The following is a 453,385-nucleotide window of genomic DNA, read 5'->3' on the forward strand; positions in this document are numbered from 1 at the left end:
CATGCCGCTGGTGGCGATCCTGCGCGGCCTCACCCCCGAGGAGGCGCCCGCGATCGGGGCTGCGCTCATCGAGGCGGGCCTGCGCTGCATCGAGGTGCCGCTCAATTCGCCCCGCCCGCTGGAGAGCATCGCCGCCCTCGCCCGCCTGCCCGGCGGCGCGCTGATCGGGGCCGGTACCGTGCTGAGCGTGGACGCGGTGGATCAGGTCGCGCAGGCGGGCGGGCGCGTCATCGTCTCGCCCAACATGAACCCGCAGGTGATCCGCCGCACCAAGGCGCTCGGCCTGCTTTCCATGCCCGGCATCGCCACGCCCAGCGAGGCCTTCGCCGCCATCGATGCCGGGGCCGATGCGCTCAAGCTCTTCCCCGCGGAGATGCACAGCCCGGCGGTGCTCAAGGCGATGAAGGCGGTGCTGCCCGCCGACATTCCTGTGCTGGTGGTGGGCGGCATCGGGCCGGACAATATGGCCGCATGGCGCTGCGCCGGCGCTGCCGGGTTCGGCATTGGATCATCGATTTATCAGCCGGGGCTGGATGCAGCACAGGTCCGCCAGCGGGCAGATGCCATGGTAGCGGCGTGGCGCGCGCTTGAGCACTGAGCGCTTGTGGAGGCGTGTTCGGCAAAACCCTGCCCCACCCCCGCCGTCACCCCGGGCTTGACCCGGGGTCCAGCTTCCTTCCGGACCGACTTCTCGCCAGGATCTTGCCAGACGAAATGCGCCGAAACAGGTTAGCTGGACCCCGGGTCAAGCCCGGGGTGACGCTTGGAGGGGTGGTTAGTCTCACCCCTGCTTACCGCTCCGCGTTCGCCAACTCATGCGCAGCGTTCGCCAGTTCGATAAAGCCCGCACCGGCGGAGATCACATATTCATTCTGCCCCCAGAAGAACGGCCAATCCTCATGGTTCTCCGGAAAATCCGGTTTGATGATCAGCGCACCCGGCACCACGCCGCCGGCGATGAAGCTGAAGTCCGCGCGATTGGTGCCATAGGCCACTTCCTTGGATCGCGCGCCAACCGCCGAGACGAAGGAGATGTCCGAGCCGGGATGGTTGCCGAGCAGATAGTCGATACTGCGAAACACCGCATCGCTCTTCACAATCTCCGGGAAAGCCTTGTGCAGTGCATAAGCGGCGAGACCATAGTCGATCACGCCTTCATTCCCCGCCCAGCCGCCTTCCGAGATCGGCACGCCATAGGGATTGGCGGCGGCGATCTTGTCGCTCTGCGCGGCCCATTGCCGCACGAGCCGCTCCATCGCCGCGCGATAGGAAGGTGGCATGAACGGCAGGGCTTCGGTCGCCAGCGCAGCCTGAAAGCCGAAGAATTTTGAGACGGATGGCCACAGCGCCTCGATCTGTGCCGCGTAGCGCTTGTCGCGCGTAGTCTTGAGCAATTGCACGGCGGCCGCGAACTGCTCGGCTTCGAGCGGCCCGCCGGTCGTATTGCCATGCTGGAAGACATAAGGCGGATGGCTCTGCTCCTCGGCCCACACCCGTGTCGCAATGGCCAATGCCTTGGCGGAGAGCGCCGGGTCCAGCGTCTTGAGGGCGCGACTGGCCGCAGCCAGCGCCGCAATCGAACCGTAATTGAGCGCCGAGGACCGGCTGGTGAACGCCCAGCGATCATCGGGCGTGCCACTGTAATCCCCCTTGACCTGATAAGGCTTGAGCGCCGGATCGTAGATCTTGCCGTCGGTCTTGGTCACGGCGTCGCCAAGATGCGTGTACTGCCCCACATCGGGCTCCACGATGCCGTGGATCGCATGGCCGACCGCATCGAATTGCGCGGCGAGCTGGAGCGTGCCGTGGCGGATTTGCTGGAGCAGGTCGGGCTGACCATCCGGCACATGGATTTCCACGCGCCGTGTGGCACCATCCACGCTGGTCGTGTCGCGATCCAGCCCGAAGCCCTCCCAGCTCCGCACCATGGAGCGTATCACGGCATATTGCGTCTGCGTGCGGATGTCATAGTCGCCGGCATCGTACCATCCGCCGATGTTGAGGCCGGGAATATGCTCGCCGGGCTTGAACCGCGTATCGGTGGTCGGACCCTGCGCATACAGGTCGATATGCTCATGATTGAGCGGCGCCTGCCGGGCATCGTCCTGGTGGGACTCGCCGTGCCAGATCCGATAGGCCTCGTTGACGGTCACATGGTCCATCGCCACCGGGAAGTAGACGTCCAGTGTCGGATGCCAGGCATCTGCAAACAGATCCTGCGCGATGCGAAACGGCGCGGTCCTACTGTCGCCATAGGCCAGCCGATAGAGCCCCGGCGCGCGCACGGTGCTGAAGTCGAAGCGCAGGTATCGATAGCGCAGATAATCCCCCGCTTCGGCCGGCGCGCCGCTGAGAACGGGCACTTCCTGCCCCGAAGGCTCGACGCGCAGAAGCTGCGCTTGCGCGCGCCGGGTGTCGGCGCGGTCGATCTCGATCGTCGCGACCTTTGCTTGCCCCGGCGTGTAGCCAAGCTGCGAATGGCCGATGGACGGCGGCCGCAGCCAGCCGGGCGCGCTGGTCGGCGAGAGGGTCCACTCCACCACCACGCCCGTCTTGCCCGCCGGCAGCAGCGACCGCAGGACGAACCAGCCATTCTGCGCCTGATTGCGCCCGTCATAGAGCGCAATCGGCGTTTGCGAGCGCAAGCGGACCCGGCGCGCGGCATCGGACGGAGCGAGCACGATGTCGCTGCCTTGCGCCAGAGGGAGCGGCTCGGCACCGGGGCCGTCGCTGCGTCCGCTGGCGGGATTACGCTCCGGCGTCCGCACCATCGCGCTGGCCGGATAACGCGGGAAGGCACCGGGCTTGCCGTCCACCATGAAGGCATTGCGGTAATAAGCCGAAGGCAGGAACTCCAGGTTCAGCCCCGCCTTGCCCACCAGCGCCGCCGGCAAGGCGCGCGGCAATTCGACGGTCAGGACAAGGTCGGCGCCGCGCGGAACGGCGCGGATGATGTAGCGGAAGTCATGCTCTGGATATTCCAGCACTGCCTCGATGGTGCCGGTGCGCGCATCGACCTTGCGCTCGACCATCCGCCCGATGGCATCCCACTGGCCCGGTGTGGCGGAGAGGCGGACATCGCCATTGGTGGCGATCCGCCGATCCTGCTGGATGATCTCCACGCCGCTGATCTTCGAGTCGGCGAACAGCCCGTCATACCAGTTGCTGAACACCAGCACGTTGGCGGCCGGCGCCTCGAAATAGCCGGAGTCTCCTAGCAGCAGGGCGGGCTCGTCGCCATAGGCAGCAGGCACGGCCGAGGCCATAAAAACTACGACAAAAGATCCAAAAATAGCCGCGCGCCGCATCCGCCCCTCCTCATTTTGTTAACGCTAACATAGCCGTGTGATTTTTAGATTGGCAACAAAATTGTGTAATAACGTTGGCTTACATGCGGCCCCGCAACGCTCAACGATTGAAACTGCTCGCTATTTTTGTCGGACAAGTTGACGTTTGAAGAAATCAACGATTATTCTGCAGCCATCGCATCGGGGGACTCGCAGGTTCGCCGCAATGTCGTATCGAGGAGTAGGCAGGCAGTCGGCCTATCGACCGCACTGAACCGGGGAGGAAAGTCTTGAACATCTCGATTCGTCATGCGTCCGTTCACGCCGTGCTGTCTGCTTTGGCTCTGGCCGCCCTGTCACCTGCCGCCGCGCAGGATGCGACCGTTACCGCCATTCCCGCGCCGGCCGAGCCGGGCGCCATTCCGCTCGGCACCGGCCCGGTCAAGGGCGCCACGGCGCCCGAAAGCTGGTTCCGGCAATATGGCGTGCCGATGGCCCGCAATGTCTCCACCGCGACGCTTACACCGGTGCTGCCGGCACCGGGCAAGGCCAATGGCACCGCGGTCATCGTCGCGCCGGGGGGCGCCTTCCTGCTACTCTCCATGGAGAATGAAGGCTGGCGGGTCGCCCGGGCGCTGGCAGACCGGGGCATCACGGCTTTCGTGCTCAAATATCGCCTGCGGCCCACGCCGCCCGCGCTCGCCGATTTCGACCGCCAGTTGCGCGCTGCCTTCGCCAATGTCGGCCGGGCGGAGACGCGGTCCAGCCCCGACGAAGCCGTGGCCGGCCTGCCGGAGCAGATCGCCGATGCCGTCGCCGCGATCACGCTGGTGCGCGCGAGGTCCGCAGAGTGGGGCATCGATCCCAAGCGCGTCGGCATGATGGGCTTTTCCGCCGGGGCCATGACGACGATGGTCACGACCCTCGCCCGTCCCGATCTCGACCTGGCGTTCATCGCGCCAATCTACGGCTCGATGGAGCGGGTGACCGTACCCGCCAACGCGCCGCCGCTGTTCGGCGTCATCGCCTCGGATGATCCCCTGTTTGCCAAAAAGGGCTTCGGCCTGCTCGATGCCTGGCAGGAGGCCGGCAAACCGGTCGAATTCCATCTTTACGAGCGCGGCGGCCATGGCTTTGGCCTTGGCAAGGAGGGCACGACCAGCACCGGTTGGCTGGATGCCTTCATGGCATGGCTGGACATGCACGGGCTGCTGAAACCGTCCTGACCTGCCCCGCAGGTCTCTTGCGGGCTGCGCACGCCGCAGCCCGCCCTTGAAGGAATGACCATGATCGCGTCCAAGGCCATATCCCATGTGCGTTGCTGCCTCGCCCCGCTGGTCCTGCTGGGCACCCTGCAGGGTGTCGCAAGTGCGGCGGAGAGCGCCGGCACGCTCGCGCCCTATTTCACGCCTGCCGGACGCGCCCCGGCCAGGCCGGATGCGGACGGGTTCATCCGCCGCTGGCTCATCCTGGAGCCGATGACCAAGCCCAACCGCACCAACACGGTGTTTACCGGCAGCTATGTGCGCAAGACGCTGACCGCCTATCCCTTCCCCACTCAGACCAGCGGCCTGCCACGCGCGGGTGAAACAGTGACCGTGGAAGGGCAGACGCTCGCCTGGCATGCACTCGATTCAAGCGCGTTCGACGTGAAGCTGTTCAATTTCGCCCAGTCGCTGGGCAAAACCAAATATGGCGTGATCTTCCATGTCGCGACGGTCGTGGACAGCCCGCGCGACATGGAGGTGCGCATGGCCGTGGGCTCAAACTCGGCCTCCATGTGGTGGGTGAATGGGGTGGAGACGGCCGTCCTGTTCAACGATCGCCGCATGGTGATGGACGATGTGGTCTCGCGCCGCATCACCCTGAAAAAGGGGCGCAACATCATTCGCGGCGCGGTCATCAACGGGCCGGGCCTGAGCGACTATTGCGTCCGCTTCATCGATGAAGCCGGACGCGGCATCACCGATCTCGCGGTGACCACGCTTTGAACGAGCCAAGCGCTCCAGCCCAGCAGCCCCTTCCTCCTTCCCTTCGCCTGACCGAGGTGATCGCATGAACCGCACCATCGCAGCCACTGGCCTCGCCCTTGCTCTCCTGCTCCAGAGTCCCGCCAGCGCGCAGCTTGCAGGCGAGCCCTATATCCACGATCCGTCCACCATCACTTATTCGGACGGCAAATATTACACCTTCGGCACCGGTCAGGGCGGCCTCGTGTCCGAAGATGGCTGGACGTGGCGCAGCGGGGGCAATCGGCCGGGCGGCGGCGTGGCGCCGGATGTCATCAAGATCGGCGATCGCTATTATGTGTCCTATGCCGTGGGCGGCGGCGGCATGTCCGGCGGCCATGCCAGCGACGTGAAGATGATGTGGACCAAATCCCTCGATCCCGCCTCGCCGGACTTTGGCTATCATGAGGTGGGCATAGTCGCCTCCAGCGACGGCAAGGAGAATCTCGACGCCATCGATCCAGCCTTCCTCTATGTCGATGGCCGCCTATGGCTGAGCTACGGCACCTATTTCGGCGCGATCCAGATGATCGAGCTGGACCCCGCCACCGGCGCGCGCAAGGCCGGCAACAAGGCTGTCGATATCGCCATCGACATGGAAGCGACCGCCCTGCTCCACCGCGATGGCTGGTATTATCTTCTTGGCACGCACGGGACCTGCTGTGACGGCCCCAATTCCACCTACCACATCCGCGTCGGCCGCTCGCGCGATCCGCTCGGGCCTTATGTGGATCATATGGGCATTCCGCTGCTCAAGGGGGGCGGCAAGATGGTCGTCAACGCGCGCGGACGGGACATCGGCCCCGGTCACTTCGGGCTGATCGACCTGGGCGAAGGGGTCGAGAAGTTCTCGATGCACTATGAGATCGATATGAACCGGGGCCGCAGCGTGCTCGGCATCCGCCCCCTGCTGTGGAAGGATGGCTGGCCCGTCGCGGGCGACAATATCGCCGAGGGCACCTATGAGATCGAGGCCGAGCGTAGCGGCTATGCCCTCCAGCTTGCCGCCGACTTCGTGCGGATCGATTTTGACGCCCGCCGCAGCTTCTTCGCCCCGCCCGGCACACCGCCTGTCAACGTACCCGACCAGACCTTGGGGCAGGTCGAACCCGGCTGGCCGGCCGGAGCCGTGCCCGTCGATCTGGGCGACTATATGGTCCGCCCCCAGCAGCTTTGGACGGTCGCCCCCGTGCCGGGCGCCGGCGGCGTAATGGGTGCGCCTTATTACAAGATCGTCATTTCCGGCACGCAACGGGCGCTTGCGGCGACGGCCACAGGTGAGGTGGAAGCGGTGCCGACCTTCACCGGCGCGCCCGAGCAGCTCTGGCAGATCGACCAGCTCACCGACGGCACTTACCGGATCATGCCGAAGGCCACGCCAGGCACGGGCGAAGCGCGCGCGCTCGTTGCCATCGGCGGTACTACGCCGGCGCTGGTCAAGTTCGATCCCGAGAGTCCGGCCGGCCGCTGGACGTTCAAGAAGCCCTGAAGATCGGCGTCAGGCGACCCGACGCAACCTTAAGCCATCATGATCCGTTGGAGGAGACCGGACGCTCTCGTCCGGCTTCTTCAGGAGGCCCTTAATGGCTGACATGACGCTCGATGACCTGTCCGAGAAGATGGGCAAGATCGATTTCGGGATGCTCTCCACGCGCACGGAGGGCGGCGCGCTGGCCAGCCGGCCGATGAGCAACAATGGCGAAGTCGCCTGGCGCGGCGACAGCTTCTTCTTCACCTATGAGGCGGCGCGCACCATCGCCGATATCGAGCGCGATCCCGAGGTCGGCCTCACCTTCACCGGCGCGGTCGGGCTGCTGGGCGGCCCCCCGCTGTTCATCGCCGTCGAGGGTCGCGCGGAGCTGATCCGCGACAAGGCGCGCTTTGCCGAACATTGGAACAAGGATCTCGAACGCTGGTTCGAGCAGGGCATCGACACGCCGGATCTCGTCATGATCCAAGTCCGCGCCCGTCGCATCCATTATTGGAACGGCAGCGACGAGGGGGAAGTCCCCCTCTGATCTGAGTGGGCGCCGCGGTCTGCCCGCGACGCCCGTTCCTACGCCGTCAGCTGAAAGCGAGCGCCACCTTGCGCCGCCGCATGGTGCTGCCGATCAGCGCGAAGCCGCCCAGCATCATCGCCCAGGTCGCCGGCTCCGGCACCGATCCGGCATAGCTGAGCTTCACCAGATAGGACTGGTTGGGCCCGTCACCATCGTCGCTCACAAGGTAGATGTTGCCGGCGTCATCGAGGGTCAGGCCCTCGAACTTGCCGCCTTGGTTGGCCGGGTCGACCAGCGACTTGAAGCCGGAGAGATCATAGCTGCTCACGACCTGGCCGGCCTGCGTCACCTCGAGCAGGTTGAATGAGCGGCCGCTGAGGATGAGCAGATTATCGCCGAACGGCGTCGCGGAGAAGATGCCGTTGGAGAGCACCGCGATGTCGGAAAGCCGATCGAGGCCCGGCAGCGCCGCAATATCGAACAGCTCGGTGACCGTCGCCGTCTCCGTACCGAAATTGGCGCCGGAGATCTTCCAGATCGTCTCGGGGCTGCGTTCCTTCACGCCGAAAAAGTCGCCGGTCACCTTGTTGTAGGCAATGCCCTCCAGGCCGCTATTGCCGGCATCGGGGCCGACGCTGATCGTCGGCGCATCCGGATAGGCGGTGTAGGTGCGGGTTGTGCCGTCCACGCCAGTCTGGCTGAGCAGCGCGATATCCTGATAGCGCTCTTCGGCGACGACATATTGGCCGTTGCCCACATAAGCGAGGCCCTCGGCATCGCATTGCGAACTGCCGAGCGAGAGGCAGCCGGAGAGGATGATGGTGGCGGTCTTGTTGCCATTCAGATCATATTCGCCCCAGATGTTCGTACCGTCATCCTCTTCCTCGTCATTGGTGACCATCAGCGTGCGCGTGTCCCAATTATAAGCGACGGCGCTGGCTTCCTTGGTGTCGATCGCTTTGCTGAAGCCGACGACATAGTTGTCGAGCAGGCCAGCCGCGTGGGAAGACGCAGCAGAAAAGGCGAACATCGCAATGCCCGCGCGCAGGAAAATCATCTTCATGGCAACCTCCGAATCATGCCCTCCCCCATGGAGGTCGCCCGCCTATCGGAGGTGCGAATGACAGGATGATTACATTTGGTTAACCATGACGCCGTCTGCGGAAAGGACCGCACCAGATCGGGACATGCGCCTGCGCCACATCAAAGAGCGAATGCAGCAGGCGGCCTAGATGCGACCTCGCAACGTTCCCAATACAGGATCTGACCTTATGCCCGACCGCCTCACCCAAGCATCATCGGTGCCGGAGATCGTGACCGCCATGCAAAGCATGGCCTCCGGGCCAGTGCTTGCCGGCATGGAGCGGGTCGGCATTCGTACCGATAATGCGTTGGGGCTGAGCAACCCGGTTTTGCGGGGCATCGCCAAACAGATCGGCCCTAACCATGAACGCGCGATGGCCTTGTGGCAGACTGGCATTCGCGATGTGCGGGTGCTGGCGATCTATACCGCCGAGCCGGCGCGGCTGACGGCGGGGCAAGCCCGCGCATGGGCGGACGATTTCGAGTCCTGGGAGATCGTGGACATTGCCGCCGACCTGTTCGTGGAGGCCGGGCTTGACGCGCTCATTCCCGTGTTCGCCGCCGACGAGCGCGAGTTCGTCCGCCGCGCTGCCTTTGCCATGATCGCCGGCATGGCGGTCCATCGCAAGGCCGAGCCGAATGCAACCTTCATGGACGCGCTGCCCCTGATCGCGCACCACGCACAGGATGCGCGAAACTATGTGCGCAAGGCGGTGAACTGGGCGCTGCGCAACATCGGCAAACGCAACCTCGCCTGTCACCACCCGGCCCTGGCGCTCGCGGAGCAGCTCGCCGCATCGGACGACAAGACCGCACGCTGGATCGGCAGCGACGCGCGACGCGAACTCTCAAGTGAGAAGGTGATCGAAAGGCTGCACCACAAGCAGCGATCAAAATTGTGAGATTTTGGTGCACCCGACTGGATTCGAACCAGTGGCCTTTGCCTTCGGAGGGCAACGCTCTATCCAGCTGAGCTACGGGTGCGTGGAAAGGTCCGCTATCAGTTTTGATGCAGCCGGCCAAGAGCAAAGGTAGGCCGCCCTCCGATTATTGGCGGGCGATGATTGGGCCGCGATTATTGGTCGCCCTGCCCTGCGTTCCTCTCCATCAGCCACCGGGCGGCGACGGCCGGGGCAACCGGACGATCCGGGCGGTCGACCATCAGATTGGCCGCGCGCATCTGCTCGACCGGAATGGCGCCGATCAGCGGTTTGAGCGCCGCCATCAGCCGCGCATCCGTCTCGCGGCCGGGCGCCACCATCACGATCGCGTCATAGGGCGGGATGCGCTCCAGCGGGTCAGCGAGCACCCGCAGATTGTCCGCCGCGATGCGCCCGTCGCTTGAAAAGGCGGAGATCACATCGACATCCCCATCCTTCACTGCGCGATACATGAAGGTGGATTGATACTCACGCGTCCGTGCGAAGCGCAGGCCATAGCCTTCGGTCAGCGCCGTCCAGTCCGGCCGCGTGAAGAACTCGAAATCGCCGCCCATGACAAAGCGCGGGGCGTAGGGCGCGAGGTCCGCAATCGAGCGGATGCCGAGCTGCTGCGCCTTGTCGGCGCGCATCGCCAGCGCATAGGCATTCTCGAAGCCGAGTGGACCGACCAGCGTCACGCCATGTTCGCGCTTTAACCACTCCGCCATCTGCGCCAGCATCGCGGCGCGCCCCGGCTGATCGGTACGCCCCATCACATTGGCCCAGACCGTGCCGGAATAATCGACATAGACGTCCACATCGCCCTGCGCGAGTGCCCGGAAGACCACCGCCGATCCCAGCCCGCTGCGCACGGTGGCCGTACCGCCCTCATCCGCCAGCCGCTGGCCGATAAGATCGGCCAGGATATATTGCTCGGTGAAATTCTTGGCGCCGATGACGTAACCGCCCTTCGTTGCCGGGGCGAACACGCTGGCCGCCGCCGTGGCGATGCCGAGGCACAGGATCAGCGCGCCCGCCCAGATGCGCCGGCGCGCGCGGCGGGCGATCCCCGTCTCGATAAGGCCCAGCAGTTGATCCACGGCCAGCGCCAGTGCCGCAGAGACGCCGCAGCCGAACAGCACCCACACCCAATTCTCGGTCTGGAGGCCGGAGAAGATATAATTGCCGAGGCTCGTCTGCCCGACCGGCGTCGCCAGCGTGGCGGTGCCGATCACCCAGACGGCTGCGGTCCGCACCCCCGCCATGGCGACCGGGGCGACCAGCGGCATCTCCACCTGCCAGAGGCGCTGCCGGTCGGTCATGCCGACGCCATGCGCCGCCTCGATCAGCGCCGGATCGAGCGTGGTGATGCCGGTGACGATGTTCCGCACGATCGGCAGCATGGAGTAAAGGGTCAGCGCCAGCAGCGCCGGCAGGAAGCCGAGCGCCGAGAAGCCCTGCCCGGTCAGCCGCAAAGAGAGCAGCGAGAGCGCCAGCAATAGGGGGTAGAACAGCGCCATCAGCGCCAGCCCCGGAATGGTCTGCACGAGGCTGACGAAGGAGAGCACCGGCCAGCGCAGTCGCACGCTGCGGCTTGCGGCGATGGCCAGCGGCAGGCCGAGCAGGATGCCCAGCCCCAGCGCGGCCGCGCTCAGCAGCACATGAAAGCCCAGATATTCCGGGAGCACGCGCAGCGCGCTGGAGAGGGAGCTGTCCATCGCTCAGCCGGTCCCGTCCGGCCCGGCGGCGATCAGGCGCCGGACCTGTTCGGCCTGCCGCATCGGCATCGCCATCAGCGCGCGCACGGCCCCATTGGGCGGATCGGTCAGCAGCCGGTGCGGGGTATCGTCGGCAATGATCCGGCCGCCCTCCAGCATGACGATCCGGTCGGCGAGCAGCACGGCCTCGAAGACGTCATGGGTCACCAGCACGGTGGTGAGGCCCAGCGTCTCGTGCAGGCGACGGCAGGCGCGGCCGAGCGTGTCGCGGGTGATGGGGTCGAGCGCCCCGAACGGCTCGTCCATCAGCAAGATGCCGGGCCTTGCCGCCAGCGCTCGCGCGATCCCGACCCGCTGCCGCTGACCGCCCGAGAGCGCATCAGGCATGCGCACGCCATAATCCTCGGGCAGCTCGACCAGCGCCAGCAGTTCCCCTACGCGGCGGGCGATATCCTGCGCCGGCCAGCCGAGCAGGCGCGGCGTCAGGCCGATATTCTCGGCGACGCTCAGATGCGGAAACAGGCCGATGCCCTGAAACACATAGCCGATCTCCCGCCGCAGTTCATAAGCGGGCCGGTCATTCACCGGCTCGCCGTGGATGCGGACGATACCGCGGTCCGGCTCGATCAGCCGGTTGATGCATTTGAGCAGCGTCGTCTTGCCAGAGCCGGAGGCGCCCACGAGCGCCACGAAGCTGCCCGCTCCAATGTGCAGATCGACATCGTGCGTGGCGAAGGTCCGACCGCCATCGAAACTCTTGGCAACGCTCTCCAGCGCGATTGCATCGGCTTGGCTCATCGGGGCATGATGGCGGCGCCTGGCGAGAATAGAAAGCGAACTTTCCCCGGCCCGCCGCAAATGCAGCGCCATGCCATCATCCCACAAACGAAAACGGAGGCCCTGGGGCCTCCGCTCACACCATCCCGCGGGATGATCGCTCGCCATCGCCTGATGGCTTTGGGCGCGTCACCGCGCCCATAAGGCTTATGCCTCTTCGCGGGTGTCGCGACGCTCGGCGATACGCGCACGCTTGCCGGTGCGGCCACGCAGATAATAGAGCTTGGCGCGACGCACGACGCCCTTGCGGACGACCGTGACGCTGTCCACGTTCGGCGAGTAAAGCGGGAACACGCGCTCAACGCCCTCACCGAAGCTGATCTTGCGCACGGTGAAGTTGGAGCCCATGCCCTTGTTCGAGCGCGCGATGCACACGCCCTCGAAGTTCTGAACGCGGGTGCGGTCGCCTTCGACGACCTTCACGCCCACGCGCAGCGTGTCGCCCGGACGGAAATCCGGAATATCCTTGGAGATGGCGGCAATGTTTTCCGCCTCGATGGTCTGCAGCAGGTTCATCTGTCCTGTCTTCCTTCGTCTGCGTCGCGCGCCAGAGGCAGGTCAGTCCCGAGCGTTCCTGTAACGCTCCCAGAGGTCCGGCCTGCGTAACCGTGTGTCATCCTCCGCCCGTTGTTTCCGCCAGGCGGCGATCTTCGCATGATCCCCCGATCGCAACACTTCAGGGATCATACGCCCTTCCCACTCTTGGGGTCGGGTATATTGCGGATATTCAAGGAGGCCGTTCTCGAACGACTCCTCGACACCGCTAGAAGCCGCGCCCATTACGCCGGGAAGCAGCCGAATGCAAGCATCCAGCAGCATGAAAGCGCCGATTTCTCCGCCCGAGAGGATGATGTCGCCCATCGACACCTGTTCGATCGGCCGCCCTTCGAACAGGCGTTCGTCAAAGCCCTCGAAGCGCCCGCACAGAATCGTGGCGCCCGGCCCCTCGGCCAGCGTACGAACCCGCGCCTGCGTGATCGGCTTGCCGCGCGGCGTCATCGCAAGCACCGGCAGGTCCGGGCGCGCATCCAGCGCATGATCGACAGCGCGTGCCAGCACATCGGCGCGCAGCACCATGCCTGCCCCGCCGCCTGCCGGCGTATCGTCCACGCTCTTGTGCTTGTCCGTCGCGAAGTCGCGGATCTGAATGGGTGCGCAGGACCACGCCCCCTCCCCCAGCGCCCGACCGGCAAGCGAAATGCCGAGCGGCCCGGGAAACATCTCCGGATACAAAGTGAGGATCTGTGCGGTGAAGGTCATGATTTAAAGGCGATCAGCGGGATTTGGGACGTGCGGGACGATCGGCGATGCACACCAGAAATTCGGCCTCCCCGCCGCCCAGAAGCGCCGAGAGGAGCGACTTGACTCGCAGGAGACGCTTCGCAATCGGCCAGCGCCTTGTGCGCAGCCCCCGCGTCCGCATGATCTCTTCCGACGCGCCCACCATGAAATTGAACTGCCGCGAGCTGGGCTTGGCAAAAACCTTGGCGGACCGCAGGCCATTGCTGACCGCCAGCTTTTTCAGAGCGCGCCTGGTGAACAGATGCAGATGCCGGGGCGTTTCCAGCCCCCGCCAATGTTCGCCAAAATGGCGGTGCCCGAGCGCGTCGACATTCGGCGTGATCATCACCAGCCGCCCGCCGGGTGCGAGCAATTCACTGCACCGCGCGATCGTGCGACCCGGCTCGGGCACATGCTCGATGACATTGTCGAGCAGGATGCCGTCGAACCTTTTCCCATCGAATCGCGGATCGAAAATATCGGTCGCGAAGACCTGTGCGCCGCGCACCTGCGACGCCACGGCGACCGCCTGCTCATCGAAGTCGATGCCGACGGCGCTCCAGCCCGCCTCGACAATGGACCGCAGGAAACCACCGGACCCGCAGCCGACATCCAGCATGACGCCGGGCGTGCGGTGCCCGAAGTAATTAAGGCCCGACTGATAATGATGCTTCCACCAGGGCAGCAGGCCCAGAAGCCGATAGCGCAAAGCCGGCGCATGCGAGGCGGCCCCCTCCGGCGCCACGATCACCGGTGCCTGGTCATGGGTATGGTAGGATTGATAGAGCGTCGCCAGGCTCTGCGGCGTGGGCATGGGGTCGATCCACCCCGAGCCGCAGTGCGAGTTGCGACAGATCCTCAGCCCCCAGCGTCCCGGCGCGCCGAACATCGGATCGCGCAGATCGCGATAGTGCTGAGTGCCCGATTCGCCGCACAACGGACAATCCGGCGCGGGCAAGCAGCCAATACCCTCATTGTCCAAAACAATCGCGTTCATGCGGCCCTGCGCTCTTGGAGGTGATCGATGGAGACCGATCCATGTGGGCAAGCAAGAGGCCCGTCCTCATTCGCCGAAGCGGAATGTCCTGTCAGTCTGCAAGGAAAAGGCTGCTCAGGACAAGTCTTTCCTCGTTCCAGTCGAGCACCGCTTCCGGCTGCATGGGCACCATGAACCGTTTTCCGCCGGGCTTCTCGATTTCGATGACGTCACCGGCCCCGAAATTCTCGACAGCCACGACCGTGCCCACCGCTTCAGCCGATTCGGCAACGCATGGCAGGCCGATCAAATCGACATGATAATATTCGCCGGGTTCGAGTGGGGGCAGCGCCGAGCGCGGAACGGTGAGTTCCGCGCCGCGCAAGGCTTCGGCGGCATTGCGATCGGTAATTTCCGCAAAGCGCGCGACGGCGCCATTTGAGCCATCGCGCACCGTCTTGAGCGTGAGGGTGCGACCGCCCGCCTCGAAGCTCTTGTAGCGCTTCAAGCTCTCCGGCCCATCGCCGAAGAGCTTGAGACGCACTTCCCCCGTCACGCCATGCGCGCCGATGACAGCCGCGAGCGTGACGGGACGATCCACGGGCAAAATCAGCCCTCGGCCTGCTCTTCAGCGGCAGCCTCGGCAGCGGGTGCTTCCTCGGCGGGTGCTTCAGCAGCCGGCTCTTCAGCCGGAGCATTGGCGGCTTCTTCCGCAGCCTTGCGGGCTTCCTCGGCCTCGGCCAGCTTGGTGGCCTTGTCCTCGGCGCGGTCCTTAGCCTTCTGGCCCGGCTCTGCCTTGTTGGGGTTGTTGCGCGCGGCGCGCTCCTTGACGCCTGCGGCATCGAGGAAGCGGGCGACACGGTCGGTCGGCTGGGCGCCGACGCTCACCCAGTGCTTGGCGCGCTCGGTGTCGAGCACGACGCGCTTCTCGTCATCCTTGGCGAGCAGCGGGTTGTAGCTGCCGATGCGCTCGATGAAGCGTCCATCGCGCGGCGAGCGGCTGTCCGTCACCACGATCTTGTAATAGGGGCGCTTCTTGGAGCCACCGCGCGACAGGCGAATGCTGGTTGCCATCTGTAACTTACCTTACCTTTCTACTGAACTCTGAACCTGAAATTCGTTACGTTACTTCTTGAGAAAATTCTGAAAACCCGGCGGAAGCTTAGGCATGTCCGGCATCCCCGGAAGGCCCTTGAGGGCGCTGAGATCGCCTTGCCCGGCTCCCGACGTACCGCCACCACCGCCGAGCAAACCGCCCAGCCCGCCGCCGCCACCGCCGCCCGCGAACATCTTGGCCAGTCCCTTGAGACCGCCCATTTTCTTGATCTTCTTCATGGCGGTTTCCATCTCCTTGTGCATCTTGAGGAGACGGTTGACGTCCTGCACCTGAAGCCCAGCGCCCTTGGCCACGCGAATCTTGCGCTTGGCGTTGAGCAGTTCCGGGCGCTCGCGCTCCTTGAGCGTCATCGAGCCGATGAGTGCATCGAGGTGAACCAGCGTCTTGTCGTTGACGCCGGCATTGGTCATTTGTGCCTGCGCCTTTTTGAGGCCGGGGATCATGCCGGCCAGCATGCCGAGACCGCCCATGCGCTGCATCTGGCTGAGCTGGGCGCGCAGATCGTTGAGATCGAACTTGCCGGCGGCCATGCGCTTGGCCAGCTTGTCGGCATCTTCCTGCTGGATCGATTCCGCCGCGCGCTCGACCAGGCTGACGACGTCGCCCATACCAAGGATGCGCTGCGCCACCCGCGCGGGGTGGAACGGCTCGATGGCATCCAGCTTCTCGCCAGTGCCCGCGAACTTGATCGGCTGGCCCGTGACGGCACGCATCGAGAGCGCCGCACCACCGCGCGCATCGCCATCCATGCGGGTCAGCACCACGCCGGTGAGCGGCACCTGCTCGGTAAAGCTCTTGGCGACGTTGACGGCATCCTGACCGGTCAGGCTGTCGACGACCAGCAGGATTTCTGCCGGCGTGGCCACGTCCGCGACCGCCTTCATCTCGTCCATCAACGCCTGATCGACATGCAGTCGGCCGGCCGTGTCCAGCATCAGCACGTCGAAGCCCTGCAGCTTCGCGGACTGGAGCGCGCGGCGGGCAATATCCACCGGCTGCTGACCGGGCACGATCGGCAGCGTCGCGACATCGGTCTGCGTGCCGAGGACGGCGAGCTGCTCCTGCGCCGCCGGGCGATTGACGTCGAGCGACGCCATCAGCACCTTCTTGCGCTCTTTTTCCTTGAGGCGCTTGGCGAGCTTGGCCGTGCTCGTCGTCTTGCCCGAGCCCTGCAGGCCGACCATCATGATGACGGCCGGCGGCGTCACGTCGATCAGCAGCTCGCTGGTCTCGGCGCCCAATGTCTCGGTCAGCGTGTCGGAGACGATCTTGACGACCATCTGCCCCGGCGTAACCGAACGCAGAACGTCCGACCCCACCGCGCGCTCGGTTGCTTTGTCGACGAACGCGCGCACGACCGGCAAGGCGACGTCGGCTTCCAGCAGGGCGATTCGGACCTCGCGCATGGCAGCGCGCACGTCCGCCTCGGTCAGCGCACCGCGTCCCCGAAGCTTCTCGAACACCCCACCGAGCCGATCGCTCAGACTGTCGAACATCACCACCTCATTGCGGCCAAAGCCGCTGAAAAACCAACCAAAACGCCGCAACGCGCAAAGCGCCGGTGGGCGAAACCTCGCCGACCAGCGTCTATCCTTGGACAGTGAAAATCCAGGACTGTCAGGGCGCCCGGGCAGTTGGACAACCGCGCCGGAACAGCGGCTCCTTAACGAAATCCGCCGGTTAAGACAAGAAGGCAGGCATCCGGACCTGCGATGGACGCTTGGAGAGGCCGGTGCAGAAAGGCTTTGGCAGGAATTTGCCGCTATGGCGCTTGCAGTTTGGAAATCCGCTCTTAGCTGCTATTCTGCGCGACAGAGCCAAGGAATGAGAGTGCAGTGGCAGCGGACGACGTAAATTCAGTTGCGGTAGAGAGCGAGCCTACCCCGGGCACACTTAGCCGTCGCCATCTCCTCATGGGCGGCGCCATGCTGGCCGTCAGCGGCCTTGCCGTCGCGCGCGAGCCGCAACAGCGCTATCGTGATCTGTCCGACAAGCAGTTCGAGGCCCTGTTCCCCAAGGCGTTCGGCGATTGGAAGACGCTCCCGGTCAGCGAGCTCGTGTTGCCGCCCGAGAGCGACCTTGCCAACAAGCTCTATCAACACATTCTCACGCGTACCTACGTCAATTCCAAGGGCGTGGGCGTGATGTTCCTGGCGGCTTACAACAGCAAGCAGTTGAACAACGTCCAGCTCCACCGCCCCGAAATCTGCTATTATGCTGGGGGCTTCGCGATCGAGCATAGCGAACCCATCAGTCTTCCGGTCGATGTCGCCGGCCATCAGACAGTCATTCCGGCTCGGTCGGTGACAGCAGTGCTCGGCTCGCGCAACGAGAACATCCTGTACTGGACGCGCATCGGTTCCGACTTCCCGCAAAGCTGGCTGATGCAGCGCATCGCGATGACCAAGGCCAATATCGCCGGCTATCTTGCCGACGGGTTGCTTGTCCGCATGTCGGTGATCGACAAGAATTACGATGAGTCCCTGCACAACATGCAGAGCTTCATCGCAGACATGCTCAAGCATTCGGGCGAACCGACCCGGGACATGGTCGTCGGCGACGCCTGATCCCGACGTCGTTAGAGCCGGCCTTCCAGCTCGGCGATTCCGGCGACCAGCCCGGCCGCGAAAAGCCCGTTGCGAAACTGTGGCAGCATGGCCGTGTCGATGATCGCCTGGCAGTCATCGTCCGGAATGGCGGCGGCAAGGCCCTGCCCGACCGCGATGCGGACCAGCTGTTCCCTCGGCGCGAGCAGGATCACGATCCCCTCCGCCCCCGGCGCACCCACGGCCCAGCGATCGCCAAGCTCGCTTGCATAGCCGGCAATGTCCTGCCCATCGAGGGACGGCACCGTGACGACGATGGCCTCCCGCCCGGTCGCGGCCTGCAGCCCTACCAGCCGGCGCTCGATCTGGTGCCGCTGATCGGGCGTGAACAGCGCCGCGGCGTCAGTCACCCAGCCATCGCGCGCAATCGGCAGGCTTGATGGGAGAACGACCTGAGCGGTCTCGGTCGGTTCACCGGCCGCAGCGGGCGCACCCATTAGCCCCGCCGCCACACACAGGGCCGCGATGCCAAGGGCGGAAAGCCCGCGTGTCAGGATCACCCAAGCACTTTCGCGAAGGCGGCAACACCGGCGCGCGGCCCATCAGGGTGGTTCCACACCGCGCCACTCACCGCGAGAAAATCGGCGCCAGCCTCGACCAACGGCTCTGCATTGTCGGCAGTGATGCCGCCGATAGCGACACAGGGAATTTCAAAGATCGACGACCACCAGCGCAGCAGGTCCGGTTCCGCATGGTGGCTGACTTCCTTGGTGGTGGTCGGATAAAAGGCCCCGAACGCGACATAATCAGCCCCGGCCTCGCCGGCTTCCATCGCCATGTGGCGGCTGTCATGACAGGTCACGCCGATCTGAGCGGACGGGCCGAGCACGCGCCGGGCCTCGCGAGGATCCCCGTCCCCCTGGCCCAGATGAACGCCATCGGCGCCAAGGCGCTGGGCCAGCGCGACGCTGTCATTGACGATGAAGGCGACATCCCGCTCTGCGCAGAGGCGCTGGAGCGGCTCGGCCAGCCGCGCGACTTCTTCCTCGCTCACGCCCTTGAGGCGAAGCTGAAACGCGGCGACATTGCCGCAGTCCAGCGCCTCGGCAAGGCGAGCGGCGAAATCCTCGCCGATCACCGGCGGGGAGATCAGGTAGAGCTGGCAGGGCGGAAGGCTGAGCGCCTGTGTGGTCTCGGTCATTCCGCCCCCATAAGCCCGGTGGCCGCGCGGTCAACCGGCGGCAGCGGAACCCGACAAGGCCGCCTCGATCGCAGCGACGAGGTCGCCATCGTCCGGCTTGGTATCCGGCGAGAAGCGCGCGAGCACCGTGCCATCGCGCCCGACGAGGAATTTCTCGAAATTCCAGAGCAGTTCCGGCGGATCATTCGGCGTGCGGTTGCCGTTCTTGAGACGCTCGCGAAACGCGCCATCGTTGCGCGCCTCCGGCTGCGCCTGCGTCAGGGCCGCGAACAGCGGGTGCTTGTCCGGCCCGGTGGCGACCACCTTCTCGAACATGGGGAAGTCCACGCCGAAATTAGTCGTGCAGAAGCTCTCGATCTCCTCGTTAGAGCCCGGCTCCTGCCCCGCAAAGTCATTGGCGGGAAAGCCCAGCACGACCAGGCCATCGTCCTTATATTTGCGATAGAGCGCTTCCAGCCCCTCATATTGCGGGGTGAGGCCGCATTTGGACGCCACGTTGACGATCAGCAGCACCTTGCCGGCGTAATCGCCCAGCGACGCATCATCGCCCTTGATGGTCTTGAGCGGAATTTCGTCCAATGCAGTCGTCGTCGCGGTCATGGTCATCCTCCAGATGAAAAAGGGCAGCTCGCCCAAGATAGGGAGCCGCCCTTCCTCTGTCATCGGGTGGAGACCGCAGGCGGCGCAATTGGGCGCCGCCCCGTCGTGCGCGTCAGGCCGCGACCTTGTCCGTCGAGGCTTCGTAGATCTCGTCGATCGCGCTGGCGAGCGAGGCGTTGAACTCCTCATCGCTCATCTGGTGACGCAGATCTTCCAGCAGAGCCCGGCTGAAGCTGGCGATCATGCCGCGATTCTTCGCGAGTTCGGCGCACGCCTCGGGACGCTTGTAGCCGCCCGAGAGCGCCACGACGCGCAGCACCTTGGGATGATCGACCAGCGGACCGAACAGGCCGGCCTTCTCGGGAATCGAGAGCTTGAGCATCACCTGCTGACCCTCGGGCAGTGCATCCAGCGCCTTGAGGATTTCCTCCAGCAGGATCTGGTCGGCCTGCGCCCGCTCGGCGCTCTTGATGTTCACTTCCGGCTCGATGATTGGCATCAGGCCCGCTGCGAGCACCTGCTGGCCAATCTCGAACTGCTGCTCGACGATGGCGGCAATCCCCTCGCGGTTGGCGAGATTGACGACCGAGCGCTCCTTGGTGCCGAACACGCCGAGGCTCTTGGCACGCTTGAGCAGCGCGTCCAGTTCCGGCATCGGCTTCATCATCTGCACGCCATTGGCCTCGTCTTCCAGGCCCTTGTCGATCTTGATGAACGGCACGACGCCGCGTTCGATGAGCGCGGCCGGCGTCGGCTTGCCGTCCACGGTGCCGTCCATGGTCTTCTCGAACAGGATGGCGCCCAGCACCTTCTCGCCGGTGAAGGCGGGCGAGGTGATGATGCGGCTACGCATCTGGTGGATCAGGCCGAACATCTCTTCATCGCCCGAATAGGCGTTTTCTTCGATGCCGTAGCCCTTCAGCGCCTTGGGCGTGGAACCGCCGCTCTGGTCGAGCGCGGCAATGAAGCCCTGCCCCTTGGCAATCTTCTCGGTCATGTCGGAGTCCTGCATCATCCTGTCCTGTTCTTGAAGTTAGTGCCAAAATCGGCGGTTCGTCCCCGTCCCCCGGCTCTTCCGGGCATCCGGGAGAAATTGCAAGCCGGTCAACCATGTCTTTGGCATGGTTGACCGGGCAAATGCGATCAGTGGCGATAAAGCGCCGCGACGCCCGGCAGTTCTTTGCCTTCCATCCACTCCAGGAAGGCGCCGCCTGCGGTCGAAACGAACGAGAAATCCGCAGCCACGCCAGCGTGATTGAGGGCAGCGACCGTATCGCCGCCACCGGCAACCGACACCAGCGAGCCTTCCGCCGTCAGCGCCGCGGCGGTGCGGGCCAGCGCAACGGTGGCCGTGTCGAAGGGCGTCAGCTCGAACGCGCCGAGCGGGCCGTTCCACACCAGGGTCTTGCAGGTCTTGAGAACGTCCGCCAGCGCCTCGACGGCCGCCGGTCCCACGTCGAGGATCATTTCGCCATCGGCCAGCTCGTTCACGTTGCACACGCGGTAGCTGGCCGGATTGGCCGCAAATTCGGTCGCGACGGCGACGTCATAGGGCAGGTGTAGGGTGCAGCCCGCTGCTTCGGCCTTCTCGAAAATCTCATTGGCCGTATCGACTAGATCATGCTCGCAGAGCGACTTCTTCACGTCGACGCCGCGCGCCGCGAGGAAGGTGTTGGCCATGCCACCGCCGATGATCAGATGATCGACCTTGGCGACAAGGTTCTCCAGCACGGCGAGCTTGGTCGAAACCTTGGCGCCGCCCACGACCGCCGCAACCGGCTTTTCCGGCTGGCCCAGCGCAGCCTCAAGCGCGTCCAGCTCCTTCTCCATCGAGCGGCCGGCAAAGGACGGCAGGCGATGCGCAAGGCCCTCGGTCGAGCAGTGCGCGCGATGAGCAGCTGAAAAGGCGTCGTTGACGTACATGTCACCCAGCGCGGCCATAGCATCGGCGAGCGCCGGATCATTCTTCTCCTCGCCCGCATGGAAGCGGGTGTTTTCCAATATGGCGATGTCGCCACCGCGCATCACCGCGATGCCGGCAGCCGCCGCTTCGCCCTGGCAGTCAGGAATGAACTGCACGTCGCGGCCCAGCACCTGGCTCAGCCCGCGCGTGACGAGGCTGAGCGAGAGATCGGGCGACTTCTGGCCCTTGGGGCGACCGAAATGCGCGAGGATCAGCACTTTCGCGCCCCGGTCCGCCAGTTCCAGCAGCGTCGGCACCGCAGCCCGCAGGCGTGTGTCGTCGCTCACCGACCCTTCCAACATCGGCACGTTCAGATCCTCGCGGACCAGCACGGCCTTGCCGGCGATATCGCCCATGTCGTCCAGCGTCTTGAAGGGTTTGGCCACGTCGTCACTCTCCCATGCGTGAATCGGGCCGAGCGTGTGTGAACATGCCCGGCCCGAAGAAATGTCAGCGGTGTTCCGCAATCCTCAGATCAGGCCAGCAACAACCTTGCTGGTGTCGATCATGCGGTTCGAGAAGCCCCACTCATTGTCGTACCAGCTCAGCACGCGCACGAGCTTGCCGTCGATGACCGCCGTCTCGAGGCTGTCGACCGTCGAGCTGCGCGGATCGCCATTATAGTCGATGGAGACCAGCGGCTCATCCGAATAGCCCAGCACGCCCTTGAGCGGGCCGTTGTCGGCAGCAGCCTTGAGCAGGCTGTTGACCTCTTCCTTGGTCGTGTCGCGCTTGGCGATGAACTTGAGGTCGACGACCGACACGTTCGGCGTCGGCACGCGCACCGAAGAGCCGTCCAGCTTGCCCTTCAGCTCAGGCAGGACCTCGCCCACGGCGCGGGCGGCGCCCGTCGTGGTCGGGATCATGGAGAGCGCAGCGGCACGGGCGCGGCGCATGTCCTTGTGGATCTGGTCCAGCGTGTTCTGATCGTTGGTGTAGCTGTGGATCGTCGTCATGAAGCCGCTCTCGATGCCGACCGCGTCGTTCAGCACCTTGGCGAGCGGCGCGAGGCAGTTGGTGGTGCAGCTCGCGTTGGAGATGACGATGTCGTCGGCGGTCAGCGCATCGTGGTTCACGCCGAACACGATGGTCTTGTCGACGCCCGTGGCCGGTGCGGAAATGACGACGCGCTTGGCGCCGGCGGTCAGGTGCGCGCTGGCCTTGGCCTTTTCCGCGAAGATGCCGGTGCATTCGAGCGCGATCACCACGCCGAGCTCGGCGTGCGGCAGATTGGCGGGGTCACGCTCCGCCGTCACCTTGATGCGCTTGCCGTCCACGACGAGGCTGTCGCCATCGACCGAGACCTCGCCCTTCCAGTTGCCATGCACGCTGTCCCGCTTGAACAGCAGCGCGTTCGACTTGGCATCGCCCAGGTCGTTGATCGCGACCAGCTCGAAATCATGATCGGTGCGCTCCAGCAGCGCGCGCGCGACGAGGCGCCCGATCCGTCCGAACCCGTTGATTGCTACCTTGATCGCCATGTCCTGCACTCCTTAGCTCAAAGTCAAACCAGCGCGGCGGAAACCCGTGCCGCGACACTCTGGGCGTTCAGCCCGAAATGATCGTAAATTTCCTGCGCCGGCGCCGAGAGGCCGAAGCTGTCGATACCGATATTGATGCCATCGGTTCCCGTAATCGTCGCCCAGCCGAAGGTGGTGCCGGCCTCGATCGAGACACGCAGCGCGCCCTGCGGCAGCACCGAAGCCCGGTAGCCCTCTTCCTGCGCCAGGAAGCGCGACATGCTGGGCATGGAGACGACATTGGTGGCGACCCCCTGCGCTTCCAGCAGCTTGGCGGCGTTCACGGCGATCTCCACTTCCGATCCCGTGGCGATCAGCACCACCTTGGGCGCGGTCCCGCTGGTCACGAGGGTGTAGGCCCCCTTGGCACAGAGATTTTCCGAAGCGTCGGTGCGCAATTGCGGCAGATTCTGGCGGCTGAGCGCCAGCAAGGACGGCGTGGAATCCTGCTGCAACGCAAGCGCCCAGCACTCGGCTGTCTCGATGGTGTCGGCGGGACGGAAGACCTCCAGATTGGGGATCATCCGCAGCGACATCACATGCTCAATAGGCTGGTGGGTGGGGCCATCTTCGCCCAGGCCAATGCTGTCATGCGTCATCACATAGACGACGCGCAACTGCTGCAGCGCGGACATGCGGATGGCATTGCGCGCATAATCGGAGAAGACGAGGAAGGTGCCGCCATAGGGAATCATGCCGCCATGCAGCGCGATGCCGTTCATCGCGGCCGACATGCCGAACTCGCGGATGCCGTAATAGACATAGCGACCGCTGTAATCGTCGCGGCTGAACGCGACCTTCTGATCCTTGGACTGGGTCAGGTTGGATCCGGTCAGGTCCGCCGAGCCGCCGAACATCTCGGGCAGCTGCACGTTGATCGCGTCGAGCGCCATCTCGCTCGCCTTGCGCGTCGCGACCTTCTTGGGCTCAGCGATCAGGCCGTCCAGATAGGACTGGATGGAGAAGCCGGCCGGCAGCTTGCCCGCCATGCGCCGCTCGAATTCATCCTTGTCAGAATGGCTTGCAAGGCGCCCCTGCCAATCGGCATGAGCCTTCTTGCCGCGCGTGCCGGTTTCTGCCCATGCAGCCTTCACATCATCGGGCAGCTCGAACGGCGGCAGATCCCAGCCCAGCGCCTCGCGGGTCGCGGTGATTTCGTCCTCGCCCAGCGGCGATCCGTGCACCTTGTGCGAGCCGGCCTTGTTGGGCGCGCCCTGGCCGATGCGGGTGCGGCAGGCGATGAGCGAGGGGCGCGGATCCGCCATCGCTTCATCCATCGCGCGGCGAATGTCGCCGAAGTCATGGCCATCGCAGGCCGTGACATGCCAGCCTGTCGCGGCGTAACGGGCCAGGACATCCTCGCTGGAGGAGAGGCTGACAGCGCCGTCGATAGTGATCTTGTTATCGTCCCACAGCACATTCAGGCGCCCGAGGCCCAGATGACCGGCAAGACCAATTGCTTCGTGATTGATGCCTTCCATCAGGCAGCCGTCGCCCGCGATCACCCAGGTGCGGTGATCGACCAGCGGATCGCCGAAGGTCGCATTGAGATGCCGCTCGGCCATTGCCATGCCGACGGCCATGGCCAGGCCCTGACCCAGCGGACCGGTGGTGGCTTCAACGCCCGCCAGCTCGAAATTCTCGGGGTGGCCGGCGCAAGGGCTGCCCATCTGACGGAAGTTGCGAATGTCCGCCATCGTCGGCCTGGCATAGCCGGACAGGTGCAGCAGCGCATAGATCAGCATGGAGCCATGGCCAGCCGAGAGCACGAAGCGGTCGCGGTCGTGCCAGCCCGGCGCTGCCGGATCGAACTTCAGATAATCCTTGAAGAGCACCGTCGCGACATCGGCCATGCCCATCGGCATGCCTGGGTGGCCGCTATTGGCGGCCTGCACGCCGTCCATGGAAAGGACGCGAATGGCGTCGGCGAGCCGCTTTTCGGTGACTGACATGGGCGAGCGCCCCTTCTTCTTTATCTGGCCCGCAGGCGTGTTGCTCCAGAGCGATCAAGGACCGAAGATGGTCGATGAACGGCCGCGCCGGCGCCGAGAGAACGGGCCATGAGTCGCCGCGCGGTCTCCATGTCGTCTAGCGGCCCGAGCGTCAACCTGCGGGGCGCCCCACAGCCTCAAAGGCAGGGTGATTCTGGCGCCGTCACGCTCAATCCGCAGCTGCGCAACGAGTTTTTGCATTCGCTCGGGAGCGTGATAAGGGTTCGCTCATGGCAAGCAAGGCGATGATGCAGGCGATCGAGCGGCTGGAACGCGCCGTGACGCGCGCCGAGGGACTGGCGCGGGAATTGACCGAGGCGCGTGCGCAGGAAATCGAGGCGCAGCTCGCGGCCGGCAGCATCGAGGACGATGGCCCGCCGGTGGACATCGACCCCTTCTCGCGCGACAAGGCGATTGCAGCGCTGAAATCGCTCGATGCGCTCATTGGCGATCTTCAAAAGGCCAGGAGCGAAGCCTGATCTATGGCAGAAGTACGAATCATGGTCGGCGGTCGGCAGTATGCGGTGCATTGCCGGGATGGCGAGGAAGCGCGTCTGCACGAGCTGGCCGCATTGATGTCCGAGCGGGTCCAGCAGGTCAGCAGCGGCAGTCCCGGGCTGACCGAGGTGCGACAACTGCTGTTCGCAGGACTGCTGCTGGCCGATTCCCTCACCGACAAGGCGCCTGCCCCGGCAGCCGCGCCACCACCGCCCGCCGAACCGGAGGACGAATCCGCAACGCTGGACGCGCTCGATGCGTTGGCCCAGCGGATCGAAGCCTTGGGCGACAGCCTTGCAGCCCAGCTGTCCAACGCCTAAGTAAGGCGGGACGGGTACTGCCCGGTGCGCGCATTAGCGAACATCCCTGAGGCGATAATCACATCCAAGGGGGCTGTCCCTGGCCGGACCCAGGTCCGAACTACATGGTCCCCACCTGACGTTGAGGCGTCAGAGGATTTTCCGGCAAACGGCCATGGCGGTCCCGTCACCCCGCCGGCATCTCGGACAGGACCCAAAGAATGACCGATACTGATCGCGCCAAGCTGCGCTCCTCTTTGCTCGCCCGGCGCTCCGCCTTTGTCGCTGGCCTGCCGCCTTCGGTGCGCACGCTGGCCTTCCGGGTTCTCCCTTCCCCCGTGCTTGCCCGCATGCCGCCGGGCTCGCGGGTCGCCATCTATCGGGCCATGGGCTCGGAAGCGCCCACCGAAGCGCTGATAGACTTCCTCCACGAGCGCGGCTTCAAGCTGTGCCTGCCCCGGCTCGGCAAGACCACCGCCGAGGACATGGAATTTGCCGACTGGTCGCCGGACGACATATTGGTGCCGGGCCAGCTCCGCATCCCCCAGCCGGCCCCGCAAGCCGCCACGGTCACGCCGGACGTGGTGCTGACGCCGCTCGTCGGGTTCGATCCCGCGCTCAATCGCATCGGCCATGGTGCGGGCTATTATGACCGCGCTTTCGCCAAGCTGCCCAACGCGCTGCGAATCGGCATGGCGTGGAGCTGCCAGATGGTCGATGCGCTGCCCATCCAGCCGTGGGACGTGCCCCTGCACATGCTGTTCACCGAGCAGAGCGTCATCAAGGGAGAGGCCGCGTGAACGAGGCGCCGCAACCGAGCTGGCGCAAGCCGGCGGGCATGTTTGCCATCCTCGGCATCATCGCCGTCTGGGCCGCCATCATCGGCTCCTTCTCGGAGCAGATCGCGCGCTGGCCCGGCGCCCTTCAACTCGTCTTCTATGTGATCGTGGGGATCATCTGGATCTTCCCGACCCGGCCCATCCTGGTGTGGATGGAGACAGGCCGCTGGCGCGCCTGAGCGCCAGTTCCAAATCCATTTTATAGAGGCTTGTCCCGCTCCGTTCAGGAGGGGGAAGCCAGCGCGATGCCATTCTCTTCATTGAAGAAAATGGCGCGAGTGACGGGGCTCGAACCCGCGACCTCCGGCGTGACAGGCCGGCACTCTAACCAACTGAGCTACACCCGCGCTTGGCTGAGGAGGGCGCAGGTATAAGAGGGCGCCGGCCCTGTCAACACGCTTCGCGCGATCAATTGCGATATTCTTCCTGCGGGTCCGATGGCACGCTGGTGAGCGTTCCGGACTCGAACAGGAAACCGGCGATATCCGGCTTACCGGCTGCCGCCAGCACCGTCTGGATGATGATCAACAGCGGCACCGCCAGCAGCGCGCCTGCCGTGCCCCACACCCACGTCCAGAAGCTCAGCGAGACGAGAATCATCAGCGGACTGAGCTTCAGGCGCTCGCCGAGCACCAGCGGCGTCACGACATTCGCCTCGATAAGATGCAGCCCGGTCATGATGATCGCTGGCATCAGCGCCCAGCCGACCGTGGAAAAGGTCATCAGCCCGCCCATCGCCAGCAGGATCGCCGCCACGAAGGGGCCGAAATAGGGAATGAAGTTGAGCAGCGCGACGAATCCGCCCCACATGAACGGCGTGGGCATCCCGAACAGGCTGAGCGCGATGGCGACGGTGAATCCGAGCAGCACGTTGATGAGCGCGATGGTGAGCACGTAGCGCGAGGTGGCATCGACGACGTTCTGGATCACCCGTGCGATGGTCAGCGCGCCCGAGAAGCTGCCCCGCCCCTGAATCGTCCGCCGGCGCATGCGCGTCCAGCCCGAGAGGAAGAAGAAGATCACCAGCAGCCCGAACACGACATTGATGACAACGCTCGGCGCGGCGGTGGTCAGCATGTCCAGTAGCGAGCCGGGGCGCGGCACCTCGCCGGGCACCGTCGGCGCCCTGCGGGTTTCCGTGACCAGCTTGAGCAGGCCGTCAATGAAACCCTGCGCCTCGGTATAGAGGCGGATGACCGGCTCCAGCGTCGTCTTGATCTGGCCGATCCGCTCGGGAAGCTGCGCGATCCAGTCGACCGCCGGCACCACGATGAGCACCAGCGCGGCATTCACAGCGAACAGGAAGGACACGAGCGCGATCAGCGCGGCCAGCGGCGACGGGATGCGCCGCCGCTCGAGCCACTCGAGGAAGGGCACGAGGCAGATCGCGATCACCAGCGCGACCGTGAGGGGAAGAAAGAAAGCACCGCCGGCGCGAAGCACGAACGGCAAAGCCAGCAATACGCCCAGCCCCGCGAACAACGCGATCGAGGCAACGAGCCGGTTGCGCTCCCAGGTACTGCGGTCAAAGCGCTCCGCGGACGGCTGATCGCCGGCACTATGCTCTGCAGGCAGATTTTGCTCGTCCAACGGCACCGACAAGCCCCTTAAACCGCGACCGGGGCAGCGATGCCACGTTGCGGCGCATAGTCCTCAACCACGAAGTCCTCGATGCGATGCGCGAAGATGGTGTCCGGTCTGCGCAGGATTTTCAGCTTGGGCGAGCCGGACGGCGTCCGGGAAAGCTGCTCTTCGACCAGATCGGCGTGATTGAGATAGAGATGGACGTCCCCGCCCTGCCAGACGATCTCGCCGGCCTCCAGATCGCACTGCAGCGCCAACATCCGCGTCAGCAGCGCCAGCCCGAAGATGTTGAAGGAAAAGCCGAGCCCCAGGTCGCAACTGCGCTGGAACAAAAGGCCGTTGAGCCGCCCGTTCGAGACATGGAACTGATAGGTCATATGGCAGGGGGGCAGGGCCATCCCCTCCAGCTCGTCGACATTCCAGCCAGTGAAGAGCAGCCTGCGCGAGCCGGGATTGTTGCGAATGGCATCGACAAGCGTCGCGATCTGGTTATGCCCGGTCGCCGCGCGGCGATAAAGCCCCTCCCCGGCCTCCGGCGCCAGCTCATAATGCGGCCAGTTGACCCACTGCCGGCCGTAGACGGGGCCAAGATCGCCCCACGCCTGCGCGAAGGCATCATCGGCCAGAATGCGCGCCTCGAACTCCTCCATGGAGATCATGTCGCCGGTTTCGCGACGGTAGCGATCCAGCGGCCAATCGGTCCAGATATGGACGCCCTGTGCCACCAGAGGGCGGATGCTGGTGTCCCCCGAGAGAAACCACAGCATCTCCCGCGCGGCGACCTTCCAGTAGACGCGCTTGGTCGTCAGCAGAGGCACGGCGTCACCGGCGAGCGAGAATCGCATGGTCGCCCCGAAAATCGACCGCGTGCCCACGCCGGTGCGGTCCACCCGTTCATCGCCCGCATTCCAAATATGCCGCATCAGATCGAGATATTGCTGCTCATAATGCGGCGAAGCGCTCGTTGGCGGCGCAGACTCGGCGAGGGAGGCAGATGAAAGCATGGATCGAGCTTAACCGCGCCGCCGCGCGAGCGCCAGCACATGCCATGTGCCGCCCTGATAAGCGCGACCAAACGATCCCGCAGCCAAGGGTTACCGCACTGTTTGACGATTTCTCGATGCAGCGCTTGCCAGCACGCAAACCCCTGACTATAGGGCAGCGCCTGTCTTGCCGGCGCTTCAAGCGTCGGCCCGGTCGGGGAGTAGCTCAGCCTGGTAGAGCACTGTCTTCGGGAGGCAGGGGCCGGAGGTTCGAATCCTCTCTCCCCGACCATTTAATTTCGCCGTCGGCCTGAGATTAATCGGGCGGCGGACACAATCACATCGCGAAAATCAGCACAAAAACGGCGTGACCCGCAAGCCACGCCGTTTTGACAGACAAGTCCAAACCGCTTAAGCGGCGGCCTGACGCTTCTTGCGCTCGATCTCGATAAGACGGTCCGCCATCTGCTGCCAGGCGGCCTCTGCGCGCAGGCAGCGCTCGCGGACATTGGCCAGATCGGCCTTGCTGGCGGCATCGGCACTTTCCGCCGCGCGGGCGAGATAAAAATCACTGGTCGCTGACATTGCACGCTCCTTGCCGGCTATGCGCGGGGGCCGCGGCGGCCCCAGCGTGAACTCTGATGGGAAGATTGGCGTTTTACCGTCTCCCCTGCCCCGCCCAGAAATCCTTGCGAGAAATCCTTGCGAGGCACACCCCCGACCGGACGAGCCAGCCAGGGGCGAACGTGCTGCTCAGGCTTCTTCGAGCTGCGTTGCCGAGGCCCGACCGCGCTGGTCGGTCGTGATCTCGAACTTCACGCGCTGATTCTTGTCCAGCGTGTGCATGCCGGCCTGCTCGACCGCGCTGATATGGACGAAGCTGTCTTCACCGCCATCGTCGGGTGCGATAAAGCCATAGCCTTTGTCGGCGTTGAAGAATTTGACTGTGCCAATGGGCATGAGATCATTCCTTTTACATAAGAAACCCACCGAAACGCGTGCTCCGGTGGCGCTGGCCGAAGTATCAAAGGAAGAATCCGCTGCAATGGCATCAAAATCCGTCGAGGTGCGACGTTAGCGGATATTAGATGGTGCCGATTGCCCGAAAAGTCAATATTTTGGCATTTTTGCTTGGTAACTTTGGCTATTTTATCGTCATATTTCCGCTCAAACCGCGCGGAGCGTCAACTCGACTTGGCCAATCGAGCGCGGCCACCTCATGCCAGCCATGTTCACGCCAGCGAAGCGATGATAGGTCGGGCGACCACTCATCATCGCGAGCGAACGGCACCAGCGCATGACGGATCTTTCCCGCACCGACCTGAAGCTTCTCCACGAACTGCAGCAGGACGGCCGCATCACCAATCTGGCCCTCGCGGAGCGCGTCGGCATGTCGCCCAGCCCGTGCCTGCGCCATGTCCGGCGGTTGGAGGAAGAGGGCGTCATCACCGGCTATACAGCGATCGTCGATCGCAAGCGGGTGGGCCTTGGCATCCTTGCCTACGTAGAGGTGAAGGTGCCCCAGACGCCCAGCGGCGCTGCCAAGGGCTCCTCTGGCTCCTCCATCATCGAACAGTTCAAGGAGGCCGTGCTGAACGAGCCGGCAATCGTGAGTTGCGTTATCACGGCCGGGCAGTTCGATTTCCTGTTGAAAGTACTGGCGCCGGATATGGATGCCTATGCCGAACTGGCCCAGCGCGTGCTCCTCAAACTGCCGGGCGTCCGCGACATGCGCACCACCTTTGCACTGGACGTCGTGAAGGACAGCCCGGGGCTGCCACTCAACGCGGCGTAATCGACCGCGCTTGACTGCACTACCGACCATATTCACCCCATAATCTGAAAATTTCGGTGCATTAAGATCATTCATGCCCGCATGAAGGTGATAATCGTTCCTTATGAGCGCTACCGCGATTGAATATGGAGAGACCTGATGTGCGATGACCATCCCTGGCCCCAGGAAGGCCGCACCCGCATGATCGTGCCCGCCCCGGTGGGCAGGATCGGCACCGGCATGCCTGACCCGGAGCCGGACCTCATCCGGCAGATGGACGAGAATCACGTCTTCATGATGGGCGACAACCCCGCGCTGCCGCGCATGCCGAAACAGCCCAAGCTGATGGATTTCTTCAAATATCGCTTCAACGATATTGCCATCCGCCATCTGCTGACCAGCGCCAAGCGCGCGCTGGACGATGGGCAGGAAGAGAAGATCGTCCTTGCCTGCCTGCTGCATGACATCTCCAATGGCTGCTTCGTGCGCGCCGACCATGGCTATTGGGGCGCGCAGATGATTGCGCCTTATGTCTCCGAGGAGATCGCCTGGGCCGTGCAATATCACCAGCCGCTCCGCTATTTCGCGGATGAGTCGGTGGGATATGAATATCCGGAAAGCTATGATCGCTTCTTCGGGCCGGACTATGTTCCGCCCGAATATATCCAGCGCGATGCCGAATATGCCCGCAACCACAAATGGTACATGAGCTCGCGGCTAGTCACGATCTACGATTATTACTTCTTCGACCAGTCTCCGCCGGTCGATCCCGAAGAGTTTACCGACATCATCGGGCGGCACTTCCGGGAGCCAGAAGAAGGCCTGGGCTTCGATCGCTCACCCACCGCGCACATGTGGCGCACGATGATCTGGCCGAACAACTTCCTATGATCGGTGCGCAGAGCGGCTAGGTGGCATGGGAGGGGAAAGCCGACATTGTTAAACCCTCTCCCCTTGAGGGAGAGGGATGCGCAGACTTGGCAGCGTGCTGCCTTAGTCGAAGCTGGGAGAGGGGTCAGCGATCCGCTGGATCGCGCGGATCAACGATCCGCCACCCCTCATCCAACTGCGCCTAGCCGCCTATCGGCGGCAAGGCTCCGTATCCTTCTCCCTCAAGGGGAGAAAGTGAAGGTCCGGAATGACGCCCGCCTAATCCCACCTAGCCACAGCGCACACCGCCAAACAGGAGCGGCGCCCTTCCCCGAGAAGAAGAGCGCCGCTGTGTCAGCCTGCCCTTATAAGGCAGTGCCAGTGGTGATCAGAAGTTGAAGCCGACCGAGAAGATCGCCTGCCGGGGCGCGATGTACGTCTCGAATCCTTGCGAGCTGCCATAAGGGTCGGAGAAGCGCGAGTTCACGCCGGTCGTATCGAACACATTGGTAACCGAAGCGCTGAAGTACACCGGCGCATCGTCCAGCGCATATTTCACGAACAGGTTGACCGTGTCGTAGGACGGCGTCTTGTCGTAGAAATCGTCGTTGAACACACGATAGAAGAACTGGCCGCGATAGAGATATTGCGCCCGCGCCGTGAGTTCGCCGGCCCCGAGCTGATCGGTGTAGGTGACCGCAATCGAGCCCTGGAACTTGGGCAGCTTGGGAACCCGGTTGCCGTTGATATTCTCGCGAGCCGCTTCACGCGCCAGCACGGCGGGGTAGAAGTTGCTCCAGAACAGCCAGTCGGGATAGCCCGCCGCCGTCTGCGCTTCGTCGGCCTTCACCGGGTCGAGCGCGAGATAATCCTCGTCGAACTTGCCGCGCAGGAACGAGGCGGAGCCATCGATCTTCAGCTTGCTGGTGACCGCCCAGGCCCCTTCCAGCTCCAGGCCGTAGATATGCGCGCCGGGGGCGTTGGCCGTGCCTTCGCCATACAGGATCGCATCCTCGTCGAGGAACTGCATGTTGCTGTAGTCATAATAGAAAGCCGAGGCGTTGAAGGTCAGCGCATTGTTGAAGAAGCGGTTCTTGGAACCGATCTCGAACGAATTCACCGTCTCGGGCTTGTAGGTCGGTTGAATACCGGTCGCAAAGCCCAGCGACGAGGAGCTGTTGCCGCCTGCAGCCGAACTGTTGATGCCGCCCGGTTTGAAGCCACGGGTGAAGCTGGCATAGAGCAGATTTTCCGGCGTGATCTTGAAGTCCAGCGCCACCTTGCCTGTCCATTCCGTCGTGCTCAGGCCGTCCGTGGGGGTCGGCTGGAGAAAGGCGCCGGACGTGTAGCTTGCGGTGTCGCTGTTGCTGGCTCCCTGACCGCTATATTTGTCGCTGTTGTAACGGATGCCTGCCGTGAGGCTGAACTGCGATGAGAAGTCGTATGTGCCCTGCACATAGGCCGCCCAGGCTTCACGCTTGATCGACGACAGTTCCGCATAAGTGAGATTGTCGACCAGCGGGTCGTTATAGGGCGTGGTGACCGGCAGGACCGGCGGGACGAGGTTGTCGTCACTGCCGCGATATTCAAGAATATACTGGTCGTTGGTCGACTGCAGATACACCGCACCGGCGATCCACTGGAACGGCCCCTCGTGCGTGGAGGAGATATTGAACTCCTGCGTCCAGCTCTTGGTGTTGCTCTCCCACATGGCCACGTGGTCGTAGCGGGTGCCGCCGAAGGTGAGCGGGCTGTAGGTCAGTGCCTCGAAGAGGTCGGCCGTGAGGCCGTCCGCATCCCAGCTCTGCTCGCTGTGGACCTTCTGGTAGCTGGTGATCGACTTCACCGTCGCGAAGCCGGCATCAAAGGCGACCACGCCGTAATAAAGCTCTGTGTTCACCACCGACCGACCGGGATAATCCTGCGTGAGGCGCCGTGGATCGGGCTCAGGATCGAACACGTTCTTCTGCGCCGTGCCATGGGTATTGCTGCGGTACTGAATGGTGTTCAGGCTGACGGAGATGCTGTCAGTCGGCTCCCACAGCAGGGCCGCCTTCCAGCCAGTCTCGTTGGCGTCATCCAGTTCATATTGGCCGAAGCCGACGACATCGGTCGCCACGGCGTAGCCATCGTGCTTCTGGTGCTGCCCGGCGACGCGCAGGGCGAGCGTATCGCCCAGCGGCACGTTCACGCCGGCATTCATCTTCAGCATGTTGTAGTTGCCGATGCCGATCTCGCCGTTCGCGCTGGATTCGCCCAACACAGGCTGGCGGGACACGACGTTGATCGTGCCGCCCGTCGAGCCCTGACCGAAGGTCGTGCCCTGCGGGCCGCGCAGCACCTCGACCTGGGCCACGTCGATAAACGCCGCATTGGCGGCGATGGAGTTGAAGATGTAGACGCCATCGACATGGTAAGAGACGCCAGGCTGCGTGTTGGTGTTCTCCGGCGTTTCCGATCCGATGCCGCGGATGGTGATGATGCGCTCGGCGCCGCCGCTCTTGGCGACCACGAGGCCGGGCACCGAGCCGTTGAGGCCGGTCACATCCGTGACGTTGGCCATGCTCAGCGTCTCTGCGGTCACGGCGGACACCGAGAGGTTGGCGCGCTGCAGGCTCACATCCACCTTGGAGGCGGTGATGACGATCTCGTCGCCATCATGTGCGCTCGCGCTATCCGCAGGCGCTTCCTGCGCGAAACCTGCGCTGGTCATCAGCGCGGCCATCGCCGCACCCGCCATGAAATATCCGTATGTCTTTCCTAGTCTGTCGCTCATTGTCGCGGTCCCCTTCTCGGCCTGACCTCGCGGCTCCTCTCCGGCGATTGCTCCGGCCCCGGTTTTCCCTGAGTGCCGCTGAGCCTGCATTGAGCCAGTTTTGGGGAACTTAATCTTGAGGCGGGGCGCAGAACTTGTTGATGCAAATGCGCCATGCTGCATTGCAACACAGTCCGGGCGGGTGCTTGGGCTGCGCGCTCTATATAAGAAGCATCGCCACCGGCTGGTCGGCGCGAATGACCGCGATGCGCCCAGGCGCACGTTTGATTCGCGCACCGGACACTAATTTTGCATGTGCTGCCAAGACGGGAAGAAAGGGACGCTTTAGTCAGGCAGGATCAGACCCAGACGACGATAATGGCCTTGCAAGAGGAGCCGCGCTGACCATGTCCACAACGACGACCATAGCCCTGGAACCGGTACGGACCGACGCTGCCTGGCGCGGCGATACGCTGTCCCAGTCTCAGGATTGGATCTACCGGCTCTCGGAGGATCAGGTTGCCGAACTGGAAACGCTGGGCACCCGGTTCGTAGAGGCCAATCCTGACCTGCGCTTCGTCTCCAAGCAGGATTATCCGCTGGTTGCCTGCGCCGACGCTGCCGCCGAATGGGGCCGCGATGTCGATTACGGCCGAGGCTTCGTGCTGGTGCGCGGCCTGCGCACCCATCTCTACTCGGACGCGCTCTCGGCGGCGATCTACTATATTCTGGGCCTGCACATGGGCGATCCCATCCGCCAGAACGAAATGGGCGACCTGATCGACCATGTCTACGCGACCTCCGACAAGACCATGGACGATCCCACCGCCCTCTCCTCCAAGGTGCGGGACAAGCTCGTCTACCACTCGGACAGCTCGGATATCGTGGCGCTGATGTGCCTGCGTCCGGCCAAGGAAGGCGGCGCATCCTGCCTCGTCTCGGGCGCGCAGATCTACAATGAGATCCTCGCCCGCCGGCCCGACCTGGCGCCCCTGCTGCTCGAGCCGTTCCATTGGGACTGGCGGCGGCAGGACCATAATGCCCCGGCGAACACCTACACCTCGCCCATTATCAGCATGGAAGAGGGCGTGTTCAGCATGTACGCCGGGTCGCTCTATATCCTCACCGCGCAGGACTATCCCGAAGCGCCGCGCCTGACGCCCGAGCAGATCGAAGTGCTCAAGCTGTTCGACGACATCACCTATGAGCCGGGCATGGCCATCGAGATGGATTTCCGCCCCGGCGACATCCAGTGGCTTTCCAACTATGCCGCGCTGCACGCGCGCACATCGTTCAACGATTTCCCTGAACCGCAGCGCCGCCGCCACCTGCTTCGCCTGTGGCTGCACCGGGATTCCGGACGGCCCGTGGTCGAGAATTTCGGCAAGAACGGCGTCGTGCAGCACCGCGAGAAGCCGCGCGACGGCGGTGAGGAGCATCCGGACGCACGATTCACCGTCGGCGCGATTTCCGTCCCCCGGCTGCTGTCCTGACCTGCCTGCTTCTCCCGCAAACATGAAGAAACCCCGGAAAGCACTGCTTTCCGGGGTCTTTTATTGCCGAAAGACGGGACGATCAGACCGCGGGAAAGCCCCCTGCAAAGGCGAAGTCGGCCACGGGCTTGCGGTCAGAGGGCTGCTCGCGCTCGCGCAGACCTTCGGGCAAGGTCGATGCATCGCCAATGCGCCCTACCGCAACGGCCGCCTCGATGCGAAAGTCTTCCGGCACGCTCAGCTCACTGCGGACCTTGTCGAAGTCGACTCCGGTCATGCCGTGCGTGTAAAGCCCGCTGAGCGTAGCCTGCACAGCGAGCATGCCCCATGCCGCGCCAGCATCGAAGGAATGGCTGTGCGATGCGGATTTCGGCGTGCCGTCCGGATTTCGCATCTGCGTGTCGGAAAGGATGATGATCAGCGCGCCGGCGCTTTCCGCCCAGCTCCGGTTGAACGGAATCAGCAGATCGAGGAACCGCGTCCAGTCCGCCCCGTCGCGCACGGCGTACAGGAACCGCCAGGGTTGCGCGTTGAACGCCGACGGCGCCCAGCGCGCGGCTTCGAACAACCGCAGCAACTCGCTTTCCGCCACCGCGCTGCCATCAAAGGCGCGCGGAGACCAGCGGCGGGTAAAGATGTCATCGATCTCGTGGTGGGTCGTCCTCGAGCCAGGGTCAGTCATATGTAAGCGTCTTCCTTGCTTTACAGCATGTTGATGATGGACGTGCTCTCGCGCACGTCCGCGAAATTGAGGCGCAGGTTGAGGAGCGCCGCCTCATGCTCCTCATCCGTCACGGCGGCCATCGCGTCCAGCGCGGCAATGACCTTGTAGCCGCGCATATAGGCATCGCGCGCGGTACTTTCACAGCAGACATTGGTCAGCGTTCCGGCGATGACCAGCATCTCGATCCCCCGCTCGCGCAATTGCGCCTCGAGCCGGCCGGCGGGACAGGCGAAAGCGCTATAGCGATATTTGTCGAGCACCATATCGCCCGTCTCCACCGCCATGTCCGGATGCAAGCCATGCGCCGGATGCCCGGGCGTCAGGGCCTCCATGGCGGCCGGCACATGGGGATCGGCCCGGTCATATTGCCAAGGTGCCATGGCGAGCGGCGGCTCCTCCGAGACGCTCTGCCGGGTCCAGATGATCGGGCAGCCGGCGGCTCGCATCGCCGTGACGAGTCGGTTGACTGCCGGGATGATGTCCATCCCGTGCGGATTGCCGAACACCGCGCCGGGAGCCAGAAAGGCCGTCTGCATGTCGATCACAACCAGCGCAGTCCGCTCCGGAACGATCGCCGAAAAGCTGTTCAGATAGCGCCCGCGCTCGATGGCCCATGCCGGCAGGCGGCTGTCATGCATCGGCGCTTGCCATCTCCTCGGCCGGGTAGGCGATGGAGAGGGAATAGTCCTTCCAACGCTCCATCTCTGCGCGCAGCAGATCGGTCTGCCCTTCGGCATAATGCAGCGCATCCTCACCCAGCAACAGGTGCATGGGCGGCTGCGGCGCGTCCAGCGCGGCGAGGATGGCGGCAGCAGCGCGGACCGGATCGCCCTTCTCCTTGCCGACGCCTTCCTTGAGCGACTGGCGGGCGAAATGGGCCGAGCCTTCATAGTCGGCGATCATCCGGTCAGCGAGACGCAGCGATCCGCCCGCGAAATTGGTGCGCAGGCCGCCCGGCGCGACATTGGTCACCTTGATGCCGAGCGGCGCGACCTCCTGCGCCAGCGTCTGCCCGATGCACTCCAGCGCATATTTGCTCGCCCCGTAGATGGACGTACCCGCCCAGGGCGCCAGGCCACTGACGGAGGTGATGTTGACGATATGCCCCGCCTTCCGTGCGCGCATCGCCGGCAGCACCGACTGGATCATCGCAATCGCACCGAAGAGGTTGATGTCGAACAGCGCGCGCGCGTCATCCAGCGTGATTTCCTCGACGGCACCGATCAGCCCGTATCCGGCATTGTTCACCAGCCGGTCGACACTGCCCATGGTCTCCTCTGCGAGCGCCACGAGCGCGGCCGGCGCGGCCGGGTCGCCGAAATCGAGGCCGTGCGCAAAGGAGCGGCCCGGTGCCATCGCCGCGAACCGGGCACACGCCTCGACACTGCGGGAGGTGCCGAAAACCTGGTCGCCCCGGTCGAGCGCGGCCTGAGCCAGCGCTTCGCCGAGACCGCCGCCAATACCTGTGATCAGCCAGTTCACCATGCGTCATCTACCTTGTTGAGAGTTGCTGCGCCCTGTGTACGCCCGTGGCAGCGCAGCGCTTTGCAAGGCAGACCGCAATTGTTGTCAGGGAGCGCACGCCGGCGCGCGGCGCATTGTGACGGGGCGCCGATCATGGTTGGGAGCGAGGCAGTTCAGAAGGAGGCCGGCATGGCGGTGGTGGTAGCAGGATCGATCAATGTGGACCTGATCCAGTCCGTGGATGCCCTCCCTCGGCCCGGCGAAACGGTGCTTGCCTTGCAGTCCGAGCGCCTGCCCGGCGGCAAGGGCGCGAATCAGGCCGTCGCCGCGGCGCGCGCGGGTGCGCAGACGCGGATGATCGGGGCGGTGGGCGCAGACGAATCCGGCGTCTGGATGACTGAGCAGCTCGCCGCCGCCGGTGTCGACACACGCGCGGTTACCGGAATCGAAGGAGCGGCGACCGGCACCGCCTACATCACCGTCGACAGCTCCGGCGAGAACCAGATCATCGTGGCGTCCGGCGCCAACGCCGCCTTGGCGCCCGCCATGGTCGATACCGTGGCAGACGCCGATATCCGCGTGGCTCAGCTGGAAGTACCAGTCGAAACCGTCGCGGCGTTCTTCGCAGCCTCACCGGGAAAGCAGGCGGTGCGAGTCCTCAATGCGGCCCCTGCGGTTCTGGAAGCCAAACGCCTGTTCGCCTCGACGGACGTGCTGATCGTCAACCAGCATGAGCTGGCCGTCTATCTCGGCCGACATGAGGAGCGAGCGACGCCGCAGGCCGCGCTGGCGGCCCGAGCGTTGATCAGCCGGGACGATCAGCTCGTCATCGTCACGCTCGGCGCATCCGGTTCGGTAGCGGTGCGGGCGGGCAGCGCTGTGCATGTTCCGGCCTTTCCGGTCGTGCCGCGCGACGCCGTGGGCGCGGGTGACTGCTTTGTCGGCGCGCTGTGCGCCATGCTCCATCGCGCCGGCGACGCTCGGCCAACGGACGAGGCCCTGCTGATCTTCGCCAATGCCGCGGCCGCCCTATGCACGCAAAAGCCCGGCGCCGTGCCCGCCATGCCACTGCGTAGCGACGTGGAAGCCTTCATCGCCGCCCATCCGAACGAGGGCCGACCAATATAATATGCGCGAATGATCAAGAACGGATCGGTCGGCGCGATAAGGTGGGCGTGCCAATAAGGTCACGGGATTGAGATTATGAGCGAGATTACGCCGACGCCCTTCGGGTTGCCCTCCGACACAGGAGGAAAGGATTTGGGCGTGTTCCTTCCCATCGCCAACGGCGGATGGATCCTCTCGAAAAACAAGCCGCACATCGATGCGTCCTACAGCTACTGCCGCGATGCGGCGGTGCTGACGGAAAAGCACGGGCTGGATTTCGCGATGGCGATGGCCAAGTATCGCGGCTTCGGCGGCGAGACCGAGCATTGGGACTATCAGCTCGATTCCTACCTCACCATTGCCGGCGTGGCGGAAGCGACCAGCCGGGTGAAGGTGTGGGGCACGGTTCACACGCTCCTGCAGAATCCAGGCGTTGTCGCCAAGATGGTCGCCACGCTGGACCAGATCAGCGGGGGCCGCGCCGGCCTCAACATCGTCACCGGCTCCTATAAGGATGAATTCGCGCAGATGGGCGCGTGGCGCGACGATGTGAACCATGATGAGCGCTACGACCTCGCTTATGAGTGGATCCAGGCGATCAAGGCGCTGTGGACCGGCGAAACGGTCACGAAGGAGGGCAAATATTTCTCGCTGGAGGATTGCCGCTCGCTGCCGACGCCCTCCACCCGCCCCTTCCTCGTCTGCGCCGGCACCTCCGGCAAGGGCATGCGCTTTTCGGCTGACGAGGTGGATGCGATCTTCCTCTCCGGCGGCACACCGGAAGAACTCAAGACCGCCAGCGAAAAGGCCAAGGCCGTGGCTGCCGACATCGGCAAGCCGATCCGCACCTATTCGATGATGACGCCCGTGTTTGGCGAGACCGATGCGGAAGCGGAAGCCTTTGCGCAGTCCATCCGCGACGGCTTCGACGAAGGCGCGCTGCACGGCATGATGCGCGCTTATGGCTTCCTCGACAGCGAGATCGGCAAGGAAAACGACTTCACCCGCAAGAGCCGGGCCGGCTTCATGACCCCCCATGTCATCGGCACGCCCGAGACGGTCGTCGAGAAGCTCACCGAACTGTTCGAAGTTTCCGGCACGGACGGGCTGATGCTGATCTTCCCGGATTACATGAAGGACATCCCGATCTTCGGCGAGCGTGTCCTCCCGGTGCTGCGCGAGCGCTTCCCCGGCAAGGTTCCGGTCCATGCCTGACGCGGCGCTCGTGGACATTCCCCACGTCGCCGCCAGCGATCTGGCGGGGATGATCGCGCCCGAGCGCACCGCGCTCGTGCTGGTGGATATCCAGAACGACTGGGCCGCCCCCCAGGGCCTGCTCGGGCAGCATGGGGTGGATCTCTCCGCACCCCATGCTGCCATCGACAAGGCCGAGGAGCTGGTCGCCGCGGCGCGTGCCGCTGGCGTCACGCTCGCCTTCGTGCGGGTGGTGACGACGCCCGAAACCGATTCCGAGGCGCTCAAGACCTTCTACACGCGTCGCGGCGAACCCGGCGGACAGGTCATCTGTCGCAAGGGCTATGGTGCTGACTATTATCGGCTCTTGCCCGAGCCGGGCGATATCGAGGTCGAGAAGGTTCTCTACGATTGCTTCCACGGCACCGACTTTGAGGCCCAGCTCACCGAGCGCGGTATCGACACGTTGCTGATTACGGGCCTGAGCACTGACTGCTGCGTTGACGCCGCAGCCCGCTCGGCCTTCCACCGCAATTTCAATGTGTTTGTCGTATCGGACGCCACTGCCGCCTATGAGCCCGGACTGCATGAAGCGACGCTCAAGGTGCTCAGCAAGAACTGCGCCCTGATGGTCACCACGCAAGCCGCCAAAACGGCCTGGACGCTATGACCCCGCCGCCGGCGATCGCCCTCGACGCCGCGAACGGCCCTCTCAGCGAAGCTCCCGCACTGAACAAAAGCAGGACCGGCGTGCTGATCGCCGCCACGGCGGGCAATGCGCTTGGCAAGACCGCCACGGTTCATGCAGTTTTCGGCACCTTCCTCGTGCCCCTCTCTCAGGAATTCGGCTGGGCGCGATCGAGCATCTCTATGGTGCTGGCGATCCTCGCCGTCGTGAGCGCCTGCATCTATCCGCTTGCCGGCCGCTATGCCGATCGGCACGGCACCCGCAACATGGTGCTGCTGGGCAATGTGCTGTTCGCCCTCGCCGTCGCCTGCCTCGCGCTCACCAACGGCAATCTGATGCTGTTCTACCTCAACTTTCTGGCCATCAGCCTGTTCGGCTCGCTGCCCGCGACCTCGGTCTTCTCGCGCCTGGTCGCGGAATGGTTCGACACCAACCGCGGCACTGCGCTTGGCGTCAGCGCGGGGCTCGGCAACGGCATCGGCTCGGTCTGCGTGCCGATCATGACCGCGCTGATCGTCTCCACAGCCGGCTGGCGCGCGGGCTATCTGGGGATCGGCGCGCTGATCCTGTGCGTCGGCTTTCCGATCTTTTTCTTCCTGCTGCGCGATGCACCGCGCCCGGCAGCGCCGAGCAACCCATCAGAACCAGCGGCCCCCATCGTGGACGGCATGACCTTGCGTCAGGCGATCGGCACCGCGCCGTTCTGGCTGATGCTCATCGCCATCGCAGCCGGTGGCGGGACCATGATCGCCGTGCTGAGCCATGTCGTGCCCATTCTGGCGGATCGTGGCTATGGCCTGGGCACTGGCACCGCCATCGTCAGCATCTTCGCGCTGACCGGCTCGCTCTGGCAGATTTTCACCGGGCGCGTGCTCGACAAGAGCCGTGGCCCGCGCGTGGTCGTGCCGATGTATGCGCTCGCCATCGTTGGCCTGCTGCTTCTCGAATTCTCACCCTTCGGCGCCCTTCTGCCCGTTGCCGGCCTGTGTCTTGGCATTGCGCTCGGCGCCCAGTTCGGCGCGCTGCCTTACTTCATCGCCCAATATTTCGGGTTGCGCAGCTTTGGCGTCATCATTGGCGTCATGTATTCCGCCGTCATCGGCGCGCAGGGCATCACCCCGGTGCTGATGGACCTGAGCTACGACATGATCGGCCATTATCGCGCGGCAGTGGTCGTCGCGGTCGGCGTCATGGCCGTCGGCAGCCTGCTGCTTTTTCTGCTTCCGCCCTACGCCGCCAGCACCAGGTCGTCTGCTCCCGCCGAATGAGACGGACGGCGGCTCGCCAAGCGAGAGGACGCCCCACGTCAAGACACCGGCACACCCAAACCGGCATCTTCCAGGCACTTACTCCAGATAGGCGAGTCGCTGCATGACCTATGAAGGACGGAAAAAATACCTGGCGCTGACGGCGTTCTGCCTGCTGTTTTTCATGCTGAACGCCTTCACCTTCAACGGGCTTGGCGTCGTGCTTCCCTATATGGTCGAGGAGATGGGCTGGCCCTGGGCCGTCGCTGGCCTTGGCTTCACCTTCCTGGGCGTGGCGTGCGGCTTGTCCAGCCTGGCACCCGCTATCTCAATCCGGCGTCTGGGCGTTTCCCGCACGATGATGATCGGCGGCGCGCTTCTCCTCATCGGCTTCACCTGCCTGGCCGTCACCAAAACGGCGATGGTCTATTTCATCGGCACGGCGTTCGCTGGCGTCGGCTTCTCCATGTGCGGGACCACGGGCGGCGTGAACGTCATTTCCCACTCCTTCGAGAAGCGCTCGACCGCCATGGGCGTGTACTTCACCGCTGGCGGCATGGGCGCGGTTGTGGGGCCGCTGATCGCGTTTTCAACGCAGGCGATCACCGGCGAGTGGCGCCATTACTGGTGGACGGCCGCCATTGCTGCCGTGCTGCTTTCGATGTTCGCTGCCCTCGTCACCAGCGACCGGCCCGGTGATGCCGACGTCGCGCCCAAGCCCCGGAAAGCCATGGCGACTGACGGCTGGACGGCACGGGCCGCGATGCGCACCGCGCAATATTACATCGTGGTCGGCGTCTACACGTCATTCCTGCTGATCAACACCACCGTCCACGGCTTTGCGGTGAAGCATCTGACCGAGACCGGCCTGACCATGGGTGCGGCCGCCACCGTGATGAGCGGCATTGCCCTCGTCAGCGCCGCCGGATCGATGATCGCCGGCATGGCGGGCGAAAAGATCGGCGCGCGCGAACTCACCTTGCTCTCCATCACCTCCACCTCGCTTGGTGTGCTGGCGCTGATGATCGGCGGCAATCTGTTCGTCGTCTCGCTGGCGGTGATCGGGCTGGGTGTCGGCTTCGGCTTCAGCTACGTCAGCACGGCCATGTTAATGCTCAACCTGTTCGGCAAGCGCGCCAATCTCGAGCTCTATTCGACGATGAGCCTGATCTCGACCGCTGCCGCCATCGGCCCGGCGCTGGGCGGCGTCATTCGCGACGAGACGGGCGGGTTCTCGCTTGTCTTCCTCGGATGCGCCCTGCTCGGCTTCATCTTCGTCGGAGCCTTGCTCTTGCTCCGCACGCCGGAGCTCCCCCAACAAGACACAGCGGAGGATGCCGAGCCCGCCTTGGCAGCATGACATGACCCAAGCCCAGCCCAAACCCGCTCCGATGTTCGCCAATCCCGCCACGGCTCCCTATCAGGTGACCGAAGCCGAGAAGGACGCGCTCGCCGCCGCCATCGATTCCGATGAGTTGGTCACCCTCGCCCTTGAACTCGGCAACATTCCGAGCCGCTCACGTGAGGAAGCCGCCGCCGCGCAATATGTCTATGACTGGATGGATCGCGAAGGCTTCCAGCCCCGCCGCGCCGGCGCCACGCCCGAGCGACCCAACATCATCGGCGAGTATGGCGGCTTGGGCACGGGCGCCAACCTGCTCTTCACCGCCCATCTCGATACGGAAAGCCCGAGCGGCGACCTCTCGCAGGACAAGTTCCGCTATCGCGAGAGCACCATGCGCGATCCGGAATGGACGCAGTGCTGGCTCGATGAGGATGGGCGCTTGCGCGGCTTCCCCATCTCCAACGATCGCGGGCCGATGGCCTGTTTCCTGATGGCGGCCAAGGCGCTCAAGAAGGCGGGCATCGGCCTTGCCGGCAAGACCTGGCTCACCGCCTGCCCCGGCGAGATCGGCCCCGAGCCAATCGAGGAATTCTCCGGCATCGACTATCTCGGCAAGGATATCGGTGCGCATTATCTGTTCCACCATGGCGGCGTCGCGCCCGACTACGCCATTGCCGCCGAGGGCACGGATTTCGGCCTGACCTGGCAGGGCTGCGGCTATGCCCTCTTCCGCGTACGCATCTTCGGCACGGGCATGTTCACGCCGATCCTGGAAACGCCGGAGACCGTCGCCCAGCACCTCAACCCCATCTACAAGCTCGGCCCAGTGATCGACGCGCTCCACCAATGGGGCCGGCAGTGGGAAGCGCAGGGCGTGTTCGAGACAGCCGGCGGCCTCTCCCTCCCCAAGACGCAGATCGCTTCCGTGCGCGCCGGTGCGCCGACCGATTATGGCGCGGGCACCGAAGTGTGCGCCGTCTATGTGGAAGTGTGCCTCGCACCCGGGCAAAAGTCGGCGCAGGCCTATCACCAGATCGTCGCGGCCATGCGCACGCTCGATCTGGACAGCTTCGATGTCGAGCCGATGGTGGTACGCCATGGATTTGTCGCCGATGCGGACGAAGTCGCCCCGCTCGCCGGCGCGGTGGATGCCGCTACGCGCCTCGCTCGGCAGGCGCCAGTGGAGCGCGCGCATCCGGTCTATTCCAGCATGTGGCGCGACCATAATGTGTTCAACATGCAGGGCATTCCCGCCATCACGACCGGCATGCCACGCTGGCGCCCGGCACCCGAGGATCTGCACTCCAGCGCTCTCATCTATGCACTGACCATGCTGGCCGTATGCGGACGCTCCGAGCAAGCACCAAATTCTGCTGCGATTTCATCTGTTTATGGGGGCAGGGATGACCCATTCTGAAACAGCCGCCGCGTGATGGATTGACCGGGCTCTCTCAGGCGCGCATCTTGGCGGGCATAAAGACCCGGGAGAGGCGCACCAAAACATAGAGAACCGCCGTTGCGCTCGACTACAAATGCCTACCCCAAGGAGCAGCGACTCAGCGCATGGAGCTTTGCGCTCAAGCGCCTTTCGATCACGCTGGAGGCCGCCGACGAAGCCACGCTCTATGGCGAGCTGATCCAGTTCACCAGCAGCAATGGCATCGTGTTCGTCCGCCTGCTGGCGACCGCTCAGGAATATACCGTTGATTTTCGCGACGAGCCGGGCTGCTTCTGGCTGGCCGTGACGCTGGATGCGCCAAGCGTGGCGCGCAATGCCACCACCAGCTTCACCCTCGATGATGGCCACATGGTCTGCGCGCGCAGCGAAATGCCGATGTCGCTGCAGTTCACCGGCGATCACCGCGTGCTGCTGCTGAAGATTCCACCGCGCGCGCTCGATCAGCGCCTCAAGGCCCTGCTACCCGAAAAGCCCCGGCACCTTTCCGCCGACAGCGGCCCTGCCCGCCTGCTCTCCACCGTGCTGCGCTCGCTGGCGGACATGGGCAATGATGTGACGGACGAGGAACTACGTCCCGTCGAACTGGCCCTGCCCGAGTTTCTGCTGGCCAGCCTGCTCAACGATGCGCCGGCCCGCGCGCTCGGGGGCGCCGCGGGGATGCGCGCCGCGCTGCTGGAGCGGATCTTCCAAACCATCGAGATGCGCCTCTCGGACCCCAATCTGAATTACCAGCAGGTTGCCGCCGAACATGGTATCTCGCCGCGCTATCTGCAGAAGCTGTTCGAATCCATAGACGACAGCTTTGGCCATTATGTGAAGGTGCGGCGGCTGGAGCGCTGCCGGCTCGACCTGCGCAGCCCGCTCCACGTCCAGAAATCGATCTCGGACATTCTGTTCCAATGGGGCTTCAACGATTCCGCCTCGTTCAGCCGCGCCTTCCGCGAGCAATATGGCATTTCCCCGCGCGACTATCGCAAGATGCCGGCCGTGGACGAGGCCGATCATGGCCCCGACACGCTGCGGCGCGGCCGTTCGACCGCCAAGCGGGCGGTCAGCGACGAAGCCGCCGTCGCGCCGGTCGAGGAGTTGGAGATCGGCGAGGCGGACGCAGACGGCGTCGAGGCCAATGTCATCCCGGCGATTGGCGATGAAGGCACGGTGCGGCATCATCATCTGCCGGTCAGCCCGCGCACGGTCCATTGGGGCTATTTCAGCTCGGCGATCAAACCGGCGCTGATGGTGCGCTCAGGCGACTTCGTGACGGTGGAGACACTGACCCACCACGCCAATGACGATCCCGAGCGCATGGTCGAGGGCGATCATGGCGCGGAGAGCGTCTATCGCTGGGACGAGACAGGCCGGGCTATCGAGCGGCGCGGCGCTGGCCCGATGAGTGCCAGCGAGTTCGGACGCGGCCCCGGCGAGGGCTTTGGCGTGCATATCTGCACCGGGCCGATCGCCATTCAGGGCGCGGAGCCGGGCGACATCATCGAAGTACGCATCCTCAGCCTGGAACCCCGCCGCAGCGGCAATCCCCGCTTTCAGGGCAAGTCCTTCGGCAGCAATGCCGCAACCTTCTGGGGCTTCCACTATAACGACCTGCTCACCGAGCCGAAGAACCGCGAGGTGATTACCATCTATGAGGTTGAATCCGGCGGCGAACGGCGGCCGACGGCCCACGCGGTCTATTCCTATCACTGGACACCGCAGACCGACCCCTCAGGCACCGTCCACGAGCGCTATGATTATCCGGGCGTCCCCGTCGATCCCGAAACGATCGAGCGCAATTACGACATCCTGCAGAATGTCGAAATCCCGATCCGCCCGCATTTCGGCGTGATCGCGCTGGCGCCGGCCCAGGCCGAGCCGGTCGACACCATTCCGCCCAGCGCCTTTGGCGGCAATATGGACAATTGGCGGACCGGCCCGGGATCGAGCGTGTTTCTGCCCGTGCAGGTCTCCGGCGGACTGCTCTCGCTCGGCGACCCGCATGCCTCGCAGGGCGATTCCGAACTATGCGGCACCGCCATCGAATGCTCGATGACCGCGCTCATTCAGGTGATCCGCCACCCCGCCGGCGAGCTGACCGGCAAGCTGCGCGACCTCGATTACCCCATGATCGAAACCGAGACCGAATGGGTCATCATGGGCTTCAGCCATCCCGATTATCTGAAGGAACTGGGCGAGGATGCGCAGAGCGAAGTCTACAAGCGCGCATCCATCGATGCCGCCATGCGCGACGCATTCCGCAAGGCGCGGCGGTTCCTGATGACCACCAAGGATCTCTCGGAAGACGAAACCATCTCGCTTCTCTCGGTCGGGGTGGATTTCGGCATCTCGCAGGTCGCCAACGGCAATTGGGGCGTCCACGCGATCATTCGCAAGGAACTGTTTACCGCCTGATCGCTGGCTCCCGCTCGGCAAGCACGGCCTGCGCTGCCTGATCAACGAGGCGCCGCAATCTGATCGTCCTATCCACGAAGGCCGGGCCGACCAGCACATTGGTCATGACGATGGCGACCAGATTTCGGCCGGGATGGACGAAGAAATAGCTGTTGGCGGACCCCGACCAGCCGCCGGCGCCGGCCGGCATCCCGCCGCGCTGCTCGCTGACCGCATCGCCAATGCCGAGGCCATAGCCGAACAGGACATTCTCGTGCGGCTGCCCGCCAGTCTCCAGCCGGGGCTGGAACATCTGGTCCACTTTCTCCGGCCGGAGGAGGCGCTTGCCGTGCCACGTCCCCCGATTGGCCAGCATCTGCGCGAAGTTCAGATAATCATGCAGCGTGCCGGCCAGCGCCCCGCCGCCGTCGAACGGCCGGGCGGGGTCGCGATATTCGGACGTCGCCGCCGGCTCGATAGCCTGCAGGCCGCCGTCCACCGCCGCATAATTGGTGACGAGCCGTGTGGCGCGCGCATCGTCCACCACGAAGCGCGTGTCCGTCATCTCGAGCGGATCGAAAATGCGGGCTTGCAAGAACGCATCGAGGCCCTGCCCCGTGACCCGCTCGATCAGCGCGCCCAGAATGCCGGTGGAATTGCCATAAGAGAAGCGCGCGCCGGGCTGATGCAGCAGCGGGGCCTTGGCGAGGCGCGCGATCAGCTCGTCCATCGTTCTCGCTGGCGGCGCATCATCAGCATTCTGCCCGACCCCGCCAGCGCGCATCACCCCATGGCGGCGATAATATTGCTGCACCGGGCCATTGCCGGTGAAATTGTAAGTTACCCCGCTGCTATGGGTGAGCAGATCGCCAATGGTCACCGGGCGGTTCAGCGGCTCGGTCACCATCGCATCGAGGCTGCCGCTCTTGTAGACCCGCAGATCGGCGAATTCCGGCATGTAGCGGCTGAGCGGCGCATCGATGGCGATCTTGCCTTCTTCCACCAACATCATCACCGCGAGGCTCGTGATCGGCTTGGTCATCGAATAGAGCCGGAAGATCGCATCGGCGGGCAGTGCACGGTCGGCTTCGAGGTCCAGCTTACCGATCGAAACGCGAAGCCGCTCCCGCCCGTCCTTGACGATCACGGCTTGCGCATTGGGCAGCTCTCGCGCCTCGACCATGGCCTGCAGCCCCGCACGCAGGGCGGCCAGTGCATCGGTCGGCGCGACGGCCTCTGCCGCAGCACCGGCCTTGGCCGCGAGCGGCGTGGCCGTCAGCCAGAGACAGGCCAGCGCACCAGCCGCCAGTCGGGCGGCGGCCCGCATCAGTACGGCCGGTCGCCTGCGATCGTCACCCGATAGCCCGAGCGCGTCTCCGGGAAATAGTCCCAGGTCGCGAAATGCTGCGTGCAGCGATTGTCCCAGAAGGCGACCGAATGCGGCTGCCAGCGGAAGCGGACCTGGAAATTCGGGTTCTTCACATGCTCGGTGAGGAAGCGCAGCACCGCGTCCCCTTCCTCCGCGGAGAGACCGTTGATCTTGATCGTCTTCGACTTGCTGATGAACAGGCATTTGCGCTTGGTCACCGGATGGGTGCGGACGACAGGGTGCGTGTTGCGTGGGTAGACCTTGTCCACATCCGGGAACAATTCGCGATAGATGTGGTTGGAATCGTGGACCGCCGTCAGCGGTTCCAGAAAAGCCTGCATGGCCGGCGACAGCGCATCATAGGCGGCATACATGCTCGACCACAGCGTATCGCCGCCCGTGGGGGGCACGGTGTGCATATAGAGGATGCTGCCCATGGGCGGTTCGGCATCTTCACTCAGGTCCGAATGCCAGTCCTCGCCGGCGATGAACTTGCTGTTGGCGTCCGCGTGGATCGACACGATCTCGGGATGCTCTGCAAGGCCGGACACACCGCTGTGCAGCGCCAGCTCGCCGAAATAGCGGCCCAGGCGCTTGTGATTGTCATGCTCCAGATTCTGGTCGCGGAAGAACAGCACCTGATGTTCCATCAGCGCATCATGCAGCTCGCTGACGACCTTGTTGCCGAGCGGGGCGTTCAGATCGACCCCGAACACTTCGGCACCGATCCGCCGGGTGACGGGGCGGATATCAAGAACATCATAGGACATGGCGAACAACCTCGACTGGAACGTAACCCTTGGCATGTGGGCTGCGCGATCATGCGCCAGCGGCGCACACACGTCTTGTCAGCCCGCGAAAGCTCGATTGTCCGGCAGCGCCTGCCGCGCATTGGCGCGGGTCTGGCGCGGCGCCTCCTCGAAGCGCTCGCGATAGGCCCGGCTGAAATGCGCCGACTGGTTGAAACCCCAGCGAAACGCGATCTCGGAAATGCTCAATTGCGCATGAAGCGGATTGACGAGATCGGCCCGCGCGCGCTCAAGGCGGCGCCCCTTCACATAGCCGGTCACCGTCTGCCCTGAGCGCGCAAAGAGCTGCTGGATATAGCGCACCGACACGCCCTCGCTGCGCGCAACGGACTGCACCGAGAGGTCCGCGTCGGTCAGATTGGTTTCGATCGTGCGGCAGATCCGCTCGAACTGCCGAGCGCGGTGCGCGGCGGCACCACCCTTGGCCTCCACGCCGCCGGCATGCGCGATCACCGGGACGAGCAATTCGATCAGCGCCGTCTCAAGCGGCGCGAATTCGCGCGCCCGGCCTTGCGAGAGCGAGTCAGCGGCGCTGCGCAACAGCGCCAGCAGCGCGTGAGCCACCATGCTGTCCGGCTGAATAACGCCGATGCGGCGGGCGAGCGGCGCCAGCATCCGGGCGTCGATCGCGACGCTGGGGATGCGCACGAAGAACTGGCGGAACTGCGTCTTGAACCGAAGCGCGGCGTCGACGCCCGTCGCGCCGTAGATGAGGCAGTCGCCGGTGAGCGGCATCACGCCTTCATGCGTCTCCAGCGACGCCTCGCCATCGATGAGCAGACCCAGCCACAGGCCGGGCGCGGCCCCCGGCGTGCGGCCCGCGATGGTGAGGGCGCCGCCCGTCACCACCGCGAATTCAAAGCCCATCGGCGAGGTAATGGCGAGCACCGACCCGCCTGCCTCCGCCGTATTGGGAAACGGCATTTGCAGGCGCTGCATGGCGGCGGCCCATGCCGGTGCGCGCTCCGCCGCCGGCAGCGACGCGACGTCGAAGGACCAGGCGTCCGGACTGGAGACTGCCTCCCCCGGCCGGGCCGGATCAGCGGGGATCGCGGACACTGCCCTTGTTCGGGAACATGCCACGGTCGATCCGCACATGGATGCCCTGCGTGCCATCGACAACCTGCGTCACGCCGAAGTCGGCGCCGACGCTCATCAGCGAATAGGCGTCCGTCCGCGACAGGCCCTGATGTTCGGAGAGCAGCTCGATCATGTCCATGGCGGCATTCTTCATCGCTGCATCGAGATCGTCGCCAAAGCCATGGACGATCCAGTGATTGGGCGTCTCCAGCAGCGGCGATGGGAACTTGAAGTCCTTGCGCAGGATGATCTGGAACAGCACGTCGAGCGAGGCCTCAATGGCCGTGCCGCTGATCTCGCCATCGCCCTGGCTGACATGCGGATCGCCGATAGAGAACAGCCCGCCCTTGACCTGCACCGGATAATACATGCGGGCATTGGCGCCGATCCGCCAGTTATCGATATTGCCGCCATGCAGGCCCGGCGGAATGGTGCTGACCGGCGCATCGACCGCAGGCGCAACGCCAGCGGTGCCGAGATGCGGGCGGGCGGGGATGGTCACGCCGGGCAGCGCCGGTTGCCGGTCGCAATGCGGGCAGTTGGTGATGCGGCCAGGCGTCGTGTAAACGCCCTCGACATCATAGGCGTAAAGCGCGGTGGCGGTGTTGGCGTTCGGATCCAGCTCGTAGATCGTCACGCGCTCGGTCTCGCCGAACTCCTTGTAGAGATGCCCCCAGTTCGCCTGCAGGTTGGAGCCGTAATTGAAGCGCGGCGTCATCTGGAAATAGCGTACTTCCAGCATGTCGCCGGGCTCTGCGCCCTCGACGTAGATCGGTCCGGTCATGATGTGACAGCCCGGTGCGCGCGTGCTGGGATCGACCTCGGTAAAGATGCGCTGGATGTGCTCGTCGAACATCAGCTCGGGATCATCGCCGGCGTGGTGCGTCACCGCCTGCGCCTGGATGAGATCGCCGCTCTTGACGGTCAGCGCTGGTTTCAGTTCCGGTGAGAAGAAGCCCCAGTGCACGGTCTCAGGCGTCGCCCGCAAATAGTGCAGCGCTCCGGGCTGCGTTTCGCTCCGTCGCATTCCATGATTGCAGATCAGCGCCATAATTCCCCTGCTCGTCAGTCAGTGTTGGGTTTGTGGAGGCTCAGGAAGCCCCGATGAGGATGCTCGTCATGCCGAGCGACTTGTGATGGATGAAATTGGGGTGCAGCTGCGCTTCCTCACCCGGATGACGCGCACCCAGCACATAGAGCAGCGGCCAGAAATGGTCGGGCGTCGGCACCGACAGGCGGGCATCGTCGCCCAGCGCCGCGAAATCGATGACCGTCTGCGGGCGATCCGCGACCACGGCGTCCAGCATCGTGCGGTTGAACCGGTCGGCCCACGGATAGGGCTCGGCATCCGGGTTGTTCCAGTCCATCGCCGGCAGATTGTGGACGATGTTGCCGGTGCCCATGATGAGCACGCCCTCGTCGCGCAGCGGGCGGAGCATCTGGCCGATCTTCCAGTGCTGCTCGGGCGTGGCATTCACGTCCATGCCCAGCTGCACGACAGGAATATCGGCCTCGGGATAAGCGTGGACGAGCACCGTCCAGGTGCCATGATCCAGGCCCCAATTGGCATCCATATGGACCGGCACGGGATCGAGCAGTTCGGCCACACGCCGCGCCAGGGCGGGATCGCCGGGCGCGGGATATTGCGTGTCGAACAAGGCCTGAGGGAAGGCACCGAAATCGTGGATCGTGCGGGGCTGCGCCATCGCCGTCACGGCCGTGCCGCGTGTCAGCCAGTGCGCCGAGATGCACAGGATCGCCTTGGGCTTGCCGATGCTCTGTGCGATGCCCTGCCAGGCCTGCGTGGTGCTGCTCTGCTCGAGCGCCACCATGGGGCTGCCATGGCCGAAGAAGATCAGCGGCAGGCGGCTCATTGTCCGGCTCCCGCTGCGCAGGCGCACCTTGCGGACAGACAGGGTTGAACTTGTAGGCTCATGGTCGCTTTTGCCTCATGCTTGCCGCTCGGGCCGTTGCATTGGATGACTGGAGGCTATGGGAAGGGTCGCGGCCCGGTCTTGCAGATTGGCGCACAACATGTTGTTCCGCCAACCCGCCAAGCGGGCCGCACGCACCCCTCATTCCTTGGTGAACGTCTCGGGAATCTGCGGATTCTCGCCCGCCTTGCCCCACAGCAGGATCTCATTGCCCCACGGGTCGACGAAGCAGTGGTTATAGCCGTTGAACTCGGCCCAATAATGGTCGCGCCACAGCAGGGTCGCGCCCAGCTCCTGCGCCGTCGCCAGGATTCGATCCGCCGAATCATCGTCGCTGATCAACACCCAGATGCGCGGCTTGCGGCCATCGCTGGCGATATGGCGCGGCGCGACGCCTGCCGGGTCGGGATGCGGGCGCATATTGTCGACCTTGGCGATGCCCATATGGAGATTGCCGATCTCGCTGTCCGTCCCGTCCTTCTTCTTGAAGAAGCCGCCCGGCACCATGCGGTGATAGACGCCCATCGGGCGGGGATCATTCTCCCAGCCGAAGACCTGCGCGTAGAATTCGCCGGCAGCATTGGGATCGTCGGCGGGAATATCGAAGAAAATAAGCGAATTGGTCATCATCACCTCTGACTGGACACAAGCCTTTCGGCCGCCGCGCCAGTTAGGCAGCGCGGCGGACGCGAAGCTGTGTCTCCTGCGAACAATGTTTTGATTTCGGGCCTCAGCCCGTCGCGGCGAGGCCCTGCCCCGCCGCCGGCGAGATCAGGAGGTTGCGTGCAACCGCGTGACCGGCGCCGAGGGGCCGCGACGACGGTCCCACTCCTGCTGGTAGCGGTCCACCAGCCACACATTGAGCTGGCGCTGCGCATCTTCCTGCCAGCTATAGCGCCCGCGCGGGGCGAAGCGGGACGAGAGCCCCTGCTGCACCAGCAGATCGACGTGCAGATCCTGCGCGACGATATCCGCCGTGTGCTCGTCATTGATCCGGCGCTTTTCCTCGAACTCCGGGTCCTCGAAGGCGCTGGGATGATAGAGGCTGCCGAAGGTCAGGCCGTGCGTGGTCGGCGAACGCGCATCCATGATGAGGTAGATCACCACATCGTTGAGCACGACCAGCGACAGCGTCGGCGGCAGGTTCACGAACAGCAGCCGGCTCTGCTCCTCCTCCGTCAGCTTGGGGAAGACCGGCAGCAGCGCCTTCTCGGTGGGGTTGAAGCTCGCATTGGGGTGCGTGGACCCGTTGAGGCGATAATAGCCCGCCGTCTCGCGCGGCACTTCGGGGAAGCTCGCCAGCGAACTCGGGACGAAATCGTGCAGCCCCTGGTGAAGCCGGCTGGCATGATAACCATCATTGTTATTCTCGAACTGGACCTTCCAGTTCCACGGATATTCGTGGGACAGCGGCTCGGGGCCGCGCAGGCTGGCAAACTCGTAATTCGCCACCACCGGCTCGATCGGCCCCATGCGCGATGCCAGCGATTCCGCTTCGGAATCGAAATTGACGAAGATGAAGCCGTGCCACAGCTCCACCTTGAGCTTGGGCAGATTATACTGCGCCTTGTCGAAATTGCAGGTGCGGCCCATCGCCGGCGCGCCGACCAGCTTGCCGTCCAGATCATAGGACCAGTGGTGATAGGGGCAGGTGAAACCGCGCGTATTGCCCTTGCCTTCCGCCACCAGCATGGCGCGGTGCTGGCACACGGCGGACATCGCCTTGATCTCCCCGTCCCGCCCGCGCGAGATGATGATCGGCTCATTGGCGTGGCTGGTCGTGAAGAAATCCCCGACCTCCGCGATCCACTCGTCCCGCCCGACGCAGAGCCACTCGCGATAGAACAGCGCGTCCTTCTCGAAGTCGTAGAACTCCTGACTCGTGTAGATCTCCGGCGGCAGCGTCTCCGCCTCGTCCGTGGGCTTCACCGAGGAGGCAAAGCTGTCGAAGAACTTGTCGGTCAGAAGAGTCATGTCACATCCTCGCAATTGGCGACCACGCCGCGCCGCGCGTTCAGTCCCGACCCTCGGCCAGAACCGCCATGCAGCGCGAAGCACCCCAGGCTGAGAAGATGTGTACCAACCGCCGCCCCGACTGGCTTTGCGCCGGGCGACCAACTTTTTGTCGAGAGAGGCAGGGTGGACCGGGTGGCGCGAAGCTGCGCGGGTTGGCCGGCGCCGTCAATAAGAGAGGTTGGGGTGCATTCCGGACGCGGCGCTGGCCCGACGCCGCGCATTCACGACGGGGCACGCTCTATAGCGCTTAACCTGTCTGCGATAAGGGGAAATGGTGGAGCCGAGGGGGATCGAACCCCTGACCTCTACACTGCCAGTGTAGCGCTCTCCCAGCTGAGCTACGGCCCCGATCATTGCAGCGGCGACGGGTGGGTCCGTCGCGGCGAGGCGCTGCCTTTAGGTCAGGCTCTGCCTCGCTGCAAGTCCATTTTTTATGGCGCGCAATCTTTCCTGCGCGCTCAGTTTTCTTCGTCGTTATCGTCGCCGGCATCGACGCCGAGATCGTCATCGCCGCCGAGATCGACGTCGTTGTCGGGCGAGCCTTCGGCCTCATCGACGTCGATGTCGATGTCCAGATCATCGTCCGCCGTGCTTTCCGTATCCGCACCGGCCGCGACCTTCTGCGGCGCTTCCTCGAAGGGCAGCGGCTGCTTGGACTTGAGCACGGGCTCGGGCGTCCAGACATTGCCGCATTCGATGCATGTCACGGGCTCGTCCTTGCCCAGATCATAGAAGCGCGTTGCGCATTTGGGGCAGGTCCGCTTCGATCCCCATTCAGGCTTCACCATGTGCCGCCTCATCCTTCCAGAGAGTAATAGCCAAGTGCGCGGACAGGCAGGCCTGCCGCGAAGTGTGGGGCGCCTTGCCATAGCGGGCGGGCACTGTCAAAAGCAGTTCGCCATTTTTATTGCCCGCCCTCCTGCTCCGCGCAGCGACGGCCATTTTTCGGACCTGATTTTCATGACTGACATTGCGCGCAACATGCTCTTCGAGCCTGGCGCTCCGCTGCGCGGCACGGTGACCGTGCCCGGCGACAAGAGCATTTCCCACCGATCCCTGATGCTGGCCGCGCTGGCGGTGGGCGAAAGCCGCGTCTCCGGCCTGCTGGAGGGCGAGGACGTGCTGGCGACGGCGGCGGCGATGCGCGCGCTCGGCGCGCAGATCACGCGCGGCGAGGATGGCGTGTGGCGCATTCATGGCGTCGGCGTGGGCAGCCTGACGCAGCCAGCAACCGCGCTCGACATGGGCAATAGCGGCACCTCGACGCGCCTGCTGATGGGCCTGCTGGCAAGCCATGACCTCACCGCGACGTTCATTGGCGATGCCTCGCTCAGCAAGCGCCCAATGGGCCGCGTGACCACACCGCTCGGGCTGATGGGCGCCGAGTTCATGACCTCACCGGGCGGCCGCCTGCCGCTGACCATGCGCGGCATCGCCCCGGCGGTGCCGATCGAGTACCGGCTGCCGGTCGCCTCGGCGCAGGTCAAATCGGCGGTGCTGCTGGCCGGACTCAATACGCCGGGCATCACCCGCGTCATCGAGCCGGTGCCGACGCGCGACCACAGTGAGCGGATGCTGCGCGGCTTCGGGGTGGACCTGACCGTGGAGACCGAGGCGGACGGCACGCGGATCATCTCGCTGACCGGTGAGGCCGAGCTCAAGCCACAGACGCTGGTGGTGCCTGGCGACCCCTCCTCTGCCGCCTTCCCCGTGGTCGCGGCGCTGATCACGCCGGGGTCGGACATCACCGTCACCAATGTCGGGATGAACCCGACCCGCACCGGGCTGTTTGCCATGCTGCAGGCGATGGGCGCCGACCTGACACTGACCAACCAGCGCGAAGTCGGTGGCGAGCCGGTCGCGGATATCGTCGCGCGTCACAGCACGCTCACAGGCATCGACGTGCCGCCCGAGGTCGCGCCGAGCATGATCGATGAATTCCCGATCTTCTTCGTCGCGGCGGCCTGCGCACAGGGCACCACCCGCACCACCGGGCTGGACGAGTTACGCGTAAAGGAATCGGACCGGCTCGCCCTGATGGCGCAGGGCCTCGCCCGCCTCGGCGTGTCGGTAGAGGAGACACCCGACGGCCTCATCATCCACGGGCGCGGTGGTGAGCCGCTGGACGGGGGCAACGAATCGCCGACGATCGGTGCCGATCTCGATCACCGCATCGCGATGAGCTTCGCGGTCGCCGGTCATCACACACGCGGCGGCCTCATCATCGACGATATGAGCCCGGTCGCGACGAGCTTTCCCGGCTTCACCGACATGCTGGCCACGCTCAAGGGCGCGGCATGATCATTGCCGTCGATGGGCCCGCCGCCTCCGGCAAGGGCACAATCGCGCGGGCACTGGCGCGGCATTACGGCCTGCCCCATCTCGACACGGGCCTGCTGTATCGCGCCGTCGGCGTGACAGTCGCGCGGCAGGGCGGCGATGCCGACAATCCGGCCGACGCCGCAGCGGCCTGCGCTTTTCCGGATAGCCTGCTCGCCGATCCGGCGCTGCGGTCGGAGGAAGCCGGCCCTCTTGCCAGCCGCGTCTCGCGCCACCCGCAGGTGCGCGCGGCGCTGCTGGAGCGGCAGCGTGCCTTCGCCGCACAGCCGGGCGGCGCGGTGCTCGACGGGCGGGATATCGGCACGGTGATCGCGCCGGATGCCGACGCCAAATTGTTCGTCACCGCCAGCCTTGCGGTGCGCGCGCAGCGCCGCCATGCGGAGCTCTCCGCCCATGGCCATCCCGTCGCGCTGGAGGCCCTCTCCGCCGATCTCGCCGAGCGCGACGCGCGCGACATGCAGCGCGCCGATGCGCCCCTGAAGCAGGCCCAAGATGCGGACTTGCTGGATACCAGCAATTTGAGTATAGACGCCGCCGTTCAGCATGCGATCGCGCTGGTGGACGCTCGCCTGAAGAGTCGCCATTAGACGGCTTGGATGAGGCGCTTCGCGTTGCGAGGCGCCCTTTTGCTTTTCCCAAAGCACGAGTGATCGCCTTCGCGCCGCCTGGTGAATGCCCGGCCGGCATGAGGTCGTTCGGGCAGTTTGGCCAAAGACCACCGGAGACAACCGGTTGGCCAGCAACGACTTGAAGGAACTCTTACATGGCCTCTCAGGCAAACCCGACGCGCGATGATTTTGCCGCGCTTCTCAATGAATCTCTTGGTGGTGCAGACGGCGGCTTTGAAGGCCGCGTGGTCAAGGGCACCGTCACCGGCATCGAAAACGACCTCGCCGTCATCGACGTGGGCCTCAAGAGCGAAGGCCGCGTGCCGCTGCGCGAGTTCGCCATGCCCGGCCAGAAGGCCGATCTGAAGGTTGGCGACGAAGTCGAAGTCTATGTCGACCGTGTCGAGAACAGCAATGGCGAGGCCATGCTCTCGCGCGACCGCGCCCGCCGCGAAGCCGCGTGGGACAAGCTGGAATCCGAATTCGCCGAGAGCGCCCGCGTTGAGGGTGTCATCTTCGGCCGCGTCAAGGGCGGCTTCACCGTCGATCTCGACGGCGCCGTGGCCTTCCTTCCCGGCAGCCAGGTCGACATCCGCCCCGTGCGCGACGTCACCCCGCTCATGGACATTCCGCAGCCCTTCCAGATCCTCAAGATGGATCGTCGTCGTGGCAACATCGTCGTGTCGCGTCGCGCGATCCTGGAAGAGACCCGCGCCGAGCAGCGCAGCGGCCTCATCCAGACGCTGAGCGAAGGCCAGATCATCGAGGGCGTGGTCAAGAACATCACCGATTACGGTGCGTTCGTTGATCTGGGCGGCATTGACGGCCTGCTGCACGTCACGGATCTCAGCTACAAGCGGATCAACCACCCGAGCGAGATGATCAACATCGGCGACACGGTGAAGGTGCAGATCATCCGCATCAACCGCGACACACAGCGCATCAGCCTGGGCATGAAGCAGCTCGAGAGCGATCCCTGGGAAGGCGCATCGGCCAAGTACCCGATCGGCGCCAAGCTCTCCGGCCGCGTCACGAACATCACCGAATATGGTGCGTTCGTCGAGCTGGAGCCCGGCATCGAGGGTCTGGTCCACGTTTCGGAAATGTCCTGGACCAAGAAGAACGTCCACCCCGGCAAGATCGTTTCGACGAGCCAGGAAGTGGAAGTTCTGGTGCTCGAGGTCGATGCCGAGAAGCGTCGCATCAGCCTTGGCCTCAAGCAGGCCCAGTCCAACCCCTGGGAGAGCTTTGCCGAGCGTCACCCGGTCGGCAGCCAGGTCGAGGGCGAAGTCAAGAACGCCACCGAGTTCGGCCTGTTCATCGGCCTGGACGGCGACGTCGACGGCATGGTCCACATGTCCGACATCGCGTGGGGCATCTCGGGCGAGGACGCGCTCAACCTGCACCGCAAGGGCGAGACCGTTCAGGCCATCGTGCTTGACGTGGACGTCGAGAAGGAGCGCATCAGCCTCGGCATGAAGCAGCTCGAAAAGGGCGCGCCGGCAGCTGGCGCGGTGCGTGGCACCGGCCTCAACAAGAACGAGACCGTGACCGTGACCGTTCTTGAAGTCCGCGACGGCGGCCTGGAAGTTCAGGCTGGCGACGACGGCGTGACCGGCTTCATCAAGCGCAGCGACCTTGGCCGCGACCGCGACGAGCAGCGCCCCGAGCGCTTCCAGGTCGGCCAGAAGTTCGACGCGCTGGTGATCGGTTTCGATCGCTCCAAGAAGCCGAACTTCTCGGTCAAGGCGCTCCAGATCGCCGAAGAGAAGCAGGCTGTCGCGCAGTACGGTTCGTCCGACAGCGGCGCGTCGCTGGGCGACATTCTGGGCGAGGCGCTCAAGGCGAAGAACTGATCGCCGGGGCTTTTCCCACCCTCTAATAATTGCGGCAGTGGGCCGGTCGAGCAATCGGCCGGCCCACTCCGTTTGCGGGGTTCTGCGGGGATTTTTCTTGATTGCTCGCCGATGTTGGCGCATCGCGCGAGTCACGGAAAACGCAACGAAGGGGGACTCGGGGCACTTCCGGATTATGGGGGACGGCTTCGGCCTTTTCGGAAAGTAGCAGAGATGATTCGTTCTCAGCTCGTTCAAAAGCTTGCGCTTCTTCACCCTGACCTCAGCGGGCAGGAAGTCGATCGCATCGTGGATATCGTTTTCGACTCGATCACTGCGCGCCTGGCCGAAGGGGGCCGGGTAGAACTGCGCGGATTCGGTGCTTTCACCACACGCGCCCGAGACGGCCGCACGGGGCGCAATCCCCGCACAGGCGATTCGGTGGTGGTGCCGCCCAAGCGCGTGCCGCACTTCAAGCCCGGCAAGGAAATGCGCATTCGCCTGAATGCCGGCGACTGAGCACCGTCACCTGAGCCTTTGACGATCCGGCAGCCCGGCCATGCGGCAGCGCATCTGCCGGGTTGCGGTCATTGCGCGCACAGCATGTCCTTCACCCGGCTTGATAAGGGCTGGAACCGTCCTGCCGTGCATGGCATGGGCGTTCGCGCATCCCATGTGCTTGCGGACGTGGCGAAATCGGTAGACGCAGCAGACTTAAAATCTGCTTCTCATCTGAGAGTGCGGGTTCAAGTCCCGCCGTCCGCACCATAGCGAATGCGATGTCGCCCCTTTCAAGCGCAGCCATGGTTGGACGAATCGCGTCGGCAGGCTACGGCTTCCCTGTAACGTCGATGGATTCTTGTCCGAACAGGGAGTGAAAGGCGATGGGCACCCGCCCCGCGCGAACCTGGGTCCGCCCCCTGCTGGCATTGGCCGTACTCGCCACGGCGGGATGCAACAGCCCGCGCGATAACCGCACCGTTCGGGTGGACGTGATCGGCCAGAGCGAGGCGCTCGCCCAGCCGCTGCGCCACGGCAATGCACCGGCTGCCCGGCTGATCCTCGCCTCGACCGCGCAAGGGCTGCTGAGCTTCGACGCGCGCGGCGACATCGTGGGCGCGCTGGCGGAAAGCTGGATCGTCGAGGATGGCGGCCAGAGCTACATCTTCCGCCTGAAGCGGCTGCACTGGGCCGACGGCAAGCCGGTCCATGCCGATGAGGTCGCCCGGCTTCTGCGCGAGCGGATGCGCGCCAATCCGCTGCTGCTGGCGGGCCTTGCCCCCGATGTCCGCGCCATGACCGACCGGGTCATCGAAATAAGGCTCGACATGAGCCTCCCCGCCTTCCTGCAATTGCTCGCTCAACCGGACCTTGCGGTAATGACTCGCTCGGGCGACGGCACCGGCCCCTATCGCCGCGAGCCGGTTGCCAAGGGCGGACCGGTCGTGCTGGCACCCGCGTCAGCCGCCATTGAGGAGCCGCCCGAGGGCGAACCGGAGAGCGAAGCCGCGCCCCCAGTCGAGCGACGGGAAGTGCGCGCCGAGCGCGCGTCGCTGGCCTTGGTGCGCTTCCGCGCCCGCCATACCGATCTCGTGCTGGGCGGGCGCTTCCAGCACCTCCCCTTGATCGCCGCGGCCGGCCTCAACATGGCCGACGCGCAGGTCGACCCAGTCGAGGGCCTGTTCGGCCTCGCCTTTACGAGCACGTCGTCCTTCCTCGCGGACGTACCGGTGCGCGACGCGCTCGCCCGCCTTGTGGACCGGGACAAGCTCGCCGAGGTTCTGGGCTTGCCGGGCTGGCGCACCGCCACCTACCCGCTGCCTGCCTCCTATGAGCTGAACCGCCTGCCGAGCGCACCGGCCTGGTCCGGCCGCTCACGCGAGGAGCGCATCGAATCGGCCCGGCGGATCATAGACCGCTGGCGGGCGGACAAGGGTGACCCGCCAGTTCTGCGGGTCGCCCTGCCGGACGGGTCGGGAGCTTCCCTGCTGTTCCTGCGCCTGGTTCAGGATTTCGGACAGGCCGGATTGCAACTCGATCGGGTGGCTATCGACCAACCCGCCGATCTGCGGCTGATTGACGAGGTCGCGCCCTTTGATAGTGCGTTCTGGTATCTCGCCCGCCTCGATTGTTCGGCCGGGCTCCTGTGCGATCCGCGCGTGGCCAGCCGCCTCGCCGAGGCCCGCAAGAGCCAGAATGATGAGGAACGCGCTCAATTGCTGGCGGAAGCGGAGGAAGCGACGGTGGCGTTCAGCGGGTTCATTCCGCTCGGTCGCCCCATCCGCTGGTCGCTCGTCGGGCAGCGGCTCACCAACTTCAAACCGTCCTTGCGCGGAGTTCATCCATTGAATGCGCTGATCACCGTCCCCAACTAATCCATCGCGCTGCCAGCAAGGCAGCCTGTAAGGGAACGTGAATGGCCCGGGCGAGACCGCATAACGCCGCTGAAGAGATGGCGAGACAGTTTGAGAGCCTCGCCAGTTCGCGGCTCGGGCGCGATCCCCATGCGGTGCGCCGCCGCATCGAGATGATGGAGCAAGTGCTCGAAAATGCGATGGTGATCCCCGGAACGCGCATCCGCGTTGGGCTGGACGCCATGCTGGGCATCGTTCCCATCGTCGGCGATCTGCTCGCAGCGGCCATGGGCGCATGGATCGTTTGGGAGGCTCGCAATCTCGGGATGCCGCGCTGGCAGTTGCTGCGGATGAGCGGCAATGTCGCCTTCGACACCGCAATCGGCGCGGTTCCGCTGGTCGGCGATGCCTTCGACGTCATGTTCCGCTCGAACACGCGCAACCTGCGGATCATCCGCAAGCATCTCGACAAGCACCATCCCCAGACAGCGATTATCGAAGGCTAAGCAAGCGGGCTCCGTTCCTCGGCGCCTTGAGCCTAAATCTTGCTGAAATCGAGACCGATATCCGCCGCTGGCGCCGACTGCGTCAATCGCCCGACACTAACATAATCGACGCCGGTGCTGGCGATGGCGCGGATGGTCTCCAGCGTAACCCCGCCAGAGGCCTCCGTGGGCACGCGCTTTCCAACCAGCGTGACGGCGCCGCGCAGAACGCCCGGCGACATGTTGTCGAGCAGCAGATGCGTCGCCCCGGCCGCGATGGCCGGCTCGATCTGGTCGATCCGGTCGACCTCCACAATGACCTCGGCAATCCCGGCAGCCACTGCCCGGCGCACCGCCTCGTCCACCGATCCGGCGACAGCGACGTGATTGTCCTTGATCATCGCCGCGTCCCACAGGCCCATGCGATGATTTTTCGCGCCACCCATGCGCGTGGCATATTTCTCCAGCACGCGGAGGCCGGGGATCGTCTTGCGGGTATCGAGCAGCGTCGCTCCGGTGCCGGCGATGCGGTCCACATAAGCCCGCGTCATCGTGGCGATGCCGGTCAAGTGCTGCACCGTGTTGAGCGCCGACCGCTCCGCCGTGAGCATCGCGCGTGCGCGGCCCTTCAGGCGCATGAGGTCGGTGCCGGCCGGCACCTGATCACCATCCGCGACGAGCAGCGTGATCTCGACATCGGGATCGAGCGCACGGAAGAAGGCTTCGGCCAAAGGCAGGCCCGCAACCGTCACAGCGTCGCGGCTGTCCATCACACCGCTGAACACCGCGTCTGCGGGGATGACGCTCTGCGACGTCACATCCCGCCCGCCCCCATTGACCGGACCATCAAGGTCCTCGGCGAGGGTGGCTGCGACGAAGGCGTCGAGGTCGAAGCGGTCAAGTGTGAAGGGCATGATGCGCTCGCTTTTTCATCGCCGCCTCGAAAGCGCAAGAGCGTTCCTCAAGCTCGGCGAGGGAGGGACCGGCCAGCGCGATCCGCGCCTGCGCCATCAACCGCTCACCTTCCAGCCGCAGCGCCTCCCGCCGGGGCTGCGAGGCGAGGCCCGCGGAAATGCCCAGCAGACAATCGAGAAACTGCGCCGCAGCAATAGGGCTGGTCGCTGCGGCCGAGCGCAGGGAGCCGAAACCGCGCCGCAGGAAATGGTCGAAATCGTCATTGAGCGGAATGACACGCTGCCAGTCTTCTTCTTCCTCTCCCGGTCTGCTGCGCAGATCGCGCCGGGCAAGTTCGCTCATCGAAGCGCCGAGCCAGTGCATCGCCGTCACCGCCGTGAAGGGATCGTTGATGCCAGGCGACAAGGCCCGCAAGCCGATCTCGACCAGCTCGTCGATCAGAAATTCGATGTCCTGCGCCGGAGACCGAAATCCAGCGAGGGAAAAACAGTCCCGCAGTTGCTCGGCCATCTCATCATCCACATGACAGCCGTGGACGGACATCAAGCCAATCTCGGGATGCACAAAATCGCCGGGACGCAGGCGCATGACCACGCGGCATTTGTGCTCGCGGGCAACGTCAGCCAGGCCCGAGAAATCGACGATCTGGATATAGCCGCTGCCCGTCGCCGGCACGATCTGCCCGTCGGACAACGCCATCATCTCCACATCGTCGCCCTCTTTCGGAAAGCGCTGGCGCACTTCCTTGGTGAGGCGCCTTCCGATCTCCTCAAGTACGGAATTGATGCGGATGCTGGCGGGCACATGATTGAGGAAGAAGACCAGCACGCCGATGGAAATCAGCATCAGGCCGGTGGCGATGACCAGCGAGAGTTGCGGCACGAACCCCACATCGACACTGGATTCCGCCGCCTCCCGGACGACCCGCAGCACCATGACGGCATAGACGAACGTGCCGATGAACGTCGCCAGCGAGAGCTGGTTGCCGCGATCTTCCATGAAATTGATGAGCAGGCGCGGGCCGTAATTACCCGAGGCATAGACCACGGCGGCAATGGTGATCGAGAAAACGGTCGACGCCACGCCGATCATCGATCCGGCAATCACGTTGAGGACATTGCGCGCCCCCTCCGGCCGCGCGGCATCCACGAACTTGACGAGATGGGCGGCCTGCCCCGAGCGATCGATGGCGATAGTGACGATCGCCAGCACGAGGGCGAGCATCGTGAACAGCGCCGGATAGAACCAGTAGCTCGCGTTAACGTTCAGCCAGAGCGAGCGCAGGCGGACGATCACCGGGGCGGCTCCCCGCTCACCGTGCTCCCACGTCGCCCTGCCCGACCGTATCGCTGGCAAGATCCAGCATGCGATCGAGGCTCTTCTTCGCGGCCACCCGCAGGCTCTCGTCCATCTCGATGCGCGGCTGGAGATCGCGGAGCGCGATGTAGAGCTTTTCCAGCGTGTTGAGCGCCATATAGGGGCAGACGTTGCAGTTGCAGTTGCCGTCCGCACCCGGCGCGCCGACGAAGCGCTTTTGGGGGATCGCCTTTTCCATCTGGTGGATGATGTGCGGCTCGGTCGCCACGATCAGCGTGTCGCCCGGCATGTCCTTGGCATATTGCAGGATGCCGCTGGTCGAGCCGACATAATCGGCATGATCGATGATAGCCGGCGGGCATTCGGGGTGGGCCGCAACCGGCGCGCCGGGGTGCATAGCCTTGAGCTTGAGCAGCTCGGTCTCGCTGAAGCTCTCATGTACGATGCACACGCCCGGCCAGAGCAGCATCTCACGCCCCAGCTTGCGCGCGAGATAGCCGCCCAGATGCTTATCCGGCCCGAAGATGATCTTCTGGTCCTTGGGCAGCTTGCTCAGGATTTTCTCGGCAGACGAGCTGGTGACGATGATATCGCTCAGCGCCTTTACCTCCGCCGAGCAATTGATGTAGCTGAGCGCGATATGATCGGGATGGGCCTCGCGGAAGGCCTTGAACTGCGCGGGCGGGCAGCTGTCTTCCAGGCTGCAGCCGGCGTCCATGTCCGGCAGGATCACGATCTTCTCGGGGCTGAGGATCTTCGCCGTCTCGGCCATGAAGCGCACACCGCAAAATGCGATCACGTCCGCATCCGTCTCCGCCGCCTTGCGGGACAGCTCCAGGCTGTCGCCCACAAAGTCGGCCAGGTCTTGGATCTGCGGCTTCTGGTAATAGTGCGCGAGGATGACCGCGTTGCGCTCCTTGCGCAGGCGATTGATCTCCTCCAGCAGGTCCAGCCCCGCAAGACTTCCGCCGATCCCGCCGCGTGCATCCATCACCGAATCTCCTTTGTCATGCGGGGGAGATGGCCACGAAGCGCCCGTCGATCAACCTCTAACCGCGCTCAGGGGAAGAAGGCCCGCATATCGCGCATCGCGCCGGGTGTCCCGGCGACCATATCGCGCGTGATGGCAAGGCCCATCGGGCTGTAGGCGATGGCATCGGCCATGAGCTGGCTGCCGATCAGGATACCCGCTCCCCACAGCCATGCAGCGTGGACCCGCCCTTTGCGCCGCCAGTCCCAGACCATGCCGACCAGGATAAACACCATGGGCGCCACGACAGCCGCGACCCACCAGCCCCAGGGGATGAGGAACGGCATCGGCAGCAGTCGCCCGAAGCCGGGGCCGGTCAGCCCGGCCATGGCGCCGCACATCAGCCGCCGGTGCCAGTCGGGACGGGCGCGCAGGACGAGCGCCGCCCCGACGGTGAGCGCGAAAGCCAGCAGGCCGATGCTGTTGCCGAAGAGAAATTCGTTGGTATCGAAGAATGGAGGACCACCGATTGCGCGCACCGAATGACGCGTCACCGCCAGACCCAGCACGACCATGACCGGCACCCAGAGCAGCGCGAGCACACCAAGTCGCCTATGCAGGCGCACCGAGCCGCCCGCCGCCAGAAAGGATTGGGTGATGAAAAGAACCAGCCAGCCGAAGAAAACCAGCGCATGGACATGAAGCAGGAGCGGCGCGGCGAAGGTCGAGCGGCCGGCGGCGACATTGAATGAGAAGCCCGCCACAATGACAAAGGCCATCGCCAGCGCCAATTTGAGGAAGAAGCTGCGCTCGCGCTCGATCTCGGATCTGATGCCTGAAGCAAGTGTTGCCATGACGGTCCCCCCACCGTTGCCTGGACGGCGGGGAAGCTGATCCTGTTCGCGCCTTCCGTCAAGCGCCTAAATCAGCACCCTCGCCCAGACCCCGTTCGCTCTATCCTTGACCAGCCCCCGCCGTTGCAGATCGATGAGATGGGCCAGCACGGATCGGCCTGCGGCGCCATGCAGGCGCGGATTGAGGCCGACATACATGCTTGCGACGAAATCCGGGATGGTGACAGCGCCCTGCCGCTCCAGAATGCGCAGGATCTGCCCTTCCCGCATCCGTCGATGCCCCAGCATCCCGCGGGCGAAGCGCTGGGGCTGCGTCACCGGTTCGCCATGGGCGGGATAATAGATGCTGTCCGAGCGGGCAACCAAACGCTCCAGCGAGGCGAGATAATCGCTCATGTCGCCATCGGGCGGCGAGACGACGCTCGTGGACCAGTTCATCACATGGTCGCCGGTGAACAGCGCCGCTTCTTCCTCGAGCGCGTAGCACAGATGATTGGAGGTGTGGCCGGGCGTCGCCAGCGCCGTAAGAGTCCAGCCCGTGCCCACGATTTGCTCGCCCTCCGCGAGCACCCGGTCGGGACTGTAATCGGGGTCGAATGCCGCATCGGCGCGCGGCCCGTCATCCTCCAGCGTCAGCGGCGCGCAGCCGATGATCGGCGCGCCAATGCGCTGTGCCAGCGGCCGCGCCGCCGGGCTGTGATCGCGATGGGTGTGGGTGCAGGCGATAGCAATGACGGGGCGACCGGCAATCGCCGCTTCCAGTGCATCCAAATGGGCGGGATCATCCGGGCCAGGATCGATTACGGCAAGGTCGCTGTTGCCCACCAGATAGGTCTGCGTCCCCTCAAAAGTGAAGGGCGAAGGATTGGGTGCCAGCACGCGCTGCACCAGCAGCGACAGGCGCATGACCCGGCCGGTGTCGGCGGCGAGACTGGGGGCAGCAGGCATCATCTCTTCCATGTGTCACGGCCGCCGCCGATTGCAAGGCGCAAGCGGAAATGCGGGCGAAACTGTCGGAGCGCTTTACAGGTCGCAACCTCTTGCCCCGCCCTTAACCAGCGTCGCCGCCCGCTTCCCCCACCCGGAGGAACTGGCACGGCGCTTGCTCTTCTTGTCGACACACCCGCTTTGGGGGACGGGCACCCGGTCTTCTTGCCTGTCCCCCAATCCTTTTGTCTCCCAATCCCTCCGAACTCCGGCGCCCGAACGCAAAACGGGCCCCGGGCTTTTTGCCCCGCGCCCGCTTGAAGAACCAAATGGAAGCTCGGTCAGGCGGCGATGACGCCCTGCTCTGTGAGAAGCTGCTTGAGCTCGCCCGCCTCGTACATTTCCATCATGATGTCCGACCCGCCAAGGAACTCGCCCTTTACGTAAAGCTGGGGGATGGTCGGCCAGTCGGAAAAGCTCTTGATGCCCTGGCGGATCTCCTGATCCTGCAGCACATCCACGCTCTCGAAGGGTGCGCCGAGCCGTTCCAGAATGGCGATGGCGCGGCTCGAGAACCCGCACTGCGGGAACAAGGGCGTGCCTTTCATGAAGAGCACGACATCGTTCTTGCCGACGATATCGGCGATGCGGGCGTGGACGGGGTCGGTCATGTCTAGTCTCCGGGCAGCAGTGCGGCGCGATGCCGGCGCTGCGCTATCAGTTGGGAACGGCTGTGGTCAGTTGCAAGGCGTGAAGCTCTCCGCCCATGCGCCCGCCCAGCGCGGCATAGACCGCACGCTGCTGGGCAATGCGATTCATCCCCCGAAAGCTCTCGGAGGTGACCCGCGCCGCATAATGGTCGCCATCGCCGGCCAGATCGGTGATCTCCACCGTCGCATCCGGGAAAGCCGCGAGGATCATCGCCTCGATATCGCCAGCCGCCATGGGCATGTCAAAAGCCCCTCAATTCTCTTCCTGCATGAACTGGCGACGCGCCTCGGCGGCCTTGTCGCTCAGCGCCGTGCGCACGCGCTGCTCGTCCATGTCGACGCCGGCCGATACGAGATCGCCCATCACCTTGCGGATCACGTCCTCATCGCCGGCTTCCTCGAAGTCCGCCTGCACGACCGCCTTGGCATAGGCATCGGTCTCTTCCTTGGTTAGCCCCATCAGGCCGGCCGCCCACTCGCCCAGCAGGCGGTTGCGCCGGGCAGCGACCCGGAACGCGAGTTCCTGATCCATGGCGAACTTGGTCTCGAACGCCTTCTCGCGATCGTCGAATGAACTCATGAAAGACGCACCTTCATCTGGAGGTAACTGAATAGAGGTTCTACTTAGGAAGCAGGCGCTCCCTTGGCAACGCGCGGGATACCCCGCCGCGTCGAATTCAGGCGGCGGCCGGCACCAGCCAGGGCCGGGTCTGCGCATCGCGCGCTTCGAACGTACCGATGGTATCGCCCTGCGCCATCGTCAGGCCGATCTCGTCGAGCCCGCCCAGCAGGCAGCTCTTGCGGAACGGGTCGATTTCGAAGGTGAAGCGGTCCTGAAAAGGCGTCGTCACCGACTGGTTCTCAAGGTCGATGCTGATCGGATCGGTCTTGGCGACCTCCAGCAACCGGTCGACCGCGTCCTGCGGCAACACGACGGTCAGGATGCCGTTCTTGAAGGCATTGCCCGAGAAAATATCCGAGAAGCTCGGCGCGATGACGGCCCGCACGCCCATGTCGATCAGCGCCCAGGCGGCATGTTCGCGGCTCGACCCACAGCCGAAATTGTCGCCCGCCACGATGATCGGCGCGCCGGCATAGCGCGGGTCGTCGAACACATTGCCGGGCTCCTTGCGCAGCGCCTCGAACGCGCCTTTGCCGAGGCCCGTGCGGCTGATGGTCTTGAGCCATTCGGCCGGAATGATGATGTCGGTATCGACATTCTTCAGGCCGAAGGGATAGGCGCGACCTTCAACGGTGGTGACGGGTTCCATGCTGGTCCTGCTGATGACGGGCTGTTTGACCGGTCAAGTGGCGGATGTGCGCGCTTGCGTCAAGATGCCGACCCGATATGCAGGCGGCCGACAGCGATGTGCGGAGGAGGTGAGGCAATGGCAACAAGCGGCACATGGCGGCCGATGCGCTTTAGCGACGTGGGAACGGTCAAGGCAATCTCCGATGCGGTCCATGGTCGCTATACAGAGGATGAAGCGATCTACGCCGAGCGCCTAAGCCTGCATCCGGCGGGCTGTTTCCTCTTCGAGGATGCCGGGCGCGTGCTCGGCTATCTCGTCGCCCACCCTTGGGAGCGGACAGCGTGCCCGCCTTCAATGCCCCATTGGGCGCCATTCCCGAGAACCCCGGCAGCTATTATCTGCATGATCTTGCCCTGCTGCCCGACGCGCGCGGCAGTGGCGCCGGGCGGACGGCGCTGGCGCTGATCGTCGCACAGGCAGGCCGTGAGGGTCTTGGTGAAATCTGGCTGACGGCCGTCAATGGCGCAGACAGCTATTGGGCCGCGCAAGGCTTCGAGGTGATCGAAGCGCCCGACCCTGCTGGTTATGACGAGAGTTGTCGCCGCATGAAGCTGCGTGTCCCAACGGCGTGACCGCGCGGATGCAGAAGCCCGCGCCCGTCTGACGTCACACGCGCATTCAGCGTGCGGCTGGCTTTTCCGCCTTTGCGGGCACAGCGGCGGACTGGCCGAGGCCCATGGCCATGGCGGCGCTGCCGAGAGCACCGGCGACCAAAATCCAGAAAATGACTTTCATTGCGTCCCCTTACGCTTGCTCGGGCACCATTAGTTCGCGAACGTCCGCAAGTCGACCCCTGATCGCGGCGGCGGCCGCCATCACCGGCGAGACGAGATGGGTGCGCGCACCCGGCCCCTGCCGGCCCATGAAGTTGCGATTGCTGGTGGAGGCGCAACGCTCACCACTGGGAACACGATCCGGATTCATGCCCAGGCACATGGAGCAGCCCGGCTCGCGCCACTCGAACCCGGCCTCGATGAAGATGCGATCCAGCCCTTCAACCTCGGCCTGATGCTTGACCAGACCGGAGCCCGGCACGACCAGCGCCTGCTTGATGCCATCGGCAACCTTGCGGCCCTTGAGCACCGACGCGGCCGCGCGCAGATCCTCGATGCGGCTGTTGGTGCAGCTGCCGATGAAGATATGCTCGACCGGCACGTCTTCCATGCGCTGGCCGGCGGTGAGGCCCATATAGGCGAGCGACTTGGCCGCAGCTTCCCGCTTAGAGGGGTCCTCAAAGCTCTCCGGATCGGGCACGACGCCGGTGATCGGCACTACGTCCTCGGGACTGGTGCCCCAGGTGACGGTCGGCGCGATCTCGCTCGCCTCCAGCCGCACATGCTTGTCGAACACGGCGCCTTCGTCGGTCACCAGCGTGCGCCAATAGGCGACCGCGCGCTCCCAATCGGCACCCTGCGGCGCCATCGGGCGGCCCTTGATATAGTCGAACGTTTTCTCGTCCGGCGCAAAGAGCCCGGACCGCGCGCCACCCTCGATCGCCATGTTGGCGACAGTCAGCCGGCTCTCGATGCTCATGGCGCGGAAAGTCGAGCCGCGGAATTCCATGACATGGCCGGTGCCGCCGGCGGTGCCGATGCGGCCGATGACGGCGAGGATCACATCCTTGGCGGTGACGCCATAGCCCAGCTCGCCCTCGACCTCGATGGCGAGCGTCTTGCTCGGCTTGAGCAGCAACGTCTGCGTGGCGAGCACATGCTCGACCTCGCTGGTGCCGATGCCGAACGCCAGCGCGCCCAGCGCGCCGTGCGCGGCCGTGTGGCTATCCCCGCAGACCAGGGTCATGCCGGGCAGCGTGAAGCCCTGCTCGGGGCCGACGACATGGACGATGCCCTGATTGATATCGGTCGCGCCGAAATAGCGGATGCCGAACTCGGGCGCGTTGCGCTCCAGAGCGGCGAGTTGCTGCGCGCTCTCCTTGTTGACGATGGGAATGCGATTGCCCTGTGCATCGACCCGCGCCGTGGTCGGCACATTGTGATCCGGCACGGCCAGCGTGAGATCGGGCCGGCGCACCTTGCGCCCGGCAAGGCGGAGCCCCTCGAACGCCTGCGGGCTGGTCACTTCATGGACGAGGTGGCGGTCGATATAGATCAGGCACGTGCCATCGTCGCGCTTCTCGACGACGTGCGCGTCCCAGATCTTCTCATAAAGGGTGCGGGCCTGGGTCATAATGGGGCTGCCCTACATCTGTCGCGGTCGGGGGGGAAGCCCCTATATCGGGCGCTCGAAGTCCGTTTCAATGGCGCGCGCGGCGCTCTTCCCCTCGTCGCCCCGGCCTTGAACCGGGGTCCCGCTGCCTTGGTGCGCGATCGCTGAATAAGAAGCGTCATCCCGGATCAAGTCTGGGATAACGGAGTATTGGCGGGGCAGCGGAGCGCTGCGGAACTGCCCCTCCTCCGAAGAGAAGGGGTAACTACCGCGCGCTAACCCTCTGCCTTACGAGACGTAATGCGCCGTCGTCTTGGCCGCGACTTCCTCGGCGGTAACACCCGGCGCCAGTTCCACGAGGCGGAAGGGCTGATCGTGCGAAACGCGCTGGAAGACGCACAGATCGGTGACGATCATATCCACCACATCCCGGCCGGTGAGCGGCAGGGTGCATTCCGGGATGAACTTGGGGCTGCCGTCCTTGGCAGTGTGCTCCATCACCACGATGATCTTCTTGACGCCGGCGACGAGGTCCATCGCGCCGCCCATGCCCTTGATCATCTTGCCGGGGATCATCCAGTTGGCGATGTCGCCCTTTTCGGAGACTTCCATCGCACCCAGCACGGTGAGATCGATGTGGCCGCCGCGGATCATCGCGAAGCTGTCGGCGCTGGAGAAATAGACGCTGCTCGGCAGTTCGCTGATCGTCTGCTTGCCGGCATTGATGAGATCGGGATCGACCTCGTCATCATAAGGGAACGGGCCGATGCCGAGCATGCCGTTCTCGCTCTGCAGCGTGACTTCCACGCCCGGCGGGATGTGATTGGCGACCAAGGTCGGGATGCCGATGCCGAGATTCACATAGAAGCCGTCCTGAAGCTCCTTCGCGGCGCGCGCGGCCATTTCATCGCGTGACCAGCCCATTATGCGGCCTCCCTTTCGCGGACAGTGCGGAATTCGATCTTCTTGTCATAGGGCGCACCGACGATCATGCGCTTCACATAGATGCCGGGCAGATGGATGCTGTCCGGATCGAGGCTACCGACGGGCACCACTTCCTCGACTTCCGCGACGCAGATCTTGCCGGCGGTGGCCATCGGCTGGTTAAAATTCCGCGCGGTCTTGCGGAAAATCAGATTGCCCGCTTCATCGGCCTTCCAGCCCTTGATGATGCACAGATCGGCATAGATGCCGCGCTCGAGCACATATTCCTGTCCGTCGAATATCTTGGTTTCCTTGCCCTCGGCGACCTGCGTGCCCACGCCGGTCTTGGTGTAGAAGCCCGGAATGCCCGCACCGCCGGCCCGGCAGCGCTCGGCCAGCGTGCCCTGCGGACAGAACTCCACCTCCAGCTCGCCTGCGAGATATTGCCGCTCGAACTCCTTGTTCTCGCCGACATAGGACGAAATCATCTTCTTCACCTGTCGGGTGCGCAGCAGCTTGCCCAGCCCTTCGCCGTCGATGCCGGCATTGTTGGAGGCGAAGGTGAGATCCTTCACGCCAGAATCGCGGATCGCGTCGATCAGGCGCTCGGGAATACCGCACAGGCCGAACCCGCCGGCGCAAATGAGCATTCCGTCGTGGAGCAGGCCATCGAGAGCGGCTGCGGCATCGGGATAGAGTTTCTTCACGCGTGTCTCCTTGGCACGGATGGAGCGAAAGCTGATCCGCCCATAAGAGCGCGGGACCGGACGGTCAAATGCCCGGATTGCATGAGGCGGCAGGGAAACCGAACCGCACCGGGCGAGCGGTGCCTGTTCGGACATAAACAATGAAGGCCGCACTCGCTTGTGCGAGCACGACCTTTCATCAAAACGCTTGAGCGTTGCGGCTCGGGGTCAGACCCGGTCGCCGAGGGCTCCCTTCACGGAGCCCTTAAGGCCTTGGCCCTTGCCCTTGAGCTCCTGGCCGAGACCTTCCGCCTGCTGATCGGGATCGTTGCGCTGCTTGCCGATCTCCTGCTTGGCCTTGCCGACTGCTTCGTTGACGGCACCCTTGGCCTTGTCGATCAATTCACCCATGATAGGTCTCCAATCGCTGAATTCTGCTACGGCCGGACGATCCGACCGTCTGAAAATTAAACGAGTTGGGACGCGGCTGGTTCCGACAAATACGACCAGCGGTTGGCCGCGCTTGGCTCAGATCAAGCCAGCGAGCGGACTTGAGGGGTCGGCATACATGCGTCGCCCCATGCGCCCGGCGAGATAGGCCATCCGCCCGGCTTCGACCGATGCCCTCATCGCCGCCGCCATCAGCACCGGCTTCTTGGCTTCTGCAATGGCGGTGTTCATCAGCACGCCGGTGCAGCCCAGTTCCATCGCCACTGCCGCATCGGAAGCCGTGCCGACGCCGGCATCGACCAGCACAGGAAGCTTCGTTCCTTCCACAATCAGGCGGATGGTCACCCGGTTCTGGAGGCCCAGGCCCGAGCCGATGGGCGCGCCAAGCGGCATGATCGCCACCGCGCCCGCACTCTCCAGCTGCTGCGCGGCGATGGGGTCGTCGGTGCAATAGACCATCGGCTTGAAGCCCTCCTTGGCGAGGATTTCGGTCGCGCGGAGAGTCTCGATCATGTTCGGGTAAAGCGTGCGGGCCTCGCCCAGCACTTCCAGCTTCACCAGATCCCAGCCGCCCGCCTCGCGCGCCAGCCGCAGCGTGCGGATCGCGTCTTCAGCGGTAAAGCAGCCAGCGGTGTTCGGCAGATAAGTGATCTTCTTAGGGTCGATGAAGTCGGTAAGCATCGGCGCCTTGGGGTCGGACACATTCACCCGCCGCACCGCCACCGTGACAATCTCCGCGCCCGATGCCTCAACGGCAGCGGCATTCTCGGCAAAATCGCGATATTTGCCTGTCCCAACGATCAGCCGGGAACGGAAGGTGCGCCCGGCCACGCTCCAGCTGTCATCGGCCAGCACCGGCGATCCATCGCCACCGCCGACGAAATGCACGATCTCCAGCTCATCGCCATCCTCGACGATCACATCGGCCAGCTGTGCGCGGGGCACGACCTCCAGATTGCGCTCGACGGCCACCTTCTCGGGCGCCAGCCCCAGCTCATTGGCCAGATGCGCGATGCTGTGCCCGGCACGCACGCGGCGATGCTCGCCATTGACCCGGATGCCGATCGTTCCGTCCGCGCTCATGCCGTGTGTTCACCTTTCGCTTTGAGAGCCGTTCGCCACGCCATATAGGGTGGAGCCCAAGGCTCGCAACCAACAAGGACCGGATGGCCCCATGACTGCCGCGCGAAAAATCTATGTCCTCAATGGCCCCAATCTCAACCTGCTCGGCACACGCGAGCCGGAAATCTATGGCTATGATACGCTCGACGACATTGCCGACCGCATGGAAGACGAGGCCCGGCGCGCCAGCGTGGAGCTGGATTTCCGCCAGTCCAATCATGAGGGCCATCTGATCGATTGGCTGCATCAGGCCCATGCGGAAGCAGCAATGGCCGTCATCCTGAACGCCGGCGGCCTCACGCACACCTCTGTGGCGCTGCACGATGCGATCAAATCCATCACCGTGCCGGTGATCGAGGTTCACCTCTCCAACCCCGCCGCGCGGGAGAGCTTCCGCCATCATAGCTATGTCGGCATGGCCGCGCGCGGATCGATCGCGGGCTTCGGCGCGCTCTCCTATATGCTGGCGCTGGAAGCGGCGCTTGAGATGGATTGAACCAGACAGGGCGTGCAAACGGTTGCCTTATCGGGCGAAGGGCAATAGGCCCCAGCCCCACTCCAGAACAGAATAAAGCTTTCTCAAAGGGAAGACCAATGGCCGACAAGACCAACGAAGGCTCGATGCAGGTGGACGTTAAGCTGGTGCGCGAACTGGCGAAAATGCTGGACGCGACGAACCTCACCGAGATCGAGGTGGAAGACGGCGACCGCAAGATCCGCGTCGCCCGCACCCCCGCCGCCCAGAGCGCGACCTATGCGCCGATGGCCGCTGCGCCCGCACCGGCAGCCCCGGTGGCTGCTGCTGCGCCGGTGGAAAGCGCCGCCCCGGCCCCCGCGGCCGGCCCCGCCGCCGGCACAATCAAATCGCCGATGGTCGGCACTTGCTACCTGACGCCCGAGCCCGACGCCCCCGCCTTCGTCAAGGTGGGCGACGCGGTGAAGGCGGGCCAGACCCTGCTGATCGTCGAGGCCATGAAGGTCATGAACCCGATCACCGCACCCTCTGCCGGCACGGTCCAGGCTGTGCTGGTCGAAAACGGCCAGCCGGTCGAATATGACCAGCCGCTGATCGTGGTCGCGTGAGGACACGCCAGCCATGAGCATCGAGAAGCTGCTGATCGCCAATCGCGGCGAGATCGCCCTGCGCATCCACCGAGCCTGCCACGAGATGGGCATCAAGACGGTGGCCGTGCATTCGACCGCCGACGCGGACGCCATGCATGTGCGCCTGGCGGACGAAGCCATCTGCATCGGCCCGCCGGCTGCGAAGGACAGCTATCTCAACATTCCCGCGATCATTTCCGCCGCGGAAATCTCCGGCGCGGACGCGATCCATCCGGGCTATGGCTTCCTCTCCGAAAATGAGCGCTTCGCGGAAATCGTGGAAGCGCATGACATCATCTTCGTCGGCCCCAAGCCCGAACATATCCGCGTGATGGGCGACAAGGTGGAAGCCAAGCGCACCGCCGGCGCGCTCGGCCTGCCGTTGGTGCCGGGCACCGACGGCGCGATCGAGGGCATCGCAGACGCCAAGCAACGCGCGAGAGAGATCGGCTATCCAGTGCTCGTGAAGGCCGCCTCCGGCGGCGGCGGGCGCGGCATGAAGGTTGTCCCCACCGAGGACGAGTTCGAGAGCCTGATGTCCCAGGCCAAGAGCGAGGCCAAGGCCGCGTTCGGCGACGACACCGTCTACATGGAAAAATATCTCGGCAATCCGCGCCATATCGAGTTCCAGATTTTCGGTGACGGCAAGGGCAATGCCATCCATCTGGGCGAGCGCGACTGTTCGCTGCAGCGCCGGCACCAGAAGGTGCTGGAAGAAGCGCCCTCCCCGGTCATTTCATCGGCCGAGCGCAATCGCATGGGCACGCTCGTGGCCAAGGCGATGGCCGACATGGGCTATCGCGGCGCGGGGACCATCGAATTCCTGTACGAGAACGGCGAATTCTACTTCATTGAGATGAACACCCGCATTCAGGTCGAACATCCGGTGACGGAGATGATCACCGGCTTCGATCTGGTGCGCGAGCAAATCCGCATTGCCGAGGGCAAGCCGCTGTCGGTGACGCAGGACGAGCTGGAATTCCACGGCCACGCCATCGAGTGCCGCATCAATGCGGAAGACCCGGTGACGTTCATGCCCTCCCCCGGCAAGGTGCAGATGCTCCACGTCCCCGGCGGCATGCATGTGCGCGTCGAAAGCGCGCTCTATCAGGGCTATAGTGTGCCGCCTTATTATGACAGCATGATCGGCAAGCTGATCGTCTACGGCCGCACGCGAGAGGGCTGCCTGATGCGCCTCAAGCGCGCGCTTGAGGAATATGTCATCGAGGGCATGAAGACGACCATCCCCCTGCACCAGAAGCTCATCGCCGACCCGGACGTGCAGAATGGCGATTACAGCATCAAGTGGCTGGAAGAATGGCTGGAGCGGCAGAAGGTCGATTGAGCGGGCAACCGCCACTGCGCATCCGTCCGGTCGCCCTGGCGGATGCGGAGGCCATCGCGGCGATCTACGCCCATCATGTGCAGCATGGCACAGCGACCTTCGATACGCAGGCGCCCACGGCCGAGCAATGGCGCGAGAAGATCGCGTATCTTTCTGAGAGGGGCTGGCCCTTCATCGTCGCGGAAGATGAGGACGGCGCGGTGATCGGCTATGCCTATGCCGCGCAATTCCGCGATCGCCCTGCCTACGCTCACGCCTGCGAGGACAGCGTCTATCTCCATCCAGAAAAGACCGGGCGCGGCATCGGTATGGCACTGCTTGCGGCGCTGATTCCGGCGGCTGGCGCGGCGGGCTTCACCCAGATGCTTGGCGTGATCGCGGGCGGCGAGGACGCCTCGGTCGCGCTCCATGCAGGCCAGGGCTTCCGCCACGCCGGGCGCATGGAGAAGGTCGGCTATAAATTCGGGCGCTGGCTGGACACCATCTACATGCAGCGGGCCTTGCCCAGCGGCGACCAGACGGCCTAACTGCCTGACGGACGGGCGAACGAAAAGGATCAGGCGATGAAGGCGACCATCTACCACAACCCTCGCTGCTCGAAATCCCGCGAGGCACTGGCGATCCTGCAGGAAACGCCGGGCGTCGAGGTGGAGATCGTCGAATATCTCAAGACCCCGCCGAGCCGCGACACGCTCGCTGCCCTCTATCAACGCGCGGGTCTCACCCCGCGCGAAGGCCTGCGCAAGGCCGAGGACAGCGCCAAGGCACTCAAGGACGCGGACGACGCCGCCATCCTCCACGCCATGGCTGCCGACCCCATCCTGATCGAACGCCCGCTGGTGGCGACCGAAAAAGGCGTGCGACTGGGCCGTCCGCCGGAGGCGGTGCGGGATATCCTGTAAGGCGACCGCTCAGCCGACCTCTACGCCTTTCCAGAAGGCGATGCGGTCGCGGATTGCTTCCGCCTCGGGCTTGGGATCGGGATAGTACCAGGCGGCATCCGGATTGTCGGCGCCGGCCACGTGCAAGCTATAATAATGCGCTGTACCCTTCCACGAGCAGACTGTCGTGGTGTCACTCGGGCGGAGGACGGCGGGATCGACGGCATCGGCGGGGAAATAGTGATTGCCTTCCACGACGACAGTGTCGTCGCTGCGGGCAATGACGGCGCCGTTCCAGCGGGCTTCGACCATGCGCATTCTCCTTAAGGTCCGGCGGGTGATAAGCGACCCGCCCCGTCCTCCCAACGCACGTCACCCCGGACTTGATCCGGGGTCCCGCTGCTTTGTGCGCCTCTGCTCTGACCGGCCGGTCGCGAGAAAGCTGGACCCCGGATCAAGTCCGGGGTGACGGTGGGGGAAGAAACCTCCTCCCCCCGTCCTCTCCTCAGACCGCCAGATCCGCCGGCACCACGGGAAGCGAGCGGATGCGCTTGCCGGTGGCGGCGAAGATGGCGTTGATGATCGCCGGGATCACCGGCGGCAGAGCCGGTTCACCGAGGCCGGTCGTATCATTGTCCGAGATCACCCATTCGACCACCACGTCCGCCGGTGCATCCACGATGCGCGGCAATGGGTAATCGTGGAAGTTGGTGCGGTTGGCCGCGCCATCCTTGATCTCGATCTTCTGGCCGGACAGCGCCTGGCCCAGCCCGTCGATCACCGCGCCCTGCGCCTGATGCAGCGCGTTGATGGGGTTGATGATCTGCCGGCCGACATCGCCGGCGACCCAGACCTTGTCGACGCTGACCTTGCCCGTCTTGGCGACGGTCACATCCACCACTTCGGCGAAATAGCCGCGATGGCTGTAATAGAAGCCGAAGCCCCGGCCCTTGCGCACGCCGTCCCCAGCATCCCCGCCGGTGCGACCCTTCCAGCCCGCCATCTGGCAGACCTTGTCGATCACCGCGCGGGCACGGCCCGTGTTGAACTCGGGCACGCTGCCATCCATGCCGGGGCGGTTGCCATGCTTCATCAGCCGCGCCTCGCCCAGCGTGCGGCGCATCAGCTCGGGCAGGTCGATCCCGCCGGCCAGCGCCACCTCATCGAGGAAGCTCTGGAACGCAAAGGCCAGCGCATTGGAACTCGGCGCGCGCAGATAGCCCGTCGGCACGTTGCTCTCGACATAGGAGACCGAGAGATCGACATCTGCCAGCAGAGGCGCCGGAAATTCCGTCGCGGTCATGGCGGCGCCGGTGTCCGGCTTGCCCTCCTTGCCATAGGTGATGAAATGGTCAGTAAAGGCCACGAGCTTGCCCGAGCCATCGATGCCCGCCTTGAAATCATGCCAGCCGCCGGGCCGGAAGAAATCGTGACGCAGATCGTCGGTGCGGGTCCAGATCATCTTGATCGGCCGACCGGGCAGCGCCTTGGCGATCTGCGCGACCTGCGCCATGTAATCGTTCATCAGCCGCCGGCCGAAGCCGCCACCAATGCGCGTCATGTGAATGGTGATCGCCTCCGGCCCGATGCCGAGCGCCTCGGACACCACCTTGCGCCCATCCGCCGGGAGCTGGGTGGGTGCCCAGAACTCGATCTTGCCGTCCTTGAACAGCGCGGTGCAGTTCTGCGGCTCAAGCGTGGCGTGGGCGATGTAGGGATATTCATAGCGCGCCGTGACGGTCTTTGCCGCGCTGGCCATGGCCTTGGCGGCATCGCCGGCCTTGTGGATCGAATCCTCCGGCGCAGCCGCCATCTTGGCCTCGGCCGAAGCCTTGAAGGCCGCGCTGGAGAAGCGCTTCTGCGCCTCCATATTCCACACCGGCTTCAGCGACGAGCGCGCCTGATTGGCGACCCACCAGCTTTCGGCCACGATCGCCACCGCATCATGCGGCCCCTTGGGATTGTAGCCGCTGTTGAGCGGCACCACGGCGATAATGCCGGGAAGCGCCTTCACCGCCGCCTCATCGAAGCTGGTGAGCGTGCCGCCATAAGCCGGGCACGCCTCGATCGCGGCATGAAGCAGGCCGGGCTTCTTCACATCGATGCCGAACAAAGGCTTGCCCGCCACGATGGCCGGCGTATCGACGCCGATCTTGGACTTGCCGATGATTTTGAAGCTCGCCGGGTCCTTGAGCGGCACGGTCTTGAGGTCCGGCGCCGCGATCTTCGCTGCTTCCGCCGCCAGCTCGGCATAGGTCACGCTGTGCTTGGCTGTGGGCGAGCCGGACGTCTGCGAGACGCGGCCGCCGCCGGTGGTGAGCGTGTCTTCCGGCACGCCCCAGCGCGCTGCCGCTGCCTTGATGAACATCTGCCGCGCCGCCGCGCCGATCTGGCGCATGGGCATGTAGTTCATCGGCGTGGTGAAGCTGCCGCCCGCCACCTGCATGCCGTAGGTCTTCTCGTCGGCGATGGTCGTCTCGGCCGTAACCTGCGCCCAGTCGACATCCAGTTCCTCGGCGATGAGCATCGGCAGCATCGTCTTGACGCCCTGGCCGATCTCAGGGTTCTTGGAGCCGATGACGAAGCGGTTATCCGGCAGAACGCGGATATAGGCGTTGATGATGACAGCCTTCTCGCCCGGCGCCTGCGCGAAGGCGAAGCGCGCATCGAAGGCCAGCACCGCGCCGCCGACCAGCGTCGCCTTGAGCAGCCTGCGGCGGTTCATGTTGAGGGGCGCGTTCATGCCGCGGCTCCCTCTTCGAGGCCGGCCGCCTGCTTGATGGCCTTGCGGATGCGCAAATAGGTCGCGCAGCGGCAGATATTGCCGCTCATCGCCGCATCGATCTGCTGATCGGTGGGCTTGGGCGTCTTGGCGAGCAAGGCCGTCGCGGAGACGATCTGCCCGGCCTGGCAGTAACCGCATTGCGGCACGTCGAGCTGGGTCCACGCCTCGCTCACGGCCTTGCCGACCGGCGTGGTCGCGACATGCTCGATAGTGGTGATCTGCTTGCCCGCCGCCGTACCGACCGGCGTGGTGCAGGAGCGCACGGCCTGCCCGTCGATCATCACCGTGCAGGCGCCGCACAGCGCCATGCCGCAGCCGAACTTGGTGCCGACCATATCCAGATCTTCACGAAGCACCCAGAGCAGCGGCTTCTTGGGGTCGGATTCGACCTGCCTTTTTTGCCCGTTGACCATCAGTTCGGTGGCCATGCCGCTTCTCCCTCCGCAATGTCTCGATGAACAGCGACATTGCCGTTGCTCTCGCCCGGTTGTCAATGTCCGTAGGCTTGCAATAATGAGGCTGGCGAGAGATGGCAGCGGCTCCCCTGCCCCCACCCCGATACAGGACCAGCGCTTGAACGATATCGATGCCATCATCGCCGCCGCGCGGGACTGGGCCGGCCAGCCCATGGCGCTCGCCACCGTCGTGGAAGCCTCCGGCTCCGCGCCAAGGCCGCGCGGCGGGCATATGCTCATTGCGGCAGATGGACGCTTTGCCGGATCGATCTCGGGCGGCTGCGTGGAATATGACGTGTTCGCCATGGCCGAGCGGGCGCTCACGAAGGGCGAGACCGGCCTGCGCTATTTCGGCAGCACAGACCCCAGCATATGGGAGCCAGGCCTGCCCTGCGGCGGGCAGATCGGTGTGCTCGTCCAGCCGGTGAGCGAGGCGGGCTTTGCGCCAGCCCTGTTCGAGGCGATCGCGCAGGCGCGCGCGGCGGGCAAGGCGGTCGCGATCTCCACTGACCTTGCGACTGGCAAGGCCCGGCTGGGGACGCAGGCGGGGCAGTTCGTCAATCTCTATGAGCCGGCGCGCAAGCTGCTGATCATCGGCGCGGTGCAGATCGGCCAGGCGCTCGCGGCCATCGCGCAGACGCTCGGCATGGCAGTGACGGTCAACGACCCGCGCGAGCGCTTCCTGAGCGCCGAGCGCTTCCCCAGCGTGACCTTGACCGATGCCTGGCCGGACGAGGCCGTCGCCAGCTTCGCGCCGAATGCCGCCTGCGCGGTAGTGACGCTGAGCCACGACATCAAGATCGATGACCCTGCGCTGATCGCGGCGCTGGCGCAGTCGACGGGCTATATCGGTGCGCTCGGATCGCGTGCCAATCATGCGCGGCGGCTGGAGCGGCTCGCGGCGGCGGGGGTGAGCGCGGACGAGCTGCGCCGGGTGGACGGGCCGGCCGGCCTGCCGATCGGCGGCCTTGGTCCGCAGGAGATTGCCCTCTCCATCGCCGCCGGCATGGTCGCGGCCTTTCGCGGCACGCGCTGATGACGCTGCCCGGCCTTGCTGTGGCGCTGCTCGCGGCAGGGCGCTCGACGCGCTTCGGCACAGCGGACAAGCTGGCGGCGGACCTTGGCGGACGCGGGCTGATCGGCTGGGGGGCTGAGGCCGGGCGAATGGTGGAGGCGGCCCATCATCTGCTGGTGGCGCCGGCGGGCGTGGACTGGGGAAGCCATGCACCGGGATATCGGCTGGTCGTCAATTCTCGGCCAGAAGCGGGGATGGCGCACTCTTTGGGTCTGGCGGCGACGGCGGCGCAGGAAGCCGGAGCCTCGACGTTGATGGTGCTGCTCGCGGATATGCCGTTTGTCACGGCCGAGCATCTGGACGCGGTGCTTGGGCAGTTTGCGACGGATCGAGCGTCCGCTGTCTTCTCCTGTTCGCCCGAAGGCGTTGCTCAACCGCCCGCGCTGTTTCCGGCGCGGGCTTTCGCTGATCTCCAAGCGCTCGAAGGAGATCGGGGTGCGCGGGGCCTCGCCACAGGGTCTGCGCTGGTGAGCGCCGACGCACGGCTGCTGCTGGATATCGACACGCCGGAAGATCTCGCGCGGGCGCGGGTGATGGTTGCGAACACGGAGAGCAAAGCTCCGGACTGAGCGCACTCTCAAAATCCCGGCAGCATCACCCTCCCCGTGCTCCTGCGGAGGCAGGAGCCCAGGGCGTTCGAGAACCACGGCGCCGTATAGAGAAAGTTCGCGCACATGCCGAGCGTATCGGGTTCAAGTCGGCTGATTGATTGAAGCGCTTTACCGCCCTGAGCTCCTGCCTTCGCAGGAGCACGAGAGAAATCTCGAGTTGCGGAGCGATGCCCTCTCGATGCGCCCCTAAATCTCCAGCTGGCTACCCAGTTCGATCACGCGATTGGTCGGCAGGCGGAAGAACTCCATCGGGCTTTCCGCGTTGCGCAGCATCCAGGCGAAGAGCTTTTCGCGCCAGATCGGCATTCCGGGCCGGGCGGCCGGCAGCAAGGTCTGGCGCGTGAGGAAGAAGCTCGTCTCGATCATGCGGAAAGGCTGGCCGCAACCTTCCACCATCGCCAGCGCGGCAGGCACATCGGCCTCTTCCATGAAGCCGTAATGAATCAGCACGCGATAGAAGCCGCGCCCGAGATCCTCGACCTGATAGCGATAGGAGGCATCGACGGTCGGCACGTCGAGCACCTTGACCGTCAGCAGCACCACCCGCTCGTGCAGCACCTTGTTGTGCTTGAGATTATGCAGCAGCGCATGCGGCACACCGTCCGAGGTGGAGGTCATGAACACCGCCGTGCCCTGCACCCGCACGGCGCTGTTGGCGGCCGAGGCGACGAAGACCGGGATCGGCATGGCCGCTTCGCTCAGGCGATCGACCATCAACCCGCGGCCCTTGGCCCAGGTGGTGAGCATGGTGAAGATCACCAGGCCGACCAGCAGCGGGAACCAGCCGCCATCCGGCACTTTGGTCAGATTGGCGCCGAAATAGGCGATGTCCACGATGAAGAAGATCGCCAGCGCGCCATAGGCCAGCAGGCGGTTCCACTTCCACAGCGAGAGCAGCAGCACCGCGAGCAGGCAGGTGTCGATGAACATCGCGCCCGTCACCGCGATGCCATAGGCCGCGGCGAGATTGCTGGAGGAGCGGAACGAGAGCACCAGCAGGATGACCATCACCATCAGGCCCCAGTTGATGACCGGGATGTAGATCTGCCCCTGCGCGCTGGCGCTGGTGTGCTTGATCTTGAGGCGCGGAATGAAGCCGAGCTGGATCGCCTGCTGGGTGAGCGAAAAGGCGCCGGTAATGACGGCCTGGCTGGCAATGATCGTCGCGACAATAGCGAGGATGACGAGCGGCAGGCGGAAGTTTTCCGGCGCGAGCAGGAAGAAGGGATTGCGGATCGCGTGATCCACCTGATCCGCCGGCAGAGAGAGGATGAACGCCCCCTGCCCCAGATAATTGAGCATGAGGCCGGGCAACACGAAGAACAGCCAGGAAACCCGGATCGGGTTGCGCCCGAAATGCCCCATATCCGCGTACAGCGCTTCCGCGCCGGTGACGGCGAGCACGACGGAGCCGAGCGCAAGGAAGGCCAGCAACTTGTCGGTCAGGAAGAACTGGAAGGCATACCAGGGATTGAGCGCCAGCAGGATCGCCGGATCGGTCGCGATATGCATGATGCCGAGGCCCGCAAGCGTCGCAAAATAGACCAGCATGATCGGCCCGAAAAGCTGGCCGACCCGCGCCGTTCCGCGCGACTGGATAGCGAACAGGCCGATAAGGATCGCCACGGAGATCGGCAAAACCAGTGGCGCGAAATGCGCGTTGACGGTGATGAGACCTTCCGACGCGGACAGCACGGACATGGCCGGGGTGATCATCGAATCGCCGTAGAAGAGCGCGGTGGCGAAGACCCCGAGGATGACGATCGGCCCGGTCCAGCGCTTGCGCCCGCTGCGGCGGTTCACCAGCGCGAGCAGCGCCAGGCTGCCGCCTTGCCCCTTGTTGTCGGCCCGCATGATGATCGAGACATATTTGATCGTCACGACGATCATCATCGACCAGAAGATCAGGCTGAGCACGCCGTAGATATGCAGCGCATCAGGCGCGAGCGGGTGATGCCCCGCGAACGTCTCGCGGAAGGCGTAGATCGGGCTGGTGCCGATATCGCCGAAGACAATACCCATCGCCGCCAGCGCCATCTTGCGCAGGCTGTCCGGGCCATGCCCATGACCAGCGGCCGCAGGATTCCCCGCCGCAAAGTCTCGTGGCTGATCGGTAGGGCTCACTTGCCCGCCTGACTCGCAATCATCAATCGCGCTTCCCTTGCCCAGGCCCTGCCCTGAACGGGCGGCGCCCTAGCACTTCGTCGAGAGGCACGCAACGCACCATCAGGGCCCGGCATTTCCGCTTTGAGGCGCTCCAGCCTGCGGGGCATCGCCCTGAGACGGGCCGCCCTGCGCGATGGCATCGCGCCGCTCGATGAGCGCATTGAGCAACGCCACGTTGCGGATCAGCTCCTCACGCAGCTCGAAATCCTCCGGCAGGCGCGCTGCCAGCTTCAGCCAGACATCACGCGCGCGGTCGAACTGACCCGATTCCGCCAGGGCAAGCCCATAGAAATAATTGGGAGAAACGCCGTCCGGCTGGAAATGCAGGGCCTGCGCAAAGGCGTAATCCGCCGCCGGGGTCAGCGTGCCATTGCCATGCGCGACCAGCGCATTGCCCAGCCCCACCCAGATGTTCGCGTCATCGGGATATTCCTTCAGGCCTGAGAGCAGCACATTGGCGGCGCCGGCAGTGTTGCCCTTGCGGGCGAGCGCGTCGGACACGACGAGCCACTTCGTCGCTCCCGTCAGCCGCTCGCCGATTTCCGAGCGCTTCTTGGCCAGCGCCTCATCGAACTTCACGCGCGAGTCGTTCGCCGCGACCGGCTTGTCGGCCAGACCCGGACTGCCCTGCCAGGCATAGCCGGCGAGGCCGAGCAGCAGCGCAGTGGCAACCGGCGCGGCATGGCGGAGCGGGAGGCGTGCACCAAGCATGATGCCGATGCCGACGATGAGCGCGAGGCCCGCTGCGATCAACAGGCCGGTCATGCCTTTGCTCCCTTGCGACGGCGCATCCGCCCATAAGCCAGCGCTCCGCCAGCGCCGAGCAGCATGAGCGGCGCGGCCCAGAGCGGCCAGAGAATGGGATCGGCGGTCGGTTTGTAGCTGATCCAGTCACCGTAGCGCTCGATGAGCCATGCGCGAATGGCCTCGGGGTCTTCGCCCGCGGCGATGCGCTCGCGGATGATCGAGCGCAGGTCCGCCGCCATGCTCGCGTCGCTGTCCGCAATGGACTGGCTCTGGCATGTCAGGCAGCGAATCGTGTGCATCAGCTCGGTTGCCTTCGCCTCCAGCGCCGGATCGTCGAGCTGGCGATTGGCATAGGGTGCGGGCGGCAGTGCGGTCTGCGCGAACACAGGCGCCGGCAGGATGGCGAGCAACGCCGGCAGGATCAGCGCGCCTCTCATGACCGCGCCTCGCGCAGCTTGGCGAGGATCATGTCCACATCCTGCGGGCCGATCACGCCGATATGCTGGTAGCGGATGATGCCCTTGCCATCGACCACGAACGTCTCCGGCACCCCGGAAGAGCCCATATAGAACTGCAGGGCACTGCGCTCATCCAGCCCGATGCGCTGATAAGGGTTACCGTGACGCGTGAGGAAGTCGTCCACATCGGCGCGAGCATCGCGGATCGCGACGCCATCGATGGGGACGCCGCGCTGGGCGAGTTGCAGCAGCACCGGCGCCTCGGCGATGCAGGGCACGCACCAGCTGGCGAAGATGTTGAGCAGGCGCGGCTGCCCGTCCGCCATCGCCTTGGTCGAGAGCGTCGGGCGGCTGGAGGCGCCCGCCGGCAGGTCCATCGGCGGGACCGGCTTGCCGATCATCCGCGATTGCACCACCGTCTGCTGCTCACGGTTAAGGCCGAGCGAGGCCACGCCGAGGAAGATCACATAGGCAATCAGCGGAATCCACAGGATGAGCGAGCGCTTGCCGAATTTCATGCCAACGCCTCCTGCGGATGCTCCGCAGCGGCGCCAGATGCGCGCGCGAGCCGCGCCTGCTTGCGCTCGCGCCGGACGCGGCCGACCAGCGCCAGCGCGCCGCCCAGCGCGATCAGTCCCGCGCCGCCCCAGATCAGCGTGACGAACGGCTTCCACCAGATGCGCAACTGCCAGCGGCCGTTTTCAAGCGCTTCACCGAGCACCAGATAGAGCTGGCCGTTCCAGCGGGTGAGTTGGATGGACTCGTTGGTCGGCGTCGGCGGATCGGTGAAATAGCGGGCCTGAGGCCGCGCGGTGCCGATCACCTTGGCGCCACGCCGCACGACAAGCTGCGCTTCCATGGCGGTCCAGTTCGGCCCGGCATAGGGCCGCACCCCTTCCATGGTCACGGTGTAGCCGGCGATCTCGAAAGAGTCCCCCGGCGCAGCCGCCGCCAGCCGCTCGGATGAGAAGGCCGATTCGCTCGCCATGCCGGCCAGGCTGACTGCGCAGCCCAGATGCGCGATCACCATGCCATAAGTGAACATCGGCGTGCGCCGCAGATTGCGCTTCCAGAGCGGCGCAACGCTGGCCACGGCAACGGCGGCTGCCATGACCAGGCCCAGCAGCGGCAACCAGCCGATCGGGCGATCCGCAAACAGCAGCACGGCGATCAGCGTGACCACGGCAGCGCCGATGGCGGGAGCCGAACGCCGCAGTGCCGCGCCCGACTCGTCCCGCCGCCAGCGCAGCAGCGGCCCGACGACCAGCGCGGTCATCAGCACCAGCGTGATCGGCCCGATCACCGCGTTGAAATAAGGCGGACCCACAGAGACGCTCTGGCCCAGCATTTCGGTCAGCAGCGGATAGAGCGTGCCAATGAGCACCAGCCCCAGGATCACGCACAGCAGCAGATTGTTGACGACGAGCAGCGCCTCGCGGCTGAGCGGATCAAACCGGGCGCCCTCGTTGACCGTGTGAACCCGCATGGCGAACAACGCGAGCGCGCCGCCGATATAGAGGCCGAGCAGAATGAGGATGAAGCTGCCGCGCGTGGGATCGACCGCGAAGGCGTGGACGCTGGTCAGGATACCCGAGCGCACGAGGAAGGTGCCTATCATCGACATGGCGAAAGCGACCACTGCCAGCATCACCGTCCAGGCGCGCAACGCATCGCGGGCAGCCAGGACCGAAGCGCTATGGAGCAGCGCCGTCGCCGCCAGCCACGGCATGAGCGAGGCATTCTCGACCGGGTCCCAGAACCACCAGCCACCCCAGCCCAACTCGTAATAAGCCCAGTAGGAGCCGGCCGCGATGCCGATGGTCAGCAGCACCCAGGCGCCCAGCACCCACGGCCGGATCGCACGGGCGAAGCGGGCATCCACCTGCCGGGTGAGCAGCGCGCCCACTGCGAAGGAGAAGGCCACGGACAGGCCAACATAGCCGAAATAAAGCGTCGGCGGGTGGAAGGCGAGACCGGGGTCCTGGAGCAGTGGATTGAGCCCCTGCCCCTCTACCGCCGGAGGATTGAGGCGCTGGAAGGGATTGGAGGCAAACAGCAGGAAGGCGTAAAAACCAAGGCTGATCGCCGCCTGCGCGCCGAGCGTCGCGAAATGGGTCGCGCGGTCGAGACTGCGCTCGAACAGCGCCACCGCGCCGCCGGCAAGGCTCATCACCGCCACCCAGAGCAGCATCGAGCCCTCGTGATTGCCCCAGGCGCCAGCGAATTTGTAGATGAACGGCTTGAGCGAATGGCTGTTCGCCGCGACCAGATAGACCGACATGTCGGAGATCAGGAACAGCACGATGAGCAGCGCCATAGCGAGACCCGCCAGCACGCCCTGCGCGACCGCCAGGGGCCGGATGAAGCGGGCCGCATCGGCATTGCCGCGCGCGACGGCCGACCAGGCGAGCAGCAATTGCAGGCCGGCGAGCGTGGCCGCGAGCCACAGGGCGGCAAGGCCGGCTTCAGCGATCATTGGCCGCTTGCATCCACCTGATGGGTCTGCGGATCATATTTGATGCCCTCCATCTCGCGCGGCATGTAGCGTTCGTCATGCTTGGCGAGGATGTTGGTCGCGCGGAACACGCCGTCTTCCCCAAAGGCGCCTTCCGCCACCGCGCCGCTGTTCTCGGCAAAGAGGTCGGGCGTGATGCCGGTGAAGGAAGCCGGCACGGTGGCCTTGCCGTCAGTCAGGCGGAAATCCACCGTCGTCCCGTTGGCGTGGCGCTTGATGCTTCCTGCTTCGACCATGCCACCCAGACGAATCGCGCGGCCCGGCTCGACCTTGGCGGCCAGCGCTTCGGCGGGGGTGTAGAAATAGGCAGCCTGCGAGCGCAGCGCGGACATGGCCAGCAGCACGCCACCGATCATCGCCGCCAGCGCCAGCACGACGAGAATGAGGCGCTGATGCTTGCGCTTGGGGCCAGCTCTGTTCGACGTCACCGCAACCATTTCAATCCCGCTCCAGCAAATCCCGCGCCCGGCGCTCCGCCTGCCGCGCGCGCGCCCAAGCCCACAGGCTGGTCGCAACCGTCGCAACGAAGGTGAGGCCATAAGCCGCAATCACGAAAGGCCAGGGATTCATCGGTTATCCTCAGCCCCGCGACATCCGGCGCAACCGCGCCTCGATCCGATTTTCCGCCAGCATCGCCCGCATCCGCAGCAGCACGATCGCCGTGAACCAGAGGGTAAAGCCGAGCACGGTCAAGCCCAAAGGCCAGAGCATGGAGGGCGCGATGCTGCTGCTCATGCCGACCACGCTGATGCTCTTGGCCTGGTGGAGACTGTTCCACCACACGACCGAATAATGGATGATCGGCAGATTGAGCGCGCCGATGAGCGCATAGATCGCCGTCACGCGGCTGACGCCGCCGGCATCGCCCCGCTCCACGCTGGCGCGCGCCAGCGCGATATAGCCGATGTAGAGAAACAGCAGCAGCAGCATGGAGGTCAGCCGCCCGTCCCATTCCCACCATGTCCCCCAGGTGGGTCGGCCCCAGATCGATCCGGTCGCGAGGCACAGGGCGGTGAAGACCGCGCCGGGCACCGCAATGGCCCGGCCCGCCACACTCGCCAGTGGGTGGCGCCAGACAAGCTGCATGATTGCCGCAATGGTGAGGCCACTCCACCCGCCCATGCCCAGCCAGGCAGCCGGCACGTGGATGTAGAGGATACGGAAGCTGTGCCCCTGCAGATAATCGGCGGGCGCCATAAACAGCCCTGCCCAGCAACCGGCGAGAATCAGAAAGATGCCGCCCCAGAAGCACCAGGGCGTCGCAGGCACGGCAATCGCCAGGAAACGTCGCGGGTTCGCAAGGACGTGCATCCCGCCCCTTTAGAGACAGCGGGGCAGGCGCGCCAGTGGCTTTGGCCAGAGAATGTGACCCCGAATATGACCCCGGCCGCGATCAGCGCAGATAGGGGTTGGCGCGCTTGCGGGTCTTGCGGTCGATGCCCATCAACAGCCCCAGTGAGATCATGATCGAGAGCATCGCGGAGCCGCCGTAGGAGACGAGCGGCAGAGGCAGGCCGACCACCGGCGCGAAGCCGACGACCATCATCATGTTGATGGAGATGTAGAGGAACAGGCTGCAGGTCAACCCCGCCGCCAGCAGTTGGTCGAAGCGGCTGGCCGCATCCCGCGCGACGTTCATGCCCCAGCGCAGCAGCAGCCAGAACAAGGCGATGATGACCGTCGCGCCGAGCAGCCCCCACTCCTCGGTAATAGCCGGAAAAATGAAATCGGTATGCGACTCAGGAAGATAATGAAGATGGCTCTGACTGCCTTGCAGGTAGCCCTTGCCGAAGAAGCCGCCCGAGCCAATGGCGATGACCGACTGGGTGATGTGATAGCCCGCGCCCAGCGGATCGGCCTCCGGGTTCATGAAAATCGTCACGCGCCGCTGCTGGTGCGGCAGCAGGAAGCTGTAGATCACCGGGATCAGCACGATCGCGGCCGCGCCCGCCGCCGCATAGAGCCGCAGCGGCAATCCCGCGAGAAAGGTCACGACCGCCACAGACAGCACCAGCATCATGCCGGTGCCGAGATCCGGCTGGAGCAGGATGAGCGCGAAGGGCACCACCGTGAGCGCGACCGGTGGCCATAGCGCCGTGAAGGAGCGCGTCGCGGCGGGCGGCAACATCTCGTAGAATCGCGCGACCATGCCGATCACGGCCAGCCGCACGAACTCGGAGGGCTGCAACTGCATGAAGCCGAGATTGAGCCAGCTCCGCGCCCCGCCCCCCACGATGCCCATCATCAGCACAATGATGAGCAGCGCGAGACTCGCCAGATAGGCCGGGAAGAGCAGCGGCTTGAACTGCTCGGAGGGGATGTAGGAAATCACCAGTGCCAGGATCAGAAACAGCGCAAAGCGCAGCAGATGCGCACCGGCCCACGGCACCATCGAACCACCAGCCATGGAATAGAGTGCGAGCGCGCCGACCACCGCCAGCGCCGTCACGATGCCGATGGCACGCCAGGACTGGTTGGCGATCGCAGGCGGGACATGCACGAGCATCATTGGACGGATCTTGAACCGGAGTTTGGGAAGGCGACGTTGCCCTACCCGCCTAATGCCTTTCCGCCTCCAGTGAAAGCACGCGCTTAACCCCTTCGCCTCAGGCAAGCGCTCGGCGGATCGAGCGAGCTTGCCACGCCCGACCTGCCAAAGCCATGTTTCCTCCCATTCTCATCCCGGCAGGGCGTAGGCGATCACTTCATCGCCAATCGGCGTCTCCATGAAATGGTGCCCGCCCGCCATGATGACGAGATACTGCTTTCCGTTCACCTCATACACGCTTGGCGTCGCCTGACCGCCCGCCGGCAGTGTATCCTGCCAGAGCGTCTTGCCCGTCTCGATGTCGATGGCGCGGATCAGATTGTCCGTCGCTGCGGCGATGAAGGCCACACCGCCAGCCGTGACCACTGCGCCACCATTGTTCGGCGTGCCGATGTTGATGGGAAGCATTGACGGAATTCCCCAGGGGCCATTGCGCCGCGCGGTGCCGAAGGGGCGATCCCAGATGGTCTGGCCCGTCCGCATGTCGATCGCACGGATACCGCCATAAGGCGGGCGCTTGCACAGCAGGCCAGTCAGCGAAAGCCGCCACCCTGCGTTTACCGAAATGGCATAAGGCGAGCCGGCCTGCGGGTCTTGCGAGCCATGCCCGCCACCCTCGCTCATGCTGCCGCCCCGCGCCTTCTCATCGCCACGCGGCGCCGGGAAGCCGCGACGGTCCGCCTCGGCGCGCGGCACCAGGCGATTATAGTTGGGCATATTATTGTAGTTGGCGAGGATCACGCCGCGTACCGGATCGATGGCGAGGCCGCCCCAGTCCGTACCGCCATTATAGCCCGGATATTCGACGAAGTGCTTGTCCGCCGTGGGAGGCGTGTACCGCCCGCGATATTCCGCCTGCCGATATTGGATGCGACAGACCATCTGGTCGATGGGCGACATGCCCCACATGTCGCTTTCCTTGAGGTCGGGGAAGGCGAGCGTGTGGTAGGTCGAATAAGGCTGGGTAGGGCTGCGCCGCTGCGGCTCCACACCGGTGCGCGGCACCGCCCGCTCCTGCACCGGGAAGATCGGCTGGCCGGTGCGACGATCCAGTACGTAGATTTCGCCCTGCTTGCTCGGCAGGATCAGCGCCGGCACCGTGCCGGAGCCATTGGGGAAATCGGCCAGCGAGGCCTGCGCGCCGAGATCATAGTCCCACACGTCGCGATGCACGGTCTGGAAACGCCAGCGCGGCTTGCCGGTCGTCACGTCCAGCGCAACCAGCGAGGAAGAAAAACTGTCTTCCTGCGGGCTGCGGCTCCCGCTCCAGTAATCCACCGCGGAATTGCCCATCGGCAGATATACGAGGCCCAGCGATTCATCGCCGCTGGCAATGGTCCACATATTGGGTGTGCCGCGCGCATATTCCTGCCCGGCCGGCGGATCGCCAGCCCAATCCGGGTTGAGCATGTCCCACGCCCAGCGCTTCTCGCCGGTGACCGCATCATAGCCCTGGATGACGCCGGACGGCGCATCGCGCTTTTGCCCATCCAGCACTTGGTGCCCGGTCACGATGACGCCTTGCACGATGGTGGGCGGCGATGTGATCGAGACCATGCCCGGCACCACCTTGCCCATGCCGCGCTTGATATCGACCGCGCCGTTCTCCCCGAAGTCGGCGCATGGCCGCCCGGTCTGTGCATCCACGGCAATCAGACGGCCATCCAGCGTGCCCTCGATGATCCGCGTCGCGCAGGCCTGCCCTTCCGTGGCTTGCGGCACGGCATAATAAGCGACGCCGCGGCACGCGGCCGTATAGGGAATCCACGCATGATCGACCTTGGGATCGTAGCGCCAGCGCTGCTGACCGGTCGCCGGATCGAGCGCGATGAGAATGTTAGTGGCCGAGCACAGGTAGAGCGTATTGCCGACCTTCAGCGGCGTCGTTTCGGCGCCATATTTGTTGTCGGCCATGTCCTTGGGCAGATCGCCGGTGTGGAACACCCAGGCGCGCTGCAATTTTCCGACATTGGCGGGCGTGATCTGTCCGAGCGGCGAATAACGCTGCGCCGCGTAGCTGCCGCCATAAGCCGGCCAGTCCGTCCCGGGCCGCAACAGCGAGGGATCGGCCACCGTCGAGGCTAGCCGCGCCGGCATCGCGCCCACCTCCGGCAGGTTGAGGCGGGAGATCACCACGCCACCCAAGGCCAGCACCAGCACGGCTGCCACGCTCGCGATGACCGGCAAGCGCCATTGCCAGCGCTCGGGCTGAAGCGCCGGCAAGGTCAGCAGCACAAGGATCAGGAGCACCGTCGGGCCGACGGTGAAGGGAATCAGTGCCCACCCATCGAGCCCGGCCTCAGCCAGCCCCCAGATGATCGAAAGTCCATAGGCGGCGAGATAGACCCAGACGCCCAGCACCCGCTGTCGGATGAGGAGAAAGCCCGCCAGACCGAGGAGCACCCCGGCAATGAGGTAATAGAGGCTGCCACCCAGCACCGCGAGCCATGCGCCGCCGATAGCCAGCACAAGGCCGACCAGCGCGATAATCGCGCCGACGATGGTTGCGAAGAGGGAGCGAGCACGCGCGCGGGACGTCCAATCAACCGGCATGGCGATCTCCTTTTGCGAGGGAAACAGCCCCCGGGCGGCATGGTTCCGAACTTTATGCCGCTCGCCGATTTTGGCAGCTGCACGCGCTTATGGAGGGTCTGCCTTCGCCCAACCCGACGCATTCACCACCTTTCTTGCGACAATGGGGCGACAAAGCAGTTTGACGCTCCTATATGGCCGGCAACGAGGATCGCGACGCGGCGGGAATCGCACCCCGTCGGCTATGAGTAGAGCCATGCTGACCACGCACCCATTTGATGACGACAAGCTGCGCGAAGAGTGCGGCGTTTTTGGCGTATATGGCGCCGACACAGCCTCCGCCATGGTGGCGCTGGGCCTTCACGCCCTGCAGCATCGCGGGCAGGAAGCCGCCGGCATCACCAGCTGGGACGGTGAGGAGTTCCACACCCACCGGGCCATGGGCCATGTCGCGGGCAACTTCGACAAGGACGATGTGATCCGCCAGCTCGCAGGCCATGTTGCCTGCGGCCATGTGCGCTATTCGACCACCGGTGAGACCGCGCTGCGCAACGTCCAGCCGCTCTATGCCGAGCTGTCCTCGGGCGGCTTCGCCATCGCTCACAATGGCAACATCTCCAACGCGATGAACCTGCGCAAGCGGCTGGTGCGCGATGGCGCGATCTTCCAATCGACCAGCGATACCGAGGTGATCATCCACCTCGTCGCCAAATCGCGTTACCGGACCCTGCTGGATCGCTTCATCGATGCGCTCAAGCAGGTGGAAGGCGCCTATTCGCTCATCTGCCTGACGCGCGAGGGCCTGATCGCCTGCCGCGATCCGCTCGGCATCCGTCCGCTGGTGATGGGCCGGCTGGGCGATGCGATCATCTTCGCCTCCGAGACTGTGGCGTTCGATGTGGTCGGCGCGGAATATATCCGGCAGGTCGAGCCCGGCGAGCTGATCGTGGTGACGCAGGGCGGCGAAATCCGCTCGCACCGCCCCTTTGGCGAGACGGCGCAGGCCCGCCCCTGCATCTTCGAGCATGTCTATTTCTCGCGGCCGGATTCCATTGTGGATGGCAGCAGCGTCTATTCGGTCCGCAAGGGCATTGGCGCGCAGCTGGCCATCGAGAGTCCGGTCGATGCCGATCTCGTGATTCCCGTGCCGGATAGCGGCGTGCCTGCCGCCATCGGCTATGCGCAGCAATCGGGCATTCCGTTCGAGCTGGGCATTATCCGCTCGCATTATGTCGGCCGCACCTTCATTCAGCCGGGCGACAAGGTTCGCCATCTGGGCGTGAAGCTCAAGCACAACGCCAATCGGGCGCTGATCGCCGGCAAGCGCATCGTGCTGATCGACGATTCGATCGTGCGCGGCACCACCAGCCTCAAGATCGTGCAGATGATGCGCGAGGCCGGCGCCAAGGATGTGCACATGCGCATCGCCAGCCCGCCGACCCGGCATAGCTGCTTCTACGGCGTCGATACGCCCGAGCGCGCCAAGCTGCTCGCGCATCGCATGGATGTCTCGCAGATGTGTTCGTTCATTCATGCCGACAGCCTCGCCTTCGTGTCGATCGAAGGCCTCTACCGGGCGATCGGCGAGGCCCGCCGCAACGATGAGCTGCCGCAATATTGCGATGCCTGCTTCACCGGCGATTATCCCACCACCCTCACCGACTTCGACGATCAGGCCGAAGTGAACCAGCTCGAACTGCTGCGCGAACGCGTGGTCTGAGCCGGAGCGGAGACAGCATGACCGATACGACCGACAACCGGCCCCTGGCCGGGCGCCTTGCCCTCGTCACCGGCGCCAGCCGGGGCATCGGCGCGGCCACCGCCATCGAACTCGCGCGCGATGGCGCGCATGTGGTTCTGGTCGCGCGGTCCGTGCCGGATCTTGAAGCGGTGGAAGAACAGATCCACACCGCCGGTGGCAGCGCCACCATCGCCCCGCTCGACCTGACCGACGGGGAGAGCATCGGGCGCCTGGCCACGGCGATCAGCGGGCGCTGGGAAGCGCTCGACGTGCTGGTGCTCAATGCTGCCACGCTGGGCACGCTTGCCGCCGTGACCGCCATCGACACCAAGGAATTTGCCCGGCAGCTCACGCTCAACATCGCCTCGACTCAGGCGTTGATCGCGGCCTTCGATCCCATGCTGCGGAAGAGCGCGGACGCGCGCGTGGTGGCCCTCTCCACCGGCGTCGCGACGGCGCCACGCGCTTATTGGGGCGCCTATGGCGCATCCAAGGCGGCGCAAGACGTGCTGGTGAGCGCCTATGGGCAGGAAGTCACCAAGATCTCCAAGGTCCGCACTCACATCGTCAACCCCGGCCCCACCCGCACCACCATGCGCGCACGCGCCTATCCGGGCGAAGACCCGGCAACGCTCAAGACACGGGACGTGGTCGGTCGTGCGATTGCCGATCTGGTGGTCAGCGATGCGGCCGACGGCACGCGGGTCGATCTGCCGCGGTAAGAGTGGCGGCCGGCGTTTAGGGCCGGGCTTACTCGATCAACGATTTGGGGCAGTGCTTTTGCGCCCTGGGCTCCTGCCTGCGCAGGAGCACAAGGTGGTGTGGAGCATCACCGCGTGGACGTTTGATCGGGCGTACAAGTGAGCCGTTAAGCCCAAGCTGTGCTCCTGCGCAGGCAGGAGCCTAGGGCAGCAGAGCTCCACGACGGCGGATTGACCAGCGCTTTGACAAGCGCTCCGACAATCCCGCCACCCGCTCAGATCACTCCGTCAGATCGCTCCACACGTTCTTGATCTTGCTGAAAAACCCGCTCGACTGCGGACATTCCTCGCCGGTCTCGGTGGCGCGAAATTCCTCCAGCAGTTCCTTCTGCCGGGCCGAGAGCTTGGTGGGCGTTTCCACTTCGATCTGGATGACGAGATCGCCCCGGCCGCGTGCGTTCAGTACCGGCATTCCGGCGCCGCGCTGGCGCAGTTGCTTGCCGGACTGGATGCCGGCGGGAATGCGGATTTCATGATCCTCGCCGTCCAGGCCGGGCACCTCGATGGTGCCGCCCAAGGCCGCGAGCGTGAAGCTGATCGGCACGCGGCAGAACAGGTTGGTGCCGTCCCGCTCGAAAATCTGGTGCCGCTTCACATGCAGGAAGATGTAGAGATCGCCCGCCGGCGCGCCGCGCGGTCCGGCCTCGCCTTGCCCGGTGAGGCGAATGCGCGTGCCTTCATCGACGCCGGCCGGCACCTTCACGTCCAGCGAACGGCGCTTGTCCACGCGCCCCTCGCCGCGGCAGGCGCGACAGGGTGATTTGATCCGCTGGCCCGCGCCATGGCAGCTCGGGCAGGTCCGCTCGATGACGAAGAAGCCCTGCTGCGCCCGCACCTTGCCGTGGCCACCGCAGGTCGGACAGCTTTCCACGCTGGTGCCAGGCTCAGCGCCGCTACCCTCGCAGGCGTCGCACTGGGTGGAAACATCGATCTCGATGGTCGTGTCGCGGCCATGGAAGGCGTCTTCCAGCGAGATTTCCATGTCGTAGCGCAGGTCCGCGCCGCGCCGCGTCTGTTGACGGCCACCGCCGCCAAAACCATCGCCGAAGATCGTCTCGAAAATATCGGAGAAATCGGAGAAGCCGGCCTGTCCGCCGCGTCCGCCGCCCATGCCGCCCTGCTCGAAGGCGGCGTGGCCGAAGCGATCATAAGCCGCGCGCTTTTGCTCGTCCTTCAGGCAGTCATAGGCTTCGTTGATCGCCTTGAACTTGGCTTCGCTCTCCTTGCAGCCCGGATTGCGATCCGGATGACACTGCATGGCCAGCTTGCGATAGGCCGACTTGATCGTCGCGCCATCCGCTGTCCGCTCGACTTCGAGCAGCTCGTAATAATCGATTTTGCTACTCATGCCCCGCAGCAGTCCCAAGCAATCGCCCGGCCGGCCAGTTCATGGGCCGGCCGGGCGTCATTTCCGTTCAATCAGGCTTTGTTGTCTTCGTCGACTTCCGAGAACTCGGCGTCGACGACGTCATCATCAGCCTTCTGGGCCGTGCCTTCGGCGCCCGGAGACGCGGCCGCAGCCTGCTCCTTTTCGTAGATCGCCTGGCCGAGTTTCATGGAGACCTGTGCCAGTTCCTGGGTCTTGGTCTTCATCGCCTCGACATCGCCGCCCTCGACCGCGCTCTTGGCCGCGGTGACAGCCGCCTCGATCTCACCCTTGAGCGCCTCGTCCACCTTGTCACCATGCTCGGCGAGTTGGCGCTCCGTGGTGTGGATCAGGCTCTCGGCGTTGTTCTTCGCCTCGGCGCCCTCACGACGCTTCTTGTCTTCCTCGGCAAAGCGCTCGGCATCCTTGACCATCTGGTCGATGTCGGAATCGCTCAGACCGCCAGACGCCTGGATCTTGATCTGCTGCTCCTTGCCGGTGCCCTTGTCCTTGGCCGAGACGTTCACGATGCCGTTGGCGTCGATGTCGAACGTGACCTCGATCTGCGGCACGCCGCGCGGTGCCGGCGGAATGCCGACCAGATCGAACTGGCCGAGCAGCTTGTTGTCCGCCGCCATTTCACGCTCGCCCTGGAAGACGCGGATGGTCACTGCCTGCTGATTGTCATCAGCCGTCGAGTAGACCTGGCTCTTCTTGGCCGGGATCGTGGTGTTACGGTCGATCATGCGGGTGAACACGCCACCCAGCGTCTCGATGCCCAGCGACAGCGGCGTCACGTCGAGCAGCAGCACGTCCTTGACGTCACCCTGCAGCACGCCGGCCTGAATAGCGGCGCCCATGGCGACCACTTCATCCGGGTTGACGCCGGTGTGCGGCTCCTTGCCGAAGAACTCCTTCACCACTTCGCGCACGCGGGGCATGCGGGTCATGCCGCCGACGAGCACGACGTCGCTGATCTCGCTGGAGGAGACGCCTGCGTCCGCGATCGCCTTCTTGCAGGGCTCGAGCGTGCGCTTGATGAGCGCCTCGACCAGCCGCTCAAGGTCGGCACGGGTGATGGTCTTGACCAGGTGCTTGGGACCAGTCGCATCGGCGGTGATGAACGGCAGGTTCACTTCCGTCGTCTGCGCGCTGGAGAGCTCGATCTTGGCCTTCTCGGCGGCTTCCTTCAGGCGCTGCAGGGCCAGCTTGTCGCCGCGCAGGTCGATGCCTTCGTCCTTCTTGAAGCCGTCAGCGAGATATTCGACGATCTTGGAGTCGAAGTCCTCACCGCCGAGGAAGGTATCGCCGTTGGTCGACTTCACCTCGAACACGCCATCGCCGATCTCGAGGATCGAGATGTCGAAGGTACCGCCGCCAAGGTCGTAGACCGCGATGGTCTTGCCTTCGCTCTTCTCAAGCCCGTAAGCGAGCGCGGCCGCGGTCGGCTCGTTGATGATGCGCAGCACTTCAAGGCCCGCAATCTGGCCGGCGTCCTTGGTCGCCTGGCGCTGCGCGTCGTTGAAGTAGGCCGGCACGGTGATGACCGCCTGCGTCACGGTCTCACCGAGATAGCTCTCGGCGGTTTCCTTCATCTTCTGCAGGATGAAGGCGGAAATCTGCGAGGGGCTGTAGTCCTGCCCGCCAGCATTCACCCAAGCGTCGCCATTGGGACCCTTGGCAATGTTGTAGGGGACCAGCTCCATGTCCTTCTTGGTCAGCGGATCGTCGAACCGGCGACCGATCAGGCGCTTGACGGCATACACGGTGTTGTCCGGATTGGTCACGGCCTGACGCTTGGCCGGCTGGCCAATGAGCCGCTCGCCATCCTTGGCGAATGCCACGATGGAGGGCGTGGTGCGCGCGCCTTCCGCATTCTCGATCACTTTCGGCTTGCCGCCGTCCATCACGGCGACGCAGCTGTTCGTGGTGCCGAGATCAATACCGATAACCTTAGCCATATTTGCCCTCTTGTACCCCATGTGTAGTTGAGCGCCCGGAATTGGGCCGCTGCCGGGGCGGCTCCGCACTCAGGCCGAAACCACCCCGTTGACCGCGCCGATATAGGAGGGTGTTTTCGCGCAACAAGTCCCGAGATGATTTAGCTGACCCAAGCGCGCACGGCAGGCCCGGCCGGGGCAGGTCAGGAGATGCTCGCCCGAGCAAGCCGGCCCTGTTTTGCTTGGCGGCGTAGATCACCGGGTCTAAAGCCCGGCGAGATAACAAACCTCCTGGAGACCGCACATGCACAAGCCCTCCTCGCTCCTCGTCGCAGCCGCGATGCTGGCGACGCTCGGTGCGTGCAGCGACCCGCCGCCGCTGGATGTCGATGGCGGCTTCCTGCGCCTCAACCCCAATCCCAATGCCCCCTCTGCGGCCTATTTCACGATCCACGGCGGCGCCGACGATGTCGTGCTGCGCGACGTGCTGACCGACGAAGCCGTGCGTGTGGAAATTCACGAGAGCAGCACCAAGGACGGCGTCGCCTCCATGCGCCCAGTGAAGACCGTGGACGTGCCCGCCGGTGCGACAGTGAAGTTTGAGCCGGGCGGCAAGCACCTCATGCTGTGGTCCATCAACCCGCAGGCGCTTGCGGACAAGAAGATGACGTTCACCTTCATCTTCTCCAACGGCCAGCGCATTCTCGCCGACGCCATCGTGCAACAGCCGGACACGGAGGGCGCGATGACCGGCATGGAAGACCATAGCGGCCACTGAGCCGGGCTTAGCCTGTCCAGGCATATGATGGGGAGATGGGCATGACGGCCCTGCGATAGTGGGCGCAGGCACGGACTGAACGTGCGCCCCGTGTGATAGCGAAACGATCTCCGATATTAGAACGGATTTAATACTTGCCGGGTTAGAGACTTGCTGCCGCGCGCGCCCGCTTTATGGGGCGGCTGGGCGGAGAAATGTGGTGGGGTCGGTTGATGGAAGACGTGGCAAGCAAACCATTGGGCGGCTTGCTCCTTATCTTGCCCCTTCTCGTTCATCAGTACGAAGGCGATGTCTTCATTGAGCAACAGGCGGCGAATGGCCTGCACCAGTGGATTCGCCATTTCGGCCAGATGACATTGTGCGTGAAGGTCGTGAACGCTCCCCCTCCTGCGGACAGCGTCTCGATCGCAGGGCTTGGCTTGGGACCAAATCTTGCCGTTGAGCTGACGCCGCGAGCGTGGACGCCGCTTTCCTTTGCCAAGGCCTATCCAGAGATGCGTGCCAAATTGTCGCGCCTGATCGACAGCCACGCGTTCCTCCATTGTGCCCTTGGCGGGGCATGGGGAGACTGGGCCGCCGTTGCGGCGCTGATGGCCGCTCGCCGAGGACGGAAGGTCGCCGTGTGGACGGACAGGGTCGAGTCGGAAGTCATGCGCATCGACGCCCTCAGAGCGTCGGGCGTCCGGCGCTTTGTCAGGCTTGTGAATGCGGGCCTCGCGCGACGCCTGGAGCGTCGCGCGATTGGTTCGGCAGCGCTTGGCCTGTTTCACGGCAATGATTGCTACCAGACTTATCGTGGGTTCAATGCCAATTCGTTTCTTGTGCACGACATCCATTTGAAGCCGCACGACAAAATCTCGGACGAGAGCCTGATCCGCAAAATACGCGACATCGAGCACGGCCCTCTGCGTCTGATCTACATTGGGCGGTTTCACCCCGATAAAGGTGTCATGGACTGGATAGAAACGCTCCGTCTCGTCAAAGAGGCCGGGGTTGTGTTTCGTGCCCAGTGGTTTGGCGATGGCCCGCAACGGGAAGAGGCACGCGCAAAAGTGCTGGCGCAAGGGCTTGAAGAACAGATCGAATTCCCCGGCCTCCTTGTCGATCGATCGGAGCTGCTGGATAAGTTGCGCGCGGCGCATCTGATGCCGTTTTGTCACCTGACGCCTGAATCTCCGCGAAACCTGATCGAGGCGCTGGCGTCCGGAACACCCATAGTCGGTTATGAGTCCGCGTATCCTCAGGATTTGATTTCCGGCCACGGTGGCGGCGTGCTCACCCCCATGGATCCTCAGGCTTTAGCGGCTGAACTGGTCCGGCTGGGGCGTGATCGGGCTGCCCTCGCGGAGTTGATCGGCCGGGCGGCTCAGGATGGTGCGCACATGAACGACGAAGCCGTGTTCGCTCATCGGGCATCGCTGATGAAGCTATATTGTCGAGCCGAACCTCGGGGCGTCGAAGCTCCTATCAGCGGGACGGGCCTTGAAGGCGCGCGTCGTGACAGCGATTTCAAACCCTGCGCTTAGTCTGGCCGGATAGAGGCGACCGACGGCCTGCCCCCGAGCATGTGACAAGTGCCATCGAAAATCACTCCCAAGCTATCCTTGGCCAGGGGCAAGGTTCTGATCGTCGTCGATGTAGGCGCGAAGATTGGCGCCGCGTGTATTTGGCTTAGAGCCCGCAAACCGGCGTGAAATGCTGTACCGATCAGCCCACGGAAGAGACCTTTGTTTTGGGTCTGCCCCGGAAAAACAGTTTTTCATTCGCTCGGAAATGTGCATTAAAAACCCTTGAAATCAGGGCATTTAATGGTGGGCGCGGCAAGGATTGAACTTGCGACCCCACCCGTGTGAAGGTGACGAGGCTGTTTTTGTAAGTCTCTGGTTTATTTGGCATTATTTTGCCCCCTTCTTCTTTTTTGTACGCGCTTTGTACGAAAAGTCCCTTTGGGCCAGGGACAGGCCGGTGGCGGCTTCGGCTTGCGCGAGGCCGCGATAGAAGGCGCCGTGGATCTTGCTCACGGTCTCTTCTGCGTGGGTGTAGGTGCGTTTCATCAGCGCTGTGTCTGACCAGCCCCCGTAGGCGCCCGCTGCCTTCTCATCGATCTGCTGGCGGACGTTCATCTCCTGCCCGAAGCCGTGACGGCCCGCTGCGTGGAACGGAATGACGGGGATGCCGGCAGCTTCGCAGGCTTTCACCCAGCCCTTGCGCGGACTGGATCGGTCTGCAAAACCGAAGAGCCGCAGGTTCTCTGGCTTGCGAGCGGCGCCACGGGGATAGCGGCGCGGCAACGAGGCCAATTCCGCCACCAGCTCGGCGGGCACTTCCAGCCAGCGATCATCATGGCCCTTGGCGCCGGGAATACAGATCTGGTTCTCATCGAAGCGGCAATGCTTGTCAGGATGCATGGCAATCGCCTGACTGATGCGCGCGCCGGTCACGAACATGGTGAGGGCCAACGCTGCATGACGCTCGCCGGCATATTCACGGAATTTGAGCAGCCATTCCCAGCTCCCCGGTTCCTTCTTGACGCGGCTGAGCTTGCCGCGCCTGCGGTCCTGCCGGATGCGGTCCTGCTTGCTGTAGCCCTTGACGTGAAACAGGTCGCCGCTGTCGGCATCCCGAAAATTGTTGATGACCGCGCGCACCGGCGTGATGACCTGCCGCGTCCAAGTGTCCGTCGAGGCATTGGGGTACAGCCTGGGCGCCAGATCTCGCACGTCTTTGGGCGAGATGTCGCATACCAGGCGGGCGCCCCATAGTTCCGTAATGGGTATGAGGTAGCGCGCTGTATTCGCATTGGCCGGATACATCATCACGGCTTCGGCGAAGGTCAGCAGCCGGCTCGCCCCGACGAGGTGCTCGGCTATCCGCCGCTCTTCCTCGTCCCGGCACCATGCCCACGCGCCCGCTTCTTCAGAAGCTCCAGTGCTGCATCGGTAATATTCGGTGATGGGCTTGCCGAGATATTCGACACGACCCTTGGCCCACCAGGTCGGGCCTCGGCGATACGGCTCGATCGGCAACGTGCTTCTCCGAGAATGAGATCAATATGTGCGGGGGTGATGAACACGGCGCGGCCGATGCGGTGGCAGGCGCCAAGCCGGTTGGCCCGATCCCGCAAGGCGCGCTCCGAGACCTCGAACCCCCGCGCAGCCAGCTCCTCGATCCACGCGGCAGGCGAGCGGGCGCGGTCCAGAATGACGGAACCCGTTTCCATCACCGGCGCCCATCAAAGCCGGCGAACATGTCGTCCATGCCGAGCGCTGCGAGATAGGCCTGGAGGACCGCCTCCATCTCCTGCCGATCCTGCGCCGGAAGCTTCCGCAACCGGATGACCTGGCGCATGATCTTCACGTCGTAGCCGGTGGCCTTGGCCTCGCCGAACACGTCCCTGATGTCGTCCGCGATGCCCTTCTTCTCTTCCTCAAGGCGCTCGACGCGCTCGATGAGAAGCCGCAATTGCTCAGCGGCGATATTGTCAGCCATGTTTGAGGTCTCCCTTTTCGGGGCAGCTCACGCCGCCAGCCCCAGCGTGCCGGGCCGCTCCGCGAGCGCCGCGTAGATTTCCACTTGGCGCGCGAGGCGCACGGCCTCGGCCGGGGTGAAGGTGCCGCCGATCAGGATGGCGACACGATAGGTGCCGTCCGCCTGCCGCTGCAGATGAATGTTCGGCTCGATGGCCGGCCCCGGCACCGCGACATCGCAGCCCATGGTCAGCGCCATCTCCCGCGCCTCGATGGAGGGCGCCAGCAGATCGTCATCCTCACCGGCGGCGGGGATAACGGCGATGGTGCGCGGGGCACAATCGGGGCAGAGGACGCCGCCGACATCGCCGAAGGTCCACCCATCCGGCAGCACTTCATTGGGGCGGTTCTCTTGCCGGGCGCAGGCGAGGCAGAATGAGATGAAGGGGCCGCGCGTTGGCAGGGCCGTTGGCTGGGGCGTCGTCTTGGCAGGCATCGGGGCATTCCTTTCAGACAAAGAGGACCGTTCCGAATTTGAAATTCAGTCTTTAAACATCTGATATTTTTGCGGATTTTAGAGCATCGTGGATGCCGATCCCGACCGGCTTAGCCCGAGGGCCTCCTGCCGATGGGATCATTGGCCGGCGCGCTGCTCACGACATCGATGCCGTCGAACAGGGAGGCCTGCCCGAAAGCGTGGCCCGGCGGCTTGACCTCGCGGTAGTGTGGCGGCCGGAATTCCGGCGACACGCCCGAAGGCGAGATGATCTCTTCCACCTGCAGCGCGGCGCGCCAGCGCATCGAGCATTTGAAGTTCGAGCACAGATAGTAGAGCTGGCGCAGCGTTGGGGTAATCTCCTCGGACGTGCGCACCATGGCCCGCTCGTTGCAGACCGGGCAGCGCACGATGGGGAGCCGCCGCTTCTCACCCCGGCTGACCGCAGCCTGAGAGCCGGGATCAATTTGGCCAAGATCAATTTGGATGGCCTGATTCACGCCCTGTCCCCCCATTGCCGGAGACGCGCAGCCGATTGGCCACGCCGGTGAGGGCTTCGATGCCCTCCTCAATCTCACGGAGTGCATTTTCGACGGAACCCGCATCCCGTCCCCTCTCGATGGCGGCCAGCGCGGCACCCACCGCCTCGCCCGTCTCCTTCGCGGCTTTGCCGGCGGCCGCGATCATCTCGCCGGTGGACGAGCCGCCGGTTTCGTCGCCCATCTCAAGCTGCAGCTCATAGCATTCGAGAAAGGGCCGCCCGTAGCCACCCGCGCGCAGATAGGCGAGATCGAGGCGACGGGCCTTTTGCAGGCTGATCTCGCGCTCGGCATCCGGGTCAGACAGCTTGCGCACCCAATTCTCGGAGCAGCCGAGAAGCTGCGCGCAGCCATCATAGCCGATCAGCTCCGCGACCCGGCACAGCGCGCGCTCGAAGGTAAGCGGCCGGCGCTCCTTGGTCACTGGCCGTCCTCCGTCACGAGAAGGATCGTGCCCGGCAGCGTGGGATGACCGCCGGGCACGGCTTGAGAGGGGCCACAGCCAGGACAGTTTGTCCCCCTGCCCCGCTGGCTTTCCTCAAGGGCACGTTCCAGATTTGCGATGCGGAGGTTCTTGGCGGCGATCGTGAGATCGCGATAAGCAACATTGGCGCGCAGATCCGCGATCATGTCTTTGACCGCGGGGATCAGGCTGTGCAGCCCTGCAACGATGGACAGGATGGTGAGGCCCAGGCTCAGGGCAATGATGGCGGTCACGCTCATGCCGCCTCCGGTCTGCGGTCAAAAACCGGCATTCGATTGGACTGGCGGACGAGGTCGAGCCCGGTAAGAATCGGCTCGCAGTCGTCGGATGGCTCTGCATCCGTGGGGGACGCTGAATGATCGCGAGGATAAATATCGGGGCGAAGATCGTGACGGGAAACGCCGGTGGCCGCTTCTACACGGAGCACATATTCGGCGGGGAGCCGCTTCGACGACCGCGTCCACTTCCACACGCTCGGTTGTTTTAGTTCGCAAAGCCGAGCCATTGCGGACTGGCCGCCCAACATTTCGATCGCAGTCATCAGCGCTTCGAAGGGGGTCGTTGTCGTGATCATTCCGCTGGATATAGATCAATCTATAGAACGGTCAATAGACAAATCTAACTGTGCGCTTATAGCCAGTTCTATATGGTGTCAGTCCATGGATCTAGGCCGGCGACTTAGCGATCGGATAAATGATGTCGGTCTATCTCAGGCCGAGTTAGCGCGGCGCATTGGCATCAAGCAACCCAGCATCAACTATTTGATTTCGCGGGGTCCGCAGGGTTCAAAGCACCTTCTGAAGATCGCCCGCGAATTGCAGACTACGCCCGAATATTTGCTGGGCGAAACGGACGATCCGCAAGGTAGCGCTCCGGACAATGTGCTGGCAGATGCCGAGACTCGGGAAATGGCGGAACGCTTTAAGCGTCTCGGCGGGCGGGACCGGCGCGCACTGTTGCAGATCGCACGCTCTCTTGACGGCGGCTAGACGGTCACCGCAACCAAAGACGATCCGAGCCACAGCTAACGGGCACTGGTGAAGCCTCATAAAATTCGAATGTGCTCGAAATCGTCACGGCAGTAATTCAGTCTTTGGCTATAAAAGCTGACTGTCCGGACACGACGACTTCTCGGACGTTCACGGTTGTGACTGGAATGCCGCGGAAGTTAGCTGGTTTGCCGCTGCCTTCTCCAAGGCAGGACGACCAAACTCCACCAGAATAGAGCGGAGCATATTCCTCCGACGAAAAACGCTCCTATGGGGAATAAGTAGTCTTTGTCCTGTTGAACTTTGGCCGGAGCCGCCCCATCCGCAATCAAAATCCAAAGGAGAATAATTACCAGCGCTCCAGCAGTACTCAGCGAAATATGTGCGAAAATGCCGCCGCTGTGCTTGTGTGAGAGCCAGTAGGCTTTGGGAAGTTCGACAAGAATTCCGAGCAGAAATGCGGCTATTGTCGCAACGACGCTGCCGAGGAACCACAAAATAGTGACGACTTCAAGCAGGAACCCATAGCCTCCCTTGAGGTTGAATGGCAAGCTTGTCGTCAAAACGACGATAAGCGCAGAGGATACGCCTGCAAGAAGTGAAGCAAGAAACCCCCGCCACAGTATCGATCGTTTTTTCAAGCATTGCCTACAAGCATCATCGAACTCAGGGGGATTGATAACGGAGATACGTTAAGGGGCTAATTTATTCGGTTGAAATCGACATGGCTTGAATGCTCGAATCCGAAAAGCGGCCCATCTTTAATCCACGACATTCCTGCCATAGGTGTGCCGCTGCAGAGCAGCTGGAAGCTGCCCGGCAGATATACCGGCCACCTTTCACCTAAAAGTTGCCTTTCCGGACACGACAACAAGGCGGGCCTTATTTCCAGCCTTTTAGAAGGCCCGCGTCATTCGGGAACAAGCAAACCATTGATGTCATAGCGGGCTGTTTACCCCAGTAGGGAATGCCATTGCGATTATATCCGAGCCTGCGGCCTAGATAGCCATGACTGGTCGACCAATTCCGCAAGGTTACACCCAATTCCTCAACGCGCGGGCGAAGGAAATTTCGAAGATCGCGTTGGAAACGGCCTATGTGGCTATTGAACTGTACGGTCAGGAAACTGTCTGGAACTTCCGAAAAAATCTCCGGTTTCATACCTTCCGCTACGGCGGCTACATATGCCGCTCTGAATAGGGGCAAATCGCGCTGAACAATTTGGGATCTGATTTCCTTGTGGATCGCGCAGCCTTTGGTAGGGCCAACATCGCCGAAGAATGCTTCCCAGTCCGGCCCTTGTCTATACTCAGACGCAAGCATAGTTCCGAACCAAGCTTGGAAGGCACTGTCCGGAAAATGCGCTACCCGTTCCGATAGTGGGGCCACGCTTTGTGAGGCGGAGGGCGAAGCTAAGCCACCTGTTAATGCAACCAAAGCAATCCATTTTCGAAAAGTTCTCAAGTCCATCCCTCTCCGAAGAGCCTTTGTAGGATCACAGCCTAACTCTCGTAATGTCAGCTAGCCACGCCATTTAAGCCATAGCCGCTGCAAGCCGAGTGCCTCGAAAGCGGACATTCGCAGTTTTCTACGACTTCTTCGGTGTTACAACCGGAACCACTTGCCCGCAGTCGTCCATGAATGATGGTTAACGGTGCAGAGCCGAATGGCAGGAAACAGCAGCATTCTCCAAGAAAGCGGACTATCCGGACACGACTACAAAGTGGAAGTTAGGTGCAGCAAGCTAACGGTCTACGCGCACCCTTCATTCTAAAAAAGCCCATTGGACGCTAAATGAGTATTTAACTTATGGCTGCCTAACTGCCTGAATGGGCCATGGTTGCACATCACTCCGGCGTAGCTTTATGGCATTTGTTATCGCTCCGCCGGCGGGACTCGCAGCGTACCTCGTCATTTATTTACTCGTTGCGTCTATGAAATCAGTGCTCGCCCAATCGGCGTCAGCATTGGCTGGTGCGATGTTCTACTCAATGGTCGCCATCGTCATGGGACCAGTGTTAGCATTTATAGGATTTGCTATTGTAGGTTTCCCAAGTTGGCTTCTTTTGCGGTCCTTGAAGGCAGAGTCAGGATATGCCTATGCGCTAATCGGCTTGGTGGGAGGATGGCATATCCCAGCGGCGAAAATAAATGGTTTCACGCTTTTGGGCGAACCTGTTGCCCTGCACAATGCTTTAGCAGGGTGTTTGGTCATGCTATTCTTTTGGCGCATTGCTCGCGCCAAATCCGAGGCTTGTGAGGACAGCAATGCGAATTGAAGTGGGCGGGCACGACTTGGATTTCTTCGACTGCATAGAAGTCGGCCAAGGCGGTCCAGAAGCGTGCACCTTGAGCATTGATGGGTGGCTCGTGGAGGGCTGCAAATTCGATCCATCTCCGCTGGCATTCGAGGACAAAATACTCATCTAAATGCAGAAAATCACGTTCTTCAAAATCGGGATAAGCTCTGGCTCAACTTGATCCAAGAAATTCTACGGTTAAAACGATCTCCAAAATCCGCGGTTATATGAAGCTGAGGGGTATCGAAGGAAGAACTGTCGAATTCGCTACCACGGCTTGGAGCCAAGCTCGTGCGAGCTACTCTATTCCATGATGTCCGCTTCCCACGCCATTTAAGCCATACAGCCCGCAAACGATGCGCCCCGAAAGCCGCCATTCGCAGTTTTCTGCGAAAAAGGCGGCGTTACAACCGTAACCACTTGCTCCGCAGTAGTCTACGAAAGGTGGTTAACGACTCAGAGCCCAATGACAGAAAATAAGGGGCGCCACCTCCAAAGCGGACTTTCCGGACACGACCCATTGCGGACAACCTGACCGTCAAAACTCGCCCCTAAAAGCGGACCGAACGGATAGTTGACTTGCTTTGGCGAGTTAGCTCAGGTCTAGAACCTTTGCTCTGGCAGAGGAGTGCGTAGCACCTGATCAACAGTTAAAACCGGCCCTTTTGCCGTCGTTGGAAGTTGATCTTCTGTGGTAAGTGGCTTCGCCACAATCCGCGCCAAATGCCCTATCGCTATGCCGCTCATCAGTTGAGTTCCAACGGATGCCCTCATAATGGCGAAGCGCGCATATCCGAGATTCTTTGCTTTGCTGGCGATAGCATAGATCGCGTATGCATAGGCATCTTCAGGAAATTGGTTGCGGTTCACCTTAGACACGCCAAGCAGTGTTCCATCGTTACGCGCCTTAATCTGGACGTTGATCCTCGGTGCAACGTTCATATTTTCAGCAAATGCGGAGTCTGTTGCAAAGGTTGCCCATATGGCGGCTCCCGCAAGAAGCACCTTGTTGTTAAACCGCATATCGCCCCCCCTCAGGTTCACTGAGGCGAAGTAAGTAAGACATCCGGTTTGCACTGCCAAGAACTGATACAGCGGATGGCTTCTTCAGTAGATTTTTATGAAAGCCAACAGTCTGCTAACCACGCCAAACTCGCCGTCCTTGGCTCTTTCACCAGTTCTCGGAAGCGGACAGCGCAGTATTTCAGGTAGCGCGCTCGCCTGAACTGATCAAACCCTCTGCTCGATCACCAATCGCGCAGCCTGCGCCACAAATGCACTGCGCGTGATCCCCTGTTGGCGGGCTGCGGTGTCGATCGCGTCGAGCATGGACTGCTCCATCGTTAGGTTGACGCGCTTCGTCTTCCCGCCATTGCGAATGTGCGGCACCGAAACGAGATAGGCGCCTTCGGCCAGTTCGTCGGCATATCGGGCACGGATATCATCCAGAGAGCTGGGCGCGACGATGTCTTGATCCTCAAACCAAAGCGCAAGGGCATCGACAGCTTGGGGCACAACATCGCCCGCATCATCGACCGCAGAAAAGCAGCCCGGAAGATCCGGAAAAATGACGCCAAAGGCGCTATCGGCGTCCTTCTGCACGAGGGCAAAATAGTGGTTCATATCAAGCCTTCCTTTGGCGGTTTCAAATCCAGCCTGCCGCCTGCAGCGAGTTCGCGGCAAAGGGCGTGTTCGACTGCTCGCCATTTCGAGACCCTCAAGCGCCTCTTAATCTCGGCTAGAAAAAGGCTAGTTGGTGCTGGCGATTTTATCCCCTGCTAAGTGGTTGATGGAGTTGTTAGAACTCAGTCCTAATGTTAACGCGCCGTCGCACAGAAAACGGCCCGACGAGGTAACCTTCCCCAATGCGTCATCACATTTCGTTATCGGCGGCGGCCTGCATTCTCCTGTCGGCTTGCGGTGGTGAAGGTGGTCAACAGCAGACACCGCCAGTCACCGTCCCTCCCGCAGCACCCACCCCTTCGCCGACGCCATCTCCAACGCCGTCGCCAACGCCTTCAGTCTCCTATCCAACATTCACCGATCTGAGTCAGAACTGGGAAATGACCACTCCGTTTGTCGAGGTTCTTACTTATATTGACACCTCTACAGGTAAATTTATCTACACGGAGGCGCGTACTAATTTAAACAACCGGTCAAACGCTATTAGCGTAGCATATACAGGCACCCCAACACATTCTGCCCACGTTATGGATTCATTTAACTCAAATTTTCCTGATTTCAATTCTGAAGATGTCACTTATAATCAATACGGAACAATATTTTTTAACAATCGCGACTCTAACTACATTGGCCATCAGTTAATAATTGGAACTCGCAGAGATCTTTTAACTAAATATACTTGGATAACGAGTTATTCAACTTATTATTACGACCAAGGCGGCTATTCTGGTGGCCAAAGGCGCGTCGATAGCGACAAGTTTCTTTTGACTGGTTATAATACATCGTCTGGAGACGTTCCAAATTCTGGAAAAAAGACTTACGATTGCCGGTTGGACACTACAACGGTCACCTATGATGGCTCTGGCGGAATTGCCGGCGAGGGCTATTTAACGCTCGATTTTGGTCAAAGAACGATCACCGGCAGCATTTACGCTCAACAGATGGCGTGGCTGGCGGGAACGTCTCCCGTGTCTACCACTATAAAGCTATCGGGAACATTCCATCAATCAAACAACAGCTTATCCGGCGGAGTCACGTCTTCTGATAGCTTCAGCGGTGAATTTCACGGTAGTCTTTTCGGGCCGCAGGGCGTTGAGATGCAGATTATCTTCACTATCTCACGCACAGATAAGGGCGCTGCGGGCCGAATTATTTGTAAATGAAGGCACAATGATCTGCGCACGCAGGCACCACGCATTACCGCTGCGCCTCCAACTCTAGATCAGTGGTCAATCCGCCAGAACCATCCATTGTGTGCTTGGCGCCCTCGACTAGCCATTTCCGCCCGTCGATCTCGGCCTTGAAACCGTCCAGTGTCGCCGGGATCTCGGGGAACAGATCGGGCCGACCATAAGCGAGCTTCAGCCGAGCGGTGGCGACGCGACGGGCGAGACGCGCACTTTCAGCCTCTGCGGCCTGCTTGGCGTCCGCCTCGCTCGCGTAGAGCTTGCGCAGCCGCTTGGCCTTTCCCTTTCCGCTATGGCCGTGCTGCACCTTGTGGCGTGCGGCGCCGGCCTTGTCGTGCCAGCTCGCCTCGACGCCATCATACTGACCGCGCGTCACCCGCTGATAGTCGAAGCGTACCGTCTCGTTACGGCTGATCTCCACGGTGGGAAGGGCCTTGCCGCTCGATGTCCTGCCGCTGCCAATTGGCGAGAAGATCAGCGCGCCGGCCTTGACCGTCGCGACAGCGTCGAACCGCTTGCCCAGCGCCTGCAGCAGGGCGGCATCGCTCTTTGCACCATGGCCGAGCGCAGGAATCGTCTTGCCGCCCAGCGCGCTATCCACCTTGGCGGCCAGGCCGTTGGCGGCAGCGATGGCATCGATAACCTCGCGCACGCTCTTGCCCACGAAGCTGCGTTCGCGGCGGACGCGGAACGCATCGGTGAAGTCGGCCGAGCGGGCGCGAATGGTGATGATATCCGGCGGCCCGGAGAAGCTGGCTTCGTCGACCTTGAATTCGCCCTTGTCGATGAGGCCCAGCGGCAGGCCGCTGCCCCGCTCCCAACCGAGGCTGACGCGCAGCCGGGCGCCTTCCTTAGGAATTTCCAGCTTCCCGCCGGCGTCGCTCATGACGATATCGAGCTGATCGGCCGCATCGCCGCGTTTCTCGGCGATGGTGAGCGTGATCAGCAGCGGATCGATGATGCTGGTCAAATCCTTGCCGTCCAGCGTCACCTTCCAGCCCGCCTTTGGGTGCACATAGCCGCTCAATCGACGCGCTCCAGCTCAAGCGTGAAATTTGCCCGGCGAGGGAAGCCGTCGACAAGAAAGGTGTCCGACGACTGTTCGAGGCTGCGAATCGTAAACTGCCCGAGCACCTCCTGTCGGCCGCTGAGCAGCGTGTAGCTCTCGCCGGTATCGGCCATCTCCCGGATGCGTTCGAGGCTCGAATAGTCGCCCGCCACGCCGGGAAAGAGGCGCCCGGTCAGGCGCATGGTTTCATCGCCCGGCCCGAGGAACTGAGAAGCCGCCCGGGCGCCAAAGCGCTCGGACTTGGCGTGCCGCCAATTCCACGTCTGGGCGAGTTGTTCGTATGGCAGCGTCCCGATCTCGAAAAGAAAGGTGTCGAGCGACATCATCATGGCTCAGTCCTTGTCCTGAAAAGCGCTGCGCCGGGCGGCGTCCCGCTCGCTCTGGATCTGCGCAAGGATCCTACGCACCTCCTGCGCGATGTCCTGGGCGGATTGGCCGGGGGCCGCCTGGATGGTGATATGCACGTCCCCAAAGCCGCCGGCTGCTGGAGCGGCGCCGCCCGCCCCTGCGCCGCCGCGCCGGGGCGCAAACGGCTCAAGCGCCGGCAGCGCGACGCGGTGCGTCATCTCCTGCGCTGCCATGGCGGCTGCACCCTGCCCTTGCGAGATGCCGAGGGCGAGGCCGGCGGCGATGTTCGAGCCAAGGCCCATGAACACGCGGCTCGGGCTGTGGATCCCCAGCAACTTCTTGGCGCCCGTCACCAGCCTGCCGAGGAAGCCGGTCACCTCCGCATAAGCGCGCGGGAACATGGTCTTAAACCCGGCGATGAGGCCGGCGACGATCATGCCGCCAATCGGATTGAAGATGCCGAGCAGCATGGCCGGCGAGAAATTGGCCTTGATCCATGTCCACCCGGCAGAGACGGCACCCTTGACCGCCGCGACCCCGGCCCAGAAGGCCGCCTTGATCTGATCCCAATAGCGGTAGATGAGATAGGCCGCGCCGCCGACCGCTGCGACGATTGCCACAATGATCAGCACGACCGGATTGGCGAGCATCATGGCGCCGGCCGAGACGATGCCGCGCCCGAGCAGCAGGAAGCCCGTGCGCAGCAGGCCCAACATGGTGACGATCGCCGGGCCGTTGCGGGCAAAGAACGCGTACACGCCGGCTGCAGGGCCAAGGAACGCGCCGAACAACCACATGAGCGCGCCGACGCCGATGCGCAGGGCGCCAATGCCCACGACGATGCCCACAAGCGAGGCGGCCATGCCGGGATTGGCCTCTGCCCAGGCGGCGATCCGGTCGGTCAGCCGGGCCGCCGCTTCGGTGATGCGTACGATCGACGGCAACAGCACCGGGCCGAGGGTGAGCGCCATGGTCTGCAGATTGCCGATGATCGCGGGGATCTGTGCATTCATGTCCCCCCTACGGCGGTTGAAGCTCGCATCGATCGCGCCCGAGCTGGCCATCGCCTCTGCTCGGATGCGGCGATATTCCTCCATGTCCTGGATGAGCGGCCGCAGGGCCTGCTGCGCTTGCATGTCGCCGAACAGGAAGCTGATCCGGTCGAGCTTGCCGCCAAGCGTCGTGTTCGTGATTTCCGCGATGGCTTCGAGCGGCGTCTTGCCGTCCGCATAGGCCTTTTTCAGCGCGGCCGGCAGATCGACGCCCATCTTCTGGAACTTGTCGATGGTCTCCTTGGTGTTGATTTTGGCCATCAGGTTCTGGAGATTGGTCGCGGCCGACGCGGCGTCGCCGGTGCCTTTGCGCGCGATCTGCGCGGCTGCAGCCAGATCCGCTACGGCCCCGACGCCCTGCTGCCCAAAGGCCTGCGCCTGCGCGGTCAGCATCGGGAAATACTGCGCCATGTCCTTGATCTCGAACGCGCCGGCATTGCCTGCAGCCGTCATTGCCTCCAGCGCCTTGGCATTCTCGTTGATCGGAACCTTTAGGTTCGAGAAATTGGCGAAGGATGCCGCCGCCAGATCATCGACCGACGCCTTGTAGGCCGTCGCGACCCGACCGATCGGGCCGATCATCTGAACGGCCTGCTGAGGCGTCATGCCAAAGCCCGCGAGCGTGTCGACGCCGGCGCGCATATTCTCCGGCAACTGCCGCGCAGCGCGCGCTGCAGCCAGGATGTTCCGCTGAAGCTCTGCCGTCTCTTTCTGCGAAAGCTCTGCCTTGAGGGCGATATCGGTCATGCCGGACTGGAAATCGCCGATCCCTTTGACCGCGAGTATAGCCGGGGCAAGCATCATGGCGCCGCCAATCATCTGCTGCTGGCCGGAGGATCGCAGGGCGGCGCCGCGCGCCTGCATGCGCTCGACCTGATTGCTGATGCGCAGGAGGCGCACCTGCTCCTGCATCTCGCGGTTTGTCCGCGCGATCTGGGCTTGCAGATCGGCTTCCTGCGCGAACAGCCCGGTCACATTGCCGCTGGTGCCCGCGATCTGGGCGCGAACACCGGTCAGCTCGCGCTCAAGATCGCGGGCGTGCCGCTTCATGCCGGCCAGCTTCTCGCCGCCGGTCTGCGCCAGGCCGACGATGCCTTTGAGCGAACCGGAGAGGCGGTCCACCGTGGCGAAGCTGACGACCAGGCGCAGAAGGTTGCTCATGGGATTACCCCTTTCCCGGCGCGTTCATCTGGTTCCACGTCCGCACGGCGGCGTTGCGCCAATAGACCAGCTCTTCGAGGCTGAGCGGGTCCATCTGCTCGGGCGTCCAGTGGAAGATGGCGGCAATGTCGGCCATCAGATCCCCAACGATTCCTCGATCCGCTGGCGCTGCGCCGGTGTCAGAAAAAAACCGAAGATGACATTCCCGAATGCGGCCAGATCCTCGACCTCAAGATTGGACACTTCCGGCTCGGTGAGCGGCGGCATCGTGATGCGCGGAATGACGGTGATGAGGGACTGCACGTCGCTCTGCCCGAGCGCCTGCAGCGAGATCCCGCGCAGCTCGCCCGCCTTGGGCTTGCGCAGATCCACGCGCCGGATTTCCATTTCACCGCGCATGATGGGGTTTTCGAGAATGACGTGCGGCACGGCGGACGTAGCGCCCTCGCCGGCAGTGGCTTGATCGGACATTGCGGATGCTCCTGAATGCGGATGGTCAGTGTCTTCGCCCCGCCGTGCCATCCGCATTACTCACGGCGGGACGAAGCTGGTCAGATCCCGAGGATGGCGCGCAGCTCGGCGTGGCGGTCGATGCCGCCGACGCGGCAGATCAGGTTCGGAATGTCGATCTCGACGAGCACGGTGCCATCGACGGTCAGCTTGTAATAACTGGCGGCCGTCTTCACCGTCTCTTCGGTCTGGGTGCCGGGCTTGGCGTTGCCCGGCTCGATCGACTGATGCCGGCCGCGCACGACGATCTCGACGGCCTTCATCTGGGCCGTGCCATCATCCTGATAGGCGCCGACCCAGCGGATCAGCTCGGCATCATGGGTGGCGGCGGCAAAGCCCGTGTAGATCGAGGAGATATGGCCGCCGGCCTTCCACTCGAACTCGATAGGCTCCTGCCCCAGGTCGATCTGGATTTCGCCGTCCATACCGCCGCCCCGATAGCCCTCGAACTTGCGGGCAAGGCTGGGCAAGGTGACTTCGGAGATCTGCCCCACATAGCTGGTGCCGTTGTGGAACTGGTTCATGTTCTTGAGGGTGGCGGGAAGGCCCATGGCTCAGTCCTTTCTGGTCGGAAAATCGGGCGCGTCAGCCGAGCTGGTCGGCGATGCTGGCGTAGAATTTATCGGTGATGCGCTGGTTCAGAAGGATCGCCTCGGCCGGCGCGCAGGCCGTGTATTCATAGTCGATGGTGATGCTGCCAGCGGCGAGTGAGGCGGCCGGATTGGCATCGGCATCGAACCAGCAGCGCGCGCCCACGATCCTGCCCTGCGTCACGAGCGCACGGAACCGCCCGTTCACCGTCTCGACGATATCCTTGACCAGGCCGGCCGTGATCGGCTTGTCGATGGCCCAGAGCAGACCATTGGCGATCTCGTCCATGAGCACCTGCGCGGTGCGCACGACGCTCTCGAAGGCAAAGAGCGGTTCGCTCGCCATGGTGCGGTTGCCCCAGAAGCGAAAGCCGTTCGCCCGGATCAAGGTCGTGACGTTCTTGTCATTGAGCAGGCCGGCCGAGGACGCACCGCCGAGCAGATCGAAATCGACCGGCGTTGCGATTCCGGTCACGCCGTTGATGGGCATGTTGGACAGCGTCTTGTGCCAGCCTGTCTCGCTATCGATCTTGGCGCGCAGGCCAAGGGCGCGGGCAACGGCGCTGCCGGTCCAGTCCGTGAACTCGGGCCAGATGAGCATCAGCTCGCGCTGGCCGAAATCCCCAGCGAAATCGGTCACCTCGGTCAAATCGTCGCCACTGGCCGCCGCATAGGCGAAGCCGCGCAGCTTCTGCGCCACTGTCACCAGATCGTTGATGACCTCAGCAGTATCGAGGCCGGGTGCCCCCAGGATGCGCGGGCGGATGCCAAGCGTGCTTTCGGCCTGCAGCAGCTTCGCGACCCCGGCCTTGGTACTGGTCTCGGTCGCCTCGGCATCGACGCCCGTTTCAACCCGCACCACCACCACGATCGGGCTGCACTGATCGGCGATGGCATCGAGCGCCTTGGCAAGCGTGCCGGCCGCCCCAGCCTTGGCGATCGCCGCCGTCACATTGGGCACGACAATGGGGGTGTTGACCGGGAAAGTCGTCACGTCCGCGTCACTTGCCGTGGCCACCAGGCCGATAATTGCCGTCGAGGCGGCAGCGACAGCGCGCGCGCCGGTATTGATCTCGTTGACCTTGATGCCGTGAATGATGGCCATGGTTCGTCCTTTCCTAGAACGCGATGGAGAGATTGAGCGGCGGGCCGCCGGGGAGATCGAGCCGGGTGCCTTCGATCAGGAGGGTCAGCTTGCCGGCAGCGTCACCGCCACCGACGACGATGCGGGAGAGCTTCACGCGCGGTTCCCAGCGGGCGATGGCGCCCGCACTTGCCGCTGCGATGAGCTGGCGCGTGACGGCATTCAGCGGCGCATCGATCAGCTCGAACAGGCGTGAGCCATAGTCGCGGCGCATGACGCGCGTGGAGATGGGCGTGGTCAGGATGTCGCGGATCGACTGCGCGATATGCTCGGCGCCATCGAGTGGCTTGCCGGTGGCCCGGTCCATGCCGCTCATGCGGGCGCTCCGGTCAGCGCGCCGCCGGCCTGCACGCCGCTATGCTTGTGGCCCTTGAGGCTTTTGCCTCCGCCGATCACATTGTCGGTCGCCGTGACCGTCTCGCTCACGTCGACCTTGCCGGTGATGGTCACGTCACCCGCAATCTCGACGCCCTCGGGCGCATTGATGACGAGCTTGCCGCTGGCGAGCGTGATGGCCAGAACATGCCCCTCGGGATCATAGTCGATCGTCGAGCCGTCCGGCATCAGGATCCGCGCGCGGCCGTCGCTGGCAGGCGCCGGAAAGGCATTGGAGTAGACGCCGCGCAGGGCAACGCCATGGGCGATGTCGCCCTCGGTGCACAGGAGAAGGATCTGCTCGCCGACCGTGGGCGGGCACCATGTGCGGAAGCCGCCGGCCAGCTCAAGCCAGGGCACGGCCGGCGAGACGATATCGCCGAGCTTCGCCGTGAGCGTGGCGCCGGCAAGATCGACAGTCTCGACCACGCCAATGCGGATCAAGTCGCCGAGGAGGCCGGGCATGTCTTCGGTCTGCGCCATGGCAGACTGCATCAACCGCCGGCGGATGCTGAGCCACCGCAAGGGCTTGTGGCATCGGTTCTCACAAGAGAGCCGAAAGCGGCGGCGTCAAACGCTAGGCTGGCGGGCGTCCGGTAATGGCCGACCAGATATTCGAAACTGAGGTCTAGTTGGGAGCCGCAGCGTCGGTAGCAGCCAACCAGGCGAACCCGTTAGTCATACGGACCGCGGACCACCGTCCCGGACCAAAGCGGTTGTAGTCGATCCAAAAACGGTAGCTCGTTTGCGGCAAGGGCGACTTGATAGTCACACCGTTTTTCGCGACATAGTTTCCGAGATTGAGTTCTCGGATGCCAGACCCGGTGAGACCGTTTTTTCGCGCTGATCGGCTGCTTTGTCTCGATCAGCACCGTTTTAAAGACAATTAATCGAACGCTGACGACCGCATGTCATCGAGCGTGCGAAATGAGGTGGTATGACGACGAGACGTAACTTGATGGAGTGGCTGATTTGCAGCAGTGCGCTAGTTCTTTCCGGGTGCAACCTGCTTAATAGCACTTTTAAATACAGATACCGCATGACCGTCGCCGTCGACACACCAGATGGCATTCGTACCGGTTATTCCGTGCAAGAGACTATTGTTAGTCAGAGCAATGTCAATCTTGGCGATATTTCAGTCAAGCGGGGGATGCATACACGAGGTGAAGCGGTCGCAGTGGATTTGGGCAATGGAAACGTACTTTTTGCATTACTATGTCGTCCGGAACTGACGCAGGCCGTGCTTGATCCGGAGTGGAAGAACAACTGGATTGACAGCGCGAAACGCATCAGCGGTGGCGCTACACCTGCAGGTCCAATTGCTATGGACCCCCATGAACGGCAAGGTGACTTCGCCAAGCCGACGGGCTACCCAGCGCTTGTGCGGTTCCGCAATCTTGCCGACCCCACAAGCGTGAAAGTGGTTGATCCTGCCAATCTCGAAGAGGCTTTTGGCCCCGGATATCGTCTGCGTCAAATCACTTTGCAGCTTACCCAGGAAACTATTAGCGGCCATATTCTAAGCATATTACCATGGTTGCCAAAGTATATTAACCGCTCGTTCTTTGGCGAACGATTTAACAACCCAAGCGGGCCGTTGACGAAGTCTCTCCGGGCAGGGAACTTTTCTACACAGCTCAAGCCACTATAAATCGGCCATGTTCGGACCGGCAAGTCAGCCTTGCAGACGGGTCCACAACCAGCACCAGAAAAAGGCGCTTCTGCCACTGTATTTTTGACTAGCAGTGGGAGCATTCCGACGAACCCGCTGTTCGCGGCTAATCATTGGAATAGCGAGTGTGTCCCAGACGTTGTCGTCCGAATGCTCGCTGACCTAAGTCGGCGAAACCACCCTGGCGGCAATCTTGGCCGGATAGCCGCGAGCGACTTCTTCAACGCGCGTCTTCGTCGCAGCGCGGTCATAGCTGCCGTCATCCTTCAGCACTGCGCGCACATTACGCTGATATTTTGCGCCGTCGATCGTCAGGGTCACGGGCACTTCGTTGGTGTCGGCGTTGAACGCGCCAATGCTGATCTTCATGATGTTTTCCTTTCGAGATTGCGGGGTCAGACGCCCTTGGTCTGGACGTGGACGCGCACGTAGCGATCGTCCGCGTTCCAGAACTGGATCGCGTAGGGTTGGCCGGCGCCATTGTAGAGGGTCTGATACCAGTCGGTGGCGTGCTGGCTGACCGTTTGGTTGGCAGGCCAGTATGCCGAAATGACGGGGTTCACCCAGCTCGAATGGCCGACCGGCAAGTTGTAGGTGCCGATGCTGTCCGGCCCGATCGTGATGAAACCCCACGTCTCCTTGAGGCCGTCCGCTGTCACGCGATAGCCGCCATTCTCGACGATGTAGCTCGCGGTCACTTCAAGGAAGGCGTTCGCATGTTTCCCGTCGAGCGTATCAGCATCGAGGCCGGACCCCGCGCCATCGTTGGTCGAGGTCCAGACATAGCCGCCATTCACATAAAGCGGTGCGTTCACGAGATTGTAGGTCGACCCGCTGTAATGCAGATATCGGTTGCCGCCGTTCCCGAACCAGACCACGCCTTCGACGCCGCCGGCTCGGGAGGTCGTAATATCGCCATTGGCTGAAATACGGCTGATGGCATTCCCGTCGCTCGCCTCAACATTGCCGGTCGACTGAATCGACCCCGCTGTCCAAATATTGCCACCGGTTGAGACCGTGACTCGATTAACGCCGCCATACTGAAACGACCAGCCCTGCGGACCACCGCCGATGAATGTGACATCCGCGAAGTAGAAGCGCGCAATGCCATCGGTCGAATAGACCCACGCGCCCGCATTGGCGCGCAGGAAGCCGCTCGAATTTATCCCGTCCAGCAGGTCGGCATCGAGACCGGATCCCGAGCCGTCCACGGTCGCCAGCTTGGCTAGAATATCCGCCGCCGTGTAGAGCGTGGCATTGAGCGGCGTGTAGCCCAGGCGCGCAACGATGTTGGTGAAATAGTTGCTGTCCTGACCATCGAGCAGATCCGCATCGAGGCCCGAGCCGGCGCCATCATTGCCCGCATGCCAGACCATATTGCCCCGGATCGTGACGGACAGGCTCGCCAGTTCGAGCGTGTCGAGATTGCCGCCGCCCGAGACGCCGATTTTCAGGCCCTTGTAGCCGGCAAGGTTGGGGCGCAGGATCTGGGCAGTGCCCCCATTGGTGCGGCTGAGAAGCAGATCGCCACTGCTGATCTCGATCGACGGCGCAGCCACGGCGCCCGTGAAGGTATCGCCGGCCTTGTTCGCGGGCGTGTAGCCTAGGCGCGCCGGAATATTGCCGTAATAGCTCCCGTGCTGACCATCGAGCAGATCGGCATCGAGGCCCGAGCCGGACCCGTCATTGCTGGCCCGCCAGACATCGCCGAAGGTGACTGCTGCCCATGTCGCTAGGCCCACCATGAGCTTTTTGGGCGTGACGAAGCGCTGATCGTCCGCGCCGGCATCCGTCTCGGCTTGCGTGGCGATCTCAGCCACGCCTTTCACCGTCTCGGATGCGGGCGGGTTGACGAACTCCAGATCGCCGAAGGTCAGGCTTGCTGCCGCAATGTCGGCGAACTTGATATCGCACTGGAGCAAGGCGATGGAGCTGGCCGTTTTCTCCACGATCGCGCCTGCCTGGCCGTAGAGCGCGAAGAGCGTGCCATCGGCGAGATAGAGCGCAAAGCTGCGCATGGTGAAGGCGTCGGCGCTATCGTCGCGCGCGATCAGGTGGATCGTATCGGGCGCCACAGTCCCGCCGCCCGCCGCCGCGACCCGCTTGAACTCGCCGGCCAGCGCCGTCGCTGTAGGCACCGCCGCGACCGCCGTCGCCGACAGGCCAACTTGCGTGATTGTGAGGGGCACCGTGCCGGTGCCTTCTGCATTGACGACAGCGTCGCGGCCGGCGTTGGTGACGGTGAGCGTAAGCGCCATGCTGCAGGTCTCCTTAGGCCGCCATGTCGAGCCGGGCGGACACCACGGCGCGGGCATAGGGGGCGATGCCGATCGCGCCGGCGGCGGCGATGGCGAGCGTGAAATCGAAAGGTCGGCTCAGCGGCTTGGCGCGCTCGACCTGCCTGATCGTGGCATCGACATAGGCCGCGCCTGGCGCCGCACCGTTGACCTCGGACAGGGCGAGGATGAGCGAGAATGTGCCCGGCTCACCCATCGGCTCGGTTTCCCACCATTCGCGGATGGAAATGGAACCACCCAGCGCCGCGACGGCGGCGCGCACGGCCGCGAGCGTGCCTTTGCGGCGATGCACGGCAATCGCGCTGGCGACCACCTGCCGCCGCACGGAGACCGGCCAGCTCGCATCCCACTCATCGACCGAGAGCGCCCAGGCGAGCCACGGCAGCAGCGCCTCCGGGCAGCTCTGCGGCGACCAGAGCGCGCGCAGCGGCACTGGCAAGGCCTGGCCTGTCACCGCCGCTTCGAGGCCCAGCTCCAGCGCAGAGGCATTGGGTGGCAGCAAGCTCATTCGTCGGTGCCGCCATTGGTGAGGGCGATGCCAGTGCAGTGCGCGGCCTCGCTCGGATCGATGACGATATCGGCCGCCGGCTCGACCAGAACGACATTCTGGACGCCCGCCACATGGAGGGCCGCGAACAGGCCCGAGCGCGTCACATCGAAGCCGAGGCGCTTGTGGGCTTGCACATAGGCCTCGGCCCGGGCCTGCGCTTGGGCCAGCACGACAACAGGGTCCGGCCCCGCATAAGTCTTGATTGTCGCCTGCACCGCATATTGGACGATGCTTGCCGATTGCACGGTCAGGCGGTCGGCCACCGGCCGCACCGTCTCATCGGAGAGCGCCGCCGTGACGGCCGCAAGCAGCTCGGGCGCCGCCGTGCCATCGCCGACGCGCGAGAGCACATAGACGGTCACTTCGGCGGGGGCAGGCGACGCGGCCGAGGCGTCCAGTACATCGCCATCGGCACTCAGCGCATGGGCGATGTACGCACCGCTCGGCCCGGCCACCGACATCGCCTCAGGCGCGAGGATGATGCGCCGGCGGAAATCCTCATCGTCTTCCATCACGGCCGGCGTGTCCGCCTCGGGATCCGCCGGCACCAACTCCAGTCGCGGAACCCCGAACAGGGCGCCGAGATGATCGAGGTCCGATCCCTTGGCATAGGCTACCATGACCGCGCGGGCCGCGTCGTTGACATGCTGGCGGATCAGCAATTCGCGATAGGCGGCGATCTGCAGGATCTTCACCGCCGGGTCGCTCTCAAGGCTGGCGTCGAAGTCCGGCATCACGGCCAGTAGCGAGGCCGTCATCGCGCCAAAGATCGCCTCATAGCTGAGCTGCTCGACCACGGCGGGCGCCGGCAGGCGCGATAGGTCGATGGCTGAGAAGGTCGCGTCCGTCATGGTCGGAGCAATGCCCAGCGCTCACATCTTTGCACCCGCGCGCTCTTGTGAGGACCGTTCTCACAATCGGCCCAAATGGCGCCCGCGCCCTGCCCGACCGAAGGTTGCTGCAGACCGATCTCATAGGGGCGTGCATCAATGGCGAAGGCCTATATCACCCGTTACAGCACCAATTCGCTGAACTGGCAGCGGCTTTCTTCCGGCCAGGCGCTGTCGGTGCTTGGCCATCAGGACGGCGACGGAATAGCCCTTGACCTTGCAGACGGCGAGCAGGCCGAGACCGAGGCGTTTGACGGCCCGTGCCTCTGCCGCATCGTTATCGTGGGCGGCGACGCGCAGGTGCGCATCGCAAAGGATGCCGATGCCGACACCGGCGAGCTATGGCTCGATGGCACGACCGATCAGCGCTACGTCCGAAAGGGCGAGCGCATCGCGATCAAGAGGGCCGCGTGATGCTGGGCGGCTTTGGTGGCGGCTCGCGCGCGAACCTGACACGCGCACCCAAGCCCTTCACGGCGAAAGTGCCGTCCAAGGCAGGCGTCGTGTTCACCCTGCCGATGATGGGGCTGCTGTCGCCCGTCACCTTCACGAAGACGACCGGGCCGGCCAATCTCACCGTTCTTTCCGGCGGCGCCTCGACCGGCGCGATCGTCGCATCGCTCCCGATCGCGGTGGACGAAACACAGGAAATTGGCGGCTATGCCTTCGGGGCAGATGGGTGCCGCAAGCCGTGGTCCGCCTCGTTGACTGCTGTCATCCCCACGCCGACGCCAACGCCCACCCCCGCGCTGGATGCCCCGACCGTGTCCCCCCTCACCGTTGTCGAAGCTTTGGCGCCAGGCGCCGAGATCGCGACCATCACCGGGCAGTCAGGGAACAGTTACAGTCTGGCCGACGACGCCGGCGGGCGCCTTGCTATCGCGAGCGGCAGCAAGATCGTCGCCGGATTGACGCCTATCGCTCATGCCGACACCGCGTCGCTTTCATTCCAGATCGCAACCGCCAACGCGGGCACAAACCCGACATCTCGAACTGATGCGTTCACGATGGCGGTCCAGGAAGCGGTCCAGATCGACCGGGTGGACCTGCGCTACAACACTGCCGACACCCGATGGGAAGTCGCTAATGCCAGCGCGTTTCCCGGCGCTACCTACGTCTACAAGACCCGTGGCGGCACCACCCTCTCGACAACCTCTGCCGCTACGCTGGCCGCCGCCTCAACTTCTGAAGGCGTCACCGCAGAAGTGGAGGGCCAACCCGCCACGAAGTCAGCGGTCGTTTTCAAGATCGTCTCCGACCTCAACCAATATCTGGACTTTGCCGACGCGCCCAGCGGCACGCCCCTTAGTGCCCTAGGCTGGACGTCGCCTGCGCAATTCGTCACGGACGGGATCGCGCTTACGCGAACATCCTCCGCAGGCACCTTCCCTCTTCGCAATGTGGGTAAGGTCAATCAGAAGATCCGGTTCCGCCCGCAGTTCAAGTCTGATCCCGCTAACGGCAACGACGGCAGTTCATCCCAGCGCGGGTTCCTGCTGGCCGCTACTCCCGACGACCGCAACTGGGTGAACGTTTCCATCTCGACGGGCAATATTGGCATCAACAAGCGCGCCAATAATCAGATGGAGTGGAGCTACATCCCGACCATCGGCGGAAGCAATCTGGAAGCCACATGGTTCGAGATCGAGCTGAACTGGATCAGCGACACCCCTTACCTGAAAATCTCGCGGGGGGGCGTTCGTGTCGATCCAGGCGGCAATGGCATCAACCTGAACGCAACTGGAGGTACGCTGCTTCCGGGGACAAACGTCGGCATCGCCATGACGACAGAATTGGGGGTGTCCAATCCCTCGTGGCCGCAACGCCTGATCCACGAACTGCAAGTTTCAGCTTGGGATAATCGCGCCGTCAATGTCGGCTCGATGAATGTCCCGGAGCCTTCGGCCTCCGCCCCGCCGGCCGTCGTGGTCACCGGCACGACGACAAACACCGGGCAGCACAACGCATGGGGTGTGGATGAATATGGGCGTGTCGTGAGCGGCCCCTTCCCCTTCATTCCGTCCGCCGGCGCATATTCGGTCACGATGCCGTTCGACCTGCTCCCGCCATACGGCGCCTATATCGCCCCTGTAGATGCGCCGAATGATGGCATCTTTGCCGAGGCTCCGGTCATGCCGGTATTTGAGGCAATCGAGCCTCATGTCTTCGGCGTCAATTCTTCCCCGACAAGTGCAAGTAACCCTGTCGACATCGTCAAAGATCGTGGGCGGGTCGTCTCCTGGCGCTATATCCATACGTCAAATGGCACGCATTCTTACATTCCCGATGAGGACCGTAATTCCGATGGTTGGCCGGCTGTTCAGCCGCCTGCAGGGTATTCAATCTGTGCCATTATCTGGGAGGGTGCCGGCCCGGGTGGGCGCTTTGGTGCCTGGAACCTTACGACCAATGCAGATTCAACCATCTCGACTACATGGACACCTGAGAACGTAACGGTATCCAATGTTACCGTTAGAGGTGCTCGTCTCACGCAGACCAGCGCAACAGCGGCCTCCAACATAACTTTGCGCTTTGCGAATGTGACGGTTCCGCCAGAAGGCTTTCAACTGTCGGTGCTGCCTGTTCTTCCTCAGGGAGAGGAGCACGACCCATCTGAACTCATGACGCCGCAGGTCGCTGCCATTTGGCATAGCGACAACTTCGGCGGCGTCGCGGGTAACATGTGGTGGCGTAACATGAAGGTCACGATGGCCGAGGCTGTCGACCCCAAGCTACCGTATTTCGCGGGCTCCAAAGAATTCGGCGTCTCCGTTTGTAAGCAGACGAAGGGCAGTCTCTTCTGGACGTTCCCCTATGACGAGGTCGCCAACCACCTTGAGACCAAGGTCGCCAACGACCTCACATACTTCCTCGCCCACGCTCCCATTTATTCTCGCTCAGCCGGCGAGGTCGCCAACGAGGTCTGGAATTACAGCACCTACAACAAGCAATGGTGGACGATGGCGGTCGCCGGCGCCAACCGCGGCTTCCTTCCGGGCGTCGCGGTGCCGTCCGGTGGCTCAATCACGCTTGAGGTTTACACAGACTGGAATCCCACCGGGGGCGTCATCTCCGGCGGCAAGGACGAGAATGGCAACGTAACGCCGGGCAAGACGCGACGGGTGTTCAACCCCGGCGAGGTCATCCTGTGCGGCTCGAGCAATTATCAGGCCGTCGTCAAAAAGGTCGTTGCCTCCTCGCCCGTACCCGTCGGGACCGACGTATGGGAGGCCAGCGATGCCAACTTCCAGACGCTGGGGCTGTTTGACGCGATCAATACGTCGGCCCGCCGCGAGCAGAGTTATCAGCAGATGCGGCTCGGGAATCTCGGCCGTGAAATCCTCGGGAACCGCTTCACCAGCGTCCTTGGCACCTTCCTCGGCGACCAGCCTAATCAGGTGGCGAGCTATCTTCTCTGGAACGACAGTTGGCAGGGCATCGATTACTTCTCGCCCTCATTTTATGCGGGTGAAGCTCAGGATTACACGTCGACTGCTTGGGCACAGCAGCACACATCGAACTTCGCCAACTTCAAGGCCAACTTCCACAACCGCTTCCGCACCACGGCGGCTACAACGGTCGACAAGCTGAAGCTCCTGAAGCACGGCACGCGCCGCATCGTGCTCGCCAACGGCGTGCCGGCCGAACTCTGCCCCAAGATGGGCTTCCTGTACGAGGGCTTTGACCACAACACCTTTATCAAGGTGCCGAGTGCCCAACAGGCAGGCTTGAAGGCGGCGGTCTCCGCCTGCCTTGCAAGCCCCGAGGACAAGGCGGAAGCCGCCATCTTCAACGGACGGCTCCGCAACGAAGTGGGCGGCGTCATGTGCTACTTCGCCGACGTCGAGAAGGTCACTTACAATAGCTGGATCGAGCAGATGCAGTGGTTCGGGATGCGCCAGTACAGTCTGCCCGGCCCTCTCAATAACAATGACGCCGACGAACAGCGTTACCTAGCGTTGCTCAACCACTTCGGTGCCGTATGACGACGAAGCGAGGCACCGAGCAAGCCAAAGCCGGCAATCATCATGGCCCATGTGGAAGGCTCAGGCACAGCTTGCCGCTGCGCCTCGACCGAGACCCAGCCCGAGGCGAGATACGGATCGGCGATGTCGACAGTTTCGACTGTCAGCCCCGTCAGTTGCGCCTGGCCGTAGATCCAGGTCACGCTACCCCTGACAAAGTCGTCCGAGGTGGTGCGAGGCGCGGCGACGCCGTCAGAGAATGTCAGCGACATCGACGGCCCGCCGAATTCTTGCGGGTTGGCGAGAAAGGTCATCTGCGTGTCGGTGACGGTGCACTGGAATCGCAACCAACATCCCATCTCGCCAGTCGGAAAATAGGCGGTCGCAGTCACATATGCCGGCGTCCAGTCGGGCGCGTTCTCGTAAAGAATGCCCGTTCCCGTCGCCGTGTATTTGATGAACGTGACCGCCTGCGCAGGCATGGCAACTACGGCCAGAGCGACCGCCAGAAAAAGCTTCAACATCAATCACCTCCCACAATGGTGGGTGAGCTAACAGCACGCGCGACCGAGTCGCACCAAATCCCGAAATGGCACAGGTGGAGCAGTTTATGAGCGGGCCGATGCTGTCTGAAAAACTCGATCAACTGATCGGAGAAGTGCGTGGAATGCGCGAAACGATGGGAGGCCTTTCCAATCGGATGGTCGTCGTCGAGCAGGAAACGAAGAGCACCAAGGAGATCGTGGAAGCGTGGAGCGCCGCGAAAACCTGGCTGCGCTGGTTCAAGTGGATCGTCGGGCTGGTCGCATCTCTGGGAGCGATCTTCGCCGCCTATAAGGGCTTGGCGAAATGAGCTGGCAGCAACAGGCCCTGCGCTGGGGCACGCCGGCCGTTGTGGCGATCATCTCCGGCATTTTCGCAATCGAGGGCGGATTTATCGACCATCCGTCCGATCCGGGCGGCGCGACCAACCATGGCGTGACGGAACGGGTCGCCCGCAAACATGGCTATCAGGGTGACATGCAGGCGCTGCCACAGGACGAGGCGGCCCGCATCTACCATGTCGATTACATCGTGAAGCCGGGCTTCGCGCCGTTGGTGGAGCTGTCCCGGCCGGTCGCCGAAGAGATCATCGACAGTGGCGTGAACGCGGGGCCCGCGCAGCCCTCGCGATGGCTGCAAACGGCGCTAAACTCATTGAACCGGCGCGGGGCTGATTATCCGAACATCGCGGTCGACGGGCTAGTCGGGCCGGGCACGATCGCCGCCTATCGCAACCTCCAGCGGCGGCGCGGTGCGGCAGCAGCATGCGAAATGGTTGTGAAGCTGCTCGATGCCCAGCAGGCCGCCCACTATCTGCGCCTGGCATCCAACGACAATGCCTATGAGGACTTCATGCCGGGCTGGACGATCAACCGGATCGGCAATGTCGATTTCAGGGAATGCCGGTCTTGAGCGCGCTGCTGGTGAAGGCGTGGGACATCCTCGTCGGCGCGCGCGCGGCGCAGCTCGCCCTCATCGTGATGGTGGCGGTTCTGGCGACGCTCACCTTCGCCAAATGCACGGGCGGGAAAGACCGGACGGCGGCGCAAGCGCAGCAAACGACGCGATCCAGCGAGGCCATTGCCAACGCGGCGCAGGCCGCCATCGATCAGATCGGCAACCAGGCGGCGACAGAGCGCGCCATCGAAACCGCTATCGCGCAGACGCAAGGAGAGATTTCCAATGCGCAGACCATCAATGATATTCGCGATCATGTGTTTGATCGGCTGTGTGCGAAGCCATCCCATCGTGGAGACGCCGCCTGCGCGCTGTGGCGACCTCATCCCTAAAGCCTATGATGCCCCTGTGGCGGCCGCTCCGGTGCCAGTGACGCCGGATTACAGCGCCTGGCTGGGCAAACCCTTCGCGGACAGCATGGGCGTTGCTTTGGTCGCGCCTTGGGCGTCGGCCTATGTGGCGGCGGATGGGAAGCAGGAGATTGTGCAGGAGCGCCTGGCGACCACGATCGCCATCGTACGGAACTGTGAAGCGATGGTGAATGCGGTGCGGCCGAGGTAATCGCGGTACGTGGCAGTAGGATATCCACATCCCCTCGCGACACCGCTAGGCAGCCTTTCAGCGTCCGATTGCAGACGGGGCTGACTGGCCGCCATCCGAGGACAGAGGACAGATAGGTGCATGCCGTCGCCGCGTTTCACGCAAGGGGCGCTTCCCTCGCGGCTAGTACGCGCCTAAGAAGGACGCATGCGCGAGGATAACAGGTAAGACATGGCGAGAGTTCCGTTCAGGGTCTCTGCGCGCGCCGCACGGCTGATCGGACGCGAGAATGTAGCGACCTCACACGGCGCGGTCACTGAGCTTGTGAAGAACGCTTATGACGCCGATGCTGGCGTCTGCGCGGTGCTCTTCCTTCCACGCTGGCGTGAACTACCCGACGTGCTCATGCTCCAGGAATTTGCTGTCCTACGCGCGATCCTGCCCGACGCCGAGACCTGGTTCGAGCTGCGCGACAATCATTGGCATCTGAAGGGAGAGATAATCGACAGCCAGCGCGAGACCATCATCCAAGCGCTCGACCAAATCCTCGACCTGTGGATCGTCGACAATGGCCATGGCATGTCCGCTGAGATCATCGACACACGTTGGATGGTGATCGGCACGGACGCCAAGGAGCTAAACGCGCATTCCGCGGGCGGGCGCGTCGTGACCGGCGCCAAGGGTATCGGCCGATTCGCCCTCGACCGTTTGGGCCGCGAAAGCGAGTTGTTCTCAGGCCAGTCGCAGGACAAGATCGTCCATTGGTATGTCGATTGGGCCGATTTCGAAGGCGCCGGCAAGATCGTTTCGGACGTCGAGGCACTCCTCGAAACCGAGGCTCAGCCCCTCGCCGACATCTATGCTGCTATTGGTCTTGCCGAGCTGCTGCCGAAGGCAAGACCAGAGCGTAACGGCCGAGCCGAGCCGCTTGGCTATGGGCGCGGCACGGCGATCCGCATTGGTCTGCTCGACGACAGCTGGGATGCGACCGACAGCCTGCGGCTGAAGGAAACGCTCGCCTCCCTTCTCCCGCCGCACGACCGGGCCGATTTCGATATCTTCGTCTATGATCATCGAGCACCCGACAAGAGCGGCTTCATCGACAACCTGCCGCCCGACCAGTTCGACTATCGCATGGTCGCCAATGTCCATTTAGACGGTAGCGTGAATGTACGGCTGGAGCGCCAGGAAATTGATAGTGCGCGCATTCGGCCGAGCGTGTTTGAGGCCCAGGCGATGCAGCAGCCAGGGTTCGGTCAAGCGGATTTCGATCGCGGCTTTCGCGAGTACAAGACCGATCTCAAGCACCTGCTGCGGCTCAAGACCGATGAGGAAGTCGCACCGTACAGGGCCGTCGGCCCCTTCGACTTCACCTTCTATTTTTTCAAGCTACAAAACCCTACCAGCGACAATCTCAAACGCTATCCTCAGCGCAATTTCGACGTCTCGCGCCGGCGCGCTTGGCTCAAAAATTCGGGCGGCATCCGGCTTTATCGCGACAATTTCCGCGTGCGGCCTTACGGCGAGCCCGGCTCGCAAGCCTACGATTGGCTGCTGCTCGGCGAGCGCGTCGCGCGCAATCCCGCCGCGGCCTCGCGGCTGGGGTGGAACGTGCCCCCCCAGCAGGTCGCCGGCACGCTGTACATTACCAAGGCCGGCAACCCCGCGCTCGACGATCAGTCCAACCGTGAAGGCCTACGCAACGAGCGCGCCTTTGCGGCCTTCCGCGACATTGTGCGTGCGCTGATTGGCGAGTTCGAACACGATCGTGCCTATATCCTGAACCAGTTCGGCCAAGCTTATGACCGCGATAATCCTAAGCCAGCCGATGTCGAGGCGGCACTGCGGATCGTGCGCGATTATAAGCGCGAGGCAGTCACCAGCGGAGCGGCCACTGACGACCCGTCCACCGGTGAGGCGAATGCCGGTCACACAGGCGCCGGCGAGGCCGGCACGGCGCCGTCCGGTGAAGGCAATCCCTCGGCAACTCCTGACGCAGACCCTGCTCGGACTCGCTCCGACCTAGTCCAAATCGGCGAGGCACTTGAGTCGAAGGTACAGGAAAATGCCGAACTGCGCGGCGACATCCAGGTGCTGCGCGGCATGGCAACACTCGGCACTATCCTTGTCTCGTTCACCCATGAACTCAAGCAGATCAAGGCCGACATGGAGGCGCGCGGCGACCGCCTGACTAAGGCGGTCGAGGGCGTCATCGATCCCGCCCGGCTTGCCGCGACCCCCGAGCTCGCCAGGCCGGCCAGCGTGCTGGAGCGCATGCGACGCCAAGACGAGAAGGTCAGTCGTTGGGTCGATTTTGCGCTCTCGGCAGTCTCCTCCGCGAAACGCCGTCGCCGCGTCATCGACATCCGCGACTATCTTGAGGGCGTGAAGACCTACTGGATCGATTTCCTGAGCGCGCGCAATGTGACGCTCGATCTCGGCGATGCGCCGCCGGAGCTGCTTACCGTGCTGGCCCACGAGATCGATCTCGACAGCATCTTCTATAATCTCATCAACAATTCGGTTGAAGCCTTCGTGCGGCCATCGCCGCATCAGTCGCGCGAGATCGCGATCGCCGTGACCGCCAGTGGGAAATGGATCGACCTCACCTATCGCGACAATGGCCCGGGCCTTGACAGCGAGTTCAACGTGCCCGACGACATTTTCCTATTCGGTTCAACCTCGAAAAAGGAAGAAGTGCTTGGCGAGGCAGGCGGCACGGGCATCGGCATGTGGCTGCTGCGTAACGTCGTCGATGATTATAATGGCGAGCTCGACCTACGTTCGAAGCTCGGCGAACCCGGGTTCTGCCTTGCCCTGCGCTTGCCGCGGCATCGCGCCAAAACGGAGGTAACCGATGGCTGATGACAGCGCGGCGGTATCGCCGAGCATTGCCTATGTCGACGAACATGCCGACGCGCGCGCCGACTTCTATACCGATGCCTATCAAAGCGGCCTATTCGGCGAGGTCCATGTCCTGGCTCCAGAGTCGACTCTCCCAGAAATGGTCGACAAGCTGTTCGAGCTTGAGATCGATGCGCTGATCTCCGACTTCCAGCTCTCTGAGGCCACGCCAGTCGACTATGATGGCGAGATCCTAGTCGAGGCGATGCTCGCGCGACGCGCAGGCTTTCCCTGCTTCATTCAAACCTCGTTTGACGAAGCCGCGCTCAAGGCGGCCGACGACGTAAACCGCGTCTATTCCAAGAATCCCAAGGCATCGGCCGGCGGGCGCGAACAGTTTCTCCAGCGCATCATCCTCCAGATCGACCGTCACCGCATGCGGTTGGCTGCATGGCAGGCCGAGCTCGCCGAGCTGCTCGCACTCGACAGGTCAGGTCTCAATGCCGCGCAGATCGAGCGAATCGTCGAACTCGATGAGCGCATTGAGAGCAATATGGGTCTTGACCATTCGCTTTCGAAACAGGCCAAGCGCGATCTGCTCAAGGACGAGAATCTCGCCAGCCGGCAGTTGAGCCTGCTCGATGAAACCGAAAGGCTAATTGACGAGATGCGGCGCGCGCTCAATGACTGACTTGCTCCCGGTCCACAACGAGGTACCGACCCGCCGCGCAGTTGCCGCCCAAGCGCGTTATCAGCTATATCGCGATGACCTCAAACAGGATTTCACCGGCGCCTGCGGCTATTGCGGCGATGAAGATGAACGGGCCGATCCCTCGACCTTCCACATCGATCATTTTGCCCCCAAGAAGAGGTTCCCGCATCTCGCGCTCGACTATACGAATCTCGTCTATGCTTGCCGCTTTTGCAATGTGAGCAAATCCAACCATTGGGTCGGGACTGATCCGACCGTACACAACAATGGCTCGCAAGGCTTTGTCGACCCCTGCTCGCTGGATTATGCCGCGCATCTTGGGCGGGATCGGCAGGGCCGCATTGTCGCGAAGAGCGCGCTTGGCGACTATATCATCGACCGTCTCAACCTGCGCCTCATCCGCCACGAGCTTCTTTGGCGCGCGAGGCGCGCGCGGGCGCTGCGGGCCGAGATCGAGGATTTGATCAATCAATATGAAGCACGTGGCGAGGCACCACCCGACTATGCCAGCTTGCTCAGGCGCTTCTTCGATATCACACGTGCGATTGAGGATTATGAACTTCGCGCTATCGCTTGACCGGCGTGCCTCGGTCCGCCTGACTGGCGCTGTCTATACTCCCAGCGCTGTCGCCGCCGCGCTCGTCGCGCATGTGCGCGGCCAGCTGCCCGAGCGCCCGCTCGACATCTTGGAGCCTAGTGTCGGCGATGGCGCTTTCCTTGGCCAGCTTGCACATCAGCTGGGCGAGCACAGCCATGTCGCGGTCGATATTGATGCCGCCGTGATCGCTCAGCTGCGCTCCAACCCACCGGCCTGGCCGCCGGCGACCACCTTTCACGCCCGAGATTTTGTTGCGTTCGCCTGCGATGCAATCGAGGCCGGCAACCGCACCTTTGACCTCGTCGTCGGCAATCCCCCCTTCATCCGCAAGCACAATTTTCCTCCGGCGTTCAAGGCGAGCCTCGAGCGACTGACGCAGCTAACCGGCTATCGGCTTGCCGATCTCAAGAACAGCTGGGCCGCATTCCTGCTTGCCTCAGCGCAGCTGGTCAGCGACGACGGGATGGTAGCGTTCATATTGCCATATGAGCTCATCACCGTCGCTTATGGGCAGGCGGCGCTTAGCACAATGCGCGAGATGTTCGCTCGCATCGAGCTTTTCGTCTCGGACGAAAAGGCTTTCCCCGAGATCGAGCAGGATGCGGTCATCTTCGTCGGATATCGTGCACCTGCCGCGCCCAACGGCGTGTTCATCGAGCGCGTCAGGCAAATGTCGGACCTCTCGGCGCCAGTCGAGTTCCAAGTCGAGCTGGCACCAGACCGCGCGCTCGCGCTGGACCTGAACGCCTTTCTGATCGAGCCCGAGCTGATGCCGGTCCTGCGCGCGCTCCAGGCAGAGCTTCCCGCGTTTGCGACGCTTGCAACGAGCGCGCCCGGCGTGGTGACTGCGGCCAATGACTTCTTTATCCTAAAGGACAGCGAGGTCGCCGCGCGCGGGCTTGGCGCGCACGTCCTGCCGATTCTTAAGAAGCAGCATGTGCTCGACCGGTCGCCGGTTTTCTCCGAAGAGGATTTTGCGCAGCTCGCGGCGGGGGAGCCGTGTCGGCTGCTCCACCTTAAGGGGGAACTTGCCGAATTTGCGGCACCGGTCCGAGACTATCTCGCAACGGGAGTCGAGGCACGGCTGCATGAGCGGTATAAATGCCGTAACCGCAGGAACTGGTATGAGGTTCGACTCGTGCCGCCCGCGCCCGGCTTTTTTTTCAAGCGCTCGCACGGGTATCCGCGCATGTGCCTCAATGCCGCGAACGTCCATATAACGGACACTGCTTATGGCATCCGCCCGCGCGCGGGCTTTACCATTCGCGGCCTTTGCTTCTCCTTCTACAATTCGCTGACGATGCTGTTCGCCGAGACCAATGGCCGCTTCTATGGCGGCGGGGTGCTCGAGCTCGCGCCTAGCGAGCTAAAGTCGTTGCCGATGGTCTACCATGAGCCGGACGATGCTGAGTTCGATGCGTTTCTTGCGGTCCACAGGGCGGCTGGCGGCGATCCTGCGCCTATCCTGAACTTTGGCGACGCTTGGCTCGCCCGACAACCGCAGGCTGCGGGTCTGGACCTTGGCGCTATCCGCCGCGCCTGGACCGCAGTTCGCGCGCATCGCATGCGGCATGCCAGCCGCAAGATGGCCTGATCGGCCCCGGGGCAGGCTTTCCTTACCCCGATCGCGGGTCGGGGCACTGCGGCTTGCACAGCGAAATGACTAAGCCGCCGAGCCGCACACATTCTTCAACGGTTCAACACATCGCCGGCTCGGATAGCAGACGTTGAGCGCTCGATCTCAATAGAGGTGGGTGGGCGAACTGAATGTCGACTTTTGTAGTGCGCTCGCCGGAACGCCGCTGGGGCGCAAAGGCCCAGCTCAGTCGCACCGCCACTACCTACGAACAAGCGCTGAAGGTTGCCATCTGACAAGAGCTGACGCTCACCCTGCGGCATGAGAATGACGGGACAGTTCCTTAATTTTTCAGTTCCAGCACTGGCCCTGTTAGACCTGATCCGACGCCGCCCCGACATGCTCCATGACCGCGTCAAGGATCTCGGAACGATCGGCGGCAGTGAAACCGAACAACTGCCGCATGGCATATTTGACCTCCGGTCCCTGGGCCGAGGGCTTATCGAACAGGCCGAGCTGGTGAATGCGCGCGACCGCCGCGACGCGGCCGGCGAAGCTCACCCATGCTTCCTGTGCGCTGGCACTAGCGTTCATGAGGCCGCTGCGCCGGATCTTGCGGAACATGGCGCGCTGCCGGATCGAGGGACGCCGCATCTTGCCGGCCCCCGCGTTCTGCTCCCCGTCCGGCACAGGCAGCCAGCGGATGACCTTGCGATACTCGAAGCTGCGGATCCCGCCGGCGCGCACGTCGAAGCCGGTCATGAGCGGCCCTTGCCGCGCCCAGCTATGCATCAGCACGACACGCGGCTTCCCGCCCCCGCCCTCCGGATACAGGAACTTGACGGCATAGGCGCCGGGCACCGGGTCTTTCGGCCGCTTGCGGCGTTCAAAGCGCGATCCATCGGGGTTGCGCTGCGCGCTGATGCGGCGCTGCTGGCTGGTTCGCAGCGTGCGGGCGACCTTGCGGAATAGGGAGCGGCGCTCGGCGGGGCGCAATGACTGCAGGATGGAGCCGGCGAGGCGCTCCAGCTCGCCCAGGTCATGGGCGCCGATGTCCGACATCAGGGCGCCGGGGTGCCGACGATGAGCGCCCCGCTCTGATCGAAGATGCGTTTGAGCAGCGCGGCCGGGTCGGAGAGCGGCATGTCGTCGGTCGGCGGCTCGTCGCGCAGCGTCATCCTGTACCCCCCGCCGGGCTGCGGCAGCACATCGACCGCCTGGACGCTCGGCAGCGAGACAGAAATATCGACGCGGCCATTGTCGAGAATATCGACCTCGAAGGCGATCTGCTGGTCCGCGACCTCGTGATTCTGCAGGGCGGCAGGTTCATGCCGGCGAAGCCAGAGGATCAACGGCAGGAAGAATTGCGCCGGCTCGCCGGGGAAGCCCAGCACGTCGATCGACAGGCGCGCGCGATACTCGAAGCCAAGATTTTCGGGATGATAGCGCGCGACCAGGCGCCCGCCGGTGAGGTAGATCAACAGGGCGTCGGGATTGCGCTTCAGCTCGGGCAGTTGCTCGACCATGAAGGCGCGCAGGGCATCGGCTTTCGACATGGTTCAGTCCCACAACTGGATGATATCGCGATCCGGTGTGGACTCGCGCATGACTAGCGGGAGGATGATTTCCCGCCCCTCGGCCAGCAAGGCGCCGGCGCCGGCAATATCGCGATTGGCCTCCAGCACCTGCTCGACGGTGCCAGACCCCTTGCCGAGAACGCGCCAGACCAGCGCGTCCAGCGTCTCGGCCTGCAACGCGCGGGCTGTCATCACGCTCATCAGATCAGTTCCACGGCGGTGCGCGAGGTGCCGAGGATCGCGCGAATGGCGTGGGTGCCGTTGCGGCGATGATCGTCGGGCGTCAGCTCAACCTGGTTGGCATCCTTCACCCCGCTCGCAGTGGCAGAGACATCGCGGTGCGTTTCGATGAGATCGGCGGTCGCCCAGGCATAGACCGCGCGCCGGAAGAGGCGGACAAGTCTCGGCTCGATGACGGCCGCCTGCCCTGCCCCAACCGTGATCTCAGTCGAGGGGATATGAGCCAGCGCTTCATGCCCCGCCGCGATCTGGGAATCGCGCCAGACGGAGAGATTGTCGTCGACGATGATCAGGCCGCCGACCAGCGCTTCGACGACGCGCGCGTCCGGGATCAGATTGCCCCCGATGCGCATGGCATCGCGAAAGGCGTTGATGTCGATGGCAGGCCAGAACTCGCCGAATGCGATGACATGATCATCGGGGGTTGCTGGCGGCTGCGGTGAAGTCACGAAGCTCATGGCTCGATCCGGTCCATAATCAAGCGGGGGGTGGGGATCAGAACCAACCGGAGGCGCGTGGCCTCGCCTGGTTCTTCACCGCCCCCCGGCGCCGGGGCGCAAGCTCAATCCCTGGCGGTCTGGACCTTTGCGGTCAGCCGCTCGATATCCTTTTTCACGCCGCAATTCTCATGCAGCACGAGCGCCCGCTGGAAGGCCGCCAGCGCGCTCGCCATGGCGTGCTGCTCGGCGCCGGCCGGCGCGGTCGCGTTGTCCTTTGCCGCCTCGGCCTCGCGCAGCAGGAGCTTGCCCCGCGCCTTGTAGAGCTTGGCGCGTACCTGATCGGGCATGTCCTTCTCGGACGTGAGATCGATGGTGCGATTCACGACAGCGAGGTCAAAGGACTGGTCGATTTGACAGGCCTTGAGCGCCGCCTCGGCCACTTCCTCGGCGATAAGCGTCGGCGCCTGGCGCACGATGTTCTGCGGCAGAGCCAGATCGAAGTGCAGGACATGCTCAGCGAGATCGAGGCCGCGCGCAAAATCGCCGATGTCGAGGCGCCAGATCATCATGGTCGCGACGATCTCATCCTGCAGGGCCTGGCCGGTTTCCGTGGCGGCGAGCAGCGTTGCATCGACATGCGCGTCATAAGCGTCGATCAGCTCGGCCTTTTTGGCGATCTTGGCCTCGACCGACTGGATCGCGCGAAGGCTCGCGATGTCCGTGCCGAGGGCGGCGAGCAGCAGCTCATATTCGGTGGCGGCGGGGCCATCAGCCGGGCGCGCGGCGGCGAGGCCCACCGGTGCCTTGTTCGCGGCCTGGGCCGCGAGGACCGTCTGGCGATGGACTGCGGCCAGGCTGGGCTTGCCCTTCGCGGCCGGCGTCGCGGCATTCAGGCCCGCCGTAAAATTCGGGGGCGGACTGGCACCGACCGGCTCGGCCGACGCGTTGGCGCCCGCTTGGCTCGCCTCGGCCGCCAGTTCGGCGGCGATGCGTTGACGATGAAGTGCGGCAAAGCTGGGCTTGGCCATGTGCGGATGCTCCTTACTGGCCACGAGAGCGGGAGGTGAGACCGGTCGCCCGGTCAACATCGGCCCGGCGGAGAGGCCGAACCTTTGCTGTCCCTCCCCTGCTCGCGGGGGTTATTCTCAGTCTTCGGCGACCGCCTGGATGTTCTTGGCAGCGCACATGAAATCGAGATCCTCGATCACGTAAGCGTCGTTTGACGAGCGGAAGTCCTCGACCCGGTTTTTCTTCGGGTTTTCGATGATGTGCCGGCGCTGCTTGCCTTCCTGCTCGTAGATCGAGAGGTTGTCGAAGCGCGTGATCGCGATCGTGCCGGCGGGCATGAACGGAATGCGCGTCGCCGGCAGACCGCCCAGGCGCTTGGTGGACATGATGACATCGCGGGCGAGCTGCTCGGTCGGGTCGATCGCCGCGTTGATCATCGGGAAGTATTTGTCGTGCAGCAGGTCGCGCGAGACCATGACGACAAGCTCGGGATCCTCGGACGCCCAGGGCGGCAGCAGCGAATTGACCATGTCGTAGACCAGCGCGTCGAGCGTGGCATAGTCGCCCCCATCGCCATAAGTGATCTTGTTGGCTTCGGCGCCCTGCTTCATGAACTGCGCCGGCGCCTCCTCGTCCAGCTTCTTGAGCCAGCCCTTATTGACGTCCTGCAGCATCGGGAAGTTGGCCTTGTTCGTCGTCGCCGCGACGCTTTCGCCGTTCCAACCGATGCGGATGTTGTCGAGACCGATGGCGATGGCGATCTGGTTGGCGATGCGCTGCTGGAAGTCGTCGAACTTCGCCCACATGTCGAGTTTGGCGTAGGTCAGATGGGTGTCGAAGTTCGTCTGGAAGCACTCGAACCCGCGATTGTCGAGGCCGGACGGATCGGTCGTGGTGCGCTCGCCATTGCCGCTCGTGTCGGTGCGCCCGGCGATCGGATTGCCAACCGAGAGGCCGATGATCTCGCCCTTCAGCTCGGGCACCGGCACGATGTTGATTTTGCCGAGGAAGCCGATTGATTCCTGGCGCTTGTCGATCAGGCGCTGCTGGACGCTCGGGTCGACCGAGAAGTTCTTGCTGGTGTCGTTCACGCCGTGGATTTCGCCGATCCGGCCAAGATAGGCGTCGAATTTGAGGCGGGTTTCGTTACGCATTTTTGGCTCCGATGATCAATTTTCAGGCGCGGATCGGTAGGGGTGTCAAAAGTCGGCGAGCAGCTCGCCGGTGCCGCCGCTGGCGGGTTCGCGCGAGCGGTAGGATTGGCTGGGGGTCTTCTCGATGGTGCTTGCCAGGGCGGCCTGGTCCTCGGCCAGCTTGGCGACACGGGCGTTGATCGCCGTGAAGCCCTGCGTGACGCCCTCGCCCATCTTCTCAAACATGCCAGCCATGGTCGCGGCGAACTTGTCCAGATCGGTCAGGGCAGCGCCGGCAGGCGCAGGACTTACGGGCGGGACGACTTCCGCGGTCGCCGGCGCGGCCTTGAAGCTCTCGAAAAACGCCTTGGCGCTGCTGAACAAGTCAGCCAGCCCGCCGGGAGTGGGTGCTTCCTCGGCATAGGCCATCTCGAATTCCTCGATCTGGCATAGATTGTCCTTCCGCTTGTCATCGCGGGTGCTGAATTTCAGCACCTCGGTGCCCAGCGACGCCGGGGAATCGGTGAACGCGAGGCCGACCAGATAGGCTTTGCCGGTGCCGGCGAAGTCGGGCTGGATCTCCACGCTCGAAAAGAGCTTCTGGCCCGCCTGATTGTACCGCTGCGCTTCGTCCGTGACATCGAACGAGGCGAAGAGAGCCAAGCGCTTTTCGGTCTTGCCGCCAATCTGCAGGTCGATCTGCTCCGCCTTCACGCCGTCGACGGTGCCCCAGGCATTGAACGGGCCATCGGGAGAATAGCCGCGCAGGTGCTCGCAGTTGATGCGGGCGGCATAGGTGGCCGGATTGTAGCTGTCGGCCATCTCCTGGATCATCTGGCGGGAGATCGCCCGGTTATCGACGGTCTGCCCTTCGACGGCGACACGGAAAAACTTGGTCTTGGCCATTCTCGGCTCCCTGCGGCTCGAACTGCGGGTTCAAAATCAGTCCCGCCATTGGCCATTTCCGAGGGGTGAGAGACAACCAATGCCGATTGTGAGGACCGTTCTCACAAGTGGCGCACCGGGCGCCGCGCTGGCGCCTGCTCCATTCTCGCGCCGCTATGAGCATGTTGACCGGCAGCGATGGGCAGGCCGTCCCTTATGACGTGCGCCGCGTCGCGCGCAGCCTGTACTGGCGCGCCTATGGCGTGACGGAAATCGCTGCCGTGCTTGGCCTCAAGCGGACGACGGTGCAGGCGTGGAAGGACCGCGACCGCTGGGAGGACGATCCGGTCATCCGGCGCCTCGAAGACAGCTGCGAAATGCGGCTCAACGCCCTGATCTTCAAGGAAGACAAGAACAACAACGACTATAAGGAAATCGACGCGCTGGCCCGCGTGATCGAGCGCACGGCCCGTGTGCGCCGCTATGGCGAACCCGGCGGCCATGAGGGCGACCTCAATCCCAAGGTTGCCGCACGAAACGCCAAGCCGAAGAAGAAGGCGCCGAAGAACCTCATAACGCGCGACGAGGCCGGCCGACTCAAGACCGCCTTCCTCGACGGGCTATTCGGTCATCAGGAAACATGGTGGCAGAACATCAGCCGCCGCACGCGCTTCCTGCTCAAGAGCCGCCAGATCGGCGCGACCTTCTACTTCGCCCGAGAGGCGCTGATCCGCGCGCTGGAGACCGGCAACAACCAGATCTTCATTTCGGCGAGCCGGGCGCAGGCCAATATCTTCCGGCAGTACATCGTCGAATTCGTGTTCGCGCAGACGGGCAAGATGCTCAAGGGCGATCCGCTGGTCATCGATCGCGGCGAGGATGAGGACGGCAAGCAACTCGACCCCGTCACCCTCTACTTCCTCGGCACCAATTATCGCACCGCCCAGGGCTATCACGGCGATGTCTATATCGACGAGTGCTTCTGAATCTTCGGCTTCGAGCAGATCAACAAGGTCGCGTCGGCCATCGCGACGCAAAAGCGCTACCACAAGACCTATTTCTCGACGCCGTCCACGATCGCGCACGAGGCCTATCCGATGTGGACGGGCGAGCGGTTCAACCGCCGGCGCGAGCGCAAAGATCAGATCAAGATCGACGTCAGCCACAGCGCGCTTGCCGTGCATGGCGCCATGGGCGCCGACCAGATCTGGCGGCACATCGTCAATCTGGACGATGCCATCGCCGGCGGCTTCAACCTCATCGACCGCGCCGAGCTGGAGCTGGAATATTCGGTCGACGAATTCGCCAATCTGTTCCTGTGCGACTTTGTCGACGACAGTAAGTCCAGCTTCCCGCTCTCGATGCTGCGTCCATGCATGGTCGATAGCTGGGATGTCTGGAAAGACTTCGACCCCTATGCCCTGCAGCCGTTCGGCCAGGGCGAAGTGTGGATCGGCTATGATCCGCAGGAGAGCGAGGACGGCGACAGCGCGGCGTGCGTGGTGGTGGCGCCGCCCACCGGCCCCAAGGGCAAGTTCCGCGTGCTCGAAAAGCTGCAATGGCGCGGCAAGGACTTCGAGGCGCAGGCCGGCGAGATCAAAAAGCTGTGCTCGAAATATCGCGTCACCGAGATCGCGATCGACACGACCGGCATGGGCGCGGCGGTGCATCAGCAGGTGGTCAAGTTCTTCCCGATGGCCAGGCGCATCGATTATTCGGCGCTGACCAAGACGATGATGGTGCTCAAGGCCAAGAACGTCTTCACCAAGCGCCGCATCGAGTTTGACGCGAGCTGGCGCGATCTCGCCGCCGCGCTGATGTCGATCCATCCCCAGCTCACCGCTGGCGGCAAGCAAATGACCTATGTGGCGCGGCGCAGCGAGGCCACCGGGCACGGCGATCTCGCCTGGGCACTTCTGCACGTCCTCTACTGCGAGCCGATGGACGGCGGTGTCGGCGGAAAATCCAGCATGGAGATAATGTGATGAGCGGCACCGATATCGATGTCGAAACGAGCAGCGGCGTGCGCATGTTTTCCTTCGGCGATGCCGAGAGCGTGCTCAACCGCCGCGACCTGCTCAATTATGTCGAATGCCGGTTCGAGGGCCGATGGTTCGAGCCGCCGGTGCCGTTCAAGCTGCTCGGCCGCGCCCTCTATGTGCAACCGCACCATGAGAGCGCCATCCGCGTGAAGCGCAACCTGCTGGTGAAGCACTTCAAGCCCTCCCGCCTGCTCAGCCGCACCGCCTTCGGCAAGTTCGCCCTCGATTATCTGGTGATGGGCAATGCTTTCCTCGAGGAGGTGCCCAATATCGCCGGCCGCACGATGCGCCTCGACCACAGCCTTGCCGTGCGCACCCGGGTCGGCAAGGCCGGGCGCGCCTTCTTCCTGCCAGATCATGCCTGGGGCGGCTTCGGTCAGCCCCATGAATATGAGGCGGGCCGGCTGATCCATCTCGCCGAACCGGATGTTGCGCAGGAGATCTACGGCCTGCCGGAATATCTCTCGGCCATGCAATCGGCCTTCCTCAATGAGGCCGCCACGCTGTTCCGCCGCCGCTATTACATCAACGGCGCCCACGCCGGCTTCGTCTTCTATCTGAGCGAGGCCAGCATGGATCAGAAGGATGTCGACATGGTGCGCGAGGCCCTGCGCGAAGCCAAGGGCGTCGGCAACTTCAAGAACCTGTTCATCAACGCGCCGGGCGGGAAGAAGGACGGCGTCCAGATCATCCCGATCAGCGAGGTCGCGGCCAAGGATGAGTTTCTGGGCATCAAGGGCACCACGCGCGATGACATCCTCGCCGCGCACCGCGTGCCGCCGCAGATCCTCGGCGTGGTGCCGCAGAATAATGGCGGCTTCGGTGATGTCGGCAAGGCGAACGACATCTTCTTCGCCAACGAGATCGAGCCGCTGCAGATGCGCTTCCTCGAAGTCAACGACCGGGTCGGCGAGGAAGCCATCGCCTTCGAACCCTATCAGCCCATGGGCAACGCCGTGCCCGCTAGGTCTCCCGCCTAAAGGCGGGGAACGGGGCGCGGTAACGCCCCGTCCAGGCAAACTGACTTGCCTCAAGCCGTGGGGGTGCACGCCCCCGACTCGTCCCGCCTGCCATGCACGGCGGCGGGCCGTATGTGGAATGAAGGTTAAGGAGTCGAGTGCGATGAAAATGGAACCTGTGCAGCCCGCGCGTCCGCTGGCGGCATGGATCGGGGGCAAGCGCAAGCTGGCCAAGCGTCTGATCGCCCGTATCAACGAGATCGATCATGACAGCTATGTGGAGCCGTTCGTGGGCATGGGCGGCGTGTTTCTGCGCCGTGACCGGCGGCCGCCGTGCGAGGTCATCAACGACTGGAGCGAGGATGTGTCGACCTTCTTTCGGGTCGTGCAGCGGCACTTCGTGCCATTCGTCGACATGATCCGCTTTCAGATCAGCTCGCGCGCGAATTTTGAGAAGCTGGCGGCGCAGGATCCGCGCACGCTGACCGATCTGGAGCGGTCGGCGCGGTTCCTTTACCTGCAGCGCCTGGCGTTCGGCGGGAAGGTCGATGGCCGTAACTTCGGCACGTCACCCGGCCTCGGCGCGCGGTTCGACGTGACAAAGATCGTGCCGATGATCGAGGCCGTGCATGAAAGGCTGGCGGCCGTGACGATCGAGCGCCTGCCCTGGCGCCAGCTCATCGAGCGCTGGGATCGGCCGGCGACATTGTTCTACCTCGACCCGCCCTATCACGGCAGCGAAGGCGACTATGGCGCCGGCATGTTCGGCCGCGCTGAGTTCGCTGAGATGGCGGACGTGCTGGGCGGCATCAAAGGCCGCTTCATTATGAGCATCAACGACCATCCCGAGATCCGCGAGTTGTTCGCCCGCTTCACGATCGACGAGGCGGCCACGAGCTACAGCGTCGGCGGCCAGGCCAAAGCCAAGGCCGTGCGCGAGTTGATCATCACGGGCTGAATGTCCGCCTGACGCCCCCACAGCGACATCACAAGCCCGAGGCGCCCCGGCCAAGCCGGCGGCGCCTCGACGCGTTGGGCGGCCAGCTGGGCGGCCACGTCAGCCCGAGCGCGGCCGGCGCCTGAAATCCTTGCCACCTGACCCGCGCGCGCCGCGCTTAGCTCCCCCCCTCGCCTGCACGCTTCTTGTGAAGGAAATGACGCAACAGGCATTATACGCCGCATCGGCGGTCCTCCGGGCTTTGAGACCGCTGAGCGACGCATCGGCGGCGACGCATTTTGACGCACCCAGCCCCCGTTTTGGACGCCTGATTATGGCACGGCCTTTGCGCGGTATCCCCCTGGATACCCCAGGACCGGCCCAAGCCGGTCCGCCCCCTACGGTGCGTCCGTAGAGTGAGGGTGCCTCCATGGGCTGATCTGGGGTCGTGGCTCCGATAATTTGCGCCTCGCGCAGCGAGTCGTTCTCTCTTTATTCGGAAACGGCCTCAATCATGCCGCCGGGTGGACTCGCCCTATTTGAAAAAAGACGCGACATGCGTTCGAGCGTTTTTCGCAGGTATGGATCGGTGACCTGGGCAAGCTGCTCCTCGGGCGGCAATGCGTCCCACGCCTCGCGGATCTTGCGCGTCTGGATCGCCTCAGCCTGGCCGGCCGGCGGGCGACGGAGAATGCGACGGATGATATTGGCGACCTTGCCGGGCAGCGTCAGGAAATAGGCGTTGCTGATCTGGCGAACATATTGCCCGCCTGGCTGATAATCATCGACCGGTTCGGTACGGCGTTGCCAGTCGAGGAAGCCGTGGGCCTTCAAGTTCTTCAATGCCGTGACCACGGCAGATCGCGAACGCCGCACCGCCTGCGAAATATAATTGATCGCATAGTCCAGCCGACCGGTTTTCCGGCAGCGCCGACGCAGGAGGAACCGGTAGACCGCCAGCTCGACATCTCCAACGATCCCCCGCCTGCGCCCTGGCAGCTTCGTCGAGAGCATCAGATGTTCGAGCTGCGTCATGCGGGCATTGTTTTCCGAACTCGGAAACGTGTTCTCTCGCGCCCAGCGCCGCGATTCATAGTCGCCAGGGTGACGGCTATCGCGCCAGACCTTCTGAAATGTCCGTGCACGCTCGCCGCTGACCCTTCCCGCCAGGACGCCACCGATCGCGCGCGCGGTCATGCCGCTGCTCCGAACATCGTGCGCGCGGGTCGCTGTTTCTGAAAAAATCCGTGTACGGGATTTGTACGAGCGACATGCTCAAAACGGGCTTTGTTTTTACTATGTTCCGCAAATGCGGCTATACTATTCGGAGGGAATGGTGCATTAAAAACCCTTGAAATCAGGGCATTTAATGGTGGGCGCGGCAAGGATTGAACTTGCGACCCCACCCGTGTGAAGGGTGTGCTCTACCACTGAGCTACGCGCCCGGCGATCCAATCGCGGAGGCGAGCGCTTTGGCGATTGAGGGGCGGCATGTCAAGCCGCTGTATCGGCCTTCCGCGCGATTCCTTCGGGCACCAGCGCGACGCTGCGGTTCGCCTCAGTGCTTGGTCTGCGTCATCCGGTCGACATAGGCGATGCCGATGGCGGATATGATGAAGAGGCCGTGGATGATCGACTGCCACATCACCCCCTCGCTCGTCACGCGAGCCGCAGGCGTGCCCATGGCGCCGGCCTCAATGAAGGTGCGCAGCAGGTGGATCGAGGAAATGCCGATGATCGCCATTGCCAGCTTCACCTTGAGCACGCCGGCATTCACATGGCTGAGCCACTCCGGCTGGTCGCGATGGCCCTGCAGGCCGAGCCGGGACACGAAGGTCTCATAGCCGCCAACGATGACCATGATCAGCAGGTTGGAGATCATCACCACATCGATTAGCCCGAGCACCATCAGCATGATCTGCTGCTCGGTAAACTCGTAGGCGTGGAGGACGAGGTGGATCAGCTCCTTGATGAACAGGAACACATAGACGCATTGCGCGACGATGAGGCCCAGATACAGCGGGAGCTGCAGCCAGCGCGACCCGAAGATCAGCAGCGGCAGCGGACGGAGCGGAGCGTTGGGATCGGCAGGTGTCATGGCGGCGCCAGATAATGGGCCGCCCAAGCCCTGTCATCCCCGATTCTGGTGGCCGCCCGGTGATCATCGCACGCTGCGCGCGCTCGACCGACCTGCTGCCGCTTGCATGGCCGGTTCCCCTCACCCATATCGCGGCGCATGGCAGACACCCAGCACAGCGCCATGCCGGTCTGGCACGGCACCACCATCCTCTCCGTCCGCGCATCAGGAAAGGTCGTCGTCATCGGCGATGGCCAGGTCTCGATGGGGCAGACAGTCATGAAACCCAATGCCCGCAAGGTGCGCCGCCTGCATGATGGCAGCGTGATCGGCGGATTTGCCGGCGCCACGGCGGATGCCTTCACGCTCTTCGAGCGGTTGGAGAGCAAGCTGGAGCGCCACAACGGGCAGCTCATGCGCGCCGCCGTGGAACTGGCGAAGGACTGGCGGACGGACAAATATCTGCGCAATCTTGAGGCCATGATGATCGTGGCGGACAAGGATACGACGCTGATCCTCACCGGCAATGGCGATGTGCTGGAGCCGCTGGAAGGCATCGCCGCGATCGGATCGGGCGGCAATTACGCGCTCTCCGCCGCGCGGGCGCTGCAGGATTATGAGAAGGACGCCGAGACGCTCGCCCGCAAGGCCATGAAGATCGCGGCGGAAATCTGCGTCTACACCAATGACAGCCTGACCATCGAGACGCTGGACAGCGCCACCTGACACATCATCCCGCCTCACCCCGTTCGTCTCGAGCGAAGTCGAGAGACGGACAGACCGGCCTCAACGTGTCTCGACTTCGCTCGACACGAACGGATTTCAAAGCACCCTTATGAACGACAATCTCACCCCCAAAGCCATCGTCACCGCGCTGGATGCGCACATCATCGGTCAAGCCGAGGCCAAGCGCGCTGTCGCCGTTGCCCTGCGCAATCGCTGGCGGCGCCAGAAGCTCTCGCCCGAGCTGCGCGACGAGGTGACGCCCAAGAACATCCTGATGATCGGCCCCACGGGCTGCGGCAAGACCGAGATCAGCCGGCGCCTCGCCAAGCTGGCCGATGCGCCGTTCATCAAGGTGGAAGCGACCAAGTTCACCGAAGTCGGCTATGTCGGCCGCGACGTGGAGCAGATCGTGCGCGATCTGGTTGAGGAAGCCGTGCGCCTCGAACGCGAGCGTCGGCGCGAGGCTGTGCGCGACGCGGCCAGCGAGGCGGCCATGGGCCGGCTGCTCGATGCCCTCACCGGCAAGGAAGCCAGCGAGGCCACGCGCCTCTCCTTCCGCCAGCGGATCGAGAGCGACCAGATGAACGATGTCGAGGTGGAGGTCGAGGTGACCGATGCCCCGGCCGCGCCGATGGAAATCCCCGGCATGGGTGGCAATATCGGCATGATCAACCTGTCGGACATGATGTCCAAGGCGCTCGGCCAGCAGCAGAAGAAGCGTCGCAAGATGCGGGTTGCCGATGCCTGGGACAAGCTGGTCGAGGACGAGCAGGACAAGCGGCTCGATCAGGACGATGTCGCCCGCGTCGCCATTGCCTCGGCCGAGCAGAACGGCATCGTGTTCCTCGACGAGATCGACAAAATCGCGGTGAGCGACGTGCGCGGCGGTTCGGTGAGCCGCGAGGGCGTCCAGCGCGATCTGCTGCCGCTGATCGAGGGCACGACGGTCGCCACAAAATACGGCCCGCTCAAGACCGACCATATCCTGTTCATCGCCTCGGGCGCCTTCCATGTCGCCAAGCCGAGCGACTTGCTGCCGGAACTGCAGGGCCGCCTGCCGATCCGCGTGGAATTGAAGGGCCTGACCGAGGAGGATTTCGTCGCGATCCTCTCCGACACCAAGGCCTCGCTGCCCGAGCAATATGCCGCGCTTCTGGCGACCGAAGGCGTCACCATCCAGCTCGCGCCGGACGGTATCCGCGCGATCGCAAAGATCGCCGCCGACGTGAACGAGCAGGTCGAGAATATCGGCGCCCGCCGACTGCAGACCGTGATGGAGAAATTGCTGGAGGATGTGAGCTTCGAGGCTGACACCCGCGCGGGCGAGACAATCACCATCGATGCCGGCTATGTCGAACGCCAGCTTTCGGGTATCGCCAAGAACACGGACCTGAGCAAATATATCCTCTGAACCGGAGGCGTTAAGGGAGCGATTGCGCATGAGCTATGAGACAGTGCTGGTCGAGCAGCGCGGCGCCGTCACGCTGGTCATGCTCAATCGTCCCCAGGCGCTCAACGCCCTCAACAGCCAGGTGCTGGCCGATCTGATCGCGGTATTCGAGGGCTACGATGCGGACGACGCGCAGCGCTGCCTCGTCCTCACTGGCAGCGAGAAAGCCTTCGCCGCCGGCGCGGACATCAAGGAGATGGCCGATAAGACCGGCGCCGACATGTACCGCGCGGAGATGTTCGCGCAGTGGACAAGCCGCATCGCCGCGACGCGCAAGCCGTGGATCGCGGCGGTTGCCGGCTTTGCACTCGGCGGCGGGTGCGAACTGGCGATGATGGCGGACTTCATCATTGCGGCAGACACGGCCAAGTTCGGTCAGCCTGAAATCACATTGGGTGTGGCGCCGGGCATGGGCGGATCGCAGCGGCTCACCCGCGCGGTCGGCAAGGCCAAGGCGATGGACCTGTGTCTGACCGGCCGCCGCATGGATGCAGAGGAAGCCGAGCGGGCTGGCCTCGTCGCGCGCATCGTGCCGGCCGACGATCTGCTCGACGAAGCGCTGAAGGCGGCCGAGGCGGTCGCCGCCATGCCGCCGTTGGCCGTCATGGCCAACAAGGAGCTGGTCAACCTCGCGTTCGAAACCACACTCACCCAGGGTCTGGTCAGCGAGCGGCGCATCTTCCAGCTTCTCGCATCCACCGAAGACAAGGCGGAGGGCATGGCAGCCTTTGTGGAAAAGCGCCGGCCGGAATGGACCGGGCGTTAAGCACTGCTACAGTGCTCTGTGCCGATGAGGCGCGGCACAACGGGTCGCCGGAAATAATAACAACTTTAAAGATTTGGAGACATTTCACCCTCTAGATGAAGTGCTCACGGCGAGCGGCGCGGCTTGATGAGACGAGCCTTCCGTGATTGACCGAAATAAGATGTGAGATGTGACGGTGGGTAACATCAAAGGCCGAGGCAGCCCCCTGCGTCATCACCCCGAAGCGGTTGAAATCGATCTGATTCGCGGTCTCTTTCACGCCTTCGCGCCGGCGCTGGTCATGACGATCAGCTTTCTGTCTGCGGGGCTGGTGATCCTGAACCGCACCGGGGACAGCATCCTGCTCGTCCTGCTGATCCTGGGCGCGGTTGCGTCCGTCGCCCGCCTCGTGTCGGCGCATCTGATCGCACCGATCATCCATGCCGAAGGGGTGACGATCGAGCAGGCGAGATATCTCGAGCGGCTCTTCGCGATTCCCTATCTCTGCTTTTCCCTTGTGCTTGGCCTGTTCGGCTTTCGCCTGCTCCAGCTTCCCTCGGCGGACACCCATATGGTGGCTGCGGCCCTGTCTCTGAGCTATTGCGCCGGCGTCGCTGTCGGTATGGGATCGCGGATGTGGATCGCGGTGCCGAGCATGATGCTGGCGCTCGGGCCGGTGATCGCCGCGATGCTGCTGCAACCCGACTTTCTCTATAAGCTCAGCGGCGCCGTGATGGCGGCGATCCTGCTCAGCGGTATCCAGAGCCTGCGTGGCAAGCAGAACCGCTCGGCGGACGACATCGCTCTGCGCATCGCCTTCTCGCACCTCGCCCGCAAGGATGCGCTGACCGCCCTCCCCAACCGCATCGCGCTGCGCGAATGGTGGGAGCAGGTCGTTGCTTCCGGGGCGGAGAACAAGCTGGTCGCGGTCCATTATCTCGACCTCAACGACTTCAAGCCCGTCAACGATCGCCATGGCCACCCGGTCGGCGACGCCCTGCTCGCCGCCGCCGGCAAGCGCATCGCCCGGACGATAAGGGACAGCGACATCGTCGCGCGGCTCGGGGGGGACGAATTTGCGGTCATCCAATATGACATCGTGAACGCCGACGATGCCGCCCAGCTCGCCGCCCGCATCCGGGAGGCGATCACCCAGCCGTTCAGCATCGGCGCGCTGACCCTCAAGATCTCGACCGGCCACGGCTTCGTGGTGTCGCGCGGCCGGGACGAAGCGCTCGAAGACCTGCTCGCCCTTGCCGACAAGGCGCTCTACACCAGCAAACAGGGCGGCGAAATTTCCCAATATGAGGCCGTCGAGACAATCACCCGCCGCGTCGCCTGATCAGCACGTCCATCTCCACCCCCGCCCGGTAGCCACATGGGTCAACAAGTGTGACGCGCGGGTCAAGCCAGCGGCGTTGGATTCACGCGCCTTGTGCGGCATAGCCTGAAGGCGCGGCCCCACCTGCTCATCGCGCGCAGGGGGCCGAACGTCGGGAGAGGATATGAAGACGCACGGGCTTGCTATTCTGGCCGCAACGGCGCTGCTGGGCGCCAGCGCTTGCCAGATGACGACCTCCACCACCTCGGTGGCGACGGAAGCCGGCATCGGCCACACGCACATGGTGAAGGCCGACGATCAGCCCGGCCAATGGGCATCCTACAGCCGGACCTGGGACGAACAGCGCTACAGCCCGCTCGACCAGATCAATGACAGCAACGCCCATCGCCTCGGCCTCGCCTGGTTCGACGATCTCGACACCTATCGCGGCGTGCAGGCGACGCCGCTGGTGATCGACGGCGTGCTCTACAATGAGAATATCTTCAACGTCGTCACGGCCTATAATGCCAAGACCGGCGAGAAATTGTGGGTTTACGACCCCAAGGTCGGCAAGGAATGGGCCGGCCTCGCCTGCTGCGGCCCCTCCTCGCGCGGCCTTGCCGCCTGGGGCAACAAGATCATCATCGGCGCGCTGGATGGGCGGCTGATCGCCATCGATCGCAAGACCGGGGCCGAGCTCTGGTCCGCGCAGACCTTCGATCGCAAGGAGCAATATTCGATCACCGGCGCGCCGCGCGTCTATGACGGCAAGGTGATCATCGGCAATGGCGGCGCGGACTATGGCTCGCGCGGCTTCGTGGTTGCTTATGATGCCGAGACCGGGAAGCGACTGTGGAAATTCTACATCGTCCCCGGCAACCCCGCGAACGGGCCGGACGGCGAAGCCTCCGACAGCGCGATGAAGATCGCCGCGCCGACCTGGCACGGCAAATTCTGGGAGACCGGCGGCGGCGGCAATGCGTGGGACAGCTTCGCCTACGATCCCGAACTGAACCTCGTCTACATCGGCACCGGCAATGGCAGCCCGCAAAGCTGGCATCACCGCAGCGACAGCAAGGGCGACAATCTGTTCCTCTGCTCCATGGTGGCGGTGGATGCGACCACGGGCGCCTATAAATGGCACTACCAAATGGTACCCGAGGAGGACTGGGATTATACCTGCACCCAGCCCATCGTGCTCGCCGACCTCAAGATCGACGGCAAGCTGCGCAAGGTCGCCATGCAGGCGCCGAAGAACGGCTTTTTCTACGTGCTGGACCGCGCGACCGGCGCGCTGATCTCGGCGAAGAGCTATGTCTCGGTCAACACATGGGCCAGCCATGTCGACATGAAGACGGGGCGCCCGGTGGTGCTGCCCACCGCGCATAACACGACCACGCCGCACATCATGAGCCCGAGCTGGATGGCCGCGCACACCTGGCACCCGATGAGCTACAGCCCCAAGACCGGGCTGGTCTATCTCTCGGCGCAGGAGCAGGGGTCGATCTACGCCAACCAGCCGGACGGTGCGTACCAATATGTGCGCGGGCGCAACAACACCGGCTTCGATCATGCCAACCAGCCGGAGCTACGCAAGCAGCTGATGAACGAGATCATGGCGAGCGAGAAAGGCTATCTGCTCGCCTGGAACCCGGCGACGCAGAGCGAGGCCTGGCGCGTGCCCTATCCGCATCCCGGCTCAGGCGGCGTGCTGACCACAGCCGGCAACATCCTCGTGCAGCCGACCATCAACAAGACCGTCGCCATCTACCGGGCGGACAATGGCCGGAAGCTCTGGGAAATGAACGTCGATCAGGCCGGCGTCGCGGGCGCGATGACCTATATGATCGATGGCGAGCAATATATCGCGCTCAATGTCGGCTGGGGCGGCTCGCCGGTCTATAATCTTGCCAAGGATGGCCCCTTCCGCTTCGCCACCGCGAAGCTGCTGGTGTTCAAGCTGGACGCCAAGGGCGTGACGCTGCCGCGGATGAAGACGCAGGAAGAGACCGCCTATCTGCCCCGCCAGCGCATCCCTACCGAGGTCGCCGCGCGCGGCGCGGCTCTCTATGGCGAGACCTGCAATCGCTGCCATGGCGACAATGCCGTCGGCGGCATCAAGGATCTGCGGCGGATGAGCAAAGATGCGCATGATGGCTTTCTCGACATTGTGCTGAACGGAACCCTGCTCCACAAGGGCATGCCCAATTTCAGCGGGGTGCTGACCAAGGCGCAGGCCGAAGACATCCACGGCTATCTCATCACCCGTGCTCAGGAAGACTGGTAAGGGCACGGGAACGGGCACCCCGCGCCGACGTTAGACCATGAGAGACAACAGGCGTGGGACGAGATCATGACGAGACAAGCGAAAACCGATAAGCCGAAATCGGCAACCCCACGTCGCGCGAGGACCAAGGCCGTGAACCCGCGTCAGCTGCCCGTGGTGGTGGAGCATGAGAAGAGCACGACGCAGGTGATTGCCGACAAGGCGGTCAAAACCGGCCGCGCCCTTGGCAAGACCAGCGTGCGCCTGGCGCAACCGATCGTCAAATCGATCAAGCATGAGGATAACCGCACGCTCGCCAAGATGGTGGTCGCAGCGGTGACGCCGCGCCTCATCAACTACGGCCTTCGCTTTGCGGTCCGCAATCCGGTGCTGACTGTCGCTGGGATATTGGTGGCTGCGACCATCATCGGCTCGCAGGATGATGGGGCCCAAGAGGAGAGCTGAGCTCTTCTCCGACAGCGGCACAAATGCAAACGCCGGTGCAAAACCCCGGCGTCGCTGTTTATGGCTGGGGGCGTTCGGGGCGCTTAGTGCGGCCCCTTCCCGTCCGACACGCCGCCCCAATCCTCATTGGCCCGCGCGATCAGATAGCCATGGATCGCCTCGGCATCCTCGGCCGAGATGAGGTCGGCAAAGCTCGCCATTCCCTTGTCGGCATAAATGCCCTTGAGGACGATGTCGTTGAACTTCGCGTGCGTCTCGCGCGTCATCATCCGCAGATCCTTGACGCCGCCGATGGCCTGCTGACCGTGGCACACTGCGCAGGTCTCTGCGAAGAGCTGCGCCCCGCGCGCGACCTGCGCCTCGCTGGCGCGGAGCGGTGGCGGCTCCGGCGCCTTCGCGGCCGGCTGGAGCGCCGGCAACTGCGCCGTGCCGCCCAGCTTGAACACGATCAAGCGAGCCGGCGCACGTGGCATCTCGATGCCCTGCCCGCGCTCGACCATGGCGGCGCCCCCGCCCCAACCAGCGTTGACGGCGACATATTGCACGCCATCCAGCGTGTAGGTGATCGGCCCGGCGACCGGCGCGCTCTGCACCGGCATTTCCCAGAGCAGCTTGCCATTGCGGGCATCGAAGGCCGCGAAGGTCTGGCGTGTCGTGCCCTCGAAAACAAGGTCGCTGCCCGTGACCATCACGCCGCCGTTGCCGTGGCGCGGCAACGGGATTTTCCAGGCCGCCTTCTGCTTCACCGGATCCCAGGCCAGGAGATAGGCCTTGTCCATGGCCACGGCCTCTTTCATCAGCTCGCCACGCTTCTTCGCCGCCTCGCCGGTATATCCACCCCAGCCCGCATTGGAGCGGAACGGCTTGGGCTGGAAATCGGGATCGAGCGCCAGTACCATGCCGGATTCGTAGAGGGGGAAATAAGCCAGCTTTGTGCGCGGGCTATAGGCCATGGGGAACCAGTTATGCGCGCCGCCCGGCCCCGGCTTCACCAGAAACGGATCCTGGCCATAATGCGCATCCGGGTTCATCTTCGGGCGGCCGGTCTTGGGATCGATGCCGAGGGTCCAGTTCGCAGGCGCAATCTGACCGGCCGAGATGAATTCTCCCGTCGCGCGATCCAGCACATAGAAATAGCCGTTCTTCGGCGCCTGCATCAGCACCTTGCGGTCCCGTCCGCCGATCTTCAGGTCCGCCGTGACGATGGATTGCGTGCAGGTGTAGTCCCAGTCCTCCTCGGGCACCATCTGGTAGTGCCAGGCATATTTGCCGGTCTCGACATTCACCGCGACGATGGAGCAGATGAACAGATTGTCGCCCTTGCCGTTGCTGCGATAATGCCAGGAGAGCGGCGACCCGTTGCCCGTGCCGATATAGACGAGCTTGAGCGAAGGATCATAGCCGATGCTGTCCCACGCATTGGCACCGCCGCCCAGCTTCCAATAGTCGCCGGACCAGGTCTTGCGGATCATCTCCATGACATTGTCGGAGGCCGCGCCGTCCGGACCCTTGGCGGGATCGCCGGGGGTCAGGTAGAATTTCCAGGCTTCCCTGCCCGTGTCGGCATCATAGGCCGCGACGAAGCCGCGAATACCCATGTCGCCGCCGCTGTTGCCGACAACGACCTTGCCATCGAACACGCGCGGCGCGCCGGTGATGGTATAGGGCATGTCCTTGGGCGTGCTCTGCACCGACCATACCGGTTTGCCGTCCGCCGCATTGAGCGCGATCACCCGCCCGTCCAGCGTGGCGATGATGACCTTGCCCTTCCACAGCGCGAGGCCCCGCGCCACCGGCTCGCAGCACGCATAGCGCCCGAACTCGCGCTGCACCTGCGGATCATAGGTCCACAGGCGCTTGCCGGTGCGGGCATCATAGGCAATCGTGATGTTCCACGGGAGCGTGTTGTAAAGCACGCCATCAGCATAAAGTGGCGTGGCCTCGACACCCCGGAAGGTATCGAGATCGTCATACCAGGCGATGCCGAGCTGGCTTACATTCTGCGCATTGATCTGGTCGAGCGGACTGTAGCGCTGGGCGCTGTAAGTGCGCCCGTCATGCAGCCAGTCCGTGCCGTCGGTCGCCTGCGCCGCCATCCGCGCGCTGTCGACCTCGGCCCGGCCGCTCGCCTGCAATTGCGCCATGAACGCAACCATCAGCGCGCCCAGAACCAGCACGGCAATTCCCACCGCACCGGCGGGCCGTCTCCACATCGCCATCATTGCGTTCAGTCCTTCGGCGGCTGGCCAATCGGCTGCGATCCATCAACCCAGCGACCGACCTTGAGCGAGTCCATCTGCGCCTTCGTGCCCGGCGGGCGGTGATAGGCGCCGACTTCATCCCGATCCGGCGTGAACACCTTGCCGGAGACCGGATTGGGATAATGGAACGGCACGATATAATAAGCGGGATAGGTCAGGTAGACGACCGAGGGCGGCAGATCTGGCGGCGGATCGAACTTGTCCGGCCAGGTATTGTTCATCGCCCATTTGCCCCAGCCTTCCCAGCTTGTGTACATGGTGAAGGGACCGGTCAGGCGGCTGATCTTCCAGACGCCATTCTCCTTGCGATACTCATTCTCGTAGAGCGGCAGGCCCCAGCCGCCATTGCTCATCACGAAGGCGCGCGCCCGCACCCAGCCGGTCTTGCCGTCTGCGGAAATGTCCGGGATCGGCTGGAACTGCATGTGGTTGGCGAGCGCGCCCTTCTTGGTGCCGTCCGGCCCGAAGGCCTTTTGCATATATTCGAGCACGCGGGCCTTGCCGAGGAAGATGCCCTTGCCGCCGATCTCCAGCGTGGCATCCTCGGTGAACAATTCGGACAGCGGATGCCACTGGCTCTTGTCGACGAAATAGCCGTAGCTCCGCTGCAGCTTCTCGATGGCGTTGAGGTCTTCCAGTCGGGTGATGCGCTCATCCAGCGCAGCGAGGCGTTCGGCTGCGGGTTGCGCCGAGGCCTGCGCCACAGGAAGCAGGGCGGATGCGGCGATCAGGGCCGCGACGATGCGGGTCCGGTTCATCATGGTTGCCTCATTCCCTTTGCTGCGCTGCTCTCTTCGCGCTTGCCGCTCTCCATGCCGCGATCCGGGCGGCCTACGATGTCATCGCCCTCCATCGGCAGCGCCTTGAGCGACTGGCCTGTGACGGGATGATCGTAGCTGAACGCCGGGAGATAAGCGTTCGGGAAGGAGCGGTAGACCTCCGTCGGCGGCTTGTCCGGTGGGAACAAGGCGCTCGGCCCGTCCATCTGGATTGCATATTTGGCGAAGCCGAGATCATAATCGGTCATGGCAGTGACGTAGAAGTGCAGCGTGTCGAACTTCCACACCCCGCCTTCCTTCACATATTTATTCTCGTAGATGCCAACGCCCCAACGGCCGTTCTCACCGGGCCGGGCGAGCATCACCATGCCCTGCCAGCGCCCAGTCGCCGTGCGGCCATCCGGCGCGACCACCACAATGGGCTGCAGCATCATGTGATTGTTGAGGCTGCCTGCGCTCAGGCCCTGCGGCCCAAAGAGCAGCATCGCCTGCCGGATGCGCGCCGGGCCAATATAGACCCCGCGCTGCCCATATTCGAACTGCCCGCGCGCTGTGAACAGGTCCGCCGCCTGGTTCCACAGGCCCTTGTCGAAATAATAGCCAAAGGTCGCGGTGAGGTTCTCGATGGCGAGCTGGTCCTCCAGCGCTTGCACCCGCTTCTGATAGGCGGCGACCTTGCCGCGCAAGGACGCGTCACTCTGGGCCGCGGCGGGCGCAGGCGCCGTGATGACAAGGCCGCCAATCAATGCGGCCATGATGCTGGTGCGGGCGCTCATTGCACGGTCTCCGACACGGGCTGGCCAGTCACGGGATTGGGCGCGTGGAACGGCGGAAGCGTGCGATCCGGGAAGGCCCGCGTACTCGTCGACGGGCGATCCGGCGGCATGGCCTTGCTGGCCGCGCTACGTGTCAGCCCCTCGCCGGGCTTGAGCCGTGCCCAGCCCTTTTCATAAGGCGCCACGAAATTGATGTAGAGGTGCAACCGCGCGATCTTCCACACGCCGTCTTCCTTCACATAATCATTCTCGTAAATGCCGTCGCGCCACTCGGCGTGCTGCTTGTGCTGGCCGAGCATTCCGAGGTCCCGCCACCGTGCCTTGGCGCTGCGGCCATCGGGCGCGACATCGACGACCGGCTGGAGCGTCACCCACTCATTGAGCTGGCCATAGATCAGCCCATCCTGCCCGCCATGCAGGGCCTTCAGATAATCGCGGATGCGGTCCTTGCCGATATAGACACCATCGGCGCCGATCTCGATGCTGCCCTTGTCCGCGAACAGGTCGGCGGCGTCCTGCCAAAAGCCCCGGTCGAGATAATAGCCAAAGGCGCGCTGCAGCTTCATCACCGCGCGGGCGCCCTCCAGTTTCTCGACGCGCGTGGTGAGCGTGTCGATCTCGCGATCGATGCCCGCGTGCATCTGCGCCTGCACCGGCCCGGCCGCGACGAGCAGCGCCCCCAGCGCCAGCCCCAGTCCCAGCGATGCCGCACGCCTCATCGCAGTTCTCCCGTCGGCACGGCCCGCAAGGCGAAGGCGCCAGGATCCTGCCCCTTGAGAGAGGGGTCGAAGAGGAAGCGGCCCTTGCTCTCCACTGCATAGGCAAAGCCATCGAAGTGGGTGACGCCGGGCACGCCGTCCATGCCATCCTTGAGCAGTTTCACGGTCACATCATCTCCTTCGATGGTGAGCAGGCTGATCCGCCCTGCCGGCCCTTCGGCCTGCAGGAAGCGGTTGCCCCCGATGGGCCGCAGGCCGTCCGGCCCGTTGAGCGGCTGCGAGACATTGAGCTTGGTCAGGCTGGCAAAGCTGCCATCCGCGCGCCGATTGACCCGCAGCATTATGTTCTGCCGGACATTGTTGACGTAGAGCGTGCCATCCTCGCTGAAGGCGATGCCATCCACACCGCCGAGCAGGGCCTTATCCTCGACCAGCAGCGACACCGCCTCTGCACCCGGCGCAAGCGTGAAGATGCGCCCATTGGTGGTCTCGGCGATATAGGCCGTGCCATCCTTGGCGAGCGCGATGTCGTTGCAGGCGCTGGCCGGCGCGGGCATCTCGTAGCGCTTCTTGAGATCGCCGGATGCGAGGTCGAAGGCGACGAGGGCGGACACCGCACCCGCCTGCCCCATCGGCACCGAGCAGGCCCACAGCGTATTGGTCCGCTCGTCGACGAGCACGCCCAGCACCGCTGCGAGCTTGTTCTTCTTGTCCGGGCGGATCCAGGCGATGGCCTGCGTGCTGCCCGGCACAGCGCGGTAGATATTGCCCTTGAAGCTGCTGATGTAGAAATTGCCCTTGGAATCGACGCCGGCATTCTCGGGAAACACGCCCTTGTCCGCGACGATGATGTCCTTCGGCAGCGGCTTGGCGAACGGCGCGGGCATGAGATAGGGGACTTCGTTGGAGATCGTCTCGATCCGCGTGATGCGGCCATTGGCGATCTTGAAGATGCTCACGAAACCGACGGTGCGCGCATAATGGGCCTCAGCCGGGTAGCTCTGGCCGTCCCGCCCGGTGAACTGCATCTGCGCCCCGGAGAGGTCGCGATAGCCGATCGCGGCGACCAGCCCGCGTGCCTCGTCGATGGCCACGACCTCATGGCGCAGCGCCTCGACCTCGCCGAACAGGCCGCGCGTCAAAGGCGCCGCACAGCCGGCATCCCTTGCACTTTTGGCGACCAGCAGCCCGGTCACCGGCACGCCATTCTCGATGGTCGTGCAGCCGTTGTCGAAGCTGACCGCCGGTCCTTCCCCATTCGCGGCGACAGAGGATAAATAAGCATCGACCAGCGCCGTCATCTGACCGCGGGGCAGGCGTGCCTTCGGGCTGAGGCTGCTCGTCAGGCTCTTGGCCGGCGCGTATGTAACCGGATCACCGAAGGGCTGGCGCCCCTGCTTGCGACGAATGACGGATTGCACGGCGGCGATCCGGCCGTCCCGCGTCGCCATATCCATCGCGTAAAAGCCGGGCTGGCCATGATCCTCGACAGAACCGAACCAGACGACGCGGCCAGTCTGGCTGTCCGTCACCACCAGCGGCGCATCATCGACCGCCTTGATGGTGACCCACGAGCTTTCGCCGATGCGCACCGGCACGCTGTTCTCGGCGTAGACCACCGGGTCGGACCAGGCGACGCCGACCGGATCGGCCTTGGCCATCGCGGTCATGAAGCTGGCGGCGAGCTGGCCGAGGCAGGCGGAGTCACAAGGCGTGGATGTCTGCGCCATGGCCGGCGCGGTGACGAGCGCGCAGAGCGCAGCTGCGGTGAAAAGCGCGCGCCTCATTCGCCCTGCTCCCCATGCTCGCGGCCGGTCGCCCAGGGATTGTGCATAAAATAGGGCACATAGGTGAACACGGCCTCGATCTCCTGAATCGCGCCGTCTCTCACGCGGAAGGCTTCCAGCAGCGTGATCGAGTTCGGCCATTTGAGCGCGGTCTTCATCTCGCGCCCGTCGGTCAGCTTGTAGCGGTCCACCTCATTGTCATGATCGAAGAAGCCGGAGGCAATGACGACGCCGCGCTCCTCGTCGACGAGAGGGAAGCGCCTCTCGCGGATGCGCTTGTTGATGTAGTAGATGCCGAGCTTGAACTGTTCGAGGCAGCCCGAGGCCAGCGAGGCCGCATTGCCATTCGCGCCCGGCTCGGCGGAAACGCCCTTGCCCGGCGCGGTCGTGCTGATGCCGTTCTCCAGCCGCCCGCAATCGTCCGTGAACGGCGCGAACACCGTTCCGTCATTTCGCTCGACCGTGTTGAAGTAGCTCTGCGCCACCGCAATCAGCCGCGCCCGTGAGACCCGCTGATCGGGCGGCAGAACCTCGTTGAAGGCAGGGTGATGCGCGACCTTGTCCGGATCGCCAAAGGGCGCCGGCAGACCCGTGCGGCGATGCACGACCGTCTCGATCTGGTCGATCTTGTCGTCTTGCACGCGCATCCGCATCGCATAATATGCGGGCTCGCCATGCTCCCACACGACGCCGAACCAGGCGACCTGCCCGGTGAGCGGATCGGCGGCTTCGAGGCCCGTCGGCGCGACTTTGCTGATCGAGCGCCACAGGCCCTTGCCGATCGGGATGACGACATTGTTCTCGGTAAACTGCACGTCCGCCGCGAGCTTGAGGGACGAGGGGTCCTTCTTTGCCAGCGCCGCCATGTAATCGCGCGCATAGCCGATCAGACAGTCGCGATTGCAGGTCGGAATATTGACCGCGCTGCGCTCGCCAAAGGCTTGCGCCATGGCTGGTGTCGCCGTCGTTGCCAGAAGCGCGGCGCCTGCCGCGACCATCAGCCGCGTGTGCCAGCGGTGAACCCTGTTGCTCACAAATTTCCCCTCCTGTCGCCTTCCGCCCAGCGATGCCTGCACTGATCGCTTGTTACGGAGCGGGGCCACCATAAGGGGCGTTTCGCGCGCTTGTCACGCGCTGAAGGTCGGAAAAGTCACGGATTTCCAGATCAGCCCGGCGAATGTCCGGCTCGATCAAGGTCGCTCTGAGGCGCCAGCGTCGAGAGGGCGTCCGGCGACGGCCTTCTCCCGTGAGGGCGAGCCCTCAGGTGCAGATGGTCGCGGTGAGGACCGGTATGCCGGTATACAAGATGCTGACCAGACCGGTGACGGCGCTGGCAAAGGCCAGCCAGGCCAGCAGGTCCATACGATTGGAGCGGGGCCGAAAGACCCAGCATAGCCATGCCGCCGCACCAACCGAAACCAGGTAGATGACGACCAGCACCACCCGCGCGGCGCTCACGCTAGCGAGTCGGGCATCGTCCCAGCCCCAGGCGCAGGAGAGGCCCTGCACGGCATATAACAGCGCAAATGCCGCCGCCCAGGCAATCAAACCTGCCATCGCTCGGAGCAACGCGGTCATGCCATCAGTCCGGGAAGATGGGTGCATGCGAGGGTGATAGCGCAGACGGCAATGGCATAATCCGCCCAGAGCCGTGCGATCCTCGGCTCAGCGCCATGGGTGGCGGCCACAAATCCTGCCCGACGCCGTTGCCAGACGAACAGGCCGATCAGCAGAGCGAGTGCCGCATGGAGTATGGCGTAGCCGAGCAGCACGGCCACCACCGCCCCATAAGCATGCAGCGTGGGTGCGGGAGCCAGCAGCCATGCGGTCACGATCAACGCGGCCAGCAACGTCGCCAGCCCACCCCCGGCAATAGCAACATGGCGCAGGCGGCGGCCGAACAGCGCGGCCACCCCCGCCCCCACGATCCCCGCCAGCAAAATCGGGAGGGAAGGCAGGACGAGCGCCGGCGGGGGCCAGTTCGGGGCGATGATCCAGAGAAAGGCATGGCCGAACAGAAGCGCGCCGAAGAAGGTGCCGTTGGCGAACAGCAGGAACACGCTGCCCCACCAGCCGGGCGATCCGCCTATCTCGGCATGGGGCGGCGCCTCGACCCCATGTCCGATGGGCAGCGCGCCGCGAACCTGCTTGTCGCCAAGGAGCCACGCCCAGCGCCAGCCAAGCGCCGCCAGCAGGATGAGCGGCACCGGCGCCAAGATGTAGAGCTTGAACAGCATCAGCAGGAAGAAGCTGCCGGTGACCATCGCCGTCCACAAAGGCAGCGTCGTGTTGCCCGGCAGGACGACGATGTGCTCCACCCGCCCGCTTGCCGTGTCGACGGCCAGCGTCTCGCGCCAGCCATGGCGGGGCTCGGCAAGATAGCCCTCCCCGCGCGCCAGCGAAAGCGCAAGGTCGGGCGCCTTTTCGAGCGGCTCGCGGTCATCGACATGGGGCAGGCTCGCGATGTTGTAGGACGGCGGCGGCAGCATCATCGCCCATTCCAGCGTGCCCGCATTCCACGGATTGCGGCGGGTGCGCGGCGCGTGGAAGATCTGCAGCGCGATATCGATGACGAACAGGGCCACGCCGCTCGCCATCACAAAGCCGCCGACCGACGAGAGCAGATTATAGCCTGTCCAGCCGAGCCCCTCGGGATAGCTGTCGATGCGGCGGGGCTGGCCGAGCAGGCCGACCAGATGCATCAGGAAAAAGGTCAGGTGAAAGCCGGTGAAGATCAGCCAGAAGGCTGCCTTGCCGAGCGTGTAGCTATACTGCCGCCCCGTAAAATGCCCGAGCCAGTAATAGGCCGCCGCCAGCATCGGGAAGACGAAGCCGCCGAACAGCACATAATGGAGATGCGCGGTGACGAAGGCGCTGTCATGCGCCTGCCAGTTGAATGGGACCATGGCGACCATCACGCCGGTCAACCCGCCCATCACGAAGGTGACAAAGAAGCCGATCAGGTAGAGCATCGGTAGCTTCATCTGCGGCCGGCCGGCCCATAGCGTGCCCAGCCAGGCAAAGATCTGCACCCCGGTCGGCACCGCCACCAGCGTCGAGGCGGCGGAGAAGAACGCCAGCGCCATATGGGGGATGCCGACGGTGAACATGTGGTGGACCCACAGCCCGAAACTCAGGAAGCCGAGCGCGAGGATTGCCGCCACGATCCAGCCATATCCAAGGATGCGGGTCCGCGCCATGACCGGCAGGATCGTCGAGATCGCGCCGGCGGCCGGCAGGAAGATGATGTAGACCTCCGGGTGGCCGAACAGCCAGAAGAGGTGCTGCCACAGCAGGGAGTCCCCGCCCCGCGCCGCATCGAAGAACGGCCAGCCGAACGCGCGTTCCAGTTCAAGCAGGATGGAGCCAAGGATGAGCGGCGGGAAGCCGATCAGCATCATCAGCGCTGTCACCAGCATGTACCAGGCGAACAGCGGCATCCGATCCAACGACATGCCCGGCGCCCGCAATTTGAGGATCGAGACGACGATGTCGACCGCCGTCACCATCGCGGAAATCTCCACAAAGGTGATGCCGAGCAGCCAGAAATCGGAATTGATCCCCGGCGAATAGGGTTTGGACGACAGCGGCGTGTACATGAACCAGCCCGCATCGGGCGCGACGCCCAGCAGCATGGCCACGATCAGCATCGTGCCGCCGAACAGATAGCACCACCAGCCATAGGCCGTGATACGCGGGAAGGCGAGGTCGCGCGCACCCAGCATCTTGGGGAGCATGTACATCGCGAACCCTTCGAACATGGGGATCGCGAACAGAAACATCATGATGCTGCCATGCATCGTGAACAGCTGGTTGTAGATATCCGGCCCCACAAAGACGCTGCCCGGCGTCGCCAGCTGGGCGCGGATCAGCATGGCCAGAAGGCCGCCGATCAGGAAGAAGATGAAGGCGGTTACCATCAACCGCACGCCGATCACGCTGTGATTGACCGTCGAGATGGTGCCCCGCCAGCCGCGCGGCGTTCCCCAGATGCGCTCTAGGGCACGATGAAGCTGGAGCGCCTTCACTGCTCGTCCCCCGCCACAAAGCGCGCCCAGCCCGCCCCATCATGCGCGACGACGCGGAAAGCGTGACCCGTGTGCCCCGGGCCGCAAAACTCGGCGCACAGGCCATGATAGACGCCCGGCACGCTGGCCTCGATGCGCAGGACATTGCGATGGCCGGGAATGGCATCCATCTTGCCCGCGAGACGCGGCACCCAGAAAGCGTGAATGACGTCGAGCGTCCGCAGTTCGACATCAACCGGCTGGCCGGCGGGAATGTTGAGCACATCCTGCGTGACGACACCGCCGGTGCCGCCGGGCTGCGTGAAGGTCCACTGCCACCGGCTCGCTTCGGCGATGACGCGCAGGGTCTGCGCATCGTTGCGCGGCAGCAGCCGCTCGCCAATGACCAGACCATAAGCCAGCAGCGCGACGAGAACGACGGACGGGAAGATGAGCCCGCCGCCGATGATCCACCGCTTGGCCGAGGTCGGGCGCTCCAGTGAGCCGCGTCGAAAAGCGAGCGCGAGCAGCGCGCAGACCAGCACAAGGATCGCCACCGCCCCGGCCAGCATGACCCACCACAAGGACGCGATAGCATCCGCCGCCGGCCCTGCGGGCTCTAGCGTCGAGTAGCGGCCGGCACAGCCGCTGGAGAAAAAGGCCGCGCCGGGCATTATGACCCGAGAGCGCAGACAGCGTAAAGGACGGCCATGCCCAGCACCGAACAGCGCGAGGATGCGCTGACCGACCCGATCAGCGCGAACCCCTCGTTCGATGACGCGGAATCGAAAATCGCGGTGTCCGGTCACCCCGTTCACGCCATGCTGGTCTCGTTCCCGATCGGCCTTGCGGCCTGCGCGCTCGGCGCCGATCTCTTCTACTGGTGGACCGGAGACGGCTTCTGGGCGCGCGCGGCGCTGTGGAGCACCGGCATGGCCTTTCTGATGGGCCTGCTCGCCGGCCTTTCCGGAACGGTCGAGCTGCTGAGCGTGCCGGGTATTCGCGCTCGTGCGGCAAGCTGGACGCACTTCATCGTCGCGATCACCTTGCTGTCCGTCCTCGGCGCCAATTGGGGCTATCGGCTGTCCGGCTATGAATCCGCCGTGCTCCCTTATGGCCTGCTGCTCTCCGTGCTGTCGGCCATTTTCGTGGCCTTTGCCGGGTGGCATGGCGGCAAGCTGGTGTTTGACTATCAAATCGGCACCTCGTCGACCGGCAATTGACGGCCGCGCGGCGTCGTCAGCCAGTCCGGCATGGTCAAGTCGATGGAGGGCTTGCTTAGTACGATCGCAAAGATCGCCGCGCACAGAAGGAGGGCGAGCAGCACGAGCGGCAGGATCGGCGAGGGCTGGCGCTGATTGCCATGCTCGCCCATCCGCACGACGAGATTGCCGATCCAAGCGTGCAGCCCGACCAGCAGCCCCACGAACAGCAGCTTGCCGAACATCCAGGGCACGAACACTTCGCGCAGAAACAGCAGCGCCGTGCCGGCCGCAACCGCGACCACCGCAGCCGGCGTCAGCAAATGAGTATAGCCATAATGGGTGAAGCGGCGGATGCGCTGATACGCCTGCTGACCCTGCCCGCGCTCATGCTGCGCCAACAGCAGCGGCAAGGCGATCAGGCCGGCGGCCCACAACAGGATCGCGGCGATGTGCAATCCCTTGATGAGCGGAATCCACGCTGTCACGCCGGCGTCCACCGCCAGCCGTCGCTCCAGGCGCGGCGCGCGATCAGTCCGGCGATCACGACATAAGGCAGCATCGCCGGCACCCACACGATCAGACCGGCAAGCTGCTGATCGTGCAAGGGATCGATTCCATAGGCCAGGGGCGCGATGCGATGATGGGGATAGAGCACGCGGGGCGCGAAGGTGATCAGCGCGCCCAGCAGGCCCATCTGCCCGACCCCGGCGGCAAGCGTGACCATCGCGGCAGGCCACGCCGCGCGTGCCGAGAGTATCGCGTGCCAGAACCAGATGGCGGTGCCGAGCAGGGAAAGCTGCATCAGCCAGTACAGACCATGATGATTGAGCGCCGCCGTGTAGAAAGCGGGGATGTGCCAAAGCCAGAGCGTGCCCGTGGATACGGCGAAGGGCAGCGCCGCGCTGCCGGAGCGCCCGCGTGGCAAAAGAAGCGCGAAGACCGGCGCCGCGCAGGCGACCAGCAGAATGTGGTGCACGGTTCTCGCGGAGAACAATGCGCTAGCGAGGGCACAGAGCGGCGATACAAACGCGACCAGCAGAATGCCGCAACCGGCGGCGACGAGACCGGGCCGCTGTCGCCCGACGGTCGCGAGCAGCAGGATCGTCCCGCCCAGCATGGCGCCCAACAACCAGGGGTCGAAGTTCCAGCTGAGTAGAAGCCGGCTCGGATCCGGTGGTGCGCCACAATAAGGGATATTCGTGACGATTATACTTCCCCGAAAAGGTCCCAGGAGGAGATGAGCAGCATCCCCGCCGCCACATGCCAGACCAATTGAACCAACGCCGCCAATCCATGAGGGTTCCCGCCCGCTGGAACTGGCAGCACACTTGCGAGAAAAGGTCCCCAGGCTAACACTGGCGGCGTCACCCGGTACATCTGCATCTCGGAGGATTTATGGACATTTCTGAAGCCGGCGGTCGCACCATTGCGGCCGACATCGAAACCGCCTCCAACAGTACGGACCTGGCCCTGCTCGATCTGGCGCGGCTGACGACAAGCATCCTCGAAACCAAACGCACCACGGTGATTGAGCCGGCGCGCTTCCAAACTCTGTTGGATGATATGTCTGCCGCTCTATCAAATCTCGTCGAGGGACGTCGCAACATGGTCGCGGTGCACAGAGCGCTCGTCTTGATCAAACGTGAAAGTAACCTGGCTGAGGTCGACTTCGGGTGTTTCGGTATTGCTAACAGAGCAGCCGGCAAGCAGCCGGTCGATTCTGAGCGAAGTTGATACCGTTAAAGCCCGACCTTTCGCGACCGCAACTTGGCTGCTCATGCGTTTCCCCAGCCGCAGTGTCAGGCGCCGAGCCGCGTCGTTCGCAAATTGACGCTGTGATGAGCCTATGCCATAGGCGTCGCCGCCGCCGCGGTTGCCAAAACGATGCAACAGGGACGGCCTGATCAGCGCGAAACGCCTGATTAGCGGGTGTAGCTCAATGGTAGAGCAGCAGCTTCCCAAGCTGACGACGGGGGTTCGATTCCCCTCACCCGCTCCAGCCTTCAGACATTCCTGCCAGCATTAAGCCACCGAACCGGTTGGATTTTCCCGCTCGCCCGATGCATTTGGGGGTAGCCGCTCCACTGCGCTTGATCCACGCTGCGGAGGTCGGCAGATGCAGCGTGTGATGGCCGCTTCCTGACTGATGCGGCCCATTCGTCGGCTCGGGAGACAAAGAATGCGATCAGTGCTGGCAGCCCTCGTCATGATGATCGGCGCGATGGTTCTCTCGAGCGCAGCGACGGCCCAGCCGGCGCAGGCCTCGTCCGGGGGCGAGCAGTCTTCCGCTGCCTGCGTGAAAGACTCGAACGTCGACAGTTGCTGGCAGGCCGGCGTCGCGGCGGAACGGCGGGGCGATGCACGCGCCGCCCTCGCCGCCTACGAGGCATCCTGCGACGCGGGCTTTCAGATGGGCGGCTGCTACGAAGCCGGCAAGATCTATTTTCTGAATACCACGCTGCGCAGCTACGGTGCCGCGAAGGAGAAAATGGCGCGCGTCTGCGATTCATCCGACATCGGGATTGGCCCCTATGCCTGCAAATATCTGGGCATCATCTACCGCAGGGGTTTGGCCGGCGAACCGCAGTTGGAAAGGGCCTTCAACATCCTGTCCCGCGCCTGCTTCCTCCACAATGATAGCCCGTTCATCGACGGAAATGGCTGCGAAATCCTTGCGGACGACATTCCAGACGCTGATGCGATGGGCGTCTCCGACGATGTGTGGGCGCCCGACTATATCGCTTATCTGGCCTTCGCGATGGGCTGCACCGACGACATGCCGGCGCTCTGCACCCGCGCGCTGACAATCCATGACCGCGCCGTCGCCACATCGGCCGGCTGGCTCAAGCGCTGCGCCGAGGACGCCGGGGCAGTGCAGTTCTCGGGGCGTTGCGGGGATCTCGCGCGCGCCGCTACCATCGACAATTTCGACCAGCGTCAGGCCCTTCGCCAGCGTCTCGTGCGGATGTTCGTTCGCGCGACGGAATATGCGGGATAGAGCACGCCCCCGCATCACCGCCAGGCGCGGGCCGCCCTCTGTGTGTCAGATACCGCCGTCGACCGGCTGAAAACCCGCCGCGACCAGCGCCGCGTTGAGATCGTGCACGCAGGCGTCGAGCCGCGCCTGATCGGTGGCGCGGACTACGAAATTGGCCCCGACCTTGCCTTCGCGGAAGAAGGGATAGCTGCCGATCTGGCACCCCTCGTGCCGCCGCTCGATCTGGGCGAGCTGATCGGCAATTTCGCTTTCGGCGACATTGCAGCCGATCGTCCGCGAGAGCAGCGGCGCGCCGCCCTCCAGCTTGCCGGTCAGTTCCGCGAGCATGCCTGCTGTGATGTGCGGCACACCGGCCATGATGAAGATGTTGCCGACCTGGATACCCGGGGCGCCGGAATAATGATTCGGGATCAGCGCGGCGCCCTCCGGCACGCGCGCCATGCGTAGCCGCGCCTCGTTGATGCCTCCGCGCGAGGCGTAATAGGCTTCCAGGATTGCACGCGCTTCGGGATGGACGACCACGGGAACGCCCAAGGCAGCCGCGATGGAATCGACCGTGATATCGTCATGCGTCGGGCCGATGCCGCCCGTGGTAAAAAGATAATCGTTGCGGGCGCGCAGGATATTCACCGCCTCGCCGATTGCCGCCGCATCATCACCCACCACGCGCACTTCCCGCAGGCGGATGCCCTGCACGTTCAGCCAGGTGCCGATCTGCGCCACATTGCGGTCCTGCGTGCGACCAGAAAGAATCTCGTCGCCAATCACGAGAAGGGCGGCAGTCCAGATGCGTTCGCTCATGGCCCGGCTTTAGACCCGGCGCCGCATCGCGCCAAGCGAGACCGGAAAATTTCTGCCCGGCGCTGTCATCCGCCGCCAGCCGCGCGCTGGGCGATGAGCACCTCAAGGCGCGAGAAACGTTCGGGCGGTAGGAGCTCGGCCGGGTTGTAAGTGGCCTCAAAGCTCGGGATATCCTCGGGCAGCGCCGTCCATGGCATTTTGCTGGCGGTGAAGATCACCGCGTCCAGCTTCACCCGCGCGGGGTCGTCCAGCGTACCGACCCGCACCCCCGCGCCGAGCCGGCCCAGCCGGGGATAATAGCTCCAGAGCGCCGTCCCGCATGCGGTGCAGCGGCAGATGATATGGTCGCCGCCACTGCCTGCCTTTACGACATGCTCGCTGAGCGTTCCGCTCAAGAGGGCCACGCTTTCGGCCTCCACGAACATGTTGACGACCGATGTCGACCCCGTCTGCACCTGGCAGCGCCGGCAGTGGCAATTGTTCACGAAGATCGGCGCGCGCGAAACGCGATAGCGCGCCGCGCCGCACGCGCAGCCTCCGCTGAGGTCCCCTCCGGCTATTTCGGCAGCGTCCTGCATTGCGTCCCCCCTTCCCCTGGCAAGCCTATCGCCTTTCCGCACGCCTCCCCCTATATGGAGCGGATGACGACCTATCTCACGCCGACCGCCGAAACCCAGAACGTCCGCACCTCCGCCATCAAGCTGCATGGTCCGGAGGGCTTTGCCGGAATGCGCAAGGCGGGGCGGCTGGCCGCCGAGATTCTCGATGCGATCGTACCACTGGTCGTGCCGGGCGCGAAGACCTCCGACATCGATGATTTAATCCGCCAGATGATGCTGGATGCCGGCGCCGTCCCCGCGACACTGGGCTATCACGGCTATGCCTATAGCTGCTGCATCAGCCTCAACAATGTGATCTGCCACGGGATGCCGGGCGACAAGCCGCTCAAGGACGGCGACATCGTCAACATCGACGTCACCCCGCTGGTCGAGGGCTGGCATGGCGATACCAGCCGCATGTACCTGGTCGGCGATGTGCCGGTGAAGGCGCGGCGCTTGGTCGACGTGACTTATGACTGCCTGATGCTGGGCATCGAGCAGGCAAAGCCGGGCAATCATCTCGGCGACATTGGCCATGCGATCCAGAGCTATGCCGAGCGGCATCGCTATGGCGTGGTGCGGGATTTCTGCGGCCACGGCCTCGGCCGGGTGTTCCATGACGCGCCCGAAGTCATCCATGTCGGGCGACCCGGCACCGGCCCCGAATTGCGGCCGGGCATGATCTTCACCATCGAGCCGATGATCAATGCCGGCAAGCCGACGGTGAAGATGCTCGAGGATGGCTGGACGGCGGTCACGCGCGACCGTTCGCTCTCGGCGCAGTTCGAGCATTCGATCGGCATTACCGAGGATGGCTGCGAGATTTTCACGCTCAGCCCCAAGGGTTTGCACCGCCCGCCTTATTGAAGCTGGTCGCTATCCGGAGCTCTTGTTTCGATAGGCGCATATGGGTGCCTATTATTTGGGCAACCGCTGCCCAAAATGCCCGAAATCCGGGCAATGTCGACAAGTCGCCGCAAAGTGTCCAATGCTTGGCTGGTGATTCGCGAACGGGCGCTGTAGCGTCCGATTTCCTGCGCGGTCGCGCGTGTCGCCTGGGTCGAAATCGTCCAGGCATCATGTCGCGGTCCGCATTCAAACCGCGAAACAAAGGGGTGCGTGTGACATGAAGAAGGTGGAAGCAATCATCAAGCCGTTCAAGCTGGATGATGTGAAGGAAGCGCTGCACGAAGTCGGCGTATCCGGAATCACCGTCACGGAGGCGAAGGGCTTCGGGCGACAGAAGGGTCACACCGAGCTTTATCGCGGCGCCGAATATGTCGTGGACTTCCTGCCGAAGGTGAAGCTCGAAGTGGTGGTCGCGGACGAGATCGTCGATCGCGTGGTCGATGCCATCTCCAGCGCCGCACAGACGGGCCGCATCGGCGACGGCAAGATCTTCGTCATACCCGTTGAAAAGGCCGTGCGCATCCGCACCGGCGAGCTCGACGAAGCTGCCATCTGACCGTTTCCGTTCGCTGACCGAAAACCCGCAACAACTCAGACCAAAGAGAAGGTAACATCCTCATGGCCAATACGCCCAAAGACATCCTCAAGATGATCGAGGAAAAGGAGATCGAATGGGTCGATCTGCGCTTTACCGATCCCAAGGGCAAGTGGCAGCACCTGACCATGTGCGCCGGCGTGCTGGGCGAGGACGAGCTTGAGGAAGGCCTCATGTTCGACGGCAGCTCCATCGAGGGCTGGAAGGCGATCAACGAGTCCGACATGATCCTGAAGCCCGATCTGGACGCGGTCTATGTCGATCCGTTCAGCGCGACACCGATGATGATCCTGTTCTGCAACATCGTTGAGCCCTCGAGCGGCGAACTCTACGGCCGCGATCCGCGCTCGACCGCCGTGCGCGCCGAGGCCTATGTGAAGGCCGCCGGTTTCGGCGACACCGTGTATGTGGGGCCAGAAGCCGAGTTCTTCATGTTCGACGACGTCCGCTTCAACACGGACTACAACGAGTCCTTCTACAAGATCGACGACATCGAGCTGCCGACCAACACCGGCCGCGAATATGAAGCCGGCAACCTCGGCCACCGTCCGCGCGCCAAGGGCGGCTACTTCCCCGTCGCGCCGGTCGATCCCTGCACGGACATCCGCGCCGAGATGGTCACGACCATGCTCGAAATGGGCCTGCCCTGCGACAAGCACCACCATGAGGTGGCGGCCGCGCAGCACGAGCTGGGCCTCACCTTCGGCACGCTGGTCACCACCGCTGACCGCATGCAGATCTACAAGTATGTCGTGATGATGGTCGCCCAGGCCTATGGCAAGAGCGCCACGTTCATGCCCAAGCCGATCGCGCAGGACAACGGCTCCGGCATGCACACCCACATCTCGATCTGGGACAAGGGCAATCCGCTGTTCGCTGGTAACGGCTATGCCGGCCTGTCCGACATGTGCCTCTACTTCATCGGTGGCGTCATCAAGCACGCCAAGGCCCTCAACGCCTTCACCAACCCGACGACCAACAGCTACAAGCGTCTGGTCCCCGGTTTCGAGGCGCCCGTGCTGCTGGCCTATTCGGCCCGCAACCGCTCGGCTTCCTGCCGTATTCCTTACGGTTCGGGTGCCAAGGCGAAGCGCGTCGAGTTCCGCTTCCCCGATGCGATGGCCAACCCCTATCTGTGCTACGCCGCGCTGCTGATGGCCGGCCTCGACGGCATCGAGAACAAGATCCACCCCGGCGAGGCGATGGACAAGAACCTCTACGACCTGCCGCCCGAAGAGCTGAGCCAGGTTCCGACGGTTTGCGCCTCGCTGCGTGAAGCGCTGAACAGCCTGGAAGCCGACCACGACTTCCTGCTCAAGGGCGACGTGTTCTCCAAGGACCAGATCGACGCCTATATCGAGCTGAAGTGGCCGGAAGTGTACCGCTGGGAAATGGCGCCCAGCCCGGTCGAGTTCGACATGTACTACAGCTCCTGATCCCCAGGATTAAGCGGAACGGAAGGCCCGGGATCGAAAGATCCCGGGCCTTTTGTTGTGGGTGAATGCCGATGACCCACGCCGACTTCACGCATAGGGCGCGCGAATCATCGTCGCTTGTCATCCGCAGGGCCGCTCTCTACCCCTGAGCGAAGCTGGGGGAGGATCGCGCGACAATGAGCGGCAGAAGCGTCTCGATGACGGAAGGGCGGCTGCTCACGGTGCTGCTGCGCGTAGCCTGGCCGATCACCGTCACCAATCTCGCGCAGGCCAGCTTCGATATTGTCAATGCCTTCTGGGTTGGTCGGCTCGGCGAGGCCGCAATTGCATCGGTGACCGCCAGCGGCCCGCTGTTCTTCGTGCTGATCGGCCTGGGCTCAGGCCTATCGACCGCCGGCGCCGTGCTGATCGCGCAGAATATGGGGGCGCGGCGCATAGAGGCGCTCGATCATGTCGCGGCGCAGACCCTGCTGATGGTCGGCATCGTCGCGCTGGCCTTCACCCTCGCGGGCGCCTTGTCGGCGTCGGCCGTGCTCACCCTGATCGGTGTGGAACCGGCGATCCATGCGCGGGCAACCGATTATCTGCACGTCCGCTTCATCGGCATGGTGCCGATGTTTGGCTTCATGGCCATGCAGGCGATGTTGCAGGCCACCGGCGAGGTGCGCTTTGCCATGCGCGTGCAGATCGGCAGCGTCATCGCCAATGCACTGATCGATCCGCTGCTGATCTTCGGCATCGGGCCGTTTCCCGCCCTGGGCATTGCCGGGGCTGCGCTGGCGACGGTGATCGTACAGATCGGCGCGCTGCTGGTGCTGCTCCATCACATGCTCTCAGGGCGATCCGTCCTGCATGTGCGGGCCCGGCATTTTCGGCCGGACTGGTCGCATATCCGCCTGGCGCTGGGGCTTGGCCTGCCTGCTTCCATCGAGCAGGCGATCCGCACCTTCAGCTCGGTGCTGCTCATGGCGCTGGCCGCCAGCTTCGGCACGCTCGGCCTTGCTGCTTATGGCGTGGGGACGCGGCCGCTATTCTTCTGGTTTACGCCCATGCTCGGCCTCTCCATCGCCACCGCAGCCGTGGTCGGCCAGAATGTCGGCGCCGGCCTCACCGAGCGCGCGGAACAGGCTGCGCGCCTTTCTGCCTGGCTCGGCTTTGGCGGGATGACGCTCATCGGCTTGTTTAATCTGCCGTTCGTGCCCGCGATCATGGCCGCGCTGGCGCCGGGCGAACCGGAAGTGATCGCCCTCGCCTCGACCTTCGCCTATGTCTACTTCCCCTTTCTGGGCGTACTGACCGTGCCGCAGGCCTTGCTCGGCGCGTTCCGGGGCGCGGGCAGCCCGAGCCACTCCATGATCATCTCGATCATTATGCAATGGGGGTTTCAGATGCCCGCAGCCTATCTGATCGCCTATGCCACCCCCTGGGGCATCGCAGGCGTGTGGTGGAGCTATCCCATCGCCAACGTCGCGGCTGCCTTGCTCTGCCTCTACTGGTTCCGCCACGGAAGCTGGCGCCGCCGACTGACGCCGCCGACCCCGGCTCAATAATCCTTGGAAATTCGCGCCGCGGCGCTCTGGCGGCCGATGGTGGAGACCGTCGAGATCAAGGCCAGCCAGCGGGTGATCTGATATTCGATGCTGGTGGCGCTATAGCCCTGCCCGTCCGTAATCAGCTCGACATAGAGATGATCGCCGATGTTCTTGCCGGCGGCGATGGACGTTTGCCGCCCCGTCGTGGTGTCGGCCGCCAGCACACGCAGCCGCGAGAGACCGGTCGCGCGGCGGACGGCGTTGATCGGGTCGAGACCGCCACCCCCGCCCTGGAATGCCGCCACGGCCGAGGCGAGTTGCAACGCCTCAGGCGCCGAGAGATTGGCGATGGAGGTGCCGAACAGCAGGCGGGAGAGCAGTTCATCCTGCGCCATCGCCGGAATGCTGGAGAAGGCGATGATCGGCCGCATGCTGGTGCCAGTGACGTTGATCGTCGCGCTCAGATCCTGCACGTCCGCAACCGCGCGGATATCGAGGCGCGGATTGACCGGCGTGCTGCCGGTAAAGGTCAGGCGGCCCTCCTGCAGGTCGAACCGGCGCCCCGCGAAATCATAGGTGCCGCGCGTCAGCGTCGCCACGCCGGAAAAGGCCGGCGCGGTCGCCAGCCCGCCGATCTTGAGATCGGCCGACCATTCGCTCTGCATCCCCAGCCCCTCAACGATGAGCCCGCGCGGCGCCTTGGCGGTGATGTCGAGCCGCCAGGGCGCGTCCGCCCGCGCCCGCTCCACCTGATCGCCCGAGCGGTTGATCTCCACCAGACGCAGACGCGGAATTTCCGTCGACGAACTGGCGCGCCCGAGCGTAAACCGGCTGGAGACGGCCTCCAGATTGCCCGAGATCGTGCCCCCGCTGCCGGAGGAGACGATGCGTACGGGGCCGGTCACTGTCGCGCCGACATCGTCGCGGTCCATCAGCACTGCGCGATCTGCCTGCAGCGCGATATCCATGCCGATGCCGCGCTCGGCAGAGAGATCGAACACCGCCGTACCGGTAACCTTGCCGCTGCCGGCCCGGCCCTGAAGGTCTGGAATCGACAGTTGCGATCCGTTGAACCGACCGCTCGCCTGCACATCGCGGATCACCATGCCGGTCACCGGGCTGGTGATGCGGCCATTGCGCGTGGAGAGCGTCCCCTCGATCCGAGGATCGGACAAGGTGCCGCCAGCACTGGCGGAGAGGCGCAGATCGCCGCCCAGCGAAACGATCTCGACATTGGTGAGCCGCCAGAGCGTGTCGGCATCGCCGGCATAGCGGAACTGGGCCTGCAGGGGCGAGCGGAACAGCCGCTGGCTCAGCGACCCACTGCCGAGCGGCGTCACCAGCGCCTGCGCGCGGCCGACCACTTTGCCGCCACGCGCCACCACGGCACGGGCTGCCAGTCGGCGCGTATCCAGCTCGGCATTAAGCCCCATATCGATGGGCGCTGAGCTGAGCGCCAGGCCCGAGCGAGTGAGGCCTTTCACGCGCAAATTGAGCTTGCCGGTCGGCGGCCCGTCGACCGGCGCGACATATTGGGCCGTACCATCCATGGTGCCGCCCAATCCCAGATTGTCATTAGCCAGATCGAGCAGCAGCAGCGGCACGGCCTGCATTTTGGCGTCCAACTCCGTGCGCGTCGCGCCAAGGAAGCCGGAGAAACGCAGGGCGCCGCGCTGCATCCGCAGCGTTGCGGGCGCGAGGCGCCAGCCATCCCCTTCCCGGCTGAACACCGCCGTCCGGTCGAGCCGGATCGCCGATTCATCCAGCGAGCCATCCAGATCGATGCTGATCCGGTTGGGCGCGATGCCCGCACGGGCCTGCAGATCGAAGCTGCGCCCGGTCCGCGCATTCATGGAGACGGTGGCCGTTCCTTCGCCATTGACCAGCTTCAGCGCGCCGGCGAACCGCCCGATCCGCACGCCGCCGACGCGTACGCCGCGACCCTGCGCATTGGCGTTGATCGTCACCGCGCCAGGACGGAGCAAGGCCTCGCCCTCCAGCGAGCCACGATTGATGACGATGCCCGGCGAGCCTGTGAAGTTGGCCCCGCTCAGATCGACATCGAAGCCGATGCGCTGCACGCCATCGACCATACCCAGCGTCACCGCGCCCTCGGCGGGACCGGAAAGCGACAGAGCGCCCTGCAAGCCGCCATCGACGGGCACGAGATCGCCCCGCACCGTGACGCCGCTAACCCCCAGATCCGCCACCGAGATGGTCGCGGCGCCACCGCGCGGCAGCAGGATGGCGCCGGTCGCGGCGAAGGTGCCGAACATCGAGCCGCCCTCGACCGTCACGGCATAGCCCTGATCGTCCGGGGTCAGCAGCGCGTGGACATTGGCAAGGCCCACGGCCGGCAGCGGGCGCGCGAGGGTGATGTCGACCCGGGGGCGATCCGGCTTGCCGGCGAGCGCCAGTTGCAGGGGACCGTAATCGCGATGCTCGCCCTGCCCGCGCAGATCGAGCTGGCCAGCGCCGTCGATCCGCCCTTGGCCGACAAGGGTGAGCGCGGGCGCCACCAGCCGCAGATCGCGCAACGCGATGCCGCCGCCCGGCGCCAGCCCGACTTGGCTGGTGATGACCGGCAACCCGTCCCCAAGGCCACGCAGGAAGCCATTGTCGAGCCGCCGCATCGTCGCGCGGGCGGTGCCGGAAAAGCTGCTCTGCCCTTGCGGCGGTCGGGCCAGCCGCAGCACGGCATCGAGATCGAGCCGACCCAGGCCGGCAATCTCCAGTCCATTCAGGCCGCCGCGAAAACTCGCGAGATAGCTCCCAGAGCCGAGATTGCCTTGCCCCTCGATCTGCCCGCGAAAACCGCTGGCCCGCACGTCCGAGCGATCCATGCGCAGATCATCGCCATTCTTCAGCAGCACGCTTTGAACGACGAGATTGCGCAGCCGCTCGTCCACAGCGCGCTGGCCGACAGTCAGTGCCTGCGCCGTCAGCCGGATGGGGAAGCGTCCGCGCGGGCCGTTCAGCCGGCCCTCGCCTTCCAGACGGATGTTGCGAAACGCCAACCCGCCCTGCCGCAGCTCGGCAGAGGTCAGCAGATACCCCACCTCCATGGCATCGAATGCGCCGGACAGCCGGGCGCGCAGATTGACGGACTGGCCCGCGACGCCCTTCGCCAATTGGCCGGGCCGTGCGACCACCGCCGAAACGCGCAGCTCATCAAATCGATTGCGGCCGAAATCCACGCCGCCATTGGCGGTCAGCTTGGCGGCCGGCATCGCCAATGAGGCGGTGCCCGAGAGCAGCCGATTGTCGAACCGCACGTCCGTCTCGATCTGCGCCTGCTGGCTGCCCAGCACGGTCAGCGGTTCGAGTGGGCCGAGCAACGCCAGCGGCCCCTTCGCCTGATAGCGCCCCTCCACTGCGGTCAGTGCGACGTTCGCGGTGAGGCGATTGGCCGTCAGTGCCGTCAGCCGGCCCTTCCAGCGGCGCCAATCGCCATCGCCATGGATGCGAAGCGACACCGGTTGCTGCGCATCCAGGGTGCCCGCGATCACGCCGCCCTGTGGCCCGACGACAATCGCATCGAGATCGAACCGGCCATCATCGGGCCGGCTGTCCAGCGCGAGACGCAGCACATCGCCCGTGCGCGGCGCGCTCGCCAGAAGATCGATGACCGCGCGACCGGAGCGCACATCGGCATTGCCGATTGCGCGGACGACGTGCGCCTCGCCCAGCACCGCCGGGCCGATGCCCAGCCTGTCCACCCGCAGGTCCGCCAGCCGAATGTCGAACCCCGGGAGCAGCGGCTGCTTGGGCGAGGTCGAGGGCTTGAGCGCGGGCCGGCGGGAAAGGTCGGCCGAATGGATATGCAGCCGATCAAGATCGAGCCGGTTGGAGAGCCAGCCGAGCGGATACCAGCTCACATCGGCGCGATCGACCCTGGCGAACTGCCCTTGCGTATCGAAAAAGCGCACATCGCGCAGCACCATGTCGTTGAAGACGCGCCCCTCAATGGCGCCCACGGTGATACGCAGGCCGGAGGTCGCCTCCCACTGCGCGATCTTGCGGATGATGAAGCGATGGCCGCCTTCGCTATCCAGCCAGCGTACCCCACCCCAGAGCGCCACCACCAGCGCCACGATGAGCAGGATGACCGAAAGGCTGAACCCCGAGCGCAGCAGCGAACGCTTGCGGCGGGGCGGCGGCGGCGCCTGCTCCGACGCACCCTCCGGCAGGGGCTCGTCTTGCGCGGCCATCAGAATGCCTGCCCCAGCGACACATAGACGCCGATGCGCGAGTCACCCGGTTGCGGATTGAGCGGGGTGCCGACATCGATCCGGATCGGCCCGAAGTTGCTGTAATAGCGAAAGCCAAGGCCCGCGCCGACACGCATCTCGCGGATCGTGGGCAGGGGATCGGGCGAGATCGTCCCGGCATCTATGAACGGCACGATGCCGAACTGGTTGAGACTGCCGAAGCGATAGCGCGCTTCCAGCGAGATTTCGCCAAGGCTGCGCCCGCCCACCGGATCGTTATTGAGGTCGCGCGGGCCGATGGCCTGATAGGCATAGCCGCGCACCGAGGCGCCGCCGCCGGCGTAGAAGCGCCGCGTCGGCGCAATGCGGTCGGCCGACGCGCCGACGATGGTGCCGAGACGCGCGCGCCCGGCGATGGTCAGTCGCTCGCCGACCGGAATATAGGTGCTGCCATCGATCTGCGCGCGGACATAGCCGAAGGCGCCATCCTGCAAAGAGAGCTCGGGAGACAGGCGCCCGCCGAGGCGGAAGCCCTTGCGCGGATCGAGCAGATCCTCGCTGCCATCATGGGTCAGGCTGGTGGGCAGGGCGAGAATGAGATAGCGGCGCCGCACCGGATCGGGCGACCCCTCATATAGGCGCCGCTCGTCGCTGACACGCAGCTCAAGGCCGGCGGACCACGTCCATTCCTTCTGGAAGATCAGGTTAGTGTGCTTTTCCAGGCTCGCGGCGATGCCTGCGGTCAGCGCATCATAAGCCGGCTGATCGACATTGGCGATGCTGAGCTCGCCATTGAGAGCCTGATCGCGCTGCCACAGATTGTTGCGCCGGAAGATCGCGGACGCGCTCTGTTCCTGCGTACCGATCACGCCGCGCAACGTCACCGCTCCTTCCGGCGGCACCAGATTGCGGTGCTGCCAGCGCATTTCCACGCGCGCGCCCTCGCCGGTGCCATAACCGATTTCCCCGGCGATCGTCCGTGGCGGCGCGCGGGTCATGTTCACGACGATGTCCACCGCCTCGCGGTCAGGCCGCGCTTCGGGCGTGATGGTGAGCTGGGAGACCAGCCCGGTCGCGACGATGGCCCGGTTGAGATCGGTGAGTTCACTTTGCTTGAACGGGTCGCCCGGAGAAAAGCGGCTGATGACGGCCACGTGCCGCGCATCGAACGGCGCGCCGTCGTTTACACGGATCGAGCCGAAGCGAAGAAAGTCACCGGTATCGGCGTTGAGGCTGAGTAGGGCCTGACGCTGCTGATGGTCGACAGTGAGCACCGGTTCGCGCACCTGCGCAAATGGATAGCCGCCCTCCTCGAGGCTGACGCGCAAAGCGCTCGTCGCGGCCAATATTGTGTCGGTGTCGGCCGGGTCGCCGACCTTCACCGGGAAAAGCGAGCGCAACGGCTTGCCGTCCGCCATCGTTCCTTCCAGCCCGAACACCTCCACCGCGCTCAGGGCGAAGCGCTGGCCGGGGACGGCGCGCAGCGCGACGCGGACATAGGGGTCGCTTGCTCCGCTGACGCCAAAGCGCGCGCGGCTCCGGCCCTCATAATAGCCCCGGGTGCGCAGCAAATCTTCGAGCAGTTCTTCATCGGTCTGCGCCCGGCGCCGGATCTGCGCGATGCTGGCACGGTGGCCTTCCCCCGTCCGCAGCGCCGACAGCGCATCGAACCGGCTGTAGAACATGGGATCGGCGGCATCGTCCAGCCCCTCAAGATTGAGCTGATAACGCAGCGGCTGCGTGGGATCGAGCGCAGCGAGGGCTGCCGCTTCGCCCGCCGTGCCGCCTAGGGGGTCCGGCTCAGTACCGGCAGGAGCTTGCGTTGCAGGCGTTGCTGTCCCCTGCCCACCCGCTAGCGCGGGCTCGGCCTCTCCTCTAGCGTCACTGTCCTCCACTGCCAGAGTTTCCCCCGACTGATCGAGGTCCGGCCAGTCGAGGCCGATGTCAGGCATGTCATCGAGATCGAGCGCGTCCTGCGCGGAGTCGGGCGCTGGGGTGGCTTGACCGGGCGACGTTTGCGCCAGCGCGCGGTCGCACGTCAGCGCGCCCTGCGCCGCCAGCAGGATCGCCATGAAAGTCCCACCTGCACGGGAACACCTGCCCAAACGCGATCGCCGCAGCATCAGGCCTGTCTATGAGCTTGTCGCAGGACTGCAAGCAGCATTCGCGCGTGACGTACCGTTTTGCGGCGGGCTGTCCGGCCGGACGGCTCAGAAGGCCCGTTCAAGCCGCGTCAGCAGAACATGCGCCGGATTGATCGGCATCGCCGACAAGCGGGACCTGCGGGCCAGGAACTGGCGCTCGAGGCGGGCCACTCGCGCATAGAGCTCCTCGGAGCTGGCGATGAGCGCGCGCATCTCTTCGTTGAACTGGCACGAGACGTCGAGCGGCGTGAGGGCGGCTGGGCCAAGCCGATAGCGCTCCTCCTCCCGCACGGATTCGCGCATCTCGCCGTTGAAGATCGCGCGCTGCGTGAGCAGCCACGCGATCACGTGCATCAGCCGCGTCGTCACCTTGATCGATTCGCAGGAGAAATCGACCCAGCCGATGCGACCCAGCGACTGACGATGCTCCTCGGCGCGATCATCGAAATAGGAGCGCGCCTCATCAGCCAGCACCATGGCATCGACATACAGGGCGTCGACAAGCTGACGGTCAAGCACGTGCGGGGGCATCGAGTCGTTCATGAGCCTGTGCTGCCACAAGCCGGGCGGAACGTCAGGTCGATTAACCTTCAATATACCATCTGGATGGGTGTTCCCGTCGATCCGGCGGCCGCTTATACCCGTGGGCGGTCAGGCGATAATGTCGGGAATCAGGCTATTTTCCAGCATGGTGATCTCGTCGCGCAGGCGAAGCTTGCGCTTCTTGAGGCGGGCAAGCTGAAGTTGGTCGGGCAAGGAAAGCTGACCCAAAGCCGCAATCGCGCAGTCGAGATCGCGATGCTCGACACGCAAGGCTTCCAGCCGCTGCTCGATTTCCTCGATCGATAACACCGATTCGCCCCCAGTTCTGAACGGCACGCCTACATGGCAGGGCACCCTTGGCGCGGCAATGCGCAACTGCGCAACAAAAGAAGGTGGTTAGCGACTTTTCTTTCGCGTGCCCGCAAGCTTCTGTCCGCCCACAGAAAGAATGTTTAACGAAAGAACGTGACACCGCATGACGGGTCTCGATTTATCGCAGCTTCGCGCAATTGCCAGAGACAGCGGAGGCGATTGGTGATCTACTGAACCTCCATTGAAGCAATGGCCAAGGAGGACATGATGGACACAAGCCACGTTTCCGCACTGCACGCCAAGCATGCCGGGCTGGAGGCCCGGATCAAGGACGAGATTACCCGTCCTGCGCCGGACAGTTACCGGCTCGCCACCCTCAAGAAAGAGAAGTTGCGCATCAAACAGGCACTCGCTTCCGCAGCGACCTGAGCGCCAGGCTATGACAGCCAGGTAGGGGCGCTGGCCGCCCCTGCTCTGGCCAGCCCGGCTATCGTCAGACGACTGACGATCCCCCGACGACCAAGCTGAAAACGCCTGCCGGAGCCACATCGCGTGGGACGCTCTGTTGGCGCCCCATGGCGATGGACCCGATCAGTAAACGCGCTTCTTCGGCGCGATATAGTCGATGTCGTCGGTCAGCGTGTAGTCATGCACCGGACGGCTATCGAGCTTCACGCTGCCGCCCTTGCCACCCCAGCCCTCGAACCAGCCGAGGGTGTGCTTCATCCAGTTGGCATCGTCTCGATCGGCATAATCCTCGCGCGCATGGGCGCCGCGGCTTTCCTTGCGGGCAATCGCGCCGTGGATGGTGACGCTGGCCTGCGAGATAAGGTTGTCCAGCTCCAGCGTCTCAACGAGATCGCTGTTCCAGATGAGCGACCGGTCGGAGACCGCGATGTCGGTCATGCCCTCGTAGATCTTGCCGAGCTTTTCGACACCTTCCGCCATCAGCTCTTCGGTGCGGAACACGGCGGCGTGGGCCTGCATCGTGCGCTGCATGTCGAGGCGGATCTGTGCCGTGGGCGTGCCGCCCTTGGCATTGCGGAAATGATCGAGGCGACCCAGCGCCAGCTCGTCGCCGCTCTTGGGCAGCGGCTTGTGCGGCGTATCAGGCTTCACGATCTCGGCGATGCGCTTGCCGGTCGCGCGGCCGAACACCACGAGATCGATCAGACTATTTGAGCCGAGGCGATTGGCGCCGTGTACCGACACGCATGCAGCCTCACCGACCGCGAACAGGCCCGGCACGACATGATCGGGATTATCGCCCTTCCGGGTGACAACCTCGCCATGATAATTGGTCGGAATGCCGCCCATATTATAATGGACGGTCGGCACCACCGGCAGCGGCTGACGGGTCAGGTCCACGCCCGCGAAGATCTTGCCGCTCTCGGTAATGCCGGGCAGGCGCTCGGCCAGCACCTTGGGATCGATATGATCAAGGTGCAGGTGGATGTGATCCTTGTTCGCGCCGACGCCCCGACCCTCACGGATTTCCATCGCCATGGACCGCGAGACGACGTCGCGCGAGGCGAGATCCTTGGCGGACGGGGCATAGCGCTCCATGAAGCGCTCGCCTTCCGAGTTGGTGAGGTAGCCGCCTTCGCCGCGCGCGCCCTCGGTGATGAGCACGCCCGCGCCATAGATGCCGGTCGGGTGGAACTGGACGAATTCCAGATCCTGCAGCGGCAGGCCGGCGCGCAGCACCATGGCGCCGCCATCACCCGTGCAGGTATGGGCGCTGGTGGCCGAGAAATAGGCCCGGCCGTAGCCGCCGGTGGCGAGCACGACGCAATGGGCGCGGAAGCGATGGATCGTGCCATCGTCCATGCAGAGTGCGATGACGCCACGGCAGACGGGGCCGTCCGGCGTGTCTTCCATGATCAGGTCGAGCGCGAAATATTCGATGAAGAAGTCCGCGTCATACTTCAGGCTCTGCTGGTAGAGCGCGTGCAGCATGGCATGGCCGGTACGATCCGCCGCCGCGCAGGTGCGCTGGGCCGGCGGGCCTTCGCCCATATTCTGCATCATGCCCCCGAACGGGCGCTGGTAGATCTTGCCTTCCTGCGTGCGGCTGAACGGCACGCCGGCATGTTCCAGCTCGTACACCGCCGCCGGCGCCTCACGCACCATATATTCGATCGCGTCCTGGTCGCCGAGCCAGTCCGAGCCCTTGACCGTATCGTACATGTGCCAGGTCCAGTGATCCGGCCCCATATTGCCGAGGCTCGCCGCGATGCCGCCCTGGGCCGCGACGGTGTGGCTGCGGGTCGGGAACACCTTGGTGATGCAGGCGGTCTTGAGGCCGCTTTCGGCAATGCCCATGGTGGCGCGCAGGCCCGAGCCGCCGGCGCCGACGACGACGGCGTCATAGGTGTGATCGATGATCTTATAGGCTTGCGTCATGATTAGAGCGCCCCTCCGGCCAAGGCGATTTTCGCGACAGAGAACAGGCTGACCGCGGCGCAGCCGATGACGAAGAAGTGCAGCAGGATGAGCGTGGCGAACTTCAGCCCCTCATCATGCACATAATCCTCGATGAGCACCTGAAGACCGAGGCGGATGTGATAGAAAACGCTGACAATCATCAGCATCATCGGCACCGCGACGATGGGCTGGGTCAGCCAGCCGGTGATGGCCGCATGATCATGCGCCGGCAGCAGCGCCAGGCTGGCTAACAGCCAGCTGACCAGCAGCAGATTGCCGATTGCTGTGAAACGCTGGGCGATCCAGTGATGCGTACCGCTCCGTGCCGAGCCGAGGCCACGCACGCGGCCCAGTCTGGTTCCGCTGCCCATCAGAATGCCCTCCCCACGAAGATCCAAGCCCAGAAGGCCACAGTCGCCAGCGCCGAGGCGGCGAGAATGACCTTCGACCACCGCTTGTTCGCCGTCAGCTCAAAGCCCGCGCCCATGTCCATCACCAGATGGCGCAGGCCCGAGAGCATGTGCTGGAAGAACGCCCAGGTCAGGCCGATCAGTACGATGCGCGCGATCACATTGGCGATCAGGCCAGCCAGATCGCCAGCATCCGCTTGCCAGACATAATATTGGAAGTTCGCATAGGCCGCCGGTCCGCTCGCCGCTGCATACAGCCACCAGGTCAGGCCGAGGCCCCCCAGAATCGCCATGCCATCCCCCGTCACGCGGTGGAGGATGGAAAGAAGCATATGCGGGCCCCACTTCCAGATGGTGAGGTGCGGGGAAAGCGGCCTTCGCCCGGATTGCGCCATGATCGAGCAGTCCTGTTCGTGAAAGAATGCGCCCCTTTAGCGCAAAGCTGCTGCACTGCAAACGCTCGCTGGCGCCATGTCACCAATGTGCAGACTGAGGTCCCGATGAACATGGAAAACAGAGGATGTTAGCCCTCGATTAACGAAAGGCCGATATCACGCCACCCCATACGACCCGGCAAATGGCAGGACAAAAGGGGCACCGAGGCCATGATCGCAGGAAAAAGCGACACGATTTCAATGGCTGAACGGCTGCAGGAGTTCGACCCCCAAGCGACATTGCCGGGGCGGGCGCGTCAAATCCTGGCTTATCTCGGAGACCGCATCGACGAATTGGGCGACACCGCCATGACGGTGTACCTCCACTGCATCGACCTTGCGGCGGTCGGCCCGGCGGAGCTGGAAGCCACACGGCAGGGCGCAAGAACCTTCCATCGAACACTGCTCAGCGATTTCGCCGGGGAAGAGTGGACGGAGATGGCGCGGACCGGCGTGATGAAGATGCTGGCGCGCGATGTCTCCATCCGCACCCAGATCGTCATCATCAACCGCGTGGTCGACAAGGTCCGTGATATCCTGACGGAGCTTGTTGCCGATCGCGACGAGCGCTCGGAACTGCTGGCCGCCATGCGGTTCATCTCGCTGGTGCAAGCGGAAGTGTGCTGCGCCTTTTACGCCGACACGATCCGCGAGCAGGACCGGATCGAGCGCCAGCGCCAGCGCGACAAATTCTCCGAATTGCTCAACACCCAAATCGATCTGGCCGCGCAACTGGGCGAGCGCCTGCGCGAGCAGGCCCGCGAATCCTCGAACGCCACGCGCGGGATGCTCGACAAGGCTTCCGAAGTCGCCGCCGCCGCCGAACAATCGGCGATCGCCATGCGCGAAGCCGCGCACACCAGCTCCGGCCTGATCCGCGCCATCGAGGAAGCCCGCACCGAAGTGGACCAGGCGGCGGAAGTCGCCGCCCTGGCCTCCGAGCAGGCCGGCGAGGCCGTGAACGTCTCGACGGCGCTGAGCGATCACGCCCAGTCCATCGAATCGATCCTTGGCCTGATCCGTGATATTGCCGGGCAGACCAATCTCCTCGCCCTCAACGCGACCATCGAGGCTGCGCGCGCTGGCGATGCGGGACGCGGCTTTGCCGTCGTCGCGCAGGAAGTGAAGTCCCTCGCAAGCCAGACCGCCCACGCCACCGACGACATCGCGCAGAAGATCGCCGCCATCCAGAACGCCACGCGGCATACGGTCGAGACCAACGAACGCATCCGCGAAACCGTGCTCAACGTGCAGACCATGGGCATGCGCATCCGCACCGCGATGGACGCGCAATCGCAAACCGTAACGATGATTACCGCTGCAGTGGACGAGACGGCGCTTGCCGCCGACTCCATGTCATCGAACATTTCGGCGATCCGGCAGGATACGGAGATCGTCGCCTCGGAGATCGACGAGCTGGAAAGCGGCTTCACCGAAGTCCGCAACCTGCTCGGCGCCCTGCGCACGCGCTCGGCCAATTTCGTGGTCTCCATGGCACCGGCGACCGACGCCCAGGCAGAGCCGCAGCCGGCTTATCCGCCAATCCGACGCGCCGTCTGACAAATCCGCTCCGCGGGGGGTGACACGGTCCATTCTCTCTCCCTTTGCCGTCCAAATCGGCTAGAGAGAGGGCATGACAAAGCGTTCCTCCACCGCCAGCGTCGCGCCCGCGACGCCCTGGCAGATGACCTTTTCCTGCACGCGCGCCGTCGCCGAGCGGTTCGAGCTTGAGGCCGAGCCGCTGTTCATCGACTGGCCCTCGCCGCCCGCGATTCTGGCGAGCGAGCCGGACGAAAGCCAGCCCGATGCCTGGCAGCTCGACATCATCTTCGAAACCAAGCCGACGCGCGCGACCATCGACGCCATCGCGGCGCTGATGCCCGATGGCGCCGCCACCCCCTACACGCTCGCGCAATTACCGGACACCGACTGGGTGACGCAGAGTCAGGCCGGTCTGGAGCCGATGACCGCCGGGCCGTTCCATGTCCGCCATGACAGGGCGGACAGTCCGCGCACCGACCGCATCGATTTTCTCATCCCCGCCAGCCGCGCCTTCGGCACCGGCCAGCATGAGACGACACGCGGCTGCCTGCTGGCGCTGGCCGACCTCAAGGCGCGGGGTATGCGCTATGGCAATATTGCGGACATCGGCACCGGCACCGGCCTGCTTGCATTCGCTGCCAACCGCTTGTGGCCCCGCGCTCATGTGCTCGCCTCGGACATCGACCCTGTCGCGGTAGACGTTTCGGCCGAAAATGCCGATCTGAACGGCGTTCCGCTCGGGGCCGGCGCGGGGGCGTTGCGGCTGGTCGCCGCGCCGGGGGTCGAGCATCCGCTCATTCAGGGCCTTGCGCCTTATGACCTGCTCATCGCCAATATTCTCGCCGGGCCGCTGATCGAGTTGGCGCCAAGCCTCTCCGCACAGGTCGCCGAGGGCGGCACGCTGATGCTGGCAGGCCTGCTGGGCAGCCAGGCCGGCCGCGTGCAGGCGGCCTATCGCGCGCAGGGCATGGTGCTGATCTGGCGGTTCGACCATGGCGACTGGCCGACGCTCGTGCTGCGCAAGCGCCATCGCTTCGGCTGGCGCCGCCCGACGCGCTGGCGCACGGGCGATCATGGCGCCGCGCCCGGCTTCGGCAGCTGGTAACACCGGCTGCGCATTGACAGGGCGCCCGCGCCGACCGACCATCCCCGCCTGACGCTGCGAGGGAGAGATTCGGCATGTGCGACAATGACATCCATCAGGGCCTGGTCGAGGATTGGAGCGTCACCCGGCGCATGTTCATGGCCACCGGTGCGGCCGTCGGTCTGGCCGGGGCGGCGACCGCGCAGGCCGTCGCCAACGTCACTGAGAAGAATGTGACCATCAAAACGCCCGACGGTTCTGCCGATGCCGCCCTCTTCCACCCCGCCGGCACAGGCCCCTGGCCCGCCGTGCTGATGTGGCCGGACATCATGGGCCTGCGCCCGGTGTTCCGCGAGATGGGACGGCGCCTGGCGGCCGAGGGTTATGTCGTGCTCGTGCCCAACCCCTTCTACCGCAATGCCGTCGCGCCGGTGATCGACGGGACGTTCGACTTCAGCAACCCTGAGTCGCGCAAGATCCTGTTCGGCTATCGCGCCGCGATGAGCGATGCCGCGGTCGATCATGACGCGGCGGCCTATCTCAGCTTCCTCGACGCGCAGCCGCAGGTCGACAAGGGCCGCAAGGCGGGCGTGCAGGGCTATTGCATGGGCGGGCCGCTCTCCTTCCGCACCGCCGCTGTGGCTTCGGCACGGATCGGCGCGGTGGGCAGCTTCCATGGCGGAGGCCTGACCACCGACCAGCCGAGCAGTCCGCATCTGCTCATCCCCAAGACCGATGCCGCCTATCTCGTCGCGGTGGCGCAGAATGACGATGCCAAGGAGCCGGAGTCCAAGACGATCCTGCGCAAGGCATTCGATGCAGCGGGCAAGACCGCAACGGTGGAGGTCTATCCCGCCGACCATGGTTGGTGCGTGCCCGGTAGCCAGGCCTACAACCACGACGCGGCGGAAAAGGCCTGGGCCGCGTTGCTCGCCATGTATCGCACAGCGCTGGCCTGACGCGGAGGCGCTTTAGCCGGCGCTCCGCACGATCTCGGCCCAGGCGGCCTCGTCGATCACCTCGATCCCGAGGTCGGCGGCTTTCTTGAGCTTTGAGCCGGCGCCCGGCCCGGCCACCACCAGATCGGTCGACGCGCTGACCGATCCGGCCGATCGGGCGCCCAGCGCCTCGGCCTGCGCCTTGGCTTCATCGCGGCTCATCGTCTCCAGCTTGCCGGTGAAGACGATGGTCTTGCCCGAAACGGCGCTGGCCTTCACATCCACAACATAAGGCGGTGGCGACACCTGCGAGAGCAGGTCGTCCCACGCCGCGACATTATGTTCCTCATGGAAGAAGTCGCCCAGCGCCTCGACAACGGCGCCGCCGATGCCTTCGATGGCGGTGAGCGTGGCCTTGGCCTGTTGGACAACGTCCCCGTTCGGGTCGAGCGAAGTCGAGACCCGTTCGCGCATCAGCATCTCGACTTCGCTCGATGCGAACGGAAGCCGGTCGGCATTGGCAAGCATCGACCACGCTTGCAGTGCCGGCAAGGTCGCGAATGCCTTCATCAGATCGCGCGCTGTTACCGCGCCGACATGGCGGATGCCGAGGCCGAACAGCAGCCGCGCGGCATCAGGCGCGCGCCGGTCCTCGATGGCCTTGAGGAGATTGTCGACCGACTTCTCCTTCCAGCCCTCGCGGCCCAGCAGATCGGCGCGATGCTGCCTGAGCCGGAAGATGTCCGCCGGGCCATGCTCCAGCCAGCCGAGCGCGAAAAACTCGCGAATGGTCTTGTCGCCCAAGCCATCGATATCCATCGCGCCGCGACTGACGAAATGGTTGAGCCGCTCGATGCGCTGGGCCGGGCAGATGAGGCCCGCCGTGCAGCGCACATCGACCTCACCTTCCTCCGCGACCGCCTCGCTGCCGCATTCCGGGCAATGATTGGGGAAGACATAGGGCGCCCGCTCCGCATCCCGCGTCAGATTGTCCACGACCTGCGGGATCACGTCGCCGGCACGCTGGACCAGAATCCGGTCACCGGGCCGCACGCCCAGCCGCGCGATCTCGTCGCGATTGTGCAGGGTGACGTTCTGGACCACCACCCCGCCGACTGTGACTGGCTTGAGCCGCCCCACAGGCGTCAGCTTACCGGTGCGGCCGACCTGAATGTCGATGGCTTCCAGCGTCGTCTCGGCCTGTTCGGCGGGGAATTTATGCGCAATCGCCCAGCGCGGCGCCTTGGCAACGAAGCCGAGCCGCGCCTGCCAGTCCAGCCGGTCCACCTTGTAGACCACGCCGTCGATATCGTAAGGCAGATCGGCGCGCTGCTGCTGGATAGTTTGGAAGTGGTCCAACGCTTCGCTTACACTTTGGATGCGACGCACCAAATCGGAAACCTGAAACCCCAACGATGCGATGGCGTCCATAGCGTCCTTCTGGGTCTCTACTGGAAAATCGGTAACTTCCCCCCAGCCGTGAGCGAGAAACTTCAGGGTTCGGGACGCCGTAACCCTGCTATCTTTTTGGCGTAAAGACCCAGCAGCAGCGTTTCGTGGATTGGCAAATTGCCTGACCCCTTCGGTGTCTAACGTTTCGCCCACAGCTTCCGCTGCGACCAGGGCAGCGTCCATCAATCTCTCGTTGAGGGCTGCGAAAGCACGCTTCTCCATATACACTTCGCCGCGGACTTCGAACACTTCTGGCGAAGTCGGGAAAAGGTTTCCGCCGACTTTCAATTGTTGAACGATGTCCTCGATCGTCTGAACGTTCGACGTAACATCTTCGCCAACGACTCCGTCTCCGCGCGTCAATGCCCGTACCAGCAGTCCTTTCTCAAACCGCAATGAGCACGATAGGCCGTCAATTTTTGGCTCGGCAGTTAGAGTGATGGGAGCGTCTGAGGCTAAATTAAGGAAGCGCCTAACCCTAGCCACGAACTCTTCGACGTCATCGGCGGAAAACGCATTATCGAGACTAAACATACGCTTGGCGTGCGGAACCTTGGCAAGCGCAGACGTCGCCACCGAAGCGCCCACCTGCCGATTGGGGCTGTCCGCACGGATCAGATGCGGGAAAGCTGCCTCCAGCGCATTATTCTCGCGCACCAGCGCGTCGAAAGCGGCATCGCTGATCTCGGGCGCGTCATTGGCGTGATAGAGCGCGTTGTGCTTCGCGATTTCCTTCGCGAGCCGCATGAGGCGGTTCGCGGCCTCAGCTTCGGTGAGTGTGTGGGGATCGGTCATGCGCTCTTCCTCCCCTCCTCTTCAGATGAGGGGCCGGGGGTGGTGCCTGCCTGCCATCGATCCGGGAGCATATCGAGCTTCGCGCGCAGGTGGGTCAGAACGCCCTCCATATTTGTCATCACATCGCTGTTGTTGAAGCGCAGGGTGGAGAAACCCTGGTTCACTCTCAATTGTTGGTCTCTGACCGCGTCTAGCTCAGGCAGATGGGTCTGGCCGTCGACCTCCACCACCAAGCCTTTTTGCGGACAGAAGAAATCGACAATCCGGCCGTCAATCGTCGCTTGCCTGCGGAACTTGTGGCCGAGTTGTGAGGCGCGCAGATGCTGCCAGAGGCGGCGCTCCGGCTCGGTTGGCTCGCGGCGCATCCGGGAAGCCCGCGCGAGCATGGTGGGGCGATCGGGGTTCATGGGCGTTCACCACCCCCGGCCCCTCCTCTAAAGAGGAGGGGGGCAAGCTGCGGCGTGACGCCAGCCTGTACGCTGACCAGGTGCAGATTGTCAGCGCGACGCAATCTCCCCTCCTCTTCAGAGGAGGGGTCGGGAGTGGTGCTGGACGGCGACACCATCCTCACACCCCCTCCAGCAGCCGCTCGGCCTGGGCACGCGCTTCGTTGGTGATCTCGGCGCCGGAGAGCATGCGCGCGATTTCCTCGCGGCGTTCGGCGTCGTCGAGCGGATGGACCCCGGTGCGGGTGATGGTGCCGTGCGAGGATTTGGCGATCAGCAGATGCGCTGCGCCGCGTGCGGCCACCTGCGGGGAGTGAGTGACGACGATCACCTGCCCGTCACCGGAGAGCCGTGCCAGCCGCTCGCCGATCGCGCCGGCCACGGCCCCGCCGACGCCCCGGTCGATCTCGTCGAAGATCATCGTGCCCGCGCTGCCCTGCGCGGCGAGCGCGACCTTGAGGGACAGGATGAAGCGCGACAATTCGCCGCCCGACGCGATCTTGGTGAGCGGTGCGAAAGGCGCGCCGGGATTGGTAGAGATCATGAACTCGACCCGATCCTTGCCGGACGCGCGCCACTGCCCTTCCGGCAGCGGCTCGACATCGGTGCGGAAGCGCGCCGCATCCAGCTTGAGCGGAGCCAGTTCGCCGGCGACCGCCGCGTCCAGTCGGGCAGCGGCCTCCCGGCGGCCATCGCTGAGCGCCTGGGCTGCGGCTTCATATGCCTGCCGTGCGGCCGCGACGTCCCGTTCAAGATCGGCCAGCCCTGCCTCACCCGCATCGATCCGCGCGAGCTGATCGCTCATGCGCGCCGCAAGATCGGCCAGATCGTCGGCCGCGACCTGATGCTTGCGCGCCAAGGCCCGCAGATCGAACAGCCGGGTCTCGATCGCGTCGAGCCGCGCGGGATCGACGGACAGCGCTTCGCCGGCCCGCGCGAGATGCTCCTCCGCTTCGCTGGCCTCGATCACGGCGCGATCGAAGGCACCCAGCGCCTGCGTCAGCAACTCATGCTCCTCGCCGATCCGGTCCAGCCGTCGCGCTGCCTGCCGCAGCTTGGCCAGCGCACCGTCCGATCCGCCGAGCAGATCATCGAGCGCAGCCATGTCCTCGGTGAGGCGCGCGCCTTTCTGCATGTCAGCACGCTCGGCGGCGAGCGTCTCCTCTTCACCCGGTTCGGGCGCGAAGGCCGTCAGCTCCGCCACGGCATGGGCGAGATAATCGCGTTCACGAGCGGCGCTCTCCAGCGTCTCGCGGGCCTCGGTGAGCCGCGCCTGCGCAGCCTGCCAGACGCCGTGTGCGGTGCGTACCGCTCCGGCATCCAGTCCGCCAAAGGCATCGAGCAGGTCCATATGCCCGCGCGGATTGATGAGGCCGCGCTCGTCATGCTGGCCGTGAATCTCGACAAGATAGGCGCCGACATCGCGCAGCAGCGCCGCCGAACAAGGCTGATCGTTGATGAAGGCGCGGCTGCCGCCATCGGCCTTGAGCGTGCGGCGGATCAGCAGCGGCTCGCCCGGCTCCTGCGCGACGTCGCTTTCGGCCAGCAGGATGGCCAGGGCAGAACCGGGCGCCGGCGGATCGAATGTCGCGGTCACGCTGGCCTGATCGGCACCGGCACGCACAAGGCCGCTATCGGCCCGCATCCCCAGCGCAAGGCCCAGCGCATCGAGCAGGATGGACTTGCCCGCGCCGGTTTCGCCGGTGAGCACGGTCAGCCCCCGCTCGAACACGAGATCGAGCGCCTCGATGAGCACGATGTTACGGATCGAGAGGCCGGTCAGCATATGCGGTGCAGAGCTAATCCATTGCCCTCATGCTGTCACCCGCCTTCGCCAGCGCAACGCGCCGGAAAGAGATCAGGCGCTCGGAGCGTGCTGCGTCATCAGGCGATAGGAGCGCTGATACCAGTCCGAATCAGGATAGTTGGTCTGCAGCACGGCAGCGGCCCGCTTGGCTTCTTCCGTCATGCCGAGCGCCAGATAGCTCTCGACCAGACGGTGCAGCGCCTCTGCGGTGTGGCTGGTTTGCTGGTAATTATCGACGACCTGACGGAAGCGCATCGCGGCGGCGATCCACTCGCGGCGGCGCTGGTAGAAGCGGCCGACTTCCATTTCCTTGCCGGCGAGATGGTCGTTCACCAGATCGAGCTTGAGCCGTGCATCGGATGCGTAGCGCGAATCGGGGTAGCGGCGGACCAGCTCGTTCAGCGCGTCACGAGCTTGCAACGTCAGCTTCTGGTCGCGCGTCACGTCGCTGATCTGCTCATAATAGCACAGAGCGATCAGATAATAGGCATAGGCCGCGTCGCGGTTGCCGGGATGGATGGAGAGAAAGCGCTGGGCCGACTGGATCGACTGGCGATAATTGCGCGCGGCATAATAGCTGAACGAGCTCATCAGCTGCGCGCGACGGGCCCAGGGCGAATAGGGATGCTGGCGCTCCACCTCGTCGAACAGCACGGCAGCCTCGGCAAAGCGACCATTGTCGAGCCGCTGCTGGCCCGCCAGATACAGCGTGCTGACGTCGCGCGCGACATAGCGCGTATCAACGCGGTTCGAACTGCGCGCGCAGCCGGCCAGCAAGGCGAGTGAGATCAGGCTGGCGGCAATCAGCCGGCCACGACGCAGCGGTGTAACGGTCATGCGCAGCCTCTTAACCGAGCAACCGGACCGCGCCAAGCGAATGATGCGCGCTTTGCGCCACGGGCAGAAGACAGATGATGCATGGCGCGCGAAACAAGGACCGGCCCGTTGAACCGGCGCTGAACGAGAGCGGCTGAATGGGCGCCTGACCCTCTTTCCCCATGCGGGCGCACCGCCCGCAAACCGCGCCGTCGCTCTCTGTGTGGGAGGTGGGAAGCGGCGACGCGGCCTGCACCTTGCGGAGCAGAAAACGGTCGACGCCCGACCCGAACCGGGGAATGCGCACGCCAGCGTGGGGGATGGCGGCACACGGTTCAGGCCGGTCGTCGACCTGCGAAGCTGTCAGACGTCCGGGTGGTCGCTGACATAACTCCGCATCCTCGCGGACCCGAGGGGCGTTAGCCCGACCGTCCGCCGCTCGGGTTCTTCACCCGCAACGACGGCCAGCCCCGCTTGGACCAGTTTATCGATCACTGCAGCGGCCTCAGCCGGGCTGAGCATGTTGCCCACGGCCAAGGCCGTGTCGCTCACCGGACTGGACTGCAGTTCACCGACGAAAAGAGAGAGCATCACGTCCATGGCGCGATCGGCCATGACGGGCGTGTAGAAATGCTTGCTGCGCAGACGGCCGAGCATGTGCATGCGGCCGGCCTTGGCCCGCAGAACGCTCGAAGCTTCCGCGGAGCGAGGATCAGCCGGCGCGTCCGACCGGGCTGCGGCGTCGCGTTGCACGATATTGGGCACGTCAAAAAACTTTCGATTCGGCATCGGACTACCCTCGCCGCGCGGGAAACACCCCGCGCGCGAAAGATGCGCCGCCGCTGTGAGAAGAGGCGGCGGATAGACCACCGTCTCTGCCGGCGCATGTCCCGTAACCACCAGACAGGAGGAGCCTATCGTCACCAGCCGCGCTCACTGACCGGGAAGACCGGGCCGAGCGGCGGGAATAAGACCCGTGAGGTGGTCGGGTTGACCACTCATTGTCCAATACCGCGATGGTCGCCGAGATAATTGCGCATTCGCGCCGATCCCATCGGGGTCAGGGTGATCGCATCGCCTTCGCCGACAGCAGGCCCGCCCGCTCCCGCCGACCCGGCGCGGACCAGACCTGCCTTGATTAGCGCTGCAACCACCTCGTCTTGCGGATCGCTGCGCAGATCCTGCGCGCCGTTCAACGATGCCCGGGAGACCGTCCGCCCCTCGCTCTGGGCAAGGAACAGCGTCAGCATGGCCGCCATGGCGTCATCGGCCATCACCGGCTCTGGAAAGAGGGCACTGCGCTGGCCCATAAGGGCCTGCAAACGCCGCGCCCGCTCGATCACCGGGTCATCCGGCAGACAAGCGCGCGCATCGTCGTCCACGCCCGGTGGGCGCGGCTTATTGGCTGTATCGAACATCACGATCCGTCCCTGGGATATTCGCGGGGTTCACACTGAACCCGTGTCTCCTCGCCTATCCCTGCCTCAACATCATTCTCAAACGCGTGGCAGTCAGCGGCGGTCCGTCATGTCTTGAAGTCGATTGTCATCTGGTGCGACCCTGCAATTTTAGAAGCCTTTTTGGCTTTCTAAGGCAACATTATGTTATGCGAGCTTCACTTTGTGCGCCGTGATCACGGGAAGTCAACCGCTAAAGGACGGGTGGATGGAGCGATGCGATGGGGGCCCACCTCATCTGTCCCGTTTTGATTCGTTCCTGCCGGAATCAGCACCAAAACGGCACGCTTCGAGGATGTTGGACAGCGCCGGCAGCATTGCCGCGCGAAAGGCATAGCTGCGGCGGCCTGTCTCGATCGCCGATCCGGCGAGGCCTTTTTCGCTGAGCGCAGCCCGCAGCGTGGAGATGTGAACCTTGATCGCCGCACGCGACATCGCGCCGCGGTCCAGGAGCAACGCAAGTTCATCGAGCGGGATCAGCCGGTCAGGCTCGGCAATCAGGCGCAGGAGCAGGCGCGCACAGATATGGCCCCGCAGTGCCAGGGCCGCATTCAGATGGGCAACTGCAATCGGCTCGTTCGCGTGGCTGAGCAGCCCAACCGGCAACGCGCCGTTGGCAAAGGGCCTCACACCGGCCCCTTCCGCATCGTTGTGCTCTATCTCAAGCAGATGGCGCGCGGCCTCGATGCGGTCTGCAGCTTCCTGAATCAGCCGGGCCGCACGATGACGACGCGCTTGGCCGGATCGATCTGGCTCCGTCACCCCGCCCCTCCACGGTCAACGGGGACACGTCATTGGGCGGCTTGCAATGGCGCGGTGCGGCACCGGTCTTATGCCCTGCAAGGTGCCGGAGCGTGGCATGGGTTCCTTCCTGTCGATCGAGCAGGAGACGCTAACCCAGTCCGCCCCCGGCATTCCATCAATTGCCTCCATTTCGGAGTCGAAAAGGCGCGGCGAGGCTAGCACCGCTGCCGGGCGCGCTTCGTCAGCCTGCGGCTCGCGCGGAGCCCCGCCCCTTTCGCCCTTTGGCTCCGCCACCAAGTGCCGATACGAGCGCGGCAAAGCATATTGCCGCCTAGATCAAGACAGCACGCCGCGCGCTACCGAGAGAGAGACGGGATGGGATGGAGAGGTGAGCCTTGCAATCGAAACAGCTTCTGAGCCTGCGCAATGTCCGCACGGTGCGCATCGGTGCCGGTCTTCTGCCGGCCTGTGCCGCCGATGTCGTCGCGTCCGGGGCCGCAAGCGCGCTGATCGTCTCCGGCAGCCCTCTGCGTGCGCTCAGCGAAGCCCTCGCCTCCCAACTCACCAAAGCCGGCTGCGCCGCGACGATTTTCGACGCCATTGCCGGCGAGCCGACCTTCGCCGATTTCGAGGCCGCCATGGCGACGGCGCGCGAGAGCCAAGCCGGCTTCATCATCGGACTGGGCGGCGGGAGTGCGATGGACGTCGCCAAACTCGTCGCCGCGCTGATGGATGGCGCGCAGAGCATCGATGACGTCATCGGCACAGGCCTTCTCCAAGGTCGCGCCATTCCGCTCGCCTGCATCCCGACCACCGCCGGCACAGGCAGCGAAGTCACCCCTATCGCCATTCTGGAAGACGTGGCGGCGGAACTGAAGAAGGGCGTGGTCAGCGATCATCTGGTGCCGGATTTCGCCTATCTGGATGCAGAACTCACCGTCTCCATGCCCCGCGCCGTCACCGCCGCGACCGGGCTGGACGCGCTGACGCATTGCATCGAGGCCTATGCCAACCGCTTTGCCCATCCCGTCGTCGATGCCTGGGCGCTCGAAGGCATCCGCCTGATCGCCGGCCATCTCGAACGGGCCTGCATGGACGGCACCGATCTGGAGGCGCGCGATGCTATGCTCCGCGCCGCGCATCTTGGCGGGATGTGCCTTGGCCCGGTCAATACCGCGGCAGTCCACGCCTTGGCCTATCCACTCGGCGGCGAGTTCCACATCCCGCATGGCGTCGCCAACTCGCTGCTGCTGCCGCATGTGCTGCGCTTCACCCTGCCTGCGGCCCCCGCTCGCTACGCTCAGGTCGCTGCTGCCCTTGGCGTGGCGCGGACCGGCAATGACGAGGCGGATGCGCTGGCCGGCATCGCGCAGATCGAGCGCCTTTCCGCTGCCATCGGCATCGAGCGGCACTTGTCCGCCTTCGGTATCGGCGCCAACGCGGTGCCCAAGATGGCCGCCGCCGCCATGACCGTGCAACGACTGCTCATCAGAAATCCGCGCGAGGTCACCGAATCCGATGCGCGTGCCATCTACGAAGCTGCGCTATAGGACCGACACCCCATGAAAGCCGACCTCTTCTCCTGGTATCGCGGCGCGGACCGCAAAACCCGCCGCGTGTTCTGGACGTGCAGCGCCGGCTGGGCGATGGATAGCGCGGATGGGCTGGTCTATCAGTATCTCATCCCGCTGCTCATCGTCGGCCTTGGCATCTCGCTGACCGAGGCCGGGACCATCGCCAGCGCCAATTATTTCGCGGCGGCGATCGGTGGCTGGATCGGCGGCTGGTTGTGCGACCGCTATGGCCGCGCCCGCATCCTGCAGCTCACTATCCTGTGGTTCTCCTTCTTCTCCTTCGCCTCCGGCTTTGCCCAGAATTTCGAGCAACTGCTCGTGCTGCGCGTGTTGCAGGGTATCGGCTTCGGCGCGGAATGGGCGGTGGGCGCGGTGCTGCTCGGCGAGATCGTCTCACCCAAGCATCGCGGCAAGGCGCTGGGCACGCTGCACAGCGGCGCGGCAGTCGGCTCCGGTCTCGCAGCCCTGATCGCTGGTCCGTTCGCCTCCGCCTTCGATCCCGAGATCGGCTGGCGCCTCGCCTTCTTTGTCGGCATCATTCCGGCCGCCTTGATCTTCTTCATCCGGCGCGGATCGGACGATTCCGACCTGTTCAAACAGGCCCAGCAGCGCGCCCAGGAAACCGGGAAGCGCACCAGCCTCACCAGCATCTTCCGGCCCAAGGTCGTCCGCATCACCATCTTGGCATCGCTGCTGGCCGTCGGCGCGCAGGGCGCGGGCTATGCGGTGAGCAGCTACCTGACGGTGTTCCTTGCCAATGAGCGCGGCATCGGCATCGCGATGGCCGGGCTGTGTGTGATGTTCAACAGCGTCGGCGGCTTCTTCGGCTTTCTGTTCAACGCCGCGATCAGCGACTTTGTCGGGCGCCGCAATGCCTTCCGGCTGTTCGGCCTCGGCTTCGTGATCTCCGCCGCCATCTATCTGTTCGGGCCATGGGGCGGGAATGTATGGTTCCTCGTGCCGTTCGGCATCGTCTACGGCTTCTTCCAGTTCGGCATCTATGCAAGCTTCGGCCCCTATTTCACCGAATTGTTCCCGACCGAGCTGCGCGGCACCGGGCAGGCCTTTGCCTATAATTTCGGCCGGGCAGCGAGCGCTCTGTTCATCATGACCGTGCCCTTGGTGGCCGCCATCATCCCGCTGGGCGCGGCGATGGCCATCGTCGGCATGGGCGGCATCCTGTGCGCCCTCATTGCGACGCTGATGCTGCCCGAGACCGCCGGCCGCGCGCTACAGTCGCTGGATGATTTCGGTCGGGACGAAGCCCCCCAACCCATTGAGGCAAAGGCAACCGCTCCATGAGCCAGCAGCCCATCGCGATCGTCATCGGCGGCAGCCGCGGCATCGGCGCCGCCATCGTCCAGCTGCTCGCGGCGTCCGGCTACCATGTCGTGTTCAGCTATGCGCGTGACGCAGCGGCGGCGCAGGCCGTCGCAGCGAGCGTCGCCAGTGCCGGCGGTCAGGCCCACGCGGTGCAGGCGGACAGCGCGCGGGAGGCCGATCTGATTGCCCTGTTCGACGAAGCGCAGGCGCTGGGGCCGATCGGCGCGCTCGTCTATTCCGCCGGGATCACCGGCCAGGCCTCTCCCCTGGCGGAGGTCTCGGCGGAAACCCTCGAGCGCGTAACGGCGGTCAATCTCACCGGCGCGATGTTGGCCGCGCGTGAAGCCGTGCGGCGCATGGCCCTCTCGCGCGGCGGCGCGGGCGGCGGCATCGTCTTCATTTCGTCGCGGGCGACCGCTTATGGCTCGGCCGGGGAATATGTCTGGTATGCGGCATCCAAGGGCGGGCTCGACAGCCTGATGACCGGACTGGCGCGGGAAGTCGGCGGCGATGGCATTCGCGTCAACTGCGTCTCCCCCGGCCCGGTCGCCACGGACATGCTGAGCGCCGAGCGGCTGGCCGCCGGCGCCGCCCGCGTGCCGATGCAGCGCGCGGCCCAGGCGGACGAGATCGCGCAGGCGGTCCGTTACCTGCTCTCGCCCGACGCCTCTTTTGTGAATGGCGCGAACCTCGCCGTTTCCGGCGGCGTGTGACGATGGGAAACTTGCAAAGCGCCTTGAAATGGTTGACCCTGAAGGAAAGCGGCCGGGACGCCTCGATAGAAGGACAGAGGGCACGCGGAGAGGATAAGCATGGAATCCTACAGCACTGAAGCCTTCCCCATATCGACGCGCGCGGCGGCATGGACAAAGCTCTATTCACAGCAGCTCAATCGCGTGAACTTCACGCCCGCAGACCGGCACGAGTTTGCCGCGCGGCTCAGCCTCAGCCATTTCGGGCCGATCCAGCTCGCCAGCATCGCGGCCAACCGCAGCCATATCGAGCGGACGCGCAATCATATCCGCCCCGGCGCGCCGCGTCTTTATTCTTTCCTAATGCAGGCGCGCGGCAACAGCGTGCTCGACCATTGCGGGCATCAGGCCCAGCTCGATCAGGGCGATTTCGTGCTGTGCGACAGCGCGGCGCCGCACAGCTTCACGCTCGGCGACAATTCGATGATCATCATGCTGCGCGTGGATGCCGGCCTCATCAAGAAGCACCTGCCGACGCCCGAGCGCTTCTGCGGCCTCAAGCTCGATCACGAGGTGGGGCTGACCGCGGTCATGTCCGCCATGCTCGAAAATCTGAACACGCAGGTGCAGAGCGGCTTCCATTCCGATCATGATGGCCGCTTTGCTCGCCACGTGCTGGAAATGCTCTCCACGGCCTATGCGATGGGCTTTGACGAGCAGCCGGAAGGCTCGGCGGTGATGCTCGGCCGACAGAGCGAAGTCATTCGCTACATCGAGGACAATCTGCGCGACCCGGAACTGACGCCCGCACGCGTCGCCGAGGGGCTGCGCATCTCGCCGCGCTACCTGCGCACGCTCTTCGCCTCGCGCGGGGAGAAGGCGTCGAGCTACATCGTCCGGCGGCGTCTGGAAGAGTGCGGCAAGCAACTGCGCAACCCCGCCTGGGCCGGCCATACGCTGACCGAGATCGCCTTCGCCTGGGGGTTTAACAGCGCGGCGCATTTCACCCGCACCTTCCACGAGCATTTCGGCATGGCGCCGCGCGATTACCGGCGCGCTGGCTCGAACTGACCAGCCGCGCGGGCGCCTTCCTGAGCAAGTCATCCTGCCCGCCCGGGCAAGCGGCGACGCAACCTCTATGTCAGCCCGGTCTCCACGCAGACAGGCGGGACATGGAGGACGGAAGACACAATGGTTGCCAGGGAAGTGCTTGATCTGAACCAAATATTGTCGCTGCAGCTGACCGAATATTGGCACGAGATCGATACCAACAAGGGGCGCAAGGCCTCGGATTATTATACCGAGGATGCCGTCTTCCACGGCCAGTTCGCCTCCTATAACGGCCGCGTGAAGATCCAGCAATTCTATGACTGGCGCGCCGAACGCGGCGAGCGGCTCGCGGTCCACGCTTTCACCAACTTCCGGGCCTGGTTCACCGGGCCGGACAGCGCGGAAGCGACGAACTACCTGTTCCTCTACGCCGCCGATGGCGTGCGCCCCCTCCCCACCCATCCGCCAGTGACGATCTCGCTCGCGACCGACCGCTATGTTCGCGGCGCCGGCGGGCGCTGGCTGTGCACCTATCGCCGGTTCGAGCATTTGTTCGAGAGTGATACCCCGATCACAAATCCGAACCTGGACGATCAAGAAGCAAAGTGAGCAGGCCCATGAGCAGACAGCGCGGCGAACTCGACGAGAAGGATCTTCTGCTTTCCAAGGCCTATGTGGCCGGCAAATGGGTGGATGGCAGTGGCGACCCCATCGCCGTCGACGATCCCTACACGCTCGAAACCGTCGGACAGGTGCCGCGCGTCAGCGAAGCGCAAGTGTCTGAGGCCATCGACGCCGCGAACCGCGCCTTTCCGCTATGGGCACGACGGCCCGCCAAGGAGCGCGGCGCGATCCTGCGGCGCTGGTATGAGCTGGTCATCCAGCACAAGGAGGACTTCGCCCGGCTCATCACGTTGGAGAACGGCAAGGCGCTCAAGGAATCGCGCGCCGAGGTCGACTATGGCGCGGGCTTCCTGGAGTTCTACGCCGATGAGGCGACCCGCTCGTTGGGCGAGATCATCCCCGCCCCGGTGACCGGCCGCCGCCTCATGGTCGAGCGCGAGCCGATCGGCGTGTGCGTGGCGATCACGCCATGGAACTTCCCGCTCGCCATGCTCACGCGCAAGGTCGGGCCGGCGCTGGCCGCCGGCTGCACCATGGTCGCCAAGCCGGCCGAGCTGACGCCGCTCACGGCACTGGCCTTTGCCAAGCTGGGTGAAGAAGCAGGCGTGCCGGCGGGCGTTTTCAGCGTCGTCACCGGCAATTCCAAGACTATCGGCCCGGTGATGACCGGATCGCCGATCGTCCGCAAACTCTCCTTCACCGGCTCGACCCCGGTGGGCGCGATGCTGGCGGAAGCCTGCGCCCCGACGATCAAGCGGCTCGGCCTCGAACTGGGCGGCAATGCGCCGCTGCTGATCTTCGACGATGCCGACCTCGACACCGCCGTCGAAACGGCAATGGTCGCCAAGTTCCGTAATGGCGGCCAGAGCTGCGTCGCGGCGAACCGCATCTATGTGCAGAATGGCATCCGCGACCGCTTTCTCGACGCGTTTGGTAGCAAGGTCGCGACGATGAAGGCTGGCGACGGCTTTGAAGATGGCATTGATGTCGGCCCGATGATCGACGATCGCGCCATCGCCAAGATTGACGAGCATCGCGAGGATGCGCTGCGCCGTGGCGGACGTCTGATTGCCGGGGGCGCATCGCCGGGCGGGCGCATCGCGGTGCCGACGCTGATTGGCGACGTCGCCTCGGATGCGCTGCTGACCCGGGAGGAGACCTTTGGACCGCTGGCCGGTGTCATCGGCTTTGCCAGCGTGGAGGACGGCGTGCGGCTGGCGAACGACACGCCCTTTGGCCTCGCTGCTTATCTCTGCTCAAGCGATCCGGCGACGATTGCCCGCGTAGGGCGGGATCTGGAGAGCGGCATCGTCGGCATCAACACCGGCCTCATCTCGACGCCTTTTGCGCCCTTTGGCGGCGTCAAGCAGTCGGGCCTCGGGCGCGAGGGCTCGCACCACGGCCTCGCCGAATATCAAAACCTCAAATATCTCTGTCACGCAGGACTTTAGACCCGCTTATGCGCAAACACGCCAAGGTCATCATCACATGCGCGCCGACCGGCTCGATCCACACGCCCTCCATGTCGCCGCATCTACCGGTGAGCGCGGACGAGATTGCGGAGGCCGCCATTGGCGCGGCCGAGGCCGGCGCGGCGATCCTGCACCTGCATGCGCGTAACCCGGCAGACGGCAGCCCAAGCCCCCGCGCGGCCGATTTCATGGCCTTTCTGCCGCGCATCCGGCAGGCGACGGACGCGGTGGTCAACATCTCCACTGGCGGCAGCGCCACCATGTCGCTTGATGACCGGCTGGAAGGCGCCAAGCAGGCCCGGCCTGAGCTGTGCTCGCTCAACATGGGGCCGCTGATCTTCGACTTTTCCGGCGCGGCCAAGCGGGTCACCCAGTGGCAGCACGACTGGGAGCAGCCCTATGTCGAAGGCGCGCGCGGGCGGATCATGTACAATGACAATGCCTATATCGAGCGCATCATGCTGGAAGTCGGTCGGGAGTTCGGCACGCGCTTCGAGTTCGAATGCTACGACATCGGCCATCTCTACACGCTCGCCCACTTTGCCGACCGCGGCCTCATCGACCCGCCCTTCCTTATCCAGGGCGTGTTCGGCATCCTGGGCGGCATCGGCGCCGATCCACGCAATCTCGCTCATATGGTGACCATGGCCGACAGCCTGTTCGGCGAGGATTATGTGTTCTCCGCCTTCGCGGCAGGCCGGCATCAGCTCGGCTTCTGCACCCAGAGCGCGCTGCTCGGCGGCAATGTCCGCGTCGGGCTGGAGGACAGCCTGTTCATCGGCAAGGGCGAACTCGCCACCTCCAACGCGCAGCAGGTGGAGCGTATCCGCCTCGTGATCGAAGCCCTGGGCCGCGAGATTGCGACGCCTGCCGAAGCCCGTGCGTTGCTCGGCCTCAAGGGTAGCGACGCCGTCGGCTTCTGAGCCGAGGCTTCGGCCTCCCCTTTTTAACGTCCATTGCTTTCGCGTGCCTACCCGGCCTGAATGGCCGGGTGGGCATTTCGACAAAGGAAAGCCGGGCCTCCTTTCGGAAGCCCGGCTGGCATCTGCAGCGCTGGCGTTAGATCAGAATTTGACCCGTACGCCCGTCCGGAACCGCGCACCGAAGGTGTCGAAATAGACCGGGTTGGTCGGATAGTTGGAGCCACCCAGGCCACCGCCACCCGGCGCAATCGGCGGCTTCTTGTCGAAGATATTGTCGATCGCGCCGAAGACCTCGATGCTGTTCCCACCATTTCCGACCGGGATCGCATAGGACATGGCGAGGCCGAAATAGCTCGCTCCCTTCACGCGGTTGGTGTTGATGCTGTTGCGCAGCGTCGGGTCGTAGCCTTCATCTTCCGGCCCCACCCGCTCGACATTGTAGATGCCCGAGCTGATCCGGCGCATGCTCACCGTGGCGTTGAACGGCCCGCTATCATAGCTCAGGAAAGCATTGACGATCCACGAGGGCGCGGGGTTGAAGTTGCCGCCGCTGCTCACCGGCCCGGTCTGCCCGGCATAATCGATCACCGGCGTCGTCGGATCGGCCTGCACCTTGAAGTCATATTGGTGGTTGGCCAGCACGCGCAGGTTGAGCGCCCCGCCCCAATCGGCCGAAAGGTCGGACAGGCGCAGCGTGTAGTCGAACTCGAAATCGAGGCCGCGCACGGTCATGCTGCCGAGGTTCACCTGGCGGGCATCGATGTACGAGATGTTGGTCGGCGAGACGAAGGTGATGCGATCGCAGAAGATGTCGAACTGATCGCAGAAATCGACGATCTGCTGGCCGCCGAGCCGGCTGACGGCATCCTCGATGGCGATCTGATACCAGTCGACCGACATGCGCAGGCCGGGGATGAAGCTCGGCCGAAACACGATACCTGCCGTCGTCGTATCCGCCTTCTCCGGCGTCAGCGCGAAGCTGCCGCCATTCAGGATCGGGGTCGGATCGTCATTGCCCACGCCGGCGATGTTGGGGTTGTCGACGATGCCCTGCGAGGAGCCTTCCTCGGTCGCAACCTGCCGCTGGAAAAGCTCGCGGAAGCCGCCAGCGCGGATATCGCGCGAGCGCGAGCCGCGCAGGCGTACACCGCCGCCGATTTCCCAGATGCCGCTGAGCTTGTAGCTCACCGCCTCGGTCGTCTTCTCCTCGCTGGTGAACGCGTCCGATGCCTTGTTACGCGTCCAGCGGACGGCGCCGTTGAGCTCCAGCGTCTCGAAGAACGGCCGGTTTGCCAGCAGCGGCACGCTCACTTCGCCGAAGGTTTCGAGCACCTCGATGGTGCCGCCATAATCCAGGCCGAAGGTGAAGGCATAGTCGGTGTAATTGGGGATGTCGCCATGGGTCACATCGCCCTTTTCCTTGCGATATTCCACACCCGTGGCAGCGCCGACCGGCCCGGCGCCAAAGCCGTCGAACAGTGAGCCGCTGATCGAGGCGGCAGCGACATGCTGGGTATAGAGGAAGTCCTCCACCACCGGGCGATAGGCATAGTCGATGGCCGCCTGGCTGAGATTATCGAGACCAAACAGGTTCATCGGTACGCAGCCCTGCGCGCGCGGATTGGGATTGGCCTTGAGCAGTTCCCGGCAGACGATCTGGTTGGTCGCCGGATTGACCACGGCGTCCAGCCCATATTGGAACTCGGTGTTCACGCGCGAATAGCGGGCCGACTGGTGCCGCTTGTTGCGGCCGTACTGATAATAGACGTCCCAGTTCCAACCGCCACCGATCTCGCCGGTGACGCCAAACACCGCGCGCCAGACATCTGCGGTGACGGAGTTGAGCGCCGGGATCTGCGCATCAACATCCTTGCCGAGGCTGAACTGGGTGCCGGCTAGCAGCGTCTTGAGCGAGGCCGGGAGGAAGGCATTGTCCGGCTGCACGAAATAGGTCGAGCGCGGGCCTGCCGTCACGCCGCTGTTGGAGGCAGAGCGATGCGCGTAGGTGACTTCGGTATAGGCTTCGACCGTGTCCGACAGGTCGTATTTGCCGGAGAGATAGCCGACGAAGCGCTCGACTGGCGTCTGGATGTCGGAATCTGCATAGGTCGATTCGCCGTCACCGCCCTGGCGCGGACCGGTCTGCGACGATTGGACGTATGTGCCCGGATCGAACTGCACGATGCCGGTGCCGTCGTCATTGAAGCGGATGTTGCGCGCCGCCGGCGCGGCGGGCGCACGGTTGCGAACCACGCCGCGCGCATCGTTAAACGCCTGCTTGGAATTGGGGCCGATGATGAAGTTGGGCAGACTATAGCCCGGCGTGCCGGGACGATCGAAGCCCGAGAGCGAGCCGTTGGCCAGCACATTATTGGCATTCACGAAGACGTCGTAGCTTTCCGCACACCAGTCGCGCGAAAGCGAGCAATCGCCGATGCCGTCCTTCTTCTCATATTCGCCGCCGATGACGATATGGCCGCGGCTGCCGACGCGTGTGCCATAGACGAGCGAGCCATGATGCCCCTTGCCATCGCCTCGAAAGGTCTGGCCATAATCGACCTGCCCGCGCAGCCCCTCGAGCTCGGTATCGAGGATGAGGTTGACGACACCTGCAATGGCATCCGACCCGTAGGCCGCCGATGCGCCGCCCGTCACCGTCTCCACGCGCTTGATCATCGCGGTGGGAATGAGGTTGAGGTCAACCGCACCGCCGTCCGATGTCGGAACGAAGCGGCGGGAATTGACCAGCGTGAGCGTGCGCGTGCCGGAATCCGGGTTGAGCCCGCGCAGGTTCGCATAGGAAGCGCCGACATTCGCGCCCGCGGTGATGCCGGCGGTCGCGTCCGACTGGAACGCCGTATTCTGCGGGATCAGCTCGACGATATCACCGGCATTCACGATGCCCAGCTTCTCAGTCTGCTCGATGCCGAACACTGTCGCGGGCGTCGGCTCGTTGAATGCCTGGTTGCGAATGCGCGAACCAGTCACGATGATGGACGCTTCTCCGCTCGCAGCTTCGCCTTCCTGAGCAATGGCAGCATGAGGCGCAACCAAGAGCGCTATCACAAGCGCTGACAGGCCAACACCCGTCAAAGGGCGACGAGACATGCGATTAAAGTTTGCGCGATCATGTGCGCCAGATCTGAAGTTATTCATTGCACCCTCCCTATGATGGCATGTCCGGCCGCAGCGTCGCGGGCATCACGCGACGCTTAAATCCCGCCATGTTGTCAGGCGTTTGCCAGCCGGCAGACGTGTAATCTTCTCCCCAGAGGCAGCGCTGTATGCTCAATTCGGCACAGCGCGCCTGCCGGATACACCTCAGGAAAAATAGAGCTTGAGTGCAGTCCGGCAAATCTGGGCGCGCTGAGCGGGATCGGGCACCCAGCGGCGGTAGCTGGCCAGCACCTGCTCATAGCCGATGCGGCGTTCGTAGCCGACGAATGGCGCGTCACTGCCCCACAGCAGGCGATCGGTGCCGACGCGCGACACCAGATGTTCCGCGACGTGCTGGGCGAGGCTTTCCAGATCGCCATCGGGGTCGTCCCGCCAGGCCTCCGGCCCCGGAAGGCGGAAGCCGCCAGAGAGCTTGACCCAGGTATGTCCCTTGTCGACCGCATCGAGCATCGCGCGAAAGCCGACGCAATCGAGCGGCGCCTGCGGATCGGGATGGCCGAAATGGTCGATCACGATATCGACGCCGCTCTCCACCAGCGCATCCAGCACCGGCGGCAGGTTCTGCCCCTCGATGGCGACATGGACATGCCAGCCAAGATCGCGGGCGCGGCGGAACAGCAGCCGATATTCGTCGCTGCGATAATCGGCATGATATTCGGCGCGGGCGAGCTGCAACCGGATGCCGATGATGCCATCGTCGCGCATCCGCTCCAGCACGTAGAAATCCGTGCCCGGCGGGACGATGGCGGTGCCGCGCAGCCGCTTGTGGCGGCGCAGTTCGGAGATCAGATAATCATTGTAGCTGCCCGAAATGCTCAGCGCCGAAATGACGGCGAAGTGGATGCCATGCGCATCCATCCGCGCCAGCAAATCGTCGGCAGTAAAGGCATAGTCCGGCGTGATCCACGCGCCGCTGGTGACGGGCATGTCCGCCGAAAAGATGTGGGCATGGCAATCGATGATAGGATTGCGCACCGCGTCATCGGTCAAGGATGTCATCTCGTCCCCCTCCTCGACTGCATCATTGCGCGCGCGGATACTCATCCGCGTTCAGCACCCAGCCGGGCATGTCCGAGAAATCGGCACGCGGGGGCGAGAAGATATCGACCAGCACGTTACGACCGGGCGCGGACGGCGCGGAGGTGTGGATGACGCGGGGCGGAATGACGCACACCGACGGCGCGCCGCAGCGCTCATGCTCGTCGTCGCGCCAGTCATGCTGGTTGGCCGTCCATGGCCAGCGCAGATGGTGCATATAGTCGCCCTCCAGCGCCAGGGAGCACTGCTCGAAATCATCGTGATGATGCGGCGAGAGCTTGGTCACATCGCGCGGCCCCTGCGGCGGGAAGACGTTGACCATGAAGGTGGTGCATCGCCAGATCTTGCCAAAGCGCCCCGGCTCGTCCGGCACATCCAGGCTGTAACTGCGCAGCTTGAACCCATCGACCGGATCAGGCCACGGCTGGAACGGCGGAATCTGCGAATGCGGCCCGGCATAGGCCTGCGGATTGACGACCCGCGCAAGCAGATCTTGCGCCTCCAGCGAAAACAGCCGGACGATCTGGCCAGCCGAGCGGACCGTGATGCGGCTATCGCCCGGCGGCACGAAGTTGATGCTGTTGCCGGCAATCTCGTGCGCCACGCCGTCGATCTCGATGGTCAGCGCGCTCTGGGCATCCGGCAGCAGCAGGACATATTCGTCGATCTGGCCGGCTCGTTCGAACACCGCACCTTCTTCCGCCTGCGAGTAAGCGACGACGAAATTCTGCCCACGCGTGAGCCAAGTCTTGAGGCCGGGCGCCGTCTCCTGTGGGGCCTCTTCATAGAAGCGGGCGTAAGTGGAGGCCCCGAAGGCGCTGGCAGGCGCGGCTCCCCCGGCTGCGGCAGTCGAGAGGCGGGAACGGGGATCGTCGGATTCGTACATGAATTACTCCGTGGCGGCGGCGCGGCGGCCGTCCGACCAGTGCAGGAAGGTCTCGGGAGCGCGGCCGCTCACCGGATTGGCGAAATGGAAGCCCATCGGGGCGATGGCGGGATAAGGCGCGAAGGTGACGCCGCGCAGCGGGCCATCCGGCGGGTTCTTGGCAACATCCTCGGGCTTGGGGCGATAGCGCTCGCTGGCGCCCGGCACGATCGCGGCCCAACCGCCGGCGTAATCGGCGAGCCAGACATAATCGAGATCCATGCCGTGAATGCGCCAGACGCCGTTTTCGAGCACCGCCTGATTCTCGTAGATGCCCGAAATCCACGACCCCTGCCCCTTGGCGGCGCTGTTGAACTGGAACAAGCGCAGGCGGATATTGGCGCGCATACCGTCTTCCGAAACGGTCACATAGGGCTGCGTCTTCTGGTGAATGGCCATGAACGCGGCCGAGCGCCCGGCATTGCCATAGCGCCCGAACAGCGACCCCCGCACACGCTCCCGCCCGACATAGGTGCCGATATAGGACAGTTCCTTCCAGCCATCGGTGGCGAAGAGATCGGCCGTGTCGTCCCAGCGGAACTCGTCGATATAATAGCCATAGGCATCGGCGATGTTTTCCGCGCCATCGAAGGCAGCCGCGCGGGCGAGCAGCGTCGCTGCGTCTCCGGTGCTGGCAAAGGATGGCGCAGGCGCGAGCGCATCGGCGAAGCGCGCCATTGCGGGTCGATGGCCGGGATAGGAGGCGTCGGCCAGTTGCGAGGGCCGGTCCGGTCGCGCCGCAGCCACGCCGGGCAAACCGGCCGCAAGCGGCGCCTGCCAGCCTTTTGCATAAGCCGCGCGCATCACCGGCACGCGGCGCAGCGCCGTGATACGCCAGCGGCCATCGTCACCGCGCGCGCAGGTGAAATCCTGAATCGTCGCCGACCAATAGGTCTCACCGCCATGCTGACCGGTCATCCCGATCTCGATATTGCGCACCGTGGCGCTACGTCCGCCCGCATCCATCGTCACGACCGGCATGAGCTGGGGACGGTCGTTCAATTCGCCGGTCTTCAGACCGGCCTCGCCGAACAGCGCGAGCGCACGGCGTACGCCGGCATGGCCCACAAACTGCCCGGTGCCGGCAATGTCGATCACCGCGGACGCGGTGAACAGATCAACGATATCGTCGTCCATCTTGCGGTCGAGGTAGAAGCCGAACGCGGCCTGAAGATTCTGCACCAACCCCTGCGAGACCAGCAGATCGGCCTGCCCTGCGATCTCGCGGACCGGCAGCGGGCTCGGTGCGGCACGCTTAGCGCCCCACGGATTACCGGCCTGATCTGGCGTATAGCGGAACGGCACCATCTGCACGCTGGGCGCAACATGCGTCCAGCCCTTGTCATAAGGGCCGGCAAATTGCGGGTGATAGTGCATCCGCGCAATCGCCCAGCCACCCATGCCGCCAGCGTCGCCGGAGACGCGGACATAATCGATCACGTGAATGCCGCCGGCCCAGCCAGCCGACTGGCCGTCCACGCCCGTCATCGCCACCTCATGCCAGCGTCCGCGCGCGGACTGGCCGTCGGGCGCGAGGGTAATCACCGGGCTGAGGAACAGGCGCAGATTGAGATGCCCTGCCAGCAGTCCGCGACTGTCGCCGCCCATCGTGCTGCGCAGATGCGCCTCGATGGGTGTGCGGCCTGTCACGGATTGCGTGCCGTCGGTCCATAGGCCGTCAGCGGCGAACAGACGCGCCATGTCGGCCCACTGGCCGGCTTGCGCATAATGCGCCCAGACATGTTGGAGGCGTTTGATCTCCCGGATCGCACGGACATCCGCGAGCCGCGCAGTCAGGTCCGCAGCGTCGCCGCCCGCGCCCGCTGAGGCCATCCGTGAGGTTGCGCAGCCCGCTAGCAGCGTCGCCGCACTCCCGAGCAGGATCGCGCGTCGTGAGAGGATCATGCGCCCCGGCTCGCTCACGTCGTCGGCTCCAGCGCCAGCGCCTCTTCGTACACGCTGCGGTCGATCAGCGTCGCAAGCTGCGCGCGCGACCTTGCCGGCCGCTTGTCACGCTCTGCCAGCCACTGTTCTTCCTCAGTCATGATATCGAGCAGGTCGGCAGGATAATCAGCGTTGAAGGCGTGGTGCTTCCACGCCGTCTGCACTTCCTCCACCGAATGGCCGCCCCGCTCCACCACGAGGGCCTGCGCCGCTGCAGGGTCCTTGCGGAGCGCCGCCGCCGCATCGATCACGGCACGGACGAAGCGGACGATCTGCTTGCGCTTGACCGGATCGGCGAGATTTTCCGCCGTGCTGTTGAGGTTGAACTGCTCGGCATAAACGCCATCGCCACTGAACTCGATCAGGTCGTCGCCCAAAGCGCGCGCGCTGTTCTCGCTCTCCGGCTCCCAGATAATCACGGCATCGACCCGCCGCTCGGCGAGCGCCTTGGTCATTTCGCTGAGCGGGCCGGGCGTGCGGACGACCTCGATATCGTCATAGGACAGGCCAGCCCGGGCCAGCATCTTGTGGAAGAAATAGCCCGAGGACGTCTGCGGGATCGACGCGACGCGCTTGCCCTTGAGATCGGCCACGGTCGCGATCCCGGCCGATTTCCGCGCAACAATGCGATACTGCCCCTCGGTCACCTGCAGGATGATGCGCAGATTGGGATGCTTGACCGAGTAGCGCAGCGCCTGCGTCTCGGCATGCGTGGCGACATCCGCCACGCCTTCCTCGCCGAAGCCGGCAATGATCGGCTCTCCAACCAGATTGGGAATGCCGCCCATCTTCACCGTGGCAGCATCGGGATAGAAAGTCTTGGCCGCCAGGAGCACGGGCGCGATCTCGAAGGTCTGGATATTGCCGTACACGGCAATGGGGCCCGGCTTCCCCTCATCCCTGGCTGTGGCACTCGCGGGAAGGAGCGCGCCGGCCGCGAGCATGGCCGCCATTGCGAGAGTGTTCCTGATTGTGCGCACCGTCATCCCTCCTCAACACCGCAACCTGTTGGCCCGGCCCTATTCATTCACGCTAGGCGCCCACGCTGGCGGGCCGCAATTCAAATGCGCGTTGATGCCGCGCGAGGAAAAACTGGCTTCCGTCGAGGACAAATAGCGCAGGCTGGGGTGCGCCACGCTGCCCTCAATCCAGCCCTCCCCGCACCGCCTGCACCGTTTGCGCTGTCGCGTGGGCGAACATCATCGCATCATTGCTCACCATCACCAGCGAGAAGCCCATCGCCAGATAGGGCGCGGCTTCCTGCGCGGTGCCGACGGCGACGCCAGACAGCAGGCCCGCCTTCTTGGTCGCGGCGAGCATGGCGGCGGTGAGCGCCTCTACATCGGGATGCGCGGCCGATTTGCCGCTGGAGAGAAACAGGTCGCCATGGCCGATGAAAATGCCGCCCACATGCTCGACCGCCGCGAACTCAGCCGTCCGCTCCAGACTGGCCCAGTCCTCAAGCTGGATCATGCGCAGGCACTGCCCGTCGCCCCGCGCGACATAGTCCGGGATCGGCGCCAGACCCCAGCGACCGGCGCGCGAAGTGAGGCCGAGACCGCGCTCCCCGGCCGGGCTGAACACCATCTTGCGGCACACCGCATGGGCATGGGCAGGGTCGGTGATGCGCGGCACCAGTAGGCCATCCGCGCCAGCATCCAGCAGAGGCTGGATCGGCGATCCGCCATGATCGGGCAGCCGCACCAGCGCGGCCATGCCCATCGCCTGCGCGGCTGCGATTAGCGTGTAGGCGCGCTCCAGAGTGTGCGCGGCATGCTCCATGTCGATCACCGCGACATCGAAGCCGGCATGGCCGATCAGCTCTAGCGTCTCCAGAGACGGCAGCTTGACCCATGTTCCCAACAGGCCCCGGCCCTGCGCGGCCCGCTCCAGCGCATAGTCTACGAAATTGTCCACTAACCGCCCTGTTCGATCCGCTGCACCGGTGCGCAAAAAGCCACTGTGCGCAGGCCGACGGCGCCCGCTTGTCTCGAACGGCTCGGAGTCTTTGCAGAGCTGCAACGCCCGCTCGGACCGTGAACATGAAAAAGCCCCGCATCGCTGCGGGGCTTCTCTCAAATCTCGCTTTGACGGCGATCAGTCGTCGTCGCGCTTCAGGAACGCAGGGGCGAACTCGGGCGCCGGGCCGTCATCGTCGCTGCGCTCGCGGCGGGGGCCGCGTTCGCCACGCTCGCCGCCACGGTCACCACCGCGATCCCGACGGGGACCACGGTCGCCACGGCCACCGCCGTCACGACGCGGACCACGGTCGCCGCGATCACCCCGGTCGCCACGGTCACCGCGCGGTTCGCGGGCAGGACGGGTGTCCTCCAGCTCCTCGCCGGTTTCCTGATCGACGACGCGCATGGAGAGGCGCACCTTGCCACGCGGATCGATCTCGAGGACCTTGACCTTGACTTCCTGGCCTTCCTTGAGGACGTCCGCCACCTTCTCGACCCGCTCGTTGCGGATTTCCGAGACGTGGACGAGGCCGTCCTTGCCGCCCATGAAGTTCACGAACGCGCCGAAGTCGACCAGATTGACGACCTTGCCGTTGTAGACCTTGCCGACTTCCGCTTCCTCGACGATGCCGAGGATCCAGGCCTTGGCCGCCTCGATCTGGTTCACGTCGGACGAGCTGATCTTGATCAGACCCTCATCGTCGATGTCGACCTTGGCGCCGGTCTCCGCGACGATCTCGCGAATGACCTTGCCGCCGGTGCCGATGACTTCACGGATCTTGCTCTTGTCGATCTGCAGCGTCTCGATGCGCGGGGCATGAGCGGAGAGTTCGGTGCGGACTTCGCCCAGCGCCTTGCTCATCTCGCCCAGAATGTGGGCGCGACCGTCCTTGGCCTGACGCAGCGCGACCTCGAAGATCTCCTGCGTGATGCCGGCGACCTTGATGTCCATCTGCATCGTGGTGATGCCTTCGGAGGTGCCGGCGACCTTGAAGTCCATGTCGCCGAGGTGATCCTCGTCACCCAGAATGTCGCTGAGGACCGCAAAGTCCTTGCCTTCCAGGATGAGGCCCATGGCGATGCCGGAGACCGGACGCTTCAGGGGCACGCCGGCATCCATCATCGAGAGCGAACCGCCGCAGACGGTCGCCATCGAGGAGGAACCGTTGGACTCGGTGATGTCCGAGAGCACGCGGATCGTGTACGGGAACTCGTCCTTGCTCGGCAGCACCGGGTGCAGCGCGCGCCAGGCGAGCTTGCCATGGCCGACTTCACGACGACCTGGCGCGCCGAAGCGGCCCACTTCACCGACCGAATAGGGCGGGAAGTTATAGTGCAGCATGAAGTTCTCGTAGGAGAGACCGGTCAGACCGTCGATCATCTGCTCGGAATCCTTGGTGCCGAGCGTGGTCGTGCAGATGGCCTGCGTCTCGCCGCGCGTGAACAGCGCCGAGCCGTGCGTGCGGGGCAGGAAGCCCACCATCGCCTCGATCGGGCGGATCTGCGTGGTCGTGCGACCGTCGATACGCTGACCGTCCTTGAGGATGGCGCCGCGCACGATTTCCGCTTCCAGCTTCTTCATGAGCTTGTTGGCGACCATCTGGGTCTGCGCGCCCTCAGCCGCGAACGCTTCCTTCGCCTTGGCGCGGGCTTCGTTCAGGGCACCGGAGCGTGCCGACTTGTCGGTCAGCTTGTAGGCGGCGGCAATGTCCTTGCCGATCAGCTTCTTGAGCTTGGCCTTCATGTCCGCCGTATTGTCGGAAAGGTCGATCTCCCACGGCGACTTGGCAGCCTTCTCGGCCAGCTGGATGATCGCATCGACGACCTTGCGCGAGGCATCATGCGCGAACATGACGGCGCCGAGCATGACGTCTTCGGAGAGCTCCTTGGCTTCCGATTCCACCATCATCACGGCCGTGTCGGTCGCGGCGACGACGAGATCCAGCTCGCCGGTCTTCACCTCATCGAGGCTCGGGTTGAGCTGATACTCGCCATCCTTGTAGCCGACGCGCGCGGCGCCGATCGGGCCCATGAACGGCACGCCGGAAATGGTGAGCGCAGCAGAAGCCGCGATCATCGCCACGATATCGGGCTCGGTCTCGCCATCGAAGGAGAGAACCTGCGCGATCACGTTGATCTCGTTGTAGAACCCTTCCGGGAACAGCGGACGCACCGGGCGATCGATCAGGCGGGAGACCAAGGTCTCCTTTTCCGTCGCGCCGCGCTCGCGCTTGAAGAAGCCGCCCGGAATACGACCGGCAGCCGAGAATTTCTCCTGATAGTGAACGGTGAGCGGGAAGAAATCCTGCCCTTCCTTCACCGACTTGGCGGCGGTGACAGCGCACAGCACAACCGTTTCGCCATAGGTCGCGAGCACCGCGCCGTCGGCCTGACGGGCAATACGGCCCGTTTCGAGCTTGAGGGTCTTTCCGCCCAGCTCGATTTCTACTGTCTTTACATCAAACATTGGTTTTCCTTCCACCCACCGGCCCTATTGCGCGGCGGGGCTGCAGTGCGGGCTAAGCCGGCCCGCGGCGGTTCGGGACTAGTCTTGCGTCCCACAAAGAGGTTGGCCGAAGTGCCATCCCCTCCTCGTCACTCCCGCGAAAGCGGGAGTCCAGTTCTGTCATCTCAGCCTTGGACGGCGCTCCCGCGCCTGTCTCGTGCTGGATCCCCGCATGCGCGGGGGTGACGCAATACGTAAACGGCCCGCCGAAGCGGGCCGAACGGTTGGGTCACTTGCGAAGGCCGAGCTTCGCAATGAGAGCGGTATAGCGCCCCGCATCCTTCTTCTTGAGATAGTCGAGCAGCGAACGACGCTTGTTGACCATCATCAGCAGGCCGCGGCGGCTGTGATTATCCTTGTGGTGGCCCTTGAAGTGCTCGGTGAGGTTGGAAATGCGCTCCGTGAGGATCGCAACCTGCACTTCCGGCGAACCAGTATCGCCCTCTTGCTGGGCATTGTCCTTGATCAGTTCCGCCTTGCGTTCAGCCGTAATCGACATCGTCATTCCTTTCCAAAATCAGAGATTGAAGCCCCGCACGACCCGGATTTCCGGGCCCAAAGCCTCCACCAGCGCCACAGGCGTATCGCCCTCGGCTGCCAGCATGAGCCCTTGCTTGCGAGGGTCCCCGGGCAGTGTCCGGCCTTGTCTCAAGGCCATCGCCTGCTGCGAGGTGACGGGCAGAGCCGGGATGTCGTCCAGCCCTGCCGTCAATGGCAGCATATGCTGCGCAATGGCGCGCCCTTTACCAGCATCGCTCAGAATGTCCAGTGAAATAGCCCGATCCAGGGTGAACGGACCGGCCTTCACCCGGCGCAGCATCGTCACATGCCCGACCGTGCCCAGCGCCAAAGCGATGTCCCGCGCGAGGCTGCGGATATAGGTGCCTTTCGAAACATGGGCAGTGAGGGTGACGGCTTCAAGGGTTTCGCTGGCGGCCTGCTCATCCTTGAGGCCTCCCCCCGTCCCGTTCGCATCGAGCGAAGTCGAGATGCCTTCGCCCAGCTCCGCGGTGTCTCGACTTCGCTCGACACGAACGGAGGGGGCGGCGTTGACCGAGAGAGCGTGAACAATCACCGCCCGCAGTTTCATCTGCACCTCTTCGCCCGCCCGCGCGCGATCATAAGCGCGCTGGCCGTCCACCTTGATCGCGCTGTAGACGGGCGGAGCCTGCTCGATCGGGCCGGTAAACTGGGCCAGCACCGCTTCCACCTGCGCGAGGGTGGGCCGCACGTCGGAGGTCGCGATTACCGCACCCTCCAGATCGAGCGTGTCGGTCTGCGCGCCGAAGCAAATCGTGAAGTCGTAGATCTTGTCGCTGTCCAGCATTCGCCCGGCCAGCTTGGTCGCCTCTCCCACCGCCACCGGCAGCACGCCTGTCGCCAGCGGATCGAGCGTACCGCCATGGCCGACCTTCGCCTTGGGCAGGCCGGCCTCGCGCAGCGCGCGCTTGACGGCGCTCACCGCCTGGGTGGAGCCAAGGCCCAGCGGCTTGTCGAGGATCAGCCAGCCATGCAGCGGCTTGGGCCCGGTGTCAGGCATGGTGTCGGGATCGTTCATCGGCTGCCCATAGCGAGGCATATAGCGCCTGTCAGGCCCCGCTGGCCGCAAGGGCCGCCGCGCGTGCCTTGATCTGTTCATATTGTAGCCATAGGCATGCTTATAGGCGCAAGGGTGGGTTGCGCCCCCGCCCGCCACGCCCAGTCCGGTGCCAATGCAGTTGAGGTCCGTTGATTTACAGCATCCGCTCCGGCTTCCAGCGTCTGACCGGACGGGCCCGGACCCGATTTGGCGAGCGCGCGACGGCGTTTCTCCTCGCATTGGCGGTGGAGGGGCTGATCGTGCTGGCTCTCATCGCCTTTGCTCCCTCCCCTTTCGAAGCCCGCGAAGCGCCCGACAAAAATGTCCTGACATTCGATGTTGCCATCCCGCCCGACCCGGCGCCCGAACCTGAACAGGCCGAACCAGAGCAGGCTGAACCCGAGCCGGTCCCCGAGGAGGGCAAGCCCGAACCGGAGCAACAACCCGAGCCGGTCCCCGAGCCACCGCAGCCGCCCAAGCAGCCCGAGCCAAAGCCGATCGTCACACCGCCAGCGCCGCGCAAGCCCGCCTTCATCGAGATGAAGCCGGACCAGATGGCGGCCATCGATCTGCGCGCGATCCGCCCGGCCGCCCCCGCCCCGCCGGCCCCCGCCCGCCCGGCAGCCCCCATGGGTCCGCCGAACACCGGACAACCAGCCGACACGCCGCTGGTCGACGGCACCGGTCCCAATGGCGAGCCGCTCTACGCGGCCAGTTGGTATCGCGAGCCCTATCCCGAGGAATTGCGCGGCTATCTCTCCACCGCGCGCAGCCAGGGCTGGGGCATGATTGCCTGCCGCACGGTCGCCGATTATCGCGTTGCCGATTGCGTACCCGTGGCAGAATATCCCAATGGATCGGACATCAACCGCGCGATTCTGGCCGCCGCATGGCAGTTCCGCGTGCGCCCGCCCCGTGTCGGCGGCAAGGTGCTGGTCGGCCAATGGGTGCGCATCCGAATCTCATACGAGCAGCGTCCTGCCGGTGCTGCGGGCAGGCCGTGATCGACCGGAAATGACTCTGTCAAAAAATCTTGCGGACGCCACCAGCGCCTTGTCTTGCAGCGCGTGAAGCCTCTACAAGGCGCCATTCCTTCCACAATCCAATATAGGCGAGTGATCCATGACCGGCACCCAGCAGACTGCTTCCCAGATCTCCGATGACATTGCCCGCGTTTTTGCCCTGCAAAAGGCGAACCAGTGGAATGTCAAAGCCACCACCGCTGCCGAGCGTCGCCTCAAGCTGACCAAGCTCAAGGATGCCGTCGCGTCCCATGCCGACGAGATCGTCGCGGCGGTGCTGGAAGATACCCGCAAGCCGGAGCCGGAAATCCGCGTGACGGAAGTGCTGAACATCCTCGGCAACATCCAGCTCATTCTCGACAATCTCGATGACTGGATGAAGCCGACCGAAGTCACGCCTTCCAAGGTGGAGACCGACCGCGCCCAGATCATCTATGAAGCGCGCGGCGTCTGCCTGATCCTCGGCCCGTGGAACTTCCCGCTCGGCCTCGTCTTCGGCCCGCTTGCCGCTGCCGTCGCGGCCGGCAATTGCTGTATCCTCAAGCTCACCGATCTGTGCCCCGCCACCGAGAAGGTTGCTGCGAAGATCGTGAAGTCGGTCTTCGAGGAGAATGAGGTTGCCGTGTTCGAGGGCGATGTCAGCGTCGCCACCGCACTGCTCGACCTGCCGTTCAATCACATCTTCTTCACCGGCAGCACGCGGGTCGGCAAGATCGTGATGACCGCCGCCGCCAAGCATCTCGCCAGCGTCACGCTGGAGCTGGGCGGCAAGTCGCCGGTCATCATCGATGAAGGCGCGGACGTCGAGAAGATCGCGGCCGATCTCGCCGGCGCCAAGCAGTTCAACGGCGGCCAGGCCTGCATCTGCCCGGACTATGTGTTCGTAAAGGAAGACCAGAAGGCAAAGCTTGTCGAGGGCTTCAAGGCGAACGTCGAGAAGAATCTCTATGAGAACGGCCAGATCAAGAAGGAAGGCATCGCCCAGGTCGTCAATCAGGCCAACTTCAATCGCGTGAAGGGCCTGTTCGACGATGCCGTGGCGCAGGGCGCTACCGTTGCAGCTGGCGGCGTGCTGGAGGCGGAAGACCGCACCATCCACCCGACCATGCTGACCGACGTCAATCCGCAGATGAAAATCCTGCAGGAAGAGATTTTCGCGCCCATCTTGCCGGTGATGACCTACGACAATCTCGATCAGGCGATCAGCTACATTGAGGAGCGCGACAAGCCACTCGCGCTGTATGTCTACAGCAATGACGAAGCCAATGTGCAGAAGATCCTCAACCGCACCTCGTCAGGCGGCGTGACCGTGAACGGCGTCTTTTCGCATTATCTGGAGAACCGCCTGCCCTTCGGCGGCGTCAATGGCAGCGGCATGGGCAGCTATCACGGTTATTTCGGCTTCAAGGCCTTTAGCCACGAGCGCGCGGTGTACATCCACCAGACGGCCGCCTGAAAACGCGACCTGAACATTGGCGCGGAGCGGAGGGGCAGCCCCTCTCCGCTCCCGCATCCCGCGCCGGTGAACGAGCGGGCTTACTTCTTCTTCGGGGGCGGCCCGCTCTCGACAAGCGATTTGAGCGGGTAGCGCGTGCCGGCCACGACAATCGCGCCGAACCGGTCGAGCCGATCGAGGCCCTTGGTCTCGAAGCCGATGGATTGGGCAAAGGGCAGGTCCGGTGCGCCGGTCATCAGCGTCGCCAGATACCATTGCCCGCCACTGGCCTGCACATAAATCTGATCGTCACTGACCGCCTGCCAATCGCGAATGCCGCGCTGGTCGACAAAGGGGATCGACGCTTCCTTGCCGCCGCCGCCCTGCGCGGCCGGCTGGGCAATGACGGGCGCGCCAGCCAGCAGCAGCGCGCTTGCCAGCATCGCTTTTCTGAAATGGGTCATGGCGTGCATCCTTCCGATAATGTGTGAGTCCGGATCATGGCGTTACGATAGCATGACGCGCGTGAAGCGGCGATGAACCGTTCGGCGCTGGATAATGTCGCTTCATCCCGGCTCTAGAATCGCCGCATCGCATCGCTGAAATGCCGCCGGCACAGCGCGACATAGCGATCATTGCCGCCAATCTCCGTCTGCGCGCCTTCCCGCACCGCCTCGCCCCTCTCGTCTACCCGCAGGTTCATCGTTGCCTTGCGTCCGCAATGGCAGACCGCCTTGAGCTCGACCAACGTATCGGCGATGCCGAGCAGCACCGCCGAGCCAGGGAAGAGCTTGCCCTGAAAATCGGTCCGTAGCCCGTAGCACAGGACGGGAATGCCGAGTTCGTCGGCCACGCGGGCGAGCTGCCAGACCTGCTCTGGCGAGAGGAACTGCGCCTCGTCCACCAGCACGCAGGCAATCGGCCCTTCGAGATGCGCCGCCTGGATGCGCCCGTGCAGATCGGTCGCGGTATCGAAGCTGTTGGCGGCAGCCCGCAGGCCGATCCGGCTGCCGATGCTGTCCACTGCTTCACGATCACCCTCCCGCGCCGTCCCCTGCGCCGTCCAGAGCATCGTCGCCATGCCCCGCTCGCGATAATTGAAGTCCGCCTGCAGCAGATTGGTGGACTTCCCCGCATTCATCGAGGCGTAGTAGAAATAGAGCTTGGCCATGCCGCAGCTTTGCCTCCGCGTTGCCTTTTCGACAAGCGGGGAGACGCCGCGCCGGCCACGCCCGGCCATGACCGGCCCTTTCGCTTTCTATTCCAACGCCATCGTGCTACACCATGCGGGCTTAACGTCGCCTTTGACGGATATCGGACCGCTTCAGCGTCCCCCTTTGTCCCCATCTAGCCTCACGAAGCCGGGACGCGCGAATGCATCGCGCGTGCCCGATTACCATTTGGGAACAAGGATACCCAATATGACCATCGGAACAGTCAAGTTTTTCAATGCCGACAAGGGCTATGGTTTCATCGCGCCGGAAGACGGCGGCAATGACGCCTTCGTGCACATCTCGGCCGTCGAGCGCGCCGGCATGCACACCCTGCAGAAGGATCAGCGCATTTCCTACGAGCTGGAAAATGACAAGCGCGGCAAGGCTTCGGCCGTGAACCTTCAGGCTGTCTGAAGAAAAGGGCTGCCCGACGACCGGGCAGTTTGAAGATACAGGGCCGGGCGGCATCGTCGCCCGGCCTCCTCGCCCGAAGTGGCGAAACGGAGCTGAATTCTACGCATGAAAAAATACAAAGAGCCGGACTTTCAATCACGCATTGCTGCCGCAGCCGATGCCCGCAACGAAGTGATGGCAAAATTGCGCACGCGCGCGCCCGTCGATCCGGAAGTCGCTGCTGCCCGCGCTGCCGCCGCACAGGCACAGGAAGCTGCCCAGCAGGAAAAGCATCGCCTCGCCCGGCTGGCCGCGCAAGAGCGCAAGGCCGCCAAGCAGGCCAAGGCTGAGGAAGCCGCCGCTGCAAAGGCAGCCAAAGAGGCAAAGAAAAAGCCCGAACTCACCGAAGCCGAACGCAAGGCCGCCCGCGACGCGCGCTACCTCGCGCGCAAGAACCGATAAGATGTGGGCCTGCGCGGTTCCGCTCCGCGCAGACTTTACTCACCCCCCTTCCCGCCGGGAGCCGATAATGAGCCGCGAGACGATCAAACCCTTCCTCATCACCAAGGACGATGGCGGCAATTTCCGCCTGACGGTGCGCGAGACGCGCTATAATTCGCAGGGCTATCCGCTGGTCACCTCCACGCTGCAGGACGAGACCTTCACGACGGCCACGCAAGCCCGCGCCTTCGCACGTGACACGTTCAAGGCAGAGCCGGGGCAATACGCCACCAAGTGACGGCGTCGCCCGGCTCAGCGAGCCGTGGATTGCCTCTCGAACACCGCCCGCTGCGACGCGAAGGCACGCTGGAAGGCGGGCCGCGCCTCGCCGCGTGCGACATAGGCTGAGAGAGCCGGATAGCCCTTCAGCAGATCCGAGCTGCCGAGCCGCCGCAGCACCGTTATCATCATCAGATCGCCCGCGCTGAATGCACCGTCCAGCCACGCGGCCTCGCCGAGCCGCGCGGAGAGGTCATCCAGCCGCGCCCGGATACAGCCTTCCAGCATCGGCAGGCGCGCGTCATACCAATCCTTGTCGCGATCGACATGCCCGGCCGTCTCGCGCTCGAGGATCGGCGGCTCCACCGTGCTGAGCGCGGCAAACATCCACGCAATCGCGCGCGCCCGTCCGTCCATATCGGTCGGCAACAGACCGACATGCCGCTCGGCAATGTGGAAGACGATGGCGCCGGATTCGAACAGAACCAGCCCATCCTCCTCATAAGTCGGGATTTGCCCGAACGGCTGGCGCATGCGGTGCGGCGGCTGCTTCATCGCCGCGAAGGAGACGAGGCTCACAGCGTAGGGCTGCCCCACTTCCTCCAGCGCCCAGCGGACCGGCATGTCGCGCGCTAGGCCACGGCCGCGATCCGGCGAACTCTCAAACGCAGTAATCGTAATGGTCATGGCAATGCCCCCGGACGGACGCATGATGCCCGTGCAAGCGGCGCTCGACAATATCAACCGGATCAGCCCGGCGCGCGAACGATCAACGGATCATCACGCCGGGCTCTCACTCCTCTTCGTCGACGATGTCCTGCGCGACCTTGGGTGAGCGCAGGATCGCATCGATGTGGCTGCCTTCCTCGAAGCTCTCATCGCTGAGGAATTTGAGCTTGGCGGCGAACTTCATCTTCACGCGCTTGGCGACCTCGCGCTGCAGATAGGCGGTGTTGGTGCGCAGTGCCTTGAGCACCACCTCTTCATCCCGCCCCAGCAACGGCTTCACGAAGACTGTCGCATGGCGCAGATCGGGCGACATGCGCACTTCCGTTACCGTGACGACGTGACTGGCAAGCACATCGTCATGCACGTCGCCGCGCTGGAGCACGTCCGCCAGCACATGGCGCACCTGCTCCCCCACCCGCAGCAACCGGACGGAAGGTTCCCCCGAACCGCTCATGACTTACCTCCTTCGCGGCACGCCGGACGTCAGAGCGTCCGTGCGCGTTCCTCGACTTCGAAGAGCTCGAGCGTATCGCCGACCTTGATGTCGTTGGTGTTCTCGAGCACCGCACCGCACTCCATGCCGGCCCGCACTTCGGACACGTCGTCCTTGAAGCGCCGCAGCGAGGCGATGGTGGTTGCCGAGACGATGACGTTGTCCCGCGTGAGGCGTGCGTTGACGCCCTTGCGAATGACACCATCCTGCACCAGCAGACCGGCCGCCTTGTCCTTCTTGCCGGCCGGGAAGACCTGCAGAACCTGCGCGGCACCGATGACCGTTTCGATACGTTCCGGCGCAAGCTGGCCGGCCATTTCGCGCTTCACTTCCTCGATGAGGTCGTAAATCACGTCATAATAACGCAGCGAGACCTTATCGCGCTCGGCAAGCTGACGCGCCTTGGCATTGGGACGCACGTTGAAGCCGATCAGCGGCGCACGGCTGGCGGCGGCCAGCGTCACGTCGCTCTCGGTGATCGCGCCCACACCGGAGTGGAGCACGCGCACCTTGATCTCATCCGTGGAGGCGCGGGTGAGCGATCCAATGATCGCTTCCACCGTGCCCTGCACGTCGCCCTTGATGACGACCGGATATTCGATGACCTGCGTGTTGAGCGCCGAGAACATATGCTCGAAGCTCGTCGGGGCCGCCGTGGTGCGCTTGCGCGTCGCCAGCTCCTGACGATAGGCCGCGACCTCGCGGGCCCGCGCCTCGCTCTCGACCACGCTGAGCTGGTCGCCCGCCATCGGCACGCCGGCAAGGCCAAGCACCTCGACCGGAACCGAAGGCCCAGCTTCCTTCACCTGCTGACCCTTGTCGTTGACCATGGCGCGGACCTTGCCCGAATGCTCGCCGACGACGAAGATATCGCCAACCTTGAGCGTGCCACGACCCACGAGGATCGTCGCGACCGGACCACGGCCCTTGTCGAGCTGCGCTTCCACGACCGTGCCTTCAGCGGCGCGCTCGGGATTGGCCTTCAACTCCAGCAATTCGGCCTGCAGCAGGATCTTGTCGATCAGGTCATCGAGGCCGGTACGCTTGAGCGCGGAGACTTCCACGTCCTGCGTGTCGCCGCCCATATCCTCGACGATGACTTCATGCTCGAGCAGACGCTCGCGCACGCGCTGCGGATTGGCGTCCGGCTTGTCGACCTTGTTGATCGCCACGATCATCGGCACGCCGGCGGCCTTGGTGTGGTTGATCGCCTCGATGGTCTGCGGCATCAGCCCGTCGTCCGCCGCGACCACCAGGATCACGATGTCGGTGACGTTGGCACCGCGTGCACGCATCTCGGTGAACGCTTCATGGCCCGGCGTATCGAGGAAGGTGATGATCTCACCGCCCTTGGTCTTCACCTGATAGGCGCCGATATGCTGGGTGATGCCGCCCGCTTCGCCCGCCACCACATCGGTGCCGCGCAGGGCATCGAGCAGCGAGGTCTTGCCGTGATCGACATGGCCCATGATCGTGACGACCGGAGGACGCGTGACCAGCGATTCCGCAGCATCGACATCGCTCGCGGTATCGATCTCGATATCGGAATCGGAGACGCGCTGGATGCGGTGGCCGAATTCCTCGACCAGCAGCTCAGCCGTATCCTGGTCGATCGTCTGGTTGACGGTGACCGCCATGCCCAGCTTGAAGAGCGACTTGACGAGGTCCGCGCCCTTTTCGGCCATACGGTTCGCGAGTTCCTGAACGGTGATCGCCTCTGGCACGATGACATCGCGCGACTGCTTCTCGCGCGGCTGTGACGAGCCGGAGAAGTGCGAACGACGCTCCTTCTCGCGGGCACGGCGCAGCGCGGCGAGGCTGCGCGCGCGGGCGCTGTCATCATCGGCCAGTGCGCGATTGACGGTGAGCTTGCCGGCCTGACGACGATCGTCGCCACCCTTCTTGCGCTCGACCTTGGCCGGTTCCGGGCGCTTGATGACCGGCGCGGCCACAGGCGTGAAACGACGGGGCGCGGGACGCTCGGGCGTCGCGCCAGTCGCGGCCTTGGGAGCCTCTTCGGCAGGAGCCGCGGCCTCTGCGGCCGCAGGTGCCGCCGGAGCAGCCTCTTGCGCCGGCGCCTGGGCAGCTTTCGTCTCGGCTTCCTGGCGCTGGCGCTCCGCTTCTTCCTCCGCGCGGCGGTTGTCTTCAGCGCGGCGCTTCTCTTCCTCGGTCGCGGCAAGACGGGCGGCCTCTTCACGACGACGCGCATCTTCCAGCGCGGCCATGCGGGCTTCCTCGGCCTCACGCAGCAGCTTGGCCTGCAGTTCCTGCCGGCTCATCAGGCTATCCGTCGAGGAGGCGCGCGGTGCCGGCGCCGGGGTCGGCGCGGGACGGGCGGCGGGCGGCGGCGGTGCCGGCGGCGCGACGGGCGCAGCCTGCTCGGGCACGGCGCGCGCCGTCTCTGCCTCACCGGGTTTGCCGATGACGCGACGGCGCTTCACCTCAACGACGACCGTATTCTTCCGGCCGTGGCTGAAGCTCTGCTGCACCTGGCCGGCCTCGACCGTCCGCTTGAGACCAAGCGGTTTACGGCCCAAAGTCGGCTTGTCTTCCCTATTGTCACTCATCGACGCAATCTAACCCTTCATCTTCCATCCGGCGCACCCCCGCAGAGGTGACCCGAGTCGTTCGTCCTCACGCCAGAGGCGCGGGATCATCGTCCATATGCCTGACGACTGCCGAACCGGAGCTCGGCGCCGCGTTAGCGCATCCCAGATAGTTTTGCCAGCGACCGAGCAGACCGGAGAGGCGGCCTGCCGCAGCAGCGTTTGTCACCGCGATATGGACGACATTGTTCCTGCCCAATGCCATAGATAGGGCGTCGCGGTCCACCGGCAAGCGTGTGCCGGCAAATTCCTCGCCTTCCCGTTCCTCGCCAACCCGCCACGCCTGATCCAGCTTGCGCACCCCGTCATCGCCGGCATCCGCCGCGTGGAGCAGCATACGGACCTGTCCGCGCCGGGCCGCGACATCGATCTTGTCGAAACCGGTGGCGAGATTGGAAGCCTTGGCCTCCAGCCCCAGCCGCGCCATGAAATCATCGCGCAACGCAACCGCGATCCGCTCGGCCAAATCGTCCGGCACGGTAAGCGGCTCACCCTTAAACGCCCGCGCCAATGCGCCGCGCAGCCGGCCCTTGCCCATGGCCTCCTCCAGCGTCGCGCGATCGACACCCAGCCAGGCGCCGCGCCCCGGCGCCCGCGCGCGGACATCCGGTAACACATCGCCATCGGGCGAAATGGCCAAACGGACCAGCGCGACGGGATCGCCATGCTCGCTGGAGAGAATGCAACGACGCTCAGACATGGGCACCTCCTGTGAGGTGCCCGTCTAAGACCATCCCCTCCAAACTTCCGTTCGTGTCGAGCGAAGTCGAGCCACGATAGGACTGCGCTCGCGTGTCTCGACTTCGCTCGACACGAACGGGATGGATGAGCATTTTCTCGTTTAGCACAGTCCAGCCCCCCGCTTCCGCAGGAGCAGCCGGGCGCGCAGCGATGATTGGAAGCCTCAGCCCCTCATTGGGAGGAATTCGCAGCATCGGCGACCTCCCTTTGCGCGGCTTCCCGCTCGGAAACGAGGATGCCCGCAGCGCCCCAGTTGTCCGCCGACACCTCATCGATGACGACGAACACCTGCTCGGGCCGCTTGCCGAGACGATCGACCAGCGAACGCGTAACATCGGCGACCAGAGCCGCCTTCTGTTCGCGCGTCACGCCTTCAATCACCTCGATCTTCACATAGGGCATCAGGCGTTGCCTTCCACTTCATCCTCAGCGGCGCCCTCTGCAGCGGGCTCGTCTTCGAACCAGTGCGCGCGGGCCGCCATGATGATCTCGTTGCCCTGCTCTTCGCTCAGGCCATATTCGGCGAGAATGCCGCCCTTGTCCTCGGAGACTTCGCGGCGGCGACGCGGGTCGTTGCGCTTCTTGGCCACCAGCTCGTCGGTGGCGAGATCGGCGAGATCGTCCAGCGTCTTGATGCCGGCCTTGCCCAGCGTGACCAGCATGGCCTCGGTGAGGTGGGGCATCTCGGCCAACGCATCGTCAACGCCAAGCCCACGGCGCTCTTCGCGCGCAGCGGCCTCGCGGCGGTCCAGCGCTTCCTGCGCGCGGCTCTGCAGCTCCTGCGCCAGCTCGTCGTCGAAGCCCTCGATGGAAGCCAGCTCGTCGATGCCGACATAAGCGACTTCCTCCAGCTCGGTGAAGCCTTCGGCCACCAGCAGCTGCGAGAGCGTCTCGTCCACATCCAGCTCGTTCTGGAACATCTCGGAGCGCTGCACGAACTCGCGCTGACGCTTCTCGCTCGCGTCCGCCTCGGTCATGATGTCGATGGCCTTGCCGGTGAGTTGGCTGGCAAGCCGGACGTTCTGACCGCGACGACCGATGGCGAGGCTGAGCTGATCGTCAGGCACGACGACCTCGATGCGCTCTTCCTCCTCATCGATCACCACGCGGGCGACCTGAGCGGGCTGGAGGGCGTTGACGACGAAGGTTGCCGTGTCCTCGCTCCAGGGAATGATGTCGATCTTCTCGCCCTGCATTTCCTGCACGACGGCCTGCACGCGGCTGCCCTTCATGCCGACGCAGGCGCCGACCGGATCGATGCTGCTATCGCGACTGATCACGCCGATCTTGGCGCGCGAACCCGGATCGCGGGCGGCGGCCATGATGGTGATGATGCCATCGTAGATTTCCGGCACTTCCTGCGCGAACAGCTTCTTCATGAAGTCGGGGTGCGCACGGGAAAGGAAAATCTGCGGGCCACGGTTCTCGCGGCGCACATTGAGGATCAGCGCACGGACGCGATCGCCGACGCGCACGACTTCGCGCGGGATCTGCTGGTCGCGGCGGATCACACCCTCGGCACGGCCAAGGTTCACTACCACATGGCCGAACTCGACCGACTTGACGACGCCGGTGATGATCTCACCCACGCGATCCTTGAATTCCTCGAACTGGCGCTCACGCTCGGCATCGCGCACCTTCTGGAAGATCACCTGCTTGGCGCTCTGTGCGTCGATGCGGCCAAGGTCGACGGGCGGCAGCGGATCGACGATGAAATCGCCGATCACGGCATCCTTCTGGAGCTTCTGCGCAGCCTTGAGGTCGACCTGCTTAAAATAGTCCTCGACCACCTCGACCACTTCGACGACACGCCACAGGCGCAGGTCGCCGGTCTCGGGATCGAGCTTGGCGCGAATGTCGTTCTCGGCACCGTAGCGCGCCCGGGCGGACCGCTGGATCGCGTCTTCCATCGCCTCGATGACGATGGCCTTGTCGATCATCTTCTCGCTTGCCACCGAATTGGCAATGGCAATCAGCTCGGCCTTGTTGGCGGAAATGGCGTTGGCCATGAGAGTCAGTCTTCCTGTTCCTGGGTGACGATTTCGTCCGCGCCCTCGGTGGAGAGCGGGACAGTAGCAGAAATCAGCGCATCGGTCAGCATCAGCTTGGCGCTGTCGATATTGGCAAAGTCCACGACGATGCGGCCAGCCTTGGGATCATCGACCAGCACCTGCTCGCCCTCGATGCCCGCAAGAATGCCGCGCACCTGCTTGCGGCCATCCTCCATGGGCGTCACGAAATGAACGCGTGCCTCATGCCCGGCCCAGTCGTTGTAGTCCTTGAGGCGGGTGAGCGGCCGGTCGATGCCCGGCGAGCTGACCTCCAGACGATAGGCGTCCTCGATGAGCACGTCGCCCGCTTCTTCCAGCGCATCGAACTTGTCCGAGATGCGGCGCGAGAGGCTGGCGCAATCATCGATGTTGAGCTGGCGCGTATCGGGCCGCTCGGCCATGATCTGCAGCGTCCGGTCATCGCCTTGGCCGAAGAGCAGCACGCGCACGAGATCGAGCCCCAGAGCCTTTGCCTCCGACGCAACAACCGTCTCGATCCGCGCAATATCGCTCATTCGCACTCCCTATGCCTGCGCCTCGCCCGGACATGGACACGCGACAGGGTTTCGCCGCCGGCCCCTCTCGGCGCCGACCCCAACTTCGCAACGATGTCAGGAAAGCAAGAGCTATATAAGCGGAGTCGCAGTTGAAGGCAAGCTGCATGGCAAACGCCGCGAGCGGGATTGCAGCGAGCCGCACCTTGAAGCTTCAAGGGAAGAGGCAGGCGAACCTCACCGGAACTTGCACCCGGTGGAAAGCGCCTGACTCTGTCGCTGCCTCAGGTGCCGGCCCCGTCCGGGCCGATTGCCCCCGGCAACGCTACTTCGGGCGGCGAAGATGCCGTCCGACGGTATTTGAGGGAACTTTTTGATCGCGCATGGCGCCACGAGCCCATTTGCAGAGAAACCCTAAGATTGAAAGGTTTAGACGCGATCTTCGTAGTCGAACGCCGCCCTCGCGCCAGTGAACTGTTCAATTTCGGGTCACATTGGATGGTTAACCGATCATCAACATCTTTGACAGGACTGAAACGGAAAAGATATCTCCAAGACCTCAGGTGGGGTGACCCTTTGACAGATGCAAAGCGCCAGATGGAGCCGGATTACCGGCCTCCCGTCGTGGGCACACGCATTTCCGGGGCAAAACCTGAAAGTAAATATCTGTGGGAGTTATAGATCATGTTTCACAAGTCTTTCAGGAAAGCCGTACTGCTGTCGGCTGCCACCATTGCCGCGACGGCGATGCTGCCGGCTTCCGCCTCGGCCTCTACTTTCGTGCTCAGCGGCGGCAACAATAGCGATGGCTCCATCGGTAACGTGCGCACCTACACGGGCTCGGACGGCACCAAGCTGGAAGTTACGGCGTACAGCCTCAACGGTACGACCCTCGCCGCCGGTGCGGTGGGCGCCTATTCGCCTGGCCTCGGCGTCATGAACAGCTTCCCCAACTGGTGGGGCCAGGGTGGCGATGACTCGCACACTGTGGACAATAATGGCTATGTCGACATTCTGGTCTTCCAGTTCGACAAGATCGTCACCATCGACAAGATCGGCCTCGTGAGCTTCGGCGACACGGACATCAATTATGCCGTCGGCAGCACCAATGTGGCCTTCAACAGCACCTTCACGATCCCGAACTATTCGACCTTCAATTCGCTGTTCGGCCCCACGATCCTGTCGAACGGCAACGGTCAGGACCAGAACCGTGACATCAACCCGAACAATCTGTCGGGCAACCTGTTCTATGTGGCTGCGGCCTTCTCCAACTCGGGCAGCAACGACAGCTTCAAGGTCAATGGCCTGACCTACGCCGTCACGCAGACGTCCGCACCGGTTCCTGAGCCGGCCACCTGGGGCATGATGATCTGCGGTCTGGCCGTGACCGGCTACGCCATGCGTCGTCGCAAAACCAACGCGACCATCAGCTTCGCCTGATCGTTCAGGAAAAGTCGATATGAGAAAGGGGAGCTTCGGCTCCCCTTTTTTGTCAGCATCTCCGCGCTGGCGGTCCTGCCTCTACGCTTCGTCTTGGTCAGCGGTGCGCGCCAAGCTCTTGTTATAGAACGGTCTACCGCCAGGCCGCTCTTGTCGCTATGGTCGGACGTCCCACCCCTCGCCGGAGATCCGCCCCATGAATGTCCGTAAGCTCGGCCTGACCTGTGCCGTCAGCCTCGCCATTGTCGCCTGCGGCAGCGCGTCCGCGCCCGATGAGGTCAAGGCGGCAAGCGGCGCACCATTCCAGACCACGGAAGTCGCGCAGTTCGCCTCGCCATGGGCCATGGAATTCCTGCCGGACGGGCACATGCTGGTCACGCAGAAGGAAGGCGCGCTGATCCTGATCGATCCGCAAAGCGGCCGCAAGCAAACGGTGAGCGGCACGCCCAGCGTGAAGAGCGACGATCAGGGGGCGCTCATGGATGTGCGGCTCGCCCCGGATTATGCGACCAGCAAGACGATCTATTTCAGCTTTTCAGAAGCCGCCGAGGGTAAGAAAAGCCGCGTTGCGCTGGCGACTGCGAAGCTGGACCCGACAGCGGCTGCGCTGAGCGACGTGCGGGTGATCTTCCGGGGCGATGATCGCTCGGAGAAGGGTGGCCATTATTCCGGCCGAATCGCCTTCTCGCCGGACAAGACCCATCTCTTTTTCACCGCTGGCGATCGCCAGTTGATGGCGCCAGCGCAGGAGCCGGGCACGACGCTCGGCAAGGTCTTGCGCCTCAGCCTTGATGGCAGCCCGGCAGCCGGCAATCCACTCGCGGCCAAGGGCTTCCACCCGGCTGTTTGGTCCTACGGCCACCGCAATCTGCTCGGCATTGCCTTCGATGCCGATGGGCGCCTGTGGGAAATGGAAATGGGGCCGCGCCACGGCGATGAGATCAACCTGATCAAAGCCGGCCTCAATTATGGCTGGCCCAACGCCTCCATGGGCAATCATTATGACGGCAAGGCCATCCCGGACCATGAGCCGGGCGACGGCTATGAAGCGCCGAAGGTCTTTTGGGTGCCGGCCATCTCGCCCGGGGGACTGGATTACTACAATGCCGACCTCTTCCCGCAGTGGAAGAACTCGCTGTTCATCACCGGCCTCTCCGGCAAGTCGCTCGACCGCATCGCGCTCGATGGCGAAACCGCGACCAAGGCCGATCACTGGGACATGGGCGCACGCATCCGTGCCGTACGCGCCGGGCCGGACGGCGCGATCTGGCTGCTGGAGGACGGAGAAAATGGCCGCCTCCTCAAGCTGACGCCCGCAGCCTGATCCAGCCGCGCGCCGCTTCGCGCTCGGTCAAGGCGCGCGCGGCCTCGGTCATTGCTCCCGGCCGGCCCACCGCTTATGGGCCGGCGGAACAAAAGACCGACTGGAGAAGAGCGCCTATGTCATTCCGTCCGCACCGCATCGCCCTGAGCGCGGTTTTGACCCTGGGCGTCGCGTCGCCCACGCTCGCCCAGACCGCCCCTGCGGCGACGCCGGCGGCCCCCGGCCCGGCCAAGGTCGATCTCTCCCAACTGCCCTTCACGATCACGGAGGTCGAAACCTTCGATTATCCCTGGTCGATGGCCTTCCTGCCGGATGGGAAGCAGCTGGTGACCCAGAAGCGCGGCGCGATGGTCCTTTTCGATCCGCGCACGGGCGTCAAGACGGTGCTGCTGGGCACGCCGACTGTCGTCAGTGAGGGCCAGGCGGCATTGATGGACGTGGTGCTCGCGCCGGACTTCGCCGCCAGTCGCCAGATCTATTTCAGCTTTTCCGAGCCTGGCGAAGGCAAGGAAACCGGCACCGCGCTGGCGACCGCCACGCTCGATGAAGCCGGCGGCGCGCTCAAGGACCTCAAGGTCATCTTCCGCGCCACGCCCAATATGGCGAGCGGTGCCCATTATTCCGGCCGCATCGCCATCGCGCCGGACCAGCGCAGCCTGTTCTTCACCAATGGCGAGCGCGCCAAGTTCGACCCGGCGCAGGACCCCAAGTCCACCCTCGGCAAGGTGCTGCATCTCAATCTCGACGGGACACCCGCCGCCGGCAATCCGCTGGCGGCCAAGGGCTTCCATCCCGCCATCTGGACCTATGGCCAGCGCAATCTGACCGGCCTCGCCTTCGATGCGAATGATCGTTTATGGCAGGTCGAAATGGGCCCGCTGGGCGGCGACGAGCTGAACCTCGTCAAGGCCGGCGCCAATTATGGTTGGCCGATCCGCTCCTATGGCGACCATTATGACAAGCGCCCCATCCCGGACCACAGTGCCGATGACGGGTTCGAGAAGCCCAAGCTCTACTGGAACCCCTCGCTCGCGCCGTCCTCGTTGGCTTACTACAATGCCGACCTGTTCGCGGGCTGGAAGAACTCGCTGTTCATCACCGGCCTGTCCGGTCAGGCGCTGGTGCGGATTTCGCTCGATGGCGAAACGGCGACCAAGGCTGACCATTGGCGCATGGGAATGCGGCTGCGCAATGTGAGGGTCGGGCCGGACGGCGCGCTTTGGTTGCTCGAGGACAGCCCCAAGGGCCGGATGCTCAAGCTGACGCCGAAAGGCTGAGCGAGCCTGAGGGCGGTCGCTGGCTCTAGGCGTCCGCCCAGCGGCGCAGCAGATTATGATAGACGCCGGTCATGCGGATCACTTCGGCATGGCTCTGCCCCAGCGTGGCGGCCAGTTGCTGGATGCTGCTGTCGAGATCGAACAGGATCTGCCGCTCACCGTCGTCGCGGATCATCGATTGCAGCCAGAAGAAGCTCGCCACCCGGCGGCCGCGCGTCACCGGCTCCACCCGATGCAGGGAGGATGAGGGGTAAAGCACGGCATGGCCGACCGGCAGCTTGACCTGCTGCACGCCGAACTGGGTCTCGACTGTCAACTCACCGCCATCATAAGCCTCGGGCGGCTCGAGGAAGATCGTCATGGACAGGTCCGAACGGACGCGAAAGCCGGTGCCGGCCTGTATCCGCACGGCATTATCGACATGCACGCCAAAGGACTGGCCACCCGCATAGCTGTTGAACAAGGGCGGAAAGATCTTGAGCGGCAGCGCTGCGGCAATGAACAAAGGATTGCGGCCCAGCGCGTCGCGGATGATCTCGCCGGCCTGTTGGGCCTGCGGCGCCTCCTCTGGCAACTGAAGGTTGTTCTTGGCGAGCGCCGACTGATGGCCCGAGGTGACGTTGCCATCCACCCACGCCGCGGAATCGATGAGATCACGCACCTTGGCGAGCGTCGGCCCGTCGAGCACCTCTGGAATGGGGATCAGCATGAAGCGCCTTATGCGTTGTCTTGGGGTTGAATGACGAAGGGGATTTCCACCACGCCTTTCACGAAAACCGGCTGGCCATCACGCAAGGTGGGCCGCCAGCGCCAGCGCTTGACGGCATCGAGCGCCGCCTTGTCGAGCCGAGTGAAACCACTGCTGCGGGCGATCCTGATATCTTCCACGCACCCATCGAGGCCCACGGTCAAGGCCAGCAGGACCACGCCCTGCTCCCGCTTGCGGCGGCTCTCAATGGGGTAACGCGGCGCCTTGCCGGCCACCATTTGCGTGCCCAGATCGCCGCCGTCGGTGACCGAGGGCACTGAGATCGGCGCGGCGGCCGGACTGGGCGGCGCCGGCGGCCCCGGTGCCATGACCGGGACGACCGGAATATCCGGCCTTGCGGCCACCATCGGCGGATCAATCCGGGGAATATCGATCTGTGGCCGCGGCATAACCAACTCGGGCGCGCGGGGCGGCGGTGGCGGCGCGTCGACGGGCGGCGGAGGCGGCGGCGAAGAGATCAGATTGACCGTGAAGACCTTGGGCGCCTCACCCACCTTGAAACTGGGCCCGAGGCGGGTGACAAGTGCGAACAACCCCGCATGGATCAGGATGACGAGCAGCACGACCAGCGGATTGAACCGCCTGCCCTGCCCATAGCGCCCCTGACTTGCCGAGTGTGAAATGTTCACCGCGGACACCCCTTTTCGCCTGCCGCTATCGACGAACAGGCCCATTCCGTCAATAATGCGAATCAATATTACCAGACGTTCGTCGGATCATTGATGTGGATCAGGGGCGAACCGCTTTGGGTCGGTTCGCCCCTGCCCCCCACACTCAGTAGCTGTAGGTCAGGCTGAACACGGCGGACCGCCCCACCCCCGGCTGCGCCCAGCTGTTGTTCACATTGGTCCGCACGGTGGTGACATAGTCCTCATCCGTCACGTTCTGCACGTTCACCTGCGCCAGAAGGCGCTCGGTCACCGGATAGGCCAGCATGATCCGATGCAGCGTATAGGCCGGCACATAATAGACCGGCGTCGCCGTCGGGTTCATCGAGTGGCGACCCTGATAGGTCAGGCCATAGCCCACTTCGAGACCGAACGGGAACTTGTAGGTGGTGAACAGGCTGCCCGAATGCTTAGGCGTTGCCGAGAGCGCCGTGCCGGCCGTCGGATCGGGATTGGTCACCGTGTTGCCGCAGCTTACCGGATTGGCCAGACAGAAGTCGGACACGCCCTGGATCAGCTTGCTATCCAGATACATGTAGTTGGCGAAGATCGACCAAGCTTCGGTAATGTTGCCCGTGGCGCTCAGCGACACGCCGTTCACCCGCGAGCGGCCATCGAGCACCTGATCGGGGATCGTGGGATCGCCCGAGGCCACGCGATACTTGTCGCGCTCATTGCGGAACACCGCCGCTGCGAGTTGCAGCTTGGCGTCGAACAGATCGGCCTTCACGCCAATTTCGTAATTCTTCGCCGATTCCGGTTCGACGTTGCAGGTGTTGACAGCGCAGCTGCCATCAACCGAACCCTTGGACGGTGTGCGCGAATTACCGACCGCCACATAGGCGCTGACGTTTGGCATCGGCTTGAACACCGCGCCGACACGCCAGGAGAAGAGATTGTCCTTCGCCTCGAACGGGCCGGTCACCACGCCAGTGGTCACGTTGCGCGTCCGGGTCGAACCCTCGAAGCGCTCATAGCGCACGCCGCCGTTGATCTCGAACATGTCCGAAAGCTTCATCGTATCGAACAGATAGGCCGCATAGCTGGTCTGCTCGCCGACATTGTAGCCGGTCTGAATGTAGTTCTGGGGGCCGGTGTAGATGTTGCTGCCATAGACGCGCGCCAGCGTTCCGGCCGGGGCCGCTGGTCCCGTGACCACGCTGCCTGGGTTGGCGATGTTGGTGAGGGGATAATAATTCGGCGCGGCATAGGGATTGCTACCATCGGCAGCGCGCAGGATGCTGCCATTGTTCAGCGTATAACGCTCCCACAGCAGCGATCCGCCGAGAACGAGCGTGTGCTCGATGCCGCCCGTCGCGAACTCAGCGCTCAGGTCGAGCTGGTTATAGGCGGTTTCGTTGCGGATGTGGCGCGCCGTGCCGCGGCCCCCAGTCGGCAGATAATAGCCTGCAGGGACGACCAGCGTGCTGCTGCCGATCGCGACGGTGCAGGCGCTGCCATCCGGCTGTAGACCGCTCGCCAGGCAGAAGGTGCCCGTGGGCTGGCTGGTAACGGTGTACTGGCTCACATTCTCATAGCGGGTGAGATTGCGCACCTTCACCGTGTCGCTCAGTTCGTGCGAGAAAATCGCCTGTACCGAATCCGTGACTGACTGCTGCGTGTCGACATTGGCAAAGCCGTAATAAGCGCTTTGGTTGAAGTCGGGCAGATAGCCGCCCTGCGCCGCATAATAGCGCAGGCCGTATTGCGGCATGCCCTTGTCGTCGAGATGCTCATATTGCAGCGTCAGGCTGGTCGGACCATCGATACCGATGGTGACAGCCGGCGCCACACCCCAGCGCTCGTAGAACTCCACGTCCCGCCCGGGCACGTCGTTCTTGTGGTAGACCGCGTTCAGCCGCACCGCGATCATGTCGCTCACGCGCTTGTTGAGATCGACGGTGCCGCGATAATAATTGTCCGTGCCGACGCCGGCCTGAACCGACATCTTGTCGTCCGCCAGCGGCTTCTTGGTCACCAGATTGATCGACCCGCCGACCGAGCCCGCGCCGCTGAACACGGAGTTCGCGCCATTGGCGACCTCGACCTGCTCGATATTATAGGTCTCGTTGCGGTTCATGATCGCGCCGCTGCGTACGCCATCGACCGAGATGTCGTTGTTGGCCGAATAGCCGCGCAGATTGATACGGTCGCCATAGCCGAAGCCGCCCTCGCCGGCGCCAAAGGTGATGCCGGGCACGGTGCTCAGCACTTCGCGCAGCGTGAGCAGGTTCTGTTGCTGCAGCGTCTTGGCGCCGATCACCGTCACCGTCTGCGGCGTGTCCAGCAGCGGGCGCGTATATTTGGGCGACTCTGCCCGCTCGACCTTGATCTCGGACTCATCGATGGCCGTGTCGGTCACGGTCATCCCGCCCAGACGGCGCCCCTGCTCGCCATCCTGCGCGACAGCCGGCGCTGCAAACGCGACGGCGCTGACGCAGCCAAGCGCGAGAAAGGAAGTGAGATTGGCGGATTTACTCATGCGGCGTTCCCCAGTTGATGTCATCGACCGCTATTGCGAGTCGGTCGCACCAATTAGGATATTGCGAGTGATTTGCAACACATGATTTGCGGTCAGCGTTGCGATTTACAACTTTTCCGTTCTGCAACGTGGGTGACCGGCGACTTCCCTTGCGTGTGCTGAATCGGCAGTCCTTACGCGCGCTTGGTGCCGCAGTTGGGCCGAGCGGCGACTGGTCTGTGATCAGAAACGACGCGGGAGTTGGCAGCCTTGGGTCTGACCCGGCCACCAACTCCCGTCTGTGATCTGCAGTCTAATCTACCGAGGAGCGAGCGTCTGCCCTTCTCGCCTCTTAGGCGTCCGCCAAGGCCCGCTTCGCGTCTGCCTCCAGCGACCGCCCAGCGAGCAGGAACATCACCCCCGCCAACAGCGCCGTCACGACGATGACCAGCATCGAATAGCGCACGGCCACATCACCCAGCGTGGGGTGCAGCACGTCATTCAGATAGCCCACGACCAGCGGGCCGAGCGCCTGCCCAATCAGTGCCGCGCTGAACAGCAGGATGGACGTTGCGACAGCGCGCATCCTCAGCTTCGCCACGCTCATGACCGCCGCGAATACCGGGCCCTGATGAATCAGCAGGAGGAAAGCCGAGGCCGCATAAGCTGCCAGCCAAACCGCCGTATCCTCGGCTAGCAGGAAGATCAGCTCAGCAGGCGCGGCAAGCAGACAGGTGATCGCCGGCAAGGTCATGCGCCAGTGGCTGGCCTTGCGGCTCAACCGGTCGATCAGCAGACCGCCCAGAACCACGCCAGCCACGCCGAACACGCCCCGGATCGGGCCGATGGTCGCAGCCACCTCCACCAGCGTGAGGCCGTGGACGCGCGTCAGGAAGGTCGGAGTCCAGACGCTGGCGGCAAAGACGTTCAGCCCCATCAGCGTGGCGCCGATGACCAGAAAGACATAAGCGCGCTGCTTGGCGAGAAAGGCCATGCTTGCCTTGAAGCTTTCCCTCGCCGCACGCTCGATGCGCTTGGCTTCGGACGCCCCGCGCTCCGGTTCCTTGACCGTCAGGAAGAACAGCACCGCCAGGAACACGCCCGGCATACCGGCCACGACGAACATCGACCGCCAGCCATATTCATGGCCGACCCAGCCGACGATGGGGAAGAAGAGAATCGATGAGATCGAGACCGCCGTGCCGAAGATCGAGAAAGCGAGCGGGCGCCGCTCTGCCCGGAACAGGTCGGAGATGATCGAATTCGACGGCGCAATGCCGCACGCCTCGCCCGCGCCCATGAGGAAGCGCGCGATGGCGAGCTGCCAGATGTTGGCCACCCAGCCGGTGACCATCGTCATCAGGCTCCAGAAGGCGAAGCCGACAGCGATGATATTGCGCCGGTTATAGCGATCCGCCGCCCAAGCAATGGGTACGCCGAGGATGGAGTAAAACAGGAGGAAGGCCAGGCCGGACACCAGTCCCAGAGCGGTGTCCGAGACGTGCATCTCCGACTTGATGGAGGGCAACGCCAGCCCCAGGAGGGAGCGATCGAGATAATTGAAGGCCGAAACCAGTGTGAGGAACCCGAGGCCGTAGACGGCGCTGAAGTTCCAATCCTTCACGCCCCCCTCAGGGCCAGAGCCAGTCGGGGGCGCCGTCGTTTCGGCCATCGCATCTCTCCCAGTTTATAGTCACCCGGTTATGGTCGCCCGCGTTTATAGTCGCGAAGCGCGCGTTTCCTTCGCGGTTATGAATTCGATCAGCGCGGGCTGCCCCGCCTCGATCGCGGCCAGCGCGCGGTGAATGGCCGGCACGATCTCTTCCGGACGCGTGACGCGCTCGCCATGGCCGCCAAGCGCCTTGGCGAAATCAGCATAATGGCCGGAAATATCGGTCGCGCGGAAGCGCTCGGTCGCCACCGGCATCACCGGCAGTTCGATGGCCATCGCCTCATTGTTGAGCAGGATCGACAGGATGGGCAGGCGCTCGCGCACCGCCGTCTCGAAGTCCATGCCGGTAAAGCCGATGGCCGCATCACCCCACACGTTGATGCACAGCTTGTCCGGACAAGCGAGCTTGGCGCCCATGGCGAGGCCAAGGCCATAGCCAAGCTGCGTGGACTTGCCCCAGCCGATATAACTGAGCGGCGTGATCGACTTCCAGTAAGGCGTGAGCTGATCGCGCGGGCTGCCGGCATCATGGGTGATGATGGTGTTGGCAACGTCCACGGTCTTCTGGAGATCCCAGAGCACGCGATAGGGGCTGATCGGCGCATCGTCGCTCTCCAGCAGCGGCAGCCAGTTCGCCAGCCACTCCTTCTCGACCTTGGCGATTTCCGCGGCCACCGGCCCGGCATCGCGCGGCGCTGACACCAGCGCGCGACAGGCTTCCAGCAGCATCCCGAGCGTCAGCTTGGCATCACCGGCCAGCGCCATCTCGCAGGGCACATTCTTGTTGAAGTCAGCCGGATCGAGCGTCGAATGGATGACCCGCTTGCCCTGCGGCATCTTCACGCCGAACGCCGTCTCGCTGAAGCTGCAGCCGATGCCGAAGATGAGGTCCGCCTCATCGAGGAAATGCCGCAATTGGCCCGAAATAGCCGCGCCGCCCGAACCGAGCGCCAGCGGGTGCGTCTCGTCGAACGCGCTCTTGCCCTCAAGGCTTGTGGAAACCGGGATGGCCAACAACTCGGCCAGCGCCTTCAGTTCCTCATAGGCCTCGGCCCAGTGCACGCCCTGCCCGGCGTAGATCACCGGGCGCTTGGCGGCGACCAGCGCCTCGGCTGCTCGCTTCACCGCGTCTGGCTCGGGCGCATAGCGGGTGGTGACAACCGGCTGATAGCTCTCGGGCGCGTCGATTTCTTCGCCCAGCACGTCCCAGGGCATCTCGACCAGCACAGGGCGCAGACGGCCATTGCGCAGCTGCGTGAAGGCGCGGCGCATGATGTTCTGCGTTTCTGCCGCAACCGTGATCGGCTCGGCATGCTTGGTCACATCCCGCATCGAGACGCTGGCATTGAAATTGTCCGGCACGAAGGCGATGCGGCGGGCATAGCCCTGCGGCAGCACCAACACGGGCACGGATTCGGAGTAAGCCTGTGCCACCCCGCCATAGGCATTTTCCGTCCCCGGCCCATGTTGCATGGCGAACACGCCCATGCGCTTGCCCCGCGTCAGGCGGGACAGCGCATCGGCCATGTGAACGCCCGTCCGCTCCTGGCGGACTATGACCGGGCGGATGCCGATTGCGGCGGCATCCTCCAGCACGGCGTTGCGCGGATAACCGAAAATGACGTCTACACCCTCACGCTTGAGGATGTTGGCGATGGCAGCACTGACTTTCATGGGGTAATTTCAATCCTTCCTGGGGCCTTTCGGGCCGATCGGCCTCTCGCCCATGACCGTCGTGCGGATGAGATGCCGACGTTCGTACTTGAAATCATGGACGCCACGATGAAGCAAGAAACGATTGTCCCAGACAATCAATGTGTCCTTCTTCCATTTCACGCGGCAATGATAATGCAGGTGCTGGGCAAGGCTCTGGAGATAGCCGAGCAGCGCCTGGCTCTCCGCCTCCGTCCAGCCGACGAAGCGCTTGAAATAGGCCGTGGTCGCGAACAGGGCCTTGCGGCCGGTGACCGGGTGAACGCGCACCGCGGGGTGGATATTCTCCAGCTCATCTTCGCTGAACCCGTGCGACTCACGCAGGCGCAGGCGCTTCTCGGGCGGCAGCTTCTCATTGCGCGCCCAGATTTCCTTGCCTGAGTAAACGACCTCGAGCCCGTCGAGCAGTTCCTTCATGGCATCGGAAAGATGCTCATAGACGAGGTAGCCGTTCGAGAAGGCGGTATCGCCACCGAATTTGGGCACTTCCAGCGCGCGCATCACCACGCAGAGCGGCGGCTGCAGCAGGAACGGGCTGTCCGTGTGGAAGTGCTCGAAAGAGGGAACGACGTTCTCCGGCTCATGCGCTTCGCGGCGCACTTCCTGCATATCCTGATGCTCGCCGTAGGTCGGCGCCTGCGGCAGCTCGGTGATCGGCCCGAAGTAGCGCGTGAACGCCTTGTGCTGCTCCGGCGTCAGATCCTGGTCGCGGAAGACAATGACCAGAAAATGCTCGAACGCCTTCATCACTTCTGCGAGCGTCTCGTCATCCAGTGGCTCCCGCAGGTCCACACCGCTGATCTCGCAGCCGCACGCGCCGGAGATCGGCTCGACAGTGATCCGCTTGAACTCGGGCATGGGCAAACCCGCCACGATCGTGCCGGTCGCCTGATCGGCGGCCTGCCCCTTGTGAGACACTTGGATGTTCATCTCGAAGCTCCTCTTCCAAGACCCCGGCGAAAGACCGGTCGGGGTCATCATCTATCAGAAATTGCGCTTGATGGTGACAGCCCATTCCCGCGGACGCGCGGGGCGCCCCTGGATGGACTGGGTCGATCCGCGATTGTCGAACAGGCCGTCATAATAGAGCCGGTCGGTGAGGTTGGTGACCTCAAGCGAGAGCTGCCAATCCTCGGCCACATCGCGATACGTGAGGCGCGCATTCACGATCGTGCGCCCTTCCACCTGGTTGAACGGCGCGCGGTTGATCGCCGTCGAGAAATAGGGGCTCTGCGAATTGACGTCGATGCGCGGGGTCAGCGAGCCGGCATCACCCAGTTCGATCTTGTACTGCCCGCCGACGCTCCAGCGCCATTCCTGCACGAAGGGCGCGTCCATATCGAGGGTGATGCCAGCGCTCTGGCCGATGGCGGAAATCGACTTGTAGTCGAAGTCCAGATAGCCGAGCGAGGCATCGATCAGCAGGCCGCGAACCGGGCGCAGCGTCGCCTCGACCTCGAAGCCCTTCACATCCGCCTTGCCGGCGTTGAGCGGCAATGCGCAGGGCGCGGCCGGCACCGTCGGACAGGTCGAGACGCTGACCAGAATGTCGTTATACTTGTTGAGGAAGCCGGAGACGTTCAGGCGCAGCAGCCGGTCGAACAGGTCGCTCTTGAAACCGACTTCATAGGCGGTCAGCGTCTCGGGATCATGCGTCAGCGCCTGCGCCGGGAAGAACGGCCGCGGGTTGGCGCCGCCACTCTTGAAGCCCGTCGCGATCTGCGCATAGGTCATGAAGTCGGGCGTCCAGCGATACTGGATGACACCGCGATAATCGAGACGATCGCCCTTGAACGTCCGCACCAGCCCATCGAGCGGGGCGAGCGACGGCGGCGCATTACCGCCGTAGATGTTCCCCGGATTGCCCTTGCGCGCATATTGGAAGCTCTTGGTAATGTCCGTGTAGCGCAGGCCGCCGATCAGCGTCAGCTTCTCGGTCAGATGCAGTTCGGCATTGGCGAAGGCGGCGATGGTCTGGGATTCGACATGGTCGTTCTGCCGGAATTCCAGCGTGGGAAGCTGAACGCGCGAGCCGCCGTCGCTGGTGCCCTCGAAATAATAGCCGCCCACCGTATAGTTCAGCAGCGTACCGATCGCACCGCTGGCGCGCAGTTCCTGGCTGAACTGATTGTGGTTCACGTCATTGGCCGTCAGCGCGATGTTGATCGGCGAGGACTCGGCCGATGTGAACACCGAATTGTAGCTGCGATAGGCCGTGATCGAGGTGATGCTCAGATCGCCGACATCGATGGTGATGTTGCCGGAGAGGCCCCAGGTATCGAGCGAGTTACGCGCAGGCGCCGCATAAGGCGCCGTGCCATCGCGCGGGGCATAGTTGAGATAATTCTCATAGCTCACGAACGGGCTGGTCGTGAACGTATCCTGCGCGAAATTGCCATAGGGCGAATAGCTGATGAACGGCGAGCCGGTGGCCGTACCATAGCGGACGCCATCGATGACATAAGGGGCGGTCGCGCTCGACCCCGGCCCCGTCAGCGTGCCGACATAGAGCAGTGTGGAGGGCGCAGACTCGCTGTCATCACGGGTGATGTCGCCGATGATCGAAATGTCGACCGCGTCATTGGGCGTCCAGCGCAGCGTGCCGCGGCCGGCGACGTAGGACTTGCCGCCCTCCGTACCGAGCTTGCAATTGTCGGAAATCGCGAAGGTCCGCACCGGCGAGGTCGGGTGGGTGCAGCGATAATCATAGCGGGTAACGTAGCCGTCCTTCTTCACGCCAGCGCCGGAGACGCGCAGGAAAAGCTGATCGGGCACGACCGTCAGGTTCAGGCCGCCGCGCACCTCGGTGCGGTTGAAGCTACCGTAGGTTGCCTGGACATAGCCGCCGCCCGAGCCATCCGGCTTCTTGGAATAGAGCTTGATCGCGCCGCCGATCGAGTTCTGCCCGGCAAGCGTGCCCTGCGGCCCGCGCAGGATTTCCACCCGGTCGAGGTCCAGCAGATCGAGCATCGAGCCCTGCAGCGTCGAGTAATAGACGTCATCGACATAGAGGCCGACGCCCGGCTCCAGCGCGAAGGTCGAATCCGACTGGCCGACGCCGCGAATGAACGCCTGGATCGATGGGCCGTAGGTGGCCGGCGCTTCGGCGAGATTGACGTTGGGTGCCTGTGCGGCAACCTGAGCGATGCTCGTCTGGCTGCGCGCTTCCAGCATGTCGCCGGAGACGGCGGTGATGGCGAGCGGCGCATCCTGCAGACGCTGCGAGCGGAACTGCGCGGTCACCACGATGTCATCCGCATCGGTCTGCTGTGCAGCGCTTTGCTGGGGAGAGGGGGCATCCTGCGCCATGGCGGGTGTCGCCAGGGTTGCGGCGCCCAGCGCCAGTGCGCTCGCGGCCTGCAACAAAAGATCAGCCTTCTTCATCATCGCTCTCCTCCAATGTCAGAACGCCCGTGCCTCGGGCTGTTATCGGGCGGGACCATGGCGACGCTCGGCGCGCATGTCAAATTTATTCCATATTGCAGAAGTCTGGTTCCGTATATTGGAATTGACGGCTTGACTTGTTGCCGCACCGCCGTAGCTTCCGCCCCAGAAAAATGAGGAGGGATGAATGGCAGAGTTCGATCGACGGCAGCTTCTGGCGGGCGGACTTGCCGCTGGCGGCGCCATGAGCGCGATGACCGGCACCGCAGCGGCGCGCACGATGCGGCCGCCCCCAGCCGCCGCACCCGCGCGACGGATCGCCGTCGAGGAAGCCTGGACGATTGCTGAGCATCAGGACGCGCTGGCCGCCCTCGCCACCGGAACATGGCCCAATCTGGACGCGCAGCTGATTAACCCACTTGGTTCGCGTGGGCCGGACCGCCTCACCCGCCGCTTGCGCGACGTGACGGAGCGGCTCGCGGAAATGGACCGCCTCGGTGTCGACATGCAGATTCTTTCGCTCACCTCGCCGGGCGTGCAGATGTTCCGCGCCGATCAGGCCGTCGCCATGGCCGAGCTTGCCAATGATCGCCTAGCCGAAGTGGTCCGCGCTCACCCGAAGCGCTTCGCCGGCCTTGCGTCCTTCGCGCCGCAAGACCCGGGCCGGGCTGCCAAGGAAATGGAGCGCGCCGTCAATAAGCTGGGTTTCAGCGGCTTCATCGTGAACTCGCACACCAATAACGAGTATCTGGACGATCCCAAGTTCATGCCGATCCTGGAGGCCGCCGCCGCGCTCGACCGGCCGATCTACATCCATCCCCGCTGCCCGTCAGACGGCATGGCGGAGCCTTTCCGCGATCATCGCCTGCAATCGGCGATCTGGGGCTATGCTGCCGAAACCGGCACCCATGCCATGCGGCTGATCCTCAGCGGTGTGTTCGACAAGCTGCCCAACCTCAAGATCGTGATTGGCCATATGGGTGAAAACATCCCGTTCCACCTGTGGCGCACAGATCATTGGTTCGAGCGCCGGCGCGATGCCTATGGCAGCAAGCTCAAGCCCTCCGAGGTGATGAAGCGCAACGTGTACATCACCACCAGCGGCGTGGAGCATGGCCCGGCCTTGCGCTACGCGATCGACGTACTGGGCGTAGACCGCGTGCTTTGGGCGATCGACTATCCCTATGAGGAGATGGAGCCCTCCGTCACCTTCATCAACCACGCGCCGCTGGACGGAGAAGAACGCGAGGCGGTCTGCCATCGCAATGCCGCGCAGGTCTTCCACCTCCCGCCAGCCTGATCCCGCCTAACCCTGACGATCCGCCCTGGCCCGCCAGGGCGGGCGTCAGGCCTCGGCGGAGGCGTGGCCGAAGGTAGCGCTGAGCGTGCGCGCTGCCGCCATGACGTCGCTCGCCATGCGCTCGCGGTCCATCGTGCCGAAGCGCTTGGCCGGCATCGTGAGGCCGATCGACCCAATCACCGCATTCCCGCTGCGGAAGACAGCCGCCGCGATGCCCGCCACATCGGCTTCCTGACTGTAGAAGATCGCGCAGCCCCGGTCCCGAATGGCGGCCAGTTCCTCCACCAGCACCTCGGGCGGCGGCGTCGGGGCGCCAGTCAATGGTCCCACCGGGCTCTGCGCGAGCGCCGCCGCCAGATCCTCCGCCTCCAGATGGGCGAGAATGGCACGGCCCAGCGACCCCCAGGTCAGCGACAGATCGGTATAGGGCTCCAGCACATGCCGCAGCGTGTGTGGCGTGAGGATTCGTTCGGAGACGATGGCGCGGTGATGGGGGGCATCATAGGTGCAGAATACCGCCGTCTCCTGCCAACCCGCCCACAGAGTGCGGAGGAACGGGCGCACCGCCGCGACATAATGGCTGCGGCTCAGAATATTGGCTGACAGCCTGAACAGTTCACGCCCGGCCCGATAGGATGTGCCGTCACCCCGCTCCACCAACCCGCCACGAATCAGCATCTGCAACAGCCGATGCACGCTGCTCGCCGGCATCCCCGTGCCCGCGGCAAGATCCTTGAGCGCGCAATCGCCGTCACTTTCGCCGATCAGTTTGAGCAGCGCAATCATGCGGGCGCCGGAGCCGCGATCGGTGTTGGTCGATGAATCCATGAAAAAGAAGACGCTCCGCCCCACACCCCGCGCTGCCGGGGGAGCGTCTTCTACGAAATCTTCACCGCTGACGCCATTGCCGAGTTCGGTCGCGATCAGGCAGCGGACCGGGCCGCCAGGTGCGCGAGCGCAAGCGCGCCTGCTCGCTCGCCGAGCTGTAACGATCCGCCCGTGCCCAGCGCGGCCCAGGCGCGCGGATCGGCAGAGACAGCCCGCCCGGTGACGAACAGCCCGCTCAACTCGCGGGGGCGCAGTGCCGCATCGATGAGCGCACTATCGCTCTTCAGGGGCGCGTCCTCAACGCCGAGCACATGTGCGCCCACGACATGGCGAAGGCGCGCGGCCTGCATGGCACCCGCGACGTCGATCAGAAAGCTCGCTTCGAGTCCAGGCAGGGTCCGCAGGAGCGGCAGGATCTCGCGGATCAATGTCCGCGCCCGCGCCTCCTGCGCGCCCAATTGCGCGACGCTGGTCGCCCCATCAACCTGCATGGAAGGCCCGCGCACATAGGCCACGCCCCTGTCCCGACCCGCTGACGTTATCCCATAGAGCACGAGTCGGTCCGGCTGATCGGGCGACAGCACGCCCCGCGCCTTCGCCTCGGCGAGGCGGGCAGGCCATGTCGCTTGTCCGGCCAGCACCGCATCGAACGCGACGCCGCCGATCCGGTAATTCATGGCGATACTGGCGGGCTCGTCCAGCCCGCGCATGGCGGCGCCCGCCCGCATCGCCAGTTCGCCATCGCCGGTGGCGTCGATGACCACGCCGGCCGGGACAGCGAAGCGCCCGGACTTATTCTCGACCATCGCGCCCCGCACGACGCCCTTTTCCACGATGGGATCGGCCGCCCAGCTGGAGAGCAGTAGCTGCACCCCCGCCTCCTGCGCGAGATCGAGCAGCGCATATTTGAGCGCCTCGGCATCATGAACCAGACCATCACCCAACAGGTCCGGCCCGGCTTCGCCGCTTCGCTCCAGCCGGCTGACCAGCTCGGCCGCGATGCCCTGTGCTGCGGGCGTGAGGGCGATATCGAAGGACAAGGGACCATTGCCGCCCAGCACGACGTTGCGCTCCACCAACAGCGTGCGCGCCCCGCCCCTCGCCGCCGCCACAGCCGCCGCTACGCCGGACAATCCGCCGCCGCACACCAGCACGTCGACCGCGCGATAGACCGGGGTTCGGCGGCCCGGCAGCATGATCTCACCGCGCGTCGCGCCAGCTGTGCGTTCCATGATCGTCGTGCTCATCCGCTTAATCCCGCACCATATTGTGAATCTTGGCCTTGCTGATGTCGATCGCGCCATCGGCCAAGTTCTGGCCCTGCGCGATCAGCAGGGCCTGCAATTCATCGATGGCGACCTCGCGCAGCGTGACCCCGCCCCGGCAAGCCAGCGCCGCCGCCGTGCCCGCCGCCTGACCGAAGGCCATGCAATCGGGAATCTGCCGGCAGCGTGAATGGGCCTCATAGCTCATCGACACGGTCTTGCCGGCAACCAAAAGATTCTCGATGCCCTGCGGCATCAGGCAACCGAAGGGCACGCCGAACACGGACGTGACCATCTTGGCGTTAGCCAGCCGCTCGCGGAAGGCTGCCGTCGTTTCGCTGCCGTCCGAGGGATGGCGCACGAAGCCGAGCGTGTCCGGCAGGCGGTGATAGCGCTTGAAGATGTCGTCCGCGTGGAAGAGGCCTTCCAATATGTCGTCGCGCGTGAGTGTGTAGTCGCCCAAAATCCGCCGGGAATCGCGCACGCCGATCATCGGCGCTGCCTTGATGAGATAGGCCTCCTCAAACCCCGGCACAGTGCGCAGGAACGGCATGAAGGCGCGCACGCCCTGCCGGGCACGGACCTCGGCATCCGTCAGCTCGTCGGCATCATAAGGGTCGCGGTGCAGCACACGGACGCCGTAGATGTAACCCATCTGCCCGGCCCGGGTGGAAGGCGCGATGCCGAAATTGGAGAAGTTGTCGAGATAGACGTCATCCAGCAGCACGCCCGCGGCCTTGGCTGCCTTCACCATCTCGGTGCGACCCTTGCGATCCTGACTGTGGCGATAATCCACCCCGCCGATCTGGAAGAGCATCACCATCGGCTGCGGGTGATTATACTCTTGCATCGGCGCTCCGGCCCGGGCCGCAACGTCGGCATCGCCGGTCGCGTCAATCACCACGTCGGCCAGCACGGCCTGCCGCCCGGCCTTGTTCTCGATGACCACGCCGCGCACAGCGCTATCCTCGACGATCGCATCGGTGACCCAGGTCTGCGGCAGCACACGCACGCCGGCTTCCTCCACCAGTTCGGCGAGGACAAATTTGAGGATTTCGGGGTCGAACGGCACGGCGAAATGCCCGTCCTCCAGGTCCGGATCGGCGCCGCCATTGGCGCGTAGCCGCTCGATCACCTCTTTCATGATCCCGCCGGTGAAGAAGGCTTGATGATATTCCGTGACGAACGAGCGCGGCCCGGTGCCGCCCAAGGTTGTATCCCGCTCGATCATCAGAACGTCGGCGCCATTGCGGGCTGCGGCGACCGCTGCAGCGACGCCGCCAGCGCCTCCGCCGCAGACCAGCACTGCGGCCCGGTCAACCACCGGCAGCCCTTGCGGCTGCTCCTCGATCCAGTCCTGCTCGTCCACGGCTGTCATGTAATACCCCTCGTTCTCGGCTGAGGCGAACTATCTAACTATAATATTCTTTGCAAGACCAGATAGCGGCTTGCGACGCAAACCATATAACTATATTATTTTTAGATGGAGAAAAGATTCGGGGCTCCCACCGCACGGGAAACCATCACCGAGGCTGCACGGGAGATCCCGGTGGCACGGCGCACGCAGGTTCTGGTGGTCGGTGCCGGCGCGGGGGGATACCCAGCGGCGATCCGCGCCGCACGCAATGGCGCGGAAGTGCTGCTGATCGAGCGCAACGCCGTTGTCGGCGGCACCGGGCCGATGTCGTTCGTCACTGAATTCCTCAGTTGCGAGAATATCAGCGGCATTTTGCGCGAGATGCAGCAGCGCCTCGCCGCGCATGATGCTGCGGCAGAGACCTTCCTGCCGGAATATTTCAACCTCGCTTACGATCCCGAGATGCTCAAGCTGGTGGTGCTCGACATGCTGGTGGAAGCCGGCGTCGATCTCCTGCTCAACACCAATGTCGTCGACGTGATCCGTGAGGGGGATGCACTCAAGGGCGTCATCATCGAGAACAAATCCGGCCGGCAGGCCATTCTCGCCGATGTCATCATTGATGCCAGCGGCGATGCCGATGTCGCCGCGCGCGCCGGCGTCGCCATGCATCCGCGCGAAGACCCACAGCCCATGATGATGCTGTGCCGCATGGGCGGCGTCGACTGGGAGCGGATGCAGGCTCACGCCCGCGCGAACCCGGACGATTTCTCCAAGCTGTGGGGTACGCCCGCCAATCCACTCGATGGTGCCCAATATGTCCACCTGACCGGCTGGAAGTCGCTGGTGGCCCAGGGCAAGGAAGAAGGTGCCCTGCCCGGCACATTCGGCCATCACATCTCGATCTTTGGTGCTACACCGGCCAATCTGCGCCATGGCATCGGCTATCTCTACGCCGTGCAGGTGCTCAATCGCGATCCCACCGACGCCGCCGACCTCACCGGCGCGGAGGTGGAAGGTCGCCGCCGGGCGCGCGATTTCCTGCCGTTCGTCAAGCGCATTCCCGGCATGGAGGACGCCTTCCTGATCGATATGGCGCCGCAGATCGGTGTGCGGGACAGCCGCCGGATTGTCGGCGACTACACGCTCACCCGCGACGACATCTTCGATGGCGCCACCTTTGCGGACGAGATCGCCCTCAAGGTCTATCGCGGCCCGAATGTGAAAGGCTGGGTGCGCCACAAGCCCGATGGCAGCGAGGGCGGCAAGGGCCATGACCTCACCGAAATGCCGATCTCGGTCGTCGTGCTGGGCCTGCCTTATCGCTGCCTGCTCCCGCAAGGCATCGAGAATCTGCTGGTCGCGGGCAAGACCGTTTCATTCGACAATGAGGCCCATCAACGCGTGCGGTTGATGCCCGAATGCATCGCCATGGGCGAGGCTGCTGGCGTCGCCGCCGCCGTGGCAGTGCGGGACGGCGTTTCGCCGCGTCAGGTCGATACGGATGCTGTGCGCGCCCTGCTGAGCGAAGGCGGCATGAATCTGGACCGGAGCAAGGTCCGGGTGCAGCAGGTACGGGAAACCCTCGCCAGTCGCGGCCTCAACGTGCTGATGGATTGAATTGTGTGCCCCGCGTCCACTGCCCAAGACAGGGGACGCGGGTGGACAAGCTTCGGTCACTCAACCCGAGGACCGCTCACTCCTCGCGGCGATACCCGCCCAAGCCGGGCTTGAAGGACTTTTCGTCCAGAAACTGCGTCATCCCCTTGCGGCGCCCGCGCTCGGTATCCTGGCCCGCCGCCGTCGCCGCCATCGCGCCGAGCATCGCCTCGGACGTGTCCCAATCCAGCCGCTCGACATATTTGAACGCGGACTTGGCGTGGCGCAGGATGGTCGGGTTCTTGGAGAGTAGCTTGCGCGCCAACGCCTCGGTTTCGGCACGCAGATCGGCCAACGGCACCGAGCGGTTGACCAGCCCCATCTCCGCTGCCTTGCGCCCATCGAACGGATCGCCGGTCATGATGTAATAGAGGCTGTCGCGGTGGTTCATCACCTGCGCCACGGCGCGCGTGACGTTGCCCGCCGGGATGATCCCCCAGTTGATCTCGGACAAACCGAAGGTCGCCTCATCAGCTGCAATCGCCAGATCGCAGGCGACCAGCGGCGTGAATGCCCCGCCGAAGCACCAGCCGTTGACCATCGCAATGGTGGCCTTGGGATAGTGCGTCAGGCGCCGCCACATCCAATCCGTCGCGGCGCGGCGAAAGCGGGCCTGTACAATGGCGGATTCGCCCTCAGTCTCCCGGAAATATTCCTTGAGGTCCATGCCGGCCGAGAAGGCCTCCCCCTCACCGGTCAGCACGACGACGCCGACATCGTCCCGCACCTCCAGCTCATCGAGCACCTGCCACATCTCACGATTGATCGTGGGATTCATCGCATTGCGCTTGGCAGGGCGGTTGAGGGACACCCATGCGATGCCGTCATCCAGCGTGACCTTCACGGCCTGATAGGTGTGTTCACTTGTCATCGATGGATTGTCCTTTCGCTTCCATGGACACGACCAGGCGGGTGAGCAGATCGAGCAATGTCTTGCGCTCTTGCTCCGCCAGCCCGGCCGTGAGTTGCTCTTCCAGCCGCCGCGCATCGGCATTGACCGCTTCGAACCGCGCCTGTCCCTCGGGCGTCAAGCTGATGAGCGAGATCCGGCGGTTGAGTTCGCTGGTCTCGCTGGTGATGAGGCTCTTCTCGCGCAATTGGGCGAGTTGCTGGGTGGCGGCCTGCGGCGTGACCCGCTGCACCCGCGCCAGCTCCGCCGCGGAACAGGGAGCGAGGCGTTTGAGGAAAGAGAGGATCGTGAAATCGCTGGTCGTCAGCCCGTGCGCCCGCACCACCTCGTCCAGCTCCAGCTTGCCGGCGGTGTAGCCGCGCTTGAGCAGATAGAGCAGCCGTTGCGGCCTGACATCATCGGATCGCGACTGCCCGCTCATGCTCCCCCTCTCCCGCCGACCTCCGGCCGTTCAAATTAACAATCTACTTTATATAAAGCTTCTTGATAATTATCCCGCTGACTGTCAACCGGCTTCGCCTTCGCTGCACCGCATGCGAAAGGGCGACACCTGCCGATGCCGCCCCTCAGAAATCATTGCTGTATCGCGCGTGGCGGCGTCAGCCCCAGACCTCCTCCGCTACGCGCACGACCAGCTCCAGCTTGGCCTTTTCGTGCTCGATGTCCATCATGTTGCCGCCGATGCCGCTGGAGAAGCCGCATTGCGGGGACAAAGCGAGCTGACTGATATCTGCATATTTCGCCGCATCCTCGATCCGCCGCTTGAGTTCGTCGGGGCTTTCCATGGTGCCCCGCTTGGTGGTGACGAGGCCGAGCACCACGGTCTTGCCCTTGGGCAGGAAGCGCAACGGCTCGAAGCCGCCGGCGCGGTCGGAATCATATTCCAGGAAATAGCCGTCGATGTTCATCTCGTTGAACATGACTTCAGCGACCGGATCATAGCCACCCTCGGCGACCCAGCGGCCGGCGAAATTGCCCCGGCAGACATGCATGCACACCGCCATATCATCGGGCTTGGCCGCAATCGCCGCGTTGATGAGTTTGGCGTAGACGTGCGGCAGTTCGTCCGGATCTTCGCCGATACTGGTCGGCACCTGCGCGCGCAGGGTGGGGTCGCAGAGATAGGCGAAGTTGGTCTCGTCGATCTGCAGATAGCGGCAGCCGGCATCGATGAGGTCGCCAATCTCCTCGGCATAGACTGCCGCCAGGTCCGCGTAGAACTCCTCCATCGTGGGATAAGCCTCAGCATCGATGGCATCGCGCCCGCCGCGGAAGTGCATGATCGAGGGCGAGGGAATGGTGATCTTGGGCGTTTCCTTCGTCACCGTCTTGAGGAACTTGAAGTCCTCGACGAAGATCGGCTTGGGGCGGCTGAGCTTGCCGGTGATGCGCACCGTATGCGGCTTGCTCTCGACCGTGCCCTGCTCGTTGCGGAAGGTGGTGCGGTGGCTGGACTGCCAGGGTTCGACATTGGCGAAGCGGAGCAGGAAATCGGTGTGCCAGCTGCCGCGATTATATTCGCCGTCGGTGATCGACTTGAGGCCGACACCTTCCTGCAGCGCCACGACCTCGCGGATCGCGTCCTGCTGGATGGTCAGCAGCTCCTCCGCACTGAGCTCGCCGGCGGCCTTCTTGTTCCGGGCTTCGATGAGATACTCCGGGCGGATGAGGCTGCCCACATGGTCGGCTCGGAACGGCGCTGGCTTCATGCAAAACTCTCCTTTGGGCAACAACAGAATGCGGTTTTGATGATCGTCATTTGAGACAATCCCTGCCCCTCGCCAATAGCACGATTCCTTGCAGCAGCCACAATTTTCGTTATCAATGACAACAAAATAAGCTGCCACAGATAGGAGATTTCATGGTCAGTCCGGCGCAACCTGTTTCTGCCCCTGCGGAGACGGCGGATATCGACGCCCCCATCATCGAGGCTTCGGCGGGCGAGATCTTCCTGCGGCGGCTGGCGGCTAACGGCATCGATTATCTGTTTGCTAATGGCGGCACGGACTTTGCGCCGGTGATCGAGGGCTTTGCCCATGCGCAGGTGGCGGACTTCAAGGTGCCCACGCCCATCCTCATCCCGCACGAGACGGCCGCGCTCGGCATGGCGCATGGCTATTATCTGGCGACCGGACGCCCGCAGGCGGTGATGGTCCACACCAATGTGGGCCTGGCCAATTGCGTGATGGGCGTGCTCAACGCGGCCTCCGACCAGGTGCCGATGATCCTCGCCAGCGGCATCACCCCGCATACCGAGCACGGGCCGCTCGGCCACCGCAACTCGCCGATCAACTGGGGCCAGAACATGCGCGACCAGACCGCGATGGTGCGCGAGCCGGTGAAGTGGGACGCCACCCTCTCCCGCCCCGAGCAGAGCGCCCCGCTGGTCGACCGTGCGGTGGCCATCGCCACCTCCAGCCCGCGCGGACCGGTGTATCTGGGCCTGCCGCGCGAGGCGCTGTGCGAAGTGACGACCTATCGCGACAGCAAGCCGCGCAATGCCGCCGCCCGCGCCGCCCCGCATCCGGAGGATCTGGCGGAAGCCGCGCGGCTGCTCGATGCCGCGGAGCGCCCGCTGATCGTCGCCTTCCGGACGGGTGCGCGGGGTGGCGGGTTCGCCGCGCTCACCGCCTTTGCGGAGCGCCACGCGATCCCCGTGGTCGAGTTCTGGCCCTCGCAGCTCTCCATCGACGGCGCCTCGCCCATGCATGGCGGGTTCGACCCCGGCGAGGACCTGGCGGCGGCGGACGTGGTGCTGGTGCTCGATGCCATCGTGCCTTGGCTGCCGCACCGCCACGGCTTTGCCGAGCAGGCGACGGTGATCCAGGCCGGGGCCGATCCGCACCAGCTGGAAGTGCCCCTGCGCGGCTTTGCCACCGATCTGGCACTGACCGGCGAATCCGCCCACATCATCGCCGCGCTGGACGAGGCGATGCAGGCCATGACGCCCCCTCCGACATTGGCGCGGGACCGCTCCGCCCGCTTCGCCCGGCTGGCCGAGCGCCACGCCGCGCGGCGCGCGCAGCTGGACAGCGCCGTGCGCGCCGGGCCGCCGATGTCGGCCGCCTTCGTCACCCGCACCATCGTGGAGTTGATCGGCGCGGAGGGCTGCATCGTCAGCGAGCTGGGCGCCAAGCCGGAATTCGTGACCGGCCTGCGCGGCGACCAGTTCTTCCAGAACCCGATTTCCGGCGGACTCGGCTGGGGGCTCCCCGCCGCGCTGGGTGTGCAGCTGGCGGACCGCGATCGGCTCGTCGTCGCGACGGTGGGCGATGGCAGCTATATGTTTGCCAATCCGGTCGCCTGCCACCAGATCGCCGAGGCGCACGGCCTGCCGCTGCTCACCATCGTCTATAATAACGGCATCTGGGGCGCGGTGCGCGGATCGACCCTGGGCATCTACCCCCAGGGCCACGCGGCGCGCGCCAATGTGATGCCGATCACATCGCTCGAGCCGCTGCCCGACTTCTGCAAGATCGCGCAGGCCTCACGCGCGTGGACCGCGCGCGTGGCCGACCCGGCCGCGCTGGCCGACACGCTGCGCGAGGCGGCGCGGGTGATCCGGGAGGAGAAGCGGCAGGTGTTGGTGGAGGTGAAGGTGGGGCGATAGGGGGCTTAGGCCGCGTGGACAAATTCCGAGCGACCACTTGCCCGCTTTAGACGAGCCATTCCTCGGCGGGGAATGGCTCGAATGGCGTGGGGAGCGGACTAGCCGGTCTGGCTTTAGTCGTCCAAATTTTCGATCAGCGTGCGTAAGAGCGCATTTAGTTCAGCGGGCTTTTCGAAGGGCACGTAGTGTCCGCAGTTGGGTATGATCTTGAGGTGCCCTTCCGCTGCAGCCTTCGCTTGGCTAGCCATAACGATCGGGCCGGGCGCGATGTCATACTCGCCAGAAATGCAAATCAACGGACAACTGAGCTGAGGGAGTAAATCGTCACGCGTTGGTCGGGTGTGAAAGGCATTCACTCCCTTCGCGATGTCCGCGCGATCCATGCTCATGGCACATCGCTTGGCTTTCAGGTGTATCTGCTGAGAAGCCTTTGGGAAAATCAACGGCCCCCAGTAGCGCTCCCAAGCCGGCTTCATACCCTGCTCCATTAGCAGTTGGCATGCTTCGCTACGAAGGGAGGGCTCTGGACGATGCGCCGCTTTTGCGCCGATCAGAACTACTCCAGCCACGCGCTCGGGTGCGAGTGCCGCTACTTCCAAAGCACAGGAGCCACCGATCGAATTGCCTACGACAAGCAGCCGATGGCCGCTCACCCTCTCAAGAATGGCGGCGGCCCAATCGTGGAGCGTGTCGCCAAAGGCATAAAGGTCCGGCGTATGTGTTCGACCTGGAATGAGGTTCCGTTGATGAGTCCACATCGACCCGTTAAATGGCAGTGCATGCAAGAGCACCAGTTCCATTTGGTTGCCTTCCCCCAGTTTCGGATACCGTCTAGCTAGTTCGGGAACGGCAGCAAGTGGTCGTGTCCGGGCAGGCCGGTTTCAGGATAATCACCGCTAAAAGCGGCCATCGCAATTTGTCCACGCGCCCTAGTACAGGAGCTCAAGCAGACCAGTGAGCACTAGAACCTGACGAGCCATTTAACTTTTCTCGCCTCATTTAAAACCCCCTTTATCCCCTGAACCCACGTTAGGTCCGAAGTGATGTGATGGGACCGCACTAGTCCTTTGGAAGCATCTTGAGTTGGTTCACGCGCCGCTGCGCATCTTTGATGTGGTCCGGCTCGATGGCCAAATCTTCGGGGGCACGGCCTGCCTGCTGAATCACTACGCTCCGGACATGTTCCGCGACCGTGCGATTGGCTCTGATCGCGTTGGCCTCGCCGGAGATACCCTCGTTCAGAATTTTCTCGGCCGCCAAATTGGCCTGAAACTCGTGAGCGGATAGCTCAAGAGCGGCGGCGCGGTCGAGGATGGTTTCGCCATCAAGGAGACCCTTGTGCCGAGCCAGTTCCTTCGCACTCATATTGTAAATGCCACGATATTTTGCGTCGTGGAACAGGCCGTATCGCGTAACGCCTACATCTTTCGCGATGTCTCCAATCCGCTTGTTAGCCAAAGTGACCTTGCCGCGAAGATTGATCCGTTTTTCGTCCTTGAAAGCCTGTGCGCGCAGTTCAGAGGCTCTGGTCTGGATTAAAAAGTAGGCCTGTGCGCCAGCAACAGCTGGCTTGGCAGGGTCACCATTCATAGCGATGAGATAGCACGCGGCACGGCTCAGGAAAAATTCATCACCCCGACGCCTCGCTCCCTTGCCCACTCCCATCAATTTGCTCGTTGGAGCAATATGATGGGATGGATTCTCTCCGTTGTTAGCTATGGCATCCCTCGCTCTCTCCACCACTGGGACAAACTTATCCCATACCATATAGCCCAAAATCGGCGCAATTTCGCGGGCCAGCCAAAAATCCTGCCCGCTTGGACTGCGTCTTCTGATCTCTTCGAGGCGCCTAATCGTGTGCTTATACTGCGGCGTCTTGGCGATGTCGGTTGCCATATCACATGCACTCCTTTATCCCATCACATACACGACCAGGAACGCGGAGTCGACGGGTGAACGAGCGCCAAGTCATCGAGACGCAGATCTCAAAGAAGCAGGCCGAGATTGACGGTTTGGAGGACAAGATAAAGGCTGCGAAGGTCTATGTCGCAGCGCTGCGCGATGTGCTGAAGCTCATGGATAAGGCCAGCAAGCCGGTTGCAGACGTTGAAGATACAGAGACCAAATTGCGAGCCGGTAGCGCTGTGGCACAGGCGCGCGAGATTATTCTTGAGAGAGGAGAGCCGGTCTACCTTGACGAATTGCTGGAGGCGATGGGCAAGGAAGTCACCCGCGATAGCAAGGCCTCGCTAGCTGGCTCGCTTGCGGCCTACGTCCGGCGAGAAGAGATTTTTAGCCGACCAGCGCCAAGCACGTTTGGCCTCATCGAACTTGGGCATTTTGAAGTGATCGAGGAGGAGGAATCTCCTCCTCCCGACTTTGGAGGCGGCCGGAGCCAAGTCGACGATATTAATGATGATGAAATTCCGTTTTGATGGGGGGGAATTTTCTAACCCATCAAAATCGCAAGTGATGATGTCGCATCACCCGAACACAACCGCCGCTCCCGCGCAAGGGAGAGGGAGCTTGCGCTAGGTGGTATCTAGCCGCTTAAGGCCGCCGCCGCGCGCGTTAAGCGAGGTTGGTAACCTGAGCGGGAGGATGCCTTGCTCATGCCCTCCCTCCCCCCCACAATATTGGGGGAGCTCAACTTGGCAGGAAGATGACCCCCTCGCCACTCGCAAACTGACGTAGCTTTTAGGCGAAGTCGAGACAGAACGGCGCCTTGTCGGAGGCGTCTCGACTTCGCTCGACACGAACGGGGCGAGGTTCAGGCGCGAGGGCTTTAACCCCCTCACCCCACCGGCCGGCTCACCACCTGCAGTTCCTGATAGGCCCGTATTCCCAGCACGCCATGCTCGCGGCCGTAGCCGGAGTCCTTCATGCCGCCGAAGGGCACGTCTGACTCGTTGAGGCCGTGGCGGTTGATCCAGACGGTGCCGGCCATCAGTTGACCGGCGACGGCGCGGGCGCGGGTTTCGTCTGTGCTCCAGACGGAGGCGCCGAGGCCGAAGCGGGTGGCGTTGGCGCGCTGCACGGCTTCATCTTCGCTGGCGAAGGTGAGGACGGGCATGACCGGGCCGAACTGCTCCTCGCAGACCAAGGGCACGCTCTCATCCAGCCCGGTGATGATGGTCGGCTCGATGAAGTATCCCCCCTCGCCGTGCGCGCCGCCCTGCGTCCCCCCGCTAGCGCTCCCGCCCGTCAACAGCTGCGCGCCGGGGCGGGCGACGGCGTCTTCCAGATAGGCCTTCACCTTCTCATATTGCGGCAGGTTCTGGATGGGCCCCATGTCCATGCCGGGCTCGCTGCCGGGGCCGACCTTGAGCGCGCGCACCTTCTCGACCAGCTTTTCGAGGAAGGCATCGCGCACGGGCTCGGCCACATAGACGCGCTTGATGGCCATGCAGATCTGCCCACAATTGTAGAAGCCGCTGCGGGCGATGCCGGCGGCGGCCTTGTCCAGATCCGCATCGGCCAGCACCAGCGTCGCATCATTGCCGCCCAGCTCCAGCGTGATGCGCTTGAGCGTGGCGGCGGCGCTGGCCATCACTTTCTTGCCGGTGGCGACCGAGCCGGTGAAGCTGATCTTGTCGATCCCCTCATGCGCGGTCATCCAGGCGCCCAGATCATTGCCGCCGGCGAGGACGTTCATCACGCCGGCGGGCAGCACATCGGCCGCGAGCGCGCCCACCGCCAGCGTCGTGAGCGGCGTGTAGGGCGAGGGCTTCAGGATCAGCGTGTTGCCGGTGTAGAGCGCCTGCGCGACCTTGTGCATGGCGAGCGCGATGGGGAAGTTCCACGGCGCGATGGCGCCGACGACGCCCAGGGGATGGTAGCGCAGCTCCACCTTGCCGCGCGCATCATCGCGCAGTACCTCATCGCCGATCTCCAGCGCGGCGAGCTGCTTCATGTGATGCGCGGCGACGGTCAGCTCCATGCGCGCCTGCTCGATGGGCTTGCCATGTTCGCGGGTGAGCAAGGGGGCGAGGCGATCGGCAGCGGCGGCGATGCTGTCGGCGAGAGCATGGATGCGCGCGCGGCGATCCTCCGGGGTACGCGCGGCCCAGGCCGGGAAGGCGGCGCGGGCGGCGGCGACGGCGGCATCGAGATCGGCCTGCGACGCCTCCGGGCAGAGCGCGAAGGGGCGGCCGGTGGCGGGATCGATCACCGCGAAGCTGCGCCCCCCGTCCTCGAAAGCGCCCCGAACGAGCTTGCCGCCGATGAGATGCGCATCCGCACCCGCCACGCTCGCCGGCCGCTCCAGCACTGTTCCCTCGCCCATCCATCATCTCCTGACTCGTTTGCGCAGGAGCATGGATATTGTTGTTTGAATCTACAACCCCGAAATCGTGCTGGCCGAAATCGGGCGCGAAACGCTCAGGGGTTTTCGGCGAGATAGCGGCCGAGCATGTCGTGCAGCTTCTGGGCGAAGGCGCGGTCCAGCATCATGGCGCCATCGCTGCGGGTCTCCGGCGCGGGGGCGCTCTCGATGCGGGGCACCTTGCCCAGCGCATCGACATCCTCCACCACCCCGCTCACGCGCTTGAGCTGCTGATCCAGCTGGCCGAGAAACGCCAGAAAATCATCGCTTTGCTTGCGGGTGAAGGGCATCTGCAGCACCTCGTTGAGGCGCAGCGCGAGGGCATAGGTCTGCTCGTGCACGGTCTTGCCATGATCGGTGAGCTGGAGCAGCACCGAGCGGCTGTCCGATGGATTGGCCTGCTTCTCGATGATCCCGCGCTCGACCAGCGAGGAGACGACGCGGCTGGCATAGCTCTTCTCCAGATGCGCATCCGCCGCGACCTGCTTGAACGAGACCGACCCATAGCTGGCGGTGATGCCGATCACGCGGCATTCCGGCAGCGAGAGCCCCAGGTGGCGGCGATAATATTCCTCGGAAATCCCTTCGGAAAAGCGCGCCACCATATGGAGGCGGAAGGTCATCAGGTTGCGGAAGCTCGGCCGATCCACCGATGCGCCGGCCTTCTTTCTGGCCACAGAACAGGTCCCCCTTGGTTTCGAACGGACCGGTATAAGGGATGCCGCCGCCCGCGCACAACAAAAAGGCCCGGGCGGCAAACACGGGCTTGACGCACTTTGTTGTCTATGACAACGATTTGGCAAAGACGACATGAGTCCGCGGGCGCGCCCCACGGATTCCCGGCAGATGATCAAGGAGGGATGCGCCATGCTGTCTGCAGAACAGAATGAAAAGCTGGCCCGCGTCGGCCCCGGCACGCCGATGGGCGAGCTGCTGCGCCGCTATTGGCACCCCATCGCGGGGGAAAGCGAGTTCGAGACGCGCGCGACCAAGCCGGTGCGGATCATGGGCGAGAACCTGGTGCTCTACAAGGATCTCTCCGGCCAGTTCGGCCTGATGGACCGCCACTGCCCCCACCGCCGCGCCGACATGGCCTGCGGCATGGTCGAGCCCGACGGGCTGCGCTGCAGCTATCATGGCTGGATGTTCGACGCGCAGGGCGCCTGCACCGAGCAGCCCTTCGAGGATACCGCCAATCCGCAGGGGCGCTACAAGGACAAGGTGCGGATCAAGGCCTATCCGGTCCGCGCCCATGCCGGGCTGCTCTGGGCCTATATGGGCCCCCTCCCCGCACCCGAGCTGCCGGACTGGGAGCCCTTCTCGTGGAAGAACGGCTTCCGCCAGATCGTCATCTCCGAGCTGCCGTGCAACTGGCTGCAGGGGCAGGAAAACTCGATGGACCCGATCCATTTCGAGTGGATGCACGCCAACTGGAGCAAGCGCCTGCGCGGCGAGACCGGCCCCTATGGCCCCAAGCACCTAAAAATCGACTTCCGTGAATATGAGTATGGCTTCACCTACAACCGCATCCGCGAGGATACGGACGAGACCAACCCGCTGTGGACCATCGGCCGCGCGTGCCTGTGGCCCAATGCGATGTTCACGGGCGACCATTTCGAGTTCCGCGTGCCCATCGACGATGAGACGATGATGAGCGTCGGCTGGTTCTTCACCCGCGTGCCGCGCGATGCCGAGCCCTATGTGCAGCAATCCATCCCGGTCTGGTTCGGCCCGATCAAGGACGAGCGCGGCGAGTGGATCACCAGCCATGTGATGAACCAGGATTTCGTCGCCTGGATCGGCCAAGGCACCATCTCGGACCGGACGCAGGAAAATCTCGGCCTCAGCGACAAGGGCATCGGCATGATGCGCCGCCAGTTCCTGCGCGACATGGAGAAGATCGGCCGCGGCGAAGACCCCAAGGCGATCATCCGCGACCCCGCGATCAACAAGGCGATCCCCCTGCCGACCATCCACCGCGACGCCGTGATGGAAGGCATGACCGCCGAGGACATCGAAGCCGGCGGCGCGCTGCACCTCAAGCGCTTCATCTTCCAATATGGCCAGCCCGCGCATGTGCTGAAGCTGCAGCAGGAGGCGATGCGCATCAGCCAGGACAATAAGGGCTATGTCGACGCCTGAGGGCGGCGGACGACGCGCGCGATCAGCCGACCTCTCTCGGCATCAGACTGGCCCGGCTGGCGTGATCTGGCCGGGCTTTTTGTTTTGGGGGGATGCCGCATGGCTGCGAGGTCCGCCCGCTGCGCCCTGGGCTCCTGCCTGCGCAGGAGCACATAGAGAGATTGCTGGGACATCATCCTCCGTGCTCTTGCGCAGGCAGGAGCCCAGGGCGGCGATAAGCGGAGCAAGCGGAGCGCTCCGTCCGCGCGATCTCCGAACCGCGCCTCCCCGTCGGGCCACGTCCGCGACCTTGGTGCCCGTTGAACGGCTGATCTCAAAACGCGGTGGTCCGCTGCGATGAAATGCGCAGGCATCACGCATTGTTAACCCGATCTCGGACAGGAGAGCTTTAAGATCGGATGAATCATGAACTTGCTGGACATCGACACGCTGCAGCTCTGCAGCCTCGTGAATACGAGCGCCTTCGGCATCGTATTTCTGCTGCTTTGGCGTGGTCGAAAAGCGGATGATTATCTGCTGTTCTGGTCGGCAAGCGCGCTTCTCTACGGCGGTGTGATGATCGGCTTTGCCCTGTGGGGTGAGCGCGGCATGGGCGCTGCGACGGCGCTGTTGATGATGCTCGCGTTCAGCAACACGGTCTCCGTCATGGGCGTTCGCCGGTTCGAGGGCCGGCCCGTGCTCGCGCCGTGGATGGCGCTGCCGGCGCTGGTCATCGGCTTTGCCCATCTTGGGCCGCTGTTGCTGATGGCCCAAGGCTGGCTCCCGGCAGACTCCCAGATCCCCCGGATCGCCGATGTCCTTGGCCTGACCGCAGCCATGGCGATCAATGGGACAGCCATGATCTCGGGGCCATTGCGCGGGCAGCGGATCGCAGGCGCAGGCCTGCTCGCCTACATCCCCATATTCCTGATTTCGCTGGTGGACGATCTGGGCGTGCTCTCGGGCGACCACTCGCTGGGCAGCCTGCCGCTGCTCGCAGATCAGGCGTTGCTCGGCATCATCAATCTTGGTTTGCTGGTTCTGCCAGTCGATCAGGCGCAGGACGCGCTGCGCGCCGCAGCGCTTCGTGATCCGCTGACCGGCGTGTGGAACAGGGCGGGCCTGGAGGTGCAGAAGCGGCGCCTGCTCGCGCCTGGCGCGGCCGTCGTCGCGATCGATGTCGATCATTTCAAGGCCGTCAACGATCTGCACGGACATGAGGCAGGCGACGCCGTCTTGCGCGGTATTGCGCAGGAGGCTGGCCGGATCGCACAGGCACAAGACGGCGCGCTCGCACGCATTGGTGGCGACGAATTCATCCTGCTGCTGCCGGCGAGTTGCGAAGGTCAACGCCTGATCGTCGAGGCGCTGATGAGCCGATGCCGCGCCGCTGGCGCCGCACCGGGATCATGGAGTGTCAGCATCGGCTTCTCGCAAGTGACGGCGGCGGAAACAGGCTTCGAGCCTGCCGTCGTCCGGGCCGACAAGGCGCTGTATCACGCCAAGGCAGAGGGGCGGGATCGCGTCGCAGGATTGGCGGCGTGATGTGCAGCGGGTGGCTGATAGCACGGCACCCGCTGCCGCCACGCGACCCATCATTCGGTGATGCCATCCACCGCGACGCCGTGATGGAAGGCATGACCGCCGAGGAAATCGAAGCCGGCGGCGCTGCACCTCAAGCGCTTCATCTTCCAATATGGCCAGCCCGCGCATGTGCTGAAGCTGCAGCAGGAGGCGATGCGCATCAGCCAGGACAATAAGGGCTATGTCGACGCCTGAGGGCGGCCGACGACGCCCGCGCGGTCAGCCGACCTCTCTCGGCAACCAACTGGCCCGGCTGGTGTGATCTGGCCGGGCTTTTTGTCGGTGATTACAGCTTAGCAAGCATCCGATTCTAAGCTGGATACGATTGCAAGCTCGAGAGCTCACAGATACAGGTCACTGTGGGGCCGCGTCGACGGGCGGCGGGGGGAAGCTGTGTCGATTACCGTAGAACATATAAAGGAGAATCTTTGCGCGGCGCATATTTATGCAGTGGCTGGAATGGCTGGAGTCTGTCTTGGCTTACGAAATGTCAACGACTACGGCGTTGATGGGCAGTTTGATCCAGTAATCACTAGGGGATCTCGCCGGATCATTTCAGGAATACCGCTTCCCTTCCAAGCTAAGTCTACAATCAATTGGGAGGTCAAGGATGGACATGTCATCTATGACTTGGAGTCGAAAACGTACAACGACATCGTCTCCCGAACCGACGCCGAAGCAACTTTACTGCTTGTCCTGCTATGCCTCCCCAAAGAAGCCGCGACGTGGCATGGGATAACGGCTTATGCTACGACCATGCGCACGTGTTGCTACTGGCACCATTTCCGTGGCGATCCTGTGCCCAACGAGAAATCCAAGAAACGGATTAAAATACCGATGGGCCAGCTTCTTACACCGCAGAGCCTGAACGAGCTGCTTGCGACTGAGAAAGCGCGGCGGGAAGCGCAAGTTTCATGATTGATCTAAGCGACTTCAGTCCCGGCGCCGTACCTCTCGATATGGCCAAGCGGTATCTTCTCGCAACCGGCTGGCATGTGCGGGTGCCTAGACCATATCTAGCGAGAGCCGAGAGTGAAGTTGTTCGCGTACTTATGGAGGGTCGAACAGGAGGGAAGCGAAACTTTGACGTGTATATGTCCTCTCAGAAGGATTTTGAAGGGATCGAGTTAGTTGTTCCAAACAACGTCGAGACTCCTGAATATTCATCACTTATGGCACGCGTGATCAATGCCCTTGCTGCTGTTGAAGAGCGCGAAGAGAGCGAAGTCGTGCGCTCTATTCGTGAAGTCGCTTTTGATGTTGTTCGATCTCGAATTCCGGATGCGCAAGTTGTAAACGACGCAATAAAGTTAGATATTGCTCGCAGTTTTGTGGTTGGCATTAGAAGTGTTTTGGCGACTACGGCGACCACTGAACTTCAGCCGACAGCATATTTCTTACGCTTAAAGAAGGAGGCTGCGGAATATGCAGACCGATGCCGATTTGGCCATACTTTCCGAGGGAGCTTTGGTTTTACGGTCGAATCTCCTCTTCAACAAAACGACCAAATCGCACTTTTCGGCATAGCCACTTCTCCGCCCTTTGAGCGGCGGGTGATCCAACGGCTCACCAGAGGATTAAAGTTGGTCGCGGAGGCTGTAGCGGCCGATAGCACTGCACCAATAACGAGTTCACCTAGTGTAGGTTTCAGCGCCAACGTATGTGAACAGCTAGCCAGTCTTGTTGAACAAACTTCTCAAGGCGGCATCGCCTTCGACTTCTCTTTTAGCCCTGAATGGTCGTCCCAAGACTTGCCGTCAGAACCTCGCGAAAGCTTCTTTGTAGGACGTCCGCAGGTTGAGGTGATCAAGGCGGCAGCGAAAGAACTGCGGTCGCAAATTCAGTCTTGGACCGAAACCGTTTATGGGCGGGTGACTCGATTGGCTACCGCAGCAGATCCGTCCGATCTCACCGATTTGATGGGTGATCGAGAGGTCGCAATTCTCTGGTCAAGCGAAGAACTAGGTGACATCACTGTGAGATGCTCGCTGAGCCCCACCGACTACCTAAAAGCAGTTGAGGCTCACGCGGCTGGCAAACCAGTCGAGGTGAGCGGAACTCTAGAACGTCGCTCCCGGCGTTGGATATTGCTTGAGCCTAGCGGATTCACACTCCATTCCTGACGACAGTTCATCCACGACGCTCCCACACGCGACGCCGTGTTAACTGTTTATGGACAAGGTTCCTCATTTTGAGGCGGTCGAGGTGGCGTGGCAGAGGTCCGCATTTGGGAATGCGAGCTGATCCGAACGGCGGCAACCAAGGCGCAACGCGGTGCTGCCCCCTCAAACCTCCAAGTTAAACACCTTCCGCGCGTTATCCTCAAAAATCAGCTTCTTGTCGGCGTCGCTCAGGAAGTCGAATTTCTGGATGAAGGGCGCGATGTGGTCCATTTGCTTGCCGGTGGCGGGATCGATGGTGGAACCGACGCCCGGGCATTCGGAGCCGAACAGGCAGCGCTCGGGGCCGACGGTTTCGATGAGCAGGCGCAGGGCGCCCTCGGTGTAGAGCACGGTATCGAAATAGAGCTTGGCCATGCGCTCGGAGAAGAGGTGCTTGGTGCGGCGCGACTGGGATTCGAAGCGGCCGAGCTGATAGGGGATGGCGCCGCCGCCGTGGCTCACCACCACCTTGAGCTGCGGAAAATCATCGAACACCGATGAGGTGCAGAGGTTATAGGTGGCGATCGTCTCTTCATTGATGAAGTGCAGCGAATAAGGCGAGCGCTCGGACTGGGAGCCGGTGGCGTGGATGTGCGCGGGCAGATCCAGCTCGCACAGCTTCTCGTAGAGCGGATACCAGTAGCGGTCGCCCAGCGGCGGGGCTTCCTCGGCGCCATTCTCATAGGGGTCCGGGTTGAGCAGGAAGCCCTTGAAGCCCATGGCGACGCAGCGGTCCATCTCCGCAAAGACATTCTCGATGGGCTCGCCCGCCACCTGCGGCAGGCCGGCGACCGGGATGAACATCTCCGGGATGAGCGTGCACTGGCGGTGGATGAGGGTGTTCACCTCCTCGCAGAACCAGTGGACGACGCGCGCGGGCTTGGCCGAGTTCATCATCTGGAACGGGCGCGGCGAGATGAGCTGCATGTCCGTGCCGTGATTGTGCAGCAGCTCGATGTGCCCGTCCGGCCAGGTCTCCTTGTGGTGCGCGGCGGCAATGATCTGCTCGTCCGTCACCTTGACGCTGCCGCGCCCGTGCGAGCCGCGATGCGCGAGCAGGCTCGCCTTATAGGCCCAAAGCTCCACCGGAGCGCTGACGTGACCATGGCAGTCGATGATCATCGGGTGATCCCCTTATTTCTGACGTGTCTGAAGGCTGTGATATTTGAACTGCGCGCGGGCCTCATCGAGGCGCATGCCGGTGCGGCAGGCGGCGCGGATGCTCTCCTCGGCGGCGTGGATCTCCTCGGCGGCGGCGAGGACGGCCTCCTCATGGGCTTGCGGGATGACGATCACGCCATCGGGATCGCCGCGCAGGATATCGCCGGGGGCGACGCGGGCGCCGCCGATGTTGACGGGGCAGTTGGTGACTTCCACCTGCACCCGATCCTTGCCGGTGCGCATCCAGTGGCCCTTGCTGAAGACCGGATAGCCGAGCGCGCGGCAGAGCGAGACATCGCGGCTGATGCCATCGATCACCGTGCCGGCGAGGCCCCGGCGATGCGCGATCTCGGTGAGAATATCGCCCCAGATGGTCGCATCCTCGCGCCCGCCATTGTCGATGACGACGACATGGCCCGGCGGCACATCATCGATATAATCGCCGACGGTGCCGGGCGGGGTCGAGGCGGGGCCGCAGAGCATGGTGTAGGCGCGGCCGGCCATGCGGAAATCGGGGTCGCGGCCGGCGATCTGGTAGCACTGGCCGACGATGCCGAGCCGGTCGAGCGCATCGCTCAGCGTGGCGGTGTCGAGCGCGGCGGCGCGGGTGACGTTGCGGTCGTCGGTCATTGATGATCGCCCTTGAGCATATATTCGTAATTGGCGCCAAGCACGGCGCTGGCACTCTCGCCGGTGGCGAGGCGGCGGGTCATCTCGCCCTCGCGGCGGACGATGTCTTCGGCGGCATCGAGCACGCGGGCGATGTCGGCCGGCGCGATGAACACGGCAGCGCTGGAATCGCAGGTGACGTAGAAGCCGGGCTCGACGGTGAAGTCGCCCACGGTGACCGGCACGTCGGTGGCATCCTCATAGACGCGGTTGCGCGCGGTGCGGGCGGTATAACCGCGACAGAAGACCGGAAAGCCGATCTCGCGGGCTTCATCGACATCGCGGGCCAGCCCCTCGCAGATCACCCCGGCCACGCCCTTATGCTGCGCGCCGCGCGACAGGATGCCGCCCCAGCAGCCGGCATCGATGCCCGTGCGCTGCTCGACCACGATCACATCATCCGGCCCGCTGGCATCGATGGCCGCAGCGCCCAGATGCACCGGCGGGCGATCGGCGGGCGCATTGCCGGCCTTGAGCTTCACGGTGTGGACGCGCCCGGCGATGCGGCGGCCCGGCGAGGCCGAGCGCAGCCCGGTTACGCAGCCGGCCAGGCCCAGCTTATCCAGCGTGTCCGACACCGCGCAGGCATCCAGCTGGCGCAGCCGCGCGACATGGGGGTCTGTTGCTGTCATCATCCGTCCTTTGAAACGCATGGGCTTATTGCCAGGCGACGAAGCCATTGGCGGTGCCGGTGCCGGCCTCCGAGCGGTAGCAGGGCTCATAGCCGACCACGTCGCCGGCCAAATCGGTGTCGAACAGCGCACCGGCGGCGGCGATCCAGGTCTTGAGCTCGGAGGTGCCGGACTGGAGGTGCTTGTCCTCGATGGCGCAGAGCGTCTCGGCATCGCGGGTGCGGAGCGCCTCGAAGAACATGCGGTCGAAATCCTCGTCGATGACGAAGTGGCTCATCCCGCCCGAGCCGAACACCGCGACGCGCAGATCCTGCTTCCAGCTGCGGATCGCCTTGCCGACCTCGCGCCCCAGCTCGAAACAGCGGCGGGCGGTGGGCTGGTTGGGCGGAAAGAAGGTGTTGATGAGGATCGGCAGGTTAGGCACGACCGCGTCGCGCATGATCTGGCGATAGATGAAGCCGAGCGAGTGCGGCGCGCCGCTCGACCAGTGGCCGGCGGGCTCGGGCAGCTTCTTGGAGACGGCGAGATCGAAGCCCTGCGGCACCAGCGATTTGCAGACGTGCATGCCGAGCTCGGGCTGGCAGGGATAGTCCCGGCGCTCGGGCGGGCTGTGGCCCCACTCGGCCTCGTGAATGCCGGGCGGCATCCGCGCGGCCTGCTCGGGGGTGGCGGGCTGGTCCCAGATCGTCTCGCCGAGATAGACGGTGATGGCAGGCGTCACATCCTCCAGGAACAGCTCGCGCTGGTCGTTGCCCATGATGACGGCGACATCGATCTTGGCGGCGGCGAAGCGGTCGGCCATGTCGCTGATCGCGCTCTGGCAGGCGGCCGAGCGGCGCTCGCGCTCCGGCAGGGTGCAGGCCTCGGCGAGGTTTTCGCCCGCGCGCAACGTGACCAGCTCATCGAAGCTGTATTCGGCGCCGCGGAAGGGATGCTGGCGCTTGAGATCGGCCGCGACGCGCAGGGTCCATTGCTCGGGCGTGGTCGAGAGGGTCGGCCCGTGCGATGTCCACATTCCCAGCACGATCTCCGCCATGATTCCGCTCCGCTCCCAGATTGTTGCCGCTCGGGCATATAATTGTAGACTCAGTAAACAATATCGATGCGGTTAGCAACCGATGGCGGGCGCTTTCGACAAGGCTGTTCAGAGAAAGCGCGTCGGCATCATGATGGTGCGCCACATGTGGGCGGAGGGGCTGTCATCGAAGCCAAGCCCTTCCTCCGGCTGGCGGAAATGGCGGCCGATGATGTCCGTAAACTCTTCGATATCCACGACGACATTGGGGTCGAGGGCGTAGAAATCATTGAGCGTGACGAGCCGCGCGCTCATATACCATTTGTGGTTGCGGGCGCGCTGATAGGCGCGGTCGATATGCGGATCGGGCCGGTAATCGGCGCCGAAGAAGCGGATATAGGCCTCGGGATAGTCATAGCCGACCGATTCATCGGGGTAGAAGCGCACCACCTGATGCTCCCGCACGGCCCAGCTGACTTCGGGATCGACATAAGGCTCGATCAACTGCGCCGCCCAATAGCCATGATCGGCGCGGATGAAGCCGGTGACGGCGATGTCGTGCAACAGGCAGGCGAGCACGATCTTCTCGTCATGCCCGGCATTGCGCGCCAGCCTGGCGCTTTGCAGGACATGCGCGGACGGGCCGAAGCGATGACGGAAGAAATCGACCAAAGTCGGCTTCTCCGGCATCGGCGGCAGGCGCGGGTCCGGCCCCATCAGGAATGGCAGCCGGCGCGGATTGTCGATGGGTGGGCGCGGCAGGCGCGGATCGACATCGCCGGACTGGTAGAGGGTGGACTTGATGATGATCGCGTCCAGCGCCTCGCTCATCTCCTCCTCCAGCGCATCGGCCTGCGCATGGAGGCTGTGCAGATCCGGCGCGGTCATAGCGCGGCGGAGGGCTTGGCGGTGGCCGGCGGCGTTGCCATCCCCGCCCCGTCACCCACGCCGGTCTGCGTCGCGGCCCGCAGCCGGTCCCGATAGAGCGGCCGCACGAAGGTGAGCAGGAACGCCGCGAAGAACGCCATGGCGGCGAACAGCGCGAAGCCCCAGACATAATGGCCGTTCACATCGTAGATATAGGCCAGTGTCACCGGGCCGATGGACGAGCCGAGCGCGAAGCAGCCGGTGACGATGGGCAGAACCTTGTCCATGTTGCGCGGCCCGAAGACATGCTTGGCCAGCACCGGCCCCTCGCACACCAGCCCGCCATGAGCGAGACCCAGCGCGCAGATGAAGATGATCGCGGTGGAGAGGCTGGAAACCTGGAAGGCCAGCAGCACCATCGCGGCGATGAGCAGATACCAGGCGGCGATGCCTTTCACCGAATAGACATCGAAGAACTTGCCGGCGATGAATTTGGAGGCAAGGCCGATGGCCGAGGTGAGCGAGAGCAGCCACGCCGCCGTCTCGCGGGTCAGGCCGACTTCCTGCACGAAATAGAGCTGCATGTTCTGGAACAGGCCCTGATCCACGCCGGCGATGATCAGCACGCCGATCATGATGCCCCAGAACATCGGCTTGCGCACCAGTTCGGCATAAGTCATCGGGATGTCCGCCGCGCGCGTCGCCGCCGCCACCTCGGCACTGGGCAGCACACCCTTGGCATTGGCGGTCTCCGGCAGCAGATCTTCTTCCGACGGGTTCTGCTTGACGAACAGGACGAGCGGCACCGAGACGGCGAGGATCGACACGCCAATCAGCGCATAGGTCATGCGCCAGCCGATCTCGGGAATGAGCGCGGCGATAACGATGGGAAAGACCACGCCGCCGGCACTCGACCCGACCAGCGCCAGCGCGCCGGCAAAGCCGACATTGCGCATGAACCAGCGCGCTACCATCAGCTTGATGCAGAGCAGCACAGCGCCCTGACCCAGGCCAATGAGGAAGCCGGCGAGAAAGTAAGTGGCGATGGAGCTGACGTTGAGGAAGGTGAAGAAGCCCAGCGCCTGGATGATGAGCACGGTAAGGAAGACCGGTTTCAACCCGAAGCGCTGCACGGCCGGCCCGATGACGAGAATGGCGACCAGTGCGCCGGTGAGGCCTTTCCACGCATAGATGCCGGTGGCCTCGGCACGGGTCCAGCCGAACTCCGCGATCACCTCATTATAGAGGAGCGACATGGAGTAGGTCGGGCCGCCGAAGGAAAAGAAGAAGATGATGAATCCGGCAGCCACCACCCACCAGCCGGGATAGTATTTGCCTGTCGCGGGTGTCGTGGCCATCGCCTGTCCTCTCCGTAGCCAGCCTTGCCGATTCATGCTTTTTTTATCGGCTCAGCTTCCCATGCATCCTATCGACCTGTCAACAACTCCGTTGCTTGAAACAACAATATCGGGCGCGGTCAGCCGCGACCCAGAAAGGGCATATTGAGCGGCAATATGGTGCCATCGACGAAGTTCACATGATCGGGCAGATCGGCCATGGCCAGCACCGCGCGCGCCGCGACATCGGCGCTGATCCGGTCGCGCGGATCGCCCTCCTGCATGTTCTGCACCAGATTGGTGCCGACAATGCCGGGGTGGAAGATGGACGAGGCAACGCCATGATCGCGCCCATCGATGGCGAGGGAATGGTTCATGCCCGCCAGCGCGAACTTGCTCGCGGCATAAGCAATGGTGTTCGGGCGAGGCACCTGCGCGGAGAGGCTGCCGATGTGGATCATTCGCCCCGCCCCCTGCCCTTTCATGATCCGCAGCGCCTCCCGCGCGCACAGGAAAGCGCCGTTGAGATTGGTGTCGATCACTTCCGACCAGCGCGCGAAGGAGAGTTCATCGGTCGGGGTGTGATCGGCGATGCCGGCATTGTTGATGAGGATATCGATGCGCCCGAAGCGCGCGAGGCCGGCGGCGAACATCGCCTGCACATCGGCCTCCTGCGAGACGTCGCACTGCACGGCGAGCGCCTGCCCGCCCTGCGCTTCAACCTCGGCCACGAAGGCATCCAGCGGTGCCTTGCGGCGCGCGGCGACGATCAGCGAGGCCCCGGCTGCGGCAAATTCGGCCGCGATGGCCGCGCCGAGACCCGAGCTGGCGCCGGTGACCAGCGCGACTTTGCCCTTGATGTAACTCATTATGCGTCCTTCTCCCTTGCGCGCCGCGGATGCACCGGCTTGCCCCGCATCTCCCTTCGTCATTCCCGCGAAGGCGGGAATCCAGGTCCACGCCTGCGCCGAGACGCAAGGTCCAAGCTGGATTCCCGCGTTCGCGGGAATGACGGGGGGGCTGCCAATTGCCGTCACGTTCTGCCTACGCCGCCTAGCCTAAGCAGGCGTCATCGCTCTGGCCATTCAAAAGAGGATCGCGCGGCGAGATCTCAGGCCGGTTCGAACAGCAGCAGGTGGCGCCCATCGGGCAGCGGGTGCCAATAGGGCTTCACCGCCAGCCCAGTCTTCAGCTCGGCTTCGCTGCAATGGATGACGTTGCTCATCACATTCACGCCTTCCTCCAGCGTGACCATGGCGACGACATAGGGCTCCTTGTCGCGGAACGGCGGGCGGGCACGGCGGACAATCGTGTAGCTGAAGATCGTGCCGCGCCCGGAAACCTCGCGCCATTCCAGATTGTCGCGGCGGCCGGTGTAGATGCTCGTGGGGCGCGGGTAGAACTGATAGGCGCCGGCCACGCGATCATATTGGATGAGCAGCTTCTTCTCGCGCGTCGCTTCCCAATAGGGGCGCGAAAAGCTGCGCTCCGGCGGCAGCGGGCGATCGATATCGAGGAGATCGTTGAGATCGGCCATGCGCCTCAGCCCTCCGACGTGAGGATGAGGGCGGTGCTGGTGTTCCAGTTCCGCCCATAGGGAATGCCGCCGATGCCGGTGACGAGCGCATGGCGGCGATCCTTCACCTGCCGCGCGCCGCCATCGCCAAACAGCTGCCGCACGGCCTCGACAAGATTGGTGCCGCCACCGGCCAGACCGCATTGCCCCGCGGAGATTTGCCCGCCGCCGGTGTTGAGCGGCAGATCGCCGGAGAAGAGGAAATCGGTCTCGTGGATGAACGCCGCGCCCTGCCCGTGCGCGCAAAAGCCGAGCATTTCCAACTGCATCATGATCGCAATGATGAAGTCATCATAAGGATGGAAGGAGCCCATATCGCGCGGGGTGAGCCCGGCCTGCGCAAAGGCCCGCTCCCCGGCCTGCCGATGGCCGGTGACGGTGGGATCGACAATCGCCGAGGCGGCGCCGAGATTGGTGCGCTCGCCATAGCCGCGCAGCACCGCACAGCGCGTGAGGCCGCGCTGCTCGGCGCGCTTGCGGCTGGTGACCAGCACCCCGCTGGCGCCATCGCAGGGCATGACGCAATCGAGCAGGCGGATCGGGTCGTTGATCATGCGCGACTGCACATAATCATCGACCGTGATCGGCTTGCGCAGCTTCTCGCAGGCCTTGTCATTGCGCAGGGCATGTTCCCGCTGGGCCACCGCCAGCTTGCCCAGCGCCCGCTCGTCCAGGCCGAACCTGTCATGATAATAAAGGCTCAACATGCCGAAGGCGGCGGGTGCGCCGAGATAGCCATAAGGCGTGGTCCACTCCGCGCCATAGGAGCGCGGGCGGCCGTTATTCTCGGCCACGGCGGTATCGGCGAAGAGGCAGAGGACGGTGGTGCAGAGCCCGGCATCGATGGCGGCGGCGGCGCGCGCCACCGCGCCGACCGGCGAGGAGCCGCCAATGTCCACCGTCTGGCAGAAATCCAGCTCCAGCGCGAGTTGATCGGCCGTGGTCTGCGACCAGAAGATATTGCCGGCGCCGGTGGACGAGGAGGACAGGATCAGCCCGTCAATCTCGCCCTTCTCGAAGCCGGTCTGGTCCAGGATGCCGTCGAGGATCTCGGCGCCCAGCTCCCAGACGTCGACCTCGCTGCGCAGGACGATCTTGGTCTCCGCATAGCCGACGATGGCATTGTCCCGCAGCGCCATGGTTCAGCCTTTCGTCGGGTCGGAAGGCGGCGCGGCGACCTTGTTCTCGCCGCGCTCGACAAAGGCGCGGATGCGGTCGGTGCCCTCGCTGCTGCGGGCCGATCCGCCGATCAGCCCTTCGAAGAACAGCCCGTCGCTGTGGCTCATGTCGCCGATGCGGGGGAGCGCGGCGCACACGGCCCAATTGGTGTTGGGGGCATTGCTGGCGATGCTGGCGGCAAGCGCCTTCGCCTTGGCCATCGCCTCGCCCTTGGGCACGACATATTGGCAGAGATTGGCGCGCTCGCCCTCGGCGGCGCTCAGCACGCGGCCGGTGAGCATCATGTCGGCCATGCGGGCATAGCCCATCAGGCCCTGAATGCGCACGGCGCCGCCCCCGCCCACGAAGATGCCGCGCTTGCCCTCCGGCAGGGCGAAGAAGGTGCTCTCGTCGGCGACGCGGACCTGGCAGGCCGAGGCGATCTCCAGCCCGCCGCCGATGCAGGCGCCCTCCAGCGCGGCGATCCACGGGATCGGCCCGCGCGCGACGAGATCGAGCGGGACCGTCCAGCGGCCGCGCTCCCAAGGCTTGGGCGGATTGGCGCCGCTCATGCGCGAGGCAGCTTCCGCCAGATCCAGCCCGGCCGAGAAATTGCCGCCATGGCCGAAAAGGATGCCGACGCGCGCTTCCGACGCGGCGCGCTCGAACGCCGCGTGCAGGCTTGCCATCACTTCCGTATTGACCGCGTTGCGCTTAGCCGCGCGGTTGATGCCGACGATGGCGATCTCGCCATCCAGCTCATAGGTCGCCAGCGTCTCGCTCATGGTTCAGTTCCCCTCCGCAGCGGTGATGATGAGGGCATCGACGGCGGTCAGCCCTTCCCCTTGGGGATGCACGAAGACGGGGTTGAGGTCGATCTCCTCGATCTGCGGCATGGTTTCCATCAGGCGGCCGATCAGCCCGGCGGTGTGGGCGACCGCCTGCACATCGACCGGGGGCGAACCCCGGAAGCCCTTGAGCAGCTTGGCGCTGCGCAGCTTCATCAGCTCGGCGACGATATCCTCCTGCGCCATGTCGACCGGGAGCAGGCGCACATCGCCCAGCGCCTCGACCCAGATGCCGCCCAGGCCGACCAGCACGACCGGCCCCCATTTGGCATCGCGCTTGGCGCCGATCATCAGTTCCAGGCCCTTGGGCGCCATTTTCTCGACCAGCACGCCATCGAGCACCAGACCGGGCTGGGCGCGGGCGACATTGGCGTGAAGATCGTCCCAGGCGCGGCGCAATTCGTCAGCGTCGCTTATGCCGAGGATGACGCCCCCCGCCTCGGTCTTGTGCGCCAGCGCGCCGGCCTGCGCCTTGATGGCGAGCGGGTAGCCGACCTTGGCGGCGGTCGCTTCGGCCTCCTCCAGCGAGGTGGCGAGGCCGCCGGCGGGCACGCGGATGCCCATGGCGAACAGCAGCTGCTTGCCGAGCCATTCGGGCTGCGGGCCGCTGCCCAGCGTCGGCAAATCGGCAAAGGGCGTGTGGGTGACCGAGCGCGCCGAGCGCTCCAGCGAGCGGCCATGGCGGGTGACGCGGGACAGCGCCGTCATCGACCGCTCGATGGAGCGGCTGAGGATGAGGCGGTTGGCGCGCACCGAGGCTTCGAAGTCGGGGTCCATCTCCGGCGCCGGGAAGGCCATGATCGCCGGGCGATCCTTGCCCTTGAGGCTGTCGATGAACATCGGCCCATAGCCGCGCTGCGAAGCCGCCGTGCCGCTGTTGATGGCGATCAGCACGCTGCCGACATTGCCATCCGCCATCAGCGCATTGGTGCCGAGTGGGATCAGCTCCGGCTGGAAAATCGCCTGCGTGCCGAGATCGAGCGGGTTGCGCGGCGGGATGAAGACGGGGAGTTGCGGCGCCAGTTCGCTGCGAGTCTGCTCGGTGAGGGCGGGCATCTCCATGTCCAGCGCCTCGAAATAATCATGCGCGATGGCGCAGAAGCCGCCGGAGAAGGTGAGCACGCCCGGGCCTTTGGTGGGCGCGGCCGGATAGCGTGCCAGCAGCTCGATCACATCGACCCACTCCTCCAGCGTCTCGACCAGCACCACGCCCGCGCGATCGAGATGGAGCTGCATGGTGGCATAGTCGCCCGCCAGCGCGCCGGTGTGCGACTGGATCGCGGCCTTGCCCTTCTCGCCCCGGCCGGGATGAATGGCGACCAGCGCCTTGCCGGCGGCCTGCGCGCGCCGGGCCGCGGCGAGGAAGGCCTGCGGATCGCGCACTTCCTCCAGATAAAGGGCGATGACCTTGGTCGCCTCATCCTGCGCGAAGAAATCGATGAAATCGGGAATGCCGATGCCGGCCTCGTTCCCGGTGGAGACGGTATAGGCCATCGGCAGATGCCGCGCGGCGAGATTGGTGCTGGCATAGGCCATCAGCCCGCCGCTCTGCGAGACCATGGCAATGGCGGGATTGGGATCATCCGGCGCCAGCTTCGCCACCTTGCGAGCGTTGGCAAAGCCGATGGGCAAGCCCTTGACGAGATTGGTGTAACCAAGGCAGTTCGGCCCGAGCAGCGCGACATTGCCTTCATAGGCGATGCGGACCAGTTCATCCTGCCCTGCCCGATTACCGGCCTCGGCAAAGCCCGAGGAAAAGACCGTCACGGCTTTGACCCCGCGCCGCACGCAGGCCTCCAGCGCATCCTTCACACCCGCCGCCGGGAGCGTGAACACCGCCAGATCGATGCCCTCGGGCAGATCGTCGATGCTCTGCGTCACGGGATAGCCGTCAATCTCCCCCTCCGCCCGGCCGACGACATGGACATCGCCATCAAAGGCGTTGAGCTGGAGATTGGCCAGCACCGTCCGCCCCGCCGTCTTCGGCTTGGCCGACACGCCGATGACCGCAATCGAGCGGGGGCGCATGAACAAGGCGACCGCATCGGCTCCCCGCACAGGTTTGATCCGGGGGGAAAGATCGGTCGCAGACATAGGATCACCATTCATGCTGAGGGGGCCATGAAAAAGGGCGCGCGAGCGCGGCCCCCAATATGTAAATCAAGGCAGCGGCCGACGCATGGCCGGCCGCTGCCGAAGCGATCAGAAATTGAAGCGCACGCCGACCTTGTAGGACCGGCCGATACGATCATAGAAGCCGGCCAATTGCGTGTTCGGAAAGGGCGGCTCCTTGTCGAGCAGGTTGTTGATGACAGCATAGAGCTGCACCTTCTTTCCGTTGCTCTCCATCAGATTGATGTTGCCGGACCAGTTCAGATACAGCCGCGAGGCAACGTTCATGTTGCCGACCGAAATCGGCGAAGCGGAATTATAATCCGGGTCGCCCGGCTGAACGAGGGTTGCGTCCACGATACCGCCGTCGATCCAGCGCGCGTTGAGCGTCGTGCCCCAATCATCTGTCTCGTAGCCGAGGCTGGCGTTGATCTGCCAGTGCGGCACGCTCGTGGCCCCGGTATTGAGGCCGGAGGTGAACCCACCGAGCTGGCCGGCCCGGTTGATCCGGCTGCCCCGCGTCTGGATGATTCCGGCCGCATTGCGGGTGGGCGCGACGCCCAGCCCATCGTCCGAGATCAGATCCTTCACATAAGTGCCGAACAGGCGCGTGGTGACCCGGCCGGGACCAGCATTGAAGCGGTACTGCATCTCGAAGTCCACGCCGCGCGTCTCCAGCGAGGCGAGGTTGAGCAACTGCACGGTCACCGAATTGATTTCGGTAGAGGTACCGGTGCCGGAAAGGGCCGTCACGGCGCAGAAGGCGCCCCGCGAGCCGCCCTGGATTTCCGCATAGCAGTTGTCGACAATCTGCTGGGCGGGGAAGCTGGCAATCGCGCCATTGATCTTGATATTGTAATAATCGACCGAGGCGGAGAAGCCCGGCAGGAACGATGGCGACACCACCGCGCCGACGGTGAAGGTGTCCGCCTTTTCCGGCGCCAGCGTCTGGCTGGGCGCGAAGACCACCGTGTAGGACCGCGACACGCCGTTGAACGGATTGCGCAGCGTTGACTGGGTGGAGGTCACCGAGAACAGCTCGGCCGCATTGGGCGCCCGAATGTCCCGCGAGCGCGTTCCGCGGAACCGCAGCCCGTCCAGCACGTCCCATGTCGCGCCGATCTTCCAGGTGGTCACGCCACCCGACACGTCATAATCCGTGTAACGCACCGCACCGTTGAGATCGAGCGCCTTGAAGAATGCCGTGTCGCGGGCCAGCGGCACCACGACTTCGGCATAAGCTTCCTTGGTGGCGAACGCGCCCTGATAAGGCTGCGGATTGGAGAAATTGTAGCGCCGTTGCGCCGCCAGTGAGTCAACGACGCTCAGCGCCGTATCGCGGCGATACTCGGCGCCCGCCGCCAGAGAAACCGGCCCTGCCCAGGTGGAGAAGGGCTCACCGCGAAGGTTGAGCGCGCCGACAAACTGGGTCGTGGTGATGCTCTGGAACTGGGTGCCATTCACATAAGCAATCGCCTGCGGCGACATGGCGCCCACCCCGAACAGGTTCAACGGGACGCAGCCCTGCGCACGTGCGGTCGTATCGCGGCAGACGATCTGGCCGCCCACATTGATCGCATCATAGGCCCAGAGGAAATTCTGCTGGATGCGCATGTTGCGGATCTGGGAGTCGAGCTTGTTCTCGCCATACTGGACATAACCGTCCCACGCCCAGCCCCCACCAAGGTCACCGTTCAGTCCGGCAGCCACGCGATAGGTGGAATTGAAGTTCACGATCTGTGTCGAGGAGAAATCCGGGTTCGACCGTCCCATGACGAACGACGTGATGCCGTTTGCGTCCATGATGGATGCCACGGCGGCCGGGAGAAAGGCGTTGTCGCGCCGAATGATAACGGCATTGGCGCCGCTCACGGCCGTATCGCGCGGAATGGGGCCGGAATAATCCGAGCCCGACCGGCCATAGCTGCCTTCCACGAACATGCCGATTGCATCGCTGAGCTCATAATTCAGGTGCGCGCGGACCACATAGCGATCCACCGGCAGCACCAGCGTATGGCCAAGGCGGGGCGGCGTGCCCTGCGAGCTCGACATATTGTAGGAGGAACCGCCCGACTCCTGCCCGTAGGTGAAATTGCCAACCTGGTTTGGCGCAGGGAACCAGATGCCGCGCAGCGCATCGACGCCATTGGCCGGGTTGGTATCGGCATTGTTGCCGAGGATCACGCCGCCGATGAGCGAATTGACGAACCGCACGCCGCTCTCGAACGACCGCGACGGGGTGCCAGCCGGACGCGTGGCAGCGAAGGAAACGGACTCCTCGTAGCGGCGCCCCCAGGCCCGATCATCGAAGCCGCCGATGCCATCGGACTTCACATATTCGCCGCCGATTACGAAGTGGCCGCGACCCTCGGCAAATGGGCTGCCGAAAGCCAGACCGATGCGGCGCTCGAAATTATCGCCCTCCTCGGAAAGGCCGAGGGAAAGATCGCCCTTCAAGCCGGTCAGGCGGTTGTTCATGATGACATTGACGACGCCGGAAATCGCGTCCGACCCGTAGGCCGCCGAGGCGCCGCCGGTCACCACATCGACCCGGTCGATCATGACGGTGGGCATGAGGTTGAGATCCACCTGCCCGGTGGGCGCGGTGGGCACATGGCGGCGGCCATCGACCAGCACCAGGGTACGGATGTTCCCCAGCGCGCGAAGGTCCGCGAAGGTCGCGCCGGAAAGGTTGGACGACTGGGTGTTGGTCTGGTTGCTGACGCTCGGGCGGAAGGACGGCACCTCATTGAGATAGTCGCCCACATTGGCCGCGCCGCGCTCTGCAATCGCCTCGGAGGTCACGACGACCAGCGGCGTGGGCGCCTGGAAGCCATCGCGCTTCACGCGCGAGCCGGTGATGATGATATCGCGCACCTGCGCATCGTTATCCTGCGCCTGGGGCGCCGGCCCATCCTGCGCGAGCGCCGGGGCAGACCCCAGGGCGACAGCTGTGCAAGCGGCAGCAGACGCGAGCAACCATGTTCGACGAGACATATCCCCTCCTATTTGTTGCCGCAGGTTTGCGCCTGCCGGCCTTTCATTGTGCCCGAGACTAAGCGTCATAAAGGCTGTGTCAACAACAATGATACTATATTATCTTTTGGGGTCGCCGGGTTTTAACAGGTGCGTGGATGACGGCCCAATGCCCCGGAAACCAAGGCTTGCCGGCGGCGCCCTCGATGCAAACCGCGCAGCCCTCTGCCCCGATCCGGTGACGACTCAATTGTTGCGCAAATCGATGCTAATGACAACAACATTCTCCAGCCGCTTTATATAAAGCTACTTGATATTATATGCGAGCGCGCGATGATGGGACGGAGAAGGAGAGGACAGGCATGTACACGCAAAGCGAGCAGGCTTTTGCCGAAGAGGTCCGCGCATTCGTGCGCGCGCAATGCCCGGCGAATGTACGCGAGAAAGTGACTAACGCGGTCGGCATCACCGCGGCGGAGCGGCTCGCCTGGCACAAGGCGCTGCACGCGCGCGGCTGGGCGGCGCCGCACTGGCCGGTGGAGCATGGCGGCACCGGCTGGAGCCCGGTCCAGACCTATATTTTCTCGGAGACGCTGGCCGAGGAAGGCGCGCCGGACCTCGGCTCCTTCGGCCTCAAGATGCTCGGCCCGACGCTGATGCATTACGGCACGCCGGAGCAGAAGGCCCATTATCTGCCGCGCATCCTCTCCGGCGAAGACATCTGGTGCCAGGGCTTCTCCGAACCGGGTGCGGGCTCAGACCTCGCCTCGCTCAAGACTCGCGCCGTGCGAGACGGCGACCATTGGGTGGTCAACGGGCAGAAGATGTGGACGACCATGGCGCATGAATCGACCATGATGTTCGCGCTGGTCCGCACCGATCCCGATGCGCACAAGCCGCAAATGGGCATCTCCATGCTGCTCATCGACCTCAAGACGCCGGGCATCGACATCCGCCCGATCATCCTGCTCAACGGCGCCCACACCACCAATGAGGTATTCTTCGACACTGTGCGGGTGCCCGCCGAAAATCTGGTGGGCGGGCCGCATAAAGGCTGGACCTATTCGCGCGTGGTGCTCGGCAATGAGCGGCTATCGATCGCGCGCATCGGCCTCAACCGCCGCCAGTTGGCGCGGCTGAGGCAGATCGCGGCCGAGCAGGGACTGGCCGGCGCGCCGCATGTCCGCGCGCGCATCGCCGAGGCGGCGATCGAGCTGGATGCGCTGGAGGCCATGGCCACCGCCATGCTGGACCGCGCCCGGGCCGGGGTCGCCCCGGGGATCGAGGCCAATATGCTCAAGATCAAGGGATCGGAGCTTCAGCAGCGACTGACGCGCCTGCTGGTCGAGGTGGCGGGCCGCAGCGCCGCGCCGTTCGCCCCCGACGCCGCCATGGATGCTGGCGATGCGGGCAAGCCATGGCTCGGGCGCCTGTTCAAGAGCCATTTCGATACGCGCGTCGTCAGCATCTACGGCGGGTCGAACGAAATCCAGCGCAACATCATCGCCAAAACGCTTGGCCTGGGGACAGCCCGATGAACACGACCGTGATGGACGCCGCGCCGGCAGGCGGTGCCGAAGAGACGAACATTCGCGACCTGTTGCGCAACTCGCTCGAAACCGTGCTCGCTCGCCACTACAGCTTCGAGCAACGCCGCGATGCGCATGAGAGCGCCGCGCGGGAATCGCGGGCGGCCTGGGCGGCTTATGCCGAGCTTGGCCTGCTCGCCCTCACCCTGCCGGAGGGGCATGGCGGCTTCCCCGGTTCGCTGGGCGATCTCGCCATGGTCGTCGAGACGATGGGCGGCGCGATGGTGCTGGAGCCCTATGCGGCGGTGATGATCGGCGCGCGGCTGCTGGCGGCGGTCGGCAGCGAGGACCAGCAGGCGGCCTGGCTGGCCGCCATCTGCACCGGCGCGGTGCGCATCGTGCTGGCGCATGAGGAAGCCGATGGCGGCTATGGCCGGCCGATCACCGCCCACGCCACGCCCGATCCGCATGGCTGGCGCCTTTCGGGGCGCAAGGTTGCCGTGGCGGGCGGGGATAGCGCAGACCTGTTCATCGTTTCGGCGAACACGGCCGGGGGTGTGGCGCTGTTTCTCGCCCCGGCGGCGGATCTGACCGTTCGCCCGACCCGCTGCTTTGACTGGACCGGTGCCGCCGACCTCTTGCTGGACGACGTCATCGTGCCCACCGCGGCACGGCTGAGCGGCGGCGAGGTGGCGCTGGCCCACGCGCTCGACGAAGCCACCGCCCTCGCCTGCGCGGATGCCGTTGGCGCCTTGCGGGCGGCGAATGCCCTCGCTCGCGAGCATACCCACACCCGCCGGCAATTCGGTCGCCCGCTGGATGCCTTTCAGGTGCTCCAGCATCGGCTGGTCGACATGGCCATCGCGCAGGAGCTTGCCGCGCCGATTGCGGCCGCGGCCATCGCCGCCTGCGAGGCAGACGACCCGACGCCACGCGCCCGCGCGGTCTCGGCGGCGAAAGTGAAGGTCGGCGAGTCGGCCCGCTTCATCGGCGAGCAGTGCGTGCAACTCCATGGCGGCATGGGGCTGGTGCAGGAATATCCGGCCGCGCATCTGTTCGCCCGGCTGGGCCTGTTCGAGCTCTCCCATGGCGACCGCGACGCTCATCTCGAGCGCTACGCGGCGCTGGCCCTTTAAGCGCTCAGCTTAAACCCGTTAGCGCCGGCTCTGGCTTGGCGAGCCGCCGCCGGTGGGGCGCGCGATACCGTTGATGCGGGTGCCGCCACTGATCGAGCCCGTGGCACGCCGGGCAAAGTCGGCGGGATAGGTCAGCGCGGGAGGCCCGGCGGCATCGAGCGCCGCCAGATCCTCGGCCGACAGGGTGATGCGGCTCGCCGCGGCATTCTCGACAAGCTGGTCGGCATCGTTGGCGCCCAGCAGGATCGTCGCGACCCAGGGTTGCGCCTGAAGCCAGGCCAGCGCGATCTGCGCGGGACTGGCGCCGTGGCGCTCCGCGACCTGCAGCACGACGTCCAGCACGCGCTCGGCCTTCTCGTCCAGAATGCGGGCAAGGAACGAGCCACGCCCTTCGGCATCATGATTGCTGGCATCGCCGCGCCGATAGCGGCCGCTCAGCGCCCCGCTCTTGAGCGGCGACCAGGCCGCGATGCCCATGCCATAGGCCTGCGCCAACGGCACATGCTCGATCTCGATATTCCGCTCCATCAGCGAATATTGCAGCTGCAGGCCAATCACCGGCACCAGATTGCGCCACTGCGCCAGCCAGTGCGCCTCGGCCACTTTCCACGCCGGGATGTTGGAGAGGCCGACATGCAGCACCTTGCCCGCCCGGACCAGATCATCGAGCGCACGCATCGTCTCGTCCATCGGCGTCAGCGGATCGACAATGTGCATCCAGAGCAGGTCGACCCGGTCGGTCTTGAGCTTGCGCAGCGAGGCTTCGACGCTTTGCAGGATGGACTTGCGCCCGCCCCCGCCGGCATTGGGATCGCCATCGCGGACATTCGAGCCGAATTTGGTGGCGATCACCAGCCGGTCGCGCAGGCCGGGCTCGCCGGCGAGATAATCACCGAGGATCGTCTCGGCCTCGCCGCCGCCATAGCTGTTCGCGCAATCGAGGAAGTTGCCGCCAAGGTCGCAATACTGCGCAATGAGGCGCCCGGCGGCGGTGGCGTCCAGACTCCAGGGCTGGGCGCCGCCGAAGTTGAAGGTGCCGAGCGCGTAACGGCTCACCCGCAGGCCGGACCGTCCCAAGGTCACGAAATCGTCAAACATTCCACCCCTTCCCGATTGCTCAAACTATACTACTATATTATCTTTATGGCGTATCGCCGGATGTGAGCCAAGCGGAGACCAAAAGCAACATGAACGATCGTCTGACCGCGCAAAAGCCCATGCTTGCCGCCCCAACGCTTGCCCCAACCGCGCTTGCCGCCGGCATGCTGATCGACGGGGAGATCGTGGCGAGAGAGGCGTTCATGCCGGTGATCGATCCCGCGACGGGCACTGCCTTTGCGCAGGCACCGGACGCGCAGCGGGACGATCTCGACCGGGCCGTCGCCGCCGCGCGCCGGGCCTTCCCCGGTTGGTCCGCCCGCGATGTGACCGAGCGGCGCGCCGTCATCCACCGGATCGCCGCGCGCCTGCGCGAGGTCGCCGATCCGCTGGGCGCGCTGCTCACCGCAGAACAGGGCAAGCCGTTGCGCGACGCCATTGGCGAGGTGCGCCGCGCGGCCGATCATATCGAGGCGTTGAGCGCCTTCGATGTCGCCGGCGGCGTGCTGCGCGAAGATGCGCGCGAGCGGGTGGAAATCCGCTACCGGCCGCTCGGCGTGGTGGGCGGCATCACGCCGTGGAACGTGCCGGTGACGCTGGCCACCGTGAAGATCGCGCAGGCGCTCTACACCGGCAATTGCATCGTGCTGAAGCCCTCCCCGCTCACGCCGCTCTCCACGCTCGCCATCGGGCAGGCCATTGCGGACATCGTGCCCCCGGGCACGGTGAACATCCTGAGCGGCGGCAATGATCTGGGCGTTTGGCTGACAACGCATGCGGATGTGGACAAGATCAGCTTCACCGGATCGGTGGCGACTGGCCGCCATGTGATGGCCAGCGCGGCAGGCACCTTCAAGCGCATCACGCTGGAGTTGGGCGGCAACGACCCCGCCATTGTCCTGCCCGATGCGGATGTGGAAGCCACCGCCGAGGGCATTGCCCGCAGCGCCTTTGCCAATTGCGGGCAGGTCTGCATGGCGATCAAGCGGGTGTTCGTGCATCGCGCGCTCTACCCGGCGATGGTCGAGGCGCTGGCCCGCCGCGCCGCCGCCATCCGCGTGGGGCCGGGCACCGATCCGCAGAGCCAGATGGGGCCGATCCAGAACCGGATGCAGTTCGAGAAGGTGCTGGCGCTGCTCGACGGCGTGCGGGCGACTCCGGGCGCACAGATTCTCACCGGCGGCGAGCGGCTGCCCGGCCCGGGCTATTTCGTCATGCCGACAGTGGTCGCAGGGCTGGATGACGCGGCGCCGCTGGTGCGCGAAGAGCAGTTCGGCCCGGTGCTGCCGGTGCTGGCTTTCGACGAGATCGAGGATGTCATCCGCCGCGCCAACGCCACCGAATTCGGCCTCGGCGCATCGGTCTGGACAGCGGACACGGACGGCGGCGGCGCGATTGCCCGGCAGCTTGAGGCCGGGATGGTCTGGGTCAACCGGCACGGCGGCACTGGCCGGGATGTGCCGTTCGGTGGCGCCAAGCATTCAGGCTATGGGCGGGAACAGGGCGTCGCGGGCATGCAATCCTATATGGAAATGCAGGCTGTCACGATTCCGCTTGGGTGAAGAAGCCCGCCGGGACGGAGGTGATCCGCTCCCGCTCAGCCAAGCGGATCAATGACGGGCGCAGGGGGATGGTCCGGTACTTGTCCGGGATCGGCCTTGTCTCATCATGTGATCGTGCGGACATGATTATTGCCTAACCTCGTCATTCCCGCGAACGTGGGAATCCAGTAACAACGTTGAAAGGACGCGCGAAATCGATCCCTATGTGTATCTGCTGGCGTCGCATCGCAACAGTACGCTCTCTCTGGGCGTCACCTCCAACCTCATCGAAAAGCAGATCAAGAAATGGCGCAGAGCCTGGAAGCTCGATTTGATCGAGCAGGCCAACCGCGATTGGCAGGATCTTGCCGTCACCCTGGGATTGAACTCGCGAGCTTGACTGGATTCCCGCCTTCGCGGGAATGACGCAGGATAGGGAGCAACGCGCCGCTCAACATAGGGTAACAGCGCATAGTCAGCGGCTGGAATGTGTTCAGGCGGCCACTAGCCATCGGTTGCGCGTTCTGACCCGCTATCCTGCAGTGCCCTGATCCGCAGCAGATAGGCCGGGGTGACGCGCGCCATCAGCAGTGCGGCGACGATCGTCAGGGCGATGAACACGCCAAAGCCGACCAGATAGGTGCCGGTGCGATCGTACAGGTTCGCCAGCACGACCGGCCCGAAGGCCGAGCCCATGGTGTTGAAGCCGGCGAGCACTGGCAGCAGCCGGTTCATGAGGCCGGGGCCATAGACATGCTTGGCAACGACCGGGCCGTCCACGGTCAGCCCGCCATGCGCCACGCCCAGAACGGTGGTGAAGACAAGCGCGGTGAACAGCCCCTGCACCGGCAACGCCAGCAGGATGGCGAGGCCGAGCAGCAGGTTCCAGCCCGCCACGCCCTTCACCGAAAAGCGATCGAACGTCATGCCCGCGACGAACTTGGCGCCGATGCCGATGAGGAAGGTGAGCGACCAGGCCGAGGCCGCGACGGTGCGCGAGAGGCCGATCTCGTTGGTGAGATAATAGATGCTGTGCTGGAAGAGCGCCTGATCGATCAGCGCCGAGAGGAACGTCGCCAGCGCGATCAGCCAGAAGGCGTGCTGGCGCAGCATGGTGCGGAAGCTGATGCCGAGATCGGCCGCGCGCAGCCGGGCGCTGCTGACCTGCTCGCTCGTCCGCACTGCCTCGGGCAGCACATCCGCTTCGCTGGGGTTGAACCGCACCGACAGCGCGAGCGGAATCGAAATGCAGAAGATGCCGATGCTCAGACAGGCAAAGGCGACGCGCCAACCATAAAGCGGAATGAGCTGGCTGGTCATCAGCGGGAACAGCACGCCGCCGAAGCTGGTGCCGATGACCGCCACGCCCGTCGCCAGCCCGACATTGCGCATAAACCAGCGCGAGACCAGCAGCCGCAGCGAAATGATCACGGCGCCCTGGCCGATGCCGATCATGAAGCCGACGACATAATAGCTCCACAGCGAGTGGACGAACAGGAAGCCCGCCAGCCCGATGGCTTCGGCCGCCATGGCGCCGACCAGCACCAGCTTGAGGCCGATCCGCTCGACCAGCGGGCCGATGATGAAGATCGCCATGATCGCGCCGGTGAGGCTCTTATAGGTGTAGATGAGCGTCGCCTGGGTGAGCGTCCAGCCGAACTCCTTCATGACCTCGGGATAGACGAACGGCATGGTCAGCGGCGCGCCGAAGGCGATGAGGAAGATGAAGAACGCCTTGGCGACCACCCCCCAGCCCGGATAGCGCCAGGTCGCGCGGATGATGGCGATCTTGTCTGTGAGGCTCGCTCGACCTGCCATGCTCTCGCTCCCGTCCTGCCTCTTGCCGTCCTCGCCCGATCAGGCGGCCAGGCCGGGCGCGCCGCGCTGCGCCTGCCCGGTCAGCACGGCGATGGCCGCCTCCGTGCCGCCGGCCCGATAAGGCACGCCGGCGAAGGCCAGCGCAGCTTCGGTCGCGGCGATGGTGCCGAGCACCAGCGCGTCGCTGAAGTCACCGAGATGGCCGATCCGGAACACCCGGTCATCGAGTTGGCCGAGGCCATTGCCGAGGCTCATGTTGCAGCGCTCCAGCGCCGCCTCGCGCACGGCATCGGCGGAGATGCCGTCCGGCATCCGCACGGCGGTGAGCACCGGCGAATGGGCGGCGGCATCGCGGCATTGCGTCTCGAAGCCCCATTGGGCGACCGCCGCGCGCGTCGCCTGCGCCGCCCGCTGATGCCGCGCGAAGACGGCGTCCAGCCCTTCCTCCTGCATCATGGCAATAGCCTCGCGCAGACCCTGCAGCAGATTGATGGCTGGGGTGTAGGGGAAAAAGCCCCGGGCATTGGCCTCCAGCATCTCGCCCCAATCCCAATAGGAGCGCCTCATCCCTGCCGATTTCGACGCCGCGATGGCCTTTTGCGACAGGGCATTGAAGGAGAGGCCCGGCGGCAGCATCAGCCCCTTTTGCGAGCCACCGACTGCTACATCCACGCCCCAGGCATCATGCTGATAATCCACCGACGCCAGCGACGAGACCAGATCGCCCATCAGCAGCGCGGGGTGCCCCGCTTCATCGATGGCGCGGCGCACGGCGGCGATGTCTGAGGTCACGCCGGTGGAGGTCTCATTATGGACCACGCAGACCGCCTTGATGCGATGGGCCTTGTCAGCGCGCAGCCGCTCGCCAATGGCTGCGGCATCGACCGGGGTGCGCCAGTCGCCGGGGATCAGCTCGGGCTCCAGGCCGATCTTGCGGGCGAGCCGGCACCAAAGGGTCGCGAACCAGCCAGTCTCGTACATCAGCACCGCGTCGCCCGGCGAGAGCGCGTTGACGAGCGCCGCCTCCCACGCGCCGGTGCCCGACGAGGGGTAGATGATGACCGGGCCGGCGGTCTTGAAGATGCCCTTTATCCCGTCCAGCACCTCGACCGTGAGATCACGGAAGTCAGGCCCGCGATGGTTGATGGTCGGGCGCGCAATCGCCTCCATCACCCGTTGCGGCGTGGTCGTGGGACCGGGCAGTTGCAGGAAGTGCGCGCCGGGGCGATGGGAAGACGTGGCAGACATGAACGGTCCTCAGGCTGGCGCGGGCGCGAGGCGGCGCTTGCGGTCCACCGGCTCGGCAGTCCCCCTGCTCCAGACCGCGCGGCGCGCATTGTAGAAATCGAGCCAGTCCTGCTCGGGTGGCAGCAGCGCGTAGCCGGCACGGACATTGTGGTAGCAGGCCGGATTGTCGACGCCCTGGGGCGGCACCCCGTCGTCCCGCAACGCCGTCGCGACCCATTTGAGCCGCCGGCGGGTGAGCACGATCATCCGGTCGCTGGTGCCCAGATGCTCCATGGTACGGTCCACCACAGGCCCCATGCTCTCGGTGACGGCCTGATCCTGCACCGGGATCGCCTCGATGCCGCTATAGCTCTGCGTCGACTGCGCCTCGCGCGAGATCAGATGATCGTTGCGCGGATTGGCATCGATGCGGAAGCGGCCGAGCCAGTCGGTGGTGTTGGGCAGGAAATTGATCGGCGAGGTGGTGCCGGGGATCGGCTTACCCGCCTTGGTGAGCGTCGTCGCGCCGGTGCGCGGACCGCCGATGGTGACGAGCATGGCATGATGGTCATCCAGCGGCACCCAGGCGCGGGCCCGGATATGGTCGAGCGGCTCGGACGGCGCCATGGTCCAGAAGGGCAAAGCGAACTGGCCGATGCGGTGATAGAGATTGTCCCCGGCGGGGCGGTAGGCGCAATACATCGTGCCGTAATCGGTCTCCAGCGCCTCATATTTCGGCGCAAGGTTCTCGCGCATCTGCCTGTAATAATTGATCGAGCCTTCCTCGAACTGGTCCGGCGTCGCCGCACCCAGATGCAGGAAGCCGACATGGCAGGTGTCGATATCCCCCTCCAGCGCCTGCAGCCAGTTGCACTCGCGCATCATGAAGGTAACGGTGAGCGGCTGGCCCGCCTCCACCTCGTCCCAGTCGAAATGCGGCAGCGCCGGCGGCTGGGCGCGGGTGCCCATATAGACCCAGGCGACGCCGTAGCGCTCGACCACCGGCAGCGCGCGGATCTTCACCTTGTCCTTATAGTCGGTCTCCGGCGGCTCGCTGGGCATCTCGATGCACTGGCCATTCCGATCGAACTTCCAGCCATGATAGACGCAGCGGATGCCGCCCTCCTCATTGCGCCCGTAGAACAGCGATGCGCAGCGATGGGCGCAGCGATGATCGACCACGGCAAGCGAGCCATCGGGCGAACGGAAGGCGAGGAAGTTCTCCCCGAGCAGGCGAAGCCGCAGCGGCGCGCCGCCAGCCTTGACTTCGTCCGGCATGAACGCGGGGATCCAATATTCCCGCATCAACGCGCCCATGGGGGTGCCGGGGCCAGTCTGGGTCAGCAAGGCATTGTCTTCCGGCGACATTCCGCCCTCCCCCACATCCGAATGAATCAAACTATAATATAGTTATTCTTTTTCATCCGATGCGGCGTGGCTTGTCAAGCAATGCCGGGCGGGGCAGGATTGAAATCATCATATAGAATGACCGATCGCCCGCCCCGCGCGGACGATGCCAACATGAGAAAGCCTGTTCCCTTGGCCGAATCCGACACCGTTTTCAGTTCCGTGCGCAGCCAGTCGCTCGCCTCGCGCATCGTCTCGCAGGTGATCGACGCGCTGTTCGCCGGCCAGTTCAAGCCCGGCCAGTTCCTGGGGACTGAGGCGCAGCTGACCGAGACCTTCCAGACCAGCCGCGTGCCGATCCGCGAGGCGCTGGGCCGGCTGGAGGCGCTGGGCGTCGTGACGATCAAGACAGGCGCGGGCGGCGGGGCGACGATTGCCGAGGGCAAGCCCGACCAGTTCGCGACGGCGCTGGCCGTGCAGTTCATGCTCGTGCAGGTGACAGCCGAGGAGATTTTCGATGCCCGCATCGGCATCGAATGCCGCGCCGCAGAGCTGGCTGCCGAGAAGATCACCGACGAACAGATCGAGGCGCTGCGGCTGCTGCTGGAGCGGATCATGGAGCCGGACCTGCCGCGGCGGGAGTCCGTCGATCGCATCCTCGCCTTCCACCGCTTCATCGTGGAGGCTTCGGGCGCGCGCACGCTCGTGACGCTCATGCATGCGCTGGAACATGCGTTGCTCAACCTGTTCACGGCGCTGGAAGCCTCGCCGCGCAACAGCCGCATCGGCTACAAGTCGCTGCAGGGCATATTCGACCGGATCGCCGCGCGCGATAGTGAGGGCGCCTTCACGGCGATGCGCCTCCATCTGCTCGATCGGCGCAAGTCGATGCTCTACCGGCTCAAGGAGCTGAGCGATCAGGCGGGGATTGCGACGCCCGCCAGCTAGGCGGTCCACGCCGTCGGCTCAGACGCTCATCCCGACCAGCCGCCCGATCCCGGCTGTCAGGGCCATGGCAAGCGCGCCCCAGAAGACCACCCGCGCCACCGGCCGCCATGGTTTGGCCCCGCCAGCACGCGCGCCGATGGCGCCGAGCAGGCCGAGGAACAGGATCGATCCTGCCGCCTCGCCCACCACCATCCGGTCCATCGGCAGCACGGCTGCCAGCACCAGCGGCAGCGCCGCGCCGGCCGTGAAGGTGGCGGCGGAGGTAAAGGCGGCGACCACCGGGCGCGCCGCCGTCGTCTCGGTGATATGCAGCTCGTCACGCGCATGGGCGCCGAGCGCATCATGCGCCATCATCTGCTCGGCCGCGCGCCGCGCCGTCGCTGGATCGACGCCGCGCGCGACGTAAATGTCGGTGAGTTCCTGCAGCTCGGCCTCGGGCGCGGTGGCCAGCTCTTGCGTTTCGCGCGCGAGGTCGGAGCGCTCGGTGTCGGACTGCGAGCTGACCGAGACATATTCGCCGGCCGCCATCGACATCGCCCCGGCCACCAGACCGGCAGCACCCGCAACGATCAGCGCCGACCGATCCGCACCCGAAGCCGCCACGCCGAGGATGAGGCTGGCCGTGGACACGATGCCGTCATTGGCGCCCAGCACCGCCGCGCGGAGCCAGCCGATGCGCGAGACCAGATGATGTTCCCGATGCGGCCTCACGGATGATCCCCCTCACAGTTCGGCGCGACTTTATCAGAACCGGGCCTGCGCGGCGATTGGGGAAATCTGCTCTTGGGCGGAGGGCTGGCGCGATCTTATTCGGTGGCCGGCACGATCATCGCTCTGATGACAGGGGCCTCGCTGCCGCTGATCTGCAGGATGTGGCGCCCGGCCTTCAGGCGGAAATCGACGATCTTGCGGATGCCCGAGCAAGCCGGCCCGTGCCCATGCGTGAGCGAGGGCACGCGCGCGCCGTCGGTCACCATGTCCACCCACGCCGCTGCGCCCAAGGCGACGCGATAGACGCCGTCGCGCGGGGCGTCGAACGCCAGCCTCCCGGCGTAGGTGCCGGGCTTGGCCGCGCGCTCGGGCGCGGCAGCGAACGCGACGGATGAGGCAGGCGACAAGGTAAGGTCGACGGCCTGGCCGGGCTTGAGTTGAACGGCTGCTTCCGTCGCGCTGACAACCCGCTCGGCGTTGCGCCAGGCAGCAAATTCAGGCGGCAGAGCCGCATCGTCCGCGCACGCGGGCGCATCTGCAGCGGGCATCTGCGCGGCAACAGCCACCGGTGCCAGCGCCATTGCGAGAGCCATCATCATACGCATTGTCTGCTTCTCCTCTGGACGGTCGGTTCTTTCGATGTATTTGCGCATATACATCGAATCACGAACAAGAAAAGGGGACCCATTGATGAGAGCGACACTGGTGCTAGGCGCGGCAATTCTCGTGACGTCCGGCACGGGCCGCGCGCAGGTGGCGGAGAGCGAGGCCGGCAGTTTCGGCCTCGGCCAGATCATCGTGACGGCGCCCGCCGGTCCTGACCGGCTGCTCGGCACGGAGACGCTCGGCCAGCAGGCCATGGTCCGCTTCAACCGCGTGCAGCTCGACGATGCGATCAACCTCCTGCCGGGCGTCTCCGCGGGCAATAGCGGTGGCTCGCGCAACGAGCGGCTGGTGTTCGTGCGCGGGTTCGACCGCTTTCAGGTGCCGCTCTCGATTGACGGCATCCGCGTCTATCTGCCGGCCGACAACCGGCTGGACTTCGGCCGCTTCCTCACGCCGGACATTGCCGAGGTGCAGGTGGCGAAGGCCTATGCATCCGTGCTGGACGGCCCCGGTGCTATGGGCGGTGCGATCAATCTCGTCACGCGCAAGCCCACCAAGGCTTTGGAGGCCGAGGCGCGCGCCACGCTCAACCTCGACCGCGATGCGGACTATGGTGGCTACAGCGTCTTCGCCCTGCTCGGCACGCGGCAGGACCATTGGTACGCGCAGGCGAGCTATGCGCGCAATTTCACCGATCACTGGACGCTCGCCGGTAGCTTCCGCCCGGTCAGCGCGAACGAGGACGGCGGCGCGCGCGACTTCTCCCGCACGGCGGATTGGCGCGTGAATGCCAAGCTGGGCGTCACCCCCAATGCTACCGACGAATATGTGCTGAGCTACACACGGCAAGAGGGCAGCAAGAACGCGCCGCTGCACGTGAGCGACACGAGCAATGTCTCGCTGCGCAACTGGAGCTGGCCCTATTGGACCATCGACACGCTGGCCTTCCTCTCCACCACCGCGCTCAGCAATCAGGCGACGCTCAAGACGCGGGCATATTACAGCCGCTTCGACAATCTGCTGCGCTCCTGGGACAACCGCAGCCAGACCAGCCAGACGCTGGGTCGGTCCTTCGACAGCCCTTATGCGGACACGGCCTATGGCGGATCGGCGGAACTCGGCGTGGACCTGCTGCCCGTCAACCGCCTGACCCTCGCCTTCCATTATCGGCATGACGAGCACCGCGAATCCCAGACCAGCCGGCCGGGCCTGCCCGGCAGCATCGCCGAGCCGGTGCAGATCAGTGCCGAGCGCAACTGGAGCATCGCGGTGGAGAACCGCCTCGCCCTGCTGCCCGCCCTGACGCTGACGCTGGGCGCCTCCTATGACTGGCGCGATCTCGACCGCGCGGAGGACTATGGCGTGCCGCAGGGGCAGACCGGCGCCAACCGGCTCTACAGCTTTCCGCTGCGCAACGTCGATGCGCTGAACGCGCAAGGGCGGCTGGACTGGCGCGGCGAGCATGGCAGCGCGGCGCATCTCTCGCTCTCGTCTCGCGCCCGCTTTCCGACCCTGTTCGAGCGGTTCAGCAGCCAGTTCGGCACCGCCGAGCCCAATCCCGGCCTGAACCCGGAACGGGCGACCACGCTGGAGGTCGGCGGGGCGCGTCAGCTGGGGCCGCTCCATGTCAGCGCAGCACTCTTCCACAGCTGGGTGAGCGACGCGCTGGTTTCGGTCCGCACCCCGGCCAATCTCAATCGCCGGGAGAATTATGGATCGGCGCATTATTATGGCGGCGAGATCGCAGTGGATGTGAAGCTGAGCGACCAGATCGAGCTGGGCGGCAATTATTCCTATATCCAGCGGGACTTCAGGGTCGGCACGGCGCCGGCGGGCAGCCTGATCCGCCCGTTCCAGCTCACCGATGTGCCGGGCCATAAGGGCTTTGCCTATATCACTTGGCGGCCTGTGTCGGCCTTGCGCGTTACGCCCAATCTGGATTTTGCCTCACGCCGCACGACCGTCACGCCGGCCTCCGCCAATGGCCTCGCGCCCATCTATTACAAGACGGGCGGCTATGCGCTGGCCGGACTGACCATCGATTATGCGTTGACGCCACAGGCCACGCTCAGCGTGGGCGGTCGCAATCTCTTCGATCGGGATTATGTGCTGACCGATGGCTTCCCCGAACCGGGCCGCTCGCTGTTCCTCAGCCTGAGCGCACGCTACTGACGCCCCTGCCCTCCACAATTAATAATACTGTCTTTCTATATGATCTTTCTCAGGATATGCTCGCGCTTCATAATAGGAGCGGAGGAGAGGACATGGCCGTCCAGAGGAACAACGAGCGGTTTGTGGCCGCACTGGTACCGGCGAAAGCGATGGATGTCGTTGTCGTGGGCGGCGGGCCTGCCGGATGCGTCGCGGCACTGAGCGCGGCGCGCAATGGTGCGCGGGTGATGCTCATCGAGCGGGTCGGCTATCTGGGCGGGATGATGACCGGGGGCGGCATCGGTGGCATCGGCATCAATGGCTATATCATCGAGAAAGGCATCGGCACGCCGGTGGTCAAGGGCATTTCGCTGGAGATCCTGCACCGCATCCAGGCCATGGGCGGCGCGCCGGAGGGTAGCCCGATTGCGCGGCACCCCACCGACTCCGTGATGATGACCAGCCTGCTCGACGAGATGATGGAGGAGGCCGGCGTCGAGCTTCTCTTCAACACCGTGGTGTTCGACACGCTGGTGGAGGACGGGCGCGTGACGGGCGTCGCCATCGGCAACAAGTCCGGCGGGCAGGTGGTGCTGGCCGATGTGGTGATCGACGCCTCGGCCGATGCAGACGTGGCCGCCTGGGCCGGCGCGCCCTTCCACCATGGCCGCGAGGAAGACGGGCGCCATCATGGCGGATCGATGGACATGCAGATCGGCGGCATCGATGTCGACCCGCTGATCGACTATCTGCGCAACCAGCCGCTGCTGAGCGAAGAAGAGCGCGCCGAGCTGGACCGCGAGCGCTCCGCGCTGATGGGTGGCGGGCGGCCGGTGAATACCTACAAGTCGCTCAAGGGCGAGACGCTCTACGCCGAGCCCATGGCCCAGCCGACCGATTGGGACGAGGTGGACCGCATCCGCGCGGCCGGCGGCATCCCCAAGTTGCGCCTTTCTCCGGCAGCGGGCGGCCCGATCCCTGGCAAGGCGACGGCACCCAAGGTGGATGGCAAATATGTCCCCCTCCCCGCCGGGCTGGACCGCGAATGGGTGGAGTATATCAAGGCCGGAAAAGTGCCGTTGCTCTATGGCGCGACCGAGCCGGTCTATCCGCCGCCGCGCTTTGGCAGCATCGGCATCTTCCGCCACGGCAAAATGCGCGACGGGCAGATGATGTCCGGCGTGTACGAGGTCTGGTACGACCACACCAATGAGGAAGAGGTGAGCAAGTCGCTGATTTATCGGCGCAAGCTCAACCGGGTGTACCTCAACTTCCTGCGCGAGCGCATCCCCGGCTTCGAGGAGGCCTATATCGTCATGGAATCCCCCACCGGCGGCGCGCGCGAGGGGCGGCGGATCGTCGGCGACTATATCCTCACCGAGGATGATGTGCTGGCAGGGCGGCGCTTTCCGGACGTGATCGCCAAGGGCGGGCCGCGCGGGCCGGACCTGCATTCGGTGACCGGCCTGTGGGGCGACGGCGTGGCCTCGCCGTTCAAGGCGCCGTACGACATTCCCTATCGCATCCTGCTGCCCAAGGGCGTTGAGGGCCTGCTGGTGGCGGGGCGCTGCGTGTCTGCCACCTTCGCGGCGCTCGGCGCGGTGCGCGATCAGGCGACCTGCATGTCCATGGGCGAGGCGGCGGGCGCGGCGGCCAGCCTTGCGGTGCGCGCGGGCGTTACGCCGCGAGAGGTGGATGTGCGCGCCGTGCAGCAGCGCCTGCTCGATCAGGGCGCGTTGCTTTACATTGGCGACGAGCAGCCGCTGGAGATGGAACCGGCGGAGTGATCCGGCAGGATGCGGCTACTCTCCGCGTCTGATAAAGTCCGCAGCGCGCTCGGCGACCATGATGACCGGGAGGTTGGTGTTGCCGCCGGGCAGGCGCGGGAAGATGGAGGCGTCGACCACCCGCAGCCCGTCCACGCCATTCACCCGCAGGCGCCCATCGACCACAGCCTGGGCATCGCTGCCCATGCGGCAGGTGCCGCTCGGGTGATAGGCCGTCGCCGCTGTCTCGCGGATATAGGCCATGACTTCCTCATCCGACAGCAAGGGTCGCTCCGGCCGCCGCATCTGCCCCACCACCTTGGCGAGCGCCGGCTGGCGGATGAGCGCCTCGAGGCCGCGATAGCCGCCGAGCATGGCGCGCTGATCCTCCGGGTCGCTCATCAGGTTGAAGGCGATGCGCGGATGGGCCAGCGGATCGGGCGAGCCGAGCTTCAGCCAGCCACGGCTCTTGGGATAATTGAGCGACCACATCGCCCCCATGCGCGGCCCGAACGGTTTTGCCACGCCGGGGAACCAGACCCGCGAGAACATGGAGAGCGGGATCAGCAGGAAGTGCATGTCGATCACATCCGGGTCCGCGTCGGTGGCGACATTGGCGGAGGCGGCGAGCGGCGGCGCGCCCATGATGCTCTTGCGCCCCGCCACCCAGCGCAGGAACGAGCCGGTCAGCCGGTCGAAGCGCAATTCCCGGTCGAACGCGAGCGCAGGATCGAGATCGAACTCCATGCCGGCGCCGGGATGATCCTGCAGGTTGGCGCCGACCTCGCCGCTTTCCACGGCGACATCCAGGCCCATCTCCTGCAGATGGGCGCCCGGCCCAATGCCCGAGAGCAGCAGCAGTTGCGGCGAATTGATCGCGCCGCCGGCCAGCAGCACTTCGCGCTCGGCGAGGATTTCTTCCAGCCGCTCGTCGCGCGAGACCTCGATGCCGATTGCCCGGCCATCACGCAGCAGCACACGCGTCGCCACGGCACCGGTGCGCACCTCCAGATTGGGCCGGCCCAGCGCCGGACGCAGATAGGCCTCCGACGTATTGGCGCGGCGACCGTTGCGCGTCGTGAAATCCGGCATGCCGAAGCCGTAGGTTCGCGGGCCGTTGAAATCCTCCGTGATCGGGTAGCCGAGCGACCGAGCCGCCTCCAGCACATTGGCCATCAGCGGGCTGGGCGCCGGATGCGGCTCGACACTCAGCGGCCCGCTGCCGCCATGTTCGGGCGTATCGCCGCGCCAGTGCCGCTCCAGCTTGCGGAACCAAGGCAGCACATCATCCCAGCCCCAGTCGGTGAGGCCGGTATCGCGCCAGCCATCATAATCGGCCTTGTGTCCCCGGATCGCCATCATGCCGTTGAGCGAGGAGGTGCCGCCGAGCATCCGCCCACGCGCGACCGGCAGGCGGCGGCCGTCCAGCTCCGCCTCCGGCTCCGACATGAAGCCCCAGGTGAGCGCCGGATTGGGCCACAGCTTGGAGACCGCCAGCGGCAGGCGCACATCCAGCCGCCGGTCGCTGCCGCCGGCTTCCAGCAGCAGCACGCGGTTGCGCGGATCTTCGGACAGGCGGGCGGCAAGCACGCAGCCTGCCGAGCCGGCGCCGACGACGATGTAATCGAACCGGTCCACGCTCAGATGACTTTCCAGAACCGGAAAATGGAGCCTTCCGGATTGCGCTGGCCGACGCCGACGAAGATCGTGCGGTTCAGCCAGTCATAGGGGCCGGCCGGCGCCTCGAAGCGCGGGGTCATGCGCATATAATAGCTTTGCGGATCGACCTGCTCGCCCGCCAGCAGGGCCTTGACCACCTCCGGCGGAGCGCTGCGCACGCCGGTGCTGCGCTTGAGGATATGGGCGCCGTCGTCCGTCTCCAGCAGATATTGCGATTCGAACCGCCCGCCACCATCGGGGCGCACGAGCGGGAAATCGCCGCCGCTGCCCTTGACGATCCGGCCCGAGAGTGCTGGGCCGGAGAAGCTGCCCTCTCCGATCAGCACCGCACCCCGCGTGTAGCCCTGCGCCACCTCGATATGCATGCGCGGACCAAGGCCGATGCGCATTTCCAGAGCGAATTCCAGCCGCATGGTCAGACGATCCTCTCGATATTGAGGACAGGGCTGCCCTCGGCCTGCTCGGCAACGAACGCCAGCCGTGCCAGATGGGCGACGCCGCCATCCTCGGCGGCCTCGAACAGCAAGGCGAGCCGCAGCCCCTCGAAATCCGGCGCGCGGGTGCGATAGCCATTGCCGAAGCAGCGGGCGAAACTGCCATCGCTGAAGGCGACATAATAAGAGGCTTCGACCACCGTGACGCCATCGGCGCGCAGCAGATGCATCTCGCTGCCCCCCACCAGCCGGCCCTCAAGCCCCTCGCCTACGAAGGTGCCGCCGCCGATGGACACATAGCTGCGCTGGCCACCGGTCGCGATCTCGCCGACCGTGACCGGAAAGGCGCGCATGGGCGTCATGCGGAAGGCTGGCGCGAAGCCGGGCACGGGCGCGCTGCTTGCCTCAGCCATGACCGTCGGCCTGATGATCGTGCGCGATCGTCACGGATTTGAGTTCGGTATAGGCTTCCACCCCGGCTCTCCCATTTTCGCGGCCGAAGCCGGATTGCCTGACGCCGCCCGCAGGCATCGCGATGTCGCCGGCGCTGCTGTTCACTCGCACGGTCCCGGCCCGGAGGCGACTGACCATGCCATGCGCCCGCGAGAGGCTGCCCGTCCAGACATAGGCGGAGAGGCCATAGCGGCTCGCATTGGCCAGCGCAGCGATCTCGTCGAGATCGTCGGTGTCGAAGGGGATCGCGCACAGGACGGGGCCGAAAATCTCCTCGTCCACCGCCGCCATGCCGGCCTGAACGGAGCCGAGCACCGTCGGCGCGACATAGTAACCCTGCGCCGGCAAGGCGATGTCGCCGCCCGCGCGGCTGGCGCCCTGTGTGAGAGCGCCCTCGACAAAGCCCATAATCCGCGCCCGCTGGGCCTGCGTGATCACCGGCCCGAGCTGGGTTGCGGGATCGAGCGGATCGCCGATCGTCATCGCCGCGCCGATGCGGGCGATCTTCTCCACCAGCGCATCGGCGACGGATCGATGCACGAACAGGCGCGAGCCGGCCGAGCAGGTCTGCCCGCTGTTAAAGAAGATGTTCATGGCAATGGCGCGCGCGGCGGCATCGAGATCGGCATCGGCAAAGACGATGACCGGCGATTTGCCGCCCAGCTCCACCGTCACCCGCTTCATCTGCCGTGCGCAGTCGGCCGCGATCTGCGTGCCGGTCGCCGTCGATCCGGTGAAGCTGATCTTCGCGACGCCGGGATGATCGACCAGCGCCGCGCCCACGACCGGACCAAGGCCGGTCACGACATTGAAGAAGCCTGGGGGCACGCCGCAGGCCACGGCCAGTTCCGCCAGCTTGAGCGCGGAGAGCGAGGATTGCTCCGCCGGCTTGAGCACAACCGCGCAGCCCGCCGCAATCGCGGGGCCGAGCTTGAACGCCGCGCCCATCAGCGGATAATTCCAGGGAATGATGTGGCCGACCAGGCCAACCGGTTCGCGCAGCGTATACGCCGTCGTCTCGCCGGGCTGGGAAAGCTCCATGCTCTCCCCGGTGAGCTTGGTCGCCCAGCCGGCGAAATAGCGCAAGGTCGCTGCGGTGCCGGGCACATCGACCCGCCGGCTGTTGCTGATCGGCTTGCCGGTATCGAGCGTTTCGAGCACCGCGAAATCCTCGGCATGGCGTTCCACCGCCTGCGCCAAGGCCAGCAGGGCATCCTGCCGCTGGGCTGGCGTCCAGCGCGTGCGCCGGGCCGCGACCATCGCCGATTCGGCCGCCTGCACGGCCTGGTCGATATCCGCGGCAGTGCCCGCACCGACCTCGGTAAAGACCGCGCCGGTCGCGGGGTTTTCCACCGGCAGCCGGTCGCCCGCCGCAGGGGGCGTCCACGCGCCGCCAATGAAATGACGCGCCTCGGCGGCAAGGGGTAATGGCACTTTCAACGTCATCTCAAATACATGTCCATGATGCGGCTGAGGCCCCTGCTATCAGCGCGCCTGCGGGCAAACTTGTCTCGCGACGCATCTTTCTGACCAGCGCCGCACTGGAGACAAAATCAACAGTGTGGCGGTCTGCTGGACAGGCCCCGATATGGGGTCTAGCGTGCGCAAAAGCCGGACCGAGGGCGCAAGACCCCGGCCAGGATGCGAGAGGAGCCACGGGGATGCACATCTTCACCACTAAGGCATCGAGCCGCGTCGAGCGCAGCCGGCAATGGTGCGCCGTCACGCAGGCGCCCCACATCGAATTTGCGGACGACCGCGAGGCGTCGCTGCGCGGCGGCGATTTCGGCGCGCTCCGCTTCTGCATCGTTTCGCTGGGCAGTCACAGGCTTGTCCTGCCCGACATGGCCGACCGGCGATCGCCACCGACCATGAAGCTGCTGTTCCAGGAAGAAGGCGCCGCCCGGATCAGCCAGGGCGGGCTCTACAATGATGTGCAGGCCGGCCAGTGGTGCGCGCTGCGCAAGGACGTGCCCTACACCATCGAAGCGCCGGACCAATGCCGCCAGCTGGCGGTGACGGTACCGTGCAGCCTGCTCACCGCGCCCCGCTGGAGCCTGGACCGCTGGCGCAAGCCGCGTAGCTTCCTGCGGGGGCCGGCTCAGATCCTTCATGCCAGCGTCAGCGCCTCGGTGATGACCGGCAACACGCTGCGGATGCAGGACCGCGAGCTGCTCGGCGACCAGATCGCCCATCTGGTCAACATGACCATCCATGCCGATGACGTGCTGACCATGCCCGACCCGCGCGAAAGCCGGCGACGGGCGATCCTGGAATATGTCGACCGGCATCTGGCCGATGCGGACCTCAGCATCGCGCGCATCGCGCGGGATTTCAGCATGTCCAGCCGCTCGATCCACAAGCTGTTCGAGGGTGAAGCCTATACCATTGCCCGCGCCATCTGGGACCGGCGGCTGGAGCGCTGCCGCGAGGAGATGGTCGACCCGGCCCTCGCCCGCCGCTCGATCACCGAGATCGCCCACCTTTGGGGCTTTAGCGATTCCCAGCATTTCAGCCGGGCTTTCAAGCAGCGCTTCGGCCTTACGCCGCGCGATTATCGCAATCTCTTCTCGCTGCACTGAACGGCCCGGAAGGGGGATCGCGATCGCGAGCACGACCAGTCAGGTCGATGCGCTCCCATCCAATCGGCATGTCGCGCTGAGCGTCTATCCAGATAGACCTGCCGCTCGATGCCTGCCGACCGCAGGCCTGCCACCCGGGAACAGATATACGTGACCAGAAGACAGCTCACCGTCGCCCTGATCCTGCTCGCCTCGATCAACGCCTTCGGCTTCCTCGACCGCGTGATGATCGCGCTGATCGCCGAGAAGATCAAAGCCGAGTTCCTGCTCAGCGATCTGCAGATCGGCCTGCTCGGCGGCACGGCCTTCGCGGTGGTGAACGCCTTTGCGAGCGTGCCCATTGCGCGCCTGGCGGAACGCTACAACCGCGCGCGGGTGACCGCGAGCTTCCTGATGCTCGCCTCGGTGTTCACGGCACTGGCGGGCGCGACGGTCAGCTTCTTCCAGCTCTTCCTGTGCCGCTGCGGCATGGCGGCGGGCAATGCGGCGACGGAGGCGCCGCCGCACTCGATGATCTCCGACATGGTGCCGCCGGAAAAGCGCGCCTCGGCCCTGTCGCTCTACATGCTCGGCGTGCCGGTGGCGGCTCTGGTCGGATCGTTCGCCGGCGGCGCCATTGCCGAGCATTTCGGCTGGCGCGACACGTTCATGTTCTTCGGCGTGATGGGCGGGCTGATCGCCCTGCTCTGCTTCTTCTGCCTGCATGAGCCAGAGCGCAGCGTGCCCCCTGCCGCTGCCGGATCGGGCAAGCTCGGCACCTGGCAGGTGGTACGGCTTCTGCTGGGCAACAAGAGCATCCGTTATGTGCTCGCAGGCCTCGCCTTCATCAGCCTTGGCGCCTTCGGCGTGAACACCTTCCTTCCCGCTTTCTTCTCCCGCAATTTCGGGCTGGATGCGGCGCAGGCGGGTCTCGTCTTCGGCGTCGTCTCCGGCATTGCCGCCTTTTTCGGCACGCTGCTCGGCGGCTATGGCAGCGAGCATATGGCCCGGCGCGATGCACGCTGGCTGCTCGGCTTCCCGGCGCTCGGCACCGTGATCGGCGTACCGATCTTCCTGGCGGGGCTGAGCAGCAACATGCTGTTCGTCGCCATTCCGCTGATGCTGGTCGGCTCCTTCTCCTTCTACACCGCGATGGGGCCCGCGATCGCGACGTTGCACGGCTCGCTGGACAGCTTCAGCCGGGCAACCGGATCGGCGGTCTTCCTGCTGATGGTCCATCTGTTCGGTCAGGGACTGGGACCGCCCTCGGTCGGCGTGGTCAGCGACATGGCCTCCAGCTTCATCTATGGCGGGAGCCAGTTCGCCACCCAGTGCGCCGGGGCTGCCGGACAGGTTCAGGGTTCTGCCTGCGCGGCGGCCTCAGCCCTGGGCCTGCGCTATGCCATCGGTCTGTTCGCCATCTTCTTCCTGCTCGGCGGGCTGATGCTGTATCTCGCGGCGCGGACCAACCACCGCGCGGCGCAGGCGACCGCCACGGCGCATTGACCGCGCCCTCATTTTGCAACGGAGACCCGCATGAGCCAGGCCATTACCGATCGCGACGCCCAGCATGCCTTGCTGGAGAGCGCCGATCCCCAACTCGCGGCCAACAAGCGCCTCGTCTGGGACATGTACCGCACCGTGCTGCAGGCAGGCCACGCCGACCGGGCCGCCGAATTCATTGCCGAGGGCTATATCCAGCATAATCCCAATGTCGCTTCCGGCCGCCAGCCGCTGGTCGACTTCATCAAGGGGTCGCGCCCGGTCCGCGAGATCGAGGAGCGGATCATGCTGCCGCTGGTCAACATGATCGCCGAGCGGGACATGGTGATGTGCGTGTTCGAGCGGCCGGAGAAGGATGCCGAGGGGCAGCCTTATGTGACGAGCTGGTTCGATCTGTTCCGCATCGAAAATGGCATGATTGCCGAGCATTGGGACCCGGCGCTCAAGAGCGTGGAGATGCTCAAATTCGACCCCAATAGCAAGCGCACGCCGCCCACCGACTGAGCGGCGAGCGGCAGCGCGCGGGTGGCCTGGGTCGCCCTACACCTCATTATAGTGGTAAGGCGCGATCACCGGCTCGGGGTAGGATTCATACTGCATCGTCGGCGGCAGATCGGGCTGCAGCCCGTCGATCGAGCGCAGCAGTTGCACGCCGCCGCGATGCCAACCCTCATCATATTCGGTATAGATGTTCATATAGCCGTGCAGCTGCGCGATCCGCCACTTGCCGTTCTCGATCTTGTAGCTGTTCTCATAGGTTGCCTCGCCCCAGCGCGCCTCGCGCCCGACGCCGCCGACCATCATGAACGTGCGCCAGCGCGCCTTGGCGGTGCCGGCAGCACAATCGATGTGGACGACCGGCTGGAGCTGCATGTGATTGTACAGTACGCCCGGACCATAAGGCGGCAGATGGTGGAGATATTCCCGCACTCGCTCCCGCCCGACATAGACGCCGCGCCCGGCCAGCTCGAGCGTGCCATCCTCGGCGAACAGCTTGGCTGCATCGTCCCAGCGGCCCTTGTCGACATAATAGCCATAAGCGCACTGGAGATTGCAGATTTCGACATAATGATCGGCCTTGTCGGCACGGGCGGCGAGCGCCGTCAGATCGGACCGCAAACGCGCCAGTTCCTCGCGCAGGGCTGAGACATCATCGGACATGGGGGTGCTCCTTGGAGGTTGCTGGACTCAGATATTCAACGTCGTCACCCCGGGCTTGACCCGGGGCCCCGCTTTACTGCTGACGCAAGCCCGAAGGCAGCGGGACCCCGGATCAAGTCCGGGGTGACGGCGGTGGGTGTGATGGGGCGGCATCCGCTCAAACTTTTGCCAGCCGCGGATCGCGCTCATCCTGGGCCCAGGGCGAGCGCATCCGGTAGGGCACGAAGTGGAACACCGCTTCGACGGCGGAAATGGCATCGTCGCGGATCTTGAAGGCTTCCAGATAGGCGAAGCTGTGCGGGCGAAGGAAAAAGCCCGTGCGCGTCTCGCCATTGGTGAGCTGATAGTCGCGCGTCTGCCCGTCATGATCGATGAAGCCGCCGCAGAGGACCACGCCCTGCTCCTCATCCACCAGCGGATAGCGCCGCGCGCGAATCCAGTTGTCGAACCGGTAATAGCCGAGCAGGAACTGCTCCTCGCAGCCCATCTTGGCGACCGGCGCCAGATCGGGCTGGGGATTGTGCGTGGTCTGCACGCCATTTTCGCGCCGCTCGCAATCCGCGGTGAAGCGGGTGTGCAGCGTGCCGTCATTCTGCTCCAGCGTGGAGAAATAGCCATCGGCCAGCGAGAGCATCCGTGCCCGTTCGGTGCGGGAGGCTGGCGGGACCGGCTCGGTCAGTTCCGGACGCGGCGCGGGATTAGTGTTGAGGAAGGGGACGCCGCTGTCCGTCGCGCGCGCCACCAGCAGCTCGATCTCGGCGAGCGCGCCGGTTTCCAGCGCCGCGATCCGCAGCACGAACAGCGCCTTGTCGCCGCTTTCCTCCAGCACGCCGAAGCGCGCGGCATTGCTGGTGCGCACGTCCACCACATCCCAGCGATAGTCGCCGATGCCGGTCACGGTCTTCCAGGCGCCATCGCCAAAGGGAAATTCGACGCTGTTCTCGGTATAGCGCAAACGGGGCGCGAGGGCCAAGCGCTGGGGATCATTGGCGCCCAGAGACGCGACGGTCTCATCCAGCAATGCCAGCAAAGCGGCTCTGTCCATGCGCAGACATCCTTTCCTGTAATGCCGGTCGGGCTTCCATCCCGCTCGTCCGGTGACGCTCGCTGCCCCTAGCCGATTGTTTGCGCAGGAACTTGCCGGTGCGCGCATCCCGATGCGGCAGGGCTCAGAGATCGATCATCCCGGCAAGCGCCGCATCGGCCCGGCCCTGTTCGACAAACTGCGCGATCAGCCATTCAGCCGCCGGGCCGGGCGGCGTATCCCGGCGCCAGATGCCAGCAAAGCGGTAGGTTCCGCCCGGATGATCGGGCATGGCGAGGCGCACCAGCGTGCCGGCGACGAGATCGCTCTCCACCATCGGCAGCGGCATATTCCCCCAGCCGACGCCCTCGCACAGCAGGGCGTGCTTGGCGCCGAGATCGGCCAGCCGCCAGGTCTTGGGGCTCAGCACCGAATAATCCTGCCCGTCGGTGGCGCGGGAGCGGTCGGTGAGCACGAGCTGGGTGTAATCGCGCCCGGCGCCCGGCGGGATCTGCGCCATCTGGCCTAGCGGATGATCGGGCGCGGCGACCGGCACCAGCGGCACCGAGCCCGCCGCGACACATTCCACCCCATCGGCGCCAATGGCGAGCGGGCCGGAAATGCCGATCATCGCCCGCCCCTCCCGCACCATGGCGAGGACCGCGCCAAGCGCTTCGACATGCAGGCGGAGCTGGACGGTGGGATATTCGCGCGCGAAGGCCCGCAGCACCGCGCCCAGCCGCTCGGCCGGCAGCATGACGTCGACGGCCAGATCCACTTCCGCCTCCAGCCCATCGAGCAGGCCTTTGACGCGGGCACGCAGCCCGTCCACGCCATGCGCGACGGCACGGGCATCGGCGAGCAGCGCCCGGCCGGCAACGGTCAGCTCCGGCTTGCGCGTCCCCTCCCGCTCGAACAGCGTCAGGCCAAGCTGCGCCTCCAGATTGGCGATGCCATAGCTGATGACGGACACAGCGCGGTTGAGCCGCCGCCCCGCCGCCGCGAAGCTGCCGCTGTCCACCACCGCGAGGAAGATGCGCAACTGATCGAGCGTTGGCGTGCCGGGTGCGCTCACTATTCAACTTTCTCGAACATAATGGTCTATTTTATCCCACTGAACAGCAAAGCTCACAAGCCCTAAATCGGTCTCCAACGCCGGACAGAACGTCCGCGACCTTCCCTCTGACAAGGAGACACATGATGATCGACCTTCGCCCCTTCGACAGCCTCGGCGCCGCCAACCATGGCTGGCTGGATGCCCATCACCACTTCTCCTTTGCCGGCTACCATGATCCTGCCCGGGTCCACTTCGGCAGCCTGCGGGTGTGGAACGACGATGCCATCGCGCCGCAGACAGGCTTCCCGCCCCATCCGCACCGCGACATGGAGATCATCACCTATGTTCGCGAGGGCGCGATCACCCATCAGGACAGCCTCGGCAATGTCGGCCGCACGGAAGCGGGCGACGTTCAGGTGATGAGCGCCGGCACTGGCATCCGCCACTCGGAATATAATCTCGAGGATGTGACCACGCGGATCTTCCAGATCTGGATCATCCCCACCCGCGAGGGCGAGCCGCCGCAATGGGGCGCCAAGCCTTTCCCCAAGGGCGAGCGCTCGGGCAAGTTCGTCACCCTGGCCTCGGGCCATGCCGAGGATGAGGACGCCCTGCCGATCCGCACCGATGGCCGGGTGCTGGGCGCGACCCTGCGTGCCGGTGAGACGGCGGACTATCCGCTCGGCAAGGACCGCAAGGCCTATCTGGTGCCCGCCACCGGCGCCGTGCAGATCGAGGACGTGCGGGTGAATGCCCGTGACGGCGCCGCGATCAGCGATGTGGAGGTGCTGCGCATCACGGCCATCGAGGACAGCGAAATCGTCCTCGTCGACGTGATCTGACCGCAGGAACGCCGCGCTGCCGAACCCACCGGCAGCGCGGCGTTCGCTCGTCCGCGACGCCGCGCCTCAATCCGGCATCAGGCCATAAGCGCGATTCTTGACGACGCTCTCCAGCAACAGCCGCTCGACCGCATCCCGGTCCGCCTGCGCCTCGGCATCCCGCCGATGGAAGACGAGCCGCCAGTCATGCAGGGGAAAGAGCCGCACGATCCTGCCCCGCATATCCGGCGGGATCATCGCGGCAGGGAGGTTGGCGACCGCCTGACCGCGCGCCACCATGGCGATGATCACATCGAAAAACTGCACCCGCGCCACGATGTTGGTGGGCTGCACGCCAAAGGATGCCAGCTTGCGGCGCAGGCGCTGTTCCGCCCCATCGTCCCGCCCGGACGGCAAGGCGAACGGCAAGCGCGCCACCTCTGCGGGAGAGAGCGGCACCTCGCGGCCTGCGGCCAGTTTGCGGTTGCCGAAGATGCCGCCCGACACCCGCCCCAGCGACCGCATCGCTTCCGCCACGGGCTCATCGGCAGGCTGGTGGATCAGCACGAAGTCATAGGTGCCACTGCTCGCCGCGAGCGTCGATTCATGGCTCGGAATGCGAGTATCGAACTCCAGAACGATGTGAGGATGGGCCGCCAGAAACCTGTCCAGCCTTGGCCGCACATAATGATCGGCGAGGCCCTGCCCCAGCAGGATGCGAAAGCGCACGATCTCGCGCGGGCCGGGCCTGCGCAGGCGGTGTGCCGCCAGTTGATCGGCCGCGCTGGAAAAAATCCTCAGGTCGGCGAGGAAGCGCTCGCCCTCGGGCGTGAGTTCTGGACGCCGCCCCGCGCTGCGGGCCATCAGCGCGACCCCGAGCTGCGCTTCCAGCGCCTTGAACTGGCTGCTCACCGACGCCTGTGAAATGCCCAGCAATTCGGCGCTGCCGGCAAAACTGCGTGTCTCGGCAAGCGTCTCGAAGATCACCAGCTGGCGCAGGGTAAATGGCAGGCTTTGCAGGGCGCTCATCATTCAGCCATAACCTGTGCGTTATAAATGCCATTGCCCGTACATCTGTTGCCTCGCCCGTTCAATCGCTGCCACATGAGCGAAAATCAGACGGAGACCCAAGTTGACCGACCTTGACGTGACTCGCCGCAGCGTGCTCGGCCAATCTTTGGGCGTGATCGGCGCCGGCATGGTGGGGGCCGGTTCGACGGCACGGGCCGCGCAGCCTAAGAAGGCATCGGGCAATCGACGCAAGCAGCCGAACATATTGTTCATCATGGCCGACGACATGGGCTATGCCGACCTCTCCTGCTACGGCCGGCGTGACTATGAAACCCCGGCGATCGACAGCCTCGCGGCCGACGGGATGCGCTTCCTGCAAGGCTATGCCAATTCCGCTGTGTGCTCGGCGACGCGCACGGGCCTCATCACCGGCCGCTATCAGAACCGCCTGCCCATCGGCCTGGAGGAGCCGCTCGCCCAGCGCCCTGTCGGCCTGCCGCCCGAGCATCCCACTCTCCCGTCGCTGCTGCGGGCGGTGGGTTATGGGACGACGCTGATCGGCAAATGGCATCTGGGCGCGCTGCCCAAATATGGCCCGCTCAAGAGCGGCTATGACCATTTCTGGGGATTCCGGGGCGGCGGCGTGGACTATTTCACGCACAAATATGCCGGGCGCCACGACCTGTGGGACGATGACCGCGAGGTCTTCGAGAAAGGCTATCTCACAGATCTTCTGGCCGAGCGCGCGCTGGAGACGATCAGCACCGCCGCCCAGGGCGACAAGCCCTTCTTCATCTCGCTGCACGTCAACGCGCCGCACTGGCCCTGGGAGGGGCCGGGCGACGAGGCCGAGGCCATCAGGCTGGATGCCGATGGCAAGCCGACGGCGCTGATGCATTATGACGGCGGCTCGCAGCGCATCTATGCGCAGATGGTGACGCGGCTGGATATGCAGGTCGGGCGCATTCTACAGCGGCTGGACGACCTTGGCATCGCGGACGATACCATCGTCATCTTCACCAGCGATAATGGCGGCGAGCGCTTCGCCGACACCTGGCCGTTCACGGGCCGCAAGACCGAGTTGCTGGAAGGTGGCCTTCGCATCCCCGCGATCGTGCGCTGGCCGGCCTATGTGCCTGCCGGGGTGACCAGCGATCAGGTGATGATGTCCATGGACTGGCTGCCGACCCTGCTCGCGGCGGCCGGCGGTGCGCCGGACCCGGCCTATCCCAGCGACGGCATCAATCTGCTGCCTTATCTCGCCGACCCCTCCAGCAAGAGCGAGCGGACCTTGTGCTGGCGCTACAAGAATCTGGACCAGCAGGCCTGCCGCATGGGCGACTGGAAGTATCTGAAAATCCTCCAGAACAGCTTCCTCTTCAACGTGGTCGACGATCCGATGGAGCGCGCGAACCTGAAGGACCGGATGCCGGAGAAAATGGCGCAGGTGAAGGCAGCCTATGACGCCTGGGACAGCCAGATGCTGCCGCTCGACCCGGATTCATCGACCCATGGCTTCACCGGCAAGGACCTGGCGGATCACTTCGGCGCCAAGATGGAGAACAGCGTCAAGCCGCGCTGACGAGCGTGGCGGGGTGGGCAGGCTCGGGTGTCCTGCGGCCCCGTCCGCTCAGGGTGCCCAGCCCTGCCCGGCCTCATAAGGCAGGCGCGTGAAGATCAGCTCGACCTCGCGCACCTTGCCGCCCCGCATGCCCAGCATCTCGCCGCTGAGCAGCGACATCGGCCCCCTCAGCTTGGCGGGGCAGGTGCGACCATAGCCCGGAATGTCGTTGCATTCGGTCCGCCCGTAGAAGCGCAGGGAAAACACGCCGAACAGCACCTGCTGTTCCTCATCCACCACCAGAGTGCGGCGCGGCTCGACCTTATCGAGCGTATCGAACAGATGCGCCTCCACCTGCGCCTGACAGCTCATGCTGCCGAAATGCGGCAGCGGTTTGCCGGGTATGGGCGTGATGGGATAGGCCAGTTGCGGATTGCCGCTCATCGGCATCCGGTTTTCGATCCGCTGGCAATCCGGCGCGAAATGATCGCCCTTGTTGCGCAGCATATTATCGAAATTCCGGTCGGCCAGTGCGATCATCTCGGCGCGGGACAGGCGCTCGCGCTTGGGCACGATGGTGCGCAGACCCGCTCTGACCTCGGTCGGCATGGAGGGATGCTGCGGCGCGAATGACCGGCCGATCACCGTCTCGGCTTCCGCGATCCGCCCGGCGACGATCTTGAGGCGGGTGGCATAGCCGACGGTCTTGCCGGCCTCTTTCACTTCTCCCAGCACCGCGACTTGCCCGGCGTGCACATCGGCTGCCCGCGCCTGGTAGCTGCTATAGCCATCCGTCGTCTGCCAGAGCCCCTCGCCCGGCGCCACCGGCACGCCATTCTCGGTGGCGCGGAAGTCCGGTGCGAGATCGAGACCGGCCGGTGTGCCCTGCTCGACGGCGGCAAGATAGCGGTCCACATGCGCATAGAGGCAGGCGCGGTCGCACGCAGGCGCGGCCTCCCGTGCCAGCGTCGGCAAGCCAGTGGAGAGCAGCAGCGCGAGGGCGGTGGCACGCCATGCAAAGCGGATCATCGCTCAGTTCTCCCCGCCGGACCGGGCATCGCGCAGATCGCCCTGCCAGCCGCTGTCTGCCTCATAAGGCGCGAATTTGAAGATCGCCTCGACCTCGTGAATCTTGCCGCTGCGCACGCCGAGGATTTCCGCATTGAGCAGCGAGACCGGCTGGCGCGGCTTGTCATGGCAGATGGTGCCATAGCCGGGGATCTCGTTGCACCGGCCGTTCTTGTACCAGCGCATAACATAGACGCCGAAGACGAGCTGCTTCTCTTCATCGAGCAGGAGGAAGCGGCGCGGCTCGACCGCGTCGAGCTGGTCGAACAGGTGCAGGCTGATCTGCTGGCCGCAGCCCATGCTGCCGAAATGCGGCTTGGGCACGCCGGGGATCGTGCCGATGGGATAGTTGAGCTCCGCATTGCCGCTCATCGCCATGCGGTTCTCGATGCGCTGGCAATCCTCCGCATAGGGGGAGCCGTCGGCCGCGAGCAGCGCGTCGAAATTGGCATTGGCCGTTTGGATCATCTGCTGGCGGGTCAGCCGCTCGGCGGGCGGAACGATCTTGCGGAACGACGCGCGCGGCGCCGGCACGATGGATGTGCCGGGCACCCGCCCGCGCCCGAGAATCGTCTCCACCTCGGTGATCTGGCGATCCGCCACCTTGAGGCGCAGCGCGATGGTGACCTTGCCCTCCCCTTCCAGCACCTCGCCGATATAGCCGACGGTGCCGCTCACCGGATCGGCGAGGTCGATGCGATAGGTGCCGAGGCCGGTCGCCGTCTGCCACAGGCCCGCGCCGAGACGGACCTCCTGCGCATCCTCCGTCGCGCGATATTGCGCTGCCATCGGCGCCCGAGCGGGCGCGCGCGCGACCATCGCGGCCAGATATTGGTCCATGATCTCGGTGAGGCAGGTGCGATCACAGGCCGCCGGTGCCGCAGGCCCGGCAGCCATTGCCGGGGCGGCGGGCAGGAGCGCGGCCATCATGGCCAGCCCCCGGATGGGACGCGCGATCATGGCTGCACGGGACGCGGGCGGGGCCGGATGCGGGTGATCTTGCCGCATGGAATCTCGTAGAGCAGCACGCCGCGCAGCCGCCAGTCATCACCCGCCTTCAAGGGCCGTGAGCCAAAGTCCGGCCAGTCGCTGGTGGCCTGGAAATGTGCTTCCAGATCGACCGTCGCGCCCTGCGGTTGCACCTCAATGGCGTGCGGGGTCACATGCTCCTGCAGCCCACGGGCATCGACGTCGCGATAGAAGGCGATGATCGCCTCGCGCCCCTTGAGATCGGGCCATTTGCCGCCTTTCACCAACACGACATCGGGGTCGTAATAGCTGGTGAAGCAGGCATAATCGCGCGCATTGAAACAAAGGAAATAGCGCTCGAAATCGGCCTTGGTCATGCCCGGCGACGGGCAATTCTCGGCCGCCACAGCCGTTTGGGCGAGCGATCCGAACAGAGCAAGCATAAGCGCTTTGCCGACGGCTGACCTGAACCGCATCCCCTGTGACCTCCCCCTCATGACGCACATCCGCATGCAGCGGATAAATCGTGATACGTCGTTGTAGTTTATTCCGTCCTGCAGGTCTGCCTTGTCAAGCGAAATGCCCGGCGAGGAACCGCCTTTGCGATACTCTGTCGCAGGCGTGACGGAGCAATGATCGTTCGACTCCAGTGGCTTGGGCCGCGATCGGACAAGCTGCCGGAACGATCCCTTGACCCTGCTCAGAATAGGAACATAATAGGAACATATGAGACTCGCCCCTGCCCTTTTGTGCGATCACGCGATGCCGGATGCCCCCTCCCGAAAGGCGTTCGGCATCGCCGCGATCGATACGCTGCTGGGCGGCGGGCTGGCGCGCGGGCGGGTGCATGAAGTCTATGCGGCAGAGGTGGACGATGTCGCGGCAGCGGCGGGTTTCGTCGTCTCGCTGGCGACAGGTTTGAGCGAGGCCGAGGGCAAGGTGCTATGGCTCCGCGAGCGACAGGCGAGCCGAAAAGGCGGCGTGGCGCAGGGCCATGGCTGGGCCGAACTGGGCGGCGCCCCCGGTCTGGGGCTGATCGGCACCGTCAGGGACGGCATGGACCTGCTGCGTGCGGCCGTGGATGCCTTGCGCTGCTCCGGTCTAAGCGCAGTCGTGTTGGAAGGCTGGGGCTCGATGCCCGCGCTGGACCTGACCGCCAGCCGCCGCCTGACTCTGGCGGCAGAGAAATCCGGCGTGACATTGCTGCTGCTGCGCCCGGACGCGCCGCCCGTGCCCAGCGCGGCACAGACCCGCTGGCAGGTGGCCGCCGCACCTTCGCTCGCGCTGCCGGGCAATGCGCCCGGACTGCCGACCTTCGATGTGACCTTGCTGCGCCAACGTTCCGGCCCTTGCGGCCTTTCCTGGCGGCTGGAGTGGGACCGTGACCGACGCTTGTTCCGTGAAGCGGCGCTATCTGGCGCTGTGGTTTCCGCTCCTGCCCACAGAAAGGCTGCGGATTCAGCAGGGGATCGACAGCGCGGGGACCGGCGGGCAGCCTAACGGGCCGCTGGTTCTCGTCGCCAAGATCAAGGGCGCATTGCGGCTGTGCGCCGTCGATGCGCAGGCCCACGCGCTCGGCATCTTGCCGGGCCAGACGCTGGCCGATGCCCGCGCGCTGCAGCCCGACCTCATCGTGGCCGACATGGACGAAGAGGCCGACCGTCACTGGCTGCAGCGGCTGGCCCGGCATTGCATCGCCTGGTCACCGCATGTCACCCTCGCCCCGCCCGATGGGATAACGCTGGATATTGCGGGAAGCGACCATCTGTTCGGCGGCGAGGCAGGCCTGGCCGCGCAGGCCGAGGATGCCTTCGCCGCGATTGGCATGAGCGTGCGCATGGCCACAGCCTCCACCGCGCAGGGCGCGCAGGCGCTGGCCCGTCATGCCCGCCTGCCCGTCACCAGCGAGCGGGAGGCGCTGCGGGCGCTGCCCGTGCTGGCGCTGGGGCTGGACGAAGAGGCGACGCTCGCCTTGCGCCGCGCCGGGCTAAAGACCATCGGCGATCTGGCGTCGCGGGCCGCCGCCAGCATCGCCGCGCGATTCGGGGCGGACGCGGTGACTGCCTTGCGCCGCCTGCTGGGCGAGGAACAGGCGCCGATCGATCCGCTCGCACAGCCCGAGCCACTCCATTTCGAGCGCCGTTTTGCCGAGCCGGTTGCCTTGCAGGCCAGCATCGCCGGCTGTTTTCTCGACCTGCTGCGCGAGGCGGCCCGGACACTCGATGAGCGCGGACTGGGTGGCCGGCGCTTTGTCCTGACATTGTTCCGCAGCGATGGGGCGCGCCATCGGCTGGCGATCGAGACCGGTCTGCCCACGCGCGATCCGGCGCCGGTGTTGCGCCTGTTCGACGAGCGCATCGGGACGCTGGCCGATCCGCTCGACCCCGGCTTTGGCTATGACCGCATCACCTTGTTCCTGCCCGTTACCGAGCCGCTCGGCACCAGCCAGCCGGCTCTGGATGGCAGCGAGCAGGATGCCGGCGCGCTGGCCGATCTGATCGACCGGTTGAGCACCCGCCTGGGGCCAGCCAGCCTGTGTCGTCTTGAGCCGCAGGACAGCCATATTCCCGAACAGGCGCAGCTTGCCTTGCCGGCGATCCACGCCCGTGCGCCCCTTCCATGGCCCACGCCGCCGGTGGGCGAGCCGCCCTTGCGGCCGCTGTTCCTGTTCGATCCGCCGCAGCCGGTGGAGGTGATCGCGCAAGTGCCGGACGGCCCGCCGCACCGCTTCCGCTGGAAACGCAGGCTGCACGAGGTGCGGCTCTATGAAGGCCCCGAGCGGATCGCCTCCGAATGGTGGCGGCGCAAGGGCGGTGAAGCCCCTGGCAAGGCCGGGCTGACGCGGGACTATTACCGGATCGAGGACGTGCGCGGGCGACGCTACTGGATCTTCCGCCACGGGCTTTATGATGAAAAGCCCGATCCGAACTGGTATCTCCACGGGCTGTTCGCATGAGCGACCCGCCCCCTTTCGCAGAGCTGGTCGCGGCCACCAATTACAGCTTCCTGCGCGGCGCTTCGCATCCCGCGCATATGGTGGCGCAGGCCCATCATCTGGGTATGGCCGGGCTGGGCATTGCGGATCGCAACACGGTGGCCGGCGTCGTGCGCGCGCATGTGGCCTGGCGGGAGATCGGCGGGCCTGCCACCGGTTTTCGCCTCGCCGTCGGTGCGCGGCTGGTCTTTGCGGACGGGACGCCGGATATCATCGCCTATCCCGCCACCCGCCATGGCTGGGGTCGGCTGACGCGGCTGTTGACGCTGGGTAACCGCCGCGCGGAAAAGGGTGATTGCACGCTCAATCTGTCGGATCTGCTCGATCATGCCGACGACCTGCTGCTGATCGCCACCGGACGCGACCGGCGCCTGTTGGAGCGACTGACGGAGGCGCGCCCGGGCGCTGTATGGCTGGCCGTCACCATGCAGCGCAGCGGCGCGGATGCGCGGCGGCTGGCGCAAGCCCAGGCGCTGGGCGCGGCTTGCGGCGTGCCTCTGCTCGCCACCTGCGATGCGCTCTACGATCATCCCGATGCGCGACCGCTGCACGATATCCTGACCTGCATTCGCGAAGGCACGACCATCGCTGCGGCGGGCCGACGCCTGCTCGCCAATGCCGAACGGCATCTCAAGCCGCCTGCCGAAATGGCCCGCCTGTTCCGCACGTGCCCCGAAGCGGTGACGGCCAGCACGGACATCCTCTCGCGCATCGCCTTCACGCTCGATGACCTGCGCTATGAATATCCGCACGAACCCGTGCCCGAAGGCTGGCAGCCGCAGGCCTGGCTGGAACATCTGGTGCAGGAGGGTGGCCGCGAATATTTCCCCGATGGCCTGCCCGAAAAATACCAAGCGGTGCTGGATGAGGAATATGCGCTGATCCGCAAGCGGAACTACGCTTATTACTTCCTCACCGTGCACGATATCGTGCGCCACGCCCGCAGCCTCGAGCAGCCGATCCTGTGCCAGGGCCGGGGCAGCGCGGCCAATTCTCTGGTCTGCTATTTCCTCGGCATCACCCCGATTGATCCGGTGCGGGAGAAGCTGCTGTTCTCGCGCTTCCTCTCGGAAGAGCGCCATGAACCGCCCGATATCGACGTGGATTTCGAGCATGAGCGCCGCGAGGAAATCATGCAGTATATCTATGCCCGCTATGGCCGCGAGCGGGCGGGCATTGCCGCCACGGTGATCCATTACCGTCCGCGCAGCGCGATCCGCGAAGTGGGCAAGGCGCTGGGCCTCACCGAAGACGTGACCGCGCGGATCGCCTCGACCATCTGGGGCTCCCCCGGCGGCAGCCGGGTGCCCTCCCCGCGGATCGAGGAGGCCGGATTTGATCCTGACAATCCCGAAGTGGGCCGGCTGCGCACGCTGGTTGAGCGCCTGCTCGAATATCCCCGCCATCTCTCGCAGCATGTCGGCGGATTCGTGCTGACCGAGAGCCGGCTCGACGAACTGGTGCCCATTCACAATGGCGCCATGCCCGATCGCACCTTCATCGAATGGGACAAGGACGATATCGACGCGCTGGGCCTGATGAAGGTGGATGTGCTGGCACTCGGGATGCTGACCTGCATCCGCAAGAGCTTCGACCTGCTGCGCACGCATGGCCTCGCGGACCTGACCCTGGCCACGGTGCCGCGCGAGGACAAGGCAACCTACGCCATGCTCCAGCGCGGCGACAGCATCGGCACATTTCAGGTCGAAAGTCGTGCGCAGATCGCCATGCTGCCGCGGATGAGGCCCAAGGAGCTGTACGATCTGGTCATTCAGGTGGCGATCGTCCGTCCCGGGCCGATCCAGGGCGGCATGGTCCATCCCTATTTGCGCCGCCGCAACAAGGAGGAGGCCGTGGTCTTCCCCAGCCCTGCCCCGCCAAACGATCCTAACGAGTTGCGCGAGGTACTGGGCAAGACATTGGGCGTGCCGCTATTCCAGGAACAGGCCATGAAGCTGGCCATCGTGGCGGCCAAGTTCACGCCGCCCCAGGCCGATGGGTTGCGGCGCGCCATGGCCACCTTCCGCCATCACGGGACGGTGCATAATTACCAGAGCCTGCTGGTCGAAGGCATGGTGGCGCGCGGCTATGAACGGGACTTTGCCGAACGCTGCTATCAACAGATCGAAGGCTTTGGCGAATATGGCTTTCCCGAAAGCCATGCCCAGGCCTTTGGATGGCTCGCTTATGTCTCATCATGGCTGAAATGCCGCCACCCCGCCGCGTTCACCTGCGCCCTGCTCAACAGCCAGCCAATGGGCTTCTACGCGCCCGCGCAACTGGTGCGCGATGCGCAGGAGCATGGCGTGGAGGTCCGTGCGGTCGACGTGAATGCCAGCGAGTGGGATAGCACGCTGGAAGGGCCCGCTGGCAGTGCGCTGGCGCTGCGGCTGGGATTTTCACGCATCGACGGCTTCCGGCAGGGATGGGCCGACACGATCGCACAGGCCAGGCAGGCCGGCGCGTTCGTTTCTATCGAAGATCTCGCCCGGCGGGCCAGCCTGCCTCCCCAGGCCTTGCGCAAGCTGGCCGATGCCGATGCTTTTGGCGCGCTGGCGGAGTCGCGTCGCGATGCCTTGTGGGAGGTGCGTCGCACGCCGCCCACTCAGCTACCGCTGTTCGCTTTTGCCGATGCACCGGAACTGGGCCGGGAAGCCGATCCGCGCCTGCCCGCCATGCCGCTCTCCGAGGAAGTGGTGGCCGATTACCAGACCGCGCGGCTCTCGCTGAAGGGGCATCCGATGCAGTTTCTGCGCGCTGCGCTGACCCGCGAAGGCGTGCGATCCTGCGCGGCCGCCAATGCGCTGCCCGATGGCCGCAGGGCGCGCGTCGCCGGCGTGGTCCTGACCCGGCAGCGGCCCGGCAAGGGCAATGCCGTGTTCATCACGATCGAGGATGAAACGGGGATCGTCAACGCGCTGCTCTGGGCGCGCGATCTCGACAAGCAGCGCCGCGCCGTGATGGCCGCGCGCCTGATGCTGATCGAGGGTGAAATCCAGAAGAGCAAGGAAGGCGTGGTCCACCTGATGGTCCGGCGGGTGATCGATCGCACGGCCATGCTCGATGACCTCGCCGATCATCCCCCCATGGCTCCGCAAACCGCGCGCGGCGACGAAGTCCGCAACCCCCAGCGCCCCCGCCTCAATGACCATCCCCGCAATGTCAGGATTCTGCCGAAATCACGCGACTTCCACTGAGGCCCGTCTGGGGCGTGTGCGTGTGAAGTGCTGGAGGCCCGAGCCGGAATCGAACCGGCGTATACGGATTTGCAGTCCGCTGCGTCACCACTCCGCCATCGGGCCTCGGGGGTGGTCGAGGGAGCGCGGCTAGCTCAATTCATTCGGCAACGCAACTTGCTTTGCGCCATGACGGACGGGACAGGTGCGCAGACTGCGTAGGGGCATTAAAAAACTTTTCACTGTGCGGTGCAAAAAAGCTAGAGAGGCTGGCAAAGCCAATTACTGTATTGCTCATACAATACAGCCATGTCATCAGGGAGCTTATGACCGAGCAGACTTTCAAGGCGATGCGCCGTGCGATGGTGGAAAGCCAGTTGCGCACCAGCGACGTCAACGATCCTGTGATCCTCGAAGCGATCCTCGCCGAACCGCGCGAACTTTACGTGCCGCAGGAGCGGCGCAGCGCGGCCTATATCGATCGGGCCGTGCCGCTGGCCAATGGCCGGGCGCTCAACCCGCCGCTTGCCACCGCCCGGCTGCTGGTCGAAGCCGCCCCGCGCGCGGGCGAGAAGGTGCTGCTGGTCGGCGCGGCGACAGGCTATGCGGCGGCGCTGCTGGCGCGGCTTGGCTGCACTGTGATCGCGATCGAGGACGATGACGCGCTGTTCGCTCACACCAAGGCCGCGCTGGCCGGTCACGCCGGCGTCACGCTGCAGCAGGGACCGCTCGCCGCCGGCTTCGCGCAGGGCGCGCCTTATGACCTGCTGTTCGTTGATGGCGCCATCGAGGAGCTGGACGAGACGATCGTCGCGCAATTGCGCATCGGTGGCCGCGCGGTGTTCGCCCGGCTGGAGCGCGGCGTGACGCGCCTGTGCATCGGTACGCGCACCACCGGCGGCTTTGGCGCCCGCGCCTTCGTGGATTGGGAGGCCGTGCCCCTGCCCGGCTTTGCCCGGCCCAAGACCTTCACATTCTGACCCGGAAGCCTCGACCGCTTATGCTCATCCGCCGGACCAAGCCCCTCGCGATGCTCGCCGCTCTGCTGAGCACCAGCACCCTCCCAGCCCAGGCCGAGACACTGCAGGAAGCGCTGGCCGCAGCCTATCGGGACAATCCGACGCTGACCGCGGCGCGGGCCGGCCAGCGGGCGACGGACGAGAATTTCAACATCCAGAAGGCCAATGGCCTGCCGGACGTGGGCGTCTCCTCCACCTACAATGAGTTCGCCCATGAGCGCCCGCTCAATCCGCTGGCGCCCTCCCGCTCGCTCACCACGCTGCTGAGCGTGAGCGTGCCGGTCTATTCCGGTGGCCGGGTGCGCAATGCGCTGGCCGGCGCGCGCGAGCGGATCGAGGCCGGGCAATATGATCTGCGCGCCACGGAGCTCTCCATCTTCTCGCAGGTGGTGGCGGCCTATATGGACGTGATCCGCGCGGAGTCCGTCGTCGGCCTCAGCCGCAACAATGTGCAGGTGCTCGAGGTCAATCTGCGGGCGACCAACAATCGCTTCCAGGTGGGCGATCTCACCCGCACGGACGTCGCCCAGTCCGAGTCGCGCCTTTCGCTGGCCCGCGCGGACATGCAGACGGCCGAAGCCTCGCTGATCGAGGCGCGCGAGCGCTATATCCAGCTGGTCGGCCACGAGCCGGTCGACCTGCAGACCCCGCCGCAATTGCCCGGCCTGCCCGCGACGCCCGACGAAGCCGTCGATGTCGCCATGGCCCAGAATCCCGATCTGCTGGCGGCCCGCAACATCCGCGAAGCCGCAGCCTATGACGTGCGCGTTGCGAAAGGCCAGCGGCTGCCGACGGTCTCCGCCTTCGCCAGCGGCCAGCATTATACCGATCTCGCCTCCCGCGGCGGCGCCAACGAGGCGCAGGACAGCGGCCAGGTGATCGTCGGCGCGCGCCTTTCCCTGCCGCTCTATCAGGGCGGCCGGCCCGGCGCGCAGGTCCGCCAGAGCCAGGCCTATCAGCAGCAGGCGATGGAAACCGAGACCGCCGTCGAGCGCAGCGTGATCGCGCAGACCCGCTCGCTCTATTCGAGCTGGCAGGCGAGCAACGAAGTGATCGCCTCCAACCGCGTGGCGGTGGATGCGAGCGGCCTCTCTCTGCGCGGCGTGCGCGCCGAAAACAGCGTGGGCACCCGCACCATCCTCGATATCCTGAATGCGGAGCAGGAGAGCTTCATCGCCAGCGTCCAGCTCGTGACGGCAGAGCGCAATGCCTATGTCGCGGCCTTCTCGCTGCTGGCCGCGATGGGCCGGATCAACCCGACTGACTTCGGCATCGCGCCCGAGCAGGTCATTAACCCGGCCGACAACTTCCAGCGCGTGAAGGGCAAGTGGTTCGACTGGGACGATGACGCCAAGCCGGCGCCCATTTCGTCCCGCACGGTTGACTCTGCCGCCCAAAACGCGACAGTAAACGCTTCAGACACCAACTGAGCGCAGGAACCATGATGGGGGCGATGCAGAACGAGCCGTCGATGGAGGAAATTCTCTCTTCCATCAAACGGATCATCGCCGAGGAGGACGGCCTTTCCGCGACACCGCGCGTCCCGCGCCGGGCCGCCATGGCGAGCGTGAGCGCCAGCCTGGATGACCAGATTCTGGAGCTGACGGACGCGCTGCCCGGCGACAATGCCGACGGGGCCGAGAGCGACGACTCGCATGAGGAGCCGATGATGAGCGCCCCCGCCAAGCCCGCCCCAGCCCCTGTGGAGCAGAAAGCCGAGCCGAAGAGCGCCGAGTCTAAAAGCAAAGCCGCCGCCAAGCCGCGCGCCGCTGTGGCGTCCGCCGATGGTGCACCCGCTGTTTCCGCGCCGGCCTCCACGCTCGTCTCGGACGAGAAGGCCCGCGCTGCCCGCGATTCGCTGGTCAATCTGTCCCGCCTGCTGATCAGCCCGGAAGACAGCCAGCCCAATACGGTCGAAGGCTTGGTGCGCGAGATGCTGCGCCCCATGCTCAAGGAATGGCTGGACGAGAACCTGCCCGGCATGGTCGAGACCATGGTGAAGCGCGAGATCGACCGGATCACCGGCCGAGTATGATGGCCGGGCCGCGGCCCTCCATCGCAGCGGTTCGGCAGATTTGAGCGCGGCAATCCCGGCTCACGGCATCGGATAAGCGTCTGAGCGTCACGGGACGACTGCATTCCCTTTCGGATGGAACAAGCAGTGCTCCTGCGCAGGCAGGAGTCCAGGGCGCATGGCGCCGCCCTTCCCCGCCCTGGACTCCCGCTTTCGCGGGACAACAACGTATGCGAGGTGGCGCAACGCCGCCTTCCCCTCCCCCCGCGCACCCACTGGCGCGGCGCGGCAAGACTGATTAAGGCCCCAGCCATGACGAACACGCCCATCACCGAGCTTGCAAAGACCTTCGATCCCGCCGCGATCGAGGCGAAATGGTATCCGCATTGGGAGCAGACCGGCCAGTTCCGCCCGGCCCGCCCGGATGCGCAGCCCTTCACCATCGTCAATCCGCCGCCGAACGTCACCGGCAGCCTGCACATCGGCCACGCGCTCGACAACACGCTGCAGGACATCGTGATCCGCTACGAGCGGCTGCGCGGTAAGGATGCGCTGTGGGTGGTCGGCACGGACCATGCCGGCATCGCCACGCAGATGGTCGTCGAGCGGCAGATGAACGCGAAGGGCGAGAAGCGCACCGATTACACCCGCGAGGGCTTTGTCGAGAAGGTGTGGGAATGGAAGCATGAGAGCGGCGGGACGATCACCGGCCAGCTCCGGCGGCTGGGCTGCTCGATGGACTGGAGCCGCGAGCAGTTCACCATGGACCCGCATTTCACCCGCGCCGTGGTGAAAGTGTTCGTCGATCTCTACAATCAGGGGCTTCTGTATCGCGACAAAAGGCTGGTGAACTGGGACCCGGGCCTCAAGACCGCGATCAGCGACCTTGAGGTCGAGACGCGCGAGGTGAAAGGCGGCTTCTGGCACTTCAAATATCCGCTGGCCGATGGCGTGCGCCTCGATGGGCCGGGCGTTGAGGGCCAGGACTTTATTGAGGTGGCGACCACCCGCCCCGAGACGATGCTGGCGGATATGGCCGTGGCGGTGAACCCGCAGGACGCGCGCTATGCCTCTGTCATCGGCAAGCATGTCATCCTGCCGATCACCGGGCGTCGCATCCCCATCGTGGCTGACGAGCATGCCGATCCGGAACTGGGCTCGGGCGCGGTGAAGATCACGCCGGGCCATGATTTCAACGACTTCGAGGTTGGCAAGCGCGCCGGCATCGCGCCCGCGCAGATGCTCAACATGCTCGATGCGCACGCGAATATTGTCCAGACCGCTGATGGTCTCGTTCCCGCCGACTTCATCGGGCTGGAGCGCTTCGAGGCGCGCAAGCTGGTGGTGGAGCAGCTGAAGGCGCTGGGGCTCCTCATCCCCCATGTCACACGCGACAAGGAGGGCAATGAGGCCGAGCACGACGCCGAACCGCGCACGATCCAGACGCCCTATGGCGACCGCTCCGGCGTGGTCATCGAGCCCTGGCTGACCGACCAATGGTATGTCGACGCCGCGACGCTGGCCAAGCCCGCCATCGAGGCGGTGCGCTCGGGCGCCATCGAGATCGTGCCGAAGAGTTGGGAGAAGACGTACTTTAACTGGATGGAGAACATCCAGCCGTGGTGCGTGAGCCGGCAGCTGTGGTGGGGGCACCGGATTCCGGCTTGGTTTGGGCCTTCTAAGACAGGCGACGCTCTCCACTCGCCGGCTTTCAATCGGGAACCGAACCCCGAGATGGTACCATTCGTGGCAACCACCGAAGAAGAGGCTCTGCAACTTGCCAGGGAATACTATGGGCCCGACGTTGCATTGACCATTTCCGATGACGGCATGTTCGAGCGTTTCGTCGACAATGGGAGGCTGATTTCCGCGACGCTGACACGCGACCCCGACGTGCTCGACACGTGGTTCTCCTCCGCGCTGTGGCCGTTCGCGACGCTGGGTTGGCCGGACGACGCATCCCCCTCTCCGTTCGGTTCGAGCGAAGGCGAGAACCCGAAGGACAGCGCTGGCGGTGTCTCGACTTCGCTCGACACGAACGGAGGACTTGGTGCGGGCAGTGCGCGGTCACTGGTAGAGCGCCATTACCCCAACGACCTCCTCATCTCCGGCTTCGACATCCTGTTCTTCTGGGATGCGCGCATGGCGATGCAGGGCATTCATTTCATGAAGGAGGTGCCGTGGAAGCGGCTGTACCTCCATGGCCTGGTGCGCGCGGCGGATGGGCAGAAAATGTCCAAGTCCAAGGGCAATGTCGTCGATCCGCTCGGGCTCATCGACCAATATGGCGCCGATGCGCTGCGCTTCTTCATGGCCGCCATGGAGAGCCAGGGCCGCGACGTGAAGATGGATGAGAAGCGCGTCGAGGGCTATCGCAACTTCGCCACCAAGCTGTGGAACGCGGTGCGCTTCGCCCAGTCGAACGGCATCGGCGCGAGCGAGAGCGTTGCCGCGCCCGCCGCCACGCTGGCGGTCAACAAGTGGATCATCGGCGAAGTCGTCAGCACCGTCGCTGAACTGGACAAGGCGCTGGCCGACCTGCGTTTCGATGCCGCCGCCAATGCCATCTACCATTTCGTGTGGGATCAGTTCTGCGATTGGTATCTGGAGCTGATCAAGGGCAATATCGACGCGGAGACCAAGGCCGTCGCCGGATGGGTGATCGACCAGATTCTCGTCATGCTCCACCCGTTCATGCCGTTCATCACCGAGGAGCTGTGGCACGCGCAGGGCGCGCGGCCCTATGACCTGATCGTGGCGCAATGGCCGGCACCTGCCGCGCAGGTGGATGCGCAGGCCAGCGCGGAGATCGACTGGCTGATCCGCATGGTGAGCGAAATCCGCACCGCCCGCGCCGAACTGGGCGTGCCGCCGGGCGCCAAGCTTACCGCCATCGTGAATGAGGCCAATCCGCAGACGCGCGGCCGTATCGAGCGGCTCACCCCTGCCCTCTCCCGCCTCGCGCGCATCGAGACCTGGCAGTTCGATGGCGAGGCGAGCGGCGGCGCGGCACAGGTGGTTGTGGACGAAGCGACCGTCGTCCTCCCGCTCGAAGGCGTCATCGACATCGAGGCCGAACGCGCTCGGTTGACAAAGTCCCTTCATGCCGCGCAGAAGGAGGCCAAGTCGCTCGAGGGGCGCCTCGCCAACCCGGCATTTGTCGAGAAGGCCAAGCCCGAAGCGGTCGAGAAGGCGCGTGCCGACCATGCCGAGAAAGTCGCGGAATTCCAGCGTCTGGAGGCTGCTCTGACGCGTCTTGGATAAGGACGTGGGCACGAAGCGATGAGCGAGACTCCATCATGGGACGATTCGGGGGAGCGGCGCCCAGCCGCAGACCCCGATGCGGAGGCGCTGGTCGAGGATAGTGGCCTCGTGCCCGGCCCGCGGCACATCCGTGGCGGGCGGGATCTGACGAGCGGGCCGATCTTCGGCACGCTGGTGCTCTTCACCCTGCCGACGCTCGCTTCCAACATCCTCCACACGCTCAACGGCTCGATCAACTCGATCTGGGTTGCGCATTTCCTGGGCGAAGCGGCGCTCGCCGCCACCGCCAATGCGAACATCATCATGTTCCTGATGTTCTCGCTGATTTTCGGCTTCGGCATGGCGGCCAATGTGGTCGTCGGGCAGGCCTTCGGGCGCGGCGACCTGCGGGCCGCACGCCACGCTTTCGGCTCGGCGATCGGCTTCTGCCTCGGCATGGCGTTCGTCATCGCCATTGGCGGTTTCCTGTGGTCGGACCGCATCCTCGCCTTGCTCTCCACGCCGCCGGAGGTCTTCCGCCTCGCCCGCGCCTATCTCCACTTCGTTTTCCTCGGCCTGCCCGGCGCGATGATGTTCGTGATGCTGATGATGGGCCTGCGCGGCAGCGGCGATTCCATGACGCCGTTGTGGTTCATGATCCTCACCGTCTTGCTGGATATCCTGCTCAACCCGGTGTTCATCCTCGGCCTTGGCCCGGCGCCGGAAATGGGGATCGCCGGCTCGGCCTTCGCCACTGCCGTCGCCAATTACGGCGGGCTCTCGGCGATGATCGCCTATATCTACTGGCGCGACCTGCCGCTGCGGTTGCGCGGGGCTGAGTGGGGTTATCTCAAGCCCGATTGGGCGCTGCTGCGGATCGTCGCAGGGCGCGGCGTGCCGATGGGGCTGCAGATGGTGATCTTCTCGCTCTCCACGCTGGTCGTCATCGGCTTTGTCAACCGTGAGGGCACGACCACCGTGGCCGCCTTCGCCGCCGCCCAGCAATTGTGGAACTACATCCAGATGCCGGCCATGGCGGTCGGCGGTGCGGTTTCCGCCATTGCCGCCCAGAATATCGGCGCGGGCAAGTGGGACCGGGTGGAGCGCACCACGCTGGTTGCCGTGGGCGTCAATCTGGCGATGACCGGCAGCCTCATCATGCTCGTCATGCTGTTCACGCGGCCCATCCTCGCCCTGTTCCTCGAAGGCGGCGGCGATGCCATCGAGATCGGCCGCCACATGATGAACATCGTCAACTGGAGCTTCCTGCTGTTCAGCGTGACCACGGTCATGTTCGGCACGATGCGCGCCAATGGCGTGGTGCTGGCGCCGCTGTTCATCCTCACCTTCTCGCTGTTTCTGGTGCGGATCGGCTTCTACTTTGCCAGCTATCCCTATCTGGGCGCGGATGGGCTGTGGTGGAGCTTCAACGCCTCCGCAGCCGTCTCCTTGCTGCTCGGCTGGTCCTATTATCGCTGGGCGCGCTGGCGGGAGGCGAGCCTGGGGATGCAGGGCAGCGCGCCGGTTCACAGCGCAGGGTGAGGGCAAGGATATGATGCGCGTTCTGGTCACCGGCGGCGCAGGCGGCATCGGCCTCGCCATCGCCCGGCGCTTCCATGCCGAGGGGCATCGCGTGCTGATCGGCGATGTGGACCGGGACGCCATCGACAAGGCCCTTGCCGCGCACCCCGGCATGGCCAGCGCGCGGTGCGATGTGTCACAGGTCGCCGAGATCGACAGCCTGTTTGAAGCTGTTTCCGCGCATCTGGGCGGGCTGGACGTGCTGGTGAACAATGTCGGCATCGGCGGACCGACCGCACCAGCGGAAGAGCTGCCCAGCGCTGACTGGCGCGCGGTGATGGACATCAACCTCACCGGCACGTTCGAGGTCACCCAGCGGGCGATTCCATTGCTCAAGGCCAGCGCCGGGACGATCATCACCCTGTCGTCCGCCGCCGGGCGCTATGGCTATCCCAACCGCATTGCCTATGCGACGAGCAAATGGGGCCTCATCGGCTTCACCAAGACACTCGCGATGGAACTCGGCCCGTTCGACGTGACCGCCAACGCCATCCTGCCCGGCGCAGTCGGCGGCGAGCGGTTCGACCGGGTGATCGCGGGTCGTGCGACCGTGAGCGGGCGCAGCGTGGCGGAGGAAACTGCGCTCGGCCTGGCCTCGCAATCGCTCAAGCGCATCGTGCCGCCCGAACATGTCGCCGATCTGGCGCTGTTCCTCACGACACCGGCGGGGCGCTCCATCTCCGGCGCGGCGCTGCCGATCGACTGCGATCTCCAGCACGGCTGAGCGCCAAATCCACCTCGGCTCCCATTGCGGGCAAACACCGGTCCACCTACATATTGGCAAGGTCTTTTCCGGGTTTTTCCTCAGGGAGTTGAAGACGTTGAATATGATGAAGACGGCCATGCTGCTGGCAGCGCTCACCGCGCTGTTCATGGCTTTGGGGTATATGTTCGGCGGCGCGGGCGGCGCGATGATCGCGCTGCTGGTCGCGGCAGGCATGAACCTGTTCACATACTGGAATGCCGACAAGATCGTCCTGCGCATGCACAATGCGCGTGAGGTCGACATGGCTTCCGCGCCGGATTTCTACGGTATGGTGCGCGATCTCGCCCGCAATGCCGGCCTGCCGATGCCGCGCGTCTACATTGTGGAGGATCCCAGCCCCAATGCCTTCGCGACGGGCCGCAATCCGCAGAATGCCGCCGTTGCTGCCACCACCGGCCTGCTGCACATGCTGGACCGCGATGAAGTCGCGGCGGTGATGGCCCATGAGCTCGGCCATGTCCGCAACCGCGACACGCTGGTGATGACCATGGTCGCGACCATTGCCGGCGCCATTTCGATGATCGCCAATTTCGCGCTGTTCTTCCGGGGCGGCAATGGCAATGGCGGCAATCCGCTCGCGGCGATCCTCGCCGTGCTGGTCGCGCCCTTTGCGGCGATGATCGTGCAGATGGCGATCAGCCGCACGCGCGAATATGGCGCGGACAAGGCCGGTGCGGAAATCAGTGGCAATCCCCATGCGCTGGCGTCTGCCCTCGCCAAGATCGCCGGCGCGGCGCAGCGCCGGCCGACACAGGCGGTGGCGCAGAATCCGGCGGCAGCGCAGCTTTACATTGTGCCGACCAGCGTCTCGGAGCTGTTTTCGACCCACCCCAAGACCGAGAAGCGCATCGCCGCGCTGCAGGCCATGGGGCCGGACAGCAGCGCGCGCCCGGCGGCCGTCCGTCGCGGGCGCTCGGCGCTGGATCCGCTCGCGCGTGACTGAACCCCTGCGCCACGCGCCGGACGCCGCCGTGCTGGAGCGCCTGGCGCGTCAGGCCATTGCGGCGATGCCCGAGCTGTTCCGCCAGCATCTCGATGGCATTGCGATCCAGATCGAGGAATTCGCCGAGCCGGATGTGCTCGATGAGCTGGGCATCGAAGACCCTTGGGAGCTGACCGGGCTTTATCAGGGCCATGCCCTGACCGAGCAGAGCATCTGGTCATCCGGCGATCTGCCGCCGATCATCCGCCTCTACCGCCGCCCGCTTCTGGAAGAATGGGTGGATAGCGGCGTCGCGCTGGATGCGCTGATCGCCCATGTGATCGTTCACGAGGTGGGCCACCATTTCGGCTTTTCTGACGATGATATGCAAGCGATCGAGGACGGGTTGGGGAGCTAGGTGGGCGTCGTCCTCCTATCCCTCATCCGTTCGTGCTGAGTAGGCTCTGAGTAACGCCGCAGGCGTGTAGCGAAGAGCCGTATCGAAGCAGCGCAGCGGTGGCGTCCTTCGATACGCCGCTTCGACTGGCTCAGCGGCTACTCAGGATGAACGGGGTTTTGCCCAATCGATCTGCCGAAGGGTATTGACGCCCTGGGCTCCTGCCTTCGCAGGAGCACTGGTTTGCTTTGGGGTTAGCAGCCGCCCGCTCAGCGGCCCTGATTACGCCAGCGGTTGATGGTGCGCTCAAGGATTTCTTCCTCGCCGCCAGTCTGGCGCCACAGGTCGGAGAAGACCGGGTCCGCCGAAGCGGGACGGCGGGCGGCTTCGAGGTCGTCGAAGGCGACGCGGATCGGCACGGTGACGCCCTCGCCGCAGACGATGCACTCGCGGTTGCGCAGGGCCGGGATCGAATCGAGGAAGCCGCGCGAGCCTTCCGGCATCGCTGCCTTTACGAATTGCTGATCGCGCTCGTTGTTGAGGCGCATGGCGATCAGCGTGCCGCATTGCGAGAGCACGCCCTCGGCAAGGTCGGACGGGCGCTGCGTGATCAGCCCCAGCGACACGCCATATTTGCGCCCTTCCTTGGCGATCCGCTCGAGGATTTTGCGGACGCTCTGCCCGGCCTCGATGTTGCTGGAGGGGATGTAGCGATGCGCTTCCTCGCAGACGAGCAGGATGGGCTTCTGCTCCTCGTCCCGCGCCCAGATGGCGAAATCGAAGATCAGCCGCGCCAGGACCGAGACCACGACATGGGTGATCTCGGACGGCATGGCCGAGGTATCGACGATGGAGATCGGCTTGCCCATCGCCGGCAGACGGAAGACCTTGGCGAGGAAATTCTGCATGGAATCCGCCACCAGCATGCCTGAGAACATGAAGCTGAAGCGCGGGTCCGCCTTGATCTCGTCTAGCCGGGTGCGCAGGCGCAGATAGGGCAGCGAATTGGTGCTCTTGTCCAGCTTGCCCATCTCATTGGCGAGGATCGCCGCAAGATCGGAGAGCAGATAGGGAACGGGCGAATCGACCGTCAGCCGCCCGATGCCCTCCGCCAGCCGGCTGCGGCCGCGCGCGGCGAGCAGGCACTTGGCGAGAATGTCACAATCCTGCGCGCGCTCGGGGCCCTTGGAAGTGACGAGCACTTCGCAATGCTCCTCGAAGTTCATCAGCCAATAGGGCAGCTCGAGATTGCTGGTATCGTACACCGCACCATTGCCGGCAAAGGCGGCGCCATATTCGCCATGCGGATCGATCATCACGATGTGCCCCTGCGGCGCCATGTCGCAGATGCGGTGCAGGATGAGCGCAGCGGATGTGGACTTGCCGGTGCCGGTGGAGCCGAGCAGCGCGAAATGCTTGCCGAGCAGCGCATCGACCAGCAGCGAGGCGCGGGTGTTGGCGGTGGGGTAGACCGTGCCGATCTCGATCCGCGCCTGGTCGTGCGCAGAATAGATCTCCAGCATATCCGGGCTGGAGACGGGATAGATGGGCGTGCCGGGCACCGGGAAGCGCGTGACGCCACGGCGGAAGCGGAAGATGCGGCCGGTCAGCTGCTCCTGATCGCCCTCCCCCACAAAGTCGATATCGGCGAGGATGTGCGTCGCGGAGCGGGAATCGAGCGCCAGCGTGCGCACGGTTGCGACGATCCAGCAGGCGCCGACCCGCATCTTGAGCTGGCTGCCGACCTGCCCGCCCATGGCGATGCTGGGGTCGCTCTCCCCCGCCAGCTGTTCCATGGCGGCAATGTCGAGCAGGATCTTGGCCGAGCCGCCGGATATCGCGGAGATGACGCCGATCTCAATATCCGAGAAATGCGGCCGCACGCCGGGCTGCGCCACGGCATCGACCGGCACCGGCTGGCCATCCAGATCCCTGCCAGAAAAATAGTTCACCGCGTCGCTCCCACCTGTGGCCAGGATGCAGGGCGTATCGAATATGCGTAAACAAATGCCTGCGCCGTGGGCGCGGCTTGGGCTCAGCGCATTTTCACGCGACCTGCGACGAAGCCGGCGAACATGCCCATGGCGAGCGCCGAGAAAACGGCGACAAGGCCATAAGCCACGCCATGTTCCTGCGCGAAGACGCCGATGTCGCGCTCGAAGCCGGTCTTGTGCACCTCGATCTCGCGCACCGCGGCGGCGAGCACGCGGCCGTTCTGCACAAGAAAGGTCTCGGCGGTGTAGGTGCCGGTGACCACCCGTGCGGAGAGCGGCAGGCGCGCGCGGTACAGCACGCCATCGGTGATCTCGACGGCCTTAGGCGCCTCCAGATACAGCCCGCTGCGCGCGCGCAGATCATTGAGGCCGCTGGCGAACCGTCCGATCTCCTCGGTATCGCTGAATGACGCGGGCGAAAGCTGCAGCTTGCTCAGCCCCAGCTCGTAGATCGCGGCGGTGCGTTCATCGACGATCTGGTCGATGGGGCGCGAGGACGCCACGGCGTAGAAGCTGGGCGCGGAGCGGAACGCGATGCTGTCAGCATTCACCCACATGCCGGCGAGCTTGCGCTTCTCGCGCACGGTGATCGCCTGGCTCGGGCCCTTGAGCACGACGATGATGTCGACCGGCTCCTCCGGCACGCGCCCGCCGGGATAGAGGATCGCGCCGAACAGCAGCAGTTCCGCGCCCGTGAAGCTGAACTGGATCTCGACCGTGCGTTGCGAGACATCAGGCACCAGTTGCGGCGCGGCCCGCTGCGCGCTCGCCGGGCCGGCGCCCAGGAGCGCCACCGCTGCCAGCCACGGGGCGATGCGGGCGATCACTGGACGACCACCGAGTAAATCTCGTCCGGCCGCCAGCCAAGGCCCAGCGCCATGCGGATGGCGATGACCAAAGCGATGAAGGCCAGCGCGACGCGCAGATATTCCGGCCGGGCCCGCATCGAGATGCGGCTGCCGATCTGCGCGCCGGTCACGCTGCCGATGAGCAGCAGGAAGGCGAGGACGAGGTCGACGGCGTGGGTGGTGGTGGCGTGGACCATCGTCGTGAACATCGTCACGAACAGGATCTGGAACAGCGACGTGCCGATGACGATCTGCGTCGACATGCCGAGAATGTAGAGCATCGCGGGCACGAGGATGAAGCCGCCGCCCACGCCCATCAACATGGTCATGATGCCGGAGAAGATGCCAAGCAACAGCGGCGCCAGCGGCGAGATGTAGAGGCCAGAGGCATAGAAGCGCCAGCGCAGCGGCAGCGCCGCCACCAGCGGATGATGCCGCCGCTTGCGCGCAGCCTGCCGCTGCCCGCGCCGCGCCATCACCAGCGCATGGATCGATTCCCGCGCCATCAACATGCCGATCGAGCCGAGCATCAGCACATAGAGCACGGCGATGGTCGTATCGATCTGGCCCATGCGCTCCAGCACGCGATAGATCACCGCGCCCAGCGCCGCGCCGATGGCACCGCCAACGACGAGCACGGCGCTCATCTTGAGATCGACCGTCTTGCGGCCGAGATGGCTGAACACGCTGGAGACGCTGGCGCCCATCACCTGCGTGGCGGAGGATGCGGCGGAGACGGTCGGCGGGATGCCGTAGAAGATCAGCAAGGGCGTGGTGAGAAATCCGCCGCCCACGCCGAACATGCCCGAGAGCAGGCCGACAAGGCCGCCCAGGCCGATGATGACCAGGGCGTTCACCGACAGGTTGGCGATCGGCAGATAGATGTCCATGTCGCCCTCGGTAGTCGCAAAGCGCCCGATCAAAAAGGGGCTTGCCGCCCGATACTCAAAAATCGGTCGCGAGGGTGATCGCAGGGCCGCTTGCTGGGCGTGCATTGCCGGCGATGCGGAAGCGCCATTCCGCAGAGAGGCTCAGCCCCGGCCGGGCCCATGGCAGCCGGGCACGGAGTTGCGGTCCGATATCCAGCCGCCGCGCACCGGGCTGGACGCTGCCGGAGAGCGCGCCGCCGACCGCCAGCGCGAGCCCCCGTCCGGGCGGAAACAGCCGGTAAGAGAGGGCAGCCTTGCCGTCCGCAAAGCCATCGCTGCCGGGCAAGCCGACAAATCCGGCCTGTGCATAGCCGTCCGCCTCAATGCGCGGCAGGATCTCGGTGGGATTCAGGCCGCCGGCCGCCAACAGGGCGAACCCGTTGCGACCGCCTGTCCCGAGACGCTGGCGTCGCTCCACCATCAGCGAGACTGGCAAGGCGGCGGGCAGCCCGGCCGGGCGCCAGGCGAGGCCGAATGCTCCCTCCTCCGCGAACGGCCGTTCGATCGCGCGGCTGGCCCGTCCATAGAGGCTGAACACGCCCATCTCGCTGCTGCTGATGCGATAATCGAGCCGGACGCCCATTTGCGATCCGCCGAGCAGCGGCGCAAAGGCGCGCGACCCGCCGGCATCGGGGCGCCAGAACAGCCATGCCTGGCCGGACAAGCGGCCGCTCTTGCGCGCTTCCCGCAGCGTGCTCATCGACGGCTCGCCCAGCACAGCCCCATGCGACGGCGCCGCTGCCGAAGTCGGCGCATTGCGCGGAGCGTCCGACCTTGGCTGTGGCATGTCCGTTTGAGGGGCCTGCGCCCAAAGCGCGACGGGCGTCCGGTATGACAGAATCGCATGGTGAGATCGTGCCGCCGTGCCTGCCGGTCGGCCGGCGACAGCGAGGGTATCGCCCGACAATCCCGCGCTGCGCTGCGCGTCGCTATGGTCAGCCCGCACCCCGCCGGTCGGCGCCTCCGCCGCAGGCAAGGCCGCAACGTCCGTAGCCCCGCGCTCGCCTCCCGCCATCACGGGCCAGCCGAGCATCACGCCGCGCACGCAGACCCAGCAGCCCAGGACCGCGCCCAGGAACCGCAGCGGCCGCCCGGCGCTCATGCCGAGGCTCCCGTGGCCGCGTCCGGGAAGCGGTGCCGCGTCTTGTCCCACACCAGCGCCCGTCCGCGCAGATGCCGCACGTAAATCGAAATGGCACGCCCGGCGGCGAGAATGGCGACGATATTGCCGGTAATCGTGCGGGGCACGGAGAGGAGCGCTTGCGCCCAGCCATAGGCTCGCCAGACGAATATCATGCGCATGATAAGTCGCCAGGCGAGCAGCACGGCCGTCGCGCGCATCAGCCAGGGCAAGGGCTCGGGCCAGATCATCGGCGGCAAGCCCATCAAGCTGCGCGTGATGTGGATGAACAGGGCCAGCCCCAGCCCGGCATAAGCCGCGACCAGGACGATCGCTGCCAGCGCCGCGCGTCGATCGCGCAGACGCATCCAGCGCTCGCGCCAGGGGCCAGACCAGCCGAGCCGATCCCACCCGGCCAGCGCAATACCCACCGTCCAGCGGGCCTTTTGCCGAACGGCGGCGCCCCAGCTATCCGGGAAATATTCGCGCGTGGCGATGAGCTCGCCCCTGGCGTCGCGCATCCGCACCAATATGCCGCGCCCGCCGGCATCGCCGATGCGCAGGCCCAGCTCATAATCCTCGGTGAGACTGGCTTCGTCGAATGGGCGCCCGCCCCGCTCCATCGCCACGGCGGCGAGCGCATCGCGGCTGAACCCGCAGCCGACGCCGGCCGATGGCATGGCTGCACCCAGCGCTTCTCGCACGGTCAGCGAGGCGCCGTGCGCAACCGCGAACTCATCGAGATAATGGCCCGCAACCCATTGCGAGCGCGCCGATTTGAGCGGCAGGACCGGAAGCTGCACGAGCGCGAAGCGCGGCGCGAGATAGCCGATCACCCGCAGCGCATCGGGATGTACGACATCCTCGGCATCGTGCAGCACCACCGTGAGCACGCGGCGCCCCTGCTCGGCTTCCCAGCGTTGCATGGCGACCCACAGCTGGTTCAGGCAATCGGCCTTGGTGGTGGGACCGGGCCGATCATTGACCACCAAGGTCACGCGCCCGCCGCCCCGCTCGGTGATCAGCGTGCAGACCGCCCACAAGGTCGCCGGATCATTAGGATAGGCGCCGACGAAAATCTGCACATCCTCGCCGGCCCATTTGTCGAGGCAGCCGGTAAGCATGGGACGGATCACGTCCGACTCGTCCCAGGCGGGAATGAACACCGCGATCGGCCCGGCAGAGCCAGCGGGCGGCAAATCCCGGGATGTCATCCGCGCCACCCGGCTGTACACGGTCAGCGACCGCCAGCCGCGCCGCGCCAGATAGATGAGGTCGATGGCCAGATCGTCCAGCCCACCGATGATAAGCCCCAAAGCTGCAAACAAGAGAAGCTCGCTGCACAGCAGCTCGCTCAAAGCGAGTGTCCCACCCATCTTCCCCCCCGAGTCGACACCGCGTTCCCCCTGCGCTGCCGAGCGATTTATTGAGCATAATGAGGAACCTGGAGCAATGATGCTTTTCGCGCCGTTAACGTTTCCCCGGTTAATCCTGGCCATTCCCGGTTTGACCTGATCCCGCCCGGCCTCTAGCGACAAGCCATGAGCTGTTGCGCGCCCGCCCCCGACCAGCCGCACATTTGCGGGAGCGCGCCCGCGTGACGCGGGGCAAGCGCGTGCCGGTCGGCTTGCTGGGTGGATCGTTCAACCCCGCCCATGGGGGCCACCGCGCGATCTCGTTGTTCGCGCATGGCGCGCTGGGGCTGGATGAGGTCTGGTGGCTGGTCTCGCCGGGCAATCCGCTCAAGCCGCGCGCCGGCATGGCACCGCTGAACGCGCGCGTCGCCAGCGGCAAGGCGGCCGCCCGCCGCGCGCCCATCCGCGTCACCGCCATCGAGCGGGAGATGCACACCCGCTACACGCTCGACACGCTGCGCCGGCTGACGCGCCGCTACCCGCACCGCCGGTTCATCTGGCTGATGGGCGAGGACAATCTGGCCCAGTTCCACCAGTGGAAAGGCTGGCGCGATATTGCGCGAACAACGGCCATTGCTGTTATCGCCCGACCCGGCTATAGTCGGGCGGCTGTAGGCTCACCGGCCATGGCCTGGTTGCGGCGTTTCGTCCGACCCGCCAGTCAGAGCAAAAGCTGGACGACATGGAGACTGCCGGCGCTCGTGCTTTTGCGCTTTCGCCCCGATCCCAGATCAGCCACGCTGCTTCGGCAGAAGGCGCCTCTTTGGCACCGTAGCTTTGCTGATGTTGCGCCGATCGACGGCGTGACCGGTCGCCGCATCCCACAGGAGTGACATTGCCCGACCCGTTACCCATGCCCGCCCGTCCTGCCCCCGCTGGAGGACTGTCCCAACCCGGCATCGATGCATCCTCGGATCGCCTCCTGGCGATCGTTCTGGAATCGCTGGACGATGATCAGGCGCAGGAAGTCGTGAGCATTCCGCTTGCCGGCAAGAGCAGCATTGCCGATCACATCGTGATCGCGTCGGGTCGTTCGTCCCGGCAGGTGGCCGCCATTGCCCAGAAGCTGGCCGAGCGGATCAAGCAGACGATGGGCCGCAATGTGCGCATCGAAGGCCTGCCCGTCGCCGACTGGGTGCTGATCGACGCGGGTGACGTGGTCGTCCATGTCTTCCGCCCGGAGGTCCGCAGCTTCTACAATCTCGAGCGCATGTGGGGCTTCTCGGACGCACCGCTGGCCGCCGGCGAGGCCTGATCTCCTTCAAGCGTACCCCGGGGGCCGAATGCTGCTGCACATCGTCGCACGGGGACGCATCGGCCGCTCGCCAGAGGCCGATCTCGTCGAGCGCTATCTCAAGCGCGTGACGCTGCCCACCAAGGTCACCGAACTGCCGGATCGTGGCGGCAAGGCGCCGCCGCCCCTGCCCGCCCAGTCGGTCATGGTGATGCTCGATGAAACCGGCAAGCAGCTGACCTCCATGGCCTTTGCCGAACAGATCGGCCGCTGGCGGGACGACGGCGTGCGCGAGTGCCGCTTCATGATCGGCGCGGCGGACGGGTTCGAGACCGCAGACCGGGCCAGCGCGGACCTGCTGATCGCGTTCGGCGCGATGACCTGGCCGCACATGATGGCGCGGGCGATGCTGGCCGAACAGCTCTGGCGCGCCACCAGCATCCTCGCCAACCACCCCTATCACCGGGAGGGATAAGGCGTGGTGGCGGCGAGCTGGACACGACTGCCCCGGCCACTGGCCTCGCGGCCGTCCCTGCCCGTCATGCTGGCCACCGCTGCCCTGCTCGTCACCGCCATCGCGGCACCGCTGGCTCTCTCTGCCCAGCGCAATCCGGCGCCGCAGGCCGCGCAGGCGGAGATCGCCCGGCAGCAGGCCGCGCTGGCTCGCGCCCGCGCGCAGGGCGAGGAAGCTCGCAAGCGTGGCGAAGCGCTGGAAGCCCGTGCCCGCGCTTCCTCCGCCGCAGCGGACAAGACCCGCAACGAGATCGCGGCGCTCGCCGCCCGCATCCAGCAGAGCGAGGCCGATCTGCGCGCGGGCGAGGCGCGCATGGCGATCATCATCACGCGCCAGCGCGAGCAGCGGCGCCAACTCGCCACCCGCCAGCAGCCGATCGTGCGACTGACCGCCGCCCTGCAGCAACTGGCCCGGCGCTCGCCTGTGCTCGCGCTGGTCGCGCCCGGCACGATCAGCGAGGCGGTGCATCGCCGCATCGCGCTCGCGCAGATATTGCCGACCATCACTGCCTCCACGCAGGATCTGCGGGGTGCCATTGCGCGCAGTGCCGATCTGCAGCGCAGCGCGCAGGCGGCGGCGCAATCCCTCGTCCGCACCCGCGCCGGGCTGAAGACGCAGCAGGCCGCGCTCAGCGCGCTTGAGCAGCGCCAGCGCGGCGCTTCCCGGCAGTTGCGCGCGGAGGCCAGCCTGCAGACCGAGCGCGCCCTCGCCATGGGCGAGCAGGCCCGCGATATCAGCGATCTGATGGACCGGATCGGCGATGCGGCGCAGGTGCAGGAGGCGTTGCTGCGCCTGCCCGGCCCGATGCCCCGGCCGGCCCGTCCGCAAAACAGCGCCGCTCCGGCACCCGAGCGGCCGAGCGTCGCCGCAGGCCAGACCCCTGCCCCGCCCTATCGCCTGCCTGCCATCGGCGAGATCGTCACCGGCTTCGGGGAATTGAGCGCAGGCGGCGTGCGCGCGCGGGGCATCACCATGGCAACCGCAGCCAGCGCCGCGGTCATCGCGCCGGCGGCAGGGCGAGTCGCCTTTGCCGGGCCGTTTCGCGGCTATGGCAAGATCGTCATTCTGGAGCATCGCGGCGGCTGGACGAGCCTGCTGGCCGGGCTCGATCGGCTGAGCGTGGCGCCGGGAGACTCATTGCGCCAGGGCGACCCGGTCGGCGCGACCGGCAGCGACCCGGCCCGCCTCATCATCGAGCTGCGCCAGCAGGACCGGGCTGTCGATATTGCTTCCCTTGTCCGCTAGCGCCGTTCAGCAGCGCGTAACGCTATCTTCGCTACGCTGGCGTGCGACCTAGGCAGAACCGTTGTTCCTGCTATAGGTCAGGACAGCATTTTTGTCGAAAGCGTCTCCATGGCCAATGCCCGCCGCACCCTGTTTCTCCGTTCCGCCGCGATCTTGGGCGCCATCGCGCTCATTCCCGCGTCGACCTCTGCCGTTACGGAGACCGAGGGTGAGACCTATAAGCAGCTCGATCTGTTCATGGACGTGTTCCAGCGGGTCCGCGCCAATTATGTCGAGCAGGTCGATGATGCGACGCTGATCAAGGGCGCCATCGAGGGGATGCTCTCCAGTCTCGATCCGCACAGCGCCTATCTGGACGTCCGCTCCTTCGAGAATTTGCGCACCCAGACCGAGGGCAGCTATGGCGGCCTCGGCCTCTCCGTCACGATGGACGAAGGCGTGGTGAAGGTGATCGCGCCGACCGACGACACCCCCGCCGCGCGCGCGGGCATCAAGGCCGGCGACTATATCACGCATATCGACGGCAAGCTGATTTATGGCGGCACGCTCGATGAAGCAGTCGAGAAGATGCGCGGCGCGCCGAACACCAAGGTGAAGCTCACCATCGCCCGCGAAGGCCGCACCGAGCCGTTCGACGTGGAACTGACGCGCGCGATCATCGATATCAAGCCGGTCAAATGGCAGGTGAAGGGTGATGTCGGCGTCATCAAGATCGTCAGCTTCTCCGCCGACACCGGCGCTGACGTGCAGAGCGCCATTCGCGGCATCGACAAGTCGCTCGGCCACAAGCCGATCGGCTATGTGCTGGATCTGCGTTCCAACCCCGGCGGGCTGCTGGATGAAGCCGTGCGCGTCTCCGACGCCTTCCTCGAGCGCGGCGAGATCGTCTCGCAGCGCGGCCGCCAGCGCGGCGACACCCGGCCTTATTATGCCCGGCCCGGCGATGATGCGCAGGGCCTGCCCGTCGTCGTGCTGATCGATGCGGGGTCGGCTTCCGCCTCCGAGATCGTGGCCGGCGCCCTGCAGGACCAGAAGCGCGCGCTCATCATGGGTGAGCGCAGCTTCGGCAAGGGCAGCGTGCAGACGCTGCTGCCGCTCTCGCAGGATACGGCGCTGCGGCTCACTACGGCGCGCTATTACACGCCATCGGGCCGCTCGGTGCAGGAAGGCGGCATCGAGCCGGATATTCTGGTGCCGCAGCTCTCAGACCCGGATTACGCCAAGCGGCCGAAATATCGCGAAAGCGACCTGCGCCGTCACCTCATCAACGAGGCCAAGCTGGATCGCTCGGAGCTGGAGGCGGACAGCAACCCCGATCCCCGCTTCACCGCGACGGCGGAGGATCTCAAGAAGCAGGGCGTTGAGGACTTCCAGCTCCATTACGCGCTGCAGACTCTCGGCCGCCTGAACGGAACGCCGCAAATGGCGGCAGCCCCGACGACGAAGGCACGGCGGTAAGCAGACCGATGTCGCGTGACACCTCCCTGTCGCTCGCCCGGTTCGTGGCGGTGATGCTGCCGACCCTGCTGCTGGGCGGCGCGCTGCTCTCGCAGCATGTCGGCGGGCTGTTCCCGTGCGAAATGTGCATGTGGCAGCGCTGGCCGCATCTGGGTGCGATCATCGCCGCCCTTGCCGCGATTGTCCTGCGCCGTACCCCGCCGATGAGCGCGATGTTCACCATGCTCGCGGCGCTGGCCATCGCGACCAGCGGCGCCATCGGCGCATTTCACGCCGGTGTCGAATATGGCTGGTGGCAGGGCCTGACCAGTTGCACGGCGACCATGGACACGTCTTCCGGCCAGTCGATGCTGGATTCGATCATGTCGGCCACGCTGGTGCGCTGCGATGTCGCGCCCTGGTCGATGTTCGGCATTTCGCTCGCTGGCTATAATGCGATCCTCTCGCTCGGCGGCGCACTGCTGATCCTCATTCTGGTTCTCAAATGGAGCCGGTCATGACCGACAGCGCGCGCGTCTCGCCCCGTCCCGGCCAGCGCCGTGCCGATCGCGCCTCGATGTTGCGGGTCGATCAGGCCGGCGAATATGGCGCGGTGCGGATTTATGCCGGCCAGCTCGCCGTGCTGGGCGACCGTCACCCGATCAGCCGCGAGATTGCCGGCATGGCGGCGCAAGAAGAGCGGCACCGCGCGCATTTCGATGCGATGATGGTGGAGCGCGGCGTGCGCCCCACGCTGATGCAGCCCTTCTGGCATGTTGCCGGCTTCGCGCTCGGCGCCGCGACCGCGCTCATCGGCCCGCGCGCGGCGATGGCCTGCACCGCCGCCATCGAAACCGAGATTGACGATCATTACGGGCAGCAGCTCAAGGAAATCGGCGAGGACGACCCGGCGCTGACCGAAGCGATCACGGACTTCCAGGCCGAAGAAGTCGAGCATCGCGATGCCGCGATTGCCCATGGCGCAGAATCCGCGCCTGCCTATCCCTTGCTTTTCGGGGCAATCCGGCTTGGCTGCCGCGCTGCCATTGCCCTCTCGAAGCGGATTTAAGAAGGAACCTGTCGATGCGTGCCCTCGTCCTTGCACTCCCCCTCAGCCTCGCTCTTGCGGCACCCGCCTTCGCGCAGGCCGCCCCGGCCGCTCCCGCTGCCGCCGCCGGGCCGGAGGATGTCGCGAAGGTGAAGCAGGTGTTCGTCTATGGCGAAGACCCCTGCCCGGCGAGCGAGGGCGACGAGATCGTCGTCTGTGCGCGGATGCCCGACAATGATCGCTACCGCATTCCCAAGGAATTGCGCACCGACCCCAACAGCCCGGCCGTGCAAAGCTGGGCCAATCGCGCCCGCTCGATCGAATATGTCGGCGCGTCCGGCACGGACAGTTGCTCGCCCACCGGCTCGGCTGGCTTCACCGGCTGCTTCACGCAGATCGCGCGTGCGGCGCGCGAGGAGCGCCAGAAGATGCTCGGTTCCGGCACCTGGGCCGATGCCGTCGCCAAGGCGCGCGAGGAGCGGCTCGGTAATCTCGATGCCGAATCCGCACAGATCGAAGCGCAGGCCAAGGCCGATGAGGAGGCCGCGCGCCTCAAGGCGCAGCGTGAGGCCCAGCAGCAGGGTCCGACCGTCACGCCCTGACCGCGCAAGGCGTTACAGGAAATATTGCAGCTTCACCGCCGTCTGCTTCGCCGCGCCGGGGGTGATGGTGAGGACGACGGACTCAAAGCCCGGCGCGCCAAAGCGCAGGCGGGGGTTGCGCGAAAAGCCGACCCCCTCGCGCGGGATGCCCAGCATCGTGTCCAGCCGGCTGTTGCTGTTCTCATCGTGGAAGACGAGCAGCGCATAGTCGCCGGGCGGCACGCGTGCGAAGAGAAGTTCGGCATGGTCGCCCGCCGCAACGCTGGCCGTGAGGGCGAGTGGGTCCTTCTCGCATTTGGGGAAATGGGAGCGGTCCTTGGTCAGACAGGCACGCAACATGCCGCGACTGGACCGCAAGCCCTCGAACCGCACGTCGATCTGGCCCGTGGCCGGTGCAAGGCCCGCCGCTGCCGGAACGACCGCATCGGCGGTGCGCACGGTGGCCGCGCCATCTTCACCCAGCGCCAGGGTCGGCGCGCCGAGCGAGAGCAGCAGGCCGGTCAGCATCAGCGGCCGTGCGACACGACGCGCCAGACCATGGTCGGCACCGTCAAAGAACATCATGCAGCATTATCCCTTGCCGGTGCGGGGTCATCATTGTGCGGCATAGCGGCGGAGCTTCCCTCCAGCGTCGGCGCGAACCGGGGAGACAGGCCGCGATCCGTGCCGCACAGCCGGTCCCACACGCGGAAATAGAGGCCGTAATTGCAGCGATATTGCTCATGATGCTTCTCATGGTGAGACGCGGTGATCAGCCAGCGCCCGGCCGGGCCGTTGACCAGCCAGCGCGGGAACATCTCCCAGCCCATATGATTGGTGACGCCCATGACAGTCATCACCGTTAGCACCACCCCCAGTGCCGCAACATGAATGGGGATGACGAAGACGAGGAACGGGATGACGACCGCGCCGGTCACCGCTTCCCACGGATGGAAGCTCATCGCCGCCCAGGCCGTGGGCGGCCGGCTGGCGTGATGCACGGCATGGGCGACGCGAAACCAGGCCGGACGGTGGAGCAGCCGGTGCGTCCAGTAGAACCAGGTATCGTGCGCAGCGAGATAGAGCAGCACGGAGATCGGCAGATACCAGAGCGGATAGGCATCGACATCGGTGTAGATCAGCGTCCAGCCGTGGCTCTGCCATCCCCAAGCGACGATCCCTGCGGGCAGGCCGAAGATCAGCGCCGAAAGGAGCGACCAGCGGATTTCCACGCCGATCTGCCGGCGCAGCCCCGCATAATGGCCGGGGCGTGTCATCCGGGTCGCCAGCGCGAACCCGCCACTGGAAAGCAGGTAACGCACCGCGATGATGCCGGACATCGCCAGAATGGACGCAAGGATCAGCATCGCGGGCTGCATGGCGATGCTATAGGGAGCCCCGCCTGCGAGGGAAACGATAATCGGTAAAGCGTTCGCGCCGGTCGCTCGCCAAGCGCAGGGATAAGTTCCCCCGCCCCTTCGGGCATCGTTCACCCATCACTGGCCGATAGCCAAGCGCCTCCCCCTCGGCTAGGGCTGCGCGGATGACAGGCGCACGACCTATCGATCTGGCCATTGTCGGCGGCGGCCTTGCCGGCAGCCTGATCGCGCTGGCCTTGCGCGCGCGGCGACCTGAGCTGCGTGTCGTGGTGATCGAGGAAGCCGCCCGCGTGGGCGGCAATCAGCTCTGGTCCTGCTTTGCCGAGGATGTCGCGTCCGCCGATCGCTGGCTGATCGAACCGCTGATCGTGCATGGCTGGGGTGGCTATGACGTGCGCTTTCCGGGTCAGGAGCGGCGCCTGCCGAGCAGCTATGCGACACTAACCAGCGAGCGGCTGGCGATGCGCCTGCACCGCGCCATGCCGGAGGGTGACCTGCTGTTCGACCGGGCGGCAACCGCGCTCACGCCGACCAGCGTCACTTTGGCAGACGGACGCGTGATCGAGGCGCGCGGCGTCATCGATGCGCGCGGGCCGGGCGACATGAGCGCACTGGAGCTGGGCTATCAGAAATTCGTCGGGGCGAGTTGGCTGTGTCATACTCCCCACGGCCTTGCCGAACCGATCATCATGGACGCGACCGTCGATCAGCAGGACGGCTATCGCTTCGTCTACACCCTGCCCCTTTCCCCCACCGAGCTGTTCATCGAAGACACTTATTATGCCGATCGTCCGGCACTGGATGAGCCCCTGCTCGCGGCAAGAATTGCGGCCTATGCGCAGGCGCAAGGCTGGGAGGGCGCGGCGCGCGGCCATAGCGAGACCGGCGTGCTGCCTGTCTGCATGGGCGGCGATTTCGCGCCGCTCTGGGAGGCCGAATCCCCCGGCGTCGCCAAGGCCGGACTGCGCGGGGGCTTTTTCCACGCGCTCACCGGCTATTCGCTGCCGGATGCGGTGCGCAACGCGCTCGCCATTGCGGCGATGGACGATCTCTCCGGCCCGACCCTGCATCAGGCGATGCGTGCGCGCGGCGCCGCGCACTGGCGCGGGCAGGCTTATTACCGGATGCTCTCGCGGTTGCTCTTCCACGCCGCCGAGCCGCAGGAGCGCTGGCGGGTGCTGGCGCGCTTCTACCGGCTTGACCCATCCCTCATCGCCCGCTTTTATGCGGGGCAGAGCACCCTTTTCGACAAGCTGCGCGTTCTGACCGGGAAGCCTCCTGTTCCCGTCAGCCGAGCCATTTCAGCCCTTGGAGCGACACGCGGATGAAGACAGCCATCGTCATCGGCGCCGGTTTTGCGGGCCTTGCCCTCGGCCTGCGCCTGCAATCGGCGGGCATCGCCACCACCATCGTCGAAGGGCGCGAGCTGCCCGGCGGCCGCGCCTATATGTGGCAGAAGGAGGGCTTCACCTTCGATGCCGGGCCGACTGTCATCACTGACCCGGATTGCCTTGCCCAGCTCTGGCGCCTGACCGGCCACGACATGGCGCAGGACGTCACACTGCTGCCGGTCAGCCCCTTCTACCGCCTGCACTGGCAGGACGGCACGACCTTCGATTATGGCAATGACGATGCCGCGCTCAACCGCGAGATCGCCAAGCTCGATCCCGCCGACATCGCCGGCTACCAGCGCTTCCTCGCCTACAGCGCCGAGGTCTATCGCGAGGGCTATGAGAAGCTGGGGCATGTCGCCTTCCTCGACTTCAAGTCGATGCTCAAGGCCGCGCCGGACCTCGCCCAGCATCAGGCGTGGCGCTCGGTCTATTCCATGGTCTCCAGCTTCGTGAAGAACGAGAAGCTGCGCCAGGCGCTGAGCTTCCACACGCTGCTGGTCGGCGGCAACCCGATGACGACCAGCGCCATCTACGCGCTGATCCACAAGCTGGAGAAGCAGGGCGGCGTGTGGTTCGCCAAGGGCGGCACCCATGCGCTGGTGCGCGGCATGGTGACGCATTTCGAGCGGCTGGGCGGCACGCTGATCCTCGGCGATCCGGTCGCCAAGATCGAGACGGTGGGCGACCGCGCGACCGGCGTGGTCACCCGCTCGGGCCTGCATATCGAGGCCGATGCGGTGGCGAGCAATGCGGACATCATGCACAGCTATGCCGACCTGCTGGCCGACCATCCGCGCGGCCAGCGGCAGGGCGCCAAGCTGTTCCGCAAGCGCTGGAGCCCGAGCCTGTTCGTCGTCCACTTCGGCATCGAGGGGACCTGGCCCGGCATCCCGCACCACATGATCCTGTTCGGCCCGCGCTATAAGGAACTGCTGACCGACATCTTCGACCATGGGGTGCTCTCGCAGGATTTCTCGCTGTACCTGCATCACCCGACCGTCACCGACCCCGATCTGGCGCCGCCGGGCCACTCGACCTTCTATGCGCTCGCCCCGGTGCCGCATCAGGGCAAGCTGCCGGTGGACTGGAACGAGGTGGGGCCGATCCTTACCGGGCGCATTCTCGACGAGATCGAGCGCCGGCTGATCCCGGACATCCGCTCGCGCATCAAGGTGCAGTTCTCCTATGCGCCGAGCGACTTCACCCATGATCTCAACGCGCATCTGGGCAGCGCCTTCAGCCTGGAGCCGCTGCTCACCCAAAGCGCCTGGTTCCGCACCCACAATCGCGATGACGTGATCAACAATCTCTACTTCGTCGGCGCCGGCACGCATCCGGGCGCCGGCATTCCCGGCGTCGTCGGCTCGGCCCGCGCGACGGCGGCCCTGATGCTCGAGGATCTGGCATGACATCGTTCAACCGGCTGGCCGTCTATTGCGGCTCCGCCACCCCGCCCGACCCGATCTACATGGAGACCGCGCGCGCCGTCGGCACCGGGCTGGCCCGGCGCGGCATCGGCGTCGTCTATGGCGGCGGCAAGGTCGGACTGATGGGCGCCATTGCGGACTCCGCGCTGGCGGCCGGCGGCGAAGTGATCGGCGTGATCCCCGAGGCGCTGGTGAATGCCGAGGTCGCCCATCGCGGCCTCACCGAGCTGCATGTCGTGCCGGATATGCACAGCCGCAAGGCGCTGTTCACCACGCTTTCCGATGGGTTCGTGACCCTGCCGGGCGGCGTCGGCACGATGGACGAGCTGTGGGAAGCCGTGAGCTGGGCGCAGCTTGGTTATCATGACAAGCCGGTCGGGCTGCTCAATACCGGCGGCTTTTACGATCAGCTGATCGGTTTCAATCGCCAGATGATCGAAACCGGCTTCATCCGCCCACCCCACGCCAACATCCTGATCGCCCGCGAGACGCTGGACGACCTGCTCGACGCGATGGCCGCCTACACGCCCCATGAAACGATCTTCGCCATGAAGGTCGACCGGCTTTGAGGGGAAACATGAGCCCCTCCCCTTCAGGGGAGGGGTTGGGGTGGGGAGCGCCCGTGACGCAAGATGCACGCCTTCTGATCCACGCAAAAGCGATGCGGCACGAGGCGACGCCATGCGAGATCATTCTCTGGCGACATCTGAGTCGGTCCCAGCTTGGCGGGCACAAATTTCGTCGGCAGCATGTGCTGGGGCCGTTCATTGTGGATTTCTTCTGCCCCGCCAAAAAGCTGATCGTCGAGGTGGATGGCGATACGCATGATCCGAAAGAAGATGCGCGCAGGGATGCTGCGTTAACCGCGGAAGGTCATTACGTTCTGCGGTTCACTAACGAAGATGTGCGCACCAATCTGACCGAGGTTCTGGAGGCAATACTGACGCGTTTGAATTCAGCACCAGCCCGTTGGGCAGCGCCGTCCCCCACCCCAGCCCCTCCCCTGAAGGGGAGGGGCTAGATGCTGGAGCAACGCCCTGCCCTTGTCGGGCTCGCGCAGGAGAGCATTGCGCGCGGGTCGAAGAGTTTTCGCACGGCCTCGCGGCTGTTCGACCGGGAGACGCGCGAGCGGGCGTGGTTGCTCTATGGCTGGTGCCGGGCATGCGACGACATAGCCGACGGGCAGGATCATGGCGGGACGATGCAGGCGACCGGCGACCCCATGGCCCGGCTGGCCGACATCCGCGCGCGGACCGAGCGCGCTTTGGCGGGGCAGGCCGGGCTGGACGATCCTGCCTTTGCCGGCGGCGCGCTGGTCGCGGCCGAATGTGCCATTCCGCGCCGCTATATGGACGATCTTATCGAGGGTTTCGCGCTCGATGCGCAGGGCTGGCGGCCGCAGACCGAGAATGATCTGCTGCGCTATTGCTACCATGTCGCGGGCGCGGTTGGCTGCATGATGGCCATTGTAATGGGCGTCGCGCCCGATGACGAGGCCACGCTGGACCGCGCCTGCGATCTGGGGCTGGCCTTCCAGCTCGCCAATATCTCCCGCGATGTGGCCGAGGATGCGGCAGGCGGGCGCTGCTATCTGCCCGCGGACTGGCTCATCGAGGCTGGCATCGACCCAGCCGACCCGATGCCGGCGGAGCGGCGGCCGGCCCTCGCGGCGGTCACGGGGCGCGTGGCGGCGATGGCGGCGCGCTATGAGGACAGCGCCCGGCATGGCACCCCAAAGCTGCCGTTCCGCTCGGCATGGGCGGTGCTGGCAGCCGCGGGCATTTATGGCGGCATTGCCCGGAAGGTCGCCGCCGACCCGCAGGAGGCGCTGCGTCGACGTCTGTTCACCAGCAAGGCGGAGAAGCTGGGCTGGCTGCTCCGCGCCGGTACGCAGGCCGGTCGGCGCACCAGCCTCTACCCGCCCGCGCCGCGTGATCCATCGCTCTGGAACCGGCCACGCCAGAGCGCGCGCATTTCGGAGGCTTGATCCCGATCAATTTCTGCATGGGTGCGATCTGCTGAAGAGGCAGGCGGGAGGACATGCATGATTCCGTCACGTCACGCTTATTACCGCAACCGCGCCAACGAACATCGCCGTCTGGCGCAAGTCGCCGCGGAACCCGCACAGCGCCTGATGCACGATCGTCTGGTCGAGGCTTATCTCAGCCTCGCGCGCGAATCGCGGCTGCGGCAGGTCGTCCGGCTCAAGGCCTGAGCGCAGCCGCGCCCAGACAAGCCGATCATCCCTGCTTGAGCAGCCTGAGCGCCCGCGCGCGCAGCCGGCCCAGGCCGGCATCGTGCAGGGCGGGAACGGCGCAGAGCATCCCCGTCACATAGGGGTCGGGCTTGTTGAAGATGATGGGTTCGCCCAGCGCATCCGTAACGCGGGCGCCGGCTTCCTGCGCGATGAGGGTCGCGGCCGCCAGATCCCATTCCGCGCCGCGTCGCAGGCCCGCCACCAGGTCCGCTTCATTGGCCGCCACCATCGCCATGCGCAGCGCGATGCTGTTGGGCTTGGCGACCATGCGGTAATCGATATCGATGCCGCCCAGATGATCGAGCGGCACGCGCGCGCCCGAGAGCGTGGCGTGATCACCCACGGCGAGCCGCTCCGGCTGTGCCCCCATGCGCTCCCGCCACGCACCAGCGCCGCGCACCGCCCACCAGCGCTCGTTACGCGCCGGCGCGGTGAGCACCGCGATGGTCGGGACGCCATCCTCCACCAATGCGACCGAGACCGCCCAGCCCGCCCGGCCCCGCACGAAATCGCGCGTGCCGTCGATGGGGTCGATGATCCACGCCCGCCGAGCCTCAGCGCGTCCGGGCGTCTCCGCGCTTTCCTCGGAGAGCCAGGCGGCGTCGGGCAGAAGCGCGCCAAGCTGTGTGCGCAGCAGCGCATCGGCGGCGAGATCGGCCTCGCTCACCGGCTCGCCGGGCCGCTTCTCCCAATGGCCGTGCATGGGTGCGCCGGCTTCCCAGAAACGCATGGCCAGCAGGCCGGCAGCGTCGGCTATGGCCAGAATATCGGCCAGAAGATCCAGAGAGGGGGGCTCACTCCCCGGCAACGGTCATCCCGTCGATGCGCAGGGTGGGCACGTTGATGGCGCGGCGGAAGGTGAGATCGTTCGCAGCGATGATCCGCCCGAACATCTCCTTGAGATTGCCCGCGATGGTGATTTCAGACACGGCGTGGCTCACCGTGCCGTTCTCGATCAGGAAGCCGGAGGCGCCCCGGCTATAATCGCCGGTGACGCCGTTGACGCCTTGGCCAATCAGTTCGGTGATGAACACGCCGCGCTTCACGTCTGCGAACAGATCGCGCACGCTGGCCGTGCCGCCTTCCAGATGCACATTGCTCGCACCCACGCCCGGCGAGCCGCCGCCCCGCGTGGCATGGCCGGTGGGATCGAGCCCGAGCTGGCGGGCCGAGGCGCTATCGAGCATCCAGCCGGTCAGCACGCCGTCATCAATGAGGCGCCGCCGCCCAGTTGGCAGCCCTTCGCCGTCGAACGGACGCGAGCGCAGGCCCCGCTCGCGCAGCGGATCATCAATGACGCTGAGCCCCTCGGGCAGAATGCGCTGGCCAAGGCTGTCGAGCAGGAACGTCGCCTTGCGGGTGACCGATGGCCCGGCGATGGCACCGAGCAGATGCCCGATCAGGCTGTTGCCTACGCGCGGATCGAAGATCACCGGCATCGTGCCGCTTGGCACCCGGCGCGCATTGAGCCGCGAGACCGCGCGCGCGCCGGCGCGCTGGCCGATGCTGTCCGGCCCTTCCAGATCATCGAGATGCCGCGCACTGTGGCTGGCAAAGTCCCGCTGCATCGCGGCGCCCTCACCCGCCAGCACGCTAGCGTAGAGCGAATGGCTGGTCCCGGCATAAGCGCCCGAAAAACCGTGGCTGGTGGCCAGCGCCGCCTGCGCGCGGGAGAAGCCCGCGCCGGCGCCTTCGCTGTTGGTGACGCCAAGCACGCTGCGCGCCGAATCCTCCGCCGCCAGCGCCCTCTCGCGCAGTTGGGCCGGCGTCGGCTCCTCATCATCTTCGATATCGAGCGAGGGCAGCCGGCGCCGCATCAGCATCTGCTCGGGCGCGAGACCCGCATAGGCATCTTCCGGCGCCTCGCGGGCCATGGCCACGGCGCGCTCGACCAGCGTTTCGAGCGTGCGGGGCGTCAGGTCCGACGAGGACACGCTAGCCGAGCGCTGCCCGACGAACACGCGCAGGCCGAAATGCTCGGACTCGGATTGCTCGACATCCTCCAGTGCGCCCAGCCGCACCGTTACGCCGGACGAGGCATCGCAGCCATAGACGGCGTCGGCCGCATCCGCGCCCGCCTTGCGGGCCGCGGTGACCAGCGACCGGGCGCGATCGAGAGCTTCGTTAAGGCTGAGCATGAAAGACGCGGTCCGAATGATGTCTGATGAAAGGCCGCGCTTTAGCTCCCGCGGCGAGGCGACGCAATGCGGCTGCGTCAGGTGCCTTCCGACCAGTCGCTCGGCTTTGCGACGAACGGAGGACAGCAACATTTTTTATAGGGAACCACCAGGCCTCGCCGATCCTTTTGTTGATAACATCAACCCACAGGAGCATCTCATGGCGACTGAAACATTCACCGACGCGATTGCCCTGCTCAAAGCGGATCATCGCACGGTCGAGGATCTGTTCGAGAAGTTCGAGAAGGCGAATGCGGCCGGCCGCAAGGAATCGCTGGCCCGGGAAATCTGCACTGAGCTCAAGATCCACACCATGCTGGAAGAAGAGATCTTCTATCCGGCCTTTCGCGGCAAGATCGAAGATGATCTCATGGATGAGGCCTATGTCGAGCATGACGGCGCCAAGGTGCTGATCAACGAAATCGAGGCCGGCTCTCCGCAGGAAGATTTCTACGACGCCAAGGTGAAGGTGCTCTCGGAAGAGATCGAGCATCACGTCAAAGAGGAGGAACAGCCCTCCAAGGGCATGTTCGCCCAGTGCCGCAAGACCGACGTCGACCTCGTCGAGCTGCGCGACCGGATGCTCGCCCGCAAGAAAGAGCTGCTGGCGCAGACGAAGAGCGAAGGCCTGCCCCCGGCAGAGCCGCGCACGCTCAGCGTTTCGGCCGTCTGACCCGGACAAGACGGCATGTCGGCGGCGTTTTCATTGTTCGAACCTTCCGATAAGGACGCCGCCGCGCCGGCGCCGCACCGCAATGATGCCGAGCGCACCCGCCTCGGCATCATTTTGCCGCGCTTTGGCGGATTGGGCCGAGACGCGGCCTTGCGTCAGGCGCAGAGCGAGCAATCGGGTGACTGGATGCTTCGGCACCGCGATTAGGCAGCGGGCGGCTGTTCCGTCTGCCTGCTCTCCAACCAGTAGCGCAGCATGTGATGGGCGACCGCGATGGGGGACGGCGGCAGGAACCTAGCGCCCTCCTCCCCGGCCAGAGCGGCGCGGACCTCATCGACGCTCACCCAGATGGCCTCGGCGATTTCCTCCTCATCCAGCGTCAACGCGTCATCATTGGCCTGCGCGATGCAGGCGACCATGAGCTGGGAGGGGAACGGCCAGGGCTGACTGAACAGATAGTCGACCTGCCCGGTGCGCACGCCGCATTCTTCCCACAGCTCCCGCCGCACCGCTTCCTCGATGGTTTCGCCCGGCTCGACAAAGCCGGCCAGTGCGGAAAAGCGGCCGGCAGGAAAGCGCGGATTGCGCCCGATGAGCACCTTGCCGCGATATTCCGCCAGCATGATGACCACCGGATCGGTGCGCGGGAAATGCTCCGCGCTGCACCGGCTGCACTGGCGCGCCCATCCGGCCTTGATCGGATGGGTATCGCCGCCGCAGCGTGCGCAGAAACGGTGGCGGTCGTGCCAGTCCACCAGGCTGCGCGCCGCCGCATAATGCGCGGCTTCGGCCATGGTGAGCTGCGGGATGATGTCCCACACTTTCGCGGGAAAGCTCGGGGGCTCGACGCTGTGCTCGACGAGCAGCGACACAAAGACCGGCGTGCCGTCCTCGCGCAGCCCGAGCAGGGCGTGGTCGGCCAGCACAGCGCCGGGCGGCACCGGCTCGCTGGCGAGCGTGCCGTCCGGCTCGATCATTGGGTCCAGCCCATCGAGTTGCACGATGCGCGCGCGCGGATCGGCCCAGGCGCCGGCCAGCCGGTCGGGGTGCACGCGCAGTTGATCGGCGCGGTCGAGCGTGCCGCCGGTGAAGGTGATTGCCTGCCGCGCGGGCAGATCAGGCCGGGTCATGATGCGCATTCTCCTGCTCTCTGGCGTCCAGTGCCGCTTGCGCCGCCCGGGCAAAGACGGTGGGCAGCCCCGCATCGGCCAGCGTGTCGAGGGGCCACAATTGGCCCGGCCCCAAGGCGCTGGCAAGCGCGGCGGGGTCGGCCTCATGCTCGATCCGCAGCATGGCCACGCGCAGGTCGAGCGCGAAATGGGTGAACACATGGCGCACCGGCTGGTTGAGCACGCGCCACCCGCCCGCCAGAGGCGCATGCGGCAGAGCCTCTGGCGCTTCGCTCCAGTCGCTGGTCGGCAGCGCCAGCATTCCGCCGAGCAGGCCCTTGTCCGGCCGCCGGACCAGCCACACCGCATCGCCGGCCTCCACCCACCAAGCGGTGCCGCTGCGCGTCGGGCGCGCCTTCTTCGCCGCCTTGAGCGGATAGCGGGCCGGATCGCCCGTCGCCCGCGCGGCACAAAGCTCCGAGAGCGGACAGGCGAGGCAGGCGGGATTGCGCGGGGTGCAGACCGTCGCGCCCAGATCCATCATGGCCTGCGCGAAATCGCCGGCATGATCCTGTGGCGTGATGCGGTCGGCCAGCGCGCGCAGGATCGGCTTTGCGGCCGGCAGAGCCGTCTCCACCGCGAACAGCCGGCTCACCACGCGCTCGACATTGCCATCCACCACGACGGCGCGCTGCTCGAAGGCAATGGCAGCGACGGCCGCCGCCGTATAGGCGCCGACTCCCGGCAGCGCACGCAATCCCGCTTCGTCCGAGGGGAAACGCCCGCCCAGCGCCCCTGCGACATATCTCGCGCAGGCCAGCAGATTGCGGGCGCGGGCATAATAGCCGAGACCTGCCCAGGCGGCCATCAGATCGCCATCCTCGGCAGCCGCCAGCGCCTCGACCGTGGGCCAACGCGCCAGAAAGCGCTCATAATAAGGCGCGACAGCCGCCACCGTCGTTTGCTGGAGCATGATTTCCGAGAGCCAGACGCGGTAGGGGGCCGGCGGGGGCGCACCGGGCGGGCTGCGCCAGGGCAGCGAGCGGGCATGGCGGCGATAATGCGCCAGCAACGCCGGCGCGACCGCTTCTTCCATCCCCCGCGTTGCGATTAATCCATCGACGGCCATGGCGTGCCTATGGCATGGACGCAGCCATGACAGAAGCCACCCCAGATGCGCAGGCGCCCACAAAGGCCAGCCGGGCCAAACGCCCGGCCGCGCGCAAGGCCAATGGGGCCGGCAAGGCCGAGATGCCGCCGCACGAACGCCCGCGAATCAACGCGCCCCGCGCGATTTCCGATCTCATGCCGGACATTGGCCGAGCCGCCTTCCGCAAGTTCGGCTTCATCCAGTCGAGCATCGTCACGCGCTGGGCCGAGATTGTCGGAAAGCGCTATGCGGAACTGACCAGCCCCGACTCGATCCGCTTCCCCACCGGCAAGCGCTCGGGGGGGACGCTGCAGCTGACGGTCGCCAGCGGCCATGCGCCGATGGTCCAGCATATCGTGCCGGAGATCATCGAGCGGGTGAACCGCTTCTTCGGCTATGAGGCCGTCTCCCGCGTCGCCATCAAGCAGGGCCAGGTCATCCCGCGTGAGCCGGTGCATCGCCCGCCGCCCACGATGCTGCGCCCGATCCCCCAGGAGCTGGGCGAGGGTCTGCGCGAAGTGAGCGACCCGGAATTGCGCACCGTGCTCGAATCGATGGCGCGCAGCTTCTCCAGCCCTGTGCGCCCACCCAAGATCAGCTAAGCCAAATCTCCATCACGGGACCATGCCCATGACCGTCATCTCGCCAGCTTCGTCCGTCTCCCGACAGATTGCCGCACTGGGTGCCCTGTGCCTTGCGGCGCTGACGCTTGCCCTCGCCCTGCTGCTGCCGGCCCCGGCCAGTGCGCAGCGCAGCGCGGCGCGCGACTGGAGCCAGACGGTGACGCTGGGTGCGAACGGCGCCTTCGTGGTCGGCAATCCGGCTGCGCCCACCAAGCTGGTCGAATATCTGAGCTACACCTGCTCGCATTGCGCGGATTTTCAGGCGACCGGAACGCCCGCGCTCAAGGCCCAGTGGATCCGGCGCGGCCTCGTCTCGCTGGAGCTGCGCAATTTCGTGCGCGATCCCTTCGACCTGACGGCGGCGCTGCTCGCGCGCTGCGGCGGCGCGACGCGGTTCGTTGGCAATCATGAAGCGATGTTCGCCGATTATCAGGCCTGGATGACCCGCGCGCAGAGCTTTGCCCAGGCGCAGGAAGGCAAGCCGCCGGCCGCCAATCGCGCCGCGCAGCTGACCGCCATTGCCGAGGGCACCGGCCTTGGCCCGCTCCTCGCCAGGCGCGGCCTGACGTCAGCGGCGCAGGGCAAATGCCTGGCCGACGAGGCGATGCTCAAGACGGTGCTCGGGCTGACCTCCAGCGCCGGCACGATCAAGGAATTCACCGGCACGCCCTTCTTCCTGCTCAACGGCAAACCGCTGGAGAATGTGCATACGTGGGACGCGCTGCGCCCCCTGCTGCCGCCATTGCCCGCGTCCGGCAAGTGAGCTAGACCGGCCCGCACAGCCACTTTCCGTCCCCCCGATCGATGAGGCCCATCCGTCCCATGAAACGCCTTGCTACCGCCCCGCTCGCCCTCGCTCTGCTGGCTCTCGCCGCCTGCGGCTCTCAGGACAGCAACTCGAGCGCGCCCATCGGCAAGGTGGAGGGTAAGGCCGCCCCGGCGGGAACAACATGGGCGCAGCAGGTCGTCGCGACGCCCGAGGGCGGCATCCGCATGGGCAACCCGGATGCGCCGATCAAGATCATCGAGTTCGCATCCAACACCTGCCCGCACTGCGCGCACTTCTCCGAGGAATCCAAGGATGTGCTCGAGCGCGATTATGTGAACACGGGCAAGGTGAGCTTCGAGTTCCGCAACTTCGTGATGAACCCGCTGGACATCAGCATGGCGATGCTGGCCCGCTGCACCGGGCCGGAAGCCTTCTTCCCGCTGACCCACCAGTTCTTCACCAATCAGCAGGCGATCATCGAGAAGCTCCAGTCCGCCGGCGAGGATGCGTATAAGAACGCGATGTCGGCCGCGCCGGATCAGCGCTTCCAGCGCATGGCCGAGGCTGCCGGGCTGATCGAGTTCGCCATGGAGCGCGGTGTGCCAGAGGCCAAGGCCCGCCAGTGCCTGGCCGACCCGAAGACCGCCGAAACGCTCGCCGCGAATGTGGAGCGCGACACGGCGCAATATTCCATCACCGGCACGCCCAGCTTCATCATGAACGGCAGCAAGCTCGACAATGTGTCGACCTGGCCGCAGCTCGTCGAGCAGCTGAAGAACGCAGGCGCCTGATTGGCGAGGCTGGGGGGCCATAGCATCGGAGGGGGCGTCGGACGGGGCACCGCCTCGCAGGCTGGGTCAGTCCGGCTGGGCCGCCCTGCCTGCTAAGCCATGCAGATTCGCCGCCTCAAGCTGACCGGCTTCAAGAGCTTCGTCGAGCCGACCGAGTTGCGGATCGAGCCGGGGCTGACCGGCATTGTCGGGCCGAATGGCTGTGGCAAATCCAATCTGCTGGAGGCGATCCGCTGGGTGATGGGCGAATCCAGCCCCAAGTCCATGCGCGGCGGCGGTATGGACGATGTGATCTTCGCCGGCACCGCCACTCGCCCGGCCCGCGACTTTGCGGAAGTCGGCCTGTTCGCCAGCGTGCCGCCGGGCACCGTGCTGCCGGCGATCGACATGGGCAGCGATGGCGAGCTGGAAGTCATGCGGCGCATCGAGCGCGGCGCGGGCAGCGCCTATCGCGCCAACGGGCGGGACGTGCGCGCCAAGGATGTCGCATTGCTCTTCGCCGATGCCGCCACCGGGCCGCACAGTCCGGCGCTGGTCAGCCAGGGCAAGATCGCCGCGGTCATCGCCGCCAAGCCCGCCGAGCGCCGCGCGATGCTGGAAGAAGCGGCGGGCATCGCCGGCCTGCATGTGCGCCGCAAGGATGCCGAGCAGAAATTGCGCGCGAGCGCGGCCAATCTCGCCCGGCTGGATGAAATTCTCGCCGAGATGGACGTGCGCGCCAATGCGCTCCGTCGACAAGCGCGAGCCGCCGAGCGCTACACGGAATTGAGCGAAAAGATCGTGCTGGCCGAGGGACGCGTGTTCTTCGCCCGTCACCGCGAGGCCGCGACCGAAGCCGACCGCGCCGCGCAGGATGCCGAGAAGGCCGAGGCTCTGGTGCGGGTGGCGCAGGAGGCGCAGCTGGGCGCCGCCGCTCATCAGCAGGCCGCCATCGAGACACTGGCACGCGCGCGCACGGCCGCCAACGAGGCCCGGGAGGCCGCGACCGAGGCCCGTTTCGCGCTGGAGCGGCTGACAGGCGAACGCGATACCCTGCTGCGCCGGATCGCCGAGCTGGAAAGCCAGCTCGCCCGCGTGAGCGAAGATCAGCAGCGCGAGGGCGCGCTTGCCGCCGATGCCGCCAATGCCATCGAGGCGCTGCAGGCCGAGGATGCGACGCTTGCCGAGCGGATCAAGGCGGCCAAGACGACACTGCCGGCCTTCGTCACGCGCCTCGCGGAGGCCGAGACGGCCAGCCGCGATGCCGAGGTGGCGCTGGCGCAGGCCATGGCGCGACTGGCCGGTGAGCAGGCCGAGCGCCGGGTTGCCGAGGCTGGGCTGAATGCCGCGCGGCAGAAGCTCGCCCGCGCCCGCAGCGAGGCCGAGCGGATCGCCTCGGCCCTCACCGCCCTGCCCGATGCCGCGCCGCTCGCCACCCGCCAGCGCGCGGCCGAGCAAGCCAAGGCCGATGCCCTCACCGGGCGCACCGATGCCGAGGCGCGCATCGCCGCCGCTGCGCAGGCGCGCGAGACGCATACCCAGGCCGTCGCCGAGCAACAGCGCGCGCTTGCCGCCGCCCGCGCCACCGTCGCCGCGCTGGACAGCGAAGCCAAGGCACTGGCCCGCGGGCTGGAGACGCAGGGCAGCGGTGATCGCGCCATCGATGCCCTGCGCGTCGACCCCGGCTATGAGCACGCGCTCGCCGCCGCGCTGGGCGATGATCTGCAGGCCGCGCTCGGGGCGCAAGGGCTGGCCCGCTGGAGCGGCGCCGCTATCGATGCGCGCGATCCCGCTTTGCCGGATGGATGCGATGCCCTCGCCTCCCATGTGCGCGCGCCCGAGGCGCTTGCCCGCCGTCTCGCCCAGATCGCCGTGGTCGAGCAGGATGACGGCCAGCCGCTTGCGGTCGGCCAGCGCCTTGTCACGCGCGACGGGCAATTGCGGCGCTGGGATGGGTTCGTGGCGCAGGAGGGCGGCGGCGCGGCAGCCGAGCGGCTGATCCGCATTAACCGCCTCGCCGCCATCGAGGAGGAGCGGCCCGCCATCGCCGCCACCGTGAGCGCCGCCGAGCAGGCCTTGGCCGCAGCCGAAGCATCGCTGCGCGAGTCCGGCACCGACGAGCGCACGGGCCGCGAGGCAATGAGCGCTGCCGACACGGCCCTGCGCGGGGCGGAGCGCACGCTCGGCGAAGTCGCGACCGCATTGGAGCGCCTTGCCGGACAACGGGCGGACCTCGACCGGCGCCACCAGGAAGCCTCTGCCGATCTCACCACCGCCGAGCGCGAGCTGGAGAGCGCGCAGGCCGCCCATGATGCGCTCCCTGCTGGCGACGACACCGCCGCGCGTGTCGATCTGCTCAAGTCCGGCGCGGAACGGTGCCGGGCCGCAATCGGCCAGGTGCAGGCCGAGCGGGCCATGGCCGAGCGGGCACTGGCCGCCGATGAGGAGCGCGTGAAGGCGATCCGCAGCGACGTGGCGGGCTGGAAAGCGCGCGCTGGCGATGCCGTGCGCCGCGTCGCCGAGATGAAGACCCGCGCCGAAGCGCAGGCGACCGAACTGGACGGACTGCGCGATCGGCCTGCAGCGCTGGCGACGGAACTCGATGCCCTGACGCAGGCCGCTCGCGACCATCAGGCCGCCGTCGACCGCAGCCGCAGCGAAGAAGCCGCCGCCGAGGCCACATTGGCCGCCGCCGAGAAATCCCTCGCCAATGCCAATGAAGCCCTCTCCACCGCCCGTGAGGCGCGGGCCGGAGCGCAGGCGCGCGCCGAACATGCCGTCGCGCGCCGCCGCGAAATCGGCCAGGCCTGCGGCGAGCGCTTCTCCTGCCCGCCGCCCGTGCTGCCGAGCAAACTCGGCTTCGCGAGCGAGGAGGTCGTCACCGCATCCGAAGAGCAGGCCCGCTATGACAAGCTGGTGCTGGACCGCGAGCGGATCGGCCCAGTCAATCTCGTCGCCGCCTCGGAACTGGCCGAGCTGGAGGAGACGCAGACCAGAAGTCGCGCCGAAAGCGAGGAACTGACCACCGCGATCAACCAGCTGCGCGGCTCCATCGGCCATCTCAATCGCGAAGGGCGGCAACGGCTGCTCGCGGCCTTCGAGGCTGTGAATGGCCATTTCCAGCGTCTGTTCAGCACGCTCTTCCAGGGCGGCAGCGCGCATCTGGAACTGATCGAGAGCGATGATCCGCTGGAGGCCGGGCTTGAAATCCTCGCGCAGCCGCCAGGCAAGCGGCTGACGACGCTTACCCTGCTTTCCGGCGGCGAACAGGCACTCACCGCAGTGGCGCTTATTTTCGGACTCTTTCTAACCAATCCGGCACCGATTTGCGTGCTCGATGAGGTCGATGCGCCGCTGGATGACGCCAATATCGAGCGCTTCTGCGGACTGTTGGAGCGGATGGTGCAGGATACCGCGACCCGCTATCTGATCGTCACGCACAACGCTGTTACCATGAGCCGGATGCACCGGCTGTTCGGGGTTACGATGATCGAGCAGGGTGTGAGCCGGCTGGTGTCGGTGGACTTGCAGGCGGCTGAGGATTTGCTGGCGGCGGAGTGAACGACGCCGATGGCGCCGCATAAGAGTAGGGCCGCCCTACCCCGCTTCGTCACGCCGGACTTGATCCGGGGTTAAGCTTCTTGTGATGCGTTGGATGGGGACTACCGGAACGGGCTTGCGCTCTTAAGTGCAGAAGGTAGCGGGACCCCGGATCAAGTCCGGGGTGACGAGGTTTTTGAATGCACCGTCAGGTCGCCTGAACCAGCGGCACGCCAGCCCTCAGTGCGGCTCCTTGCTCACATCCACCTTTTCCACCCATTCCGGGTAGAAGCTCGGCTCGCGGCTCGACCAGCCCGCAGCCGTGGCGGCGGCTTCGCTGATCGACTGGAGCAGCGCCCGCCGACGTTCGGGGTGGAGGTGCGGCAGGCTGGCCGCGGCGCAGAAGGCGCCGGGCAGCCAGGGGCGCGACCCTGCGCCGATGAGACGCTCGTAGAGGAAGCGATAGGCCGAGAAGCTGTTCAGCCGGTTCTGGCCAAGGTCGAAGGCGGAGACGGTGACCAGCGGCGCCATGAACGGCTCGACCTGATCCAGCCCGCTATCGTCGGGCACCCGCGCCTTGATCTCGTCCAGCCGGCCATAGAGCCGGCTCTGCGCCTTGATACTCGCTGCCTCGACAACGTCGCGGCCCCAGGTTTCCATGGGCGCGCCACGATGGAAAGCGACATCGAGAGAGCGGCGGATGTAACGCTGCGTTGCAGCCGGGAAGGAGGCGAACTCGCGCAGTTCCGCGAGGGTTACGGCCCCGTCAGTCGGCTTGGAATGCTGACCCAATGCTGCCTCCATCATCTACGTTTCGGAGACTATGCCCTGCCTGGTTACCGGCAGCTTAAGCCTCCGTTGTGCAACGTTCACATGGAATCAGATTATCTTGTGCGACGCAACAGGAATTTTCCTGAGCGGCATTCAGTTTGCCGAAAAATTCGGAAAGCCATTGTAATTCTTGGACTATCTTGTGGAGTATTGCCAAGAAAATCATGCTGCATCGCAACATGAAACGAAGAAGCTGGAGTCCGGTCGCGGCCCCCGCCAGCCACCGGCCTATGTTTCTTTGCCCTCGTTCCCCCGATAGTAGCCGCTTGGCGCCACAAGGCAAGCAGACCGGTGCGTGCGACAAATGCCCGCGGCTGCGGGAAAGCCCGCAAAGTGAGGATCAGGCCGCCGCGGCGCCCTTGGGCGAAATCGGGGGCGCAGTCCGGAACAGCTCGCCGAACGGATCGTCCTCGACCTCCGGTGCCGGCGCTTCCCGCACGGTGGCGCGGCGCATGTCGCGACGCTCGTTCCAGTCGAACTGGCCGCCCTTATGGAACACGGCGAGATTGTCCCAGATCACCATGTCGCCGACGGCATAGTCGACGCTGATGGCATATTGGTCCTGCGTCGCGAAGTTGTTGAGATAATCGATGAGTTCGCGGCTCTCTTCCCAGCCCCAGCCAACCACGCGATAGCAGTGCGCGCCTGCGTAGATCATCTTGCGACCCGAGCCCTTGTGGACATGCACCAGCTTGTGGACCGGGCGGTGACGCGCCTCGATATCCTCGCGGCTGATTTCGGCGCCGCCCTGCTTGCGCGACCACCAGAGGCTGTGCTCGCATTCCAGATTTTCGATCTTGTCCTTCACGTCCTGCGGCAGGTCGTCATAAGCCGAGCGTGCATCGGCAAACCAGGTCGGCCCGCCCGACGGCGGCACTTCCACGGCGCGGAGCATGGAATAGGACGTGCGCAGATCCATGAAGCTGCTGTCCGTGTGCCAGATCTGGTCGCCCTTGCGATAGGTCGTGGCGCCCGGATCCCAGTTGATCTCGCCCTGCGCATTGAGATTGCCGGCGTTGAACAGGAAGATGCGCGGGCGGCCCTCGCGGGGCGGCAGGCTCTCCAGATGGCCGAAATTGCGCGCGAAGGCGATCTGCCCCTCATCGTCCAGCCCGGTGTTCCGGTAGACGGTCACGCCCCAGCGATCCTGCTGAGCGATCAGCTCAGCGATCGTATCCGCGTCCAGCGGCTTGCTGATGTCCACGCCAGAAATCTCGGCGCCGAAACGGGGGGTGATGGGTGTGGCCGTGATCGTCATCAGTCTATCCTGCTCCTGAGGAGGCCGATAGTAGCACAATCATTAGCATGGTCAAGTATTCGCCACGCTTGGAATGCGCCCTGCTTCGCCAGCCTCGCGTCACGGCGATAGCGCCTCCCGCCTAGCTTTTCGAGGCTTTCATGCTGGCAAGAACCTCGCGCAGGGCGCTCAGCCCCGCCGGCTTGGGAAGCATCGGCCAATCCCTGGTGCCATCGCCCAGATAGCTGCTGTCCGGATAGCCGCTCATCACCACAAACGGGATTTTGCGGGCCTCCAGTTCCATCAGCACCGGCTCCGAGGTTTCGCCGCCCAGATTATAATCGACGATCGCGCCGGTGATATTGCCGCTTTCCAGAGCTGTAATCGCCTGGCTTACTGTGGCGACGGGATAGACCTCATCCGCCCCCAATTCGCGCAACGTCAACTCAAGGTCGAGCGCGATAAGCATTTCATCTTCAAGCAAAAGAACATTCAGCATCCCCGGTTCCTCGAACATTCAACGAGAGGCGCCGGCCTGCCCCTGTTACTGACCCTTTGCGGCCCGTTTACTATCATGAACGCGGCTCTGCGGTGCCTCTATGCGCGGTGAGTTGATGGATGTCTGTTCACTTTTGAACATAGACGGGAACTGCGGCGGGGGCTGATCGTTATGCATCGCATGCACGACATCGTCTCGCCCGGCATCGATCATAACAATCTGGTGGCAGCGCTGAACCCTGCCGATCTGGCCCTGATGGCCAAAGTGGCGCGTGTCGTGCGCCTGCCCACGGGCGCGACCCTGTACGACCCCGGCGATACCGTGGTGGCCGCTTATTTCCCGCTTGGCGATGCGGTCGCGACATTCCACGTCCTGATGGACGATGGCTCGTCGGTCGAGATCGCTATGGTCGGCCGTGAGGGCGCGGTTGGCGGCATTGTCAGCAGCGGGCGGCTCGCGGCCTATTCCCGCTCCTGCGTGATGCATGGCGGCTATTTCGCCCGGTTCGATTCTGCGACGCTGGAGACGCTGAAAGCGAGTTCTCCCGCTATTCGCGATCTGCTCAGCCGCTATGCGGACTGTCTGCTCGCCCAGATTTTTCAGTCGGTCGCGTGTAACGCCGTCCACAGCCTGGAGATGCGGGCGGCCAAATGGCTGACGGCCGCTGTCGATCGCACCGGCAACAATCAGGTGATGATGACGCAGGAGGAGTTCGGCTCCCTGCTCGGCATTGCGCGCAGCTATGCCAGCCGCCTGATCAAGAGCTTCAAGACCGACGGGCTCGTCCAGACCCGGCGCGGCTCGCTCGTCGTGCTGGATGCGGATCGGCTGCGTCAGCGCGCCTGTTCATGCAACGATATGGTGCGCACCCATTTCGATCACGTGCTGGCGGGCGTCTATCCAGACCCCGCCGAGCTTGAGCATCTGGTCCACGACGTCAGCCCCTAGCGTTTGCCCGGAGGTGACGCGCGGGAGATGGTCTCCTACTTTCTGGTCTTCGGCGGAAGCGGCGCGCATTTGGTCTTGTCGCCAGCCAGACAGGCCGCGACATCCGCTTCCCACTTCGCCCGCGCCTCAGCGGCCTGCGCCTGTTCGGCGGCGATCTCTGCATCCCGCGCCGCCAGCGCGTCGCGATAGGTCTGTTCACGCGCGGCCTGCTCGTCGGCAATGGCCTTCTTCTGCGCCTCGAAATCGCTCATCTGCTGCGCAGCCAGCTTTGCCTGCTCGGCATGGAGCACACGCCGCTCTTCCTGCTCCTGCGGCGTGTCCTGCGCCAGCGCGACGGTGGCCGAGACCATCATGGTGGCTCCAAGGGTCGCCAGTCGTGCGTAACGTGCCAGGGTCATGTCGTTCTCCGTCGTCTGTCGGGCCGGGCATTCCACGCCACGGCCTGCTGGTACAATGATTAAGATCAAGACTCGATGCACGCGCAATCGCGCGAATGTCCGTCGGGCCATCTCGCATCTGGCCTCGGGCGATCCTATCTGTGCCTCTGGCTGAACCTTGCCGCTGGATTCCCTTCAGGAACAGAGATAGAACACCGCCCATGAGCCTTACCCATATTTCGGTGCGCGGCGCGCGCGAGCATAATCTCAAGGGCATTGACGTGGATCTGCCGCGCGATGCGCTGGTCGTCATCACGGGCCTCTCCGGCAGCGGCAAGTCGAGCCTCGCCTTCGACACCATCTATGCCGAGGGGCAGCGGCGCTATGTGGAGTCTCTCTCCGCTTATGCGCGCCAGTTTCTGGAGATGATGCAGAAGCCGGATGTTGAGCATATCGACGGCCTCTCGCCGGCCATCTCGATCGAGCAGAAGACCACGAGCCGCAACCCGCGCTCCACGGTCGCGACCGTGACCGAGATCTACGACTATATGCGCCTACTGTGGGCGCGCGTGGGCGTGCCTTACTCCCCCGCCACCGGCCTACCGATCAGCGCGCAGACGGTCAGCCAGATGGTCGACCGCGTACTGGCGCTGCCGGAGGGGACGCGGGTCTATCTGCTCGCCCCGGTCGTGCGGGGCCGCAAGGGCGAGTATCGCAAGGAACTGGCCGAATGGCAGCGGGCCGGCTTCACCCGCGTGCGCATCGATGGCGAATTCTACCCCATCGAGGAAGCCCCCGCGCTCGACAAGAAGTACAAGCACGACATCGAGGTGGTGGTGGACCGCGTAGTGGTCCGCGAGGATATGGCGCAGCGGCTGGCCGAGAGCTTCGAGACGGCGCTCAAGCTGGCTGAGGGGCTGGCTTATGTGGATTTGGCTGAGGGGACAGTGGCGTCTCTCCTTAACCCCTCCCTTTCAAGGGAGGGGCAAGGGGTGGGTGATGGCGGCTCAATGCCGTCATCGGAAGTCACGGGCGCGACGCAGCAGCCCCACCCCAACCCCTCCCCTGAAGGGGAGGGGCTGAAAAAAGGCATGAAAAACGCCGGCATTCCGGCCAACCGCATCATCTTCAGCGAAAAATTCGCATGCCCGGTCAGCGGCTTCACCATTCAGGAGATCGAGCCGCGCCTGTTCTCGTTCAACGCGCCGCAGGGCGCCTGCCCGGCCTGCGACGGCCTTGGCGAGAAGCTGGAGTTCGACGAGCAGCTCGTCGTCCCCAATGAGGCGCTGACGCTCAAAAAGGGCGCGATCGTGCCCTGGGCCAAGTCCAATCCGCCGAGCCCTTATTACATGCAGGTGCTCGCCTCCCTCGCCAAGGCCTTCGGCTTCAGCCTGGAGACGCCGTGGAGCGAACTGCCGGGCGAGGTGCGCCTCATCATCCTGCACGGCACGGGCGGCAAGCCGGTCACCCTCACCTTCCAGGATGGGCGCAAGAGCTACAGCGTCTCCAAACCGTTCGAGGGCGTGATCGGCAATCTCAACCGCCGGATGCTGCAGACGGACAGCGCCTGGATGCGCGAGGAGCTGGGCAAGTTCCAGACCGCGCAGCCCTGCGAAACCTGCGGCGGCGCGCGCCTAAAGCCCGAGGCGCTGGCCGTGAAGGTCGCGATGCAGGACATCGCCACCCCGACCCGCATGAGCGTGGTGGATGCGCTGGCCTGGTTCACCGCCCTGCCCCAGCATCTGACCGACCAGCAGAACCAGATCGCCAAGGCCATCCTCAAGGAGATCATCGAGCGGCTCGGCTTCCTCAACAATGTCGGCCTCGATTACCTGAATCTCGATCGCACCAGCGGCACGCTCTCGGGTGGCGAGAGCCAGCGCATCCGCCTCGCCAGCCAGATCGGCTCGGGCCTCTCCGGCGTGCTCTATGTGCTGGATGAGCCGAGCATCGGCCTCCACCAGCGCGACAACGACATGCTGCTCGTGACGCTCAAGCGCCTGCGCGATCTCGGCAACACCGTCATCGTCGTGGAGCATGATGAGGACGCGATCCGCGCGGCCGACCATATCGTGGACATGGGGCCGGGCGCCGGCGTGCATGGCGGCGAGATCGTCGCGCAGGGCACGCTGGCCGATGTGCTGGCGACGCAGGGCTCGCTCACCGCCGATTATCTCAACGGCACGCGGGAAATCCCCGTCGCCGCCAAGCGCCGCAAGGGCAGCGGCAAGAAGCTGACCGTGAAGAATGCCCGCGCGAACAATCTCAAGGGCGTCAGCGCGTCCATCCCGCTCGGCACCTTCACCTGCATCACCGGCGTCTCCGGCTCGGGCAAGTCCAGCTTCACCATCGACACGCTCTATGCCGCCAGCGCCCGCGCGCTGAATGGCGCCCGCGTCATCGCCGGCGCGCATGACAAGATCGAGGGGCTGGAGCATCTCGACAAGGTGATCGACATCGATCAGTCGCCCATCGGCCGCACCCCGCGCTCAAACCCGGCGACCTATACCGGCGCCTTCACCAACATCCGCGACTGGTTCGCCGGCCTGCCCGAGAGCCAGGCGCGCGGCTACAAGCCCGGCCGCTTCTCCTTCAACGTGAAGGGCGGCCGCTGCGAGGCCTGCCAGGGCGATGGCGTCATTAAGATCGAGATGCACTTCCTGCCGGACGTCTACGTCACCTGCGAGGAATGCCACGGCAAGCGCTACAATCGCGAGACGCTGGAGGTGAAGTTCAAGGGCCACAGCATCGCCGACGTGCTGGACATGACGGTGGAAGACGCCGTCGAGTTCTTCAAGGCCGTGCCGCCGATCCGGGACCGCATGGCCATGCTCGCGGAAGTGGGCCTGGGCTATGTGAAGGTCGGCCAGCAGGCGACGACGCTCTCAGGCGGCGAGGCCCAGCGCGTGAAGCTCGCCAAGGAGTTGAGCCGCCGCGCCACCGGCAACACGCTCTACATCCTCGATGAGCCCACCACCGGGCTGCACTTCGAGGATGTGCGCAAACTGCTCGAAGTGCTCCACGCGCTGGTCGAACAGGGCAACAGCGTGGTGGTGATCGAGCACAATCTCGATGTCATCAAGACCGCCGACTGGATCATCGACCTGGGGCCGGAAGGCGGCGTGAAAGGCGGCGAGATCGTCGCGACCGGCACGCCCGAGCAGGTGGTGAAGGAGAAGCGGAGTTATACGGGGCGGTATCTGGCGCCATTGCTGGGGAAGAAGGCGGTGAGTGAGGCGGCGGAGTAACCCCCTCGCCTATCGGGGCCGCCGCGCGGCGTATGAGCTTGAGGGCAACCCATGGGGGATGTAGCGCAGTGGATCTTGACCAATGCATTTTCTGTAGCTACATAAATCCGTGAAGATCAGCTTCGATCCGGCAAAGCGCGATAAAACGCTCGCCGAACGCGGCCTCGACTTTGCTGATGCCGGCCAAGTCTTCGCTGGACCGACGTTCACGCTGCCCGATCTGCGCCAGGACTATGGCGAGGATCGCTTTCAGACCTACGGGCTGCTTGATGATCGCCTGGTGATGCTGGTCTGGACGCAGCGCGGCGAGGGCCGGCACGTGATATCGATGAGGAGGTGCAATGAGCGAGAGCAAAACAGGTTCGCAGAGCAATTGGGTAGACCCTGACGACGCGCCCGAATGGACGCAGGATCAGTGGGACCGCGCCGAAATCCGCATCGGCGAAAAACTCATCCGTCGCGGCCGCCCCGCCGGCTCAACCAAACGCCTCGTCTCCCTGCGCCTCGACGAAGCCGTCATCGACCGCTTCCGCGCCGATGGGCCGGGCTGGCAGTCGCGGATCAATGAGGCACTGCGGAAGGCTGCAGGGTTGTAAAGTGAACCTTCGCATAAGTTGTGAACGATACGCCCTGCCATGCCGGCGGGATCTGGTTTCAGGTTTCTCGTAAGAAGGACTGAGAGCCCAATCACCGCTTAACTACTCTGGACTATTAGGCTCAGGAGGATCGAAAAGCCCTCTTTGCTTTGACTTAGGTGGATTTTTAGTCTTACTAGCACGCAAGGCGTCTGCACGTTCCTTGGCTGCCATAAATGTAGTCACGTATTGCGCAATCATTCGATCATCAAGCTTTGAGAGATCGGATTGATAGATTGGTTGCGCTACGACTTCATCATCGTCACCTGATAGATCGATCAAATCTATCACTGCCTCTCGCCAATCACCTTTACAGAAAGCTTGGCGACCAAGACTGGCATAAAATGCCATTCCACTTTCCGGTAGAGGCTTCTTTCTGGGTTGCAACAGTGGAATCACTGCATTCCCATCCCGCACGTACCAGCAGACACCCTTTACCTTGATGAATATGTTGGGGCCCCATTCAATATCATTGACTGTTTTTAACTTTGCATCAGGAAAATCAACAAATCGACGCGTTTCGACTGGGTTCTGCTGTCCCAGCCGAAATAAAGCCATCACGCAAGCTTCCACCCGTGGATGAGTCCCGGGGAAGACAATGTTTGAAGACTCGGGCCTGATAACCCCTCTGAGTGCAACAGGGAGTGCTTCCCACGTCTTATGATGCGTGAACCCGATGCTCGCGCCATCGAATTCCATTATATTTGAAACCGTTGCAAGCACGTTGCCGGGTACTGTCATTGAAGCGACAGAAAGAGCGAGGGGCGCATTGGATCGAATCTGATTAACCATTCTCAAAATGGAACAGAACGTGATCACAAAGTCAATGTGCGATCGAAATTCTCTCTAGGCGATGATGGGAGCGGATCAAATCGTTGCCTATTCGCTTACCCATATTACGGCCGCGCTCGAACAGATTAAGAGCTTCCTGCCACGGCCCGCTTTCGATGTGGGACATTCTCGACAAGGCAGACGCCGAAAGGTGAGCATACGAGTGGAATATTGCCTTAACAACGTCACGGTTTGGCCCGAGGTCAGCAGCCTTTGACTGTACCCTCGTGGCGGAAATTGGGTCAAAGCGTGAGGCACGTTTAGTGATAGGATGAGAAGAAAAAATCTTAAACTCTTGAAATACCTCACCCAATACCGGACCATATTGCCAAGCTTCGAATTCTTCTGAGAGCAACTCACCTCCCGTCAGGAGAAGAAAATCAGAATGGCAATAGTAAAGAAGTTTTTGAAGCTTCATTGGAGTAACCGGCACATTCATTTCATCTGCCCAATCTAAGAGAAGATTGGCCAACTCTTTGGCATCAACATGGACGTTCTTAGACAAACAAATCCGCCGTTTTTTCTAAAGGATGCGCTCAATCCGGTAGTGGTCAATGCGTCTATAGAATTGCAGGCACCTTCGGAAGGAGTCTATCGCAAGAACATATAGCGAACAAACGGCGAATGCAAGAATAGCCCGTTCCCTATCTTGGAACGACAAACCCCGCTAAATTCACAGGCCCGCGCGCTCTATCGCCTTTCAGAAGGGCTTGATCTGCCGTATATGAAAAAGCGCATCCGCTATGAAACGGCAGGTGATTATGGCGTCGAAGATCTCCAAGACTGAGCCGATCCCGCTCGAAGAACTCGGCGCGCGCATTGCCCGCCGCCGCGCGGAACTCGGCATTACGGACGCCGACATCCCCCGCAACAGCGGCACCCGCCGGACGGAGAGCAAGAAGGCGTTGCTCAAGGCCATCAAGGACGTTGGCGGCAACTGGTAAGGCCGTCGACACGCTTGACCGCCTCTCGCCGGCCCCTCACTCTGAGAGCGCGCATAGTTCGCAGCAAAACCGGAGAGGCCCGCCCCATGAACAGCCGACGCGATTTCATCAAGCAAACCGCCGCCGTTGGAGCCGCGAGCCTCGCCACCGACATCGCGCCCGCCGCCGCGCAAGCACAGTCCACCACCCCGCCGCTCTGGCAGAAGCTCTACCCCGGCTTTCGCAACCTGCGGATCAAGACCAGTGGCGCGGAGATCAATGTCGTGACGGGCGGATCGGGGCCGCCGTTGCTCATGCTCCATGGCGCGCCGGAGTCGCTTGTCACCTGGCATCTGGTCGCCCCGGCGCTGGCGCGGGATTATACCGTCGTCCTGGCCGATCTGCGCGGTTATGGGGATAGCAGCAAGCCGGAGGGCGGCGCGGATCATTCGGCTTATTCCAAGCGGGCGATGGCGCAGGATGGCGTGGAGGTGATGGCGCAGCTGGGCCATGAGCGCTTCCTGCTCGTCGGGCATGATCGCGGTGCGCGGGTCGGGCGGCGGATGGCGCTGGATCATCCCGAGAAGGTCCGCAAGCTCGCCGTGCTGGACATCTTGCCGGAGCATTATCTCTACAGCCATGTCACGCTCGGCTTCGTGCGCGGCTATTATCACTGGTTCAGCTTCCTGCGCCCCGCGCCCATTCCGGAGGAGGAGACGCTGGCGCGCTACACGGCGCGGGCGGGCGAGGCGACCAGCGAGATCGAGCGGGAATATGATCGCCACCGGCTCGACCCCGCGATGCTGCATGCGATGTGCGAGGATTATCGCGCCTCGGCCTCGGTCGATCTGGAGCTGGACCATGCCGATCTGGCGGCGGGGAAGAAGATCACCTGCCCGCTGCTCGCCATCTGGGCCGGCAAGGGGCTCTATCCGCGCCTGTTCGATGACATATTGGGCGTGTGGCAGGCCGAGGCGACGGACGTGCGCGGTCATGCGCTGCCCAACGCCACGCATAATCTGCAGGAGAGCGACCCGCAGGCGACACTCGCGGCGCTGCAGGCCTTCCTGCGCGACTGACCTCGGGGCCAATTTTTCGGAAGATGTGAGCGGAAAAGAAGTCCGGCCTCCCGGGGGGTGGGGGGATGGGAGACCGGACCCTTTTCAGCCGCTCGGCTGTGTGTGGGAGATCACCGCCGAAGCGACTTTCTACCCCTTTGGGTGCAGCATTCACTGAACCTGTTCCCTATCAGATAGGGTCGACAGGCCAGGGAACAAGGGCTGCGCGATCAATCGCGCCTGACGCACGTTGGGCCGTCCCGCTGCATCGGACGGACGTATGCAGGCGCTCTTTCGTCGCAGCGATATGTTGGTGGCCGGGCGGGAGGGACCCGGCCACCGGGGTTGTTCGGGCGGACCTGCCTCAGGTCGAGGGCGTGCCTGAGCCGCCCATGCCGGTGCCGAGGCCGCTGGTGCCGAAGATCTGCGAATTCTCGTTGGTGCCGGTCGTGCTGGTGGTCGCCGCGCTGCCGGCATAGCTGTCCGTCTTCACACCGCCGGACTGCACGCCGGGGCGCGTGCCATCGGCATAGCCGCCGCCGATCGTCAGGCCCTCGGGCATGGGCGTGTCGGGCTTGAGCGTGACACGATCGTCATGGATGCTGTCAACATAATCGAGGTTGATCTGGTGATGGCGGCTGTCCGCCGAATCCGTGCGGGTGAGGACCAGCAGATCGCCGTCCACCTTGTCGACGGTGCCGACATGGCGGCCGCTCGCATCCGCGACTTCCATATGCTCCTTGATGCGCCACTTCTCGAACATGGCTCGCTCCTTTTCTCTGCAGATACAATGAACTAGATGGTACTGAAGAGAGAACGGCCGAGGCGGCGGAGCGTTCCGAACGCCCCGCCCCATCCAGCGCATCGCAGCCACGACTGGGCCGTTCACGACGGTCGCCGAGCGCAATCCGGCGCGAGACGGCGCGCGCCGCTTTTGATACGGGTCAATGCGTCCGGCCGCCGGAGCGGTCACATAGCAGCGGATGACCGACGCGATGACCACGCACCCCATGCCCCGCCCCTCCGCCGGCACCGGCGCCGCGCTCGCCTTGCCGGCGGGCCTGCTGCTGATCCTTGGCGGATGCGCCCGGCAGAGCGCCGCGGCGGTGAGCAGCGCGCCGGATACGCCCGGCTTCCTGCTCGGCCTGTGGCACGGCTTCATCTTTCCCTTCGGCTGGGCGCTCTCGCTGATCGCGGACGATGTCGCCGTCTATGCCGTGCCCAATAATGGCGGATGGTATGATTTCGGCTATTTCCTCGGCATCGTCGTCTTCGGCGTGGGCGCGCGCAAGACCAAGACGGTGACCGTCTATGTCGATCGGTGGCGCGGCCGGTGATGACGAGCGCCCATCCTTCCGCTGCTGCACCTGCCTTCCGCAAGAAAGGATGCACCCATGCGTAAATGGCATCGCTGGACCACCGTCTTCATCGGCCTGTTCATGTTGTTCATCGCCCTGACCGGCCTCGGCAGCCATTTCGCCGCGATGGTCGCGCGGGGGAGCGTATTCGAGACCGAGGAGCGCGGCGCGGCGCCACCCGCGCAGGCGCCGGCCGCGGCACAGAAGGCCGGCCCGACTGCGGGTGCACCCGCCGCCCAGCAAGCCGCGCCGAACCCCGCCCGCAAGCTGGTCGGCCTGTTCCACCATCTCCACTCGGGCGAGTTTTTCGGCCCCGTCGGCGTGATCATCTCGCTGCTCTCCGGCTTCGCGCTCGTCTTCTTCGCGATTTCCGGCATGTGGATGTATGTGCAGATGTTCCGCAACCGCCTCAGCCGGGGACGGCGCGACATCTTCTGGAAATGACCCTCCCGGCGCTCATCATGGCCGGCGTCTCGGGCACCGCGGCGCTCTGCGGTGCCCTCATCCTCGCGCGCAGGGCGCGGACGCCGCAAGGGGTCTATGGCAAGCGCATCGCCGGCACCATGGCGCTCTCCTTCGCGCTCATCCTCGCCCTGTTCGCCTGGGGGCTGGAGCGCATGGCCGGCTGAACCGACGGCGGCCTGCGGCGCTGGCGAAAGTCAAGGCCGGGGACACAAAATTTACTGTGGATGAACGCCACAACACCGCTAGACATTGTGGTGGATTGGACTAGCATCCCCCTTCATCTAGTGATTTGTGCCCTACAGCCATCCCAATTGCGGAGCCCGGAAAAATGTCGCTTCTCCAAGCCTCCAAGGTCTACAAGCCCTTCGAATATCCCTGGGCCTATGACTATTGGAAGCGCCAGCAGCAGGTCCACTGGATGCCCGAGGAAGTGCCTCTGGGCGAGGATTGCCGCGACTGGGCGCAGAAGCTCTCCGACCATGAGCGCAACCTGCTGACGCAGATCTTCCGCTTCTTCACCCAGGCGGACGTGGAAGTGCAGGATTGCTACCACGATAAATATGGCCGCGTGTTCAAGCCGACCGAGATCAAGATGATGCTGACCGCGTTCAGCAACATGGAAACGATCCACATCGCGGCCTATTCGCACCTGCTCGACACCATCGGCATGCCCGAGAGCGAATATTCGATGTTCCTCGAATATGACGAGATGCGCGCCAAGCATGATTACATGCAGCAGTTCGGCGTGGACAGCGATGAGGACATCGCCCGCACCCTTGCCATGTTCGGCGGCTTCACCGAGGGCATGCAGCTCTTCGCCAGCTTCGCGATGCTGATGAACTTCCCGCGCTTTAACAAGATGAAGGGCATGGGCCAAATCGTCACCTGGTCGGTGCGCGACGAGAGCCTGCACTGCGAGGGCATCGTGCGCCTGTTCCACGAGTTCGTGAAGGAGCGCGACTGCCTGACCAAGGCGGTGAAGGAAGACATTATCGATTGCTGCCAGAAGACCGTGCGGCTGGAGGATGCCTTCATCGACCTCGCCTTCGAGCAAGGCCCGGTGCCCGGCATGACCGCCAAGGAGATCAAGCGCTACATCCGCTACATCGCCGACTGGCGGCTGGGCCAACTCGGCTTCCAACCGATCTACATGATCGAGGAGCACCCGCTGCCCTGGCTCACCCCGCTGCTCAACGGCGTGGAGCACGCCAACTTCTTCGAAACGCGCGCCACCGAATATTCCAAAGGCGCCACGCGCGGCAACTGGAACGAAGTGTGGGACAGCTTCGACCGCCGCAAGAAAATGCGCGCCAATGACGGCGAGGCCGAAAGCGATAGCGGCGAGGACATGTTCTCGCGGGCTGGGGTGGCGGCGGAGTAACCGCAGAACGGTTCCCTACTCGCTGTGACGGCTCGCAATCAGGCGCTAAATCGCTCCCGCCGATGCCAATCAAGGTATCGCGGGTGCGGCCTGTGCGTCAGAGAGGCTGGAAATCGAGCCTTCCGGTCAGCGTGAATGAGTTTACTCACGCCGTCGATGTCGTTGATCTTTCGAGAAAGTAGAATTTCGCCATCGTCGTCCAATGAGATCAATCCTCTATCGAACATCCAGTGAATGGTCCCGGAAAGCGCAATTCCGTTGTTCACCACATCGGGGCCACCCGCTTCGACGCTCATAATATGAGCAGCCTGCGCTTCAGCACGGCCTCCCCCATTGATCAGTTTCATACCCGTTAGCGCGCAACGGCAGTCATAAACATCAAGTATGCGCTTGCGGAACTGCCTGTCTCTTACGGTTCGATTGACGAGCATGGTGGCTCGATCAATCGGGCCGTGCCACGGTAAGATTTCTTCCTTCATGACATTGGGAAGCCCAACATCATCGACCCTCGGCAAAAACTGATCTTCTTCAATAAGACCAAGGCCGATGATACGGTTGAAATCCTCATCTGAGATTGATCGGATCGATTGTATCGCACGCCCATTGTTCAAGCGTCCGTCGGGATCGAGAAGTCCTCTTTCCACAGCCGCGCCGTCTAGCTGAAACGGGACATCCCTGCCGAACTCCAAATAAGAACCTGGCTCTATGAGCGCCAGGTACATGCCCTCATTCACCGGGTCGGCAGCAATCTTTTCGAATTTAGCGACGGCGTAATAGCCACGAGGGCCTGCACGCCGGGGCTCTTGATAGATGATCCAGTTGCCTTCGATTTTTGAGGCGTTCGCGAGCCACCTTGTGGGGAACCGGTAGAAACGGTCGGGTTCGTCTTGATAAATAGAGTGCGAGCCTATGACGAAGACCCCCTTATGTGTTCCTCCGCGCTCTGGGCCGTGCTCAGAGCCAAGCCAACGGTAAATTCCGTACCCCAAAAAATCGAGCAATCTCAAATCACGTAGGTGCTGCAACTCACGGCTAAGTGTCTGCTGGGGCGTTGCTCCGGCTGATCCAGTATCAGACACGATGGCGTCCAACTGCGAATCCATCAATTCTTGCCGGGTGAATGTCGATGAACCAGTTGCCGCTACATGCCGCTTCACAGCTTCAGCAACCGCTTCCGACCAACTTCTTGTCACTTTGGCTTGTTCCTTTGCCCCGGGCATGTAATCCTAGCCGAGTGGATAGCATGTACAAACCTGTTACCTATATTTGCGTCATTTGCAGAAGTACGTCCATAACACGCGATGCTTGGGCTGAATGGGATCAAGCAGCGCAAGAGTGGGTGCTCAGTACTGCATATGACCAAGCATTCTGCCACACATGCTCGAGGGAAACGGAAATAACGGAAGTTCCCCTTTCCCCCGAATGAACCGCCCGTCGCCACCGGTTCAGGCGACTCGCGATACAGTCCGATCCGATCTCCCGCTGCCGGGAGAGACAGAATGAGGATCGGAGTGAGACAGATGTACAAGGCTCTGAAGAACAGCATCGCGGCGCTGGCGCTGGGTGCCGTGACCGTGGGCGGTCTGGCCGCCACCCCCGCTTTTGCCGACCCGGGTCGCGGGCATGACCGGGATTGGCAGCGGGACCGCGACGATCGACGTGACTACCGCCGCGACGACCGGCGCGATTACCGTCATGACAATCGCCGTTGGGACCGGGACGACCGCCGGGGCCGTGACCGGGTTGTGGTGATCGACCGCCGCCCTGTCGTCCGCCCTGCCCCGCGCGTCGTCTATGCCTATGACTATAACCGGCCGGACCCGCGCTATCGCGGCTATTATGCGGACCGTTACTATCGCGGCGGCTATGCGCCGGTGCGCGTCTACCGCGATACCCGCGTGTATCGGGGTTATGATGATCGCTATTATTGCCGCCGGTCGGACGGCACCACGGGCCTGATCGTCGGTGCGGCGCTGGGCGGCTTGCTTGGCGATCAGCTCGATCGCGGCCGTTCCTCGATCCTGGGTGCCGTGCTGGGCGCGGGTGCCGGGGCGATGATCGGACGGTCGGTCGACCGGGGCGATGTCGTCTGCCGCTAAGCCGGACCGACGCAGAGCTGTAGCATGAGCCCGGCGCGCTGACCCCAGCGGGCCGGGCTTTTGTCAGCAGCGCTTATTTCATCGCGTCCTGGCCTGCCTGACCCACGGACTCGATGTCCCGGCCAAGGCCCTTCACCGTCGCGCAAGCAGACAGGAGCAGGGATGCGCTCACGACCGCGAGAAGCAACGCCGACCGTCTTGTTTTCATGTCCTCGATCCCTTTCCGATTATCGGATGTTTTCCAACGCCCTCGACTATCCGAAAAAATGCGATCCGGAGCAATCCGCCTGCTGGTGATCCCGGCTTGGTGATCCCCGGCCGGATGAAAAGGCGCACATGTGCGATGCATTGCTGCCGGAAGGGGCTTGCAAGCGGGAACCGGTCGCCAGCGCGCACGTATTCCTAGCGGTACAACCGAAGGAGCTTTCCGCATGGATCCGGTCACCATCGAGCATCGCCGCCAAGAGCTGCAGAGCCTGCTTGCGCAGATTCAGGCCAACCCCTCGCGCGACTGGCACCGTGAGCGGCAGCGCGTGATCGTGTTGCAGCATATGGTCGGCGCAAAGGCGGCCGGCACCCACGCCGGCACCCGACACTGATTCCACTTTAAGCGGCAATGAACCGCATCACCGCAAAGCTCTGAATCTCGGCGAGTCGCGGGTTCCCCGCCGGTGCGACGAATCGAGTCCATAAGGGTCTTGCCTTGGTGGAATCAGAGGAGGATAAGCGCCTCTTGATGGGAACAGGGCCGCCACCCATGGCGCCCCCTCGGGAGGAAGAACGTTATGGCATTGAGCATGATCGGGGGCCGGCGGATCAAGGCCGCAGTCGCACTGTCCGCTCTGCCGCTGCTGGCCCTGGCAGGCTGCACCGCCAAGCAGGTCGCTGAAGCGCCGCTGCAGAACATTCCCGTTCCCATTCCGCAGAATGTCCCGCTGATCGAAGTCCCGCCGCCGCCGCCGATCCTGATCGGCGAGAACAAGGGGCAGGACATGTGGCACCTGCGCTCGGGCCTGAACGTCGCCGTGCTGCTCTGCCAAGGGCCGGACAATGCCGCGATGGTCTCAGATTATAACCGGATGCTCTCGGTGCATAAGGGCCTGCTCTCGGAAGCCGCGCAGATGCAGGTCGATCTGTTCAAGGCCAAGGGCGGTCGCAAGTGGCAGGACGCCCATGACGACCATATGACCAAGCTCTACAACCGCTATTCCAACACCCAGTCGCGCGACAAGTTCTGCGCCAAGGCCAAGGCGCAGCTCGCCGAGGTCGCGAACCAGACCCCCATCGCGTTCAGCGAGAAGGCGACGTTCCTACTGTGGGAGCTGAACAAGGCCGCCAGCCTGCCCGATCCGGACGGATCGCTCGCGCGGGCTGCGGCCGCAAACAGCACGCCGGGTCTGGTGCAGACCGTCCAGGCGACGACCAGCCAGACGACCACGCAGCGCTAAGCGGCGCCCGGGACGCGCGCCCAGCGTAAGAAGCGGGCGCGCTCCGGGTCCGGATCAATCCTCAGTCTTCGTCCGGCACGGCCAGGGTCGCGCCGAAATCGAACGGCCTGGCCTCCGGCATTGCGGCCATCAGCGCCTTGAAGCGCTCTTCCACATTGTCTTTCCAGTTGCCGTGCGTCGCCACATACAATGTGTTGTTGCGGATCGCGTCGACGATCATGTCGCCCACTTCCGTCGGTTCCATCCAGGTATCTGACACGACGCGCTTGGCGAGCTGATCCTCCGTCTGCGCGAGGCCGCTGCCCAAGCGGAAGCGCTCCGGCCGGTTCTGGCCGGATTCATGGATGCGGCTCTTGATCGGGCCGGGCATCAGCACCGTCACGCCGATATTGTCCTGCGCCATGCTGTCGCGGATCGATTCAGACAGGGTGATGACCCCCGCCTTCGCGACCGCATAAATGGCCATGAAGCTCGGCATCGGCGTCAGCCCGGCCAGCGACGCGGTGTTGACGATGTGGCCACCCTTGCCCCGCCGGCGCATGCCGGGCGTAAATTCCATGATGCCGTTGATCGGCCCCATGAGATTGACGCCGATGCCATAGTCCCAATCGGCATAGGTGGCCTGATCGAACGGGCCGGACGGATCGATGCCGGCATTGTTGATCAGGATTTCCGGCCCGCCCATCACGGCCTCGCATTCCTTGGCGGCCTCGCGCATCTGGTCGCGGTCGGACACGTCTAGCCGCATGGTGTGGACATTGCGGCCCTGCTGGCGCTCCTCGAAAAATGCCTTGGCTTCATCGAGATGGTCCTGGCGGATATCGGCCAGCACCAGCCTGGCGCCATTGGCGAGCAGCTGCTGGGCAATGCCGAAGCCGATCCCGCTCGCCCCGCCCGTGATGAACGCCGTCGTGCCCGCAATCTCCATGACTTTCCTCTCCAAACCCGGCGCCTCGCCGGCTTGCTCAAACTGATCCATCGGCCGATGCTGCGCCCGGCCGCTCCTCCAATCTCATCCAGCAAATCCGGACAGAGTCAACAGCGGCTGTCGCGTGATCATGGCGCGTCAGGATCGCGGATGCGCGGCGCGCCAGACCGAGGGCGTCTCGAACGTGCCACGCCAGATGCCCCGCCGGGCGGAACGGGCAGCCTCCTCTTCCTGCCGATACGCGCCGGAGCCGCGCCCGAGGTCGCTGATCGCCCAGCCCTCCGCCACCATGGTCGCGCCGACATCCGCGATCCGGGGGGTGGCGCAGGTCGCCACGGCGCGGCCATATTGGTCCGTCGTCCGGGACTCGCAGGTGAGCCCACCGCCGCGCACCAGCGCCAGCAGGGCGTCGCGCGCCTGCGTGCCGCAGTCCCAGGGCTGGCCGGCCGCATCCTGGCAACGCTGGTTCAGTTCGACCGCGTCAATGTCCGCGATGCGCACGATCCGCGGGCCGATCCGCAAGCTGTCGCCATCCATCACGTGCACGCGCGCCCCATCGGCGGCCTCGATCCGTTCGGGCGGCGCACGGAGCAGGGCCAGCACGATCAGCAGAAACGCCAGAAGAGCCAGCGAACTCAGTCGCGCAAGCCATCGTCGGCGCGGCCTGCCGGCTGATCCCTGGAAACCCCTGCGCCGTCCGGCAGGTCTGGTGCGGAGGATCAGTGCTTGTGGTCGCCGGCCATGGACTGCACGGCGGCGAGCGTGTTCTTCACATGGTCGCGATAGTCGAGCGCGCTATGCACATAGACGATCCGGCCCGCCGGGCTGATGACATAGGAGGTGCGGTCCGTCTTGCCCGCAAAGGCCGGATTGTCCGCCTTGAGCGCCACGTCGTAATTGGTGATGAGACGCGGCCCGGCCGAGGCCACCGCGAACTTGCTGCCGCACGCCTCGGTGGAAAAGCGCTGCAGAACGTCGACCGGGTCGGCGGACATGCCGATCACCGTCGCGCCGGCTTTCTTGAATGCATCGGCCTGATCGGCAAATTCCTTGGTTTCCGCCGTGCAGCCCTTGGTGAAAGCCGCGGGGAAGAAGTAGAGCACGACCGGGCCTTTCTTCAGCGCATCAGACAGCTTGACGCTGAACACCTTGCCGGCGAGCGCACCGCGCGTCTCGAAATCCGGCGCCTTGGCGCCGACCGGCAGCGCTGCCTGCGCGCCGCTGCCGAGCAGGGCGCCGCCCAGCATCGCAATCATGATTGTCTTCGATGCTTTGCCGAACATATGCCCATTCCCGTCTGCTGACTCACGATCCGCACAATCTGCCATAGAAGGCCTTGGCGTGCCAGCCCTCACCGGTTACGAGCAGCCATGGCGATCGACCGCCTTGCCCTCACCAATTTCCGCAATCATGCCGACGCCCTGATTGTGCCTGACGCGCCGATGATCGTCCTGACCGGCGAGAATGGCGCGGGGAAGACGAACATCCTCGAAGCGATTTCGCTGCTGGCGCCGGGCCGCGGCCTGCGCGGCGCTGCCCTGCGAGACATGGCGCGGCAGAGCGGGCCGGGTGGCTTTGCCGTCGCCGCGCGATTGGGCGATGCCGCATTGGGGACCGGCACCGACCCCGAGGCGCCGGACAAGCGCCAAGTGCGGATCGACGGGCGCGCCTCGCCAGCCAATGCCCTCTCGGCGCGTGTGTCGCTGAGCTGGCTGACACCGGCGATGGACCGCCTGTTCCTCGATAGCCCCGGCGGGCGGCGCCGGTTCCTGGATCGGCTGGTGCTCGCTCAGGCGCCATCGCACGCCCATCACAGCGCGCGCTATGAGGCCGCGATGCGCGCGCGCAATGCCCTGCTGGGAGAAGACGGGCCGGCAGACCCGGATTGGCTCGCCGCGCTGGAAGCCCGCATGGCGGAACATGGCGCCGCAATCGACGTCGCACGGCGGGCGCTGATCGCCGAACTGGAAGAGGAGATCGCCCGCAGCGCGCAGCATCTCTTCGCCCGGCCGACCTTGAGGCTGACCGGCGAGCCATTTGAGGAAGGCACCCTTGCCGCTCGGCTGCGCTCGGCGCGGACGGGAGACCGGGCGGCGGGGCGGACGCTTGTCGGCCCGCATCGCGCCGACCTTCTGGTCACGCACGAAGCCAAGCAGCAGGATGCGGCGCTGTGCTCGACAGGGGAGCAAAAGGCGCTGCTGCTCAGCATCATGCTCGCCCACGCCCAATTGGTCGGCACACAGAGCGGGCGACCGCTCATCATCCTGCTGGACGAGGTGGCCGCCCATCTCGATCCGACGCGCCGCCATGCCCTGTTCGAACGGTTGCGCGCCAGCGGCGGGCAGGTGTGGATGACCGGGACTGAGGCCGATCTGTTCAACGGGCTGGATCAGGCGACCTATTTGCGGGTGGAAGCGGGGCAGGTGATCACGGGGTGATCAACCGGTGTGGGCGAAGCGCGGCTATTACGCCTTTTCCCGCAAGCGGACTTTTCAGACACGGCATCATTGCTGACCGCCCTCCGTTCGTCCTGAGTAGCTGCTGAACCTGTCGAAGCAGCGTATCGAAGGTGCAGCCCATGACTGAGATGCTTCGATACGGGTCTTCGCTACGCGCCTGCGGCCCTACTCAGACCCTACTCAGCACGAACGGTGGAGGGTGGCGAAGTCGGCTTCCCCCCACATGAGCCGCTGGTCCCGGGCTCTGACCAAATCGATAGTGGACAACGCCCTCGCGGACTCTGTCCTCGCCTAGGAAACTCCGAAAATCTCCTGATGCGCGCGCTCGGCGAAGCGATCGGTCATGCCCGCGATATAGTCCGCGATATGGCGGCTGCGCTCGGGCTCGGCGGCGCCGCAACTGGCATCCCAGGCGGTCCCCATCAGCGCAGGATCGGCCTGATAGGCGCGAAACAGATCGGTGACGATCACCCGCGCCCGCCCGGCCGCCGCCAGCTGGGTCGGATGATGATAGAGATTGGCGTACATGAAGCGCTTGAGCTGGCGCTCGTCCTCCCGCATCGCATCCGAGAAGGCGACCATGGCCTGTCCCGCGCCCCGCACGGCGGAGACATCGGCCTGCTCCAGCCCATGCAGGCGCAAGTTTTCGCGTGTGGTCATGATGAGATCGTTGACCATGATGCCAATCTGGTCGCGGATCAGTTCCCGCAACAGCTGCTCGGCCGGCAGATCAGGATAGCGCGCGGTGACCTGCTCCCAGCAGCGGCGGACGAACGGGACTTCCAGAAGCTGTTCGAGCGTCAGAATGCCGGCGCGCAGGCCATCGTCGATATCATGATTGTCATAGGCGATATCGTCGGCAAGCGCCGCGACCTGCGCTTCCAGCGACGGCCAGCTTTCCAGCTCCAGCGGAAAGGCGGCATCGATCTGCTGCATCGCCCAGTTCGGCGCCAGCACCGGGCCGTTATGCTTGGCCAGCCCCTCCATCATCTCCCAGCTCAGATTGAGGCCGGGGAAGCGGGGATAGGCATTTTCCAGCAAGGCGAGCGTGCGCAGGCAATGGGCGTTATGATCGAAGCCGCCCTGCCCGGCCAGCGCCTCCTCCAGCGCATCTTCCCCGGCATGGCCGAACGGGGGATGGCCGATATCATGGGCGAGGCACAGTGCCTCGGTCAGATCTTCATTGAGCCCCAGCACCCGGGCGATCGTCCGCCCGATCTGCGCAACCTCAAGGCTGTGCGTCAGGCGGACGCGATAATGGTCGCCATCGGGTGCGACGAACACCTGCGTCTTGTGGCGCAGGCGACGGAAGCTGATGGAGTGAATGATCCGGTCGCGGTCGCGCTGGAAAATGTCGCGTGGTCCGCGCGCCTCGCCACCCGGCTCGGCATGTTGACGACCCCGGCTGCGCGCCGGGTCACAGGCATAGGGGGCGAGCACGCTCACTGCGTGCCGATCTTGCTGACTTCCTCGCCGGCTTCGCTTTGCCAGAAGAACGCGTCGCCTCCCGCCTTGCGCAATTCGGTCACCACCGCCCGCGCATCCTCAGGGCGACGGAAGGGGCCGATCAGCAGGCGGCGCGTCTCGCCCCAGGTGGCCGTCCAGCCATCCTGCCCGGCAATCGTATCGCCATAGGTCCGGCGCAAACGGCGCAGATCGAAGGCCAGCGCAGCCGGATCACGCCCCGCTGCCAATTGCACCCAGTTGCGCGACGGGTTTGCCGCCAGCTTGGCCTTGCGCTCAGCCTCGGCCTTGCGTTCAGCCTCCGCCTTGGCGCGGGCCTCGGCATCCGCCTTGAACTTGGCCTGCTGCGCGGCTGCCGCGAGCCGGCGCTGCTCCTGAATCCGCGCGACCGCGCTCAGATCAGCGACGGCGACCTGCCGGCGCTCGCCTTCCGGCACTTCGAGCGCCTGCAGCGTGTCGCCAAGGGACCGCACCGGTTGCGGCACGGGCGCAGGTGCGGGTGCCGGCGCAGACGCCGCCGGGGCCGGCGTACTGGGTGCCGCCGGCGCCACGGCAGCGGCGGCCGTCGGCGCGGGGTTGGTCACGCGACTGGCCGGCGGCGTCACCGGAGCCGGCGAAGGAGCCGGCCGGGCCGGCTGCGACGCGGGGGCGCGCGCGGCGGTCTGCACCGGCTGTTGCGGCGCTGGGGATGCTGCCGCAGCAGGCGGTGGCGGCGGTGGAAGCGGCTGGGCCGCTGCCTCAGCGGGTGCTTGCCGCTGGGCCTGCGACGTGCGGCGCGCGGCCTGCTGCGCGGCCCGTCGTTCTGCCGCCGTCTGACGCCGGCCGCCCCGCTCGCGCTCGGTGGTAGCAGCAACCTGCGTATCGCGGTTCCGCGCCGGCTCGGGTGCAGCCAAACGGAGAACATCCGCCGGATACTCGCCATAATGGACCGCGGAGACCTTCTGGCTCGCGGTCAGCAACGGCAGGCGTTGCAGATAAGGCTCCAGCGCGTCGGCAAGGCCCTTCGGCAGCGTCGTCTGCGCAATGGAGCGCGCCTCGGCCATCTGGCCGTTCATCGCCAGGACGAAGGCGCGGATACGCCACGCCTCACGGTCGCCGCTGGTCAGGGCGGGCTTCAGCTGCTGCTCGGCTTCCGCGAGATTGCCGGAGACGCCCAGCGACACCGCATAATTAAGCCGCGCGGTGTTATCATTGGGATTGGCCTGCAGGACGGCGCGATAATCCTGCTGCGCTTTGGCCTGCTGCCCCGTGAGATCATAAGCCAGCGCGCGCTCGGGCAGATGCGCCTGGGCGCTGACACCCAAGGCCGAGGCAGCATCGAAGTTCGCGGCGGCATCGGCAGGCTGCTTCAAGGCGATCTGCACGACCGCCAGACCCAGCCGCGCGCGGCCGTTGCGCCCGTCGACCATATTGGCCCGCGTGAAGAAGCCGTTTGCCGCCTGAATGTCCCCCAGATCCAGCGCGGCCTGGCCGGCGCCCAACAGGGCATTCACATCCTGAGGATTACGGGAGAGAGAGGCGAGATGGCGGTTGAGCGCGGCTACCGCCTCGGCTGGTGGCGTGGCCTGAACCATCCCGCCGCTTTGCGCGAACACAGGCGCTGCGATGGCCAGAGAAAGGGCCAGAATGCAGCTGGTCGACTTCACGGATACACCTCTTCTGTCCGGCGGGACGGGCTGCGTCCCGCCGTGCACAGTTTTACTGGTTGTTCTGGCGATTAAGGAAGCGTGGCACCTCGAATTCGGTGCGATCCCGCTCGCTCTCGCTCTCCTCGGCATTTCCCTGACGGGCCTGCCCACGCGCAAGCTGCGACATGCGCTCGAACAGCGTGCCGCCACTCGTGCCCTTGCTGGCCGGCTCCTCGGCGGGCTGCGGCGGCTCGACCCGAAGCGGCGGCTCGGGCGAGACGCTGTTGTCGAGCACCAGCTCATCCTCGCCGGTGATGTCGTCGAAGGTCGATGCCGCAAAGCGCGGGGCCGGCTTGGGCTCTTCCGGCTTGGGCGCCTGGAAGCTGGCAGGCGCCTCGCTGGTCGGGGCCGGTGTGAACGACTCGTTGCGCGCCGGCGCGACGCCACCAAGGTCCAGCCCTTCGTCATAGCGCGGCGCGGGGGCAGCCTCCGGGCGGACGAGATTGGCCGGCGCCGACACAGCAGGTGCGGCCTGACGCGGCGCGGCGGCGACGCCCACATCGCCCAGCTTGAACGGCTGGCTGCGGGCCTGCGCCGCGGCGCTCGCTTCATTATCGATGCCCGTCGCGACGACGGAGACGCGGATCTTGCCGTTCAACTGCTCGTTGAACGCCGAACCCCAGATGATGTTCGCATCGGGATCGACCAGCTCGCGGATGTGGTTGGCGGCCTCGTCGACTTCCATCAGGCGCATGTCCTCGCCACCCACGATGGAGACGATGACGCCCTTGGCACCACGCATCGAGACGCCATCGAGCAGCGGATTGGCAATCGCCTTCTCGGCAGCTTCGAGCGCACGCCCGTCGCCTTCGGCCTCGCCGGTACCCATCATCGCCTTGCCCATCTCTTCCATCACGGAGCGGACGTCGGCAAAGTCGAGGTTGATGAGGCCAGGCATGACCATGAGATCGGTGATGCCGCGCACGCCCTGCTGCAGCACTTCGTCGGCCATCTCGAACGCTTCCTTGAAGGTCGTGTTCGGGTTGGCGATCAGGAACAGATTCTGGTTCGGAATGACGATCAGCGTATCGACGTGCTTCTGCAACTCCTCGATGCCCGAGTCTGCCGAACGCATCCGGCGCGAGCCTTCAAAGGTGAACGGCTTGGTGACCACGCCGACCGTGAGAATGCCCTTTTCACGCGCGGCCTTGGCGATGACCGGCGCTGCGCCGGTGCCGGTGCCGCCGCCCATGCCCGCAGCGATGAAGCACATGTGGACGCCTTCAAGCGCCTCCTGCACTTCCGCAATGGTTTCTTCTGCAGCGGCGCGGCCGATGTCGGGGCGCGAACCGGCGCCGAGACCCTCGGTAATGCGCGGGCCGAGCTGGATGCGGCGTTCCGCGGGAGAGGCATTGAGCGCTTGAGCATCCGTGTTGGCGACAATGAAGTCGACCCCATCCACAGACGCGCCAATCATGTTGGCAATCGCATTTCCGCCCGCCCCGCCGACGCCGATAACGGTAATCCGCGGCTTCAGCTCGTCCACATGGGGCGGACCGATTTCAATGCTCATCAACTATCTCCTCCGGGTGCAAACCGCACCGTCACCTTGTCGGGATTCATGCACCAGATGAGCCGCCAATTCACGTTCTTTTTAACCGCTCATCCACAATATGTTGCGGCCTGACCCTAATAGCCTGCGCGCAACGCCGCGATCAGCCGCTGGACGACCGCTCCGCCGCGCGTCGTGTGGACGCGCTGCTCGCGCAAAGGCCGCTGCAGCAGATCCTGCCGCTCCTTCGACGCATAGAGCGCGAGGCCGGCGAGCGTCGCGAAAGCCGGGCCACGATGCGCCTCGGGCATGGCATCGAGCAGCTTGGGGCGACCGATCCGAACGGCGCGGCCGAGCGCAGTCTGGGCGTAGTCCGCCATGCCCTTGAGCTCCGCGCCGCCGCCGGTCAGCACGACCTGGCGCCCGACCGGCGAGTGGAAGCCCATCTCGCCCAGCGCCTTGTTGACCTCCGCCATCAGCCGGTTGAGCCGCTCGCAGATGACGCCGACCAGTTCGGCACGGGTCACGCGGCGCGCTTCGGTCTGCTCGGCGCTGCTGGCCGCCGGCGCGATTTCGATGATCTCGCGAAAGTCCCGGCGCGACTGCATCGCTGAGCCGTAGAAGCACTTCATGCGCTCGGCCTGGCTGCGACGAATGCCGAAGGCCGAGGCAATGTCGTCCGTGACGTCGGCCGCGCCGATGGGAATGGATTTGAAGCCCACCAGCATGCCGCCGATGTGCAGCGACACATTGGTGACGCCCGCCCCGAGCTCAACCAGCGCCACGCCAAGATCGCGCTCTTCGTCGGAGAGGCAGGCCGCCGCGGTGGCGACCGGCGCAGCGATGATGCTCTGCACATCAAGATAGGCCCCGCGCACGCTGGTTTCGAGGTTGCGCAGTGGCGCGCCATCGGCCAGCACCACATGGATATCCACGCCAAGCTGATCGGCATGAAGCCCCATCGGCCGCGCGACGCCGCGCATGCCATCGATGGTGTAGAGCGTCGGCTGCGCCTGCAGGATGACCCGGCCACCCGGGTCGATCCGCTCGCGCGCCTGATCGTACAGGCTCTCGATATCGGCCTGCTCGATCCGCCGACCGCCGACATTGATCTCGACCGGCTCGACCTTGCTCTCGATGCTGCCGCCGGAGAAGCTCAGAATGACCTTCTCGATGTTGGTGCCGGCGACCTTCTCGGCCTGCTCGACGGTCTCGCGCACGGCCAGTTCGGTCCGCTCCATGTCGACCACGAAACCCCGGCGCACGCCCCGGCTCTCGCGCTGACCGGTGCCCAGCACCGCCAGCGTGCCATCCTCCTGCTTGCGCGCGATCAGCGCCGACACCTTCCAGGTGCCGATGTCGATCGCGGTAATCAGCCCATCATTGCGCGCCGCCATGCTTAGCCCTCCCCACCCGATGCAGAGGTCGTCGATCGATCCTTCTCGCCGGACGTCACGACCGCCGAATCCTTCGCCGACGTCACCGCCGGCGCTTCATCCTCTTTCTTGCCCGGCGGCAGGCGCAGCACGAAGCGTGCGGGATCGCGCATGTCGAACCGCAGCACGCCGCGCCCGAGCAGCCGGTCCACGCCATCCATGCGCGCGAAGTTAACCAGCGCAGCAGCCGCGTCGGCATCGCCTTCCGGAAGCATGAGCTGCTCGCCGGACTGAAAGCGCAGATCCCAGCGGCGGCCGCCAACCCAGGTCGCGCCGGCGAGCATCGGCTTGAGGGCCGGCGCGGCGTTCATCAGTTCGGCCAGCGCCTTGGTCCGCTTGTTGGCATCCGGCCCCACCACCAGCGGCAGATCGGGCAAGGCATTGGCCTCGACCGGGCCGAGCGCGACGCCTGCGGCGTCCACCAGCATCAATTGCCCGCCATTCTGCCAGACCGCAGCCGGTTGCCGCTCGACCACATCGACGATCAGCGCATCAGGCAGCCGACGTGAAATCCGCGCCTCCTTCACCCAGCCCAGCCGCATGACCTCGTTGCGCAGATTGTCGAGATCGACCGCCAGCATCGAGCGCTCGACATATTTCACGGCGATGTCGGAGACCTGCATCTCGTCCATGCGCTCGAGCCCGCGCACCTCGATCTTGGCAACGGCAAAGCCGGCGCGCCCGGCGAGATCGTTCACCTCGGCGCGCAGCATCGCCGGCAGACCCATGAAGCTGGCGGTGACCCACAGGAGGATGAAGAGGACCAGGCCGATCCCCCAGGTCATCAACCGATTGATCTGCGCCGGACTGAGCGGAACATAGTCGAGCAGCTTGTCCAGATTGCTCCGGGCCCGCCGCGGCTTGCGGCCGGCCCGGCCGCCGCGCGCGCCGCTCGCCGAGCCGCGCTTGATCGTCGCGCTGTTCATTGCTTCCCCCCACGGTCCGCCAGAGCCTCGGCGATGATGCCCTCTACCAGCTCGCCATAGCTCATGCCCAAATATTTCGCCTGCTCGGGCACCAGGCTCAACGCCGTCATGCCGGGCTGCGTATTCACTTCCAGCAGATACAGGCCATCGAGCCCGCGCTCGTCATCCCAGCGGAAGTCCGAGCGCGACGTGCCCTTGCAGCCCAGCAGACGATGCGCCCGCAGCGCGATGTCCATCATCGCGGCGGCCATCTCGGGCGGCACGGGCGCCGGGCAGATATGGTCGGTCAGGCCGTCGGTATATTTCGCGTCATAATCGTAGAAGCCGCTCTTGGGACGCAGCTCCGTCACCGCCAGCGCCCGGTCACCCAGCACCGCGACGGTCAGTTCACGGCCGCGAATGAACGGCTCGGCCAGCAGTTGGTCGAAATCCTGCCACGGCCCCACCGCATCGCGCGCGATCGGGTTGCCGTAATTGCCCTCTTCCGTGACGATGGCGACGCCGACCGACGAGCCTTCATTGACCGGCTTGAGCACATAGGGGCGCGGGAGGGGATCGCCTGCGAACAGGCTCTCGCATTCGACGATATGGCCGCCGGGCATCGGGATGCCATGGGGCACGAGATGCTGCTTGGTGAGCTGCTTGTCGATGGCGATGACCGAGGTTGCCAGACCGCTATGCGTGTAGGCGAACCCCATGATGTCCATTAGCCCCTGCACGGTGCCATCCTCGCCCGGCACGCCATGCAGGGCATTGAACACGATGTCGGGATTGGCCGCGATGAGCTTGGCCGGAAAATCGCGGCCCTCCGCCCGGGTCGCGCCCAGATCGATAGGCACGACCTCATGGCCGCGCTCTTCCAGCGCCTGGATGATGCCTTTCGCGCTCGACAGCGAGACATGCCGCTCTGCGGCCCAGCCACCCATGAGCACGGCGACCTTGAGACGCTTCATACTCATTGTCCCTGCTCCTGCGCCGAACGGCCCACGCGCTGAATCTCCCATTCCAGGGTTATGCCACTCTCTGCCTGCACGCGCCGGCGTACCTCTTCGCCAAGGGACTCGATGTCCGCGCTGGTCGCGCCGCCGGTGTTGATGAGGAAATTGGTGTGCTTCTCGCTCACTTGCGCGCCACCGAGGCTGAGGCCCCGGCAGCCGGCCCGGTCGACCAGCGCCCAGGCCTTTTCGCCCGGCGGATTCTTGAAGGTCGATCCGCCCGTCTTGCTGCGCAGCGGCTGCGATTCTTCCCGCGCGGTCGCGATCCGGTCCATTTCCGCCTGAATGGCGGCCGGCTCAGCCGGAACGCCGCGGAATGTCGCCGCGATCACCACTGCACCCTCGGGCAGCGTCGAATGCCGATAGGTGAAGCCGAGCGCATCCAGCGGCAGAACAATCTGCTCGCCGGATCGCAGGATGACCTCGGCCTCGACCAGAATGTCCTTCACCTCGCGTCCATAAGCGCCGCCATTCATGCGCACGAAGCCGCCGACCGTCCCCGGAATGGAACGCAGGAACTCAAGTCCGCCAATACCCGCATCGCGTGCCGTGGAGGAGACCAGAATGCCGGAGGCGCCCCCGCCGCACCGCAGCGTCTGCGGCGCGCTCTGGTCTACGCGCGCGAAGGCTTTGCCGAGCCGAACCACCACGCCGGGCACGCCGCCATCGCGAACGATCATGTTGGACCCAAGGCCCAGCGCCATCACCGGCACCGAGAGATCCAGCGCCGAGAGAAACTGCGCGAGGTCATCCGCATCCGCCGGCTCGAACAGCCAGTCCGCCGCACCGCCTGCCTTGAACCACACCAACGGCGCGAGCGGCGCACCCCGCGTCAGCTTGCCCCGCACGGCAATGCCGTCGGGACTCATCTGTCGATCGACGTTCACGGAAGCGGCGGGATGCATCAGGCGCGACCGCTCCACCAGCTGGACCAACGCCCGATCAGATCGGCCTGGACCTTGCCGGCACGGTTCATGGCTTCACCCATGTCGAGCGCGGCCTGCCCCATGCCCTTCGGCCCCATGGCGGCATGGCTCTCGACGGCGTCGATCATCTCGCGCGCCATGTCGAGGCTCTTGCCATGCACCTCGATCATGCGCTCCTGCATCTCCAGGCCAATGCGCATCAGCTCCCACATCAGCCGCGCCCCTCGCCCGATGCCGCGATGGCCGGCGCCAGACCAGCCGCCCATTTGGTGATGTCGCCCGCGCCGAGGCAGACGATCATGTCATCGGCCTTCAGATCCGCGGCGAGGGCCGCGGCGAGCGCATCGGCATCGCCGATGGTCTGCGCCGCGCGATGGCCGCGACGCTTGAGGCCGGCGACCAGCGCATCGGCATCCACGCCCTCGATCGGTTGCTCGCCGGCCGGATAGACGGGCGAGACATAGACCATGTCGGCATCGTTGAAGGATTGCTGGAACTCGTCCATCAGATCGCGCAGCCGCGTGAAGCGGTGCGGCTGCACAACGGCGATCACCCGGCCCTGCGCCCCCTCGCGGGCCGCCGCGAGAACCGCGCGGATTTCCACCGGGTGATGGCCATAATCATCGATGACGATCGCCTTGCCGGCGCCCGTCTCGATCTCGCCCACCTTGGTGAAACGCCGCTTGACGCCGCCGAAGCTGGCGAAGCCAGTCTGGATCGTTGCATCGTCAATGCCCATCTGCAGGGCGACGCCGATGGCCGCCATGGCATTCAGCACATTGTGCCGGCCCGGCATCGGCATGGTGATGTCCGCAATGCGTCGCGTCGAGCCATCACGCTCGCGAATCTGCACGTCGAACATATTGCCACCGGGAACGGGCCGGACATTTTCGCCGCGCAGGTCGGCCTGGGCGGAAAAGCCATAGGTCACGATGCGCCGGTCCTGCACGCGCGGCAGGATCGCCTGCACCTCCGGGTGATCCAGGCAGAGCATGGCCGCGCCATAGAAGGGCACATTCTCGACAAACTCGACGAACGCGTCCTTCACCGCATCGAACGAGCCATAATGATCGAGATGCTCGGGATCGATGTTGGTGACGACGGCATAGGTACCGTCCAGCCGCAGGAAGCTGCCATCGCTCTCATCGGCCTCGACCACCATCCAGTCGCTGTTGCCGAGGCGCGCGTTGGAGCCATAGCTGTTGATGATGCCGCCGTTGATGACGGTGGGGTCGATTCCGCCGGCATCGAGCAGCGCCGCGATCATCGAGGTCGTCGTCGTCTTGCCGTGCGTGCCGGCCACCGCGACGGTGGATTTGAGCCGCATCAGTTCGGCCAGCATCTCGGCGCGGCGGATGACCGGCACGCGGTTCTCCAGCGCCAGTTCCACTTCCGGGTTGCCGCGCTTGATCGCGGTGGAGGTCACCACCACGGCGGCATCACCCAGATTCTCGGCCTTGTGGCCGATCATCACATTGATGCCGAGATCGCGCAGATGCTGGATGACATAGCCTTCCGACATGTCGCTGCCCTGCACGCTGTAACCCATATTGTGCATCACCTCGGCGATGCCGGACATGCCGATGCCGCCAATGCCGATGAAGTGGATCGTGCCGATGTCCGTGCCGACGCCCTTCATGCGCCCGCTCCCGCGAGGCCGGCCATGCGCGGCGCTTCTGCGGCCCGCACGGTGTCGATGGTCTGCGGCGCGGGGCCGAAGCTTTCGATGAGATCGCACATGTCCTTCACCGCATCCGGGCGGCCGCAACGATGCGCGCGCTTGGCGGCGTTCTGGAGCGCACCCGGCTCCATCGCCAGCTTCTGCATCTGGCGTGCCAGCTCGGCGGGGGTGAACTTGCTTTGATCGATCGCGCGGGCGCCGCCCGCCTTCACCATCTCGAGGACATTATAGGCTTGGTGATTATCCATGGCACTCGGCAAAGGTATGAGGATGGCGGGGCGCCCCGCGGCGGTAAGTTCGGCAATGGTCGAGGCGCCGGCGCGCCCGATCACGAGGTGCGACCAAGCGAGCTTGGTCGGCATGTCCTCGATATAGGTCGCCAGATCAGCGGGAATTTCCATCTCGGCATAGAGCGCGCGGACCTGCTCGATGTCCTCAGGCCGGCATTGCTGGGTGACCTGCAGCCGGCGCCGCAGGCTGATCGGCAACATGCCCAGCCCGGCCGGCACGACTTGCGAGAGGATCGACGCGCCCTGACTGCCGCCGGTGACCAGCAGGCGCAGCACGCTCTCATCGGAGAAGACCGGGAACGGCTCGTCGCGCAGGGCCAGGACAGACTCCCGCACCGGATTGCCGACCAGATAGGTCTTGTCCGCGTGGCGTTTGGCGAGGCGCTTCACATCGGGATAAGCGGTCGCGATGGCAGCCACCTTGCGGGCCACCAGCCGGTTGACGCGGCCGAGCACCGCGTTCTGCTCATGCACGATCGCCGGTATGCCTTCCGCAAAGGCGCCAAGCATCGCCGGCAGCGCCGGATAGCCGCCGAAGCCCACCACGGCGGCCGGCTCGAAGGTCGAATAAAGCTGCCGCGCCATGGCGCGCCCTTCGAGAATGGCCTTGAAGCCCCTGATCCAGCCAGAAATGCCGCCGGACATGCGGCCCGCCGGCAGCACATGCGTTTGCACATCCTCGAACAGGCCCGGAATCTTGGCGCCGCGCTCGTCGGTAATCAGGGCGACGCGGTGGCCCCGCGCCATAAGCTCCTGCGCGATGGCGTGGGCGGGGACCATGTGCCCGCCCGTGCCGCCGGCGGCCAGAACATAATGCCGAAAAAGGCTCATCGCCCGCTCCATGTGACGACGTAGGGAGAGCGCGACATATACGGGTTCCGCCGGGTGAAGGCCAGCAGCAGGCCGATGCCCGAGCACAAGGCGATCATCGAGGAGCCGCCATAGCTGATGAACGGCAGCGTCATGCCCTTGGAGGGGAAGATATGAATGTTCACGCCCATGTTGATGACCGCCTGCACGCCCATCACGAAGACAAGGCCGGAGGTTGCCATGACGATGAACGGATCTTCCTCATCCAGCAGCCGCAGCAGCACCCGCACGATGATGGCGAGATAGACGAGCGCAATGGCGATGCAGGCGATCAGGCCGAACTCCTCGCCGATCACCGAGAAGATATAGTCGGTATGCGCCTCGGGCAGATTGAACTTGGCGGTGCCGCCGCCAGGGCCAACGCCGGTCAGTCCGCCGCGCGTGATGGTCGCATAAGCCAGCTGCACCTGATCCGGCCCCGCCGCCGGATCGACGACCGGGTTGAGGAAGGAATCGATGCGCTCGCGACCATTGTCGTAGAAGAGATAAGTCAGCACGAACAGGCCGAGGCCGCCGCACGCAAAGCCCGAGAGGAGCTTGATCGAGGCGCCGCCCACCAGCAGCAGCGCGCCCCAGCAGGCCACGAAAATGACCGTCTGGCCGAAGTCCGGCTGCCGCATGAGCAGGAGCGCGACGATGCCGGTCAACATGCCCGTCAGCGGGATCACCGGCAGCGAGGGATCACGCGCACGCAGCGACAGCAGCCAGGCAATGGCGACGACGAAGAAGGGCTTGAGAAACTCGGAGGGCTGGAAGCGGAAGGCGCCGCTGCCCAGCCAACGCGAGGCACCGTTCACGCTCGTCCCGATGATCGGCACCAGCACCAGCATCACCGCGAACAGCGCCGCCAGACCGACCGCCAAGCGGCGCGCCTGGGTGCGCGGGAGCATGGAAATCACGATCATCAGCGGCAGACCAAGGCCGATCCACATGAGCTGGCGATAGAAGAAATAGAGGGGCGAGAGCGAGGCCGAATGGGTCGACAGCTTGGCCGCCGCCACGGGCGAGGCCGCCGCGACCGCCACCAGCCCGATCGCGATCAGCACCACGATGAGGCCGAGCAGCACCCGGTCGATTTCCCAGAACCAGATCGCCAGCGCGGTCCGCTCGCGCGGCATGGGCTTGCCGGGGCGGGCGCGCAAAGGAGACAAAGCGACATCGAGCGGCGGCGCGGTAACCGGCTTCGCCGCTTCGCCTTCGACCATGACTACGCCTTCGTCTCCGCGCTCGCTCATGCCCCTGCCCCCGTTTCTGCCCCTGCTTTATCGCGAAGCGCGGCCACGGCGGCCGCAAACGCATCGCCCCGTGCCTCGAAATCCCGGAACTGATCGAACGACGCGCAGGCCGGCGAAAGCAGGACGATATCGCCCGGCTGCGCCTGCGCGGCAGCCTCGGCCACGGCCGTCACCATCAGCTCGCATTCGCTGACGGGCACGGAAGCCTCGCCCAGCAGACGGGCGAACAGCGGCCCGGCCTCGCCGATGGTGTAGCCGCGCGCGATGTTGGGGAAGCCCGCCGCGCACTCATCGAGCGAATCCGACTTGGCGAGACCGCCCAATATCCAGTGAATGCGCGGCCGTCCGTCGACCGGCGGCCAGGCGGCGAGCGCCGGCGCGGTCGAGGCGGCATTGGTCGCCTTGCTGTCGTTGACGAACAGCACGCCGTCGATCTCGGCCACGCGCTGCATGCGGTGCGGCAGGCTGACATAGCTGGCCAGCGCCTGCGCCGTCGTCTCGGGCGCAATGCCCAGCGCCTCTGCCACGGCCTTGGCGACCGCGACATTCTGCGCATTGTGCGGCCCCTGCAAGGCGGGCCAGCGGGATTGATCCTCGGCCGCAATCGACTGGGCCGTCACGGGGACGGTCTGCGGCAGAGCATCGGCGATGCGCCGCGTCACCGCGTCGTCCATCGCGATGATCGCCGGATGATCGGGCGACTGCATGGCAAAGAGGCGCTGCTTGGACGCGACATAGCCCTCAAAGCCATCATAGCGGTCGAGATGATCGGGCGTGATGTTGAGCAGCACCGCCACGTCGCAATCGAGACTGAAGGTCAGGTCGATCTGATAGCTGGAAAGCTCCAGTACATAGACGCCGCCCTCGGGCAGCGGTGCCTGCGCGAGAATGGGCAGGCCGATATTCCCGCCCATGCGCGAGGGCAGCCCCGCCGTGCGCACGATGTGATCGATCAGCGCCGTCGTGGTCGATTTGCCGTTGGTGCCGGTGATGCCGACCACGCGATGCGCCGGCAGGCTCGACCGTGCCAGCGCGAACAGCTCGATGTCGCCGATGATCGGCACGCCGGCGGCGCGCGCGCGGCATGTCACCGGGTGACGGTTGAGCGGCACGCCCGGCGAGACGACCAGCGCGTCCAGCCCGGCCAGATCCATCTCCATCGGATCGCCCAGCTCGGCCTTGTCGGCCACCAGTGCCCGCGCATCCTCGCGCTGGTCCCAGGCGATGACATGGGCACCGCTGGCGGCCAGGGCATCGACCGTGGCGAGGCCGGAGCGGGCCAGCCCCAGAACGGCATAGCGCTTGTCGGCAAAGGCGGGGGAGAGGATCATCGCAGCTTCAACGTCGCAAGGCCCGCGAGCGCGAGAACGAAGGAGACGATCCAGAAGCGGATCACCACCGTCGATTCAGGCCAGCCAAGCTGCTCGAAATGATGATGGATGGGCGCCATGCGGAACACCCTTTTGCCGGTGCGCTTGTAGAAGAACACCTGGATGACGACCGACATCGCCTCCACCACGAAGATGCCGCCGATGACCGCCAGCACGATCTCGTGATGGGCCGCCACGGCGATCACGCCGATGGTGCCGCCCAGCGCGAGGCTGCCGGTATCACCCATGAACACCGCCGCCGGCGGCGCGTTGAACCACAGGAAGGCGAGGCATGCCCCGACAATCGCGCCGCACAGGATCACCAGATCGCCCGCGCCCGGCACATGGGGAATGCCGAGATAGGCCGCATAATCGGCGCGGCCGACCAGATAGACGATGAGCATGAAGGCCATCGAGGCCACGATCACGGGCATGGAGGCCAGCCCGTCCAGCCCGTCGGTGAGGTTCACGGCATTGCCGAAGGCGACGATGACGAAGGCGCCGAACAGATAATAAAGCGGCCCGAGGTCCAGCGCCCCGCCGCTCCAGAAGGGCAGATACAGCAAGGTGCCGTTCTGGCTGACGATCAGCCAGGTGGCGAAACCGGCGATGCCGAATTCCGCCAGCAGGCGCGCCCGGGCGGAGAGGCCCTTGTGGCTCGCCTTGGTCACCTTGTCATAATCGTCCATGAACCCGATGGCGCCAAAGCCCAGCGTCACGATGAGGCAGGCCCAGATATAGACCGAGGTGACGTTCATCCACAGCAGCACCGCGCTCGCCATGGCGGTGAGGATCATCAACCCGCCCATGGTCGGCGTGCCGCGCTTGACGAAGTGCGTCTGCGGCCCATCCTCACGGATCGGCTGCCCCTTGCCCTGGCGGACGCGCAGCCAGCCAATGAAGCGGGGGCCGATCACCAGCCCGATGATCAGCGCCGTCATGATCGCGGCGCCGGCCCGGAATGTGAGGTAGCGGACCAGGTTGAAGATGCCTGGGAAATTCAGTTGTTCAGCGAGCCAATAAAGCATCAGGCCACCTCGCTTGCTGCGAGCTGTTCGACAAGTCGCGAAAGTCCGACACTGTTGGACCCCTTGACCAGCACCACATCGCCGCTTTTGACCATTAAGCGTGCGAATTCAACGGCCTGATCGACATTTGCGACGTACTCAACGGAAATTTCGCCGGCCAGAGCATCGGCGAGCGGTGCCATTTCCTCGCCGACCAGAAGCGCCACATCCACCTTCGCATCGCGAATGGCCTGCGCCAGCCCCGCATGAAGCGGCGCGGACTGGTCGCCGAGTTCCTTCATCGCGCCCAATATCGCGATCCGCCGCTGCGCGCGCTCCTCGCCAAGCTGCGCCAAGGTCGCGGCCATGGAGGCGGGATTGGCATTATAGGCTTCATCGATGATCAAGGCCTCGCCACCGTCCGCGGTCGCGCTGGGGCGGCGCGCGCCCCGGCCCGGCAGCCCGGTCATTTCCGCCAGCGCAAGCCCAGCCTGCGCCAGATCGCCACCGGCGGCCTCGACCACGGCCAGCACGCCCAGCGCATTGCTGACCCAGTGACGGCCCGGCATTCCGACCACCAGACTGAGGCGCGCCGCGCGGGTCTGCACGGTGATGCGGGTGCCGGCAGCGCCCACGGACATTTCGTCGATCAGTCGGACATCCGCGCCGGCATCGCGCCCGAAGGTGACGACTTGTCCGGCGTGACGACGGGCGTGGTCGGTCAGCAGCGGCGCATGGGGCGAGTCGGCGGGAATGACCGCCGTGCCGCCCTCGACCAGGCCTTCAAAGATTTCCGCCTTGGCCAGCGCGATCTTCTCTTCCGTGCCGAAATATTCGATGTGCGCGGGCGCAATCGTCGTGACGATGGCGACATGCGGGCGGACGAGCGCGGTCAGCGCGCGCAGCTCGCCCTCGTGATTCATGCCCATCTCGAACACGCCATAACGCGCCTCACGCGGCATCCGCGCCAGCGAGAGCGGCACACCGACATGATTATTGTAGCTCTTGAGCGAACGATGGGCGGCGCCCTGGCTCATCCGGTCAAACGCGGCGAACAGCGCTTCCTTGACGCCCGTCTTGCCAACGGAGCCGGTGACGCCGATGATCTTTGCCGACGTCCGTTCGCGCGAGGCCCGGCCAAGATCATCGAGGCCCTTCGCGGTGTCGACGACGCGGACGCAGGGGCCTTCGACCGCCCGATCCACCAGCAGCCCCGCTGCGCCGGACGCCAGCGCGCCGGGGATATAGGCGTGACCATCCGCGCTCTCGCCATGCAGCGCGACGAAGAGATCGCCGTCCGCGACCTCCCGGCTATCGAACGCGACGCCGCTCACCGCGAAGGCCGTGGAGGCTGCCCCGCCGGTCGCTGCGGCGATCTCGTCGGAGGTCCACAAGCTCATGCAGCGCATTCCCGCGCCACGGTGACATCGTCAAACGGCAGCACGCGATCACCGATGATCTGACCCTGCTCATGCCCCTTGCCGGCCAGCAGCACAATATCGTCCGGCCCTGCCTCGGCAATGGCGGCAGCGATGGCGGCGCGGCGCCCGCCAATCTCCCGCGCGCCCGGCGCGCCGGCCATGATCGCGGCGCGGATCACCTGTGGGTCTTCCCCGCGCGGATTGTCATCGGTGACGATCACGACATCGCTCAGGTCGCTGGCAACGCCACCCATCAGCGGGCGCTTGCCGGCATCGCGATCCCCGCCGGCGCCGAACACGGTGATGAGCCGACCGCGCACATGCGGGCGCAGCGCCTCGATGGCCGCCCGCAGCCCGTCGGGCGTATGGGCATAATCGACATAAACCGGCGCACCGGCAGTGGTGATGACGGCGCGTTCCAGCCGACCGCGCACCGGCTGCACGCGCGAGAGCAATCCCAGCACCGTCTTCAGCGCGCCGCCGGTTGCGAGCACCAGTCCAGCGGAAACCAGCGCATTGGCGGCCTGATAGGCGCCGATGAGCGGCAGATCGACCTTGTGCGTGCCGCCCTCGGCCTCAATCACGAGCGTCTGCCCGAGATGGGTCGGCGTTTGCGTCACCAGCCGCAGCGTCTCGCCGGCCGAACCGACGGTCATCAACTGCAAGCCCCGGCGACGAACATGCTCGATCACTTCGGCAGAGCGCTCGTCATCGGCCCAGATGACAGCGACGCCGTCGTCGGCGACAACCTCGTCGAACAGCCGCATCTTGGCGGCGAAATACATATCCATGGTGCCGTGATAATCGAGATGATCGCGGCTCAGATTGGTGAAGGCGCCCGCCGCAACGCGCGGCCCCTCGGCACGATATTGGGCCAGCCCATGGCTCGACGCCTCATAGGCGACATGGTCGATGCCTTCCTTGGCGAGCCCGGCGAGATTGGAGAGGAAGGTCACCACGTCCGGGGTCGTGAGGCCGGTCGAAACCTGATCCACGGCAGTCGTCACGCCCAGCGTGCCGATGGACGCGGCGCCATGGCCCATCATGCGCCAAAGCTGCCGGGTGAGCTCGACCGTCGAGGTCTTGCCGTTGGTGCCGGTGACCGCGACCAGCGTCTGCGGATAAGGCGCGTAATAGCGCGCCGCGAGGCTCGCGAACAGGCGGCGCGGTTCCTCGGCGGCAATGTGAGGGACGCCGGCCACGCGCGCATCCGGCGCCGCGACGACAGCCACGGCGCCCGCAGCGATGGCGGCGTCGATGAAGTCCTCGCCGTTCACCCGCGCGCCGCGAAACGCGCCGAACACCGCGCCGGGCGCCACCTTGCGATGGTCCAGCGCGAAGCCGCTCACCTCGGCATCCTTGGCCGGATCAATCGAATCGGGCACGAGCGTGGAAAGGCGCATCATTCGGCCACCTCTTCGTCTTTGACCAACGGGGTCAGCTCAGAAATGTCGACGTCGCGGAACGCCTCGGGATAGACGCCCAGCAGCGGCGCGGCGCGCGACACGAAGGACTTCACCACCGGGGCGGCCGTATAAGCGGCCGTGCGGATGCCCGGGTAGCGGGCACTGCCCTGCGGCTCGTCCATCATAACGATGACGACATAGCGCGGCGCTTCCATCGGGAAAGCCGCAGCGAAGGTGGAGACCAGCGAACGACGGGCATAGCCGCCATCCTTGGGCTTCTCGGCCGTTCCGGTCTTGCCGCCGACGCGATAGCCTTCGGCATCCGCATTGCGCCCGGTGCCGGTCTGCACGATCATCCGCAGCAACTGGCGCATCTTCGCGCTGGTCTGCTCGGAGAACACCCGGCGGGCGGCCACTTGTTCATTCGGCTTGCGCTTGAGAACGGTGGTGGGGTGCCAGATGCCACCATTCACCAGCGCGGCATATGCGCTCGCCAGATGCATCGGCGTCACGGCGATGCCATGGCCATAGGCCGTCGTCATGATGGTCGTGCGATACCAGCGCGACGGGAACAGCGTGCCGGCCTGTTCGCGCAGCTCCACCGTGGCCGGACGGTCGAACTCCAGCGAGCGATAGGCAGCCTCAAGCGGCTTTTGCCCCATTTCATCAGCGATGCGGGCCGTGACGATGTTGCTGGAGTGCACCAGCGCCTCCGGCACCGTCAGCCAGCGGCCCAGGGGGTGGTCATCCTTGATGGTGAAGCGCCCGACCGGCAGCGGCGCCGTGGCATCATAGCGCTTGCTCATGCTGACGATGACGCCCGCATCCATGGCGATGGCAAAAGACAGCGGCTTGAACGTCGAGCCGAGCTCGTAACGCGCCTGAACCACGCGGTTGCAGCGCGGCGACATGTCGCAGGTGATCTGGCCCCGGCGCATTTGGCCGTCCGGGCCCATCACCATCGGCGCCTCGACCGGCATCAGGCGGTTGGGATTGAATGTGGGCAGAGACGCCATCGCGATCACTTCGCCATTGCGCGAATCCAGCACGATGCCGACGGCGCCCTTGGCGCTCTGTTCCGCCATGCCGAGCGACAGCTCTTCCTCCAGCGCGGCCTGAACGCGGCTATCGATGGAGAGCTGCAGTGGCTGCCCGCGCGTCTTTTCATCGGTCAGCCGGTCATCGAACGCGCGCTCGACGCCCATGGCACCGAACCCATCCCGATTGACGAAGCCGATAAGGTGCGCGGCCAGCGTGCGCTGCGGATACAGCCGCTCCGCCTCACGCGGAAACTCGATGCCGATCTCGCCCAGCGCATTCACAGCGGCGACGTCGCGCGGCACGGCACGGGTGCGGAGGTAGTTCCACTGCCCGCCCGAGGTCAGCTTGGCGTAGAAATCCGCTTCGGACTGGTCCGGGAAGATCGCGTGGAGCTTTTTGGCCAGATCGCGCGGATCGCCGAGCAGGCGGTCGCGGCGCACGGCAATGGCATAACCGTCGATATCGCGCGCCAACGGCACGCCGTTGCGATCGACAATATCGGCGCGCCCCGGAATCGGGATAGGGCTGGCCATGCGCTCGGCCTGGGTGCCGGCGTCAATGCCCATCCAGACCATTTTCGCCGCCATCACCATTGTGATCGCGGCGAAAATAAGCAGGAGGAGCATGATCCGGCCGTGGGCCACCGTGACCAGATCTGTCGGCTTCCGGGTCTCGGAACGCGGCTCCGGCCGCGCCAAAATGGTGGCCATCAGGGCACCATGGCTTCACTTAGGGCCGGGCCGCCGAGCAGCTTCTTGTCGAGCAGGGCCAGCCGGGCTGCCTTGCGGGAGGCCGGATCGGGCTCGACAGTGCGGCGCGCCCCAGCCTCTGCCGGCGCGCGCGTTGCTGGCGCCGTCTTCGGCTTAGCTTCCGCCACGGGCGGCCGGGGTTCAGCAGCTGAGGCGGTGCGAATGAAGGCGAACTCGGAGGCCACATCGGCGCCGCTGCGCGCTGCCGGCTTTTCGGGCGCTGCCGCGACCGGCGCAGGCGGGGTATTCTGGGCCATCGCGGTCATGACGGGCGGCGGGCTGTAGCCGCCGGTCACCGGTGCCATGCGGTCCAGATTGGCCAGCGCGCGCTCATTGGGCAGATATTGCGCAGGCGCCGGCACATACAGGCGCAGGTCGCTGGTGTTCCAGGCATGGAGCTGACGCATGGTTGCCCGCGCACCGAATTCCGCCTCAAGATAGCGGATGTCCGCGCGGGTCCAGCGGATCTGGTCGATCGTATGCCGCACCGCGTTCCGCTCCGTCGCCACCTGCAGGCTGATCAGATAGGCGGCGAGCGCCCCCATGGCGACCACGAGAATCCACATGATGCTTTGCAAGCGCTTGATGGCGATCATGATCGTGCTCCCACAGATTGGTGCATGGCAGGGGCTTCAGTTCGGATGGCGCTACGCAGCGTTGCGGAGCGCGCACGGGGGTTGGACTTGAGCTCAGCATCGCCGGGGCGAACAGCGCGGGCGGGCTTCTGGAAGGTCGGGCGCACGGCGGATTTGACCTCCGGCCGGTGACGCGAGCCGGCACCCTCCTGCCCGCTGCGCGTGCGGAGAAAATTCTTCACGATGCGGTCTTCCAGGCTGTGGAAGGTCACCACCGCCAGCCGACCGCCCGGGCGCAACACGGCCTCGGCGGCATCCAGACCGCGCTCCAGCGCATCCAGCTCGCCATTGAGGTGAATGCGGATCGCCTGGAAAGTCCGCGTCGCCGGATCGGTCTTGTCGCCGGGCCGCTTGCCGAGCGCCTTGTGGACTGCGCCGACGAGATCGCCGATGGTCGCCAGCGGGCGCGCTGCCAGGATGGCGCGCGCGACACGGCGCGACTGCCGCTCCTCGCCATAATGATAGAGGATGTCCGCCAGCTCGGTCTCATCGACGCGGTTGAGGAACTCGGCCGCCGTCTCGCCGGACTGGCTCATCCGCATATCCAGAGGGGCGTCCGGAAAGCGGAACGAGAAGCCGCGCCGCTCGCGATCGAGCTGCATCGAGGAGACGCCGATATCCAGCGTCACGCCATCCACGCTGTCGACACCGGCCTCAGCCAGCAGCCGTTCCATCTGCGCGAAATTGCCGGCGAGCAGCGTGATCGCGCCCTCACTGGCTGCGACGACCGCCTGCCCTTCGGCAATGGCGTCAGGATCCTGATCGATCGCGAAGACCTGCGCACCGCGCGCGGCCATGGCGCGGCTGTACCCGCCGGCACCGAATGTGCCGTCGACATGACGCTCGCCAGGGGCAATGGCAAGCGCGTCCAGCACCTCGTCGAGCAGCACGGGGCGGTGCGGCTCGGCCGGCGGGTTCGCAAGGGAAGCCGCGCTCATCAGCGCTCCTCCCGTTTGGCCTTGAGCTCATCGAGGAAGGTTTCGCATTCCTCGATGGCAAGCAGGTTCGCCGAATTCTCGGCGAGGAAGCGCTCGGGGCTCCAAAGCTGGACGAGGCGACCGCCCCCGACAATGAAGAGCGCATCGGTGATGCCGTACAACCGCCGAAAAGCCGGCGGCAGGGTGAACCTGCCGCCGGAGTCGATGGTAACGGTCTTGATGGTGCTCCAGAAGTTCGCGTCCGCCATTTCCGCGTCGAAATCCTCGCCACGGGTCATGGCGATGCGAGCGGCCTCGTCGAACTTGTTCTGAAAGAAATCGAGCTGTTTGCTGCCGAAAAGCGACACATATTTGCGGGTAGGGTCTGCCCGAACAAGCATGGTGCCGGGCTGGGTGCTGTGCTCATTCAGGACGGAGCGGAACGACATCGGCAGCGCGAAGCGCCCCTTGCCGTCCAGGGCACTGGCCCCGTTCCCCATGAAATAAGCCGATGACACCCCAACGAACTCCCTGCGCGGGGCACAGGCCTTCCCGCTCCGGAAAGCACCAGGCTGACCGGTTGATAGACTCGCGAAGATACGAGTGCCCCTAGGCCTGCGGTATTAGCAGTCCGCCCCCGGGGAGAAAAGGGAGAATCTTGGATAAAATGGGAAATGATGGGAAAATCTTGGGCAGATTAGGGAGAAATGCCCTCCGTTTTTCTTATGTTCTCATTATGACCCGTATTTGTCCGAACCATGGGCTGGGAATAGCGGGGATTGCGCACCACCAGCGCCAGCAGGAGGGAAAGGGCCAGCGCAGCGGCCAGCGCGAAGCGGAGACCCCGCACCAGAGCGGCCTCGTCCTTCACCCAACTCGTGAAAGTGCCGATCGAAAGCGGCTCGTCACGCAGCCACGCGGCGAGAACGTCCGGCGCGTCACTGGTGCGCAGCGCGCGGTCGGCCCCATCCTGCGAGGCCAGCGTCCAGAGGCGGTCATCGATCCAGTCCGCATCCGCCACCAGCAGCGCCTGCCCCCTGCCCAACCGACAGGTCGCGATGAACCCCTGCTCGGCGGGCGTGCAGCCGGCCGTCGGCTCGCGCACAACGAAGCGCGAGGCGCCTGCCACCTGCAGCAAGGCGCCTGACGCCAAGGTGCGCCGATCCGACGCCTCGCCCCCATGGCCATCGCCATGGGATTGCGCGGTGAACTCCGCAGCCTCGAGCCGCACGCCCCAATGGGCCAGCAGCGGATCGAGCAGACTCGTGAGCGGCGGCCGCCCGGGATGGACGAGCGGGCGCGGGTCCGGCCAGAGCAACAGCGGATCGGCCAGCACCACCGCGCGTCCACCCGCGCGCACCCAGCGGTCCAACGCGACCAGTTCTTCCGGCGCCATCGCGCGCGGCTGCGCCAGCAGCACGGCCTCGTGCCCGGCAAGGCTCTGGTCACTGAGCGCGTCCAGAGGGTGCAGGGCGACATGGAGGTCCAGCGCGCGCAGCAAGGGCGAGCGCAGGCCGATCGACTGCGTAGCCGGCAATCCGTGAACCGCCCCCATGGCGACATCATGCAAGGGCAAGGCCGAGAACAACGCGACGCTGGGCCGATCCCCGGCGGCGGCCGATTGGGAAGCATTGCGCATGGCCGGCACGGCCCAATTCGCGACAAGCACTGCCCCTACGCACAGCGCCAGCCCCCAACCCAGCCTTACCCGGCGGGAGCGGCCTGCGACCAAGGCCCACAGACTGCCGACGATGGCCAGCCCGGCCGCGAGCGCGATCATGCCGGCCCAGGGCAGACGGACGGACGCCAACCCGATCAGGCACAGCGGCGACAGCAAGACGACGGCCCACAGAGCCGCAACCATCGGCCAGCGCAGCCTCGCAGGAGCAGCCTCGGCGCGGTCCCCCTGCCCGGCGCGGGCGGCGCGCGTCAGCAGAATTGCGCCCAGAATGATCCCCGCCGTTCCCGGCCACAGCCAATCGAGCGGATCGAGCCGTCCGGTCCGCAGGCTGGTGCCGGTCAGCCCGAGCAGAAGCGACAGGATGGCAGGGGCAAGCGTCGCCGCCAGCAGCAAGGCAGTGCGGGGCATCGCGGCAACCGGGCGACGGCTCAGGGCGTCTGCTGCTGGGCGGGGCGCTGCGATTGGGCCTGATCGCGGTCCTGATCCATGCGCTGACGCAATTGCGGATCGGGCTCCAGATCGGGTACGGGTGACGGCAGGATGGGCGCGGCGCTGTCCGATGTGGTCGGGGTGACGCCCAGATCCGCCAGCGGCTCGTTGTTGGTCGGCGCCGGGGTGCCGGTCGTATTGGCGCCACCGGTCTGTGCGGCGGCGGACGAGGCATCGCTCGACATCGTCGCGGTATCGCTCGTCCCATCCTGACGGACGGCATCGACGATGAGGTTCGCCAGCGTAACGACGAGCAGAACCGCGGCCAGCCCGACCAGGCCGATCTGCACGCGCTGCAACTCTTCACGATGGGCGCGAACGTCGCTCTTGCGGCTCACTGCTTCCCGTTCGGGCCGACTGTCCGCCATCTTTGCGCTCCCTAGTCCGCCAACCATGGGAAAGGCGTCAATCCCTTGGAAACCAGCCAGTCCCGATTGTAAAGCGTGGAAAGATAGCGAAGGCCCGTGTCGCACAGGATGGTGACGATCCGGCTGCCCGGCCCGAGCTTGCGCCCCAGCGCCACGGCACCGGCGACATTGATACCGGTGGAAAGGCCAACGCACAGCCCCTCGCCCATCAGCTTCTCGACCCACATCATGCCTTCTTCGTCAGACATGCGGAACTGCGTGTCGATCGGCGCACCTTCGAGATTGGCGGTGATGCGCCCCTGCCCGATCCCCTCGGCGACCGAAGAGCCTTCCGCCTTCAACTCGCCATGGGCGTAATAATTGTACAGCGCCGCGCCATAAGGGTCGGTCAGCGCGATGGTGATCGCCTCGCTCTTCTGCTTGAGGCCGAGGCCGACGCCCGCAAGCGTGCCGCCCGTTCCGGCCGCGCAGGTGAAGCCGTCGATCCGCCCTTCCATCTGCGCCCAGATTTCCTCGGACGTGCCGACGATATGGGCCTTGCGATTGGCGATATTGTCGAACTGATTGGCCCAGATCGCGTTCGGCGTTTCCTCGGCGAGACGGCGCGAGGTGTGCACGAAGTGCCCGGGATTGGCATAAGGCGCGGCGGGGACGAGCACCAGTTCGGCACCAAGCGCGCGCAACGTGTCCATCTTCTCGCGGCTCTGCGTCTCGGGCATGACGATGATCGTGCGATAGCCCTTGGCATTGGCGACCAACGCGAGGCCGATGCCGGTGTTGCCGGCCGTGCCCTCAACGATGGTGCCGCCGGGCTGCAGCAGGCCTTTTTCCTCGGCATCTTCCACGATGAACAGGGCGGCGCGGTCCTTGACCGAGGCGCCGGGGTTCATGAACTCGCATTTGCCGTAGATTTCGGCGCCGCTGGCCTCGGACGGCCCGGCCAGCCGGACGAGCGGCGTATTACCGATGAGGGAGATCGTATTGGGATGGACGGTCATAGCGACTGACTAGGACGACGAAGCGCGCTGGGCAAGGCAGGAGATTGCATGGTCGCCGCAAGCCAAGCTTGTCCCGCAGCGCTGCCGGAACGGGCTTATTCGGACCGGACGAGCGCCTGCTCGTCTTCGCCCTGTTCGCGGGCCGCGCGCCGATCCGTGAACCAGATGAAGATCAGCGTCATTTCGTAGAGGATGATGAGCGGTATCGCGAGCATGAGCTGCGAAACCACATCGGGCGGCGTGAGAACCGCCGCCACAGCCACCGCACCGACGATGAAATAGCGCCGCGCACCCACCAATTGCGCGCGCGAGACGATGCCGGCGCGATTGAGCAGCATCACCAGCACCGGCAGAAGAAAGCTGATGCCGAAGGCCAGGATGAACTGCATGACGAGGCTGAGATAGCTGTCCACGCTGGGCAGCGCTTCCAGCTGCATCCCCCCCGCATCGCCCTGAAAGCGCAGGAAGAAGTGAAATGCGGTCGGCATCACCAGATAATAAGCGAAGGCCGCGCCGCCGACGAACAGGATGGGCGTTGCCAGCAGAAAAGGCAGCAGCGCCCGCTTTTCCTTGGCATAGAGGCCCGGCGCGATGAACGCCCAGAGTTGGTTGGCAGTGATCGGGAAGGAGATGAAGAAGGCGCCGAACATGGCGACCTTCAGCTCCACGAAGAACGCTTCATAGAGCTTGGTATAGACGAGCTTTCCGACCGTGTTGCCAAAGCCCTGCTTGAGCGGCTCGACGAGAAAACCGAGAATGTCGCCCGCGAAATAATAGCAGACCGCGCCGGAGATGAAGAGCGCGGCGACGCAGCGCAACAGGCGCTTTCTCAGCTCGATGAGATGATCGAGCAGCGGCGCCTTGGTATCGTCAATGTCCTTCATGCGGTGCGCGGTCCGGTCGGCTCGTCGGGTGTCCCAAGCGGCAGGCTGGACTGCGCCATGCTCTCGCTCGCGGACGTGTCGGGCTTGTGCGCCGGGCCGGCATCCTCGACCGTCTCGCCGGGATGGGACGGCGCGTCATCGGCGGCGACCTTGTCGTCGCGATCTCCCAGCAGTTCCGGCGCGCTATGATCCTGCAGGGCGGGTGTGGTCGCCGGATCGCTGAACTCCGTATTGCGGGTTTCGTCCATGATCTTCTGGTTCTGCTTGGCCCACTGCTTCTGCAGCTCCTCAAGCTCGGCTTCGCGCACCATGGCGTCGATGCCGCTGCGGAAATGGCGCGCCATGCCGCGCGCCTTCCCAACGATCTGACCGAATTTATAGAGCGCGCGTGGCAAATCCTTGGGGCCGATCACGAGGACCGCCACCACCGCGATCAGCAGCAGCTCTGTGGACGCAATGTCAAACATGCCAGGTTGGCCTGATCAGACCGCCCGGATCAGCTTTCGAGCTTCTGCTCTTCGCGCGTCGCGCTGCTCTCGCCGGCTGCGGACTGGCGATCGATGCGCTGCGCAGGCTTCGCCGCGCTCGCCGTATCGCCGTCATCATCCGCAAGGCCCTTCTTGAAGCTCTTAATACCCTTGGCGACATCGCCCATCAGGCTGGAGATGCGTCCGCCGCCGAACAGCAGCACGATCACCAGCACCAGTACGACCCAGTGAATCGGGGAACCGAAACCCATCAGAAATCTCCTGTGAATGCGCCCTAACTAAGCCCTGCGGGTCCATAGCGCAATGGCCATCCCGGCATCAGCCCTTGCCTCATCGAATAAGGCGATCAGTCCTCATCTTCTTCATCTTGTGGGTCATTTTCAAGACTCCCCTGCAAATCCAGCGATTCCATCGCCAGATCGACCGGATCGAGCAGGCCGGCAGCGCGCAGATCGTCGATCCCGGGCAGATCGCGCCGACTGGAGAGGCCGAAGTGGCTCAGAAAATCAGGGGTCGTCGCATAAGTGAGCGGCCGTCCCGGCACCTCTCGCCGCCCCGCCGGGCGCACCCAGCCCGCCTCCATAAGCACGTCCAGCGTCCCCTTGCCGACCTGCACGCCGCGAATCGCCTCGACCTCCGCGCGGCTGACCGGTTCGTGATAAGCGATGATCGCCAGCGTCTCGACCGCGGCCCGGCTGAGCTTGCGCGGCTCCTCTCGTTCCCGGCGCAGGATATGACTGAGATCGGCTGCCGTCTGGAAATGCCAGCGCCCGCCCCGCTCGACCAGTTCAATCCCGCGACCGGCATAATGCGCGGCCAAAGCCGACAGGCAGCCCCGGATATCGCCGTCCAGCCCGCTATGCCGCTGGATCTCGGCGACCGTCAGCGGCGCCTCGGCCGCGAACAGCACGGCTTCCACGAGACGCTCCATCTCGCTCGCAGCATGGAACTCCGGCACGCTCATGACGGCACCGCCGGCGCGCGCAGGTACAGCGGCGCGAACGTCTCTTCCTGCCGCAGTTCGACGCGCCCTAGCCGCGCGAGCTCCAGCGCTGCGACGAAACTGCTGGCCAACGCCGAGCGGCGCAGCTGCGGATCAGCGGTTTCGGGCAGGAACCGGCCCAGCTCGGCCCAGTCCAGCTCCATGCCGATCAGGCGCGACACCCGCTCAATGGCTTCATCCAGCGTCATCACCGGCCGGCGATGGACAATGTGGATGCGCGGCGCCGTCCGCGCCTTCACCTGCCCATAAGCCTGAATGATGTCGAACAGGCTGGCCTGCCACACGATCGCGCGCGGCCGGTGCAATCCTTCCGGCGCGGCGCGGGGGAAAACGTCCCGACCCAGCCGATCCCGCGCCATCAGGCGGGCGCCCGCCTCGCGCATCGCCTCCAGCCGCTGCAGCCGCAGATGGAGGCGCAGCGCCAGTTCCTCGGGCGAGGGCTCAGGCTGCGCTTCCTTGGGCAGCAGCAGCCCGGATTTGAGATAGGCGAGCCACGCCGCCATCACCAGATAATCGGCGGCCAGTTCCAGCCGCAGTTCCGCCGCTTCCTCGATGAAGCGCAGATATTGCTCGACGAGGGCGAGGATGGAAATCTCGCGCAGATCCACCTTCTGCGTCCGTGCCAGTGCCAGCAGAAGATCGAGCGGCCCCTCCCAGCTTTCCACGGAGACGGTGAGGATGGCGTCGCCCGGCAGGCGGCGGACAGGCTCCATCCACTCGCCATCGAACAGCCCGGTCGGCGCCTTATCGGCAGGCTGGACGGGCGAGCTGGCGCTCATGCCGGCGTGAGCGCCAAGAGCGCGTCGCGCGTCGCCATCGCCTTCTCGCCCGGCCAGGCCGGATCGGCGCCGGCGGCGATGCTCGCCATCGCCCGGTCCAGCCGCTCACGCGCCGCGTCGGATATGTCCGGCAAGCGCGCGGCGATGGCCGTCATCTCGTCCATCCGCCCCCAGCAATTGAGCGCCAGATCGCAACCGGCCGCGACCACCGCCTCGGCCAGCTCATCCGCAGGGCCGTTCAGCGCCTTCATGTCGAGATCGTCGGACATCAGCAGGCCATCAAAGCCAATGGCGCCGCGAATGATCTCGCGAATCACATAAGGCGACAGGCTGGCTGGCCGGTCCGCATCCCAGGCGGTGTAAACGATATGCGCGGTCATCCCCGCCGGAGCGTGACGCAGCGCCCGGAATGGTGCGAGGTCGCGCTCCATCTCGTCGGCGCTGGCCGAGACCGTGGGCAAAGCGAGGTGGCTGTCGACCAGCGCGCGGCCATGGCCCGGCATATGCTTGACGATGCCGGCGACGCCGCCGTCCCTCAGTCCCTCCAGCGTCGCCCGGCCCAGCGCTGCGACGCGCATCGGCTCAGCGCCGAAGGACCGATCCCCAACAATGTCGCTCGCGCCGGGATAGCGCAGATCGAGCACAGGCGCGGCATTGGCGGTGATCCCGACTTCCGAGAGCATCGTGCCCAGCAGCCGGGCATTGCAGCGCGCCGCCTCCATCGCGCTCGAAGGCGCCAGATCATAAAGGGCATCGAAGCGTGCGGCGGGGGGACAGTCCGGCCAGTGCGGCGGGCGCATCCGCGCGACGCGGCCGCCTTCCTGATCGATCATGATGTACAGATCGTCCCGCCGCGCAATGTCGCGCAGCTCATCGGTCAGCGCGCGCAACTGGGCGCGGTCGGCGATGTTGCGGCCGAACAGGATGTAGCCTGCCGGGTCGCAGGCACGGAACAGCGCCCGCTCTTCCGCGCTGACGCGCTCGCCGGCAAGGCCGAAGATGACCGGCTTCATCGCGCCGAGATCACCGGACGACGATGCAATTTTCGCCCGCCACGCGCAGCCGGCCGCAGGTGGCGGTGGCATCCGCCGGGGAAGCGACGCTGGCGCGCAGGCGATACAGGGTGCGTCCGCCCGTCTCGACCGGCTCGACGCTGTGCTTGAGGGCCGAGAGATAATCGAATCGGCCGGACTGCTTCTTCCAGACCTCCTCGGCGATGGCGCGCGAGGCAAAGGCGCCGAGCTGCACGCGCGGCCCGGTCAAGGTGTCGACATCCTCGACCTTCGCCGGAGCTGGCGCCGCCGGCTTGGGCGTGGCGGCCGTCTTGACCGGCGCGATGACGGTGGGCTTGGCCGCCGGACGCTCCGCCGGGACAGCCAGAGCCGGCGCGGTCGGGCCGGTCTGCTTCAAGTCGTCACGCGGTGCTTCCGGCACGCGGCTCGCGTCGATGCGCCCCGAAGCCTCCCGGCCCTCGCTGGCTGCAAAGGCTTCGTCCCCTTCCCCATCGAAGGTGCGCGCGTCCGACGCGTTGGCCGGAACCTTGTAATCCTTGTTCTCCGCCGCAATCAGCGGCGCCGAGCCATCGCTGCCGCTGCGATCGCGGTTGCTGAACAGATAGCCGCCGGCGACAATCACACCGAGCAGAACGAGGCCCAGCACCGCCAGACCGACAATGCGGATCGGGGACACCCTTTCGGTCTCTTCCTCGATTCCTGCGGGCTCCAGCCAGGGCAGCCGGTCCTCGTCATCAAGATTGAGACCGTTGTTCGGCTCCCCGGCTGACATCAGTTCATCTCCTCAAGCGCGCTGACGCCCATCAGGGCCAGGCCGTTCTTGATAACCTGACCGATTCCGGCGCTCAAGTGCAGTCGCGCCGCCGTGAGGCCCGCATCGCCCGCGACGATCACGCGCCGCTCGGGCTGATCATTGCCGAGGTTCCACCAGCCATGGAAGCTGGCGGCAAGATCGTAGAGATAGAAGGCGATGCGATGCGGCTCACGCGCATTGGCGGCAGCCTCGACTACGCGGGGGAAGGTGGCCAGCTGCTTGACCAGATCCAGCTCCTCCGGGCCGAACAGCGCGCTGTCCGCCGCCGGCAGGCCGTCCGGGAAGCTCTCCTGCACCCGGCGCGCCAGCGAGGAAATCCGCGCATGGGCATATTGCACGTAGAAGACCGGATTGTCCTTGCTGGCTTCCACCACCTTGGCGAAGTCGAAGTCCATCTGCGCATCGGCCTTGCGTGTCAGCATGGTGAAGCGCACGACATCCTTGCCGACCTCCTCGACGACGTCGGCCAGCGTGACGAAATTGCCGAGCCGCTTGCCCATGCGGACCAGCTCGCCATTGCGCATCAGGCGCACCATCTGCACCAGCTTGACGTCGAACTGGACCTTGCCGCCGGTCAGCGCCGCCACGGCGGCCTTGATGCGCTTGACGGTGCCGGCATGGTCGGCGCCCCAGATGTCGATCAGCTGGTCGGCATTCTCGGCCTTCTGGGCATGATATGCGAGGTCGGTGCCGAAATAGGTCAGCCCGCCATCGGACTTGCGCACCGGCCGGTCGCTATCGTCACCGAACTGCGTCGCCCGGAAGAGCGTCATCTCGGTCGGCTCCCAGTCGTCAGGCAGTTCACCCTTGGGCGGCTCCAGCACGCCCTGATAGATGAGGCCCTCCGCCTCCAGCCGGGCCAGCGCCGCATCGACGCGGCCGGCCTGCTGCACGGCCGCCTCGGAGGCGAAGACATCATGATGAATGCCGAGCAGCGCCAGATCGGCGCGGATCATGTCCATCATCGCGGCGACGGCACGCTCGCGGAACAGGTCGAGCCAGTCCGCTTCCGGGGCTCCGACGTAGCGGTCACCGAACTCCGCCGCCAGCGCCTGACCGATGGGGATCAGATATTCGCCCGGATAGAAGCCGTCGGGGATCGCGATGGTCTCGCCCAGCGCCTCCCGGTAGCGCAGATGCACCGAGCGACCGAGCGTCTGCACCTGCGCGCCGGCATCGTTGATATAATATTCGCGGATGACGCTGTGCCCGGCATATTCGAGCAGCGCCGCCAGCGCATCGCCGACGACCGCGCCCCGGCAATGGCCCATGTGCATTGGCCCGGTCGGATTAGCCGAGACATATTCGATGTTGACGCGCACGCCCTTGCCCATCGTCGAGCGGCCATAGTCCGCGCCAGCCGCATGGATGGCTGCCAGCTCGTCTTCCCAGGCGGTGCGGACAAGACGCAGATTGATGAAGCCGGGGCCGGCGATCTCCACGCCGTCGACATCCGCCAGCGCCCGCAGCCGGCCGGCGATCAGCTCGGCAAGGGCACGGGGATTGGTGCCGGCGGGCTTGGCCAGCACCATCGCCGCATTGGTCGCCATGTCGCCATGCGAGGGGTCGCGCGGCGGTTCGACGGTCACGGCGGCGCGATTGAGGCCGGCGGGCAATTCGCCAGCCTGCACCATGTCGTCCAGAAGGCCGTCCAGCGCGGCGGCGATACGAGCGAAGATATTCATCGGGTCAGCGGTCCTGTCAGCATCGGCGGCGCGGCTGCAGGATGCTGCGGTCGTCCGGCCGCCGGAAAATGTCAGCGGGTCACGTTATAGCGGAGCTGGTCGGTGGTCAGGTTGAAACCCAGGAGCAGCTCGAAGCTGCTTCGCTGGATCGCCTCGCGCACTTCCGGGCGGGCCAGCGGATCGAGCGCCGCGTCCTGGTCGCCCGTCTTGCGCGGGCGGGTGATCATGCGCTCGATCTCGGGCGGCAGCGTTGCCGCATTGCGATCGATATAGGCAGAGGTGCTGCCGGTCGCCTCGGCACGCAGCGCGCCCTCGGCGAAATTCAGCCGCACCATGGTGACGCGCTTGGCGGTCACCGCCGTCGCGCCGCGCACGACTGCCGCGAAGACGGGCAGATCGACCGTCCGCGCCGGCCCGGCATCGCGGCGCACCGCAACGACCTTGTAGCCGACCTGCGAATAAATGTCCGTCTCACCCGTGGTGCAGGCAGGCCGCACATCGGTGAGCGTCGCGACCACGTCGATCGCACGCGCGTCGCGGCTGTCGGCCGGGTCGAACAGCGTGACGTCGCCGGTGTGCGCGGCCACGGCCACGGTCGGGCATGCGGTGCGGAACTGGATGATGCCTTGTCCGGCGGAGTCGATGTCGCCGCGCTTCGCGCAGCCGGCCATCAGGGCGACAAGAGCTGCCAGAACGGCGGGTTTCGAGAGAGCGGCGATCCGCACGATGGCTCCAATTCCTTCATTCTGGCGCGCGCGGGATATCCCGCGCACAATCGGGTCCGCGCTTCTTAGTCGCGCTCCCACGGGCGCGCAACCGAAAGGGCACGTCGCCCGGACGGGCTGCAAAGACCTCGCCCGCGCCAGATGACCGCAGGATGAACCGGACGGCCGTTGCGCCCTCTCCCATTCTTCCGGCTTTCCCTCGAGCGGCCATGCCCCTAATGGGACTGGATGAATGGATCGACACATATGCCCGACATGCCTGCCTCTCACCAGCGCCCCGCCCTCACCGTTCTGGTCGCCGCACCGCGCGGCTTCTGCGCCGGTGTCGACCGCGCGATCATGATCGTGGAGCGGGCGCTCGAGAAGTTCGGCGCGCCAGTCTATGTCCGGCACGAGATCGTCCACAACCGCTTCGTCGTCGATGGGCTGCGCGCCAAGGGCGCCATCTTCGTGGACGAGCTGGATCAGGTGCCCGATGGGCGGCCGGTGGTCTTTTCCGCCCATGGCGTGCCCAAGGTCGTGCCCGCCAATGCCGAGGCGCGCGGCCTCGATTATCTCGATGCGACCTGCCCGCTGGTTTCCAAGGTCCACCGGCAGGCCGAGCGGCAGGTGGAGGCCGGGCGCCACATCCTGTTCATCGGCCACGCCAATCATCCCGAGGTGATCGGCACGTTCGGCCAGGTGCCGGACGGCGCGATGACGCTGATCGAGACGCAGGCGGACGCAGAAGCATTCCAGCCCGCCCCCGGCGTGTCGCTGGCCTTCCTCACCCAGACCACCCTGTCCGTCGATGATACCGCAGAGATCGTCGCAACGCTGGAGCGACGGTTCCCGGACATTGCCGCGCCAAAGGGCGAGGACATCTGCTATGCGACCTCCAACCGCCAGGCCGCAACGAAGGAAATCGCCCGTCGTGCGCAGGCGGTGATGGTGATCGGCGCGCCGAACAGCTCCAACTCCATGCGGCTGGTCGAGGTCGCCGACCGCAGCGGCGCGCGCGCCCGCCTGATCGAAACCGCCGACGAAATCGACTTTGACTGGCTGGCCGGCGTCGAGACGCTGGGGGTGACCGCCGGCGCCAGCGCGCCCGAAGTGCTGGTGCGCAGCGTGATCGACAAGCTCGCCACCCGGTTCGACGTGACCGAGGAGGAAATGCTCACCACCACCGAATCGATCACCTTCAAGCTGCCGCGCGGCCTGGAAGCGGCCTGAGCCATGGCTGTCTACACGCAGGTGCCGGCCGAGACGCTGGCACTCTTCCTCGAACGCTACGATGTCGGCACACTGCTCGCCGCCAAGGGCATCGCCGAGGGCGTCGAGAACAGCAATTATCTGGTCGACACGACCGGCGCGGACGGCAAAGGCGCCCGCTTCATCCTGACGCTCTACGAAAAGCGCGTGGATGTGGCGGACCTGCCTTTCTTCATGGACCTGCTCGACCATGTCGGCGCGCGTGGCTGCCCGGTGCCGCGCTTCATCCATGACCGCGAGGGCAAGGCACTGCAGACGCTGTGCGAGCGGCCCGCCGCCCTCATCGAGTTTCTGAACGGCGTCTCGGTGACTCACCCGACCCCGCCGCAGGCCCGGTCTGCCGGCGCGGCGCTGGGGCAGTTTCACCGCGCCGCCGAGGGCTTTTCCGGCGAGCGCCCCAACACGCTCGGCCCGGAAGGATGGCACCGCCTCGCCAATGAGTGCGGCGGCGCGCTGGATACCATCCAGCCGGGGCTGGAACAGCGCGTACGGACCGAACTCGCCTATCTCGACGCGCATTGGCCGGATGCGCTGGCGCGTGGCGTCATCCATGCCGATCTGTTTCCGGACAATGTGCTGATGCGCGGCGATGAGGTCGGCGGACTGATCGACTTCTACTTCAGCTGCACGGACATCCGCGCCTATGATCTCGCCATCATGCATGGCGCCTGGTGCTTCGGGCCCGACGGGCGGGACTTCGACAGCGCCGTGGCTTTGGCGCTGATCGCGGGATATCGCGCGACGCATGGGCTGACCGCGGAGGAATATGCCGCGCTGCCAATCCTCGCACGCGGCGCCGCGCTGCGCTTCCTGCTGACCCGCGCCTATGACTGGATCAACACGCCCGCCAATGCGCTGGTGACGCGCAAGGACCCGCTGGCCTATCTGCGGCGCCTCGACTTTTATGCCGAAACGGACGCAGCGGCGCTGTTCGGCTCGGCCTCGTGAAAACCGTCCAGCTATTCACCGACGGCGCCTGCAAGGGCAATCCCGGACCGGGCGGCTGGGGCGTGGTGCTGCGCTTCAACGGCCATGAGAAGGAGCTTTCCGGCGGGGAAGCGCACACCACCAACAACCGGATGGAGCTGATGGCCGCAATCGCCGGCCTCAACGCCCTCAAGGGGCCGTGCCATGTGATCCTGTCCACGGACAGCAACTATGTGAAGGACGGCATCACCCGCTGGATTCACGGCTGGCAGCGCAATGGCTGGCGCACCGCCGACAAGAAACCGGTGAAGAATGCCGACCTCTGGCAGGAACTGCTCGCCGCCGTCGCGCCCCACCGGATCGACTGGCAATGGGTAAAGGGCCACTCCGGCCACCCGGAGAATGAGCGCGCCGACCGCCTCGCCAGTGATGCCGCGGAGCGGGCGCGGGGTTAGGTAGTCATTCTTTCAAGTTCAGTTTGAGCGGAAGGAACAGACGATGCGCAACATCCTTGATGGACGAATGGCGAACTAACTCGACGCCTCGTCTCGCCGTTCAATCCATATTCGAGCGTCCAGCATAGTGGCATCGACCGCCGGAGACGCTTTGCATTCCCCGGATGGCTCCACCGCCAGCGCAACCTCATGGAGCGCTTCTTTCATCGCATCAAACACAGTTCGGTCATCGCCGAATGCCGACCCTCCTAGGCCGCGAGAAAATTTGAGCGACTATTTGTCGGGAGCGAGATGCAACATGCCAAGGACGCTGGTGGCTATTTGCTCGTAGCGGTTTGCTGTGGCGCGGTTGACCTCGAGAACACCGAACATGCGCTCGTTGCGGTTGTGGTGCTTGTAGAGCAGCCGGCCGTTTTCGATATCGTGCGGCGGTTTAATTTGCCGGGAATCTGCACCTTCAAAGCAAAACTCGCCCTAGTATGACGGTCATATCAATGACAGGTGCTCAACTGCCATGCCGATCACCCCCGGGCACTTCTCCTAAGACCATGAAGCCTTCAATTCGTATCCTAACCTTGGGTCGAATTATTTTAGTGGGCCTGGCATTTCCAGTGCTGCTCTTCAACTTCGGTTGCAGACGATCAACGAGATGCTTACGGCGGCGGGGATTCGGCAGTACTGCCAGATAATTCCAAAGAAATGGGGGGGGCTATGAAGGCTAAGCATATCGCCGTGGTGTCCGTACTGGCGCTACAGCTATCCGGATGCGGCGGGAGCAGCGGCGACGGCGTTCATTCGACGCCAGTGCCTACTCCTACTCCTACTCCTACTCCTACTCCTACTCCTACTCCTACTCCTACTCCTACTCCTACTCCTACTCCTACTCCTACTCCTACTCCTACTCCTACTCCTACTCCTACTCCTACCCCGACACCTACTCCGACGCCGCCGCCGACCGGCGCAAATGACGATCTGCTCAGTGCGCTCGAAACCGAGTCCTTCGTGAACAGCGCAGCCACCGGCAGGAGCAGCGTTCCGTTTGATGGTGCCACACCGACGGTGGCAGCAACGTCGGCCTCGGCCCTTGTCTGGTATGACAAGGCTAGCAATGGCTATACGATCGCGGTGGGAGGACGCAGCCAGACATTCCTGCCCGAAAATCTGGACACGAGCCAATCGACCGCGACATTGTCCGTCTATGTCAAGACGAGCGGGCCAACGACGGATTCTCTGACGCTGACAAAGGCTGGCATATCAGGCCGCTTCACCTATCGCTATGTCGGCAGCGGGTTCTGGCAAAGCACGACGACCGGCGCAGTGGTTGTCTCGGGTTCTCTAGACGCCTTTGCCTATGGCGCAGCGACGCCGAACGGCGCCGTCCCGCGCACTGGCCGCAGCGAGTATGCGGTCGATTTGATCGGAGCGCGGACAATAGGCAGCACCGCAACGGGCATAACCGGGCAAGGCTTGACTCAGGTCGATTTCGCGACCGGCGCCATCGTCACGCATGGCACAGCAGTCACTCCCTTTTCCGCCAACGCACCCTTCTCCAGTGAGGCGCGTCTGTCGAGTAGCAGCAACAGCTTTTCCGGCACGTTTCGCATCGACGACTTCGGAGTGTTTCAGGGCACGCTGGATGGTCGCTTCTTTGGCCCCAATGCGCAGGAGATCGGCGCAGCCGTCTCGGCGAAGACTGGGCTCGATATCATGATCGGCGCCATCGCCGGACGCGGCTCGACGGTGACCACTGCAAATACGACAACCAAGCCGCTGTCGGTCAATGATTTCTTCGCTGCCGATTCAGCGAGACTGACCACGACTTTGCAGAACTATAATGGGACTATCGGATCTGGATTCTCCGGAAGTAGCTCGGAATCGTCCGCACTGATCGTCAATTACGCGGCCGCCAGCAACGACTACACGCTGATTGGGACTGACCATTCGCAGTATTTTCGGGCTAGGAGCGATATCTCGTTCGGCTCGACACAAGAGGCATTACGCGACACTACGCCCAGGCAAACGCTGGACGGCTATGACTATGCGACCTTTACTAATCTTCGATATGTGACATCGCACAGGTGGAGGCGAAGCGTGGGTTCCGGCGGTCTGCTCGACTACCGGATGGAGCAGTTCGTCTTTGGCATCAACACCCCCGACGCGAGCGTCCCCCGGACCGGCTTGGGCGGCTATGCCATCGGTCTGAGTGCGACGGTCGCCGACGCCGACTTTTCCAACCTCGCCTATATCAACGGCTTCGGCCTTTTACAGGCGGATTTTGCGACCGGCAGCATGACGGCATCCGGCAGCACGCGCATATACGGCCAGGAGCAGATTAATCTTCTCTCCTACGACGGCACCGGTACCTTTAACTTGAACGGTATCATATCAAGCAGCACGAACAGTTTTACTGGGTCGATCAGCTTCGACGGACTCGGGGCCTATACCGGCACGCATCGGGGGCGCTTCTACGGCCCCAATGCTGAGGAGATCGGCGCGGCGTTCTCCGCCACGGATGGGAGTGGTGGGACAGCGGTGGGTACATTCGCAGGCGGTAGCGACTCCGCCGCGATATTCGCCGTGCCAAAAATCAGCGAACTGACCAGCCCCACCGATTTCGCGTTCTCCGCGGTTAAGCCACGTTCATCATCCATGGTCACGGGCGAGACAGTGCAGGTCAGCTATGATCCCGCGACGGCAACTTATAGCCTGTCTTTCCGCGATGTGCATCTGACGCCCTCGACCACCTACGTCGCCACCCTGTCTTCCGCCAACCGGAGCGCGGGTGCGAGCGATGATGGGTTCGACGTATATCAAGGCGCCATGAATGGCGTGGACTACAGGGCGACCCTGCTCAAACCCGTGGCAGGCAATACAGTGCTGGCGCTCAGCTATACCAGCTTGGCAATAGTCGTTGATAGCCGCCCGTCGTCCCCAAGCTTCGAGGAACGCCATTACATCGCGTTCGGCCAGCAGACCGATTCCGTCCGGATGCCCCGCAGCGGGAGCGCCCAATATGGTGGCATCGCACTCGGCTTCGGGCGAACGAAGACGAACGCGTTCAACGGCGTCAACCCGTCAGTCGTTACCGATTATGACCTGACCGGACAGGCAAGCCTGACAGCGAATTTCGGTACAGGCTCGCTTTCGAGCAGCCTGACCCTTGAGGGCACGCCCGTAGGCGGAGGCGCGGCAACCGGCTTCGGGAACTTCGCCAATAATGGATCGATTGCCGGCGCCGGGTTCAGGTTGGGCAACACTGGCGACATGGTCGCGGGAAGATTCTTTGGGGGTGCAGCAGAAGAGGTCGGCGGAACGTTCGAATTTTCGAAGACCGACAGCGCTGGTACGCTGATCGATCTCGGCGGTGTGTTCGCAGCCAAGCGCTAATCTCGGCCACCCCAGTGCCTCAGCGCCCGGCGTGGGCGCTTTCACTGTGGCTGGAACGTCCGCCGCCAACCTTCGTTACGGCGTGGAGCCGATCCTCGGCTCGATAGCCAAAGATCGGACTTTTATGCCGCCACGCACCCTGATCCAGTTCTTCCATTGGTACACGCAGGATGGAGGGCTGCATTGGGACGAGGTGGCTGACAAGAGCGCGAGCCTGGCGGAGATCGGCATCACCGATGTCTGGCTGCCCCCGGCCGGCAAGGGGGCGGCAGGCGGCTATTCGGTTGGGTACGATGCCTATGACCTGTTCGACCTCGGCGAGTTCGACCAGAAGGGCACGGTGGCCACGAAATATGGCGATCGCGCCGCGCTCGAACGGGCCTGCGCCGCCCTGCGCGATGCCGGATTGCGGGTGATCCACGACGTTGTCTTCAATCACAAGATGGGCGGGGACGAGACGGAGCAGGTGCGCGTGCGCCGGGTCAATGCGGATAACCGCACCGAGATCGAGGACGAGGCTTTCGAGGCGCGCGCCTATACGCGCTTCACCTTCCCGGGGCGCAATGGCGCCCATTCCAAGTTCATCTGGGATGCCCGCTGCTTCAGCGGCGTGGACCATCTCGACGAGCCCAATGAAAATGGCGTCTTCAAGCTCGTCAACGACTATGGCGATGGCGAGTGGAACGCGGAGGTGGACGAGGAACTCGGCAACTTCGATTATCTGATGGGATCGGACATCGAGTTCCGCAACAACGCCGTCTACGAGGAGCTGAAATATTGGGGCCGCTGGCTGGCCGAGCAGCTTCCGGTCGATGGCTTCCGGCTCGATGCCGCCAAGCATATCCCGGCCTGGTTCTTCCGTGACTGGGTGGGACATATGCGGGAGAGCGTGGCGGACGACCTGTTCGTGGTCGCCGAATATTGGCACCCGGACATGACCGCCCTGCAGACCTATCTCGACCGCGTCGATCATCAGCTCGCTCTGTTCGACGTCGCCCTGCATCACCGCTTTCACGAGGCCTCGTGCGCGGGCGACGCATTTGACATGCGGACGATCTTCGACGGTTCGCTGGTGGCGGTGGCCCCGGACCGAGCTGTGACGATCGTCGCGAACCACGACACCCAGGCGCTGCAGGCCATGGAAGCACCCGTCGAGACCTGGTTCCGCCCGCTGGCTTATGCGCTGATCCTGCTGCGCGACGCCGGGGTGCCGTGCGTGTTCTATCCCGATCTCTATGGCGCGCGGTACAAGGATACGGGCGGCGATGGCGAGACTCATGAGGTCGAGATGCCGCCGATTGACGGCCTCGAGAAGCTGATCGAAGCGCGGCAGCGTTTCGCGCATGGCCCGCAGACCGACCTGTTCGACGACCCCCATGCCATCGGCTTCATCCGCCACGGCACCGGGGATGCGCCGGGCTGCGTCGTGCTGCTCACCAATGCGGGCGATGCCACCAAGGTCTTCGATCTCGGCCCGGACCATGCCGGCGCGGGCTTCCGCGATTATCTCGGGCATTGCGAGGAAGAAATCTGGTCGGACGACGAGGGACGGCTGACCGCGCGGGTGAATGGCGGAAGCGTGAGCGTGTGGGTGCGCAGCGACGCATTTTGAGGGGCTCAGCGCCAGCGCATTTCCCTTTTGGGAACTCCGAGGCGACCGATGCTCAGGAACGACCCTCCAACATCGCGCGTTGGCTCAATTGAAAGGAGTTCTCAGATGGAAGATGAGGTTCACAAGACCACCGAAGACGCCCGTGCCGGCCAGACGCCGCACATCGTCCGTTATGTGCTGAGCATCTCGCTCGTGCTTGCGGTGATTGTGATGGCGGTCGTTCTGTTCTGGGGCTCGGCCCAGAGCTGACGCCGGCCTGAACGCGCTTTTGCGCGCAGAAAGTGGGGCCGGACGCGGCCGGCCCACATTCCTTAAATATCGCGGCGCCCGAGCAAGCGCAGACGCAGGGCGTTGAGCTTGATGAAGCCAGCCGCATCCCGCTGATCATAGGCGCCCGCATCATCCTCGAACGTCACGACCTTCTCGCTGTAGAGCGAATTGGGCGACTTGCGGCCCACGACGATGCAGCTGCCCTTATAGAGCTTGAGGCGGACCGTGCCCGCAACCTTCAGCTGGCTGTGGTCGATTGCCGCCTGCAGCATCTCGCGCTCGGGTGAGAACCAGAAGCCGTTATAGACCAGTTCCGCATAGCGCGGCGCCAGTTCGTCCTTGAGGTGGGCGGCGCCGCGATCCAGCGTCAACTGCTCGATGCCGCGATGCGCGAGCGCATAGATCGTGCCGCCCGGCGTCTCGTACATGCCGCGCGACTTCATGCCGACGAAGCGGTTCTCGACCAGATCGAGCCGGCCGATGCCGTGCTTGCGCCCCAGTTCGTTGAGGGCTTCCAGCAGCGTGGCGGGACTCATCGCCTGGCCATTGAGGGCCGTGCCGTCGCCCTTCTCGAAATCGACGGTGATATATTCCGGCGTGTCCGGCGCATCCTCGGGATTGACGGTGCGCGAATAGACATAATCCGGCACCTCTTCCCACGGATCTTCAAGCACTTTGCCTTCCGAGGAGGTGTGCAGCATGTTGGCGTCAGTGGAGAACGGCGCTTCGCCGCGCTTGTCCTTGGGCACCATGATCTGGTGCTGCTCGGCCCATTCGATGAGCTTGGTGCGCGAGGTCAGATCCCATTCGCGCCACGGCGCGATGACCTTGATATCCGGCTGGAGCGCATAATAACCAAGCTCGAACCGCACCTGGTCATTCCCCTTGCCGGTCGCGCCGTGAGACACGGCATCGGCCCCGACCATCTTGGCAATCTCGATCTGGCGCTTGGCGATCAGCGGCCGCGCGATGGAGGTGCCGAGCAGATACAGCCCCTCATACATGGCGTTGGCGCGCATCATCGGGAAGACATAATCCCGCACGAATTCCTCGCGCAGATCGTCGATGAAGATGTGCTCGGGCTTCACGCCGGCATTCAGCGCCTTCTGCCGGGCCGGCTCCAGCTCCTCGCCCTGTCCCAGATCGGCCGTGAAGGTCACGACCTCGCAGCCATAATGGATTTGCAGCCACTTGAGGATGACGCTGGTATCGAGGCCACCGGAATAGGCGAGAACAACGCGCTTGATGGTGTCGGACATGGCGACAGGGGTCTTTCGAACTGGAGGTCGAGGATCAGGCCGGTCGCCTATCAGCGTCGCTCAAAACGCGCAACCTGTGAGGGACGCCGGGCGCGCCAATCCGCTGCACGCGGGCTGCCCATCATCGGTAAGATCGATCATTGAGACGACTTTAATCGATTTTCGTTCTTGAACGGGTGGCATTATTGTCAGCATCGGAACGCAGCCTGCAGCCTGCGTCCATTGCTCGCCGGTTCCCCACGGCCGCGCGAGCACCTGCTGCCCCGGCACCCCCCTCCTGCCGGGGCAGCTATCGCCTCCCGACATCCCCCAGCATCCGGCAGACCACGGCAGCTTTGCGCCTGCCTCAAACGAACCGCCCGGCCCCATCTCTGGAGCCGGGCGGCGAAGCATCCGTCATGGAAGGAGGATTATGCCGAGAGATCGAACCGGTCGGCGTTCATCACCTTCACCCAGGCCGCGATGAAGTCGGCGACGAACTTGTCGGCAGCGTCGGACGACGCGTAGACCTCTGACAGCGCCCGCAGCTGGGAGTTCGATCCGAACACCAGATCGGTGCGGGTCGCGGTCCATTTCTCCGTATCCGTCTTGCGGCAGGTGCCGACGAACACCTCGTCCCCGCGATCATCGACTTCCTTCCACGCCGTGCCCATGTTGAGCAGGTTGACGAAGAAGTCGTTGGTCAGCTGGCCGGGACGATCCGTCAGCACGCCTTCCTTGCGGCCATTGTGATTGGCACCGAGCACGCGCAGCCCGCCGACCAGCACCGTCATCTCCGGCGCGCTCAGGCGCAGCAGCTGGGCGCGGTCGATCATCAGCTCCTCGGTCGGCACGCTGAAGCGCACCTGCAGATAATTGCGGAAGCCGTCTGCCTTGGGCTCCAGCACGGCGAAGCTCTCGGCATCGGTCCAGTCCTGCACGGCATCCGTTCGGCCGGGGATGAACGGCACCGTCACCGTGCGCCCCGCGGCCTTGGCGGCCTGCTCGATGCCGACGCTGCCGCCCAGCACGATCAGATCGGCAATGCTCACCTTCTTCCCGCCCGATGCCGTCGCGTCGAAGTCTGCCTTGATTCCCTCATAGACATTCAGGACGCGGGCCAGTTGCGCCGGTTGATTGACTTCCCAGTCCTTCTGCGGCGCAAGGCGGATGCGCGCGCCATTGGCGCCGCCGCGATGGTCCGAGCCGCGATAGGTGGAGGCCGAGGCCCAAGCGGTGGTGACCAGCTCGGCCACGGACAGGCCCGATGCCGCGATCTTCTCCTTGAGCGCTGCCACATCGGCGGCGTCGATCGGCGCATAGTCGGCCTTGGGGATCGGATCCTGCCAGATCAGGTCTTCCACCGGCACCTCGGGGCCGAGATAGCGCGCCTTCGGCCCCATGTCGCGGTGGCACAGCTTGAACCAGGCCCGTGCGAAGCAATCCGCGAAATAGTCCGGGTTCGCGCGGAATTTCTCCATGATCGCTCGATAGGCCGGGTCCATCTTGAACGCCATGTCCGCCGTGGTCATCATCGTCGGCACATGCTTGGCAGGGTTGTGCGCGGCCGGCGCCAGCGTCTCGGGCGGATTGCCGACCGGTTGCCACTGTTTCGCGCCGGCAGGGCTGCGCACCAGCTCATACTCGTGGTCGAGCAACATGTCGAAATAGCTCATGTCCCAGCTGATCGGCGTCGGCGTCCACGCGCCTTCGATGCCGCTGGTGATCGTATGATCGCCGATGCCGCTCTCATGGCTCGACTGCCAGCCCAGGCCCTGCTGCGCGATGTCTGCGCCTTCCGGCTCGGCGCCGATCTTGGAGGCATCGCCCGCGCCATGCGCCTTGCCGAAGGTGTGGCCACCGGCCGTCAGGGCAGCTGTCTCTTCATCGTCCATGCCCATGCGCTTGAACGTCTCGCGAATGTCCCGTGCGGACTGGAGCGGATCGGGATTGCCGCCCGGCCCTTCCGGGTTGACGTAGATGAGGCCCATCTGGATCGCGGCGAGCGGGTCTTCCAGCGCGCGGCCCTCAGCCTCGTCAATGCGGGTGAGATTGCCTTCCTGGCCCACCCACTGCTCCTCGGTGCCCCAGTAGATGTCCTTCTCCGGCTCGAACACGTCGGCCCGGCCGCCGCCGAAGCCGAAGACCGGCCCGCCCATCGATTCGATCGCGACATTGCCGGCGAGGATCATCAGGTCCGCCCAGCTCAGCTTGGCGCCATATTTCTGCTTGATCGGCCAGAGCAGCCGGCGAGCCTTGTCCAGATTGGCGTTGTCCGGCCAGCTGTTGAGCGGGGCGAAGCGCTGCTGCCCGCTATTGGCGCCACCGCGACCGTCACCGGTGCGATAGGTGCCCGCCGAGTGCCACGCCATGCGGATGAAGAACGGGCCATAATGGCCGTAATCCGCCGGCCACCAGGGCTGGCTGTCCGTCATCAACGCATGGAGGTCGCGTTTGACGGCCTCATAATCCAGCGTCTTGAATGCTGCGGCATAGTCGAAATCGTCCCCCATCGGGTCAGTGGAGAGACCGTTTCGCTGGAGAATTTCGAGCGAGAGCTGGTTGGGCCACCAGTCCCGATTGGTGCGGCCCAGCAGCGAGCGCATGGCTGCGGACGTCTTCATCGGGCAACCCGACGGCGAACCACTTGTTTTCGCGTCCATTTCAATATCCTTCCCGATCAAAATTCATTGAGGGGAGATTATCGAACAGCGGCCGCCTGAAACAGCGATTAAACTTCGTTATTGAAAGCTAGATTTTCGATCAAGGATCAGCCCTTGGCGCGATAGCGTGCCTCGGCCTGCGCCATATAGTCTCGCGTGATCGGCAGAGTGTGGCGATTGCGGACGAACTGGAGCTGGTAGATCGTCTGGCTGCCATAGAGGAAGCCGGACGCTGCCGCCGCCAGATAGAAGGTCCACATGCGGAAGAAGCGCTCGTCATACAGGGCGACGATCTCCGTCTTCGCCGCAAGCGTGCGCTGATACCAATGCTCGAGCGTATAGTAATAATGCATGCGCAGCACTTCGATGTCGGTCAGCAGCAGGCGGTTGGGCTCGCTGCCTTCCATGATCTCCGACAACGCCGGGGCGTAACCGCCGGGGAAGATATATTTGCGCATGAAGCCATCCGTCGATGACGGGCCATTGAGGCGGCCGATGGTGTGCAGCAGCATCACCCCGTCCGGCTTCAGCAGGTTATGGCAGGTGCGGAAGAACTCGCGATAATGGCGCACGCCGACATGCTCGAACATGCCGACCGAGACGATGCGATCGAACGTGCCGTTCACATCGCGATAATCGATCAGCTCGAACCGGACGCGATCGGCGACGCCCGCCTCCTGCGCCCGGCGCCGCGCGACTTTGAGCTGCTCCTCGGACAAAGTGACGCCAAGCACGTCCACATCCGCCACGCGGTTGAGATAAAGGGCCATGCCGCCCCAGCCGCAACCGATATCCAGCACCTGCTGACCGGACTTCAGATCGAGCTTGGCGGCGATATGCGCCTTCTTGTCGATCTGCGCCTGCTCCAGGCTCACGGCATCGGGGTCGGTAAAGTAGGCGCAGCTATATTGCCGGTCCTTGTCGAGGAACAGCGCGTAGAGCTTGTCCGACAGGTCGTAGTGATGCGCGACATTGGCCTTGGAGCGACTGCGCTTGTTGTAATTGTCGCGCCAGTGCTTGATCCGCTCTCCCAGCCAGCCGAGCAAGCTCGGCTCATCGAGCGTCTTGCCGCTTTCCAAAGGCGAATTGGCCGCGACCAGCATGATCAGGTTCCAGATGCTGCCCTGCTCGATGATGAGCTTGCCATCCATAAACCCTTCGGCCGCGCCGAGCGCCGGATTGGTGAGGATGGCGCGTGCGGCGGCATCATCGGTGAAGCGGATGGCGACGTCCGGCCAGCCCCTCACGGCTGTTCCCAACACTTCCTGCGACCCATCCGCATAGCGGATGGTCAATGTGCCCTGACTGATGATCTTGCCGAGCAGGCGACCCAATATTCTCATGGCGCGCGTTTATAGCGCGGCGGATCGTTCGGTCACCCCCTTTCACGAAGAGCGGGCGCTTTCCCTGACCGTTCCATCTGCTATTCCGCTGCCTCGGCCCATCGGAGATGAGACGATCATGACCACCCCCAGCTTCCACAGCTACCGCCCGGCCGATGGCCATGGGCTGGCGCACAATCCGCTGAATGCCATCGTCGCGCCGAGGCCCATCGGGTGGATCGGGACGGTCAGCGCGACCGGTGTGCCCAATCTCGCGCCCTACAGCTTCTTCAATCTCTTCGCCTACAGCCCGCCGATCATCGGCTTCTCATCCAGCGGCGTGAAGGACAGCCTGACCAACGCCCGTGCGACCGGCGTCTTCACCTGGAATCTGGTCGGCCGCTCCCTGGCTGAGGCGATGAACGCCACATCTGCAGAGGTCGCGCCAGACATCGACGAATTCACGCTCGCTGGGCTGGAACCGCTCGCCTCGGCGGAGATCGCGGCACCGCGCGTCGCGGCCAGTCCGGTGCAGTTCGAATGCCGGGTGACAGACATACTGCCGCTGCGTGGCCTTTCCGGCGCGCAAACCGGCAATGTCATGGTGTTTGGCGAAGTGGTCCACATCCACATCGATCCGGCCTGCCTGCATCACGGCATCTATCGCACCACCGATGCGGTGCCAGTGGCGCGGGGCGGAGGTCCGGCTGACTATTACGAGATCCGGCCCGACACACAGTTCCTGATGAAGCGCCCCGGCTGAACCCTTGGCTCAGCCGAGCGCGGCCTGCTTCTCGGCCGCGAGCCGATCCAGCTCGGCGCGGCTCTTCTTTTCGCTGGCGGACTTGAGCTGGCCACATGCCGCCATGATGTCGCGACCGCGCGGCGTGCGCACCGGCGCGGAAATGCCCGCCTCGAACACGATGTCTGAGAAGCGCCTGATCCGCTCCGGGGTTGAGCACTCATAGGGCGCGCCGGGCCACGGGTTGAAGGGAATGAGGTTCACCTTCGCCGGCAGACGATAGTGGCGCAGCAGGCGGACCAGCTCGCGCGCATCCTCATCGCTGTCATTCTTGTCCTTGAGCATCACATATTCGAACGTGATGCGACGGGCATTATTGGCGCCGGGATAGTCGGCACAGGCCTGCAGCAGCTCTTCCAGCCCGAACTTGCGGTTGAGCGGCACGATCTCGTCGCGCACCTCCTTGGTGACGGCATGAAGCGACACGGCCAAATTGACGCCGATTTCCTCGCCAGCGCGCGCCATCATCGGCACCACGCCGCTGGTGGAGAGCGTGATGCGGCGCTTGGAGAGCGCCAGCCCGTCGCCATCCATCACCACCTTGAGCGCATCGCGCACATGCTCGAAATTATAGAGCGGCTCGCCCATGCCCATCATCACGATGTTGGTGAGCAGGCGCCCGTCCGGGCTGTACTGCGGCGCGTCGTCGTCTTCTTCCTCTTCGACCTCGCCGAAGCCGGCCATGCTGCCCTTTGGCCACTCGCCAAGGGCATCGCGCGCGAGCATCACCTGCCCGACGATCTCGCCGGGCGTCAGATTGCGCACCAGACGCATCGTGCCGGTATGGCAGAAGCGACAATTGAGCGTGCAGCCGACCTGGCTGGACACGCACAGCGTCCCCCGGTCCGCATCGGGGATGAAGACCATTTCATAATCCTGCGCGTCGTCGGAACGCAGCAGCCATTTGCGCGTGCCGTCCGAGCTGATCTGCGCTTCCACCACATTGGGCCGCCCGACGATGAAGCGCTCGGCCATCCAGCCCCGCATCGGCTTGGCCAGATCGGTCATGCGCTCGAAGTCGGTCTCACCGCGATGATAGAGCCAGTGGAAGAGCTGCTTGGCGCGCAGCTTCGCCTGCTTCTCATCGAGACCGGCCGTACTCAGCTCAGCCTTGATCTGGGCGCGGGAGAGACCAACGAGATCGACCCGCCCGTCCTCGCGCGGCGTGATGGCGCGGGGGACCGGCACAGGATCGACATGGCCGGGGATCGGCATGAGGGGCGTCGCAGTGTGGGGCATGGGGGCGCATATAATCGCATGTTGGAGCTTGCGCCAGTGGCGTTCACCAACCCCGATGCCGGCAGACCATCCCCATACGAAACCGGATTTCCCGTCGTTGCGGGAACCCGGCGAGCAAGGAGCCGTTACGCTCTGGTCGTCCGGGCCCCTCTGGCGCTTGCTGGCAAGCGTGATGTCGGACGCCCCACCGCGCCCGAGGCAGATCATTCCACGTACGCCATTCGCCGTGGAATCCTTCGGCGCCTATCGGAGGATTGATCCATGAAGTTCGCGCTCCCGCTCTCCCTCGCTGCCCTGGCCTCGCTCGGCTGCGCGACGCCCGCTTTCGCCGCGGACCGTGCCCCGACCCCGGACGAGGCGAAGGCCATCACGGCTGTGCTACACGAGGCGGGATTCAAGAGCTGGGACGAAATCGAGTTCGACGTCGACGACAATCGCTGGGAGGTCGATGACGCGCGCGATGCGCAGGGGCAGCAATGGGATCTCCATCTCGCCCCGAAAACCTACGCGATCGTCCGCCGCGAACGAGACTGACGACGGGCCGACTAGTTCGCAAAGCGCTTGAAATAGCTCGTCTCCAGCCACCGCGGGCGCTCTGGCGCGTCGGCGACGCGCTGGGTGAGCGCGATGACATAGTCGGTCAGCTTCACGCCCTCGGCCTTCATCACCGGCTGCAGAAGATCATCCTGGGGAGAATGGTAGATATTCGCGCGCCACGCGGCCTCCACCGCCTCTTCCGGCGTCCCGAGCTTGAAACCATATTTGGGGAAGAGCGCCGGGATGCCCTGCTTTATGAAGCTATATTGATCCGACCGGATGAACACGTTGCGATCCGGCTTGGGGTCCGGGACGATGGGTAGGCCCATCGCCTCGCTCACCGCCTGCGCATGAGCGCCAAGCGTGCTCTCCTCATAGCCGATGGGCGTGATGCTGGTCAGCGGAAAGATCGGCAGCGGCATGTCCAGATTGATGTTCGCCACGATCGAGCCGGCCGGCACCGTCGGACGATTGGCGAAATAGCGCGAGCCGAGCAGGCCCTTCTCTTCTGCGGTGATGATGGCGAACAGGATTGAGCGGCGGGTCTTCCGGGGCGCCGCCGCCAATGCCCTGGCCGCCTCGATCATGCTGGCGACGCCGACGGCATTATCGAACGCCCCGTTATAGATGGCATCGCCATTGACCGGTGTTCCGATGCCATAGCCGTCCAGATGCGCCGAAAGGACGACATATTCCGAGGCCAGTGCCGGGTCCGATCCGGGCAAGACCGCGATGATGTTGTTGCTGGTGAGCGGCTTTTGAGTCGCCTTGATCGTTGCCGCAAAACGGCCCGGCAGATCGAAGACGGGCAGCGGCGCCGATGCGTCCGACAGGGCGGACAGCGCCTCGAAGCTCTGCCCCGTGCCCTCGAACAGCAGGCCGGCCTTTTCCGGCGAGAGGGTTGCCATCATGAAGGGCACCGAGACATCGCGCAGGGCCGGATCGGCCAGAAACATGGAGGAAAGGCTCGCATTGCCGACCTGCCGATCCCACCGGATCTCGACCTGTTTGGGGGTGGTGAGCGCAATCATTCCCAGGGCACCACGCTCAGCGAGCAGCTTCGCGCGCGCCGAGCGCGCATCGGACTTCAGCGCGCCCGAAATGTCGGCTGGGCCGCCGGACAGCACGACCACCACCTTGCCCTTGACGTCGATCCCCGCGAAATCGTCGTGACCGGCCTCAGCTATGGAGAGGCCATAGCCGGCAAAGACGAGCGGCGCGTCGATGCTGGCCGGCATGGGCGTGTTGCCACGGAAGAACAGATCCTGCGGGGTCGCCAGAACCACATCGCCCGACGCGCGCTTGAGCACCGCCGTGCTCGCCGGCTGATCGAAGCGCTGCTCGACCAGATCGACACGCTGAAAATAGCCGTCCGTTCCCGCCGCCCGCGCCCCAAGCTTGCGAAAGGACTCGACGACATAATCGGCCGCGCGATCATAGCCCGGCGTGCCGGCTCCGCGCCCTTCATTGGCGTCGCTGGCAATTTCCTCGACATGGCCCCACCAGGCATTGATCCGCTCAGGGGATGGGTCGGGCAGTTGCGCAGCCAGTGGGGCGGCGATCAGGCAGCCAATGACTGCCCCTAGGGCGTGGCGATAGAACATGAAGCATGGTCTCCCCGGACGATGCGCCACATGCTGCAATGCAACAAGAGCGCTGTCAACGCGGGGGCGGTCCGGGAAAGCAGCGCTTAAGGTTGCCGCGCGCAGCCCAGCGCCGCCGCATCGATGGCGGTGGCGGCACCGCTCAGGGCATAGCGATCGGTAAAGCGCCCGCCTGCCCGTGCCCGCCCGGATATGCTCATCGTCCGGTTGGTGCGCATCGCGGCGATGATTGCCGCATCGCTTGCTGGGTCCGCCGCCCAGACATCCGCTTCGGACCCAACCAGCGCGAACTGCCTGCCGCCGAGGGAAAGAACCGCGTGCGTATCCTTGGCAAGTTGATGGCTGAGGCGAATATTCACCTGCCCGCGTAGCCCGGCGCGGGGCCAGTAGCCAATGGCGGCGAACGGACGCCAGGGCGATGCTTCCCAGCCCCCGGCCATCGGCTGGGCCATGGCAAAGCAGCGCTGGGCGTTCGGATCCCGGAACGCGCCCCAGCCCTCGAACACGCCAAGCACGTCCCGCGCCCGCGCGTTGCCGGCCGCGGCAAGCGCGGCGCCGATCAGCAGCAGAGCGAGCGCGCGGACAGGGCGGGTGAGCGTCATGCCGCCGGACAAAGCGTAACGCGCCCGCGAACACAAGACAGCGCCGGGTGGACGCGCGCTTTTTTCTCGGGGCGACTTGCCCCATGCGGCAATTTCGATAAGGAAAGAGGCTCCAAGAGCGGACTCCTTCGCTCCGACTCCATCAACCGGATAAGAAACGGACACCAGAGGGATGAAGGCCACCATCGAACGTGCGACGCTCCTGAAGAGCCTCGGCCATGTCCAGTCGGTCGTGGAGCGGCGCAACACGATCCCGATTCTCTCGAACGTGCTGATCGACGCGACCGGCGACGGCGCCATCAAGCTGATGGCCACCGACCTCGATCTGCAGATCGTCGAGAATGTGCAGGCGCAGGTGGAAACGCCGGGCGCCACCACGGTCTCGGCCCACACCCTGTTCGACATCGCGCGCAAGCTGCCCGAGGGCAGCCAGGTCCGCCTGGAAGCGGCCGAGGGCAAGATGCTCGTGCAAGCCGGGCGTGCGCGCTTCAACCTGCAGACCCTGCCGCGCGACGACTTTCCGATCATCGCGGAAGGCGCGCTGCCCACCAGCTTCGAGCTGCCGGCCGCCTCGCTCATCCAGATCATCGACAAGACGCGCTTTGCCATCTCCACCGAGGAGACGCGCTATTATCTGAACGGCATCTTCCTGCACGTCGCGGAAGACCCCGCCCCGGTGCTGAAGGCCGCCGCGACCGATGGCCACCGCCTCGCCCGCGTGACGCTCGCCCGCCCGGATGGCGCAGAGAACATGCCGGACATCATCATTCCGCGCAAATGCATCGCCGAGCTGCGCAAGCTGCTCGACGAAGTGGACGGCAGCGTGCGCATCGACCTCTCGCCCACCAAGATCCGCTTCGACCTTGGCAATGCGGTGCTGACCAGCAAGCTGATCGACGGCACCTTCCCGGATTACAGCCGCGTGATCCCGACCGGCAACGACAAGCTGCTCAAGATCGATCCGCGCAGCTTCGAGGAAGGCGTGGACCGCGTGGCGACCATCGCCACCGAGAAGACCCGCGCCGTGAAGATGGCGCTGGAGAAGGACAAGATCACCCTCTCCGTCACCAGCCCGGAAAACGGCACTGCTGCCGAGGAAGTACCCGGCGACTACAGCGCCGCGCCCATCGAGATCGGCTTCAACGCCCGCTATCTGCTCGACATTCTCGGACAGGTCGAAGGCGACTCGGTGGAGGTCCACCTCGCCGACGCTGCCGCGCCGACGCTCATCCGCGAGAATGAGAAGGCCCCGGCGCTTTACGTGCTCATGCCGATGCGGGTCTGATCCCGCGCACCAGACTTATTTGGGATTGGCCAGCACCGAGAGGGCCGCGACCGACAGGCTGCGTATGGCCGTTGGGATGGCGCTTTCGGCGTCCGGCAGGAAGTAGGGCGAGTGGTTTGTCGGGAGCGGCTCGCCGTGCTTTGCATAATCCGCGATGACCGACGGCAGATAGCCGCCGACACCCAGATAGACCGAGCGCATGCCGCTGGCTGACACCAGTTCCGAATAATCCTCGCTGGCCGAACCGCCCGGCGCGCTGGCCGGGATCAGCGCAATGTCGTCCCACCCCGCCGTGCGCAGGGCAGCTGCGGTTTTCGCAGCGAGATCATCGTCATTGATGACCGATGCCGCGCCCCGGCTGTGATCGATCACCGGTTCGGGCGCCTGCGACATCGCTGCGACGGAGAGCGCCGTGCGCTTCACGCCCTCGACCAGCTGCTCGCGAACCTCCGGCGAGAAGGAGCGCAGCGTCAGGGCCAGCGATGCTGTGTCCGGGATGATATTGGCCGCCGAGCCCGCCTGGAACGAGCCGACGGTCACGACCCCGAATTCAAACGGATCCTTCTGCCGGCTGACCACGGTTTGCACATCCATGACGAAGCGCGCGCCCATCACGATGGGATCGATGGTGCGGCTCGGCATCGAGCCGTGACCGCCCTTGCCCTTGAAAGTGATCCGGATGGTGTCCGAATTGCTGGTAAAGGCGCCCTGCTTGACCACGATCCGCCCGACGGGATCATTGCCGACATGGGCCGCAAAGCCGTAATCGGGCTTGGGGAAACGCGTGAACAGGCCGTCCTCGACCATCTTGCGCGCGCCCTGCCCGCTTTCCTCGCCCGGCTGCGCGACAAACAGCATCGTCCCGCGCCACTGGTCCCGCATGGCGAGCATGGCTTTCGCCGTACCGACCCACCAGGCCATGTGCAGATCATGGCCGCAGCTATGCGCGACGAACGTGGTCTTGCCTTGATACTGCGCCTCACGGGTGCTCGCGAAGGGCGACTGGCTCAGCTCCTTCATCGGCAGGGCATCCATGTCCGCACGGATCAGCACCACCGGCCCCTCGCCATTGCGCAGCACGGCGACGACGCCGGTCCCGCCAACCTTCTCGGTGACCTCCAGCCCCAGCTTGCGCATTTCCTGCGCCAGCCGCGCGGCCGTGCGGGTTTCCGCCAGGCTCAGCTCGGGATTGGCGTGCAGATCGCGGTAGAGGGCGATCAGGTCCGGCGTGCTCTGCTTGATGGACTGTTCGATGGCAGCGGTCGCCCGCGCATCTACGGTCGCGCCCATGGCCGGACTGGCCAGCGCCGACATTGCAAGGAGCAGCGCGAGAGGGGATTTGAGCATGGCATCTCTCCGGAAAGCAGGAGGCTGGGTGGCACGAACCGGGCCGCAGCATAGACATGGGTCTGGACGAGGTGAAGTTGAAAGTTATGCAGAAGATGCATACTAGTGCGTCCGCAGCGGACGGGATGCGCTGAGCGGAAAGGACCATGACCATGCAAGAGAGTGCCCACGGCAACCACGGAATGGTCACCGCGCCCCATCATCTGGCCAGCAAAGCCGGCCTGTCCATCCTGCGGGACGGCGGCACGGCGATCGAGGCGGCGATTGCCACCGCCGCGTGCCTCGCCGCGGTCTATCCGCACATGACGGGAATCGGCGGGGACGGTTTTTGGCTGATCCACGAGCCGGACGGCCGGGTTTGGGCCATCGACGCCTGCGGGCGCAGTCCTCGGGCGCTTGGCGATGCCTATGCCGGCCTGTCGGCCATTCCCTGGCGCGGGCCGCTCGCCGCCAATACCGTGGCGGGCACGGTCTCCGGATGGGATCTGGCGCGGTCCTCGCTGGCCTCTCCCCTCCCCCTGCATCGCCTGCTCGCGGACGCCATTGCCCGTGCCGAACAGGGCGTGGCGGTGACCGCCGGCGGCGCCGAACTGGCCGCGAGCAAATCGGACGAACTGACATGCGTACCGGGCGCCTATCGCACGATCTTCGAGCCGGAGGGCCGCCCGCTCCGCGAGGGCGAAACGCTGCGCCAGCCGCAACTGGCCGAAACGCTGAGAATGCTGGCCGAGGATGGGCTGGACAGTTTTTATCGTGGCGCGCTGGCCGAGCGGATCGCCGATGATCTCGCCCGGCTGGGCAGCCCGGTGACGGCGCAGGATCTGGCAGCCCACCGCGCGACCTCGCCCGCCGCGCTCTCCGTGCGGCTGCGCGACGCCATGCTCTACAACACCGCACCACCGACGCAGGGCCTTGCCTCGCTGCTGATCCTCGCGCTGTTCGACCGGTTGCCGGCGGAACAGGCCGAAAGCTTCGCGCATCTGCACGGGCTGGTCGAGGCGACCAAGCAGGCCTTTCTGGTCCGCGATGCGCATGTCGGCGACCCGGCTTTCATGGAGATCGATCCGCAGGCGCTGCTCGATGACGCGGCGGGCCTGGACCGGATGGCGCAGGCGATTGACCCAGCGCAGGCCATGCCCTGGCCGCGCCCTTCGGCCCTGGGAGATACCTGCTGGTTCGCCGCCGCCGATGCCCGTGGGCAGGTGGTGAGCTGCATCCAGAGCACCTATTTCGAGTTCGGCTCGGGCCTGGTGCTCCCGCAGAGCGGCATCACATGGCAGAATCGCGGCTGCTCTTTCCGCCTCGCCGACGAGGGCTGGAATGCCCTCAAGCCCGGCCGCAAGCCGTTCCACACCTTGAATCCCGCGCTGGCGCATTTCGATGACGGCCGGGTGATGGCCTATGGCACTATGGGTGGCGAAGGCCAGCCACAGACGCAGGCCGCTCTGTTCAGCCGCTATGCCCGCTTCGGCGTGCCGTTGCAGCAGGCGATCTCCGCACCGCGCTGGCTGCTCGGCCGGACATGGGGGGAAGAGAGCACATCACTCAAGCTGGAGGACCGCTTCGACCCGGCGCTTTATGCGCAGCTTCGCGCGGCGGGGCATGAGGTGGAGCTGGTCGCACCGATGACGGCGATGATGGGCCATGCCGGCGCCATCGTCCGCCATGCCGATGGGCAGCTGGAAGGCGCGAGCGATCCGCGCAGCGACGGCAAGGCGGCGGGCTTCTGAAGTCAGTCCGCGCGGGAGCGTGCCGTCAGTGGCCGCTTCCCTGCAGCGAGACATGGGCGGAGACGATGCGCCATCCCTCCGACAGCCGCGCCCAGCTCTGGCTCTGGCGGCCGATGACCTCGCCGCCGATCCGCTGGAACTCGACATTGGCGGTCGCGAAATCATCGCCGAAGGTGGTGATCTCCATGCGCCGGATGGTCCGAGGCGGCGAGCCGCCCGCTCGCGCCTTGCGGAAGGCGAGGATCTCCTCGATCCCGTACAGGCATTCGCCAACCCCATAACGCACCGCGCGGTCCGACTGCCAGAACATGCCATCCAGCATGGCGATGTCATTGTCTCCCAGCGCGCGTTCGTATGCATCCACCAGCGCGGTCACTTCGGCGAGAATGGCGGGCTTGTTGATCTCCATCACGCGCGCTCCTGCCCCCTCGCCGCATCCATGCCCCCGACAAGCGCCGCCGAATCGGTCGTAAAGCCAAAGCACTGCTTCACATTGTAAAGCGTCGCCTCGGCGCAGAAGGCGGGCGAAGTGGTGGCCGCGCAATCGGTGAGCAGCACGCAATCATAGCCCAGGCAATTCGCATCGATCAGTGTCGCCAGCACGCACTGGTCGCTGTTCACGCCCGCGAACAGCACCGTATCCACCCGCAGATTGCGCAGGATGCTGTCCAGCGGCGTGTCCCAGAAGCCGGACATGCGATATTTGGAAACGCACACGTCCTGCGGCGCGATCGGCAGTTCGTCGACCACGGCGGCCGCCCAGCTTCCTTCCTCCAGCACTGGCGCGCCATTCGCCAGCGGATCGCCGAGGCCGGTGCCGGTGCCGTCCGGCTTGTAGACATGGAGGATCGAGGGGCTGAGGTTCATCCGGTCCGGCCGGTTGCCCCAGTTGAGCCAGATGACGGGCACATCCTCTGCGCGCAGACGCGGCAGCAGCGCCTGCAGCGGCACGATGGGCGTGCGCGCGGCGGAAATATCCACGCCGATTGAGGCCAGCCAACCATCGGGGTGGCAGAAGTCGTTCTGCATATCCACCACGACAATCGCCGTGCGCGCCAGATCGATCTGCAGATTCTGCGGCGCGGCTTCGCAGGCGATCACATGGCGCGGCTGGTCGCCCTGCGCAAGAATGGCCTCCTGCGCATTCACCTGCCACGCGCGGCGCGGCGAGCTGCCGAGGCGATGATAGGGGGCTGTCTGGTCTGGCATCATGCGTTTCCTGAGAGAAGAGCGATATCGCTGGCGTCGAGGTCCACTGGCACGCCAGAGCGGATCAGGTCGGAAAAGCCCTCGTCCGGCGTCATCACGGTCAGCGTGTAGAGCTTGCCCGGCCCGCTATTCTCGATGACGTGCAGGCCGCCGGGCGGCAGCAGCATGGCGCTGCCCCGGCTGAGCGACACGCTGGCTCCATCGCAGGTCGCCCGCCCTTCCCCTTCCAGCACGTAGAAGAACTCGAAGGCGGCCTTGTGGCTGTTCGGCGGGGTCTTGCCGCCGGGCTCGAAAATCTCGACCACGCACACATGCTCGAAGCCGGGCACGGCCTTGTCATGCAGGATGACGAAATAGTTGGTGTCGGTCGGCGCGATGCGGAACGCCTGCAGTTCGGTCGCACGGGAGAGATAGACGGCGGGATTCATGCGCGGGACTCCGGCAAGGGGTAGCGGCTGACATCGGCAAGCAGGCGCGCGAGGCCGCGCCCGGCATGGTCGAGGCATTGGGCGCCATGATCGGCATTGGCGAGGCTGGCATTGCCGATCGCCCCGTCCGGATTGATGTCCTGCGTCATCCAGCCCATGCCCACCGCGCCTTCGAGCCGAAGCTCATCATAATCGCGCGCAATCGCCGGGCCGGTAGAGGGGAAATCGGCCATCAGCTCGCGCTTCACCTGATCGGGACGCAGGTGGAGCATCATCGAGCTTTCTACCGCGCCGGCATGAATGCCATGATGCAGCTCGTCCTCGCTGAACAGGCCCTCCGGCACGCCAAAGCCATAGGTGCTCGCGGAGACGGCGAGAGCGCCGTGGCGCACCCGCAGTTCCCGCACCAGAATCTCGACAAGCTGGGGCTGGCCGCCATGCGAGTTCAGCACGACGATCTTGCGGAAACCGGCGCGCAGCACGGACTCGGCGATATCGATCCAGTAGCGCAGCAGCGTCTCGGTCCCGACGGTCAGCGTGCCGGGGAAGGCCATATGCTCGTTGCTCTTGCCGATGGCGAGCATCGGCAGCGCGACGACGCGCACGCCGTCCGCCAGGTGACGCGCCGCTGCCGCGACGACACCCGCATTGATATCGGCATCGACAGAGACCGGCAGATGCGGCCCGTGCTGCTCGATGGCGGCGACCGGCATGAGCGCCACATCGCGCGCGGCATCCACGTTCTGGAAGTCGCGCGTCGTCATATCCTGCCAATATTCAAGCATTGCGTTTATCCTTCAAAACCGCAGGAACGCGCTGGCCGCAATCGCGCCCACCGCTGCGTTTCTGCCCTATTTCGGCCACCCAATCTACGACCCGCACGCGCAAATCCGAGATTCCCCTCTTCTCTTAGTAAGCAGTTTATGTATAACTACTGCTCGACCGAGCGCAAGGATGATCGCGATCCGGCCCGGTGCCGCGCAGGATTGAAACGGAATCGAAGCTTATGAACTTGAATGGTCTGATCGCCGCACTGAAGGGGCCGAAGGTCATCACCGATGCCGCAGCGGTGCGCCGGATGAGCCGGGACTATTACTGGTACAGCCCCATCCTCAAGCGCCAGCTCGCCGATGTGACCGGCGACGTACTGCTGGAAGCGCATTCCGAAGTCGACATTCTGGAAATCGCCGCCGCCTGCTATGCCCATGACGTGCCATTGACGGTGCGCGGCGGCGGCACCGGCAATTACGGCCAGGCCATGCCGATAAGGGGCGGCGCCCTGCTCGACATGCGCGCGATGGATCAGCTGCTGTGGGTGAAGGACGGCGTATGCCGCGTGCAGGCCGGCAAGCGCCTCATCACGCTCGATCAGGAACTTGCCGAGCATGGCTATGAAATGCGGCTGCACCCCTCCACCCGCACTGTCGCGACCGTGGGCGGGTTCATTGCCGGCGGATCGGGCGGGGTTGGCTCGATCAACTGGGGAATGCTGCGGGAGACCGGCAACATTCTCGGCGCCCGGCTCGTGACGCTGGAAGCCGAGCCGCGCGTGCTGGAACTGCGCGGCGCCGACATTGCCAAGTTCAACCACAGCTATGGCGTGACCGGCATCATCACCGAGCTGGAATTGCCGCTCGCCAATGCGCAATTGTGGATCGATGCGGTCGTCACGTTCGACGATCTGTTGAGCGCCGCCCGCTTCGGCAAGGCGTTCGCGGAAAGTCCGGGTCTGGTGAAGAAGCAGTGCGGGGTGATGGCCCCGCCCATTGCTCACACTTATCTGCGCCCGATCGCGCACTATGTCCGCGCGGATGAAGCCTGCGCGCTGGTGATGGTCGCCAGCCAGTCCTGGGAGGGGTTCGAGACGCTCGTCGCCGCTCATGGCGGACGCATCGCGCACGATAGCCGCACCGCGCCTGCCACGGGCAAGCGCGTGCCGCTCTACGAGCTGTGCTGGAATCATACGACGCTGCAGGCGCTCAAGGTCGATCCGACGCTGACCTATTTGCAAACGCTGCTGCCGGCCCAAAATTGCGTGGAACTGGCCGACGAACTCCAGCGCCATTTCGGCGACGAGGTGATGTTCCACCTCGAGTTCACCCGCAGCGGCCCGACCGTGAGCTGCTCAGCCATCCAGATGGTGCGCTTCACCACCGAGGAGCGACTGAACGAGATCATGGCCTATCATGAGCAGCGCGGCTGCCGTCAGTTCAACCCGCATGTCTACACCATCGAGGAAGGCGGCATGAAGCAGGTCAACCACGTCCAGTTGGCCTTCAAGCGGGAAGTCGACCCCAAGGGCCTGCTCAACCCCGGCAAGATGCTGGCCTGGGACAATCAAGACGCGCTCGCGGACATCTGAAAGAAGGAAGGTTGCATGGTTTCGGTTGCGAATAATGAACTGATGACGCGCGTTGGCCCCGGCACACCGATGGGCACCGTCATGCGCCAATATTGGATTCCGGCCTGCGCCTCATCGGAGATCGCTGCGGACGGCGCGCCGCTGCGCCTGATGCTGCTCGGAGAGAAGCTGCTCGCTTTCCGCGATACCGAGGGCCGGGTCGGCGTGATGGACCATCGCTGCCCGCATCGCTGCGCTTCGCTCTTCTTCGGGCGGAACGAAAAGGGCGGCATTCGCTGCGTGTACCATGGCTGGAAATTCGACGTGAACGGCAAGTGCCTGGACATGCCGAACGTCTCGGAAGCCGACGCTGCCAAGTTCCAGCCACGCGTCCACGCCAAGGTGTATCGCACCGCCGAGCGCGCCGGTGTGGTCTGGGTGTATATGGGCGAGCGCGAGACGCCGCCGCCCCTCCCCTGCATCGAAGCAACGATGCTGCCGGATGCCGAGCTGCGCGTGACGCTCACCCAGCGCGAGTGCAACTGGCTGCAGGCGCTGGAAGGCGACATCGACACCAGCCACTTCGGCTTCCTGCATGTCGGCAGCGTGGCCGATGAAGACGTCGATGCGACCAACATGCACAGCGTCGCGGTGACCAAGCGCGCGCCCGACTTCAAGGTGACGGATACCGACTGGGGCACGATGGCTGGCGCCTATCGCCCCTCCGCCGATGGCGAGGGCCTCTACTGGCGCATCTGCCAGTATATCTTCCCCTTCTGGGCGCTGTTTCCGGATGGCACCTTCTCAGACAATGTGACGGCCAATGCCTGGGTGCCGATGGATGACAGCCACACCATGGTGATCAACTTCGCATGGGTGAAGCGCACCCAGCCGCTGCGCACCACGGTGGACGGCAACACGATCGCGGGCCTGGAATTCCGCCACAATTTCCTGCCCAACAGCAGCGACTGGTTCGGCCGCTGGAAGCTCGCCCAGAATGCCGAGAATGACTATGAGGTGGATCGCACCGCGCAGAATGAGGTGAGCTTCACCGGCGTGACCGGCATCACCCTGCAGGACCAGTATATCACCGAGAGCATGGGCGACATCGTGGACCGCTCCAACGAGCATCTCGTCACCAGCGATCTGATGATCATGCAGACCCGCAAGCGCATCATCAAGGCGGCCCGCGCGCTGCAGGATGCCGGCACGGTGCCCCCCGGCGTAGACGATCCCGAGATCGTCAACGGCGCACGCGGTGGCGCCTATAATGCGCCGGCCGATGCCGACTGGATGGAAGAATATCAGGCCCAGCTCGCCGCGGCCATCGGCCCGGCGCGGGGATAGTCGAACGACGGAAAACCGGCGGCGCTCAGGTCTGGCTGAGCGCCGCGTTCAGCAGATTGCGCATGAGCATGGCACGGGTCATGGGCCCCACCGAGCCATGGCGCGGCGTCACCCAGCCGGCCACCTGCGCGACATCCTCGGCAATGTCCGACACCATCTGCCCATCCACATAGCTAATCCCGACCCCGACGACGCAGGCGCCCGGCCGAACCACCTCCGCGCGCACGAGATCGGGCTGACCGGCTGCGGCGATGATGACATCGCTGTCGCGCAGCACAGGCGTCAGATCCGCTACGCCGCGATGAAGCACGGTGACGACCGCATCGACATCCCTGTCGGCCAGCATCATCGCGAGCGGCCGACCGACCAGTAGCCCGCGCCCGATGATCGCCACGCGGCGCCCGGCGAGAGGTACGTCATACTCACGCAGCAGAGCGAGGATCGCGCTTGGCGTGCAGGGCCGCAACGCAGGTTGACCGGCCAGCATCCGCCCCAGATTGAGGGGGTGGAGCCCGTCCACATCCTTGTCCGGGCTGATCACCTCGATCACCGCGCCGGCATCAATGTGCGCAGGGAGCGGCAGTTGCACGATCAAGCCGTGACAGGCGGCGTCCCGGTTGAGAATGTCGATCAGGGCCAGCAGATCGGCCTGCGAAATGCTGGCGGGGAGATCGATCTGGCGGGAGGAAAAGCCAAGCGCCTCGCAATCCTGATGCTTGCGCGAGACATAGGCCCGGCTTGCCTCATCGTCGCCCACGAGCACCGTGACGAGGCAGGGCCGATGCCCCGCCCGCACGAATGCGCTCTCGTCCGCCCGCGCCTTGATCCGCGCGCGCCATGCTGCCGCGGTGGCATCGCCATCCAGAATCACAGGCATCAGCGCAGCCCGACCGAGGGATCGATGAAGCGGTTGGTCACGACGTCCTGCGGCTTGACATTCGGCTTGGCGCGGATGTCGAGATAGGGCTTGAGCCGGGAGAGGAGCACATTGCTGCGGGTCATGTCGAAATCGCCCAAAGTCTTGTTCGGCCCGTTGCCGACAATGCCGCGCGAAAGCGAGACGGCAGAGGCCGCTGCCAGCAACTCGCGCGAGGTCTTCCACCAGGGCGCCGCGAAGCCGCCCTCGTTGAAGCGGTAGATCAGGTCGTTCACTTCGCCCGGCGCGCGGATGTAATCCACCTGCGCGCGCTGGAGCAGCGGCACCAGCCCCTTGAGACACGGTGCCAGCTCATTGAGACGGTTCGTCGCGACCGAGACCATGCCGGGATAGAGCGGATAGCCCATGTCCGAGAGCAGCAGAAAATCGACCGGCTTGTTCCAGCGCTTCCCATGCGCGAACTGATAGCCCTCGCTGGTGATGCTGCCCTGATTGAGCCAACGCCCCCGATTCAGCACGAAGGTTTCAGCATCGCCATTATAGCCTTCCTGCACCGCATCCTTGGGCAATCCGTTATTGATGAGATAGCGCCCGAATGTGCGTCGCGTGGTGGAAAGGTAGATCTTGCCCTTACCCGACTGCACGAACGCCCGCAGGTCCGCTACCGAGCGGAAGCCGCGCGGATAGGTCGCGCGATCCCAGAACAGGCCCATGGGCGATTTCTCGAGCATTGCCACCACGCCCGTAGCCGGGAAGCGGCGGGAGAAGATGAAGGCATTATCCTGATCGACCAGCGCCAGATGCGGACGCAGGCCCGCGCGGCTATTGCCCATGTAGAGCGCGGAAAACGGTGTCTCGGCATCGCCAAGGCCGATGCCCTTGCCGCCCACCAGGATCAGCAGGTCAATCCCGGTCGCGCCGAGCCGGCCCTGATAGCGCCCCTGGCTCATCGTCCCGCCGCCACCGATGAGCTGGAACAGCCCGCCATGCTCGGCCTGCGGCAACCAGTCGAGCTGCATGACGACCGGATTGGGGCAGACCTTGGACAAGGGCGTGCGGTAATGCTCGCGGGCGAACGCCCCCTGCGCCACTGGCGCGGCCTGCGCGCCCGCGCCGAGCAAGGCCAGCGCGGCCAGCACGGCATGACGTGCCCGCCGCATCATCCCTTGGCCCCGGCCGAATCATGCCAGTGAGAGAAGAGCCGGTCGCCGAGCCAGCCAAAGAACAGATAGACGCCGATCGACATCACTGCCGAGACGATGAGCGCTGCGTACATCTGCTCGTAGAGGAAATCGATCTTCGAGTTGACCAGCATCTGGCCCAGCCCGCCATCGCCCGAGACGAAGAACAGCTCGGAGACGATGGCGCCGATCACCGCAAGGCTCGCCGCAATCCGAATGCCGGCAAAGAGCGACGGCAGCGCGGAGGGGATGCCCGCCTTGAGCAACGTCGTGCCCCAGCCTGCTCCTTCCAGCCGGAACAGCTCCCCAATGCCCTTGTCGAGGCTCTTGAGGCCGAGCAGCAAAGTCGTGGGAATGGCGAAGAAGGTAAACAGGGCGACGATCAGCACCTTGGGCAGGAAGCCGAAGCCGAGCAGCGACTGGATGAGCGGGATGATCGCCAGCACCGGGATCGACTGCAGCACCACCAGATAGGGTGCGACGGCACGCTCTATCCAGAAGGAACGGAACATAAGGACGCCGAGCAGCATCCCGCCCGGAATCGACACGGCCAGACCCGTGAGCGCAATCTGCGCCGTGACACCCGCCGCGCGCAGCAGTTCCGCCCGCACGGCGGCCGAAGCAAAGGCGCCTTCCCAGATCTCGCTGGGGCCGGGCATCAGGAATTGGCGATACTCCTCAAGACCGGCGCGCGCATAGGCGTAGCAGGCCGCGAGCAGGAGGCCGAGCAGCAGCGGGGGCAGCAGTCGCGCGACCCAGCGAGCAGCAGGACTGGCCTTAGTGCGAGCGGCGCGGGGCGGAAAATAGGTCGCTTTGGTCATTCCACGCCTCCCGATGCATCCCGCAGCGCCGCCGAGAGCGTGCCGCACAGTTCCGCAAATTGCGGCGAGAAGCGCACCGCATCGTCGCGCGGAAACGGGAACGGGATGTCGTAGGTGCCGACAATGCGGCCCGGTCGCGCAGACATCACGATGACGCGGGACGACATGAACACCGCCTCCGACACGGAGTGCGTCACGAACATCGCCGCGAACTGCTGACGCAACTGCAGGGTCTGCACTTCATCGTTGAGCCGCTCGCGGGTGATCTCGTCCAGCGCGCCGAAGGGCTCGTCGAACATGAACAGCGTGGGATCGAGGGTCAGGGCGCGGGCCAGCGACACGCGCATCTTCATGCCCCCCGAAAGGTGCTTGGGATATTGCTCCTCAAAGCCGCTCAGGCCGACCAGCGCGATCTTCTCCTGCGCCACCCGGCGCCGCTCCTCTCGCCCGACGCCGCGCAATTCGAGCAGGAGCTCGACATTGCGGCGCACCGTGCGCCAGGGCAGCAGCGTCGCATCCTGAAAGGTGAAGGCGATGTGGGAGCGATCCGCGTGGAGCGCGCCGTCAGTATAGTCGATCAGCCCGGCGGCGATGCGCAGCAAGGTGGACTTGCCGCAGCCCGAGGGCCCCAAAATGCTGATGAACTCGCCGGGGCGGATATCGAGATTAATGCCCCGCAGGGCCTCGACGCCTGTCCCGAAGGTCAGCGAGACGTCCTGGAAGGAAACGATCGGCGCGGCGGCATCGGCCGCGCCCTGATTCGGGTCAACGCGGCGATCGCCCATGGTCAGAAAGCCAGCATTTCTTTGCGGACCTTCGCCAGGAATTTGGCCGCGCGTGCTTCCGTCATGTTATTGATCCCATAGAGGGCGAGGTAATCCACCTTCACCTTCTTGTTGCACACAACCCGCAGGAAGCGCGTGGCATTCGAGCGCGGCGGATCGAACAGGTAGAGTGCGCGAAGCCGGTCCACGCCATAGGTCGTCACGCTGGTCAGCTTGCGGATGTTGGCGAGGCCCGGCGTCAGCTTGCCGTCCACCATCTTGAATGAGACATCGGGCAGGAACACCCGATCGAAATAGCCCTTGAGCATCGCCGGCCAGCCGAAATTCCAGACCGGATGGCAGAGCACCACGGCATCGGCCGCCTGCAGCCGGTCGACATAGGGCTTGATGCGGCGTTGGTTGATCGTGACGTCATGATAGATCGTCCGGTCTTCCTCATTGAGGATCGGATCGAAATTCTCCGCATAGAGATCCAGATCATCGACCTCGTGCCCCGCCTCGATGAGGCCGGAGACAACCGTGTTGTGAATGTCGACCGCGAGGCCCGTCTTCAGCGGATAGGCATATATGACATGAACTTTCATGCCGATAGTTATACATAAAATGCTTACTAAGACAAGACCACCGCTTGGCCGCCCTGCTATTTTTCAGTGTTATGATTCAATGACTTATCTGTTCATACCGCTGAGACATGCGCCGGCACTGAGACGGAAATACACCGGTAGCGCCGATGAGTCTCCCGCGTCGTCCTCATGTGTCCGGCTTGGCGCTGGACAGGAGGTAGGCGCTCAGCATCTCCTGGGCGTGGCGCCGGCGTTCCGATTTCCAGCGCTCACTGTGCAGGTTGGCACTGAAGATCGCCGAGAGCGTGTAGACGTTGGACAGGTGGAAATAGGACAGCGCAACCATCGACACATAGAGTTGCAGCGGATCGATATCCTCGCGAAACACCTTCTGCTCCACGCCCCGCGCGAGCGTCTCCTTGATGGCGTCCATCAGCGGTGAACTCAGCGTCGGCGCGCGCATCGAGGTGGAGAGATAGGCGCCCTGCTGCAGATTTTCCCCGGTCCACAATGAGATGACATGCGGGTTGGCCGCAAAGTGCGAATAGGTGAAGTTGAACAGCTTCATCATCGCCTCATACGGTTCGAGGTTGGCGAGATTCAGCGCCGCTTCCTTCTTGCGGATGTCCTCATACACATGATCGAGCACGAAGACGTAAAGCTGCTCCTTGTTGCCGTAATAATGGTAGATCATCCGCATGTTGGCGCCGGAGCGCTGTGCGATCGAATCGATGCGCGCGCCGCTTAGCCCGCGCTCGGCGAACTCCTCGATGGCGGCTTCCAGAATCTTCTTGCGCGTGCCAGCCGCATCCCGCGTGCGACGCAGACCCTTCGCATCGTCGGCCGGTTCAGCGACCTGCGTCCTGGCGGCACGCGCGCCGACAGTCTTCCGCACCGCTGCTTTCGGTCCTCTTACGCTCGGTTGTCTCGCCACGTCCCATCCTCTTCATATGACCCGGCCCACGCCGGCCCCTTGTTGACCCTATCGCGGCCTGGCCCTCAAGCCCCTGCGTGCCGCCTTTGCGCTGCCAGCACGGTATTCGCCAGCAGGAATGCCGTCGTCAGCGGGCCGACACCATCGGGAACGGCCGAGATCACGGCTGCAACCCCGTCGACGGCGGCAAGATCGACATCGCCCAGAATGCGCCGGCTGCCATCTGCCTGCGTCACGAGATTGATGCCGATATCGATGACGGTGGCGCCCGGCCGCACATGGCGCGCACCGACCAGCCCCGCCCGGCCGGCCGCGGCGAACAGCACGTCCGCCGTCTGGCAGGCTGCCACCAGATCGCGCGTATCGATATGCGCGATCGTCACGGTCACACCGCGCTGGAGCAGCAATTGCGCGAGCGGGCGCCCGACGCTGGCCGAGGCGCCGACGACGGTGGCATTGAGCCCGCGCAGATCGCCCAGCACCTCCTCCGCGAGCAGCACCGCGGCTTGTGGCGTGCAGGGGAACAGGCCCTCCAGCCCCGCCGCTAGCTGGCCGGCGTTAAGCGGAGTCAAGCCATCGACGTCCTTCTGGCTCGAGAGAATTGCAGCGATGTCCGCCATCGCGATGCCGGACGGGAACGGTGTGAGCGGCAGAATACCATCGATCGATTCATCGGCGTTCAACTGGCGCACCAGCGCCTGCATCTGCTCCAATGAGCCATCGGCGGGTCCAGTGACGATCATGGTGTCGACCTCGGCCAGCCCGGCAAACTCCTCAATGCGCGCGGCATATGCGCGGGCAGGCGCCGCCTCCCCCATCATGAGTAGCGCGAGACGCGGGGCGCGACCCAGGCTTGCCCGGGCAAGGGCCGAAGCTTGCGCCGTTTGCGCCAGCAGGAGCCGGGCGGCAGCGTGGCCATCGACAATCCGCGTCATCGCGCGATGGTCCTTGGCGCGGGCCCGGAGCGGTTAAGGGTTCGGCGTCTCACGATCCACCTGCACATCATCGGCTTCTTCCGGCTGGATCGACCCGACCGCCGGACGCGCAGAGGGCTCTGCACGGCCAGAACCCTTACATAAGTAAGCATGTTTTGCAAATAAGCTGGGGCAGTTTCGTTAACCTTTGGTCTCGCCCGACAGACGATCCGCGAGACGCATGAGGAAGTCCGCACCGGCGCGCAGCTGGTCGATCTCGATCCACTCGTCCGGTTGGTGGGCCTGGAGGATGGAGCCCGGCCCACACAGCACCGCCGGGATGCCGATCTTCTGATAAAGCCCCGCTTCCGCAACGAAGGCCGCGCCGCTCAGCCCATTATCGCCGGTCAACGACCGCACGAAGGATTCAGCGGCGCTGTCCCGATCCAGCTCCAGCGGCGGCGCGCTGGCCAGTTGCGTGATCACAACCCCGCCCTCAGGCGCACGCGCGCGAATGCGGGCATCCAGCGCCTGCGCTGCGGCCCGAAAGCGCGCTTCATAGCCGTCCGCTTCGGCCTCGTTGGGCGAGCGCAGATCCCAGCGGAAGGTGCACTGGCGCGCGAGGATGTTCGCCGCCGTGCCGCCATTGACGATGCCGACCGAAAGCGTCGTACCCGGCGGGCTGCATGGATCGTCGGCCCCGACGGCGTCCTGCGCCTGCGCATTCATCTGGCCGATCAGGCTCATCAGCTCGACAGCGGCGGCAATCGCGGAGACGCCCTGATCGCGCTGGCTGCTGTGCGCTTCCCGCCCGGTCACCGTGACGTCGAACACCCGCATGCCCTTGTGGACCGACAATATCTTCATGCTGGTCGGCTCACCGATGATCGCCAGCGCTGGCGCGGGCACGAACCCGGCCATTTGATCGAGCAGATGCGGGGCGCCGAGGCAGCCGACCTCTTCGTCATAGGTGATCGCGAGGATCAGCGGGCGCTGCAGGGATTGCACCGCCGGCGTGTCGATCAACGCGAGCGCCAGCGCGATGAACCCCTTCATGTCCGCCACGCCGCGCCCGTAGAGCCGGCCTTCCCTGCGGGTCACCGTCCAGGGATCGCTGCTCCACGGCTGGCCATCGACCGGCACGACATCGCTATGTCCGCTCAGGACGATCCCGCCCGGCACATCCGGCCCGATCCGCGCGAGCAGATTGGCCTTCCCGCCATCCGCATCCTCTACCAGCCAATAGGGGATGTTTCGCTCGGCGAGCCGCGCGGCGACCCAATCGATGAGGGCGCGATTGGATTTGCTGGACGTCGTGTCGAACGCGACCAGCGTTTCCAGAATTTCGAGAGCGTGATCCAGCATCAGTCCAGCTCGCTAAAGTCAGGGAGGGGGGCATCGATGAAGATGCCGTCGCGCATGACCAGCCGGCCCGCGCCGTGGCGTACGAACAGCTCATTATAGCTCTTCGCCCGGTAGAGAACGAGATCGGCGGGCGCACCGGCGACAATCGCCTGCGCCTGCGAGACCAGCGCGCCGGGCGTGGTGGTGACGCTGCGCGGCCAGTCCCCCACCGGATGATCGAGATGCGCGATCCGCACCGCATCCTGAAAGGATTCGAGTGGATTGAAGTCGCCATAGGGATTGTAGGGATCACGGCAATTGTCGCCGCCGATGCAGATGGGAATGTCGCGCGCGGCCATCTCGTGCAGCAGGGTGACGCCGCGCCAACGGGGCGTGCGGCCCGGCGCGCGCGCCTGCAGATAGAGATTGCAGCCCGGCAGGCTCACCACGGAAAGCCCGGCCCGTGCCATCAGGTCCAGCGTGCGGTCCACCTCTGTCTCGTCCTGCACGGCGAGACTGCAGCAATGGCCGACCATCACCTGCATCCCCCCGCCCCGCCGGTCGGCGAGCGTCGCGACCCGCCGCACGATGTCCGAGGTCGCGTCGTCCGTCTCGTCGGCGTGGAAGTCCAACGCGAGGCCGTATTTGTCTGCCGCGTCGAAGAGCCGCTCAAGGCTGGCATCGACCAGCGGCGAGACATGCGCGAAGCCGCCCAGCACGCCGCCATGACGGCGCACGACATCGAGCACCCGCGCGAACCAGACATCGTCCGCCAGCACATCGGTGGAAATCAGCGGCACGGCCTGCAGGTCGATCCGCCCGGCCCAGGCTGCGCGCACCTCCGAGAAAATCTCCCAGCGCTGCTCGATCTGCTCGTTCTGGGAGGCAAGGTGGGTGCGCATCGCGCGCACGCCATGGGCATAGGCACAGCGCAGGCCGAAATCCATGCGCCGGCGCATGTCATCGGGCGTCCAGTGGGTTTCGCGGTCGGCGATGATCGCGCTGGCCGCAGAGCCGAACGTCCCATCGGGATTTGGGGAGCGCGCCCAGATCTGCGTGCTGTCGAGATGCGTGTGCGCTTCCACGAAACAGGGCCAGACCATCATGCGATCCAGGCGGATGTCGCGCCACGCGCTGGGCGTTTCAACGAGCGACGGCGCTACAAAGGCGATACGCCCCTGCTCGATGCCGATGTCGGCCGTCACGATCTCGGCGCCACCCTCGAAGGCCGTGAAGGTGGCCGGTACATGCACGCCGCGCAGGACGAAGGGCTCGCCCGGCGCGAGATCGTGCGGAGGCAAATCCTGAGGCGTCATGGCACTTCCTCCAGCACCGGCAGCACCAGCCGGCTTTCGGCCAGGTTCAGACGCAGCGTAATCACGCCCGCTTCTTCCACGCCGGCATCCACCGGCCGCGTGCCGGTGCCGGGATTGATGGGATAGGCGGGGAAAGACGCTGCCGAAACGGCCAGCCGCACACGGGCGCCCGCGGGGATTGTCGCGCAGGTCGGGCGCAAGCGCACACAGGCCACCCCGTCGGGCGCGACCGCGAAATGCACATAGCCTTCCGTCAGGTGATGGCTGCGCCCGGCTTCATCGACGATAGTGAGGATGCAGCTCAGGTCGAAACTCGGGCAATCCGCTGTGACCTCCAGCGCAGCGACGGTCTCGCCCGCTAGCGTCACTGGCACTGTCATTGGCGGACTGGTGTAGGTGAGCACGTCGGGCCGGGCGTCCACATCCGTGCGGTCTACCGGTCCCGGCACGGCACCGAAGGCCCCGCCGGTGGTCGGAACGGCCCGCCAGGGATCGTGCACCAGATAATCCGCCGGTGCCTGCGTCTCGCAATCCGGCGCCAGAACGCCATCGCGCTCGTCCAGCGCTGCGCGACCGGCGCTGCCGATCTGCCAGCATTGCTGCCCGCCAGGCCATGCTGGAAAATCCCGCCAGGCTTTGCGCCCCATGTCGAACAGTCGCACGGCGCGGGAGGACGCAATCGCCTCCCCCTCCCCCTTGAGGTGCTGGTCGAACCACGCCCGTTGCAACTGGTCGATCTCTCCGATGGCCGCCTCGCCAAAGTCCTCGCCGCCAAGCCGCCGGCCCCAGGGGAAATGCGTCCACGGCCCCACGACCAGCGCGGCATCTGCACGTCCCGCTTGCTCATAGGCCCGATAGGCCGCCACGGTGCCGGGAAGATGGGTGTCGTACCATCCCGTCACGAACAGCGCCGGCGGCCCGCTCTGGGTCAGGCGATCCGCATGGGCGGACGGGGAAATCCGCGCCCAATAGGGGTCCGCAAAATCCCGGTCGAGCCAGTCACGATAGAATGGCACATGGCGCGCATGGCGGTGCAGAATGTCGGGCCGCGCATGATTGCCGTGCCCGAAGGCCAGCGCCCGTGCGGCCTGCGCCAGATCGGCAAAGGCGTCGGCATCCCCGGCATGCTTGGCGTTCTGCGCCGCAAGCTGCACTGCCCAGCCAATATTGGCGGCGAGGCAGAAGGCATCGTTCTCATACGCCCAGTCCTGCCGCAAATCCCAGCCGACCATCGTCGGGGCGATCGCCCGGAGCGCAGGCGGCAGCGTCGCCGCAGCGAGGAGCTGGGTCACGCCCTGATAGGAGAAGCCGTACATGCCGACCGCGCCGGTCGATCCAGGCAGTCCCGCAGCCCAGTTGATCGCATCCTCGCCGTCCGCGGCCTCCTGCTCGAACAGTGCGAAGGTGCCCTCAGATGTCCCTCGGCCCCGCACATCCTGAATCACGACGATATAGCCCTGCGCCGCATACCAGGCCGGATGCGCGAAGCAGACCGTCGTCGCGATCCGCCGCCCATAAGGCTGGCGCATCAGCAGCACGGGATAGTCTCCCGCCGGCGCGGGCCGATACACGTCCGCATCCAGCCGAACGCCGTCACGCGTCGTCATGGAGAGCAGTTCAGGGGGGCGCGTATCCATCATCATTTTCGATCCAGCATTCCGGTCCGGCGCGGGGCAGCGCCGCGCCTGTCTTAACCCAAAGGCTAATCGCGATGCAGCAACTGCACAATTGCCTAAGTGAGCAAATTATGCATAAAAGATTCTGCCGGCGCCGACCGGCACCAGGAAACATCTGATTTCCAAAGATTTCAGCCCGCCGGTCGTCCGGACAAGGATCAAATGACGAATACGCAAAAGCAAAACCAGATCAGCGATCGGGACGGAGTGGCCGTTTATGTGGCGGCCGCGCCGGAAATCATCGGCTTGCCGGTGCCGGCCGAATATCGCGAGGGCGTCATTAACAATCTTCACCTCATCCTCGTCCAGAGTGCCCCGTTGCTCGCCCTTGAGCTTGATCCCGCGCTGGAAGCCGCGCCGGTGTTCCGGCCATGACCGATTTTGCAGCAATGGGCGCGGCGCAGATCGCCGCCGGGGTGAATGCCGGGGCGTTCAGCGCGTCCGATGTGGTGCGCGACATGCTGGCGCGGATCGAACGGCTCGATCCGCTGATCAACAGCTGCACGGCCGTCTTTTCCGAGTCGGCCGTGGCTGCGGCAGCGGCGCTCGATGCCGCGATTGCGCGGGGCGAGCCCGGCGGCCCCATGGCGGGCGTGCCGGTGGTGGTGAAAAACCTGTTCGACATTGCCGGCGAGGTCACGCTGGCCGGCGCCAAGATGCGCCGCGAGGCCCCGCCCGCCAGCGAAGACGCGACCGCCGTAAGGCTGCTGCGCGAGGCCGGCGCGATCATCGTCGCATCGACCAACATGGATGAATTCGCCTACGGCTTCACGACCGAGAATGATTTCTTCGGCCCGACCCGCAATCCCCACGATCTCGGGCGGCTCGCCGGGGGCTCATCGGGTGGCGCTGCGGCAGCGGTCGCAGCGGGCCTTGCGCATATCGGCATGGGATCGGACACCAACGGGTCGATCCGCGTGCCCGCCTCCTTCTGCGGCCTGTTCGGGCTCAAGCCGACCTATGGCCGCCTGTCGCGTGCGGGCACCTTCCCGTTCGTGTCCAGCCTCGATCATATCGGGCCGATGACCCGCAGCGTGGCCGACCTCGCGCTGGCCTATGACGTGCTGCAAGGGCCGGACCCACGCGATCCCGTTTGCTCGACGGCCGCGCCCGAGCCGGTTCTGGACCGACTTGGCGAAGACACCGATGCGTTCCGCGTCGGCGTTCTGGGCGGCTGGTTCCGGGGCAATGCCGAGGATGTCGCGCTGGAAGCCGTGGACAAGGTTGCCGACGCCCTGAATGCGGATCGCTATGTCGAGCTCGATGAAGCCGAGATCGCTCGCTATGCGGCCTTCGTCATCACGGCGGCCGAGGGCGGCAATCTGCACATCGATGCCCTGCGCCAGCGCCCGGACCAGTTCGATCCGGCGACGCGCGATCGCCTGTTCGCCGGCGCGCTGCTCCCCTCTACCCTCGTCGTGCAGGCCCAGCGCTTCCGCTACCGATTCCGCGAGGCGGCGCGCCGGGCCTTCGCGCACTATGACGTCCTGCTCGCGCCTGCCACGCCCTGCGCCGCGCTCAAGCTCGGCCAGCAGACCCTCAATCTGGGCGGCAAGGAAATGCTCGCCCGCGCGCACGTCGGCATCTACACCCAACCGATCAGCTATATCGGCCTGCCCGTGCTGACCGCGCCGGTGATGACCAGCGGCCCCATGCCGGTGGGCGTCCAGATCATCGCCGCGCCCTGGGCCGAGGCCAAGATTTTCCAGATCGCGGCGCGGCTTGAAGCGGCCGGCGTGGCCGTCTCCAGCGTGGCACATTGCGCGCCGGTGTCGGAAAACGCCTGAAGGTCAGTCCCTGGGCATCAGGGGTTGAGCGTCAGGGCTAACCTTCAAGGTTTTGCCGGGTGCTCCACGCGGGGCGGCCAGGGCGTGAGGAACGGCGCGTCCTCGCCATAATTGAGCTTGCCCTCGGCCTGGAGGAGGCGCACGCGCCCATCCAGATACTCCTTGATGATCGCGATGCGCCCCTTGCGCACCGTGGCGATCCACACGTCGTTGACGACCTGCTTTTCGCCATTCTGGGTCACGCGGAACTGGACTTCGGCCGCCACGCGACCGTTGCGCACATCGATATAGAAGGCATCGGCGGGAAAGTAGATGCTGCGGTCCGTCGCGACCTTGCAAAAGCCATCGAGGTCAGCGAGCGCGGCATCGCGGCCGATCAGGCGGCGGCCGGGATAGGAAAAATCCACGTCCTCCGTCAGAATGCGGCGCATGAGGTCTGCATCGCAATCCGCCCAGACATGCGCGAGATCGAGGATCAGGCGCTGATATTGTGCGCGCGTCGTGCCGCGCGCTTCCATCTTGCCGGTGTAGATGACGCTGGGGTTGGCGGGAGCCGCCTGCCCGGCAAGGGACGGCATTGCGGACAGGGCCGCGCAGGCGGCCATGATCCAGACCCGGCGCGTGCGCGATGCTCGGATGATCCTCATGCCTCGGTTTCCTTCCCGGTGTTTTGGCCCGCCCCATGTGCGGGCGTCTTGCCCCAAAAGTAAATCGCCGTGGTGTCGGCTTGAACTGACACCACGGCGATTGAGCGATCGGATGCGACCCGAGGCTCTAGCTGCCGAAGCGATAGGAAATGCTGCCGCCGATCCAGCGCGGACGGCCCCAGACTTCGGTCGCCATGCCGAGGAATGCGAGGTCGAACGCGGCGGTGCGATAGCGCTTGTCCGTCACATTCTCGGCAAAGACAGCGAGGGTGAGCGAGTCGCTTGCATCGGTCCAGGAGAGGCGGACGTTTGACAAGGCGTAGGCTGCCTCACGCTGGCTGGGACTGTTGAAGGCGTCGAAATACTGCACGCCCTTGTAGGCGATGTCGCCCTGCAGGCCGAGCGTGCCGCCAAGCACGTTCGGCACGCGATAATTGGCCGTCAGGTTCCACGACCATTTGGGGGCCAGCGGCATCCGTCGATCGACCACAGGGCCGTTATTGGCGAGGCCGGGCAGTTGCACGTCGAGCAGCTTGGCATCCAGATAGGTCAGCGATCCCCGCAGGCGCAGATTCTGCACCGGCTCTGCCGCGAACTCGGCTTCGGCACCGGTGATCTCCGCATCGCGGTTGAACGTGGTCGAGGAGAGCGACACGCCATCGAACTGATAGGCCTGGCTGTCCTTATACTGGTAATGGAACACCGCGCCGCTGATGCTGTAGCGATTGTCGTAGGTGGCGAACTTGGCGCCGGCTTCGTAGCTGGTCAGCCGTTCGGGGCGGACCGAGATGGCCGAGAGCGGAAGCGACGTGTAACCGACGTTGAAGGTGCCGGCCTTGAACGAGCGCGCCACACCCGCATAGAAGAGCTGCCCGCGCTGCGGCGCCCAGCTCAGCCGCGCCGTGAAGCTCGTGCTGTCATCGTTGCGCTTGGCGAGATCGCCCACCGTGGTGGTGTTGAACACCGGGCCGGTGTCCGTGTTGTTGAGGTCGTATTCCTTGTCTTCCTCGGTGTAGCGCACGCCGCCGGTCGCCGTGAGGGTCGAGGTCAGCGCATAGTCGACATTGCCGAAGATCGCCCAGCTCTCGCTGTCCAGATCATAATAGACCGGACGGCGCGGCCCGGCGGCGGCCGAGGTGGTGCGGCGCTGATAGCCGTTCACGTTATAGTCGAAATAATAAAGGCCGGTGACCCAAGTGAGCGGCCCGTTCACGCCCGCCAGACGCAGCTCCTGCGAGAACTGCTCGGCGCGCGGGTGAACTTCGGTCGAGCGTGCACCGGGCGTTGAGTCGCTGTCGAACGCCGCGTCCTTCTTGCCCTTCTCGAAGCCGGTGATGGAGGTCAGCTCGGCAAAGCCGAGGTCCGCCTTGATCTTGCCGATGGCCGTGAACTGCTCCGAGCGCATATAGGCATCGAAGTTGGTGTTCGTCTCCAGCGGCTTGCTGTCGCCATAGCCGAAGGAGTCGACGCCGCCCGGATTGCGGGTGGAGAGGCCCGTCACCGGGTCCTGCGTCACGGCAATGTGGGTGAACATGTTACCCGCTTCATTGTCGTTCTTGTAATATTGCACGAACAGCTCGGCGCTCAGATTGTCCGCGAACTGGTTCGACAATTGCCCGCGAATGGCGCTGGCGTTGAGCGCGTTGCCGTCTTCCCCGCCCGGGAAATTGTTCTTGATGTAGCCATCATAACGGTGGCGGAAGACGCTGACGCGGCCCAGCAGGTTGCCGAACAGCCGGCCGCTGATCGCCGCTTCGGCCTGAACGCGATTGCGCTCGGCGAAGGTGACGGACACATGGCCTTCCAGCTGCTCGGTCGGCGCTGCGGCAATGAAGTGGATGAGGCCGCCGGTCGCGTTGCGGCCATAAAGCGTGCCCTGCGGACCGCGCAGCACCTCGATGCGGCTGATGTCGAACATCTGGGAATCGAGACCCATCAGGTTCGCCTTGTAGAACTCGTTCACATAAACGGCGGACGGGCTCTCATTGGTGTCGGCAAAGTCGCGCATGGCGACGCCGCGCAACGAGATGAACGGGAAGTCGCCGTCGCCCGAGTTCTGGCCGATGGAAAGGCCGGGCACCAAGCGGGCGAGATCGAGCGTGCTCGACGCGCCGGATTCAGCGGCCTGCGCGCCGGACACGACGCTGAGGCTGATCGGCACTTCGGTGACGCGCTGCTCGCGATGCTGGGCGGTGACGATGATGTCGCCACCTTCGGCGGTGTCTGCGGCGTCGGCAGCCATCAGCGGCGCGCTCGTCGAAGCCAGAAGAAGGGCGAGAAACGCTTTGTGGGACATCGTCAAAGATGCCTCGGGCTTGCGTGCAAACAACATTGTGGGCTTCCTCCAGATAAACCTGTCATGCCCGCAGGCCAGAGCTCACATCGGTTACCGCCTCGAGCCCACGCGCAGCGTGAGCGATGTTTGTCCTGTTGAGCCCTCCCCGTTCGGCGTTGGTATGTATGCAGAGCGTGCTTACTTATGTAAAGAGGGTCGTGACGATTTTTTGACAGAGGCTCAAATGTGCGGCGCCTGCGTGGATCAACCTTCAAAGGGCGGTTTTATTGGGGTTTCACGAGAAGGGAACGATCACGACCCAAAGCAGGCGGCGACCGCAGGATCAAATCGAAGTGCCGCGGCGCGACGTCTGCGCGAGCCGAGTCGCCGCAACGGTGAGACCGGTGCGGGCATGTATAATTAGTGGGATCAAAGAAGCGGCGGCCGGAGAGCGCCCCCTACCCCCGCCCCGCCTTCACCATATCCGCGATCCGCACGAACTTCTCGCGCGGGGCGCCCAAGCGGGCTTGGGCGATTTCGGCTTCGTCGATCTTCTGCCAATCACGGAAGGTGACGATCTCCAGATCGCGCTCGGCAATGAGCGCGTCCAGGCCAGCCCGGCCCTGCTTGCCGGCGGCGGCGGGCTGGTCGGCAGCGATGGCTTCGGCGATCAGGAAGCCGTCGGGCTTGTTGGTGCCGATGGTGCCGCTCGGCCCCCGCCGCGCCCAGCCGACGCAATAGAGGCCCGGGCGAATGCGGCCCTCCTCATTGGCGAAGCGGCCGCGCGCCTCGTCATAGGGCACGTCGGGAATGGGCGGCGTGCGATAGCCGATGCAGCTGATGATGAGATCGGCGGGCATGGTCACACGCTCGCCGGTGCCGATGCTCTGCTGCTGCGCATCGAGCCGGGTCCGCTCCAGCACCAGCCGCTCGACGCGCCCCTCCCCCTCCACGCGCTCGGAAACGACGAAGAAATCGAACCGGATCGCAACCACCTTCTCGGGCGATGGCTCGGCGAACTGGCGGAGCAGCGCCAGCGACTTGCGCTGTCCCGGCTCCAGCGCCTCATCCACCGACGTGGGCGGCAGATCGGCGGGGTCGACATGGACGGAGGCGCGCTCCAGCCGGCCGAGTTCGCCCAGCTCCTTGGGGGTCATCGCAATCTGCGCCGGGCCGCGCCGACCCAAGATGGTGATCGAGCGGGGCTGCGCCTTTTTGAGAATGTCATAGGCATGAGCGACGACATCGCTCTCCTCAAGCTCGCGCGCGGTCTTGGCGAGGATGCGGGCGCAATCCAGCGCGACATTGCCATTGCCGATGATGACCACATCCCGCTCGTCGATCCGCGGTGCGAGATCGGCATGATCGGGATGGCCATTATACCAGCCGACGAAAGCGGCGCTGCCGATGACGCCGGGCAGATCGTCGCCGGGCACGCCCAACGGGCGATCCGACGGCGCGCCGGTGGCGAGGATCACGGCATCGTAAAGGCCCTGAAGTTCCGGGATCGACACGTCGCGCCCGATGACGAGATTGCCGACGAAGCGCACCGTGTCGGTCAAGGCCACGGCTTCATAGCGGCGGGATACGGCCTTGATGGACTGGTGATCCGGCGCGACACCCGTGCGAACAAGGCCGAAGGGAACGGGCAACCGGTCGATGATGTCGATCGCCACATCCTCGCCGAACTGCTTCTGGCAGGCTTCCGCGGTATAATAGCCGGCAGGGCCAGACCCGATGATGGCGATATGACGCATGGAACGGCCTCTCCAGAAAATGTGTCTTGCGCAGGGCAGCCTAGCCGAGGCTGCGCGCGAGGCAAGGGCCGTGCGCATGAGAGCGATGCCCGTGGAGACATAGGCGCGCCCAAACGAAAAGGGCGGACCATTCGGCCCGCCCTTTCAGATCGATGTACCGATGCCGCTCAGCGTGCAGCGGGCGCCGCTGCCGAGGCGTTGGCGGGCAGTCCGCCGAGTTGCGTTACCAGCTTGGTATAGGCATCCAGATAGGCCAGCACGATGACCTGGCCGATATCCGTGTTCTGGTAGCCGCCGCCAGCCGCGCCGGCGAAACCGCCCCACCAGCCCGCGCCGCCGCCGGCACCGAAGCTCAGATCCGACTTGCGCGAATAGCCCTCGGTCATCGCTTCCTCGAC

The 453,385-nt window shown here is 64.9% G+C and carries 433 protein-coding genes, 8 tRNA genes and 1 pseudogene (1 of these 442 only partly in view); 171 read left to right on the forward strand and 271 right to left on the reverse strand.

Features of this window, described 5'->3' with window-relative positions; translation table 11 throughout:
- Position 1 precedes the first annotated feature (1 nt).
- Positions 2–598 carry a 2-dehydro-3-deoxy-6-phosphogalactonate aldolase gene (locus M2343_RS07405; protein ID WP_264577520.1) on the forward strand — a complete coding sequence of 199 codons (597 nt, stop codon included), beginning with the start codon at positions 2–4 and terminating at the stop codon, positions 596–598.
- Between the two features lie 193 nt (positions 599–791).
- On the opposite strand, the gene M2343_RS07410 is transcribed toward M2343_RS07405, so the two are convergent.
- A complete protein-coding gene (locus M2343_RS07410) occupies positions 792–3,254 on the reverse strand; it encodes a glycoside hydrolase family 9 protein (RefSeq protein ID WP_264576158.1) in 2,463 nt (820 codons plus the stop codon).
- 323 nt (positions 3,255–3,577) lie between these two features.
- Between M2343_RS07410 and M2343_RS07415 the strand changes: the two genes are divergently transcribed.
- The 4 genes from M2343_RS07415 to M2343_RS07430 all read left to right on the forward strand — a co-directional run bounded on the left by M2343_RS07415 (position 3,578) and on the right by M2343_RS07430 (position 7,314).
- Positions 3,578–4,513 (forward strand): alpha/beta hydrolase, encoded by a 936-nt coding sequence (locus M2343_RS07415; RefSeq protein ID WP_264576159.1) that lies wholly within the window; start codon positions 3,578–3,580, stop codon positions 4,511–4,513.
- Positions 4,514–4,573: 60 nt separating this feature from the next.
- Positions 4,574–5,278 carry an acetylxylan esterase gene (locus tag M2343_RS07420; protein WP_264576160.1) on the forward strand — a complete coding sequence of 235 codons (705 nt, stop codon included), beginning with the start codon at positions 4,574–4,576 and terminating at the stop codon, positions 5,276–5,278.
- Positions 5,279–5,342: 64 nt separating this feature from the next.
- Positions 5,343–6,785: a family 43 glycosylhydrolase gene (locus M2343_RS07425; RefSeq protein ID WP_264576161.1), complete on the forward strand. Its 1,443-nt coding sequence runs from the start codon at positions 5,343–5,345 to the stop codon at positions 6,783–6,785.
- A 94-nt stretch (positions 6,786–6,879) separates the two neighbouring features.
- Entirely contained in the window at positions 6,880–7,314 is a 435-nt protein-coding gene (locus M2343_RS07430; RefSeq protein WP_181559185.1) for a pyridoxamine 5'-phosphate oxidase family protein, read from the forward strand.
- A 46-nt stretch (positions 7,315–7,360) separates the two neighbouring features.
- Here M2343_RS07430 and M2343_RS07435 read toward each other — a convergent pair whose 3' ends face one another.
- Complete coding sequence (locus M2343_RS07435; RefSeq protein WP_264576162.1) at positions 7,361–8,359, reverse strand: SdiA-regulated domain-containing protein; 999 nt, start codon at positions 8,357–8,359, stop codon at positions 7,361–7,363.
- Between the two features lie 259 nt (positions 8,360–8,618).
- Here M2343_RS07435 and M2343_RS07440 point away from each other — a divergent pair, with 259 nt between their 5' ends.
- On the forward strand, positions 8,619–9,281 hold the full coding sequence (locus M2343_RS07440; RefSeq protein WP_264577521.1) for a DNA alkylation repair protein: 663 nt from the start codon (positions 8,619–8,621) through the stop codon (positions 9,279–9,281).
- Positions 9,282–9,286: 5 nt separating this feature from the next.
- Here M2343_RS07440 and M2343_RS07445 read toward each other — a convergent pair.
- The 9 genes from M2343_RS07445 to ffh form a co-directional block, all read right to left on the reverse strand.
- Positions 9,287–9,363 (reverse strand) — tRNA-Arg (locus M2343_RS07445).
- Between the two features lie 91 nt (positions 9,364–9,454).
- Positions 9,455–11,017, reverse strand: a complete 1,563-nt coding sequence (locus M2343_RS07450; protein ID WP_264576163.1) for a glycine betaine ABC transporter substrate-binding protein — start codon at positions 11,015–11,017, stop codon at positions 9,455–9,457.
- Positions 11,018–11,020: 3 nt separating this feature from the next.
- Positions 11,021–11,815, reverse strand: coding sequence for an ATP-binding cassette domain-containing protein (locus tag M2343_RS07455; protein WP_264576164.1), 795 nt, complete (start codon positions 11,813–11,815; stop codon positions 11,021–11,023).
- A gap of 186 nt (positions 11,816–12,001) precedes the next feature.
- Complete coding sequence (rplS, locus tag M2343_RS07460; RefSeq protein ID WP_181559181.1) at positions 12,002–12,370, reverse strand: 50S ribosomal protein L19; 369 nt, start codon at positions 12,368–12,370, stop codon at positions 12,002–12,004.
- 42 nt (positions 12,371–12,412) lie between these two features.
- Positions 12,413–13,114 carry a tRNA (guanosine(37)-N1)-methyltransferase TrmD gene (gene trmD / locus M2343_RS07465; RefSeq protein ID WP_264576165.1) on the reverse strand — a complete coding sequence of 234 codons (702 nt, stop codon included), beginning with the start codon at positions 13,112–13,114 and terminating at the stop codon, positions 12,413–12,415.
- Positions 13,115–13,127: 13 nt separating this feature from the next.
- Positions 13,128–14,132, reverse strand: coding sequence for a class I SAM-dependent methyltransferase (locus M2343_RS07470; protein ID WP_264576166.1), 1,005 nt, complete (start codon positions 14,130–14,132; stop codon positions 13,128–13,130).
- A 91-nt stretch (positions 14,133–14,223) separates the two neighbouring features.
- On the reverse strand, positions 14,224–14,718 hold the full coding sequence (rimM, locus tag M2343_RS07475) for a ribosome maturation factor RimM (RefSeq protein WP_264576167.1): 495 nt from the start codon (positions 14,716–14,718) through the stop codon (positions 14,224–14,226).
- Between the two features lie 2 nt (positions 14,719–14,720).
- Positions 14,721–15,185, reverse strand: a complete 465-nt coding sequence (rpsP, locus tag M2343_RS07480; protein ID WP_264574806.1) for a 30S ribosomal protein S16 — start codon at positions 15,183–15,185, stop codon at positions 14,721–14,723.
- 51 nt (positions 15,186–15,236) lie between these two features.
- Positions 15,237–16,724 (reverse strand): signal recognition particle protein, encoded by a 1,488-nt coding sequence (ffh, locus tag M2343_RS07485; protein WP_264576168.1) that lies wholly within the window; start codon positions 16,722–16,724, stop codon positions 15,237–15,239.
- Positions 16,725–17,063: 339 nt separating this feature from the next.
- Between ffh and epsI the strand changes: the two genes are divergently transcribed.
- Positions 17,064–17,795, forward strand: a complete 732-nt coding sequence (gene epsI, locus M2343_RS07490; RefSeq protein WP_264605452.1) for an exosortase-associated protein EpsI, V-type — start codon at positions 17,064–17,066, stop codon at positions 17,793–17,795.
- Between the two features lie 11 nt (positions 17,796–17,806).
- Here the strand turns inward: epsI and M2343_RS07495 are convergent, their stop codons facing one another.
- From M2343_RS07495 to tkt, 7 genes are all read right to left on the reverse strand, one after another.
- The gene (locus tag M2343_RS07495; RefSeq protein ID WP_264576169.1) at positions 17,807–18,334 is read right to left on the reverse strand and encodes a TPM domain-containing protein; all 528 of its coding nucleotides are present in this window, start codon (positions 18,332–18,334) and stop codon (positions 17,807–17,809) included.
- Positions 18,331–18,975, reverse strand: coding sequence for a thiamine phosphate synthase (gene thiE / locus M2343_RS07500; RefSeq protein WP_264576170.1), 645 nt, complete (start codon positions 18,973–18,975; stop codon positions 18,331–18,333). The genes M2343_RS07495 and thiE overlap by 4 nt, the downstream gene beginning before the upstream one ends.
- 30 nt (positions 18,976–19,005) lie before the next feature.
- A complete protein-coding gene (locus M2343_RS07505; RefSeq protein ID WP_264576171.1) occupies positions 19,006–19,575 on the reverse strand; it encodes a glutathione peroxidase in 570 nt (189 codons plus the stop codon).
- Positions 19,576–19,687: 112 nt separating this feature from the next.
- Positions 19,688–20,587, reverse strand: coding sequence for a fructose bisphosphate aldolase (locus M2343_RS07510; RefSeq protein ID WP_264577522.1), 900 nt, complete (start codon positions 20,585–20,587; stop codon positions 19,688–19,690).
- A gap of 131 nt (positions 20,588–20,718) precedes the next feature.
- Positions 20,719–21,924: a phosphoglycerate kinase gene (locus M2343_RS07515; protein WP_264576172.1), complete on the reverse strand. Its 1,206-nt coding sequence runs from the start codon at positions 21,922–21,924 to the stop codon at positions 20,719–20,721.
- Positions 21,925–22,008: 84 nt separating this feature from the next.
- Positions 22,009–23,019, reverse strand: coding sequence for a type I glyceraldehyde-3-phosphate dehydrogenase (gene gap / locus M2343_RS07520; RefSeq protein WP_264576173.1), 1,011 nt, complete (start codon positions 23,017–23,019; stop codon positions 22,009–22,011).
- Positions 23,020–23,042: 23 nt separating this feature from the next.
- A complete protein-coding gene (gene tkt / locus M2343_RS07525; RefSeq protein ID WP_264576174.1) occupies positions 23,043–25,010 on the reverse strand; it encodes a transketolase in 1,968 nt (655 codons plus the stop codon).
- Between the two features lie 269 nt (positions 25,011–25,279).
- Between tkt and M2343_RS07530 the strand changes: the two genes are divergently transcribed.
- The 4 genes from M2343_RS07530 (at position 25,280) to M2343_RS07545 (ending at position 26,864) form a co-directional block, all read left to right on the forward strand.
- Positions 25,280–25,528: a hypothetical protein gene (locus M2343_RS07530; RefSeq protein ID WP_181559167.1), complete on the forward strand. Its 249-nt coding sequence runs from the start codon at positions 25,280–25,282 to the stop codon at positions 25,526–25,528.
- A gap of 3 nt (positions 25,529–25,531) precedes the next feature.
- On the forward strand, positions 25,532–25,867 hold the full coding sequence (locus M2343_RS07535; RefSeq protein ID WP_264569845.1) for a cell division protein ZapA: 336 nt from the start codon (positions 25,532–25,534) through the stop codon (positions 25,865–25,867).
- A gap of 200 nt (positions 25,868–26,067) precedes the next feature.
- On the forward strand, positions 26,068–26,646 hold the full coding sequence (locus M2343_RS07540; RefSeq protein ID WP_264576175.1) for a 5-formyltetrahydrofolate cyclo-ligase: 579 nt from the start codon (positions 26,068–26,070) through the stop codon (positions 26,644–26,646).
- A complete protein-coding gene (locus tag M2343_RS07545; protein WP_264576176.1) occupies positions 26,643–26,864 on the forward strand; it encodes a DUF2842 domain-containing protein in 222 nt (73 codons plus the stop codon). Before M2343_RS07540 ends, M2343_RS07545 begins: the two co-directional genes overlap by 4 nt.
- Before the next feature lie 91 nt (positions 26,865–26,955).
- Here M2343_RS07545 and M2343_RS07550 read toward each other — a convergent pair.
- The 3 genes from M2343_RS07550 to thyA all read right to left on the reverse strand — a co-directional run bounded on the left by M2343_RS07550 (position 26,956) and on the right by thyA (position 29,273).
- Positions 26,956–27,032: transfer RNA gene (locus M2343_RS07550), tRNA-Asp, on the reverse strand.
- 61 nt (positions 27,033–27,093) lie between these two features.
- Positions 27,094–28,173 carry an AI-2E family transporter gene (locus M2343_RS07555; RefSeq protein ID WP_264577523.1) on the reverse strand — a complete coding sequence of 360 codons (1,080 nt, stop codon included), beginning with the start codon at positions 28,171–28,173 and terminating at the stop codon, positions 27,094–27,096.
- A 119-nt stretch (positions 28,174–28,292) separates the two neighbouring features.
- Complete coding sequence (gene thyA / locus M2343_RS07560) at positions 28,293–29,273, reverse strand: thymidylate synthase (RefSeq protein ID WP_264576177.1); 981 nt, start codon at positions 29,271–29,273, stop codon at positions 28,293–28,295.
- A gap of 194 nt (positions 29,274–29,467) precedes the next feature.
- On the opposite strand from thyA, the gene M2343_RS07565 reads away from it, so the two are divergent.
- A tRNA-Pro gene (locus tag M2343_RS07565) sits at positions 29,468–29,544 on the forward strand.
- Positions 29,545–29,663: 119 nt separating this feature from the next.
- Here M2343_RS07565 and M2343_RS07570 read toward each other — a convergent pair.
- Both M2343_RS07570 and M2343_RS07575 read right to left on the reverse strand, forming a co-directional pair.
- Positions 29,664–29,837 carry a hypothetical protein gene (locus tag M2343_RS07570; protein ID WP_181559163.1) on the reverse strand — a complete coding sequence of 58 codons (174 nt, stop codon included), beginning with the start codon at positions 29,835–29,837 and terminating at the stop codon, positions 29,664–29,666.
- Positions 29,838–30,005: 168 nt separating this feature from the next.
- Entirely contained in the window at positions 30,006–30,212 is a 207-nt protein-coding gene (locus M2343_RS07575) for a cold-shock protein (protein ID WP_181559162.1), read from the reverse strand.
- A 337-nt stretch (positions 30,213–30,549) separates the two neighbouring features.
- Between M2343_RS07575 and M2343_RS07580 the strand changes: the two genes are divergently transcribed.
- A complete protein-coding gene (locus M2343_RS07580; RefSeq protein WP_264576178.1) occupies positions 30,550–31,047 on the forward strand; it encodes an Lrp/AsnC family transcriptional regulator in 498 nt (165 codons plus the stop codon).
- 138 nt (positions 31,048–31,185) lie between these two features.
- Positions 31,186–31,917: an HD domain-containing protein gene (locus tag M2343_RS07585; protein ID WP_264574796.1), complete on the forward strand. Its 732-nt coding sequence runs from the start codon at positions 31,186–31,188 to the stop codon at positions 31,915–31,917.
- 367 nt (positions 31,918–32,284) lie between these two features.
- Here M2343_RS07585 and M2343_RS07590 read toward each other — a convergent pair whose 3' ends face one another.
- A complete protein-coding gene (locus M2343_RS07590) occupies positions 32,285–34,672 on the reverse strand; it encodes a TonB-dependent receptor (protein ID WP_264576179.1) in 2,388 nt (795 codons plus the stop codon).
- A gap of 386 nt (positions 34,673–35,058) precedes the next feature.
- Here M2343_RS07590 and M2343_RS07595 point away from each other — a divergent pair, with 386 nt between their 5' ends.
- Positions 35,059–36,144, forward strand: a complete 1,086-nt coding sequence (locus M2343_RS07595) for a TauD/TfdA family dioxygenase (protein ID WP_264569838.1) — start codon at positions 35,059–35,061, stop codon at positions 36,142–36,144.
- A gap of 82 nt (positions 36,145–36,226) precedes the next feature.
- Here M2343_RS07595 and M2343_RS07600 read toward each other — a convergent pair whose 3' ends face one another.
- The 3 genes from M2343_RS07600 to M2343_RS07610 are packed head-to-tail and all read right to left on the reverse strand — an operon-like array spanning position 36,227 to position 38,353.
- Positions 36,227–36,826 (reverse strand): nitroreductase family protein, encoded by a 600-nt coding sequence (locus M2343_RS07600; protein ID WP_264576180.1) that lies wholly within the window; start codon positions 36,824–36,826, stop codon positions 36,227–36,229.
- 20 nt (positions 36,827–36,846) lie between these two features.
- Positions 36,847–37,506, reverse strand: coding sequence for a cysteine hydrolase family protein (locus M2343_RS07605; protein ID WP_264576181.1), 660 nt, complete (start codon positions 37,504–37,506; stop codon positions 36,847–36,849).
- Positions 37,499–38,353, reverse strand: a complete 855-nt coding sequence (locus M2343_RS07610) for an oxidoreductase (RefSeq protein WP_264576182.1) — start codon at positions 38,351–38,353, stop codon at positions 37,499–37,501. Before M2343_RS07610 ends, M2343_RS07605 begins: the two co-directional genes overlap by 8 nt.
- Before the next feature lie 168 nt (positions 38,354–38,521).
- On the opposite strand from M2343_RS07610, the gene M2343_RS07615 reads away from it, so the two are divergent.
- The 7 genes from M2343_RS07615 (at position 38,522) to M2343_RS07645 (ending at position 47,775) form a co-directional block, all read left to right on the forward strand.
- Positions 38,522–39,460, forward strand: a complete 939-nt coding sequence (locus tag M2343_RS07615; protein ID WP_264576183.1) for a ribokinase — start codon at positions 38,522–38,524, stop codon at positions 39,458–39,460.
- 138 nt (positions 39,461–39,598) lie between these two features.
- Positions 39,599–40,654 (forward strand): LLM class flavin-dependent oxidoreductase, encoded by a 1,056-nt coding sequence (locus M2343_RS07620; protein WP_264569833.1) that lies wholly within the window; start codon positions 39,599–39,601, stop codon positions 40,652–40,654.
- On the forward strand, positions 40,647–41,303 hold the full coding sequence (locus M2343_RS07625) for a cysteine hydrolase family protein (protein WP_264576184.1): 657 nt from the start codon (positions 40,647–40,649) through the stop codon (positions 41,301–41,303). Before M2343_RS07620 ends, M2343_RS07625 begins: the two co-directional genes overlap by 8 nt.
- A gap of 80 nt (positions 41,304–41,383) precedes the next feature.
- Positions 41,384–42,589: an MFS transporter gene (locus tag M2343_RS07630; RefSeq protein ID WP_264576185.1), complete on the forward strand. Its 1,206-nt coding sequence runs from the start codon at positions 41,384–41,386 to the stop codon at positions 42,587–42,589.
- A gap of 103 nt (positions 42,590–42,692) precedes the next feature.
- Positions 42,693–43,928, forward strand: coding sequence for a CynX/NimT family MFS transporter (locus tag M2343_RS07635; RefSeq protein ID WP_264576186.1), 1,236 nt, complete (start codon positions 42,693–42,695; stop codon positions 43,926–43,928).
- 1 nt (position 43,929) lies between these two features.
- A complete protein-coding gene (locus M2343_RS07640; protein WP_264576187.1) occupies positions 43,930–45,330 on the forward strand; it encodes a peptidase M20 in 1,401 nt (466 codons plus the stop codon).
- A gap of 99 nt (positions 45,331–45,429) precedes the next feature.
- A complete protein-coding gene (locus M2343_RS07645; RefSeq protein WP_264576188.1) occupies positions 45,430–47,775 on the forward strand; it encodes an acetamidase/formamidase family protein in 2,346 nt (781 codons plus the stop codon).
- Here the strand turns inward: M2343_RS07645 and M2343_RS07650 are convergent.
- The 9 genes from M2343_RS07650 to M2343_RS07690 all read right to left on the reverse strand — a co-directional run bounded on the left by M2343_RS07650 (position 47,765) and on the right by M2343_RS07690 (position 55,750).
- Entirely contained in the window at positions 47,765–49,081 is a 1,317-nt protein-coding gene (locus M2343_RS07650) for a serine hydrolase domain-containing protein (RefSeq protein WP_264576189.1), read from the reverse strand. The two genes, M2343_RS07645 and M2343_RS07650, sit on opposite strands and share 11 nt — an antisense overlap.
- Positions 49,081–49,893: a TauD/TfdA dioxygenase family protein gene (locus tag M2343_RS07655; RefSeq protein WP_264576190.1), complete on the reverse strand. Its 813-nt coding sequence runs from the start codon at positions 49,891–49,893 to the stop codon at positions 49,081–49,083. The genes M2343_RS07650 and M2343_RS07655 overlap by 1 nt, the downstream gene beginning before the upstream one ends.
- A 78-nt stretch (positions 49,894–49,971) precedes the next feature.
- Positions 49,972–50,991, reverse strand: coding sequence for a helix-turn-helix domain-containing protein (locus M2343_RS07660; protein ID WP_264576191.1), 1,020 nt, complete (start codon positions 50,989–50,991; stop codon positions 49,972–49,974).
- On the reverse strand, positions 50,972–52,063 hold the full coding sequence (locus M2343_RS07665; RefSeq protein ID WP_181559146.1) for an acetamidase/formamidase family protein: 1,092 nt from the start codon (positions 52,061–52,063) through the stop codon (positions 50,972–50,974). Before M2343_RS07665 ends, M2343_RS07660 begins: the two co-directional genes overlap by 20 nt.
- A 40-nt stretch (positions 52,064–52,103) precedes the next feature.
- Positions 52,104–52,886, reverse strand: a complete 783-nt coding sequence (ygiD, locus tag M2343_RS07670) for a 4,5-DOPA dioxygenase extradiol (protein ID WP_264576192.1) — start codon at positions 52,884–52,886, stop codon at positions 52,104–52,106.
- A 201-nt stretch (positions 52,887–53,087) separates the two neighbouring features.
- Entirely contained in the window at positions 53,088–53,573 is a 486-nt protein-coding gene (locus M2343_RS07675; RefSeq protein ID WP_181559144.1) for a VOC family protein, read from the reverse strand.
- Between the two features lie 144 nt (positions 53,574–53,717).
- Positions 53,718–54,920, reverse strand: coding sequence for an aromatic ring-hydroxylating oxygenase subunit alpha (locus M2343_RS07680; RefSeq protein WP_181559143.1), 1,203 nt, complete (start codon positions 54,918–54,920; stop codon positions 53,718–53,720).
- 314 nt (positions 54,921–55,234) lie between these two features.
- A tRNA-Ala gene (locus M2343_RS07685) sits at positions 55,235–55,310 on the reverse strand.
- Positions 55,311–55,420: 110 nt separating this feature from the next.
- Complete coding sequence (locus M2343_RS07690; protein WP_181559142.1) at positions 55,421–55,750, reverse strand: TIGR02300 family protein; 330 nt, start codon at positions 55,748–55,750, stop codon at positions 55,421–55,423.
- Positions 55,751–55,922: 172 nt separating this feature from the next.
- Between M2343_RS07690 and aroA the strand changes: the two genes are divergently transcribed.
- The 7 genes from aroA (at position 55,923) to M2343_RS07725 (ending at position 62,605) form a co-directional block, all read left to right on the forward strand.
- Entirely contained in the window at positions 55,923–57,263 is a 1,341-nt protein-coding gene (aroA, locus tag M2343_RS07695; protein ID WP_264576194.1) for a 3-phosphoshikimate 1-carboxyvinyltransferase, read from the forward strand.
- Positions 57,260–57,889 carry a (d)CMP kinase gene (locus tag M2343_RS07700; protein WP_264576195.1) on the forward strand — a complete coding sequence of 210 codons (630 nt, stop codon included), beginning with the start codon at positions 57,260–57,262 and terminating at the stop codon, positions 57,887–57,889. The genes aroA and M2343_RS07700 overlap by 4 nt, the downstream gene beginning before the upstream one ends.
- 176 nt (positions 57,890–58,065) lie before the next feature.
- Positions 58,066–59,766, forward strand: coding sequence for a 30S ribosomal protein S1 (gene rpsA, locus M2343_RS07705; RefSeq protein WP_181559139.1), 1,701 nt, complete (start codon positions 58,066–58,068; stop codon positions 59,764–59,766).
- Between the two features lie 213 nt (positions 59,767–59,979).
- Positions 59,980–60,264: an integration host factor subunit beta gene (locus M2343_RS07710; RefSeq protein ID WP_181559138.1), complete on the forward strand. Its 285-nt coding sequence runs from the start codon at positions 59,980–59,982 to the stop codon at positions 60,262–60,264.
- Between the two features lie 162 nt (positions 60,265–60,426).
- Positions 60,427–60,513: transfer RNA gene (locus M2343_RS07715), tRNA-Leu, on the forward strand.
- Between the two features lie 116 nt (positions 60,514–60,629).
- Positions 60,630–62,120, forward strand: coding sequence for an ABC transporter substrate-binding protein (locus M2343_RS07720; RefSeq protein WP_264576196.1), 1,491 nt, complete (start codon positions 60,630–60,632; stop codon positions 62,118–62,120).
- 77 nt (positions 62,121–62,197) lie between these two features.
- Positions 62,198–62,605, forward strand: a complete 408-nt coding sequence (locus M2343_RS07725; protein WP_264576197.1) for a DUF4112 domain-containing protein — start codon at positions 62,198–62,200, stop codon at positions 62,603–62,605.
- Between the two features lie 32 nt (positions 62,606–62,637).
- On the opposite strand, the gene nadC is transcribed toward M2343_RS07725, so the two are convergent.
- From nadC to leuD, 9 genes are all read right to left on the reverse strand, one after another.
- Positions 62,638–63,498, reverse strand: a complete 861-nt coding sequence (nadC, locus tag M2343_RS07730) for a carboxylating nicotinate-nucleotide diphosphorylase (protein ID WP_264576198.1) — start codon at positions 63,496–63,498, stop codon at positions 62,638–62,640.
- On the reverse strand, positions 63,482–64,795 hold the full coding sequence (locus tag M2343_RS07735; RefSeq protein WP_264576199.1) for a DUF2254 domain-containing protein: 1,314 nt from the start codon (positions 64,793–64,795) through the stop codon (positions 63,482–63,484). The genes nadC and M2343_RS07735 overlap by 17 nt, the downstream gene beginning before the upstream one ends.
- 16 nt (positions 64,796–64,811) lie before the next feature.
- Complete coding sequence (gene nadA, locus M2343_RS07740; RefSeq protein WP_181561358.1) at positions 64,812–65,807, reverse strand: quinolinate synthase NadA; 996 nt, start codon at positions 65,805–65,807, stop codon at positions 64,812–64,814.
- 68 nt (positions 65,808–65,875) lie between these two features.
- The gene (locus M2343_RS07745) at positions 65,876–66,640 is read right to left on the reverse strand and encodes a hypothetical protein (protein ID WP_264576200.1); all 765 of its coding nucleotides are present in this window, start codon (positions 66,638–66,640) and stop codon (positions 65,876–65,878) included.
- A gap of 66 nt (positions 66,641–66,706) precedes the next feature.
- Positions 66,707–67,588, reverse strand: coding sequence for an MBL fold metallo-hydrolase (locus M2343_RS07750; protein WP_264603874.1), 882 nt, complete (start codon positions 67,586–67,588; stop codon positions 66,707–66,709).
- Positions 67,589–67,908: 320 nt separating this feature from the next.
- Positions 67,909–68,238: a Grx4 family monothiol glutaredoxin gene (gene grxD, locus M2343_RS07755; RefSeq protein WP_264569806.1), complete on the reverse strand. Its 330-nt coding sequence runs from the start codon at positions 68,236–68,238 to the stop codon at positions 67,909–67,911.
- 46 nt (positions 68,239–68,284) lie between these two features.
- Positions 68,285–68,518, reverse strand: coding sequence for a BolA/IbaG family iron-sulfur metabolism protein (locus M2343_RS07760; RefSeq protein WP_181559130.1), 234 nt, complete (start codon positions 68,516–68,518; stop codon positions 68,285–68,287).
- Between the two features lie 12 nt (positions 68,519–68,530).
- Positions 68,531–68,857 carry a DUF1476 domain-containing protein gene (locus M2343_RS07765; protein WP_264574774.1) on the reverse strand — a complete coding sequence of 109 codons (327 nt, stop codon included), beginning with the start codon at positions 68,855–68,857 and terminating at the stop codon, positions 68,531–68,533.
- Positions 68,858–68,954: 97 nt separating this feature from the next.
- Positions 68,955–69,548, reverse strand: coding sequence for a 3-isopropylmalate dehydratase small subunit (gene leuD, locus M2343_RS07770; RefSeq protein WP_264574773.1), 594 nt, complete (start codon positions 69,546–69,548; stop codon positions 68,955–68,957).
- 323 nt (positions 69,549–69,871) lie between these two features.
- On the opposite strand from leuD, the gene M2343_RS07775 reads away from it, so the two are divergent.
- Positions 69,872–70,162: a GNAT family N-acetyltransferase gene (locus tag M2343_RS07775; protein ID WP_264576202.1), complete on the forward strand. Its 291-nt coding sequence runs from the start codon at positions 69,872–69,874 to the stop codon at positions 70,160–70,162.
- A gap of 172 nt (positions 70,163–70,334) precedes the next feature.
- On the opposite strand, the gene leuC is transcribed toward M2343_RS07775, so the two are convergent.
- From leuC to thiS, 5 genes are all read right to left on the reverse strand, one after another.
- Positions 70,335–71,777 (reverse strand): 3-isopropylmalate dehydratase large subunit, encoded by a 1,443-nt coding sequence (leuC, locus tag M2343_RS07780; RefSeq protein ID WP_264576203.1) that lies wholly within the window; start codon positions 71,775–71,777, stop codon positions 70,335–70,337.
- Positions 71,778–72,044: 267 nt separating this feature from the next.
- The gene (locus M2343_RS07785) at positions 72,045–72,680 is read right to left on the reverse strand and encodes a CoA transferase subunit B (protein WP_264576204.1); all 636 of its coding nucleotides are present in this window, start codon (positions 72,678–72,680) and stop codon (positions 72,045–72,047) included.
- Positions 72,680–73,387, reverse strand: coding sequence for a CoA transferase subunit A (locus tag M2343_RS07790; RefSeq protein WP_264569800.1), 708 nt, complete (start codon positions 73,385–73,387; stop codon positions 72,680–72,682). The genes M2343_RS07785 and M2343_RS07790 overlap by 1 nt, the downstream gene beginning before the upstream one ends.
- 207 nt (positions 73,388–73,594) lie before the next feature.
- Positions 73,595–73,777 (reverse strand): CsbD family protein, encoded by a 183-nt coding sequence (locus tag M2343_RS07795; protein ID WP_264576205.1) that lies wholly within the window; start codon positions 73,775–73,777, stop codon positions 73,595–73,597.
- 117 nt (positions 73,778–73,894) lie between these two features.
- Complete coding sequence (thiS, locus tag M2343_RS07800; RefSeq protein WP_264576206.1) at positions 73,895–74,899, reverse strand: sulfur carrier protein ThiS; 1,005 nt, start codon at positions 74,897–74,899, stop codon at positions 73,895–73,897.
- Positions 74,900–74,990: 91 nt separating this feature from the next.
- Between thiS and aroQ the strand changes: the two genes are divergently transcribed.
- From aroQ to arsC, 5 genes are all read left to right on the forward strand, one after another.
- Positions 74,991–75,434 carry a type II 3-dehydroquinate dehydratase gene (aroQ, locus tag M2343_RS07805; RefSeq protein ID WP_264576207.1) on the forward strand — a complete coding sequence of 148 codons (444 nt, stop codon included), beginning with the start codon at positions 74,991–74,993 and terminating at the stop codon, positions 75,432–75,434.
- 98 nt (positions 75,435–75,532) lie between these two features.
- Positions 75,533–76,021 (forward strand): acetyl-CoA carboxylase biotin carboxyl carrier protein, encoded by a 489-nt coding sequence (accB, locus tag M2343_RS07810; protein WP_264574769.1) that lies wholly within the window; start codon positions 75,533–75,535, stop codon positions 76,019–76,021.
- A gap of 13 nt (positions 76,022–76,034) precedes the next feature.
- The gene (gene accC / locus M2343_RS07815; protein ID WP_264576208.1) at positions 76,035–77,387 is read left to right on the forward strand and encodes an acetyl-CoA carboxylase biotin carboxylase subunit; all 1,353 of its coding nucleotides are present in this window, start codon (positions 76,035–76,037) and stop codon (positions 77,385–77,387) included.
- Positions 77,384–77,914, forward strand: coding sequence for a GNAT family N-acetyltransferase (locus tag M2343_RS07820; RefSeq protein ID WP_264576209.1), 531 nt, complete (start codon positions 77,384–77,386; stop codon positions 77,912–77,914). Before accC ends, M2343_RS07820 begins: the two co-directional genes overlap by 4 nt.
- Before the next feature lie 36 nt (positions 77,915–77,950).
- Positions 77,951–78,289 carry an arsenate reductase (glutaredoxin) gene (arsC, locus tag M2343_RS07825; RefSeq protein WP_264576210.1) on the forward strand — a complete coding sequence of 113 codons (339 nt, stop codon included), beginning with the start codon at positions 77,951–77,953 and terminating at the stop codon, positions 78,287–78,289.
- A 9-nt stretch (positions 78,290–78,298) separates the two neighbouring features.
- Here the strand turns inward: arsC and M2343_RS07830 are convergent, their stop codons facing one another.
- From M2343_RS07830 to M2343_RS07840, 3 genes are all read right to left on the reverse strand, one after another.
- Positions 78,299–78,580 carry a DUF427 domain-containing protein gene (locus M2343_RS07830; RefSeq protein WP_264569792.1) on the reverse strand — a complete coding sequence of 94 codons (282 nt, stop codon included), beginning with the start codon at positions 78,578–78,580 and terminating at the stop codon, positions 78,299–78,301.
- 193 nt (positions 78,581–78,773) lie between these two features.
- A complete protein-coding gene (locus M2343_RS07835) occupies positions 78,774–81,011 on the reverse strand; it encodes a xanthine dehydrogenase family protein molybdopterin-binding subunit (RefSeq protein ID WP_264576211.1) in 2,238 nt (745 codons plus the stop codon).
- Positions 81,008–81,481, reverse strand: a complete 474-nt coding sequence (locus M2343_RS07840) for a (2Fe-2S)-binding protein (protein ID WP_181559114.1) — start codon at positions 81,479–81,481, stop codon at positions 81,008–81,010. Before M2343_RS07840 ends, M2343_RS07835 begins: the two co-directional genes overlap by 4 nt.
- A gap of 145 nt (positions 81,482–81,626) precedes the next feature.
- Here M2343_RS07840 and M2343_RS07845 point away from each other — a divergent pair, with 145 nt between their 5' ends.
- Together M2343_RS07845 and M2343_RS07850 are read left to right on the forward strand one after the other, a co-directional pair.
- Positions 81,627–82,544: an XdhC family protein gene (locus tag M2343_RS07845; RefSeq protein WP_264576212.1), complete on the forward strand. Its 918-nt coding sequence runs from the start codon at positions 81,627–81,629 to the stop codon at positions 82,542–82,544.
- On the forward strand, positions 82,544–83,152 hold the full coding sequence (locus tag M2343_RS07850) for an NTP transferase domain-containing protein (RefSeq protein ID WP_264576213.1): 609 nt from the start codon (positions 82,544–82,546) through the stop codon (positions 83,150–83,152). The genes M2343_RS07845 and M2343_RS07850 overlap by 1 nt, the downstream gene beginning before the upstream one ends.
- A gap of 228 nt (positions 83,153–83,380) precedes the next feature.
- On the opposite strand, the gene M2343_RS07855 is transcribed toward M2343_RS07850, so the two are convergent.
- From M2343_RS07855 to M2343_RS07900, 10 genes are all read right to left on the reverse strand, one after another.
- The gene (locus M2343_RS07855) at positions 83,381–85,318 is read right to left on the reverse strand and encodes a potassium transporter Kup (protein ID WP_264569786.1); all 1,938 of its coding nucleotides are present in this window, start codon (positions 85,316–85,318) and stop codon (positions 83,381–83,383) included.
- A 102-nt stretch (positions 85,319–85,420) separates the two neighbouring features.
- The gene (locus tag M2343_RS07860; RefSeq protein ID WP_264576214.1) at positions 85,421–86,125 is read right to left on the reverse strand and encodes a tetratricopeptide repeat protein; all 705 of its coding nucleotides are present in this window, start codon (positions 86,123–86,125) and stop codon (positions 85,421–85,423) included.
- Positions 86,122–86,544, reverse strand: a complete 423-nt coding sequence (locus tag M2343_RS07865) for a cytochrome c-type biogenesis protein CcmH (protein ID WP_264576215.1) — start codon at positions 86,542–86,544, stop codon at positions 86,122–86,124. Before M2343_RS07865 ends, M2343_RS07860 begins: the two co-directional genes overlap by 4 nt.
- Positions 86,541–87,083 carry a DsbE family thiol:disulfide interchange protein gene (locus M2343_RS07870; protein WP_264576216.1) on the reverse strand — a complete coding sequence of 181 codons (543 nt, stop codon included), beginning with the start codon at positions 87,081–87,083 and terminating at the stop codon, positions 86,541–86,543. The genes M2343_RS07865 and M2343_RS07870 overlap by 4 nt, the downstream gene beginning before the upstream one ends.
- A complete protein-coding gene (locus M2343_RS07875; protein ID WP_264576217.1) occupies positions 87,080–89,041 on the reverse strand; it encodes a heme lyase CcmF/NrfE family subunit in 1,962 nt (653 codons plus the stop codon). The genes M2343_RS07870 and M2343_RS07875 overlap by 4 nt, the downstream gene beginning before the upstream one ends.
- A complete protein-coding gene (ccmE, locus tag M2343_RS07880; protein WP_264576218.1) occupies positions 89,038–89,517 on the reverse strand; it encodes a cytochrome c maturation protein CcmE in 480 nt (159 codons plus the stop codon). The genes M2343_RS07875 and ccmE overlap by 4 nt, the downstream gene beginning before the upstream one ends.
- Position 89,518: 1 nt before the next feature.
- Positions 89,519–89,650 (reverse strand): heme exporter protein CcmD, encoded by a 132-nt coding sequence (gene ccmD / locus M2343_RS07885; protein WP_181559106.1) that lies wholly within the window; start codon positions 89,648–89,650, stop codon positions 89,519–89,521.
- Between the two features lie 9 nt (positions 89,651–89,659).
- Positions 89,660–90,391, reverse strand: a complete 732-nt coding sequence (gene ccmC, locus M2343_RS07890) for a heme ABC transporter permease CcmC (RefSeq protein ID WP_264576219.1) — start codon at positions 90,389–90,391, stop codon at positions 89,660–89,662.
- 82 nt (positions 90,392–90,473) lie between these two features.
- Positions 90,474–91,589 carry a rod shape-determining protein RodA gene (gene rodA, locus M2343_RS07895; protein ID WP_264574755.1) on the reverse strand — a complete coding sequence of 372 codons (1,116 nt, stop codon included), beginning with the start codon at positions 91,587–91,589 and terminating at the stop codon, positions 90,474–90,476.
- A 168-nt stretch (positions 91,590–91,757) separates the two neighbouring features.
- Positions 91,758–94,181, reverse strand: coding sequence for a membrane-bound PQQ-dependent dehydrogenase, glucose/quinate/shikimate family (locus M2343_RS07900; RefSeq protein ID WP_264576220.1), 2,424 nt, complete (start codon positions 94,179–94,181; stop codon positions 91,758–91,760).
- Positions 94,182–94,416: 235 nt separating this feature from the next.
- On the opposite strand from M2343_RS07900, the gene purF reads away from it, so the two are divergent.
- Both purF and M2343_RS07910 read left to right on the forward strand, forming a co-directional pair.
- A complete protein-coding gene (purF, locus tag M2343_RS07905; protein WP_181559103.1) occupies positions 94,417–95,880 on the forward strand; it encodes an amidophosphoribosyltransferase in 1,464 nt (487 codons plus the stop codon).
- Between the two features lie 17 nt (positions 95,881–95,897).
- Positions 95,898–96,623 (forward strand): SDR family NAD(P)-dependent oxidoreductase, encoded by a 726-nt coding sequence (locus M2343_RS07910; RefSeq protein WP_264576221.1) that lies wholly within the window; start codon positions 95,898–95,900, stop codon positions 96,621–96,623.
- Positions 96,624–96,882: 259 nt separating this feature from the next.
- Here M2343_RS07910 and dnaJ read toward each other — a convergent pair whose 3' ends face one another.
- Together dnaJ and dnaK are read right to left on the reverse strand one after the other, a co-directional pair.
- On the reverse strand, positions 96,883–98,010 hold the full coding sequence (dnaJ, locus tag M2343_RS07915; protein ID WP_264576222.1) for a molecular chaperone DnaJ: 1,128 nt from the start codon (positions 98,008–98,010) through the stop codon (positions 96,883–96,885).
- 71 nt (positions 98,011–98,081) lie between these two features.
- Positions 98,082–99,989: a molecular chaperone DnaK gene (gene dnaK, locus M2343_RS07920; protein ID WP_181559100.1), complete on the reverse strand. Its 1,908-nt coding sequence runs from the start codon at positions 99,987–99,989 to the stop codon at positions 98,082–98,084.
- 283 nt (positions 99,990–100,272) lie between these two features.
- Here dnaK and M2343_RS07925 point away from each other — a divergent pair, with 283 nt between their 5' ends.
- Positions 100,273–100,746, forward strand: a complete 474-nt coding sequence (locus tag M2343_RS07925) for a copper chaperone PCu(A)C (protein WP_264576223.1) — start codon at positions 100,273–100,275, stop codon at positions 100,744–100,746.
- Positions 100,747–100,958: 212 nt separating this feature from the next.
- A complete protein-coding gene (locus M2343_RS07930; RefSeq protein ID WP_264576224.1) occupies positions 100,959–102,272 on the forward strand; it encodes a glycosyltransferase family 4 protein in 1,314 nt (437 codons plus the stop codon).
- A 369-nt stretch (positions 102,273–102,641) separates the two neighbouring features.
- Here M2343_RS07930 and M2343_RS07935 read toward each other — a convergent pair whose 3' ends face one another.
- From M2343_RS07935 to M2343_RS07965, 7 genes are all read right to left on the reverse strand, one after another.
- Positions 102,642–103,772, reverse strand: a complete 1,131-nt coding sequence (locus M2343_RS07935) for a tyrosine-type recombinase/integrase (RefSeq protein ID WP_264576225.1) — start codon at positions 103,770–103,772, stop codon at positions 102,642–102,644.
- Between the two features lie 193 nt (positions 103,773–103,965).
- Positions 103,966–104,235, reverse strand: coding sequence for a DUF2312 domain-containing protein (locus tag M2343_RS07940; RefSeq protein ID WP_264576226.1), 270 nt, complete (start codon positions 104,233–104,235; stop codon positions 103,966–103,968).
- A gap of 27 nt (positions 104,236–104,262) precedes the next feature.
- Positions 104,263–104,709: a hypothetical protein gene (locus M2343_RS07945; RefSeq protein WP_264576227.1), complete on the reverse strand. Its 447-nt coding sequence runs from the start codon at positions 104,707–104,709 to the stop codon at positions 104,263–104,265.
- Between the two features lie 110 nt (positions 104,710–104,819).
- Positions 104,820–105,209, reverse strand: a complete 390-nt coding sequence (locus M2343_RS07950; protein ID WP_264576228.1) for an ogr/Delta-like zinc finger family protein — start codon at positions 105,207–105,209, stop codon at positions 104,820–104,822.
- On the reverse strand, positions 105,187–105,672 hold the full coding sequence (locus tag M2343_RS07955; protein WP_264576229.1) for a hypothetical protein: 486 nt from the start codon (positions 105,670–105,672) through the stop codon (positions 105,187–105,189). Before M2343_RS07955 ends, M2343_RS07950 begins: the two co-directional genes overlap by 23 nt.
- The gene (locus M2343_RS07960; RefSeq protein WP_264576230.1) at positions 105,669–105,971 is read right to left on the reverse strand and encodes a hypothetical protein; all 303 of its coding nucleotides are present in this window, start codon (positions 105,969–105,971) and stop codon (positions 105,669–105,671) included. The genes M2343_RS07955 and M2343_RS07960 overlap by 4 nt, the downstream gene beginning before the upstream one ends.
- The gene (locus M2343_RS07965; RefSeq protein WP_264603875.1) at positions 105,968–106,306 is read right to left on the reverse strand and encodes a helix-turn-helix domain-containing protein; all 339 of its coding nucleotides are present in this window, start codon (positions 106,304–106,306) and stop codon (positions 105,968–105,970) included. The genes M2343_RS07960 and M2343_RS07965 overlap by 4 nt, the downstream gene beginning before the upstream one ends.
- Positions 106,307–106,391: 85 nt before the next feature.
- Here M2343_RS07965 and M2343_RS07970 point away from each other — a divergent pair, with 85 nt between their 5' ends.
- Positions 106,392–106,721, forward strand: coding sequence for a helix-turn-helix domain-containing protein (locus M2343_RS07970; protein ID WP_264576231.1), 330 nt, complete (start codon positions 106,392–106,394; stop codon positions 106,719–106,721).
- A 179-nt stretch (positions 106,722–106,900) separates the two neighbouring features.
- Here the strand turns inward: M2343_RS07970 and M2343_RS07975 are convergent, their stop codons facing one another.
- Positions 106,901–107,362, reverse strand: a complete 462-nt coding sequence (locus tag M2343_RS07975) for a hypothetical protein (RefSeq protein WP_264576232.1) — start codon at positions 107,360–107,362, stop codon at positions 106,901–106,903.
- Between the two features lie 1,224 nt (positions 107,363–108,586).
- Here M2343_RS07975 and M2343_RS07980 point away from each other — a divergent pair.
- The gene (locus M2343_RS07980) at positions 108,587–109,000 is read left to right on the forward strand and encodes a hypothetical protein (RefSeq protein WP_264576233.1); all 414 of its coding nucleotides are present in this window, start codon (positions 108,587–108,589) and stop codon (positions 108,998–109,000) included.
- Between the two features lie 624 nt (positions 109,001–109,624).
- Here M2343_RS07980 and M2343_RS07985 read toward each other — a convergent pair.
- Positions 109,625–110,044, reverse strand: coding sequence for a hypothetical protein (locus M2343_RS07985; RefSeq protein ID WP_264576234.1), 420 nt, complete (start codon positions 110,042–110,044; stop codon positions 109,625–109,627).
- Between the two features lie 207 nt (positions 110,045–110,251).
- Positions 110,252–110,728 carry a type II toxin-antitoxin system HicB family antitoxin gene (locus M2343_RS07990; RefSeq protein WP_264576235.1) on the reverse strand — a complete coding sequence of 159 codons (477 nt, stop codon included), beginning with the start codon at positions 110,726–110,728 and terminating at the stop codon, positions 110,252–110,254.
- Positions 110,729–110,886: 158 nt separating this feature from the next.
- On the opposite strand from M2343_RS07990, the gene M2343_RS07995 reads away from it, so the two are divergent.
- Complete coding sequence (locus M2343_RS07995) at positions 110,887–111,867, forward strand: transferrin-binding protein-like solute binding protein (protein WP_264576236.1); 981 nt, start codon at positions 110,887–110,889, stop codon at positions 111,865–111,867.
- Positions 111,868–111,901: 34 nt separating this feature from the next.
- On the opposite strand, the gene M2343_RS08000 is transcribed toward M2343_RS07995, so the two are convergent.
- The 9 genes from M2343_RS08000 to M2343_RS08040 form a co-directional block, all read right to left on the reverse strand.
- Positions 111,902–112,918: a contractile injection system protein, VgrG/Pvc8 family gene (locus M2343_RS08000; RefSeq protein ID WP_264576237.1), complete on the reverse strand. Its 1,017-nt coding sequence runs from the start codon at positions 112,916–112,918 to the stop codon at positions 111,902–111,904.
- On the reverse strand, positions 112,915–113,289 hold the full coding sequence (locus M2343_RS08005) for a phage tail protein (protein WP_181559082.1): 375 nt from the start codon (positions 113,287–113,289) through the stop codon (positions 112,915–112,917). The genes M2343_RS08000 and M2343_RS08005 overlap by 4 nt, the downstream gene beginning before the upstream one ends.
- Positions 113,290–113,292: 3 nt before the next feature.
- Positions 113,293–115,521 (reverse strand): phage tail tape measure protein, encoded by a 2,229-nt coding sequence (locus tag M2343_RS08010; protein WP_264576238.1) that lies wholly within the window; start codon positions 115,519–115,521, stop codon positions 113,293–113,295.
- 4 nt (positions 115,522–115,525) lie between these two features.
- On the reverse strand, positions 115,526–115,657 hold the full coding sequence (locus tag M2343_RS08015; RefSeq protein WP_181559080.1) for a GpE family phage tail protein: 132 nt from the start codon (positions 115,655–115,657) through the stop codon (positions 115,526–115,528).
- A complete protein-coding gene (locus M2343_RS08020; RefSeq protein ID WP_264576239.1) occupies positions 115,657–115,992 on the reverse strand; it encodes a phage tail assembly protein in 336 nt (111 codons plus the stop codon). Before M2343_RS08020 ends, M2343_RS08015 begins: the two co-directional genes overlap by 1 nt.
- An 80-nt stretch (positions 115,993–116,072) precedes the next feature.
- Positions 116,073–116,582, reverse strand: a complete 510-nt coding sequence (locus M2343_RS08025) for a phage major tail tube protein (protein WP_181559078.1) — start codon at positions 116,580–116,582, stop codon at positions 116,073–116,075.
- 34 nt (positions 116,583–116,616) lie between these two features.
- Positions 116,617–117,726, reverse strand: coding sequence for a phage tail sheath subtilisin-like domain-containing protein (locus M2343_RS08030; RefSeq protein ID WP_264576240.1), 1,110 nt, complete (start codon positions 117,724–117,726; stop codon positions 116,617–116,619).
- A gap of 13 nt (positions 117,727–117,739) precedes the next feature.
- Entirely contained in the window at positions 117,740–118,081 is a 342-nt protein-coding gene (locus tag M2343_RS08035; RefSeq protein WP_264576241.1) for a GPW/gp25 family protein, read from the reverse strand.
- On the reverse strand, positions 118,078–118,623 hold the full coding sequence (locus tag M2343_RS08040; protein ID WP_264576242.1) for a phage baseplate assembly protein V: 546 nt from the start codon (positions 118,621–118,623) through the stop codon (positions 118,078–118,080). Before M2343_RS08040 ends, M2343_RS08035 begins: the two co-directional genes overlap by 4 nt.
- Before the next feature lie 556 nt (positions 118,624–119,179).
- Between M2343_RS08040 and M2343_RS08045 the strand changes: the two genes are divergently transcribed.
- Positions 119,180–119,791 (forward strand): hypothetical protein, encoded by a 612-nt coding sequence (locus tag M2343_RS08045; RefSeq protein ID WP_264576243.1) that lies wholly within the window; start codon positions 119,180–119,182, stop codon positions 119,789–119,791.
- A 183-nt stretch (positions 119,792–119,974) separates the two neighbouring features.
- On the opposite strand, the gene M2343_RS08050 is transcribed toward M2343_RS08045, so the two are convergent.
- Genes M2343_RS08050 through M2343_RS08065 form a run of 4 tightly spaced genes read right to left on the reverse strand, consistent with a single transcriptional unit; the run spans position 119,975 to position 123,510 of the window.
- The gene (locus tag M2343_RS08050) at positions 119,975–120,181 is read right to left on the reverse strand and encodes a hypothetical protein (RefSeq protein WP_264576244.1); all 207 of its coding nucleotides are present in this window, start codon (positions 120,179–120,181) and stop codon (positions 119,975–119,977) included.
- 26 nt (positions 120,182–120,207) lie between these two features.
- Positions 120,208–122,070 (reverse strand): hypothetical protein, encoded by a 1,863-nt coding sequence (locus tag M2343_RS08055; RefSeq protein ID WP_264576245.1) that lies wholly within the window; start codon positions 122,068–122,070, stop codon positions 120,208–120,210.
- Between the two features lie 13 nt (positions 122,071–122,083).
- Positions 122,084–122,617 carry a phage tail protein I gene (locus M2343_RS08060; RefSeq protein WP_264576246.1) on the reverse strand — a complete coding sequence of 178 codons (534 nt, stop codon included), beginning with the start codon at positions 122,615–122,617 and terminating at the stop codon, positions 122,084–122,086.
- Entirely contained in the window at positions 122,614–123,510 is an 897-nt protein-coding gene (locus M2343_RS08065) for a baseplate J/gp47 family protein (RefSeq protein WP_264576247.1), read from the reverse strand. Before M2343_RS08065 ends, M2343_RS08060 begins: the two co-directional genes overlap by 4 nt.
- A gap of 138 nt (positions 123,511–123,648) precedes the next feature.
- Here M2343_RS08065 and M2343_RS08070 point away from each other — a divergent pair, with 138 nt between their 5' ends.
- Both M2343_RS08070 and M2343_RS08075 read left to right on the forward strand, forming a co-directional pair.
- Positions 123,649–123,963, forward strand: a complete 315-nt coding sequence (locus M2343_RS08070) for a hypothetical protein (RefSeq protein ID WP_181559069.1) — start codon at positions 123,649–123,651, stop codon at positions 123,961–123,963.
- A complete protein-coding gene (locus M2343_RS08075) occupies positions 123,963–127,535 on the forward strand; it encodes a hypothetical protein (protein WP_264576248.1) in 3,573 nt (1,190 codons plus the stop codon). The genes M2343_RS08070 and M2343_RS08075 overlap by 1 nt, the downstream gene beginning before the upstream one ends.
- On the opposite strand, the gene M2343_RS08080 is transcribed toward M2343_RS08075, so the two are convergent.
- Positions 127,499–128,038 (reverse strand): PEPxxWA-CTERM sorting domain-containing protein, encoded by a 540-nt coding sequence (locus M2343_RS08080; RefSeq protein ID WP_264576249.1) that lies wholly within the window; start codon positions 128,036–128,038, stop codon positions 127,499–127,501. The two genes, M2343_RS08075 and M2343_RS08080, sit on opposite strands and share 37 nt — an antisense overlap.
- Before the next feature lie 86 nt (positions 128,039–128,124).
- Between M2343_RS08080 and M2343_RS08085 the strand changes: the two genes are divergently transcribed.
- From M2343_RS08085 to M2343_RS08120, 8 genes are all read left to right on the forward strand, one after another.
- Positions 128,125–128,367, forward strand: coding sequence for a hypothetical protein (locus tag M2343_RS08085; RefSeq protein ID WP_264576250.1), 243 nt, complete (start codon positions 128,125–128,127; stop codon positions 128,365–128,367).
- The gene (locus tag M2343_RS08090) at positions 128,364–128,969 is read left to right on the forward strand and encodes a glycoside hydrolase family 108 protein (RefSeq protein WP_264576251.1); all 606 of its coding nucleotides are present in this window, start codon (positions 128,364–128,366) and stop codon (positions 128,967–128,969) included. The genes M2343_RS08085 and M2343_RS08090 overlap by 4 nt, the downstream gene beginning before the upstream one ends.
- The gene (locus M2343_RS08095; protein WP_264576252.1) at positions 128,966–129,346 is read left to right on the forward strand and encodes a hypothetical protein; all 381 of its coding nucleotides are present in this window, start codon (positions 128,966–128,968) and stop codon (positions 129,344–129,346) included. The genes M2343_RS08090 and M2343_RS08095 overlap by 4 nt, the downstream gene beginning before the upstream one ends.
- Before the next feature lie 16 nt (positions 129,347–129,362).
- Positions 129,363–129,575, forward strand: coding sequence for a hypothetical protein (locus tag M2343_RS08100; RefSeq protein WP_264576253.1), 213 nt, complete (start codon positions 129,363–129,365; stop codon positions 129,573–129,575).
- A gap of 210 nt (positions 129,576–129,785) precedes the next feature.
- The gene (locus M2343_RS08105) at positions 129,786–132,419 is read left to right on the forward strand and encodes an ATP-binding protein (protein ID WP_264576254.1); all 2,634 of its coding nucleotides are present in this window, start codon (positions 129,786–129,788) and stop codon (positions 132,417–132,419) included.
- Positions 132,412–133,089 carry a hypothetical protein gene (locus tag M2343_RS08110; RefSeq protein WP_264576255.1) on the forward strand — a complete coding sequence of 226 codons (678 nt, stop codon included), beginning with the start codon at positions 132,412–132,414 and terminating at the stop codon, positions 133,087–133,089. Before M2343_RS08105 ends, M2343_RS08110 begins: the two co-directional genes overlap by 8 nt.
- Positions 133,082–133,687, forward strand: coding sequence for an HNH endonuclease (locus M2343_RS08115; RefSeq protein WP_264576256.1), 606 nt, complete (start codon positions 133,082–133,084; stop codon positions 133,685–133,687). Before M2343_RS08110 ends, M2343_RS08115 begins: the two co-directional genes overlap by 8 nt.
- The gene (locus M2343_RS08120; protein ID WP_264576257.1) at positions 133,665–135,302 is read left to right on the forward strand and encodes a class I SAM-dependent methyltransferase; all 1,638 of its coding nucleotides are present in this window, start codon (positions 133,665–133,667) and stop codon (positions 135,300–135,302) included. The genes M2343_RS08115 and M2343_RS08120 overlap by 23 nt, the downstream gene beginning before the upstream one ends.
- Positions 135,303–135,656: 354 nt before the next feature.
- On the opposite strand, the gene M2343_RS08125 is transcribed toward M2343_RS08120, so the two are convergent.
- The 7 genes from M2343_RS08125 to M2343_RS08155 form a co-directional block, all read right to left on the reverse strand.
- Positions 135,657–136,346, reverse strand: a complete 690-nt coding sequence (locus tag M2343_RS08125) for a phage virion morphogenesis protein (RefSeq protein ID WP_264576258.1) — start codon at positions 136,344–136,346, stop codon at positions 135,657–135,659.
- Positions 136,346–136,840: a phage tail protein gene (locus tag M2343_RS08130; protein WP_264576259.1), complete on the reverse strand. Its 495-nt coding sequence runs from the start codon at positions 136,838–136,840 to the stop codon at positions 136,346–136,348. The genes M2343_RS08125 and M2343_RS08130 overlap by 1 nt, the downstream gene beginning before the upstream one ends.
- Positions 136,841–136,843: 3 nt before the next feature.
- Positions 136,844–137,062 carry a tail protein X gene (locus M2343_RS08135; RefSeq protein WP_264576260.1) on the reverse strand — a complete coding sequence of 73 codons (219 nt, stop codon included), beginning with the start codon at positions 137,060–137,062 and terminating at the stop codon, positions 136,844–136,846.
- On the reverse strand, positions 137,062–137,559 hold the full coding sequence (locus M2343_RS08140) for a head completion/stabilization protein (RefSeq protein WP_264576261.1): 498 nt from the start codon (positions 137,557–137,559) through the stop codon (positions 137,062–137,064). The genes M2343_RS08135 and M2343_RS08140 overlap by 1 nt, the downstream gene beginning before the upstream one ends.
- A 104-nt stretch (positions 137,560–137,663) precedes the next feature.
- Positions 137,664–138,569 carry a phage terminase small subunit gene (gene gpM / locus M2343_RS08145; protein ID WP_264576262.1) on the reverse strand — a complete coding sequence of 302 codons (906 nt, stop codon included), beginning with the start codon at positions 138,567–138,569 and terminating at the stop codon, positions 137,664–137,666.
- A 117-nt stretch (positions 138,570–138,686) separates the two neighbouring features.
- Positions 138,687–139,703 carry a phage major capsid protein, P2 family gene (locus M2343_RS08150; protein WP_264576263.1) on the reverse strand — a complete coding sequence of 339 codons (1,017 nt, stop codon included), beginning with the start codon at positions 139,701–139,703 and terminating at the stop codon, positions 138,687–138,689.
- Between the two features lie 45 nt (positions 139,704–139,748).
- Positions 139,749–140,588 carry a GPO family capsid scaffolding protein gene (locus M2343_RS08155; protein ID WP_264576264.1) on the reverse strand — a complete coding sequence of 280 codons (840 nt, stop codon included), beginning with the start codon at positions 140,586–140,588 and terminating at the stop codon, positions 139,749–139,751.
- Between the two features lie 155 nt (positions 140,589–140,743).
- Between M2343_RS08155 and M2343_RS08160 the strand changes: the two are divergent.
- The 3 genes and pseudogenes from M2343_RS08160 (at position 140,744) to M2343_RS08170 (ending at position 144,526) form a co-directional block, all read left to right on the forward strand.
- Positions 140,744–142,552: pseudogene (locus M2343_RS08160) on the forward strand (terminase large subunit domain-containing protein).
- Complete coding sequence (locus M2343_RS08165; protein WP_264576265.1) at positions 142,552–143,589, forward strand: phage portal protein; 1,038 nt, start codon at positions 142,552–142,554, stop codon at positions 143,587–143,589. Before M2343_RS08160 ends, M2343_RS08165 begins: the two are co-directional and overlap by 1 nt.
- Positions 143,590–143,731: 142 nt before the next feature.
- Positions 143,732–144,526: a DNA adenine methylase gene (locus M2343_RS08170; RefSeq protein WP_264576266.1), complete on the forward strand. Its 795-nt coding sequence runs from the start codon at positions 143,732–143,734 to the stop codon at positions 144,524–144,526.
- Between the two features lie 471 nt (positions 144,527–144,997).
- Here the strand turns inward: M2343_RS08170 and M2343_RS08175 are convergent, their stop codons facing one another.
- The 3 genes from M2343_RS08175 to M2343_RS08185 all read right to left on the reverse strand — a co-directional run bounded on the left by M2343_RS08175 (position 144,998) and on the right by M2343_RS08185 (position 146,603).
- Complete coding sequence (locus M2343_RS08175) at positions 144,998–145,702, reverse strand: hypothetical protein (protein WP_264576267.1); 705 nt, start codon at positions 145,700–145,702, stop codon at positions 144,998–145,000.
- A 173-nt stretch (positions 145,703–145,875) separates the two neighbouring features.
- A tRNA-Val gene (locus M2343_RS08180) sits at positions 145,876–145,950 on the reverse strand.
- 113 nt (positions 145,951–146,063) lie between these two features.
- The gene (locus M2343_RS08185; RefSeq protein ID WP_264574748.1) at positions 146,064–146,603 is read right to left on the reverse strand and encodes a TIGR00645 family protein; all 540 of its coding nucleotides are present in this window, start codon (positions 146,601–146,603) and stop codon (positions 146,064–146,066) included.
- Positions 146,604–146,765: 162 nt separating this feature from the next.
- Here M2343_RS08185 and hslV point away from each other — a divergent pair, with 162 nt between their 5' ends.
- The 6 genes from hslV (at position 146,766) to M2343_RS08215 (ending at position 153,555) form a co-directional block, all read left to right on the forward strand.
- Entirely contained in the window at positions 146,766–147,308 is a 543-nt protein-coding gene (gene hslV, locus M2343_RS08190) for an ATP-dependent protease subunit HslV (protein ID WP_264572210.1), read from the forward strand.
- Positions 147,309–147,417: 109 nt separating this feature from the next.
- The gene (hslU, locus tag M2343_RS08195; RefSeq protein ID WP_264576268.1) at positions 147,418–148,719 is read left to right on the forward strand and encodes an ATP-dependent protease ATPase subunit HslU; all 1,302 of its coding nucleotides are present in this window, start codon (positions 147,418–147,420) and stop codon (positions 148,717–148,719) included.
- 28 nt (positions 148,720–148,747) lie between these two features.
- Complete coding sequence (locus tag M2343_RS08200; RefSeq protein ID WP_264574746.1) at positions 148,748–149,524, forward strand: enoyl-CoA hydratase-related protein; 777 nt, start codon at positions 148,748–148,750, stop codon at positions 149,522–149,524.
- Between the two features lie 175 nt (positions 149,525–149,699).
- Positions 149,700–150,845 carry a GGDEF domain-containing protein gene (locus M2343_RS08205; protein WP_264576269.1) on the forward strand — a complete coding sequence of 382 codons (1,146 nt, stop codon included), beginning with the start codon at positions 149,700–149,702 and terminating at the stop codon, positions 150,843–150,845.
- Between the two features lie 163 nt (positions 150,846–151,008).
- Positions 151,009–153,111, forward strand: a complete 2,103-nt coding sequence (locus M2343_RS08210) for a PQQ-dependent dehydrogenase, methanol/ethanol family (protein WP_264576270.1) — start codon at positions 151,009–151,011, stop codon at positions 153,109–153,111.
- A gap of 132 nt (positions 153,112–153,243) precedes the next feature.
- Positions 153,244–153,555, forward strand: a complete 312-nt coding sequence (locus tag M2343_RS08215; protein ID WP_181559045.1) for a hypothetical protein — start codon at positions 153,244–153,246, stop codon at positions 153,553–153,555.
- An 83-nt stretch (positions 153,556–153,638) separates the two neighbouring features.
- Here M2343_RS08215 and M2343_RS08220 read toward each other — a convergent pair whose 3' ends face one another.
- From M2343_RS08220 to coxB, 9 genes are all read right to left on the reverse strand, one after another.
- Positions 153,639–155,777 (reverse strand): PQQ-dependent dehydrogenase, methanol/ethanol family, encoded by a 2,139-nt coding sequence (locus M2343_RS08220; RefSeq protein WP_264576271.1) that lies wholly within the window; start codon positions 155,775–155,777, stop codon positions 153,639–153,641.
- 5 nt (positions 155,778–155,782) lie between these two features.
- Positions 155,783–156,577 (reverse strand): nuclear transport factor 2 family protein, encoded by a 795-nt coding sequence (locus M2343_RS08225; protein ID WP_264576272.1) that lies wholly within the window; start codon positions 156,575–156,577, stop codon positions 155,783–155,785.
- Positions 156,574–157,371: a nuclear transport factor 2 family protein gene (locus M2343_RS08230; RefSeq protein WP_264576273.1), complete on the reverse strand. Its 798-nt coding sequence runs from the start codon at positions 157,369–157,371 to the stop codon at positions 156,574–156,576. The genes M2343_RS08225 and M2343_RS08230 overlap by 4 nt, the downstream gene beginning before the upstream one ends.
- Positions 157,368–158,090, reverse strand: coding sequence for a nuclear transport factor 2 family protein (locus M2343_RS08235; RefSeq protein ID WP_264576274.1), 723 nt, complete (start codon positions 158,088–158,090; stop codon positions 157,368–157,370). Before M2343_RS08235 ends, M2343_RS08230 begins: the two co-directional genes overlap by 4 nt.
- The gene (locus tag M2343_RS08240; RefSeq protein ID WP_264576275.1) at positions 158,087–159,877 is read right to left on the reverse strand and encodes an SMP-30/gluconolactonase/LRE family protein; all 1,791 of its coding nucleotides are present in this window, start codon (positions 159,875–159,877) and stop codon (positions 158,087–158,089) included. The genes M2343_RS08235 and M2343_RS08240 overlap by 4 nt, the downstream gene beginning before the upstream one ends.
- The gene (locus tag M2343_RS08245) at positions 159,874–160,911 is read right to left on the reverse strand and encodes a hypothetical protein (RefSeq protein ID WP_264576276.1); all 1,038 of its coding nucleotides are present in this window, start codon (positions 160,909–160,911) and stop codon (positions 159,874–159,876) included. The genes M2343_RS08240 and M2343_RS08245 overlap by 4 nt, the downstream gene beginning before the upstream one ends.
- 226 nt (positions 160,912–161,137) lie before the next feature.
- Entirely contained in the window at positions 161,138–161,455 is a 318-nt protein-coding gene (locus M2343_RS08250; protein WP_264576277.1) for a hypothetical protein, read from the reverse strand.
- Positions 161,452–163,905, reverse strand: a complete 2,454-nt coding sequence (gene ctaD, locus M2343_RS08255; protein ID WP_264576278.1) for a cytochrome c oxidase subunit I — start codon at positions 163,903–163,905, stop codon at positions 161,452–161,454. Before ctaD ends, M2343_RS08250 begins: the two co-directional genes overlap by 4 nt.
- Positions 163,902–164,558 (reverse strand): cytochrome c oxidase subunit II, encoded by a 657-nt coding sequence (gene coxB / locus M2343_RS08260; RefSeq protein WP_264576279.1) that lies wholly within the window; start codon positions 164,556–164,558, stop codon positions 163,902–163,904. The genes ctaD and coxB overlap by 4 nt, the downstream gene beginning before the upstream one ends.
- 36 nt (positions 164,559–164,594) lie before the next feature.
- On the opposite strand from coxB, the gene M2343_RS08265 reads away from it, so the two are divergent.
- Entirely contained in the window at positions 164,595–165,107 is a 513-nt protein-coding gene (locus M2343_RS08265; protein WP_220128507.1) for a DUF2231 domain-containing protein, read from the forward strand.
- On the opposite strand, the gene M2343_RS08270 is transcribed toward M2343_RS08265, so the two are convergent.
- Positions 165,077–165,574 carry a CopD family protein gene (locus M2343_RS08270; RefSeq protein WP_264576280.1) on the reverse strand — a complete coding sequence of 166 codons (498 nt, stop codon included), beginning with the start codon at positions 165,572–165,574 and terminating at the stop codon, positions 165,077–165,079. The two genes, M2343_RS08265 and M2343_RS08270, sit on opposite strands and share 31 nt — an antisense overlap.
- Positions 165,571–166,206, reverse strand: a complete 636-nt coding sequence (locus M2343_RS08275) for a cytochrome c oxidase assembly protein (protein ID WP_264576281.1) — start codon at positions 166,204–166,206, stop codon at positions 165,571–165,573. The genes M2343_RS08270 and M2343_RS08275 overlap by 4 nt, the downstream gene beginning before the upstream one ends.
- A 278-nt stretch (positions 166,207–166,484) precedes the next feature.
- Here M2343_RS08275 and M2343_RS08280 point away from each other — a divergent pair, with 278 nt between their 5' ends.
- From M2343_RS08280 to M2343_RS08290, 3 genes are all read left to right on the forward strand, one after another.
- Positions 166,485–166,823: a hypothetical protein gene (locus M2343_RS08280; RefSeq protein ID WP_264576282.1), complete on the forward strand. Its 339-nt coding sequence runs from the start codon at positions 166,485–166,487 to the stop codon at positions 166,821–166,823.
- 191 nt (positions 166,824–167,014) lie between these two features.
- Positions 167,015–167,088, forward strand: a tRNA-Gly gene (locus M2343_RS08285).
- Positions 167,089–167,268: 180 nt separating this feature from the next.
- On the forward strand, positions 167,269–168,087 hold the full coding sequence (locus M2343_RS08290; protein ID WP_264576283.1) for a hypothetical protein: 819 nt from the start codon (positions 167,269–167,271) through the stop codon (positions 168,085–168,087).
- A gap of 45 nt (positions 168,088–168,132) precedes the next feature.
- Here M2343_RS08290 and M2343_RS08295 read toward each other — a convergent pair whose 3' ends face one another.
- Together M2343_RS08295 and M2343_RS08300 are read right to left on the reverse strand one after the other, a co-directional pair.
- Positions 168,133–168,888 (reverse strand): competence/damage-inducible protein A, encoded by a 756-nt coding sequence (locus M2343_RS08295; protein ID WP_181559035.1) that lies wholly within the window; start codon positions 168,886–168,888, stop codon positions 168,133–168,135.
- Between the two features lie 65 nt (positions 168,889–168,953).
- Positions 168,954–169,466, reverse strand: coding sequence for a GFA family protein (locus M2343_RS08300; protein WP_264576284.1), 513 nt, complete (start codon positions 169,464–169,466; stop codon positions 168,954–168,956).
- 63 nt (positions 169,467–169,529) lie between these two features.
- Between M2343_RS08300 and map the strand changes: the two genes are divergently transcribed.
- From map to M2343_RS08320, 4 genes are all read left to right on the forward strand, one after another.
- Positions 169,530–170,354, forward strand: coding sequence for a type I methionyl aminopeptidase (gene map, locus M2343_RS08305; RefSeq protein WP_264576285.1), 825 nt, complete (start codon positions 169,530–169,532; stop codon positions 170,352–170,354).
- 259 nt (positions 170,355–170,613) lie between these two features.
- Positions 170,614–170,952 (forward strand): P-II family nitrogen regulator, encoded by a 339-nt coding sequence (locus M2343_RS08310; protein WP_181559032.1) that lies wholly within the window; start codon positions 170,614–170,616, stop codon positions 170,950–170,952.
- 62 nt (positions 170,953–171,014) lie between these two features.
- Positions 171,015–172,427, forward strand: a complete 1,413-nt coding sequence (glnA, locus tag M2343_RS08315; RefSeq protein ID WP_181559031.1) for a type I glutamate--ammonia ligase — start codon at positions 171,015–171,017, stop codon at positions 172,425–172,427.
- Positions 172,428–172,603: 176 nt separating this feature from the next.
- Positions 172,604–173,977, forward strand: coding sequence for an MATE family efflux transporter (locus tag M2343_RS08320; protein ID WP_264576286.1), 1,374 nt, complete (start codon positions 172,604–172,606; stop codon positions 173,975–173,977).
- Here the strand turns inward: M2343_RS08320 and M2343_RS08325 are convergent.
- The 4 genes from M2343_RS08325 to M2343_RS08340 form a co-directional block, all read right to left on the reverse strand.
- Entirely contained in the window at positions 173,971–178,170 is a 4,200-nt protein-coding gene (locus M2343_RS08325) for a translocation/assembly module TamB domain-containing protein (RefSeq protein WP_264576287.1), read from the reverse strand. The genes M2343_RS08320 and M2343_RS08325 overlap by 7 nt on opposite strands.
- Complete coding sequence (locus M2343_RS08330) at positions 178,170–180,242, reverse strand: autotransporter assembly complex protein TamA (protein WP_264576288.1); 2,073 nt, start codon at positions 180,240–180,242, stop codon at positions 178,170–178,172. Before M2343_RS08330 ends, M2343_RS08325 begins: the two co-directional genes overlap by 1 nt.
- A 138-nt stretch (positions 180,243–180,380) precedes the next feature.
- Entirely contained in the window at positions 180,381–180,857 is a 477-nt protein-coding gene (locus M2343_RS08335) for a DUF1465 family protein (protein ID WP_264569750.1), read from the reverse strand.
- 108 nt (positions 180,858–180,965) lie between these two features.
- Positions 180,966–181,193, reverse strand: a complete 228-nt coding sequence (locus M2343_RS08340; protein ID WP_264588476.1) for a YdcH family protein — start codon at positions 181,191–181,193, stop codon at positions 180,966–180,968.
- A 243-nt stretch (positions 181,194–181,436) separates the two neighbouring features.
- Between M2343_RS08340 and M2343_RS08345 the strand changes: the two genes are divergently transcribed.
- Positions 181,437–181,598, forward strand: coding sequence for a YdcH family protein (locus M2343_RS08345; RefSeq protein ID WP_181561349.1), 162 nt, complete (start codon positions 181,437–181,439; stop codon positions 181,596–181,598).
- Positions 181,599–181,760: 162 nt separating this feature from the next.
- Here the strand turns inward: M2343_RS08345 and sdhA are convergent, their stop codons facing one another.
- Genes sdhA through sdhC form a run of 3 tightly spaced genes read right to left on the reverse strand, consistent with a single transcriptional unit; the run spans position 181,761 to position 184,401 of the window.
- Positions 181,761–183,575, reverse strand: coding sequence for a succinate dehydrogenase flavoprotein subunit (gene sdhA / locus M2343_RS08350; protein ID WP_264569749.1), 1,815 nt, complete (start codon positions 183,573–183,575; stop codon positions 181,761–181,763).
- A 2-nt stretch (positions 183,576–183,577) separates the two neighbouring features.
- Complete coding sequence (gene sdhD / locus M2343_RS08355; RefSeq protein WP_181559024.1) at positions 183,578–183,967, reverse strand: succinate dehydrogenase, hydrophobic membrane anchor protein; 390 nt, start codon at positions 183,965–183,967, stop codon at positions 183,578–183,580.
- Positions 183,967–184,401 (reverse strand): succinate dehydrogenase, cytochrome b556 subunit, encoded by a 435-nt coding sequence (gene sdhC / locus M2343_RS08360; protein ID WP_264569748.1) that lies wholly within the window; start codon positions 184,399–184,401, stop codon positions 183,967–183,969. Before sdhC ends, sdhD begins: the two co-directional genes overlap by 1 nt.
- Before the next feature lie 240 nt (positions 184,402–184,641).
- Between sdhC and M2343_RS08365 the strand changes: the two genes are divergently transcribed.
- The 3 genes from M2343_RS08365 to M2343_RS08375 all read left to right on the forward strand — a co-directional run bounded on the left by M2343_RS08365 (position 184,642) and on the right by M2343_RS08375 (position 188,025).
- On the forward strand, positions 184,642–186,000 hold the full coding sequence (locus tag M2343_RS08365; RefSeq protein WP_264576289.1) for a methyl-accepting chemotaxis protein: 1,359 nt from the start codon (positions 184,642–184,644) through the stop codon (positions 185,998–186,000).
- A 73-nt stretch (positions 186,001–186,073) separates the two neighbouring features.
- The gene (locus M2343_RS08370) at positions 186,074–187,087 is read left to right on the forward strand and encodes a 50S ribosomal protein L11 methyltransferase (protein WP_264576290.1); all 1,014 of its coding nucleotides are present in this window, start codon (positions 186,074–186,076) and stop codon (positions 187,085–187,087) included.
- Between the two features lie 74 nt (positions 187,088–187,161).
- Positions 187,162–188,025 (forward strand): dienelactone hydrolase family protein, encoded by an 864-nt coding sequence (locus tag M2343_RS08375; protein ID WP_264576291.1) that lies wholly within the window; start codon positions 187,162–187,164, stop codon positions 188,023–188,025.
- Positions 188,026–188,037: 12 nt separating this feature from the next.
- Here M2343_RS08375 and ligA read toward each other — a convergent pair whose 3' ends face one another.
- The 7 genes from ligA to M2343_RS08410 all read right to left on the reverse strand — a co-directional run bounded on the left by ligA (position 188,038) and on the right by M2343_RS08410 (position 195,539).
- On the reverse strand, positions 188,038–190,251 hold the full coding sequence (ligA, locus tag M2343_RS08380; RefSeq protein ID WP_264576292.1) for an NAD-dependent DNA ligase LigA: 2,214 nt from the start codon (positions 190,249–190,251) through the stop codon (positions 188,038–188,040).
- Positions 190,248–190,658, reverse strand: coding sequence for an endonuclease domain-containing protein (locus M2343_RS08385; protein ID WP_264576293.1), 411 nt, complete (start codon positions 190,656–190,658; stop codon positions 190,248–190,250). Before M2343_RS08385 ends, ligA begins: the two co-directional genes overlap by 4 nt.
- A gap of 160 nt (positions 190,659–190,818) precedes the next feature.
- Positions 190,819–192,483, reverse strand: a complete 1,665-nt coding sequence (recN, locus tag M2343_RS08390) for a DNA repair protein RecN (protein ID WP_264576294.1) — start codon at positions 192,481–192,483, stop codon at positions 190,819–190,821.
- 72 nt (positions 192,484–192,555) lie between these two features.
- The gene (locus M2343_RS08395; RefSeq protein WP_264576295.1) at positions 192,556–193,341 is read right to left on the reverse strand and encodes an outer membrane protein assembly factor BamD; all 786 of its coding nucleotides are present in this window, start codon (positions 193,339–193,341) and stop codon (positions 192,556–192,558) included.
- 342 nt (positions 193,342–193,683) lie between these two features.
- Positions 193,684–193,983, reverse strand: coding sequence for a hypothetical protein (locus M2343_RS08400; protein WP_181561347.1), 300 nt, complete (start codon positions 193,981–193,983; stop codon positions 193,684–193,686).
- 335 nt (positions 193,984–194,318) lie between these two features.
- Positions 194,319–194,738: a hypothetical protein gene (locus M2343_RS08405; RefSeq protein ID WP_264603876.1), complete on the reverse strand. Its 420-nt coding sequence runs from the start codon at positions 194,736–194,738 to the stop codon at positions 194,319–194,321.
- A gap of 273 nt (positions 194,739–195,011) precedes the next feature.
- The gene (locus tag M2343_RS08410; RefSeq protein WP_264576298.1) at positions 195,012–195,539 is read right to left on the reverse strand and encodes a helix-turn-helix domain-containing protein; all 528 of its coding nucleotides are present in this window, start codon (positions 195,537–195,539) and stop codon (positions 195,012–195,014) included.
- Between the two features lie 377 nt (positions 195,540–195,916).
- Between M2343_RS08410 and M2343_RS08415 the strand changes: the two genes are divergently transcribed.
- From M2343_RS08415 to M2343_RS08445, 7 genes are all read left to right on the forward strand, one after another.
- Positions 195,917–197,071 (forward strand): iron-containing alcohol dehydrogenase, encoded by a 1,155-nt coding sequence (locus tag M2343_RS08415; protein ID WP_264576299.1) that lies wholly within the window; start codon positions 195,917–195,919, stop codon positions 197,069–197,071.
- Positions 197,072–197,083: 12 nt separating this feature from the next.
- Positions 197,084–198,397: an MFS transporter gene (locus M2343_RS08420; protein WP_264576300.1), complete on the forward strand. Its 1,314-nt coding sequence runs from the start codon at positions 197,084–197,086 to the stop codon at positions 198,395–198,397.
- Positions 198,394–199,131 (forward strand): SDR family NAD(P)-dependent oxidoreductase, encoded by a 738-nt coding sequence (locus tag M2343_RS08425; RefSeq protein ID WP_264576301.1) that lies wholly within the window; start codon positions 198,394–198,396, stop codon positions 199,129–199,131. The genes M2343_RS08420 and M2343_RS08425 overlap by 4 nt, the downstream gene beginning before the upstream one ends.
- 99 nt (positions 199,132–199,230) lie before the next feature.
- A complete protein-coding gene (locus M2343_RS08430) occupies positions 199,231–200,181 on the forward strand; it encodes a helix-turn-helix domain-containing protein (RefSeq protein ID WP_181559011.1) in 951 nt (316 codons plus the stop codon).
- A gap of 120 nt (positions 200,182–200,301) precedes the next feature.
- Complete coding sequence (locus M2343_RS08435) at positions 200,302–200,769, forward strand: nuclear transport factor 2 family protein (RefSeq protein ID WP_264576302.1); 468 nt, start codon at positions 200,302–200,304, stop codon at positions 200,767–200,769.
- Between the two features lie 8 nt (positions 200,770–200,777).
- Complete coding sequence (locus M2343_RS08440) at positions 200,778–202,235, forward strand: NAD-dependent succinate-semialdehyde dehydrogenase (protein ID WP_264576303.1); 1,458 nt, start codon at positions 200,778–200,780, stop codon at positions 202,233–202,235.
- A gap of 8 nt (positions 202,236–202,243) precedes the next feature.
- Positions 202,244–203,179, forward strand: coding sequence for a 3-keto-5-aminohexanoate cleavage protein (locus M2343_RS08445; protein WP_264576304.1), 936 nt, complete (start codon positions 202,244–202,246; stop codon positions 203,177–203,179).
- 141 nt (positions 203,180–203,320) lie between these two features.
- On the opposite strand, the gene M2343_RS08450 is transcribed toward M2343_RS08445, so the two are convergent.
- The 9 genes from M2343_RS08450 to truB form a co-directional block, all read right to left on the reverse strand.
- A complete protein-coding gene (locus M2343_RS08450; protein WP_264576305.1) occupies positions 203,321–206,167 on the reverse strand; it encodes a TonB-dependent receptor plug domain-containing protein in 2,847 nt (948 codons plus the stop codon).
- 333 nt (positions 206,168–206,500) lie between these two features.
- A complete protein-coding gene (locus M2343_RS08455; protein ID WP_264576306.1) occupies positions 206,501–207,355 on the reverse strand; it encodes an amidohydrolase family protein in 855 nt (284 codons plus the stop codon).
- Positions 207,356–207,377: 22 nt separating this feature from the next.
- Positions 207,378–208,280: a hypothetical protein gene (locus M2343_RS08460; RefSeq protein WP_264576307.1), complete on the reverse strand. Its 903-nt coding sequence runs from the start codon at positions 208,278–208,280 to the stop codon at positions 207,378–207,380.
- Positions 208,281–208,283: 3 nt separating this feature from the next.
- The gene (locus tag M2343_RS08465) at positions 208,284–210,242 is read right to left on the reverse strand and encodes a nuclear transport factor 2 family protein (protein ID WP_264576308.1); all 1,959 of its coding nucleotides are present in this window, start codon (positions 210,240–210,242) and stop codon (positions 208,284–208,286) included.
- Positions 210,239–211,216: an ABC transporter substrate-binding protein gene (locus M2343_RS08470; RefSeq protein WP_264576309.1), complete on the reverse strand. Its 978-nt coding sequence runs from the start codon at positions 211,214–211,216 to the stop codon at positions 210,239–210,241. The genes M2343_RS08465 and M2343_RS08470 overlap by 4 nt, the downstream gene beginning before the upstream one ends.
- Before the next feature lie 190 nt (positions 211,217–211,406).
- Entirely contained in the window at positions 211,407–212,180 is a 774-nt protein-coding gene (locus M2343_RS08475; protein WP_264576310.1) for an HpcH/HpaI aldolase family protein, read from the reverse strand.
- Positions 212,181–212,360: 180 nt separating this feature from the next.
- On the reverse strand, positions 212,361–214,691 hold the full coding sequence (pnp, locus tag M2343_RS08480) for a polyribonucleotide nucleotidyltransferase (protein WP_181558999.1): 2,331 nt from the start codon (positions 214,689–214,691) through the stop codon (positions 212,361–212,363).
- Between the two features lie 268 nt (positions 214,692–214,959).
- Entirely contained in the window at positions 214,960–215,229 is a 270-nt protein-coding gene (rpsO, locus tag M2343_RS08485; protein WP_181558998.1) for a 30S ribosomal protein S15, read from the reverse strand.
- Between the two features lie 18 nt (positions 215,230–215,247).
- Positions 215,248–216,246 (reverse strand): tRNA pseudouridine(55) synthase TruB, encoded by a 999-nt coding sequence (truB, locus tag M2343_RS08490; protein ID WP_264577525.1) that lies wholly within the window; start codon positions 216,244–216,246, stop codon positions 215,248–215,250.
- 212 nt (positions 216,247–216,458) lie between these two features.
- Here truB and M2343_RS08495 point away from each other — a divergent pair, with 212 nt between their 5' ends.
- Both M2343_RS08495 and M2343_RS08500 read left to right on the forward strand, forming a co-directional pair.
- The gene (locus tag M2343_RS08495) at positions 216,459–217,313 is read left to right on the forward strand and encodes a hypothetical protein (protein WP_264576311.1); all 855 of its coding nucleotides are present in this window, start codon (positions 216,459–216,461) and stop codon (positions 217,311–217,313) included.
- 118 nt (positions 217,314–217,431) lie between these two features.
- Complete coding sequence (locus M2343_RS08500; RefSeq protein ID WP_181558996.1) at positions 217,432–218,787, forward strand: aldehyde dehydrogenase family protein; 1,356 nt, start codon at positions 217,432–217,434, stop codon at positions 218,785–218,787.
- A gap of 80 nt (positions 218,788–218,867) precedes the next feature.
- Here M2343_RS08500 and M2343_RS08505 read toward each other — a convergent pair whose 3' ends face one another.
- Together M2343_RS08505 and M2343_RS08510 are read right to left on the reverse strand one after the other, a co-directional pair.
- Positions 218,868–219,230, reverse strand: a complete 363-nt coding sequence (locus M2343_RS08505) for a DUF6491 family protein (RefSeq protein WP_264576312.1) — start codon at positions 219,228–219,230, stop codon at positions 218,868–218,870.
- A 113-nt stretch (positions 219,231–219,343) separates the two neighbouring features.
- On the reverse strand, positions 219,344–219,937 hold the full coding sequence (locus M2343_RS08510; protein WP_264577526.1) for a thymidine kinase: 594 nt from the start codon (positions 219,935–219,937) through the stop codon (positions 219,344–219,346).
- A gap of 250 nt (positions 219,938–220,187) precedes the next feature.
- On the opposite strand from M2343_RS08510, the gene M2343_RS08515 reads away from it, so the two are divergent.
- From M2343_RS08515 to M2343_RS08525, 3 genes are all read left to right on the forward strand, one after another.
- Complete coding sequence (locus tag M2343_RS08515) at positions 220,188–220,394, forward strand: cold-shock protein (protein ID WP_181558994.1); 207 nt, start codon at positions 220,188–220,190, stop codon at positions 220,392–220,394.
- Between the two features lie 105 nt (positions 220,395–220,499).
- The gene (locus M2343_RS08520) at positions 220,500–220,835 is read left to right on the forward strand and encodes a DUF6481 family protein (RefSeq protein WP_181558993.1); all 336 of its coding nucleotides are present in this window, start codon (positions 220,500–220,502) and stop codon (positions 220,833–220,835) included.
- A 67-nt stretch (positions 220,836–220,902) separates the two neighbouring features.
- A complete protein-coding gene (locus M2343_RS08525) occupies positions 220,903–221,112 on the forward strand; it encodes a hypothetical protein (RefSeq protein ID WP_181558992.1) in 210 nt (69 codons plus the stop codon).
- 14 nt (positions 221,113–221,126) lie between these two features.
- Here the strand turns inward: M2343_RS08525 and M2343_RS08530 are convergent, their stop codons facing one another.
- The 7 genes from M2343_RS08530 to rimP form a co-directional block, all read right to left on the reverse strand.
- Positions 221,127–221,780: a glutathione S-transferase family protein gene (locus M2343_RS08530; protein ID WP_264574693.1), complete on the reverse strand. Its 654-nt coding sequence runs from the start codon at positions 221,778–221,780 to the stop codon at positions 221,127–221,129.
- 106 nt (positions 221,781–221,886) lie between these two features.
- Positions 221,887–222,276, reverse strand: a complete 390-nt coding sequence (gene rbfA / locus M2343_RS08535) for a 30S ribosome-binding factor RbfA (protein WP_264574692.1) — start codon at positions 222,274–222,276, stop codon at positions 221,887–221,889.
- Positions 222,277–222,305: 29 nt separating this feature from the next.
- On the reverse strand, positions 222,306–224,882 hold the full coding sequence (gene infB / locus M2343_RS08540) for a translation initiation factor IF-2 (protein ID WP_264576313.1): 2,577 nt from the start codon (positions 224,880–224,882) through the stop codon (positions 222,306–222,308).
- A 67-nt stretch (positions 224,883–224,949) separates the two neighbouring features.
- Positions 224,950–225,621, reverse strand: a complete 672-nt coding sequence (locus M2343_RS08545) for a DUF448 domain-containing protein (RefSeq protein ID WP_264576314.1) — start codon at positions 225,619–225,621, stop codon at positions 224,950–224,952.
- A 212-nt stretch (positions 225,622–225,833) separates the two neighbouring features.
- Complete coding sequence (locus M2343_RS08550) at positions 225,834–226,064, reverse strand: tautomerase family protein (RefSeq protein ID WP_181558987.1); 231 nt, start codon at positions 226,062–226,064, stop codon at positions 225,834–225,836.
- A complete protein-coding gene (nusA, locus tag M2343_RS08555) occupies positions 226,064–227,671 on the reverse strand; it encodes a transcription termination factor NusA (protein WP_181558986.1) in 1,608 nt (535 codons plus the stop codon). Before nusA ends, M2343_RS08550 begins: the two co-directional genes overlap by 1 nt.
- Before the next feature lie 5 nt (positions 227,672–227,676).
- Positions 227,677–228,228 carry a ribosome maturation protein RimP gene (rimP, locus tag M2343_RS08560; RefSeq protein ID WP_264576315.1) on the reverse strand — a complete coding sequence of 184 codons (552 nt, stop codon included), beginning with the start codon at positions 228,226–228,228 and terminating at the stop codon, positions 227,677–227,679.
- 663 nt (positions 228,229–228,891) lie between these two features.
- Between rimP and M2343_RS08565 the strand changes: the two genes are divergently transcribed.
- The 3 genes from M2343_RS08565 (at position 228,892) to M2343_RS08575 (ending at position 232,248) form a co-directional block, all read left to right on the forward strand.
- Positions 228,892–229,647: a PEPxxWA-CTERM sorting domain-containing protein gene (locus M2343_RS08565; protein WP_264576316.1), complete on the forward strand. Its 756-nt coding sequence runs from the start codon at positions 228,892–228,894 to the stop codon at positions 229,645–229,647.
- Between the two features lie 196 nt (positions 229,648–229,843).
- Entirely contained in the window at positions 229,844–230,971 is a 1,128-nt protein-coding gene (locus M2343_RS08570) for a PQQ-dependent sugar dehydrogenase (protein WP_264576317.1), read from the forward strand.
- Between the two features lie 116 nt (positions 230,972–231,087).
- Positions 231,088–232,248, forward strand: coding sequence for a PQQ-dependent sugar dehydrogenase (locus tag M2343_RS08575; RefSeq protein ID WP_264576318.1), 1,161 nt, complete (start codon positions 231,088–231,090; stop codon positions 232,246–232,248).
- Between the two features lie 25 nt (positions 232,249–232,273).
- On the opposite strand, the gene M2343_RS08580 is transcribed toward M2343_RS08575, so the two are convergent.
- From M2343_RS08580 to M2343_RS08610, 7 genes are all read right to left on the reverse strand, one after another.
- Positions 232,274–232,957, reverse strand: a complete 684-nt coding sequence (locus tag M2343_RS08580; RefSeq protein WP_264576319.1) for a Fe2+-dependent dioxygenase — start codon at positions 232,955–232,957, stop codon at positions 232,274–232,276.
- Between the two features lie 8 nt (positions 232,958–232,965).
- Positions 232,966–233,691, reverse strand: a complete 726-nt coding sequence (locus M2343_RS08585) for an energy transducer TonB (protein WP_264576320.1) — start codon at positions 233,689–233,691, stop codon at positions 232,966–232,968.
- Positions 233,692–233,791: 100 nt separating this feature from the next.
- The gene (locus M2343_RS08590; RefSeq protein WP_264576321.1) at positions 233,792–236,167 is read right to left on the reverse strand and encodes a TonB-dependent receptor; all 2,376 of its coding nucleotides are present in this window, start codon (positions 236,165–236,167) and stop codon (positions 233,792–233,794) included.
- Positions 236,168–236,498: 331 nt separating this feature from the next.
- The gene (locus tag M2343_RS08595) at positions 236,499–237,818 is read right to left on the reverse strand and encodes a spinster family MFS transporter (protein WP_264576322.1); all 1,320 of its coding nucleotides are present in this window, start codon (positions 237,816–237,818) and stop codon (positions 236,499–236,501) included.
- A 45-nt stretch (positions 237,819–237,863) separates the two neighbouring features.
- Positions 237,864–239,492, reverse strand: coding sequence for a thiamine pyrophosphate-requiring protein (locus M2343_RS08600; protein WP_264576323.1), 1,629 nt, complete (start codon positions 239,490–239,492; stop codon positions 237,864–237,866).
- Positions 239,493–239,501: 9 nt separating this feature from the next.
- The gene (locus M2343_RS08605; protein WP_181558976.1) at positions 239,502–240,461 is read right to left on the reverse strand and encodes a TauD/TfdA dioxygenase family protein; all 960 of its coding nucleotides are present in this window, start codon (positions 240,459–240,461) and stop codon (positions 239,502–239,504) included.
- 54 nt (positions 240,462–240,515) lie between these two features.
- Entirely contained in the window at positions 240,516–242,918 is a 2,403-nt protein-coding gene (locus M2343_RS08610) for a TonB-dependent receptor (RefSeq protein ID WP_264576324.1), read from the reverse strand.
- Between the two features lie 184 nt (positions 242,919–243,102).
- On the opposite strand from M2343_RS08610, the gene M2343_RS08615 reads away from it, so the two are divergent.
- On the forward strand, positions 243,103–244,215 hold the full coding sequence (locus M2343_RS08615) for an amidohydrolase family protein (protein ID WP_264576325.1): 1,113 nt from the start codon (positions 243,103–243,105) through the stop codon (positions 244,213–244,215).
- 45 nt (positions 244,216–244,260) lie between these two features.
- Here M2343_RS08615 and M2343_RS08620 read toward each other — a convergent pair whose 3' ends face one another.
- The 3 genes from M2343_RS08620 to M2343_RS08630 all read right to left on the reverse strand — a co-directional run bounded on the left by M2343_RS08620 (position 244,261) and on the right by M2343_RS08630 (position 247,686).
- A complete protein-coding gene (locus M2343_RS08620) occupies positions 244,261–245,043 on the reverse strand; it encodes an IclR family transcriptional regulator (RefSeq protein WP_264576326.1) in 783 nt (260 codons plus the stop codon).
- A gap of 95 nt (positions 245,044–245,138) precedes the next feature.
- Positions 245,139–246,290 carry an FAD-dependent oxidoreductase gene (locus M2343_RS08625; protein WP_264603877.1) on the reverse strand — a complete coding sequence of 384 codons (1,152 nt, stop codon included), beginning with the start codon at positions 246,288–246,290 and terminating at the stop codon, positions 245,139–245,141.
- A 4-nt stretch (positions 246,291–246,294) separates the two neighbouring features.
- A complete protein-coding gene (locus tag M2343_RS08630) occupies positions 246,295–247,686 on the reverse strand; it encodes an FAD-dependent oxidoreductase (RefSeq protein ID WP_264576328.1) in 1,392 nt (463 codons plus the stop codon).
- A 171-nt stretch (positions 247,687–247,857) separates the two neighbouring features.
- Between M2343_RS08630 and M2343_RS08635 the strand changes: the two genes are divergently transcribed.
- Positions 247,858–249,285, forward strand: coding sequence for an FAD-dependent oxidoreductase (locus M2343_RS08635; RefSeq protein WP_264576329.1), 1,428 nt, complete (start codon positions 247,858–247,860; stop codon positions 249,283–249,285).
- A 76-nt stretch (positions 249,286–249,361) separates the two neighbouring features.
- On the opposite strand, the gene M2343_RS08640 is transcribed toward M2343_RS08635, so the two are convergent.
- The 3 genes from M2343_RS08640 to M2343_RS08650 form a co-directional block, all read right to left on the reverse strand.
- The gene (locus M2343_RS08640) at positions 249,362–250,195 is read right to left on the reverse strand and encodes a p-hydroxycinnamoyl CoA hydratase/lyase (RefSeq protein WP_264576330.1); all 834 of its coding nucleotides are present in this window, start codon (positions 250,193–250,195) and stop codon (positions 249,362–249,364) included.
- Positions 250,185–250,655: a MarR family winged helix-turn-helix transcriptional regulator gene (locus M2343_RS08645; RefSeq protein WP_264576331.1), complete on the reverse strand. Its 471-nt coding sequence runs from the start codon at positions 250,653–250,655 to the stop codon at positions 250,185–250,187. The genes M2343_RS08640 and M2343_RS08645 overlap by 11 nt, the downstream gene beginning before the upstream one ends.
- Before the next feature lie 178 nt (positions 250,656–250,833).
- Positions 250,834–251,943, reverse strand: a complete 1,110-nt coding sequence (locus M2343_RS08650) for a 5-methyltetrahydropteroyltriglutamate--homocysteine S-methyltransferase (protein WP_264576332.1) — start codon at positions 251,941–251,943, stop codon at positions 250,834–250,836.
- A 152-nt stretch (positions 251,944–252,095) separates the two neighbouring features.
- Between M2343_RS08650 and M2343_RS08655 the strand changes: the two genes are divergently transcribed.
- Entirely contained in the window at positions 252,096–253,844 is a 1,749-nt protein-coding gene (locus tag M2343_RS08655; protein WP_264576333.1) for a thiamine pyrophosphate-requiring protein, read from the forward strand.
- Positions 253,845–253,957: 113 nt separating this feature from the next.
- On the opposite strand, the gene M2343_RS08660 is transcribed toward M2343_RS08655, so the two are convergent.
- On the reverse strand, positions 253,958–254,644 hold the full coding sequence (locus M2343_RS08660; RefSeq protein WP_264576334.1) for an alpha/beta fold hydrolase: 687 nt from the start codon (positions 254,642–254,644) through the stop codon (positions 253,958–253,960).
- 259 nt (positions 254,645–254,903) lie between these two features.
- Positions 254,904–255,740 carry a BRO family protein gene (locus M2343_RS08665; RefSeq protein WP_264576335.1) on the reverse strand — a complete coding sequence of 279 codons (837 nt, stop codon included), beginning with the start codon at positions 255,738–255,740 and terminating at the stop codon, positions 254,904–254,906.
- A 56-nt stretch (positions 255,741–255,796) separates the two neighbouring features.
- Between M2343_RS08665 and M2343_RS08670 the strand changes: the two genes are divergently transcribed.
- Positions 255,797–256,279, forward strand: a complete 483-nt coding sequence (locus M2343_RS08670; RefSeq protein WP_264576336.1) for a hypothetical protein — start codon at positions 255,797–255,799, stop codon at positions 256,277–256,279.
- A 359-nt stretch (positions 256,280–256,638) separates the two neighbouring features.
- Here the strand turns inward: M2343_RS08670 and M2343_RS08675 are convergent, their stop codons facing one another.
- Both M2343_RS08675 and M2343_RS08680 read right to left on the reverse strand, forming a co-directional pair.
- A complete protein-coding gene (locus tag M2343_RS08675; protein ID WP_264576337.1) occupies positions 256,639–258,129 on the reverse strand; it encodes an aldehyde dehydrogenase family protein in 1,491 nt (496 codons plus the stop codon).
- A gap of 95 nt (positions 258,130–258,224) precedes the next feature.
- On the reverse strand, positions 258,225–258,845 hold the full coding sequence (locus M2343_RS08680) for a MarR family winged helix-turn-helix transcriptional regulator (RefSeq protein WP_181558965.1): 621 nt from the start codon (positions 258,843–258,845) through the stop codon (positions 258,225–258,227).
- Between the two features lie 190 nt (positions 258,846–259,035).
- Here M2343_RS08680 and M2343_RS08685 point away from each other — a divergent pair, with 190 nt between their 5' ends.
- The 4 genes from M2343_RS08685 (at position 259,036) to M2343_RS08700 (ending at position 263,996) form a co-directional block, all read left to right on the forward strand.
- Positions 259,036–260,310: an aromatic ring-hydroxylating dioxygenase subunit alpha gene (locus M2343_RS08685; protein WP_264576338.1), complete on the forward strand. Its 1,275-nt coding sequence runs from the start codon at positions 259,036–259,038 to the stop codon at positions 260,308–260,310.
- A 405-nt stretch (positions 260,311–260,715) separates the two neighbouring features.
- Entirely contained in the window at positions 260,716–261,834 is a 1,119-nt protein-coding gene (locus M2343_RS08690; protein WP_264576339.1) for a sensor domain-containing diguanylate cyclase, read from the forward strand.
- Between the two features lie 432 nt (positions 261,835–262,266).
- A complete protein-coding gene (locus tag M2343_RS08695; protein WP_264576340.1) occupies positions 262,267–262,791 on the forward strand; it encodes a DUF4365 domain-containing protein in 525 nt (174 codons plus the stop codon).
- A 176-nt stretch (positions 262,792–262,967) separates the two neighbouring features.
- Positions 262,968–263,996 carry a hypothetical protein gene (locus M2343_RS08700; protein ID WP_264576341.1) on the forward strand — a complete coding sequence of 343 codons (1,029 nt, stop codon included), beginning with the start codon at positions 262,968–262,970 and terminating at the stop codon, positions 263,994–263,996.
- Positions 263,997–264,158: 162 nt separating this feature from the next.
- Here the strand turns inward: M2343_RS08700 and M2343_RS08705 are convergent, their stop codons facing one another.
- From M2343_RS08705 to M2343_RS08760, 12 genes are all read right to left on the reverse strand, one after another.
- Complete coding sequence (locus M2343_RS08705) at positions 264,159–265,157, reverse strand: amidohydrolase family protein (protein WP_181558959.1); 999 nt, start codon at positions 265,155–265,157, stop codon at positions 264,159–264,161.
- Between the two features lie 12 nt (positions 265,158–265,169).
- Positions 265,170–265,826 (reverse strand): RraA family protein, encoded by a 657-nt coding sequence (locus tag M2343_RS08710; protein ID WP_264569692.1) that lies wholly within the window; start codon positions 265,824–265,826, stop codon positions 265,170–265,172.
- Positions 265,823–266,500, reverse strand: coding sequence for an RraA family protein (locus tag M2343_RS08715; RefSeq protein WP_264576342.1), 678 nt, complete (start codon positions 266,498–266,500; stop codon positions 265,823–265,825). Before M2343_RS08715 ends, M2343_RS08710 begins: the two co-directional genes overlap by 4 nt.
- A gap of 22 nt (positions 266,501–266,522) precedes the next feature.
- Positions 266,523–267,533 carry a protocatechuate 3,4-dioxygenase gene (locus M2343_RS08720; RefSeq protein WP_264576343.1) on the reverse strand — a complete coding sequence of 337 codons (1,011 nt, stop codon included), beginning with the start codon at positions 267,531–267,533 and terminating at the stop codon, positions 266,523–266,525.
- Positions 267,534–267,641: 108 nt separating this feature from the next.
- On the reverse strand, positions 267,642–268,400 hold the full coding sequence (locus M2343_RS08725; RefSeq protein WP_264576344.1) for an HD domain-containing protein: 759 nt from the start codon (positions 268,398–268,400) through the stop codon (positions 267,642–267,644).
- Entirely contained in the window at positions 268,397–269,737 is a 1,341-nt protein-coding gene (locus tag M2343_RS08730) for an MFS transporter (RefSeq protein WP_264576345.1), read from the reverse strand. The genes M2343_RS08725 and M2343_RS08730 overlap by 4 nt, the downstream gene beginning before the upstream one ends.
- 119 nt (positions 269,738–269,856) lie before the next feature.
- Positions 269,857–270,585, reverse strand: coding sequence for an SDR family oxidoreductase (locus M2343_RS08735; protein ID WP_264576346.1), 729 nt, complete (start codon positions 270,583–270,585; stop codon positions 269,857–269,859).
- A gap of 242 nt (positions 270,586–270,827) precedes the next feature.
- Positions 270,828–271,253, reverse strand: a complete 426-nt coding sequence (locus tag M2343_RS08740; protein ID WP_264576347.1) for a Zn-ribbon domain-containing OB-fold protein — start codon at positions 271,251–271,253, stop codon at positions 270,828–270,830.
- Positions 271,254–271,258: 5 nt separating this feature from the next.
- Positions 271,259–272,431, reverse strand: a complete 1,173-nt coding sequence (locus M2343_RS08745) for a thiolase family protein (protein WP_264576348.1) — start codon at positions 272,429–272,431, stop codon at positions 271,259–271,261.
- A 3-nt stretch (positions 272,432–272,434) separates the two neighbouring features.
- Positions 272,435–273,235 (reverse strand): crotonase/enoyl-CoA hydratase family protein, encoded by an 801-nt coding sequence (locus M2343_RS08750; protein WP_181558952.1) that lies wholly within the window; start codon positions 273,233–273,235, stop codon positions 272,435–272,437.
- Between the two features lie 3 nt (positions 273,236–273,238).
- The gene (locus tag M2343_RS08755; RefSeq protein ID WP_264576349.1) at positions 273,239–275,392 is read right to left on the reverse strand and encodes an acetate--CoA ligase family protein; all 2,154 of its coding nucleotides are present in this window, start codon (positions 275,390–275,392) and stop codon (positions 273,239–273,241) included.
- 108 nt (positions 275,393–275,500) lie between these two features.
- A complete protein-coding gene (locus M2343_RS08760; RefSeq protein WP_264576350.1) occupies positions 275,501–278,407 on the reverse strand; it encodes a TonB-dependent receptor plug domain-containing protein in 2,907 nt (968 codons plus the stop codon).
- Positions 278,408–278,748: 341 nt separating this feature from the next.
- Here M2343_RS08760 and M2343_RS08765 point away from each other — a divergent pair, with 341 nt between their 5' ends.
- Complete coding sequence (locus M2343_RS08765) at positions 278,749–279,924, forward strand: acyl-CoA dehydrogenase family protein (protein ID WP_264576351.1); 1,176 nt, start codon at positions 278,749–278,751, stop codon at positions 279,922–279,924.
- Positions 279,921–281,051 (forward strand): acyl-CoA dehydrogenase family protein, encoded by a 1,131-nt coding sequence (locus M2343_RS08770; protein ID WP_264576352.1) that lies wholly within the window; start codon positions 279,921–279,923, stop codon positions 281,049–281,051. Before M2343_RS08765 ends, M2343_RS08770 begins: the two co-directional genes overlap by 4 nt.
- A gap of 18 nt (positions 281,052–281,069) precedes the next feature.
- Here M2343_RS08770 and M2343_RS08775 read toward each other — a convergent pair whose 3' ends face one another.
- Positions 281,070–282,149 carry an aldo/keto reductase gene (locus M2343_RS08775; RefSeq protein ID WP_264576353.1) on the reverse strand — a complete coding sequence of 360 codons (1,080 nt, stop codon included), beginning with the start codon at positions 282,147–282,149 and terminating at the stop codon, positions 281,070–281,072.
- An 89-nt stretch (positions 282,150–282,238) separates the two neighbouring features.
- On the opposite strand from M2343_RS08775, the gene M2343_RS08780 reads away from it, so the two are divergent.
- Positions 282,239–283,711, forward strand: coding sequence for an aldehyde dehydrogenase family protein (locus tag M2343_RS08780; protein WP_264576354.1), 1,473 nt, complete (start codon positions 282,239–282,241; stop codon positions 283,709–283,711).
- Here M2343_RS08780 and M2343_RS08785 read toward each other — a convergent pair.
- Entirely contained in the window at positions 283,692–283,835 is a 144-nt protein-coding gene (locus tag M2343_RS08785; RefSeq protein ID WP_264576355.1) for a hypothetical protein, read from the reverse strand. The genes M2343_RS08780 and M2343_RS08785 overlap by 20 nt on opposite strands.
- Before the next feature lie 81 nt (positions 283,836–283,916).
- Here M2343_RS08785 and M2343_RS08790 point away from each other — a divergent pair, with 81 nt between their 5' ends.
- Entirely contained in the window at positions 283,917–284,090 is a 174-nt protein-coding gene (locus tag M2343_RS08790; RefSeq protein WP_264576356.1) for a hypothetical protein, read from the forward strand.
- Positions 284,091–284,194: 104 nt separating this feature from the next.
- Here M2343_RS08790 and M2343_RS08795 read toward each other — a convergent pair whose 3' ends face one another.
- Genes M2343_RS08795 through M2343_RS08805 form a run of 3 tightly spaced genes read right to left on the reverse strand, consistent with a single transcriptional unit; the run spans position 284,195 to position 288,103 of the window.
- Positions 284,195–285,508 (reverse strand): MFS transporter, encoded by a 1,314-nt coding sequence (locus M2343_RS08795; RefSeq protein ID WP_264576357.1) that lies wholly within the window; start codon positions 285,506–285,508, stop codon positions 284,195–284,197.
- Between the two features lie 39 nt (positions 285,509–285,547).
- Positions 285,548–286,756: a pyridoxal-phosphate-dependent aminotransferase family protein gene (locus M2343_RS08800; protein ID WP_264576358.1), complete on the reverse strand. Its 1,209-nt coding sequence runs from the start codon at positions 286,754–286,756 to the stop codon at positions 285,548–285,550.
- Positions 286,757–286,765: 9 nt separating this feature from the next.
- Positions 286,766–288,103, reverse strand: a complete 1,338-nt coding sequence (locus M2343_RS08805) for a Rieske 2Fe-2S domain-containing protein (RefSeq protein WP_264576359.1) — start codon at positions 288,101–288,103, stop codon at positions 286,766–286,768.
- A 171-nt stretch (positions 288,104–288,274) separates the two neighbouring features.
- On the opposite strand from M2343_RS08805, the gene M2343_RS08810 reads away from it, so the two are divergent.
- Positions 288,275–289,030, forward strand: a complete 756-nt coding sequence (locus tag M2343_RS08810; RefSeq protein ID WP_181558944.1) for a FadR/GntR family transcriptional regulator — start codon at positions 288,275–288,277, stop codon at positions 289,028–289,030.
- 18 nt (positions 289,031–289,048) lie between these two features.
- Here the strand turns inward: M2343_RS08810 and M2343_RS08815 are convergent, their stop codons facing one another.
- Together M2343_RS08815 and M2343_RS08820 are read right to left on the reverse strand one after the other, a co-directional pair.
- Complete coding sequence (locus M2343_RS08815; RefSeq protein ID WP_264576360.1) at positions 289,049–289,741, reverse strand: VIT family protein; 693 nt, start codon at positions 289,739–289,741, stop codon at positions 289,049–289,051.
- Between the two features lie 95 nt (positions 289,742–289,836).
- Positions 289,837–290,346 (reverse strand): homogentisate 1,2-dioxygenase, encoded by a 510-nt coding sequence (locus tag M2343_RS08820; protein WP_264576361.1) that lies wholly within the window; start codon positions 290,344–290,346, stop codon positions 289,837–289,839.
- Between the two features lie 85 nt (positions 290,347–290,431).
- On the opposite strand from M2343_RS08820, the gene M2343_RS08825 reads away from it, so the two are divergent.
- Both M2343_RS08825 and M2343_RS08830 read left to right on the forward strand, forming a co-directional pair.
- Positions 290,432–292,519, forward strand: a complete 2,088-nt coding sequence (locus M2343_RS08825; protein ID WP_264576362.1) for a TonB-dependent receptor plug domain-containing protein — start codon at positions 290,432–290,434, stop codon at positions 292,517–292,519.
- Positions 292,520–292,611: 92 nt separating this feature from the next.
- A complete protein-coding gene (locus M2343_RS08830) occupies positions 292,612–294,285 on the forward strand; it encodes an FAD-dependent oxidoreductase (protein ID WP_264576363.1) in 1,674 nt (557 codons plus the stop codon).
- A gap of 15 nt (positions 294,286–294,300) precedes the next feature.
- On the opposite strand, the gene M2343_RS08835 is transcribed toward M2343_RS08830, so the two are convergent.
- From M2343_RS08835 to M2343_RS08850, 4 genes are read right to left on the reverse strand one after another with little or no spacing between them, the layout of a single operon-like run.
- Entirely contained in the window at positions 294,301–295,902 is a 1,602-nt protein-coding gene (locus tag M2343_RS08835; protein ID WP_264576364.1) for a GMC family oxidoreductase, read from the reverse strand.
- A gap of 2 nt (positions 295,903–295,904) precedes the next feature.
- Positions 295,905–296,357 carry a DUF3237 domain-containing protein gene (locus tag M2343_RS08840; RefSeq protein WP_264576365.1) on the reverse strand — a complete coding sequence of 151 codons (453 nt, stop codon included), beginning with the start codon at positions 296,355–296,357 and terminating at the stop codon, positions 295,905–295,907.
- Between the two features lie 2 nt (positions 296,358–296,359).
- Complete coding sequence (locus tag M2343_RS08845) at positions 296,360–296,791, reverse strand: DUF3237 family protein (RefSeq protein WP_181558938.1); 432 nt, start codon at positions 296,789–296,791, stop codon at positions 296,360–296,362.
- Entirely contained in the window at positions 296,784–298,277 is a 1,494-nt protein-coding gene (locus M2343_RS08850) for an aldehyde dehydrogenase family protein (RefSeq protein WP_264576366.1), read from the reverse strand. The genes M2343_RS08845 and M2343_RS08850 overlap by 8 nt, the downstream gene beginning before the upstream one ends.
- Before the next feature lie 215 nt (positions 298,278–298,492).
- Here M2343_RS08850 and M2343_RS08855 point away from each other — a divergent pair, with 215 nt between their 5' ends.
- From M2343_RS08855 to M2343_RS08865, 3 genes are all read left to right on the forward strand, one after another.
- Entirely contained in the window at positions 298,493–299,413 is a 921-nt protein-coding gene (locus M2343_RS08855; RefSeq protein WP_264576367.1) for a helix-turn-helix domain-containing protein, read from the forward strand.
- A 150-nt stretch (positions 299,414–299,563) separates the two neighbouring features.
- The gene (locus M2343_RS08860; RefSeq protein ID WP_264576368.1) at positions 299,564–300,898 is read left to right on the forward strand and encodes an MFS transporter; all 1,335 of its coding nucleotides are present in this window, start codon (positions 299,564–299,566) and stop codon (positions 300,896–300,898) included.
- A gap of 30 nt (positions 300,899–300,928) precedes the next feature.
- Positions 300,929–301,399: a nuclear transport factor 2 family protein gene (locus M2343_RS08865; protein ID WP_264576369.1), complete on the forward strand. Its 471-nt coding sequence runs from the start codon at positions 300,929–300,931 to the stop codon at positions 301,397–301,399.
- Between the two features lie 36 nt (positions 301,400–301,435).
- Here the strand turns inward: M2343_RS08865 and M2343_RS08870 are convergent, their stop codons facing one another.
- The 3 genes from M2343_RS08870 to M2343_RS08880 all read right to left on the reverse strand — a co-directional run bounded on the left by M2343_RS08870 (position 301,436) and on the right by M2343_RS08880 (position 304,155).
- A complete protein-coding gene (locus M2343_RS08870) occupies positions 301,436–302,056 on the reverse strand; it encodes a nuclear transport factor 2 family protein (RefSeq protein WP_264576370.1) in 621 nt (206 codons plus the stop codon).
- A gap of 157 nt (positions 302,057–302,213) precedes the next feature.
- Entirely contained in the window at positions 302,214–303,101 is an 888-nt protein-coding gene (locus tag M2343_RS08875) for a hypothetical protein (protein WP_264576371.1), read from the reverse strand.
- Between the two features lie 124 nt (positions 303,102–303,225).
- A complete protein-coding gene (locus M2343_RS08880) occupies positions 303,226–304,155 on the reverse strand; it encodes a LysR family transcriptional regulator (protein WP_264569661.1) in 930 nt (309 codons plus the stop codon).
- A 125-nt stretch (positions 304,156–304,280) separates the two neighbouring features.
- Here M2343_RS08880 and M2343_RS08885 point away from each other — a divergent pair, with 125 nt between their 5' ends.
- On the forward strand, positions 304,281–304,979 hold the full coding sequence (locus M2343_RS08885) for a pirin family protein (RefSeq protein ID WP_181561336.1): 699 nt from the start codon (positions 304,281–304,283) through the stop codon (positions 304,977–304,979).
- A gap of 66 nt (positions 304,980–305,045) precedes the next feature.
- Here the strand turns inward: M2343_RS08885 and M2343_RS08890 are convergent, their stop codons facing one another.
- Positions 305,046–305,990, reverse strand: a complete 945-nt coding sequence (locus tag M2343_RS08890) for a LysR family transcriptional regulator (protein WP_264576372.1) — start codon at positions 305,988–305,990, stop codon at positions 305,046–305,048.
- Positions 305,991–306,090: 100 nt separating this feature from the next.
- Between M2343_RS08890 and M2343_RS08895 the strand changes: the two genes are divergently transcribed.
- The gene (locus M2343_RS08895) at positions 306,091–307,551 is read left to right on the forward strand and encodes a sulfatase (RefSeq protein ID WP_264576373.1); all 1,461 of its coding nucleotides are present in this window, start codon (positions 306,091–306,093) and stop codon (positions 307,549–307,551) included.
- A gap of 48 nt (positions 307,552–307,599) precedes the next feature.
- Here M2343_RS08895 and M2343_RS08900 read toward each other — a convergent pair whose 3' ends face one another.
- The 3 genes from M2343_RS08900 to M2343_RS08910 are packed head-to-tail and all read right to left on the reverse strand — an operon-like array spanning position 307,600 to position 310,010.
- Positions 307,600–308,559, reverse strand: a complete 960-nt coding sequence (locus tag M2343_RS08900) for a hypothetical protein (RefSeq protein ID WP_264576374.1) — start codon at positions 308,557–308,559, stop codon at positions 307,600–307,602.
- 3 nt (positions 308,560–308,562) lie between these two features.
- Positions 308,563–309,528, reverse strand: coding sequence for a hypothetical protein (locus M2343_RS08905; protein WP_264576375.1), 966 nt, complete (start codon positions 309,526–309,528; stop codon positions 308,563–308,565).
- Between the two features lie 26 nt (positions 309,529–309,554).
- Positions 309,555–310,010: a nuclear transport factor 2 family protein gene (locus tag M2343_RS08910; RefSeq protein ID WP_264576376.1), complete on the reverse strand. Its 456-nt coding sequence runs from the start codon at positions 310,008–310,010 to the stop codon at positions 309,555–309,557.
- A gap of 283 nt (positions 310,011–310,293) precedes the next feature.
- Here M2343_RS08910 and M2343_RS08915 point away from each other — a divergent pair, with 283 nt between their 5' ends.
- From M2343_RS08915 to M2343_RS08925, 3 genes are read left to right on the forward strand one after another with little or no spacing between them, the layout of a single operon-like run.
- Positions 310,294–311,067, forward strand: coding sequence for an ImuA family protein (locus M2343_RS08915; RefSeq protein WP_264576377.1), 774 nt, complete (start codon positions 310,294–310,296; stop codon positions 311,065–311,067).
- Positions 310,949–312,523 (forward strand): Y-family DNA polymerase, encoded by a 1,575-nt coding sequence (locus M2343_RS08920; RefSeq protein WP_264576378.1) that lies wholly within the window; start codon positions 310,949–310,951, stop codon positions 312,521–312,523. Before M2343_RS08915 ends, M2343_RS08920 begins: the two co-directional genes overlap by 119 nt.
- A complete protein-coding gene (locus M2343_RS08925; protein ID WP_264576379.1) occupies positions 312,520–315,759 on the forward strand; it encodes an error-prone DNA polymerase in 3,240 nt (1,079 codons plus the stop codon). The genes M2343_RS08920 and M2343_RS08925 overlap by 4 nt, the downstream gene beginning before the upstream one ends.
- A gap of 31 nt (positions 315,760–315,790) precedes the next feature.
- Here the strand turns inward: M2343_RS08925 and M2343_RS08930 are convergent.
- Positions 315,791–315,864: transfer RNA gene (locus M2343_RS08930), tRNA-Cys, on the reverse strand.
- A gap of 200 nt (positions 315,865–316,064) precedes the next feature.
- Here M2343_RS08930 and M2343_RS08935 point away from each other — a divergent pair.
- The 8 genes from M2343_RS08935 (at position 316,065) to M2343_RS08970 (ending at position 325,701) form a co-directional block, all read left to right on the forward strand.
- Positions 316,065–316,718: a protein-L-isoaspartate O-methyltransferase family protein gene (locus M2343_RS08935; RefSeq protein ID WP_264576380.1), complete on the forward strand. Its 654-nt coding sequence runs from the start codon at positions 316,065–316,067 to the stop codon at positions 316,716–316,718.
- 20 nt (positions 316,719–316,738) lie between these two features.
- Positions 316,739–318,187 carry a TolC family outer membrane protein gene (locus M2343_RS08940; protein WP_264576381.1) on the forward strand — a complete coding sequence of 483 codons (1,449 nt, stop codon included), beginning with the start codon at positions 316,739–316,741 and terminating at the stop codon, positions 318,185–318,187.
- Between the two features lie 23 nt (positions 318,188–318,210).
- The gene (locus M2343_RS08945) at positions 318,211–318,792 is read left to right on the forward strand and encodes a DUF2497 domain-containing protein (protein WP_319799396.1); all 582 of its coding nucleotides are present in this window, start codon (positions 318,211–318,213) and stop codon (positions 318,790–318,792) included.
- A 291-nt stretch (positions 318,793–319,083) separates the two neighbouring features.
- Positions 319,084–322,035 carry a valine--tRNA ligase gene (locus tag M2343_RS08950; protein ID WP_264576382.1) on the forward strand — a complete coding sequence of 984 codons (2,952 nt, stop codon included), beginning with the start codon at positions 319,084–319,086 and terminating at the stop codon, positions 322,033–322,035.
- Between the two features lie 18 nt (positions 322,036–322,053).
- Positions 322,054–323,556, forward strand: a complete 1,503-nt coding sequence (locus M2343_RS08955; RefSeq protein ID WP_264576383.1) for an MATE family efflux transporter — start codon at positions 322,054–322,056, stop codon at positions 323,554–323,556.
- 10 nt (positions 323,557–323,566) lie between these two features.
- On the forward strand, positions 323,567–324,319 hold the full coding sequence (locus M2343_RS08960; RefSeq protein WP_264576384.1) for an SDR family oxidoreductase: 753 nt from the start codon (positions 323,567–323,569) through the stop codon (positions 324,317–324,319).
- A 106-nt stretch (positions 324,320–324,425) separates the two neighbouring features.
- On the forward strand, positions 324,426–325,304 hold the full coding sequence (gene htpX / locus M2343_RS08965) for a zinc metalloprotease HtpX (protein WP_413716045.1): 879 nt from the start codon (positions 324,426–324,428) through the stop codon (positions 325,302–325,304).
- Positions 325,297–325,701, forward strand: coding sequence for a metallopeptidase family protein (locus M2343_RS08970; protein WP_319799397.1), 405 nt, complete (start codon positions 325,297–325,299; stop codon positions 325,699–325,701). The genes htpX and M2343_RS08970 overlap by 8 nt, the downstream gene beginning before the upstream one ends.
- 248 nt (positions 325,702–325,949) lie before the next feature.
- On the opposite strand, the gene M2343_RS08975 is transcribed toward M2343_RS08970, so the two are convergent.
- The 5 genes from M2343_RS08975 to M2343_RS08995 form a co-directional block, all read right to left on the reverse strand.
- Positions 325,950–327,476: an ATP-binding protein gene (locus tag M2343_RS08975; protein WP_264572205.1), complete on the reverse strand. Its 1,527-nt coding sequence runs from the start codon at positions 327,474–327,476 to the stop codon at positions 325,950–325,952.
- A gap of 239 nt (positions 327,477–327,715) precedes the next feature.
- Entirely contained in the window at positions 327,716–328,477 is a 762-nt protein-coding gene (locus tag M2343_RS08980; protein ID WP_264577529.1) for a TIGR02186 family protein, read from the reverse strand.
- 20 nt (positions 328,478–328,497) lie between these two features.
- The gene (locus M2343_RS08985) at positions 328,498–329,412 is read right to left on the reverse strand and encodes a sulfite exporter TauE/SafE family protein (RefSeq protein ID WP_181558917.1); all 915 of its coding nucleotides are present in this window, start codon (positions 329,410–329,412) and stop codon (positions 328,498–328,500) included.
- Between the two features lie 55 nt (positions 329,413–329,467).
- Positions 329,468–330,553, reverse strand: coding sequence for a hypothetical protein (locus tag M2343_RS08990; RefSeq protein WP_264576386.1), 1,086 nt, complete (start codon positions 330,551–330,553; stop codon positions 329,468–329,470).
- On the reverse strand, positions 330,550–331,947 hold the full coding sequence (locus M2343_RS08995; protein WP_264576387.1) for a glycosyl transferase family protein: 1,398 nt from the start codon (positions 331,945–331,947) through the stop codon (positions 330,550–330,552). Before M2343_RS08995 ends, M2343_RS08990 begins: the two co-directional genes overlap by 4 nt.
- Before the next feature lie 221 nt (positions 331,948–332,168).
- Between M2343_RS08995 and M2343_RS09000 the strand changes: the two genes are divergently transcribed.
- The 8 genes from M2343_RS09000 (at position 332,169) to M2343_RS09035 (ending at position 338,066) form a co-directional block, all read left to right on the forward strand.
- Positions 332,169–332,819, forward strand: a complete 651-nt coding sequence (locus tag M2343_RS09000; protein WP_264576388.1) for a nicotinate-nucleotide adenylyltransferase — start codon at positions 332,169–332,171, stop codon at positions 332,817–332,819.
- A 20-nt stretch (positions 332,820–332,839) separates the two neighbouring features.
- Positions 332,840–333,241, forward strand: coding sequence for a ribosome silencing factor (gene rsfS / locus M2343_RS09005; RefSeq protein WP_181561330.1), 402 nt, complete (start codon positions 332,840–332,842; stop codon positions 333,239–333,241).
- 28 nt (positions 333,242–333,269) lie between these two features.
- The gene (locus tag M2343_RS09010) at positions 333,270–333,695 is read left to right on the forward strand and encodes a 23S rRNA (pseudouridine(1915)-N(3))-methyltransferase RlmH (RefSeq protein ID WP_264569638.1); all 426 of its coding nucleotides are present in this window, start codon (positions 333,270–333,272) and stop codon (positions 333,693–333,695) included.
- Positions 333,696–333,698: 3 nt separating this feature from the next.
- The gene (locus M2343_RS09015; RefSeq protein WP_264576389.1) at positions 333,699–334,979 is read left to right on the forward strand and encodes a murein hydrolase activator EnvC family protein; all 1,281 of its coding nucleotides are present in this window, start codon (positions 333,699–333,701) and stop codon (positions 334,977–334,979) included.
- Between the two features lie 108 nt (positions 334,980–335,087).
- Positions 335,088–336,437: a S41 family peptidase gene (locus tag M2343_RS09020; RefSeq protein WP_264576390.1), complete on the forward strand. Its 1,350-nt coding sequence runs from the start codon at positions 335,088–335,090 to the stop codon at positions 336,435–336,437.
- Between the two features lie 8 nt (positions 336,438–336,445).
- Positions 336,446–336,937, forward strand: a complete 492-nt coding sequence (locus tag M2343_RS09025; protein WP_264576391.1) for a disulfide bond formation protein B — start codon at positions 336,446–336,448, stop codon at positions 336,935–336,937.
- The gene (locus M2343_RS09030) at positions 336,934–337,485 is read left to right on the forward strand and encodes a demethoxyubiquinone hydroxylase family protein (RefSeq protein ID WP_264576392.1); all 552 of its coding nucleotides are present in this window, start codon (positions 336,934–336,936) and stop codon (positions 337,483–337,485) included. Before M2343_RS09025 ends, M2343_RS09030 begins: the two co-directional genes overlap by 4 nt.
- 14 nt (positions 337,486–337,499) lie before the next feature.
- Positions 337,500–338,066 carry a hypothetical protein gene (locus tag M2343_RS09035; RefSeq protein ID WP_181558909.1) on the forward strand — a complete coding sequence of 189 codons (567 nt, stop codon included), beginning with the start codon at positions 337,500–337,502 and terminating at the stop codon, positions 338,064–338,066.
- Between the two features lie 12 nt (positions 338,067–338,078).
- Here M2343_RS09035 and M2343_RS09040 read toward each other — a convergent pair whose 3' ends face one another.
- Both M2343_RS09040 and M2343_RS09045 read right to left on the reverse strand, forming a co-directional pair.
- Positions 338,079–338,630: a DUF2141 domain-containing protein gene (locus M2343_RS09040; RefSeq protein WP_264576393.1), complete on the reverse strand. Its 552-nt coding sequence runs from the start codon at positions 338,628–338,630 to the stop codon at positions 338,079–338,081.
- A complete protein-coding gene (locus M2343_RS09045) occupies positions 338,627–339,412 on the reverse strand; it encodes a sterol desaturase family protein (RefSeq protein ID WP_264576394.1) in 786 nt (261 codons plus the stop codon). Before M2343_RS09045 ends, M2343_RS09040 begins: the two co-directional genes overlap by 4 nt.
- 176 nt (positions 339,413–339,588) lie before the next feature.
- Between M2343_RS09045 and crtY the strand changes: the two genes are divergently transcribed.
- The 6 genes from crtY to M2343_RS09075 are packed head-to-tail and all read left to right on the forward strand — an operon-like array spanning position 339,589 to position 344,460.
- The gene (gene crtY / locus M2343_RS09050; RefSeq protein ID WP_264576395.1) at positions 339,589–340,752 is read left to right on the forward strand and encodes a lycopene beta-cyclase CrtY; all 1,164 of its coding nucleotides are present in this window, start codon (positions 339,589–339,591) and stop codon (positions 340,750–340,752) included.
- On the forward strand, positions 340,749–342,227 hold the full coding sequence (locus M2343_RS09055; protein WP_181558906.1) for a phytoene desaturase: 1,479 nt from the start codon (positions 340,749–340,751) through the stop codon (positions 342,225–342,227). The genes crtY and M2343_RS09055 overlap by 4 nt, the downstream gene beginning before the upstream one ends.
- A complete protein-coding gene (locus M2343_RS09060; RefSeq protein WP_264569629.1) occupies positions 342,224–342,814 on the forward strand; it encodes a TIGR00730 family Rossman fold protein in 591 nt (196 codons plus the stop codon). The genes M2343_RS09055 and M2343_RS09060 overlap by 4 nt, the downstream gene beginning before the upstream one ends.
- Before the next feature lie 53 nt (positions 342,815–342,867).
- Positions 342,868–343,266: an endonuclease domain-containing protein gene (locus tag M2343_RS09065; protein ID WP_264576396.1), complete on the forward strand. Its 399-nt coding sequence runs from the start codon at positions 342,868–342,870 to the stop codon at positions 343,264–343,266.
- Positions 343,267–344,232: a phytoene/squalene synthase family protein gene (locus M2343_RS09070; protein WP_264576397.1), complete on the forward strand. Its 966-nt coding sequence runs from the start codon at positions 343,267–343,269 to the stop codon at positions 344,230–344,232.
- Between the two features lie 57 nt (positions 344,233–344,289).
- Complete coding sequence (locus M2343_RS09075) at positions 344,290–344,460, forward strand: hypothetical protein (protein WP_264569626.1); 171 nt, start codon at positions 344,290–344,292, stop codon at positions 344,458–344,460.
- Between the two features lie 25 nt (positions 344,461–344,485).
- Here the strand turns inward: M2343_RS09075 and M2343_RS09080 are convergent, their stop codons facing one another.
- The gene (locus M2343_RS09080; RefSeq protein ID WP_264576398.1) at positions 344,486–345,310 is read right to left on the reverse strand and encodes a 3'(2'),5'-bisphosphate nucleotidase CysQ; all 825 of its coding nucleotides are present in this window, start codon (positions 345,308–345,310) and stop codon (positions 344,486–344,488) included.
- On the reverse strand, positions 345,297–346,640 hold the full coding sequence (locus M2343_RS09085; RefSeq protein WP_264569624.1) for a TldD/PmbA family protein: 1,344 nt from the start codon (positions 346,638–346,640) through the stop codon (positions 345,297–345,299). Before M2343_RS09085 ends, M2343_RS09080 begins: the two co-directional genes overlap by 14 nt.
- Positions 346,641–346,839: 199 nt before the next feature.
- On the opposite strand from M2343_RS09085, the gene M2343_RS09090 reads away from it, so the two are divergent.
- Positions 346,840–347,352: a hemerythrin domain-containing protein gene (locus tag M2343_RS09090; protein WP_264576399.1), complete on the forward strand. Its 513-nt coding sequence runs from the start codon at positions 346,840–346,842 to the stop codon at positions 347,350–347,352.
- Positions 347,353–347,385: 33 nt separating this feature from the next.
- Complete coding sequence (locus tag M2343_RS09095; RefSeq protein ID WP_264603878.1) at positions 347,386–347,559, forward strand: hypothetical protein; 174 nt, start codon at positions 347,386–347,388, stop codon at positions 347,557–347,559.
- Here the strand turns inward: M2343_RS09095 and nudC are convergent.
- Both nudC and mutY read right to left on the reverse strand, forming a co-directional pair.
- Positions 347,556–348,482 carry an NAD(+) diphosphatase gene (nudC, locus tag M2343_RS09100; RefSeq protein WP_264576401.1) on the reverse strand — a complete coding sequence of 309 codons (927 nt, stop codon included), beginning with the start codon at positions 348,480–348,482 and terminating at the stop codon, positions 347,556–347,558. The genes M2343_RS09095 and nudC overlap by 4 nt on opposite strands.
- Positions 348,469–349,590, reverse strand: a complete 1,122-nt coding sequence (mutY, locus tag M2343_RS09105) for an A/G-specific adenine glycosylase (RefSeq protein ID WP_264603879.1) — start codon at positions 349,588–349,590, stop codon at positions 348,469–348,471. Before mutY ends, nudC begins: the two co-directional genes overlap by 14 nt.
- Positions 349,591–349,616: 26 nt before the next feature.
- Here mutY and M2343_RS09110 point away from each other — a divergent pair, with 26 nt between their 5' ends.
- From M2343_RS09110 to smc, 4 genes are all read left to right on the forward strand, one after another.
- Entirely contained in the window at positions 349,617–350,213 is a 597-nt protein-coding gene (locus M2343_RS09110; protein ID WP_413716013.1) for a DUF721 domain-containing protein, read from the forward strand.
- 28 nt (positions 350,214–350,241) lie between these two features.
- A complete protein-coding gene (locus M2343_RS09115) occupies positions 350,242–350,997 on the forward strand; it encodes a DsbA family protein (RefSeq protein ID WP_264576403.1) in 756 nt (251 codons plus the stop codon).
- 59 nt (positions 350,998–351,056) lie between these two features.
- Positions 351,057–351,794 (forward strand): DsbA family protein, encoded by a 738-nt coding sequence (locus tag M2343_RS09120; protein WP_264569618.1) that lies wholly within the window; start codon positions 351,057–351,059, stop codon positions 351,792–351,794.
- A 99-nt stretch (positions 351,795–351,893) separates the two neighbouring features.
- Positions 351,894–355,334 carry a chromosome segregation protein SMC gene (smc, locus tag M2343_RS09125; protein WP_264576404.1) on the forward strand — a complete coding sequence of 1,147 codons (3,441 nt, stop codon included), beginning with the start codon at positions 351,894–351,896 and terminating at the stop codon, positions 355,332–355,334.
- A gap of 219 nt (positions 355,335–355,553) precedes the next feature.
- Here the strand turns inward: smc and M2343_RS09130 are convergent, their stop codons facing one another.
- The 3 genes from M2343_RS09130 to M2343_RS09140 all read right to left on the reverse strand — a co-directional run bounded on the left by M2343_RS09130 (position 355,554) and on the right by M2343_RS09140 (position 357,898).
- Positions 355,554–356,105 (reverse strand): hypothetical protein, encoded by a 552-nt coding sequence (locus tag M2343_RS09130; protein ID WP_181558892.1) that lies wholly within the window; start codon positions 356,103–356,105, stop codon positions 355,554–355,556.
- A 379-nt stretch (positions 356,106–356,484) separates the two neighbouring features.
- Positions 356,485–357,402: a TauD/TfdA dioxygenase family protein gene (locus M2343_RS09135; protein ID WP_181558891.1), complete on the reverse strand. Its 918-nt coding sequence runs from the start codon at positions 357,400–357,402 to the stop codon at positions 356,485–356,487.
- Between the two features lie 121 nt (positions 357,403–357,523).
- Positions 357,524–357,898 carry a hypothetical protein gene (locus tag M2343_RS09140; RefSeq protein ID WP_264569615.1) on the reverse strand — a complete coding sequence of 125 codons (375 nt, stop codon included), beginning with the start codon at positions 357,896–357,898 and terminating at the stop codon, positions 357,524–357,526.
- A gap of 153 nt (positions 357,899–358,051) precedes the next feature.
- Between M2343_RS09140 and M2343_RS09145 the strand changes: the two genes are divergently transcribed.
- Positions 358,052–358,828: a Crp/Fnr family transcriptional regulator gene (locus M2343_RS09145; protein ID WP_264569614.1), complete on the forward strand. Its 777-nt coding sequence runs from the start codon at positions 358,052–358,054 to the stop codon at positions 358,826–358,828.
- Between the two features lie 35 nt (positions 358,829–358,863).
- Here the strand turns inward: M2343_RS09145 and M2343_RS09150 are convergent, their stop codons facing one another.
- Positions 358,864–359,226: a hypothetical protein gene (locus tag M2343_RS09150; protein WP_264576405.1), complete on the reverse strand. Its 363-nt coding sequence runs from the start codon at positions 359,224–359,226 to the stop codon at positions 358,864–358,866.
- A gap of 200 nt (positions 359,227–359,426) precedes the next feature.
- Here M2343_RS09150 and uvrA point away from each other — a divergent pair, with 200 nt between their 5' ends.
- The 3 genes from uvrA (at position 359,427) to M2343_RS09165 (ending at position 363,049) form a co-directional block, all read left to right on the forward strand.
- Positions 359,427–362,453, forward strand: coding sequence for an excinuclease ABC subunit UvrA (gene uvrA, locus M2343_RS09155; protein ID WP_264576406.1), 3,027 nt, complete (start codon positions 359,427–359,429; stop codon positions 362,451–362,453).
- A gap of 109 nt (positions 362,454–362,562) precedes the next feature.
- Positions 362,563–362,841, forward strand: a complete 279-nt coding sequence (locus M2343_RS09160; RefSeq protein ID WP_264576407.1) for a BrnT family toxin — start codon at positions 362,563–362,565, stop codon at positions 362,839–362,841.
- Positions 362,795–363,049 (forward strand): BrnA antitoxin family protein, encoded by a 255-nt coding sequence (locus M2343_RS09165; protein ID WP_264576408.1) that lies wholly within the window; start codon positions 362,795–362,797, stop codon positions 363,047–363,049. The genes M2343_RS09160 and M2343_RS09165 overlap by 47 nt, the downstream gene beginning before the upstream one ends.
- 102 nt (positions 363,050–363,151) lie before the next feature.
- Here M2343_RS09165 and M2343_RS09170 read toward each other — a convergent pair whose 3' ends face one another.
- Entirely contained in the window at positions 363,152–363,649 is a 498-nt protein-coding gene (locus M2343_RS09170; RefSeq protein WP_264586698.1) for a hypothetical protein, read from the reverse strand.
- A gap of 262 nt (positions 363,650–363,911) precedes the next feature.
- On the reverse strand, positions 363,912–364,424 hold the full coding sequence (locus M2343_RS09175; protein ID WP_264576410.1) for a Panacea domain-containing protein: 513 nt from the start codon (positions 364,422–364,424) through the stop codon (positions 363,912–363,914).
- A gap of 256 nt (positions 364,425–364,680) precedes the next feature.
- Between M2343_RS09175 and M2343_RS09180 the strand changes: the two genes are divergently transcribed.
- On the forward strand, positions 364,681–364,863 hold the full coding sequence (locus M2343_RS09180) for a hypothetical protein (protein ID WP_264576411.1): 183 nt from the start codon (positions 364,681–364,683) through the stop codon (positions 364,861–364,863).
- A gap of 86 nt (positions 364,864–364,949) precedes the next feature.
- Positions 364,950–365,921 (forward strand): alpha/beta fold hydrolase, encoded by a 972-nt coding sequence (locus M2343_RS09185; protein ID WP_264576412.1) that lies wholly within the window; start codon positions 364,950–364,952, stop codon positions 365,919–365,921.
- A gap of 343 nt (positions 365,922–366,264) precedes the next feature.
- Here M2343_RS09185 and M2343_RS09190 read toward each other — a convergent pair whose 3' ends face one another.
- Positions 366,265–366,663, reverse strand: a complete 399-nt coding sequence (locus tag M2343_RS09190; RefSeq protein WP_264569609.1) for a DUF2171 domain-containing protein — start codon at positions 366,661–366,663, stop codon at positions 366,265–366,267.
- Between the two features lie 247 nt (positions 366,664–366,910).
- On the opposite strand from M2343_RS09190, the gene M2343_RS09195 reads away from it, so the two are divergent.
- The 4 genes from M2343_RS09195 to M2343_RS09210 all read left to right on the forward strand — a co-directional run bounded on the left by M2343_RS09195 (position 366,911) and on the right by M2343_RS09210 (position 369,104).
- Positions 366,911–367,237 carry a hypothetical protein gene (locus M2343_RS09195; RefSeq protein ID WP_264577531.1) on the forward strand — a complete coding sequence of 109 codons (327 nt, stop codon included), beginning with the start codon at positions 366,911–366,913 and terminating at the stop codon, positions 367,235–367,237.
- A gap of 57 nt (positions 367,238–367,294) precedes the next feature.
- Positions 367,295–367,702 carry a PepSY domain-containing protein gene (locus M2343_RS09200; protein WP_264576413.1) on the forward strand — a complete coding sequence of 136 codons (408 nt, stop codon included), beginning with the start codon at positions 367,295–367,297 and terminating at the stop codon, positions 367,700–367,702.
- On the forward strand, positions 367,699–367,887 hold the full coding sequence (locus M2343_RS09205) for a hypothetical protein (RefSeq protein ID WP_264576414.1): 189 nt from the start codon (positions 367,699–367,701) through the stop codon (positions 367,885–367,887). Before M2343_RS09200 ends, M2343_RS09205 begins: the two co-directional genes overlap by 4 nt.
- Positions 367,888–368,051: 164 nt before the next feature.
- A complete protein-coding gene (locus M2343_RS09210) occupies positions 368,052–369,104 on the forward strand; it encodes a ribonucleotide-diphosphate reductase subunit beta (protein ID WP_181558882.1) in 1,053 nt (350 codons plus the stop codon).
- 38 nt (positions 369,105–369,142) lie between these two features.
- Here M2343_RS09210 and M2343_RS09215 read toward each other — a convergent pair whose 3' ends face one another.
- Positions 369,143–370,324, reverse strand: coding sequence for an HNH endonuclease (locus tag M2343_RS09215; protein ID WP_264576415.1), 1,182 nt, complete (start codon positions 370,322–370,324; stop codon positions 369,143–369,145).
- Between the two features lie 300 nt (positions 370,325–370,624).
- Here M2343_RS09215 and M2343_RS09220 point away from each other — a divergent pair, with 300 nt between their 5' ends.
- Entirely contained in the window at positions 370,625–371,203 is a 579-nt protein-coding gene (locus M2343_RS09220; protein ID WP_264574593.1) for a glycine zipper 2TM domain-containing protein, read from the forward strand.
- A 73-nt stretch (positions 371,204–371,276) separates the two neighbouring features.
- Here the strand turns inward: M2343_RS09220 and M2343_RS09225 are convergent, their stop codons facing one another.
- Positions 371,277–371,411, reverse strand: a complete 135-nt coding sequence (locus M2343_RS09225) for an entericidin A/B family lipoprotein (protein WP_181558879.1) — start codon at positions 371,409–371,411, stop codon at positions 371,277–371,279.
- 223 nt (positions 371,412–371,634) lie between these two features.
- Here M2343_RS09225 and M2343_RS09230 point away from each other — a divergent pair, with 223 nt between their 5' ends.
- Together M2343_RS09230 and M2343_RS09235 are read left to right on the forward strand one after the other, a co-directional pair.
- Positions 371,635–371,802, forward strand: a complete 168-nt coding sequence (locus M2343_RS09230; protein WP_264576416.1) for a hypothetical protein — start codon at positions 371,635–371,637, stop codon at positions 371,800–371,802.
- 186 nt (positions 371,803–371,988) lie between these two features.
- On the forward strand, positions 371,989–372,651 hold the full coding sequence (locus M2343_RS09235; protein ID WP_264569603.1) for a hypothetical protein: 663 nt from the start codon (positions 371,989–371,991) through the stop codon (positions 372,649–372,651).
- A 61-nt stretch (positions 372,652–372,712) separates the two neighbouring features.
- Here M2343_RS09235 and M2343_RS09240 read toward each other — a convergent pair whose 3' ends face one another.
- The 3 genes from M2343_RS09240 to M2343_RS09250 form a co-directional block, all read right to left on the reverse strand.
- Complete coding sequence (locus M2343_RS09240; protein WP_264603880.1) at positions 372,713–373,630, reverse strand: SDR family NAD(P)-dependent oxidoreductase; 918 nt, start codon at positions 373,628–373,630, stop codon at positions 372,713–372,715.
- A gap of 87 nt (positions 373,631–373,717) precedes the next feature.
- Positions 373,718–374,182: a thermonuclease family protein gene (locus tag M2343_RS09245; RefSeq protein WP_264576418.1), complete on the reverse strand. Its 465-nt coding sequence runs from the start codon at positions 374,180–374,182 to the stop codon at positions 373,718–373,720.
- Between the two features lie 116 nt (positions 374,183–374,298).
- Complete coding sequence (locus M2343_RS09250; RefSeq protein WP_413716014.1) at positions 374,299–374,862, reverse strand: peroxiredoxin; 564 nt, start codon at positions 374,860–374,862, stop codon at positions 374,299–374,301.
- Between the two features lie 87 nt (positions 374,863–374,949).
- On the opposite strand from M2343_RS09250, the gene recF reads away from it, so the two are divergent.
- Complete coding sequence (gene recF, locus M2343_RS09255; protein WP_264576420.1) at positions 374,950–376,017, forward strand: DNA replication/repair protein RecF; 1,068 nt, start codon at positions 374,950–374,952, stop codon at positions 376,015–376,017.
- A 312-nt stretch (positions 376,018–376,329) separates the two neighbouring features.
- Here recF and M2343_RS09260 read toward each other — a convergent pair whose 3' ends face one another.
- The 31 genes from M2343_RS09260 to M2343_RS09410 form a co-directional block, all read right to left on the reverse strand.
- On the reverse strand, positions 376,330–377,484 hold the full coding sequence (locus M2343_RS09260) for a deoxyguanosinetriphosphate triphosphohydrolase (RefSeq protein ID WP_264576421.1): 1,155 nt from the start codon (positions 377,482–377,484) through the stop codon (positions 376,330–376,332).
- Positions 377,481–379,148, reverse strand: a complete 1,668-nt coding sequence (locus tag M2343_RS09265) for an SPOR domain-containing protein (protein ID WP_264576422.1) — start codon at positions 379,146–379,148, stop codon at positions 377,481–377,483. Before M2343_RS09265 ends, M2343_RS09260 begins: the two co-directional genes overlap by 4 nt.
- A 52-nt stretch (positions 379,149–379,200) precedes the next feature.
- Entirely contained in the window at positions 379,201–380,703 is a 1,503-nt protein-coding gene (gene ftsZ, locus M2343_RS09270; protein WP_264576423.1) for a cell division protein FtsZ, read from the reverse strand.
- Between the two features lie 116 nt (positions 380,704–380,819).
- Positions 380,820–382,079, reverse strand: coding sequence for a cell division protein FtsA (gene ftsA, locus M2343_RS09275; protein ID WP_181558870.1), 1,260 nt, complete (start codon positions 382,077–382,079; stop codon positions 380,820–380,822).
- A gap of 2 nt (positions 382,080–382,081) precedes the next feature.
- Positions 382,082–383,044, reverse strand: coding sequence for a cell division protein FtsQ/DivIB (locus M2343_RS09280; RefSeq protein WP_264574587.1), 963 nt, complete (start codon positions 383,042–383,044; stop codon positions 382,082–382,084).
- The gene (locus M2343_RS09285; protein WP_264576424.1) at positions 383,041–384,003 is read right to left on the reverse strand and encodes a D-alanine--D-alanine ligase; all 963 of its coding nucleotides are present in this window, start codon (positions 384,001–384,003) and stop codon (positions 383,041–383,043) included. Before M2343_RS09285 ends, M2343_RS09280 begins: the two co-directional genes overlap by 4 nt.
- Positions 384,000–384,944 (reverse strand): UDP-N-acetylmuramate dehydrogenase, encoded by a 945-nt coding sequence (murB, locus tag M2343_RS09290; protein WP_264576425.1) that lies wholly within the window; start codon positions 384,942–384,944, stop codon positions 384,000–384,002. The genes M2343_RS09285 and murB overlap by 4 nt, the downstream gene beginning before the upstream one ends.
- Entirely contained in the window at positions 384,944–385,177 is a 234-nt protein-coding gene (locus M2343_RS09295) for a hypothetical protein (protein WP_264576426.1), read from the reverse strand. Before M2343_RS09295 ends, murB begins: the two co-directional genes overlap by 1 nt.
- The gene (gene murC / locus M2343_RS09300; protein ID WP_264576427.1) at positions 385,177–386,604 is read right to left on the reverse strand and encodes a UDP-N-acetylmuramate--L-alanine ligase; all 1,428 of its coding nucleotides are present in this window, start codon (positions 386,602–386,604) and stop codon (positions 385,177–385,179) included. Before murC ends, M2343_RS09295 begins: the two co-directional genes overlap by 1 nt.
- A complete protein-coding gene (gene murG, locus M2343_RS09305) occupies positions 386,601–387,767 on the reverse strand; it encodes an undecaprenyldiphospho-muramoylpentapeptide beta-N-acetylglucosaminyltransferase (protein WP_264576428.1) in 1,167 nt (388 codons plus the stop codon). The genes murC and murG overlap by 4 nt, the downstream gene beginning before the upstream one ends.
- Positions 387,764–388,924: a putative lipid II flippase FtsW gene (gene ftsW, locus M2343_RS09310; protein ID WP_264572369.1), complete on the reverse strand. Its 1,161-nt coding sequence runs from the start codon at positions 388,922–388,924 to the stop codon at positions 387,764–387,766. The genes murG and ftsW overlap by 4 nt, the downstream gene beginning before the upstream one ends.
- 113 nt (positions 388,925–389,037) lie before the next feature.
- Positions 389,038–390,372 (reverse strand): UDP-N-acetylmuramoyl-L-alanine--D-glutamate ligase, encoded by a 1,335-nt coding sequence (gene murD, locus M2343_RS09315; protein ID WP_264576429.1) that lies wholly within the window; start codon positions 390,370–390,372, stop codon positions 389,038–389,040.
- On the reverse strand, positions 390,369–391,439 hold the full coding sequence (gene mraY, locus M2343_RS09320; protein ID WP_264576430.1) for a phospho-N-acetylmuramoyl-pentapeptide-transferase: 1,071 nt from the start codon (positions 391,437–391,439) through the stop codon (positions 390,369–390,371). The genes murD and mraY overlap by 4 nt, the downstream gene beginning before the upstream one ends.
- Positions 391,439–392,818 carry a UDP-N-acetylmuramoyl-tripeptide--D-alanyl-D-alanine ligase gene (locus M2343_RS09325; RefSeq protein WP_264576431.1) on the reverse strand — a complete coding sequence of 460 codons (1,380 nt, stop codon included), beginning with the start codon at positions 392,816–392,818 and terminating at the stop codon, positions 391,439–391,441. The genes mraY and M2343_RS09325 overlap by 1 nt, the downstream gene beginning before the upstream one ends.
- On the reverse strand, positions 392,815–394,242 hold the full coding sequence (locus M2343_RS09330) for a UDP-N-acetylmuramoyl-L-alanyl-D-glutamate--2,6-diaminopimelate ligase (protein WP_413716046.1): 1,428 nt from the start codon (positions 394,240–394,242) through the stop codon (positions 392,815–392,817). The genes M2343_RS09325 and M2343_RS09330 overlap by 4 nt, the downstream gene beginning before the upstream one ends.
- Positions 394,242–395,996 (reverse strand): peptidoglycan D,D-transpeptidase FtsI family protein, encoded by a 1,755-nt coding sequence (locus M2343_RS09335; RefSeq protein WP_264576433.1) that lies wholly within the window; start codon positions 395,994–395,996, stop codon positions 394,242–394,244. Before M2343_RS09335 ends, M2343_RS09330 begins: the two co-directional genes overlap by 1 nt.
- Entirely contained in the window at positions 395,996–396,631 is a 636-nt protein-coding gene (locus M2343_RS09340; RefSeq protein WP_264576434.1) for a colicin transporter, read from the reverse strand. The genes M2343_RS09335 and M2343_RS09340 overlap by 1 nt, the downstream gene beginning before the upstream one ends.
- A complete protein-coding gene (gene rsmH / locus M2343_RS09345) occupies positions 396,628–397,608 on the reverse strand; it encodes a 16S rRNA (cytosine(1402)-N(4))-methyltransferase RsmH (RefSeq protein ID WP_264576435.1) in 981 nt (326 codons plus the stop codon). Before rsmH ends, M2343_RS09340 begins: the two co-directional genes overlap by 4 nt.
- Complete coding sequence (locus M2343_RS09350; protein ID WP_181558856.1) at positions 397,608–398,105, reverse strand: division/cell wall cluster transcriptional repressor MraZ; 498 nt, start codon at positions 398,103–398,105, stop codon at positions 397,608–397,610. The genes rsmH and M2343_RS09350 overlap by 1 nt, the downstream gene beginning before the upstream one ends.
- A gap of 179 nt (positions 398,106–398,284) precedes the next feature.
- Positions 398,285–399,676, reverse strand: a complete 1,392-nt coding sequence (locus M2343_RS09355) for a GldG family protein (RefSeq protein WP_264576436.1) — start codon at positions 399,674–399,676, stop codon at positions 398,285–398,287.
- A 20-nt stretch (positions 399,677–399,696) separates the two neighbouring features.
- Positions 399,697–400,125 (reverse strand): hypothetical protein, encoded by a 429-nt coding sequence (locus M2343_RS09360; protein ID WP_264572193.1) that lies wholly within the window; start codon positions 400,123–400,125, stop codon positions 399,697–399,699.
- An 11-nt stretch (positions 400,126–400,136) separates the two neighbouring features.
- Positions 400,137–401,123, reverse strand: coding sequence for a cysteine synthase A (locus tag M2343_RS09365; RefSeq protein ID WP_264572192.1), 987 nt, complete (start codon positions 401,121–401,123; stop codon positions 400,137–400,139).
- Between the two features lie 95 nt (positions 401,124–401,218).
- Positions 401,219–402,007 carry a twin-arginine translocase subunit TatC gene (gene tatC, locus M2343_RS09370; RefSeq protein ID WP_264574577.1) on the reverse strand — a complete coding sequence of 263 codons (789 nt, stop codon included), beginning with the start codon at positions 402,005–402,007 and terminating at the stop codon, positions 401,219–401,221.
- Positions 402,004–402,474, reverse strand: a complete 471-nt coding sequence (tatB, locus tag M2343_RS09375) for a Sec-independent protein translocase protein TatB (protein WP_264576437.1) — start codon at positions 402,472–402,474, stop codon at positions 402,004–402,006. The genes tatC and tatB overlap by 4 nt, the downstream gene beginning before the upstream one ends.
- A gap of 29 nt (positions 402,475–402,503) precedes the next feature.
- On the reverse strand, positions 402,504–402,746 hold the full coding sequence (locus M2343_RS09380; protein ID WP_181558851.1) for a twin-arginine translocase TatA/TatE family subunit: 243 nt from the start codon (positions 402,744–402,746) through the stop codon (positions 402,504–402,506).
- 95 nt (positions 402,747–402,841) lie between these two features.
- Positions 402,842–403,459 (reverse strand): SMC-Scp complex subunit ScpB, encoded by a 618-nt coding sequence (gene scpB / locus M2343_RS09385; RefSeq protein WP_264576438.1) that lies wholly within the window; start codon positions 403,457–403,459, stop codon positions 402,842–402,844.
- Positions 403,456–404,211 (reverse strand): segregation and condensation protein A, encoded by a 756-nt coding sequence (locus M2343_RS09390; RefSeq protein WP_264572368.1) that lies wholly within the window; start codon positions 404,209–404,211, stop codon positions 403,456–403,458. The genes scpB and M2343_RS09390 overlap by 4 nt, the downstream gene beginning before the upstream one ends.
- Before the next feature lie 62 nt (positions 404,212–404,273).
- The gene (nagZ, locus tag M2343_RS09395; RefSeq protein WP_264576439.1) at positions 404,274–405,290 is read right to left on the reverse strand and encodes a beta-N-acetylhexosaminidase; all 1,017 of its coding nucleotides are present in this window, start codon (positions 405,288–405,290) and stop codon (positions 404,274–404,276) included.
- Between the two features lie 10 nt (positions 405,291–405,300).
- Positions 405,301–406,062 (reverse strand): SPOR domain-containing protein, encoded by a 762-nt coding sequence (locus M2343_RS09400; protein ID WP_181558849.1) that lies wholly within the window; start codon positions 406,060–406,062, stop codon positions 405,301–405,303.
- Positions 406,062–407,789 carry an arginine--tRNA ligase gene (gene argS, locus M2343_RS09405; RefSeq protein ID WP_264576440.1) on the reverse strand — a complete coding sequence of 576 codons (1,728 nt, stop codon included), beginning with the start codon at positions 407,787–407,789 and terminating at the stop codon, positions 406,062–406,064. Before argS ends, M2343_RS09400 begins: the two co-directional genes overlap by 1 nt.
- 71 nt (positions 407,790–407,860) lie before the next feature.
- Complete coding sequence (locus tag M2343_RS09410) at positions 407,861–408,514, reverse strand: hypothetical protein (protein ID WP_264576441.1); 654 nt, start codon at positions 408,512–408,514, stop codon at positions 407,861–407,863.
- A gap of 255 nt (positions 408,515–408,769) precedes the next feature.
- On the opposite strand from M2343_RS09410, the gene ispH reads away from it, so the two are divergent.
- The 7 genes from ispH (at position 408,770) to M2343_RS09445 (ending at position 416,395) form a co-directional block, all read left to right on the forward strand.
- On the forward strand, positions 408,770–409,726 hold the full coding sequence (gene ispH / locus M2343_RS09415) for a 4-hydroxy-3-methylbut-2-enyl diphosphate reductase (protein WP_413716047.1): 957 nt from the start codon (positions 408,770–408,772) through the stop codon (positions 409,724–409,726).
- A 3-nt stretch (positions 409,727–409,729) separates the two neighbouring features.
- Positions 409,730–410,713 carry a homoserine kinase gene (thrB, locus tag M2343_RS09420; protein WP_264576443.1) on the forward strand — a complete coding sequence of 328 codons (984 nt, stop codon included), beginning with the start codon at positions 409,730–409,732 and terminating at the stop codon, positions 410,711–410,713.
- Complete coding sequence (rnhA, locus tag M2343_RS09425) at positions 410,710–411,147, forward strand: ribonuclease HI (RefSeq protein WP_181558845.1); 438 nt, start codon at positions 410,710–410,712, stop codon at positions 411,145–411,147. Before thrB ends, rnhA begins: the two co-directional genes overlap by 4 nt.
- A 291-nt stretch (positions 411,148–411,438) precedes the next feature.
- On the forward strand, positions 411,439–411,630 hold the full coding sequence (locus M2343_RS09430; RefSeq protein WP_264576444.1) for a hypothetical protein: 192 nt from the start codon (positions 411,439–411,441) through the stop codon (positions 411,628–411,630).
- A gap of 519 nt (positions 411,631–412,149) precedes the next feature.
- A complete protein-coding gene (locus tag M2343_RS09435) occupies positions 412,150–414,534 on the forward strand; it encodes a transferrin-binding protein-like solute binding protein (protein ID WP_264576445.1) in 2,385 nt (794 codons plus the stop codon).
- A 124-nt stretch (positions 414,535–414,658) separates the two neighbouring features.
- On the forward strand, positions 414,659–416,146 hold the full coding sequence (gene amyA, locus M2343_RS09440; protein ID WP_264576446.1) for an alpha-amylase: 1,488 nt from the start codon (positions 414,659–414,661) through the stop codon (positions 416,144–416,146).
- A 105-nt stretch (positions 416,147–416,251) separates the two neighbouring features.
- Positions 416,252–416,395: a hypothetical protein gene (locus M2343_RS09445; protein WP_181558843.1), complete on the forward strand. Its 144-nt coding sequence runs from the start codon at positions 416,252–416,254 to the stop codon at positions 416,393–416,395.
- A gap of 62 nt (positions 416,396–416,457) precedes the next feature.
- Here M2343_RS09445 and M2343_RS09450 read toward each other — a convergent pair whose 3' ends face one another.
- The 3 genes from M2343_RS09450 to M2343_RS09460 all read right to left on the reverse strand — a co-directional run bounded on the left by M2343_RS09450 (position 416,458) and on the right by M2343_RS09460 (position 421,660).
- Positions 416,458–417,675: an argininosuccinate synthase gene (locus M2343_RS09450; RefSeq protein ID WP_264572181.1), complete on the reverse strand. Its 1,218-nt coding sequence runs from the start codon at positions 417,673–417,675 to the stop codon at positions 416,458–416,460.
- Between the two features lie 410 nt (positions 417,676–418,085).
- Positions 418,086–420,317, reverse strand: a complete 2,232-nt coding sequence (gene katG, locus M2343_RS09455; RefSeq protein ID WP_264576447.1) for a catalase/peroxidase HPI — start codon at positions 420,315–420,317, stop codon at positions 418,086–418,088.
- A 107-nt stretch (positions 420,318–420,424) separates the two neighbouring features.
- Positions 420,425–421,660 carry an SAM-dependent methyltransferase gene (locus M2343_RS09460; RefSeq protein WP_264576448.1) on the reverse strand — a complete coding sequence of 412 codons (1,236 nt, stop codon included), beginning with the start codon at positions 421,658–421,660 and terminating at the stop codon, positions 420,425–420,427.
- Between the two features lie 118 nt (positions 421,661–421,778).
- Between M2343_RS09460 and M2343_RS09465 the strand changes: the two genes are divergently transcribed.
- Entirely contained in the window at positions 421,779–422,402 is a 624-nt protein-coding gene (locus M2343_RS09465) for a flavin reductase family protein (RefSeq protein WP_264576449.1), read from the forward strand.
- A gap of 9 nt (positions 422,403–422,411) precedes the next feature.
- Here M2343_RS09465 and rlmN read toward each other — a convergent pair whose 3' ends face one another.
- Positions 422,412–423,680 carry a 23S rRNA (adenine(2503)-C(2))-methyltransferase RlmN gene (gene rlmN, locus M2343_RS09470; RefSeq protein ID WP_264576450.1) on the reverse strand — a complete coding sequence of 423 codons (1,269 nt, stop codon included), beginning with the start codon at positions 423,678–423,680 and terminating at the stop codon, positions 422,412–422,414.
- Between the two features lie 261 nt (positions 423,681–423,941).
- Between rlmN and M2343_RS09475 the strand changes: the two genes are divergently transcribed.
- Complete coding sequence (locus M2343_RS09475) at positions 423,942–424,214, forward strand: PepSY domain-containing protein (RefSeq protein ID WP_264576451.1); 273 nt, start codon at positions 423,942–423,944, stop codon at positions 424,212–424,214.
- 11 nt (positions 424,215–424,225) lie between these two features.
- Here the strand turns inward: M2343_RS09475 and M2343_RS09480 are convergent, their stop codons facing one another.
- Both M2343_RS09480 and M2343_RS09485 read right to left on the reverse strand, forming a co-directional pair.
- Positions 424,226–425,821, reverse strand: a complete 1,596-nt coding sequence (locus M2343_RS09480; RefSeq protein ID WP_264576452.1) for a M28 family metallopeptidase — start codon at positions 425,819–425,821, stop codon at positions 424,226–424,228.
- Between the two features lie 86 nt (positions 425,822–425,907).
- Positions 425,908–426,423 (reverse strand): hypothetical protein, encoded by a 516-nt coding sequence (locus tag M2343_RS09485; RefSeq protein ID WP_264576453.1) that lies wholly within the window; start codon positions 426,421–426,423, stop codon positions 425,908–425,910.
- Between the two features lie 172 nt (positions 426,424–426,595).
- Between M2343_RS09485 and dnaN the strand changes: the two genes are divergently transcribed.
- A complete protein-coding gene (dnaN, locus tag M2343_RS09490; protein WP_264576454.1) occupies positions 426,596–427,708 on the forward strand; it encodes a DNA polymerase III subunit beta in 1,113 nt (370 codons plus the stop codon).
- 15 nt (positions 427,709–427,723) lie between these two features.
- Here the strand turns inward: dnaN and M2343_RS09495 are convergent, their stop codons facing one another.
- Positions 427,724–429,055 carry an amidohydrolase gene (locus tag M2343_RS09495; RefSeq protein WP_264576455.1) on the reverse strand — a complete coding sequence of 444 codons (1,332 nt, stop codon included), beginning with the start codon at positions 429,053–429,055 and terminating at the stop codon, positions 427,724–427,726.
- Positions 429,056–429,207: 152 nt separating this feature from the next.
- On the opposite strand from M2343_RS09495, the gene M2343_RS09500 reads away from it, so the two are divergent.
- The gene (locus M2343_RS09500; protein ID WP_264577532.1) at positions 429,208–430,785 is read left to right on the forward strand and encodes a gamma-glutamyltransferase family protein; all 1,578 of its coding nucleotides are present in this window, start codon (positions 429,208–429,210) and stop codon (positions 430,783–430,785) included.
- Between the two features lie 25 nt (positions 430,786–430,810).
- Here M2343_RS09500 and hpxZ read toward each other — a convergent pair whose 3' ends face one another.
- From hpxZ to M2343_RS09520, 4 genes are read right to left on the reverse strand one after another with little or no spacing between them, the layout of a single operon-like run.
- Positions 430,811–431,194, reverse strand: a complete 384-nt coding sequence (gene hpxZ / locus M2343_RS09505) for an oxalurate catabolism protein HpxZ (RefSeq protein WP_264576456.1) — start codon at positions 431,192–431,194, stop codon at positions 430,811–430,813.
- Entirely contained in the window at positions 431,194–431,994 is an 801-nt protein-coding gene (locus tag M2343_RS09510; protein ID WP_264603881.1) for a cysteine hydrolase family protein, read from the reverse strand. The genes hpxZ and M2343_RS09510 overlap by 1 nt, the downstream gene beginning before the upstream one ends.
- Positions 431,994–432,422 carry a cupin domain-containing protein gene (locus tag M2343_RS09515; RefSeq protein WP_264576458.1) on the reverse strand — a complete coding sequence of 143 codons (429 nt, stop codon included), beginning with the start codon at positions 432,420–432,422 and terminating at the stop codon, positions 431,994–431,996. Before M2343_RS09515 ends, M2343_RS09510 begins: the two co-directional genes overlap by 1 nt.
- Positions 432,419–433,207, reverse strand: coding sequence for a creatininase family protein (locus tag M2343_RS09520; protein ID WP_264576459.1), 789 nt, complete (start codon positions 433,205–433,207; stop codon positions 432,419–432,421). The genes M2343_RS09515 and M2343_RS09520 overlap by 4 nt, the downstream gene beginning before the upstream one ends.
- A 221-nt stretch (positions 433,208–433,428) precedes the next feature.
- Here M2343_RS09520 and M2343_RS09525 point away from each other — a divergent pair, with 221 nt between their 5' ends.
- Both M2343_RS09525 and M2343_RS09530 read left to right on the forward strand, forming a co-directional pair.
- Entirely contained in the window at positions 433,429–434,784 is a 1,356-nt protein-coding gene (locus M2343_RS09525) for an FAD-binding oxidoreductase (RefSeq protein ID WP_264576460.1), read from the forward strand.
- Positions 434,785–434,799: 15 nt separating this feature from the next.
- Positions 434,800–436,110: a Rieske 2Fe-2S domain-containing protein gene (locus tag M2343_RS09530; RefSeq protein WP_264576461.1), complete on the forward strand. Its 1,311-nt coding sequence runs from the start codon at positions 434,800–434,802 to the stop codon at positions 436,108–436,110.
- A gap of 25 nt (positions 436,111–436,135) precedes the next feature.
- Here the strand turns inward: M2343_RS09530 and M2343_RS09535 are convergent, their stop codons facing one another.
- From M2343_RS09535 to M2343_RS09580, 10 genes are all read right to left on the reverse strand, one after another.
- Complete coding sequence (locus M2343_RS09535) at positions 436,136–436,987, reverse strand: bifunctional 5,10-methylenetetrahydrofolate dehydrogenase/5,10-methenyltetrahydrofolate cyclohydrolase (protein WP_264576462.1); 852 nt, start codon at positions 436,985–436,987, stop codon at positions 436,136–436,138.
- Positions 436,987–438,150 (reverse strand): hypothetical protein, encoded by a 1,164-nt coding sequence (locus M2343_RS09540; RefSeq protein WP_264576463.1) that lies wholly within the window; start codon positions 438,148–438,150, stop codon positions 436,987–436,989. The genes M2343_RS09535 and M2343_RS09540 overlap by 1 nt, the downstream gene beginning before the upstream one ends.
- Complete coding sequence (locus M2343_RS09545) at positions 438,147–438,989, reverse strand: ABC transporter permease (RefSeq protein ID WP_181558826.1); 843 nt, start codon at positions 438,987–438,989, stop codon at positions 438,147–438,149. The genes M2343_RS09540 and M2343_RS09545 overlap by 4 nt, the downstream gene beginning before the upstream one ends.
- A complete protein-coding gene (locus tag M2343_RS09550) occupies positions 438,986–439,774 on the reverse strand; it encodes an ABC transporter ATP-binding protein (protein ID WP_264572163.1) in 789 nt (262 codons plus the stop codon). Before M2343_RS09550 ends, M2343_RS09545 begins: the two co-directional genes overlap by 4 nt.
- A gap of 2 nt (positions 439,775–439,776) precedes the next feature.
- Positions 439,777–440,358: an NAD(P)H-dependent oxidoreductase gene (locus M2343_RS09555; RefSeq protein WP_264576464.1), complete on the reverse strand. Its 582-nt coding sequence runs from the start codon at positions 440,356–440,358 to the stop codon at positions 439,777–439,779.
- Positions 440,359–440,524: 166 nt separating this feature from the next.
- On the reverse strand, positions 440,525–441,232 hold the full coding sequence (locus M2343_RS09560) for a TetR family transcriptional regulator (RefSeq protein WP_181558823.1): 708 nt from the start codon (positions 441,230–441,232) through the stop codon (positions 440,525–440,527).
- Between the two features lie 104 nt (positions 441,233–441,336).
- Entirely contained in the window at positions 441,337–442,206 is an 870-nt protein-coding gene (locus tag M2343_RS09565; protein WP_264576465.1) for a bifunctional 5,10-methylenetetrahydrofolate dehydrogenase/5,10-methenyltetrahydrofolate cyclohydrolase, read from the reverse strand.
- A 180-nt stretch (positions 442,207–442,386) separates the two neighbouring features.
- Positions 442,387–443,550 (reverse strand): acetylornithine deacetylase, encoded by a 1,164-nt coding sequence (gene argE / locus M2343_RS09570; RefSeq protein ID WP_264576466.1) that lies wholly within the window; start codon positions 443,548–443,550, stop codon positions 442,387–442,389.
- Positions 443,550–444,845, reverse strand: coding sequence for a cytosine deaminase (locus tag M2343_RS09575; RefSeq protein ID WP_264576467.1), 1,296 nt, complete (start codon positions 444,843–444,845; stop codon positions 443,550–443,552). Before M2343_RS09575 ends, argE begins: the two co-directional genes overlap by 1 nt.
- Positions 444,842–446,488, reverse strand: a complete 1,647-nt coding sequence (locus M2343_RS09580) for a CocE/NonD family hydrolase (RefSeq protein ID WP_264576468.1) — start codon at positions 446,486–446,488, stop codon at positions 444,842–444,844. The genes M2343_RS09575 and M2343_RS09580 overlap by 4 nt, the downstream gene beginning before the upstream one ends.
- 195 nt (positions 446,489–446,683) lie before the next feature.
- Between M2343_RS09580 and M2343_RS09585 the strand changes: the two genes are divergently transcribed.
- Together M2343_RS09585 and M2343_RS09590 are read left to right on the forward strand one after the other, a co-directional pair.
- The gene (locus tag M2343_RS09585) at positions 446,684–446,896 is read left to right on the forward strand and encodes a DUF4089 domain-containing protein (RefSeq protein ID WP_264572156.1); all 213 of its coding nucleotides are present in this window, start codon (positions 446,684–446,686) and stop codon (positions 446,894–446,896) included.
- Positions 446,893–448,308, forward strand: coding sequence for an AtzE family amidohydrolase (locus M2343_RS09590; protein ID WP_264576469.1), 1,416 nt, complete (start codon positions 446,893–446,895; stop codon positions 448,306–448,308). The genes M2343_RS09585 and M2343_RS09590 overlap by 4 nt, the downstream gene beginning before the upstream one ends.
- Positions 448,309–448,352: 44 nt before the next feature.
- On the opposite strand, the gene M2343_RS09595 is transcribed toward M2343_RS09590, so the two are convergent.
- The 4 genes from M2343_RS09595 to M2343_RS09610 form a co-directional block, all read right to left on the reverse strand.
- Positions 448,353–448,955, reverse strand: a complete 603-nt coding sequence (locus M2343_RS09595) for a nuclear transport factor 2 family protein (protein WP_264576470.1) — start codon at positions 448,953–448,955, stop codon at positions 448,353–448,355.
- A gap of 127 nt (positions 448,956–449,082) precedes the next feature.
- Positions 449,083–451,251: a TonB-dependent receptor gene (locus tag M2343_RS09600; protein WP_264572153.1), complete on the reverse strand. Its 2,169-nt coding sequence runs from the start codon at positions 451,249–451,251 to the stop codon at positions 449,083–449,085.
- A 437-nt stretch (positions 451,252–451,688) separates the two neighbouring features.
- Positions 451,689–452,987, reverse strand: a complete 1,299-nt coding sequence (locus M2343_RS09605; protein ID WP_264572152.1) for an FAD-dependent oxidoreductase — start codon at positions 452,985–452,987, stop codon at positions 451,689–451,691.
- Positions 452,988–453,154: 167 nt separating this feature from the next.
- Positions 453,155–453,385, reverse strand: the final stretch of a protein-coding gene (locus M2343_RS09610) for a CsgG/HfaB family protein (RefSeq protein ID WP_181558816.1). It continues 531 nt past the right edge of the window; only the last 231 of its 762 coding nucleotides appear in the window; the start codon falls outside the window, past its right edge; it ends in the stop codon at positions 453,155–453,157.

It is taken from the genome of Sphingobium sp. B8D3B, assembly GCF_025961875.1.
In the GTDB taxonomy this organism is placed as follows: Bacteria; Pseudomonadota; Alphaproteobacteria; order Sphingomonadales; family Sphingomonadaceae; genus Sphingobium.

What these genes read in the sequence shown, in the direction of transcription:
- M2343_RS07405 (WP_264577520.1), top strand. Translation starts at nt 2, where the DNA reads ATGCCGCTGGTGGCGATCCTGCGCGGCCTCACCCCCGAGGAGGCGCCC.
- M2343_RS07420 (WP_264576160.1), top strand. Translation starts at nt 4,574, where the DNA reads ATGATCGCGTCCAAGGCCATATCCCATGTGCGTTGCTGCCTCGCCCCG.
- M2343_RS07425 (WP_264576161.1), top strand. Translation starts at nt 5,343, where the DNA reads ATGAACCGCACCATCGCAGCCACTGGCCTCGCCCTTGCTCTCCTGCTC.
- M2343_RS07430 (WP_181559185.1), top strand. Translation starts at nt 6,880, where the DNA reads ATGGCTGACATGACGCTCGATGACCTGTCCGAGAAGATGGGCAAGATC.
- M2343_RS07435 (WP_264576162.1), bottom strand. Translation starts at nt 8,359, where the DNA reads ATGAAGATGATTTTCCTGCGCGCGGGCATTGCGATGTTCGCCTTTTCT.
- M2343_RS07440 (WP_264577521.1), top strand. Translation starts at nt 8,619, where the DNA reads ATGCAAAGCATGGCCTCCGGGCCAGTGCTTGCCGGCATGGAGCGGGTC.
- M2343_RS07450 (WP_264576163.1), bottom strand. Translation starts at nt 11,017, where the DNA reads ATGGACAGCTCCCTCTCCAGCGCGCTGCGCGTGCTCCCGGAATATCTG.
- M2343_RS07455 (WP_264576164.1), bottom strand. Translation starts at nt 11,815, where the DNA reads ATGAGCCAAGCCGATGCAATCGCGCTGGAGAGCGTTGCCAAGAGTTTC.
- rplS (WP_181559181.1), bottom strand. Translation starts at nt 12,370, where the DNA reads ATGAACCTGCTGCAGACCATCGAGGCGGAAAACATTGCCGCCATCTCC.
- trmD (WP_264576165.1), bottom strand. Translation starts at nt 13,114, where the DNA reads ATGACCTTCACCGCACAGATCCTCACTTTGTATCCGGAGATGTTTCCC.
- M2343_RS07470 (WP_264576166.1), bottom strand. Translation starts at nt 14,132, where the DNA reads ATGAACGCGATTGTTTTGGACAATGAGGGTATTGGCTGCTTGCCCGCG.
- rpsP (WP_264574806.1), bottom strand. Translation starts at nt 15,185, where the DNA reads ATGGCAACCAGCATTCGCCTGTCGCGCGGTGGCTCCAAGAAGCGCCCC.
- ffh (WP_264576168.1), bottom strand. Translation starts at nt 16,724, where the DNA reads ATGTTCGACAGTCTGAGCGATCGGCTCGGTGGGGTGTTCGAGAAGCTT.
- thiE (WP_264576170.1), bottom strand. Translation starts at nt 18,975, where the DNA reads ATGACCGAGACCACACAGGCGCTCAGCCTTCCGCCCTGCCAGCTCTAC.
- M2343_RS07505 (WP_264576171.1), bottom strand. Translation starts at nt 19,575, where the DNA reads ATGACCGCGACGACGACTGCATTGGACGAAATTCCGCTCAAGACCATC.
- M2343_RS07510 (WP_264577522.1), bottom strand. Translation starts at nt 20,587, where the DNA reads ATGCAGGACTCCGACATGACCGAGAAGATTGCCAAGGGGCAGGGCTTC.
- gap (WP_264576173.1), bottom strand. Translation starts at nt 23,019, where the DNA reads ATGGCGATCAAGGTAGCAATCAACGGGTTCGGACGGATCGGGCGCCTC.
- tkt (WP_264576174.1), bottom strand. Translation starts at nt 25,010, where the DNA reads ATGTCAGTCACCGAAAAGCGGCTCGCCGACGCCATTCGCGTCCTTTCC.
- M2343_RS07530 (WP_181559167.1), top strand. Translation starts at nt 25,280, where the DNA reads ATGGCAAGCAAGGCGATGATGCAGGCGATCGAGCGGCTGGAACGCGCC.
- M2343_RS07535 (WP_264569845.1), top strand. Translation starts at nt 25,532, where the DNA reads ATGGCAGAAGTACGAATCATGGTCGGCGGTCGGCAGTATGCGGTGCAT.
- M2343_RS07540 (WP_264576175.1), top strand. Translation starts at nt 26,068, where the DNA reads ATGACCGATACTGATCGCGCCAAGCTGCGCTCCTCTTTGCTCGCCCGG.
- thyA (WP_264576177.1), bottom strand. Translation starts at nt 29,273, where the DNA reads ATGCTTTCATCTGCCTCCCTCGCCGAGTCTGCGCCGCCAACGAGCGCT.
- M2343_RS07570 (WP_181559163.1), bottom strand. Translation starts at nt 29,837, where the DNA reads ATGTCAGCGACCAGTGATTTTTATCTCGCCCGCGCGGCGGAAAGTGCC.
- M2343_RS07575 (WP_181559162.1), bottom strand. Translation starts at nt 30,212, where the DNA reads ATGCCCATTGGCACAGTCAAATTCTTCAACGCCGACAAAGGCTATGGC.
- M2343_RS07580 (WP_264576178.1), top strand. Translation starts at nt 30,550, where the DNA reads ATGACGGATCTTTCCCGCACCGACCTGAAGCTTCTCCACGAACTGCAG.
- M2343_RS07585 (WP_264574796.1), top strand. Translation starts at nt 31,186, where the DNA reads ATGTGCGATGACCATCCCTGGCCCCAGGAAGGCCGCACCCGCATGATC.
- M2343_RS07590 (WP_264576179.1), bottom strand. Translation starts at nt 34,672, where the DNA reads ATGAGCGACAGACTAGGAAAGACATACGGATATTTCATGGCGGGTGCG.
- M2343_RS07595 (WP_264569838.1), top strand. Translation starts at nt 35,059, where the DNA reads ATGTCCACAACGACGACCATAGCCCTGGAACCGGTACGGACCGACGCT.
- M2343_RS07600 (WP_264576180.1), bottom strand. Translation starts at nt 36,826, where the DNA reads ATGACTGACCCTGGCTCGAGGACGACCCACCACGAGATCGATGACATC.
- M2343_RS07605 (WP_264576181.1), bottom strand. Translation starts at nt 37,506, where the DNA reads ATGCATGACAGCCGCCTGCCGGCATGGGCCATCGAGCGCGGGCGCTAT.
- M2343_RS07610 (WP_264576182.1), bottom strand. Translation starts at nt 38,353, where the DNA reads ATGGTGAACTGGCTGATCACAGGTATTGGCGGCGGTCTCGGCGAAGCG.
- M2343_RS07615 (WP_264576183.1), top strand. Translation starts at nt 38,522, where the DNA reads ATGGCGGTGGTGGTAGCAGGATCGATCAATGTGGACCTGATCCAGTCC.
- M2343_RS07625 (WP_264576184.1), top strand. Translation starts at nt 40,647, where the DNA reads ATGCCTGACGCGGCGCTCGTGGACATTCCCCACGTCGCCGCCAGCGAT.
- M2343_RS07635 (WP_264576186.1), top strand. Translation starts at nt 42,693, where the DNA reads ATGACCTATGAAGGACGGAAAAAATACCTGGCGCTGACGGCGTTCTGC.
- M2343_RS07640 (WP_264576187.1), top strand. Translation starts at nt 43,930, where the DNA reads ATGACCCAAGCCCAGCCCAAACCCGCTCCGATGTTCGCCAATCCCGCC.
- M2343_RS07650 (WP_264576189.1), bottom strand. Translation starts at nt 49,081, where the DNA reads ATGCGGGCCGCCGCCCGACTGGCGGCTGGTGCGCTGGCCTGTCTCTGG.
- M2343_RS07655 (WP_264576190.1), bottom strand. Translation starts at nt 49,893, where the DNA reads ATGTCCTATGATGTTCTTGATATCCGCCCCGTCACCCGGCGGATCGGT.
- M2343_RS07665 (WP_181559146.1), bottom strand. Translation starts at nt 52,063, where the DNA reads ATGGCGCTGATCTGCAATCATGGAATGCGACGGAGCGAAACGCAGCCC.
- ygiD (WP_264576192.1), bottom strand. Translation starts at nt 52,886, where the DNA reads ATGAGCCGCCTGCCGCTGATCTTCTTCGGCCATGGCAGCCCCATGGTG.
- M2343_RS07675 (WP_181559144.1), bottom strand. Translation starts at nt 53,573, where the DNA reads ATGACCAATTCGCTTATTTTCTTCGATATTCCCGCCGACGATCCCAAT.
- M2343_RS07680 (WP_181559143.1), bottom strand. Translation starts at nt 54,920, where the DNA reads ATGACTCTTCTGACCGACAAGTTCTTCGACAGCTTTGCCTCCTCGGTG.
- M2343_RS07690 (WP_181559142.1), bottom strand. Translation starts at nt 55,750, where the DNA reads ATGGTGAAGCCTGAATGGGGATCGAAGCGGACCTGCCCCAAATGCGCA.
- aroA (WP_264576194.1), top strand. Translation starts at nt 55,923, where the DNA reads ATGACTGACATTGCGCGCAACATGCTCTTCGAGCCTGGCGCTCCGCTG.
- M2343_RS07700 (WP_264576195.1), top strand. Translation starts at nt 57,260, where the DNA reads ATGATCATTGCCGTCGATGGGCCCGCCGCCTCCGGCAAGGGCACAATC.
- rpsA (WP_181559139.1), top strand. Translation starts at nt 58,066, where the DNA reads ATGGCCTCTCAGGCAAACCCGACGCGCGATGATTTTGCCGCGCTTCTC.
- M2343_RS07710 (WP_181559138.1), top strand. Translation starts at nt 59,980, where the DNA reads ATGATTCGTTCTCAGCTCGTTCAAAAGCTTGCGCTTCTTCACCCTGAC.
- M2343_RS07720 (WP_264576196.1), top strand. Translation starts at nt 60,630, where the DNA reads ATGGGCACCCGCCCCGCGCGAACCTGGGTCCGCCCCCTGCTGGCATTG.
- M2343_RS07725 (WP_264576197.1), top strand. Translation starts at nt 62,198, where the DNA reads ATGGCGAGACAGTTTGAGAGCCTCGCCAGTTCGCGGCTCGGGCGCGAT.
- nadC (WP_264576198.1), bottom strand. Translation starts at nt 63,498, where the DNA reads ATGCCCTTCACACTTGACCGCTTCGACCTCGACGCCTTCGTCGCAGCC.
- nadA (WP_181561358.1), bottom strand. Translation starts at nt 65,807, where the DNA reads ATGGATGCACGCGGCGGGATCGGCGGAAGTCTTGCGGGGCTGGACCTG.
- M2343_RS07745 (WP_264576200.1), bottom strand. Translation starts at nt 66,640, where the DNA reads ATGGCAACACTTGCTTCAGGCATCAGATCCGAGATCGAGCGCGAGCGC.
- M2343_RS07750 (WP_264603874.1), bottom strand. Translation starts at nt 67,588, where the DNA reads ATGCCTGCTGCCCCCAGTCTCGCCGCCGACACCGGCCGGGTCATGCGC.
- grxD (WP_264569806.1), bottom strand. Translation starts at nt 68,238, where the DNA reads ATGACCGACCCCGTCCACGCCCGCATCGCCGATATCGTCGGCAAGAAC.
- M2343_RS07760 (WP_181559130.1), bottom strand. Translation starts at nt 68,518, where the DNA reads ATGCCCATGGCGGCTGGCGATATCGAGGCGATGATCCTCGCGGCTTTC.
- M2343_RS07765 (WP_264574774.1), bottom strand. Translation starts at nt 68,857, where the DNA reads ATGAGTTCATTCGACGATCGCGAGAAGGCGTTCGAGACCAAGTTCGCC.
- leuD (WP_264574773.1), bottom strand. Translation starts at nt 69,548, where the DNA reads ATGGAACCCGTCACCACCGTTGAAGGTCGCGCCTATCCCTTCGGCCTG.
- leuC (WP_264576203.1), bottom strand. Translation starts at nt 71,777, where the DNA reads ATGACCCAGGCCCGCACCCTTTATGAGAAGATCTGGGACGCGCACGTC.
- M2343_RS07785 (WP_264576204.1), bottom strand. Translation starts at nt 72,680, where the DNA reads ATGGGCTGGTCACGCGATGAAATGGCCGCGCGCGCCGCGAAGGAGCTT.
- M2343_RS07795 (WP_264576205.1), bottom strand. Translation starts at nt 73,777, where the DNA reads ATGGGTGAATTGATCGACAAGGCCAAGGGTGCCGTCAACGAAGCAGTC.
- thiS (WP_264576206.1), bottom strand. Translation starts at nt 74,899, where the DNA reads ATGAGCGCGGACGGAACGATCGGCATCCGGGTCAATGGCGAGCATCGC.
- aroQ (WP_264576207.1), top strand. Translation starts at nt 74,991, where the DNA reads ATGACTGCCGCGCGAAAAATCTATGTCCTCAATGGCCCCAATCTCAAC.
- accB (WP_264574769.1), top strand. Translation starts at nt 75,533, where the DNA reads ATGGCCGACAAGACCAACGAAGGCTCGATGCAGGTGGACGTTAAGCTG.
- accC (WP_264576208.1), top strand. Translation starts at nt 76,035, where the DNA reads ATGAGCATCGAGAAGCTGCTGATCGCCAATCGCGGCGAGATCGCCCTG.
- arsC (WP_264576210.1), top strand. Translation starts at nt 77,951, where the DNA reads ATGAAGGCGACCATCTACCACAACCCTCGCTGCTCGAAATCCCGCGAG.
- M2343_RS07830 (WP_264569792.1), bottom strand. Translation starts at nt 78,580, where the DNA reads ATGGTCGAAGCCCGCTGGAACGGCGCCGTCATTGCCCGCAGCGACGAC.
- M2343_RS07835 (WP_264576211.1), bottom strand. Translation starts at nt 81,011, where the DNA reads ATGAACGCGCCCCTCAACATGAACCGCCGCAGGCTGCTCAAGGCGACG.
- M2343_RS07840 (WP_181559114.1), bottom strand. Translation starts at nt 81,481, where the DNA reads ATGGCCACCGAACTGATGGTCAACGGGCAAAAAAGGCAGGTCGAATCC.
- M2343_RS07850 (WP_264576213.1), top strand. Translation starts at nt 82,544, where the DNA reads ATGACGCTGCCCGGCCTTGCTGTGGCGCTGCTCGCGGCAGGGCGCTCG.
- M2343_RS07860 (WP_264576214.1), bottom strand. Translation starts at nt 86,125, where the DNA reads ATGACCGGCCTGTTGATCGCAGCGGGCCTCGCGCTCATCGTCGGCATC.
- M2343_RS07865 (WP_264576215.1), bottom strand. Translation starts at nt 86,544, where the DNA reads ATGAGAGGCGCGCTGATCCTGCCGGCGTTGCTCGCCATCCTGCCGGCG.
- M2343_RS07870 (WP_264576216.1), bottom strand. Translation starts at nt 87,083, where the DNA reads ATGAAATTCGGCAAGCGCTCGCTCATCCTGTGGATTCCGCTGATTGCC.
- M2343_RS07875 (WP_264576217.1), bottom strand. Translation starts at nt 89,041, where the DNA reads ATGATCGCTGAAGCCGGCCTTGCCGCCCTGTGGCTCGCGGCCACGCTC.
- ccmE (WP_264576218.1), bottom strand. Translation starts at nt 89,517, where the DNA reads ATGGTTGCGGTGACGTCGAACAGAGCTGGCCCCAAGCGCAAGCATCAG.
- ccmD (WP_181559106.1), bottom strand. Translation starts at nt 89,650, where the DNA reads ATGAATCCCTGGCCTTTCGTGATTGCGGCTTATGGCCTCACCTTCGTT.
- ccmC (WP_264576219.1), bottom strand. Translation starts at nt 90,391, where the DNA reads ATGCACGTCCTTGCGAACCCGCGACGTTTCCTGGCGATTGCCGTGCCT.
- rodA (WP_264574755.1), bottom strand. Translation starts at nt 91,589, where the DNA reads ATGATGCTCGTGCATGTCCCGCCTGCGATCGCCAACCAGTCCTGGCGT.
- M2343_RS07900 (WP_264576220.1), bottom strand. Translation starts at nt 94,181, where the DNA reads ATGCCGGTTGATTGGACGTCCCGCGCGCGTGCTCGCTCCCTCTTCGCA.
- purF (WP_181559103.1), top strand. Translation starts at nt 94,417, where the DNA reads ATGCTGACCACGCACCCATTTGATGACGACAAGCTGCGCGAAGAGTGC.
- M2343_RS07910 (WP_264576221.1), top strand. Translation starts at nt 95,898, where the DNA reads ATGACCGATACGACCGACAACCGGCCCCTGGCCGGGCGCCTTGCCCTC.
- dnaJ (WP_264576222.1), bottom strand. Translation starts at nt 98,010, where the DNA reads ATGAGTAGCAAAATCGATTATTACGAGCTGCTCGAAGTCGAGCGGACA.
- dnaK (WP_181559100.1), bottom strand. Translation starts at nt 99,989, where the DNA reads ATGGCTAAGGTTATCGGTATTGATCTCGGCACCACGAACAGCTGCGTC.
- M2343_RS07925 (WP_264576223.1), top strand. Translation starts at nt 100,273, where the DNA reads ATGCACAAGCCCTCCTCGCTCCTCGTCGCAGCCGCGATGCTGGCGACG.
- M2343_RS07930 (WP_264576224.1), top strand. Translation starts at nt 100,959, where the DNA reads ATGGAAGACGTGGCAAGCAAACCATTGGGCGGCTTGCTCCTTATCTTG.
- M2343_RS07940 (WP_264576226.1), bottom strand. Translation starts at nt 104,235, where the DNA reads ATGGCTGACAATATCGCCGCTGAGCAATTGCGGCTTCTCATCGAGCGC.
- M2343_RS07945 (WP_264576227.1), bottom strand. Translation starts at nt 104,709, where the DNA reads ATGCCTGCCAAGACGACGCCCCAGCCAACGGCCCTGCCAACGCGCGGC.
- M2343_RS07960 (WP_264576230.1), bottom strand. Translation starts at nt 105,971, where the DNA reads ATGAGCGTGACCGCCATCATTGCCCTGAGCCTGGGCCTCACCATCCTG.
- M2343_RS07965 (WP_264603875.1), bottom strand. Translation starts at nt 106,306, where the DNA reads ATGATCACGACAACGACCCCCTTCGAAGCGCTGATGACTGCGATCGAA.
- M2343_RS07970 (WP_264576231.1), top strand. Translation starts at nt 106,392, where the DNA reads ATGGATCTAGGCCGGCGACTTAGCGATCGGATAAATGATGTCGGTCTA.
- M2343_RS07980 (WP_264576233.1), top strand. Translation starts at nt 108,587, where the DNA reads ATGGCATTTGTTATCGCTCCGCCGGCGGGACTCGCAGCGTACCTCGTC.
- M2343_RS07985 (WP_264576234.1), bottom strand. Translation starts at nt 110,044, where the DNA reads ATGCGGTTTAACAACAAGGTGCTTCTTGCGGGAGCCGCCATATGGGCA.
- M2343_RS07990 (WP_264576235.1), bottom strand. Translation starts at nt 110,728, where the DNA reads ATGGCGAGCAGTCGAACACGCCCTTTGCCGCGAACTCGCTGCAGGCGG.
- M2343_RS07995 (WP_264576236.1), top strand. Translation starts at nt 110,887, where the DNA reads ATGCGTCATCACATTTCGTTATCGGCGGCGGCCTGCATTCTCCTGTCG.
- M2343_RS08005 (WP_181559082.1), bottom strand. Translation starts at nt 113,289, where the DNA reads ATGATGATGTCGCTCGACACCTTTCTTTTCGAGATCGGGACGCTGCCA.
- M2343_RS08010 (WP_264576238.1), bottom strand. Translation starts at nt 115,521, where the DNA reads ATGAGCAACCTTCTGCGCCTGGTCGTCAGCTTCGCCACGGTGGACCGC.
- M2343_RS08015 (WP_181559080.1), bottom strand. Translation starts at nt 115,657, where the DNA reads ATGGCCGACATTGCCGCCATCTTCCACTGGACGCCCGAGCAGATGGAC.
- M2343_RS08020 (WP_264576239.1), bottom strand. Translation starts at nt 115,992, where the DNA reads ATGTCCGATCAAGCCACTGCCGGCGAGGGCGCTACGTCCGCCGTGCCG.
- M2343_RS08025 (WP_181559078.1), bottom strand. Translation starts at nt 116,582, where the DNA reads ATGGGCCTTCCCGCCACCCTCAAGAACATGAACCAGTTCCACAACGGC.
- M2343_RS08030 (WP_264576240.1), bottom strand. Translation starts at nt 117,726, where the DNA reads ATGGCCATCATTCACGGCATCAAGGTCAACGAGATCAATACCGGCGCG.
- M2343_RS08035 (WP_264576241.1), bottom strand. Translation starts at nt 118,081, where the DNA reads ATGAGCGGCATGGACCGGGCCACCGGCAAGCCACTCGATGGCGCCGAG.
- M2343_RS08040 (WP_264576242.1), bottom strand. Translation starts at nt 118,623, where the DNA reads ATGGCGCAGACCGAAGACATGCCCGGCCTCCTCGGCGACTTGATCCGC.
- M2343_RS08045 (WP_264576243.1), top strand. Translation starts at nt 119,180, where the DNA reads ATGACCGTCGCCGTCGACACACCAGATGGCATTCGTACCGGTTATTCC.
- M2343_RS08050 (WP_264576244.1), bottom strand. Translation starts at nt 120,181, where the DNA reads ATGAAGATCAGCATTGGCGCGTTCAACGCCGACACCAACGAAGTGCCC.
- M2343_RS08055 (WP_264576245.1), bottom strand. Translation starts at nt 122,070, where the DNA reads ATGGCGCTTACGCTCACCGTCACCAACGCCGGCCGCGACGCTGTCGTC.
- M2343_RS08060 (WP_264576246.1), bottom strand. Translation starts at nt 122,617, where the DNA reads ATGAGCTTGCTGCCACCCAATGCCTCTGCGCTGGAGCTGGGCCTCGAA.
- M2343_RS08065 (WP_264576247.1), bottom strand. Translation starts at nt 123,510, where the DNA reads ATGACGGACGCGACCTTCTCAGCCATCGACCTATCGCGCCTGCCGGCG.
- M2343_RS08070 (WP_181559069.1), top strand. Translation starts at nt 123,649, where the DNA reads ATGGCGAAGGCCTATATCACCCGTTACAGCACCAATTCGCTGAACTGG.
- M2343_RS08075 (WP_264576248.1), top strand. Translation starts at nt 123,963, where the DNA reads ATGCTGGGCGGCTTTGGTGGCGGCTCGCGCGCGAACCTGACACGCGCA.
- M2343_RS08080 (WP_264576249.1), bottom strand. Translation starts at nt 128,038, where the DNA reads ATGTTGAAGCTTTTTCTGGCGGTCGCTCTGGCCGTAGTTGCCATGCCT.
- M2343_RS08085 (WP_264576250.1), top strand. Translation starts at nt 128,125, where the DNA reads ATGAGCGGGCCGATGCTGTCTGAAAAACTCGATCAACTGATCGGAGAA.
- M2343_RS08090 (WP_264576251.1), top strand. Translation starts at nt 128,364, where the DNA reads ATGAGCTGGCAGCAACAGGCCCTGCGCTGGGGCACGCCGGCCGTTGTG.
- M2343_RS08105 (WP_264576254.1), top strand. Translation starts at nt 129,786, where the DNA reads ATGGCGAGAGTTCCGTTCAGGGTCTCTGCGCGCGCCGCACGGCTGATC.
- M2343_RS08110 (WP_264576255.1), top strand. Translation starts at nt 132,412, where the DNA reads ATGGCTGATGACAGCGCGGCGGTATCGCCGAGCATTGCCTATGTCGAC.
- M2343_RS08115 (WP_264576256.1), top strand. Translation starts at nt 133,082, where the DNA reads ATGACTGACTTGCTCCCGGTCCACAACGAGGTACCGACCCGCCGCGCA.
- M2343_RS08120 (WP_264576257.1), top strand. Translation starts at nt 133,665, where the DNA reads ATGAACTTCGCGCTATCGCTTGACCGGCGTGCCTCGGTCCGCCTGACT.
- M2343_RS08125 (WP_264576258.1), bottom strand. Translation starts at nt 136,346, where the DNA reads ATGTCGGACATCGGCGCCCATGACCTGGGCGAGCTGGAGCGCCTCGCC.
- M2343_RS08130 (WP_264576259.1), bottom strand. Translation starts at nt 136,840, where the DNA reads ATGTCGAAAGCCGATGCCCTGCGCGCCTTCATGGTCGAGCAACTGCCC.
- M2343_RS08135 (WP_264576260.1), bottom strand. Translation starts at nt 137,062, where the DNA reads ATGAGCGTGATGACAGCCCGCGCGTTGCAGGCCGAGACGCTGGACGCG.
- M2343_RS08140 (WP_264576261.1), bottom strand. Translation starts at nt 137,559, where the DNA reads ATGAGCTTCGTGACTTCACCGCAGCCGCCAGCAACCCCCGATGATCAT.
- gpM (WP_264576262.1), bottom strand. Translation starts at nt 138,569, where the DNA reads ATGGCCAAGCCCAGCTTTGCCGCACTTCATCGTCAACGCATCGCCGCC.
- M2343_RS08150 (WP_264576263.1), bottom strand. Translation starts at nt 139,703, where the DNA reads ATGCGTAACGAAACCCGCCTCAAATTCGACGCCTATCTTGGCCGGATC.
- M2343_RS08155 (WP_264576264.1), bottom strand. Translation starts at nt 140,588, where the DNA reads ATGGCCAAGACCAAGTTTTTCCGTGTCGCCGTCGAAGGGCAGACCGTC.
- M2343_RS08165 (WP_264576265.1), top strand. Translation starts at nt 142,552, where the DNA reads ATGAGCGGCACCGATATCGATGTCGAAACGAGCAGCGGCGTGCGCATG.
- M2343_RS08170 (WP_264576266.1), top strand. Translation starts at nt 143,732, where the DNA reads ATGAAAATGGAACCTGTGCAGCCCGCGCGTCCGCTGGCGGCATGGATC.
- M2343_RS08175 (WP_264576267.1), bottom strand. Translation starts at nt 145,702, where the DNA reads ATGACCGCGCGCGCGATCGGTGGCGTCCTGGCGGGAAGGGTCAGCGGC.
- M2343_RS08185 (WP_264574748.1), bottom strand. Translation starts at nt 146,603, where the DNA reads ATGACACCTGCCGATCCCAACGCTCCGCTCCGTCCGCTGCCGCTGCTG.
- hslV (WP_264572210.1), top strand. Translation starts at nt 146,766, where the DNA reads ATGCCGGTCTGGCACGGCACCACCATCCTCTCCGTCCGCGCATCAGGA.
- hslU (WP_264576268.1), top strand. Translation starts at nt 147,418, where the DNA reads ATGAACGACAATCTCACCCCCAAAGCCATCGTCACCGCGCTGGATGCG.
- M2343_RS08200 (WP_264574746.1), top strand. Translation starts at nt 148,748, where the DNA reads ATGAGCTATGAGACAGTGCTGGTCGAGCAGCGCGGCGCCGTCACGCTG.
- M2343_RS08210 (WP_264576270.1), top strand. Translation starts at nt 151,009, where the DNA reads ATGAAGACGCACGGGCTTGCTATTCTGGCCGCAACGGCGCTGCTGGGC.
- M2343_RS08220 (WP_264576271.1), bottom strand. Translation starts at nt 155,777, where the DNA reads ATGATGGCGATGTGGAGACGGCCCGCCGGTGCGGTGGGAATTGCCGTG.
- M2343_RS08225 (WP_264576272.1), bottom strand. Translation starts at nt 156,577, where the DNA reads ATGATGAACCGGACCCGCATCGTCGCGGCCCTGATCGCCGCATCCGCC.
- M2343_RS08230 (WP_264576273.1), bottom strand. Translation starts at nt 157,371, where the DNA reads ATGAGCGCCCGCACCAGCATCATGGCCGCATTGATTGGCGGCCTTGTC.
- M2343_RS08235 (WP_264576274.1), bottom strand. Translation starts at nt 158,090, where the DNA reads ATGAGGCGTGCGGCATCGCTGGGACTGGGGCTGGCGCTGGGGGCGCTG.
- M2343_RS08240 (WP_264576275.1), bottom strand. Translation starts at nt 159,877, where the DNA reads ATGAGGCGCGCGCTTTTCACCGCAGCTGCGCTCTGCGCGCTCGTCACC.
- M2343_RS08250 (WP_264576277.1), bottom strand. Translation starts at nt 161,455, where the DNA reads ATGACCGCGTTGCTCCGAGCGATGGCAGGTTTGATTGCCTGGGCGGCG.
- coxB (WP_264576279.1), bottom strand. Translation starts at nt 164,558, where the DNA reads ATGCCCGGCGCGGCCTTTTTCTCCAGCGGCTGTGCCGGCCGCTACTCG.
- M2343_RS08265 (WP_220128507.1), top strand. Translation starts at nt 164,595, where the DNA reads ATGCCCAGCACCGAACAGCGCGAGGATGCGCTGACCGACCCGATCAGC.
- M2343_RS08275 (WP_264576281.1), bottom strand. Translation starts at nt 166,206, where the DNA reads ATGCTGGGCGGGACGATCCTGCTGCTCGCGACCGTCGGGCGACAGCGG.
- M2343_RS08280 (WP_264576282.1), top strand. Translation starts at nt 166,485, where the DNA reads ATGGACATTTCTGAAGCCGGCGGTCGCACCATTGCGGCCGACATCGAA.
- M2343_RS08290 (WP_264576283.1), top strand. Translation starts at nt 167,269, where the DNA reads ATGCGATCAGTGCTGGCAGCCCTCGTCATGATGATCGGCGCGATGGTT.
- M2343_RS08295 (WP_181559035.1), bottom strand. Translation starts at nt 168,888, where the DNA reads ATGAGCGAACGCATCTGGACTGCCGCCCTTCTCGTGATTGGCGACGAG.
- M2343_RS08300 (WP_264576284.1), bottom strand. Translation starts at nt 169,466, where the DNA reads ATGCAGGACGCTGCCGAAATAGCCGGAGGGGACCTCAGCGGAGGCTGC.
- map (WP_264576285.1), top strand. Translation starts at nt 169,530, where the DNA reads ATGACGACCTATCTCACGCCGACCGCCGAAACCCAGAACGTCCGCACC.
- M2343_RS08310 (WP_181559032.1), top strand. Translation starts at nt 170,614, where the DNA reads ATGAAGAAGGTGGAAGCAATCATCAAGCCGTTCAAGCTGGATGATGTG.
- glnA (WP_181559031.1), top strand. Translation starts at nt 171,015, where the DNA reads ATGGCCAATACGCCCAAAGACATCCTCAAGATGATCGAGGAAAAGGAG.
- M2343_RS08320 (WP_264576286.1), top strand. Translation starts at nt 172,604, where the DNA reads ATGAGCGGCAGAAGCGTCTCGATGACGGAAGGGCGGCTGCTCACGGTG.
- M2343_RS08325 (WP_264576287.1), bottom strand. Translation starts at nt 178,170, where the DNA reads ATGGCCGCGCAAGACGAGCCCCTGCCGGAGGGTGCGTCGGAGCAGGCG.
- M2343_RS08330 (WP_264576288.1), bottom strand. Translation starts at nt 180,242, where the DNA reads ATGGCGATCCTGCTGGCGGCGCAGGGCGCGCTGACGTGCGACCGCGCG.
- M2343_RS08335 (WP_264569750.1), bottom strand. Translation starts at nt 180,857, where the DNA reads ATGAACGACTCGATGCCCCCGCACGTGCTTGACCGTCAGCTTGTCGAC.
- M2343_RS08345 (WP_181561349.1), top strand. Translation starts at nt 181,437, where the DNA reads ATGGACACAAGCCACGTTTCCGCACTGCACGCCAAGCATGCCGGGCTG.
- sdhA (WP_264569749.1), bottom strand. Translation starts at nt 183,575, where the DNA reads ATGACGCAAGCCTATAAGATCATCGATCACACCTATGACGCCGTCGTC.
- sdhD (WP_181559024.1), bottom strand. Translation starts at nt 183,967, where the DNA reads ATGGGCAGCGGAACCAGACTGGGCCGCGTGCGTGGCCTCGGCTCGGCA.
- sdhC (WP_264569748.1), bottom strand. Translation starts at nt 184,401, where the DNA reads ATGGCGCAATCCGGGCGAAGGCCGCTTTCCCCGCACCTCACCATCTGG.
- M2343_RS08365 (WP_264576289.1), top strand. Translation starts at nt 184,642, where the DNA reads ATGGCTGAACGGCTGCAGGAGTTCGACCCCCAAGCGACATTGCCGGGG.
- M2343_RS08370 (WP_264576290.1), top strand. Translation starts at nt 186,074, where the DNA reads ATGACAAAGCGTTCCTCCACCGCCAGCGTCGCGCCCGCGACGCCCTGG.
- M2343_RS08375 (WP_264576291.1), top strand. Translation starts at nt 187,162, where the DNA reads ATGTGCGACAATGACATCCATCAGGGCCTGGTCGAGGATTGGAGCGTC.
- ligA (WP_264576292.1), bottom strand. Translation starts at nt 190,251, where the DNA reads ATGACCGATCCCCACACACTCACCGAAGCTGAGGCCGCGAACCGCCTC.
- M2343_RS08385 (WP_264576293.1), bottom strand. Translation starts at nt 190,658, where the DNA reads ATGAACCCCGATCGCCCCACCATGCTCGCGCGGGCTTCCCGGATGCGC.
- recN (WP_264576294.1), bottom strand. Translation starts at nt 192,483, where the DNA reads ATGCTGACCGGCCTCTCGATCCGTAACATCGTGCTCATCGAGGCGCTC.
- M2343_RS08395 (WP_264576295.1), bottom strand. Translation starts at nt 193,341, where the DNA reads ATGACCGTTACACCGCTGCGTCGTGGCCGGCTGATTGCCGCCAGCCTG.
- M2343_RS08400 (WP_181561347.1), bottom strand. Translation starts at nt 193,983, where the DNA reads ATGCACATGCTCGGCCGTCTGCGCAGCAAGCATTTCTACACGCCCGTC.
- M2343_RS08405 (WP_264603876.1), bottom strand. Translation starts at nt 194,738, where the DNA reads ATGTTCGATACAGCCAATAAGCCGCGCCCACCGGGCGTGGACGACGAT.
- M2343_RS08420 (WP_264576300.1), top strand. Translation starts at nt 197,084, where the DNA reads ATGAAAGCCGACCTCTTCTCCTGGTATCGCGGCGCGGACCGCAAAACC.
- M2343_RS08425 (WP_264576301.1), top strand. Translation starts at nt 198,394, where the DNA reads ATGAGCCAGCAGCCCATCGCGATCGTCATCGGCGGCAGCCGCGGCATC.
- M2343_RS08430 (WP_181559011.1), top strand. Translation starts at nt 199,231, where the DNA reads ATGGAATCCTACAGCACTGAAGCCTTCCCCATATCGACGCGCGCGGCG.
- M2343_RS08435 (WP_264576302.1), top strand. Translation starts at nt 200,302, where the DNA reads ATGGTTGCCAGGGAAGTGCTTGATCTGAACCAAATATTGTCGCTGCAG.
- M2343_RS08440 (WP_264576303.1), top strand. Translation starts at nt 200,778, where the DNA reads ATGAGCAGACAGCGCGGCGAACTCGACGAGAAGGATCTTCTGCTTTCC.
- M2343_RS08445 (WP_264576304.1), top strand. Translation starts at nt 202,244, where the DNA reads ATGCGCAAACACGCCAAGGTCATCATCACATGCGCGCCGACCGGCTCG.
- M2343_RS08455 (WP_264576306.1), bottom strand. Translation starts at nt 207,355, where the DNA reads ATGACATCCTTGACCGATGACGCGGTGCGCAATCCTATCATCGATTGC.
- M2343_RS08460 (WP_264576307.1), bottom strand. Translation starts at nt 208,280, where the DNA reads ATGTACGAATCCGACGATCCCCGTTCCCGCCTCTCGACTGCCGCAGCC.
- M2343_RS08470 (WP_264576309.1), bottom strand. Translation starts at nt 211,216, where the DNA reads ATGGCGGCCATGCTCGCGGCCGGCGCGCTCCTTCCCGCGAGTGCCACA.
- pnp (WP_181558999.1), bottom strand. Translation starts at nt 214,691, where the DNA reads ATGTTTGATGTAAAGACAGTAGAAATCGAGCTGGGCGGAAAGACCCTC.
- rpsO (WP_181558998.1), bottom strand. Translation starts at nt 215,229, where the DNA reads ATGTCGATTACGGCTGAACGCAAGGCGGAACTGATCAAGGACAATGCC.
- M2343_RS08500 (WP_181558996.1), top strand. Translation starts at nt 217,432, where the DNA reads ATGACCGGCACCCAGCAGACTGCTTCCCAGATCTCCGATGACATTGCC.
- M2343_RS08505 (WP_264576312.1), bottom strand. Translation starts at nt 219,230, where the DNA reads ATGACCCATTTCAGAAAAGCGATGCTGGCAAGCGCGCTGCTGCTGGCT.
- M2343_RS08510 (WP_264577526.1), bottom strand. Translation starts at nt 219,937, where the DNA reads ATGGCCAAGCTCTATTTCTACTACGCCTCGATGAATGCGGGGAAGTCC.
- M2343_RS08515 (WP_181558994.1), top strand. Translation starts at nt 220,188, where the DNA reads ATGACCATCGGAACAGTCAAGTTTTTCAATGCCGACAAGGGCTATGGT.
- M2343_RS08520 (WP_181558993.1), top strand. Translation starts at nt 220,500, where the DNA reads ATGAAAAAATACAAAGAGCCGGACTTTCAATCACGCATTGCTGCCGCA.
- M2343_RS08525 (WP_181558992.1), top strand. Translation starts at nt 220,903, where the DNA reads ATGAGCCGCGAGACGATCAAACCCTTCCTCATCACCAAGGACGATGGC.
- M2343_RS08530 (WP_264574693.1), bottom strand. Translation starts at nt 221,780, where the DNA reads ATGACCATTACGATTACTGCGTTTGAGAGTTCGCCGGATCGCGGCCGT.
- rbfA (WP_264574692.1), bottom strand. Translation starts at nt 222,276, where the DNA reads ATGAGCGGTTCGGGGGAACCTTCCGTCCGGTTGCTGCGGGTGGGGGAG.
- infB (WP_264576313.1), bottom strand. Translation starts at nt 224,882, where the DNA reads ATGAGTGACAATAGGGAAGACAAGCCGACTTTGGGCCGTAAACCGCTT.
- M2343_RS08545 (WP_264576314.1), bottom strand. Translation starts at nt 225,621, where the DNA reads ATGTCTGAGCGTCGTTGCATTCTCTCCAGCGAGCATGGCGATCCCGTC.
- M2343_RS08550 (WP_181558987.1), bottom strand. Translation starts at nt 226,064, where the DNA reads ATGCCCTATGTGAAGATCGAGGTGATTGAAGGCGTGACGCGCGAACAG.
- nusA (WP_181558986.1), bottom strand. Translation starts at nt 227,671, where the DNA reads ATGGCCAACGCCATTTCCGCCAACAAGGCCGAGCTGATTGCCATTGCC.
- rimP (WP_264576315.1), bottom strand. Translation starts at nt 228,228, where the DNA reads ATGAGCGATATTGCGCGGATCGAGACGGTTGTTGCGTCGGAGGCAAAG.
- M2343_RS08565 (WP_264576316.1), top strand. Translation starts at nt 228,892, where the DNA reads ATGTTTCACAAGTCTTTCAGGAAAGCCGTACTGCTGTCGGCTGCCACC.
- M2343_RS08570 (WP_264576317.1), top strand. Translation starts at nt 229,844, where the DNA reads ATGAATGTCCGTAAGCTCGGCCTGACCTGTGCCGTCAGCCTCGCCATT.
- M2343_RS08575 (WP_264576318.1), top strand. Translation starts at nt 231,088, where the DNA reads ATGTCATTCCGTCCGCACCGCATCGCCCTGAGCGCGGTTTTGACCCTG.
- M2343_RS08580 (WP_264576319.1), bottom strand. Translation starts at nt 232,957, where the DNA reads ATGCTGATCCCCATTCCAGAGGTGCTCGACGGGCCGACGCTCGCCAAG.
- M2343_RS08585 (WP_264576320.1), bottom strand. Translation starts at nt 233,691, where the DNA reads ATGGGCCTGTTCGTCGATAGCGGCAGGCGAAAAGGGGTGTCCGCGGTG.
- M2343_RS08590 (WP_264576321.1), bottom strand. Translation starts at nt 236,167, where the DNA reads ATGAGTAAATCCGCCAATCTCACTTCCTTTCTCGCGCTTGGCTGCGTC.
- M2343_RS08595 (WP_264576322.1), bottom strand. Translation starts at nt 237,818, where the DNA reads ATGGCCGAAACGACGGCGCCCCCGACTGGCTCTGGCCCTGAGGGGGGC.
- M2343_RS08600 (WP_264576323.1), bottom strand. Translation starts at nt 239,492, where the DNA reads ATGAAAGTCAGTGCTGCCATCGCCAACATCCTCAAGCGTGAGGGTGTA.
- M2343_RS08605 (WP_181558976.1), bottom strand. Translation starts at nt 240,461, where the DNA reads ATGAACATCCAAGTGTCTCACAAGGGGCAGGCCGCCGATCAGGCGACC.
- M2343_RS08610 (WP_264576324.1), bottom strand. Translation starts at nt 242,918, where the DNA reads ATGATGAAGAAGGCTGATCTTTTGTTGCAGGCCGCGAGCGCACTGGCG.
- M2343_RS08615 (WP_264576325.1), top strand. Translation starts at nt 243,103, where the DNA reads ATGGCAGAGTTCGATCGACGGCAGCTTCTGGCGGGCGGACTTGCCGCT.
- M2343_RS08620 (WP_264576326.1), bottom strand. Translation starts at nt 245,043, where the DNA reads ATGGATTCATCGACCAACACCGATCGCGGCTCCGGCGCCCGCATGATT.
- M2343_RS08625 (WP_264603877.1), bottom strand. Translation starts at nt 246,290, where the DNA reads ATGAGCACGACGATCATGGAACGCACAGCTGGCGCGACGCGCGGTGAG.
- M2343_RS08630 (WP_264576328.1), bottom strand. Translation starts at nt 247,686, where the DNA reads ATGACAGCCGTGGACGAGCAGGACTGGATCGAGGAGCAGCCGCAAGGG.
- M2343_RS08640 (WP_264576330.1), bottom strand. Translation starts at nt 250,195, where the DNA reads ATGACAAGTGAACACACCTATCAGGCCGTGAAGGTCACGCTGGATGAC.
- M2343_RS08645 (WP_264576331.1), bottom strand. Translation starts at nt 250,655, where the DNA reads ATGAGCGGGCAGTCGCGATCCGATGATGTCAGGCCGCAACGGCTGCTC.
- M2343_RS08650 (WP_264576332.1), bottom strand. Translation starts at nt 251,943, where the DNA reads ATGAAGCCAGCGCCGTTCCGAGCCGACCATGTGGGCAGCCTCATCCGC.
- M2343_RS08655 (WP_264576333.1), top strand. Translation starts at nt 252,096, where the DNA reads ATGGTCAGTCCGGCGCAACCTGTTTCTGCCCCTGCGGAGACGGCGGAT.
- M2343_RS08660 (WP_264576334.1), bottom strand. Translation starts at nt 254,644, where the DNA reads ATGGAACTGGTGCTCTTGCATGCACTGCCATTTAACGGGTCGATGTGG.
- M2343_RS08665 (WP_264576335.1), bottom strand. Translation starts at nt 255,740, where the DNA reads ATGGCAACCGACATCGCCAAGACGCCGCAGTATAAGCACACGATTAGG.
- M2343_RS08675 (WP_264576337.1), bottom strand. Translation starts at nt 258,129, where the DNA reads ATGGGCGAGGGAACAGTGCTGGAGCGGCCGGCGAGCGTGGCGGGTGCG.
- M2343_RS08685 (WP_264576338.1), top strand. Translation starts at nt 259,036, where the DNA reads ATGCTGTCTGCAGAACAGAATGAAAAGCTGGCCCGCGTCGGCCCCGGC.
- M2343_RS08690 (WP_264576339.1), top strand. Translation starts at nt 260,716, where the DNA reads ATGAACTTGCTGGACATCGACACGCTGCAGCTCTGCAGCCTCGTGAAT.
- M2343_RS08700 (WP_264576341.1), top strand. Translation starts at nt 262,968, where the DNA reads ATGTCCTCTCAGAAGGATTTTGAAGGGATCGAGTTAGTTGTTCCAAAC.
- M2343_RS08705 (WP_181558959.1), bottom strand. Translation starts at nt 265,157, where the DNA reads ATGATCATCGACTGCCATGGTCACGTCAGCGCTCCGGTGGAGCTTTGG.
- M2343_RS08710 (WP_264569692.1), bottom strand. Translation starts at nt 265,826, where the DNA reads ATGACCGACGACCGCAACGTCACCCGCGCCGCCGCGCTCGACACCGCC.
- M2343_RS08715 (WP_264576342.1), bottom strand. Translation starts at nt 266,500, where the DNA reads ATGATGACAGCAACAGACCCCCATGTCGCGCGGCTGCGCCAGCTGGAT.
- M2343_RS08720 (WP_264576343.1), bottom strand. Translation starts at nt 267,533, where the DNA reads ATGGCGGAGATCGTGCTGGGAATGTGGACATCGCACGGGCCGACCCTC.
- M2343_RS08725 (WP_264576344.1), bottom strand. Translation starts at nt 268,400, where the DNA reads ATGACCGCGCCGGATCTGCACAGCCTCCATGCGCAGGCCGATGCGCTG.
- M2343_RS08730 (WP_264576345.1), bottom strand. Translation starts at nt 269,737, where the DNA reads ATGGCCACGACACCCGCGACAGGCAAATACTATCCCGGCTGGTGGGTG.
- M2343_RS08735 (WP_264576346.1), bottom strand. Translation starts at nt 270,585, where the DNA reads ATGAGTTACATCAAGGGCAAAGTCGCGCTGGTCACCGGCGCCAGCTCG.
- M2343_RS08740 (WP_264576347.1), bottom strand. Translation starts at nt 271,253, where the DNA reads ATGGCCGATCTCAACGATCTCCTCGATATCGATCGCCCGCTGCCGCCG.
- M2343_RS08745 (WP_264576348.1), bottom strand. Translation starts at nt 272,431, where the DNA reads ATGGCGCTGCGGGACAATGCCATCGTCGGCTATGCGGAGACCAAGATC.
- M2343_RS08750 (WP_181558952.1), bottom strand. Translation starts at nt 273,235, where the DNA reads ATGAGCGAGACGCTGGCGACCTATGAGCTGGATGGCGAGATCGCCATC.
- M2343_RS08755 (WP_264576349.1), bottom strand. Translation starts at nt 275,392, where the DNA reads ATGTCTGCGACCGATCTTTCCCCCCGGATCAAACCTGTGCGGGGAGCC.
- M2343_RS08760 (WP_264576350.1), bottom strand. Translation starts at nt 278,407, where the DNA reads ATGTCTCGTCGAACATGGTTGCTCGCGTCTGCTGCCGCTTGCACAGCT.
- M2343_RS08765 (WP_264576351.1), top strand. Translation starts at nt 278,749, where the DNA reads ATGTACACGCAAAGCGAGCAGGCTTTTGCCGAAGAGGTCCGCGCATTC.
- M2343_RS08770 (WP_264576352.1), top strand. Translation starts at nt 279,921, where the DNA reads ATGAACACGACCGTGATGGACGCCGCGCCGGCAGGCGGTGCCGAAGAG.
- M2343_RS08775 (WP_264576353.1), bottom strand. Translation starts at nt 282,149, where the DNA reads ATGTTTGACGATTTCGTGACCTTGGGACGGTCCGGCCTGCGGGTGAGC.
- M2343_RS08780 (WP_264576354.1), top strand. Translation starts at nt 282,239, where the DNA reads ATGAACGATCGTCTGACCGCGCAAAAGCCCATGCTTGCCGCCCCAACG.
- M2343_RS08785 (WP_264576355.1), bottom strand. Translation starts at nt 283,835, where the DNA reads ATGTCCGCACGATCACATGATGAGACAAGGCCGATCCCGGACAAGTAC.
- M2343_RS08795 (WP_264576357.1), bottom strand. Translation starts at nt 285,508, where the DNA reads ATGGCAGGTCGAGCGAGCCTCACAGACAAGATCGCCATCATCCGCGCG.
- M2343_RS08800 (WP_264576358.1), bottom strand. Translation starts at nt 286,756, where the DNA reads ATGTCTGCCACGTCTTCCCATCGCCCCGGCGCGCACTTCCTGCAACTG.
- M2343_RS08805 (WP_264576359.1), bottom strand. Translation starts at nt 288,103, where the DNA reads ATGTCGCCGGAAGACAATGCCTTGCTGACCCAGACTGGCCCCGGCACC.
- M2343_RS08820 (WP_264576361.1), bottom strand. Translation starts at nt 290,346, where the DNA reads ATGCGTATGATGATGGCTCTCGCAATGGCGCTGGCACCGGTGGCTGTT.
- M2343_RS08825 (WP_264576362.1), top strand. Translation starts at nt 290,432, where the DNA reads ATGAGAGCGACACTGGTGCTAGGCGCGGCAATTCTCGTGACGTCCGGC.
- M2343_RS08830 (WP_264576363.1), top strand. Translation starts at nt 292,612, where the DNA reads ATGGCCGTCCAGAGGAACAACGAGCGGTTTGTGGCCGCACTGGTACCG.
- M2343_RS08840 (WP_264576365.1), bottom strand. Translation starts at nt 296,357, where the DNA reads ATGCGGCTGGAATTCGCTCTGGAAATGCGCATCGGCCTTGGTCCGCGC.
- M2343_RS08845 (WP_181558938.1), bottom strand. Translation starts at nt 296,791, where the DNA reads ATGGCTGAGGCAAGCAGCGCGCCCGTGCCCGGCTTCGCGCCAGCCTTC.
- M2343_RS08850 (WP_264576366.1), bottom strand. Translation starts at nt 298,277, where the DNA reads ATGACGTTGAAAGTGCCATTACCCCTTGCCGCCGAGGCGCGTCATTTC.
- M2343_RS08855 (WP_264576367.1), top strand. Translation starts at nt 298,493, where the DNA reads ATGCACATCTTCACCACTAAGGCATCGAGCCGCGTCGAGCGCAGCCGG.
- M2343_RS08865 (WP_264576369.1), top strand. Translation starts at nt 300,929, where the DNA reads ATGAGCCAGGCCATTACCGATCGCGACGCCCAGCATGCCTTGCTGGAG.
- M2343_RS08870 (WP_264576370.1), bottom strand. Translation starts at nt 302,056, where the DNA reads ATGTCCGATGATGTCTCAGCCCTGCGCGAGGAACTGGCGCGTTTGCGG.
- M2343_RS08875 (WP_264576371.1), bottom strand. Translation starts at nt 303,101, where the DNA reads ATGGACAGAGCCGCTTTGCTGGCATTGCTGGATGAGACCGTCGCGTCT.
- M2343_RS08885 (WP_181561336.1), top strand. Translation starts at nt 304,281, where the DNA reads ATGATCGACCTTCGCCCCTTCGACAGCCTCGGCGCCGCCAACCATGGC.
- M2343_RS08890 (WP_264576372.1), bottom strand. Translation starts at nt 305,990, where the DNA reads ATGATGAGCGCCCTGCAAAGCCTGCCATTTACCCTGCGCCAGCTGGTG.
- M2343_RS08900 (WP_264576374.1), bottom strand. Translation starts at nt 308,559, where the DNA reads ATGATCCGCTTTGCATGGCGTGCCACCGCCCTCGCGCTGCTGCTCTCC.
- M2343_RS08905 (WP_264576375.1), bottom strand. Translation starts at nt 309,528, where the DNA reads ATGATGGCCGCGCTCCTGCCCGCCGCCCCGGCAATGGCTGCCGGGCCT.
- M2343_RS08910 (WP_264576376.1), bottom strand. Translation starts at nt 310,010, where the DNA reads ATGCTTGCTCTGTTCGGATCGCTCGCCCAAACGGCTGTGGCGGCCGAG.
- M2343_RS08915 (WP_264576377.1), top strand. Translation starts at nt 310,294, where the DNA reads ATGAGACTCGCCCCTGCCCTTTTGTGCGATCACGCGATGCCGGATGCC.
- M2343_RS08925 (WP_264576379.1), top strand. Translation starts at nt 312,520, where the DNA reads ATGAGCGACCCGCCCCCTTTCGCAGAGCTGGTCGCGGCCACCAATTAC.
- M2343_RS08935 (WP_264576380.1), top strand. Translation starts at nt 316,065, where the DNA reads ATGACCGAGCAGACTTTCAAGGCGATGCGCCGTGCGATGGTGGAAAGC.
- M2343_RS08940 (WP_264576381.1), top strand. Translation starts at nt 316,739, where the DNA reads ATGCTCATCCGCCGGACCAAGCCCCTCGCGATGCTCGCCGCTCTGCTG.
- M2343_RS08945 (WP_319799396.1), top strand. Translation starts at nt 318,211, where the DNA reads ATGCAGAACGAGCCGTCGATGGAGGAAATTCTCTCTTCCATCAAACGG.
- M2343_RS08950 (WP_264576382.1), top strand. Translation starts at nt 319,084, where the DNA reads ATGACGAACACGCCCATCACCGAGCTTGCAAAGACCTTCGATCCCGCC.
- M2343_RS08955 (WP_264576383.1), top strand. Translation starts at nt 322,054, where the DNA reads ATGAGCGAGACTCCATCATGGGACGATTCGGGGGAGCGGCGCCCAGCC.
- M2343_RS08960 (WP_264576384.1), top strand. Translation starts at nt 323,567, where the DNA reads ATGATGCGCGTTCTGGTCACCGGCGGCGCAGGCGGCATCGGCCTCGCC.
- htpX (WP_413716045.1), top strand. Translation starts at nt 324,426, where the DNA reads ATGAAGACGGCCATGCTGCTGGCAGCGCTCACCGCGCTGTTCATGGCT.
- M2343_RS08975 (WP_264572205.1), bottom strand. Translation starts at nt 327,476, where the DNA reads ATGGAACAGCTGGCGGGGGAGAGCGACCCCAGCATCGCCATGGGCGGG.
- M2343_RS08985 (WP_181558917.1), bottom strand. Translation starts at nt 329,412, where the DNA reads ATGGACATCTATCTGCCGATCGCCAACCTGTCGGTGAACGCCCTGGTC.
- M2343_RS08990 (WP_264576386.1), bottom strand. Translation starts at nt 330,553, where the DNA reads ATGAGCGCCGGGCGGCCGCTGCGGTTCCTGGGCGCGGTCCTGGGCTGC.
- M2343_RS08995 (WP_264576387.1), bottom strand. Translation starts at nt 331,947, where the DNA reads ATGGGTGGGACACTCGCTTTGAGCGAGCTGCTGTGCAGCGAGCTTCTC.
- rsfS (WP_181561330.1), top strand. Translation starts at nt 332,840, where the DNA reads ATGCCCGCCCGTCCTGCCCCCGCTGGAGGACTGTCCCAACCCGGCATC.
- M2343_RS09010 (WP_264569638.1), top strand. Translation starts at nt 333,270, where the DNA reads ATGCTGCTGCACATCGTCGCACGGGGACGCATCGGCCGCTCGCCAGAG.
- M2343_RS09020 (WP_264576390.1), top strand. Translation starts at nt 335,088, where the DNA reads ATGGCCAATGCCCGCCGCACCCTGTTTCTCCGTTCCGCCGCGATCTTG.
- M2343_RS09025 (WP_264576391.1), top strand. Translation starts at nt 336,446, where the DNA reads ATGTCGCGTGACACCTCCCTGTCGCTCGCCCGGTTCGTGGCGGTGATG.
- M2343_RS09030 (WP_264576392.1), top strand. Translation starts at nt 336,934, where the DNA reads ATGACCGACAGCGCGCGCGTCTCGCCCCGTCCCGGCCAGCGCCGTGCC.
- M2343_RS09035 (WP_181558909.1), top strand. Translation starts at nt 337,500, where the DNA reads ATGCGTGCCCTCGTCCTTGCACTCCCCCTCAGCCTCGCTCTTGCGGCA.
- M2343_RS09040 (WP_264576393.1), bottom strand. Translation starts at nt 338,630, where the DNA reads ATGATGTTCTTTGACGGTGCCGACCATGGTCTGGCGCGTCGTGTCGCA.
- M2343_RS09045 (WP_264576394.1), bottom strand. Translation starts at nt 339,412, where the DNA reads ATGCTGATCCTTGCGTCCATTCTGGCGATGTCCGGCATCATCGCGGTG.
- crtY (WP_264576395.1), top strand. Translation starts at nt 339,589, where the DNA reads ATGACAGGCGCACGACCTATCGATCTGGCCATTGTCGGCGGCGGCCTT.
- M2343_RS09055 (WP_181558906.1), top strand. Translation starts at nt 340,749, where the DNA reads ATGAAGACAGCCATCGTCATCGGCGCCGGTTTTGCGGGCCTTGCCCTC.
- M2343_RS09060 (WP_264569629.1), top strand. Translation starts at nt 342,224, where the DNA reads ATGACATCGTTCAACCGGCTGGCCGTCTATTGCGGCTCCGCCACCCCG.
- M2343_RS09070 (WP_264576397.1), top strand. Translation starts at nt 343,267, where the DNA reads ATGCTGGAGCAACGCCCTGCCCTTGTCGGGCTCGCGCAGGAGAGCATT.
- M2343_RS09075 (WP_264569626.1), top strand. Translation starts at nt 344,290, where the DNA reads ATGATTCCGTCACGTCACGCTTATTACCGCAACCGCGCCAACGAACAT.
- M2343_RS09085 (WP_264569624.1), bottom strand. Translation starts at nt 346,640, where the DNA reads ATGCTCAGCCTTAACGAAGCTCTCGATCGCGCCCGGTCGCTGGTCACC.
- M2343_RS09090 (WP_264576399.1), top strand. Translation starts at nt 346,840, where the DNA reads ATGGCGACTGAAACATTCACCGACGCGATTGCCCTGCTCAAAGCGGAT.
- nudC (WP_264576401.1), bottom strand. Translation starts at nt 348,482, where the DNA reads ATGACCCGGCCTGATCTGCCCGCGCGGCAGGCAATCACCTTCACCGGC.
- mutY (WP_264603879.1), bottom strand. Translation starts at nt 349,590, where the DNA reads ATGGCCGTCGATGGATTAATCGCAACGCGGGGGATGGAAGAAGCGGTC.
- M2343_RS09110 (WP_413716013.1), top strand. Translation starts at nt 349,617, where the DNA reads ATGACAGAAGCCACCCCAGATGCGCAGGCGCCCACAAAGGCCAGCCGG.
- M2343_RS09115 (WP_264576403.1), top strand. Translation starts at nt 350,242, where the DNA reads ATGACCGTCATCTCGCCAGCTTCGTCCGTCTCCCGACAGATTGCCGCA.
- M2343_RS09120 (WP_264569618.1), top strand. Translation starts at nt 351,057, where the DNA reads ATGAAACGCCTTGCTACCGCCCCGCTCGCCCTCGCTCTGCTGGCTCTC.
- smc (WP_264576404.1), top strand. Translation starts at nt 351,894, where the DNA reads ATGCAGATTCGCCGCCTCAAGCTGACCGGCTTCAAGAGCTTCGTCGAG.
- M2343_RS09135 (WP_181558891.1), bottom strand. Translation starts at nt 357,402, where the DNA reads ATGACGATCACGGCCACACCCATCACCCCCCGTTTCGGCGCCGAGATT.
- M2343_RS09140 (WP_264569615.1), bottom strand. Translation starts at nt 357,898, where the DNA reads ATGTTCGAGGAACCGGGGATGCTGAATGTTCTTTTGCTTGAAGATGAA.
- M2343_RS09145 (WP_264569614.1), top strand. Translation starts at nt 358,052, where the DNA reads ATGCATCGCATGCACGACATCGTCTCGCCCGGCATCGATCATAACAAT.
- M2343_RS09150 (WP_264576405.1), bottom strand. Translation starts at nt 359,226, where the DNA reads ATGACCCTGGCACGTTACGCACGACTGGCGACCCTTGGAGCCACCATG.
- uvrA (WP_264576406.1), top strand. Translation starts at nt 359,427, where the DNA reads ATGAGCCTTACCCATATTTCGGTGCGCGGCGCGCGCGAGCATAATCTC.
- M2343_RS09165 (WP_264576408.1), top strand. Translation starts at nt 362,795, where the DNA reads ATGAGCGAGAGCAAAACAGGTTCGCAGAGCAATTGGGTAGACCCTGAC.
- M2343_RS09180 (WP_264576411.1), top strand. Translation starts at nt 364,681, where the DNA reads ATGGCGTCGAAGATCTCCAAGACTGAGCCGATCCCGCTCGAAGAACTC.
- M2343_RS09185 (WP_264576412.1), top strand. Translation starts at nt 364,950, where the DNA reads ATGAACAGCCGACGCGATTTCATCAAGCAAACCGCCGCCGTTGGAGCC.
- M2343_RS09190 (WP_264569609.1), bottom strand. Translation starts at nt 366,663, where the DNA reads ATGTTCGAGAAGTGGCGCATCAAGGAGCATATGGAAGTCGCGGATGCG.
- M2343_RS09195 (WP_264577531.1), top strand. Translation starts at nt 366,911, where the DNA reads ATGCCCCGCCCCTCCGCCGGCACCGGCGCCGCGCTCGCCTTGCCGGCG.
- M2343_RS09200 (WP_264576413.1), top strand. Translation starts at nt 367,295, where the DNA reads ATGCGTAAATGGCATCGCTGGACCACCGTCTTCATCGGCCTGTTCATG.
- M2343_RS09205 (WP_264576414.1), top strand. Translation starts at nt 367,699, where the DNA reads ATGACCCTCCCGGCGCTCATCATGGCCGGCGTCTCGGGCACCGCGGCG.
- M2343_RS09210 (WP_181558882.1), top strand. Translation starts at nt 368,052, where the DNA reads ATGTCGCTTCTCCAAGCCTCCAAGGTCTACAAGCCCTTCGAATATCCC.
- M2343_RS09215 (WP_264576415.1), bottom strand. Translation starts at nt 370,324, where the DNA reads ATGCCCGGGGCAAAGGAACAAGCCAAAGTGACAAGAAGTTGGTCGGAA.
- M2343_RS09220 (WP_264574593.1), top strand. Translation starts at nt 370,625, where the DNA reads ATGTACAAGGCTCTGAAGAACAGCATCGCGGCGCTGGCGCTGGGTGCC.
- M2343_RS09225 (WP_181558879.1), bottom strand. Translation starts at nt 371,411, where the DNA reads ATGAAAACAAGACGGTCGGCGTTGCTTCTCGCGGTCGTGAGCGCATCC.
- M2343_RS09230 (WP_264576416.1), top strand. Translation starts at nt 371,635, where the DNA reads ATGGATCCGGTCACCATCGAGCATCGCCGCCAAGAGCTGCAGAGCCTG.
- M2343_RS09235 (WP_264569603.1), top strand. Translation starts at nt 371,989, where the DNA reads ATGGCATTGAGCATGATCGGGGGCCGGCGGATCAAGGCCGCAGTCGCA.
- M2343_RS09240 (WP_264603880.1), bottom strand. Translation starts at nt 373,630, where the DNA reads ATGGATCAGTTTGAGCAAGCCGGCGAGGCGCCGGGTTTGGAGAGGAAA.
- M2343_RS09250 (WP_413716014.1), bottom strand. Translation starts at nt 374,862, where the DNA reads ATGTTCGGCAAAGCATCGAAGACAATCATGATTGCGATGCTGGGCGGC.
- recF (WP_264576420.1), top strand. Translation starts at nt 374,950, where the DNA reads ATGGCGATCGACCGCCTTGCCCTCACCAATTTCCGCAATCATGCCGAC.
- ftsZ (WP_264576423.1), bottom strand. Translation starts at nt 380,703, where the DNA reads ATGAGCATTGAAATCGGTCCGCCCCATGTGGACGAGCTGAAGCCGCGG.
- ftsA (WP_181558870.1), bottom strand. Translation starts at nt 382,079, where the DNA reads ATGGCGGCGCGCAATGATGGGCTGATTACCGCGATCGACATCGGCACC.
- M2343_RS09280 (WP_264574587.1), bottom strand. Translation starts at nt 383,044, where the DNA reads ATGAACAGCGCGACGATCAAGCGCGGCTCGGCGAGCGGCGCGCGCGGC.
- M2343_RS09285 (WP_264576424.1), bottom strand. Translation starts at nt 384,003, where the DNA reads ATGAGTATGAAGCGTCTCAAGGTCGCCGTGCTCATGGGTGGCTGGGCC.
- murB (WP_264576425.1), bottom strand. Translation starts at nt 384,944, where the DNA reads ATGCATCCCGCCGCTTCCGTGAACGTCGATCGACAGATGAGTCCCGAC.
- M2343_RS09295 (WP_264576426.1), bottom strand. Translation starts at nt 385,177, where the DNA reads ATGTGGGAGCTGATGCGCATTGGCCTGGAGATGCAGGAGCGCATGATC.
- murC (WP_264576427.1), bottom strand. Translation starts at nt 386,604, where the DNA reads ATGAAGGGCGTCGGCACGGACATCGGCACGATCCACTTCATCGGCATT.
- murG (WP_264576428.1), bottom strand. Translation starts at nt 387,767, where the DNA reads ATGAGCCTTTTTCGGCATTATGTTCTGGCCGCCGGCGGCACGGGCGGG.
- ftsW (WP_264572369.1), bottom strand. Translation starts at nt 388,924, where the DNA reads ATGCCGCGCGAGCGGACCGCGCTGGCGATCTGGTTCTGGGAAATCGAC.
- murD (WP_264576429.1), bottom strand. Translation starts at nt 390,372, where the DNA reads ATGATCCTCTCCCCCGCCTTTGCCGACAAGCGCTATGCCGTTCTGGGG.
- mraY (WP_264576430.1), bottom strand. Translation starts at nt 391,439, where the DNA reads ATGCTTTATTGGCTCGCTGAACAACTGAATTTCCCAGGCATCTTCAAC.
- M2343_RS09325 (WP_264576431.1), bottom strand. Translation starts at nt 392,818, where the DNA reads ATGAGCTTGTGGACCTCCGACGAGATCGCCGCAGCGACCGGCGGGGCA.
- M2343_RS09330 (WP_413716046.1), bottom strand. Translation starts at nt 394,242, where the DNA reads ATGCGCCTTTCCACGCTCGTGCCCGATTCGATTGATCCGGCCAAGGAT.
- M2343_RS09335 (WP_264576433.1), bottom strand. Translation starts at nt 395,996, where the DNA reads ATGGCCACCATTTTGGCGCGGCCGGAGCCGCGTTCCGAGACCCGGAAG.
- M2343_RS09340 (WP_264576434.1), bottom strand. Translation starts at nt 396,631, where the DNA reads ATGATCGCCATCAAGCGCTTGCAAAGCATCATGTGGATTCTCGTGGTC.
- rsmH (WP_264576435.1), bottom strand. Translation starts at nt 397,608, where the DNA reads ATGAGCGCGGCTTCCCTTGCGAACCCGCCGGCCGAGCCGCACCGCCCC.
- M2343_RS09355 (WP_264576436.1), bottom strand. Translation starts at nt 399,676, where the DNA reads ATGCCCCGCACTGCCTTGCTGCTGGCGGCGACGCTTGCCCCTGCCATC.
- M2343_RS09360 (WP_264572193.1), bottom strand. Translation starts at nt 400,125, where the DNA reads ATGGCGGACAGTCGGCCCGAACGGGAAGCAGTGAGCCGCAAGAGCGAC.
- M2343_RS09365 (WP_264572192.1), bottom strand. Translation starts at nt 401,123, where the DNA reads ATGACCGTCCATCCCAATACGATCTCCCTCATCGGTAATACGCCGCTC.
- tatC (WP_264574577.1), bottom strand. Translation starts at nt 402,007, where the DNA reads ATGAAGGACATTGACGATACCAAGGCGCCGCTGCTCGATCATCTCATC.
- tatB (WP_264576437.1), bottom strand. Translation starts at nt 402,474, where the DNA reads ATGTTTGACATTGCGTCCACAGAGCTGCTGCTGATCGCGGTGGTGGCG.
- M2343_RS09380 (WP_181558851.1), bottom strand. Translation starts at nt 402,746, where the DNA reads ATGGGTTTCGGTTCCCCGATTCACTGGGTCGTACTGGTGCTGGTGATC.
- scpB (WP_264576438.1), bottom strand. Translation starts at nt 403,459, where the DNA reads ATGAGCGTGCCGGAGTTCCATGCTGCGAGCGAGATGGAGCGTCTCGTG.
- M2343_RS09390 (WP_264572368.1), bottom strand. Translation starts at nt 404,211, where the DNA reads ATGGAGCCTGTCCGCCGCCTGCCGGGCGACGCCATCCTCACCGTCTCC.
- nagZ (WP_264576439.1), bottom strand. Translation starts at nt 405,290, where the DNA reads ATGAAGCCGGTCATCTTCGGCCTTGCCGGCGAGCGCGTCAGCGCGGAA.
- M2343_RS09400 (WP_181558849.1), bottom strand. Translation starts at nt 406,062, where the DNA reads ATGTCAGCCGGGGAGCCGAACAACGGTCTCAATCTTGATGACGAGGAC.
- argS (WP_264576440.1), bottom strand. Translation starts at nt 407,789, where the DNA reads ATGAATATCTTCGCTCGTATCGCCGCCGCGCTGGACGGCCTTCTGGAC.
- ispH (WP_413716047.1), top strand. Translation starts at nt 408,770, where the DNA reads ATGCCTGCCTCTCACCAGCGCCCCGCCCTCACCGTTCTGGTCGCCGCA.
- thrB (WP_264576443.1), top strand. Translation starts at nt 409,730, where the DNA reads ATGGCTGTCTACACGCAGGTGCCGGCCGAGACGCTGGCACTCTTCCTC.
- M2343_RS09430 (WP_264576444.1), top strand. Translation starts at nt 411,439, where the DNA reads ATGCAACATGCCAAGGACGCTGGTGGCTATTTGCTCGTAGCGGTTTGC.
- amyA (WP_264576446.1), top strand. Translation starts at nt 414,659, where the DNA reads ATGCCGCCACGCACCCTGATCCAGTTCTTCCATTGGTACACGCAGGAT.
- M2343_RS09445 (WP_181558843.1), top strand. Translation starts at nt 416,252, where the DNA reads ATGGAAGATGAGGTTCACAAGACCACCGAAGACGCCCGTGCCGGCCAG.
- M2343_RS09450 (WP_264572181.1), bottom strand. Translation starts at nt 417,675, where the DNA reads ATGTCCGACACCATCAAGCGCGTTGTTCTCGCCTATTCCGGTGGCCTC.
- katG (WP_264576447.1), bottom strand. Translation starts at nt 420,317, where the DNA reads ATGGACGCGAAAACAAGTGGTTCGCCGTCGGGTTGCCCGATGAAGACG.
- M2343_RS09460 (WP_264576448.1), bottom strand. Translation starts at nt 421,660, where the DNA reads ATGAGAATATTGGGTCGCCTGCTCGGCAAGATCATCAGTCAGGGCACA.
- M2343_RS09465 (WP_264576449.1), top strand. Translation starts at nt 421,779, where the DNA reads ATGACCACCCCCAGCTTCCACAGCTACCGCCCGGCCGATGGCCATGGG.
- rlmN (WP_264576450.1), bottom strand. Translation starts at nt 423,680, where the DNA reads ATGCCCCACACTGCGACGCCCCTCATGCCGATCCCCGGCCATGTCGAT.
- M2343_RS09475 (WP_264576451.1), top strand. Translation starts at nt 423,942, where the DNA reads ATGAAGTTCGCGCTCCCGCTCTCCCTCGCTGCCCTGGCCTCGCTCGGC.
- M2343_RS09480 (WP_264576452.1), bottom strand. Translation starts at nt 425,821, where the DNA reads ATGTTCTATCGCCACGCCCTAGGGGCAGTCATTGGCTGCCTGATCGCC.
- M2343_RS09485 (WP_264576453.1), bottom strand. Translation starts at nt 426,423, where the DNA reads ATGACGCTCACCCGCCCTGTCCGCGCGCTCGCTCTGCTGCTGATCGGC.
- dnaN (WP_264576454.1), top strand. Translation starts at nt 426,596, where the DNA reads ATGAAGGCCACCATCGAACGTGCGACGCTCCTGAAGAGCCTCGGCCAT.
- M2343_RS09495 (WP_264576455.1), bottom strand. Translation starts at nt 429,055, where the DNA reads ATGCTCAAATCCCCTCTCGCGCTGCTCCTTGCAATGTCGGCGCTGGCC.
- M2343_RS09500 (WP_264577532.1), top strand. Translation starts at nt 429,208, where the DNA reads ATGCAAGAGAGTGCCCACGGCAACCACGGAATGGTCACCGCGCCCCAT.
- hpxZ (WP_264576456.1), bottom strand. Translation starts at nt 431,194, where the DNA reads ATGGAGATCAACAAGCCCGCCATTCTCGCCGAAGTGACCGCGCTGGTG.
- M2343_RS09510 (WP_264603881.1), bottom strand. Translation starts at nt 431,994, where the DNA reads ATGCCAGACCAGACAGCCCCCTATCATCGCCTCGGCAGCTCGCCGCGC.
- M2343_RS09515 (WP_264576458.1), bottom strand. Translation starts at nt 432,422, where the DNA reads ATGAATCCCGCCGTCTATCTCTCCCGTGCGACCGAACTGCAGGCGTTC.
- M2343_RS09520 (WP_264576459.1), bottom strand. Translation starts at nt 433,207, where the DNA reads ATGCTTGAATATTGGCAGGATATGACGACGCGCGACTTCCAGAACGTG.
- M2343_RS09525 (WP_264576460.1), top strand. Translation starts at nt 433,429, where the DNA reads ATGAACTTGAATGGTCTGATCGCCGCACTGAAGGGGCCGAAGGTCATC.
- M2343_RS09530 (WP_264576461.1), top strand. Translation starts at nt 434,800, where the DNA reads ATGGTTTCGGTTGCGAATAATGAACTGATGACGCGCGTTGGCCCCGGC.
- M2343_RS09535 (WP_264576462.1), bottom strand. Translation starts at nt 436,987, where the DNA reads ATGCCTGTGATTCTGGATGGCGATGCCACCGCGGCAGCATGGCGCGCG.
- M2343_RS09540 (WP_264576463.1), bottom strand. Translation starts at nt 438,150, where the DNA reads ATGATGCGGCGGGCACGTCATGCCGTGCTGGCCGCGCTGGCCTTGCTC.
- M2343_RS09545 (WP_181558826.1), bottom strand. Translation starts at nt 438,989, where the DNA reads ATGACCAAAGCGACCTATTTTCCGCCCCGCGCCGCTCGCACTAAGGCC.
- M2343_RS09550 (WP_264572163.1), bottom strand. Translation starts at nt 439,774, where the DNA reads ATGGGCGATCGCCGCGTTGACCCGAATCAGGGCGCGGCCGATGCCGCC.
- M2343_RS09555 (WP_264576464.1), bottom strand. Translation starts at nt 440,358, where the DNA reads ATGAAAGTTCATGTCATATATGCCTATCCGCTGAAGACGGGCCTCGCG.
- M2343_RS09565 (WP_264576465.1), bottom strand. Translation starts at nt 442,206, where the DNA reads ATGACGCGGATTGTCGATGGCCACGCTGCCGCCCGGCTCCTGCTGGCG.
- argE (WP_264576466.1), bottom strand. Translation starts at nt 443,550, where the DNA reads ATGCTGGATCACGCTCTCGAAATTCTGGAAACGCTGGTCGCGTTCGAC.
- M2343_RS09575 (WP_264576467.1), bottom strand. Translation starts at nt 444,845, where the DNA reads ATGACGCCTCAGGATTTGCCTCCGCACGATCTCGCGCCGGGCGAGCCC.
- M2343_RS09580 (WP_264576468.1), bottom strand. Translation starts at nt 446,488, where the DNA reads ATGATGATGGATACGCGCCCCCCTGAACTGCTCTCCATGACGACGCGT.
- M2343_RS09585 (WP_264572156.1), top strand. Translation starts at nt 446,684, where the DNA reads ATGACGAATACGCAAAAGCAAAACCAGATCAGCGATCGGGACGGAGTG.
- M2343_RS09590 (WP_264576469.1), top strand. Translation starts at nt 446,893, where the DNA reads ATGACCGATTTTGCAGCAATGGGCGCGGCGCAGATCGCCGCCGGGGTG.
- M2343_RS09595 (WP_264576470.1), bottom strand. Translation starts at nt 448,955, where the DNA reads ATGAGGATCATCCGAGCATCGCGCACGCGCCGGGTCTGGATCATGGCC.
- M2343_RS09600 (WP_264572153.1), bottom strand. Translation starts at nt 451,251, where the DNA reads ATGTCCCACAAAGCGTTTCTCGCCCTTCTTCTGGCTTCGACGAGCGCG.
- M2343_RS09605 (WP_264572152.1), bottom strand. Translation starts at nt 452,987, where the DNA reads ATGCGTCATATCGCCATCATCGGGTCTGGCCCTGCCGGCTATTATACC.